The organism is Siphonobacter curvatus (assembly GCF_002943425.1).
Taxonomy (GTDB): domain Bacteria; phylum Bacteroidota; class Bacteroidia; order Cytophagales; family Spirosomataceae; genus Siphonobacter; species Siphonobacter curvatus.
Map to the genome: position 1 here is coordinate 692,057 of NZ_PTRA01000001.1, position 461,373 is coordinate 1,153,429.

Here is a 461,373-nt window from a genome sequence, read left to right on the forward strand (position 1 = left end):
CTTCGGATGATCAGAATGCTTCTCAGGACTTAAGAGATGGCTATGCTAATTCTTTAATCAGAAGTACGTATCGTAACGTAGTGAACCTGAAAGTTGGGGGTGAATATCGGATTGATAAAGTTAGTCTGCGGGCGGGGGTAAGTTATTACCAGGATCCTTACAAGCAGATTGCTCAGTTCAATTCCTTAGATCGTAGTCGCTATATTTTTTCCGCGGGCGTAGGGTACAAAACCGACCGTTTTTACATTGATGCGGCTGTTACCCACGGGCAGCAGACGACTGCTTATTCTCCTTACATTTTAGCGAATACAAACGATTACGCGTCGGCTAAAATTAAGAACCAGACGACCAATGCGATTTTAACGCTTGGCACCTACTTCTGAGTGGGGGGCTGAATCAAAAAAGGACGCTGTTTGAGACAGCGTCCTTTTTTATTGCATATCCTCAGAATTAAGAAATGACTCGCAGGTGACGAAGAATTTCAAGCAAGTTTTGTACATCCGTTTCGCCAGCAATGGTTACATCGGCCTGTTCATAATAGCTTCTTCGATTGGCAATTTTCTTTTCCAGCGTGTCCAGTAATTCATTCGGTTTTTCGGTGCTCAGTAGGGGTCGATCGTTCTTACGGGTATGTAAAATACGGTCAGCCAGAATTTTCGGAGGTACGTCCAGAAAGATACTAACGCCATGTTCTCTGATATAAGCCATATTATCGTGGAAACAAGGTACACCACCACCCGTCGAAACGACCAATCCGGTATCCTGGGGTAAGCTACGTAAGAGTTCACTTTCTACAGTACGGAAATAAGCTTCTCCCTTCAGATTAAAAATTTCGGCAATGGTGAGCAATTCGCGGATTTCAATTCGCTTGTCCATGTCCACAAATTCGTAACCAATTTCTCGAGCTAGCGTTCGCCCCAGTGTGCTTTTCCCGGACGAAGGCATGCCGAGTAGAAAAATGTTCTTCATATACGTTTTTTAGGGAGGGAGGAGGGTTTAAAAAATAATCGGATTTAGTAACGGGGGGGTCAGGAAAGCCCGATAGTTGAAAGGTCCTTTAGGCTCCTTATCCGTTTACTCACTAGCTCCTGGAGAGATGATTAATGAATAGTAACGATCCATTACCCGTAGCGAAAGCCGTGTGAATGTGGAACTCAGTAGCTACTGATAACCTGCCCGGGAGCAGCTGCCCGCCGCTTCGACATAAACAGCAACTTTAGGGAGTTACTTTTTCAAGAATGGCTTCTTTAGAAGGAACGCTCGCATAGCTCCACTTCCCCCGCACGGTACCCTTCGAGAGCAGCCACAAGCCGGGGTTGCTTCGAACAATGGTTTTAAGAACTTTAAAATCGGCGAAATAATAGGGAACGGCTAATTGATATTCGTGGCGGAATCGATTAAAGTCTTCCTCGGTCGAAGAAGTCAGAATGGCGGGCTGAATGCTCGTGCCTTCCAGACTTTTCAGTAACGTTTTAATTTCGTCCAATGTACTAAGATGAGCTTTATTGACATCCTGAATGATCAGAAACAAATGATTCCCCTGAAAAGAAGCCTGGGTGTAGTCCGTATCGCCATTCCATAAACGGTAATCAGTAATGCGGGGACCTGCATCCGGATTCAGTGGCCCAACCATTTCCTTAAACAGGTAGGTTGTATCACTGGGATACTCGTCAAACTCACTTTCCTTTCCTTCTTTTTCCATGCGGTACTTAAAACGGAAGGGTTCGCGATTCTTCATGTTATTGGGAATATTTTCACCTACGGCATACGCCAGTCCATCGTAGGGAGGCAGGTAGCGAACGGCATACCAACCCAGTCCGATGCAGAATACAACGGCAATCAGCATAATCCCCGTTGTATGGGTATCACGAAATACCGCACGTTGCCACAATACCACCAGGAGTAGGAGCAGCAGAACAATATCTTTCCAGAAGGAAGTCCAGGGTTGCAGTTTGATCATTTCCCCGAAACAGCCGCAGTCGGTTACTTTATTAAAGTAGGCGGAATAAAAGGTCAGGAAAGCGAAGAAGGTACACAGCAGTCCCAGAAACCAAGCCGTACGCCGAAGCTTCCACTGAACCAACAAGGCAACCCCCGCGAGAATTTCCAGTGAGCAAAGCACGATGGAGAAGAACAGAGCAAAGGGTACCAGAGCTTCCCAGAAACCCGCCATAAATGAAAAATCTTGAGCAAAGACTTCAAAGTATTCCTCTAGCTTGATCTGGGTACCAACGGGATCATTGAGCTTAATTAAACCTGAAAAGATGAAAATGATCCCAACCACAATTCGGCTCAGGTGAGCAAGTAATTTCATAGGCGAATACAGACAAAAGAGGGGGTAACTGGATAAAACGGCGGAACTTGTCCGTATAGACAAAGGTAAAAGGCTAATCGAAGAGTATAAAGGGTTTTTAAGGATGTTTCGGGAAATTAAGTAAGAATACTTAGCTGGTGAGCAATAGTAGAAAATAATCCCCACATTGAGGTTTTTTTGAAAAAACCTTTGACAGTATTCCCCAAATTGGTAAGCATTTCGGGAATGGAGTATCCCTTTAGAGTAATAGACAGCTACAAGCCGCGGTTGATGTAACAGGTATCTATGAAGATAAAGAAAGTACTAAAAATTACACTGCTATCCATTGGCGGGTTATTGATCACGATCATAGCCTTTTTATTGGTATTGGGCCTAACGGATTGGGGACAAACATTCGTAACGCGGCAAGTCAATCGATACTTGGCTACCAAACTGAAAACGCCTTTTGCTATTGGTCGAATCAGTTACCAGATTCCCGATTGGATCCAGCTTGAAGATGTATACTTCCAGACGCCCAAAGGCGATACCTTACTTAGCGGTAAACGGATGCGGGTGGACTTGGATATGCTGGGACTGATTCAGGGCCGTATCGCTTTGAATACGATTGAACTGGACAAGATCCGGTTAAATGTAACCCGTACCTTACCCGATACAGCTTTCAACTTTAATTTTCTAATTAACTCGTTTGCTTCGGGCAAACCCGCCGACCCAGCGGACACTACTTCAGCTCCACTTCAACTGAGCCTTTCGGAAGTAGGACTCAATGACGTACGCATTCATTACGTAGATGATATTGCCGGAGCCGATGTACGGCTGGTGGTGGATACCTTACGCGGAAAATTCGATGAAATAAATCCGGCTGAATCCCGGTATCACGTAGCGGAAATCAAATCCAGTGGCCTAACGGCGTACGCCCGCCTGTACCCAGGCATCGACATTCCCAATAAAGTAAACGACGCAGCTACGGTACCTGGCGATACGCTGGATTTACGCATGGGCGACTGGCAACTCAGTCGCACCAACTGGGACGTAAATGTCGAAACGGCTCAGTTCCGCACGAAAGGCAAAGTAGGCCAGTTGAATCTAGCGGGCGATCAACTGTATCTGGAAGGGCAGCAGGCTCTGATTCGTTCGCTGGAATTGATGAATTCTGAAATCACGGCCACCTTGGGAAAATCGGCACCCAAGCCGGAAGCTCCGCCCGCTCCCAACAATAAAGAAAAACCACAAGACCCCAACGCTGGCTGGAAAGCTTCGCTGGGGCGGGTTCGTTTTGCGAACAACCACATCAAATTTGATAACGAAAATGCTCCACGACAGGCCCGGGGACTGGATTATGGGCATATGGACATTCAGGGCTTTACGCTGGCCGGTGAAAATCTGGTATATCAGCCCAACCTGATCAAAGCTCAGTTGCGAGGGGGTAGTTTCAAAGAAAAGAGCGGATTGAATCTGCAACGCTTTGCGGCGGATGTATTTTACAGTCCGCAACAAATTGGACTAACCAACTTCATTCTACAAACACCGGGTACCTTACTCAAAGACCGACTCGTCATTAAGTTCGATTCCCTTGGACAACTGACGCGGGCGGCCGAAGCCAAACGGGTACTGGTGGATGTGAACATGGTGGAAAACAAAGTTTCGTTTGCCGATGTACTGACCATTATGCCTACGCTGGCGAACACGCCGCCCCTGAAAGGAAACGAGCGGGCAGTAGTCAATGCGACCATTCAGGCGAAGGGTACGCTGGCGAATCTGAACCTGCCGCGGGTAGAGTTTTCTGTACTCTCAGCTACCCGTATCAAAGCCCGCGGACGGGTTTCATACCCGACGGATCCCGCTAAAATGGGACTGGATATTGTGCTGGAAAACGCAACGACCAGTTCGGCGGACGTGAAAAAACTGGCTCCCAAAGGATCACTGCCCGATTCTATCAGTATTCCTTCTCAGCTGAAACTAACGGGTCAGGCGAAGGGCCGTCTAAACAATATTGACCTGGATATTGCCCTCAATACTTCCTACGGAAACGTAACCTTCGACGGAGCATTGAAAAATTTCGTAACGGGTAAAAATCAGGTATACGCCGGGAAAGCTACGCTGGATCGCCTCGATCTGGGCAAGTGGCTGGGGCAACCCAAACAGTACGGGGCGATAACGGCTACCGCTACAGTGAATGGACGTGGAATTGATCCTAAAACGATGGCCACTACGTTCGATCTGAACGTTCCAGAAGCTACGTATAATGGGTACACTTATCGACAATTCGCCGCGAAAGGTAGTCTGAATCAGGGTTTGCTGGATGTACAGGGTGGTATCAACGATCCCAATGCCCGGTTAAACCTAAACGTCAACGCCAATATGAAGGAAGAGTACCCGAGTGTGAAGGGTACCCTGGCGGTTCAGCAACTGGACTTATATGCTTTGAAACTCTACGCGGAGCCTTTCCAGGTACAGGGTAATGTGCAGATGGATTTTGCCTCGACAAATCCCGAAAAACTGATTGGTACACTTCGAACAGAAAACCTTAACCTGCAATTCAAAGGCCAGAATTATCCCGTTGATTCACTGTATCTAACGGCCAATGCCGAGGGTACCAGCAAAACCATCATGGCCCGTACGCCCTTTGTCGATCTGGACTTGGGCGGAAACTTCCAGTATGCCGACCTGGCTGCTGCTGCCATGACGGAAGTGAATAAATACGTAACTCTGCCTGATACGACCATTAAGGCTCCCAAATCAGCGACGGACTTTACGTTGCGAATGCGGGTACGCCAACATCCGCTATTACTGGCGTTTGTACCGGGACTGTCTCGGCTGGAGCCCGTGAAAATTGAGGCTACTCTCGATAGTAAGCGGACGGATTCAACGCTTAACGTTTCCGTAACCGCTGGTACCATTGAATACGATACCACGGTGGTCTCGGGAGCGAATTTAAAACTGAGTGGGAATGGGCGGCAACTGGTGCTGGATGGACAGGTCGGCGAAGTACGTACGCAGTCCATGCACTTGTATCCTACGAGTCTTTCCGCTTCGGCAGCCGATAATCAGGTACGCTTTAAAGTCATCAATAAGGATTCGGTGAATGCCGATCGTTTCGGAATTGCGGGCCGGGTAGCCATTCAGCAAAATGCGTATGAATTGCACCTGGATCGGCAGGCGTTATTGACCAACTACCGGTACTGGACCTCCGATACAACGGGCTATATCCGTTATAGTAAAGAAGGGGTATTGGCTGAGAACTTCGTGCTGGAAACCAATAACCAGTCGCTGGCGATCAACAGTACCGAACCGCGTCCGAATGCTCCTTTGCACGTACAGCTTAAAAACCTGATTCTGTCCGATCTGGCAACGCTGGCTAATCAGGATAGTACACTGGTAGGAGGTACCCTGAATGGCGATGTGGTAGTGAAAGACTACCTGGGTACGGACAAGAAACTCAGCTTTACTGGCGACTTAAAAATCGACAGTCTGGACGTGATGCAAAAGGCTTTGGGAACCTTAGAGGCCCGTTTTGCCAATCAGGATGACAATCGGATTGGGGTCGAGGCCAACCTGAAGGGAGCGACCAACGACTTGCACGTAGGCGGTTTTTACAATCCGTCCTCGACCGATAAAGCTCTCGATCTAAAAGTAGAGCTGCGGCGACTGGATACCCGAACGATTGAAGCCTTTAGTTTTGGACAACTACGGCAGGCCAAAGGACAATTACAGGGGGAAATGACCGTGAAAGGAGCCGTTGCTAAACCTCGCCTGAACGGACAGATTAGCTTCCAGGACGTTGGATTCAATTTGGCCTTCGTAAATGCTTCCTATCAGATTGACGATGAGACGATTGTGTTCGACGACGAAACTATTCGCCTCAACAAATTTGATTTAAAAGACAGTCTGGGTCGTATGCTGACTACGGATGGAACGGTAAACATTGCCAATCTGCCCGACGTGAAGTACAGTTTACAGGTAACGGCCAATCAGTTTAGTGTGCTAAATGCCTCCCGCCGCGATAACGATTTGGTGTATGGAAACGCCACGCTGACGGCTGACCTTCGCATTCGCGGTACGGGTAGCAAACCTTCCGTCGTAGGTAATTTGAAAATTGATGATGGCAGTGATGTAACGATGATCGTTCCGGATTCCGGCCCCTCGGCTGAAGACTCCGAAGGAATCATCACCTTCATCCAGCCCAATGATACGACGGCTTTAGCACGCTATCTAGTACGCCCCAAACGGGATACGTTAGATACGCGAGTTCGCTTCGATCAATTAGCTAATTCCAACATTTCGCTGAACCTGGAAGTAACCGAGGCTTCTGAATTTAGTGTAGTGGTAGACGAACAAAGCGGGGATAACCTACGCGTGAAAGGGAATGCTCGTTTGAACGTAACCATGGATGAATCGGGTACGCTGGGCATCTTTGGCCGCTATGACGTAACTGAAGGAGCGTATTCACTAACCTATCAAGTACTCAAAAGGAATTTCAACATTCAGAAAGGAAGTAGTATTGTTTTCGCAGGCGATCCTTTAAAAGCGGATCTCGACATTACGGCTTTGTACCGAGTAAACGCACGGGCATCCGAACTAATAGAAAATGAGACCAGTAGAGACAAAGAAGAAGGACAAGAATCCAGTACGTCATCTAAACTACAAAGTCGTAATGCCTACGCTAATAAATTGCCATTTGACGTTGCCCTGAAGATGCAAGGTAATTTGGCAGCCCCGGAATTAAGCTTCGATATTGATTTGGTCGAAAATGCATTGGGTATCGATGCTCAGATTCGGGAAGCAGTAGAAGGCAAACTAACCCAATTCCGTCAGGACGAATCGGAGATTAACAAGCAAGTTTTTGCTTTGCTGGTATTAGGTAACTTCTTACCACAGAACTCATTTGACTTTTTCTCGGGCAGCGGGGGAGGTTTCAATGCAGAAAGCTTGGCTCGTAGTAGCGTTAGTAAAATCCTATCGCAGCAGCTCGATCGACTAGCTTCTAATGTAATCAAAGGGGTCGACCTCAACATTGGACTCAACTCTTCTAGCGATTACGCTAATAATAATGAAAATGCTGGAGCTGGTTCAACGGCTACTAAAACCGATTTAAACGTAGGTTTATCGAAAAGTTTCTTTAATGGTCGTTTGTCGGTGAGTGTAGGTAAAAACTTTGTACTGGAAGACAATACGGGGATTCAGAGAAACAACGCTCAGGTCTTCGATAACCTGTCCATCAATTATAACATTACCCGTGATGGCCGGTACATGGTTCGAGCGTATCGGGTCAACGAATTGGAAAATGTCATTGAAGGCTACGTGATTGAAACTGGTATCGGTTTTGTCATCAACCTGGATTACAACACATTCCGGCAAATATTCGGCAAGAAAAAAATAGAATAACAGATTCGAACCACTTTAACCCTTTCATCCATTGAAGTATTCGGTTTATAAAGGTCTCCTTGCATTAGCCATTACCACTCTAATTGTGAGTTGTAATGTGAAAAAGTATATACCAGAAAAAGAACGATTATATAGCGGTACGGAGATCGAGATGTTACCTTTCGAAGGCGTTAGTAAAAGTGACCGCAAAGCCTTACAAGGAGAATTGTCTAGTCTAGCCCGGCCCAAACCCAATAGCCAGATTTTTGGATTTCCGTATCGCGTATGGTTATACTACGTCATTGGAGAGCCTAAAAAAGACTCTAGCTTTAGAGCAACCTTACGACGTAAATTGGGACAAGAGCCTGTATTTGCCAATTCTCGATCCGTCGTTACAAACGCCAATATTTGGAAAGCTTTTCTGCAAAATGAAGGATATTTTCACTCTGAAGTAGCAGGAAAGCTGGAAGAAAAGGGTTATAAAGCGAAAGGGATCTATCAGGTACGAGTTCATCGCCGCTATACGCTTGACTCGGTACGTTTCATTACGGATACTGCTTGGGTAGGCAAAGATTTTAAACTATCCCAAGAGAAAACTTTGTTAAAACCTCCGGTACCATATCGTCTGGATAATTTAAAGCTGGAACGTGAGCGAATTTCGCAAGAAATGAAGCGAAAAGGGTACTACTATTTCAGTCCTGAGTATGTAGCAATTTTAGGGGATACAAATACCAATAATTACAAAGCTAAACTTTATCTGGCCTTGAAGCCAGAAATGCCTGAGGCGGCGGCCCGACAATATTATATTCGAAATGTCTATATTTATCCTAATTATACACTTAATAATGCGGTACAGGATACCAATCGGCGAGAGGCTTTTCGTACCACTGCGGGCTTTCAGGTAGTAGATTCTTCTAGGACCTACGATGAACGGCTATTCCATAATGTTATTGGATTTAAGCCAGGACGACGGTATAATAGCCGTGTTCAGGACATCACATTATCGCGACTTATTAACTTAGGAACCTTTAAGTTTGTGCGTAACCGTTTTGCTCCTGATACCCAGGGGGATTCGACAGTACTGGATGTTCACTACTATCTGACGCCTTATCCTAAAAAATCGCTGCGAGCTGAAATCGCAGGTACTTCTAAGTCCAACAGTTTAGCTGGTTCCCAATTGACGCTGAGTTGGCGAAACCGCAACTTTTTCAAACGGGCTGAATTATTGACCATCAATGCTACGGGTGGGATAGAGGCTCAGCTGGGGGCTGGGGGCCAAGGGGTGTCTAACTTCAGTTACGGGCTGAATGCTACCCTTACGTTTCCTCGACTGGTTAGCCCTATTGCCATTGACTATGACCGCCGACAGGTGCTACCTAAAACCAACCTTACGTTAGGTTATCAGGCAATTGTGCGTCGACAGTTTTACCGTTTGAATTCATTCACTGGATCCTTTGGTTACGCCTTCCGGGGCAGTAGCAAAGTAGAACATACGCTTATTCCCTTAAGTCTGACTTACGTATACGTTCCTACGAATAGTCTGGGGGATTTATATTACGAAGCCATCACTGACCCTACGCTTGCAGCACAGTACATTGCCATTGTACAAAATCAGCAACTTATTCCTAGTAGCTTGTATACCTTGCACTTCAACTCTTCGCCCCAGAGTCAGGCCCGCTATTCACAGCAGTTAATTTTCAATTTTGAACCGGCGGGTAACTTAGCAGGATTGCTTTTTAAAGACGGTAATGGAGATGGTCAAAAGAAAGTATTTGATGTAGCTTTCTCTCAATACGTTCGGGCAGATATGGATACCCGTCACTACTTGCGGCTCACCTCTTCTACAACCTGGGCATCCCGCGTATTCGCTGGAGCGGGGATTCCCTATGGCAACTCCTCAAGCCTGCCTTTTGTGAAACAATATTTTGTGGGGGGGAGTACGAGTATTCGGGCTTTTCGTCCACGGGGTATTGGCCCGGGTCGGTATCTTCGACCTGCTGGCCGGACTATTCTGCTGCAAGATGGGGGGGGAGATATTAAACTAGAAGCCAATACTGAGTTACGGACCAAATTCAACAAGTTTTTGCAAGGAGCTTTATTTGTTGATGCCGGGAATGTCTGGACGTATAAAGATCCCACGTTGTACGGAGAAACGGCTGTTTTCTCTAAAGACTTCCTCAAAGAAGTGGCTATTGGGGCTGGAATCGGCTTACGCCTGGACGTAACCTATTTCGTACTGCGTTTTGATTTGGCTACGCCGCTGCGAAATCCTGCCTTGGCCGAAAATGAACGCTGGGTACTTGATAAAATCAATTTTCGGGATCGTGACTGGCGGAAAGACAACCTGATTTTAAATATTGCCGTCGGTTATCCCTTCTAAGTTTTTAAGACGTCCCGAAGCAATTCGGGACGTTTTTTTATAGAGGCATTACCATCGCTACGCCGTATGCTGATCCGGAATAGTAGGGCATCAGGGCCATGTTTTTCTGCCGAAATAGTTTTCGTAATATCTTCCGTTGAATCCAGGGATAAATGTGGTAGACGCCTTCCGTTGCTGCGATACTAAGTCCCGCACTGAAAAGGACATCCGCTAGCCAGTGTTCGTTATTGATCACGCGTAAAGAGGCTACGCCCGTAGCTACGCCGTAACCGCCGATACTGTACCAAATGCTTCGTTCGCCATACTCTTTCGCTAGAACGGCCGCCCCCGTAAAGGCAAACGTGGTATGACCGGAGGGAAAGGAAAGGTTATCTTCTCCATTCGGACGAGGATAACGTACCAGATGTTTCATGCCCTGCGTAACACTCTGAGCAACCCCCTGGGATAGTACCATCAGAATCAACTGATCCTTCAGAGCATGTTTCCCCTTTACACCTAAAGCCCCCAAACCCAAAGGAACCAACGTAGGAACGTATTGCAGGTAATCGTCAGCGGGCGTATGAAAGTTGGGGAATGCTGAGCGTACCTCTCGTCGCACCTCCCGACTGATCGCTCCCTGCGTTACCAGTCCGGCCGTCATCAGCGTCACCGGTGCTATAAACGATTTCCAGACGGGTTTTTTGCGAGCGGTAGAGTCAATTTGAGCATATACGCCCGTGTGTAAACCTAGGTACAGGCAAAGCAAAAGTAGCAAACGCAGCATACAGCGGGGGTTGGTTAAGGGAAATCCGTTTACTGCTCGGCTTGAGCCTGGGACATCAGAATGAGGCAGAAAACCGAATAATTAATCATATCCCGGTAGTTGGCATCCACGCCTTCAGAGACGAGTGTTTGTCCACCTAAGTCTTCAATTTGTTTGGTACGCAGCAATTTCATTAGAATAATGTCGGTCATGGAAGCGACCCGCATCATCCGCCAGGCTTCACCGTAATCGTGATTTTTATCGAGTAACAGATGAATGGTTTCGTTTACTTCCTGATCGTACAGGGCCGAGAGTTCGTCCGTTGGAATTTCCATGCGAGGGTCATCCGCCAGACGAAGCTGAATGAGAGCCATGAGGCAGTAGTTGATGATTCCGATAAACTCAGGCGTAATGCCTTCGCCTACCCGCGAAACGCCCGTTTCCTGCAATTGCCGGATTCGTTGAGCTTTGATGTAAATCTGATCCGTCAGACTCGGCAGCCGTAGAATACGCCAAGCCGTACCGTAATCGCGGTTTTTCTTCAAAAAAAGGTCTTTACACGTAGCGACAACGTGCCGATATTCTACTTCCGTCTGAGTCATGAGCATACACAAATAAAAGAATAAACAACAAAGGTGCGGGGCACTTAGCGTTTTCGCAACAAATGATACAGGTTGTTTCCGAAGATCAATGCCAATAAAGTAACCGCCAGCCAGTAAGCCCAGTCCCAATGGATGGCAAAAAGACGGATGAATTGCAAGTCTTCCTTATTGAGAGGATTCAGATCGGCTGAGGCGGTATCAAGAATGGTATCAAAATCGGAGAGGTGGTAGTGGAGAATTCCTAAAGCAACCAGACTAAGTCCTGACAAAAGCAGGCTACCCAGCGGAGCCATGCGTTTGGGAGCCCAGGAAACGCCTAATCCTAAAGCACAACAGAGGATGACCGCGGCCGCGGCGGGTTGCATCGGAACACGGCGGGACTGCGTCAGAGCAGCGTTTCCGTTCTGACCAAATTCTTCAATGTCGGCACTGCTCAGGCCTTCCGTCCACTTGGGAATAACGGGATCTGGCTTTCCTCCTTTCACCAGTGTCCAGCCCGAAATAATAGCCACGGGTTCATCGTTGCAACTGATGGTCATGAAATTGAAAAAGAAACAGAGCAGTACAAGAAGGAATCCACTGGAACTGAAAAGCTTTAGTACTGATTGGGATGAAAACATACAAATGGAGGAGGAAATTGAAAAACAAAGTTCGCGATCCGGAGGGCCTATAGTCAATAGAAACGTTCTTTGTATCGTTTTAATTTCATCTCATTTATTCATAATTACCCACCGGAAGTTCCGGAACTTTACCTTGCTATGCAAGCAACTACTTTTTGGCGTGCCTGGCCCCGGTCGTACCAGAGGCTATTTTATGTAAGTCTTTTTGTATTCATCGCCGGATTGCTCGGATGGACTTTCTTTGCCTTTCAGGGCGTTGATTCGGTTATTCACTGGGACGTATTGAGCGAACTCGGCGAGATGCCCTTTGTTCTCGATCAGTTTCAGGCCGGAGGCTCGTCCTTTCAAATTCCGGCAACGGCCTACGCCCTGACCGAACAGTTTGTGGCCTCGCCCATGTCGGTACTGCATCCCGTAAATGACTGGATTTGCCTAGCTTTAGCCCTGCTGGGCTGTGTACTGGCCTTGGCCGCCAGTACGGCTTTGCCACGTCTGTGGTATTTCGGAGCTACTACGGTTTTAATTATACTCCTCAGTACACTGCAACTGGATGCCGTTTGGGGCCGGACGGACCGTTTGGTTACCATTCTAGTCGTAGCACCTTTAATAGGACTAAGTTTCTATTTTCAGGCCTTTCGTACCTACGCCAGTCTAAGCGTACGCGTAGTAGCCTTTGCCGTGCTGGTTGCCCTTATACTGACTCTGTTCTGCACGGTAGGAAAAGCGATACCGGCTGATCTACTGGCCTTTAGCTATCCTGCCGGGATAGTACTGGTGGTGGCGTTTTCGTTCTGGGTGTCCTTCGAAATTATGATTGGGCTGGTCTGGTTAGCTACGAGTCAGTCGGGTCGCAATAGCCTGCCTAACTTTGCTTTTCTTACTCTTTTTTACCTGGGGAACCTGCTCCTGACCCAGCTGCACAACACAAAAATGATCGACTGGAATCTGTTGTACGTGAATCCATTCGTAGTCTTTGGGATTTCAGCGATTCTGGGGATCTGGGGACAAAAGAAACGCGATGATCAGGAGGCCGCTTCCTGGCCCTATGCTCCGCAGGGATCGCTGCTGTACCTGGGACTGGCCGCCGTCAGCTTCTCCGTACTCGCGTACGTAAACAGTACCGCCAATGATCCGGCCATTGAAGCCCTGGAGGACGCGATCAGCTATACGCACCTGACGGGCGGTGGTTTGTTCTTCTTTTACGTGTTTTTCAATTTTGGAACGCTCATGCGGGATGGTAAAGCGGTTTACCGGGTGTTGTTCAAACCGGCGTATTTCAACCGTTTTCACGTCCGTGGATTATCCGTTATTCTGACCATCCTTCTGTTATACAACAACAGTTTTTTCCCCATTCAGCAAGCCGTAGCGGGTTATTACAACACCCAGGGCGATTTGGCAACGGCCCGGCAGGATTATCGTCTGGCCGAAACTTTTTACCAGCAGGGGGTAACCTTCGAATTCCAGAATCATAAATCCAATTACGGGCTGGCTTCACTGGCTTGGATACAGGGTGATTTTGCGTCAGCGGCTCGGTTTTTCCGGCAGGCTTTGGCTAAGCAGCCCTCGCCCTACGCTTACGCTGGTCTGACGCGGAGTTTGATGAACGAAGAGCTGGCCTTTGACGCCTTTTTTACGGCTCGTGAAGCCCAGCAACGTTTCCCCAACAACGGCGAACTCTTGTCGAATCTCGCGTATCTGCACGCCAAGGCCAATGGCCTGGATTCGGCTCGTTACTACTACGAAAAAGCGATTGATTTAACCAATCAGTCCGGCGTACCCACCACGAACCTGATGGCTCTGTACTTGCGAAAAGGGGACTGGAAAGCCGCTGAAACGTTGGCGGAACAACGGGCTTCGGCGTATGTGCCGGTGCAGGTTAACCAGTCGGCTCTAGCCTTGATTACGGGAAAAACGACGGAGCCGTCACTTTCCATAAGCCGTGATTCGGTATTAACCCTGGCCGAATTCGCTCTACTTTCCAATGCGTCGCTGGCTCAGCTTAAAGCCGGGAAAACACCCTTCGTAACGGAAGCTGCTCTACAGACCTTCATTCAGAAAGAAAACAACGCCTCGTATGCGGACGATTTGCAGTATTTAAATGCCCTGCTTGCGTATTACCACGGCAATAAATTGCAGGGGCTTGACTTACTTTCCGCCCGGGCCATGGCCGATACGGCAGCCAGCGGCGATCGTTGGCGAAAACCACTGGCGGCGTTCTTGAACCGGGAAATTTCGCTAGAGCAGGAAGCCCCCAAAAGCTGGACGGGTGATGGTTCACAAGAACTAGTACGTAATCCGATCAATGTGAAAGTATTGCAGCGGTTTACGGCTGAAGCAAACCGACGAAATCAGCCCCAGCAGGCGTACAATGCATTGTTCAATGCTCTGCGTTACCGGGAGGATTCGCCCGAGATTTTAGAGCTTTACATCATCCAGTGCTTGGATATGGGACTGACCAACTATGCGGCCGATAAGCTACGTGTTCTTCAGGAAAACAATCCTGCGGCTTACGGACAGTTCTTACCTATGTATCAACAAAAGCTGGCTTTGATAGAGAAACGGCGAAATGACTTTCAGTAAGCAAGTGATGCGTTTCAGCGTACAGCTCCTTTATGCAGAAATAAAGTATAGGTTGCAGGTAGATAGCCCCGTATGATAAGCGGGGCTTATTTTTTAATTTCGGACCCCAATTCCGCCGAAGTATTCGTATCCAAAGAGTCAGTGTCGAACATTATTTTGCCCTTTCAGTACCGTTTGTTTTATAACTAAGCTTGGTACACGTATTTTACAGAAAATTAACCGTTGTTTATTCCCTTGACTAGGAAATCCGGTATTACTCCGCCACGTAAAAACCGATGTAAATGATCATAAGTAGGATTACCAGTGGATTAGGGAATCAGCTGTTTCAGTACGCTGTAGCCCGGCACCTGGCTTTAAAAAACCGAGCCCGCCTGTACCTGGATTTGAGCTATTTCATCCAGGAATACGCTACGGATACACCCCGTAAGTTTAAACTCAATCATTTTACGGTTCCGCTCCACTTACTGCAGGATTCTCCCTTGCTGTACGTCTCAAAAGCAACGAAGCTATTACCGAATCGGAGCTTGCCCCCGCTGTTTCGTTTTTTGAAAGAGCCTCATTTCCATTTTGATCCTACGATACTACAGACTCGGGCGGCTTGCATTACGCTCGATGGTTTCTGGCAATCCGAACGCTATTTTGCGGAAAGTGCAGCGATCATTCGTCAGGATTTAACGCTCAAGACGGTACCGAGTCCGGAATTTGAAGGATACGAAGAGCAGATCAAAGCCGCGGCGGTTCCGATTTCTGTGCACGTCCGCCGGGGTGATTACGTACACCACCCAGAGTTCAGCCAAACCTTTGGATTTCTAGGACTGGAGTATTACCAGCGGGCCTTGGCTCAATTGCATCAGCAAGTAGCCAATCCCCAATTTTACGTCTTCAGTGATGAACCTGATTGGGTACGCGAGAATCTTGATTTACCCGAAACGGCTGTTTTTGTACGAAATACTGGTCCGAATGCCGACGTGGCCGACCTGGTACTGATGAGTCGCTGCCAGCATCACATCATTGCCAATAGTTCGTTCAGTTGGTGGGGAGCCTGGTTGAATCCAAATCCGGCTAAACAGGTCATTGCTCCAGCCCGCTGGTATAAAAACCAACCCACCTGGGATACGAAAGACCTGGTACCATCCACTTGGATAAAAGTATAAATAGCTAATGCTCCACTCAACGAATGCATCGGCAACTGTTACTTATCCAAATTAATCGCTTCAGGAATTCGTATGTCTACCATATTTATTGATCATCAGAAATTTACTACGCAAAAATACGGAGGCATCAGTCGGTACTTTGCTACCATTCTGGAGGGTATCCGGCATACGGCTGATATGCAGTATCAACTCGGTGTTCTGCACACGAAGAATCATTACCTGCACGAGGAACCGTTACGGTTGAAAGGTCCGCTGTATGATCGCTTACTAAGTAAGAATCCCAATTACGATTATCAGCTAAACCAATACTACTGCAAGCAATTACTAAAGAAAAACGCGTTTGACGTTTTTCATCCTACCTACTATGATCCGTATTTTTTACCTTATTTGAAGAAGCCGTTGGTCGTTACCATTCACGACATGACCTACGAGCGGATGCCGGAATATTTCTGGGCACGGGATCCACTGACGCAACAGAAGCGATTGAATATCGAGCGGGCCGATGCCATTATTGCGATTTCTGAGACTACGAAAAAAGACTTACTGGACTTGTTTCCCGTTGATCCGGCTAAAGTACAGGTGATTTACCACGGCATGGAAGTGGAAAAACCACTCCAGGTACAAGCCCTGCCGAACCTGCCGGAATCGTACGTACTGTTTGTGGGAGATCGGAGTGGCTACAAAAATTTCTATCTGTTTTTCAATGCCTTCAAGGCGATAGCCTCGCGTATGCCGGATCTGCATTTGATTCTTACGGGTGGCGGCCCAATTCAAGTAGCCGAACGCGAGCTGATCCAACGATTAGGCTTAAGTAACCGCGTACGACACATAAATGCCACTGATCAAGAATTGAATTTTTTGTACCAGAATTCGCAGTTATTTGTGTATCCATCGCTTTACGAAGGCTTCGGATTACCGATTCTGGAAGCATTTAAAGCTGGTTGCCCCTTGTTACTTAGCGATACCGAATGTTTTCGTGAAGTAGCCGCTGACGCTGCCGTATACTTTAAAGCGACCGATCGTGATGATCTGATTCATGCCTTGGAAACGACACTGATGGATACCGAACTGAAAAAACAGCTTGTAGCCCGGGGAACGGAACGACTGAAACGTTTTCAACTGCGGGATTGCATTGATCAGACGCTGGCCGTGTACCGATCGCTGGCGTGAGCCCGAATATCTCCCATGAATATCATCGAAACCAAACAGATCCGCAAACGCTACGTAATGGGCACCGAAGTAGTAGAGGCCCTCAAAGAAATTACGATTGCCATTCAAAAAGGCGAATACGTGGCGTTTATGGGGCCGTCGGGTTCGGGCAAGAGTACGCTGATGAACATTGTGGGCTGTCTGGATACACCGACTTCGGGTTCGTATATTCTAAATGGTCACGACGTAAGTCGCATGGGTGAAAATGAATTGGCCGAAATCCGTAATAAAGAAATCGGCTTTGTCTTTCAGACGTTTAACCTATTACCTCGCCAAACGGCCCTTGAGAACGTGGCTTTGCCCTTGATTTATGCGGGATACTCCAAAGCGGATCGCATTGAAAAAGCTATGTTGACGCTGAAGGGCGTAGGGCTGGAAAACCGGGCTCATCACCGTCCCAACGAACTTTCGGGGGGCCAGCGACAACGCGTAGCGGTGGCTCGGGCACTGGTCAATGACCCTTCGATTCTACTCGCCGATGAGCCTACCGGAAACCTGGATACGAAGACCAGCTACGAAATCATGGATCTGTTTGATCAGTTGTATTCCAAAGGCAATACCATTGTTATGGTAACCCACGAAGAGGACATCGCTCAGTATTCGCACCGCATCATCCGGCTTCGCGATGGCGTTATTGAGAGCGACTTGATTAATCCAGAGGTACGTAAACCCACGTTGTCATAGATAGGGGATGTTTAATATGCACTTTTGAATCCCGTAAACGACTGAATGATGAAAAACTGGTTACGTTCCGAAGAAGTTATTCAATTTCTGATTTCCATTCTGGTCTTTAGCCAGATGGACTTTGCCTGGTGGGTGTTTCCGACGGTGCTGCTGATACCAGATCTTTCGATGCTGGGGTACGCGGTTTCGACCAAAATAGGAGCTTTCACATACAACTTAGGCCACCACAAAGGATTGGCTCTGGCGATACTGACGCTAGGCTGGTATGGCCAACAGCCGAATGTGGAGCTGGCGGGTTTAATACTCTTTGCTCACTCCTGTATGGATCGGATGTTGGGCTACGGACTAAAGTATACGGATGATTTCAAGCATACGCATCTGGGCTGGCTGCCCGGCGGGGCTAAGCCTCATCACGCCAACAGGGGCTCAACGAAGCAAGAATTTCGGTCAGACGAGTAAAATCACTGGGTTTAGTAAGAAAATCCATCGCTCCTAAAGCCAGTACTTTTTCTTTTTCATGAATACTATTAGAAGTCGTCAGGACAATGACGGGGATAGTGCCCCACTGCGGGTTCGTTTTGAGTACCTCAAGGGTTTCAAAACCATTCATTCGGGGCATGTTTAAATCCAGGAAGATAAGATTGGGAAACTGTGTTCCAGACAAGTGTTGTAAATGACGGATAAGCTCTTCGCCATTCGTAAAAAAGTTGATTTCACAATCGGCATTCTCACTCAGACCCTGTTCGGCAAAAAAACGGTCATCTTCGTCATCATCAACCAGGTATACACGCTGTCTCATCTAGCTTGGGGTATTGGATTTTATGCCCTAAACTATAATAAAAGAGAGAAAGTTCGAAGTAAAAATCCGCGAGTACGACCTAGCGAGACTCGCGGATTTTCTATATCATTAGTTAACGCTAACGAGTTCAATTTCAAACACCAGATCCTGACCAGCCAGGGGGTGGTTGGCGTCTACAGAAATTTTATCTTCTGATACACTCGTTACCGTTACGGGTACAACCTGACCTTCGCCATCGGCGTGCATGTTGAGTTGCATACCTACTTCAAAAGGAATATCCTTAGGCAGATCACTGCGATTAAATTCGAAAACCAGATTTTCATCAGAGGGACCGTAAGCTTCGGCTACTGGAATGTGGACGGTTTTCTTTTCGCCCACTTGCATACCTGTAATACCTGAATCAAAACCGGCGATAACCATTCCGCTACCCAGCGTGAATTCCAGTGGTTCCCGTCCAGCAGATGAATCAAAAACGACTCCACTGGTTAACTTTCCTGTGTAATGAACGCGAACATTGTCGCCCGATTTAGCTTGCATGATAGACAAGTTTTTTAACGATGAAAATAATAAAACCTGAAATGGACCCTGTAGTAGGCATTTCAGGCTACGTATAGGAGCTATAACAATCCTAAAAAAGATAGACCACTCCTAGTCGTGTGGAAAACCGGAGCAAAGGTAGCCTAAATTTTCATTCCGGCCTTTTCTGTGTACTTTTGAAGCCTGTAGGAGTGCTCTATACAACCCGTTATGAAAGGTATTTACTGCTGGTGTAGCTTGCTTGTGCTTTGGCTTGGATTGCTTTCCTGCCGCCTGGAATTGGATCCAGCTCTGGATGTAACCACCATACAAATCAAGATAGAGCTTGAACCGGCTCTCAAAAATGCGGGACTTTCACCCATCGGTACGGAAGTCGTACTGGAAGACCGTAGCGGTAATGGTCCGTGGCGGGCGATTGCCAATGCCGAAGGAATCGTACGTTTTGAGGAGATGGTAGGAGGCACCTACCAGGTAAAAGCCCGCCGTCTGATTCAGATGGATGAATACCGGGCTCATACGGGAATTTCCGTGGATGAAGATGTGATTCTGATGGATTCACTAGTTAATCAAAGCTTTAGTCTGGCGGGGCCTCAACAGGCTACCATAACGTTGCGAGTGAAGCCTCTGGGCGGCTGGCTGATTAAACAGGTGTATTACGCGGGTTCGGATACGCTTAACGGCGTCGGTATCCGTGATCAGTTTGTAGAAGTATACAATAATTCCAATGCCGACCTCTACGCTGACAGTCTGTACATTGGATTTCTAAGTGGAGTTGAGTCGAAAACTATACCTACCGAGTACCTCGTAGCAGCCACGGGCCAGTACGACTGGAGTAAATCCCTAAACATTCCTGATCCTTCGAAAGCCACAACGAATACTGAATACAGCTACGCTCATACCGTAGTGATGATTCCGGGTACGGGCAGTCAGTACCGCGTGCGACCAGGCGAAAGTATCGTTATCGCTCAAAATGCCCAGAATCATAAAGTGGGGTACACTACGACGGACGGCAAGAAACTGGTAACGAAAAAACCGGAATTGACGGTTGATTTAAGTACCGCTGACTTTGAAGTAGTACTAGGCCGGAAAACGACCGACATAGATAATGTAGCCGTACCGAACTTGCGAGTTGTCTATTGTGCCAATCTGGCCTGGGAAATGAATCCAGGTGGGACCGAGGCAATTGTACTGTTTCGAACCAAGGCGAACGTTATGCAATGGCCCAAAGTACCTACGCCGAATGTACGTATCGTAACTAGTAGTACGCCACTTCAGGTACAGATTCCGAATCAGTACATACTCGATGGGCTGGATTTGCAACCTAGTAGTACGCTCATTTATCCCAAAAAGTTACCGGCATCGATCGATGCTAGCAGTCAATACGTGCCGAAAGGAGCGTATTCTTCCCAATCACTCATTCGCCGAACCAACAAATCCATTGGCTTGCGTCGGGTGCTTATGAACTCGCAAAACTCTACGAGTGACTTTGGCTACTTTGAGCTGGCTCAGCCCCGGGGCTTTCAATAAAGTGATACCGCGAGCGAACCTTCCGGTGTACGCTCAAAGTCGGGTAGGGGCATGGCCGCCAATAACTCTTCTTCCAATACATTCGCCCAGGTTTGAAGATAGAGTATAACATCTTCCCGAACATTGTGCCGCATTTGATTCCGACGTTCCAGCGGAATTTGGTTCTTGACTTTCGGATCCGAAAGTCGTTCCAAATGTTGTAAATCGGTAGTTGTAAGCCCGTGTTGTAAGAGATCCGCAATGAGTAAATCCATGGGCAAACCGCTCGTCGGACAATATTCTTCTATTTGTTCACGCCAGTCACCACGGCCCTGCAATGCATACGCGTGAATATCGGCTTTCGTAAGTTGCGTTAGTTCCTGAGCCAGATTACCGCAGTTGCAGGCTCCCATGTGGCCCCACATGTAGGGTTTGCCGCTGTTTAGATTCCGTACCGTTCTTCGCAGAGCTTCAATCAAAGTGAGATTCGCCGTCGCCATACCTTTTTCGGGGTTGATTTCGTTTATATAAAATTAAGACCGTTTGGAATTAATCGGTTCCAAACGTGTTAAGAATTTGTATTTTTACTCCGCCTGAGTAGCTGACACTCAGGGTCGAGGAGCAAGAATTTTTCTGAAATGATATTAAGTTCCTCCGAAAAAAGTTACGCCATTACTTTGAATTCATTCGTGCGTAAAACCGTATTCCGGCTATCTATGAGAAGTCTGTTTAGTTGGTTGTTGATCGGGGTAGGTCTATCCGCCTGCTCTCCTCGAGCGTATTCGCCCGAACGCATGTATCAGCCGCAACAATTACAGAAAGATTTCCAGATCATGCGAGCCAGCCTGGAGGCCGGACATCCGGGCTTATACTGGTATACCTCGAAAGCGAAGCTCGATTCGGCATTTGACGCGACCGTACAGGCCTTGAATCGCCCCATGACGGAAATGGAATTTCGGCGTCAGCTTGATCCTCTGGTTGAGCTAATCCATTGTGGGCATACGAATGTGAGGGGTTCGAGAAGCTTTGAACGTTGGCGAAAACACCATACGCCCAAGGATTTTCCGTTGAGTGTGTTTGAAATGACCGACCGAATTTTTGTTTCCTCTAATTTTAGTAATCAGCCCGAGCTTTGGAAAGGGCAGGAAGTAGTGAAAATTGATGGCCGCCCCGCCCGTGAAGTGTACCATACCTTACGGAGCCTAGTGATTTCGGATGGCTATAATCAAACCTTTAAGAATACTACGATTCTAAATAATTTCCCGACGTATTACCGCTATTGGTACGGCGAAAAAGAGACGTATGATGTAACGGTACTGGATTCGTTGAAGCAGGAAAAAACGTACCAGATTCAGTGGAAAAAAGAAGAAAAGCCTAAAGGGGCTGTTGTAGCGTCCGTTCGGCCCGTAACGGGACAGGTTCGGCCCACTCGCGTGCCCGCACTAACACCGACAAAAACGTATGGTAACCGACATGCCCATTTATCGATTTCTTCACGGGATTCCAGTCTGGCTATTTTGGATTTAAATACCTTTAGTATCAATAATTACCGTCGGTTGTTTCGGCGATTGTTCCGGCAGATTGAACGCAACCATATCCAGCACCTAGTACTGGATTTGCGTAACAATGGGGGTGGTCGTGTGGCTGCCAGTAATTTGCTGATGCGGTACGTGATGGATCAGCCCTTTCAGGCGTATCAGTCCGTGGAAAGCCTGCCGCATTCGTCGACGTATAATCGTTATACGAACGAACGATTGGCCCGTACCTTCATGCTGAAAGTGGTGGCCAAAAGGTTGCCCGATGGTCGGCGGATCATTCGCCATGCTACGCGTACGCAAAAGCCCGTTCGCAAGTACGGCTACCACGGGGATATGTATATTCTAACCAACGGAGGCTCTTTTTCAGCTTCGTCTATTACCGCCGCTAATTTACAGTTCTGGAAACGGGCCGTCATCATTGGTCGCGAGACGGGTGGGGGTCGCAACGGCTGTACGGCCTGGACCATCCCCTATTTAACCTTACCGCAAAGCCATCTACGCATCCGGTTTCCGCTTTTCAAAGCCTTAACGGCTGTAACCGATCCAAACGAAGGGCACGGCGTTATTCCTGATCATCCGATCACTTTTACCGCGATTGATCTGCTGGCAAATCAGGACCCGGATATTGAGAAAGTGTATGAGCTACTGCGAGGGGGACGGCTGGTGAAGGAATAAGTTTGATTGGGGAGGTAGCTGAAAAATACTGATAAAAAAGAGGCGGACTGATACAATCAGTCCGCCTCTTTTTTATCAGTATGATAAGTACTATTCAATCACCCGAGTTGGTATTTTCTCGTTAAAAAGGAAATACTTTTTCTCGGAGCCAAAGGTCAGATTGACAATGTTTTGCTGATCATCAAAAATATCCGTTAGAGCTGATTGCTGGAGCTTACAGCCTTTAATGTTCTCCGTAAAGGGCATTTCCACAAAAATCCAGGTAGCATCGACTTCATTCTGTTTTCCGACGTACTGATAAGCTTTCGCCTGACCCGCTGCGTTTAAAAACTTGTAGTGCTTACGGATATACGCCTCAACTAATCGATCATTCTGATCTTTGTCTTGAATACGGATTTTAGCTCCCGACCGACCTTTATTCAAAGCTGTTTCCAGATCATCGGTAAACAGCTTGATTTCTACTTCAAACACCTTGTTCCGAGCATCATAACGCATTTCGGTCAGGCTGTTGTGGAAATCATGTTTGTTCCGGTGAAAGGCAGAAAACAACGGTACACAGGCCAAGATCAGTACTACACTCAGCCAGGGCCGCAGGTTTAGACACTTCATCATTTACTTAAACAAGTCATTACCAATCGCAAAGACCATCAAGCCTAGCAACAAAATGGTACCAATTTGCTGGGCCCGTTCGAGGAATTTTTCCGAAGGAGCCCGGCGGAAAATCATTTCATATAGCAGGAAAATAACGTGACCACCGTCGAGGGCCGGAATCGGCAGGGCATTCATAAAGGCCAAAGCCATCGAAAGCAGACCCGTTACCGTCCAGAAGTGATTCCAATCCCAGATTTCACCGTATAATTTACTGATTCCTACCGGGCCACTGATGGCATCGCTAGCGGCTACTTCACCTTTAAAAATCTTACCAAAACCTTTTACGTTTTTCGCTACTACGTCGAAGGCATCGTAGGTACCCGCTGACAGAGCCTGACCGAAATTGTAATCCACGTGAGCCGGCGTCTGTAAAGGCGTCCGATTCAGGAAAACCATCAGTTTACCTTCGGGAGTTACGCGGGGTTTAAGCGTCAGCATCTTACCTTTCCGATCAACCACCACATCGATAACTTTGCCTTTATTCGCCGCTACCGTTTGAGAAAATTCGTGGTAATATGTCAGGGGCTTACCATTAATACTAACCACTTTGTCGCCTTCCTTCATACCCGCTTCGTAGGCTGGTAGGTTCTGCTTTTTCTCACCTAGAATCTTGGCAAACAAACCCGGTTTTTCCGGTTCGGCTACTTTCACTACTTCGCCCAGGGTGGCGAAGGTGCTGATGAAACGCTCAGGATTGTTATCCCGAGCCAGTAAGCCCGCCAAATCGTTCCGGATGGGAATGACCAGCTCTTTGCCATCCCGTTCGACGGTGTAATTGCTGTTGGATTCAAGCAAAACCTGTCCTACTACATCCTGACGGAAGTCTTCAATGGGCTGACCGTTTACTTTCAGGATTTTATCACCCGTACGCAGCCCGATTTCCTGAGCCAGTTCGCCCGCAACAATCCCGTTCTTGTTTACTTCGGAGACGGGGATGTAATTGTAGCCGTTCTGGTACGAGAGGGATGAGAAAATGATAATTCCCGTGATGACGTTGACAATGATTCCTCCCAACATTACCAAGAGACGTTGCCAGGCGGGTTTGGAGCGGAATTCCCAGGGCTGGGGTTCAGAAGCCAACTGATTGGCTTCCTGCGTTTCATCCACCATTCCGTCAATCTGAACGTAACCTCCTAAGGGGAACCAGCCAATACCATATTCTGTATCCCCAATTTTCTTCTTCCAAAGGGCGAAGTTGGCAACGTTGGGTAGGGGGAAAAGGAAATCAAAAAAGATATAAAACTTGTTGACGCGGATTTTGAAAAGTTTGGCAAAGAAGAAGTGGCCAAACTCGTGTAAACCTACCAGTATCGAAAGGCCCAGCAATAACTGCCCGGCCATAATCCATCCACTCATTCGATTTAGTTTTCAGTTTTTAGTGTTCAGTTTGCGGTTCTCTCATGGAACGATTCACGGCCCCATAATCGTCTACGCTTTCGGTCAGGATAGGAAGGGTAGGTAGAAAAAGCTACTACTTTCTTAGACAAATTGAAAACAGACTATCGCAAACTATCTATATAAACACAAAGATAGGGGGAAAGGATCGGCTTTAAGAAAAATTTAGATAGAAGGAAAGCTCTAAATGGCCAGAAGCCGGTAAGGGTCCGGCTTCTGGCGATGCGTTGGGAAATGAATCAGGCCGGCTAATCGGCTTTGTATCCTTTAATGGCAAAAAACACGACATAAGCAAAGCAGACAAAGGGTACCAGCAAGGCCATAGCAGCTCCGGATGGGAAAAGCAGACCCGCTACTAGGGGTAGTACCGCTCCGCCAACGATACTCATGATAATTAAAGAGGACGCCATCTTTGCTTCAACGCCCAGATTTTTGGTCGCTAAGGCGAAAATGGTGGGGAACATGATGGACTGGCAGAAGTACGTCATGCTCAGGCAAATCACGGCGACCAGGCCACCCGCAAGGCCAGCGATGGCTACGAAAGCCACGGCGGCTACGGAGTAGATCGTAAGTACACGTTGGGCGGGCATCCGAGTCATGAGGGAAGTACCTACAAAGCGACCCAGCATAAACAGTACCAGTGCAAACGAAGCGTGGAACCCAGCGATTTGGGTATTGGAAAGCGAAGAGGCGTCAAGTCCACTGACACTGCTGATGATCTTCATCCAGCCTTCGGCCAGAACCCAGTGGGTTTCCCGAGAAAAATCCAGTTTGAAATCCACGAAATAACCCCAGAGTACGGACTGAGCACCCACGTTGGCAAATTGAGCAATAATTCCGTATACCAAGTGTTTGTGACGGAATAGGTGCGTAATAGAGATTTTTCCGGCTGATTTTTCTTCTTCCGCCCCCACTTCCGGCATTTTCACTACCGCAAAGATCAAGGCTACAAAAGCTACGATGGAACCAATAGCCAGATAAGGCCCCTGCACCGAGAGAGCTTCCTGTACCCGTATAGCCTCTACTTCGGCAGCGGGCATGGCTGCCAGCATTTCAGGCGTGTACTCAGTTTGGGAGAAAATGAACAACGCTCCGATAATGGGACCTAAGATCAGACTAATCCCGTTGAAAGACTGGGAAAAATTCAATCGCCATTCTGACGTTTCCGGATCGCCCAATACCGTTACGTACAGGTTCGCTGCCGTTTCCAGAAAGGCAATGCCACTGGCAATCATGAAGAGAGCAAAGAGGAAGAATCCGTACACGCGGGCACTGGCGGCGGGGTAAAACAGAAAAGCTCCAGCCGCGTACAGAATCAGGCCAAAGAGAATGCCTTTCTTGTAGCCAAACTTTCGCATGACGTATCCCGCCGGGAGAGCCATGAAGAAATAGCCCAGATAAAAAGCGAAATCAACAATACCAGCCTGAAAACGACTTAAGTCCAAGGCAATCTGAAATTGCTTGATCAGCGAGCCATTCAGCGAGTTGGCAAGGCCCCATAAAAAAAACAAGCTCGTAACCAGAGCAAAGGGAATCAGATAACTGCCAGAAGCCGAGCCATCTTTAATTTTTACTTTTTCAGACGATGGTCCAAGTGCCATGAAAGGAAGGATTAGAGGGAAAATTAAAAGCAGTGTGAGGAGGTAGTAACGTTTAGTATTAGAAGAGGTTTAAAAGGGTTTGAGGTTTGATAAGTGTAAGGTTTGCCTTAATCATTAAACTTCTCAAACCATTCTTAAACTTTAAACCTTTCAAACTCCCTGATTAAGCATTCGCCAAAGCCCGGTCCAAGTGTACGTATCCGCCGTCCACGTGGATGAGCTGACCAGTGGTATGACTGGATTTGTTGGATAACAAAAAGGCGACCGTAGTACCGAGTTCTTCGGTGGTGGTCATGCGTTGCTGTAAGGGAATGTTGCGGGTAATTTCCTTGAGTTTTTCTTCCGGGTTGGGTAAGCCATTGATCCAGCGTTCGTACAGGGGCGTCCAGCTTTCGGCTACAATCACTGCGTTGACCCGAACATTGTATTTAAGCAGTTCAACGGCCCATTCGCGGGTAAGAGCATTGCGGCCTCCGTTCGCGGCGGCATAAGCAGACGTACCTCCCTGACCCGTTTCAGCCGTTTTTGAGCCAATATTGACAATGGCTCCCTGTGATGCTTTCAGAGCAGGCAACGCATACTGAGCCATCAGGTAATAATGAATCAGGTTTTTGTGCAGTGAAGCTACAAAGTCTTCATAAGTGCCCGTTTCCAGACCTACTCCATCGTTTACCCCGGCGTTATTGACCAGTCCATCGATGACACCAAATTTCTCCAGCGTCAATCGAACGGCCTTTTCGCATTCGCTGGGCTGGGTCAATTCGGCAGGTACCTGAAAGGCCTGACCACCCGCCGCTTCAATCGCTGCTACTGTTTTCAAATTATCGGACTCACTACGACCAATAATAACCGGAATCGCTCCTTCGGTAGCCAGCACTTTACTAATTCCTTCGCCAATGCCTTTGGCACCGCCCGTAACAATGATGACTTTATTGGTTAGGTTTAGATTCATTACGAATGCGTTAAAAGTTTCTCAAGGGATCAGTTTCTTAGTAACGATACCAAGCCTGACTATACCAAAAGAGACTAATCGTAGTAAGATAACCTTATAAATTATAAAATTCAGTAGCCGTGACTCCCCAGAATTGAGCTTTTTCAGTTTCCGAAAACGGTTTCATGTATTCGTTTAGTATCTCTACCCAGCGTTCGTAAGCGGAAGCAACCAGACAAACGGGCCAATCGGAACCAAACATGGTACGGGAAGTACCGAAGGATTCGAAAATGACGTCCAGATAGGGGCGAAGCTGTTTAAGTGACCAGTTTTCCCAATCGGCTTCCGTCACTAGTCCGGATACCTTGCAGCAAACATTTTCGCGTTTACCCAACGATTGAATATCGGCCGTCCATTTTTCCAGTTCGCCCTGTTTAATCAGGGGTTTGGCTCCATGATCAACCACGAATCGGTTATAGGGCAAACGAGTAGCCAATTCGCGGGCGACGGGAAGGTGCTTTGGGTAAATCAATACATCATAAGTATAGCCATACTCACCAAGGGTACGCACGCCTTCCATAAACTCCGTCCGGAGCAGAAATAGATCATCCGGTTCCGCTTGTACGATATGACGAAAGCCTTTGAGTTTGGGAAATGCCTTGAAATGGTCCAGCCGTTCGCTTAGCGTTTCCGACCGTAAATCCACCCAGCCTACGACACCCTTGATAAAATTATGTTGCTCCGCCAGCGTAAGTAAAAATTCCGTTTCAGCTTCTGATTGATCAGCTTGTACAGCTACAGTGCCATCAATACCGGTGTTCTCAAGTAGCGGTTGGAGGTCTTCTGGGAAAAAATCCCGTCGGATGGGCTGCATGGCGGGGGTAATCCAGGCATCCCGAATGGGATCATACTGCCAGAAGTGCTGATGTGAGTCAATTTTCATGTGTCTAGAGAGGAATAGCTAAATTCAGTATAGGCAAGGATGGTAAAAATAAAGAAGGAAAGCGTAAAACTTCCGAATCGGGCACAAAAAAAGGTCGTTCTGTACAAGAACGACCTTTAAAAGGGAGTAGCTCAAAGCTATTTTTTCTTTTCCTTGATTTTGGCAGCCTTACCTTGTTTGCCACGCAGGTAGTACAGACGAGCACGACGTACCAGACCGCGACGTACCACTTCGATTTTGTCGATGTTGGGCGAAAGAAGGGGGAAAATACGCTCTACGCCAACGCCATTAGATACTTTACGTACCGTAAACGTTTCGCCATTCGTACCAGAATTTTTGCGTTGAATTACCGCACCAGTGAAAACCTGGATACGTTCTTTATTGCCTTCACGAATTTTTACGTGAACATTAAGCGTATCGCCAGATTTGAAATCGGGGATGTCGGTCCGGCGAGCTGAATTATCAGCTTCCACCAGTTTGATCAGATCACTCATGACCTCTGAAAGAGTTTTGTTAAAATGGTCTAACTCATTGATAGATCGGCAACATCGAATCCCACAGGTCGAGCGGTTGCCGAAATGAGCCGCAAAGATACGGATTCTTTCGGCAGCTACAAAAGTCCGGTATTTTTTAATTCGCTATGCAACAAATCTTTAAGCAAAAACATCTTTCCGCTATACACTCACCATGAAACCTGCAAAAGCCGTGATGCACACGAAATTCTTGACCTCCGTATTCTTTTTCCTGAGCCTGCTCGTGGCTACCACAGTAGGAGCACAGACCAGAAAAACATTCAATCTCAGCAATTTTGACCGTCTGGATTTAGGTTCTGCCTTTATCATTGACGTGAAGCCGGGCAATTTTAAAGTAGAAGTAGAAGGCGAACAGAAAGACCTCGACGAGTTGGAGGCCAATGTTAGCAGCGGTCAGCTTCGGATTCGGTACCGGGAAATGCACCGGCGTTCGAATAACCGTCAGCGGGTACACGTCCACATCACCATGCCCGCCCTGACGGGGGTACGATTCAGCGGAGCTTCCCAGGCCAAAGTATCAGGTTTCGGTAGCCAAAATCGAATGAATATTGATATTTCCGGAGCTTCGCAGGTCAGCATTGATACGCGGGCCAAACAGGTACAAATGGATTTGTCGGGTGCTTCGCAGGTTACTTTAAACGGAAATGCGGAAAGTCTTGACGGAAAAATTTCGGGTGCTACCATTTTTAAAGGCGAAGAATTTAAAGTAGGTCAGGCGAACGTAAATGTTTCCGGAGCCAGCTCGGCTCGCATCTACGTAACCGAAAAATTATTGGCCGATGCCAGCGGAGCCAGTCAGGTGCGGTATCGGGGTCATCCGTCCGTAACTGCCAATACCTCAGGAGCTAGCCAGGTTTCGAACGAATAGAAAATCCTTTTTGTACACGACTGAAAAGAGAAAAGTCAGACCGACTTTCTCTTTTTTTATGCATTAGAATTGCATTAGAAAAAGGCAGGGAAAAGCGAAGCAACGCTGATTTAATCGAATTTTAAAACCGAAAATTTTTTTTAATAAACGCTCGCTCCGAAAAATATGTTTGACAATCTGCATTCAAGTAATTTTCTTTGCGACGTTTTTTGAACCAAATCACTCAAACACAATGTCAGAAATCTCGGCTAAAGTCAAGCAGATTATCGTTGACAAATTGGGCGTGGAGGAGTCGGAAGTGACGCCGGAAGCTAGCTTTACGAATGACCTCGGGGCTGACTCGCTCGATACCGTGGAACTCATCATGGAATTTGAAAAAGAATTCAATGTGTCTATTCCCGACGATCAGGCTGAAACGATCACGACGGTCGGTCAGGCTGTTGCCTATCTGGAAGAACACGCCAAGTAAGTAACATCTATCAGCGGTGCTAATTTGAAAAAGGGCATTTCGGTGCCTCTTTTCGGATTAGCACATTTTTTTGATTCTATTGGTTAGGATTTTTCTTGCTAAACAATCTCTACGTAAGAGGGGCAAGTCAATCATCGGACCTGATTATAAAACTATTACGCTATGCAATTAAAGCGAGTTGTTGTCACTGGACTAGGAGCTCTTACCCCCATAGGAAATACGGTAGAGGAATACTGGGACGGACTGACCCGAGGCGTCAGCGGTGCCAATCTCATTACGCGGTTCGATGCCACCCGTTTCCGTACCAAATTTGCCTGTGAGGTAAAAAACTTTGACGTACAGGCGTACATTCCTCGCCAAGAGGCCCGCAAGATGGACTGGTTTACCCAGTACGCCGTCGTAACCGCCGATGAGGCGATTGCTGACGCGGGCATCGATAAAGAAAAAGTAGACCTGGATCGGATCGGTGTGATCTGGGGTGCGGGTATTGGTGGACTCAAAACGTTTGAGGATGAAGTATTGAATTTTGGCGGTGGCGATGGAAACCCCCGATTCAATCCCTTCTTTATTCCCAAAATGATTGCGGATAGTTCTGCCGGACTGATCTCTATTCGTCACGGATTCCGTGGACCTACTTACGTCACCGTATCGGCCTGTGCTTCTTCAGGAAACGCCCTGATCGACGCGTTTAATTACATCCGTTTGGGTAAAATGGATATCTGTGTATCCGGTGGATCGGAAGCAGCTGTTACGCAGGCGGGTGTAGGAGGATTTAACGCTCTGAAAGCCCTTTCAGAACGCAATGACGATTTTGCCACGGCTTCCCGTCCGTACGATAAAGACCGCGATGGTTTCGTACTGGGTGAAGGTGGAGCAGCTCTGATTCTGGAAGAGTACGAGCACGCCGTAGCTCGTGGAGCAAAAATCTACTGCGAAATCATGGGTGGCGGTATGTCATCGGATGCGTATCACATTACAGCTCCCCATCCCGACGGACGCGGTGCCTACATGTGTATGAAGCTGGCTCTGGAAGACGCCGAATTGCCGCTGGAATCAGTCGATTACATTAACACCCATGGTACATCCACGCCCATCGGCGATCCGCAGGAACTAAAAGCCATTGAGCGTTTGTTCGGCGAACATGCTACCAAGCTGAATATCAGTTCCACGAAATCTATGACCGGTCACCTCTTAGGGGGAGCGGCTGCGATTGAAGCGGTAGCTGCAATTCTAGCGATTAAAAATCAGTTGGTACCGCCTACGATCAACCATTTTACGGATGATCCTGATATTAATCCAAATTTAAACCTTACCTTCAATGAGCCCCAGGCCCGGAAGGTAGAAGTGGCCATTAGCAACACTTTTGGTTTTGGCGGACACAACACTTGCGTTGTTTTCAAGAAAGTATAGTCGGGTTGAGCCGTGGGTTGCTGACCTACGGCTCAGCCAATAAATTTTGTACACTGTGCTGCTACCGCTATTCGTTTCTACGGTCTTTGACCCTCTGACCCAGTTTTTCAGATCACCATCCGACAAGGATAAAAAGCTGAAGAAAGCGGTAGCTACGCTTATCGGTACCCGTCCGTCCAATGTGGAACTGTACCGACTGGCATTTATGCATACATCGGTAAGTAAGCCCTTGAATGGCAAAGATGTCCGACTTTCCAACGAACGGCTCGAATACCTGGGCGATGCGGTGCTGGGCATGGTGGTAGCCGAGTATCTCTTCAAAAAGTATCCTTACAAAGACGAAGGTTTTCTAACCGAAATCCGCTCCCGGATTGTGAATCGGGAATCACTTAACCTGGTGGCTCGTAAACTGGGGCTGGATACGCTGGTGGAATACGACCCGAATCGCCGGACGGTACTGGCCCGTACTTCCATGTACGGTGATGCTCTGGAAGCGTTTGTGGGAGCGATCTACCTGGATAAAGGATTTCAGTTCACCAGGAAATTCATTTTGAAACGACTGCTCTCCAGTTATTTCGATCTGGATAAAGTGGTGGAAACCAATATCAACTACAAGTCGCAGATCATTGAATGGGCTCAGCGGGAAGGTCGCGACCTTCGCTTTGAAGTGACCGAAAAAGGATCCGCCCGACACAAGGAATTCATTGCCGAACTCATGGTCGATAACGAAGTATTCGCCACGGGTACAGGGTTCAATAAAAAGAAAGCCGAGCAGTCGGCTTCCGAAAAAGCCATCGAAAAACTGAACCTGGTCAAGCCGGTTAGTTAAGCTTGGTACTTCTTTTTTTGTGAAAAAGCTATCCCGAACGGATGGCTTTTTTTATTTTCAAGCCAATAACCTCTAAAAACGTATGGAAATTTTATTAGTCATTCTGGGCGTACTGGCCCTACTCGTTGGTTTGGCCGGAGCCGTTCTGCCTTTACCCGGTCCACCGCTGAGTTTTTTAGGCTTGTTACTATTGCATTGGTCAGGACGAGCCACGTTTTCTTCCACCACCCTCATTGTTCTTGGGATCGTTACGTTCATCATTGCCGTACTGGATTATCTGGTACCCATTTGGGGCGTACGAAAATTTGGCGGTACCACCTACGGCACGTACGGCACTACAATTGGACTTATCCTGGGTTTAATCCTGCCCATCCCCGGCGGGATGTTTGTGGGAGCCTTTGTCGGAGCGATGGGTGGAGAAATGTACGGCGGTATGGCTTCGGGCAAAGCCATGCGGGCTGCGTTTGGCTCGTTTCTGGGCTTCATGGCGGGTATGTTTATGAAGGTCGTTTTATGTCTGGTTATGATTGGGTACGCCATCGCCGCTTTTATTAAGTAACCCGAACGATTTCAACTTTTCTCTCCTTCTCAAACCATAGGAGCCGTACCTTTGCGGCAGTTTTTCACGTATCCTGTATTAGCTATGCATATATTACGTCGTCCCCGTCGGTTGCGTACAAGTGCCGCGGTGCGAGCGTTGGTTGAAGAAACGAGCGTTTCGGTAAATGATCTCATTCTGCCGGTTTTTGTGGTAGAAGGACAAAATGTAAAACGAGAAGTAGCTTCCATGCCGGGTGTGTATCGGCATTCGCTGGATAATTTGCTGGATGAAATTGGCCAGTGCCAGGATTTAGGCATCAAAGCTTTTGATTTATTTCCCGGTTTGGATGAATCCAAAAAAGATAAGTACGCTAGTGAAAGCTGGCGGGAAGGCAGCATGTATCTGGAAGCAATTCATGCGGTGAAGAGTAAGTATCCGGACGTAGTGGTCATGACGGACGTAGCCATGGATCCCTACAGCTCGGATGGGCACGATGGGTACGTAGAGAATGGTGAGATTCTGAACGACGAAACGCTGGAATACCTGGGCAAAATGGGTGTTGCTCAGGCTCAGGCGGGTGCCGACATTCTCGGGCCTTCGGATATGATGGACGGTCGGGTAGGGTACCTGCGGGAGAAACTCGATGACGCCGGATTTTCGAAAGTAGCGATCATGTCGTACACAGCCAAGTACGCGTCGGCTCTGTACAGTCCTTTCCGGGATGCCTTGGAGTCGGCCCCCAAGTTCGGCGACAAGAAAACGTATCAGATGAATCCGGCCAATATCAAGGAGGCTTTGATTGAAGCCGAACTCGATTACGCCGAAGGAGCCGATTACCTGATGGTAAAGCCTGCCATGCTGTATCTGGACATTATCAAGATGCTGAACGATAACTTCGCCCTGCCCATTGCCGCGTACAATATTTCGGGTGAGTACTCCATGATCAAAGCTGCCGCCCAGAAAGGCTGGATTGACGGGGATCGGGTGATGCTCGAAACGCTGACGTCCATCAAACGGGCGGGAGCAAAGATTATTCTGACGTACTTCGCGAAGGAGTTTGCTCAAATCCAGCAACAACGATAAGTTCTTTTGAATACTTTCCGGATGCCCTGTCTGCTTGCATACAGGGCATCTTTTTAGCCAGACCTTCTTATGTCTTCACTTCTTATTCTTAATGCTCAGCTGGTCAACGAAGGACAGATTCGCCCGGCGGACGTATTCATCAAAGATGGGTTCATTGAAAAAATCGGTACGGGCCTTTCCGGACTGAACGCCGATCAGGTCATTGATGCCAAAGGCCAGTATCTGTTACCCGGTGTCATTGACGACCAGGTACATTTCCGGGAACCGGGCCTTACGCACAAGGCGACCATCCGATCGGAAGCCCGGGCGGCGGTTTCTGGTGGCGTGACGAGCTTTATGGAAATGCCCAATACCGTTCCGAATGCACTCACGCAGGAACTGCTGGCCGACAAGTACGCGATCGCCAGCCGTAGTTCACTGGCTAATTACTCGTTCTTCATGGGAGCTTCGAACGACAACTACGACGAGGTCATGCGGACGGATGCTACGCAAGTTTGCGGCGTAAAAATTTTCATGGGATCATCGACGGGGAACATGCTGGTGGACAATCCGGTGGTGCTAGGTAAGCTTTTCGCGAATGCTCCCTATTTGATTGCTACGCACTGTGAAGATGAAGCCACGATTCGGGCCAACGTAGCGGCTTACAAAGAACGGTACGGTGACGATGCTCCTGCCCGTGTGCACCCCGAAATCCGGAATGAAGAGGCATGTTACAAATCCAGCTCCATGGCGGTAGAATTAGCCAAACAGCACGGTACGCGACTGCACATTCTGCATATTACGACTGGCGAAGAAACGGCCTTGTTTGACAAAGGCTATTACGGATATTCCGATGCCGAAAGCGTAAAACTCAAACACCAGAAACACATCACGTCGGAAGTCTGCGTGCATCACCTCTGGTTTGATGCCCGCGATTACGAACGCCTGGGCAATCAGATCAAGTGTAATCCAGCCATTAAAGCCGATGGCCATAAGCAACAACTGTTACAGGCTCTGCTCGACGACCGGATTGATGTAATTGCCACCGACCACGCTCCGCACACCTGGGAAGAAAAGCAACAGTCGTACTGGCAGGCCCCCTCGGGTTTACCGCTGGTGCAGCATCCCCTGCTACTGATGCTGGAGTTTTATCAGGACGGTAAAATCTCCCTCGAAACCATCGTTCGAAAAATGTCACACGCCGTAGCCGATTGTTTCCGGATGGAAAAACGGGGCTATATCCGTGAAGGCTACTGGGCCGATCTGGTGCTGGTGGATCTAAATCGTCCGAATGTGGTCACGAAAGAAAGCCTGCATTTTCAGTGCGGCTGGTCGCCGCTGGAAGGATACAACTTTCGCTCCGCCGTTACGCATACCATCGTATCGGGTCACGTGGCGTACGCGAATGGAGCATTCAACGAAGAAAAAACGGGCGAACGCCTGACGTTCATCCCCGCGTAACGTATAGTGGGTAGGAGAACCTAGCGTATCATTGGTTAAGAATGCTTTCTTAACCAATAAGCATTCTTCAATATTCTGATTATAAATACGTTATCTAAGAAACAAAAATCCTCGTCGGAAACCCGACGAGGATTCTAATGTCCCTAAAATCATCACAAACTATTCTCTGGCAAATCGCAGGCGACGGAAACGTACCGTAGCAAAACAGCGACGCAAAATGCGGTAGTATATTTTACCAAACAGGGTATAGCACCATTGTTTGAGTTCTTTAACTTCAGCAGGAATCAATTGGCGTAAGGCTTTACGCAGTTCTTTTTCGAATAAATGAGCGTCAAAACTTACTTTCTGGAGAATGATCTTGACATATTCCAATACCGTGATGGACATGGCATAATTGGTTTAAGGTTTAACAAATGGCTGGGCCATTAGTTTCGGCCTATCTTTGTAACGATGAAGGCACGACAAATATATTTAATTATCCTACTTTTTTATTGTTCTTTTTCAAGAATTTTTGTTTTTGCCCAGCAAAACGCGATTCGCATTGAATTAGGGCCTTCTTCTATACCTGCCGGCAAGCCCTATACGATCACCGTAGTCATCACGGGGAGCGAACAACGCGAGTACGATCGCTTCCCGGATGTCATGGGAATGAGCCGCCGAGGCACCACCACTACTACTTCCAGTACCACCGTAGGCAATCGTACGGAAATAGTACAACGCATCACTCAAAATTATATTCCAAACCAACCGGGAAATTATGCTGTCACGCCATTTACCATGAATGTGAATGGACAGACCGTTCAGTCCATGGGCGGAATTGTCATTGTGACCGATGCCGTTGCCAAAGAGACAGTGGCAGAAGAAGAGGAGGAAGCCGTTGAACCCACTCCCGCGGACGCCAAAGCGTCTGCGTTTTTACTCCTCAGCTCCAACCGTAGTCAGGTTTACGCGGGCGAAGGATTTAACTTGAGTTTGGGCTTTTTTGTTGCGGACGACAATCCGCTGGAAATGAGTTTTTATGCCTTAAACCTGCAATTAGGGGCCATTCTCAAGCAGATACGACCGGCAAACTGCTGGGAAGAAAATTTTGGTATACGGGGTGAACCCCAGATTTTTGAAACCACGATTAATGGCCGAAGGTACACTGAGTACCGGCTCTTTCAGGCAGTATATTTTCCGTTAAATACGGAGCCGATCCAGTTTCCTGCCGTAAGTCTGAAAATGAGCGTGAATGATGAAAAGTCGAAAAAACAGTCTTTCCTGACGTTTCATAGTAAACCCCTCGTCATTCGTCCCGTCCCGCTGCCCCAGGATGCCCGCCGCAATCAGGCCGTTACTGGGGAATATTCGGTACGTGAACAACTTAGTACCCGGGTCGTACAAACGGGGAAAACGATTCAGTACAAAATCACGATAAACGGCATTGGTAACCTAACCCCGATTCTGATTCCAACGCCCGAAAATGATAACTTTTTTGATTTTTACCCACCAACCATTCAGCAATCCATTACGCGTCGGCGGAGCCGGGTGAGTGGTGAAAAAACTTTTACTTTTCAGATCATTCCCAAACAGGCCGGAAACTTCCCGTTAAGCATGTATTTTCGCTGGATATTTTTCAATCCACGAACCGGCCGCTACGTCAACTGGCAGTCGAATATGGTTCTGAAAAGTCAGGGTGAGAAAATTACCAATACCGATTCGGATGCACTGGCGGGTTCGCTCTTCAGTAATCTTGAAAACCTGGACAGTACGAAACCCTTCGTGAATGTTCAGCATACCATTCTGAGTCTGGCGAATGGACTACTGGCGATTATGGCTTTGGGAATGGTGTATATTTTCATACGAGGGAAACGCGGATAGCCGACCCTCGTTTACGGTTTTGTCTTCTATTTCGGATGGCTGACTACGGTCAGCTGATCCTCAAACAGTACGAATTTATGTCCAGTACATACGGTACGTTATTTAAAATCAGCACGTTTGGTGAATCCCACGGAAAAGCGATCGGTGTCGTAATCGACGGTTGTCCGGCCGGAATCACCTTCGATGAAGCCTTTATTCAGCAGGACCTGGATCGGCGTAAACCCGGCCAGTCCCGCATTACTACGCAACGCAAAGAATCCGATACGTTTCAGGTACTGTCGGGGGTATTCGAAGGCAAGACGACGGGTACACCCATCGGCCTGATGATTCCGAACGAAGATCAGCGGTCCAAAGATTACAGCCACATTTCCGAACAGTTCCGGCCTTCGCACGCGGACTACACCTACACGGCCAAGTACGGGGTTCGCGATTACCGGGGTGGGGGACGTTCGTCCGCCCGCGAAACGGCGGCTCGGGTGGCAGCAGGAGCCCTGGCGAAACTGGTACTTCAACAATTGGGTGTATCGATTCAGGCCTACGTATCGCAGGTGGGCAAGCTGAAAATGGAAACGCCCTATCAGCAATTGAATCTGGCTCTGGCGGAGGAAAACGCCGTACGTTGCCCCGATCCCGAAGTAGCCGAGCAGATGTTCGCGTACATTGACGAAACCCGTAAAAAGGGCGATAGCATCGGTGGCGTAGTATCCTGCGTGTGTACGGGTGTTCCGGCGGGCTGGGGCGAACCCGTATTTGACAAGTTGCACGCAGAACTAGGCAAGGCTATGCTTTCTATCAATGCCGTGAAAGGTTTTGAATACGGCTCTGGCTTTGCGGGCGTTGAACAATACGGCTCAGAACATAACGATGAGTACTATACCGATGAAACAGGCAAGGTACGCACGCGTACCAACCTTTCCGGCGGGATTCAGGGGGGGATTTCAAACGGGGAGGACATTTATTTCCGCGTAGCCTTCAAGCCCGTAGCTACGATTATGCAGGATCAGGAGTCGGTGGATGTCCACGGAAATCCGGCCGTCGTATCGGGCAAAGGACGGCACGATCCCTGCGTGGTGCCCCGGGCTGTACCCATCGTAGAGGCGATGGCGGCCTTAGTGTTAGTGGATTTTTATTTGTTGAATCAGGCGAGGAAGGCATGAATTATTTATCCGCCGAAGGGCTCTCAAAATCAACGGGAGAACGCTGGCTTTTCAGAAATATCACGTTTGGCTTAAGTAAGGGCGATAAAGTTGCTCTGGTTGGTCGAAACGGAACGGGCAAAACGTCTTTGATGGACGTACTGGCTGGTTTACAGGCTGCTGAAGAAGGAACCGTTAGTATTCGTAAGGAAGTACGGGTTGGGTATCTGAATCAGCAACCAAATCTGGATGAAAACCAGACGGTACTGGATACCCTGTTTCTGGGGGATACCCCCCTGTTGCGGGCCATTCGGGAATATGAACGGGCTCTGATCGACGGCACGGATCAGCAATTGGCCGACGCTGCTGAGCAGATGGAGGTACAGAAGGCCTGGGATTACGAGTCGAAAGTAAAGCAGGTACTGGGCCGACTCGGTGTGGCTGAATCCAATTTCAACAAAGAAGTTGGGCAGCTTTCGGGGGGCCAGCGGAAGCGGGTGGCTCTGGCTAAAGTACTGCTCGACGAACCGGATCTGCTCATTCTGGATGAGCCCACCAACCACTTAGATCTGGAAGCGATCGAGTGGCTGGAAAATTACTTGGGTACGGCAAATATGACGCTGTTGCTCGTGACGCACGACCGCTATTTTCTAGATCGGGTATGTACGGAAATCCTGGAACTGGACGAGGGAAATATTTACCGCTACAAAGGCAATTATTCCTATTTCCTGGAACGCCAGTCGGAACGCCATGCTTCGGAATCCGCGAGTGTGGATAAAGCTCAAAACCTGCTCCGCCGCGAACTGGAGTGGATGCGGCGACAACCCAAAGCCCGGGGTACGAAAGCCCAGTACCGCATTGATGCCTTTTACGATTTACAGGATAAGGCGAATCAGGGGCGGAAGGAATCAAACGTGGAGTTGAACATTGGCATGGCCCGGTTGGGTAGCAAGATTATCGAGCTGGAACATATCAAAAAGGCTTTTGGCGATCTGAAAATCGTCGAGGACTTTGAATACGTCTTTCGCCGTCGCGAGCGGGTAGGGATTGTGGGAAAGAATGGCGTGGGGAAATCTACCTTTCTGGATATTTTAACGGGAGAACAGCAAGCCGACTCGGGTGTGATCAGTGTCGGGGAAACGGTTCGGTTTGGCTATTATACACAGAGTGAACCGACGTTTAAGCCCGGACAACGGGTTATCGACGTGGTGAAAGACATTGCGGAGGTCGTTACGCTGGGTTCCGGTGAAACGATTACGGCTAGTCAGTTTCTGCAACATTTTCTGTTCGATCCGAAGAAACAATACACCAATGTAGAAAAGCTTTCGGGCGGTGAAAAACGTCGCTTGCAACTATTACAGGTCCTGATTCAAAATCCGAACTTTCTGATTCTGGATGAGCCCACGAACGATCTGGATATCCAGACGCTGAACGTACTGGAAGATTATCTGCTCCAGTTCGCGGGCTGCCTGGTATTGGTTTCTCACGACCGGTATTTCATGGATCGTCTGGTGGAGCACTTGTTTGTTTTTGAAGGTGAAGGCAAAATCAGGGACTTCCCCGGTAACTATACCGATTATCGCGAAAACCTGAGCAGTGCACCCGTCGTTGAACCGACGAAACCCAAAGTCGAAGCTCCTAAACCGGCTTCTACGCCAGCTCCGGTTTCCACGAAACGAAAACTGAGTTACAAGGAACAGCGGGAGTTGGAAACGCTTGAAAAGGAAATTACCGAACTGGAAGGACAACGGGCGGCTCTTACCGAACAAATGAACGCCGGCGAAGGCGACTATCAGCAGATTACGCTGTGGGCCAAAGAGATTGAGGAAATCAACATTCAGCTCGAAGAAAAGGAATTTCGCTGGATGGAATTATCGGAGTAAAGAAACGGACGGGTCGCCGTCCGTTTTTGTTTGTTTACCAGCGACGGGATCGGTACTTCAGCCGATACCGGGCGATTTCCGGAATGTCTTCATCCACGAATCCCCAACTTTTCCGAATGCCGATAGAGAATCCCCAGCTTTGCGGATAAACGTCACCGAAATCAGCGGCTCCGCTAGCCAGTAGTTCGGAGCCTTTCAGAAACCACGCCGGTTTTCGTAATTCCAGGAGTAGACTGACTTGTTGCTTTGCCCGTGCGTACAGGGACTCGGGCGTTCCGTTGGAGTGAAGGTAGGTAAATCGACCGTTGAAGGTATATCCTTGCCCGAGTGAACCATCAAGGCCCAGGTGTACCGCTGAGAGCAGATTGTCTTTAGTGAAAAATCCTTCATCCGTACGAGCCGGGGCCATGAGTGGCGTACCCAGGGTTCGTCCGCGATAGGACCAGCCCTGTTGGTACTGTCGATGGTTAAAGTAGTTCTCTTCCCAGATGGGACCTTTGCCAAAAGGCGAACCTTTCCGTCCCTGGTTTTGGGTTTACAGAACTTCTACCACGAGCTTACGGATGACGGGAGTGTCGGTACCATCGGTGGTGATACTGATTCCCGTAAGTCCATCCCGCCAGTTGGCTAAATGCAGCAGCGATGGCATTTCGTACGGCTGTTGGCGGTAAAAAAGGAAGCGATGCCCGTCCGTTTGAAGCTGAAGGGCAGCATCGACGGAGCCTACATGATTCCCTACCCGTTCACGAAAATCATACCGATTGTAGCCGGTCTTTTTCCCTCGCCCAGCCGTTACCACGTTCCAGAAAGCGGATGCGTCTTTGGGAAGGGAGCCGTCGGGTTGAAAATACTCCGTTTGCGTGGGTGAAGGGTCCGTACGCAGACTGGGAGCATAACCTCCCCACTGTACCTGATGATTGATGCCGAAGAAAGCTTGAAAAGAAGCGGTACCCTAATCGCGCATAGAACGTTTTCTGATGTAAGTACGTCCGGCGTACAAAAGCAGTTCGGTCGTCGAGCCAGCCGTGTGCCCAGATGGCCTGAAAAGCCAGTCGATCATTTAGTAGAGGCGTCCAGTTAGGAAAGCCAATCTGTACCTTAGGTACGGGCATCGCATTACCGGACCAACTGTACGGACCTACACCCAGGGTAGAATCAGCCAGTCCGAACGTTTCTTTCCGTTTTCCGGTGTACAATTCCAGAGCACTCCAGTGGGATTTGAGGTACAGTTAAGGCAGGAGAACCTGATTGGTGGCTCCGGCAATTGTGGTCAGGTTAGCACCGTATCCCCAGTCCCAAGGCTTTCGTTGCAGATAAGGCCGGGTTTTACTGGGTCGTTGGTAATCCGCTGCGATTGAAAAGCTGGCCTGTACCACCGGACCTTGTGTAGGAATGGTACCGTACTGACGAGCCTGCATCCAGAAAAGCAGGTTTCCACCCGCCAAGAGTTGAAGCCTTGTTTTGGATGTAGAAGAAGGCCATTGGTCCACCTAGTATACAGGACCAATGACCTTCTTCAATGCTTTTAAACCATCTAGTGTAGTTCGAGCGTAATGCGTTTTTCCTCGGGTTCCGTACCCGGTTCCAGCGATTGGGCAATTACGTGGCCGCGACCCGTGTACGTAACTTTATAGCCTCGGTTTTCGAGCACATACAACGCATCTCGCAGGCTCATCCCTTTCAGGTTAGGTACCCGTTGCGTACTACCCCGAGGTACTTCATCCCAGCCACTAGCCGAAGTTTTAACGTTGAAACTCTTGGCAATGGATTGCAAATCCTGGGGATGGGAACTGGCTAATTCATCCTGCCATTCGTTGCTATGCTGGGCTTTGCCGCGTAAGGTGCGGTGCATATTCAAATCCAGAGCGTGTACCTTATCCGCAATTTCCCGGAATACCGGAGCCGCTGCCGTGCCGCCGTACGCCGATTGTCCCGTCAGCGGATTATGCGGCTCATCCAGTGATACCAGAATGGTGTACTGCGGTTTTTCCACCGGGAAATAACCAATGAACGATGAGTAATAGTTGTTCGTTTTCAGTTTCCCGTTGAACTTCTTGGACGTACCCGTTTTTCCCGCAATTCGATAGTTGGGATTACGAATGCTACGAGCCGTTCCGTGAGCGTCTTCGAGTACATCCGTGAGCATTTTCTGCACAATCTTGAGGGTCTTCTCCGAACAAATCGGCTTCGAATCCCGACGCTGGGTCTGCGTGAAATCTTTCTCGACCAGATCGCCGCGTTTGGCCGTTTTTACAATGATGGGCTGAATCCAATATCCATTATTAGCCACAGCATTGTAGAACGACAGCATCTGCAAGGCCGACAACCGCATTTCCTCCCCAATAGACATGGTTGGTAGCGTTTTCTTGCTGTACAGACGGTGCGTAGTCCGGTGGAATTCGGGTAATTCATTACCACGGCTCACTTCTACCTGAAAGCCCAGTTTGTCGGCCAGGTGAAACTGTTCGAGGTAATCGATGAATTTATCCGGTTTGCTGGCGAAATGCTGAACGAGTACTTTCGCCATCCCCACGTTCGAGGAGCGAATAAACGCATCATGAATGGAAATGACGCCGTAACCTGAGTTGTTGGAATCGTGCAGGTGCAGATAGCGGCCGCCCGTTGTATTGACTAGATCGTTGGGCGAAATGTTGGTTTCTTCAAATACGGCCATCATCGTGGCCAGCTTGAAAGTCGAACCCGGAGCAATCCGGAAGTTCACCGCAAAGTTCTGATCATCCACGTACGTACTGTCTTTCACGTGGTGCAGGTTGGCAATGGCCTTGATTTCACCCGTTCGGGTTTCCATGACAATCGCTACGCCGTACTTGGCTTTGTACTGCTTCACGGCTTTCAGTAAAGCAGCTTCCGTAACATCCTGCATGTTGATGTTCAGGGTGGTATGCAAATCCAGGCCGGGTACGGGATGGTGCTCTTCGGATTCGTTGAGGGGTCGCCAGCTGCCGCGAAGGTTCTCGAACCAGCCGTGTCCTTCCTGACCCACCAGTAGTCGGTTAAAGCTCTTTTCGATGCCCGTTGATCCTCGCATGACGGCCACGGCCGAGCCGTTGGGGTCTTTTACCAGGGAGTCGTCGGTTTTTCCCAGAATACGCGAAGCCGTGTTTCGGAAGGGTTTTTCGCGATTGGGTACCAGCTCAAAGTTCAAGCCCGTAGCGAAAAGCTTAACGCGGTGCAGGGGCTGCCATTTAAACCGGAATTTTCGTCGGTTCAGGGCTTTATCTTCGGCCCGTTCTTCGGGCGTAGCTTTGCGAATACTCGCCCACTGGGTTTGTTCAAAAAACCATTTCTTCTTCTCGTACGCGATGGGCCGGGGACTAATCGAAAGGTATCGGGGTTCGATCTTCCACAGGGCCGTATCGGTCTGGGCCTGGTTATAGGCCATCACTTCCAGCAGTCGGCTACGAGCGGTGAGGATGCGTTTGCGAAGGGTGGAAGCCGGTTCACCGAGCATACTACTCAGGTGAATGGTAAGCGAATCCAGATTTTTATAGAAGTGAGCCGAATCGGCGGAATGTCGAACGGTTACGCTCAAATCAATGCCCACCCGGTACTCGGGTACGGAGGTGACGAGTAAACTTCCATCGTCCGAGAAAATGTTACCACGGGTGGCCGGAATGATGCGGTAACGCGTATTTTCTGCCCGACTTTTCCATTCGGGGCCTTCTACCTGCTGCACGTAAACGATACGGGCCGCAATGGCAATACTAAACACCAATAGCCCCGCCGAGACGATCACACTGCGGAAAAAAATCCGGCGTTTTAAATTCAATGCTTCAGCCATGGAATGAAGGATGCGTTAGATAGGTCCGATGATTGCGTACTGAAATCGAGAAAAATTATTCGGGTTGAACGGGCTTTTTCGTGGGTAAAACGACTTTGACGGGCGGTTGTTCATTGCGATAATCACGCAGGCCCATGGGCGTTACTTTCTGCACGATCCGCGACTGCCGCGATTCCTGCATGAGCTTGGATTTTTCAAACGCCAGTTCGGCGTTGAGTTCACTGATTTCCCGACGCGTACGGTCCGTATCCCGAATGAGCGATTCGCCGTGCAGTACCCAGGCTACGTAACTAATCATCAATACCACGACCAGACCTGCGTTGAGCAGCTTCTGATTGGCATTGGCCGGGCCCGCCCACTGACTCACCCGGAGCAGTTTAAAAATGGGCTCTAAGAAATGCGAGCGTTTACTTTTCTCCGAAGACATACCTCCAACAATCGGGGTTCAAAATCTGGTAAATAGCTTTTCTGACGGGATTTATTGCAGTTCATTCGGCTCGGCAATGCGTAATTTGGCACTGCGGGCCCGGGGGTTCAGAGCTAGTTCTTCCTCGCTGGCTTCAATGGGCTTGCGGGTAACGGAGCGGAGCGGCTTGAGTTCGTTACCGTAGAGGTCTTTCTCGGCTTCACCCTGAAATTTACCCGCCCGAATGAAGTTTTTCACCAGCCGGTCTTCAAGGGAATGATAGCTCATCACGACTAGCCGTCCACCAGGAGCGAGTACTTCGGGTACCTGTTCGAGGAATTCTTCGAGTACCTTCATTTCTTCGTTCACTTCAATTCGGATGGCCTGGAAAACCTGGGCGAAATACTTAAATTCTTTCCCGCGGGGGGCGTACTTCTGTAATACGGATTTTAAATCCTGTACAGTTTCGATGGTCTGATTCTGACGGGCCGCGAAAACCGCGTTGGCCAGCGTACGGGCATTTTTGATTTCCCCGTACAAGCCAAATATTTTATGAAGCTGAGCTTCGTCGTAGTCGTTGATGACCTCCTTGGCCGAAAACTCTGCCTGCGGATTCATTCGCATATCCAGCGGACCGTCGAAGCGGGTTGAGAAGCCCCGTTCGGGTACGTCGATTTGGTGGGAGGAAATCCCCAGATCGGCCAGAATGCCGTCCACCTGACGAACCCCGTGTACGCGGAGGAATTTTTTAAGATATCGGAAATTAGCGTCAATGAACGTGAACCGCTTATCGTTGATGTGACGGGCCTCGGCCTTGGCGTCGGGATCCTGATCGAAACTATAGAGCCGTCCCGTAGGCCCCAGCTGCTGTAAAATGGCTCGCGAATGGCCTCCACCCCCAAAGGTCACATCTACATACGTGCCTTCCGGCCGCAGGTGAAGCCCTTCAAGACACTGGCTGAGCATAACGGGCTGATGGTAGTCGGGCGTAGGTTGTGAAGGCATGTACTGACGAAATGCTGTAAACGAAATGAATGTAAAATACGTCTGATATAAACCCGGAGAAGAGCGAATCTTCCCTGAAAAAGTAAAAATTCTTTAAAAATAAGGCTTAGGTTCTTGTGATGGAACTTTCCTTTGTACTTTATGCCTTTTGCTAAAGATTTTACGGGCGGAGTATTGAGTTACAAGATTAACAAAATTTACAATTGTAAATCAAAGCCTTGTTAAATCAATTTTCCCGAAGACGTGTTAAAAGGATTTAAATCGCTGATAATCAATCTTCCCTCATGAAAAAAATCTTCTTACTGGGCTTAGGACTTTGGGGCACGCTAAATGGCTTTGCTCAGACGCCGGTAAAAAAAGGAATTTGGCGGGCTGAAATCTTTAATAAAGGTGGAGCCTTGCCGTTCGGTCTACAAATCGAGCCCGCTGGAAAAGCGAATACGTATTCCGTGTGGGCCATCAACGGCAAAGAGCGTCTGAAAATGGACGAGTCGACCTTGCAGGGCGATTCGCTGCATATTCCGATGGATTTGTTCGATGCCGAACTAGTTGGAAAAGTATCCGGAAATCAGTTGACGGGCGTTTACAAGAAAAAACGCGGTAAGCAAACCCTCACGATTCCGTTCCGGGCCGAGTACGGGAAAACCTACCGCTTTGCGACTCAGCCCCAATCGACGCAGTGGAAAATTGCTGGTAAATACGCCACCACTTTTGGCGAGAGTTCAAAAGCCGTCGGCATCTTCGAACAATCGGGTAGCCGGGTAGCCGCCACGTTTTTAACGCCTACCGGGGATTATCGGTATCTCGACGGCGATATTATCGGCGATAGTCTGTTTTTGTCGGCTTACGACGGTTCGCATCTGATGCTTTTCAAGGCCAAACTGGAAAAAGATAAAATTGCAGGTCAATTATTTAGCGGTCCGAGTGGACAAACGCCTTTCGTATCAGTGAAAGATGAAACGGCGTCCTTACCCGACGAAAAATCGCTGACCTTTCTGAAGCCGGGCTTCGACAAGGTATCTTTTAGCTTCCCCGAAGCAAAAACGGGTAAACCACTGACGCTCGACGATCCACGTTTCAAGGGCAAAGTGGTGATACTGCAGATCATGGGCTCGTGGTGCCCGAATTGCATGGATGAAACGAACTTCATTGTACCCTGGTACAACAAAAATAAAAAACGCGGGGTTGAGGTAATAGGCCTTTCCTACGAACGAAGCGGCGAGTTTCAGGTAGCTCAGCCTAAACTGATTCGTATGATTGACCGCTTTAAAATTCCCTATCCGGTGGTACTGGCCGGGGTAGCGGATCAGACGGCTTCCGCCAGCTTACCGATGCTCAACAAAATCATGGGTTACCCCACAACGATTTATATCGATAAAACGGGCAAAGTTCGGGAAATTCATACTGGCTTCTCGGGTCCGGGTACGGGTAAATATTACGATCAGTATGTCGAAGATTTTAACCGTTTGATGGATAAACTGTTGGCTGAATAGTCCGAACGATTCGGTCTGAAAAGCGTCGCTGAACTCAGATAGTTCAGCGACGCTTTTTTTATGATTTTAGACATTTATTCGTGCAAATAACCCCAGCGGATCAATTCATCGGGGTGTTGAATCAGGTAGGTTCGCTGGTTGGCAAGCAGGTATAGCGAATCGCTGATGGAGGTGATCGAGCGGTATCGATGATCCGTCAGAATAATGCCTTTTCGCGTTTTTTCCTGTTGAAGTAGTTCATGGAGCCGTTCAACCGCCACGGGTGAAAGAAAGGAAAAGGGCTCATCCAACAGGACAAAAGAGACGGGTCGGAAGAGCACTAAAAGGGTTTCGATTAACCTTCGTTCGCCACCCGAAACCTGATCCATGCGTTGGGAAGACAAAGGTTTTAATTCAGGCATGAGATTCTGTAATGCCTGAATATTAGTATCGTATAAATCAAATACGGTTTTTACCCGGAAGGCGTCCGGTACAAAGGCCTTTTGGGGTAAGTAGGCCGCCAGGCCTTTTACGGAAAGTAACTCAGGTACCCACTCGCCATTCACCCGAACCGACTTAAATTCAGCGGGAATAGCCCCAAAAATGGCTTGTAAAAAGCTACTCTTTCCGTTCCCGTTTCGGCCTAGTAAACCGGTAATCTTTCCGGTTTCTGCATGAATAAAACCTCCGCTGATCACTATTCGTTGCTGAAACTGAATTCGCACACTGTCGGCCGCTAAATGCTGAGTCATAACCAGAAAGAAGTGAATTGAAGGAGCAGGAGAAAACCCGTAAAGTCAATCAATAGTAAGGCGAGCAGAATCTCCCATTCGTGCAGATTCAGATTGTACAGAAAGAAGAAGTGGTGCCGATACGTGTGACGGTATAAGAGCAAACTCAAACTCCCCAAAAGTAATTTTAGGAAGCAAAGCACACCCCATTCATGCGTAGGGCTAAAAGCCATTAGCCCGCACAAGCCCAAGGAGATAGCGACGGGAAACCCCGCCAGTTGCGTGTAAAAAAGAAAAAGAGCCTGTAGTTTCTTTCGCATGCGGAAAACTACAGGCTCTTTCGAAAACTTGCGAATGTCTTAACAAACATTAGGAGTATTCATACACGTATGGCGTCGTCGGTAGTATGTATGAACGGACGTAAGCGGAATTACAACCTATAGTATGGACCGTTACTACAAATGTTTTACAGGGAGTATGTTTTATGGCTTTTTGAAGAAATTCCATCAAAAATTTACAACAGAGCAGCGGGAATGAAGGTTGTAAGTATAGATGGATTAATGATACACGTATCCGTTTTAGTTAACTATTGACTACTTCCATAAACCTTTTTATAAGATGCTATCAAATTTAAGACTTCCCGTATGGACAATGTTAAGCCCGGTTGTTGCCTGGGCTCTTTATTTTGGAGAAACGTTGGGATTTGGATTATGGTATGATTTGTTACTAGCTGTGGCTCTGATTAGTACGGTTTTAGCGGCTGTTCAACACGCCGAGGTCATTGCCCATCGCGTGGGCGAACCGGCGGGAACACTCGTGTTGGCTGTAGCGATCACCATTATTGAAGTGGGATTGATTGTGTCGCTTATGATTGCCGGCGGCTCGGACTCGGGGGCATTGGCGAGAGACACGGTTTTTGCCGCGATCATGATTATTCTAACCGGAATCGTTGGGTTATGTCTGTTGGTAGGCGGGGTTAAGTATCAGGAACAACAGTTTGGCCGCTATGGGGTTAGTACGGCACTTGTTACGTTATCGGCCATTTCGATCTTAACTCTGGTTTTACCCAATTTCACCATCAGTATTCCAGGCCCCTTTTATAATAATAGCCAGCTGATGTTCGTAGCGGTTATTTCGCTGGTGTTATACGGTACATTTGTGCTGGTACAAACGGTGCGACATCGGGGGTATTTTCTGCCGGAAGACGTAGAACATATGGTAGAAGAACCCGTGGAAGAACCTTCCGGAGCTACGGCTCTGGCTAGCGTTGTACTGCTATTGGCTTGTTTGGCTGCGGTTGTTTTCATTGCGAAATTACTAGCCCCTACCATTGAGCAAGGCGTGGTTCACCTGGGAGCCCCCGAATCCGTTGTTGGGGTGATCGTCGCTTCCATTATTCTGTTGCCGGAAGGGCTAGCTGCGTATCGGGCCGCCCGAAGAAATAAGTTACAAACGAGCCTGAACCTGGCCCTGGGGTCCGCATTAGCCAGTATCGGTCTGACGATTCCTGCCGTTGCCATCGTGGCCATGAGTACGGGTTTGACGATTACGCTGGGGATTGACATGAAATCAACCGTACTACTTATCCTGGCCCTTTTTACGGTCACCTTATCCTTCGGAACGGGGCGTACGACCATCATGCAGGGGGTGGTTTTACTGGTTCTTTTCGCTGTCTATCTGTTTACGACGATTGTGCCCTGAGAAAGATTAAAGCAGTACTCAGTTTAGTAATATGATTAAAAACAAATAGGCCCGCGACGAAATCGCGGGCCTATTTGCTTGTCAGACTTCAACCATTCATGAATGGTAGCACCATTCAATTAATGCGAATGCCCATGCTCACTGTTATTCATCACCGAGAGCAAATCATACGCCCCTTTCACTACAATGGTATTCGGTTTAACGGCCTCCGGTAGTTTTACTTCCACGAAGCCATTTTGTGTCAGTCCGGTTTGAATTTCCAGACGTTTAAAAGGATAATGCGTACCGCCTTCTTCTTTGTGGGTTCCCTCGGAAACGAAGATGTACTGCTTATCACCGGAACGAACGACTGCCGATTCGGGTAGGGTAGCCACCTCCGTACTGCCGCCCGAAATCTGAGCCGTCAGGTACGTGCCGGGTACCAGTTCGCGGCTGGTCTGATCCAGTTTGCAAAGGACTTTCACGGCTCGCTCCGGCGTAATTTCCCGACCAATCAGTAAGACCGTCGCCGTTCGCGGGCTGGTTTCGTGTCCGAGTTGTAGCTGCACTTTCTGTCCCGTACGAAGTTTGGAAAGATCCTTTTCGAAAACCGTCAGTTCGGCCTGCACGAAACGCGTATCCGCTAGTTCGGCCAGCATTTCGTTGGCTTGTACAGCCTTTCCCGTATTCACGTTCACGTGGGTCACGTAACCGCTGGAAGAAGCCCGTACCGCAATGCGATTCTGAATACCTTTGCTCACCGCTGCGGGCGTCAGTTGCAGCAAACTTAACTTCTGACGAAGTCCCTGCAAACGGGCTTGTAAACCCTGTAATTCAGCACTGCTTCGTTGAAATGTCTTTGCTGCCGAAACGTTTTCCCGGCTCAGTTCGGACTGCCGCTGGTTTTCTTTTTCAGTATAAGCCAGCTGACTTTGAGCTTCCAAGTACTCTTGTTGCAGGGTGATAAATTCCGGATTTTCCAGTGTTAGCAGCACTTCGCCTTTGTTGACCCATTTTCCGGGAAGCAGCGTCGTACTGCGAACAATGCCGCCGTAGGGAAACGAAATACTGATCTGCTGTTGCGGCGGCATGGACAGTACACCCGTTACCTGAATGGTACCGGCAATCGCTTTTTGTTGTACCGAACCCAGCGTAATCTGGGCGGCTTTGTACTGCGTTTCGGTCAGCTCGGCTTCTTCGGCCTCGTGACCTTCTTCTTCATCGTGGTGATGATCGTGGTCGCCGTGATCATGGCCCTCGTGATCGTCATGGCCGGCCTCGCCATGTTCGTGGGAATGACCCGCGTGTTCCGTTTCGGAAGTTTTTTTCTGACAGCTACCAAGGTATAATCCCAGGGTCAGCAACAGGAGAAAACGATAGGATTTCATAAGTGAATGCGTTTGAAAAGCGGGCTACCAGAGAGCCGCTGTATTATTTAATGCCCAGGACGAGTTCGAGCCGAAGGACGTTTTGATTGTACTCCTGAATGGTCTGGATGTAGCCGATTCGCAGATCGTTTGCGGTACTGATGCCCTGCAAATACTCGACGTAACCCATTTCACCCGCCTGAAAGCCCCGGTTTACCTGGCGAATGATTTCCTCGGCCTGGGGTAAGGCAGCTTCGGTATAGTAATCCAGCGTTTGCTGAAGTTTCTGAATTTCCTGCCCCAGGGACGCCAGTTCGCCCTGAATATTCTTCTGTTGCTGATCGAACTGCTGTTGCTGGGCCTGCGTACTGAGTTCAGCCGCGGCCACCCGCGAACGGTACGCCTTGCCAAACAGCGGGAAACTAATGCCCACCTGAGCGGCGTGAAACCGATTGGCACTCGATGCCGCATCCGTGGTGGGTGCTCCTAGCTTTACGGCTCCAATCAGGCTTTGATTGGTATAGGCCAGCGAAAAATCCGGCAAACGATTGGCCCGTTGCAGCTTGCGTTCGGCTTCGGCCAGCCTGATTTGTTGTGTATACCAGGCAAGTACGGGGTTATTTGTGATCTGAGTGGTATCGGGCAAGTTCTTGGGAGCAAACGTCGCTGCTTCAATCGTGACGGGCTGATCGGCAAAAAGCAGCGTCTGTAAGCGGCGACTGGCAATCCGGATGTCGGCTTCGTTCTGGGTTCGCTGGGTCTGTACCTGACGTAACCGCGTCTGGGCAATCGTCGATTCAAGCGAACCAGCTTCCCCCGTCCGTAAGCGAACCTGAGACGCACGCAGAAAATTGGCGTACAGCGAATCCTGCGTTTGCAAGTACTTCCGCAGTTCCAGCAGGTAGGACAATTCGTACCAGGAAGACTTGACTTGATATGCCAGTTCGTTTTCCGAAACCAGCGTCTGAGCTTCCGCCGTTCGGGTCTGATTTTCCAGCACCGAAGCACGAGCCCGGAATACCGCCGGGTTGGGTATGGTTTGACTGATGGAGACGTTCTGATCGAATTTGTAGCTGTTATACTGTCCGAGCAGAGCCGTAACCTCGGTTTTGGGCATTTCGCGGGCCGTTTGCTGGAGCGTTTGCCGGGCCTTTACTTCCAGTCGGGAGGCCGCCAGGGAGCGATTGTTTTGCAGGGCCGTTTGTACGGCCTGTTGTGGACTCAATGGGGTCTGGGCTTGACTCAGCAGCGGCGTAGCAAAAAGGAGCAGGAGTGCCGCTAGCCCCTTTGTTTTCGGTCGAAAACCTTTTTCCAGATACATATACAAAATGGGAATGACAAAAAGCGTAAGCAGCGTGGAAGTAATCAATCCACCGATGACGACCGTAGCCAGGGGTTTCTGTACTTCGCCCCCCGCACCCGTCGAAAGGGCCATGGGGAGGAAGCCGAGCGAGGCAACCGTAGCCGTCATCAGAATGGGGCGTAGCCGGGTATTCGTACCCTGAAGAATCACTTCAGTCAAGTCTTCAATACCGGATTTTCGCAGGTAGTTAAATTCCCCAATCAGTACGATGCCATTCAGTACCGCCACGCCAAACAGAGCAATGAAACCCACACCCGCCGAAATACTGAAGGGCATATCCCGCAGGACCAGAGCGAAAATGCCCCCAATGGCCGCCATCGGAATAGCCGTAAAAATCAGTAAAGACTGGCGGATGGACTGAAACGTAAAGTATAGCAACGTGAGAATGAGACCCAGGGCGACGGGTACGGCGATGGACAGACGACCCGTGGCTTTTTGCAGATTTTCGAACTGCCCGCCGTAAGTGACGTAATAGCCCGTTGGGAATTTGACCTGCTGTTCGATTTTCGCCTGCAACTCCTCCACGACGCTTCGAACGTCCCGACCTCGGACGTTAAAACCAATGGTAATCCGGCGTTTGGCGTCTTCCCGCTGAATCTGATTAGGTCCCAGTTGCAGGGAAACATCCGCGACCTGTTGTAGAGGAATGTGATTACCGCTGGCTGCCGTTACGAACAGATTCTGGACGTCTTCAATGCGTTGCCGGTTTTCGGGAGCGAAGCGTACGACCAGTTCAAAGCGTTTTTCGCCTTCGTACACCAGTCCGGCCGATTCGCCCGCGAAGGCCATACTCACCGCCTGATTGACGGTAGCAATGTCCAGGCCAAACTTGGCGAGTTTATCCCGGTCGATACGGACGATGATCTGCGGTAAGCCGGAAATTTTTTCCTGATACAAATCCTTCGCTCCATCGACGCTCCGGACCAGACCCACCACCTGTTGTTGCAGGCGGGCCAGTTCGTCCAGGTTTTCACCGAAGATTTTGACACCCACATCCTGCCGCACGCCGGAAATCAATTCGTTGGATCGGAACTGAATGGGTTGGGAGATACCGAAGTTCACACCGGGAATGTCTTCCAGAGCTTCCGTCATCTGGTTGGCAAGGTCTTCACGGGTGCGGGCGGAGGTCCATTCTTCCTTGGGTTTAAGCTTAATTGTTAAATCACAGGCTTCCATCGGCATGGGATCGGTAGGGATTTCGGCCGCTCCGATTTTTCCAATGACCTGCGTGACTTCCGGAAAACGTTTCATCAATAAATCCGAAGCCTGCGTAACCTTATCGACGGTTTGAGTGATTGAACTGCCCGTGAGTAACATGGTTTCAGCTACGAAATCGCCTTCTTCCAGGATGGGAATGAATTCGCCCCCCAGTCGCGTAAACGTCCAGATTGAGACGGCAAATACGCTTAGAGATACGAGTAATACGGCAATCCGATGACGTAACGCTCCGCGAATCAGCGGGGTATATTTTCGGTGGAAGAAGGCCATCAGTCGGTCGGAAAGCGAAGGCTTATGCGTAATGTTCTTACTGAGCAGCAAGGCCGTCATCATGGGTACGTAGGTCAGCGAAAGCAGAAAAGCACCCAGAATGGCAAAGCTTACGACCTGAGCCATGGGTTTGAACATCTTGCCTTCAATGCCCGAAAGCGTCCAGAGGGGCAGGTACACGATCAGGATGATGATTTCCCCAAAAGCCGCCGAACTCCGGATTTTACGAGCCGATTCGTACACTTCTTCATCCATTTCGGCCTGTGTCAGTCGGCCGGGCTTACGCAAGCCAAAATGGTGCAACGTGGCTTCCACGATGATGACCGAGCCATCGACAATCAGTCCGAAATCAATGGCTCCGAGGCTCATCAAATTGCCCGATACGCCGAGCCATTTCATCAGTGAAAAGGCAAAAAGCATGGACAGGGGAATCACCGAAGCTGTGATGAGGCCCGCCCGCCAGTTACCCAGAAACAGAACCAGTACGAAAATGACGATGAGGGCTCCCTCGACTAGGTTTTGGGTGACGGTACCAATGGCTCGTTCAACGAGTTCACTGCGTACCAGAAAAGGATCGATGACTACGCCTTCGGGTAAGGTTTTCTGAATCTGCTCGACCCGTTTTTCGACTCGCTTTACGACCTCGTTCGAGTTTTCGCCTTTTAACATCATCACCAAACCACCTACGGCTTCTCCTTCGCCATTTCGAGTCAGTGCCCCGTACCGATTGGCGTAACCGAAACGTACCTGAGCCACGTCACGAATGAGAATGGGTGTACCGGCAGTAGTATTCCTGACGACGATCTTTTCAATATCTTCCAGCGTACCTACCAAGCCTTCCGACCGGATGAAAAGAGCCGTAGGTTTTTTATCGATATACGCCCCACCGGAGTTCTGGTTATTCTTTTCCAGAGCCGTGAAAATGTCGCTGATACTGAGGTTGTAACTGCGAAGTTTTTCGGGCTGAACCGCCACTTCGTACTGCTTTAGAAATCCGCCCCAGCTGTTGACTTCCGCAACGCCGGGTGTACCCAGCAGTTGCCGCCGTACGTACCAGTCCTGAATACTCCGCAGACTCATGGCGTCGTACTGCTTTTCGTAACCTTTCTTGGCGTGAAGGGTATACTGGTAAATTTCGCCGAGTCCGGTTGAGATGGGCGAAAGTTCCGGGTTGCCTACGTTTTCCGGAATCAGAGTTTTGGCCTCGGTAAGACGTTCACTTACCTGCTGTCGGGCCCAGTACAGGTCCGTTTCTTCGTGAAAAACAACCGTAACTACGGACAAACCAAAGCGGGAAATGGAGCGTACTTCCTCAATTTCCGGAATACTGGCCATAGTTTGTTCAATGGGAAAGGTAATGAGCCGTTCGACTTCGGGAGCCGCCAGCGAAGGCGTCAGGGTAATGATCTGCACCTGATTATTGGTAATGTCGGGAACGGCATCGATGGGCAAGCGACTCAGGGAGTACGAACCCCAGCCAATCAGAGCCAGAATGACCACACCCACAATGAGTTTATGGTCAATCGAAAACCGAATGATTTTATCCAGCATGGAAAGAAAATACTAAAGATGAACGGTAGAATGGGAGAAAAGAGGGGAGCAAGTACCGTACGCCTACCGAAGCATTCTTGATACCAAGCGACGTATGCGTGCGGAAAAATCATCCATTTCCTAGAAAAAACGGATCGTATGGACACACTGCTCCCGGCTTAGGCCTGCAGGGGCGGTTGCCAGATCGAAAACGCGTAGCCTTGCGGCTGGGCGAGGATGTACCAGAACGAAGGTTTGTCTGGCGAAAGGGAAAGGGAGGTACGGGTAAACTCGGGTACGGTCAGGAGCGTAGCTACAAAGCCACCGGTACAATGGCAGACGCAAAAGGGCGAACACAGGGCGTGTTCGTGCGAATCTTCATCGTGATCCTGCGTCTGTATACTTACTTGCGTCGTTGTTGAGGCGGTACGTACATGGTGATGCTCGGTACAAGGAGATACCGAAAGAATCAACGTGTACAAAGCCAGAAACAACGCAAGGATTCGCATGCGGCAAAGATAAAGAATGGCTGAGGGAATATGTTCTTTGGGGGAGATGAATTTTGTGCCGGAGGGCGGGGAGTTGATAGATACTAGTGGTTGGTTGATAGTTAGTGGGATCTCGGTTTTAAAATACAAAGAGCTGGTAACGCAACCGTTGCCAGCTCTTGGGTTTGCTTACGAAGCTATCCTTATTCAATCACCACGCGTTTCACGGTGCCGTCTTCTCCTTGGGTAACCGTTACGAAGAAGGTGCCTTTTTCAGCTTTTTTCGTCAGCGTGATCTGACCTACAAAATCGCCCTCAAAATCTTTCACTACTTCTTTGGCTACTTCCCGGCCCTTTACGTCCGTGACCAGAATCGTTACGTCACCTTTAGCCGGAGACGTAAAACGTAAATTCAGGGTCTGATTGAAGGGCCGATTCGGGTATACGCTCAGGCTGCGTACGGTGCTGGACGAACTGCCCCCTTCCCAGGTCAGTACCTGCGGAGCCAGGTTCAGCTGTCGCTTCAATTGCGGAGCCCGGTACCGGAATTCGTTGCCGAACTTCTCCCCAAAATCTTTACCCCAGCGTTCCATATCGCGGCCAAAGCGTTCCATTTCCTGATCGAATTTCTGCCACTCACCCCGGGCGAGTGGCTCGTCGTCACGATACGTGCGGGGAGCTTTGGGAGCCTTGGGTGGTTTAGGGGTACGGAAAGTCTGGACTTGATAGTCGCCCTTCTCCAATCGATTCAATACGTCGGCTTCGTCACCAATGATGATTCGGGTACGGCCGCCCGGAGATTGAATACTATTGAGCGAATCAACGAATCGATCGAGTTGTTCTTGGGTGTCAAACGTGCGGTCAATCTGATGACCGTAATTCCCATTCGACCGTTCGTAATGAAGCCGAAGTTTTTCTTTTTCTTTCTTGGAAGTACTTTTTTCCTGAGCGAAAGTCGTGCCCGCGGATACAAGGATCACAGCAACAAGTAAGGATGGCAAACGCATAAACGAGTTGGTTTGGTTTCGTGAGCTAAGGACAGTTGAAGCGGAAGCAATGTTGCACGATCGGGCATGATTTGTTGGGACAAATGAGCCGGAGACTTGTTAAAAATGCTTAAACTGATAACTTTGGCATCTTCCGGGGAAGAATCTGGATCATACCTTCGTTAAACAGTCAGCATAAAACAGGTAGAGAGACCCGCGAAAAGTAAAAATGACGCAACAAAAAATCCGTTGGTTGGTGGCTTTAATGTCGCTGGCTCTTATTGGGCTGGTGGTATTTCAGGTATTTGGGATTCGGGAAACGCTGAATGCCAAGGCCGATCAGTTTGACGGGACCGTAACCGAGGCCATGGATGCCGTGGTTCATAAACTGGAAAAAGTGGAGGTAACCGTGTTGACCAATCGCCAGTTGGCCGCCGAACGCCGCAAGGAGCAGCTACAGCATCTGGCGATCCCGCAGAAAACCGTAAAAACGCCTCAAGTTGTAAAGAATAAAAAACAGCTCTCGCCGAGCAAGCCCGTCACTACTGCGGATCCGGCAACCATTACCCGCAAGTATGCTTCCCAAACGCCCCTTGTGCAGCAATGGGAATTTTACGGTCGGGTAACGGCTCCGTCCGATGTACTGGGTCGTCCGAGTGGTCAACTGACGGAAGCGGAAATGCATTATATCGGTGAGTATTACCGCAATGATGGTCCAAACAATACGGCCGACCGTTCACGGGAAGAATTAGAGAAACGGTACGATGAAACCATGTTTCGCAACCTCCGCCGGGATGTAGAAACGGCCAAGCTTCGGAAAGACTCGGTCAGTCGTTTTCTGTCGAGTCGCGTAACGGGTTCGAAAAACAAAAATACGGCGACGAAACCAGCGAAGACGAAACCTCGAACCGTGGTGGTCAAAGAACCCAAAGGGTCCCTGCGGCGGGTAGATAGTAGTAAATCGCGTCCGCTGACGGAGTACGAGAAAGCCGAACAGAAATCAAGAGTGATGCGGGAGGTATTCCTGGATTTGCTCACGAATGATCGTCCGCTGACGCAACGGGTGGATATGACTATACTGGACTCGTTGCTGAAGTATGAATTCCAGTTACGGGGCATCGATCTGCCATTTGAATATGGTTTGCGTTCGGATGACAATCCACACGATTTTGTCTTCACCTCTTCGCCGGGGTACCGCGAAGATCGTCTGCTGGCGGGGTACAGTATGCAGCTCTTCCCTTCGGATTTACTGGCGACGGACAATATGCTGTTTGTCTATTTCCCGGAACGCCAAAGTTATCTGGCCGAGCAGGTCTGGACGACGCTGATTAGTTCCGTAATTCTGATTTTGGTGATGGGTGTGTGTTTCTATGTGGCCATGAGTACGATTGTTCGACAGAAAAAGCTTTCGGACATGAAAAATGACTTCATCAACAACATGACCCACGAGTTTAAAACACCCGTATCCACCATTTCGCTAGCTACTCAAATGCTGGAAGATGATGCCGTAGCTGCTTCGCCGACCATGTTGAAACGGTACTTAGGCATTATTCGGGATGAAAACCAGCGGCTGGGCTCACAGGTAGAAAAAGTCTTGCAGGCCGCCCGTTTTGATCGGGGAGAGGTGAAGATGAACCGTGAACAAACGGATATGCACGAGCTGATCGAAACCGTTGTCCACAGCCTAAGTCCGCAGGTAGAAGCTCGTAACGGTATCCTAGAGACGCATTTACAGGCCAATCCTTCGATCATTACGGGGGATGAAGTACATTTAACCAACCTGATTTTTAACTTGCTGGATAATGCCATCAAGTACTCAGGCGAAACTACGGATGTCAGCATTCGTACCGAAAACGTCACCGGTGCCTTGAAGATCACGGTCAGTGACAAAGGCATTGGCATGAACAAAGAGGCTTTACGGCATATTTTCGAGCAATTTTACCGGGTTCCAACCGGAAACGTGCACGATGTGAAGGGCTTCGGATTGGGCCTGAGTTACGTAAAGAAAATTGTCGACGAACATAAAGGTAGCATCAAAGTAGACAGCACGCCGGGCAAGGGGAGTACCTTTGAAATAACCCTTCCGTATGTCTAACCGACGCTCCGATTTTTAGCATTGAACGTAAAGAGCAACAGAAATGAAAATCTTACTCGCCGAAGACGATCCGAATTTAGGAACGTTATTACAGGAATATTTAACCTTGAAAGGATACCCGGCCGACCTGGCCCGCGACGGCGATGAAGCCCTCAATCAGTTTGTGAAGCAGTCGTATGATCTGTGCATTTTCGATGTCATGATGCCCAAGAAAGACGGCTTTACGCTGGCCAAGGAAGTTCGTCAGGCCAATGCGGATATTCCCATTATTTTTCTGACGGCCAAAGCCATGAAGGAAGATACCCTGCAAGGTTTCCGACTCGGTGGGGATGATTATCTGACTAAGCCTTTCAATATGGAAGAACTGGTGGCCCGGATGGAGGCCATTCTGCGGCGGAGTCAGCGAAATGAACAAAAAGAACAGAAGTCAAACCGCCTTTTTCAAATCGGTACTCTAACGTTCGATGCTGAACGGCAAACGCTCACCCACGGCGACGATGTGCAGAAACTAACCAGCCGCGAAGCCGAGCTACTGAAAATTTTCTGTCAGCACCTGGGCCAGCCACTCAGCCGTAGTTACATTCTGAAAGCCATCTGGGGGGACGACAGCTACTTCAACGCCCGCAGCATGGACGTGTATCTGACTAAAATCCGGAAGTACTTGCGGTCCGACGAACGGATTCAACTCATCAATCTCCACGGAGAAGGATTTAAGATGATTGTGGATTAACCGATTAATTGTATCAATTATAGCCCGAAGGTTCTAACACTTTCGGGCCATTTTGTTTGAAGATGATTACGCTGGTCGAATTATGAATCCGGACTAGCGACGTACGAACCCCAACGGGGTTCAATTTCACTAGCCTGGGGTTTTACTCCAGGATTCTTTCGGATGTGTAAGCCGTAACCATGAAACAGTGTTCCCGTTTAACCCACGGAATCCGTTACTTTCCCCCGCTGCCGAAACACCAGCGATCCGCCCCACATCCCTACGCCACTGGCCAGTAATCCGTACACAATCGGGTTCGTAACTGTATTTAGGTACGCAGCCAGCATCCAGCTAAGCAGCCCCAGACTCATGGAGAGTAGACAACCTGCGAGTGAAGCCCGTTTCCAGTATAGTCCCGCCGTCATGGGAATAAACAGCGATACCAGACTAAAGGCCGAAGATTCGCTGACCAGCTCAAATACATCCTGTTGTTCCAGGGCCATCCAAACTGCCGCCGCGGTGACGCCCAGTACGGAAAGCCGAATGGATAGTAGAAGTTGCTGATCGGTTAGCTTTGGAAAAAAAGGACGAATCAGGTTTTCACCTACCACCGCCGCCGGGGCCAGAATTGCCCCCGACGTGGTACTAAGCAGGGCCGAAATCAAAGCTCCAAAAAACAGAATCTGAACGGCCAGCGGAGCGTGCTGGAGTACCATGTTGGGAAGAATCAACTGCGGATCACCCTGCAACAGTTCGGGATGGAGTCGTACAGCCATCAACGCAATGAGCAGTGGAAAAAACGCCACCGTCCAGTATAGAAACCCGGCTGTGACGGCGGATTTTACGGCCGTATTGGCATCTTTTGCTGCCATCACCCGCTGAAATACATCCTGCTGGGGAATTGACCCCAAACCAATTGTAATCCAGGCAATGACGTACTCGGTGGATTCGTGCCAGGAAAAGCGGTGCGGAATAACGCGAAAGAACCCATCGGGTTGCCGGGCGAATAGGGTACTCACGCTATCAGTTTCCATCCATAAAATGACCAGCAGAATGACCAGTCCGGCGATCAGGATGATATTATGCAGAAAATCAGTAATGGATACCGACCACATCCCACCTGTCAGCGTATATACCATGACAAGGCCCGCTCCGGCCCAGATACCCGTGGACATGGGTACGTCAAAAACGGTTTGTCCGATGATACTCATGGAAACCAGCTGGGCGGCAATCCAGCCGAAATAGGAGGGAACAATCAATAAAGCCGAGAGTAGTTCGGCGGACTTTCCGTACCGTAGCCCGAAAAAATCGCAGAAGGTAATGATGTTCCAGCGGTAAAAGATCCGGGCGTAAAATAGTCCGACTAACACCAGACACAAGCCCGCTCCAAACGGATCTTCGATCACGCCCAGAAAGCCTTCCCGTACAAAACGTCCCGGTGCTCCCATCATCGTTTCCGACCCGAACCAGGTGGCAAACGTCACCATCGAAGCCAGGGCAAAATTGAGTTTTCGTCCGGCCAACACAAAGTCTTCCGTATTCTTCACCCGTCGCGACGCCCAGAGGCCAACCCCCAGATTTAGGAGTAGATACACAACGATGGCAGCGATGAGCATACGAACTTGGTTAAGAATTGAAGGGATAAAAATACGCGGATACCCGGAAAATCACGCCGGAGAAGTAGAATTTATAGGATTATATGAAAATATGTTCATATATTTGATCGATCATTCAAGACTTCGTATGACGATCACTGAAAAAAATCAGAGTAAGGAGAAACTCGAAAAAGCGGCATTCATTCTAAAGACTGTCGCTCACCCGACCCGACTCGCCATTATCGATTTACTCGGCACCCAGGAACGGATGAGTGTAAACGAGCTGGCCCGTGTGCTGGAATGTGAGCAGTCGTTGCTTTCGCACCACTTAATCAATATGAAGTTGAAAGGCATTTTACGGGCCGAGCAGGAAGGACAGAATCGCTATTATTCGTTAAAAGAACGGGACGTACTCAAGCTGATTGCCTGCATTGAGAACTGCGAATGCCGCATGTAGTATGGAGATTATAGGTTTTGGTTTAGCTGTACTCATTGGCTTATTACTCAGTTTGTTAGGCGGTGGCGGTTCGATTCTGACGGTACCCGTGCTGGTCTACATTTTTAAGCTGCCTCCTTCGATTGCTACGGCCTATAGTTTGCTCATTGTCGGTTCAGCTTCGCTGCTGGGCTCGGTTGATTACCTGCGGCGAGGGCTCGCCAGCCCCAGAACGGCGGTGTTTTTCTCGTTTCCATCGTTTATGATGGTGTTTATTTCTCGGAAATACCTCGTTCCGGCCCTGCCCGAAGTCGTGATAGAAAGCAATGGCTGGGTGGTAACGAAAAGTACACTGATGATGCTGCTCTTTGCGGTACTGATGGTGTTATCGGCACAGTCGATGATTCGCGGACGGAGGGAGCGGGTCGATACGGGTGAAGAAATCCGAAAGCGGCTAAATTATCCACTCATCTTCGTCGAAGGACTGCTGGTGGGTACGCTTACGGGGTTCGTGGGCGTCGGGGGTGGTTTTCTGATCATTCCGGTACTGGCCAACTTCGTACGACTGCCGATGAAGCTTGCCGTAGGTACTTCCCTGATGATCATTGCCATTAATTCTTGTATTGGATTTCTGGGTGATCTGGGTCAACATACCATGGATTGGAAATTTCTTGGGGAATTTACCAGTCTGACTTTACTGGGTGTGGTGGTGGGTACGGGGCTTTCCCGACGCATTCCCGGCCAGGTACTCAAGCCGGCTTTTGGCTGGTTTACCTTACTGATGGGAACGGGTATTCTGTTAAAAGAGTTAGTGTTCTAAACCCGGACTTTCGAAACAATTTAGTATAGATAGAAGACTTTTATGAACGGAACATTTGAAGAAATCATCGCCTCGGACGAGCCTGTATTGCTCGAATTTTATACCGACTGGTGCAAGCCCTGTAAGAAGATGGCTCCCGAACTGAATGCTGTAAAAGACATTTTCGGCGACGATCTGACCATTATTAAAATTGACGCCGAGAAGAATATGGGCCTGAAGAAACACCTCAAGGTAGATTCCGTACCGACCTTGATTCTGTACCAGAAAGGCAAACAACTCTGGCGGCAGGCAGGTGGTATCTACGCCGACAAACTCGAACGAGTCATTCGGGAAAAGGTACGGTTTTAGTAAGAGCGTTTAGGGTTTTGAGTTGTATTCAAGAACGAAACTGCAAGAAGTCAGGGGTTTACTTCTTTGTGAAACCTGGTGCCTTTGTACCGTCGTGGCAAAACCTTAACGCACTTCCACGCAAAACTCTAAACCCTAAACTCCAAACACATCCATCCATGAACGGAAACTTTCAACAACTCATTGCATCGGATAAACCCGTACTGATCGACTTTTTTGCCGAATGGTGTGGACCCTGTAAAATGATGGCTCCGTACCTGAAAGCAGTCAAGGAGAAACTAGGTGATCAGTTAACGGTCGTCAAAATTGACATTGATAAAAATCCGGCCTTGGCTCAACAACTACAGATCCAGTCGGTACCAACGCTGGCCCTGTACCAGAATGGCCAGCAACTCTGGCGACAATCGGGCGTACTAACGGCTCAGCAAATGGAGCAGGTTATTCGTCAGAAAGCCAGTATGTAAAGGCATCGATTACGTAAAAGCTTTCCCCCATTTACTTCAACAACACGACGAATCGTTATGATCATTGAGCAAATTTATACGGGCTGTCTAGCTCAGGGAGCGTATTACCTCCAGTCGGGCACCGAGGCCGCTATTATTGATCCCCTGCGGGAAGTGCAGACGTATCTGAACAAAGCCGCTCGTAACGGAGCAACAATCAAGTACATCTTCGAAACCCACTTCCACGCGGATTTTGTATCGGGTCACGTGGATTTGTCAGCGAAAACGGGAGCCCCCATTGTCTACGGTCCGAATGCTGCTCCTGCCTTTGAAGCCCTGATTGCCGAAGATGGTCAGGAGTTCTCATTGGGTGACTGCCGCATTCGCGTGTTGCATACGCCGGGTCACACCCTCGAATCAACATGCTTTTTGTTACTGGACGAAAACGGGAAAGAAAACGCCATTTTCACGGGTGATACACTATTTATTGGCGATGTGGGTCGCCCGGACTTAGCCCAGAAAGCTGACCTCACGCAGGACGATCTGGCCGGTATGCTCTATGATTCCCTGCGTTCCAAGCTGCTGCCTCTGCCCAACGACGTCATCGTGTATCCGGCTCACGGAGCGGGTTCGGCTTGTGGCAAAAACATGAGTAAGGAAACCTTCGATACGCTGGGACATCAGAAAGAAGTGAACTATGCCTTGCAACCCCAAAGCAAGGAAGAATTCATTACGGCTGTGACGGACGGTCTAACGCCGCCGCCCGCGTACTTCCCCGAAAACGTTCGCCTGAATAAAGCGGGTACGGAGCCAGTCGAAAAGGTACTCAAACGCGGTAACCACCCGCTTTCACCGGAAGCGTTTGAAGTCGTCGCGAACGAAACGGGAGCCCTGGTACTCGATACCCGCAAAGCTCAGGAGTTTGCCCAGGCGTTCATTCCCCGGAGCATCAACATTGGGATCGATGGCGACTTTGCTCCCTGGGTGGGCACGCTCATCACCGACATCAATCAACCCCTGTTACTGGTCACAGCACCGGGTCGCGAAGAAGAAGTCATTACGCGGCTTTCGCGGGTGGGTTACGATCAGGTACTGGGCTTCCTGGAAGGGGGTATGGAAAGCTGGCGAACCGCAAACAAAGAAGTAGATCAGATTGAATCTGTAGCGGCGGAAACGTTTGCTACCAATTTTGATCCCGAAAAAACGATAGTCAAAGACGTTCGTAAAGCTACTGAATTCGAAGGGGGCCACATTGCGGGTGCCGATAACGTTCCCCTGGCTTCCCTGAGCGAACAGATGGCTGAATTTCCCAAAGACGAACCTTTTTACGTACACTGTGCGGGTGGGTATCGCTCCATGATTGCGGCTTCCATTCTCAAAGCTCGCGGCTATGATCAGGTACGGGAAGTAGCGGGTGGCTTTGGAGCAATCGCCAAAACCAATATACCGACGGCTAGCGGACAACTGGCTGAGTAAGATTTAGAAAAACTCGGTCACGCGTTCAGGAAAATCGTGGATGCGGACTGAGTTTCACCCGTTCAAAAGGATACCTTTCGAGCGGTTCCCATCCCTGCATACAGGGATGAAGCTTTCCTTTCAGATTAAAACCTCTGTATTTTTTCGTCTCCTCATGGAATGGCTTACGCAACCCTGGCCCTGGTACGTGGCGGGTCCGCTCATTGGACTGACCGTGCCGATTCTGCTCCTGTTAGGCAATAAAACCTTCGGTATTTCTTCGTCACTACGGCACATTTGTGCAGCCTGTCTGCCCGCTGGGATTCCCTTTTTTCAGTACGACTGGAAGAAGGAAAGCTGGAATCTCTTCTTTGTGGGCGGCGTATTCGTGGGTGGCCTGGTGGCGGGTACGTTCCTGTCCAATCCCGAGTTCATTCAGATTGCTCCGGCGACGAAACAAGCCCTGGCTGCTCAACACGTAACGGACTTTCGTGGACTCATTCCTGAAGATTTATTTTCCTGGTCATCCCTGACGACCCTTCGCGGCTTCATCCTGATGGTGGTAGGCGGTTTTCTGGTCGGTTTCGGTACCCGATGGGCGGGGGGCTGTACTTCCGGTCACGCTATCATGGGATTATCCAACCTGCAATGGCCCTCGCTGGTGGCAACGGTGTGTTTCATGATCGGCGGCTTCCTGATGACCTGGCTCGGCCTGCCCTGGATTTTGTCTTTGTAACTCCTACTACGTTTTGAACACGATGAAAACCGAATCGGAAGAATTTATCCCTGCCGTATCGAACGACCCCAAAGCCCGCCTTTCGCTGGGTTCGTTAGTACCGTATGCGATCGTTGGAATGTTTTTTGGCATTGTTTTTGTGAAAGCTGAGATCGTCTCCTGGTTTCGGATTCAGGAAATGTTCCGGCTGGAAAGCTTTCACATGTACGGCGTGATCGGCTCGGCCGTACTGACGGGCATGGGGTCCGTATTTCTGTTGAAACGATTGAAAGTCAAAGCCTTAACGGGCGAGCCGATTCGAATCTCGGATAAGGTGTTTCAACCGGGACAAATCTACGGTGGATTGCTATTCGGTTTTGGCTGGGCCTTGACCGGAGCCTGTCCCGGTCCGTTGTTCGCCCAGATTGGAGCCGGTTATTCCGTCGTACTAATTACTTTGGTAGCGGCTCTGGCCGGAACGTGGACGTACGGTGCCCTACGACGTTATTTACCCTAAACTGACCAAAGTCATTACACGCGGAAGCGATTTAGGGTAGACTTGTGAGGGAATCAGGAAGAATGGAAAGTTAGTAAGGTCAACAGAATTCGTTTACATGCACGCAATGGTTGGTGTGAGTAAGGTTTTCGACTCTCTCAGCCATCTAAATGGGACGAAAGAAGGACTTTTCTCACACAAAATAAATACATCATCACCTGACCCTATAATCACTTGTTACCTATGAAACGCAGCAAACTCGAAGCCGTAGCGGGCGGCTGTTGCCCCCGTTGCCGGGAAGGAAAAATGTTCAAGTACCCCTTGTGGAACGTGACCAAGTTTGACCAGATGCATAGGTACTGTCCCGAATGTGGCCTGCGGTTTGAACGCGAACCGGGCTTCTTCATCGGAGCCATGTACGTAAGCTATGGCTTGACTACGGGAATCATTCTGGCAACGGCAGTCGTACTGTTTTATTTGTTCAACGACCCTTCGCCTTTCGTGTACATTGGCGTTTCCATTGCCCTGATTGTCATATCCGTACCCTTTACTTTTCGGGTCTCGCGAGTGCTGTACATTCATTTGTTCTCGGGTGTAGATTACGAAGAAAATCCCGACAAAATTCTGCACGCTGATTCCTAGGCTACAGCCCCTGGCCGATGGATTGCCCGGCAATCCAGCCCGTAGTCCAGGCGGCCTGAAAATTATACCCACCCGTGATGCCGTCGATATCGAGTACCTCACCCGCGAAGTACAGACCGGGAATCACCTTGCTTTCCAGGGTTTGCGGATGAAGTTGATTCAGAGCGATACCGCCGCAGGTGACAAATTCTTCCTTAAAGGTCGTTTTACCCTGTACCTGAAACGTTCCGTTGGTCAGATTTTCCAGTAATCGGTTAAAAAGCTTACCGTTCAAATCAACCCAACGAACCTGGTCTTTGATCTCATTTTCAACGAGTAAGGCCCGCCAGAGGCGGTTGGGAATGCCGAACGGAGCAACCGTAGCGACGAACTTTCCAGCATTCAGCTTTTTGAACGCTTCCAGTGACGTACGAGCAGCTTCCGGTTTTTCATTCGTCCAGTTCACCAGACTCGTAAACTGGTAATTGGTTTCTGCCAATTCGCGGGCAGCCCAGGCCGAAAGTTTCAGTACGGCAGGACCGCTTAAGCCCCAGTGGGTAAGTAGCACGGGGCCTTCCTGTTGCAGTTTGGAACCCGCCAGTCGTACCAGAGTATCAGAAACGGAAAGACCGGGCAACTCGCGGGTAAAAGAATCGGGAATATTGAATGTAAACAACGAAGGCACGGGCGACAGAATGGAAAGCCCCAGTTCGCTTAACCACTGATAGCCCGTAAGTTGCGGATGTCCGCCCGTCGTAACTAGTACCCGATCTACAGTGAAAAGGGTTTCATCCATTCCAACCAGTTCAAAACCAGTAGCTACGGGACGAATCTGGCGGATCGGTGTACTCAACTGAAGTTCAACACCTGCCTGTTGAGCCTGCTGTTGCAGACAGCGAACGATGGTTTCGGAGGAATCCGTAGTTGGGAAAATTCGGCCATCGGCTTCCGTTTTTAATTTCACCCCCCGCTTTTCGAACCATTCGATGGTATGCTGATTGGAAAAACGCGGAAAGAGGGATTTGAGAAACTTTGCTCCCCGGGGATACCCCTTGAGCAAGTCGGCAACCGTAGCGGCGGCATTCGTCACATTACAGCGACCCCCGCCCGAAATACGAACTTTGGACAGCACATTCCGTCCTTTTTCAAACAAGACCACCCGGGCCTGCGGATACGTTTCCGCTGCGGCAATCGCTCCAAAAAAACCGGCGGCTCCTCCGCCAATCACTGCAATCGTTTTTTTCACGCTACAAAGGTACGGCTTAATTTTCTGAGCATTAGCTAATTTCTCCGGCAGAATCAGAAAGCGGCGAGTCTCCTTTCCGGCATTGAATCGGAAATCACTTCATCGTTTGTATTCACTTTTCAATTGAGCCCGTATTTTTGGCACCTAAACGGGCCTAATGCCTATTCCGTATGCTTCTAAAAGACATTCTCTATAAAGTTTCACTCGAGGCAGTGGCAGGGTCCACTGATCTGGAAATCAGTACCATCACCTTTGATTCCCGAAAAGTCGTTCCCGGTACGCTCTTTGTGGCCATTCCCGGTACCCAGGTCGATGGTCACGATTTTATACCGAAAGCCATTGAATTAGGAGCCACAGCTATTCTGTGCGAGCGTTTACCCGAAACGTTACAGGAAGGGGTTACTTATATCCAGTCGAAAGATGCATCTCGGGCCATGGGCTTTGCGGCATCGAATTTCTACGGACAACCTTCATCGAAACTCAAACTCGTAGGGGTGACGGGTACCAACGGAAAAACGACGACCGTAACGCTGTTATTTCGATTATTTCGGGCCCTGGGTCACCGCTGCGGACTAATTTCGACGGTGCAGAATCAGGTGGAAGACGAGATTATTCCATCTACGCATACCACGCCCGATTCACTGACGCTGAATGCCCTACTGGCTGACATGCTCAATAAAGGCTGTACGCATGTGTTTATGGAAGTTTCCTCGCACGCCGTAGTGCAGCAACGCATTGCGGGTGTTCAGTTTGCGGGAGGAATCTTCACGAATATTACCCACGATCACCTGGATTTTCACAAGACCTTCGACGCCTACATTAAAGCGAAAAAGGGCTTTTTTGATCAGCTACCGAAAACGGCCTTTGCTCTGGTAAACGCCGACGATCCCAGGGGCCGCATCATGGTGCAGAATACCGTAGCCCGTCGGGAAACGTACTCACTGGAAACGGGAGCGAGCTTTAAAGGCAAACTGCTGGCCGATTCAATTTACGGCCTGGAAATGGAAGTTGATAGCCGTCAGGTTCACTTTCAACTGATTGGAAATTTCAACGCCTACAATTTGCTGGGGGTATATGGAGCGGCAGTTCTCATGGACGAGGATCCGGCAGAAGTACTGACGGAACTTTCGGCACTGCAACCGCCTCCGGGACGCTTCGAACAGGTGATTTCGCCTGAACATATCGTCGGTATTGTGGATTACGCCCATACGCCCGACGCCCTAAAAAACGTACTCGAAACCATCGCCGAACTGCGGCAGGGTAATGAACAGATTATTACCGTGGTGGGTTGCGGCGGCAATCGGGATGCGACCAAACGACCCGAAATGGCCCGGATTGCTTGTCAGTTTTCGGATCACGTGATTCTGACTTCGGACAATCCTCGCAATGAAGAACCGGAGGCCATTCTGGAGGATATGAAGAAAGGCGTACCGAATGATACCCCAGCCGAAGTAACGGTACTGGTTGATCGCCGGGAAGCCATTGCCCGAGCCGTATCATTAGCTCAGTCCAAAGATGTCATTCTCGTAGCGGGGAAAGGGCACGAAACGTATCAGGACGTCAAAGGGGTAAAAAATCACTTTGACGATCGGGAAGAACTACGGGCCGCCTTTCAAAAAGGATAGAATTCGCTCAGCTTTGGCGAAAGTGAAGGACAGAAACGGTAGGAATTTCATCTAGCTTTGAGACGTGAAAAAATTACTCCTGTTCGTTGGACTTGTACTGGCGACATTCAGCACGCAGGCTCAGGCTCGCAAGCTCATTTTTCAACAACCCAAAATGGGTTCAATGTTTACGGTACAGGTCTGGACGGCTGATTCCGTAAATGCTGCTCAAGCCGCTACGCAGGCTTTTGCCGCCGTCGATTCGCTGAATCTGATTTTCAGTGATTATCTGCCTGATTCGGAATTGAGTCGCCTGAGTCAGACGGCCGGGTCGGGCAAAGCCGTTCGGGTATCGCCGGCATTGTGGGATATTCTCTGGACTTCCCGGATGGCCTGGGAGAAAAGCTCGAAAACCTTCGATGTAACCGTGGGCCAACTGACGCAACTCTGGCGACAATCACGTAAGAGCAAACAACTTCCTTCGCCGACCGTACGCCAGAAAGCCCTGGCGACTACGGGAACGCAGTACCTTCAGTTCGATGCGAAAAATCATACGATCCTGCTGAAACGTCCGGGTACTAAACTGGATCTAGGGGCAATCGGGAAGGGGTACGCCGCCCAGCGAATGCTGGAAATCATGCAGAAGGCGGGTTTTGCGGAAAGCTTATGTGACGCCGCGGGTAATATGGCCATCGGGAAAAATCCGGAAGCTGGCTGGACGATTGGCATCGAACTGCCGAACCAGCAGGGCGAATTACTAGCGAGTTGGTTAGTACTGCAACAAATGGCTATTTCCACGTCGGGCGACGCGTACCAGGCCGTTCGCATTGGCGGTAAAAATTACTCACACATTGTTTCACCCAAAACGGGCCTGGGTGTCACTTATCAGCGACAGGTGACGGTACTATCCAAAGACGCCGCTCAGGCCGACTGGCTATCGACGGCCTGTTATCTGTTACCCGTACCACAGGCTCTGAAACTAGCGGAATCGGAACAGTCTGAAATCTTAATTCTGGATAATCAGCCTTCGGGTTTGAAAACCTTTACTTCCCCGGGATTTAAAAAATTTTTCAAAGAAGAGTAAGTTTCCCCTGTATTTTTCTATTAGTACTAAAGACGTTTCTGTTGTTAACCTCTTAATCAACGCATTGTGACTTTCCGAAATACGCTTGGTACGCTTACCTTTTCTATACTTACATCGCTGGGGCTGGTTTCAGTAGCTCAGGCCCAGGCTCAGGAAGGCAAACCGTATGAACAGGATTTTGCCGGAATACCCGTTAAAATCAGTATGGTTCCCATTCCAGCGGGCGAGTTTCTAATGGGAAGTCCAGTAGCGGAGGCCGGACGCCAGGCCGATGAAGGGCCGCAGGTCAAAGTGAAAGTAGAACCCTTCTGGATGTCGGCCACGGAGATTACCCACGATCAGTTTTTCCCCTTCCGTTTCGATGAAAAAGATGTAAAGCCCAAGCCAGACGCCATCTCACGGCCCACGGCTCAGTATATTGACCTGACCTGGGGTATGGGCAAAGAAGGCGGTTTCCCGGCCAACTCCATGCAACCCTATACGGCCATCATGTACTGCAAATGGTTATGGAAAAAAACGGGCATCTTCTACCGTCTGCCTACCGAAGCCGAATGGGAATATGCCTGTCGGGCGGGTAGTAAAACGGCGTATCCCACGGGCGTGCAGGCCGCCACGTTGGCTCAGTTTGCCTGGTACGGAAGCAACAGTAAAGATGCTTATCATAAAGTAGGGCAGAAGAAACCCAACGCGTACGGTTTGTACGACATGCTGGGAAATGTGTCGGAATGGACGATGGACATGTACGATGCCAAGTATTTTGAGAAATTAGCGGCCCGTCCTGAAAGCGGTTTTATCATTGAACGTACGGCACCGCGGGCGTATCACACGGCCCGTGGTGGTAGTTTTAAAAGCAAAGCTGCCGAGCTACGTAGTGCGGATCGTCTGGCTCAGGTTGAAGACTGGAATCAGCGGGATCCGCAAGTGCCCCGCTCAAAATGGTGGCTTACCGACGGCGATTTTGTAGGTTTCCGAATCGTCCGACCCGTCAAACAACCCAGCCCCGAAGAAGCGGAAGCATTTTTCAAGAAAATGCTGGGACAGTAGCGTTTAGGGTTTTGAGGTTAGCGTTTGGAGTTAACGTTGTTTAGTTAAAGAATTATAACAGCAATTTCCAGAAACGCTCAACCTTAAACTCAAAACCCTAAACTTGCAACTCATTACTCTAAACTCAAACCCTTTTCTATGAACAAAGATTTTCAATCTCGCCGGGATTTTGTGAAAGCTGGCTCGTTGCTGGCTGGTGGATTATTAGCCGTACCGCTTACGTCGAAGGCCGACGGTTTTTTCAATTCAAGCGTAGCCGATGAAATTAAGATCGCTCTGGTTGGTTGCGGGGGTCGCGGTTCGGGAGCGGCGGTACAGGCTTTGTCGACCAAACAAAACGTCAAGCTGGTAGCCGTAGCCGATGCCTTCGCGGATCGCATGGAAGGTGGCCTGAAAAATATTACGGAAGCCCTGACGGCTTCAGGTTCCGCCGACAAAATCGCGGTAGGGGATAATAAATTCGTGGGTTTCGATGCCTATACGAAAGCTATTCCCCTGGCCGATGTCGTTATTCTGGCTACGCCTCCGGGATTCCGTCCCATTCATTTCGAAGAGGCCGTTCGGCAGGGTAAGCACATTTTCATGGAAAAACCCGTAGCAACGGATCCAGCGGGTGTGCAAAAAGTATTGGCTGCTGCTGTGGAAGCCAAAAAGAAAAAGCTAAACGTCGTGGTAGGGCTGCAACGTCACTATCAGAACTCGTACCGGGCTTTGCTGAAAAACAAGGCTATGATCGGTGATATTGTATCCGGAAACGTGTACTGGAACAACGACGGCGTGTGGGTGAATCCGCGTAAAGACGGACAAACCGAAATGGAATATCAGATGCGTAACTGGTACTACTTCAACTGGTTATGCGGCGATCATATCAACGAGCAGCACATTCACAACATCGACGTATTCAACTGGTTCAAGGGATCGTATCCGGTTCGGGCCAAGGGTACGGGTGGCCGTGAAGTACGGAAAGGCAAGGACTACGGCGAAATTTTCGATCACCACCACGTTGAATTTGAATACGCGGATGGTACGATCCTGAACTCCGAGTGCCGTCACATGAAAGGCACCTGGGCCAAGGTGGACGAAACCATTCTGGGTACGAAAGGAAAAATCCTGTGTGGCGACGCGAAGATTGTCGACTACAAAGGCAAGCCCCTGTTCCAATTCAACAAGAAAACGGAAAACAACCCCTATCAGGCCGAGCACGATGAGTTGTTCGCGGCGGTCGCCAAAGGGGAATACAAATTCGCCGATGCCGAAAATGGAGCTAAATCCACGATGACGGCCATTCTCGGACGTCTGGCCACGTATTCGGGTCAGGTGATGGAATGGGATACGGCTCTGATGTCAGGTCTGAGTCTGCAACCCGCTGAGTATAGCTGGGACGCGAAAATGCCACTCAATCCGGATTCCAATGGTTTGTATCCAGTGGCTGTACCGGGCGTGACGCGGTTTTTTGTATAGAAATTTTTCTCATTTTAGGGGTCTGGACTCGCAAGGGTCCAGACCTTTTTCTGTCTATACCCCTTTGCCGGTGAATTCTAAAGCGTTCTATTATCTCTTTCGTCATCCGTATGCTCAGTTAGGATGGTGGATTGGAGCAGGTGTTTCGGTAGTCCATGTCTTGTTCTATCAATTTGCTGAACTGATCTGGGACCAGTGGACGCCGCCGAAGCCCGAAACCTTAACGCCTACGATTGCGTATGGTCTGACCGGTTTATACACCAATCAGACCGAGCCGGATGGCATTGAAGCGTTTGTGTTACACGGCAGCATGTGGATATTAGTAGGATGGGGACTGGTAAAAACGGTATATCTGAAAAATTGGAGCGTGTGGCCTGCGGTGGGGCTGTGTGTACTATTTTTCTTTCGGGCGGGTTTTCATCCACCCGCCGATGGGTTTCTGTTTGGCACGGGTGTTCGGTATTACCCGGTGGTTTTGTTGGGACTCTCGGCTTTTGTAGCGGGAGTGGTTTGGCTTTCTAACCATTATAAACCCTGGCACGCCTGGTTGTGGTTGGCTGCTCTGGCAGTACCCTGTTTTATCGCAGGAGCAGGTCCTTCCGATTGGGATTATTCTTTTGTTTTCGCTCCGGCGTATGCCTTAGTCAGTGGTATTTCGATTAAGGCTATCTATTTTCAATACGACTTACTGCTTTCCGGCCTGGCGGCTTTATTTTTCAAATGGCATATTGACCTGAATTACTTTCAGGTACTGGGTCAGGCTTCGGTATGGATTTTCTGTGTATTGATTTTCTGGTGGGGGAAGGAAGTCTTTCAAGACCTACGACTGGCTCTTTACCTGTTGGTGGTCGTATTTATCATGCGGCTTTTTCCGTACTACACGGATACCTACGCTGAATTTCAGATGAGTCCGCTTCGGCTGGACTGGTGGATTGTCGTAGCTCTGCTGGCCTGGAAAAAAGGAACGGATCACTGGAGCGTGGGATTGTTACTAGCGTTTCTTCTCGTACTCCACCGCAGCTTCGGCATTTTCTATTCCATTGCCTACGTCGAGTACATAGTTCTTGCGATGGGTAGCGAACTACTGGCTCCGTCTGGTCAGAAAACGAAATTTCTCCCCCTGGTTCAAACCTATGTACGACGGTACGCCATCAATGTAATCCTGCTGGGAACAGGACTTATCGTGACGTACCTCATCTTTGGTAACGTACTCTCACCGGGCATGAAAATCTACCAGAGCTTAAAAATCGGCTTCATGCGAGTAGCTCCGACTTCCTTTTTCTGGTACATCATTGGCATTATTGCCCTTACGGGAGCTACGTTGTTTCGATTCAAAGAAGAAGTCTCGCTCCAGTACCGGGAAGCCGTCTTTCTGCTGATGGCACTGACGATCTGTAATCTCTTTTACTTTCTGGGTAGAAGTCACGAACATAACCTGCCGAATACTTCCGGTCCGGTATTCGTCTTACTATTCGTCTGGATTGATTTACTGTGGCGAAGAAAAATGCCGATACGATCCATCCGTAGGGTGCTCTACTGGTTACCCGTAGGCATACTCTGGTTTTCGGGACTGGCGTATATGGTGGGTATTAAAGATAAACTTTCGGGTATGGTTACTAATTTAAAACACCGACAAACGATGTATTCCTTTCAACATCCCAGTTCAGAAAAAAGAGCTATGGTTCGTCAACTCACGAACCATAGCTCTAAAGTATATTTCTATGACCAAAGTCTGGGTAGAAATTTCTGGTATACGTTGGATGGTCAGTACCCGCCAGTGGGTTATTATCAGCCTTATTCGGCCTGGCCTCTGCTGACCGAACTGATTCCCTTCTTTCAGAACTTACTAGACGAGGGTTATTATCTGGTTACGGAAACACCTTCGGAGGCGGCTGCCATCTTACCGCATCTTCGCTATACCAGTAAAGTAACGAAAGATGGTTTTATCGTTGTTCATGCTATTCCTCAACCGAATCGTTCTCTTTCCACCAGCGACTCCCCGAAAACGACCAGTCACTAATTTCGTACCCAAGAGCTGGGTACCGACGTGGATCGCACTCGTGTAACATTTCGTAGGCTACATCGAATACATCTTCCGTATTGGGTTTCGAGAAATAATCGCCGTCGGTGGTATAGGCCGGACGGTGCGGGTGAGCCGACATCGTACGTGGTTCCGAATCCAGGAAACGGAATACCTTCTGTTCATCCAGAATTTTGTGCAACATGAAGGCCGAGGCTCCACCGGGCATATCTTCGTCGGCAACCAGTAAGCGATTGGTTTTCTGCACCGATTCAGCGACCATATGTGGCAAATCGAAGGGGATGAGTGTTTGTACGTCAATCACCTCGGCTTCGATGCCCACCTGAGCCAGTTGCTCGGCGGCTTCCAGTACGATGCGGCACATCGAGCCATACGTTACAATCGTAAGGTCGCGGCCTTCGCGTAAAATTTCCGGATGACCCAGGGGCAGGCAGAAGTCACCCAGATTCGTGGGAAGCCGTTCCTTGCTACGGTACATATTCAGCGGTTCAACCACCAGAGCCGGATCGTCACCGCGTAGCAGGGTATTGTAAAAGCCAGCAGCCTGCGTGAGATTGCGGGGTACAATCATGTGCATCCCGCGTAAGGCGTGCAACAGAACGGCCATCGGCGAACCCGAGTGCCAAACGCCTTCGAGTCGGTGACCCCGCGTACGAACAATGACGGGAGCTTTTTGTCCGCCCGCCGTACGGTAGTGCAGACAGGCCAGATCGTCGGATAGTGTAGCCAGCGTATAGAGCATGTAATCCACGTACTGCACTTCTACGATGGGTCTTAGGCCCCGCAAAGCAGTTCCAATGCCTTGACCAATGATCGTGCTTTCCCGGATGCCCGTATCCGTTATGCGAAGCTCGCCGAACTTGGCCTGTAAACCCGCCATACCCTGGTTAACATCCCCAATCTTGCCCACGTCTTCACCAATGGCGAAAATGCGGGGGTCTTGAGCAAACAGGGCTTCAAAGTTTTTGTTGAGTATTTCTCGACCATCCAGAAAAGGGGCGTCTTCGGCGTACTGCGGAGCTACTGGCGTAACCCGCAGCGGTGATTCGTCGGACTGGCTGTATAAAAAAGTATTAAATCGTACCCAATTCTCGTGCTTGGTACGGTTAATCCAATCGATCAACAGTGGTTTCGTTGGCGTTTCTTCAAAGCGTAAGGCTCGAATGGCTTGTTTAACCGCTTCGATTACGTCTGAACGCAGCGGATTCTGCGTTTTTTGTAAGGCCGAACGCAAGGCCATCACTTCTTCACCGGAACGACTCTCGCGAGCGGCCTGAGCGAGCAACTCCATAGCCGCATCAAAATCAGGCTTTAGGGAAGCCAGATACGCCTGCCAAGCGGCATCCCGCCCTACTTTAGCCACTTTAGCGGCTTCGTTTTCAATCGCTGTAAGTTCTACTTCCGTAGCGTAGCCGTTTTCCAGAATCCATTGACGGAACTGGCGGTTACAATCCATTTCCACTTCCCACTCAAGGCGTTCTTTGGATTTGTAGCGTTCGTGCGAGCCGGACGTAGAGTGCCCCTGCGGCTGCGTAACCTCCTGTACATGAACCAGACAGGGGACGTGTTGGGTACGAGCTAGTTCAGATGCTTTCTGATACGCTTCTACCAAACCTGGATAATCCCAGCCTTTTACCGTGATAATTTCCAAACCGGGTTTCTCTGCCGTACGCTGAAAACCAGCCAGAGCTTCAGAAATACTTTCTTTGGTGGTCTGGTAACGGATGGGCACGGAAATGCCATAGCCATCATCCCAAACTGAAAACACGACCGGAATCTGTAATACTCCTGCCGCATTGATGGCTTCGAAAAACATCCCTTCGGACGTAGAAGCATCACCAATGGTAGCAAAACAGACTTCATTTCCCTGAATGGAAAAATCACTGAACTGCTGTAAGTCTGGATTCTGACGGTACAATTTGGAGGCATATCCCAGGCCAATCGAACGGGGAATTTGTCCGGCCGTGGGCGAAATATCGGAAGCGTTATTATACCGGGGCGTTTGCGGAAGCCAGTGGCCCTGTTCATCCAGGTGCCGCGTGGCGTAGTGGCCATTCATCATGCGACCACCCGTATTAGGTTCCGCTTCCAGATCGGTATGGGCGTAAATCTGAGCGAAATATTGTTGCCAGGTCAGTTCCCCCAAAGCTGCTACTACGGTTTGGTCCCGGTAATAGCCTGAACGCCAGTCGCCTTTGCGAAACGCCCGGGCCAGGGCAATCTGAGCCAATTCCTTACCATCACCGGTGATGCCAAATTTTGCTTTGCCCATAAAAACTTCTTTACGAGCGAGCAAGCTGGCATGGCGACTTTCCCAGGCAATCCGGTAGTCGATGAGAATTTGCTCTTTAGTAACTGCAACGCTGTCAAGGGTGGCTTGTTCCATCGAAAAAAGCGGTTAATCGAGTGATACAACGCAGGCAACTCATTCTCTTTAAAAATGAATGCTTGCCTTCTTTACATCATGAACTGAGAAAGAAATTCCTTCAAAGACGGAATTTTTATCCGTGTGTACGATGTTTGTCAGGGTAAAAATAAAGCAAAAGCCACGAGCAATCCAAACGTGGGCGGGGCCGCTCAAATTCCATTAACATATCGTTAACAAGGTACTGTTTTGCTTATAAAAAGGTTCCCACTACTTTTGCCCTCGTCAAATTTTCGAAACCAAACAAATCCTATACCAACCAATGAAAAAGCAACTTTTCTTTTTACTGGCCTTTTTCCTGATTTCTGCTGGAGCCTTCGCTCAGGGTAAAATTAAAGTAGATTCGGAAACGAAAGATTTTGGTAAAATTGCTCAGGGTACGCCCGTTACACACGAATTTACGGTAACCAACACGGGTAAAGCTCCGGTCGTTATCAGTAATGTAACGGCTTCTTGCGGTTGCACGACGCCGAAATGGTCACAGGCTCCCATTCTGCCTGGTAAAACCAGCAAAGTAAGTGCTACGTATAATGCAGCCTCTGTAGGTCCTTTCAACAAACAAATTACGGTATACAGCAATGCTGAAAATAGCACTGTGACGATGTTTTTGAAAGGCGAAGTGCAGCAAAAAGCCGCAGCTAAAGGGGTGAAGTAATCATTGCCCTACTTGATATTAGAAAAAGAGATTCCTGTTCGCAGGAATCTCTTTTTTTATAGCCTTACAGGAGCATAGAGCGGTTCGACAACTACTGGGGAGATAAGTTTTCAATAAATAGACTGAAAATTTATTATTTTTATTAATTATTAATATGTTGATAATGAATCGATTATAAATAATTTTAACTTTTTTTAAAAAAAATCGTCTAAGAATAAATCCAAGCGATAGCCAAATCCCGTAACTATCTCTGGACAACCGAAACTGCTCAGGCTATACCTTTTGTGTCGCTTGAGTAGTAAGTTAAAGGTGTGGGTTAATTCATTTCCGGTACAAAGGGCTTCTCCATAGAAGCCCTTTGTCTTTTCAGCCCACTTCATCCGATCACTCAAACCAACGATCATCAGCGACCCAAGGCACACGTTGAAAACTGCGGAGTTATTGAAAAATATCTATCATCCTGTTAGTTTTGTTCCGAAAAATTTAAGTTCTGTCTCCTTTGGGAAAAAAACGCATTGTCGTCGCTGAAAAAGATCTGGTTGGCTTGCTCCGTGAGCGAGATCAACGTGGATTTACTATCCTGTATGATAATTATTCCTCGGCTTTATACGGGGTTATTTTGAAAATCGTCAAATCGGAAGAAACGGCTTCGGATGTTATGCAGGAAGCCTTCGTAAAAATTTGGCGAAATATTGAATCTTATGAACGTTCGAAGGGCAGTTTATTCACCTGGATTTTGAACGTTGCCCGTAATACGGCTATTGATAAATTACGATCTCAGGACTATCAACAAAATACTCAAAACCAACCGCTTGAGTATTTCGTAAGTGTAGTTGAAGAAGAAAATCCAGTAGAGCATCAGGTAGATGCCATTGGAGTTCGTAAAGTGGTCGATCAACTTCGTCCTGAATATCGTTCTATCATCGATTTGGTTTACTTTCAAGGCTACACGCAGGCAGAAGTCGCCGACGAACTTGAAATACCCCTGGGTACGGTGAAAACGAGGGTAAAAGCGGCCCTAGCTCAACTCCGAACATTGATTAGTATTCTCATTTTGTTGTTTTTCACCACCTACATTAATTCGTAAAAAATTGAATGAGCATGAAATAGTTTCGTCTGGCTTGCTGGAAAGCTATGTGCTGGGAATTACTTCAAAAGAAGAATCCACGTTAGTGGAGAGTCTTTTAACGAATCAACCTGAATACCAGGCTCAAGTAGAGGCCATACGGGATACCCTGGAAGCCTACGCTTGGCAAAATGCTCAGGAACCTCCGGTATCGGTTCGAGAAAAAGTATTGGGAAGTATCCAGGAGTTGGCAGCAGGCCAGGGCGTTCCGGTGGCAGAGTCGCCTGCGAGCACCCTGAGAATCCAACGTCCCGGCATTTCGGTTACCAGATCTTTGGTAACGTCCCGTAACTGGGTGGCTGCAGCTGTAGTCATCGTAGTACTAAGTGTAGTAGGTAACGTATTTTTATTCAAGCGATTGAAGGCTTCCGAGGAACAGTTAGCCTCGCTGGAATCACAAAATACACAGTTAGCCAATAATCTGGAAGCTCGTAAAGCCAGCTTTGAGAATGCCCGTCAGGAAATTGCTGTATTGCAGAATCCGGGTACGAAGCTCATCAAGTTGAAGGGCGAGCCTATTGCTCCGACGGCTTTTGCGATGCTGTACTCGAACGATTCGAAGCGGGAGACGTACATGGCTAATGTACAGTTACCCGCTGCTCCGCACGGTAAACAGTATCAGCTGTGGGCGATTGTTGACGGCAAACCCGTAGACGCCGGGTTATTTGACAAAAATACCAGCTTACAGAAAGTGAAAAGTATTGACGGAGCTAACGCTTACGCCATTTCACTCGAACCCGAAGGCGGTAGCGGTATACCGACCGGACAGGTGTACGTGAAAGGGAACCTGTAAGAAAAGTTTAGTGAGTTAATCCAATAAAAAGGTGACCTGATTCGTCAGGTCACCTTTTTTATTGATTGATAGTTAGCGTGAGTTTGAAACGCTCAACTCATACGCTGTATTATTTGCGTTGAAAATCATCCTGCACGCGAACAATATCATCTTCGTCTGAAGGATTAGTAGCGTCCGTATGTTGCCAGATTTCGGCGACGATACCCCAGTTATCCAGACCAATCAGTCGGTGACGCTCACCCTGTTGCAGCGTAATGACTTCGCCGGGTTCGTAGGTACGGGTTTCACCTTCTTCGTCAGTAGGGCTGGTCATCACGGCCACAGTACCCGCAACGACCCGCCAGATTTCGGCCCGCCGGAAGTGGTACTGCCAAGAAAGACGTTTTTCGGGACCTACGACCAGGATTTTAGGACTCAATTTAGCGAATCCTTCCAGATCCGTCATTTGAATCGTGGGGAAATACGTGCTAACAAATTCAGCCGTTTGAGCTTCATCAATAACGAAGAAACCACCCCAAGGACGGGTTTGGTCCTGTGTAGCAATGTTCAGCCCGTGGCTGCCCAGCTCGGTGGCAATTTTTTCGAAAAGTTCGGCCTTAGAAGTTTCAGCAGAAAAAGACAGATTCATGGTTTATTATTCGTGATTTACGGTGATTTTATCGAAAGAAGAACACGACCTCGGCCGCAAAGTACTAAAACTTTTAGGGTCCCCGCCATCGCATCAGACCAGAAATTTCTCGAAAAAGATATACCACAGGGTTCTGGCATTCTGATCCCGGGCAATTGCTGTATCTTTGACTTATGCGAATACCACAGGAAACCGTCCAGCTCATTCAGGAAACGGCCGACATTGTCGACGTCATCAACGATTACGTGACGCTTAAGAAACGCGGAGCCAACCTGATTGCCTGTTGCCCGTTTCACAATGAAAAAACGCCCTCGTTCAACGTTAATCCGGTACGGGGTATTTTCAAATGCTTCGGTTGCGGCAAAGCGGGTGATTCCGTGAAGTTTATCATGGAAATTGAAGGTATCGGTTACCCCGAAGCCTTGCGGCATCTGGCCAAAAAATACGGCATTGAACTCAAGGAAACGGAGCAGACGCCCGAAGAAATTCAGTCGCAAAACGAACGGGAAAGTCTGTACATCGCCCTCGACTACGCCAAGAAATTCTACCAGGAGCAACTCCTGCAGTCCGACGAAGGCCAGTCTATTGGTCTAAGTTATTTTCAGGAACGGGGCTTCAATCGGCAGACCATCCAGCAATTCGAGCTGGGTTACGCTCTGGAAAGCTGGGATGCCTTTACGAAAAATGCCCTTCAGCAGAAATTCCGGATTGAAGTACTGGAAAAAGCCGGTTTGTCCATTCGGCGGGATTTGGATTCTCGGCCCGACGCTCGCGTTTTTGACCGCTTTCGGGCTCGGGTAATCTTTCCGATTCATAACGTTTCCGGCAAAGTGATTGCCTTTGGGGCCCGGATTCTGAAAGCCGATAAAAACCAGCCGAAGTACCTTAACTCGCCGGAAACGGAAGTCTATCACAAGTCGAACGTTCTATACGGAATCTATCAGGCGAAAAATGCGATTCGTAACGAAGACGTCGCTTATCTGGTGGAAGGCTATACGGACGTAATTTCTTTGCACCAGTCGGGAATTACGAACGTGGTGGCTTCGTCGGGTACAGCTTTGACGGTCGAACAGATTCGACTGATTGGTCGCTTTTCACAGAACATTACGGTGCTGTACGACGGCGACGCGGCGGGGATCAAGGCCTCTTTACGCGGGCTGGATCTGATTCTGGAAGAAGGACTGAACGTGAAGCTTTGTACCTTTCCCGAAGGCGAAGATCCCGATAGTTACGTCCGCAAAATCGGCGGCGAAGCCTTCCGGCAGTACATCAAAACGCAGGCGGTCGACTTCATCCGTTTTAAAGCCGAAGTACTGTTGCAGGACGCGGGGAATGATCCCTTCCGCAAGGCGGGTGTGATTAAGGAAATGGTCGAGAGCATTTCCAAAATTCCGGATGCCATTACGCGGCAGGTGTTCTTTCAGCAGACGGCCCGGCTAATGGATTTGCCCGAAGAAACGCTGGTGGCTGAAGCCAACAAACGCGTACGCGAGCGAATCAAGAACGATACCAAAGTCCGCGAAAAACAGGAACGAAAGTCCGAACCACCGCTGGACTTGCCACCAGGGGTAGGGGCTTTTTCGCCGGACGATGAGCCGGATTTTGCGGAGTTAATGGCGGCTGAACAAGGTCAGTCCGCCCCCGTTCCCGTATCCAAGCCGAAGCGTACGCCACTTTCGTACCAGGAAGAAGCCTTTTGCCGATTGCTGATTTTGTACGGAACGACGGTGATCGAAACGGAAACTCGGGAAGACGGACCGCACGACATTACGCTGATGGAGTACATGGTCAGTCAGACGTATGACCTGGATTTCCAGACGCCTCTGTACCAGCTATTCATGGATATTTTTCGGGCGGCAACCCAGCAGGAAGCTTATCCGGATACCAATTTCTTCCTGAGCCATTCCGATGCGATTATTCAGGAAGCCAGTATTGACTTTGTGTCGGAACGGCATCCGCTCAGCGAAAACTGGGAAAAAATGCACGAAATCTACATTCCGCACGAACGCGATCAACTGGATAAAGTCGCTCACCGGTGTGTCCTTCGATTAAAAAAATCATTCAATGACCAGCGGATGCACGACATTAAACAACGGTTGACGGAAGTGACGCAGGCCAACGAGCAGGAAGAATTACTGATGCAATTCATGAAAATGAAACGGATTGACCAGGCTCTGGCGAAAGAACTGGGAATTGTAGTAACAGGCTATTGATACCGTAGCCTAAGTACTGCGGAACGTTTTTCAGAAGCCAAAGGAATTCGGCGTAGCTTGGGGACTTTACGACCAGGCTATGAAAAATCAAGTACTGAATCAGCTTGCTCATCTGCAACGTAGGCAAACCATACTCTATGGATGCAGCCTAGGGGTTACGGCTCTGAATGGAACCGCAGTACTGTCGCAGGTAAAATTTCCCGCAATGCTGACTACTGATTTGATGCTAAATGCCAGTATGTTACTGTGGACGGGGTACGGAATCTATAGTTTGTATTATTCTCGAAAACTGGCTCTGGGAGTGACTATACTGGGACTGATTGCTCTCTGGATTAGCAATCATTGGGAAAAGCAGCTTATACCGATTAGTTGGGCAGTCGTGGGTGTATTTACTGGTAGCATTATCCAGCTAAGTATGGTTCGAAAGATAGGAGCCTTAATAAGCAGTCCACTTACATTAATACGACTGATTTTTAATCGAATAGGGGTAGAAGAATAAGTTATAGATTGGGTTTTATTAAGAGCTGTTCTAGAAAAGTCTGAGCAACGACTGTCCAAAAGGGCGGTCGTTTGCGTTTGAAGTGTACTTTTGTAGATAGAGTAGATCGACTGTTTACATATTCCGGAACTCGTCCCAGGGGGAAGGAGTTTACTTGGTAGTAGATAAAAAAATCAGTACATGCAGGATCAGAGCTACTGGGGAACCATTAAACGCGGCATACAATCCAGCCTGAAAGGACTTCAAATTTCCCTGCGACATTTGAAAGATTCCACGCGGCGGCGTAAGCCCATTTATGTGGACGACCCGAATTATTTTGAACAAGACACGGGAATGGTAACCCTGCGGTATCCGTACGAAGCCATTCCAGTTCCCGATAATGGACGATACCGGCTCCATAATGAAATGGACGACTGTATCGTCTGCGATAAGTGTGCGAAAGTTTGTCCGGTGGATTGCATCGAGATCGAACCCATTCGAGCCACGGGCGAGGTGGGGAAAGCCTCCGATGGATCAGCGATTCGCTTGTTTGCAGCCAAATTTGACATCGACATGGCCAAGTGCTGCTACTGCGGCCTGTGCACGACCGTCTGCCCGACGGAGTGCCTGACCATGACGAAAACGTACGATTATTCGGAGTTTGACATTCGGGACATGGTTTACCATTTCACGAATCTCACGCCCGAAAAAGCCGAAGAGAAGAAACAGCTTTACGAACAATTCGTGGCCGAAAAAGAAGCGGCCAAGACCAGTAAGCCCGTTGTAGCGAAAGAAAAAGAAACGCAGCCCGCAGCTCGTCCGACCTTTAAGCCTAGCTTGAAGAAAACGACCGAAGACGCAACTCCGGAAGTACAGGCGGAACGAAGTGAAGAGGCGAAACCCGCCCGTCCCGCGTTCAAACCTGGATTCAAGAAAACGGCTGAACCTACGGAACCGGAAACAACTGAACCGAACGAGGCGAAACCGGCTCGACCTGCATTTAAGCCTGGGTTTAAAAAAACTACGGAGGAACCAGCGGTACAGCCCGAAGCAACCGAAGAAGATCGACCCGCTCGTCCGGCATTCAAACCTGGATTCAAAAAGCCGACGACTGAACCTACGCAATCGGAATCCGAATCAACAGAAGAGGCAAAACCTGCCCGCCCAGCGTTCAAGCCCGGATTTAAGAAAACGACCGTAGAAGCCAAGGCTCCGGAGGAGATTCCGGAGAAAACGGAAACGCCGGCGGAACCCGAAGCGAAAACGCCGACGAGTTTTAAACCGAACTTTAAGCGAAAAGAAACCGAGCCGACGGTAGAAGAACCGATTCAGCTGGAACCTGCCGCATCGGTAGAAACCCCTGATGAACCGCCGATAGCCAAAAGCTTTAAGCCGGTATTCAAGAAAAAAACGGCGGAACCCGAAGAAACGAAGGTAGAAGAACCAATGCCTGAGGTACCCGCGGAACAGCCCGTAACGAAAAGTTTTAAACCCGTCTTCAAAAAGAAAACGGAAACCGAGCCGACGTCCGAAGCTCCCGCCGAAGAAGCTCCTGTACAAGAGAGCTTCAAGCCCGTGTTCAAAAAGACTGCTACGCCTGCAGCCGAGGTGCCAAAAGCCGTAGAAGAGCCCGCCGCACCGGAGCCTGAAGAACCCAAAGCGGAAGAGCCGGTACGGAAAAGCTTCAAGCCCGTCTTTAAAAAGAAGGCTGATGAACCCGCCGTTGCGGAACCCGTAAGTGAGGCTAGCCAGCCGGAACAAACGCCTGAAGTAAAGCCCGAAGAACCCGAAACGCCCAAACCCGGCGGCGGCAAATCATTCAAGCCCGTATTCAAACGACCCAATCAAGAATGACCGCTTTTGTGTTTCTATTTTTTGTTATGCTGACCATCGCGTCGGCGGCGGTGGTGCTGATCAGTCGAAACGTACTGTATTCGGCGTTTAGCCTGATGGTCACGTTTCTGGGTATTGCGGCACTGTACGTATTCGCTGGAGCTGATTTTCTGGCCGTTACGCAGATTATGGTGTACGTAGGAGGAATTCTGGTACTGCTGGTATTTGGCGTCATGTTAACCCGAAACAAAGCGGATCGGGGTACGGGTCAGGCCAACGTCATTCGAACCGAACATAGTCGTACCTTCTGGGGCATACTGACGGCTGGAGGTATCTTCGCCATTCTGTCGACGATTTTGGCCAAAGCTCGCTTCGATACAGTCGAACGTAATCACTTTGAATTGATCGAGCGTAAAACAACGATTCAGGAGCTGGGAATTGGCTTACTTACGGATTATGCGTTGCCCTTTGAAGTCGCTGGTATTTTACTGATGGTAGCCTTACTGGGAGCGGCGTACTTATCCGGCAAAGCAAAAAATTTCGGTACGAAAGAATAACACCCGTATGCAAATTCCACTTTCTTATTTCCTGCTAACGGCGGCCTTACTGTTCAGTATCGGCTTGGCCGTAGTCATTGTCAAGCGAAATGCCATTGTCGTACTGATGGGCATTGAACTGATGCTCAACGCGGCTAATCTTAATCTGGTGGCTTTCAGTCGCTTTGATACGGATTTGACCGGGCAGTTTTTCAGTCTCTTCGTAATCATTGTAGCAGCGGCCGAAATTGTGGTAGCTCTGGCAATCGTACTGAAAGTTTTTCAACACTTCCAAACGGTACAACTGGACGAAGTTTCCGAACTAAAAGATTAGACAAGCATGCAATAGCCCTTTCGAACGGATGCTATGCACCGAGGATTGAGGTAATAAAAAAAGGCTGGTACTCATGGACCAGCCTTTTTTTATTGGGTACGAATCGGAACCGCTACTTCCGTATGATCCCAGTGGAGTACCAGATCAGTACCGCCCGTTTGGGGCATAAAGCTTATTTCAAAAAGTTCTTGCACTTCTGGTACCTGATGGGAAGGCACAGCGGCACGAAAGAGGTCTTTGGATGCATCGTATTCCGTACCCCACTGACCCGTTTCCTGATTGATGACTACTTGCCAGTCCTGCGGTCCGGGGATGGTCCAGAGCGTATATTCGCCCGCTTTTAGAGGGTGCCCGGCCAGCGTTACATTGTGATTGACGGTCAGTTTCGTGGCTTCGTTAGCTCCCGTCCGCCAGACTTTTCCGTAGGGAACCAGGGCACGCGTGGAAGAATCACCAAAAATGGTTCGTCCTTTTTTGGCAGGCTGGCAGTAGGTAACTTCCAGGCGAAGTCCGTTTTGGTTGAAACGAGCATGAGCCTCCTGACTTAAAGGCTTGGCGTACTGCTTGTACAGAAACGCCGAAAGTGCCGCCAGTCCACCTACGACAACCAGAGCAATGATTACTTTTTTCATAAGTTGTATGCAAAACGTTCAGTGAACGCTAAATGCTCAAGACTATTTCAGTACGAAGAGCCTTATACTTGAATTAGAGTAGATGGGGTGAAAAACATACTCATGGAAAGCCTAAAAAATTTCACCGCATGTACAGCTAAACCATAAAATCTAAGCGTAACAAAGGCCTTTAAATCGTTCCCAGTACGCAACGTTCTCCAGCCAGCAAAGGTAAATCCTCTTCGACAGCCAGACTGGTTTTTGCGTTATTTAATTCATTCTGATAGGCTTTCCGGATTTCTTTTCGCTTTAAAGCTTCCAGAAAACGACGGGCATCTTCGCGGGTTTCCAGCAATAAAGGCGGCACTAGTGTAGGCTGATTAGTTTCTTCATCTTTGGCGACCATGGTAAAATAACTGGTATTCGTATGGACCTTTTCGCCCGTCTTGATGGATTCGGCAATGACCCGAATCCCTACGATCAAGGAGCTTTTTCCAACATAATTGACCGAAGCCAGCAACGATACCAGTTGCCCCACTTCCACGGGCTGTAAAAACTCCACGTGATCAACGGCTACTGTAACTACGTACGTACTGGCATGTTTGGATGCACAGGCGTAGGCCGCTTTATCCATTAATGACAAAAGAATACCGCCGTGGATCTTGCCGCCGAAATTGGCATAGCTCGGAATCATCAGTTCGGTAATGGTAGTCTGGGAATATGAAACAGATTTAGGCTCCACGTGCGAGTGCGTTAAGAAGTGAGTTGAAATTTATTTGGAAGAATTCTAAATAAATTTCAAAAACAAGTGCTTTTGTCTACTAATTCAATTGGTTTTCCCAAACGGAGAACGGATATTTGCCGACGAATTAACAAGATTTCTGCCATACTCTTTTCGTAGGTCTGATCGAAATCGCTTCCCAAGTATTGTTACATGAACCCCGAACTACTGCTCTGGATCACCTTGCTTTTGCCGTTCGCTGGGTTTTTACTGCTTATACTTTCGGGGAAAAAAGCCAATACACCAGCGGGCTGGTTGGGGCTGGGATTATCCGCTTCAGGATTGGCCCTTTCCTATCTATTAACTGATCAGGACGTTACGGCCGTTGCTTATCCCTGGCTTACGGCGAAACTCAGTTTCGGTTTTCGCGTCGATGAGCTGACGTTACGGATGCTGCGACTGGTGCTGTTTATCGCCTCGCTCGTGCAGCTTTTTTCCATTGAATACATGCGGGAAGACGCCGCCCGCTTTCGGTATTTTGGCTTTCTACAGTTGTTTGTCGGTTCGATGTTGGGCATTGTACTGGCCCATAATTTACTCGTCTTATACGTCTTCTGGGAATTGGTAGGGCTAAGCTCGTACCTGCTGATTGGCTTCTGGTTCACGAAAAAAGAGGCCATTGCCGCTTCCAAAAAAGCTTTTTTGGTTAACCGAGTCGGGGACGTCGGGCTGGCTCTGGGCGTATTTGGTGTCTATCATCGCTTCGGCACCCTCGACTTTTCGACGTTCGCGGGGATGGCCGAAGGGTCCGATCCGTACCTGACGGCGATCGGACTGTTACTATTCTGCGGTACCATTGCTAAATCGGCTCAGTTTCCCCTGCACATTTGGTTACCCGACGCCATGGAAGGGCCAACTCCCGTATCGGCCCTGATTCATGCGGCTACGATGGTTGCGGCTGGCGTATACCTGCTTGCTCGAATTTTCCCAATCCTGACGCCCGACGCCTTAGTCGTTATTGCCAGTATCGGAACCATTACGATGGTAATGGGAGCCGTGTACGCCCTCTCGCAAACCGATATTAAGAAAACGCTGGCCTATTCCACCATTTCCCAACTCGGTCTGATGGTACTGGCCTTGGGGGTAGGGGCTCCGCAGGCGGCTCTGTTTCATCTGTTTACGCACGCTTTCTTCAAAGCGGGTTTGTTTTTGTCTTCGGGTTCAGTCATTCACTCACTGCACCACGCGGGTCACGGATTCGACGCTCAGGACGTACGCCTGATGGGCGGCTTACGGAAACAGTTACCCGTAACCTTTCTGGCTTATACGGTTTGTGCGGCGGCTCTGGCGGGATTGCCCCTGACGGCGGGATTCCTTTCGAAGGATGAAATTCTGCACGAAGCCTTTACACATACGGCTCATTCCTGGCAACTGATTTTTCCCATTTTGGCTCTTATCTCAGCGGGTTTAACGGCCTTTTACATGGCGAAACAGTGGCGGATCGTCTTTTTCGGGAATTGGCGAAACCCAATCCTATCGCTGGATCAGGTCCATGAATCGTCTTGGCTGCAGAAAGGTCCGCTCGTAGGGCTGGCGTTATTATCGCTGCCTTTTGCGTTTTCAATTAATCCGCTGGGCGAGCACTTTGCTCCGCTGGTAGCCCTGGGTTCGACCGCCGTGGCAGTAGGAGGCATTGCCCTGGCCTGGATTCGTTACCGTTCGGTACCCGATGCGGAATCGTTACGGGATACGCCGCTCACCACTCTAGATGCTGTTTATCAACGCTTTTTCGTACAACCCGTACTCAAGTTTGCCCAATTCTGTACCTGGCTGGATCGGGTTGTGGTGGATGGCATCGTGGATGGAATTGCTAAACTACAGGTCATTCTGGCTCATCTGGTGGGCTGGTTTGATCGGAATGTCATTGATGGCCTGGTGGCAGCTCTGGCCTGGTTGAGCCGAACGATGGGGGATACGACCCGTCAGGTGCAGAGTGGAAAAATTCAGTCGTACATCGTAGCGATGGTCATGGGACTGGCGGCTTTGCTGATCTGGTGGACCTGGTAGTACGAATGAAATTTTAGCCGGAAAAGGAGGATTACTTTTCCATTGTATACTTAGAAAAATGCCGATACTGACTACCCTTATAGCTTTACCTTTTCTCGGAGCGGTGCTGTTGTTACTGCTACCCGAGACAGCCCGCACCGCCTGCCGCTGGCTTACGGTGCTGTTGTGTACCGTTCATCTTGCCTTGAGTAGCTGGCTGTGGTTTCAGTTCGATCCGCAACTGGTGGGGTATCAGTTCGCCGAAAATCACGACTGGATTACGATGGCTCTGGGGCAGTTCGGTATTATTTCCATTGATTATTCCGTAGGAACGGATGGGTTGAGCTTACCGATGGTCTGGCTGACGAGTCTGGTGATGTTGGTGGGAGCGGTATCTTCCTTCGAAATCAAGGAAAAAGAACGGGCGTATTATGCTTTGTACCTGTTACTGATGGGTAGTGTGGTAGGCTGTTTCGTTGCTCTCGACCTGTTCCTGTTCTTCCTGTTCTTCGAATTCATGCTGCTGCCGATGTACTTTCTTATCGGTATCTGGGGTGGCCCCCGGCGGGAATACGCCAGTTTGAAATTCTTCATTTATACGCTGGCCGGTTCTGTATTCATTCTACTGGTGATGATTGGTTTGTACCTCTCAGTGATTGATCCGGTGGAGACGGCTTTGAACATTGGACTGGTACAGGATCGGGCCCAGATTACGGGAGACGTACTGGCCGAGGTACAATCACTGGTGAGCCAGTTACAGATTGATCCGGCTCAGCTCGTTCATACTTTCGAGATCCCGTACCTTACGAATCCTCGCAATTTTGTGCCCGAGTCCCTGCTGAGTACCATGGCCGGTCACGAAATCTTCGGTTTATCGGCCCGGTTGCTGGCTTTTCTGATGCTCTTCATTGGTTTTGCCGTGAAGCTTCCGATGGTGCCCCTGCATACCTGGTTGCCCGATGCCCACGTGGAAGCTCCCACGCCGATTTCGGTCGTACTGGCAGGGATTTTGCTGAAAATTGGCGGATACGGATTCTTCCGGATTGCCTACGAAATCTTCCCCGACGGAGCCATTTACTTTGCCGACTGGATTGCCGGGCTGGGCGTCTTGAGTATCGTTTACGGAGCCTTCAATGCCCTAAGTCAGAAAGATCTCAAACGGCTCATTGCCTATTCTTCCGTTTCGCACATGGGCTTTGTGTTACTGGGCTTAGCGGCCCTCACGCCCGAGGGAGCCAATGCGGCCATCTATCAGCTGTTTTCGCACGGTATTCTTTCACCCATGCTGTTTCTGGTGGTGGGTGTGGTGTACGCCCGAACGCACGACCGGAACATTGACCATTATCAGGGACTCGCCAGTACCATGCCTGCCTATACGGGTTTGACAGCCATCGCTTTTTTTGCTTCCCTGGGTTTACCCGGTTTCTCGGGTTTTATCGGAGAATTTTTTAGTCTGATGGGAGCCTTTAACTCGCTGTACATTCCCGTGTGGATGGTGGTAGCGGGGGGCTTTGGTTTGATTCTGGGAGCGGGCTATTTCCTCTGGACCTTCCAGCGGGTCTTTCTGGGCAAACGCTGGTCCACGCACGACGCCCAGTTGTTGACGGATCTCAATGTTCGGGAAAAACTCATGCTGATACCTCTAGCACTGCTTTCTCTGTTTTTCGGAATACTCCCGGGCACCGTATTCGCCATTACCGAAGGTTACGTCCTGGAGTTCATGAAACACTTTTAACGCAATGAAAAGGACCTTGGTCCTTCGTCCATAACAGCCTGCCGCCTGGAGCGAACGGCCTATACGTACCATGCTTCAAAAACTCGACCACATTCTGGCCAGTCTTTCCGGCTTCACTCCCGAAGTTTGGCTGGTAGTGGCTTTTGTGGGAATTATTACCTGGGATTTAATTGCTCCCGAAGTACACGCCGAAAGTCGGGGGGGATTCTTTCACGGACTGACCTTTCTGGCCTTTGCTTTTCTGGGAGTATTGCTGGTGCAACAGTGGCAGATACAGCCGCGGGGCGTCCTGTTTGGATCCATGCTGCGGCTCGACGACCGGGCTATTTTCTTTAAGCTACTGGTGACGCTGACCGCTCTAATTACCATTTTACACAGTTGGGTGACGGGACGGCGGTGGTCGGGCGAATTTTTCTCCGTACTCGTCGGCACGGTATTCGGATTGCTGGTGCTGTCGATGGCTACGAATCTGCTGATGGTGTACCTTTCTCTGGAAGTCGTATCCATTTCTAGTTACATCCTCACCGCCCTTCGCGGCGACCGGAAAAGCTCCGAGGGGGGTATGAAATACGTGCTGTTCGGGTCCGTCGCATCGGCCCTGATGCTGTACGGAATGAGTCTGTTGTATGGCCTGACCAGTACGCTTGATTTCACCAATCCGAGCTTTAGTCGGGCGTTGCTCGAAACCGATCCGCTGGTATCGGCGTCGGCCATTTTACTGGCGATCAGTGGGTTACTTTTCAAGGTTTCGGCGGTACCCTTTCAGGTCTGGAATCCCGACGTCTATGAAGCAGCTGACACACCCGTCGTTTCCTTTTTTTCGGTAGCACCGAAGGCGGTGGCTTTTCTGGTTTTGATGCGTTTATTTAGCGTACTGCCATTGAATTTCCAGCCCGTACTAGCCGTGCTTTCGCTGGCCACCATTACCGTAGGCAATTTCTCGGCCCTGTGGCAAACCGAAGCCAAGCGACTCATGGCGTATTCTTCCATTGCTCAGTCGGGGTTTGTTCTGGTGGGTTTAGTGGCTTTTTCGGAATTGGGTCAGCAAACGGCTACGTTCTACCTGGGGAGTTATGTCTTCGCCAGTATGGCCTGCTTTCTGCTGATTGACATTTTATCGACGTCCCGTTCGAAAAATGAAGTACCCATTCAAAGTTTTAGTGGGGTAGGGCGGCAACAGCCGTTACCCGCTATTTTGCTCAGTATCGCTTTTATTTCGCTGGTAGGCTTGCCGTTGACGGTTGGATTTTCGGCCAAGCTACTCATCTTTAGTTCGCTCTGGGAGGCGTATCAGCATACGAACGCATCGCTCTTCCTGGTACTGTTCGTCTTTGGCTTGCTCAATACGGCGGTTTCCCTGGCTTTTTACGTGAAAATTCCTTACGCCCTATTCTTCAAAACAGCCGAACCGGGGCAACCCCTGGTATCGCTCCGCTGGCCGCAGGTGATCCTCGCTCTGGTGCTGGTAATTCCCATTATTGCCCTGTTCCTGCGTACGGATTGGCTGATGAACTGGATTGCGGGGTTTGTTAATTAGAAAGGTCCGAAAGGAATATCGTACTTACTAAATTGTACAAGACATTACTAGAAAATGAAACCGCAACCCTTAAAAGGCTGCGGTTTCATTTTTTTAGACGTGTGTATCTCCTAAAACAATACCAGACAAACTGCTGGCACCAGGACCAGCGAAGCGATGGAAGACAAGCCAACCAACAGAGCTGAATTTTCTTTTTCGGTATCCAGATTCGTGGCAAACACGACCAGATTGGCCGCAATGGGGAAACTGGCAAGCAGTAGCATTAGCTTACTCTGATCTTCGTCCAGTCGGCCAATTAAGCCCTTTTCCAGGAAAACTAAAGCTACCAGGATGATCGCTCCCGCGATGTAGCGTACGCTCAGGATCTTGGCAAAGGTAGCGTAAGGAATTTCTTTGAAATCAATCTTTTCCAGCGTAATGCCAATCAACAGCATCCCAGAGGCCGATACGACCCAGCTAACCACGTCGCCCACTACTTCCATACTTTCGGGTACTTCTACCTCAAGCACGTTCAGAATAATCGCCAGTACGCAGGCGTAAATGGCGGGAATTTTGAAAACATTCAGTACAGATTCCTTCACGGGAATATCCTTGGTTCGTGACATCAAATAGTAACAAACCGTGTCACCATACAAGGCATTTCCTACGTATGCACTGATGATCAGCGGCATTTGTTCGTCTCCGAATAGGGCCATCACCACGGGTATGCCAAACCAGCCAATGTTATAGTACGAAAAGCTGCTTTTCAGCATGTTCGGATTCAGATCCTTCGCCAGAAAGCGGGTTGTTAGCAGGGCAGGAAGGTTCATCAGGCAGGCCAGAATGAAAACGATGGCCCCAATGACTGCCGTTTCGGCCAAGTCTGCTTTCAGCAGATTCTCAATGATGATGAGGGGAATCAGAGCATAGAGCATCACTTTCGAAATCCACTTGCTTTGGAGACCCCATTTACGGGTAGCAAAAAAGCCCAGGATGATGAACCCGTACAGTGGCAGTACCTTACGTAATAATTCCTGTAGTATCTCCATCAGCTGATCTTTTCAAGCAGGTGATTGGTAAGCAAATCCGCCTGTTCCACATTAAACCAAAGGGAATTTACTTCGTGCTGGATGCCTGCTAAGGGTTGCCCGATGGCGTACAAATTTCCGGCAGTCTGATCGGCTACGACCTGCATGGTACGCAGATCAACCACGATACCACCTGCTTCATAACTACGGATCAGGTCTTTTCCCAGCAATTGCTTGAGCAGGGGTTGATCAACCATTTCATCAACTGTAACCGCCGGACCGGACGCATTGATGACAAAATCTGCGTACTCGGTCGATCCATCCTGCATTTGTAGCACAAATCGCTTGCCATCCCATTCCAGATCCTTACTGCTGCCCGTAATGCTTAGCTGACCTTGTTTGAGCAAAGCGGCGAGCTTCTCTCCGTTTTTAATGGGAATGGAGTGCCGGTTGATGTCGTAAAAGGGTTTTACCCACGATAAGAAAAGTAATTTCTGATCAGCGGAGAGTAATTGCCAGATGGGATAGATATCATCCCGCATGTCGTACAGAATATTCTGGTAGAGGTTACTGCCTTCATAGGCCTGCTGAAGATCTTCCTCCAGCAAGGGAAGCGTATCCTTTGCCGTACGTTTTTCAATCGACCATTCGGGTTTCAGGGGCTGATGCTCTTCCACCTCTTTCTTGAAAAGCCGGATCAGGTCCGTGACTCGCAAAGCCCTGCGTTTTTCACGAATACACTTCCGAATCGTGGGAAGCGTCAGGTATTTTCGGTCAAAAGGCACTTCCTGAGCGGCTTGTACACGGGGAAGTAACCCGGTTTTCGAAAAGAAACGAATCTTGCCCTTATGCTCATTGGACACCAGCGTAATGAGGGCATCAATGGCTGTCAGGCTACTCCCGATAATGGCTACGGAAGCCTCTTTGTCGCGTATGGTTTCCAAGACTTTTTTGGAGGGCCAGGGAGACATCAGAAACTGCGGTAAATCTTTAAATTCCTGAAAAGCAGAAGGAGCCGGATTACCCGTGGCCAGAATGGCGTAATCGCACAAAAAGATTTCTCCCTGCGTCGACTTCAATTCAAAACGATCATCGTCAAGCAATTGAGCATCAATGATTTCGTCCTGAACCTTTTCTATCTCAATATCATGCTCTGCTGCCAGATCGGTGTATTCCTGAAGCATGGCCTTCACATAACTACCAAAAAGCATGCGGGGCGGGTACGAGTCCGGACTAATTTCCAGATCGAGATACTCTTTTTCAATAGCGGCTTTGTTGGTATGCATCCAGTCAACAAAGTGCAGCCGTTCGCCGGGTACAATCCCCATGAGTCCCGCTTTGGTATTGAGTAAGTGCCCTTCCTGACCCGTACCATAGGCAAGGCCAGGACCAAATTCCGGTTTGCGTTCGAAAAGCAATAGGCGGAGGGGAGTAGTACAGCAGTTGACAACGTATTTAAGGACAAGCTGGATCAAGCAGGTGGTTCCGCTGGCTCCCGCTCCAATAATGGCAATGGTTTGCCGGTAGTTCTGATTCATTTGCGTGGGTTTTTCTCGACTCTTGATTTCCCGGGCTAAGGGTAGAATTCGAATGGGCTATCGGATCAAAAAGATGGTCAGTACTGCTTAGGTCGAAAAGCCCTTAAGCATACACGAGTATCGTGGTATTAAAAAAGCATTAAAAAAACATGCCCTGATTTTGAGGAGGTAGGGATACGTAGGCACTGAAGCGGATACGAAAGTCAACGTATAGAGATTCCGTGAATGCGTGACTTTTTGTTTATTAGGTGATTAATTGAACTCGCTATTCATTGATTTGTTACTAAGGCACAGTGGCTAGGGAAATATTTGGCAAATCGGCGGAATAAGTTCTATTTTTAGGAAGATGGCCCGATTATTTTGGATGAATTCACTGTTGATAAGTCTACGGCGGAAACCAAAAACGAGTACGTCAACGTAAGTACTAGAGAAATTGAACAATTCCAAGTCCGATTCGGACGTTGATGCGAGTGTGAATTTTTTGTGAACTTTTGTTGAACCATTCCCGGCTTAAAGTTGTAATTTCGGTTCAAGGAAATTTACTTCATTAAGCGAGCAGTCAAAACGACATCCTAAATGTCCGACGAAATCAAACACGAGTGCGGGATCGCTCTTCTCCGCCTCCGCAAACCGCTCCAGTATTACATCGACAAGTACGGCACGCCCTTATATGCCGTAAACAAGATGGCCCTGCTCATGAACAAGCAGGCAAACCGGGGACAGGATGGGGCAGGCATAGCGAATATCAAACTCAATGTAGCTCCCGGGTATCGCTTCATCAGTCGGTACCGCTCCGTGGAGGCCAAGCCCATCGAAGACATCTTCGAGAAAATCAATAAAAAGTATCGTAAGGCCGAGAAAGAAGATTCGAAGAAGTACCTGAACGCCGAATGGTTACAGGAAAATTACGGCTTTACGGGAGAAGTCTGGATGGGACACCTGCGGTACGGTACGCACGGTAAAAATGAAATCGAAAACTGCCACCCGTTTCTGCGTCAGAACAACTGGCGGAGTCGGAATCTGGTCGTAGCCGGTAACTTCAATATGACCAACGTCGATGAATTGTTCGATAAGTTGGTTTCCCTGGGGCAACACCCCAAAGACAAGGTAGATACAGTAACGGTGATGGAAAAAATTGGCCACTTCCTGGATGAGGAAGTACAGCGTCAATTCGACCGTTTCAAACCTCTGTTTCCCGAAGATAATCAGCAACTGACTTCCCTGATTGAAGAAAACATTGACGTAGCTCGTATGTTACAGCGGTCCTGCCGTGATTTTGACGGGGGCTATACGATGTGTGGCATGTTGGGTTCAGGAGCGGCATTCGTAGCTCGTGACCCGGCAGGGATTCGGCCGGCGTATTACTACGCTGATGATGAAGTCATTGTTGTGGCTTCTGAAAAGCCCGCGATTAAAATGTCGTTCAATTGTGATTACGACGAAATTGCGGAAATCGGACCGGGCAACGCTCTGATCATTGATACGAACGGCGAGTACCGCGAAGAACAATTCCGCGATCCGCTGGAGAAAAAATCCTGCTCGTTCGAGCGAATTTATTTCTCACGGGCTTCCGATCCGGACATTTATCGGGAACGTAAAAATCTGGGTAAGCTGGTGTTGCCCCAGATTCTAAAGGAAATTGATAACGATCTGGCCAATACGGTCTTTAGTTATATTCCCAATACAGCAGAAACGGCCTTTTTCGGTTTAGTTGAAGGGCTGGATGAACATCTGGTTAAAGAGCGTAAGAAACACATTCGCGAAGGGGTTCTTTTCGAGGAAGACCTGGATCGTCTGCTTTCCTTCCGTCCGCGTACAGAGAAGATTATTTCCAAAGATGTTAAACTGCGTACGTTCATTACCAACGATACCCACCGGGACGAGATGGTATCGAACGTGTATGAGACGACTTTCGAAGTAATCAAAAAGAAAGAAGACACGATTGTACTGATTGATGATTCCATCGTACGGGGTACGACGTTAGAACGTTCGATTTTGCGGATGCTCGACCGGCTGGAACCCAAGAAAATCGTGATTGTCAGCTCTGCTCCGCAAATTCGTTACCCCGACTGCTACGGCATTGACATGTCGAAAATGAAGGATTTCGTAGCGTTCCGGGCCGTATTGAAATTACTGGAAGAAGAAAACCGCGAAGAGCTGCTCGAAGAAACGCTGGCCCGTTGTAAAGACGCCTTGGAGAATGGTTACGCCACGCAGGAAAACTACGTGAAAGCCCTCTACGAACCCTTTACGGACGAACAGATTTCCAAGAAAATTGCTGAAATCGTAACGCCGAAAAACTGTCAGGCGGAAGTTTCCATCATTTACCAAACCGTGGACGACCTGCACAAAGCGTGTCCGAACCATACGGGTGACTGGTATTTCACCGGAAACTATCCAACACCGGGCGGAAATAAAGTGGTAAACCGGGCTTTTGTCAATTACATGATTGGTAAAGGCAACGAACGGGCTTACGGAGCTTTCTAATAGTTTTAACGTGTCAGAAAAAGACCAGCTTTCAACGAAGGCTGGTCTTTTTCTTGTGTTCCAAAAGTCTGAATTCGAGTACGCTGGTGTATAAAATAGACTAGCTCGTCTGGAATTTCGACGGGCCATAGTACTGCCATAAAGGGCTCGTTGTATCTTCGCAGCCTCAATGAGCAGATGAGGTATGATTTTTTATTAAACCATCTGACAACCTTTAGTCGCCGTGAAAATCCTCCAGAGTACGTTCTGAGTTTTCAGATCTGCTTTATAGACCATCCTATCGAATGAATAAAACTGATACCCAAGATGGCAGTAAACGCCTAAGCCGGATCAATCGCTTTTTCTTGGATTTGCATGACGTCTTTCTGTTTGTTATTCGAATTTTTAAGGAAGCGTTTTTGCCTCCATACGAATTCAAGGAAATCGTTAAGCAATGTTTTGAGGTAGGCGTGAAGTCACTTCCCCTCATTTCGCTGACTGGTTTTATTACGGGTATCGTTTTTGTGAACCAGTCGCGTCCGTCACTTTCTGAATTCGGGGCTGTCTCCTGGCTCCCTTCGCTGATTGCCATTGCCATTGTGCGGGCTTTGGCTCCGCTGGTTACGTCGCTGATTGCGGCTGGAAAAGTCGGGTCAAATATTGGTGCCGAGCTAGGTTCCATGAACGTAACCGAACAAATTGACGCGATGGAAGTTTCTGCTACGAATCCGTTCAAGTTTCTGGTCGTTAGCCGGGTTATTGCCACCACAACGATGATTCCGATTCTTACGGTCTATACAACGATTCTGGCCTTGCTCGGCGGTTTCATTAATATTCACCAGCACGAAGCCACCAGCTTTCAGACCTACTTTACGCAGGTTTTTAATACCATTACGTTTACGGATGTTTTTGCCTCGATTACCAAATCGTTCGTTTTTGGATTCACAATTGGAACGGTAGGCTGTTATAAAGGCTACCATTCTTCCAAAGGAACGGAAGGGGTTGGAAAGGCGGCCAATACGTCGGTAGTACTTTCCATGTTTCTGATTTTCATTGAAGAGCTGCTTTCGCTGCAAATTGTCATGGCACTACTCCCCGGATGATCTTATGAAGAAACAGGCAAAAATAGATACGAGCAATAAAGTCATTGACATTCGCGGACTGAAGAAGTCTTTCGGCAGCCTGACGGTACTGCGAGGGGTTGATCTTGACATATACAAGGGTGAGAACTTAGTAGTACTGGGTCGGTCCGGTACGGGTAAGTCCGTTTTAATTAAAATCATTTCCGGGTTACTGAAAGCCGACGAAGGGTCGGTAAAAGTACTGGGCGAAGAAGTAGGGACGCTCAATTCCAAGGAACTGGACGCTTTACGTCTGAAGATTGGTTTTTCGTTTCAGAACAGTGCTCTCTACGATAGTATGACCGTCTATGAGAATCTGGAATTCCCCCTGATTCGCAACGTACGTAACCTAAGTAGAAAGGAAATCAATGCGGCCATTGAAGAAGCTCTGGAAGACGTAGGCCTGTCGCAGACGATTCATCAAATGCCTTCCCAGCTTTCGGGTGGTCAGCGTAAACGGATCGGTATCGCCCGTACCCTGATTCTGAAACCCGAAATCATGCTATACGATGAGCCCACGGCGGGTCTGGATCCGATTACTTCCGCAGAGATTAACAATTTGATTAATCAGGTTCAGGCTCAGCACAATACGACTTCCATCATCATTACCCATGACCTGACCTGTGCGAAAACTACGGGTGACCGCATCGCTATGTTACTAGACGGTCAGTTTCAGCGTCAGGGTACATTTGAAGAAGTATTTGCCTCGGATGAAGAACGGGTGAAACAGTTTTATGAATATAATTTTATTGACTAATGAGCACAGGAGAAAACAAACGATCGGTTCAGGTAGGAATTTTTGTATTCCTGGGCATCGTCATATTTGTGGTAGGCGTACTGTTTTTGGGCGGACAGCAAAAACGCTTCATTAAAAGTATTGAAGTATCCGCCGTTTTTGACGATGTTGGAGGCTTGAAAACGGGTAACAACGTCTGGTTTTCGGGGGTGAAAGTCGGTACCGTAAAACAGGTACACTTCTACGGGAAATCGCAGGTAGAGGTGACCATGAATATAGAAAAAGAAGCCCAGCAGTACATCCACAAGGATGCCCGGGCGGCCATCAGCTCCGAGGGCTTCATTGGTAATAAAATTGTAGTGATTGAAGGCGGCTCTCCGCAGCTGGCCATGGTGGATGATGGCGACATTATTCAGGCGAAAACCGTACTGGGTACCGATCAGATCATGGAAACTTTGCAGGAAAACAACAAAAACCTGCTTAAGATCACGACTGACTTTAAAGGATTAGTATCAAAAATCGCTCGTGGAAAAGGTACCGTCGGAGCCGTACTGACCGATTCACTGCTGGCAGAACAGTTCCGTTCAACGATTAACAACCTGGAACGGGCTTCCGCCAATGCAAACCGCATGTCGGGCTCGCTTTCCAACTACGCTGCGAAACTCAATACCAAAGGAAGTCTGGCCCATGAGCTGGTAACGGATACGAGCGTGTACGCCAACATCAAAACGTCCGTACGTCAGTTACAGCAGGCAACTTCGTCCGCTAAAGAAATTGCCGATCGGGCATCGGTAGCGACGAATAATGTCGTATCTGCCAGTAACCAGTTGAAAAGCACGGATAACACACTAGGACTTTTGCTGAACGATAAGAATACTTCAAACGATGTAAAATCGCTTTTGAAAAATCTGGAAAGCAGCAGCCGAAAGCTCGACCAGAATATGGAGGCTCTCAAACACAACTTCCTGTTCCGGGGCTACTTCCGTCGGGAAGAGAAGAAAGCAGCCAAAGCCGCGAAGGATTCGCTGAAAAATGCACAACCTTAGTGCGTTTTGAGTTTTCAGTGGATGGTGGGTGAATGGTCTGAGGAGAATCAATAGAAAGTGAGTATAATACTTCTTTATAACAAGAGATCCCGGATGGAAACATCCGGGATCTCTTGTTGGGTAACAACAAGTAATTAATAACCAATACCTAAACGTATCAACTAGGCCTTTTTCTTCTTGCCAGAGACCTTCTTCTTCATCTCATCTACTGAGGGTAGTTTCGCCTGAATATCTTTCAAACCATTTTCGATCTGACCTTTGAAGAACACGTTGAAGGCATTGTCCGGGTTGGCGTTACCCAGAGCCAGAGCTTTCTGAGCTACGGGCAGGGCTTCTTTGAAGTTAGAAAGCTTCATCAGCAATTGAGCCTTCGTCCAGAGCTTCTGGTAGTTTTCACCCGCCGCCAAGGCTTTATCGATCAGCGTCAGGCCTTTCTGCAAATCTTTGCCCTGACTCAGGTAATAGTTTGCTGCCCGTTGGTTTACGGCTGGATCTTCGGGTTTTTCAGCCAGCGATTTAGCTACCCCTGCTTCTACCAGAGCCGAGGTTTTTACGGCTACTTTCGTAGCAACCATGGTTTGATCCCAGCCGAAGTTGAAATGGGCCGTACTGTCCGTCAAATCCGAAAACCAGATCGTGAACGATTCCAATTTTCCATGATTTTGCGGAGCTACATTCACGCGTAAAGCGTCATCTTCGGGTTTGTAGCTTTGTTCCGTAGCGTTCACGTCTTTGTTGAAAATAACCGTCCAGTTGCCCGAAGCCGCCGGAATGCTGAACAGCGAGTACGTACCCGCCGGTAAGTTCTGTCCTTCAAAACTAGCGTCTGTACTCAGTTTAACCGTGGTAGCGGCATTGGCTCCCGTCCGCCAGACTTGTCCATAGGGGCGAACCGTTTGGGCATCAGCGGTAGTACCAAAGGCAGCACGGCCTTTCAGACCTGGACGTGAATAGTTTACCTGGAAGTCTGTAATGCCAACCGTTTGGGTAAGGCTAGCGGCCGGGCTAGGTGAAGGCGTACGCTGAGCATGGCTCTGAAAGCCAATGAGTAAGCCCAGAGATAAGGCTGCAAAAAGAGATGATTTCATGTGTGCAATGCAAAAAAACAATGGATTATCGCTAACAAAGTAGGCATATTTGCCCGGGGTTTCCAAGATTCCCTCCAGCTTATGAATCGACAAAGATTACTACAGTTACTAAATGGTTACGAAGCCGACACGGCGGAAGAAGAACAGATGAAAACGGAATTGACCGCTTTTGTCCAGCAACACGGAGACTGTTTCGAGCGGACCTTACTCGTGGGTCACGTAACGGGATCGGCTTGGGTTTTAGATGAAACCCGCACCCAGGTTTTACTGATGCACCATCGAAAACTCGATCGCTGGTTTCAGCCTGGCGGGCACTGCGATGGGAATCCAGACGTACAGGAAGTAGCTCAGCGAGAAGCCTGGGAAGAAACGGGAGTTACGGTAAAGCCTGTAAGCGAGACCATCTTCGATGTAGACATTCACACCATCCCCGCCCGGGGTCAGGAACCGGAGCATTTGCATTATGATGTACGCTTTCTGTTTGAAGCCGATGCGACGCAGCCAATCGTCATCAATCAGGAGTCGAAAGACATTCGCTGGGTTCCGCTTGCAGACGTGACTACGCTTAATGAAGAAGAGTCTATTGCCCGGATGGTACGCAAAACCGGACGGTTCTAAGAGGATGTTCACTACAAGTCCAAGGGTTAGATGACTTGGACTTGTTAGTTAGAAATGGTTTTGGCAGGGGCTGGGGTGTAATTCCGATTAGGTACGATTAAGACATCGGAGTGGTCAGCGGCAGGCGACGGAAATCCAGCATTTCAATTCCAACTAGGTACGATTAAGACATAAGAAACTTAATAATTAATGCCCGGTTGCTCCTAATTTCAATTCCAACTAGGTACGATTAAGACGTAGACGGAGGCCTGCACCTGAGCGTAGGAAATAACATTTCAATTCCAACTAGGTACGATTAAGACTTTGATCTGAAGGAAATTCAGGCACGAGGTCACGCATTTCAATTCCAACTAGGTACGATTAAGACTCGAACGTGGTGAAGGAATACGAGATTAAAATCAGTATTTCAATTCCAACTAGGTACGATTAAGACGATGGCAGGCGTTCCCAGCAGGAACAGACCCAGCAATTTCAATTCCAACTAGGTACGATTAAGACCGCTGCGGGCCTAAGCCGTATGGCCTTTTTTGTCAGATTTCAATTCCAACTAGGTACGATTAAGACATTTAGAGAACGCACCTCAAAACGCTAAAAATCACTATTTCAATTCCAACTAGGTACGATTAAGACGTACCGATCAGAACGGCGGCCTGGGGGATTTCATAAATTTCAATTCCAACTAGGTACGATTAAGACACTTCAAGAACATGTTTAACGCAGCTGCCCTGTCTCATTTCAATTCCAACTAGGTACGATTAAGACACAACCAATGAGAGTATTAACGACCTCATTGAAGGAATTTCAATTCCAACTAGGTACGATTAAGACTGTGTCTTTCTACTTCGGGAACGGATGGAATGACCTAATTTCAATTCCAACTAGGTACGATTAAGACATTTTTCGCGTAAAGCCAGTGAGCTTGGTAAGCTTTATTTCAATTCCAACTAGGTACGATTAAGACAGTCTACAGCAATACAGCGAACCGGCACCGATTCTAATTTCAATTCCAACTAGGTACGATTAAGACATCAGTCGTAGGACCTCAGGTCAAAGCAGTGGTATTATTTCAATTCCAACTAGGTACGATTAAGACAATACAAGGCATATAGTGACTGGCCTAGTGCGTCCAATTTCAATTCCAACTAGGTACGATTAAGACAGCAATGACACGGATATACCTTCCAGTGTTTCGGGATTTCAATTCCAACTAGGTACGATTAAGACATTTACGACATGTTGGGCGACAATGCTCCAGACTTTATTTCAATTCCAACTAGGTACGATTAAGACCCGGACAAACATTGACCCTTAGCTCAGCGGTAGAGATTTCAATTCCAACTAGGTACGATTAAGACCGGAGTTAAAGACTGAATGGCCGACTGCCCTGTTTATTTCAATTCCAACTAGGTACGATTAAGACATCAGCGAAAGTGAAGTCGGCGTAATCGCTACACTATTTCAATTCCAACTAGGTACGATTAAGACAGGGTGCAAGGCTCATGCGTTTTGGTTGATTATCCGATTTCAATTCCAACTAGGTACGATTAAGACTATCGTCGCTATTGATTTCCAAATCCTCTATTTTTAATTTCAATTCCAACTAGGTACGATTAAGACGGATTACGCCAGTCTCACCCGTACGGTGTTCAAATTATTTCAATTCCAACTAGGTACGATTAAGACCCAGCTCCTGCACCGATTGCCTGGTATCGGTCAGGAATTTCAATTCCAACTAGGTACGATTAAGACTCCGAAGTAGGTTTCAAGTTCTGAGTCACTGGCTCATTTCAATTCCAACTAGGTACGATTAAGACCCCCTTAATTTACAGCCCAAAAAACCCTTTTCTAATCTCCTGTAATAGTTTTATTTCACTCTATATATGAAAATAGTCGTCGATCACCAATGATAGGAAAACCCTTGGTGATCGACGACTGTTAGTAATCAGTTACTTATGAAAATCTTAGTGCAGAACTAAGCCGTTTTTATCTGGTATGGAGAACTCACCAAAGTGATCGACGACGATACTGCTTTTCGAAAGCTTCCGTTAACGCGTATGCACGGATGAAAAGATTGCTTTTTTAATCCAGCACTTTCATGGAGAACTTCACAATTTCGGTTGGCCGTTCGAAACCGCCGAGGGGCATTTGAGCGATCTTGTCGACAATGTCCAGGCCCTTGGTTACTTCACCGAAAACGGTATACTCCTGGTCAAAAATGATTTCGCCCCCTTGCTTCAGGTAAATGGATTTCAGGGCCGGTGGGTACTTGGCTAGTTCTTCTTCGTTGTAAAAAATGCCCTTCGTAACGATAAAAAATTCCGTAGAAGAGGAGCGTTTCTCCGGATTATTGTCCGAGTACCGAGCCATCGAAAGCGTACCCTTTTTGTGAATAAGATTAGGCCGGAATTCCGATGGAACCGTATAGTTCAACTGATCCCGCTGCTCGCCACCCCCCTGAATACAGACGCCTTTAACCAATCGGTAAAACCCCCGGTCGTCGTAATAGCCGCTGTTGATCATGCGGATAAAATTGGCCCGGTGAAGCGGCGTTTCGTCGTACAGCTTGATCTCAATGTCCCCGAATCGGGTGTGTATACTAACACGGTTCTCCGGATGTTCCTTGCCATATTCGGTTAAGGTTTGTACAACTTCATCCTGAGGAATTTCGCGGTTTTTACAGGCTGAAAAGACTACTAAGCCGAGGCAAAACAGAAGCAGATTTCGCATGAAAACAATCAGTTGAATACATTGGTAAATTGAAAGGTATCGCCATTAAACAGTCCTTTGTCACTAAGCTTCAGGCTCGGAATGACCAACAAGGCCATAAAAGAAAGCGACATAAACGGCGACGCCAGCGTACAGCCCAGTTGTTGCTTGGCAAAAGCATCCAGCGTCGCGTATTGCTCGGCCACCCAGTACCCATCTTCACCACTCAGAATGCCCGCGACGGGCAAGGGCAGGACCAGAGCTTCCAGTTCGTCAACTGCGGCAATACCCCCTTTTCCCTGAATAATCAGATTAACGGCCTGGGCAATGGATTCGTCGTCAACGCCCACGGCCACAATGTTATGCGAGTCGTGAGCAACGCAGGACGCCAGGGCTCCTTTTTTCAGACCGAAGTTCCGAATGAAGGCTACCGCCGGGGGTACATCCGCGTAGCGATTAATCACGGCAATTTTCAGCACATCCCGTTCCGTATCTGTTCCAACTAAGTCATTCGTTACGGCTACCGTTTCGGTGAGGGCATTGGTAATCAACTGACCGTCCAGTACTTCAATGACGCGTACCTGAGCCTCATTACCCGAGAATGGTATCTGAAAATCAGTGGGTGATTTTTCCGTTGCCTGAAAGTGATTGATGGGCTCACTCAAATAACTGGGAATGCGGGACTGGCCCGCTTCGGCTACGCATTCGCCTTTGATGAACGTTTGTAGAATATTGAAATCCGTCAGGGAATCAACGACAATAAAATCGGCTGAATCACCTTCGCGTAACTGGCCGACGGGGAGTCGGTAGTGCTTGACGGGATTGAGGCAGGCCATTTGCAGGATTTCAAAGAGGCGATCCGGGTATAAAGCCAGGGCCCGTTTGACGAGTAAATTGATATGGCCCAGTACCAGTCCGTCGGGGTGTTTATCATCCGAGCAGAACATGAGGTTGGCGTAATGTTCCGGCAACAGCGGAATCAGAGCATCAAAATTCTTGGCCGCCGAACCTTCCCGAATCAGGATTTTCATGCCGTACTGCAATTTATCGCGTGCTTCTTCAGCCGTAAAACATTCGTGATCCGTCTGGCAACCCGCCGCAATGTACTGCCGGGCCGCTTCGCCCCGTAGGCCGGGAGCGTGCCCATCGACGGGATAACCCAGTTCCTGAGCAATACTGATCTTGGCCCGCATATCCGGATCGCCGTTGATGACACCGGGAAAATTCATCACTTCCGCCAGATAACCCACTTCCGGGTACTGACTCAGCAAGTACTCCACATCCCTGGGGGTTACAACGGCTCCGGCCGTTTCGAAGGGCGTGGCAGGTACGCAACTTGGTGCTCCAAAACAAAAGTGGAAAGGCACTTTTCGGGCACTGTCAATCATCCACTCCACGCCCGGTACACCCAGAACGTTGGCAATTTCGTGGGGATCTGAAACGGTGCCGACGGTACCGTGCGGTACAGCCAGCCGGGCAAACTGGGCGGGACTGAGCATTGAACTCTCGACGTGCACGTGAGCATCCACAAAGCCCGGCATCAGGTACTGAAGCGGAGCCTGGGGATTATCCTGTACTTGGCTAATCACGCCGTTTTCAATCAAAACCGTAACCGGCCGAATCACTCGACCCGGAATATCAACAAGCTGACCACTGATCTCTCTCATACATATATTTAATTTTCGGATGGAAGTTTATGGGGCGTGGGGGCAGAAGAAACCTAGTATTCTAATTCAAACTTGGCTCAAACCTGAAACCAAGAATCAAAGCCTCAAACATTAAACCTCCACCCGGGTTTACTCAAAAATAGCCCTCCAACGCTGGGTTAAACTTTCTACCTTTGCCAAAGTTCTATACAGAAAGAACTTCCCAGGTGCTTTTCGAAGCAATTTCTGATAAAAATGCCAAAAATAATCATTGCCATCGACGGGTACTCCAGCTGTGGAAAAAGCTCGACTGCCAAATCTCTGGCGGCTCAGCTCGGGTACGGCTACATTGATACCGGAGCTATGTACCGGGCCGTGAGCCTGTATTTTCACCAACACTACGTATCGCGAACGAACCCCCACGAAGTGGAAAAGGCGTTAGCGGATATTCACATTTCATTTCAGTTCAATCCGGAGAAACGATTGAATGAAACGTATCTGAATGGCCTGTGTGTAGAGGAGGAAATCCGTAAGATGTACATTTCCCAGATGGTGAGCGAGGTGAGTGCTGTAGTGGAAGTACGTCGGGCGATGGTGGCCCTCCAACAGCGGATGGGCAAACATAAAGGGATTGTCATGGACGGGCGTGATATTGGCACCGTCGTGTTTCCGCAGGCGGAACTGAAAGTGTTCATGACCGCCGATCCACTGATTCGAGCCCAGCGTCGGCAGGCGGAATTACTGGAAAAAGGCGATCTGGTGGACTTGAATGAAGTACTCGAAAACCTAACCAAACGCGACCATATCGACATGAACCGCTCGGAAGGGCCGCTCCGTCAGGCCGAAGATGCCCGGGTGCTGGATAATTCCTACCTGACGTTTGATGAACAGGTAGCCCTGATTAAAGGCTGGGCCGACGAGAAAATCGCTCAGGCTTCATAAGCGAAAGCAGTCCGCTCTTTTGGAGCGGACTGCTTTCGCTTTGAGGGGTTTCTGGGGTGATAATCCCGCTGATGCGAGAGAATCTTTTCAAACCTCATACTCCCTCAAACCTTTCAAACCACAATACCCCCTCTACCACGAGAAAGAGTCCCTATTTACCAATCGTGATTTCTTTCTCCTGATAGCCGCCCCGCGTAGAGAGAAGTTTAACTTTCGCTTTTACGCTTCCCTTCTGATTGAGTTTTACCTTGAAAGTCGCTTCCTTTTTCTCGCCCGGTCCGGTATAGCCCGCGTAGATGGTTTTGTCAAAGAGGGAAGGCTCCGTGATGATGACTTTAGCCTGAGCATCGCCTTTCAGAAGAGCCTTATCGAGGTCCAGCATGAGGCGGTCTTCCTGTACAATTTTGATGCGTTGAGCCTGTTCCAGTGCGACAGGTAATTTCCCGGAATTAGTCCAGTTTACTTTGACTTCGTATTCATCCGTACCCAGCGATTTAACCGTAACGTTGGTAAATTCAATTTGCGGCAGTTCGAAGGCCATACTCAGGTTGAATTTAGCCTGCTTGGAAATCCAGTTTTCAAGTACCGTCGGCGGACCATTCTGAGCAAAGAATTTTGGGTGAAAACCGCCAATTTCTACGTCGCCCAGTTGCGGATGCGTAAACTTGGTCCAGGGCTTAAATCCTTTTTTGCCGTTGGCTTCATCGTCCCAGCGAAGGCCGTCGTATTCATCGTACTGCCCGTCGCCATCGTAATCTTTCATGGCTCCGCCATTCCAAAGTTCATCTCCGTACCAGATCGAACCGTAGTAAAAATAGCCGAAATCCGGACCGTGCCCAAATAAGGGTTCGGGTTTGCTGGGGTCGCCCGTCATTCGGTTGGTTTTGCTCCGGGTGCTGTAGGTATGGTACACATCACCCGCCCAGGGATAGCCCGTATGAGCCAGGCCGAGACTATCCATGTGGCGATAGATGGCTAGGTCAGCGGGAAACATACTTTCGGTATCTTTTGACGTCGAAGGTGGTCGCAGGTGCATGGGGACACGCGTGTCCATAGAGTTGACGACCGAAATATGCGGATGCCCCAGCAGCCACAGTACCGTTGAGCGGGTTTCCACTTCGCTGAGCGGATAAGCTCCGGCACCACCCTGCGTGTAGCCGCGTCCGGTAAAGTCGCCACCCTGATCTGGACGCCAGTTTTCAGGGTAGTTCCGGTGATTGTCTAGGCCGCCCACGCCATCCTCGTTAAACTTGCCATCCCCGTCATTATCGATCCCTTCCGTATACACCAGCCAGTCACCCTTACCTTCCAGTACCCGTTTCATCAAGCGTGGATCCCGGGGGTCGATGACGTAATTGGCTTTCTCCCGTTCATTCGTACTGGCTTTCTTCCGAATCTGATAAATCACGCCGTCACCATCCAGATCTTCCTCCGGATCTTCGTCCAGCAGGCCATCCCTATCGTCATCTTTGGGGTGCACCGTGCTGCGGTTTCGTTGGGCCGTAAACAGGTACATGGTCGAACCGTCGGGGTTGTTTTCGGGTCGCAGGTAAATGGTTTTGGTATCCAGTAGCTTGGTAATGGCCGCGTCTTTACCGTAGTTTTCGATCAAATGCTTCGCCATCCACAGTACCGATTCGCTACTGGTGACTTCGCCGCTGTGCCGTCCGCCTTCGAAATACGCTGCTGGCTTGTCGGTATGCTTGCCGGTTTTCTTATTGGTCAGGGTCATCTGTAGAATAGGCCGACCTTCGTAGCTCTTGGCTACCTCGTAGAGATCCACGAGGTTGGGATACTGGGCCGCCCAGGTCCGGCACCAGTGATAAATGACGTCCGGCGAATGATACGTGTTGAAATTCAGGGTTTTGCCGGGTTTGTATTCGACTTCCTTAAACTGATGTTTCTTGAAAAAGCTAACCCCATGACGTTCGCCTTTTACGGTGTAAAACTTACTGGCGGTATCCTGTTCCGGCCATTTTTCCTCCGTTCCATAGTACGACCGCTGGGCATAGGCAGTCGCTAATTGGGTAAGACATAAAAAGAAAGTAAGACGTTTTTTCATGCGTGACGTGCGAATAGAAAGGATTAACGTTCAAAAGGAAGCGACCAAAAATTTTGCGGCTTGATTTTAGTGAAAGATTGCCGTTAGGCAAAATGGATGCGACGAATAAAATTGAAAGATTATATGGGTAAATGCAGTAATGTTGAATTTCTGTATGGTAATGAGTTTCATTCGCCATATAATGTTTCAATAGCATACAAACTGGCTTTGAAAGGATCGACGTGTTTTTTCCAGGACTTCGAAAAACGCTGCAAAAGGGCCGTTCTTTTTATCGTATTTTGAAACTGTATTTGAATAGTAAGTATGCAAACAGTTGATTACTTGATCGTGGGGCAGGGGATTGCCGGGTCGGTACTAGCCTGGACCCTCCGGCAGCGGGGCTACAGCGTACGCGTCATCGATGACCTGCGTCCGTCTTCTTCGCGGGTGGCCGCGGGGATCTGCAATCCCGTCACGGGCCGTAAGCTGTCCAAGACCTGGCTGGCGGATGATTTGTTTCCCTATCTGCATCAGTTTTACCCCGCATTGGAGCAGGAATTACAGGCATCTTTTTTTTATCCGATTCCGGTTTATCGCCCGTATCAATCCATTGAAGAACAGAACTTCTTCATTGCCCAAACGGCCAATCCGGTCCTGGAAGGGTACATTCGTTTGGCAGAAAATAACGAAGCCTACGCAGGTCTAATCCATAACGCGTTAGGCGGACTCGAAACCCTACAAGCGGCCTGGGTAGATTTGCCTACTTTATTATCGGCCATTCGTAAAATTTTAGTACAGGAAGATTCGTTGGTAGAGACCGAATTTCGGTGGGAGGAAGTCGTACCGGGTTTGGACTTCGTTACCTGGCGTACCTACGAAGCCCGTCAAATCATCAGTTGCGAGGGAGCATATGGTCGGTTCAATCCGTATTTCAGCTGGCTTCCCTGGGCCGTCGTGAAGGGAGAAATCCTGACGCTTCAGCTACCGGAAGAATCCGTACCGGGTATTGTCAACCAAAGCGTCTGGATTCAGCCGCAGGGAGCGGGCGTATACCGAGCTGGAGCCACCTACGAATGGAACGACCTGACATGGGAGCCTTCGGAGAAAGGACGTACGTACCTAACGGAGAAACTGAATAAGCTGCTTCAGGTATCCTACCAGATTCAGCAACAGGTAGCTGGCATTCGTCCGGCTACGCAAGGACGCAGGCCGTTTATTGGTCTTCATCCGGTGTATCGTAGTATTGGAATCTTTAATGGATTAGGCTCTAAAGGCACCTCAATGGCACCCTTTCTGGCTAAACAATTCGCTGATTTTCTGGTTCATACGAAAGAACTGGACCCCGAAGCGAATATCCAGCGATTCCATTCGTTATATTTCAGCAAAATCAACGAATAACTGTATGCTTCTGTGGGTGAGTATATAGAGTAGATCCAGCCCTACACCATGAATTGGACCAATACTATTAAAGTTTCTTTATTGAGTGGAATCCTGCTGGGAGCGGCTACTAGCCAGGCCCAGGTATTCATGCCTTCCATGGAGGAATTCGGGAAGAATCGAATCCAGCGGGAACGCTTTGAATGGCAGGTTTACACTACACCTAACTTTGAAGTATACTTTCACGGAAACAGCCGCTCGCTGGCGACGTATACGGCACAAATGGCCGAGTCGGAATTCGATCGAATCACCGATATTCTGAGTTATACGCCCTACAGCCGTACCAAGATATTTCTGTACGACTCGCCCAGCGATCTCAAGCAAAGTAACATCGGGGTCTCGCTAAATTCTGAAGCAGCCATTCGGGAGGAAAACCTTTCCAAGTCCCGCGTACAAATCGCCTTCACGGCCGATCATATTGCCTTTCGGCAGAAGTTAGCCAAAGAAGTATCTTCGGTGTTTGTGTACGATATGCTCTACGGCGGCAGTTTGAAAGACGCATTGCAAAGTCAGCTGCTGCTGTCATTGCCCGAATGGTTTATCTCGGGAATTACGGCTTACGTAGCCGAAGGCTGGAGCCGCGAGCTTGACGATTACATGCGGGATGTGGCTCTGAATAAGAAATTCAAGAAACCCGCTCACCTCAGCGGACCCGAAGCAACCCGCGTCGGACAGTCGATCTGGAACTTTATCGCGGAGCGTTACGGTCGGGACAATATCTCGAACATTCTCAACCTGACCCGGATCATCCGGACGGAGCAAACCAGTATCTCCAGCACCCTTGGCATTTCCTATAACCGTTTTCTGAGCGACTGGCGGGACTATTATACGCAGATGGCGACGTCTTCCGCTGCGGCTTTCAAGAGTCCTTCAGGTAGTACGCTGGCCAGTTATCCGCTCTTTACGGGTCACAAAATTGAACAGGTAAAACTAAGCCCCAATCGGCAGTGGATTGCCTATTCGGTCATGGATAACGGACAGTACCACGTGTATCTGACCGACACGCAGGGGCAGCAGAAAACGCAGCTATTGAAAGGTGGCGACCGTTTTCTAACGCGGGAACTTCCCGTATCGGCACCCTTGCTGGCCTGGCAGGATAACGGTACGCTGAACGTACTCGAACAAAAAGATGACCGTACCCTTTTACATCAGTTTGTGGAAAGCGAGAAGAAAGGCTTACGCCTGAAAGCTCGCCGGACGGTACGCGGATTTACTCAAATTGCCGGGTTCGATATTTCGCAGGACGGCTCGGTATTGGCCATCAGCGGCGACCGCAAAGGACAGAATGATCTGTTTTTGTATAATCTAAGTCGGAACTCCGTATTACAACTCACCAACGATTTATACGATGATCTAACGCCTGCCTTCGTAGGCCGTTCGACGACCCGCGTACTTTTTGCTTCCAACCGGACCAACGATACACTTTCAACGGCAGCTCCCAAAATGCTGCCCAATCGCTTTAATCTGTACCTGCACGACGGTAATCCACGGAGTCAGGTCTTGGAACGGCTGGCGGATCAGGCCCTGCAACCCATGGCCTCCAATGGCGAACGCATGTTTTACCTGAGTGATCAGCAGGGGATTCAGAATCTGTTCACGTATGATACAACCTCGCGGCAAGCTCGGCCCCTGAGTCAGTTTGTCGAAAGCATGACGGCCTACGATTATCACCCGAGTAGTGGAGCACTGGCGTACGTAAGCATAGAAAACGGTCGGCAGGCTGTGAAATTCTTGCCCAAACTTGCTCCCGTAGAAGCCAGTGAAACAGCCGCTACCGGACGGAGTATCCGCATGAATGGTGGCGTAGCTCGTACGAATCAGACCGCCAGTGGTGCCACCGATCCGACCAAAGCCCCCGTAGGGGTGGGGACGCCTTCGCGACTCAATTCCCTTCGTCCGGGTGAGATCGATACGGATAATTATCAATTTGATCTGGAAGGACTGAAAGTAACCGAACGCCGTACGGATAAGCCTTCGTCTTCACCCCGGGTCATTACAAACTCCCGTAGCCGAACCACTGTAGTACGCCGCGATGCTACGCGTTTGAAAGGCCCAACTTCGTATAAGGATGTGTTTGTGGTGAATAATACCGATAACCAGTTTTTGGTTTTGCCGTATCTGGTGAATCAAAGTGGCTTTGGTTGGCAGAACACGATTACAGTCAACGATTTACTCGAAAATAACATCATCAAAGGCGGCCTGTTTATTACGCCGACCTTCCGAACCAGCGAGATTTTTGCCGAATATCAGTACCTGGTTCATCGGATTGACTTTAGTGCCCGCTTTGACCGTCGAGCCTTTACTGATGGTTTCCCCGCTTCGGGACTCTTTACCAAGTACCGTTATAACCGACTCACGCTCACGGCTTCGTACCCCTTTACGGAGGCGTTGCGAGTATCGGCTTCTCCCATGTATACTCGCCTGAACCGCGTGGATGGTTCGCAGGGCGGCATTGGTTTACCCGACGCGGTGTCCAGCTTTGTCGGATTACAGGGTGAAGTGGTGTACGACAATACGCGGAGCAGCGGTATGAATCTGCTTGAGGGTACGCGGGTGAAACTGCGGGCTCAGCAACAGCAGGGGATGCGGTCAAACGCCGAAAGCTTCTTTAAGATTACGCTCGATGCTCGTAACTATACCAAAATCTACCGGGACCTTACCTTAGCCACTCGTATATCGTTTGGTCACTCGGGTGGACAGGCTCCGAAGCAAAGTATACTCGGTGGAATCGATAACTGGATTCCTTTCGGTACCGTACGGGAAGTGCGTAACGCCGAAAACCCCCTGAATCCGCTTAATATGGATTACCGTAATGTATTCTTTACGGATTTTGTTACGCCTTTGCGGGGTTTCCGGATGAATAAATTGTCGGGCGAAAGCTACGCATTGTTCAATGCTGAATTACGCTGGCCGGTATTTAAAGTACTAAGCCGTGGACCGCTTACCTCTACGTTCCTGCAAAACTTCCAATTGACTGCCTTCACGGATATTGGTACTGCCTGGACGGGAAGTGGACCATTTAGTCGGCAAAATAGTTTGAATACCGAGATTATTAATCCACAGGGAAGTCCCTGGTACGCTACCGTCAACAACTTCAAAAATCCGTATCTAATTGGATATGGGGTAGGCGTGCGGACGCTGTTCCTGGGATACTACGTAAAAGGCGACTTGGCCTGGGGAGTTGAAGATACGGCCGTGCAAACGCCTATTTTCCACGTTTCACTAGGCTACGACTTTTAATAACTTTTGACACTGACAAAAAAGCAGCTCTCTATCGGGGCTGCTTTTTTGTTAGGATCAGGTGGGTGATTGAAGCCCCGACTTATGAATGACTACCTACTGAAACAAGTCAGTTTAAGTACTGGCACAGCTTTTACGGCTTATGAATTAATCCCAACCCTGAATTTATGACGCTTACGTTTCCGCTGATCTGCTTGTTGCTCGGCTTTTTCCTGTTTTTTGGTATCATCCTAACCAAATCATCGCATCGTTTAGGGGTACCTAGCTTAGTGATATACTTAGCTTTGGGGATTTTTTTAGGAAACGGCGGCCCCTTCGATTTTATCTACGATTACCCTGAATTTACCCATTCCTTCAGCAATTTGGCCCTGGCCATTATCCTGTTCATTGGCGGCCTGGAAACTGACTTTCGGCATATTAAACCCGTTCTGGGTCGAGGACTGGTCTTGTCCACCGTGGGCGTTCTGCTGACGGCGGGTTCTGTGGCGTTGTTTCTCCACGTCGCTTTTGGCATTCGGTACCTGGAAGGATTTCTGATTGGTTCCGTCTTATCCTCCACGGATGCCGCCGCTGTATTCTCCATTCTGAATTCGAAAGGCCTGCGACTGAAAGAGAACATCTCAGAAACTCTGGAGCTGGAATCCGGTACGAATGATCCCATGGCCTTTTTCCTGACCACCATGTTTACCAGTATGCTTCACGAGCCGGAGATTCATATTGGACCCTGGCTCTGGTTATTCGTCAAGGAAATGTCCATTGGTTTCCTGGCGGGTGGTGCCTTGGGTTTAGCCACGAGTTTGATTTTACAGCGACTACAATTAGTGAATCGGGGTATGTATCCGGTACTGATTCTGGCGACGATTCTGATTGGGATTGGTGCCCTCATGATGTGGCACGGTAATGTACTGCTGGGTATGTACGTAACCGGTATGGTGATCAGTAGTCACCGCGAAAAATGGCTGGGCCGTAAGGAGACCTACCTTTTCTTTGAAAGCATTTCCTGGCTGATGGAGATCAGTCTCTTCGTCTTACTGGGCTTACAGGTATTTCCACGTAACATGGTGGCTTATCTGCCCCAGGCCCTCATCGTTTGTCTCTTCCTGATCCTGATTGCCCGACCGCTCAGCGTCTTCGTATCACTCGCCCCGTTCAAAGCCAGTTTGCAGAAAAAAGTATTTGTAAGCTGGGTAGGGTTACGGGGAGCGACGCCCATTGTGTTTAGTCTGATTCCGCTCATTGCCCGGGTACGGGTGGCCGACGTCATTTTCAATATCGTCTTCGCCGTAGTGTTAATCTCTGTACTGCTTCAGGGAACAACGCTGGGCTGGCTGGCGAATAAATTAGGGCTCAATGAAGACCAGCCCGCCTCCAGCCAGATGTAGTAAGGACCATCTTTAATCCATTGTATTAATTATTAGATTCGTAATAAGTGGCCAGTTACATCGTCATTTTTTAACAATTTGATGATTTGGGTTAACATTCTGGTAATATTCTTCTTGACGGGTAGAAATACTTTTGCACCACCTTTCGACGAGTAGTCAAGTGAAGAGTGCTTCTGCTGAATCCGTCCATCGTCGTTAAGGAATCTATTCCCAACCTTCCTGAGGTAACGTATGTAATCAGTCACGCCCCAAGTGTGACGGAAGAATCCTGTTGTTTTTACACTAACCATTACCGGAATGAAACACCCTGTACCACCGGGTTTTTTACCAGGCCTAAATCTCAAACAGTGCATTATTCTTGCCTGTTTGAGCGTAGGTGCTACGCCGTTGGCGAACGCAACGCCGATTCCTGCCCCTCTGCATACTACCACTCGGCAAGCAATCATCATTAGAGGTACCGTAAGCGACGGGAAAGACAATCTGCCCGGCGTAAACGTGGGCATCAAAGGGACCAGCAAGGGCGTCACGACCGATGTAAATGGAGCATTTACGATCTCGGTACCTGACACCGATGCTACACTCGTCTTCAGTTACATTGGCTATACAACGCAGGAGATCAACGTAGGAAATCTGACGACGCTGAACGTTACGCTGCAATCGGACTCGAAAGCACTCGACGAAGTAGTAGTCGTAGGGTATGGTACGCAGAAGAAAGTGAACTTGACGGGTGCCGTGGATCAGGTAACGAGCGAGGTACTCGACAACCGGGCCTTACCCAACCTGACGCAGGGCTTACAGGGGGTGATTCCCAACCTGAACCTGTTACCGGGTGATGGAAAACCCATTCAGTCGCCCGCGTATAACATCCGGGGAACAACGTCTATTGGTCAGGGAGGTAACGCACTGGTACTGATCGACGGCGTGGAAGGCGATCCCAGCCGGCTCAACCCGAATGACATTGCCAGCGTGTCGGTTTTGAAAGATGCGGCTTCGGCGGCGATTTACGGAGCTCGGGCGGCTTTCGGAGTAGTACTGATTACGACGAAGAATCCAACGAAGGATAAAACCAGTCTGACGTACACCTTCAACCAGTCGATCAAGTCCCCGACAACTCTGCCGGACTTTGTCACGGATGGCTACACCTTTGCCCGGATGTTTAACGAAAGCTGGTCGGCCTGGAACGATTACTCGCAGACGCCCCAGAACGTAAATAAAACGGTTCGTTTTTCGCCGGCGTATCTGGCGGAGTTCGAGCGTCGGGCGAATGATCCCAGCTTACCCAAAACCATCGTCAATTCCGCCGGTGAGTACGAATATTACGAGAATACTGACTGGAACAAGCTGCTCTATAAAGACCGCACGAGTGCTCAGGAACATAACCTTTCGTTTTCGGGAAGTAGCGGCAAGTCAGACTTTTACATCACGGGACGGTATTTCAATCAGCCCGGTTTGTTTCGGTATAATTCTGATGACTACCGCGTCTATAACCTCCGGGCCAAAGGTTCAGTACAGGTATTCCCCTGGTTGAAAGTGACAAATAACGCCGATTACTCGTCGTTGAAATACCACAACCCGCTGAACGTGGGCGAAGGCGGCGGAATCTGGCGGAACATTCAGGATGAAGGCCATACGATGGCTCCGATGTTCAATCCCGATGGTACGCTGACGTATTCGGCCGCGTACAGTGTCGGTGATTTCTGGTACGGCAAAAATGGAATCGACATGGATCGCCGGGTGTTCCGGAATACGGTCAGTTTGGCGACGCAGTTCTTCAACGATCAGTTGCGGGTGAATGGAAACTTTACCTTCCAGAATACGGATAACAACGAACAGCGGTTGCGGGTACCCGTACCTTATAGCCGCCGACCGGGCGTGATCGAGTACGTCGGTACGACTACGAATGACATTCAAAACCTGAACCGCGAAACGGTGTATACCGCTTCCAACCTATACGCCGAGTATGAACCGCACTTGCTCAACAAGAATCATTACCTAAAAGCCCTGGTGGGTCTGAACAGCGAACAGTCAACCTTCAAGCGACTCGAAGCCGTTCGGAACGGATTGATTTCTGAGAATGCAACGGATATTAACCTGGCTCTGGGACAATCAATTACGACGAGTGGCGGCTGGGAAAAATGGGCGATTCTGGGTGGTTTTTACCGAGTCAATTACTCCTTCAAGGAACGGTATCTGCTGGAATTGAATGGTCGGTACGATGGCTCTTCCAAGTTTCCGTCCAACCAGCGGTATGCCTTCTTCCCCTCCGTTTCGGCGGGCTGGCGGGTGGCCAACGAGTCCTTCTGGCACGTTTCACCCAAAGTTATTAGCGACCTGAAAATCCGGGCTTCGTATGGGTCACTTGGTAATGGGAACATCAGTTCCTACGCGTTTCAGGAGCAGTTTGCCATTTCCCAATCAAACCGCGTGCTGGGTGGCGTACGGCCCCAGCAAACCCTGCAACCGGGTGTAATTCCGAACGGACTTACCTGGGAAACGTCTACGACGACGAACGTGGGAATTGACCTGAGCGTATTGTCCAACCGACTGACGCTGGTAGCGGATGCCTATACCAGAAAAACGACGGATATGTTCACCGTGGGCATGAGCTTGCCCGCCGTGTTTGGCACCGACGTACCAAAAGGAAACTACGCGGATTTACGGACGAACGGTTGGGAAGCGATCGTTACCTGGCGGGACCAGTTTACGGTAGCCACCAAGCCGCTGAACTACGAAATTCGCTTCAACGTGAGCGATTACCAGTCGACAATTCTAAAATACAACAACGAGAAGAAGTTACTGACGGATTATTACGCCGGGCAAAAGGTCGGTGAAATCTGGGGCTTTGAAACCGCTGGTTATTTCACGTCCGCTGCCGACGTGGCCGAGTCGCCCAAACAAACGCTGTATAAGGCTTCCACGAGTGGACAGTACCTGCCCGGCGACATTAAATTCCGGGACCTGAATGGTGATGGCGTGATTAATAACGGGGACAATACCGTAGGAAACCCCGGTGATCGCCGCATCATCGGTAATTCCACGCCCCGGTATTCGTTTGGCGTGGCGGGTAATGCGAGTTGGAATAACTTCTTCGTTTCGCTGTTCTTCCAGGGCGTGGGCAAACGTGATTACTGGCCCGGAGCCGAAAACTCAAACTTCTGGGGACAGTACAATCGTCCGTACAACAAAATCCCGACCTGGCATCTGAATAACATCTGGTCCGAAGATAACCCGAACGCGTACCTGCCTCGCTACCGGGGATACACGGCCCAGAATGGTTCGGGCGTACTCAACCAGACGCAGACCAAGTACCTGCAAAATATGGCGTACATCCGTCTGAAAAACATTCAGTTGGGTTACAACCTGCCCGCCCGCTGGATTCAGCGATTGGGCATGGAGACGGCCCGCGTGTATACATCTGGCGAAAACCTCTGGAGCTGGTCGCCCTTCTACCGCATTACCCGGGATATGGACGTGGAGAATACGGGAGAATCGGACAGGGTATTAACCAACGGTGGAAATGGGAACGGTAACAACTACCCCATGCTGAAGAGCCTGACCTTCGGCCTTTCTGTAACTTTTTAAGCTTTCAAGAACAGGAATTCAGTACACGATTCAGTTAGTACTGAATTCCTGAAAACGATACTTTTCATGAGAAATCAAGTGTTGGGTATACTACTGGCGGGCGTGTTACTGGCCGGATGTAGTGATCTCGAACAAATGCCCCAGTCGACGGCTACGGGTTCCGTAGTTTTTGGCAGTGAAAACGGGCTGGCCCTGTACGCCAATTCCTTTTACACGACGGACGATAACCTGAAAATTCTGCCTACTTCGGGCGACATCATCCGGGGCGATGCGTTAGCTGATTATTCGGCCCGCTCGCAAGTGGACGATTTTCTGCGGGAAGGTGCCTACGGTCCCCGGCAAAGTACGGGCTGGAACTGGCGTCCGCTGCGAAACATCAATTACTTCCTGGAAAACAATACGAATCCCAACGTATCGGCGGAAACCCGGCGGCATTACAACGCCCTGGCTCGCTTTTTCCGAGCCTGGTTTTACTTCGATAAAGTAAAGCGTTTCGGGGATGTGCCCTGGTACGGAAAGACGCTGGCCATCGACAATCAGGAATTGTACAAAGCCCGCGATCCCCGGACGATGGTAATGGATTCCGTACTGGCCGATTTGAATTATGCTGCTGCGAATCTTCGGACGACTACGGATAATTCCCGCAGCCAGATTACTAAATCCATTGTGTACGGACTCAAATCCCGGATCTGTTTGTTCGAAGGAACTTTCCGCAAGTACCATACGAGCTACAACCTGCAAAATACCGCCAATAGCTGGCTGAGCGAAGCGGCTTCGGCGGCGGAAACGGTCATCAAAACGGGCGGCTTTACGCTTAACGAAGCGGGTGGTTCCGAAGCTTCGTATCGTCAGGTATTCATCAGTACAACGCCGGTCGCGAACGAAATCATGCTCTCCAGCGTGGCCGACGCAACGCTGAACGTGTTACACGATGCCAACTGGTGGTGGACAAGTGCCACCTACGGTTCCCGCGTGAGTTTCATCCGTACGTTTGTGAATACGTATCTCAACGCGGATGGTACGCCATTTACGTCGAAGGATGGATATCAGACCTTACCCTTTGCCGAGGAGGTAAAGAAGCGCGATAAACGCCTGCAGCAAACCATTCGCATGGGCAACTATAAACGAATCAACGGGAACGTGCAGGAGCCCGCTCCGCCCGTATTCTCGTACACGTATACGGGATACCAGCCTATCAAATGGACGCTCGACGATGTTTTCTACGACGGTGGCTCGCGTAATACCAATTCCATTTCGCTGATGCGTTATGCCGAAATTCTGCTGAACTATGCCGAAGCCAAAGCTGAGCTGGGCACGTTTACGGATGCCGACTGGACCCTGACCATAGGAGCCTTACGCAAAAGAGCGGGGATCACGGCGGGACTGACGGCCAAACCAACCGTAGCCGATCCGTACCTGCAAACCAATTATTTTCCGGGTATTTCGGATGCGGCCTTGCTGGAAATTCGACGGGAGCGAGGGATTGAACTAGCCCTGGAAGGGTTCCGGTTTTACGACATCGTACGTTGGAATCGGGGGGCGTTGATGGATCAGAAATGGAACGGTTTCTACGTACCGGCCCTGAATACACCGCTGGATCTGAACAGCGATGGCATCAACGATGTCGTATTCTATAAGGTAAGACCCGCAACCCAACTGTCCGGCGTGACGTATATCAATGTAGCCGAAACGGTAAACGGCGTGGTTAATCCCCAACGCTTGTCCAACGACACTTCGGGCGAACTGATCTGGCTGAACAACATTCCGCGTCGTTGGGAAGAGAAATATTACCTGTATCCCATTCCCGAAGCCGACCGTCAGATGAACCCGGCTCTGGGACAAAATCCGGGCTGGTAATCGGCGGTTTCCGGTTTTGCTCGTAAGTTTACTTTCATATTTGGCGGCCTCTGACTGAATCACGGCGGAGGCCGCTCCGTAATCTCTCTATGCAATGAAAAAAGTACTCTTTACCTTTCTGGCTGCGGTGTGTATGATCTCGGCCACGTTTGCTCAGAAAAACAACGCCATTACCGTTGCTTCCTACAACATTCGGTACAATAATCCCGGCGATGGCGAGAATGCCTGGCCCAATCGTAAAGACAATCTGAAAGCTCAGGTTCGCTACCATGATTTCGATGTCTTCGGGGTACAGGAAGCTCTGGTAGGTCAATTGAAAGACATTGCCGAAGGCAGCGAATATACCTACTTCGGAGCAGGCCGTGACGACGGAAAAGAAGGGGGTGAACACTCCGCGATTTTCTACAAAAAAGACCGCTTCAAAGTACTGGACTCGGGAAATTTCTGGCTGAGCGAAACGCCCGAGAAACCTGGCAAGGGCTGGGATGCAACCTGCTGTAACCGTATTTGTTCCTGGGTGAAATTACAGGATCAGCAGACCAAAAAGCAGTTTTACTTTTTTAATGTACACTTTGATCATGAGGGCGTGGTCGCTCGTCGGGAATCGGGGAAATTAATGGTGAAAAAAATCAAGGAAATCGCCAAAGGAGCACAGAGCATTTGTACGGGAGACTTCAACTCAACGCCCGAAACCGAGCAGATCAAGGAAATGCAAACCTTGCTGAATGATTCACGTCAGGTGACTAAAATGCCGCCGTACGGTCCGGTAGGAACGTTCAATGCCTTTAAATTCGACGCTCCGATGAAAGATCGGATTGATTACGTCTTTACAAGCAAGTCCATTCAGGTACTCAGCTACGCTACCTTTAACCAATCCCTGAATCAGCGTTATTTCTCTGATCACCAGCCGGTGGTCGTGAAACTGGTGATTCAGTAACGCAAGGCACTGATTGATCGAACTTCCCGGAGCGATTCGGGAAGTTCTTTTTTTGCCGGAATTTCTGGGAAGGCAGCTTTATTCCCTTTCTTTGCGACGAACCTTAGTAACGGACGAATGAGTCATTCTGCGTACACTCCCGAGCAACTGGAAGACATGTTGGGACGCCATCGAAAAAAATGGCACGAAAAGAAAATTCTGCGGATCATTTATTCCGAGTGGTATCAGATGATTCTTAAGGATTTGAGTCCCGTATCCGGTCCAACCGTAGAACTCGGGGGCGGGGGAGGCAATTTTAAAGAGTTCAAACCCGACGTCATCACTTCCGACATCGAGCCGCATCCCTGGATCGATCTGGTTTTCGATGCTCATCAGATGCCTTTTCAGGCGGGGGAAGTGAGTAATCTGGTGATGGTGGACGTCCTGCACCATTTGTCCAATCCGGTCCATTTTCTGGAAGAAGCCTATCGGGTGTTACAGCCAGGCGGGCGTCTAATTATGCTGGAACCGTATCCGTCGCCGTTTTCGCTGCCCGTATACCGGAAGTTCCACCCCGAGCCTTTCATCATGGACGTTGATTATTTCAACAAAACCGGTATCGATCAGAAAGATCCCTGGGATGCTAACCAAGCCATTCCGTATCTGCTTTTTTACCGGGATCGGAAGAAATTCCAGGAGCAATTCCAAGGTCGTTTTCAGATCAAACAGCAAAACCGCTTGAGCTGCATTCTGTACCCCGCCTCGGGTGGTTTCGAAAACAAATCCTTCATTCCCGACAGTCTGATTCCGCTATTTCAGTTTGCCGAAAAAATGCTCACGCCAGTACGATCGTTGCTGGCCTTCCGGTGTTACGTGGTGCTGGAAAAAATTTAATGAAGGGGTTGATAAATTTCATAGACCAACGTTCCCCGGTGGCTTAAGGCCGTGACTTTATGATAGTTGGGGTAGGAAGGAACCGCCTGATCGGGACTTAAAATCAGGTAGTCATAACGTACTGACAGGGGCTGGTTCATGTCAAGGACTAAGGAATCGGCCGCCTGTACATCTTTTTCGAGCAGAATCATGTGGAGCATGTGGTACTCGCTGACGAAGATCCGTTTCGGTGCGGTACGTACCAGTTGCCGGGCCAACTGCTGAGTGGTGCGGGACAAGTTTCCGGATCCTGGGAAATATAAATTGGAGATCGCATCCTGATACACGCGGAAGCTGTAGACGGAAAGCAGAAGGAGCCCGATCGCCATCCCGATCAAAAGGAGTTTGGGGGGTACATTCGCCCGTAAGAGTTGATACAGAAAATTACCCAAAGCCAAGCTCAGCCATACGCCCAAATACGTCCATACCCGACCTCCGGGAATAATGCCCTGCAACGCTACGACGATCATTCCCCCTAGAATTCCACACAGAAAAAGAATCGCCCAGGCGTTATCCGCAAAAGAACGAATGGATGCTTGGCTACGGTACCGATAACCCACGATCATAACCGCAAACAGAATAAGAACGAAGGCAGCTTGCTGCCATAAAAGCAGGGCATGCCACCGCCGTAAGAAGGTCTTCTGGTAGACATTAGTAATAATTTCGAAGACACTGAGCTTTTCAAAGAAACTATTAGCCTGAAAAAGTACGTCCCACCCATTGAATAAGAAGATGGGCAAGTACAAAAAGAAGATTCCTAAACCAATGGCTAATCCCGCCCAGCTGATTGCTGGCAAGTGCTGATACAGGCGATTTTTGAGGAGTGTATACGCAATAAACAGAAGCAAACCCAGGAAGGTATAAATGTACACGGGAATCGTATAGGCCCCTAAAACCGTACAAAGAATCAGCAGATGCAGGTAAAAAGGCTGGAACGATTTCAACCAGGCCCGTACGCTAAAGGCCGAGAGTAAAGCCAATAAACTAATCAGAGTATAACCACGTCCGTGGTGAGCAAATTGGCTGCTCAACGGTAGGATCAGGACCGTCAGTGTGGTGAAAAGGCTGCAAAGCAGTCCCCATTTTTTCAGACTGTAGATATACACCAGTGCTAACGTCAGGAGAAAATATACCAGCGAAACGCCACGAATCAAAACGAGAGGATTGATTAGGGACGTATCGAGTAGAGCATTGATCAGGTTATAAAAAACGTGATTATTGCCCTTCTGGTAGTACACCAACGTGAGTAGGAAGCCGGGTTTGCTACAGTTATAGTACGAGTAGAGTTCATCAATGTAAGGAGCATACTGAGTCAGGTAATAGATCCATCGGAAAACAGCCAGAGCGAGTATTCCCAGTAAAAAAAGAGTACTGAATCGATGCTGCAGAAAAACGGTACGCAGGGAAACAAAACGAGTCGTTGCCGTATGAATAAAGCTAGGAAAGGAAAACCCCAGCTTCTTTACGCAGAAAAGAAAAGCCACCAGAGTTACGAGTCCGTAGCCGAAGAAAAATAAAGAAAAATGATTATACCGATCTTCCGTTAAGTCCAGGGGTAGCAAATGAATAGCCGGAACAGCTGCGTACCGGGTACGTATCCAGCGGATGGCTTCCGGATACGTATAATCACTGGTAAGTTTAAAGAGTAGGGCAGAAAGGCTAACGAAAAGAAACAAAATTCCTAAATCCCAGCGGGTGATTTTTACTAGAGGGGGAGCTTGTCGCATTACTTTTAAATGTAATTACGTCATAAAGAAACGAGTCCCTAAATTAAGTAGTTACGCTTAACTTAGGAACTCGTTTGTATCGGAACAGGGTATTATTTCTTCTTCTGGTCTTTAGCCCAGGAATCTTTCAAACCTACGGTACGATTAAAAATCAGACGATCTTCTGTCGAATCGGTATCCAGATTGAAATAACCCTTCCGCAAAAACTGATACGCTTTACCGCTGGCATCCCGCAGACTAGGTTCGGCAAAAGCTTGTACCACTTGTAGCGAGTTGGGATTCAGGTGATCTTTGAAATCGCCTTCTGCTTCCGCTAAATCTTCCACCTGGAACAGACGGTCGTACAAGCGTACTTCTACAGGTACGGCATCCGCCGCGTTAACCCAGTGAATCGTGCCTTGTACTTTCAATCCAGACGTATCCGAACCAGATTTACTTTCCGGAACGTAAGTACAATGCAGTTCGGTTACTTTGCCTTCGGCGTCTTTCACTACCTCGTTGCATTCGATGATGTACGCACCTTTGAGCCGTACGCGATTGCCGGGAGCTAGCCGGAAGAATTTCTTCGGCGGGTTTTCCATGAAATCTTCGCGTTCAACCAGAATTTCGCGGGAGAACGTGACCGCCCGATTGCCTTCTTCGGGATTCTCAGGATTGTTTTCAATCGAAAGCTCCTCGGTTTGTCCCTCGGGATAATTCGTGATGACTACTTTGATCGGATCGGGATCAAGTACAACCATCACCCGCGTGGCTGTTTTGTTCAACTGTTCGCGTACGCAGAATTCCAGTAAGCCGACATCGATCAGGTTATCACGTTTGGCTACGCCGATGCGTTCGCAGAAATCGCGAATGGCTTCGGGCGTATATCCCCGACGACGAGCACCCGAAAGTGTGGGCATTCGCGGATCGTCCCAGCCTGCTACATGTCCTTCTTCCACTAATTGCTTGAGTTTCCGCTTGCTCATCACCGTATAGGTCAGGTTCAAACGCGCAAACTCGTACTGGTGAGAGGGGAAAATATCTAATTTCTCAATAAACCAGTCGTACAACGGACGGTGCGGAATGAATTCCAGCGTACAGATGGAATGAGTAATGTTCTCAATCGAATCCGATTGCCCGTGAGCAAAATCGTACATTGGATAGATGCACCATTCGTTGCCCGTCCGGTGGTGGTGGGCGTGTTTAATACGGTAAATCACCGGATCGCGGAAGTGCATGTTGGGCGAAGCCATGTCGATTTTGGCCCGCAGTACCCGACTGCCATCCGGAAATTCACCGGCTTTCATTCGCTCAAATAAATCCAGATTTTCCTCGATTGAACGATGCCGGAACGGACTTTCCTGACCGGGTTCGGTAGGGGTACCTTTCTGGCTGGCAATGGCCTCTGCTGTGGAATCATCCACATAAGCCAGGCCCAACTGGATCAATTTTTTTGCAAATTCGTACAGCTGAGCAAAGTAGTCGGAAGCGTATAGTTCTGCAGCCCAGTCGAAGCCAAGCCAGCGAACGTCCGCCTTGATCGAATCTACGTATTCAGTATCTTCCGTAATGGGATTGGTATCATCAAAGCGTAAATTGGTTTGTCCTCCGTATTTCTGGGCTAATCCAAAATTTAGACAAATGCTTTTGGCGTGACCCAGGTGTAGATACCCGTTTGGTTCGGGTGGAAAACGCGTCAGGACACGGCCTCCGTTTTTATTTTCACGGAGATCGTTTTCAACAATTTCTTCTAAGAAATTTAGGGACTTAACTTCTTTGGTCTCTTCCGTCATACTCGGTGCGGCTCGTTTGGAAAGGCGAAAATAAAAACCTTCCTGTAATTTAATATGAAAAGGGTCATCACTATCCCTGATTTTCGTGAAATGATGACAATTTTTTAAACTGTTACCTTTGTCTTGCTAACAAAAAAGTATTCATTTCGGCTCGTTAATCCTCAACTTCTATGAAAAATATTCTTGTCGCGGTTGATTTTACTGAAAATTCACGGCCTGCTCTTGAATCCGCAATTTTCCTGGCTTCTAAAAGCGGAGCAACGTTACACGTCCTGCATACGTATCTGCCAGTTTACCCCATGACCGAAACCGTAAGCGGCCCACCCGTGACGGTGGAATGGGAGGAAACCTATCGGCTCTCCGCTCAAACCCAATTGGATACACTAACCGAAGAAATGCGGGGGCGTGGCCTATCTCCGGAAATTTATCTCGAACTCGGCCCCGTGGGACCCGTCGTAAAGGATATGGTAGAATCCCACGCCATTGATCTGGTCATTCTGGGTCGGAGTGAATCCGATAGCTGGCTATCAGACTTATTTGGCAGTACCGCTACACAGTTGGTGAATGATCTGACGGTACCCCTGCTGATGGTTCCTGCGGAATTTTCGCAACGTGGGTTTACCAAGATTGCTTACGCTACGCAGCTTGAATTTACGGAAACGCACGTACTGAAGGATTTATACCGTTGGGCCGATTACATGGGAGCAACGGTACAGATCATTAATGTGCAGGCCGATCACGAGCCTAGTGTTAATTCCGATGAAGAACTGATGAACGAAATTCGAGCGGCGTTTCCCGACCGTCATACTACCGTATTGCAGCGAAAAGCGGACTCCGTAGAAGAGGGGATTCAGGAATTGTTGCACGATACGGAAGCCGATCTGCTGGTGATGAGTTCGCATCACCGAAATCTGTTTACGCAGATCGTGAATCCCAGTAAGTCTAAAAAGCTATTGCTCCACAGTCCAATTCCTACGCTGATTTTTCCGCTGGGCCGACTGAGTTAAGAGTGGTATGTATAAAAAGCAAGAAGTCCGAAGCAGTACTGCTTCGGACTTCTTGCTTTTTGTAATCTACTAGCGAACGATAACCACACGACCCGTCGCTTTAAAAGCCGGATCGATGATCGGATAGGATTGACCGTTCTGACTCAATTTCAGGCGATAGATATACGTACCGGGCGGAAGTCGATTCCCTTGATGGTCGGTTCCGTTCCAGAAATATTCGTTAGCTCCTACCCGCAGAGGCTGGGTTTCGTTACTGAGGATACGCAGCAATTGGCCCTGAAGCGTCATAATCTCAATGGTCATGGCATCGGGTAAACGGTCGCCCGTCAGTACCAGGTTAAATCGGGTATAGAGTTCCAGCGGGTTTGGACTAACCATAAACTGTTGCAGTCCCGTTTCCGCTTTGACCTGGAAATGGATGGCGTAAGGTAAAGCTCCGGCATTGTTACCGGCAACATCGCTACCCTGAGCCTGGAAAAAGTACGTACCTTCGGCCAGATTTTTAGGTTGGTAGGTTACCCGGAATTCATTCCCTGCCAGCGTATCCCATTTCATATTCGGGTTTTTGTAAGAAAGGCGTTGCAACGAACCTTCGGGTTGCTGCCAGTACAAGTTTACCCCTACCGTATCCTGTTTAATGGCGTATTTATTGGAATCTTTCACGCGAACGACGATCACCGGATTCGCCGAAACGTAATCCCCTTCGCGGATCGTCCGGCCATCAAACGTCACTTCCAGCGTCGGTGTCGTACGGTCGGCCTGCACGTTCAGAGCAAACGTAACGGTATTGTTGGTATAGCTTACTTCAGGTAACACCTGGGGATTGACACTAATCGAAAGACGATTTTCTCCAGCCTGCAAATTCCGGTACGTCAGCGACAGAGGAATCGACTTGGCCGCGGCTACCCGGTATTGTTTCGTAGTTGTAACACTGGCCGCGGCATTCGTAAGAGTTTCGGTGACCAGCAGCGAATCCGTAAAAGTGGCGGTGCTAAGTACATTGAAATTCAGGGCCTGCGTAAACGAAGCACCTTCTTCCAGCGTCAGCGGTAGCGTAGACAGGTACGAAGTACGTCCCTGTACGTATAAGGCTCCCTCCGGAACGCCTTGATACGAAACCAGCCAGCGTTTTAATTGTGGAGCCGTAGGACCACTGATTTTTTCCCGCAATCGCAAATACGGATACTGTTTGGCATCAATCTTACTGATGTCAATCAACGTTGAGGTGAGATTGGTGATCAATAGGGTTTCAGTACCCCGGGCGTCTACGCCGTATACGTCCAGGGAAGACTTTTGCTGCGTGTTTTTAGTAACCTGCTGGCGAATGGCACCCCAACGCGTGGTAGGACCAATCAGCGAAGAGGTCAGAACACCCGACGTGACCGATCCCGAAAAATCCCAGCGGCCGTTTCGCAACAACACCTGATCAGTCAGTACGTTTTCGAACTGCGTCGATTGACTTTGAGCCCAGCCGTCTTCCACGCCTTTGATATACGTGAATGAATACTTGGACCACTGGTTGGTACCGCTCACGGCCTGATCGGCATCGCGTACCCGCCAGTAATAGACGGTGCTGTCAGAAGCAAGCAGAGCTACTTTCCAGCCTTCGGCATTGCTGGAAGGCAACGTCGTTGTTTTTTTGAACGTACTGGTGAAGGCCGCCGACGTATCCAGTTCGAAGAGGATATTGCCCGCAGTTACGCTGGCATTCGTTGGCGTATATTCCGCCATCAGACGAGCCGTCGGTGCACCGTTTTCCTGGGTACCGACCATAGCAAAATCGTGTGGTAAGACAGGCCGGGCCAACGAACCGGGTAGAGCCAAACTGAGGAATGCTTTATTGTTTTGTTTGTTTAATTCATCAATTTGGTTGGTCGCATCGATCGTCACATCAAAGCGGTTAGTACCGCCGCTGTTGGCTGCGTTGGCTACGGTGAAGTACAACGTATCCTGATAGGCGACCGGGGCGTATTGACGCGAACCCAGGTCGATTTCACGACCGTTAGAAAGTGTCCGTTTCAGGCTGATGCTAAATGGCTTGACTAGGTTCCGACCAAGGTTACTCACCACCATGCCTACGCGGAAAGAATCGGCACTAGCTACGACTTCTTTGCCATCAAATCCTTTTAGAAATAAACCAGAATTAGTAACGGCGTAGTCGGGTTTCGTATAAGGAAAAGGAACGATGGCGGGATCGCCCTGCAGGACAAACTGTTGGGAGTGACCCAGAGCCATTTCGCCGGGATAGGCTTTTAAATACGTACGAATCGCCTTAAGTAAGGATACCCCAAACGATTGGCCCAGACCTAATTCGTTTTTGAACATCTGGTCGTAAAGTGCCGTGGAATAGCCGTTCAAATACGTAGGAAAACCGCTGAAACTGGTCGCAAGAGCCAGGATGGCTCCCCGATCGGCCGTATTCACCCAATCGGAGCTAAGGGGTACTGCAGCCAAGTTGTTATCGAAAATGTTACCGGCGTCACAACCATTGATGATCATGATCGGATACTTCCCTTTATTCCGGTATCCCAGCGACTCATTGGTCACGTATCCTACATCAATGTCGGAAATTTGAGCAGCAGCGTGACCAAAAAAAGTAACAATGCCTAAACCTTGATTGACCGGGCCTGAGATGTTAATAAACTCAACCGGATCATCCGTTTTTTTGGAAGTGATGGATACTTTGCCACCTAAATTATTCTTTTCGGCAATCGTCTTGTAGCTCTCAACGTAATTGCGGAATAAGTTGAGTTCGCCCGTAGTTTTACCCCCACTCAAGTGAAGGAAGGATTTTCGCCATAAAGCAGGCTCCTGACGTTCGTACTCTTTTACTTTATTTAAATAAGCTAATACTTCATTGGGCGTAGTCACGCTCAAACGACCTACAGGAATACCCGGAATGTCTTTTTCACCCGTTAAGCCTTCCACCGTAACCCAGTCAGAGCCGGGCCAGCCACCAGCGGGAACAAGGTTATTTTGGTAAAAGTCACCAATGAAGCGGTAAAACTGCGGAGCTATGGTTTTGCCTATCAAAAAGAGGTGCTCGGGTTTACCGTTTTGAATCATGTAATCCGTAAAGTGCCGAATGGCCACACCACTGCGTTCTCCGTAATTAAATTGATTGGCTAATAAATCAATATCTACTATCAGCGTATCGTGTTTACCACCGGCTGCCGAGGCCCGATAAGCAGCGTATTCTTTCACAATGTCTGCATAACCACCCGCCGGTTTCTGCAAGCGTTTATTGGTAACAATGAGGTAATTGCTTTTCGTAGGATCAATCTTACGGAAACCGATCCGTTGAATCGTAGCTACGGTTCTGGTTTCCCGATTCACCCAGAGATTTCGACCGGAAGTAGTCTGTGGAATGACCGCCGATAAAACGCCATTGTTCAATGTACCGCTAATGCGGCGGATCTGGTCGGGCTGGGTAATGTCATAAATTTGATCGCTTCCGGTAGCGGAGCCAAGCTGGATCAAGGAAGTGCCCGTCGTATTGGCTCGTAGCCGTAACGTTTTACCCATACTTACGCCCTGCATGGTGAGGGCTTGGGGGTAAGAAAGTTGCGTATAAACGACGTAGTTAGATTCATTTTCAAAGGTTCCTTTGGTAGAAAGAACATTTAAAACGTGTGACTGAGCCGATACATCCGTCCACTCGAGGGTAGTCTTGAATAACTTGAGATCGTAATTGGTGTAGGCAATTGTTCCCAAAAGCCGGTTCTGAGTCGCACTGATTCCGCCCCGAATTTCAAGGTTATGCGGATCAGCGGTGCCTCCATACACAGACAGTTCTAGTATAGGTTTATCGCCTGCCGTGTAAGGATTGGAAAGCGAAAAAGTATAATTCTTACTTTGTCCATTATTGATCCGAGCATCTGTATACCCTTTTCCGACTTCATAAGAGCTAATCGTCATTCCTGAAAGATAACGTACGCCAATTGGATACGTAGGACCAACGGGATAACCCGCTTTAAACAACAGAAGCTCATCCTGCCAATGAAAGGGTTCGGCCTGCAAAGCTCCCGGAGCCTGAGCCGCTACCGTTTCCATTCGTTTTCCAGGTTGATTGTCAAGTCGGTAGGTTAAGTAATAGTAAGTAGTATCGCTGAATAAACTTACTTTCGGGTTCGTCTGAAGCTTCGGATCCCGGTATAGCGAGGCATCCCGGCTGCCGTCATTGGGAACGCCGTAAAATTCAACGTAGTCGCTGGAGTCAAACGTTCCATCCGCTTGCCCATTTACCGTAATGGCCTGCTCCGTACCCTGTTTGAAGAGTTGGTAAGAAGCGGGATTCTTTTCAACCGGAAACCCAGCTTGTCGTAGCTGATCATAAGGAATCCGGTAAACGCCTTTCTCCCAGACCGGAATTTTGAAATACGTTTGTTCGTAGTTAATCCATTCATTACCAAATCGACCCTGCTGGGCGTAACTTCGGCTGAATAGCAGCAAACCAATGAAAAGAATATATAAAGTATAACGGTTGGCTAACATATAGGTGAATTATAGATTAGGGATAATAAGTTGGAATAAAGTACGCAATTTAAACAATTCTTTGGGTAGTAAATTCGTAAGCGGAATCATTATGAAAAATACGAGTACGGGTCTTTTTACTTTGGCCCATTGCTTCGCTCGTAGGGGTGAAGAAAGCCAGTCTAAGGCGGCTAGGCACCCCAGTAACGTAGCCGGGGCCAGTAGCCGATAGTTCAAGGAATCGAACGGGCTGATGAGTCGTAAAGTGGTAATGATCAAGCCATACAGACCCCCAGCGTAGAGGTACAGACTTGGTCTGGAAAGGCTAAGCGATACGTCTTTCCAGGAGTAAATTTTAAAAAGGTAAGTCAAGAGAACTACTTGTATACCTAGGGCTATCCAAAGTAGCGTATCCTCTACGGGAGCATCCCTCAGTAATACAAATTCGTTGAACCATCCTTGAGCAATTCCTCCTAAAAGAGCGGGTAAAGGTTCCGTTTCCACAAAGCGTGCACCACCCCATAGTGAACTGGCCTGCCAAAGGTTTATTCCAAAATACAAGCCGTAGCTTACAGCTAACGTACCAAACATACGTAAAGACCATTGAGCCCGGCGGTATGATTGGGTATACTGAAAATATACGGCTGCGATTGCCAAACTCACGCCCACAAAGCCACCGATGTAACGTACTAAAAAGGCAGCGTAGCTTAAGCCAAGAAAATAAAAGGAATGGGCCGATTCATACCTCCAATGGCGATAGAGTTGCAAACAAACCAACACCAGAATGACGATGAACAAGGTTTCTGACCAGGTATAAACGGCCATTTTCGTCAAATACCCCAGAGCAAAGCCTAGGATGTATGCCCGGTCACCGTAGGTTCGGTGTAGTACGTACAGGAGTACATAAAGAGCTAGGAGGTTGACTAGTTTAGATGCCCAGAGAAGCGAAACGGGCAGTAGTAAATGCACGCAGGCAATGCAGGCCGAATAGCCCAGGGGCCAAAGGGCATTCCAGCTACCGTGCCATTGATACCCTTCTCCGTTTGATAAAGCTAAGGCTGATTCCAGGTAAGCGTACGAATCCGGCGAGCACCCCTGGTTGGGGGCGAAGGGAATGATGCCACAAATCAGTAAGGTGTACAAAGCCCCCAAAACCAGTAGCTTATACCCTGGAGAAAAGACGAGCTTCATGCTAGATACAACGTTCTGAAAAGAACATGTTTAAACTTTCTTTGGAAAAACTTCTCCACCGTATAGTGAAAAAGGTAGGCAAAGGCGATACACAACAAAACCCCCAGCATTAAAATAAGCAAGCGAGATTCGATGCTTGTATAATAGCGGCTGGTTAAATGAGTGAAACGGGTACCGATGGGTAAATGAGTTAAAAACAAAGCATACGAAATCTGACCCAAAAACCGAGGGAAGCGAAACGGCAGCCGAAAAACAACAACGAAGAACGCGAACAATACGCCTAGTAAATGGACGAGATCGGATCGGTGCGTGTAGGCCGAAATGCAGACCAAGGCAAAAAATGTCCACCGAAAAGTCGAGGGTGTAATTGGCGTACGGTGCCATTGCCACGCTAAAATTCCTAACGCATATAAGGAACCGTCGTGGAATACGGAAAGGTGATTATCCGTAAAGATTCCTAAACTAGACAGGAGCACCAGACCGATGCTTTGCTGGGTAGGAGAAGCTCTGAGAAAAGAAGGGGCGGCTAGCCCTATCAACAGATAAAACTGCCATTCTACAAACAAGGTCCAGTACGAGGCATTCAGAAAAGGGTAATCAAACAAAGAGTTGATGTGTACCAAATTAGTGACTATGACGGGTAAATTGAGTTGAAAGGCAGAACCCGCATAATTGGAAGCAGTAGAAGAAAGATAGTTAAGAAAAACGACTAGAAATACGGAAAGGATAAAAGCAGGTTCTAGGCGTACGTAACGTCGTTTTAGAAATGAACCAAGGTTACGCCATTGGTACTGTTGATCAGCTAAAGATTGAATAATGACATAGCCGCTAATGATACGAAAGACCAGCACATTGAATGGATTGTGGTACAGGAGTCGTACCAGCACAAATTCCGGGGGAAATAACTGATCGGTACCCAGGTGCAATACGCAGATCGACAGCGAGGCTATCCCCCGAAGAGCATCAATATTCTGTAGTCGCTGGGTTGGTGTCATGACGGCAAAAGTAGAAGGTTTTCCTGAAAAGAACGCTTTTACTACTCACTTGCATTTCATCCCGTATTTGAGCCATTCTTCCTAATATATAAGCAGGAGAAAATTTATTTTGCCAACTACCTTGCATAACAAAGTACCTGCTATTACTTTTGTTTCAGAAACCGGATTAGGCTTCGGGACGAATAGCCTGCTCAGTCCACTTGATCAAGGAATGAAATGAGATCTTCCCGAACCTGTTTAAACATCACGCGAAATGAACCTGGAAAATGCTCAAGTGCAAATGCGGAAGGGAATCCTGGAATACTGCATTCTGCACATCATCTCGCGGGGAGAGGTTTATGCCTCTACTATGCTCGAGGAGCTGACTGCGGCCAAAATTATGGTCGTAGAAGGTACTCTCTACCCGCTTCTTACCCGCCTAAAAAACTCGGGTTTGCTGGATTATAAATGGGTAGAGTCTTCTTCCGGGCCCCCACGAAAATATTATATCCTGACTGAAAGCGGCCGCCAGTTCCTGTCTCAGCTACAGACTACCTGGGAAGAACTTCAGTTTTCAGTAAATGAAATTGTGGCGAAAGAATCGAAGGGCGAATAAGACCTACGGCGTACCCCGTTCCTGTCTGCTATCATGCTAACATTCAGTCATTGAACCAATGAAAAAGACCATATCCATCACCATTGCGGGAGTTGTTTTCTACATCGAAGAAGACGGCTACGACCGCCTGCAAGGCTATCTGGAGTCCATTAAACGCTATTTTTCTTCGTACGAAGGCAGTGCCGAAATCATCGAGGACATCGAAGCCCGTATCGCCGAAAAATTCTACGAAAAGGTCAAAAAAGATGAAAAACGGGCCATCACCTCCGAGGATGTCGAGGAGTTGATTCAGGCCATGGGTACGGTAGCCGATTTTGAAGCCTTGGAAGAGGATGAAGATTTCGGTACGCCCAAAGCCTCGTCGCAGTCCACGTACACGACGGCAGGACCGACTCAGACGACGGTTCCCCCCGTTCAGAAACGTCTGTACCGTGATACCAAACGTAAAGTCTTGGGCGGCGTCTGTGCCGGGATTGCACACTACCTCAACGTCGATCCACTTTGGGTGCGGCTGGCGGCTCTGGTGCTGTTCATTGGTACGCCCGTCTTTGGTGGCATGTCCGGCTTGGGCGATGTTTTTGGCCCCCTCAGTGGTATTGTCTTTATTATCTACATAGCCTGCTGGGTATCGTTCCCCGGTAATGCTAACCTGGAAGAAGATGAAAAATTACGGAAACTCTACCGTGATCCCGAAAAAAAGGCCTTAGGTGGGGTTGCTGCTGGGGTTGCTGCCTACACGGGTTGGGATCTGGGAATCATTCGCTTTGTCTGGGTACTGAGTATTCTGCTGTTTGGCTCAGGACTTATTCTCTACTTCGTTCTTTGGATCATTACGCCACAGGCCAAGACCCTCACAGATCGCATGAAAATGCAGGGGGAGCCCATTACGCTTACCAATATTGAAACCAATATCAAGAAGACACTGAACGTAGAAAATCAACCCGTAGAAAGTACGGCTACGAAGATTCTACTATTCCCTTTTCGGGCTATTGCGGCCATTTTCGAGGGCTTAGGACCGTTTTTTAACTTCCTGTTCGTACTCATTCGCATTGCTGCTGGTGCGATGTTGATTGTGATCAGTTTGGCCTTTATTCTGGGACTGGTGGTAACGTTAGGCGTTGCTCTAGGTCTTTCCGGCCTCGACCACTCCCGTATGGGTATGGATATTCCCGTGGGTTTGCTGAGTGATGCTTCACCGTGGATGTTTGTATTCAGCTTCTTGGGATTAATCGCTCCGGCTATTGCGTTGGGCATCGCGGGCTTGTCCTTACTCGGTCGTCAGAATTACTTCCGGCCCGTGGTTTGGCAAACGCTGCTGGGTGTCTTTTTAATCGGTACGATTGGGTCTTCAATAATGATTCCGCAGTATGTAGCTAATTTCGCCCGACGCGGTACGGTTGAAAAAACGACGTTTTTACCCACGGCTCAAACGCCCGTCTTCGACTTGAACGATGACGATTATGACGAGCACCGCAACGGTAGCCTAACCATGGAAGCCTACGAAGGCACGGAAATTAAATTGATCGAAGAGTTCTCCAGCCGTGGTCAGAGCCGGAAAGAGGCCGAACGTTTTGCGTCGCAAATCACGCACAAAGTCAGTCAGCGGGATTCGATCATTGCCTTTGACCAATATTTTGATCTACCCGAAGGCACGCCGTTCCGGGCTCAGGAACTCCGGATGAAGTTGTACATTCCGTACGAAAAAACCTTTAGTATGACGGAGAGTTTCGCCCGTTACGTAACCAATGTTTTCCCTCGGCAGCTTTTCGATAACAATCAGTTTGAAGGTTCTCTCTGGCAATACACGCGGGATGGTGAACTGATTTGCCTGAACCGTAATGTTCCGCAGGAAGAAGAAGATTCCTACAACCAGGATGAGAATGATCATTCGTACCAGAGTGAAATCGGACGGGGTACGCCTCAGGAATATAACCTAGATGGCTTCTCTAAACTGGATATTTCCGGTGGATACGCCGTCGAAGTGAAACGCGGAAGCAGCTACAAAGTGACGGTATACGCCGAAAACGAACGCCAGCTGGATGACATAAACGTACGGGTTTCGGGAAATACGCTAGTGATTGATCGTAAAAACCGCCTTGGATTCGGTTTCCGTAATCGACGTCAAAGCATTCGGATTGAAATGCCGGAACTGGAAAACGTAGAATTCACCGGAGCCGTGTCAGCCATCGTGAAGGGTTTTGATAACGTCGGTATTATTGAACTGACCGGAGCTTCTAAAGCTACGTTCTCAGGACTTAACGCCGAGAAAATGGAAGTAACGGTACACGGAGCAGCCGGACTTACCTTACTGGGTTCAGCTCAGATACTCAAGGCGGATGTTTCCGGAGCCTCACAACTGGAAGCTTTCTCACTCAAAGCCAATGAAGTGGAAGTAGATGCTTCCGGAGCTTCCAAAGCTCATGTGATGGCTAATACCATACTAAATGCCACGGCTTCCGGAGCCAGCCGAATTCAGTACAAAGGCAACGCGAAAGTGGAAGAAAATCACTCAGGAGGCAGTTCAATAGACCGCGAAGAGTAAGATTTCAAATAAGTATACTGCGTATTACCCTGCTTCGGTCCGCTGGCCGAGGCAGGGTTTTTTCGTTAATTGCTTCAATTATCAGCGATGCAGACCTAGAAGAGGAGTTTGAAATTCTGATCCGTAACGGCGGGCCGATTAACTCAACACGTAAGCATGAAACTTTTCACCGTAGAACAAATACGCCAATGGGACGCGTATACGATCACAAACGAACCCATCACTTCGGTAGATTTAATGGAACGGGCTGCGGGAGCATTTACCGAGTGGCTGCTGCGTACGGGACTGGCCGAGACGCACCGTGAAATTTTTATCCTCTGCGGTATGGGTAATAATGGCGGGGATGGACTGGCGATTGCCCGGCTCCTGTATCAGGCGGGGTATCGGCCTCACGTGTACGTGATTCGCCATTCCGAACGCAGTTCAGACGACTTCGTGATCAACCTGCAACGTTACGAAACCCTCGCTAAGGTACAGTGGTTAGAGGATCCGCAGACCCTGCCTTTGAATGAGACGGGTGTAATTATTGATGCTCTGTTAGGTTCCGGCCTTACCCGGTCCGCTTCGGGTTTGCTGGCTCAGACGATTAAGCAAATAAATGCAAGTAAGGCAGAGGTAATTTCCGTGGATGTTGCTTCGGGTCTCTTTGCCGATCAGGCGAATGACCCGGATGATGTCATTGTACAACCCACGCATACGGTAAGTTTCCAAATACCCAAATTAGCCTTTCTTCAACCTAAGAATGCTCCATACGTTGGGAAATGGCATCTAGTAGACATAGGGCTAAGTCAGGCCTACGTCGATCTAACGCCCAGTCCGTATTTTTATACCGATACTCGGGCCATTCCTGTACTACCGGATCGTGAGTCATTCTCCAATAAAGGAACGTTCGGACACGCTTTGTTGATGGCTGGTAGCTACGGCAAAATCGGTGCCGCCGTACTGGCTTCACGGTCCTGTTTGCGGGGTGGCGTGGGATTACTGACGGTGCAAGTACCCCGTTGTGGTTACACGATTATCCAGACTTCCGTGCCGGAAGCAATGTGTCTGACGGACGAGCACGAAACGGAATTAACGCAACCCAACGATTTAAGCAAGTATTCAGCCGTGGGCATTGGCCCCGGTATGGGTCAGGCGAAAGCAAGTCAGCAATTACTTCGCCAATTCATTGCCCAGGCTCAGGACATTCCCTGTGTAATCGACGCGGATGCTCTCAATATTTTATCGCAGGAGCGGGATTTGTTAGAACAGCTACCAGCGAAGACAATCCTGACGCCCCACCCAAAAGAATTTGAACGCCTATTAGGCAAACCCTGGAAAGATGATTACGAAAAATTGCGACTGCTCCAGGAATTCAGTACTCGCTACCGGATAGTGGTGGTACTGAAAGGAAAGCATACGGTCGTAGCCTCGCCCGATGGCGAATTTCATTTTAATTCCACGGGTAATGCCGGAATGGCAACGGGCGGTACGGGCGATGTCCTGACGGGAGTACTGACCGCCTTACTAGCTCAAAAACTAGAACCGAAAGAAGCGGCTATTCTGGGGGTCTATCGGCACGGGGAGGCGGGTGATCGAGCTGCTGCTCGTCGGGGAATGGTCGCTCTTACCGCCGGAGATGTAGTGGATGGCTTACGATGGTAAGTGTAAGGGTCTGATCATTAGCTGTTTGCTGCCATTTATAATTTCTTTGAAACACGGTTGCAGACTACTTAAATTTTAATGTTACCAAATTGTTAAATTTTAATGAATTAATGGTTAAGTTCGGGTCTACGTCATATTTAACGCTGACTCGCGATGAAAACATTTATCTATTTGGTTGCTTGCACGCTGCTGATCTCCGCCTGTACTACTAGTAAAGTACGAGTCGATACTACTTTGGACGAACAAGTTTCATTAGCCTATAATCGCACCTATTCTATCCTAAAAAGTTCTGATTTAAAGAATCTTGGGGAATATGAACAGAGAATTATTCTACAGGAAATTGAAAAGCAGATGAATGCCCGTGGTTATAAAGCCATGGAAGAAGGAGGGGATTTATCCGTACTGTTTTCCGTGTATACGGACCAGTTAAAACTGAAACAAAGCAATCCTGCTTACGCGAATCAAAAACTGAAGAAAGGTACGCTGCTGATTCATCTGGTGGATGAAACGCTCAACCGCTCCGTATGGATGGGATATGCTTCAGGCCTTTTTGAAAAAGAAAGCACGTTATCCGAACGCGAATTACGCACGGCTACCCGACGTATCATGGATCAGTATCCAGCTTTGGCCTACGGCTACGCTCCGGTGAAAATGATAGTGAAGCAGTAAGCAATCGTTAGCTATTTTAAGTGAAAGAGCCCCGATGGAGGATTAGTCCACGTCGGGGCTCTTTTTATGCGTATAAAAAACGAAATACAGTCCTAGCCTTAAAACAAAAATTCGCCGATCTCAGAGAGATCGGCGAATCCGTTATTGGTCTTTCTTCCCATTTGAAAACCATATCGTTTACGTCGCTGAATGTCATTCATTGACGATTGGTATCAATTTTGGTGAACCGCTGCGGCATTGTCCGTAACAATTCTTATGCAATGATACGAATAATATTGAAACATCTAAAGAAATAGTTGAATTTTTTTACGTAATTTTTTTTAAAAATAAAATCAGAAAATTTCTCAAGGTGCTCATGCTAGCTTTAATGGATACTTTTGAGGTATAGTCCAACCCCTATGCTGGCCACCTTATTTAGTACTTTGCTTCATTTTCAGGGACTTAGCCTCGTCTTGCCTGATTCCAATTACGTAGTCGTGCGGGAAATTCGGCTAGTGGGCAATCGGCGTACGAAAGACTTCATCATTCGTAGAGAGTTGGATTTCAGAGAGGGGGATACGCTCTCATTGGAAATGCTGCCGGAGCGATTGGAAAAAAACCGTCGGAAAGTCTTTAATACCAACTTGTTCGTAACGGCGGAAGCAAAAGTGAATCTGGAACCGCGGGTCGATTCAGTGCGGACGGCAACCATTGAGTTTGACTTGCGAGAGCAATGGTACATTCTGGGATTTCCCATTTTTCAGCTGGCCGACCGGAATTTTAATGAGTGGTGGACCGAGCGTAACCGTGATTTAAGCCGTACCATCTACGGAGTGAACCTGCGGCATTACAACTTTCGAGGCCGGGCTGAGCAGCTGAAAATTAATCTTGAGTTCGGATTTGCCCGCTATTTTGATTTCTCGTACCGTATTCCATACATTGACCGCAAGCAGAAGCTGGGCGTCACTTTTGGTATTTCCTACAACACCACCAAAAATCTGGCCTATCGCACTGATCGGGACAAACTGATTTATCTGCACAGCGAAGATTTACTGCGGGAGCGTTTCTATACCAATGTTATTTTTAGCCGTCGGAATCACTATTACGACTTTCAGAATCTAGAGATTCGCTACGCGACGCATACTGTTGCGGATACCGTAGTAGATCTAAATCCTAATTATTTTCTGCAGCAAAGAACCCGACAACGCTACTTCCTAGTCTCCTATGGCTATACGTACGATTTTCGGGATAAGGCTCAGTACCCTTTGCGGGGCTTCGTTTTTCGAGCAGTTGCCAATCGCTATGGGATACTGCCTAAGGATCAAATTAACCTGACCGACCTCACGCTTAGCTTTGCCCGGTATCGGCCTCTGGGTGGCAAATGGTACTTTGGGGCGGTTGCTGAAGGCAAGACTTCCTATCCGCAATTGCAGCCGTACTTACAAACGAGGGGATTGGGTTATTTAAACGATCTGGTTCGCGGTTACGAACTGTTTACGGTGGATGGACAGCATTATTTGTATTTAAAAAATACGCTGCGGTATCAGTTGCTGGAGCGAAAGATATTCCTGAAACCCCTGCGAAAAATTCGTCAGTTCAATATGCTGCCGATTGAAGTTTATCCCAATATCTTCCTCGATGGAGGACAGGCTTGGAATCAGTATCGCGGTTACTACAATAGCCGTTTCGCCAACCACTTTATGCTAGGCTACGGAGCGGGATTGGATATCGTAACGTGGTACAACGCCGTTTTTCGCTTCCATTATGCCTTTACCCGGGATGGGGTAGGGGGCTTTCGATTTAATGTGGCAAGAGAGTTTTAAACGAAAAAAGCCGGGTCTGAAGCCCGGCTTTTTGTTTGTACTGGAAGGTGCTTACTTATCCCACCAAACGGGAGTAGCATCCGTATCGGGACCCTGACGGGAAATGACCGCGTTGTAATTATCCGTGTTCAAATCACGCTCAGTTGTTGGATAACCCTGACGTAATGGAATTTGCTTGGTGTTATTAACGGCACCAGGAGCGGGTTTGAGGAAGTTGGGATAACCCGTTCTCCGCCATTCTGACCAAGCTTCGTAACCCTGCATATACAGAGCTACCCATTTTTGCGTACCAATCAGTTCAAGTGCTTTTGCATCCGAATACGCAACATTCGCGTTGGCGATGTAAGCGGTGTAGGCTGCTTCCGTATAAACACCCCATTGCTCCATCGAAGCTTTGATTGCAGCTTCATACAGGGCTTTGGCATCGCCCGTGATCCAGCCTAATTTCACGGCTTCAGCTTGACTAAATAGTACCTGTGAATACGTAAGAACGTTTGCCGGAGCCGTAATCACCGTACGTAACGAAGCATTCGGTAAGGATACGTCAGCTGGTTTTACGCCTGGGTTCGTCAGACCATAAGGCATGCCAACGTAATCTTGTTTGCTGACCGATTTATCCGCAAATGCAGGCAAACGGGGATCCGTAAGAGGCTTGAGGTAATTTACCAGCGGCTCACTTACCGCAAAATCCAGACGACCAGACGTTACAAAGCTAGCAAACCAGGGGTTCGGGTAGGTGTCCGTATAGTTGTACCGAACGTTGTCCGAATTAGACGCCAGGGGGCCATCCTGCATCGCGGCTACGAATTCGGTTTTACCTTTAGCTGCATCTACCTTTGACAAACGCAGAGCCAAGATCATACGCAGTGAAGCCGCAAACTTTTTCCAACGTGTGGCATTACCATTCAGGATGATATCTCCTTTTACTGCCGTTCCGCCGTCAAACTGAGCAGCGGCTTCTTTCAGTTCTTTGAACAAATCCGTGTAAATGTCCTTTTGGGCATCGAAAGTAGGCGTAAAATCCTGGTTACCTTTCAACGCTTCGGAGTAAGGAATGTCGCCGAAACGATCCGTTAACACCGAAAAGAAGTAGGCACGGATAATACGGGCAACGGCAATCTGGTTCGCGTTTGAGCCGTTTGGCGTTACTCCTGCTTTCGTCGCATCATCGGAATTTACCTTGATAATATAGTTTAGACTGACCAGCGGACCGGCGTAAAAACCATTATAACTGAAGGCAGTACCCTGATAACGTGAGTTTTGCGTATACGTAATTTCAGACCAGTGCTGAGCGTACAGAATGGGCTGAGCATCACTGGCAGTTACGGCAGCTCCAAAGTTAACTTCTGCTCCTGAAAGCAAAGCAGCGGTACTGGCAACCGAGGCCCGGTTCGGGTCTACGTTCATGTCGCCGAAATCACTACAGGAAGAAACAAGAGCCATTAAGCCTAACAGACCAATAATGGGTTTCTTGAATGCTATTTTTTTCATGCTTATGTTTTGGTCAAAAAGAGAAGGAGTAGCCCTGAACGGCACCTGCTTTTCAGGGCTCTCTTTACCTTTAAATGCTATGATTAAAGTCCAAATTTCACGTTGAAACCAACCGAACGAACGGGGATTTGCTGACCACCTTCGCCCCAGAACGTTTGCGTTTCAGAAGGATCGATACCGCCACCCACTTTGCTGTAAATCAGGAAAGGGTTACGAACCATGAATGCCACATAAGCCGTTTTGAAAGGCGTATTGCGAATCCAGGCTACGGGCAGGTTATAACCTAAGTTTACTTCCCGCAGTTTCACGTACGTTTTGTCGAAGATCCAGTTTTCGTTCAGATCGAACAGACGGCTTTCGTACAGAGTCTGAGCGTCGGCGTAAGTCGTGTTAGCTGAACCATCGGCGTATACGGAGTTCGGGAACAGTACACCACCACCATTCGCCGGATCATCCCGTTTCGGATTTCCTTTGTCGTTCAGACCAGCCGTTTCAGCACTTAAACCTGAACCTGCCGAGAACATACGGGTTGTGGAGTAAAACTTGCCACCCAGTAACCAGTCAATGTTGAAACGCAGCGTAACGCCTTTATAGTTGAACGTACTCAGGAAGCCCCCTTTCATTTTAGGTAATACGGTAGCTAAATCCTGACCCGCAGTTGAAAGCGGTAAGCCATTGGCGTCTACGATAATTTTTCCATTGTTAGGGTTATCAATTTTGTTACCATTACCATCAACTGCCTGATAACGTTGGAATTGACGACCTACGATGGTTCCCCAATCAGAGCCCGCACGAGCGATGAACCCTAAGCTAGTACCGCCGAAACGAGGTACACCGTTGAAAAGTGAGTTCTGAAGCAGGTCATACGTTTTCAAACCAGCGGCGAGTTCAACCACTTTTGATCGGCTACGATCTAAGTTAATGTCAAAATCCCAGGTAAAGTCTTTCGTTTTAACGGGTACGGCATTGATGTGCAATTCCATACCTTCGGAACGAATGTTACCGGCGTTAACCAGAGCCGTGTTGTATCCACTAGAACCCGGTACGGCCAGGGGCAGAATCTGGTTGGTATTATCCTGACGGTATACCGTGAATTCCAAACCAATCCGGTTGTTCAGGAATTTCAAGTCGATACCACCTTCGTAACCACTTGACAGACCTGGTTTCAGACTCTGGTTCGGTAATTGCGTAGGGATGGATTGCGTGGTGTTGCTACCATATTTTACGCCCGTGTTGAAAACGGTATAAATTTGATAGGGATCTAAGTCAGAACCCACCTGAGCAAATGAACCGCGGATTTTACCGTACGAGAGGATGCGTTTATTCTGCAGGAACTCCGAGAAAATCAAACCAGCCGTAACGGATGGGTAGAAGTACGAGTTGTTGTTTACGGGCAGCGTAGAAGACCAGTCGTTACGAGCCGTCGCTTCAATGAATAACAGATCGTTATAATCGAAACTTACAAAACCGTACACGCTTCGTACTTCTCTGCGGGCGTTGTAGTTCGTGAACGTTCCTGGTGTCGCCGAGTTAACAATGTTGTAGTAGTTCGGGATCGAAAGACCACCATTGGTGTTCATTGCTACGTAATCACGCGTATTCTTCCGAATGTTACCACCTGCATTGGCGTTCAGTGTAAACTTGCCAAACTTCTTGTTGTACGAAAGCAATGCTTCGTAGTTGTCTTCCCGACGGCTATCATTGGAGGTACCGTAGTAAGCCGTGTTTTTCGTATTAGAGGCTACCCGGCTATCGAAATAGCGATTGAGGAAGTCGCGACGAGCTACTACAGAAACACTCAAATCATCCGTAAACTTGTACGTCAGACCAAAATCACCAAAGAGACGTTCGTTTTTCTCATTGCTGATGTTTTGATAAACCTGCGTATACGGGTTATCCCAGTACAGTGGTGTCGTATTTTCTGGACCTGTAATGTTCCAGCTACGGTAGGTTCCATCGGGGTTTCTGTACGTACGCAGTTGCGTCATGTCCAGCTGACGCTGGAACCACTGGTTGAATGAACCAATAGTTTGGTTTTGTCCACCGTATCCATCCGAAGGACGGTTACGCGTTTTCTCCGTGGAGTAGTTAACGTTCAGGTTAGCCGTGAACTTAGGGGTAATGTTGACACCTAATTTACCAGAAAGGTAATCACGGTGCTGCTGGCTGTTCGGAATGGTACCTTTTACGTTGTAATTCGTGTAAGATACCCGAGCATTAAAGAGTTCACTCGACTTGCTGATGGCTACGTTGGTGTTGACCGTTGCACCCGTCTGGAAGAAACTGCGAACGTTATTAGGCTGTGGTGAGAAAGGAACTTCTTTACCAAAATCCGGATCAGAAGGAATCCAGGAATACCAGGGACGGTACAGCGAACCATCCATCCGGGGACCCCAGCTTTCATCAGCCGAGTAATCAATCGTTTTCTGTCCGTTAAAGGCAGCCCAGCTGGCGGGGTGAATCGCAGGATTGTATTCGAACGTACCGAATTCCTGAGAATAACCACCACCGTACTCGTTTTGATACTTAGGCAATAAAGAAACGTTATCGAAGGTCGTACTGTGGTTTACATCAATACCCAAACCTTGCTGATTCTTACCCTTTTTCGTCGTAATAACCACCACCCCGGCAGAAGCCCGGTTTCCGTACAGAGCGGAAGCTGCGGGGCCTTTCAGTACGTTCAGTGACTCTACGTCGTCCATGTTGACGAAGTTCACATCCGTAACCGTACCGTCCACTACGTATAAAGGATCGCCACCCGTTAGTGAGTTCACGCCACGAATCCGGATGCTAGGTGTACCGAATTTAGCACCTGATTGGCTAAATACTTGTACCCCAGCTACTTTACCCGCTAAGGCGTCCGCTACGTTGTTGTTCCGGGCAATGGCCAAGTTGGCTCCCTTTACTTCCTGTACGGCGGAGTTAATGGCCTTCTTTTCGCGACCAATGTTCAAAGCCGTAACGACTACTTCCTGAAGATCGTCATTGGTGACTTGCAGTACTACGTTTACTTCCGTACGATTATCAACGCCCACTTCTTGTCTAACAAAACCGATAGACGTGAAAACTAACGTAGCATTAGCTCCTACGTTCAGTTTGTACTCTCCATTAGCGTTCGTGGAAATACCCCGGTTAGTGCCTTTAAGCGTTACGTTGACTCCGGGAATGGGAGAACCGTCATCACTGGAGGTGACCTTACCAATCACCACACGATCCTGTCCGTACGCATGCATAACAAGCGTACTGAGCAACATAACTGTTGCCAGTAGAATTTTTCTCATTTGTTTTGGTTAAGGAGTTAGGGATTTATGTTAAATCCTGTCTACAAACATAATATAATATTTGCATTCTTTCAAAACGTAAAATTTATTGTAAGGTCAAGGTTTGAAGTATTTTTAAAATAATCCCCTGTTTTTTGTGAAGATTACAAAACAAAAGAGTCCTCTTTAGTAATATGTACAAAAAAAATAGAATAAACGGTTTTGAAATTTTCTGTGGTCTTCCAAAAGCTTAAATAGGATAATTTCAGTATTTGACTTTTATACAAGATAAAATGAAGGTATACGTCAGATAGTGAACACCTTAGACTGCAAGCCTGCATACATCTATTAACCCACAGTAACGAGAAAGAGCCAAGGCCGGATGAGGATTTCATCTGGCCTTGGCTCTTTCTGGAAATAAAAACCTTTAAGCGATAATAAACACCACCAAACTCCGGGCCCCGTGTGCCCCTACCACCAGCGACTGCTCAATGTCAGCGGTTTTGGACGGACCAGCGATAAAGGTGCCAAAACCCGTCTCATCGACCTGAATCCGTCGGTAGGCTTCGTGCATATTAGGAACAATCGTTTCAGCCCGAATGATCAGTACTAAATGCTGCGTAATAAAGGGCAAGGCCCGATGCCGCATTTCCTGTTCCGTTACCCAGATAGCTCCATTTTCGGCCACACCGTATCGCCCTGGGATCACGGCAAGTTCAATAGCTTCCAGTTCGTGGGGATCGCTTACCTCAAGATCTGCGTTGCCCAGGTCAGCTAACTCGGGTAACGTTATAGCTATACGAGTCAAATCTGGGTAAATCTCTTTTAAACGTTCAGCAACCCTGGCCAGATCCGGTACTACTTCCACGGTGCCGCCAATCATTTGCAGCGTTTGCTGATACTGAGCCAGCACATCCGGATAATTCGATTCGAAGGTATACACGGATGGTAGCGGCAATAAATCGGGTTTATTCGCCCGAATGGCCTGTAATATGGTTTCTCGACTCGAGGACATGGCTAACAATGTTTTATTTACGATTCTTCTCCCACCACTGCCGGAAACTGTCTTTAGGAGCATCGGGCAATTCGCGGTGAATACTCCAGGCATTCAGCGGATTGTTGGCCGCCCAGGGAGCAATCCGTAAGGCCGTACGAGCCGCGTTGAAACTCAGTTTAAATAAGGTAGGAGAGGCCAGTACCTTCGAAGCCAGTTGTAAGCTGGTTTTTTTGATGCCGCCCACGTAGCCTTCCTGAGCCAGTACCTGCCGCCATTTATAAAGCTGGTCATGAATATCGATTTTCACCGGACACACATTCGAACAACTGCCGCAGAGGGTACTGGCGAAAGGCAGATCCGCATTTTTCCGCATATCCAGATTCGGAGCCAGGATTGAGCCAATCGGTCCTGCCACGGCGTTGTGATAACTATGACCGCCACTTCGCCGGTATACGGGGCAGGTGTTCATGCACGCTCCACAGCGAATGCACTTGAGGGAATTCCGGAAATCGGGTCGGCCTAACTGCGTAGTACGGCCATTATCAACAATGACAATGTGCATCTCCTGACCGGGCCGGGGCCGGTGAAAGTGACTGGAATAGGCCGTTACGGGTTGTCCGGTTGCACTACGGGTCAGTAAGCGGAGAAACACGCCCAAATGATCAGCTCGCGGAATGATTTTCTCGAAGCCCATACTGGCAATGTGAATCTCGGCCAGGTGAGCCCCCATGTCTGCATTACCTTCATTGGTACAGACCACAAAACCACCCGTTTCGGCAATGGCGAAGTTGACGCCCGTCAGGGCTGCCCGTCGGGTCAAAAAGGTTTCGCGGAGGTGTTGCCGGGCTGCTTCCGTGAGGTACTGCGGATCGGTTGCTCCTTTTTCCGTACCCAGGTGCTCGTGGAAGGTATCTCCCACGTCCGATTTCTTCAGGTGGATGGCCGGGAGTACAATATGGCTAGGCGGTTCTTGCCGAAGCTGTACAATGCGTTCACCCAAATCCGTATCGATCACTTCAATACCCTTGCTCCGGAGAAAGTCGTTGAGGTGACATTCTTCGGTGAGCATGGACTTGGATTTAATCATCCGGTCAATGCCCTTTTTATGGAGTAGCGACCAAACAATCTCATTATGTTCCTGAGCATTCGCGGCCCAATGTACCGTGATACCGTTTTCCTGAGCCTTACGTTCAAAGTTTTCCAGCAGGGTATCCAGGTTCGATAAAACGTGGTGCTTGATTTGCGACGCTGCTTCCCGTAAAGCTTCCCATTCGGGTAATTGCATGGCCGCCCGGTCGCGTTTCTGGCGTACCCACCACAGGGTTTCGTCGTGCCAGTCTACCCGGGGCTCGTCTCTATTGAATACTTCCGAGGCGGCAGCGTGATCAAGTGTATGCGGACTCATGGCGTTGATGTTAGATTACTGGAAGAAGAAGATCTTCTTCGTTTCATACTATTATATACTTAAACTAAAAACAGTTTAAGCATTCCAATGAAGCTTTCTTTTTCAGTACATCCAGTTGTAGGAATTTAATTTTTCCCAGAATGTAAAGCAAGGGCTTGATTTCTTGTTCCTAAGAACAGATGGGGCTTAAACCATTAGAAAAATACGTATAAAGCGTATTTAGTAAAATTTATGAAGCTCAAAAATCCATTATACAAAGCTTTTTTAAAGTTTTCTTCTGATAATCATTAGAACTTTTCTAAGTCGAACCTTTTAGTGCGAAGCTTTTTTTACTCAACTACTCCAAAAAACGGTAAAAAAACCATTGGACTTTTTAAACAACTTTCGGCACTAAAAATAGAAATGTTGTATTATTCTAAGTTTATGGTGGCACCGTAAGAGGAACTTTTCGGATTTAACATTTAGGTAATTGACTCATAATCAAACTATGTGCACCTTTGTATCACCCAAACGGCAAAACACAATCAAAAAGCTGTTTGCACTTGTTTTGTATTTTTCCCATTTGAAAAACATATCATCCCATGAAAAAGTCCATCAACTTCATCCTTGCAGCCTTCGTGGCTTTTAGTAGTGTAGCTTTCAACGCCACTGCTACCGTAAATTCTGATCCTGCGAAAGAAACGGTAAAAGCAAATCCGTACAACGCACAACTGGCTCAGGATTCTCAACTGCGTTTCCAATTGACGTTCCAAAATCCTGATAAAAAGAAATTGACGATTGCTATCAAGGATAAGGAAAACACGACGCTGTTCACTGAAACGACTACTAACGAAAACTACCTGCGTCTGTTCGATCTTTCGACCTTAGGCGATGGTAAATACACGTTCGAAGTATTGGGTGGCAAAAATCGCTACACGCAATCATTCGAAATCGCTACGCAAACGAACCGTACGGTTTTAGCTCGTAACTAATTAGAATCCCCCATTTTTTGCAGCGTCCCGTAAGCCATGGCTTACGGGACGCCTTTTTTTATTCCTGGGCGTTCAGAATTTCGGCGATGTGTACAATCCGAACCGGACTTTTCTGGCGTTTCAGAATACCCTCCAGGTGCATCAGGCACGACATGTCGCCCGCCGTAATGTATTCAGCTCCGTGGCGTTGGTGATCGGCCACGCGATCTTTCCCCATTTTCGAGGAAATCGATTCTTCACTGACGGCGAACGTACCGCCAAAACCACAGCACTCGTCCTTACGGTCCAGCTCAACCAGTTGCAGGTCTTTTACCATGCCGAGCAGTTTGCCGGGTTTGGAAAAAGCCGGGCAGTTCAATTCGCTCATCTGCGAGGTTTTCAGTCCCCGCTGGCCGTGGCAGCTTTGGTGCACGCCCACCTTATGCGGAAAGCGGGCTTCCAGTTTTTCGACCTTCAGTATGTCCGTCAAAAATTCCGTGAGTTCGTACACCCGATGCCGGATTGTATCCGCCAGCGACTGATTTTCAGGATAGTGTAAATGCTCCTTCACGTGCAGTACGCAGGAACCGGAAGGAGCTACGATGTAATCGTACCCCGTAAAATTGCGTACGAAATTGGCGTCGCAACCGCCGTTGAGGTGGGCAAAGCCCGAGTTGGCCATGGGCTGCCCGCAACAGGTCTGATTACGGGGAAAATCTACTTCACAACCAAATTTCTCGAGTAATTCCAGGGTAGCAACGGCTACCTTCGGATAAAATTGATCGACGTAGCAGGGAACAAAAAGAGCAACTTTCATCAGCTTTGAGCTTGTCGCTATTGGCTGTGTACTCGGGTTTCTGCTTTCGGATCAGCGAAAAGCGGACGGCCAATAACGATTTATAATTCCGTACAAACTGTTTTCTTCAACGTAAATAAACTCCCATCAAAGGGCTTTTCCTTATTCCAGGCGTCCTCGATGACCAGAGCCGCTCCCAGAGCCGAAGCCTGGGCAATTTCCGAAGCCAGTACTTCACATTCCGGAAAAGCCTGAGCCAGCAGATTCAGGTAAATTTCATTCCGGCTGAAACCACCGTCCACAAAAATTCGCCGGATGGCCGTGTTACCTTTGGCTAACTTGACCGAAGCGATTTGCTGGGCCATCAAATCCATAATCAACTGATGGTATGCTTCTTCGTAACTACTGAATTCATTCAGGTTTCGTTCCGAAAAAGTGGAATCTTCCAGCGAACCCAGCCGTACCGAATCGGACGAAGCCTGGGTGAAGCGACTGCGTAAGGACAAAAGAATCGCTTCGTCGTATGATACTCGCTGATACTGCGAAAGATCCGTTTGAAAATAATCCGCGAGGTGTTTAACGGCCCGTTCGTGCTCATTTCCGGCAAACAGGCGGGAAGCTTTGACCGGATCGCCCCGGAAGGTCAGGTAACTGAGGCAGTCCTGACGTAACTCGCTGATCGTTAGGGGTTCATCGCTGAACGGATTCATGGTAATACACCAGGTGCCCGTTGAAATCAGCAGAAAAGGCTCTTGCCCAAAAGCCCGCAGGTACGGTACCAGAGCCGCCGAACTGTCGTGAATACCCACGCCCACCTGCATATCGTCTTTTTCTACGGCGGGGGAGGTCACAAAGGAAGGCAGTACCATCTGCCCCAGCGAATGAAATCCTTCTTCGAATACCCAGCGGTGGTACTTGCGTTGCGTAAAATCCCAAAGCCCCGTATGGCAACCGACGCTGGTAATTTCAGAAACCGGACGCTTGGTAAAAAGATAGCTGGCGTACTGAGGCAGGTGCAGCGAGTGCTCAATTTGCCAGTACAACTCGGATTTCTCGTACTTGAGCCAGTACAACTGCATCCCTGAATTCAGCATACCCAAAACGGGCGAAGCCGTACGGGCCGACCATTCCAGTCCCGGACCGTAATGATCGTTAAAGCGTTGCTGAAGTTCCAGTGGGAACGTTTTTAGGTAATTATAGAGGGGCGTGATAGGTTTTCCATCGGCGTTAATATGAACGAAACTCGCCCCGTACGCGGAAAAATTCAGAGCCCGTACGTCAAATCGGCCTTCGTTCAAGACTTCCGCTAGACTGTCGATCAGCCAATTGCTCAATAACTGTAAATCATCCCCGTGGAATCCGTCATCGTCCGGAATTTCTTCGAAAGGTGTCTGCTTCTGGTACACGATCTGGTAGTCCTGATCAAAGAGAAGCAGTTTCTTATTGGTTTTCCCAATATCAAAAATGGCGACGCAGGGGATAGACATGGGGCGTACAGAATGAATTAATGAATGGGTGGATTAAAAAAAACGTCAGGTACAGGGAAGGCCTGTACCTGACGTAGCTATTAGAGACCAGTAGCCACGGCTTTCAGACCACGGGCTTCGATCAGTTTGTTGCGAAGGGATAACTCACGATACAGGCCGACTGGATTCAGAGCGGCATCGGCCCGCAAACGGGCTTCGGCCAGCAAGGGCCGTAAATCCGTACGGAAGGCATTCTGTAACAACTCCTGAGCGGCGGCTACATCATTATTAGTACGGGCTTCTTCCAGAGCCAAGCGATCCACGAGCAGTGCCTGAGCGTAGGCGAGCTTGATAGCTTCTACCGATTGCAGCAAATCTTCCAGCGGGTCTTTGACGTTGTGTGACGCATCAATCATCCAGCCCAGGTCCGAGGCGTGATTCATACCCCGAGTATCCATGCCATCAACTAGTTCGTTGAAAATCAAGAATAACTGATACGGTTTGATGCTGCCGGCCGTCAGATCGTCGTCGCCGTATTTCGAATCGTTGAAGTGGAAACCACCCAGCTTTTCTTCCATCAGCAATAGCGATACAATTTGCTCGATGTTGGCATTGGGCAGGTGGTGACCCAGATCGACCAGCGTGTAGGCTTTGGGTCCTAACTTGCTGGCGTACAGGAACGACTGTCCCCAATCACCCACCGTAGTTGAGTAGAAGTTGGGTTCGAAGGCTTTGTATTCGACGAAAATCTTCCAGTCGGCGGGAAGAGCCGCGTAGATTTCCTGCAAACCTTCTAAGGTACGCTGGAAGGCCTTGCGGAAGTTCAGTTGTCCGGGGAAGCTCGAACCATCGGATAACCAGACCGTCAGGGATTTGGAACCCAGAGCTTCGCCGTAACGAATCACGTCGATGTTATGATTGATAGCTTGTGTGCGAACAGCAGCATCGGTATGTTGCAGCGAACCAAACTTGTAGCTCAGTTCCTGATTCGGCTGATCCTGAAACGTATTCGAGTTCATGGCATCGAATACGAGTCCGTAGCTGGCCGCCAGTTGTTTGATGGCCTCGCCGTCGGTCGGAATATCCCAGGGAATATGCAGGGAGATGGCTCCGCTCGAACGGTTCAGAGCGTGTAGCAGGCCTACATCAGCAATTTTTTCTTCGAGATTCCGGGGTTCTCCACCACCCGCAAAGCGACCAAAGCGGGTACCACCCGTACCCAAAGCCCAGCTGGGGATGGCAATCTGAAAATCAATGAGTTTACCAAGGATACGCTCGGTTGTTTCGGAGCCCAGTTCTTCGGCTAAAAACTCAAACTTCCGGCGATGAGCAACTTCATGCTGCTGGTTATATTGGGCTATTTGATAGGATTCGAGAGGCATATGTTGGTTAGTGTTAGCGTGTTGAGTTTTGGGTTTAGGGTTTTGAGTTTTATCACATCAGAAATAGGGATAGTTAGATTCACTCATTCATTCAAAATGGACGATAACCGCAGCGGCGGCCACTCAAAACCCTAAACTCAAAACACCAAACTCATTTCAGGTAAAAAACTTCCGGTAAAGCGACCTGTACGGGTGACTGATCAGGATTGGTTTCCATGAGATCAGCCATGTACGCCCACCACTTCTGCATGACGGGATTTTCGGGTAACTTCCCTGTAACGCTCAGATCATCGACTTCCTGTACCCCGAAAAGCGTATTCGTGCTTTCGTCCAGAAAAATTGAATAGTTATGAATGCCGCTGGACTGGAGTAATTCCACCAGTTCCGGCCAGATTTCGTCGTGTCTCCGGCGGTATTCGTCCACGTTTCCCGGAAACAGCTGCATTTTAAAAGCAACGCGAGGCATACAAAGGTTTTGAGTTATAAGTTTGAAGTTTAGAGTTTTGAGTTCGCGTACCCTCTTTCATGCGAGCATTTAACTCAAAACCCTAAACACCAAACGCTTAGCGGTAAAAGCCCATTGCAACCCCACCATCTACATTCAGAGCGTTTCCGGTGGACTTATTGAGAAGTCCGCCTACGAACGCGAAGCAGGCATTGGCGATGTCTTCCGGTAAAATGATTTCGTTCAACAAGGTCCGCTTGGCGTAGAAGGCGGGCAGCTCTTCCACCGTGATACCGTACGCTTTAGCCCGACCTTCGGCCCAGGCACCCGCCCAGATCTTCGAATCGGCAATGACAGCGTCAGGGTTAATGGTGTTGACCCGGATCCGTTCGGGACCCACTTCCGCCGCCAGCAAACGTGTACCGTGGGCCTGAGCCGCTTTCGCGGAGCCATACCCCAGGTTGTTGGGTCCACTCACGACAGCATTTTTCGAAGCAATATTGAGGATGTCACCCCCCAGAGCCTGCTTCCGCATGACAGCCACGGCGGCTTGCGATACCAGGAACTGACCTTTGACGAGAATATCGAAGAGTAAATCCCAGTCCTTCTCCGTATGATCTTCGATGGATTTGGAAATGGAAATACCGGCGTTGTTCACGACAATATCCACGCCACCGAAAGCCAGCGAGCAGGCATCGAAGGCCTTGGCAATGGATTCCACCGAGGTAACATCGAGCAACTCGGAAGCGGAAGAATCTTTCCCGTAGCTTTTCAGGAATTCTTCCTTGGCTCCGGCCAGGCGGTCGGCGTCGTTATCATTCAAGAAGACGACGGCACCTTCAGCCTGTAATTTCTTGGCGATGGCTTTACCAATACCTCCCGCGGAACCCGTAATCAGGGCAATCTTGCCCGAAAGCGGCTTGGGCTTAGGCATGCGTTGCAGCTTGGCTTCTTCCAGCAACCAGTATTCAATGTCAAAAGCTTCCTGACGGGGTAGGGACGTATATTCCGAAATAGCCTCGGCACCCCGCATCACGTTGATGGCGTTGACGTAAAATTCTGATGCTACGCGAGCGGTTTGTTTGTCTTTGGCAAATGTAAACTGACCCACGCCCGGCCACAGAATCACCACCGGATTGGGGTCACGCATGGCGGGACTGTTGCTGCGTTTGCAGCTTTCGTAGTACTCGGTGTACATGGCCCGGTACGCTTCGAAGGCCGGAGCCAGTTTTTCCTTCAGAGCTTTGGTATCCGAAAGATCCGCGTCGGCGGGCAGGTCAAGTACCAGCGGCTGGATTTTCGTACGCAGGAAGTGGTCGGGACAGGAGGTGCCCAGCGGAGCCAACTTGTCCAAATCATTAGAATTGATGAATTGGAGTACGCGTTCATCATCCGTAAAATGACCGATCATGCGTACATAGCTGGAGCAGAAACCCCGCAGTACGGGAGCCAGTTTAGCCGCCTGCTCTTTACGGTTTTCAACGGTTTGCACTTTCTGACCACCGAATACAGGGCCTTTTTTGCCGTAGTTTTCTTCCAGATATTCCGCACAACGTTCAATCACTTCGAGCGTGTTGATATAGCTTTCATAGGCTGTATCACCCCAGGTGAATAAGCCATGGCTACCCAGGAAAATGCCGCGAATGCCCGGATTTTCGGCCAGACAGCGTTCCAGTTGCAGGCCCAGATCGAAGCCGGGACGCTGCCAGGGGACCCAGCCGAGCGTACCGCCAAACAGGTCTTTCACGATTTGCTCGCCGTCTTTCGCCGCCGCAATGGCAATGGCCGCATCGGGGTGTAGGTGATCGACGTGATTGAAGGGCAAAAAGGCGTGTAAGGGAGTATCGATGGAAGGAGCTTTCGAGTCCAGATCGTAGATACAGTGGTTAAACAAATCCACCATCTCATCTTCAAATTCGAGGCCCCGGTACCGGTTTTTCAAGGCGTGCAGACGATCCAGATACAAAGCCGCCAGTCCCGATTTCTTCAGCGTACCTAAGTCACCACCGGAGCCTTTTACCCACATCACGCGGGTATCTTCGCCCGTCAGCGGATCGGGAGAAGTCACTTTGCAGGACGTGTTGCCACCTCCGTAATTGGTCAGGCGAAGGTCGGCACCTAACAGATTGGAACGGTAAATCAGGAGAGCGACTTCATCGCCAGCCAGTTCGGCGGCTTTCGCATCATCCCATAAATAACTTACGTGCTTGAAAGAGGTAGTCTCGGTCATAATTGTATACAAAAAATGATATAGGCCTTAGTTAGCGGTACAAATGAACCAAAGGAAAAAGAATGAGCTGTCATGGTCTGTTAGGGTGAACCATCCTGCTCTGTATGGCTATTCGGTCGAAGAAGTTCGTAGCCAGAAGGTTAAAAAGAGGCTGTTTGAGTGGGTATCAGGTTTGAGGAGTGGTTTAAGGTTTCAGTAGCATCAAGTCCGAATCCTTTGAAAACCCCAACGGGGTTGAATTGAATTAATTCGGGGTTACAACCCCGGGCTTCCCAGTAGCAGAGCCAAGCAAAACATCCCGGAAAGATTACGTACGTTAATCCAATGAATCATAAGCTTACCGATTAAGAATGAATAACGTATGGATTCGTTCCATGCATAAAAACCGATCCACGCGAATACGTAAAACTGCTTTTTATACGATCACTTCAACGAACACGACTCGAAATTTTCAAGGAGTGTCCGTTGAAGTAACGAATCTTACCCTCGTTCGGATTGGTAGTTTATGAACTAACCAGGATTTCTGACCTAACGCGATCCAACCTACTGAATCTCCACTCGGTACGACCCCGGAGCCAGCGTAGTTGTATTGGTTTTGAGTTTCTTCCCGGCCAGCGTAGCGGTCTGGCCCGCTGTCAGGGGCAGTACCAGTTCGGCCTGCGTATTGGGGGGCACGGTGACGTTCAGTTGCAGTTTTCCGTTTTGGCGTTCCCAGTTGGAGACAATCGGGCCGTACAGCGACTGATACGAAAACTTTACCCAGTTGAGGTCTTTCGGTGGCTTGGGAGCAATGCGGAAGGTTTTGAAGCCTGGATCGATCGGTTCCACACCGGCCAGATACCGGAAATACCACTCAATGACGGAACCGTACGCAAAGTGATTGCGGGAGTTCATGCCTTCGGGTTTTTCCTTGTCCGAATTCCAAAGTTCCCACATCGTCGTAGCTCCATTTTCGGCCATATAGCCCCAGCTCGGGTACGTTTTCTGCGTAGCTACCTGATAGGCCAGGTCATTGTACCCGTAATCCGACAGGCGGGGCAGAATCTGCTGAGAAGCGATGAACCCCGTCGTCAAGTGATTGTCGTGAGCCTTCACATCATCGGCTACGTTCTGAGCAATGCGGGCTCGCAGGTTTTCCGGTACAATGCCGAAGGTAAGCGGCATCAGGTTAGCCGCCTGGGTTTTGCCTTCGTAATTGTTGTCCTTGAAATAGAGATCGTTGTACTTCGAGGTGTACTGTTTGGCCAAGGCTGCGTACTTCGTAGCATCTTCCGTTTTGCCAAGGACCGTAGCCGCTTTTGCCAGGAGCGTATTGGAATAAACCTGATACGCCCCGCCAATGGGCTTACTGGGCGAGGCCACCACGGGAACCCAGTCGCCGTAGCCGAACCATTTTTCACTGGGATCAGCGAAATAGTACAGTCCCGTTTTTTTCGTAGAAGCGTGCTGGTTCATGTATTCTACCCAAGCTTTCATGCTGGCGTAATTGGTTTCCAGGATTCGTTTGTCGCCGAAAAATTCGTAGGAAGTCCAGGGAACAATCAGCGTCGCATCGCCCCAGGCGGGTTTCGACGGACCACCCACTACCATCTTCGGATTAACGTCGTACACGTACCCCGAAGGGTGCTGGGAATCCGCAATATCCCGCGAGTACTTGGCCCAGAAACTATTGATGTCCATCAGATAGCAGGAAGAAGCCACGAAAATCTGAGCATCACCCATCCAGCCCAGTCGTTCGTCGCGTTGCGGGCAATCGGTGGGAATGGACAGGGCATTACTTTTCAGCGTCCAGCGGGCATTTGAGTAGATTTTGTTGAGAATATCCTCGGAAGTTGAGAATTCGCCAATCGGCTCAAAATCCGTATGAATGACTTTCGCTACGACCTGGTCGGTAGTGGGTTTACCCGGAAAACCGATTACTTCGACGTAACGAAATCCGTGGTACAGAAACATCGGTTCCCATTCTTCTTTCCCGCCATTGCTTTTGCAGATGTACCGATCCGTAGACTTAGCCGAACGCAGGTTTTCCTGAGCTACCGTTCCATCGTCGTGGAGCAACTCCGCAAAATGCAGAGCTACTTCCTGCCCGTACACGCCTTTCGGAATACTCAGATGCACAATCCCCGCCATGTTCTGACCAAAGTCAAAAACGAAATGGCCGGGCTTGGGTTCAGTCATTTTTACGGCTTTGCGGGTTTCTGTGACGCGGATCGGTGGAGCTTCTTGAGCCACTACCTGTAAGGTATTCATGTCGAACGTGGCTGCTTGTTCGTTCGCGTTGGCGTCGGCACTGGGGCCGAACAGGGTCGTCTGGTTTTTGGCCGTGTTCAGTACGACGGGCGTTACCCAGCCGTCTGCTTCCGTACCTTTTGCTTCCTGACGGGCATCGTAATGCTCGCCGTGGTACATGGAGTCGTAAATGACGGGCGACAACCGAATTTTCCAGCTGGGATTCGAAGTAATCAGCTCCCGCGTACCATCGGCGTAGGTCAATTCCAGTTGGCATAGCAGTCGCAGCGGGCCTTGTGAATACCGATGAAAACCGCCGCCCCAGCCGAGGCCACCGCTCCACCAGCCGTTCCCCAGAAAAGCGTCGATCTGGTTGTTGCCTTCCTTAAGTAGCTCCGTGACGTCGTAGGTTTGGTAGTATACTTTCTTGAGATAGTCCGTCCAGCCAGGCGTCAATAGCATATCACCTACCCGTTGGCCGTTGATTTGCAGGGCGTAATCACCCAGGCCCGTAGCGTATACCCGGGCCTTCGCGAGTTTGCCACGTACCAAGAATTCCTTTCGGGCCTGCGTTGAGCGGGGCGGTTCGCCCACTACGCCCGCCATGCCGATCCAGTCTGCTTTCCAGTCGTCTTTGGCGAGCAGGCCCATTTCCCACCAGTCGGGTTTGGACCAGCCCGAGGCTTTTCCTTTTTCATCCCAGATTTTTACCTTCCAGAAATACCGTTGCCGGCTTTCCAGATTTTTTCCCTGATAATCGACGTAGACGGATTGCGAAGTATTGATCTTACCCGAATCCCAGACATCCCCCTGGTTTTTAGCCAGAGCTTCTGCGGAAGAGGCCACCAGGATTTGATAGGCCGTCTGGCGGGCTCCGGCCTGTGTAGACGCAAGCTGCCAGCTCAGGCGAGGCTTTCTAACGCCGGTTCCCAGACGAATATCGCCGTATTCGTAACGAAGTTTGTGAGGGGCCTGTTGGGCCTGAACCTGTGATAAGAGCCCAACTAAAACCAGGCACAGCCAGGTGTGAAGAAAACGTTTAAGCATAAGTTTAGAGTGATTAAATACTAACCATACAGGCTTGAGTTTAAATGTACGTAACCTGTCTATTCGGTAAGTGTAGCCAGTGGTTTTTTTCTACTCAAGCCGTACGGAAAATATTCTATGGGGTATTTAGGACGTAACTTACGATCTTTACGGTTCAGTTTGCCTCCTATTCGCATGAAACAAACGGTTCGTCAGGTCTTTGAAATCATTCAAATTGATGAGTATTCAACGACCCCTAAATACAAGCAGATTGTCAATTCAGTAATCGCGGCCATCGAGAAGGGGCTGATCAAGACCAAGCAGGGGTTGCCGTCGATTAATGAATTGTCGATGCTGTATGACATTTCCCGGGATACGGCTGAAAAGGCGTATAATGAACTCAAGAAGCTGGGTATTCTGGGCTCCGTACCCGGAAAAGGATTTTACATTGCTAGTGCTAGTTACCGGCAGAAGCGTCGGATTTTTCTGCTTTTCAATAAGTTAAGTCCCCACAAAAAAATCATCTACGACGCGATGGTGGAGATGCTGGGCGAAGAAACAGCGGTTGATTTTTACATCTACAACAACAACTTCCGGCTGTTTAAAGAGCTGATTCAGAATCGGGCCGGGCATTATACGCATTACGTCATCATTGCTCATTTTCTGGAAGGTGGCGAAACGGCGGCGGAACTGATTAATCAGTTTCCCAAGGATCAGCTACTGATTCTGGATAAACTGGTTCCCGGTGTGGAAGGTCCGTATGCGGCGGTGTATCAGGATTTTGAACGGGACATTTTTACAGCTCTGGCTGAAGGGGAGGAGCTGTTACGAAAGTATCAGGTACTCAAGCTGGTTTTTCCGCTGTATACGTATCACGCCCGCGAAATCCTGATTGGTTTTCAGAAATTTTGTACCGAATACGGCTTTCCGTACAAGATCATTTCGGATGTATCGAAAGAGGTGATGTCGCCAGGCGATGTGTACATTAACTTAATGGAAGACGATCTGGTGACGCTGGTGAAGCAGGCGAAAACCAACGGGTATCGGGTAGGCAAGGAAGTAGGGATTATCTCCTACAACGAAAATCCGCTCAAGGAAATCATTCTCGACGGAATCACGGTACTTTCCACGGATTTTGAAGCCATGGGGAAACAGGCCGCCGAACTGATTCTCAATAACTCGACCCAAAAGTTAGCGAATCCATTCCGGTTGATTGTCCGGCAGTCGGTGTAGTAAAATATGGGAAGTCCTAGTGCAAGTTTAGAAACCTGCACCAGTGTTCGTCCCTCTTTCAGCGAGTACTCTAACTCCGGAGGGGTTCAATCTGAATAGCCCAGTATACCATGCAGGGAACAAACAAACCGACTGCATCTAACGCAAAACATAGAAAAAAGGGTACGCCGTTCAGAAACAGCGTACCCTTTTGGTAATCAACTAAAAACGACCCATTACCGTCTTCGGCGACCGCCGAAATCTTCTTCGTCATCATCTTCCTCCTCGTCGTCATCGTCAAAGTTCATGCCGGCAATTAGGCTGTCGGTCAAATCCTTGAATTGTAAGCCTTTGTCGAGGGGTTTCTTACTGATAAGCGAAAACTCGGCCATCCCGTGCAGGGCAAATTCCATGAAGAAGAATTTTTCGTCGCCCGTGAGTTCCGGGTGAAATTCTTCCACCAGATCATCCAGGCCATCGATGGCCAGCAGTCGGTTCTGGTAATCTTTATCGGACAGATCGCTCAGTAAGTCCAGCGAGTGTTCGCCAAACCAGGTTTGCACTTTCTGGAAGGGATTCTTCTTATTTTTGATCTGTTTTTTCAGCTTTTCCGGATCAGGGAAGTACTGCAGAAACTGCGTTTTAATGGCTTTACTGACCAGATTCATCGCTACGATATAGGGCCCTTCCACTTCGCCTTCGTATACCAGCTCTACCTTGCCCGTAATCGCCGGAATAACTCCGTACAGATCCGCAAGACGCACGTACGTACGCTCTTCACTGTTGAGCAAAGCCCGACGTTCTGCCGCGGAAACCAGATTTTCGTACGCCGAAATCGTCATCCGGGCGGATACCCCCGACTTGGCATCGACGTATTCACTTTGACGGGCTTCAATGGCAATTTGCTCGATCAAGTCTTCCGTTACTTCATTGATCGAGACGATTTCCTGACCTTCTTTCACCTTCGCTTCCTGACGGGTGATGCGTTTACCGATCTCCAGCGTACGCGGGTAGTGCGTCAGAATCTGGCTGTCGATCCGGTCTTTCAGGGGCGTTACAATGCTACCCCGGTTGGTATAATCTTCGGGGTTCGCGGTGAAGACAAACTGAATATCCAGCGGTAAGCGGAGTTTGAAACCACGAATCTGAATATCTCCTTCCTGCAAAATATTGAAGAGTGAGACCTGAATCCGGGCCTGTAAATCGGGTAACTCATTGATTACAAAAATACCCCGGTGCGAACGTGGAATCAGACCAAAGTGAATCACCCGTTCATCCGAGTAGGGTAGTTTCAACGTGGCTGCTTTAATCGGGTCCGCATCGCCAATCAAATCGGCAACGGATACGTCGGGTGTGGCGAGTTTTTCCGTATACCGTTCATCCCGGTGCAGCCAGATCACGGGTGTCTCGTCGCCTTTTTCGGCAATCAAATCCACTGCATAACGAGATAAAGGCTGTAGGGGATCATCGTTGAGTTCAGAACCTTCGACGACGGGAATGTACTCGTCCAGCAAGTAGATCATCAGACGGGCAATCCGGGTTTTGGCCTGTCCGCGAAGACCCAGTAAGTTGATATGGTGCCGGGAAAGTAGGGCTCGTTCGACATCCGGGATTACGGTGTCTTCGTAGCCGTATACGCCGGGAAACACTTCTTCTCCCGAACGCATTTTAGTGATGAGGTTGCGACGAAGTTCGTCTTTAATGGATTCAGGCTGATAGCCAGCCGCCTTGAGCTGACCCAGCGTAGTAATATTGAGTTTATCGGAAACAGAAAGCGAGTGATACGACATCAAAAAAGGGTTTAGCTACGTAAGTGGGTAACGTTTTCAGAATCAAAAAGGTTTGGGCTGGCCGTACCGACGGTCAATTAACTCAAAGATATACGATGAAAGAGACGGGCAGAATACAAAAAAAGGTGAAATCATTTGGGGTATTAATTTTTTATTCTACGTTTGTAGAGTAAAATCTATGAATGTAGAATATGGCCCAGTTAACCAAAGCCGAAGAGCAACTGATGGAGCTGATCTGGCAACAGGAAAAAGTATTTATGAAGGACTTACTGGAACTGTATCCGGAGCCGAAACCCGCCGTTACTACTGTGGCTACCTTACTGAAACGGATGCAGGAAAAAGGCTTCGTGGATTACACGGTGTACGGTAATTCCCGGGAGTATTACGCCCTGGTTAAGAAGGATGATTACTTCGCCAAACACGTAAAAGGAATCATTAAAAGTTACTTTGAAAATTCGGCGTTAAAGTTTGCTTCCTTTTTTACGAAAGCCTCTGATTTATCGGTTGATGAACTGGAAGATTTAAAGCGAATCGTTGACGAAGAAATCACTAAAAAGAAAAAGTAATGGACTATCTCCTGAAGTCTATACTCTGCTCCATCCTGTTCGTATTGATCTACAAAATATTGCTGGAACGGGAGACCCTGTTTGTGTTCAATCGTTTCTATTTACTGATGAGTCTAGTAGCCTCCTTAGCGATTCCATTACTGACGATAGAATTGAACAACCCGGAGGTAATTCCCGCAACAGAAGTAGTATACCAATTGACTGGCAACGAAGTAAATAGGCCGTTGATAACGGTTGAAAAGCAAGCTATTACGTTCGAACAGTATGCATGGTTAGTATATGCCCTAGTTACGGGTATACTCGCCATTCGCTTTCTGAAAAATGTACTGGCCGTTGTATGGAAAATCAGGAAATCAACGGTAATCAAGGGTTCAGTAAAAGTTGTTTTACTGGATAATGATGAATTGCCTTACAGTTTCATGAATTACGTTTTCGTCAGTAAACGTAGCTATCAAAATCAGGAAATAGAATCACAGATCTGGCAACACGAATTAGCCCATATCCGGCAGCGGCACACCTGGGATATTTTGTTTATGGAGTTAGTACAGGTATGCTGGTGGTTTAATCCGGCGGTGTATGTCTATCAAAAAATGATCCGGATGAATCATGAATACTTAGCGGATCATGCGGTCTTATCCATCGATCCGGAAGTAAAAAAGTACCAGCATTTATTACTGAGTAAAGTGAGTCAAGGTTTATTTCTTACCAGCTCGTTTAATTATGTAACCACGAAAAAAAGACTACTCATGATGACAAAAATGACTTCCCGGTTTCAACGCTTAATCAGACAGGTTAGTCTGATTCCAATGCTCATACTTACAATTGCTTTGTTCAGTAAAGTGGAATACGCAGGGGCTCAGACCGAGCAACCAGCGGTTCAGGTACCCTCAACACCAAAAGGTGTTTCTAACGAATTGCTGAGAGAGTATGAAGCTATTACGAAACGAATGTATAAGCCTATGGATAATGGCTTCCGCCGTTACAATTTGTCAAAAGTCGAGGAAGAACGAGTCATCTCGATTTATCATCAGATGAGTAAAGAACAGCAGGACAAGCAAAAAATTGTTGTATACTATCTGCCTCCACTTAAAAAAGAAAGGCCAACCGCAAAAGAATTGGAAATTTGGAAAAATCCTAAAATGAGTGGCGTATGGATAGATGATAAACGCGTTGCTAATGAAGAATTGAATAAGTATAAACCAGAAGATTTTTCATATGCTTCTGTAAGTAAATTATATAAAAATGCAGCTAATTACGGGAAACATTATTATCAGGTCGATCTAATGACCAACCGTGCGTATGACGAGTATCTGAAAGAAGAGACAAAGAACCCGACTTATATGGTTCGCGAAAGAAGAACGTGGAGTAAACCAGCCAAATAAGAATGGAGTAGTCAAAGAAAAAGCGTGAAGTTTTCTTCACGCTTTTTCTTTGATCAAAACTATTTTAGTTACGCCACTGTATTCACCAGCGTACCAATGCCATCGATGGTAATTTGCACTTCATCGCCGCGTTGCAGGGTGAAATCATCCGGAGGAACAATGCCCGTTCCCGTCATCAGAAAACAGCCGTAGGCAAACGAGCATTCGCGGAACAGGAACGAAACCAGCTCCGTATGCTGCCGCTTCATTTGGCTGATGGAAATTTTATTATCGTATACACTTTCCCGGTTCCGGTGAATTTCCAGTCGAATGTGCGTATGTGGATCAATCGGCGTACCGGGCACGTACAGGCAGGGGCCTAAGGCTGCACTACCATCGTACGATTTGGCTTGGGGTAGATACAGGGGATTTTCTCCCTCAATATCCCGTGAACTCATATCGTTGCCGCAAGTGTACGCTACAATTTTTCCCGAAGAAGTCATGAACAAAGTCAGTTCCGGCTCCGGAACGTTCCAGTGTGAATCTTTCCGAATGCGTACCGTACCTAGTGGGTCTACGACTCGCTCGGGGGTAGCTTTGAAGAAAATTTCGGGCCGTTCAGCATCGTATACGCGGTCATAAAAACTACCGCCACCGGCATCCTGGGATTCTTCCATCCGGGCATCGCGACTCCGTAGGTATGTAACCCCGGCAGCCCAGACTTCCTGCCGACCGATGGGAGCCAGCAAGTCCGTATGCAGCCAGTGGTGCAACTCCGGAGAAGGACTTACCGACGTAGTAACGGCCTGTAGTACTTCGTGCAGATTATCCTGATTAATGAGTTGATCCCAGTCGGTTGCTTCGATAGGATAATACTGCTCGTCAGCTTCCAGAACGATGCCCAGGCGGGTTTTGTATAATCTCATGGGTTTAGAAGAGATAGAAGGAATGATGGATATGTTTCGAGAAAGAGGTTGGTTTGCGTACGCCACCCTGTACAAAGCTTGTATTTACTGAGGCGTCACAAGGACAAACGTACGTTTATATTTCTGATCAGAGACGGTTTTCAGATTTCCAAACGTAGAAAAAAGAAACCAGTAGGGATTTCGCTTGAAAACAAGAACGCCCCGCATAACTAGGTGCAGCGGGGCGTTGGTTACGTAACTTATCGGCGATTCAGCTTTGCCAGTAGTTTCAGAATTTCCAAATACAGCCAGACGATCGTTACCAGCAGACCAAAAGCGGAATACCATTCCATAAACTTGGGAGCCTGCTGAGCTACGCCTGCTTCGATGAGGTGAAAATCGATCAGTAAGTTCATCGCCGCAATTCCCACTACTACCAGCGAGAAAATGATGCCGATCCAGCCCGCTTCATGAATATAGGGTACCATGATACCGAAAAAACTCAGAGCGAATGTCAGCAAATAAAGCAGAGCCACGGCTCCGGTAGCGACCATCACGCCCCGCATGAACCCTTGCGTAACGCGAATCAAGCCCGTTTGGTAGACGACTAATAGCAAAGCCAGTACGCCAAAGGTGAGTACGGCCGCCATAAATGCTAATCCGGAGAATAAACTAGAAATACTACCCACAAAAGCTCCCTCCAGCACGGCGTAGAGCGGAGCCAGCGTTGGGGCTAGAGTAGGTTTAAAAGCTAGTACGAGAGCAATAATCAGGCCACCAATGGCTCCTACGGGTAATAGAAGCGAGGTCCATTGCTGACCCTGAAGGGCGGCGTAAAAGGTTACTGCCGCTACGCTGATGGTAAGCGTTAATAAAAGGGCAATCTTATTTAACGTGCCCTGCATCGTCATGACGTCATCTGACGCCACGGAAACTTTGTCAAAGGTTTTTTCTGAAAAAAGTGGATTTGCCATAAAACAAGGGAGGTTTACTAAACAGTCGCCAAGAAAAGGGGATTTTCCTGGAATTCAAACACCGTCATCCACAAAGGGAAGATTGGAAGTAGTAGTGGGAAATGGAGCGTTTGAGGTAAATCTAGCAGGGATAAGAGATACGATGCAATAGGGTCTAAATGAATGATTTAAGATCAGTTGCTTTATCTTCTAAATGTTAGTTCGAGGTGAGCAACTGCCAACCTGTCTCATCTACCACTAGATTGGCTAATTAATTTCTCATGAATGATGATTAGCTGCCTTAAGGATAGTAATTTAATCAGGCAAGTTGGCGATATAATGCTGTATTTTTCTTGAGTATGTAGTTGGTGGCCGCATCAACTTCTGCATCAGAAGCATGTTGCCTGAATTTTTCCGTTAATAACTACGAAGTACTGTATCTGGCATTTTATCAACCAATTCGATAATAGTTTTCTTTAATTCCTGAGTTTCCATACTTAATACAGAGTTAAATCTTGGTTGGGTTTTATAAAACCCAACCAAGATAAATCAATACTCTCTTACCGTACATTCTTCTTCCGATTCCGTTCGAAATCTTCGAAAATAAACTCACCCAATCCTTTCAGGCTCGAGTAATAGGCCCGGCCATTATTGGTTTCCGTAAACTTGCGAACGAAATCCTGTAGGTACGGATCGCGGGCGATCATGAACGTGGTAATTGGAATCTTAATCCGGCGACACTGGGCGGCCAGTGTCAGCGTTTTATTCAGGATTTTACGGTCCAGACCAAAGCTGTTTTTATAGTAGCGAATGCCTTCTTTCAAACAGGTCGGTTTACCATCCGTAATCATGAAAATCTGCTTGTTTTTATTCTTCCGACGGCGGAGTAAATCCATCGCCAGTTCCAGTCCGGCTACGGTATTGGTGTGGTACGGACCCACTTCCAGATAGGGCAGATCTTTCACCTGAATCTGCCAGGCGTCGTTACCGAAAACGATGATGTCGAGCGTATCCTTGGGGTACTTCGTCATAATCAGTTCCGACAGGGCCATGGCTACTTTTTTCGCGGGCGTAATCCGGTCTTCCCCGTACAGAATCATCGAGTGACTGATGTCGATCATCAATACCGTACTGGTTTGAGCCTTGTATTCGGTATCGACGATTTCCAGGTCATTCTCGGTCATCATAAAATCGCCAATGCCATTGTTGATCTGGGCATTCCGAATGGATTCGGTCATAGCGATTTGTTCGAGTGAATCCCCGAACTGGAAGGTCCGGCGATCCGACGTTGCTTCATCACCCGTACCCGCGTGCGAAGTCCGGTGATTGCCGCCCGAACGTGATTTTTTGAGTTTCCCGAAAATTTCATCGAGCGACTGTTTCCGGATGGATTGTTCACCCTTCGGCGTCAGTACCGTTTCGCCCTCGGCGTTTTCTTCGGTGATATACCCTTTCTTTTTCAGGTCTTCGAAGAAATCCCCGATGCCGTAATTTTCGTCGGTAAGCTTGTATTGTTTGTCGAGTTGCGTCAGCCAGGACATTGCCTGAGCCACGTCGCCACTGGTCATGGTGAGCAGTTGATTAAAAATATCCAGCAACTGGTCAAACTTGGCCTGCTGGGAATTCTGCTGAATGTCGGGTACAAATTCGGAAAAACGGTGACCGAGCATAAATGTCTTGGATAAAAGCGTCAGGCAGAACCTGTCGGCTTAGTTTAGCGAGTAATCAAGGCCTGTAAGCTGATTCATCAGAAACAGGCGGTTTAGAAAAGCGATCCACGTACCAACTTGGCCTTTCTACTAATTTAACCCTTTTTTCAGGGATTGAGTTTGTCCAGTGGCTAAAACTTGCTCCCGGCATCCCGCGTAAAAGGTTATCTTTGCGTGATCCGATTGAGAGATACACATTTATAACGAATAGAAAACGGCGATAGTACGCTCCAAACGATTCGCCGTATCCCCTAAACTAACGGGTTAACTGCTTTATTATGAGCGTTCCTAAAACACAGCAATCCGGTTTTGAAGCCCTGGCTCAGCAGACGCTTTTGTATCCCCAGGAGCAGCTGGCTCCTATCAAAACCACGCAGCATTCCTTGCTGATTGGATTGCCCAAAGAAATTTCATTTCTCGATCACCGCATTGCTCTGGTTCCCGAAGCGGTTTCGTTACTGGTTCGGAATGGTCATCAGGTGATTCTGGAGAGTGGAGCAGGCGAGGGGGCTCAGTTCAGTGACCACGATTACCGCGAAGCCGGTGCTCGCATCGTCTACTCGCCCGAAGAAGCCTACGCCGCCGATGTGATTTTGAAAGTAGAGCCCGCTACGGAAGATGAATACAAATACCTGAAACGCGGCAGTACGCTGATTTCAGCCCTGACGCTTCCCAATCGCACGCAGGAGTATTTCGCAGCTCTTAATGAAAAGCAGATCACCGGGATTGCCTTCGAATACATTGAAGACAAATCCGGAGCCATGCCCATCATTCGTACCATGAGCGAAATTGCGGGGAGTACCGTGATGATGATTGCCGCCGAATACCTCAGTGGCGTACACGCAGGAAAAGGCATCATCCTGGGTGGCATTACGGGCGTTCCCCCGACCAAAGTCGTGGTATTGGGAGCGGGTACGGTGGCGGAATACGCAACCCGAATGGCTCTGGGACTGGGGGCTCAGGTACAGGTTTTTGACAAAGATATGTACCGTCTACAGCGATTGCGGTACGCGGTGGGGCAGCCCATTTATACCAGTATCATTCACTCCGAGGTGCTGTCCGATGCCATTCAGCGGGCAGACGTGGTGATTGGAGCGATCCGCAGCGAAGAAGGTCGCAGTCCGATGGTCGTGACGGAAGATATGATTTCTCGGATGCGGCCGAACTCGGTGGTAATCGACGTATCCATTGATCAGGGAGGGAATTTTGAAACCTCGGAAATGACCAGTCATAAAAATCCGACTTTTAAGAAACACGGCGTCATTCACTACTGCGTACCTAATATTCCAAGTCGCGTGGCCCGCACGGCCAGTATCGCCCTGAGCAACGTATTTACGCCTTTTCTCTTGAAAACGGGCACTTTGGGCGGTATCGAGGAAATGATGTTCGCCAATAAATGGTTTATGAAAGGGGTGTATGTGCACAACGGTTCGGTAACCAACGCCCACATCGCCCGCCTGTTCAATTTACGCTATAAAGATTTAGGTCTATTACTAGCCGCGAGAAGATGAGTTTAGTGGACAGTTTACAGTTGTCTGTTTTCAGTTAAAAATATGTAAGTTACTGGAAGTGAAGGCAACAGCGAGAACAGTGAACAATTGTCTGTTTTAGTTAGTGATCTGGAATGCATTATTTGCTGAACAGGAAAACTGTAAACCGCAAACGGAAAACTAAAAGAAATGATCGACGAACCCGAAGCACTATCCAATGCCCCCAATTCGCCGGAATTGAGCGGGAAATACCTCGGCATGATTACGGCCGACTTTGTGAAAGTATCCGAATTTATTCAGGAAGCCGCCCACCAGATCCGGCAGCGGGGCTTTTCTAATTATCCTATTTTTGTGGCTTGTCAGCAGCCGCAACCGCTTGGTTCGGTGTTGATTGGTCGGGGAGAAATGAACGATAACCAGTGGTACTACTCGGCTACGTTTCTCGAAGAATTCCTCCAGCGGGAAATCATCGGGGAAGATGGCGAGGAGCTTTTCAAGGAAAGCTACAAAGACCCCGCCGAGTACGCCTGTTTGTTCATTATTGACTCCGATTTCACCAAGTTCATTTTCGTTCCGTATCCCGAAGATTAGGCAACAGAATACCAAAGCTAGCGGCCCGATGAATCATTCGTCGGGCCGTTTTTGTTGAGTCAAAGGCTGGCCGACAACGCTTCCGTCAGGGCTTCCAGATCCGCCGCTTCGTTGTAAACGTGCGTCGCAATACGAAGGGTAGTCCCCCGCGTGGAAATGTATACCTGATGGCGTTCCAGCTCCGTCCGCAAACGGTTCATATCCAGCCCTTCGTGACGTAGTCCGAACAGGTGGGAGCTTCGATACGCCTCTGCTTCAATCCAGAAACCCAGTTCCTGCCAGTGGGGCACGTGCGGACGAACCAACGCCTCACTGTACGCCTGCACGGCTTCGGGCGTCCAGGCCAGGATTTGCTCCAGAGCCGTCGCCAGCATCGGTATCTGGATGAAATTGCTTTGTTCCCCCATGGAATAACGACTAGCTCCGGGCCGGAATTCTGTCGTATAGGCCATCAGTAAGCGGAAATTATCACTGCCTTTGCGATTAATCCAGCTTTGTTCAATGGAGCGACCTTCGTCAAAGGCGGGACCGAAATACGCCAGTCCCATCCCGTATGTACCCAGCAGCCATTTGTAGCCGCCGACGATCAGAGCATCCACCGATACCTCAGTCAGATCAAGTGGCAGAGCTCCCACGGCCTGCGTACCATCGAGTACAAAACGGGTACCCGTTTCCCGACAGCGTTTGCTGAGAGCTTCGATGTCAAATCGCGTTCCGTCCGACCAGTGTATCGGAGCGATCATCAGTAAAGCGGTTTCTTCGCTGATGGCATTTAAAACGGCTTCGTTCCAGCTTTTACCGTCGCCCGTGCGGTTAATCGTTTTTAGAGAAATGGCCTGTGTTTGGCAAACTTCTTCCCAGGCGTATACATCCGAGGGGAACTCATCGGCTACCAATAAGATGTGCTGACCGGGCCGGGCGTTTAGGTTCTTTGCCACAATTGCCATTCCGTACGAAACCGAAGGGATAATGGCGACGCGTTCGTACGGAACGTGTACCAATTGTCCAAACAGTTGCCGGACGCGGTCCACATCCGTAAAGTAATCTTCCTGGTGAATCGTGTGGGGTTGCGATTTGCGTAACAATCCCTGGATACCCGCTTCTTCGACGCTTTTAAGCAGGGGAGACATGGATGCTCCGTTGAGGTAATGAATGGCTTCGGGGAGCGAAAAAAGAGGTTTCTGGCAGGTAAGCATGGAAGAAAGAAGTTGGTAGATGTTAACGGATGAGTGGACGTTTTGGCCTTCACTTTCCGGAAAAGTCCTGCTCAAACTTAGTAAACGGCCGAGGAATTCCGACTTTCTTTTTTCAGCTTCAAAAAATCGCAAAAAAGGGCTGAATTATTTGTGATTTTCTTTGGAAAAAGCACGGTTTTATGGTAAAAAAATTGTATTTTTACCAAGTTTATTTCGAAAGGTGAGGCGAGTTTTATTGTTTGCCCAGTAGTCTAAAAACCAAGTATTTATGACCAACGAAGTTTTGGAAGAAGATAAGGTCGTAACGGCCCGCAACGATTATGGTGCCGATAATATTCAGGTGTTGGAAGGGCTCGAAGCCGTACGGAAACGGCCTTCCATGTACATCGGAGACGTAGGAACGAAGGGACTTCACCACCTGATTTGGGAGGTAGTAGATAACTCGATTGACGAAGCTCTGGCGGGGTACTGTGATACGATCCGGGTAACCATCAACGAAGACAATTCAATTACGGTTGAAGATAATGGCCGGGGTATTCCTACGGGGATGCACTCGAAAGAGAAAAAGTCGGCTCTGGAGGTTGTAATGACCGTTCTGCACGCCGGTGGTAAATTCGACAAAGGCTCTTATAAAGTTTCAGGTGGTTTGCACGGCGTGGGGGTTTCCTGCGTGAACGCCCTGTCTACGGACTTGAAAGTTAACGTTTATCGGGAAGGAAAAATCTTCCAGCAGGAATATAAAATCGGTGTTCCCCAGTACGCGGTTAAAGTTGTGGGTGACGCCGGCGAGCGTACGGGGACGACGGTTCGTTTTCAACCCGATGCTACCATTTTCACCGTCACCGAATACAAGTTTGAAACCGTAGCTCAACGCTTGCGGGAGTTGGCTTTCTTGAACAAAGGCATCCGCATCTTCCTGACTGATTTACGGGATCTGAATGAAGCGGGTGAGCCTCTGACCGAAGAATTTTTCTCCGAAGGCGGTCTGATTGAGTTCGTGAAATACCTCGACGGTACGCGGGAAGCACTTTTGGCCGATCCCATTTACATGGAGTCGTCGGATAAAGCGTCGATTCCAGTACAGGTGGCGATGGTGTATAACAACTCGTATTCCGAGAATGTATTCAGCTACGTTAACAACATCAATACCATCGAAGGTGGTACGCACGTGGCAGGTTTCCGGGGAGCATTAACGCGGACCCTGAAAAACTACGCCGATAAAAACGGCATGCTGGCCAAGGAGAAAATTGAGATCTCGGGCGAAGATTTCCGCGAAGGTTTAACGGCGGTTATCTCTGTAAAAGTAGCCGAGCCTCAGTTTGAAGGGCAGACAAAAACGAAATTAGGTAACGGCGAGGTTTCCGGAGCGGTTTCGCAGGTAGTAACCGATATGTTACAAACCTGGCTGGAAGAACACCCCAAGGAAGCCAAAACGATTGTTGATAAGGTAGTCATTGCGGCCAAAGCCCGGATTGCGGCCCGCAAGGCTCGTGAAGCTGTACAGCGTAAAACGGTACTGGGGGGCGGTGGCTTGCCCGGTAAACTGGCTGACTGCTCGGAATCGGACGCGGAACAGTGCGAATTATTCCTCGTCGAGGGGGATTCCGCTGGTGGTACGGCCAAACAGGGTCGTAACCGGAACTTCCAGGCGATTCTGCCCTTACGCGGTAAAATCCTGAACGTAGAAAAAGCTCAGGAGTATAAGATTTACGAGAACGAGGAAATCAAAAACATGATTACCGCTCTCGGGGTACAGTTTGGCAAAGAAGGCGACGAAAGAGCCCTGAACCTGGACAAACTGCGGTATCACAAGATTGTGATCATGACCGATGCCGACGTGGATGGTAGTCACATTCGTACGCTGATTCTGACCTTCTTCTTCCGATACATGAAGGATCTGGTCGATCAGGGATACGTATACATTGCTCAGCCTCCTTTGTATCAGGTGAAGAAAGGTCAACAAAGTCGGTATTGCTGGACGGAGCAACAACGTGAGCGGGCAGTGCTGGAAATTGGCGGCGATCGTCCGGATTCAGTAGGGATTCAACGCTACAAAGGTCTGGGTGAAATGAACGCCGAGCAGCTTTGGGAAACCACGATGAACCCCGATACGCGTACGCTGAAGCGGGTGACTATCGAAAGTGCCGCTGAAGCCGATCACGTATTCTCGATGCTGATGGGAGATGAAGTAGCACCCCGTCGCGAGTTCATCGAACGCAACGCTAAATACGCCAAAATCGACATTTAACGATTTGATTTGGCAATAGTTACGGGTGGTGGGTGTAAACACCCGCCACTTTTTTTATGAAAATTTGGGTAGGCAACGCCTACTCGTTTTTAGATGCTCATTAGTCGGTAGGTACGACCTACGTAAAATGCGATCCCGTATGACATTCGATTTCAAATCATATCACATCCGTTCCATCAACGCCAGTGATGAAGAACGAGCCGTTATTAATCAGGAATTGAAAGATTTGTACGCTTCCCTTTCTGCGGAAGATAAGGCCATTTTTAACGAACAATTGCAGACTTTTCTGGTTAAGGAGATGGCTAACATTGGGTCGGAATACGCAGCAATAAAATCCCAGTTAAATAATAATAACTAGGGTTATGATCGTTTTTTGTAACGAAGGTCTGACCGGATGGTCTGGTTATTTAACAAAACCATAATCGAATATTCGTCCGGCTCAGCGATAAAATAGGTTTGTTTTGTGTCGAGAAGAAACTCAATATATCACCGTTTATCGAAAGGCTCGCGGACCTCGGGCCTTTTGTCGTTATTTCGACGGCTGATTCGTTTTCGTACCTTTATGGAAGATCAGAAGCGTCTGGCACGTAGCCAGGAAAAAGTTAGTTCAACCATTGAACAATCCCCGTACCTCAGCCGCGATTTGAGCTGGCTGGCCTTCAACGAACGGGTACTCGACCAGGCTCGCAATCCACAGCGAACCTTATTTGACCGACTTAAATTTCTAGCGATTACGGCTTCCAACCTGGATGAATTTTTTTCCATCCGTTTGGGAAGTTTATATAACTACCTGGATTACAAGAAAGAACGGATCGATTATTCCGGCTTACGGGAATGGCCCTTCCGGCAAACGCTGCTGACGATGAGTCAGCAGTTTTACGAAGAGCGTAATCGGATTTTCCGGGAAGAGCTGTTACCGCTATTCCCCGAAAATGAACTACGTCTGGCGAGTTGGAGCGACCTAACGGAAGGAGAAGCGGCGGCGGCCATTGGGCACTTTGACCGCACCATTTTTCCGATGCTGACGCCCATGGTGTACGATCAGACGCACACCTTCCCCAGCCTGATTCCGCGTACGCTGACGTTTGCTGTGGTAACGAAAAACCCGAATGTAACCAAGAAAGATCAGGCTGAGAAAAAGCTGTCATTCATTCAGATTCCACAAAACCTGCCGCGTTTCTTTGTTATCGATCGGGTGGAAGAAGTCGTATTTCTGCCGATGGAAGAAATCGTGCGGCATGAGATCCACAAGCTGTACCGCAACATCGAGATTCTGAACGTTAGTCTGTTACGGATTATCCGGAATGGAGACTTTTCGGTCGATGACATTGACGATGTCGAAGACGATATCGTGGACGAGATTCGGCAAAAAGTGAAAAACCGTCGTCTGGGCCGCGTAGTGAAAGTGGCCGTGGAACCCAATTGTTCGGAATGGGTGATTAACATCCTGAAGAAAAAATGGGAAATCGACGATCTGAATATTTTCTACGCGGATCAGCTCATCGACTTTACTTCCATGTGGCAGATTATTCGTCACCCGGAATTTCGCGATGAACTTCCCAAATCTCCATCGCCCGTACCGGCTTTGGGGCTGCCTCGTGGACCGATTGACGACATCTTTTCCGTCATACGGGAACGGGACATTTTTCTTCACCACCCCTATAATAACTTTGAAGCGGTATTACAACTGCTCGAACAGGCTGCTGAAGATCCGAACGTACTCAGTATCAAGCTGACCGTTTACCGCGTCGCGAAAAATTCCCGCGTGACGGCTGCTTTGCTCAAAGCCGCAGAAAACGGTAAAAACGTAGCCGTGCTCTTCGAAGTAAAGGCTCGTTTTGACGAAGAAAATAACATTCGCGAAGCCGAACGCCTGCAAAAGGCGGGTTGCTTCGTGATCTATGGTATTGGTCGGTTCAAGACGCATACTAAGCTGTTGTTGATTGTACGGGCCGAGGGGGATGGCGTGAAACGCTACGCCCACTTGTCGAGTGGAAACTATAATGAAGATACGGCTAAGCTGTACACGGACGTTGGGTTGCTGACGGCCAATGAAGTGTACACGAGTGATGTGGCGGAGTTTTTCAACGTAATTACGGGTCACTCCTTACCCAGCAGTTACCAGAACTTGATTACGGCTCCGGGCGACATGCGGAATAACCTCATCGAATTGATCCGAGCCGAAGCCGCGAATGCTAAGGAAGGGAAACCTTCGGGAATTTGTCTGAAGATTAACTCGCTGGAAGACCGCGAAACCATCGACGAGCTGTACCTGGCTTCTCAGGCGGGCGTCCCCATCAAATTGATCGTACGCGGCATTTGCTGTTTGCGTCCAGGTCGGGAAGGACTGTCTGAAAACATTACCGTACGCTCGATTGTTGGCGATTTCCTGGAGCACACGCGGTTATTCTACTTCCATAACGAAGGCGAACCCAAAATCTATGGCGGAAGTGCTGACCTGATGGTACGGAGCTTTGATAAACGGATCGAATCCCTGTTTTTACTGGTGAATCCGAAAGTACAACAACAGGCGGTACAGATTCTGGAGTACAATATGAAGGATAACGTCAATGCGTATACGCTCAAAGAAGACGGTACGTACGCGAAATGCCCACGGAAGGCCGACGAAGAGGTTTTCAATATTCATGAGAAGTTCTTCGAGGTGACCGAAGCCAGTCTGCCGGAAGCACAAGTGTTTTAAGCGAGTATCGTTCAAAAGCGGTGAAGAGGTTTTTGTATCCTGGGTACAAAACAATCTTCACCGCTTTTTAGTATCAAAAGAAATCCGTTTGTACTTCGGAAAACGACGACCAACTCTTATCAGACCGCTGATTAGCTATGCGTTATTTCATTGCCTTCTTTCTGGGATGTATTGCCATTACTACGCAGGCCCAAAATATTCGCTATTCGTATGTGGCCCGACCTGACTCGGTGCTGAACATTCTGGTATCCCAACGGCAGGGCCTGTACAAGCAATGGGCTCAGGATCAGCAGGAGCGAAACGCTTTTTTCGGTGGCCAATCCAAGAAAGACCTACGAAATATCATCACTACGCTGGAGCAAATTCTGAATAAAGACAATGAAATTCTTACCGAGCTGAATCGGATGAAACAGGCCGAAGTGACGGAACTTCGCCGTAAAAACTCCGACGTCTCCAAACGCGTCAATTCGTACCTCGACGAAAGCGGAGCGCTCATGGAAGAAAATAAGCAGTTGCGGTCGCAGGCCGAGCGTAATCGAAAACGGGTAGAAGCACTGGAGAACCAGTCCAACTACCCGTTTCAGATTGCGATTTGTCTGTTGATTGCCTCGTGGGTCTTGTTCTTTTTCCTCCGTCGAAAAAAGTCTACTGCGGAGCCGCAGCGGAACTCTGATTTACGATAGGCCAAACGCCCGGACGTGGTACGCTAACGCCCTTGGTAATCCCGCGTTGCATGTTATCCGGACCGAAGTAATACAGCGGCCAGCCTTTGTACACCAATTGCGTACGACCAAAGACCGTGATGGTTTTAAAGTCTGCGGCATCCAGCAATGAGGGAACGTTTTTAGCAGAAAACTCGGCTAAGGGCCAGGTCGCATTATTACTGAAATCGGATTTGGTATAGGTGTTGGTATCCCGTTTATCCGGAGCAAAGGCGTATAAGGTACGGCCCAGACTATCGACCAGGAAAAGCGTTTCACCCGTTCCTTCCGCGTACGTTCCGTTGTATTTCTTTCCATCATTGCCCACTAGCTGAGCCATGCCGAGCATGACGCTGAAATGCGGCTTGGCAACAAACCAGACGTTATTTACCTTATCGCCTTTGGTGTCGCCAGCGGCGGCATCATTCTGGTAATAGTACAGCGGCCAGCCTTTGTAGGTCGTTTGCTTACTACCGTCAGCTCGGGTAATCGTAGCGAAATCAGCGGTGGCCAGGCCCGAAGCCAGTTTAGGATTTTCTGCGTAGAACACGGGCCATACGCCCAAACAGTTGCCTTCGCATACCGATGCTCCGGCAACGTCGCGGGCGAAGAAGTACAGCGTTTTCCCTTTGGAGTCCGTCAGCACTTGTCCTAGAGACGTTGATTGAATGGAAACGTCCGCGGCGGGCGTAGTTTGATCATCCTTGGAATCAGAAGAGCAGGCGGTTAATAAAACAGCGGCTGCCAGGGTGTAAAGAAAGTTTTTCAGGTACATAGAGTTCATCGTTTACGATTCATCTAGGGTACTCGGAGAAAAGGTCGGAAAAGTTGTTTCAGCCGAAAAATTTATCCATCTGTCGAAAAGCCGGGCTCTTGTGGAACGTAAACCGCAGGATTGGTTTTGTCTTCGGGTCGAAATGGGTTAATTTCGCAGGGTTTCATCACACACTAGCAGTAGCTTCCACTTACCATATGGATCGATTTACCGGATTGATTGGCATTATTGTTATTCTGGGCATCGCTTTTGCCTTATCCAATAACCGAAAAGCCATCAATTATCGAACAGTAGGCATTGGCCTGGCCCTTCAGGTCGGTCTGGCTGTTTTCATCTTAAAAACTTCCGCCGGTCAACAACTTTTTGGAGCTATCGGCGAGCTCGTCAAAAAATTACTCGATAAAGCCAGCGAAGGAGCCACCTTCGTTTTTGGTCCTCTAGTTAATTCACCCCTGTTAACCAGCGTTTTCGGAGCTTCTAACAACTTCATTTTCTTTTTCCAGATTGTTCCTACGATCATTTTTGTGGCCGTACTGGTGAACATGATGTACCACTTAGGAATTATGCAACGCATCATTTCCGTATTGGCTCGGGGCATGTACTGGCTCATGGGCGTGAGTGGGGCGGAAGCTCTTTCTAACGTATCGAGTGCTTTCGTAGGGCAGGTGGAGGCTCAGATTATGATCAAGCCTTATCTGAAAGACATGACCAAATCCGAATTGATGTCTTCCATGACGGGTAGTTTTGCCTGTATTGCCGGAGGGGTCATGGCGACGTATATCAAATTGGGCGTGGATGCTTCGTATCTGTTGGCGGCTAGTCTGATGGCGGCTCCCGGAGCCCTGGTTATTTCGAAAATCGTCTATCCCGAAACGGAAGAATCAGCTACGAAGGGCGTCGTGAAGCTGGAAGTCAAGAAACATCATGCCAACCTGCTGGACGCCATTGCTGCCGGAGCGGGGGAGGGCTTGAAAGTGGCTTTCAACGTAGTAGCGATGCTCATCGGTTTCATTGCGTTGATTGCTCTGGTGGACGCCATTTTTTGGCGGATCGGTTACTACATTTTTGGAATGAGCGATTTAAGCCTGAACTGGTTTTTAGGAAAGATATTTTCCCTTTTTGCCTGGTGCATGGGCGTACCGAGCCAGCACATTGAAGAAGCCGGAGCCCTGATGGGTACAAAAATGGTGGTAAACGAATTCGTGGCGTACTTGGATCTGGTAAAAATCCGCGAAACGCTGGACCCGAAAACTATTGCCATTACCAGTTTTGCTCTCTGTGGATTTGCCAACTTTAGCTCCATTGCCATTCAGGTGGGGGGCATCGGTGAGCTGGCTCCGACGCGGCGTTCGGATCTGGCCAAGCTGGGTTTTAAAGCTCTGATCTGTGGAACCTTGGCCAGTTACATGAGTGCGACTATTGCGGGCTTGTTACTATAGAGCTGACGTAAAACTTAAGAAGAGATGGCGGGCACATGACCCGCCATCTGTGTTTTCGGCGTATGAATCAGTTGCTGGATTACTTTCATTTCAAACCCGGTGAAGTCATCGGCAGTCTCGGCTGTGGTGGTGGCTTGTGGGAAGTGGGCTGGGGCGTACAGGTGGATCAACTGACCTTTGTATTGATGGACCTGGTACCGGAAATTCTGAATGAGGAAGAAATTCAGGCGGCGGTGCAGTACTGGGAAAAAAAGTATAAGAAAACGTGTACCAGCCAGTTTATCCCCTGCATTGGTACAGAAACACAGATTCCCTTAGATGATCAGCAGTTAGATAAACTGCTGGTAATTAATGCCTTTCACGAATTTTCTGAGAAAGAAGCCCTATTAGTCGAAATGAAACGGGTACTCAAACCTGGCGGCTGGCTTTTCGTGGAAGAACCCCTGGCTCAATATCCCGGCGAAGTACACGAAGGTTGCGGAAAACCACTCTACGAACCCGCGACTCTGCGAGCAGTCTTTGAATTTCAGGGCTTTGTCTATCAACAGGCTGAGTTCACTTCACCTATTTCTCAAGTATTTACATTCCAAAAACGATGATTGACCTGCGTTCTCCCCAAACCGCTGAAGAATGGAAAGCGTATTACCAGTTACGCTATGACGTGTTACGCGAACCCTGGAATCAGCCCCCGGGCAGTGAAGTGTTACCCGACGATCAGACGGACATCATCCACGTGGCTGCCTATGACACCGACGGTATTACTTTAGGAGTAGCTCGCCTGCATACCAATGCCGATGGCAGGGGGCAGGTTCGCTGTGTGGCCGTCTCAAAAGCCGCTCAGGGCAAGGGCGTAGGTAAAAAACTGATGGCTCATCTCGAAACGCTGGCTCAGCAAATGGGCGTTACGGAAATCATTCTTGAGGCTCGGGAAAATGCTGTCCCCTTTTACCAGGCTTTGGGTTATGATGTTACGCAAACGAGTTATTTACTATTCAATGAAATACAGCATTATACCATGCTTAAACGATTAGCCTAGGGTAAGCTGGCATGTTTATTTTTCGGGGATGGGCAGACAATTGCTTATCTACCCATATGAATATGAATGCAAATCGTTTTCACTCCAGCTTTTCAGCCTTAAGTATATTAGGAGCCGGCATGATGGTCGTTATGTGCACGCAGTGTGTACAGAAATCCAAAGATGACGCGTCCCAAACCGATTCTACTGCTGTTACCACGCCGGTAGCTGAACCCACCGTACAGTTGCCCGAACCTTCGAAGCCTAAGAATAAATTCAGTAATATCATTGGCTGGTCGGATGGACAGATGCCTCAGGCACCCGCTGGATTTGTCGTTACCGAATATGCGGGGAACCTTAAAAGCCCCCGCTGGGCCTATCAGTTGCCGAATGGAGATGTGCTGATCGTGGAATCCAACACGGAAACGAAAGGAGCCAAACGCGTTCAGGAGCAGGTTTCCGGTAAAATCAAATCCCGTTCGGATGACGGACTGAGTGCCAACCGAATCACACTCCTGCGGGATAACAATAAGGATGGTAAGCCCGACATGCGGGAAACGTTCCTTTCGGGTCTTAACCAACCTTTTGGGATAGTATTGATCAAAAAGGATCTGTATGTAGCCAATACGGACGGTGTCTACAAGTTTCCGTATAACGAAGGCGATACGAAAATTACGGCCAAGGGACAGAAAATTCTGGAACTGCCCGCGGGTGGCTACAATAACCACTGGACTCGAAATCTGCTGACCAACGCCGACGGTTCGAAGATTTATATTTCCGTAGGATCGGGTAGTAACGTGGCCGAGCACGGCATGGAAAATGAAGTACGCCGAGCTAACATTCTGCAAATTAATCCCGATGGTACAGGGGAGAAAATTTTCGCCAGTGGCTTACGTAATCCCGTAGGAATGGACTGGGAGCCCCGTACCAAACAACTGTGGACGGCCGTCAACGAACGCGACGAACTGGGTGATGAATTAGTGCCCGATTACCTCGCTCACGTGAAAGAAGGAGCTTTTTATGGGTGGCCTTTCGCTTACTGGGGAGCCCACGAAGATCCGCGAATGGCTGGCAAAAATCCGGAACTGGTGAAGAAAACGGTGGTACCCGATGTTGATCTGGGTTCGCACACAGCTTCTTTAGGTCTGGCGTTTTATAAAGGTGATAAGTTTCCTGAAGCTTATCGGCAGGGAGCATTTATTGGTCAACATGGTTCCTGGAACCGCTCCGAGCTGGTCGGCTACAAAGTAGTATTTGTTCCCTTCAAAAATGGAAAACCAGCGGGTAAACCTCAGGATTTTCTAACGGGTTTCATCGCCAATCCTGAATCGGGTGAAGTATACGGACGACCCGTAGGAACGTTCGTACTCAAAGACGGCTCGATGTTAGTCACCGACGATGGGGGCGGAAAAGTATGGCGAGTCGCTGCTAAATAAACAGTTATTATTAATCACACCTATACGCCCCGCAAGGGCTGCGGAACTGATAATCCGGATGATTTGAGTCGTCGTGACTTAAATGATCCGGATTTCTTTTTACGTTTTCCCCACCAAATGAGAAAACCCGTAACGGGCAAGGACGCAGAAATCAGGCTGATAATCACAAACAGGATTTGCGTAGGCCAGCCGTAGATACGACCTGTATGCAAATCCAGATTTGAGTTTCGCCACTTCATCGCCAGGGGCTTTTTTTCGTGATCAATCCGATCAAAAAATTCTCCCGTAAGACTATCAAAGAAGAAGTAACTAAAGCCCCGCCAGCCGTCGGAATTATTCCTTAAAATACAGTAACAGTTCAGCGGTTTGTCAGCTTTGTCCGTATAATTGATACCAATGATTTTGTATTGATCCTGTACAAAATGGCGGATTTGTGTGAAGGCCAGATCTTCCGCCGGAGCCGTAGGGAGTTGGGTAGAGGGCGTCTTGAATTCCCGGCCAAAAGCTGGTTTTTCCTTGACTCCCATTAAACGATAAATACCGCCTTCCCACCATTTAAACGACCAGACCAGCCCCGTAATCGCAATGAATAAAACCACGGGCAGAATGTAAAAGCCCAGCGTATTGTGCAAATCATAGTTGAGACGTTTCCAATGGCCGCTCGTCTTCACGGTCAATCGATTCTTCAGGTTTTTCCACTGGCGGGGTATCCACAGGACAAAGCCCGTAAGAAGCATGACCATGAAAATCAGCGTCGAACCTCCAACGATGAAACTGCCCATGGGCTTAACCAGTAGTAAATGCTGATGCAATTGCCGATCCAGATTGAAAAACTCGTACTTCCGGTCAACGACACCCAATACGGTTCCCCGGTACGGATCGATGAATACGTCATCCCAGTACGTGAGTTGAGTGAAGTACGTCAATCCGGCTTTTTCGGGAGGAGCCACTTGCTGGGCCATGAACAGGTACGGGTCGGTAGGATCCCCGGAAATTTTGACCGAAGTGATCTTTTTTCCGGGGATCGCCTGCTGGGCAATCGTTCGAAGCTGAGATAGATTCAGAGGTGGTTGCGTAGGTTTGAGGTGGTACAATTCCGAGTGAAAAAGACGGAACAATTCCTCATCAAACACGTATAAAGTGCCGGTAATCGAAACGATGAAAACCACCAAGCCGGTTAGTAAACCAAGCCAGAGATGCACCAGCCTCGTAACGGTTCTGAATCTACCCTTTGCCATCAGAACGTGTAGTTAATGGTTACTAACGAATTGGAAGGAGCACCCGGGAAAAGGCGGATGTAATCATACCCACCTACCCAGTACGTTTTATTCGTCAGGTTGTTGAGGTTGTATTGCAACTGAACGCGACCTACGTTGTAATACAGAGCTGCATTGAAAATCTGAAACGAAGGAATGCTCTGGTCAAGACTGATGGACAGATTGCGTTTATCCACAAAGTTGGTGCCGAAGCCCACGCCAAGGCCCTTCAGGGCACCCTGCGGAATGGAATAGCGGGTCCAGAAGTTGAACATATTACGCGGAGCGTTGGGCTTTTGAATGTTACGCTCAGCTTCGGTTAGCGTTTCGGTGATCTGTGCTTTGTTGAACGAGTAAGAGGCAATGACGCTCCAGTTTGGGAGAATCCGGCCAATAATGTCGAACTCGAACCCACGCGATTCTTCAGCACCAATCTGACGCAGCAAATCCGGGTTCTGCGGATCGTTGGCGTTATAAAGCGTGTTTTTCTGCTTGATTTGATAAACCGCGAACGAAGCTGTCAGTCGGTCGTCGAACCAACTGGATTTACCACCCACCTCAACCATGTTGCTTTCTAGGGGTTTGAATGGACCACCTGCGTTGGGGTTAGCTATGTTAGAAGCCGTTTGTGGGTTGTAGCCTTGTACATACGTCGCATACAGATTGATGTTCGACGTAGCCGTAAATACTAAGCCAAAACGAGGCAGCCACGCCGACTGATTTGTCTTCTTCTCATCCTTGGTTTTGTACTTGTCAAAGTCGGTGTAGTTTTCGTACCGTACGCCCAGTAAGGCCTGAAAACGACCAATCTTGATCTGATCCTGAATATAACCGGCGTTCAGATAGTAGTAAGTAGGATCAAACGAACGCTGAGCGTAAAACAGCTTGCTATCGTCTTGAATGCGTTGCGAGTTCAGAATATTGCTTAAGTCAAAGTGAGGAACGTTCGGCACCGGATTCCCGCTGGCATCCAGTAAATAGCGGGATTTGTTCGCCGGATTGTAGGTAGCGATGAATCCGTTATTGGCCGCATTACGGTACCCACTGGCTTGCAGTTGCGATCCACCCACGGGCAGTTTTTCACTACCGTAATCATACCCCGCTACAATACGGTGTTCCAGAGGCCCCGTCGATCCTTCCAGGTTGAAGTATCCAGAAAAGTTATCGATGTACCGGTTTCGTTTCCGCATAAATACCTGCATGGCGATTTTGTCAGGTTGCGTAGCTCCGGTAGCATCCACACCATAGGCGTTGGCTGAACGGTGTTCATACAAATCTTCCGAATAACCGGTCTTCATGTAAGCCGCATTGAAACTCAGCCAGTTGGTTAGCTTCCGACTCAACGACAGGGAAACGTTGTACGTCTGCTCGTTGAGGTAGTCATTGCCGGTACTCAAAGCCAGGGAAGTGGGTGTGGAGTACAAATCATTGGTATTCATGATCGACTGGCCACGATCCAGACGGCTTTTGGAGTTGTTGTACACCAGATCAAAATTGATCCGGGTTTTGTCGTTAGGCAGGAAGGAGAACGAAGGAGCGATAATTAGGTTTTTGTCGAACTGCAAATCCCGGAATGACTGGGCATCTTCGTAACCCAAATTGATGCGATACAGCAGCGAACTGTCTTTATTGGCCGGACCCGTAAAGTCGAGTAAGGTTCGTAAGGTATTGAAACTACCCAGCGATATACTAACGGATTTCCGGTTTTCATCGAGTGGTTTCTTCGTAACCCGGTTCACCGTTCCGCCGGGGCTAGCGTTGCCGTATAATGCGGATGACGGGCCTTTCAGTACTTCTACCCGTTCCAGATAATTGGCTAGAGGTTGCTTCCAGAAACCCGTGCTCGTACGCAGTCCATTCAGCAATTGCGTATTGGACTGGCCGTTGATCCGGAATCCACGGATGGTCAAATCATCGTAAAAGGTAAACTGCGTCACGCCACTGAAGTTTTTTACTACTTCACCCACTCGCATCAGACCCTGATCAGCAATCAGTTCTTTACTGGCGTACGAAACCGACTGCGGTAAATCTTTGATCTGCGTAGCTGATTTACTACCGATAAAGGTCGAGCTGGTTTTGTAGGTGGTTTCTTTGCGACCCACAATTTCCACCTGTTGCAAAGCAGTACTCGTCGAGGCCAGTACAATCGTCAGGTCAATACCACCCGTAGCGGGCAGGCGTACGGTATGTTTCTGCGTTTCGTAGCCCACACTGCTAAAATGGAGGGTATAGGAGCGTCCAGATTCGAGCTGCAGTTGAAAAACACCCGTTTCACTGGAACTGGTGCCCGTATGATGCGAAGGAACCGTAATGTGAACAGCGGGCAGGAAGTGACCCGCAGCGTCTTGGACTAGCCCCTGAATGACACCGTTGGGCAAATCGGCATTTTTTTTCTGATCCTGAGCTTGGACCAGTTGAAAGGATACTAATAAGGCAAGGTAAACCAGGGAAAGAAAGATAGATTTCATCGATACATAGAGTTAGTTGTTATTTAGATTAAATAAAAACAACGCAAAAATAATCGCGTAACTGATATGTACCAGACGTATATAGTGAATTAATGTGTATACAGCGATCAAAACGAAGCGGAAGCTTGTAGTAGGGGGCTTCGTATTATTTTTTTAAGACCGTAGAAAACATTCAGCTGATGAAAATTTTGAACTATTGTATCACCCTGCTGACCGTTAGCATGTTGGCTCTGGGAACGAGTACGGCCCAGCAAAAAAAGTCTGATTCCATGAAACGCTATACCAAAGTGCCCGCCGGTTATTTGATGGTTTTACGTCAGGATGATGATGTACTAAAGCAGCTTGAAGCTTTTGCTGAACAGGAGAAGATTCCTTCGGCTACGTTTACGGGCATGGGCTTCGTGAACGTGACCTTTGGTTTTTTCAATTTTGAAACCAAGGAGTACGATCCCCGGGAATTTAAAGGAGTAGAGCTGGCGAGTATGACGGGAACGATTGCCTGGCAAAAAGGAAAAGTTTCACTCCACACGCATGGTGTGGTAACGGATAAGACCTTTGCGGCCTACGGGGGACATATCCTGGCGGCCAGTGTGGGGACGGGCTCCGTCGAGATTCTGATTACCGTTCACGATAAAAAACTGGACCGGGTGATGGAACAACCTCTAGGGGCCAATGTCCTGCATTTGGAACCCTGAGTGCTACCCACAAAAAAGCCACTTCCCTGATCAGGAAGTGGCTTTTTCTTTAAATGTATCGTATTATCGGATTCGTACCTCGTAAGGCAAACGAGCCTGAATACCATTGAGGGTTTGTAATTTCTTGAGCTTCTGCACGTAAGGTACCAGATCGCCAAATGTGGCCAGCATGACGCGTGCTTCCTGCTCGTCTTCAGCTGTATCGAAAAGAGTTTGGTAGAAGTCTTTCTTCGCCGGATACCGAACCCGGTATTCACCAGCTTTGAGTTTGGCTTCACTGGCGGCAATCTGAATAGCCTTTTCCAGTCCACCTAATTCATCGACCAGGCCGTTCTGTTTTCCTTCCAGTCCTGACCACACGCGACCTCCGGCAATGGCCCGGAGTTTTTCAACCGGCATTTTACGTCCCTGAGCCGCTTTTGCGGTAAAGACTTCGTAGAAACGATCGGTCGATTTCTGGAAGCGGTTCTTCTCAAATTCGTCCATTTCCCGGGTTAGGGTAGGGTAATCGGAGTGAGCGTTGGTGTTGACGCGGTCAAACGTAATGCCGAGCTTATTCTTGGTGAATTCATCGACGCGGAAGAACAAGGAGAATACCCCGATGGAACCCGTAATCGTCGTGGGTTGAGCCACGATCTTGTTACAACCCATGGCCATGTAATACCCACCCGAAGCCGCGTACGTAGACATGGACGCAATAATGGGTTTCTGCTCTTTCGCTTTCTGGATTTCCCGCCACATCACTTCTGAAGCTAAGCCAGAACCACCCGGCGAGTTAATCCGCAGGACGATAGCTTTTACATTCTTGTCTTTACGGGCCTTACGAATTTCGGCTGCCATCTTCTCCGAAGCAATCTGATTATCGCTGTCATTATCACCGTCCACGATGTCGCCCTGGGCAATGATCACGGCAATTTTGTTATCTGTATTCGGAGCTTTGGAGTCATCGGAGGTTTTCAGGTATTTACTCAGCCCAACGTACTTGAGTTTATCGTCTTCCTTAAGCTTCAGATTTTTCCGAATCGCTGATTCAAATTCGTCGTAATAGCCCACGTTCGTAACCAGTTTGTGCTTGAGAGCATCCTGTGGTTCGTAAGCCTGCAAAGAATCCGCTACCGTTTTCAGTTCGGGTACCGAAACGCCCCGGCTTTCCGAGATTTCGGCAAGCACCTGATTATAAATGGAATTCAGAAATGACCGAGTCTGCTCGCGGTTTTCATCACTCATATTCTCCCGTAAGAAAGGCTCCACGGCACTCTTATAATTTCCTACGCGGAATACAACGGGTTTAATGTCAAGCTTATCAAAGGTGCCTTTGTAGAATTCGTATTCAGCGTTCAGTCCATTGAAGTCAATACCACCGGCGGGATTCACGTATACTTTATCGGCCATCGACGACAGGTAATAGCCCTGCTCGCTATACGTTTCGCCGTAGGCGTACACAAATTTGCCCGATTTTTTAAAGTCGTTCAAAGCGGCCCGTACTTCTTCGAGTACCGCCCAGCCCGCACTTGGGCTATTCGCTTTCAGATAGATACCTTTGATTTTGGAGTCGGCTTTTGCTTTCGTCAGTGCTTCTTTCAACTGAACAACACCTACTACTTCTGTATTAACAAAGGGACCGCCCAGGTCGGAAAAGGGGTTGGTTTTATTATCGTGTTCGGTAAAGCTTTTATTCAGGTCCAGCTTCAGGATGGAGTTCTCTTCAATCACCACATCACTACTTCCCGATCCGGCTATGGAAGCAATGCCTAGCAGCACGAATACCGAAAGAATGGAGAAAAGCACCAGACCCACCAGGGTAGCTAGTACGTATTTCAAAAATTGCAACATATGGAATGCCTACTAATGTTTTGGTAAAAGGAATAGCCTTGGTTTTGTATCGTATAACTCCAAAAATAACAAGCCCGTTTTGCAACGGGCTTGAAAAAGTCTGAACGGGAATTCCCGCGGATGAAAGGCTGAAAACCAACGTGAACTCAGCGGTTAGATTACCGGAATTTTGGAAGTCAGGGTTTGGTAATCCTGACGGCTTTTCCGAATTACTTCGTGAGCAACGTCACGACCGTATACGCTGTCGATTTCGATAATGGCTTTGGCTTCGCCAGGAATGTTTTTGTACGTCAGGAAGTAGTGAACAAGACGGTTCAAAACGCTTTTAGGGCAGTCATTCAAATCCGTCCAGCCACCGTATACGGCGTCATTTTTCAGTACAGCGATGATTTTATCATCCGCTTCACCCTTATCAATCAGGCGAATACCGCCGATGGGGATGGCCTGAAGAATGATGTTACCGTGGGGAATCGTTTTTTCGGCCCATACACAAATGTCGAGTGGGTCACCGTCGCCTTCGGGAATATCGCGGCCGGACTGTTCCGTTGCGTATTGAGCAATGGCATCGCCGCAGTACGTCTGGGGCAGGAAGCCATACAAGCAAGGCATGTAATTGGAAAACAGCTGAGGACGATCGATTTTCAGAAAGCCCGTTTCTTTGTCAATTTCGTATTTGACCGTATCCGTAGGTACAATTTCAATAAAGGCGGTAACTACTTCAGGGGCATTTTCCCCGATGGGAACCCCGTGCCAGGGGTGTGCAATTTGCGTCGAAAAACTCATACAATAGAACCGATTTAATGCGGTTTGACAGACAATAGTGGCTAAAATTAGCTGATTATATAAATAGAAGTACTCGTTCTGAAAATCATCCCACTTTTTCTCCGATTCCTGCCTTTTCTCTGACTTTGTATTCCGTCGTTCGCTCGGAATTAGAAGCCATCAGTTCGCCCAGAAAGCCCGCGAGAAAGAGCTGAAAGCCAACGATAATAGCCGTTAAAGCTAAGAAAAATTTAGGATCGTCCGTCAAGTTTCGAAACTTATGACCTGCAGATACACTGTAAATTTTATCAAAAGCCAGCCAAAGCGTTGCTACAAAGCCCAGCAAAAAGGAAATAACCCCGAAACTGCCGAACAAGTGCATGGGTCGTTTGCCGAAGCGATTCACGAACACAATGGTCAGCATATCGAGTAGCCCGTATATAAAACGCTCTAAACCGAATTTGGTTTTACCATATTTTCGAGCCTGGTGCTGTACGGCTTTCTCTCCAATCTTGCCGAAGCCATTCCACTTAGCTAAAATGGGAATATTCCGGTGCATTTCGCCGTATAGACGTACCGATTTAGCAACGGGTGCGTCGTAGGCTTTTAAACCACAATTAAAATCGTGCAGGTTTACGCCCGAAACCCAGCGGGAGACGGCATTAAACAACTTGGTTGGCAGCGTCTTCGTGAGTGGATCGTAACGTTTCTGCTTCCAGCCCGAAATCAGGTCGTAGCCATCTTCCGTAATCAGGCGATAGAGTTCCGGAATCTCGTCCGGGCTATCCTGTAGATCCGCGTCCATGGTAATAATAACCTGACCCTGAGCGGCTTGAAATCCTGTATGTAAAGCGGCCGACTTTCCGTAGTTCCGGCTAAAACGTAGTCCTTTGATCTGCGGATTTTCAAAAGAAAGCTGGCGAATCACCCGCCAGGAATGATCGTTACTTCCATCATCTACCAGAATCACTTCATACGTAAACTGATGTTGATTCATTACCCGTTCAATCCAGGCACAAAGTTCGGGAAGCGACTCCTCTTCGTTGTACAGGGGGATGACTACGGATAGTTGCAAAGGATATGGTGGCATTTGCGTAAAGTCCGATAAACGGAAACGTTTGGCGTTTTAAGAATAACCCTCGAACGGCGAAATTCATTTCATTTCGGAAAATGGTACGGACCGCTCTCCCCTTAAAACGCTCACCTCTTAAAAAATCAGGTAGTAATCTTTCAGCAAAGCTACGAAATCCGGCGTGTACTCATTCGTTTCGTCGCGGATACAAAGTACTTCGGGCGTAATTTCTGCGATAGGGGCCTGTCGGGAGAAGAGTGTCAATAGCCTGAAGGCGGGTTTTCCGGGATCATTTTTTAACGCCAGTTGCTGCTGTATATGCAGTCCGTAGGGACGTATTCCCTTCGCTAGTAAATCGGTTTCGAATACGGGCAGTAAAACGGCAAACCGACCTTCAGGGGCCAGATGCCTGTCGACCGCCGCTGCCAATTCGGCCAGCGAAAGACGTTCATCGTGGGCCGCCCGGTTTCGGCCTTCGTTGGGCGAACGCAGGTAATTCTGAAAAAAAGGAGGATTGGAAATAATGAGATCGTACGGATGCTCAGACGTAAAGGCCTGAATGGACGTTTCGTAAATGTGTATGGTTTCAGCAAAGGGACTTTCCTGCACATTGGTGCGAGCTTGCGAAGCCGAATTAGGGTCAATTTCAACCGCGTGGATGTGGTACGGGGCCGTGAGTCGCTGAGCAAGCATGAGCGGCAGTAGTCCCGTTCCGGTACCAATGTCGAGAATGCGATGACTCTCTTTCAAGGGCGTCCAGGCACCCAGCACGCAGGCATCCGTACAGACTTTCATGGCCGTCTGGTCCTGCCAGATGGTGAATTGTTTGAAGCGGAAGTATGAATTACGAGCCAAGGTCTATACGCTACTGAAGAAAACGCATCTAAAGATTATTTCCGACCAAAATCAGCCGGATTTTCACCCCAGTATTCGGTTTCCCACTTTAAAATTTTCGTTGAAAAGGTATTGTTCTTGAGCCAGGTTTCGGCCCGGTCGATCAGCTCAAAAAGAATTTTATTCTGATCGGTCTCGGGAAGCTTAGTGTTGGCGTGTTTGTTGCGTACCCAGCTAATAGCCGTCCGCGAATCGGAGTAAAGCGGCAGCGGACTGTTGTGCTTTTTCAGGTGAGCCAGTCCGTGCACAATCGCCAGAAATTCCCCTACATTATTGGTACCATCCGCAAACGGACCCATGCGAAAAATGAGCGTACCCGAGGGATACTCGACTCCCTGGTATTCCATCACACCGGAAGCCGTATTCCAGGCCGCATCTACGGCCAGGGCAGGAGTGATCGGTTTACCCACCAGTGACGCATTTTTCGGGGCAGCGGGTTGTTTTTTGGCCGTTCCGATGTGTTTGTAGGGATTCTCTCGAAAAGCCATAACGGCCTGCTGTTTGTCCTCAAATGACTTATACTGTGCTCCATTAAAGCCTTCAATTTGGGCTTTGGCGTCCTCCCAGTTATCGAAAATACCGGGGTGCCGTCCCTGCCAGACTACATAATATTTGGTTTTCTTACTCACGAAGACAAAGGTAAGAGGGATTTTCCGTTTACAGTTTTGGGTTTACAGTTTTCAGTTTGAGCGGCCGCAGTTGCAATTTCGCTACGATAAACTCGGTAAAGGTAGCGGGACGGGTTGTCCGTAGCAGTTGATAGGTACGTAGGAGTTGACAAGTTGGGGGGCGTACCTGCTTGAAATAGTACAAACGATTCCAAATCGCAACGGAAGCAAAAAGCATTTGCGAAAATCAGGCTTTCCGCAAGTGTTTTAGTAATGCAAGGGGACTGAAACGATTCGGGTTGTAAAAGATCAAGGCTTCGCTTACTGATCTTTTACAACCCGAGTATAACATGGAATGAACTACTGCAAACTATACCAATTCCTTGTACTGCATTCGGTGAAGATTGGCGTAGGCTCCTCCACTTTCGAGGAGTTCTTCATGTCGTCCGGCTTCAACGATGTGACCTTTGTCGAGTACCAGAATCTGATCGGCATTCTGAATGGTACTGAGGCGGTGAGCAATTACGATCGCCGTACGACCTTTCATCAGTTTAGTAATAGCCGCCTGAATCAGCTCTTCGGTCTCCGTATCCACCGAGGCCGTGGCTTCATCAAGGATCAGAATACGCGGATTGCGTACCAGTGCCCGCACAAACGAAATCAACTGCCGTTGCCCTACGGAAAGCGTAGCCCCGCGTTCCATGACGTTGTAATCGTAAGAACCCGGGAGACGTTGGATGAATTCGTCAGCTCCCACGAGGCGAGCGGCTTCAATGACCTGCTCCCGCGTAATCGTTGGATCGCCCAACGTAATGTTACGTTCGATTGTATCCGAAAACAGGAATACATCCTGCAATACCACGCCGATCCGGCTTCGTAACCAGCCCAGCTCGTAGTTTTTCAGATCGACATCGTCAATGAGAATTTGACCTTTCTGAATTTCGTAAAAACGACTCAGCAGGTTAATAGTCGATGATTTACCCGCTCCCGTAGCTCCGACCAAAGCGATGGTTTTTCCGGCGTCAACCGTAAAGGCAATGTTTTTTAGAACGTATTCCGGGTCATTGTAGGCAAACCAGACATTTCGAAACTCTACTTTTCCCTGCAGTTCGGCGGGCGTATACGTTCCTTCATTCTGGGTGTATTCTTCAGAATCCAGCAATTTCAGAATACGGTCGGTACTGACCACACCCATTTGCAGAGTATTGAAACGATCCGCCAGCATTCGAATGGGTCGGAAAAACAGGTTAATAAACATGATGAAGGCAGTGATGGTACCGTAGCTGGTCTGCAGGCCAATAACCTCCTTCGCTCCGTACCAGACAATCATCCCCGTAGCCATGGCCGCAATCACCTCAGCTACCGGATAATAAATCGAATAGTACAGAATAGACTTGACGTTCGCGTTACGGTGCTCCTGATTGAGCGTCTCAAACTTCTTCTGTTCGATGGGTTCGGCACTGAAAATCTGAACGATATTCATGCCCGTAATGTGCTCCTGAACAAAGGAGTTCAGATTAGCGACCGCCGTCCGTACTTCAGTAAACGACTTCTTGACTTTCTCCTTGAAGATGTACGTGGAAATCAACATCAGCGGAACTGTACTCAGACTGATTAGTGAAAGCCGCCAATCCGCGTACATCATCACCGCAATGATCAATATGAGTTGCAGAATATCTCCGGCGATGCTGGCTAGACCTTCGGAAAAGACATCCGCGAGTGTTTCTACGTCAGAAATGGTACGGGTAACCAGTCGGCCAATGGGTGTATCGTCGAAGAATTTTAACCGCAAGTACAGAATTTTTTCGTAGAGTTGAACCCGGATATCCCGAATGATGGTTTGACCCAGCCAACCCGACAGGTAACTACTGGCAAACTGCGTCAGGCCCTGGACCACTAACAAAGCTACCATGGCAATAAGCATGGTAGTCAGGCCCTGATAGTCACTGACGGCAATGTGATGGTCAATGGTATAACGAATCAGCAGGGGTGTCAGGGGAGCTAATACGGCTCCCAGCAGAATCAGTACCACCAAACTGATAAACTGTAGGTTGTAAGGTTTGATAAACTGAAATAATCGCTGAATAATTTTCCAGTCTACGATCTTACCACTAACTTTTTCTTCGGCCACGTGAGGAAAAGATTATTATTTCTAAAATGGGTATGCAATCCCTGAGCGAAGGTAACGATTTCCCCGTGATAGATACGGGGTTTCACCGGAGCCTTTCTGTCGCCGTAGCGGGTAGATAGGCTGTCCACCGGGCAACATGCAGGGATACAATGCGATTATCCGTACAAAAGTTTCAACGAATGAACTCCAACTGGATTTTGATTATCAGCAGCAGTCTGATTCTGGTTTCTTACCTGTTTAACTTCATTACTAAAAAAACGAACATTCCCTCCGTTTTACTACTGATTAGTTTAGGCGTAGGGTTACGACTTTTCGCCGATAGCCGGGGTTTTTACGTGGGTCGGGTCAACGATACGCTGCCCGTGTTGGGTACGGTTGGACTCATTCTGATTGTACTGGAGGGAGCTATGGAACTGGAGTTGGACCGGAAAAAGAGCAAGCTGATCTGGCAATCCTTACTGGCGGCTTTAGGCATTTTGCTGGCTACGGCTTTCACGATGGCTACGCCACTAGCCATTGCGTACGGCGATTTTCACCGTGGACTGCTCAATGCGGTACCACTGGCGGTCATCAGTAGTGCGATTGCCATTCCCAGTGTAGCCAACCTGACGGACCCCCGCAAAAAAGAATTCATTACTTACGAAAGTTCGTTCTCCGACATTCTGGGCATCATGCTCTTCAATTTTGTATTGATGAATGACGAACTGACCATGGCATCGATGCTTCACTTTATCGTGGAAGTCGTCGGTATTCTGCTCATGTCGCTGCTGGGTTGTATCGTACTGGTGTATTTGATGAGCCGGATTACGCAGCACGTCAAGTTTTTCCTCATCATTGCTCTACTCATTCTGGTCTACTCGCTGGCCAAGCTCTTTCACTTGTCGCCGCTGCTACTGATTTTGGCGTTTGGGCTAATGATGAACAATATCAATCTGGTCATTCCTAACTTCCTGCGTAAATACCTGATTCACGATAAACTGGACGAAGAATTACCCGTATTCAAGTCCATTACAGCCGAAAGTGCCTTTCTAATTCGTACGTACTTCTTCGTACTGTTTGGTTTCTCGATTGATTTACAATCGCTTACTAATCCCAAAGTCTGGTTGATTGGTGGGATCATGGTAACGACGCTGTACGCCATGCGGGCCATGTATCTGAAGTGGATTTTAAATATTCCCTTATTGCCGGAATTGTTCATTGCTCCCCGGGGATTGATTACGATCCTGATCTTTTTTGGGATACCAGCTACCATGGTTCTACCGGATTTCAGCGGGGTACTGTTGTTCACGATCATCAGTACCAACGTTATCATGTCGGCAGGCCTGATTTACTACGGACGACAAACCGGAAAAGTGATTGCGGCTCCGGAGCTATCCGATACTTCGGATCTGCCAGCGGGGAGTTAACAACGAAAAGCCCCTTCCGAACACGTGCGGAAGGGGCTTTTCGTTGTTAGAAGATGCGTTTATTCACTCAAATAATTGCCGTAGCCAACGACCATAACCGACAGGATGATAGTCGCAATACCCGTCAGAATGGTACGATACGTAGCGGGTTGTACGCCTTTCCATTCCTTCAGGTACAAACCCCAAAGGTTGGAAATAATGATGATACTGGCCGTGTGCAAAATCCAGGAACTGGCTCCGTTGCCCAGCTTGCTTTCACCCATGCCATAGAAGAAGAACTGGAGGAACCAGGTCGTGCCCGCGATGGCCGAAAACACGTAGTTATTCAGCAGGGGCGTTTTGGAATCAGTATAGTTACCAAAGGTTTTATTGCGGAAATTCAGCAGTAAGGACCACAGGAGGTTAGTAGTCAGTCCTCCCCAGAGTACGACGACGAAAATGACATTATTCTGAAACAGCGGATTACAACCCGCGGTGATCGCTTTCAAAGCCATCGGCTTTCCGGCTTCGATACCGAAGTTGAAACAGGCACTCAGAATACCGGAGAATGTAGCTACAATCAGACCCGTCCAGAGGTTGAATTCCTGTACACTGGCTTTTTTCTCTTCTTCGGAAAGATCGACTTCTTTCATGACGCCCGCCCGTCCGCAAATTACAATGCCGATGATACAGATGAGTACGCCCAGGAGTACTACTTTGCCACCCGTAGAATTAATCATTTGCGTAATCGTTCCTTCGGTTTCCTGGGTAAAGAAATCGCGGTAAATCGGGGGAATCAAAGCACCGAAGGCTGAGCAAAAGCCCAGTACCACTGACTGGCCAAGGGAGAGGCCCAGGTAACGCACGGATAACCCAAACGTAAGGCCACCGATGCCCCACAACAGTCCCATCACGTAGGTCCAGAAAAGCGTATCGCTATCGGTTTGCCGAATGATGGCCATGAAATCAGGAATCGTAAGCCAGGCGGCCACGTAAGGAGCGATTAGCCAGGAGAATAGACCACCAATGATCCAGTAACTTTCCCAAGCCCACTCTTTTACGCGTTTGAAAGGAATATAGAAACTGCCGGAAGCGAACCCACCAATGAAGTGGAAAATGACACCAAAGAGAGCCTGCATAAAGAAAGAGTAGAGGTATTCGTAATTCCCAAAGCTAGGGAAGTTCGGGGATTTTAACCATCCCGTACTGTCGGGGAAATAGGCTTTTTCGGGTGTTTGCTTGAAATATTTGAATACTTTTTCTATCAAAAAACGAATAAGAGCATCGCATGAAAATGCCACGGATCAGTAATCCATGGCATTCCGACGAACCTTCAACCTTTTTCTATACTACACGCAAAACGTGTGTTCGTGTGTAGCACACAAACTGGGTATACAACGAAGGCCGTTCGTAAGCGGGTATGAATCAGGGAAAAAGATGCGATGGAATGCCGGACAAGTACGATCAAAAACCTTAAAAAATAGAAACCCCGTCCGAGTACCTGGGACGGGGTTTTAGGCTTGATAAAGAGAAGCCTTAATTTAAAAACTCGTAGATACCGGCTACGCCCTGACCGCCGCCGACGCAGGCCGTGACCATGCCGTATTTTTGCTGCCGCCGACGCATTTCGTGGAGCAATTGCACCGATAAACGGGCTCCGGTAGATCCCAAAGCGTGACCTAAGGCAATGGCTCCACCGTTTGGATTGACCAGCTCGGGATTGATACCCAGCTCCTGAATCACCGCCAGCGACTGGGCCGCGAAAGCTTCATTCAGTTCCACCTGCTCAATATCGTCCAGTTTCAGTCCCGCCTGTTTCAGAGCTTTGGGGATAGCCGCCACGGGGCCAATGCCCATGATCCGGGGTTCGACGCCCGCCGTAGCGTAGCTCATCATCCGGGCAATGGGTTGCAGGGCCAGTTCCTTCACCAGCCGCTCGGACATAACGACGACGAACGCCGCTCCATCGGAAGTTTGGGAGGAATTGCCCGCCGTAACGCTACCATTGGCCGCAAAGACGGGTTTCAGCTTTGCTAACGCTTCCAGACTCGTATCTGCCCGGGGGCCTTCGTCGAGAGCTACGGCGTATTCTTTCGTTTTTTTCTTACCGCTCAGGGGATCAAAAAAGGTTTCCTGAACTGGAATCGGAACAATTTCCTGATCGAAAATTCCTTCTGCCTGAGCTTTCAACGCTTTCTGATGGCTAGCCAGAGCAAAGGCATCCTGAGCTTCCCGGCTAATTTTGAACTGTTGTGCTACCTGTTCCGCCGTAAGACCCATGCTGAGGTAGTAATCCGCGTGATTTTTGGCAATGTCGTAGTTGAGAGCCGTTTTCCAGCCCATCACCGGCACCAGCGACATGGATTCCGTACCACCCGCAATAATGCAATCGGCCCAGCCCGCGTGGATTTTGCTGGCGGCCATGGCCACGGCTTCCAAACCGGAACCGCAGTAGCGGTTAATCGTCAGGCCCGAAACGGTTTCGGGAAGGGCCAGTAGCGAAATATACCGACCCATCTGCATGCCCTGTTCGGCTTCGGGTACGGCGTTGCCGACGATGAGATCGTCGACGCGGCTGGGGTCCAGTTGAGGAATCGTTGAAAGGGTATGTTTAATAACCGTAGCCGCCAGATCGTCGGGGCGAGTAAAGCGTAAACCTCCCTTGGGAGCTTTACCGACGGGGCTACGGAAACCGGCTACAATGTAAGCGTCCATGAAATTGTTGAATGATTTGAAGACAATTTATTTACTTTCTGGGAAAGAAGAACGTGTACGTGCGTTTTTCTGATTCAATCGCTCCAAGATTATTTTTAAAACGAATGAGACCTTCGTTGCGTTCGCCGTTCTCAGTGGAGATTCCCAGATCCAGTAGTTCGTACCCTTCGCGTTGACAAACCCGATACAAACCCGCATACGCCAGAATGAGCGGACTGGAGCTTAAAAAAGTCGGATCATCAGCAGGATACAGGGTATACAGAATCCGGTCATTGATGTGAACCGTTACGATTAAAGCCGCCAGCACGGTATCCTGCCGCACGGTGAACACCCGAAAAATGCCGGGCAACTGCTGGACAGACTGCCGTAATTGCTCCAGCGATAGGGTCATCGGACGGTTTTTCCGCCGCCGGGCTTCGGCTATGAAGGCGTGTACCTGCGGCCAGTCGGGTTCCACCCATTCAGAAAACTTAAAACCTTCCCGCTCGCTTTTCCTTAATCGACGTAAAGTGGAGGTGTGTAAGTGCTGTTCAATGGGTAGGGAAGAAACCGGAAGGTGCTGATTCAGTTCGCTGGTCGTGACCCGAAAACCAGCTTCTGTAAACAGCCGATGCAGGTGAGAAGCTAAATCGGGATTGAGTCCATCTGGAAAACTGCGGAGTTCAAGAAAAGGTACGGTTGAAACTTCGGAAAGAACAGCCTGTACGAATATCTGCAACGCTGTAAGCGGAACGTTGGTACTTGTTTCGATGCCGCCAAACGTCGCCCGGCGGGGACTGATGGCTTTTTCGGGCGTCATAAATACCGTAAGCCGGGCCTGTATCTGCTCCGCTTTCAGTAAAAAAAAGGTCAGTACCCGGTCGCCCGGCTGTACCTGGGTTTGAAGGTGAAGGGGTTCATTAAACAAATAACGTTCAAAGGGGAGGGTCGGAATAGCTTCTGAAAACTCAACGATCCGTACCGTATACGTAGCATCCATAAGAGGAGCAAAGTACAAAAATCCTGGTTTCTGGTTGCGAGTTGTTGGTTGATTGTAACGTTGATCAAGGGAAATTAGGTAACAGATTCTTTAAAGGTAGCCTAGTATAGCCCTCTATTTCTTACTAATAAACGCATTGCCCTTCACGTAGAAACGATAGGGGAGTTCTACGCCTACTTTAATGCCAATCCGTGTCGTCTGGACCACGTCGAAATCGTGTAAAACGGCCGGTTCGATAAACAACGGACTATCCTGAATCATCCAAAAATTCATCTCCTTGGTAATAGCCATGGCGTGTACCAGACTCGCCGGTCCCTTACACAACTGCGTCGGTTTCAGTACCCGATCGGCGTAAGTTTTCCCAAAAAACTGCTGAATTCGTTGCTGGGCGGCAATACGACGTTCGGCCATCAAATCCAGCCCTTCCGTCGGTTCCAAAGCCCGGATCAGAACGGCCTCGCCAATACCTTCGCCACCACTGGAAATATTGACGCAGTAATACTGACCATAAATCTGGTAAACGTAAATCATGCCTACTGGACCGAACATGGGGGCATTGCGAACCGTCTTTCGCGTGTAGGCGTGGCAGGCCGGATCGTCTTTTAGATACGCTTCTGTTTCGACGATAATCCCCGCCGTGCGGCCCTCGGGACCGTTATGAACCAATACACATCCCAGTAAATTACGGGCTAAATCGAGGGAAGGTTGCTGATAGAATTCGGTAGTGAGCGGCATAGATATACTAGAATAAAACGCAATACGGCGTACGGAATAAAACCATTCCATACGCCGTATCTATTTGGGTGGTTCACCGTGACTAGCCTAGTATGTAATCCGAAGAACATTCAAAGGCTCACTATTTACAACACGTTCGCCGTTTGTTCCTTAATTTTCTCCAGATCGTCTTTCATACCTACGACCAGTCGCTGCAGGCCCGCATCATTGGCTTTCGAGCCGATGGTATTGATTTCTCGGCCAATTTCCTGAGCCATGAAACCCAGCTTTTTGCCGTTACCTTCCTGGATGATTTCCCGGAAATAATCGAGGTGCGTTTGCAGGCGTACTTTTTCTTCGGAAATGTCGTATTTCTCGACGTAGTAGACCAACTCCTGCTCGAAGCGATTTTTATCGAAACCATCTTCCCCGAGTAAATCCGTAATGGTTTTCAGCAAGCGTTCGCGTACTGCCGGAATCCGCAGTCCATCCTGTTCGGAAACTTGCTGTAAGCCTTTTTCAATCCCGTTGATGCAATCGCTGAAGATCCCTTCGAGCACCTGTCCTTCGCGTTCGCGGAAGGCCTGGCATTCGGTCAGGGCCAGACGTACGGCTTCCAGAGCGGTTTTCCACTCGTCTTCCGAGCTTTCTGTAACTACTTCGGTATTTTGGGCATTCGGCCAGGTCAGAGCCAGCTTGAACATTTCCAGATCGTCGAAACTGTTGCTCAGGTGGTAGAAGCTTTCGCGTAAATCCTGAAAATACGCCTTCACGAGCGGACGGTTTACTGAAACGGAGGCTTCGGCCTGTGCCGTCTTAGTAATACTGATATTCAGCTCAATCTTTCCGCGTTCAAGTTCAGCCGAAAGGAGATTACGCAGTTCAATTTCCCGACTTGATAAACTTTTGGGTATGCGGCAAAAAATGTCTAACCCTTTGGAATTTAACGTCTTAATTTCAGCGGTTACCTGAAAGCCATCCGCTTCCAGTACGCCCCGACCAAAGCCGGTCATCGATTTCAACATAGCACAGAAAATATGAACAAGAACGACTAAGCTTCAGGGGTCTCGTCCGGTTTAGCGTTGGTTGGCGGCGTTTTGGCAATCAGTAAAGATTGAGAAATCGCTAATAATTTTACCTGGGCTTCCCGATTTTCCGAAGGGGTTCCTTCCTGATCCGGTTTAGGCCGCTGGTTCTGATTTTCCCGCCGATCCGGGCGTGGCTGACGCTCGTCTCGCTGGAAACGGGGGTTGTTATTCCGATTTTGCCGGTCTTCCCGCCGGGGGCGTTCATTGGGACGTTGTTCTTCGCTGCCGGAAGGGGTCGCGTCAGCACTGACTTCCTGCGGGGGCCGCTGGTTTTGATTTTCCCGCCGATCTGGGCGTTGCTGACGCTCTTCCCGTTGGGGACGGTTATTCCGATTTTGTCGGTCCTCCCGCCGGGGGCGTTCGTTCGTTCGTTGTTCTTCGGTTTTGGGCTGAAGCGGTTGTTCGGCTACCGGGTCCGATGCGGGCAAGTCCGTAGCTACGGGTGAGGCAGCTGGACGGCGGTCTTCCCGGGGTTGCCGATTTTCGCGGTTGGAGCGGTCTTCCCGATTGGGCCGATCCTCCCGGGTCGCTCGTTCTTCGCGGGGTTGCCGCTCGTCGCGATTCGGGCGATCTTCCCGGTTGGGACGCTCTTCCTTATTGGGACGTTCCTGTGAGCGGGTCGAAGTTTCCGTTCGAGGATCCCGTTCATCCGTGACGGGCAGTTCCGTCATGGCTGCACTATTCTGGTGCTCCAGTCCTTGGGCTTCTAGGCTTTCCCATTCGGTACGATGCCGTACAATGTCCAGAGCCGAGTACAACGCGTGTAACATGGAACTGGGGTCCGCTACATTTTTACCCGCAATATCGTAAGCCGTGCCGTGATCAGGACTCGTCCGGACAATGGGCAGACCTGCCGTAAAGTTCACGCCGTCTTCAAAAGCCAGCATCTTAAACGGCATCAGGCCCTGATCGTGGTACATCGCCAGAATGGCGTCGAATTTCTTCCAGCTATTGGCCCCAAAGAAGCCGTCAGCGGGAAAAGGTCCGTACACCAGATGATTTTTCTTCCGGAATTGATCGATTACGGGGGTAATTACCTCCTTTTCTTCGTTACCTAAAAGTCCGTCTTCACCCGCGTGTGGGTTCAAACTCAGGACAGCGACGCGGGGTTTCTGGATACCAAAATCTTCCTTTAAAGATTTAATAATCTGGGTTAATTTCCGGGAAACCGCATCCTGATTGATGTTCGAACGAACCCGGCCCAAGGGCACGTGACCCGTCACGACGCCGACTTTCAGGCGTTCAGAAACCATGAACATCAGGTATTCAGAACTGCTGAAGGCTTCGGCGAGGTATTCGGTATGCCCCGGAAACTTGAATTCTTCGGATTGAATATTGTACTTGTTGATGGGAGCCGTCACCAAAGCGGCCAGATGTCCCGCTTTTAGATCTTCAACGGCTTTGGCCAGACTCTGGTAAGCCGCCTGTCCGGCTTCGGGTACTACATTACCCGGTTCGACATTGGTTTGGCTATCATCAAAACAGGTGATAACGTTGACCATTTTAGTGTTCAACTGATCCGCCGCCGGGGCCGGATGCAGTTGCCAGTCTTTCATGTCGTACAGATGCTTGTAACGGTTCAGTACCCGCATCGATCCGTAGACCACCGGCGTAAAATGTTTATTGAGTTGATTTCCGTGTAAGGCTTTCAGGATTACTTCGGGTCCGATGCCGTTGTAATCGCCCAAAGTGATGCCAATAACCGGTTTCTGTGCTTGCTCGCTCATGATCGTTTCATCCAGTCAGATTTGGGGTTATACTGACCTTGAAAATCAGGATAACTGGGCGAAGTTACGGCATCCGTCAGGGAATTGGCCCTGCGGGAAGTCTTTTTTTGGCAAAGACCGTAGTAGGGAAAGTTTATTTCTGGCCTACGAGGAATATTCAAAATATCCTTTCCTATCGCTTAGGGAAACTCTGAGCCTTGAAAATGGGTTGAATTATACGGACTTTCATGGGCGATACGAAAGTTTTAACTTTGACTTTTTATTAGCAATACCAGCCCAGCTTTGGCTAACTCCTTCTGCAATGAAACGAATTTTTGTTTGTGATGAAATGCACCCCAGCCTGTTCGAAATGCTTGACAAAGCCGGGTTTGCCTATACCTATCAACCCAAAGCCAAGCGGGACGAAATTCTCGAACAGATTGCCGATTACGAAGGATTGATGATCCGTAATAAAACCCGCGTGGACGAGGCTTTTCTACAGGCCGCCACGCGTCTGGAATTCATCGGTCGGGCTGGGGCCGGACTGGATCTGATTGACCGGGAAGCCTGCGATCGCCATCACGTACGCCTGTTTGCTGCGAATGCCGGAAATATGGACGCCGTGGGCGAACACGCCCTGGGTATGCTACTGGCTCTGCTCAACCATATCCATACCGCCGACCGGGAAGTACGCCAGAAAATCTGGTTACGCGAAGCCAATCGCGGTACCGAACTGGGCGGCAAAACCGTTGGTCTGATCGGGTACGGGCATAACGGACAGGCCTTTGCCAAACGACTGAGCGGCTTCAACGTGAACGTACTGGCTTACGATAAATACCGGGATAATTATTCCGATGCCTATGCCAAGCAGGCCACGATGGAGCAGCTTTTTGAGCAGGCCGATGTGCTGAGTTTACACATTCCGCTGATGGATGAAACGAGTTACCTGGTACGCGAAGACTTCATTGGCCGTTTTCAGAAGCCTTTCTACCTGATCAACTGTTCGCGGGGAGAGATCGTGCAGCTGGCCGCCGTGTTGCAGGGATTACAATCCGGAAAAATACTGGGAGCTTGCCTGGACGTACTGGAAAACGAAAAACTCCACCAGTTACCCGCCGGTCCTGACGAAGTGTTTGATTCCTTGATTCAATTGCCGAATGTCATCTTTACACCCCACGTAGCGGGCTGGACGCACGAGAGCTACGTCCGGATTAATGAAGTGCTGGTGCAGCAGATTGCGGAGGCGTTTGGGCAACCGCACAACAACCAACTAATAACCAAAAACTAACTTGCTTTACCCAAAAAACATAGAAGAAAAACTCGGATTCGACCGGATTCGTCAGATGCTGAGCGAGGCTTGCCTGTCGTCGCTGGGCCGGTCGTTTGTGGAGAAAATACGCTTTTCCGATCGCTTTGACCAGATCCAGAAAATGGTAGGTCAGGTGGCCGAAATGAAGGAAATTGTGGCTCACGAGCCGGATTTTCCGCAGTCTAATTACATCGACGTTACCGAACAGATTGCCAAAGCCCGTATCGAAGGGGCTTTTTTGAACGAAGAGGAATTTTTCGATCTCAAGCTTTCACTGCGTACCATTCAGAGCATTCAGCGATTTTTCGAGAACAAAGAAGAACCTAGCTTTCCGTACCTGCGGGAACTGACCGTACAGGCGTTTCAGGAACGCAAAACCGACGACGAGGATAAACCCCGCCGGAGCAAAAGCGATGAGCTATCGCAGCTACTGAAGGAAATTGACCGGATCATCGATGATCGCGGTCGGTTGCGGGACAATGCCTCGGCGGAATTGCAGCACATCCGTCGCGAACTGATTGCTGAACAGGCCCGTCTGCGGCGGACGCTCGATTCGATGTTACGCACGGCTCAGCAAAACGGATGGGTACCCGAAGGAGCAACCATGACGGTACGGAATGGCCGGATGGTGATTCCGCTGGTAGCCGAGCACAAACGCAAAATTCGCGGCTTCGTACAGGATGAGTCGGATTCGGGGAAAACCGTTTTTCTGGAACCCGCCGACGCTCTGGAATCGAACAATGAAATTCGGGAACTGGAATCGCGGGAACGCCGGGAAATCATCCGTATCCTGACCGATCTGACCTCGAAAGTGCGTCCGCATACCGAAGAACTCAAGCGGGCGTATACCTTTCTGGGGATCGTGGATTTCATTCGGGCCAAGGCTAAACTGGCTTTGGAAATGAACGCCAACGCTCCGTTTTTTGTCCAGCAACCTCTTGTGGACTGGCACGGAGCCCGGCACCCGTTGCTATTGATGAGTTATCAGAAACAGGGTCGGTCGGTGGTACCGCTGCACGTGAAACTGGATGCCACGCAACGCATTTTGCTCGTGTCGGGTCCCAACGCCGGGGGTAAGTCGGTAATGCTGAAAACGCTGGGTCTGATCCAGTATATGTTCCAGTGCGGCCTGCTGGTACCGGTGGATGATTTCTCGACGATTGGGCTCTTCCGGAATCTGTTCATGGACATTGGCGATGAACAAAGTCTGGAAAATGACTTGTCTACGTACTCATCGCACCTGACTAACATGAAGCATTTTCTGTTGCATTCGGACAAAAAAACGCTGTTTTTGATCGACGAATTTGGTACGGGAACCGAGCCGAGTCTGGGTGGTGCCATTGCCGAGAGTATCCTCAACGACTTGAATCGCTCGGGAGCCTACGGCGTCATCAACACACACTATTCCAATCTGAAAACCTTCGCCGACCGTACGGAAGGGCTGGTGAATGGAGCCATGCGTTTCGATGCCGAACACCTGGAACCGCTTTACGAGCTGGAAATTGGTAAGCCCGGTAGTTCGTTTGCCTTTGAAATTGGCCGGAAAATCGGCTTGCCCAAGCCCGTACTCGACGCGGCCCGGCAGAAGCTGGATCGCCATCAGGTGAATTTTGAGAAGTTATCGAAGGAACTGGAAATCGAAAAAAAGGTCTTCCAGGATCGGAACGCTCAGAACTTACAGCGACAGCAGGAACTGGATAAACTCACCGAGCAGTACCAGACGCTGAAAAGTTACCTGGATACGGAGAAGAAACGGCTACTTAACGAGGCTAAGGTTCAGGCGAAAGAACTGCTGCGGGAGGCCAATGCCAAGATTGAGAATACCATTCGGGAAATCCGCGAACAAGGAGCTGAAAAGCTGGCCACCAAGGAAATTCGTCAGCAATTAACCGATTTCTCGGCTCAGAAACTCACGCAGGAAGTGATTGCCCCACCCAAAGCCGCCCCAGCTCCGACGAACGAAGTGGAAGTCGTAGGAGGGACCATTACGGTAGGATCACTGGTCCGCATCAAGGGACAGAGTACGGTGGGTGAAGTACTGGATCTGAAGGGAAAAGACGCCGTTATTGCCATTGGCGATCTGCGTACGACGGTGAAAGCGAACCGTCTCGAAAAGGTGTCCCGCAAAGAATTCAAAGCCGCTACGGGCGACGATAAACCCCGGGCCAAGCTCACGGGTGTAGATCTAAACGAAAAAGCTATCAACTTCTCGTTCAACCTGGATGTACGGGGTAAACGCGGCGAAGAGGCAATGGTGGCTGTCGATAATTTCATGGACGATGCCATTATGCTGGGGTACCCTGAACTGCGGATTGTACACGGGAAAGGTGACGGTATTCTGCGTCAACTCCTTCGCAATCACCTGCGTACCTACTCACAGGTAGCCGGTATGGCCGACGAACACCCTGATCGAGGTGGGGCAGGGGTTACGGTAGTTCAGATGAAATAACCTTACGGATTCCATAGCTTATCAAGGCTCATTCGTTCAAACTAGCGAACGAATGAGCCTTTTTGCTTTTCTGGTTCTTCGCTCTTTTTTCTCTAGTACATTCGTCGGAAAATGCTATTTTGCGGCAGTCCTTCACGACGCTATGGTTCGGAATTTTTATCGAAACCGGTACTAACCAAACGAACGCTTTTTAGTTAAGTATTCAGAACCCCAGTCCGACTTTCAGGAATTTCCAAACCCTTGCGGCAGGTCTGAAATAGGTTACTCATTTGCAGCCTTTTATCATTTGTTTTACACCACGTATGGCGAAGTCAAGCATTCAACTAGAACCTCAACCTCAGGAAAGTTTGTCCGGGCAATCGGCTGATCCGACTTCCTCTGTTTCTTTCAAAGCCGTCGAACCGCTCAGTCGCTTTTCTGAGTTCGATATTCATTTGTTTGCGTCGGGTAAACACTTTAAACTGTACGAAAAGCTCGGCTCGCACGTCATGGAGCACGAGGGCGTCACGGGTACGTATTTCGCCGTATGGGCTCCGAATGCCAAGTACGTATCCGTGATTGGTAACTTCAATTACTGGAATCGCGGAGCGAATGCTCTGTACGTACGCTATGACAGTTCAGGAATCTGGGAAGGTTGGATTCCAAACGTGGGCAATGGCGAGGTATACAAATATTTTATCGTAGCCAATTCGGGCGAAGAACTGGAGAAAGGCGATCCCTACGCCCTGCGTTGGGAAGAGCCACCCTCCACAGCCAGTATCGTTTGGGATACCTGGTACGAATGGAACGACGCCGACTGGATGCAGACGCGAGGGGAGAAGAATAAACTCAACGCTCCCGTTTCGGTGTATGAAGTCCACCTAGGCTCCTGGTTACGCGACCCACAGGACCCGGATCGTCGTTTACGGATTCCCGAATTTGCGGATCGTCTGGTCGAACACGTCAAAGAATGTGGCTTTACGCACGTCGAGTTCATGCCCGTCATGCAACACCCCTACGAACCTTCCTGGGGTTATCAGATTACGGGGTATTACGCCGCTAACAATAAATACGGTACGCCACAGGAGATGATGATGTTGTTCGAAAAACTGCATCAGAATGGCATTGGCGTGATTCTGGACTGGGTACCGAGCCACTTCCCGGGCGATACCACTGGCTTGTTTTACTTTGATGGTTCACACCTGTACGAACACGCCGATCCCCGTCAGGGCTATCACCCCGACTGGAAATCCTATATTTTCAACTACGGTCGGAACGAAGTACGGAGCTTCCTGTTGTCAAACGCCGTTTTCTGGCTGGATCGCTACCACGTCGATGGCTTGCGGGTGGATGCCGTGGCTTCCATGCTGTATCTGGACTACTCCCGGAATGCGGGTGAGTGGATACCCAACGTATTTGGGGGCCGCGAAAACCTGGAAGCGATTTCACTGTTCCGCGACCTCAATACGATCATTTATCAGGAATACCCCGACACGCAAACCATTGCCGAGGAGTCAACGGCGTTTCCGGGCGTATCGCGTCCGGTATATACGGGCGGGCTGGGATTTGGGATGAAGTGGATGATGGGCTGGATGAACGATACGCTGAAGTACTTCGAACGAGATCCAGCCTATCGTAAATACCACCAGGATCAGTTCACCTTCAGTACGGTTTACGGTTTTACCGAAAACTTCATGTTACCCCTCTCGCACGACGAAGTGGTCTACGGCAAGGAGGCTCTGGTTTCAAAAATGCCCGGGGATGAATGGCAGCGTTTTGCGAACCTTCGATTGTTATTCACGTACATGTTTACGCACCCCGGAACCAAATTACTGTTTATGGGGGGCGAATTCGGTCAGACGTCGGAGTGGAACTTTAAACAATCGCTGGACTGGCACCTCTTGCAGTACCCGCCGCATTTGGGTATGAAAGCCTGCGTGACGGAATTGAATGCTTTGTATAAGAAAGAACCAGCCCTCTTTGAGCATAGTTTCTCAGCCGAAGGCTTCGAATGGATTGATACGACGGATCGCGAAAATACGGTGCTGGTGTACAGCCGTAAAGGCCATTCACCCACCGAAAAACTGGTAATTGTACTGAACATGACTCCGGTACCCCGTCCCAACTACCGCATTGGCGTGCCAATGCAGGGGATGTATACCGAAATCTTCAACTCCGACGCCATTCGTTTCTGGGGTACGGGCAAGTACGAAAATGGTACCTACATGTCCGAAGCCATCGCCTGGCAGGGCAAAGAACAATCCATCAGCGTAAACATTCCTCCGCTGGCAGCGATTGTGTTGAAGGTTTGGTAGGAAGCGTTTTGAGTTTTGGGTATTGGTGGTGGGAAGAACAGGCGGGGGGAGCTGAAAGTTTGGTAGGAAGCGTTTTGAGTTTTGGGTTAAGTCGTTAACTACGACGGTACAAAGACACAAAAGTTCACAAAGAAAAACCCCAGCATTACTCCGAGTATAATATGACTCAGAGTAATGCTGGGGTTTATGCTTGCCTTTCATTCAGATCTATCTTAGGCCAGTATTCAGCTGAAAACCCAAAATGCTAAATCGGATTCTGCTTCAAATTCCCATTCAGCACAATCTCCGATTCGGGAATGAGGTGGACAACCTGTTTATCCGTGGCTGGAACCGTCTGCTGACCGGTCTGGATATTGTGGTAGCCGGGGTAATTTCGTACCAGGCTACGGTTGTTGCGGTACAGATCATAGGCCCGATGCCCTTCGAAGGCCAGCTCCAGCCGACGTTCCTGTAGGACCACGTCCAGCACTGACGCCAAGCCTTTCAAATCCGACGTACTGAACAAGGCCGTACCGCTCAGTCCTGCCCGCGTCCGGATGGTATTGACATCGGCGATGGCCTGATCCAGCTGGCCTTTCTTGGCGTAAGCTTCGGCCCGGTTCAAATACATTTCCGACAGGCGTAAAACGACGGGTGAACTGAGCGTAGGAATGCCACCCTGATTGGAGAACTTGGTAATGTATACCTTATCGATGCCATTCCGCTTTTCCTGTTGGCCTGTCGAGGTCAGTTTCCGTACCAGAAACGAACGCCGCTGATCATTCGGAAACTGATTGATCAAATCCTGGTACGCCTGTGAAGCGTAGACTTCACCCCAACCCACGCCGCCGGGCGAGGTGTAGTACATGGACCCAATGGCACTCCAGGTGCGGTCATCCCGGAGCGTATGCTTGATCGCAAAAATGATTTCGGGATTCTGCTCGTTTTCGAGGGTATAAAAAGTCGGCACTTGCGTGGGCGTCGACAGGGTATAACGCTTGCTATTGATAACCAGATTGGCTTCTTCAATCGCCAGATCATTCTGATTCTGGTAGAGATACACCCGGGACAGCAGGGCGTGGGCCGCTTCCGCCGTAGCGTAACTGCTGCTTTTGGCAATCGTCATCAGTGAGGCCGCCTTTTTCAGGTCCGCCACAATGAAATCGTAAACTGCTTTCACCGTAGCCCGGCTGGCGTTGTCGTCGGGCGTCAGGTCGGTTTTAATGACGATGCCCAGATTACTTTCGGGGCTTTGCGTATAGGGACGGCCAAACAGGCGTACCAGGTCGAAGTGGATCATGGCCCGCAGAAACAGGTTTTCACCCAGCAGCTGATCCAGTTCTTTCGACTGCCCCGCCGTAGTTGCCGTGATCACTTTATTACAGCCGATAATCGCGGCGTAACCTTTCCGGTAAATCTGTAGAGCATTGCCCTGATCGGCCGTATGGCGGTAGGTATAGGTCAGAAACAGCGGATCAGTGGTGGTACCGCTCAGCGTCACATTATCGCCCTGAAATTCATTCATGATGTAGAGATTTCGGGTATAATCCAGCGACTTAATGATGGTATAGTTGCCATCCGTAGCGGCCCGCAGGCCTTGTTCATTAGTCAATAATTCCGACTCGGAAAGGCCGTCGTAGGGCGTTTTATCGATACTGCACGAAGCCAGCAACCCCAGAAAAAGCGGCAGCGTACGGATAAGAGAGAAGGTCTTCATACGAAGAAAAGATTAGAAGCTCAGTTGAATACCAAAGACGAATTTTTTGCTGAACGGATACTTCGTACCCACTTCACCCGTGCCCGGAATGTCCGGATCAATGCCCGAAAACTTGGTAAGGGTGAACAGGTTATCCGCCGACGCTGTCAGCCGAAGGCCCCCCAGCTTAGCTTTCTGCAGGAGTTCTGAAGGGAAGTCATAGCTCAGACTGATGTTCCGTAGTCGCAGGTAATTGCCATTTTCCAGAAAGCGGGACGAAGGCCGCTGCGAGTTGTTATTGCCACCCAGTACGTAGCGGGGGTGCGTGGCCACGTCGCCGGGCTGTTGCCAGCGGGACCAGCCATTAGACAGAGCCATGAGGCTGTAACGATCGTAGGCTCCATCGCTGTCGAACAATTGACGATCCCCGTTGTAGATCATCGCTCCGGTTGAGTACGAGAAGAAAGCATTCAGTTCCAGGTTTTTCCAGGTCAGTACCTGCCGGATTCCACCGAAGAGTTTGGGGTTGGCGTTACTGCCGATGAATTGCAGGGTGGCTTCGTTATAATTCCCCGTTGAACTGGCCGTCCCGTCGGCATTGACTTTCTCCCACAACGGATTGCCCGTTTGTGTATCCACGCCCAGCCAACGCCGCATGTACCAGCTATTCAGGGGTTGGTTCAGGGCGTAAGGCCGTAAGCTGTTCGCGATAAAACTGGTGTTTCCGTAGAGTTCCGTCAGCTCATTGCGGTTCATACCCGCGTTGATTTCCATCAGCCATTTAAAGTTCTTTTGCTGAATGACATCTCCGGAGAACACCACCTCCAGCCCCCGGTTTCGAACGGATCCGATGTTTTCGGTGATGTACGCGTACCCGCTCGTGCCCTGCAACGGACGGTTGAACAACAGATTGTTCGTCAAACGATTATACACATCCACCGTCACTGACAATCGCTTCCAGAGCGTCACATCCACCCCCAAGTTGGCATTATTGGAAACTTCCCAGGAAAGGTTCGGATTCTCAATTCGTGTGGGATAGGCCGAAGGCACGCCCGCGTACTGATCGGTCAAGTTGTACAGGCCCTGAGCTGCATAATCGCTGATGCCGTCGGCGTTGCCCGTAGTACCGTAGCTCAGGCGAAGTTTAAGATTATTGATGTTGCGGTGATTGGCTAGAAAGCTTTCGTTGGAAACATTCCAGGTAAAACCGACGGCGTAGAAATTCCCGAACTTCTTATTGCGACCAAACTTGGACGAGCCATCCCGCCGAAACGAGGTCGTCACGATGTACTTGTCGTTGTAGCCGTAATTAGCCTGAAACAAGTACGACGAAAACGCATTGTCATTTTTGGTACCCTGAATGCTCTCGGGTTGGGAGGCCGCATCCAGAATATCCAGCCCGGAAAAAATCCCCTTTCCCGTAGCACCCAGCGACTGGTAGTAATAGGTCTGGTACTCATACCCCGCTAATCCATCGAGCGTATGGCCCCCGGCAAATTCGTGTTTGAAACGGAGGAGGTTGGAAGTCAGCAGGGTATAATCCCGACTGTTAAACTGCGACAAGCGACCCTGTACGTCAGCGGCACTGTTGCCCCGAGCGTCCTCAGTACTTTCGGTTTCGTAAAACGTAGTTTGAGCCCGATTGGTCATCGAAAGCGTCAGCCAGGGCAGAAGTTCATATTCCGCTTTGAATAACACGTCGCCAGCCAGTGTATTTTCTTTGAACTTCTCAAACTGCTGGTTGTAAATGAAGTTCGCGTTATCGCGACCGTACCAGGTTTTAGCTCCCGTAATAGGGTTGTAGGGTTTTCCCTCATAATACGGATCATCGTAGGGCAGATAGGTATACGCTCCGTACAGGGAACCGCCGCTGTTGTCGTAGCCCCGCGTATACGTACCCGCTGTGTTGAGCGTTAGGTGCAGTTTTTCGGTTACATCGTGGTTGAAATTGAGCCGCAGACCGAAGCGATCTAATCCGGTCTCCTTCAAAATCCCTTCTTCCTGATAATAGTTACCGCTGATGAAAAAACGGGTCTTGTCCGAGCCTCCCGAGGCGTTCAGCTCGGCCAGCGTGTTGGACGCCGTGCGGAAGGCCTGATCAAACCAGTTGGTATTGGCATTGGCTTCGGGTGTGGGCAGAAAGCTGTTAATGTTCTGACCGGGGCGATCCCGTTCGAAGGCCTGTTTCTGTACGGCATATAATTCCGGACCATTCAGCAGCCGAAAATTCCCCAGATTCAGGGTACCAATCCCTTTGTTAAGCCGGGCCGTGAGTTTCGTTTTGCCCGCTGCCCCCCGCCGGGTCGTCACGACAATCACGCCATTGGACGCCCGTGCCCCGTACAAAGCAGTGGCCGAAGCATCTTTCAACACCGTAAGCGACTCAATATCGCTGGGGTTGGGGATTCCGCCAATGACACCATCCACCACGTACAGGGGATCGGAACTGGCGGTAAGCGTACCTACGCCGCGAATGATGATTTTCGGAGCACTCCGCGGATCACCGGAATTGGAGCCCACCTGCACACCAGCGGCTTTGCCCTGTAACATCTGCGATATATTGTTCGCCGTAACGTCTTTCAGATTTTTGGGCGTAATGGCCTGAGCCGATCCGGTCAGGTTCTTCTGCGTGGTGGAGCTATAGCCCAGTACAACCACTTCGTCGAGCTGCGTATCTGATTTTTTAAGCGAAATGTCCAGCGTTGTTCGGTTTTCAACGGGTAAGGAGGCGTTTTCGTATCCGATGGAGCTGAACTCCAGTACCGCCGTCGGTCCGACCTGAATCGTAAATTGACCATTGGCGTTGGTCGTCGTGCCTTGCAGCGTACCCCGAACCACGACACTGACGCCGGGTAAGGGCTGGCCCGTATCGTCACGAACGGTTCCGGTGAGCGAGATCTGCTGGGCAAAACTGCACAGACAGAACATCAGCCCTAACAAACTCAGGGAGAATTGTTTCATCGTTTTTTCTAGCTAAGTGAATGTATGAATCGACTTAAAACTTCAGGAAAGGGCACAGCAATACTGCCCTTGAAACGCTTCAAAGTAGGGTTGGAGTGAATGCAGGACATTCACCAGCAAAAGGAGTCATGGAGCCAGATCTGCCCGAAAGTCAGGGCCGATTCCGGAGATGGCGTTCGAGAATTGGATTAGTGTTCAGACGAAAAAGGAATGTCCCCAAAGCAGTTCATAGGAGTATCGTTTGTGAAATAAGAAGAGGAAGTGCGGCGTGTTCCTGCTGGAATCTGGAATGAAAGTACAACGCAAAAGATGGAAAGTAAAGAGCCTCACAGGTACTGGGAGGGCGGAAATTGGGCCTGAAAACATGTGCAAACGTTTGCTACGGGATGAACAACCGTTTGTGCAAAAACTAATAAATTCTTCGGTAAAAAGTAATTTAGGCGTACCGATACATCGCCGTACTACTTTTCTGCCGTAGGATCGTTGGTGCAGGCTAGTAAAAGCTTTAAATTCATTGGAAAAAGCGGGCTCTGAATAATCGTTCAGAACGCCTTTTCTTAACCCGAATGGTCATTTCTGAAGAAACTTTCCCGAACTTTGCCCGCCCCTTACACGTTCGGGGATTTGGAAACAATACACACTGATGTTCCTGACTATTATGAAATCAAAGCTTCACCGCGTTCGGGTAACGCAGGCGGAGCTCAATTACGTAGGTAGTATTACCATCGATGAGGACTTGATGGAAGCAGCGAACCTGCTTGAAAATGAGAAGGTTCAGATTGTCAATAATAACAATGGTGAGCGTTTTGAAACGTACGTTATCAAGGGGGAACGGGGAAGCGGGACGATTTGTCTAAACGGAGCCGCGGCTCGCCGGGCTCAGGTTGGGGACATTATCATCATCATCGCTTACGCCATGATGACTCCCGAAGAGGCGAAAGATCACAAGCCCATGGTCGTTTTTCCGGATGCCAATAATCATCTGGTGAAATAAAAAGGACCACCGATTAGTAGTAGAAGATGATGGTTTTTGCCGGGAGGTGATTCGGAAACGGGTCACCTCCTTTATTTTTGCCGGAAACCGGTCTGCTTACAGCGAATCATCGCATGAAAAACGTATTACAATATCTTGTCTTTCTGGGTCTGGCGGCGGGCCTGACCTGGTACGCCATCCACTCGGGTACCATCAATCCAGAACAATTGTGGGCTGATGTCTCGCAGGCTGATTTTCGCTGGGTGGGGGTTATGATGCTGCTGACCTTCGTGGCTCACGGAAGCCGGGCCGCCCGCTGGCGAATTTTACTGGAACCGCTGGGCTATCATCCGTCGTTTCTGCGAACCAATACCGCCGTCTGGCTGGGCTACTTTGCGAACAACCTCGTACCCCGATTGGGCGAAGTAACCCGTTGCAGTGCTTTGTACAAAAGCGATGAAATTCCCATCGAAAAATCCCTGGGTACGGTCGTTACCGAGCGAATTTTCGACGTGCTTTCCTTATTTATCCTCTTGGGAATCAATTTATTGCTGGACTTTGATCGACTACTGGCCTTTATCCAGCGGTCTACTTCAGCTACACCCGACTCCGAAAGCGGGGTACCCGTACTAATCTGGATTGTACTGGGACTGCTGATCGTCGGTGGATTGACAGTCTTCTTTCTCTGGGAACGTTTGCTTGAGTTGGCTATCGTAAAAAAGCTAGCGAAAGCGGGGCAGGGGCTACTGGCGGGTTTACTGAGTATTCGGAAATTACGCCAACCCGGTCTGTTTCTGTTTTATACGGTGATGATCTGGGGCATGTACTACGTGATGGGCTACGTGCTTTTCTTTGCGATACCCAAGTTTGCGGACCTCTCGCCGCTGGTGGCTCTGACCATTATGACCACTGGGGCACTAGCCATGATTTTACCGACACCCGGTGGCGTAGGGTCGTATAATGCCTTTGTTGCCTTTGCCCTGCATTCCATTTATCAGTTACCCGAGGCCGATAGTGGCACACTGGCCACCTTCATTCAAAGCTCGCAAATGCTCAGCACGCTGGCCATTGGCCTGGTTTTCTTAGTAATTTCTGTGATCAGTCGGCCCAGTCGCAAGGCGGTCGTCAGTCAACCGTAGGTTTTACCGCCCGTGTGGTCCGCATCATTGATGCACGGATGCCCAAATTTGTAGGCTTCGCCTACGCAATTCATGACGAGAACCCATGCACACAGCTTCAAAAATTAAAACCCTCGCCGAAGCGATTCCTCAGTTGGTAGAATGGAAAACCAGCGGTCAGCGAATTGTCTTTACCAATGGCTGCTTTGATATTGTACACTTAGGTCATGTCGACTACCTCGAAAAAGCCCGTAATCTGGGCGATCGGCTAGTACTTGGCCTGAATACGGATGCTTCAGTATCCCGGATCAAAGGACCGCTTCGCCCCGTCGTCAATGAATACGCCCGGGCCCGTTTGATGGCTTCGCTGGCCTTTGTGGATACTGTCATTTTGTTCGATGAACCCACGCCAAAAGAGCTGATTGAGTCCATTAATCCTGACATTTTGGTCAAAGGGGATGACTACACCGTCGAAACCATTGTTGGTTCGGATTTTGTATTAGGTAATGGTGGCGAGGTGAAAACGGTACCCTTAGTACAAGGTTTTTCAACTTCAGCGTTAATTGAGAAAATAAAGACTAGTTTTTGAAAGTTTGAATAGAGTATGAGGTTTGAGTAAATAGGTTAAAGTTTGAACCAGTTGTATTTGAGGTTTAAATAGCTTTTGAAACCGATAGAACGCTGTACAGCATTAAACCCTCAAACCCTCAAACCTGAAACTTAAATACGTCCTAGTCTAATAAACCACTATAACTATGGCAGGAGCATATTTAATTGGTATAATCTTCATGGTGATCAGCATGCTGGTCAGCTGGCGATTACGTAGCAAATTTGCTGAATACTCACAGGTAGGCCTGGCGGTTGGCCTCTCCGGGAAAGAAATCGCTGAGAAAATGTTGCGGGATAACGGGATTTATGACGTACGGGTATTGTCCGTAGAAGGTCAGCTTACCGACCACTATAACCCGGCGGATAAAACCGTAAACCTCAGTAATGATGTGTACTACGGCCGCAGTGTGGCCGCCGCTGCCGTTGCTGCTCACGAATGCGGACACGCCGTACAGCACGCTACGGCCTATAGCTGGCTGCAATTCCGGAGTTCAATGGTACCTTTTCTGAGCATTGCGTCAAGCTGGATGCAGTGGATCATCCTGGGAGGTATTCTTTTATTGAATACTACACCCATTCCGCTGGCGATTGGGGTGGCCCTATTTGCGGCGACGACGCTTTTCAGCTTTATCACGCTGCCTGTGGAGTACGATGCATCCAATCGGGCTCTGGCCTGGATTGAAAGAACCGGCGTAGCAACGCCTCGGGAACACGAAATGGCATCCGATGCTTTGAAATGGGCTGCTCGTACGTACGTAGTTGCTGCCCTTGGTTCGTTGGCTACGTTGCTGTACTACGTAAGCTTATTGATGGGTGGCCGTAGAAGCGACTAGTTTTTTATAGCTAAACCAAATACTTAGCCTGACTTTTTCAAAAAGTCAGGCTTTTTTTATATGAATTTCAAAGATCAGGGCCTTTGGCACGGTATTTTTGAACGATTAAGGCACGATTTAAAAAGGGCCGACGTTCCTTGATAGATAGAGAACCATTTAATACCGTAAAAGCCATGAATTATTCCTTCGCTACCCGTCGCCTTTTAGTAAAGCTCGGTTTAATTTGGAAACCCAGCCGCTCAACCAACGCCGTTCGCAAAACGACGTTACCCCTGAGCGTGTCAGGAGACAAATTCTTTAACGATTGGAAACTTTTAAACGGATAAATGGCTCTAGTAAAGAGCTTATTGAAATGTATACGCAAAAAGGCCGGATCAATTCCGGCCTTTTTGCTTTCGTAAGGATGAGTTTATTGGCGGCGAGCGGCAATGACGGCAATCTCTACACTAGCTCCTCCGGGTAAATCTGCCACGCCCACAGTGGTACGGGCCGGAAAATCCTTCTCAAAATATTTGGCGTACAGCGTATTGATTTTCTGAAAGTTCGCTAGGTCTTTCACGTAGATAGTAGTGTTGACTACATCCGACCAACTCAGCCCAGCCGCTTTGAGGATTTGCTGAATATTTTGCATGATTTGGGGAACTTCCCCATCTACGCCTCCCGCAACCAGTTTTTTCGTATCCGGATTAATACCGACCTGCCCCGCAACGAAAACCAAACCGTTGGCTTCCACGGCCTGACTATACGGACCAATGGGAGCGGGGGCAGCATCCGTTTGATGGACTTTTTTCTGGGCAAACGCAACGGTAGAAGCTACCAGTATCAACGAGAGCGTAAGGAGACGTAGTACCATAACAATTGAATTTAGGCTTTAGCCAGTTTGGAGTGTTTACGTCCGTAGCTGAAGTATATGACGAGTCCAATCAGTAGCCAAGCCACAAAAGCTCCCCAGTTCCAGAAACCCAGTTCCGTCATCAGATAGAGATTCGTAAGGATTCCTAAAACCGGGAGCAAAGAAAATTTGAGGCGGTAACTTAGTACCGATAGAATGGCCCATACAATCCAGAACACAAACAATAGCGGCTTTTCTTCCATGGCCAGTACAAAGTGATTGGAATAAATGGCGAAAGCAATCGCGATAACAAAGCCGATGCCTACTACAAATTGGCCATTGATGTACGGAACCCGGAATTTAGAATATTTCGTCAGTCCCTGGTAATCGAGGTACAGCACCCCACAGCAGACCAGAATAAAGGCAAAGAAGGTGCCTACGCTGGTTAAGTCTACGAAAAAACCCATGTCAAAGAACATGGAAGGAATCGCGACCACTACGCCCGTAACGATCGTCGCAAACGAAGGCGTGTGATACTTCGGATGTACTTTCGAAAACTTGGGCCAGAGTAAACCGTCGCGGCTCATGGTCATCCAGATACGGGGCTGACCGAGCTGATACACCAGCAGGGCACTCGTAATGGCGATGACGGCCGAGACCGAAATCACCCCTGCCACAAAATCAAACCCTACTTTGTGAAAGACATACGCCAGCGGATCATCCACGTTCAATTCCTTGTAATGAACCATACCCGTCAGAATCAAGGTAATCAGCACGTAAAGCACGGTACAGATAATCAGGCAGTAAATCATGGCCTTGGGCATGTCCTGCTGGGGATTTTTACATTCTTCAGCAGTTGTAGAGATCGAGTCGAAACCGATGAACGCGAAGAATACCGCGGCTACGCCACTCAATACACCACTTACGCCGTTGGGGGCAAAGGGCGACCAGTTTTCGGGTTTTACGTAAAATACGCCGGCAACAATCACCAGCAGAATAACGGCCAGCTTTAAAGCCACCAGCATGTTACTGACGTTTTTGGACTCCTTGATTCCGATGTATACCAGAGCCGTTACCAGTACCGTGATAAGTCCTGCCGGTAAGTCACAGATGAGCTTGATTCCGCCAATGGAAGGAGCCGAGGCCCGAACCGCTTCGCTGGCGGAGGAGGGATCGACGGTGAGCCACCCGGGTAGATGAAGCCCAAAACCCGCCAGCATAGAAGAAAAATATTCCGACCAGGAAATAGCTACTACCATGTTGGAAACGGCGTATTCTAGGATCAGGGCCCAGCCGATAATCCAGGCAAATAATTCGCCGAAGGATACGTACGCGTACGTATACGCACTGCCCGAAACGGGTACGGTCGAAGCAAACTGAGCGTAACTCAACGCCGTAAATACGCAGGCAATGGCGGTGAAAACAAAAAGTAAGGATACGGCAGGACCGCCATCAAAACTGGCCCGACCAATGGTACTGAAAATACCGGCTCCAATGATGGCCGCAATCCCCAGAGAGGTTAAATCGCGAACACCCAACACTTTCGATAAGCCATGCGACTCACCGGTAGCGTCAGTGTTTAGTACTTGTTGAATGGATTTCTTACGAAAAAAGGAGTCGTTGGCCACGGATGCAATGGTGTTTCGTGAACGTAATTAGGGGCACTCTGCTGATCTCGGGAAAAAGAAGTCGCGAAATGAACGTATTCTTTCAAAGAAAAGTAAAAATATGCCCGGATGAAGTGAATAATCAGGTAAAAATAGGGAATCATCGGAAGTTGACAAGATTCAAGCGGCAGGAAATCAGTAGATATACCACCTGAGCCAAGCTATACGTTTAAAGGGAGCGGGCCAGCAGGCATGTACATTTGCCGGTGAAACTCTACCTTTGCCTAAAGTTTTCAATCACCTTTTTCGTACCGAAACGTGTCCATAGTTGTCAAGGAGCTTTCCAAAATATACGGGCCGCAGAAAGCGGTAGATCAGATTAGTTTTGAAGTAAAGCCGGGAGAAATTGTCGGTTTTCTCGGACCTAACGGGGCGGGGAAATCCACGACCATGAAAATTGCTACGGGGTACCTACGGCCTTCCAGCGGTACGGTCGAAGTCGCTGGCTACGACGTCACGCAGCATTCAATGGAAGTTCGGCAACATCTGGGCTACCTGCCGGAACACAATCCCCTGTATTTGGATCTGTACGTGAAAGAGTTTCTGCGTTCAATGGGAGCGTTGTACGGACTAAAAGGTGAAACGCTCAGCCGACGGGTGAACGAAGTCATTGAGCAGGTAGGGCTGGGGCTGGAACAACACAAACGCATCGGACAATTGTCGAAAGGGTACCGGCAACGCGTTGGACTGGCTCAGGCCCTGGTACACAATCCTCAGGTATTGATTCTCGACGAGCCCACCACGGGTCTGGACCCTAACCAGCTGGCTGAAATCCGGTCAGTTATCAAAAATATCGGTAGGGAGAAAACGGTACTGTTTTCTACCCACATCATGCAGGAAGTCGAAGCCATCTGCGACCGGGCCATCATCCTGAAGCGGGGTAAGCTGGTGGCGGATGAATCCATAGAATCCTTTCGGCAATCGGGCAAATCACTGGAAACCCTGTTCCGTGAACTGACGGCCTAGCGTAGGACTTAGACCTTCCGGTCTTCAATCGTATACCCTTACAAAGCAATCTCCTGAACCTGGTTCGTACTCTACGCACTCGGTTCAAGAGATTTTAGCAATAATGTGTATGTGATTGGTAGTCAGTGGATTGGGTTCGAGCTATCGAGCTTAATTGGTCTTAAAAACGAATTAAAATCCTTCCTTCGGTAAGCCAAGATCCTGAGAAGATAGTTTGTACTACAAACTCAAAACTTGAACCATGAAAGGATTAGCTTGTGTTGCTTTACTCGTAGTTTCAAACGCTTTTATGACATTGGCCTGGTACGGACACTTGCAGGTCAAACAATGGCCCCAACTGGCCAAACTTTCGCTATTCGGCGTCATTGCCCTGAGTTGGGGACTCGCCTTTTTCGAATACGTCTTCCAGGTGCCCGCCAATCGGATCGGCTCCGAGGAAACGGGAGGGCCGTTTACGCTCTTTCAGCTCAAGATTATCCAGGAAGTAGTATCGCTGACGGTCTTTACGCTCATGACCGTTTACCTGTTTAAAACCGATCACCTGGCCTGGAACCACGCCGTCGGATTTGTCTTCCTGATCATTGCGGTGTTTTTCATTTTCAAGAAATGGTAAGCACTTCTTCTGTGGTACCGCAGCCTTCCCGACAAAGTCTATCCGCACTGGACAAAGCGAATTTTCTGCTGGCCGACGTTCGCGATGGGATGGGGCCTTATTTAGCCATTTATTTGATGGTGACGCTACGGTGGCAACCCCAGGACATTGGTATTGCTATGTCCGTCATGGGAATCACAACCGTTGTTATGCAGACGCCCGCCGGAATACTGGTGGATCGTACCACGCGTAAAAAGTTATTTACGGTGCTGGCTTCCCTGTTAATGGCAGTAGCCGCCTTACTCACCATTACGGTTCCAACGTATCCGGTGATTATGGCAGGTCAGGCACTAATGGGTATTTCGGCAGCCTGGTTCGGCCCTGCGGTGGCAGCCATTACGCTGGGCTTAGTCGGACATCAGGCACTCGATGCCCGCATTGGTCGTAATGAAACCTTTAATCACGCCGGGAATGTAATCGCTGCCTTACTGGCGGGACTCATTGGCCATTTTCTCAGTAGTAAAGGCATTTTCGTCCTGCTTGCCGTCATGTCTCTGCTCAGTAGCATCAGCATCTGGCAAATCAAAGACGGGGAAATCAACCACGAACTGGCTCGTGGCAGTGGGGAGAGTGATCACAAAACGGATGAAAGTCCCTGGCGGTCGCTGCTACGTAGGCCTTCTCTATTACTCTTTGCTTTAGCTTGTGTCCTGTTTCATTTTGCGAATGCGGCCATGCTACCCCTGTTAGGGCAACGGCTCTCGCTAAAAGCCCAGGCGGGCGAAGCCTCCGTCTATATGTCGGCCTGTATCGTTGTCGCTCAGATTGTCATGATACCTGTCAGTGCCTGGGTTGGAAAACATGCTTCCAAGGGTCGTAAACGTATTTTGTTGGTCGCCTTCCTGGTTTTGCCCATTCGTGGGGTACTATATACGCTAACCAACGACGAGATTTTATTGGTATGCATTCAGGTACTAGACGGAATAGGAGCTGGTATTTTCGGGGTTTTATCGATCCTGATTGTATCGGATTTAACGAAGGGTACCGGATTGTTCAATACCACGCAGGGAGCTATTGCCACGGCCGTTGGATTAGGGGCTTCGCTGAGTAATGCGTTTGCGGGCTTTCTGCTCCAGCGTAGTAATTTCCAAACGGTATTTCTGGTTTTGGCCAGTATTGCGTTAGTCGCTTTGCTGCTGGTGTGGTGGGGCGTCCCCGAAACAAAAGCGGCGGAAGCGTCAGCACAATAATTTTGAACAACTGCTCGGGGACTCATCAGGCCTGGGCAGTTGTTTTTTCTTCCCAACACTCTTGATTGGTAGGGCTCTTCTCTCTTTGTCAGACTTCATTTCTTTTGATACGGCTCTGCTGAGGCAGGCGACTTTCTACGCTTAACTTCTTCACCCAGTTGACAAGAGTCTGTTCTCAACTTTCCTCGGCAGGCCATCCCTTTTTAAGTTCCCACACTCAGAAGAATGGACTACGCCAGTCTGTGTGAATCCTTCCTATTAAACTGAATTTAGAGAAATGATTTTATTGTCTATCAAGTTGATATATTGAATTATTGACGATATTAAGTGTTTATAATTTCATTTATTGTTTTATTTTATCTTGAATTATGATTTTTGTAGTTATAAATGTTAATTATTAATTTTAAAACTATGTATTGGTATAGTTGGATTACATAGAATATAGTATTGGTTAATGCTTGTATTTCGTAATGAAAAATAGGTAATTGATAGAAAATCGAAATAATATTTGAATATTGTATAGGTTTTTGTAATATTGATCCCAGATTCTACAAAAATTGGCTTCTTCCCATTAATCTTAACCAAACATGAATGCTCTTTCTTCACGCTCTAACACTCCCCTGAGCTAAGCTCTGCTCGAATCCGTAGCTGCTTTTCCGGCCTGGCTGTCAGGTGGGATGGGACTGTATTTCATTCACAAAACGCGTACACATCTCATGAACAAACGTTTATCTATTTTGCTATTGCTGTTGAGTAGTCTCTGGGCAACCGCTCAGGATCGGCAGCTGACGGGCGTGATTACTTCTTCGGAAGATGGGCAGCCGTTGCCAGGGGTATCGATTTCGATCAAGGGCACCGCCAAGGGTGCTACCACCAATGCCGACGGAGCGTACCAGCTGGCTGTATCTTCGGGCAATACGCTGGTATTCAGTTATGTGGGTTTTACGAGTAAGGAAGTAGTGCTGGGGGATGAAAGTACGCTGAACATCCAGCTACAAATGAACGCCAGTAGCCTGAGCGAAGTCGTGGTAACGGCCTTGGGCATTACGCGAGAAAAGAAAGCCCTGGGATATTCGGTACAGGAAATCGGGGGTAAACAACTAACACAGGCTCGGGAGACCAACCTGGTGAATGCCCTGTCGGGTAAAATTGCCGGCGTACAGGTAACCAACTCCAACGGAGCACCGGGAGCTTCCTCACGGATGCTGATTCGCGGAGCTAACTCCATTGGTAGTAACAACCAGCCTCTGTTTGTAGTGGATGGAGTACCTATCGACAATAGCAACTATGGTTCGGGAACGGGCGTGGATTACGGGAACGGTGCCGGTTCGCTCAACCCCGACGATATTGAAAGCATGAGTGTACTGAAAGGCCCCTCCGCAGCGGCTTTGTATGGTTCGCGTGGAGCGAACGGCGTGGTACTGATCACGTTAAAGAGTGGTCGGGGATCCAAAGGAATTGGCGTTTCGGTGAATTCCAATACGACGTTCGATACGCCCTTCCGTCAGCCTGAATGGCAAAACGAATACGGTCAGGGGGCTAAAGGCTTATTCAAATTTGTGGATGGTCGCGGAGCGGGCGTGAACGATGGCGTGGATGAAAGCTGGGGCCCCAGACTAGACGGTCGCCTGATCGAGCAGTTTGATTCGCCCGTAGTGAATGGCGTGCGTACAGCAACACCCTGGGTAGCTCATCCAGATAACGTCAACCAATTCTTCCGAACCGGTAAAACGTATACGAATAACGTTTCCGTAACCGGTGGCAGCGACAAAGGCGATTTTCGTCTGTCGCTTACCGATCTGAATCAGTCAGGTATTCTGCCTTTCACGAACTATAAACGTCAGACGGTTTCGTTAAATGCCGGTTGGAACTTAACGCCGAAACTGAACATCCGGGCCACGGGTAATTACGTGAAAGACGGTAGCGATAACCGTACGAACTGGGGGCTGTACTTTATCTGGTTTGGTCGTCAGGTGGATATGGAAAACCTGAAGAATTACACGGCTCCGGGTAGTATTTACCAGAATAACTGGAATTACAATTACTGGACGAACCCCTATTACCAGTTAGCCAATAGCAAGCGGGAAAACGAAAAAGATCGTCTGTACGGAAACATTTCGGCTACGTACAAACTTACCGACTGGCTGTCTTTGATGGCTCGTACGGGAACGGATTACTACGCCGACCGTCGCAAAACGAAAAATGCGGCCCGTACCTCAAACCTGTTTGATGGCTACAATGAAGAGCAAATCTTCGTGCGGGAATCCAACTCGGATTTCCTGTTAAACGCTACGCATAAATTCGGTGAGTTTGACCTGACGGCTAATATCGGGGGCAACCACCGGAAGAATTTCTATCAGCGGGATTACATGTCAGCGGCGGAATTGGCCATTCCCCGGGTGTGGAACATGGGTAACTCCCGACTGCGTCCGGTAACGGAAAACTCATACAGTCAGAAGGTGGTGAATAGCCTGTACGCTTCGGCGAACATTGGCTTCCGGAATTATCTCTTCATTGACCTGACGGCTCGTAACGACTGGTCGAGTGCGTTGCCTAGCAGCAACCGTTCGTACTTCTATCCTTCGGCGGCCGTAAGTGCCGTACTGACGGATATGTTCAATGTACAGTCTTCCTTCCTGTCGTTTGCTAAAATTCGGGGCGGTATTGCCCGGGTAGGTAACGATACGGACCCTTATAACCTGATGCAAACCTACGAGTACGCGAATGCCTGGGGTAGTCTGGCTTCTCTGAAAGAAAGCAACGGCCTGCTGAATCCGGAATTAAAGCCGGAGTTGACCAGCTCGTACGAAATCGGTACGGAACTTAAATTCTTCCAAAACCGGATTGGACTGGACCTGACGTACTACGATAAGCAGTCGTTCAACCAAATTCTGAAAGTGGATGTATCCAATGCGACGGGTTTCTCTTCTAAACTGCTGAACGCAGGTCGTTTGCAAAACCGGGGTATCGAAATTCAACTGACAGGTACAGCGGTGAAAACCAACAGCTTCAAGTGGGACATTGCCCTGAACTGGGCCCGCAACCAGAACAAAGTCGTTGAGTTGGCTCAGGGACTGACGACCTACACGCTCGGAACGGTTCGCGGCATGGGCATCGAAGCTCGGGTCGGACAACCCTACGGAACCTTCTTTGGACAAGGTTTTCAACGGGCCCCGGACGGACAAATCGTATACGACCAGAGTGGGTATCCCGTGATTAATCCGGTACGTCGTGTGTTGGGTAACTTCACACCCAAGTGGATCGGCGGTCTGCAAAATACCTTCACCTACAAAAACCTGTCGCTGACGACGCTCATCGATATGAAGCAGGGCGGAGACATTTTCTCGCAAACCATCAATATTGGTCGCTACACGGGCGTGTTGAAGGAAACCACGGTAGGTCGGGAAACGGGTATTGTGGGACAAGGGGTAGTCAACGTTGGTACAGCGGCTAATCCGGAATACGTACCGAATACGAAAAACATTTCGTCGGAAGAATGGCACCACAAGTACTACCTGCTGACCAACAACGAAGAAACCATTTTTGATGGTAGTTACGTGAAGCTTCGCGAGGTACGCCTGACCTACGTCTTCCCCGGAAAAGTATTCAAGCGTCTGCCCTTCCGTGACATCACGATTTCAGCAGTAGGCCGGAACCTGGCTCTGCTGCATAGCAACATCCCGCACATCGATCCCGAAACGAGCTATTACAACGACGGTAACCTGCAGGGGATTGAAAACGGACAGATTCCGACCACCCGTTCCGTTGGTTTCAACATCAGCTTAAATCTGTAACAGTTTCTGACATGATACGCATTTTTCATTCATTCCGATATAAGGCCGCATTGGCGTTTGTACTGGTTGGCTTATCCGCCTGTACGGGTGAGTTCGACCAAATGAATACCAACCCGAACAACCCGACCACGGCTTCGGCAGAACTTTTCATGCCGCATGGTATCCAGACGGCCGTCGATGCTTACTGGGGTGGTTCGCTAGGCATGGACGTAGGAAACCTGGTCCCGCAGCATTGGGCTCGGATTCAGTATACCGATGTCGATCAGTATACCACTTCCAATGACGTTGCGAACGCGGGCTGGAGTAATTTCTATATTGAAGCTCTGGCCGATTACCAGCGTATTTACAAGATTAGCCAGGAGACGGGAAATACGAATTATCAGGCCGTCGCCACCATTCTGCGGAGCTGGGTATTTACCCTGCTTACGGATGTGTACGGAGATATTCCGTATTCAGACGCCATCAAAGGCATGGAAGGGACATTACAACCTAAGTATGATGCTCAGAAAGACGTCTACGCTGGTCTGATAGCGGAACTGAAAACGGCTGCGGAACTTATCAATACCACGGATAAAAGCAAAGCGATTGCGGGGGATATCCTGTTCAATGGCGATCTGACCAAATGGAAGAAATTCGCCAACTCGCAAAGCCTGCGTATATTAAACCGAATGCTGGCAAAAGCGGATGCTCCGATTGATGTGAAAGCCGAAATCGAACGTATTCTGAAAGATCCGACGAAATATCCGGTACTGACTTCCAATGCCGATAACGTGCAATTGGTGTACCTGAATGCGGCTCCGAGTAATAATCCCGTGAACGAAAACCGCAAAACGCGGGATGACCACCGGGTGAGTGCGACGTTGGTGAATAAACTGAAAGGGATGGAAGATGCCCGACTGAAAGTATACGCTAATCTGCCCGCCGATGGGGGTGATTACAAGGGCGTACCCAACGGGCTTTCGGCATCGGATGCCAACGCTCTGGGTTTGTCAAAAACGTCGAAAGTGGGGGATTACTTCGTATCGGCTACGGCTCCAGGCGTAATCATGACCTATGCTGAATTGCTGTTTATTAAAGCCGAATTTGCGTATAAGGGCATTACCTGGGCTGGCGAAGCGGCTACCCTCTATACGGATGCCATTAAAGCTTCGCACGCTCAGTATGGCCTCACGGCATCGGATGCGTATCTGACGGCGAATGCCTTCAAAAGTGGTACGGCGGGTTATACCCAACTGATTGAGCAGAAATGGATTGCTCTGTACGGGCAGGGCGTGGAAGCCTGGACGGAATATCGCCGGACGGGTATTCCCGTGCTGACGCCTCCGACGCTGAATACGAATGGTGGTGTCATACCCACGCGGTTGCCTTACCCGGGTTCGGAAGAATCGCTCAACTATACCAATTTCAGCGAAGCTCTGAAACGTCAGGGCGGCCAGAACGACAAAAAACTGAAGTTATGGTTTGCTAAATAGTATAGGAATCATTCAGGTGAGTACTGGGAGAGAAAACCTGAATAGAGGATGGTAACAAAAAGCCCGACCAGCTGGTCGGGCTTTTTGTTTAGGTATTTAATAAAAGATTATCGATGAGTCGAACCTTACCCAAATGCACCGCAATACACAGAGCTGCGGGTTGTTCCGGCTGATGATCTTCCAGAGGAAGGAGGGTTTCAATATCCGCAATTTCAAAGTATTCCAGTTGGAAAGCGGGCTGGGCCGCGAAGGCTTCGCGTACCTGAGCTTTCACTTCGGCAGGTGGTGTACCTTGCTCCAGGGCCGTTTTCGCCCGTTGAAGCTCCGCCTGGATAAAAGGAGCCAGGGTCCGTTCGTCAGAAGTCAGGTTACGGTTCCGCGATGACATGGCCAGTCCATCCGTTTCGCGTACAGTAGGGGCGATCACCAGCTCAATCGGAAAACTCAGATCCTGAATCAATCGCCGGACAATCAGACACTGTTGCAAATCTTTCTGTCCGAAATACGCCCGCGTGGGTTGTACTAGGTGAAAAAGTTTGGAAACCACGATACCCACGCCATTGAAATGACCTGGTCGGAAGGCTCCTTCCAGCACGCGTTCGAGGGTACCGAAATCAAAGGTCAGCACGGGTTGACTGGGGTACATTTCTACCGCGGAGGGAGCAAATACCACATCACAACCAGCGGCTTCCAGCAGGGCACAGTCCTGTTCGAGCGTACGCGGGTAACGGGCTAGGTCGTCGGCGTTATTAAATTGAATCGGATTGACGAAAATACTGCAAACCACTACCGCATTCTCCTGCCGGGCCCGGCGGATCAACTGCAGGTGTCCTTCGTGTAAAGCCCCCATCGTCGGAACAAAGCCAATGGATTCCGTGGAGCGGGTCAGGTAGGTTCGTAATTCAGCCTGGGTAAAAATCAGCTGCATGGGATAGTTCAGAAAGAAAAGCGTGTATGAAGTACTGGTAATCAGCGTTAGTAAAGCGGTAAACTAAGTCGAAAGGGTAAAAAGTTCAGGAAGCTAAAAACTTGCAAGTATAGTTTTTCTGAAATTAATTCATGGATTTTAGCCATTTTTTTTATATTTTTGCAAGCGAATTTGGAATATCCTTACCCATTTCGTAAACTCTTGAAGCCCCATGAGTAAACTCCGGATTTTGTACGTTGCCAGTGAGATCAATCCCTTTCTTCAAATCACAGACGTTGCCGAATACGTGCGAAAACTTCCCCAGGCGATGCAAGAGCGGGGCATGGAAATCCGGATACTGGTTCCCCGGTTTGGACTGATTAACGAACGCAAAAATCGCCTTCATGAAGTCGTCCGCCTTTCCGGAATCAATATTTCAGTCGGGGACGACGAAAAGCCGCTGGTTATTAAAGTGGCTTCCGTTCCAAGTGCCAAACTGCAGGTCTACTTTATTGACAACGAAGACTATTTCCACCGGAAATCAGTATTCTTCGATAAAGACGAGAAATTCTACGATGATAACGACGAACGGGCCATTTTCTTTTGCAAAGGCGTGATTGAAACCGTTCGAAAATTAGGCTGGTCTCCCGATATCGTTCACTGTAACGACTGGATGACGGCTTTGATTCCGCTGTATCTGAAAACGACCTACCGCAATGATCCCATGTTTAAGGACACGAAGTCGGTATTTTCAGTCTACAACAACCCCTTTAGTTACAAATTTACTGAAGAGCTGCTCGACAAGGTGAAAGCCATGGACATCGAAGATGACATGTTATCCAGCCTGAGCTCGCTCGATTACGATGGCTTTATTAAAATTGGTGCTCAGTACGCCGATGTCGTCGTAAAAGCGGAGGAAGATTACAGCGAAAGCGTTAATCAAATTCTGAATGACATTCCTGATAAGAAGGTAGAATTACCCGAAGAACAGGAAGAAATGTCCGATAAATTTTACTCCCTTTACACGGAGTTAATGAGTTAGGAAGAAGGGATGATCTCCTAAAACAGGCTAGCCGCCCGTCGTAAGACAGGCGGCTTTTTTTGTGTCTTCTTCGCAGGAAATGATAACTTTTTATGAAGTAAAGTGATACGTAAAGACAGGCATTTTTCTGTGCAATGAATTAGCAATTAGAAGGATGTGTTTACGGTCCTTTTGGGCAGTTGAAAGTATTGATAAAAGGTAGTGTTAAGCAACAAAATGGAAGTGTATCTTTGCCCCCCCCCCCCTTTAAAATTGTCCATTTTACCTCCATTGAAATGATTTTACCTTTACCTACCCGTATCCCTTTAGATAACTTTATACGTCTACATTTTTTCACTATTAAAAGACGTACTCAGGGATTTACTTTAGTCTGGTTTTTCCTCTTCATCAGTCTTTTCTCGCAGGCACAAACCGTACCGTTGAGCTGCGGAACACCTGCTCCTAAAAACAATACTGAATTTAGAGAGTGGATCAAACGTTCCAAAATGGCTGGTGGAAGAGTAGCTACTACGCCCGTTACGATACCCCTTGCCTTTACCATTCTCCGACCATCGGCTGAAGCTGGCCGGGCGGTGAATGCCGATGAAAAGCACTACATCGCTCAAAACATGTACTGGCTGGAAAAATTTTACCGGGGCAGTAATATCAGCTTTTACATTACTTCTGTAAAAATACTTGCAAACACGGCCTATCATGAAGGAGAGGTTGATCCACTCACGTACGTGAATCAACTGGAAAAAAATGCGGCTAACGTCATCATATCTTCTATGAGAAATGGTATTTATGTCGGTTACGCAGGATACGCTTATTATCCATCTTCCATCGGTCAAGGCTCAAACCTGATTGTTTTAAATGAAAATAGTTATAAATATCAGGATAACTTATTGCCCCACGAAATAGGCCATTACCTGAATCTTTATCACACTTTTGACGCCGTAGGTGGGAACGAATTAGTGGATGGTTCCAACTGTGCAACGGCCGGAGATATGGTTTGTGATACGCCCGCCGATATAACAGGTGTAGCCGGCATATCAATCAGTAATTGCGTGTATACGGGTACTCCTGTGGATGCGAAAGGTATGTTATATAAGCCCGATACGAAAAACCTGATGAGTTACTGGCATTCGTATGGCTGTCAGACCGATCATTTTTCAGCGGGGCAGTTTGATCGGGCGTATAATGGCTATTGGTTTCGAATGAACAACCCGGGGTACGGTGATGATCAATACAATCTTTCAGCCAGTCCCAAAGGCTCTGCTTATAATCTAAAACTTCAACGGGCTGATGCAACCAATTTGGCCCTCGTTTTCGAGACGCAGCAAACGGAAGATAACCTAGGTTTTCTGGTTGAGTATGCCGATAGTGAAAAGGGTCCTTGGCAAATTAGCCCCACTATTTTAAACTCTTCAGAGGCACAATACCCTATAGATCTTGGGAAAGAGAACTTCTTTCGAATAAGACCTTTATCCTCACCCTATTATTCAAACGTCGCCAAATACACGCCCGGAAAACCACAAGAGTTGTACGTTGACTATCTTCCTGGTGATCAGGTTTATCGGGAAAACCTTTCGTTTCAGTTGAAAGTACGGGCCAGTTCGGGTTTACCCGTCACGTATCGCTTGCTTGCGGGGAATGCAGAACTCAGTGAACAGGGACTATTGAAGATAAAAGGACCCAGTTGGATTAATATTGAAATTGCTCAAAAAGGCAATGAGGAATGGGAACCCTATTGGACCACTTATTCCATGCAGGTATCGAAAGCAGTGCAACAAGTCGACCTGAGTACGATTACCCCTAAAACCTTTGGTGATCCACCTTTTGAAATTACAGCTACGGCGAGTTCCGGTCTGCCTATAGTGTATGCAGTGGCAGGTCCTGCCACCCTATCGGGCAACCGCGTGACGATCACTGGAGCCGGCCAAATTCTGATCAGTGCGTATCAGCAGGGAAATGCAAACTATATGTCTGCCGAAGCCCGGCAATACATTACGGTAGCCAAAGCTAATCAGAGTATACAGTTTGACGCAATTAGTTCGAAAACCTACGGGGATGCTCCTTTTACGCTGTCGGCTCGTGCTTCCACGGGTTTACCCGTAACGTTTGAAAAAAGCGGACCGGTACAGATTTCGGGTAATCAGGTCACCCTGACCGGAGCGGGGGAAGCGACGATCCTGGCCAAACAGCCGGGCAACGAGAACTACAACGCCGCCCCAGAGGTCCTGCAAAAACTCAGCATTGCCAAAGCCGAACAAACCCTTTCGCTGGCGGCCATTCCGGATAAAACCATTGGCGATCCTGATTTTCAGCTGGAGGTACGAACGTCTTCGGGATTACCGGCGGTACTGACCGTTAGCGGCCCCGCCGAAGTAGTGGGTACGACGGTAAAACTGAAAGGAGCGGGTCAGGTGACGATCACTGCCAGTCAGCCCGGTAACGAAAATTACCTACCCACGGCCGCTTCCGTAAGCCAGCGATTTACCGTAGCCAAAGGCAATCAGACGGTTCGTATGCAACCCATAGCCGATCGTACCTACGGGGATGGCGATATTATGGTCGGGGCCTCAGCCAGCTCGGGCTTGCCCGTAGCCATTACGGTGACGGGGCCCGCCTCGGTAGCCGATGGTTCGCTTAAGATTACCGGAGCGGGTACGGTAACGGTTACCATTGCTCAGAGTGGTAATGATAGCTATTATCCAGCTCCATCGGTTACCCAAACGTTTACCGTGCATAAACTCAAACAGCAGATTTCGCTTGACGAACTAGCCAATCGTACGTACGGGGATGTGGATTTCGATCTTTCCGCTCGAATTAACTCCGGCTTAGGGTTGCAAATCAGTAGTACGGGACCCGTAGTTCTTACCGGGACGAAAGTCCGAATTACCGGTGCGGGCGTGGCTCGGATTACGCTCAACCAACCCGGTGACGCCAATCACGAAGCAGCCCCGGAGGTGAGTCGCGAGTTTACTATTGTGAAACGACAGCTGGTCTTGACGTTCCCGGAGCTGGGAACGCGAGACTATTCCAGTACCCCCTTTGCGTTACAGGCCCAAAGTAACGCCACCTTACCGGTTCAGTACCAGGTGAAAGGCCCCGCCCAGCTGCTGGAAGGTAATCGTTTACAACTAACGGGGATTGGTGAAGTGAAAATAACGGCTCTACAGGCGGGGGATGCCAACCATGAAACGGCCCAGCCCATCACACGGACGTTTACCGTACAGAAAGCCCGGCAGCTTATTGCGTGGGAAACGGTCGCTTCGCTTGCGTTCGGCAAGGGAACCTACAGCCTGCCGACGCTCAGTAACACGCAGTTGCCCATCCAGTATCGGGTTGTTAGTGGTCCGGCTACGGTTGCTGGGGCAACGCTGAGTTTTACGGATTACGGAAAAGTAACTGTAGTAGCCAGCCAGCCGGGCGATGATAAACACCTCGCCGCTCCGGAGCTGAGCCAGACCTTCTGCGTTAATCCTGAAAAGCCCACCATTACGGCGGAAAACAGTCTTACATTGGTATCCTCCAGCCCGTATCGGAATGTATGGCTACTGGGTAACGATACGCTGAGTAATGAAACGCAGCAGAAAATCCGGGTTACCCGTCCGGGTGAGTACCGGGTGCTGGCGTACAATCCGGATGCCAGTTGCCAGTCGGTACAGACGTCTAATGCCTTCCAACTGATCATTACTTCGGTAGAACCCCGTGCGACTACATCCGTAACCCTGGCACCCAACCCGGCTCGGGATGAAGTGTTGTTGCAGGTACAACTAAAACCTGCTCTGCGTACACCCACCTACGTGCTGTACAATTCGCTGGGGAAAGCCGTGACCGCCGAACAGCCTTTAACGTATCTGAATGAGGCTTACCAGGGCCGCCTGACCGTTCGATCCCTACCGGCGGGCCTGTACCTGGTTCGTATTACAACAGCGGACGAGCATTTAATGTATAAACTCATCGTTAATCCCTAATCCACACGATCCAACTTCAGCCCTGTTCGTTAGTATGACGGGCAGGGCTGAAGTTGGATCGTATTGGTCTTGAGCAGACTGAATCAAGGTCCTTATGTAAAGTGGCTACTTGTTTCTGAATAGTTCACGGCTGACCTTACTACGTCAATTGATTCCATGAAGTGCATAGAGACTGGAAGACCAGCTGTTTTAGCAGGACAAAATATTTCCTACTAAACTATTACCTGAAACAAGCCAGAAAACGACAGTAAGATGATTAAATTACTCTTCATCCAAACCGATGTTTTCATACATCCATGAATTTCGTAGTTTCGTTCAACCTCTTATCAATCAACCTATTGTCATGTTCAAACATCCGTTTTCTTTCGAAGGGCGTATTCGCCGCCTGGAGTATGGCCTAACCGTACTGTTCCACTGGCTCGTAACGATGGGACTGAATGCCCTATTTGGAAAAATGTCTCTGTATGATTTAATGACCCTGAAGGGTGTAATGTGGCTGATAATCGTCCTGCCCATTGCCTGGTTCTGGTTTGCTCAGGGGGCGAAGCGATGCCACGACCGGGGAAACAGTGGCTGGTTTCAGCTCATTCCGTTCTATGGCCTGTGGATGCTCTTTGCCGAAGGCGATCCCGGGCCCAACGCCTACGGTGAGGACCCGAAGCATGAACAGATTTTATCTTAATACCCCCGAATGAGGAGCCATTGCTGAAGCTAATGTTTGTATCTTGCCTATTCGCTTCATCGCACGATTTCCACTTGAGCACTTTAGCAGGCATGATTAAAAAATTCCTTGGGCTGTTTCTCGTTTCCCTAACCGCCTCGGCTCAGATTCCACAATCGATTCTGACCGAAATTAATACCATTGATTCCAATCGCATCAAAGCCCACGTGGCCTACCTGGCCGATGACAAGTTGCTGGGCCGGAAGGCGGGTGCACCGGGGTACAAAATGGCCGCCGATTATATCGTAGAACAGTATAAGAAAATGGGCTTACAGCCCGCTGGCGAAAAAGGTGGTTACCTGCAGGAAGTATACCTGCGAAATTCCAAAATCAAACCCGAGACGGCCTCCCTGAAGCTGATTTTGCCTTCGGGCGAGCAAAAGTCTCTGACTTGGGGAGTAGACTTCGTCTTCACGCCTCATCCCGAAAAAACTACCGTTGATTTCAATGCTCCACTGGTATTCGTTGGAGCCGGTTTTGATACACCACAGATCAATTTTGACGATTACCGGAATGTGAATGTGAAGGGTAAAATCGTGGTGGTACTACGGAAAATTCCCGAAAATGTACCCGCTAACGTGAAACTTCACCTGGGGTATCCGGCTACGGCTCAGACCTTCGCGGCCAAGCACGGAGCGATCGGCGTACTGGTTTGTAATTACACGACCAGTCCCATTCTGTTCCGATCTTCCGCTACCAATTATAGCCTGAACGGGATCAATGCTTCCGTATCCAAATCGGGCGAACGCGTGAGTTCAGCGGCGGCTCTGGGTGGAAAAATTCAGGTCGCTGGGGGCCTGTCGGTACAAGCCCTGCAACAACTGATGCAGGCCGAAGGTATTGCCCTGGATGCCCTCTGGTTGAAACTCGAGCGGGGTGAGTACGTAAGTCAGCCCCTGAAAAGCAAAATCAGTGGTCACTACGAAAGCACGTTTACCAACATGCTGAGTTACAATGTGATTGGGAAAATTGAAGGCTCCGATTCAAAACTGAAGAAAGAATACGTCATTCATTCCGCTCACCTGGATCACCTGGGTACGGGTAAGCCCGTCAACGGTGATTCCATTTACAACGGAGCCCACGATAATGCTTCCGGCGTGGCCTGTGCTCTGGAAATGGCCCGTACGTACGCCAATCTCAAAGAAAAACCCAAACGTTCCCTGCTGTTTCTGATGGTGACGGCCGAAGAAATGGGCTTACTGGGCTCTGGCTATTTCACCGCTTTTCCGACCGTTCCCAAACGACAGATCGTAGCGGATATCAATACAGACATGCCCACGCTGCTGGCTCCGCTGGAATCTATAGCCTCGCTGGGAGCCGAACACAGTAGTTTGCTGAAGGTAGTCGAAGAAGCCGCTAAAGCTGTGAACCTGCAGGTTGAACCCGATCCTGATCCGAGCGAAGGCCGCTTTGTTCGAAGTGACCAGTACAATTTCGTGAAAGTGGGGATCCCGGCTCTGCACATCAAGTACGGGTACGCGAAAGCAAATCCGGCCCTGAATCTGGCTGAAAAAGTGAAAAGCTGGCGGGATGCGAATTACCACAAGGTTTCCGACAACCTGAACGATTCCTTCGTATGGTCGGCGGGACGGAAATACGTGCAGGTGAATTTCCTCATCAGCTACCTAATTGCCCAGAATCCGGTACGACCCAGCTGGAACAAAGGTGATTTCTTCGAAGTAACCCAGTAGTTAGTTTTGCTCTTGATACAGAAGCGGATGGTAGGAAAAGAAGCCCTGCCATCCGCTTCTGTTGTATACGAAGTACGTAGCTTTGAGCGTTCGGACTTATGAATAACCTTCCCTGTATGAAAATTTCCTTCCCCTTATTACTATCGCTGGCTCTGGTTTTGCAGGCTTGCTCGAACGCTGCAGAACGTACATCCGTGCCATTCCAGGCGGTTGATCCGCTAAAAATTACGCGACTGGACCTTTCCGAAATACCAAATTTCCGGATGCCCAAAGGATCTTTCTGGATGGCGATGTTACTTCCCGAACTGGAAAAAGAGCGAGACTTTGTTCGCAAAGGCAATACCTATTTCCCGATCCGGTCTGTCGTAGGTCAGGTAGATACCCAGCAAATTACTGTAGAACAGGCCAAAACATTTCTGCAAACCCTGCCGCCCGGGACGGGCTTGTACGAAATGCTGGGCGACGATGATATGTGTAAGCAGTCGGGCCCTTTGCAGGGTTTGTGGACCAATCCGGTGACCGTAAGTCCCGAGCAAGTACGCGACTTCCTGACGGGCTGGTGGTGGTCAAGAGCTTATCGCTTTGGCTGGGGTAACGCCCGGGTGTTTTTCGATCTGGATCTGGAAGGTTTTCCGGCCGCCTGGAAAAATAATCAGGTGCTGTCGGAGGGAGTTCGGCTGGTTCGACAACAGCATCCGAATGTGGAGTTTGCCATGTATGCGTCGGGGAAAGCCAATTTGTACCCCGAAGGAAAGGGCGGTCCCGACCAACCGTATGAAGTGGTAGGGGGAGAAGCCCGGCATCAGCTCTACAAAAAGGCTGGTTTTACCTTTTTTGAAATGATGCCTTACGCTCACTACGAAGAGGCTCTGATTGGCCCCGGTAAAGCTTACGCCAGCTTTGACGATTACGCCGCCCGGAGTAGTTTACATATGCGGCAATGCCTGAAATGGCTCGACGAGCGAGCCGCCTTTACCGGAAAAAATTACAAGGGTTTTAGCTGGGTAATGACCCGTTACGAAGGCGGCAATCTGGAGATGATCGCTCCGCACGTCTGCGAGTCGCTGCCCCTGTGGTTTCTGGTGAGCGGAGCCGGTAAATCCGGTGGGGGCATTTGCAGCTGGAATCCCGGCGAACCACTCAATGCCGCTGATTTCGCCTTTGAGGCGGGCAAGTGGCGGGCTTCACAGTTTAACGAATTCTGGGAAAGCCCGAAGACACTGTATAACGTCAAAATCGAGTTTTCGCTCGATAACGGCCAAAACTGGACGGACGATTCCCGCACCTGGAAAGAGAAAGCCTACGACCTAGGCCTTCGTCAATTTCAGTGGATGTATACCAATTCCAATCCCATAGGGGTTCGAGGAGCTTTGCTGGGTAATAAACTAGTGGTAGTCGCCGCCGCCCGTCCGAGCCTGGAAGCTGGAAAAATACAAAGCATCCTATGTCGACATGGGTCGAAGGTCTGGAAAATGGACCTCCCTTATCACCAGGTAGTAGCGGGTACGGTAGCATTATGATGTTTTTAGGGAAAAGCCCTATTAATCTGTTGGCGTATATCGTATATAGTTCGGTTTTCTATGTATAATTAGCCCACCCGTCGGAACTTTTTCAGGGGTGGGCTTTCTTGTATTAATAGATTACTTCGTATTACTACCCTTCAAATCCCCATGGAAATACTCGAACCTATACTCATTTTAATGGCCATACTGGCGGGGCTGGCGGCTTTAGCTCCCAAAATGAAGCTGCCCTATCCGGTGCTACTGGTGTTGGGCGGCCTGTTTGTTGGAATTACGCCCAGTTTGCCGAACGTCCGGCTGGACCCTGAAGTGGTATTCCTGATTTTTCTTCCCCCCTTGCTATACGAAGCCAGCTGGAAAATCTCCTGGCACGATTTGAAAACCTACCGTAAACCCATTAGTCGTCTGGCGATTGGTTTGGTTTTTCTGACGACCACGGTAGTAGCCGTCGTCGCTCATTACTGCATTCCAGGCTTCGATTGGCCCCTGGCCTTTGTACTCGGAGCTATTGTATCACCGCCCGACGCCGTTGCTGCTACCAGTGCGACCAAGGGATTGGGCATGCCCCGCCGTACGACCGTCATCCTCGAAGGCGAAAGCCTCGTGAATGATGCCTCGGCCCTAATTGCGTATCGGTACGCCGTAGCCGCCGTAGCCAGTGGAAGTTTCATTTTATGGCAGGCCAGTATTCAGTTTGTGATCTTGGCTATCGGGGGCGTACTGGCTGGATTGGCCATTGGGTACGCCTTTGTGTGGGCCTTGCGAAAAGTACAGGGCAACGCAACTGTAGAGGCGAGTTTGAACCTAATGATCCCTTTCGTTTCCTATCTATTTGCGGAACACATTAAGGTATCAGGTGTATTGTCGGTCGTGGCTACGGGCTTATACGTTTCCTGGCGTTCGTCGGAAGTGTTTTCGTACCAGGGTCGCATGTTGAGTAACAATTTCTGGGAACTGCTGGGCTTTCTGCTCAACGGTTTTGTCTTCATTCTCATTGGCTTACAGCTACCCTGGTTGCTGGAAGGCATTACCGAGTATTCGATGACGCACCTCATTCTCTACGGACTACTCGTGAGTGCGGCGGCTATATTCATTCGGATGGCCTGGCTGTTTGTTATTTCCAAATCTTCCATGCGATTCGGCTTTGCCAATGAAGCTACCATCAAGAGCAAGGGCGAACTCTTTATCATCGGCTGGGCGGGCATGCGGGGCGTGGTATCGCTGGCCACGGCCTTAGCCCTGCCGCTGACCCTGCAAAACGGTAATGCTTTTCCTAATCGAGACGTGGTTCTCTTTCTGGCCTTTATTGTGATTCTGGTTACGCTGGTGTTACAGGGCTTAACGTTGCCGTTTTTCGTTCGTCATTTTAATGTAAAAGAAGATACCGAAAAAGAAGCGGCTCTTGAACGGAAACTGCGTCTGCATATGGCTCGTCAGGCCATGACCTTTATTGACAAGGAACTGCCGATCCTAGGAGGAAACGAATACATTCATAACGGCCTGAGAAACCGTTTTGAACAGCAAATCCGCTACCTGAACGGCTCTCTCCCTACGGATGGGATACAGCCATCCCTAAAGACCCGTAATGAGCAATTCAAACAGTATATTTTTAGTGAACTGGAGGTGATTAATTTCCAGCGACAGGAGATTATCAAACTACTTAAGAATGATAAGTACCCGGAAGAAATGATTCGGAAAGTAGAGGGTGAACTGGACGTCTGGAATGTGGCGGTGCAGAGCCGGTTGAAGATTATTAAATAGGAAAGTTTTCCCATTCGTTGCGAGTAGTCAGGACCCTGTGCATAAGGTCCGGCTACTCGCAATGTTTTTATAGTTGGACTTCAATGCTGGGATTACGTTTTAATAGCTCCGCCACAAAGCCCGCCTTATCCCTGGGCGAAAGAAGAATATGGTCAAAGCGATTATAAATCAGCTCAATCCGGTCCAGCGATAGGGCAGGAGACTGAAGGATATTTCTGGACTTGGATACTTTTCGAATGGACTTTATTTCAATGCGTTCCTGAAACAAAAAGCCAGAGCTAATTCTGAGTGTATCAGTATCCATCTGGTAGACAGTCGTAGAAAAGACATGAATGATGAATAGCGAGCAAAGCAAGATGATTCCCAGTCCAAGCCAAATCCCCTGGTAAGCCATAAAACTAGCGATTCCAAGACAGAGAATCGAAATCGGAAGGACGAGTTCAAGGCCTACTTTAGAGGGATACGTGATCATAGGTTTAGAGAAGAGGAGTAGGAAAGATTCGCATAATGACTGGACTTCAGCCAAGATACGTACTTCAAGTAAAATTTGCCGAAAACAGATAATAAACAGTAAAAGCCCCCAGTACGACCGGGGGCTTTTGACGATGAACTCTATGTATTAAAAAATGAATCTTATTTTTTAGGACTGGTCGTTGGTTTGCCACCGCCAGCGGGTGCTCCGCCGGAAGGCGTACCGCCCGAAGGCTGGCCGCCACTACCGTTCTGCATACCTGCTCCAGTATCAGTTCCGCCTCCGTCTTTCACGTCGTCGTTTTGAATGGATTTCGTCCGACGGCGGGGAGCCTGCATACTCATTTTTCCAATCTTGTAACTAAAGGTCAGCCGTACGCCCCGGTTATACATGTACATGTTGTTCACCTGCGTAAACTGTGGTGACGTCAACTCCGTTTTCATCCGAATGTTGGAAGCCAGAAAGTTTTCGGCCGCAATACCGATGCTGCCTTTCTTGTTGGCAAAGTCTTTCCGAATACCTAAGTTATAAAACCCAAAACCGGCCATCCGACCCTGTAATTGTACCTGCGGCCCCCGCATCATACCGAAGCCCTGAATACCCCAGCCTTTACCCAGCGTTGCCTGTAAACGGCTACCAAAATCGACGTTGAAGCCCGAATTTTCAATGTTAATCGACAAACCGTCCAGTCCCGTAGTCGTACCCTGCAGTTTAGTATAGTAACTGTTGGTGAAGAAATCGAGGCTGAACTTAGACGAGAGGTCGTACTTGAAAAACAGGTTGACCCCTAAAGCATGTTCTGAACCAATGTTTTCGAACGTCGTCAAGATGGCTCCGGCCAGTGTATCGAGGGGCGTCCGAACCTGCGTAATCGAGTTGTTGGTGAAGCGACCAAACACCGCCGCATTAAAGAACGCCTTGTTAAAGGTATTGCTGTAGCCAAGCTCCACGTTGTCCGTCAACTCGGGACGTAACAGCGGGTTTCCCATGGTTACGTTTTGCGGGTTAGCGGCATTGAAGTTAGGGTTCAGTTGCTGAATACCCGGCCGTTGAATCCGGCGGTTGTAGGCCAGTTTCACCATTCCTGTTTTCAAAGCCTTGGAGATGTTGACGCTCGGTACGAAATTACTATAGTTCGGAATGGCGATGGACGCATCGGTATTGGAGCGGGCGTCGATAGCCGTGTACTCGTACCGCGTACCAACTTTGAAGGTGTACTTATTTTTCGTCGTATACGTGTAGGAAGCGTAACCCGCGGCAATGTTCTGGTTGTAATCCAGGAAACCTTCGGGGTTATTTTCCTGCGGGAAATAGTTACCCGTGGGTCCGGCCAGCAGATACTCGTAATTACTATTCACTTTCCGCATGATGCCTTTTAATCCAAATTCCAGCATCTGGTTTTTCTGAATGGGCGTCTGGTAATCCGTTTGCAGGGTAAACTCCTGATTGACGTTATCATTCAGGTTTCGCTGACGACCCGTCAGGGATTCTCCCGAGAGCAGATCGGCGTCGAAGTTGTTCACCATGTCGTTACGACTGTACAACGCCGATACGCTCCATTCCTGCTGGGGCTTGAAAATGTGCAGGTAGTCAATGTTGGCATCAATGGTACCCGAATTGTTTTTCGTCGTGACGTTCCGGTTTTGCGTACCCGTCATGGCTCCGTTGGTAAACAGTTCCGTCAGGTAATCCTGATCGACATTCCGGTTCCGCAATCCATAGCGAATACCCGCCGTGATGCTCTGGTTTTTCGAAATATCGTAATCCCAGCCCAGGTTGTAGCGGCCCATCAAACCACGGGACATACCTTCGCCCCTCTGACGCGATAGAAGGGTATTGCCACCTACTTGACTGGTTTGATCGAGCGTAGAAAGCGTTTTGACGTTGTACTCCGCCCGGCCAAAGCCGCCCAGCGTGAAGCCCATTTTTCCTTGTCGATAATTACCGTTCAGTCCCAGGTTCGCTCCCCGGTTACCCACGCCCGTATCCAGGTTCAGGTTGAAACCCTGCAGGTTATTTTTCTTCGTGATGATGTTGATGATCCCGCCGGAACCTTCCGCGTCGTATTTAGCCGAAGGCGAAGTAATGACTTCCACCGTAGCAATCTGGTCGGCGGGAATTTGCTTGAGGGCATCCGCTACGCTACTGGCGACAATCGTGGAAGGTTTGTTATTAATCAGTACGCGAATGTTACTGCTTCCCCGCATCGAAACGTTTCCGTCCAGATCGACCGAAAGCATGGGTACTTTACGTAAAATATCGGAAGCGTCACCCCCTTTGGAGGAGATGTCTTTTTCAGCGTTATACACCAGGCGGTCTACCTTTTCTTCAATCAAGGCTTTCTGCCCCGTTACGGTAACCTCCTGAAGCGTTTTGGAATCGCCTGACAGTTTGATAACGCCCAGCGTCACATCCTGAATAACGTTCAGCGGCTCAATTGATTTGGTTTCGTACCCCACAAATGAAATTTGCAGGCGGTAATTACCGGGGCTTACGTTACTGATCGTAAACTGGCCCTTGCCATCGGCTACCGTACCCGTTACCAGTTGATTGGTCGATCGGTTGAATAAGGCAACGCTGGCAAATTCTACGGGTTTGCCGCCGGTAGAATCAACCAGGAATCCCGTCACTACGGGATTTTTAGGAGCAGCGGGCTGCGTGGAGTCGGCAGCGACGGGCTGTACAGAAAGGGAGTCGGTGGGTACTTGTGCGTAACCGTGACTCAAACCGAATAGGGCTCCAAAGGATAGGGTAAATACGTATCGTTTCATTGCTTTTGGTCCAGGAAAGGAACAATACAAAAGTGATACCAATCCCAGGGGCCGCGAAATGAATCTTACCGAGTGCCGACTTCGAACGGACGAATGCCCATTTCCGCCGGAAGAAAGCGGGGACGGGAGGATGCACAGATTTTAGACAGAATTGATGCGTTATTTAGGGATCAGAACTTTGGAAATGACCTATGAAGATTCTACTGGTAGAAGACGAAACGTTGTTATCCGACAGTATTCGTTCGGCGTTGGTGCAGGAAGGTTTTTCCTGCGAAACGGCATTGTCGTTTCAGGAAGCCCGCGAAAAACTGGCGGATAAAATCTATGATATTGTCGTACTAGACATCAATTTGCCCGGTGGACTGGGTTTTGATCTTTTTGGCGACATTCAGAGTATGGACTCGCATCCGGGCGTACTGATCATCTCGGTACGGAATAGCCTGGACGACAAACTACGCGGCCTCAACCTCGGGGCCGATGATTATCTGGTCAAGCCCTTTCACCTTGATGAACTGCTGGCCCGTATCCGCAGTATTATTCGCCGCCGCTACCCCCAGGACTCCGAGGAACTGGTGTATCATAACCTTTCCTATGATCTGGCTGCGAATCAGGTACGCGTAAATGGGCAGGAACTAAAGCTGACGCACAGTCAGTTACGGATTCTGTACTACTTGCTGGTGAATAAAAACCGGACGGTTTCCAAAGAGTCGCTGTCCGACTACGTACTGAAAGACGACATTGATATGGTTGATTCTTTCGATTACATCTACACCCATATCAAAAACCTCCGGCAGAAACTCAAGAAAGAAGGTTGTGAAGTCAGCATCGTGACGATGTACGGGATGGGCTATACCTTAAAGAAATCCGATGGCAATTAATCAGTACAGTAAACGCTTCATTACGAAGATTAAGAAGGTTTACGTTGTAGCCTTGCCCATTCTGCTCGTCCTGACGATTTTATTCAACAACCTGGTCATTGATTTTTACTATAAAGTCATTTATCGAAACCGGTTCAAGGCTCAGGCCGAGGAGGTGGTTTCGTACGTGGAGCTGACGGGTTCGTTTCCTAAAATAGAAGGTATTACCTACCGCCCGTTACCAGCGGATACCAAACCTTATTCTTACTTCGAATACCATTTCTTCGACGTCGTGACCGTGGACAGCGATTTCTGGTCGATCCTTTTTTTTAATCAGCACCTGAACAACAAGCGGATCAAGGAATTCACGACGACGGCCAAAATCAAAAATCGCTGGTACGAACTGAAGATTACCAAAATCGAGCTAAATGAACCGGGTGGTCCTGAAAATGAGGCGGTTTTGTTTGCTGTGGCCTTCTCACTGATCTTATTCTTCCTGCTGAACTGGGGCTTTTTCCAGTTTAATCTCAACCGGGTTTCGTACAATCTCTGGCGGCCTTTTTATCAGAATCTCCGACGGATCAACTCGTATCACATTCGCAACAAAGAGCCGCTACAACTGAAAGATACGCACATCCGGGAGTTTGAATTGTTCAATCAGGCCATTCTGGATTTCACGACCAAAACCCAGAGTGCTTACAACCAACTGCGGGAGTTTACCGAAAATACGGCTCACGAGCTGCAAACACCCCTAAGTATTCTGCTGGCTAAAGTCGAACTGATTCTCAAGCGAACCAGTCTGGAGTCAGAAAACCGGAAGGAACTGCTGGATATTAAGAAGACGATTGTCCGGCTGTCGGGTATCCATAAAGGACTCAATCTATTATCCCGGATTCGCAGCATTCAGTACGCTGGCAACATTGAAAAAAAGGAAATCAACTTCAATGAACTAGTGCGGGAAAGCCTGGAAACCTACGAAGAACTCATCGAGTACCGCAACCTCACCGTGACCTTGCAGGCGGACACGCCCGTACTGCTCAGCACCAACGAAGAACTGGTACGGATTTTAGTGGATAATCTGCTGCGAAATGCCGTGCAACACAATGTAAATCAGGGAGAAATTACCATCCGTCTGACGAGCCGTGGCTTTGAGATGAGTAATACCGGATCAGTCGTGGAGGGGAGGACCGAGGATTTATTTGCCCGGTATCATACCAAGTCTACGGATAATGGGCGACTGGGGTTAGGACTCGCCATTGTAGAAGCGATTTGTGAGACGCTCGACTTTCATTGTGCGTACGCCTACCAGCACTCGCAACACGTGATTCGGATTCACTGGCAAAAATAAAAATTACAATTTTTTAATAATCGACAAATTGGTCAATAAGGTTGACAAATCGGGCAATCCGTCAGATTTTCGACAGATTTTGGGGCTTCTTTTGGGTATCGGAATCGGACAATCGATGGTTGTGAGAAAGGAGAGGAAACAAATTTTTCAAATGGTTGGTTGTCATTCCTGGTATAATACAAGTTTTAATAGCTGAGTAATGCATTTCATCCCATCTCAATCGTCGTCTTTCCGAACCAGGCTTGCTGGAAAAATGGGTCTCTGCCTATTGGTACTGGCCGTGGCCTGCGGAAAAAAAGATGAACAGAAGCAGGGGGCACAACAAGCCCCGGCAGCTCCTAAAGAATATCCCGTTATTACGGTAGCCGCTCAACCCACGGATGTGTATACCGACTATCCGGCAACCATGCAGGGTCAGCAGAACGTAGAAATCCGACCGAAAATTGACGGCTATATTGATCACATTTACGTAGACGAAGGAGCCCTGGTTCGTAAAGGACAGGTACTCTTCCGCATCAGTGCTCCCCAATATGAGCAAGAAGTACGTACGGCTCAGGCCAGCATCAAAATTGCTCAGGCTGACGTAAACGCGGCTCAGATGCAGGTGAATAAAGTAAAACCACTCGTGGAGAAAGACATCATTAGTCACTACGAGCTGGAGTCAGCGGAATACACTCTGCAATCCCGGCAGGCGGCTCTGGCTCAGGCCAAGGCTACGCTGGCGAATGCCAATACGAACCTGAGTTACACGAAAGTGGTAAGTCCGGTGGATGGCGTCATTGGTCTGCTGCCCCTCAAGTTGGGTAGCTTAGTGAGTCCTACGACCACAACACCCCTGACAACCGTAGCCAATACGGGAAACGTGTACGCCTACTTTTCCCTCAACGAGAAACAACTGCTGGATTTCTTCCGCGATGTAAAAGGAAACACGCTCCAGCAACGGCTTGCCACATTACCAGGGGTATCGCTGGTACTGGCCGATGGAACAGTATACTCGCACAAAGGTCGCGTAGAAACCGCTAGTGGACTGATCAGTACCGAAACGGGTTCGGCCAACTTCCGGGCGACGTTCCCCAACCCCGAAGGCTTCCTTCGCAGCGGTAGTACGGGTCAGGTGCGGGTTTCTTCCCACATTGATAACGCTCTGCTAATTCCCCAGAAAGCTACGTACGAATTGCAAGGCAAACGTCTGGTATACCAAGTAGTGGAGGGTAATAAAGTCAAGAGTGTGGAAATCCAGGTACGACCCACGACGGACGGCAAATCGTTCATTGTGCAGCAGGGGCTAAAAGCGGGTGATCGGGTCGTTACGGATGGTATTACCGCCTTACGGGACGATGTGGAAATCAAGCCAGCGGCTCCGCAGGCGGATTCTACGGCTACTGCTGCCGATACGACGCGAAAGTAAGAGCGGTTTAGAGCAGACGGCTGGGTGTCCTACGCCAAAGCCTTCCACGCACAACCTCATTTGATATGTTAAGAAAATTCATTGAACGGCCGGTATTATCCACCGTTATCTCCATCATTATTGTCATGCTGGGCGTGCTGGGGCTAATCACCCTGCCCGTTTCCCAGTACCCCGAAATTGCTCCGCCGACCGTACAGGTGCAGGCGACGTATACGGGGGCCAACGCCAGCGTGGTACTGTCCAGTGTGATTGTACCGTTGGAAGAACAGATTAACGGGGTAGAAGACATGATGTACATGACTTCTACGGCGGCCAACGACGGTACTGCCACCATCACCATTTTCTTCAAACTCGGTACCAACCCTGACTTAGCGGCGGTAAACGTGCAGAACCGCGTATCCCGAGCGACGAGTTTGCTACCGCAGGAAGTAACGCGGTCGGGGGTAATTACCAGCAAGCGGCAAAGTAGTAACGTACTGATCTTTACCTTGTATAGTAAAAACAAGGCCTACGATGCTACGTTTTTACAAAACTACGCCAACATCAACATCGTACCCCAACTCAAACGGGTAACCGGGGTAGGGGATGCGAGTGCGTTCGGTTTGCGGGATTACGCCATGCGGATTTGGCTGAAACCGGACGTGATGGCTACCTATGGACTGATTCCCGATGACGTATCAGCGGCTTTGGCGGAACAAAACGTGGAAGCGGCTCCGGGTCAGTTCGGGGAAAGCAGCGACCAGTCGTTCCAGTACGTCATCAAATACCCGGGTCGTCTGAAAGACCCCGGTCAGTTTGAAAACATGATTATTCGTTCGACGCCGGGTGGACAGGTACTGCGGTTACGGGATATTGCCCGGGTAGAATTGGGAGCCCAAAGCTACGCCAGTATTTCGACGTCGCAGGGCTATCCTTCGGTGGCACTGGCGGTCAACCAGACGGCGGGTTCGAATGCTCAGGAAGTCATCGAAAACTCCCTGAAAGTAATCAAGGAAGCGGAAAAATCATTTCCTTCCGGGGTTCATTACGCGGAGCTGCTCAACGCCAACAACTTCCTGGATGCTTCCATTGAAAAGGTAATTCATACGCTGATCGAGGCCTTCATCCTCGTATTTATCGTAGTGTTTATCTTCTTGCAGGATTTCCGTTCGACGCTCATTCCAGCCATTGCTGTACCCGTCGCGATTGTTGGTACGTTCTTCTTCCTGAACCTGTTTGGATTCACGATTAACTTGTTGACACTCTTTGCTTTGGTACTGGCCATTGGTATCGTAGTGGATGATGCCATTGTCGTAGTGGAGGCCGTGCACGCCAAGCTCGACGAAGGGTATCAGTCAGCCCGCAAGGCTTCCATCGACGCCATGAGCGAAATCAGCGGAGCTATCATCTCCATTACGCTGGTGATGGCGGCGGTATTCGTACCAGTAAGTTTTATCGGTGGCTCGACGGGGGTATTCTACAAACAGTTCGGGCTAACGCTAGCAATTTCGATTATTCTTTCGGCCATCAACGCCCTGACGCTGAGTCCAGCCCTGTGTGCCCTGCTGCTGAAACCGCACGACAAGGAGCACCATAAGAAAGGATTCATGCAACGTTTTTATACGGCGTTCAATACGGGTTTTGATGCCGTTACAGAAAAGTACAAACGTTCGGTAACCTTCCTTTCGGCGAAAAAATGGATTGCTCTGGGTAGTATTGCCGTGTTTGCGGGAATCTTCGTCTGGTTGCTTCGATCAACGCCCTCGGGTTTCGTTCCTAATGAAGATCAGGGAACCATCTTTGCTAACATTACGCTACCTCCGGCTTCGTCCGTAGAGCGTACCACGGCCATCGGGGATGAAGTAGACCGCATTGCTCGCGAAATGCCCGCCGTACGGTTCACGACGCGTCTGGCCGGACGCAGTATCATTAGTGGGAATGGTAGTTCATACGGGATGGTCATTATTGGCTTGAAAGACTGGAAAGAACGCCCGGATAAGGATAACAATGCCGTAATCCGGGATCTGTTTGCTAAAACCGCTCACATTCGCGGGGCTGAAATCGTGTTCTTCTCGCCACCGACCATTCAGGGTTTTGGTACCAGCAACGGTTTTGAGTTACAGTTGCAGGACCGGGCGGGCGGAACCATCGAAAAGCTGTTCCAGGTCGAAAAAGATTTCATGGCCGCTTTGTTGAAACGTCCGGAAATTCAATTTGCCACAACCACCTTTAACCCGACATTCCCGCAGTATCAGGTCAACGTAAATGTGGCCCGTACCAAAGAAGCCGGATTAACGGTCAACGCCGTATTGAGTGCCTTACAAGGGTATTTTGGTGGCGTGTATGCTTCCAACTTTAACCAGTTTGGTAAGCAATATCGGGTAATGATTCAGGCTGATCCGGCGTACCGGGCCAGTCCCCAGAACCTGAACTCCGTATACATCCGTAACACGAGTGGTACGATGGCTCCGATTTCCGAATTCGTGACGATGGAGCGGGTGTACGGACCGGAAACGATCACCCGGTTTAACCTCTTTACATCGGTATCCATCACGGGTACGCCGAAGCCGGGTTACAGTTCCGGGGATGCCATCAAAGCCATTCAGGAAGTGGCTGCAACTACGCTGCCCCAAGGATATGGTTACGAATTTTCGGGGATGACCCGGGAAGAGTTAACCAGCGGGGGACAGACCATTTACATCTTTATTCTGTGTCTGGTCTTCGTATACTTCCTGCTGAGTGCTCAGTACGAAAGTTACATTCTGCCCCTGGCAGTACTGCTTTCGCTGCCGGTTGGTCTGGCCGGAACCTTTATTTTCGCCAACCTCTTCGACATCAATAATAACATCTACCTCCAGATCACGCTCATTATGTTGATTGGTCTGTTGGCGAAGAATGCGATTTTGATTGTGGAGTACGCCGTCGAACGACGACGACACGGCATGAGTATCGTGCAGGCCGCCGTAGATGGTGCCCAGGCCCGTTTACGCCCGATTTTGATGACGTCCTTTGCCTTTATTCTGGGTCTGGTACCCCTAGCGGTTTCTACCGGGGCCGGAGCTTTAGGAAACCGTTCCATTGGTACGGGAGCCGTCGGCGGGATGTTGATTGGTACCCTGTTTGGGGTCTTCGTGATTCCGGTTCTGTTCATCATCTTCCAGTCTTTGCAGGAACGCATCAGTGGAACGCCGGATCAGCTGAAAACGGAGGAAAAATCACACGCCGACCTGATGGCCGGAAACTAATACAAATGGTACGGAAGGAGGAGTGTTGGATGAACCCTTCCGTGCCCTTACCATTGACCAGTAAATTTATGAATCGAAAACTTTTGTGGCAGGCGTTCGCAGTGCTGATACTGCTGCAAGTGCTTGCCGCCTGTCGAATAACAAAACCCTACGAAGGTCCGAAGGGAAAGACGGAGGGCTTGTACCGGGATCAGGCCGAGACGGATACCGCAACGCTGGCGGATATGCCCTGGCGGAACATGTTTTCCGATACGACTCTGCAGGCATTGATTCAGGAAGGGCTGAACAATAACCTGGATTTGAAGGCCGCCCTGACGCGAATCGAAGTGGCTGAGGCCAACCTGTACCAGAGCCGGATGGCCTTTTTCCCAAACGTAACGGGTAATGGAACAGGAGTAACGGCTAAAGTGCCTCAGGTACCGAGTGCCGCAACGGGTTTTGCCAGACAACAATTCCAGTTGTACGTGAATGCCAGTTGGGAAGCTGACATCTGGGGTCGTCTGCGGAGTACCCGAAAGGCCAATCTGGCTCAGGTACTGCGGAGCGAAGCTACGCGTCGGGCTATTCAAACCCAGCTCATTTCTGATATTGCCAACAGTTACTACTCCCTGCTGGCTCTGGATGCTCAGTTAGCCATTACGCAGAAAAACGTGGAGATCTGGCAGCAGAACGTAGAGACTATGCAGGCCTTGAAGGAAGCCGCCGTAGTAACCGGAGCCGCCGTCGTACAAAGCGAAGCGAGTCAGTACGCGGCCGAAGTAACGATCCCCTCGCTGAAACAAACGGTTCGGGAAACGGAAAACGCTTTGAGCGTATTGCTGGGTCGTGCACCTGGTGCAATCAAGCGTACCACGTTGCAGGAGCAACAGACCATGGAGAGCTTACAGGTGGGCGTACCGGCTCAGTTACTCAGCAATCGTCCGGATGTGCAGGAAGCCGAGCTATCCTACCGAAGCACCTTTGAACTGACTAACGCAGCCCGAACGTATTTTTACCCCTCACTTACGCTAACGGGTAATGGCGGTCTTTCTGCTCTTTCGTTAGGAAATCTGTTTTCGACGGCTTCCATGTTTGGCAACCTGGCGGCGGGTATTGCTCAGCCGATCTTCGCCAGGGGTGCTAACGTGGCTCGCTTACGAATCGCCAAAGCCGATCAGGAGCAGGCTTTACTAAGCTTTCAGCAGACGCTGTTGACGGCAGGACAGGAAGTTTCAAATGCTTTGTTTGCGTACCAGACCGCTACGGAACGAGCCATGATTCGCGGACGTCAGCTTAATGCTCTGAACCGTTCCGTTGATTACACGAAAGAATTATTGAAATACAGTTCAGCGAACTATACCGAAGTACTCGTAGCTCAGCAAAGCTTACTTTCTGCCGAGCTAAACAGCGTTTCTGACCGATTGCAGCAGTTGCAGTCAGTCGTAAACTTGTACCGGGCTTTAGGCGGGGGCTGGCAGTAAAGGATATACAGATTAAAAACGAACAAGGTCCAGCAAAACTACCGGACCTTGTTCGTTTTTGGACGAAAAGTACTTTGATTCGTTCAGGAGCTGAAATATGCTTAAGGTAGCAATGTTGTATTTGGATGACGATGATTTGAGGTATATCTGCTTGTTTATTTACAGGGAATTAGGAAGAGTTGGAATGAGCGAAAGGTTTTGCAAGCCTTCAGGGGCACTTGGCCCACCCGGTAGGCATAGCCTACCAACTTTTACGTCCGTAGCGGATGCTACAAACAACGCGTCCTGCCTACTTTACTGGATTGCTGTAAATAAACTCGAAATGGAAGGTGGCCGTTTCTAACTGCCAAATGGCGGGTACAAGTTTGGAAACTTACACCAGTAGCCCCTCTTCAACCGAACACTCCAACCCCGAAAGGGTTCAACGTGCATAACCTCGTATGGAATACGGGGCAAACTGAAAACTAGACTTACCTTCCCAGCCACACCTTAAAGTCTGTAATCCGATCACCGCTGACGAACACTTCGGCTCTTGGTTCCGGATCCAGGTCTACTTTCAGTTTTCCAGCGGAGTACGTATGAATCGTTTCGATAGCCGGGAAGGCCACCAGAAACTGCCGGTTCACCCGGAAAAAGCGTTTCGGATCCGTTACTTGATTCAGCTTATCCAGACTGTATTCCACGGGTAATTTCTGACCATCCTGCGTAACCAGAAAAGTACTTTTATCCTCCGAAAAAAAGTACGCAATATCGGCCGTTTCAACACTCCGGATTTTAGTACCGATGGAAATCATGAAGCGACTTTTGTACTCCGTTTCCTGCGGTTTTTGAATCAGCTGAAGAATATTTTTCAGATCCGGCAGGGGCTGACGCAAGGACTTGAATTTATCCAGAGCTGCCGTTAATTCTTCGTAATCAATCGGTTTTAGTAAATAATCGACGCTATTTACCTTAAACGCCCGAATCGTATATTCGTCGTAAGCGGTGGTGAAAATTACCGGAACTGTCAGCGAAATCTGATCGAAAATGGCAAAGGCCAGTCCGTCTTCCAGGTGGATATCCATGAAAGCTAGGTCGGGAACGGGATGTTCCTGAAACCATTCGACGGCCTCGGATACGGAAGGCAGTTTCGTTAGCACCTGAATCGAAGCGTCGTATTTACGCAGTAGATTTTCCAGCCGTTCGGCGGTCAGGTATTCGTCTTCAATGATGACTACGTTCATACCAGCAAAGGAATTTTAACAACAAAGGCGTCCTGTTCCGGACCGTACCACACCGGACGTTCGGTGAGCAGGCTGTACCGGGCCGTAATATTTTTCAAACCTACCCCCGTAGATACTTCGGGTTGCAGGCGGGGCTTAAGGCCATTTTCGACGATTAAAGTTTCGTCTTGCGTATAGATGTGTACACTTAGCGGTTCCTTACTCGACATACGGGTATGCTTTACGGCGTTTTCGACCAGCAATTGTAACGTCAGCGGAGCAATTTTATACCTCTGTTGCGTGGCTTCCGGTACGTCAATCTGTACCTCGAATTTTTCCCGAAACCGAATCCCCAGCAAGAACGCGTACGACTGGATAAACTCAATTTCCGTTTTCAGCGATACCAGATCATTGTCTTTCTGTTCGAGAATATAGCGATACGATTTGGAAAGCTGAGCAATGAATTTTTCGGAGAGATTCGCATCCACGTGCACTACCGAAGAAAGAATACTCAGACTATTGAACAGAAAATGCGGATTGACCTGATTCTTCAAGGCCGCAAACTGAGCCTGTACATTCTCTTTTTCAAGTCGTTCGGAGCGAATCTGAATTTCCTGCACGCGTTGCGTTGCCCGTATGGCCGCCATCAGGTAGAAAGCCGCGAGCATAATCATGATGGAAAAGCCATTATTGGCCCGGCTGACGTAGCCCCATACTTCCTGCGACCGTTTAGGGGGCTGCATATGCTGCGGAGGAAATAGCCAGAACCGAAAATCCATATAAAGACCAATGCATTTGTGCAGGGTCCAGTTGAAGACGACGGCCAGTACGAGTGAAGCCAGTAGGGCAACTAACTGAGCAGGGAATCTAAATTCGAGCAGGTAATTTTCACCGAAATACTGAAAAATTTTCTGCTGAATCCCGTCCGCCACCCGTAGCCAGATCACAAAAAGCCCGAAGGAGATCAGGCACAGCGGGATGGCAAAATTTGACAATCGCAGCAGTCCTTCCCAGCTACGGATTGGATCAGGAACGATGGCATACAGCACGGTCATCGAGTAGATGAACGCGAGCGTCAGGGATAACTGCCACCGTTGCCGGGAAGTCAAACTATTGGCCATACAGGTTAGGGTAGAAAAGGGGCTTGGTTTGTACCAAGTCTGACACAAAAGTCAGTTTCCAAACTGGGATTTGAAAATCAATGCGGACGAATGCCGAATCGGGGCCGACGAATCGGGGAAAAGCCCGACGAAAGCCAAGGATGGACAGAAAAAAATCCCTGACGGATGAGGTCAGGGATGGAGAAGTGCAAAGCGGCTTGCTGTAACAAAATTCTCGTCGAAACTGAAAATTCCGTTAGCTATTAACTTAAATCTTTTTATTCAGCACCTTATCCAGGCTATAGTCGCCAGGGCCCAGAATCAGAATGGTTACATAAGCAACCAGATAATGCGTAGCCAGTTCGGCTTCCCCGAAAATCTCCCCGCCGTGGGCTAAAAATGCCGCTACGAGCATCGTAATGATCAGCGGAATAGTAGCTACCCGGGTAAATAAGCCCAAAACTAATAGGATAGAGCAGAAAAATTCGGCAAAAATGGCCAGTGCCATCGAGGTAGGGCTACCGAGGCCGAACAGACTCATGAATTCGTTCTTCTTTTCAGCGTAGTTGCTCAGCTTCTGATACCCGTGCGGCAGCATCAGTAAACCAGTGCCTACCCGTAAAACGAGCGTGGCCCAGTTAATGGAAGAAAGCGTGTACGAGATAGAAAATAATTTTCGCATGTCAGATCAGTTTGGTTGAATGAAAGAGGGGTTCGGCTAGTTAACCAATCGATTAGGTATTTGTTCAGGTCATCCAGACAAGTCCTAGTCCTAAAATCATAAAGCTAATATACAGCCTGATCTTCTAAATGAGTTAAAAAATAGTACTCAACTCCAGGAGATAAATAATCAGTTGCTGATTATCAGTATAGTAGTGGATTGAATGTTGATTCGTACCATAATTGATTTGTAATTTTTTAAGAAAGGCTTGTTTTCTTAGTTTTAGTATTTTTACTTTGTCTATAGAAATGGTAGTTTATTGTAAATGGTCATGAAAAAAGATTTATTCTCTCTCTTCTCTTGTTGTCTTTTTCACGGTTCCTAGTGGCTTGGTGTATGGCCATCTCAGGCGTTCTGCGGGTTTCTGAAGGCTCGGCAGGAATAGCATTTCCCTAACTCCTTTATTTTAATTACATCTACTTTATGCAACTACTTTTAAAAGTTCTGTTGCCGGTACTTCTATGGGTACAGGTGCAGGCCGCTCTGGCTCAGCAGGTGACGGGTGTGGTTCGTTCCACGGCCGATCAGCAACCGCTGGCGGGCGTTACGGTGCAGATCAAAGGCACCACCCGAGGAACCGTAACGAATGCGGAAGGTACCTATACTGTCACGGCTCAGCCCGGTGAAACGCTTCGTTTTTCATTCATTGGTTATAAAGCCGAAGAACTGGCGGTGCCCGAAACTGGCGTATTGAATGTTAATCTGAATAATGAAGAATCTGCATTACAGGAAGTCGTAGTAACGGCTTTGGGTATTGCCAAAGAGAAAAAGTCGCTGGGCTATTCGGTGCAGGAATTGAAAAGTACGGAAATCTCACAGGCTCGCGAAACGAACCTGGTCAATGCCTTATCGGGTAAAATTGCCGGGGTAAACATCACGAATAGCCAGGGGAATATGGGTTCTTCCCGGATCGTCATTCGCGGGGAGACCTCTATTGCGGGAAATAACCAGCCGCTGTTTGTCGTCGATGGAATTCCCGTTGATAACTCGCAGTTTGGAAGTACGGGTACCAACCGGGATTATCCCAACGCCATTGCCGACATCAACCCCGATAACATCGAAACCATTAGCGTACTGAAAGGCCCCAATGCGGCGGCTCTGTACGGATCGCGGGCAGCGAATGGAGTAATCCTGATCAAAACAAAAGGGGGCAAAGGGAACAAGGGTTTAGGGGTAACGCTCAATGCGGCTCATACCTTTGAAAACCTGCTGGTACTGCCTGATTACCAAAACGTATATGGACAAGGGACAGGGGGACTGTTCTCGTATAAAGACGGAAAAGGCGGTGGGCTGAACGACGGTACCGACGAAAGCTGGGGCCCGAAAATGGATGGTCGGCTGTTACCGCAATTCTTTTCTAAAGGTGAAGCCGTGCCTTTTGTACCGCACCCCGACAACGTGAAGAACTTCTTCAAAACGGGTCATACCAACAACATTGGTGTGTCGATTGCGGGTTCGGATGCAAAATTCGATTACCGTTTCTCGTTCAACAATACGCGTCAGACGGGCGTAGTGCCCAATACGGATATTACGAAAAACAACTTTTCGGTAAACGGTACGTACCACCTCAACGACCGACTGACGATTAATACGAGTGCCAACTTCATTCGTTCGGAGTCGGATAACCTCTCGGCTCTGGGTGGCCGGGGGTCGAGTGTGATGCTGCAATTCCTGTGGTTTGGCCGTCAGGTCGATACGGGTTTACTGCGGGATTACCGGGCCAATGGTGAGAATGATTTCAACTGGAACCACAGTTACTACAGCAACCCCTATTTATTGCTGTACGAAAATACGAACGCCCAGCGGCGGGATCGTTTCATTGGTAACGTGAATCTTAATTATAAAATCAACGACTGGCTGTCGGCGATGGTCCGGACCGGTAACGACTTTTATACCGACCGACGCAAGTCGAAAATTTCCTACGGAACGAATGGTACGCCTTTCGGTTCGTACGCGGAAGATGCCTACGTAGTCAACGAAAACAACACGGATTTTGCTCTGAATTTCAACCGCAAGCTCAGCGATGATTTTGATCTGGAAGGACTCGTCGGAGGAAACATTCGCAGTAACTTCTTCGAGCAAAACTACCAGCAGGCTCCGCGTCTGGCCGTAGCCGGATTGTACACGCTCAACAACTCCCGCGATCCGCTGGTATCGAACAACGTATTCAAACGTCGGCGGGTGTACAGTGCCTACGCATCGGCTCAGCTGGGTTTCCGGAATTATGCATTCCTGAACCTGACGGCTCGTAACGACTGGTCATCGACCCTGCCTCCCGGTAGTAATTCGTACTTCTATCCTTCGGTGAATGCCAGTGTGGTCCTGACGGATGCTTTCAACATTCGTACCAACTGGCTCTCGTTTGCCAAGATTCGGGGGGGCTGGGCTGAAGTAGGAAACGATACGGACCCGTACCAGTTGACGAACACGTATCCGTTCAACCAGCCCTTTGGTAGTAATCCTTTGCTGACGGTTTCGGACGTATTATTGAATCGAAACCTGAAGCCGGAAATTACGCAGTCGAGTGAAATTGGTTTAGAACTGGCTTTGTTCAAGAGTCGCGTTCGGGCGGATTTCAGCTATTACAACTCCGACAGTTATAACCAGATTCTGCGGGCCGACGTGAGTCCGACGACGGGCTACAAGCAAAAGCTCCTCAACGCCGGGCACATCAATAACCACGGTTTTGAGGCTCAGTTGAGTGGTACGCCCGTACAGACCTCGGGTGGTTTCAAATGGAACGTCATCGTGAACTTCTCGCGGAACATCAGCAAAGTCGTTTCACTGGACGATCAGGGTTTACTGAATCAGTATATTCTCGGCAGCAATGGTACCACGCAGGTACTGGCGGGGGTAGGTCAACGGTACGGAGCCTTGTACGGATCGGCTTTTCAACGCGATGCCAGTGGTAATGTAGTGGTAGGAGCGAACGGCTTCCCGCTGAAAAATGCCAACCTGCAAACGCTGGGCTATTATACGCCGAAATGGATTGGTGGGATTACCAACGCCTTCAGCTATAAGGGCTGGAACCTGAGCGTTCTGATCGATACCAAGCAGGGTGGACAGATCTATTCGGCGACCAACGCTACTGGACGCTACACGGGTGTACTGGAATCGACGCTACCGGGCCGCGATGCAGAACACGGCGGACTGTCGTACTACTACGCCGGAAATAACACGTCATCCACGCCCGTACAGGTTGCTGGACCTGACGCGAAAGCTCCCAATGGCGAGCGGATTTATTCCGACGGAATCATTTTCAACGGCGTAACGGCGGATGGTCAGGCAAATAAGACCATCGTCCCCGCCGAACGGTACTACAAAAACATTTACAGTAACAGTGCCGGGGTGAACGAGGCCAGCGTATTCGATGCTTCTTTCATCAAACTGCGGGAAGTTCGTCTGAGCTATGCACTGCCCCAAAATCTGGTGAAGCGGTTGTCGTTACAGGGGGTAAACATTTCGCTCATTGGCCGGAACCTGGCATTCCTCCAGAAAAAGGCTCCGAACATCGATCCCGAAACGGCCTTCAATACGGGTAACGGGCAGGGTCTTGAATCCCTGCAACTACCCACCACCCGGAGTTACGGCGTGAATTTAAACATCAGCTTCTAATCAGTTTAGCGTTTGGAGTTTAGGGTTTTGAGTGGACAGATCTTATGCATTATAGCAACAGAATTAACGCAAAACCCTAGACCCAAAACGCTGATCTCAACTCATACTCCCATGAAACGTATTTCCCAATTATTGCTTCCGCTGACGCTGGCTTTGGGGCTTTCGGCTTGCCAGAGTGAGCTGGAAGACATTAACAAGAACCCCAACGAGGCTACGCAGGGTCAACCCGATTATGTATTGACGAATGCTCTGAAATCCAGTGCCGATCTGGTGATGGGTTCGGATGCGTCGATGGAAACGACCGTACTATTTGTGCAGTACTGGGCGAAAATTCAGTATACCGACGTCGATAAATACACGACGAGTCCGACCAACGTACAGAATGTCTGGACGAACACCTATACGCAGGGGCTGAACGATTACGCAGAAGTAATTCGGCTCGGCGAACAGGCTAAAAATCCGAATTATCAGGCTGTAGGACTGATCATGCGTTCCTGGTCTTTTCAGGTACTGACGGATTTGTACGGAGACATTCCTTACTCGCAGGCTTTGAATATCGACCAGTACTTAACGCCGAAGTACGACGCTCAAAAAGACGTATATACGGGTTTGCTGAATGATTTACAGAAAGCAGTCACGCTGATTGATGATACGGGAGTCAGCCCGATTTCGGGTGATGTAGTCTACAAAGGCAACATGAAACTCTGGCGGAAATTCGCTCAGTCGCTTCGGTTGCGGATTGCCCTGCGGATTGCGGATCGCGATGCAGCTACGGCGAAAACAGTTATTTCCAGCTTAAGCAAAACGGATCTGATCGCCAGCAATGATGAAACGGCTCAGTTTACCTACCTCACGTCACCCAACCAGAACCCCGTCAACCGGGATCGCGAAACTCGTGATGATTACCGCGTGAGCAAAACCATCGTAGATAAGCTCGTCCAATTGAATGATCCCCGACTGAGCGTTTACGTCAACAAAACGGCGGATTATACCCCGCAGGGATACATTGGGGTTACCAACGGCTTACCGGCGGATTCAGCGGCTCGTCTGGGCTTTACGAAAACATCGAAACTGGGCGATTACTTCACGGCGGCTTCGGCTCCGGCGGTATTCGTGAACTACGCCGAAGTACTGTTCAACCTGGCCGAAGCGGCTCAGCGGGGCTTGACGTCGGATGACGCCGCTACGCTCTACAAACAGGCCGTCACCGCTTCCCTGCAACAGTATCGGGTAACTGCCGACGAGATTAGCAACTACCTGGCTCAGCCTTCGGTAGCCTATGACGCAGCCAACTACAAAAAATCGATTGGGGAACAGAAATGGCTGGCCTTATTCGGCGAAAGTCAGGAATCCTTTGCCGAATGGCGGCGACTGGATTATCCGCAGTTGAAGCCCGCATATGCCGGAGTACTGAACGGCCGGATGCCCGTACGTCTGACGTATCCCACGGGTGAACAGGCTCTCAACAACGCCAACTACAAAGCAGCCGTCGCCAATCAGGGAGCTGATTTACTGACGACGAAGTTGTGGTTTGATGTAAATTAAAAGGAAGAGATTTTTAATAAATCGGTTCGTGTTCATTTACCGTGTGAACTGACCCAAATAATCTATTTTTAAGCCCCGTTCTTACACTATCCGTAGGAACGGGGTTTTTCGTAATTAGTGCATATGTTCAATCAACCGTAGTTAAAGTCATGGAATCGTTGGCTGATCATCCCATTATTCAGATGATTCTTTCACTCGTGATCGGCGTGATTATTGGGCTGGAACGAGAGTATCAGGGCAAGCCCGCCGGAGTACGTACGTTTACGCTCATTTGCCTGGGATCAACGATTTTTACCATTTTATCGCATCGTTTGGGTCATCCTAATTCCATGGATCGCGTGGCGTCCAACATCGTAACCGGGATTGGCTTTTTGGGAGCGGGGGTCATCTTTAAAGAACAGGATCGCGTAGCGGGCTTAACTACGGCAGCCGCCATCTGGGCCACGTCTTCACTGGGTATGGCAATCGGGCAGGGCGATGCAGTACTCGCCTTCGTGGGAGCTTTTCTGCTACTGGCCGTACTCTTTATGTTTCAGTACGTAGAACGCTGGATCTCCGTCCATTTTCATACGCGGCATTACCGACTCGTGTACGAAGATTCTTCCCGGGCTTACGCGAAATTGCCGGTGCTGTTCAGTCAATTTAATCTCAGGGCCAGCCGAAAGAAGCAGACCATCCATCAAAACAGCTTGCTTAGTCACTGGACCGTACACGGATCGCTCAAAAACCACGAACAACTAGTCCAGGAACTGATGAAAAATCCGGAACTGAAAGAACTTGATTTTTAGGCTATTTTAACGTCTGGGATTTGGGCAAATACGCAAGTTTTCGTTCGTTTGAATGCTTGAAAACGTTACAGCCATGAAACCTCTTGTACTCCTTCTTACACTACTTTTAAGTCCATCGCTCAAAGCCCTGGCTGACGTAGAATTTTTCCTTGAAACAGCCGTAGGAACCTCCCTGACGGTGGTTGTTAACGACCAGTCCATGACGAATGCCACGGGGCGTTTCCGATTTTTTGATTTGAATCCGGGACGGGCTCAGGTGCTGGTCTACCGGGGCCGGATGCTGTTGACTCGGCAATGGGTGATCCTGTCACCCGAAACGCGTACGATGGCGATGTTACACCCCCAGTATGGCTTCCGCATTCGCGGTACGCAACCGGTAAGGGGTAATCTGTTCGACGAATTACCGGGAAGAGATCAAGCGATTCCTTCGTGGGACGATCAACGGGATGATGCACAGCCTTTCCCAGGGGAAGAGTCAAATATCCCGCCCCGTGATTCGTACGGTTCGAACCATGACGTCATGAGTGCGGGAGAGATGGATGAATACCTCAAGGCTCTGGAGCGTACGTCATTGCTCAAAAGAATGGATTTCATTCGGCAGACCTTGCCCAGACAACGCTTCAAAACGACTCAGTTGGTGGAGATCATGCAGAAATTTGCGTTTACCAAAGAGAAAATGGAGATTGCCAAGCTGGGCTGGGAGTCTGTAGCCGACCGATACAATTTTGACCTCATTTACGAGCAGTTTTCCTTTCTCTCCGAAAAGAATGAATTGCGGGCGTACTGCGACAGTCACCGCTAACAGTGATTCCCCGCAACTAAGCCGCCGCTAACTTGGAAGGCCCGCCTAGAATGACGTTTTTTGTAAAACGTTATTCACCCCCTAACAATTACTGTCCTTGTATATTCTTCGTATTGATTGTCCTGACGAGAAAGGACTCGTTCATAAAGTTTCCGGTGTACTGTATCACCACGAGCTGAATTTGATTCGTAATGATGAATTTGTGGACCGTACTCATGGGCATTTTTACATGCGTACGGAATTCTCGGGAGAGTGTCAGGAGGAAAAAATACTAAATGCCTTACACGGAATTTTGCCCGATGCCGTCACGATTTCGCTGACGACCCAGCGGCCAAAAAACGTCGTTGTACTGGCCACTAAAGAACATCACTGTCTGAGCGATCTGCTGATCCGAAATGCGTACCGCGATCTGAATCTTAACATTCTGGCCGTCGTCGCCAATCACGACGTACTGCGACCGCTGGTAGAGAAATTCAATCTGCCCTTCCATCTGGTTTCGCATGAGGGGATGGAGCGGGAAGCCCACGAAGCGGCGATATTGGCGGCAGTCGAATCATACGACGCCGATTATCTGGTACTGGCTAAGTACATGCGGATTCTTTCGGCGGAGTTTCAGCAACGGTATTCAAACCGGATCATCAATATTCATCACTCCTTTTTACCCGCTTTCGTGGGAGCTAATCCGTACCGGCAGGCCTTCGAACGCGGGGTGAAAATCATTGGTGCAACGGCCCACTTTGTGAACGAACACCTTGACGAAGGTCCCATCATTACGCAGGAAGTTATTCCGGTAAACCACACCAAAACCTGGCAGGAGCTGGCGGCGGCGGGTCGCGATGTCGAAAAGATTGCCCTGGCCAAAGCCCTGAAGCTGGTGCTGGAAGACCGGGTATTTGTGAAAAATAATAAGACCGTTGTATTTGAGTAATTCCCTTGAAAACCATGATCATTGACTTACGTTCTGATACGGTAACCCGCCCGACGAAAGCCATGCTGGAGGCTATGTTTGCGGCCGAAGTAGGCGACGATGTCTTTCAGGACGACCCGACCGTCAACGCTCTCGAAGCCAAATCGGCGGCATTGTTTGGCTATGAATCGGCCCTGTACTGTCCCTCGGGTACGATGACCAACCAGATTGCCATTAAAGTACACACCACGCCGGGCGACGAAGTGATCTGCGATGCGTTATCGCACATCTACCTCTACGAGGGCGGCGGTATGATGAGCAATTCGCTGGTATCGGCCACTTTACTGACGGGCGATTACGGTCGCATCAACGCGGAACAAGTACGCGACAGCATCAAAGCCGATGACATCCACGCCCCGATTTCGCGGCTGGTATCGCTGGAAAATACGGTGAACAAAGGGGGAGGATGCTACTATGATTTAGCCGAAATTCAGCAGATTAAAGGCGTTTGCGAAGCCCACGGATTAAGTTTGCACCTGGATGGAGCCCGCTTGTTCAATGCCCTCGTAGAAACCGGCGAACGTCCGGATCAGTACGGTCAAGTATTTGATTCGATTTCGATTTGCCTGTCGAAAGGGCTGGGAGCACCCGTAGGTTCGTTACTGTTGGGTACGAAAGATTTCATCAAAAAAGCCCGCCGCGTACGCAAACGCTTCGGCGGGGGCTGGCGGCAGGCGGGGTATTTGGCCGCCGCCGGGATTTATGCCCTGGATCACCACGTGGATCGCTTGAAAGAAGATCATCAGCGGGCCAAGACCATCGAAGGCATCGTACGCCGAGTTCCGGAAGTGATTGACGTCTTACCAGTGTATACCAACATCGTGATTTTCCAATTGGCGGAAGGCTTACTGGCCACCGACTACGTTCAGAAACTGAATGAAAAAGGAATCCGTTGTGCTCCATTTGGCAAAGACAAAGTACGGATGGTGACGCACCTGGATTTCAACGACGATCATCTGACGGAGCTGGAGAAACGGCTGGTCTAAGTTAGTGGTTTGTTTCTGGCTTTTAGTTACTAGATAGTGCATCCCGGGGGTTTTCACCTTCGGGATGTTTTAGTTTTGGTGAGCTGAAGGTTTCTAGTCCTATACTAAAACCGTTTGCACGAATGAGGCTATTCGATAAATGACACTGATTGATCGGTGTGGATTGACAGAATTTTCGACGCCGACGGGGCGGGAACGGCCCTGAAAGCATTCTTCCAGAGGGATTGAATCCGTACGTCAGGCATAGCCACCCAAGCCCGTCAGCGATTATCCCGTAAAGTGCTGGAAAACCTGCATTCATTTTTGGAGGAATAGAAGCTTTTTAAACGACACGCCCCCGGTTTACACAAAACGGGGGCGTATACGGATACAAGGCTCTACTCGGCAGTACTTGTTTCAGCTAATTCCCCCGATGGTTTCACTTCCTGAAGCTGCGTTACGAAAGCTCCGACTACCGTCAAAGCCAGCGTTCCCGCACACAGGGCTACGTCGTCGCGTTCGCCGTACTGCTTGCTGGCGATGCCTACGAAAGCAGCAATGAAGGGAAGCAGATAGTAGGGATCATTCAGCTTCTTCGCCATACCGATACCCAGCGTGGCGGTCGCAGACAACGCTCCGCAGGTCACTTTACCTTTCAACGATTCCGGAATTTTGATGCCCGACTGCAAGAGCAGATTTCCGGCACTAATCACTGAAGCCGCCGTCAGCCAGCCTGCGTACAGACTGATTGATTTCTGAAAGGTGCGTTCCGGTTGCGGTACTTCCGTTTGACCAATTTTCAGAGCTTTATGCAGCATCAGAGCATTGGGTAGTAAAGCAATGGTCGTTAGAGCTGAGGCTCGCCGACTGGCTTTATCATCCCGGGAAAAGAAATAAGTAAATACGTTGTTCAAGGCATAACTACTCAGCAACCAGGGGACGGCTTTCTGATAGCGGGGATTGTCGAGCTGGTCGGGTAGAGCCTGGTGAATGGCCAGAGCGGTGGTGCCGGTATAAATGGTCGGCCACATAATGCCAAACGTTTCGTTGGAAGGCGTTAACAGGTTTTCGTCAATTTCCTTTCGCTGTTTGCTGAAGGTGCTGCGGCGTTGCGTACGGGAGCGGGTGTAGAAATACGTACCGACGATGCTGCCGACGACGGCAATGGCAGTGCCAATCCGTTGCAATGAACTAGTTTTCATACGCTGGTGATAAGGGGTTACACACAGCAGAAGGTCGCAAAAACTCAGTGCCAGATTGGTGAAGCGAGGCACCTGTATGTCGGGGTTCAGTAGATTTCCACTTTAAGTTTTAAACGCCGTCCATAGCGAGCATTGGAATCAACCGGAACGCAGATGACAGTCAATTCCCGACCGTAATAATCTATTCTGCCGGAGGTATAATTAACAGTTCCCTGGGGTAATAGTACGCCATTAATTAAACCACCGATCGAAGTAGAATCGTCCCTTCCATAATTAACATTACAGTACAATTTCACCGGTTGCTTTAGCTCCCCGGTAAGACTAACGATGGTTACATTCGGATTAAAGCCATTTTGAATCGTAATTGCGTCCGGAAAATGATCGCCTCCAAAGGTATACTCCCAGGTATGCTTATTGAACAGATCGGCCAGCCATCCCATTACTAAAAACAGAAACAGAAAAGCACTGCCTAAAACGATCGTCAGTACTTTGATTACTCGTATTCGGTGCTGTCTACGAGCGTTTTCCATGGGTTGATAAGGGTGAATGCTACGTGGATAGCTAATGGGATAAATGGATAGGAATACATTTCCAGTAGGAACAAAATTAAGAACGCCTCTTCTATTTGATAGAAGAGGCGTTCCTGCTAATTCTTGATTATCCGGAACGTTTGCGTATTCCCCTTTTCCAGAAAACGAAGCAGGTACGTTCCTACGGGTAAATCGCTTACATCCAGATCAACATACGTGTCACTGAAAATCGATTCCGAAAGAAGCGTTCCGGTAAGGGAATAAAGCCGTACCTGATGGGTACCAGGCCGCCCTACATTGATTCGTATTTTTTCAGTAGCCGGATTCGGGAAGACTTCAATAGCCGATACAATTGGCAACTCAACAGACGTAACCAGTTCGACGCGTAGCTGCGAAGGTTCAATGACCCGCCCTACACCACAGGCATTGACTACGCTGGCGAGTTTATAGACCGAGATGTTCTCCTGACGATCGAACGTCAGCGTATCAATGGGGAGCGTCAGCGAAAAATACAACGATGAAAATTCATTTTTCAACTCCACTTGCCAGTTAGGATCGCCCGTTAATTCAATGGGAACGGAAAGCTTCTGTCCGGGTAACGCATACGCCGTTTGCGTGAGTAGCCGGGCCGTAGGTTTGATCGAAACGGTCATCGGAACGCCCGAAGCCGCACTGGACGTATTCGGATCGGTGGCTACGACCATTACCCGGTAGCCGGAAGCTCTGGGCAAGGTTTCGGGAACGAGTGCTTTGAGTCGTTGTTGACCCCAGGGAAGGGTATTGATTGTTTTGAAATTCGTACCCGTTGAATCGGAGATTTGGATGGAAAATCGATTGTTAGCCGAAAAAGTACCCGTAGTCGCGTAGGAAACGTAAAGCGTATCTCCTGCACAAATCCGGGAGTAGTAGTTAGCATTGACTGCATCAATTACTGAAACGGTCCGTTCGCTGGGTGGATTAACCGTAACGGTTGCAGAACCGGTTCCTGCGGTTTTGCCACACGTGTTGACTAGCTCCCGAACAGTATACGTGGTCGTTTGGGTAGGCTTTACGTTGATAAACGCATACCCGTCGGCGTAGAAAGTACCAGTAGAATTATCGGATAAGGTATACGAAACAAATTCGCCGGTTTGATGCGGGGTGACAAATTGTAGGGTAGTCGATTGGCCCGGATTGATGATGGTGCTGCCCAGAAGCCGGTACTCCGGGAGCGAGAGAATTCTTAACGATTGCGAAGTACGAATGACCGGACTAGTAGAAGCTAGCTCCAGCGTATACAGCCCCGGGGTAAAATTGGCGGGAATCTTCAGTGAAAAAGGTCCGGTACCCGTCCGGGTGGAATCCATGCGAATGGCTTTCCGGGTTTTGGTATTGATCAGCGAAAGGACGAAATAATTAGAATCATCGTAATCGCCCGAGAATGAATAACCCGCCGTTAGGGTAGCTCCCCGGCATAGTTCGTTATGGCTAACAGTGGTTAGATTCAAGACGGGCTTCACCCGAACGGTAACTTCACCCGTAGCCGTTCCGTAACCACACTGGTTCGACACGGACACAATGGTATAGGTTGCTTTTTTCTGAACCGTTACCGAACGGGAATCCGAGCTGGCGATCCCGTCTGACCAGTAGATGGTACCATAAGATCCGTTTTTGAATTCTGTATATAAATAGACACTTTGCCCTCCTTCAACCATCTGATTAGACGAGGTGAGTACTACTTGCGGGGGAATGTTAGAACCGACCCAAAGGGTATCTGAATAGGTCGCCGGATTGGAAGTCATAATCCGGAACGCGAAGGATTTGACAGGATTACTGGCTGGCCATTCAAATTCAAAAAAATCGGTTTGTTTCGTTTGAACCAGATCAACAAACGTTAGAGGGGCACTATAATCATTTCGGGCACTTACCTGAAGTGTATAGGTCGTATTTGAATTCGGTTTTCCTTTAACGACAAAGGGAAGTTTAATTTTTCCCTGCAAGCAGGGATTCTGCAAACGGGCACTTGCGGGCCAGCTTACTCGCAGGGAGTCATTCGTAATAACCGTAAGCTTGAAGGAAGTATTAGGAAGGTTAACCGTACCACAGACATTACTGATGGAGCGAATTTTATAGTAAGTAGTCTGGGTGGGACTAAAATTTGCCTGAATGCTACGTTCACTTGGGGTACTTAGGGTCCACTCCCTGGTGCCGTCCGAAATTACCATGGCCAGAGGCGGATAATTATTTTCTAAGTCAGCAGTGTAGGAAACCGTCGATCCAGCTTTAATTTCCCGGGGATAACTTTGGTAGGTTAGTCGGGCCTCTCCTGCTAAGTAGATATAAAAGATATCACTAACTTTTTCCGGAGCCGTAGAAATAATACGAACAGAGATACTTCCCTGTTGCCGGGTTTCTTCCGGAAGCGTAAGCGAGTAGGAGCCCTTTTGATTGACTACGCCTAATTCGAAATCTTTGTAATTCCAGTTCGAGTCAGAATACTGGATTTTAAACGTATTCCCCGGCTGAAACTCCCCATATGTATCGAAATTAATTGCTAATTTCTGATCACGGCAGGCCACAGAAGCGGGTTTTTTAAGAAGAATTCCCTGGTTATTGGGATTTCTTACCGTTACGACACAATCGTCTTTTAAATCCGTACTGTAGCAAAGATTGGAAACCTTTACGATCGAATACGTTTCTGATCGTTGTATATAAAATGATTTATACCAGGGATTGTCATACGTAGATTGAGAACCATCTGAAAAGGTTACGATATTTCTATGACTGCCCGTTGTTGTAAAGCTAAGGCTATACGATTGAGGGATGTCCAAGGTGATACTATTATAATTTTCCCGAAAGTGGGCGGTCGGTTTGCCGTGTAGATCAATGTAGAAGAGATTTTTCGTCTGATAATCTCCAAAATCCAGGGATACGGTTACGGTTCTTACTTCTTCATTGGAGGAGTTTACATACGGACTTGCCACAAAGCTGACCCAGTTTTGAGCAATCGTTCCCTGAATCTCATGGGGGGCAGTACCCGTTGAAAGGTCTGCATTGAAACGTACTTTAACCGGGCCGTTCAGGTTTTGATTTGACTTGATACGGAAACGAAATACCTGTCCATCACACGCATCTTTCGTAGGAAGTGAATCCACCAGCAGGCCTTTAGTAAGGGTGATATTGATGGGATTTCCTGTAATTTTTGCCGGTCCGCAACCCGTTTGTACGGACGATAGCGTATAGGTCTGGTTCTGCAGAAGCGGGTCCGTATACTTTACAGAAAATGAGCCTTCGGTTGGGTCGTTGTATCCTCCTTCCCCGCTGGTCTGCGTACCGTCGGAAAGGATGGCGTGATAGGGTGAAATGCCTTTTACCTTGACATTGATAGAAACAGGAGAACCATAAGGTAGACGGGTTGGATCATTGGTAAAAAGTTCGGCCGTTGGAGGAGAAGCAATGACCATCCATAGATTGTTATACGGGCTAACGGCCTTTGGGTTGCTACTCACAATTCGTACCGAAAAGCGGTTGGTATTGTATCGACTTAGTACTGACGGAACCGTAAATTTCAAAGAACCATTTTCGAGTTTAGCATCCGTGTCCACGTACTGGTTAGGCGTTTCCTGACCCTGATTTAATTGAGGAATGAGCCGGATTTTAAATGTGTTGTCCTTGCTCCAGTTGCCTCCTTCCGTACTGAAATTTACGTAAGCCGTACTTCCTTCACAGGTGGCATAGGGCGTAACTAAAGTAGCCTGAATGCTAATGGGATTCGTTTTGACGCGAATGAACCCAGCGGCGGTATTCGTACCACATTTATTCTGAATGCTCTTTACGTAATAACTAACCGGCTTGTCGAATGTAAACGTTTGCTCCCCTGTCCCTTCAAACAAGTTACCGTAGGTGTAAAACTTAAATTGTAAGGTATCACGACTACTACTATCCTGTAGGGTTACCGTCATATCACTACTAGCCGTAAACGGGACTTTGACTTGGGAGTACTTGTTTAACTGAAATGAATGTTCGCCTAAATTTAGACTTGGGTAGGCCCCTACGTCGTTGTAATCCGACCAATTACTAGTAAACGCTGGAGACGTAGCAACGACCTTCATCCGATAGCGGCCATAAGGCCTCAGGTAGTTAAACGCATGTTGGCCCAGGCGAATGCGTAGTTTATTCCCTGCAACCAATTGGGCCGGAAATTCTGAATACTGATAACCATCGTATTCAATTCCGATGGCGAACTGATTGGTAGGAGCGAACGTCCCCGTGATCTTGATGGAAATATCAGCATCCGTTTCAAAACAAAGCGTGGTCGGAGCTTTTTCAATCACAACGGATTGAGCTTGGGATTGAAAAGAGATCAAGCCCATACAAAAGAGTAGCAATAAACGATACATCATAATTTCTGGATACGGAACGTTAGGACAACGGTGGCGTTTTGAATGTGTAAGAGGTAAATGCCTGGGGGTACCGCACGCAGACTAAGGTCTTCCTGGGTAGCCTTAGCCTCGGTTTGCTGAATGACCTGACCGGTGAGAGTCATTAACTGCATGGTACTTCCAGGCTGAAGGCCTTCCACGCGAATCTGATCGGTCGTTGGATTGGGAAAGGCTTTAATCGTGTGCGAAGCCGTTGGTTCAGTAGCCGTAATGAGCTCCACTTTCAGCGTATTGGGCTCTAGGACCGTACCAATGCCGCAAACATTGGTAACCTGCCGGATTTTGTAAGTCAAACTCGGCGAGAGGGCTTCGATGCGAAGACTATCCCGCAGGTTGTTTGTAAAAAACGAAGCGTAATACGGCTCCACGCCCCAGCTTACGCTAAAGGGAGCATCACCGGTAAACTCCAGCGGTAGTTTATAGACGCTGCCATTCACCTGCATAGGTAGTTGGGCAACGCCGAATTTCACGCTTGCTTTTTCCGCCGTGGTATAAAAGGTGGCACTGGCACTACTCATGCTGGACGGATCGGAGGCCACCACCCGAATCCGGTAGCCGGAGCCTTTCTTCAGGGTCGTGGGTAGGATGCCCGCCAGCTCGTGGTCGCGATTGCTCGGTAGGGTGGGTAGCGAAGTAAACTGCTGACCTAGCGAGTCTGACAGTTGAATGCTCATCAGATTCGTAGCACTAAAGGAGCCTTTGGTTTCGTAACTGACGAAAATTGTATCCCCTTTACACAGGTAGCCATAGCCTGACTTCGTACTCACAAACTGCGTATTGATCATGCGTTCGGCCGGTGGATTAACCGTGACCGTAGCCGAACCCGTAGCCGAACCTTTCCCGCAACCGTTGGAAATACTGGTAATGGTGTACGTGGTGGTTTGCGTAGGAGCAACGGATAGGGTTTGCTCTTTGGAATCGTTGTAAAAAACGCCTTTCTGACCCGTGGATAGTTCGTAATTGATCGTGGTTTGAATGTTCGAGGCTGCGTTTTGATTGATCAATCGCAACGTTGAATACTGGCCGGGATTAATGGTATTAGAACCAATCAATCGGTACGAAGGTGGGAAAGAAAGGTATAGCGGACGGCTTTCACTGAGTTGAGGTGAGGTGGTGATGACCCGCAGTTCATAGAAGTCTGAACCCTCTAATTGGGCCGGGATTTTCACGGTAATCGTTCCCGAAACCGTAGTCGTCACTGAATCCAGCGGGATGAATCCTTTTCGGGCCGTGTACAGACCCACCCGTATTTTATTGGAAGTATTGAATTCTCCATCGAGATAGTACCGAACCAGGAGTGAACTGCCGCTACAAATGGTATTTGTCGAACTACTAACGGTTAGTCTGGCCTTCACGGTACCCGTCACTTTCCCCGAAACACTGCCGTAGCCGCAGCCATTGGTCACCCCTTTCAGTTCAAAAGTGCTGGTTTTGCTGATGTGTTCGCTAATCGTACTGGGGTTAAGCTGAAATTCCCGAATGGTGCCATCGTTCCACGTTACATTCCAAGGGCCCTGACCCGTAAAGGTAATTTTCATGGGTAAACTGTAGTCAACCTGCGTAGGTCCGTCAGCCGACAGCGTTGCCGTAGGTAGCGTTCCCAACTCAAAAGGCAGGGCCGTACTAGGGATGTCGCCCGCCCTCAATCGAATCAGGTACGAACCTGACGTATAGGTGTCAGGTATCTGGAACGCCGCCAGATTAGTACCTATGGAACTGGTAATTTCCCGGAACACGCTGTCTTTTGCGGCGGCGACTTCCAGCATTAGTTTAACGTTCCCAGGCATGGAACCGGCTATGCCATAGGGAAGTTGGTAAGAGCCTTTGGTGCAAAATACGAGTTTCTGACTGGCATAAGCCGTGGGAAAGAAAATGCGGTACGGTTTCAGATCGACGTTCAGTACGCCTGAGCCGGACGTTGTACCACAAACGTTCGTTGCGGATTTGATACGATAGGAACCAGACTCCGGCGGATAAAAATTTGTATAAAAACCCCCGGATCGATTATCGGCGGCTGCCGGGTAATACGTCCAATCCTGCTTACCATTGGTCAGCACCAGCTTGGTTAGGCTGGTAACGTAGGTGACCGACTCTGATATGTTCATGGGAATCGAATCTCCTGGCAATAATTCAGTTAATGCTCGTTCATAGGTACTTAAGGATAATGTTGGCTTTTTTTGAATAGGTAAGAATACGGCTTCGCTTTGCGTTACGGGGTTCGTGGAAAGGATGCGAATCGAAAAATTTTTTAATTCAGTAATCGGAATGTTTAGGGAGCGGCCACTCGTACCCTTGAGCGTACGGAGGTCCGTAACCTGATTATCATTCAGAATCCGTTGAATTCTGAACTCATTATCGGAGCCAAACGTACCCGTAGTCTGGAAAGAAATCAGTACGGAATCGCCTACGCAGTAAGCCTGATAAGGGACCGTTAAGGCAATGCCATGGGAAGCAGGTTTGGTCAGTGTAATGATGGAAGTATTTCCCGAAGTATTCGTTAAATCCGTCGTCTGACACGTATTACTAACCTTTGTTAGCCGATACGTAGATTGGGCTTGGGTGGGGCGTATTCTTAAATTCGGATACGAATAATAACTGTCTAAACTGGACAATTCAGTAATTCGTAATGTCCTGCCGTCGCTTAGTTGTAATTCGTAAGGGCCGCCGCCCATCAGCTTAATGGGTAAGTCAAGATCCTGTATTTCATTAATGTTATATTGACGATACCCTTCACTAAAAAAGGCAGAAGGCTTCGTCGAAATTTTCATTTTAGAAGTTTCAAAAACGTAGGCTCCGGCCGTGATGGAAAGAATAAAATCCTGAGCTTGTACCGTTCCACTGTTTCCTAAAGTAGGAATAGTAAAGCGAAGCTGATTGGAACGAATAGTGGCCTCAATAGGCGTACCTCGATACCCATAGGAATAGTCCCGAATCTGAACAGTCGCTTTTTCGGTTAAGGGTACATTAGACGTTAAAGACAGGGTTACATTTTGCCCTTCGCAAAAAATTTGATTGGGTATAGAATCTACTTTGAATCCCGCCTGAACCGTTACCGTAACGGGAGTTTTGTCTACCTGTCCAGCTCCACACCCCGTACTATAGCTTTGAATAGTGTAACGGGTGGTCTGCGTAGGAAACGAAAGGTTATGTTTTGGGCTATAACCATTATTACGATACGTGGACTGATCGCTTAAATGGACGACCTGAGGATACGTACCCTTCAAATCAAAAGAAAGGTTAGGTCTTTGGCCCAGGTTAATGGTGTGATTTACAGACGAAAAACGGGCGGTGGCCGGGTTGAATATTTTTAAACGTACCTGATCGCTTGAACTCATTAGGTAAGGACTTTCCTGAATAATTCGGACGGAATAAGTCCGTTCCCACTCCCCGATATTTTCAGGAACGATGAAGCTCAGTGCATTACCGGAATAAGTAGCCGAAACCTCTTTGTACGTATCAAGTTCTTCCTGACCGTTGTCATTCAGTCGCGTTAGCCGAATTTTAAAAGTACCACTGGCGGACAAGTTTCCTCCAGCCGTCGAAAAGTTCACAACCGCCTGATTACCCGTGCAGGATTCAGCTGGACTGACGGACGTGGTACGGATGGAAAAAGGATTGACCTTGATGGAAACGTTGCCCGTTCCCGAGCCCGTTCCGCACCGGTTAGAAACGGATTGCAGCACGTACGATCGGTTTTTATCAACGGGAATGGGTTCACTTCGTTTATCACTCAGGGCGGAGGTGGTCGTTACCGTCACCCGCAAGCTGTCTGCCGTTAATACATCCCTCAAAAGAGCGGTAATCGTGCTGCTTCCGAATGAAGAAAATTCGAGCGGGACAGTACTATTAGGGTTCGCCTGATACGACCGGGAAGTTAGGGTAACGACGGGTAAAAAAGAGGCGTAAAAGTAATCATTGCTCCAGTCGCTTACGACCGAAGGGTTCGTGCTCTTTACCCGTAGAATCGTAGCTGAAGAAAGCTGGTTTTCATGAAGTCCTGCCGGAAAGCTTACCTGAAAACGGATTTTACCATTGGCGTACGTCGCTGGAATCTGATGATAGGGGGTTCGATAGTAGGAGTCACCGAACTCAATGCTAAAAGAAGCCGAAGCTGGAAAGTTACCTTCTAGAGAGACCGGATACTCAACGAAGGATCCTACGCAAAAGTAAGAATTAGGTTTATCACCAATGATGATACGTTCATTCTGAGCTACAGTCTGATAACCAAGCAGACATAGCCATACTACCCACAAAAATTTCATAAATCAAATAAAGGACAACGGATAGGCGATGGGGATAACTAAAGCACAAATCTAATCTTTAAACAGGGGAATAAATGAATTTTTTAGAAAGATATAAAAGGTGTGTAGCTTACACGCGTCGATAGCCTGAAACTGTAGCAATAATAAACTAAGCTTTGGTTTTAAATACTCTAATTGAATCAGAATTGTTAGTAAAGTAAGTATATGCAATTAATGAAAGCAGTATAAAAACTCTTTATTTAAAAGGAAGACTACACTACATTAGTTCATACAGAACATAGCTCCTGTAAACGATTTAGGGTAGAAGAGGTGCTTTGCAATAAATCCCTTAAAAGGCGTATTTGATTTTAATCAAATACGCCTTTTAAGGGATTATAAAAAATTCGAGAAAGTAAAAACTGACAGGAGATTTCTGTCTACTGAAAGAAGTTAAAAAATTTTTTAGGCCACCAGACTAACCTCCTCCGTTTGGTACAATTCCGTAAGAATGGTCAACGCAGCATCAATTTCCTGCCGGGTATTATCCGGTCCGAAGGAAAACCGTACGTTTTCTTTCCCAAAGCTGGAGGGGATTTCCTGAAGTACGTGCGAGCCGCCCGCCAAGTTGGAGCAGGCACTGCCGCCAGAAACGGCAATTCCGCGAGCATCCAAAGCTTCGACCAGCGAGCAGGGGGCATCCAGAATAGGAAACGCGACATTAATCAGGCCGGGTAAGGTCTCGTCGATGCTTTGACATCGGCCATTAAACGCAATACCAGGAATCTGTTTCCGTAAACCACCAATAAAATGCCGTTTCAGCGAATCCAGGTGAGCGATGTTCTGCTGCTGATGCGTGATGGCCAGCTCCAATGCTTTGGTCAGACCCACAATGCCCGGTACGTTTTCGGTGCCCCCGCGTTGACCTGCTTCCTGTCCACCGCCGCTGAGCAAGGCCGGTAAGCGATGACCCCGACGGGCGACCAAAAATCCAACGCCTTTCGGACCGCGAAATTTATGGGCCGAAGCAGTAGCGAAATCAATGGCGTCCAGGGCTACGTGGACTTTACCCAGGCTCTGAACGGTGTCGGTATGAAAGTAGGCTCCGTAGTGCTGGGTTAAGGCACCCACTTCTTCTAGATTTAGCAAGTTACCGAGCTCATTATTAGCGTGCATGAGGCTGACGAGCCCTTTAGGATGCTTTTCCAGCCAGCGGGTCAGGTCGGGAATAGAAACCCGTCCCTGCTCGTCGAGTGCGACGTAATCAAGCTGAATTTGACCCGCCTGCTCTAACTGACGTAGCGGTAACAAGACGGCTTTATGTTCAATTTTTGAGGTCAGGACGTGACGAATACCATACTGCTGAATGCTGCTCTTGAGGGCAAAATTATCGGCTTCGGTACCCCCGGAAGTGAAGATGATTTCTTCGGGAGAAAGGGCTAGTAAATCAGCAATTTGACGACGACTGGACTGAATCACGCGTTTCGCCTCTCGACCCGCTCGGTGATTGGAGGACGGATTCCCGAAATGTTGCGTAAAATAGGGTAAAATCGTTTCCAGAACGGCTGGAGATAAAGACGTAGTAGCGGAGTTATCGAAATAAATAGACATGCGATGAAAAAGCTGATGAAGGTGAATGATCGGATGAGAAGGTCAGACCCGTGTTGAATCCAAGGGGTGACCAGACGTGACGGAAAATCACGTTCGTGACAAACGAGAAAACAGTGCTTAGCTTCGGAGAATGAAGCAGGCCGGGCGATTTCGAGTCGGGGAGAGTGCCATGCGGTATTGGGTTTATAGTTCCTAATGTGTTAGGCAGGTTAGCACTGATTCCGTGTCGGAAAGTTGCTAAGGATTCGCAGAGCCTGTCTCTCCTCCTTTCTGTATAAGCCCCAACTACCCGTAGTAATTGAAGACGTTGCAAAGATACGTGTGAGAAAAAGTATAAAACAAATAAAATCTATAGAAATTATAGATTAATAAATAAGTTTGAGAGTGTGTGCAATTTAATGTGTTGATTATTAGGATTATATCGTTGTTGTTAATGCTAGCATAGCATCAACAACGGTGGAAGTATATAGCGAAGCGTTACTAGCAGGGCAGAAATGAGTAGGACGCAATTTGTTATTTTTAGACTATGGATTGTCCCTAATCGATCAGCCCGATCGTCATAGCGTAGAACAATAACTTTTCTCACCATGAAAGAATTTGCTTTAATCTTCAGACTCAAAGACATCGCTGACTTCAAACCGTCGCCTGAACAAATGCAGGAGAGACTGAATTGGCTTGACAACATTGCGTCACAAAACAGGCTTGTTGATAAAGGGAATACGTTATTGCCCCTACCAGGAAGTGCTAAAACGGTGCAACCAGACAATCTGGTAACGGATGGACCTTATACAGAAATTAAGGAATTTATTAGCGGTTATGTAGTCATTCGGGCCGAAGACATAAATGAAGCAGTAGAAATAGCAAAAAGAAATCCTATCTTTAGTATGGGAGGCAGTGTTGAAATAAGAGAAGTTCTAAAACGTGACTAGTATTGAACGACTTAACCTTACAATCGGATCTTTTAACGCTTTTATTCCATCAGGAATATACTAAAATGACGGCAACCATATGCCGTCATTTTAGTATTCGGTCTATTGAGATAGCGGAAGATATTGTTAGTGATACTTTTCTGAAAGCTTCTGAATACTGGGCCATTAGTGGAGTGCCGGATAATCCTACCGCCTGGCTTTATACTGTAGCAATCAATAAATCAAAAGATTATATAAAACGACTTTTGATTTTTGAAAAATTAATTGTTGATAAAAATCAGCAAGAAGATCAGGTAATAGATTCAATTCTTGAATTGGATGGTCAACTGTTGGAAAACAGCGAATTACAAATGATTTTTGCCATTTGTGATTCCGTAAACTCTCAAGAGAATCAAATAACCTTAGCCCTTCAAGTCATATGTGGCTTTAGCGTAGAAGAAATTGCGAATGCTTTTTTTAGTAAAACGGAAACAATAAAGAAGCGTTTATTTAGAGCGAAGAATACGTTAAGGAATAGTCATTTTAAAATCAAACCGTTAACTGAAGGAGAAATCACTTCTCGAATAGATTGCGTACTTAAAACACTGTATATATTATTTAATGAGGGTTACTATTCTAAAACTAGTGATCAGCTTATACGTAAAAAACTGTGTTCTGAAGCCATCAGGCTGGTATTGGCATTAGTTGATAATATATCTACCAGTACGAAAAATGCTAGGGCATTGCTTGCATTGATGTGCTTTCAAAGCTCACGGCTCGATGCAAGGACCGATAACTACGGGGAAATTATTTTATTCGAAGATCAAGATAGAAATCTGTGGGATTTATCATTAATTGAAAGAGGTCAATACTATTTAGCAAGTGCTTGTACCGGGAATGAAGTCTCAACATACCATATAGAAGCAGCTATTTCTTATTGGCACAGTACCTCAACAGGAACCCTTAAATGGGAACCGATTCTGCGGTTATATGATCAACTTGTATTGTTAAAATACTCGTCTGTTATAGCTTTGAATAGAATATTTGCTTTGTCTAAAGTCTATGGAAATGATAAAGCTATTCGTGAAGTTGAAAAATTAAGTTTTTTAGAAAATAGTTATTATCATCTATTACTGGGATACTTGTATACGGAAAGCCACGTTTCTCTAGCTGTCAAACATTACAGGAAGGCTATTGCCTTAACTAAATCAAAAAGGGAGAGAAGTACATTAAATAAACTAATCAATCATATCGCGTTAGATAGTTAGGCTTTTATTGGTGTTAGCTTACGTCGAAGTGGTTTACTTATTCCTTACAAGGTCAAAAAAAAACGGGCCCTAAGACCCGTTTTTTAAATTATATGATTACACCAATTCCAGCGGATACTTCCGTTGCCGTTTCCCCGTCAGATTAAACAGGGCGTTGGCCAAGGCTGGAGCGACGGGCGGTAAACCCGGTTCGCCCACGCCACCGGGAGCTTCCTGATTGTCGATGATGTGGACTTCCATGACCGGCGTTTCGTTGATGCGTAGCACCGGATAATTATGGAAGTTCGTTTGTTCCACAGCTCCGTTGGCGAAGGTAATCGGACTTTTGATCGCCGCCGTCAGACCGTAAATGATGTTACTTTCGGTCTGGGCTTTGATGTTATCGGGGTTTACGGTCATGCCGCAGTCAATCACCGACACTACTTTTTCGATCTTCACGCCATCCGCCGTTTTCGCTACTGTAAACACGTGAGCACAGATCGTACTAAACGAACGGGCAATGGCTAGTCCGCGAGCTTTTCCGGCGGGCAGCTTTTCCCGGTAACCAGATTTTTCCGCCGCCGTTTCCAGTACTTTCACAAAACGGGGGGAATCTTTCAGTAACTCCAGTCGCAGATCCAGCGGATCTTTGCCCGCCGCGTGAGCCAGCTCGTCCACGAAGGATTCGTGCCCAAATACGTTCGTCGAGGCATACACCGAACGCCACCAGAGAATGGGCAGGTCGGTACTCGCATTGTGGTAGCTACGCCGAATATTCGGAATTTGAAGCGGACTGTCCTTTGAGCCAATGCCTTCTTCAGCCCAGCCGTCGGCCTTGCCCTTCAAGTCGGCTTTGAATACCTGTTTCTGGATTGATTCCGCAATGATTTTATGGTGAAAAGCCGTCACGTTGCCTTTCTCGTCGATACCACCTTCCAGTACACTCAACATGGCGGGTCGGTACGGGCCCTGACTCATATCATCTTCCCGCGTCCAGATGAGCTTCACAGGAGCGTTGACCTGTTTGGATAAAAACACGGCTTCTTTCACGAAGTCCAGATACGCTTTCCGGCCAAAAGCTCCGCCCAGAAACGTCACGTTGACTTTCACCTGTTCGGGTTTGAGGCCCAGGTACTGAGCTACCTCGCCAATGGTACCGTCGGGGCCTTGTACGGGAGCCCAGATTTCCACTGAATCACCCTTAAACCAGGCCGTTGCGTTGACGGGTTCCATCGCAGCGTGTGCAGCAAAGGGTGTTTCATAAGTGGCCTGAACCTTCTTGGCTGCTTCGCTGTAGGCTTTGGCAAAGTTGCCCGTATTTCCTTCGAAATCGCTGCCGTCTTTTTGGGCCAGCTCGTGCATCTGAGCCGAGAACTTTTCCGTCGATAAAGTCGCTTCGTTTACTGGTGCCCACTTTACCTTCAGTTTTTTCCGTCCCTGTACCGCTGCCCAGTAGTTCGTGGCCAGTACCGCTACGGTTTCGACGGTGGTATGGGGCATCGCCCGTTCGGCTTTCAGTACCTTTTTCACGCCCGGTACTTTCATCGTCGCCGTGGTATCAAATGAAGCCACATTGCCATGAATGGCCGGGCAGCGTTCGATGCTGGCGTACAACATGCCGGGTACGTCTACGTCGATACCAAACTGGGCCTGACCCGTTACTTTCAGTGGTACGTCGGGCTTGGGAATGTTCTTGCCAAGTAACTTGAAATCCTTGGGGTCTTTCAGTTTGGGGTCTTTTGGTACGGGCAGTTGGGAAGCATCACCCACGAGTTCAGCGTAGGTAAAGGATTTTCCCGAAGGCTTGTGATAAACCTTCGCTTCCTGGGCATAACACTCGCTAACGGGTACCTGCCACTTGTTAGCTGCGGCCTGTACGAGCATTTCCTTTACGGCCGCACCGGCTTTCCGCAGGGGCATCCAGCGGGTACGAACTGAAGAACTACCCCCCGAAAGTTGGGAGCCGTATTTTCCCTGACCGTTGGTCTGGCTAATGTGAATCTGATCAAGAGATACTTCCAGTTCTTCCGCAATCAAAGCGGGCAACGACTGGTACGTACCCTGTCCCATGTCGGGACGGGGGTTGAGTAAGGTAATTTTCCCCGTATCGTCAATGAGGATATAAGGGCTGAATTCCAGACCGAGCGTAGTCTGGGGAATTTTATGAAGAACGACGTCTTCCGACTGAGCCGGAATCGAAAAACCTAGGGCGAGCAAAGCTCCGGCGGAGCCACTCGTTTTGAGGAAATTCCGGCGATTGATGTTGGATGTTTTCATTGCCTGAGGCGTAAAGAGTAAAACCGAACCGGGGAAAAAGGAACATTAACGATCCAGACTTGCCGTCTTTTTCGCAGCGGCGGGCTTGGCTTCCTGGATGGAATCCGCCGCCCGGTGAATCGCTTTCCGAACCCGCTGGTAGGTTCCGCAGCGGCAAATGTTTCCCTGCATGTACAGGTCAATGTCTTCGTCAGTCGGCTTGGGTTTTTCTTTCAGCAGGGCTACCGCACTCATGATTTGCCCCGACTGGCAGTAACCGCACTGCGTCACCTGTTCGTCGATCCAGGCTTGTTGTACGGCGTGCAGATGGTCGGGTGTACCGATGCCTTCGATGGTCGTAATTTTCTGTCCTTTTACGACCGATACGGGGGTGGAGCAGGAGCGAATGGGTGAACCATTAAGGTGAACCGTACAGGCTCCGCACTGAGCCATACCGCAACCAAATTTGGTACCTTTCAGACCCACTACATCCCGGATGGCCCAGAGCAGGGGCATTTCAGGATCTACGTCAATCGTATAGGCTTTGCCGTTGACGGTCAGTTTCGTTTGTGCCATGATGAAATGGTAAATAGGGGTTTGCTCGCAGAAGTGTTTCAAAGATACGGATTAATTGCTCGCTACATCCATTGAAAATAAACCCGGACTGATGGAATTTTCACTGGTTCGTTACTAAAAAGAGCAGAACGCATAATCCCTATGAAGCAGGAAACCGAAAGGAAAGTTCAAGTAGATAAAATTCTCCGAATAGTCGCAAAAGCCCTATGAATCCCTGAAAATGTGCGAAATTTGAAAATTTGATTACCACATTTTATCAACACATATGAAAAAATACAATGCTTTGCTCCTAGGGCTGGTGGCTTTGAGTACAGCCGCTTTCGTAGGCAAACCCAGTGACGATCCCAAACGAAAAGGCCTGGACTTGTCAGGCATGGACTTGTCGGTGAGTCCCCGCGAAGATTTCTTCCTGTACGCAAACGGAGCCTGGCTGAAGAATACGGAAATTCCAGCTTCGGAGACGGGTTGGGGTTCATTTAATATTCTACGGGATGAAAACAACCGTCACATTCACGAAATTCTCGAAGTGGCGGCGAAAAGCAAGGCCAAGAAAGGCAGTATCGAGCAACGCGTCGGCGATTTTTACGCGTCTGGCATGGATACGGTAGCCATCGAAAAACGCGGTTACGAACCCATCAAGCCCATTCTGGCCGAGATTGACCGGATCAAGGATTACAAATCACTGCTGGCGTACTCGGCGGCTCACCCGCTGGAAGGGGGCGGAACATTCCTGGGGATTGGCGTAGGAGCGGATGCGAAAAACCCCGATGCGTACATTGTCAGTATGCGGCAAACGGGTACCGGACTTCCCGAAAAAGATTACTATACGAAGGACGATGCTGCGACTCAGAAAGTCCGAGAGGCTTACAAAAAGTACATCAGCACGCTCTTCACGCTGACGGGTACGGAAGCTGCTAAGGCTCAGAAGCTGGCCGAAGATATACTGGCTCTGGAAACGAAAATCGCCGCTTCGCACCTGGGCCGGATCGAAATGCGGAATCCCATCGCTCAGTACAACAAATTTGCTACGAAGGATTTTGCCGCGAAAGTTCCGAACTTGGATCTGAACGCATTACTGACGACCCTGCGGATGAAAACCGACACGGTTATTGTCGGTCAACCCAAATACTACGAATACCTGAACACCATGCTTCCCAACGAAAACATCGAAACGCTGAAGGCGAAGATGAAGTTTTCGGTCATTAGTGGAGCATCGGCGAACCTGAGCAGTCCTTTCGTAAACGCCAATTTTGAATACGTAGGTAAAACGCTGAATGGTCAAAAAGTACAACAGGATCGCTGGAAACGTCTGTCGAGCCAGACCGACGGGATGCTGGGCGACTTACTGGGACAACTATACGTCGCCAAATACTTCAAGCCCGAATCCAAGAGACGCATGGACGAGCTGGTCGCGAACCTGCAGAAAGTATTCGAAACCCGCATCAAAGGCCTAGAGTGGATGACGGAAGAAACCAAACAGGAAGCCCTGAAGAAGTTACATTCCTTCACGCCGAAAATCGGGTACCCGACGAAGTGGAAAAACTACGATGGAGTAGTGGTGAAACGCGATGATTACTTCGGAAACCTGAAAGCTTTGAGCAAGTGGCGATACGACGAAATGATCAATCGGCTGGGTAAACCCGTTGATAAAACAGAATGGGGTATGACGCCTCCGACGGTAAACGCCTACTACAGCCCCGTACGCAACGAAATCGCCTTCCCGGCGGGTATTTTGCAATGGCCGTTCTTTGATCCCAATGCGGATGATGCCTTCAACTATGGAGCCATTGGAGCCGTTATTGGTCACGAAATGACGCACGGTTTCGACGATCAGGGTCGTCAATACAACTACATGGGAATGCTGAAAAACTGGTGGAAGAAAGAAGATGCCGACCAGTTCAAGCAGCGGGCTCAGTTGGTAATCGACCAGTTTGATGGCTACACTGTACTCGACAACCTGCACGTAAAAGGTCAGTTGACGCTGGGTGAAAACCTGGCTGATTTGGGTGGTCTGTCGGTATCGTACGCGGCTTTCAAAACGTATACGAAACAAGGCAAGTCCAACGAGAAAATTGACGGTTTCACGCCCGATCAGCGTTTCTTCCTGGCCTTTGCCCAAATCTGGCGTACAAAAACCCGCGATGAAGCCCTGCGTCTTCGCGTAAACACGGACCCGCACTCACCCGGTGAATTCCGTACGAATGGTCCGCTGTCGAACTTCGAACCTTTTTACGAAGCCTTCGGTGTGAAACCCGGCGATAAAATGTACCGTCCGGATGACATTCGGGCAAAAATCTGGTAAAATTTATACAATTTACCTGAGTGAAACGGGGCTGACGTATGGTTAGCTCCGTTTTTGTTTGTGTGCGTATGGGATGCGAATGTTGGTGATGACGATGAACCAATGGGACAGATACCAGCAAATGGATGATTGGTGACGCTATGCTCAACACCAACAACGCAGGAGTACTCTGAAGTAATTTACGACTTCGTACTATCCGGCGTGATGGGCAGGACGCGGTCGATTCCTTTCTTACGATTCCAGGGAGCGGTGGTCCGGCGGGCCATGTCGATGGTAAGGAGAATGACAATCAGTGTGAAAACCAGAAAGCCAAGGAAGAATATTTTTTTCTGACGACTCATAGCCCAGCAAAGGTACGACAAATGCCAGAACGCAGTTTGTGGAATTAAAAAATGTGCTTTTCCGGTAAGAAAAGTTCACAAATATTTTAAAAGCCTTGACGCTTTTTCGCAAAGAAACGTATAGATTTAGGCCAGACAAGAAACTACTATTCCCTTAACCGAAACAACCGGGTCTGACCAATCAGGTCAGACCCGGTGCTTTTTTACCGTTACGAAATATCAAATCCCGCCAATTTCTCCGGCGAATCGTAAAAGATCAGCCGACCCGTACGACTGGAAACCTCCGCCCAACTGAGCTGTTCGAAAGCAATGGCAATAATGCCACAGGGGGGAACCGTACCCAGAATTTCATGACAGAGGTATTCCGACAAATACGTCACGCTGGGGTTATGTCCGACAATCATCGCCGAGGTAACCGTTTCCGGAATGGCATTGATGGCCGCTAAATAATAGCGTGGAGCTCCTTCGTATAAATCTTCGATGTACTGCGTTTTTTCAAAATCAAATCCCAACTGTTCGGCCAGTACCTGAGCGGTCATTCGCGTACGCTCCGATGGACTACTCATGAGAACGTCGAGTTGAATAGGTTTTTCGTTCAGTAGGCGGCCCATACGAGCGGCATCAATCAGACCCTGGGGCGTCAACGAACGCTGAAAATCGTAAGATGTACCTGCGGGCTGTTCGGCTTCGGCGTGGCGAACCAGATAAAGTAGTTTAGTCATTGAGGAAGTAGATAGCAATGTATTCAAACCTACGATATTTATAGAAAAAAGAGGGTAGCCGTTGGATAAAATCACGGGGAAAGCGGCAGAACCGCGAATAAACGCGGGAAAATGGCTAATTTTGTAGAACGGCTCAGTAAGAGCCGTTTTCCGTTTCCAAAACCAGGGAAGCGTATCCCGCAGGAAAGAAAAGTCGTTCTGATTTTTCCCGTAGCGGAGTCGATATTTTGATTATGAGCACCATCGAACAAGAAATTGCCAAACGCCGTACGTTTGGTATCATCTCTCACCCCGATGCCGGGAAAACGACCCTGACCGAGAAGCTGCTGCTGTTCGGAGGGGCTATCCAGACGGCAGGGGCGGTGAAGTCCAATAAAATTAAGAAAACAGCCACCTCCGATTTCATGGAAATTGAAAAGCAACGGGGAATTTCGGTGGCTACGTCGGTAATGACGTTTGAATATGATGATTTGAAAATTAACATTCTTGATACGCCGGGACACAAAGATTTTGCCGAAGATACCTACCGTACCTTAACGGCGGTGGATTCGGTAATTCTGGTAATTGACTGCGTAAAGGGCGTTGAGGAGCAAACGGAACGGTTAATGGAAGTATGCCGCATGCGGAATACACCCGTGATCATTTTCGTCAATAAAATGGATCGTGAAGGACAGAATCCTTTCGACTTGCTCGACGAACTGGAACAGAAACTGTTGATTAAAGTACGCCCGCTGACCTGGCCGATTAACATTGGTCAGAATTTCAAAGGGGTGTATAATCTGTACGATAAATCGCTGAACCTGTTTAGCGTAAACAAAACCCGGATCGAACGGGATATTGTAGCAATTGATGATCTGAGTTCACCCCAGCTTGACGAGCAGGTAGGCGAGCGGGATGCCAATCAACTGCGGGAGGATGTGGAACTCATTGAAGGCGTATACGATACCTTCGACCGCGATGCGTACCTGCGGGCTGAAGTGGCTCCCGTATTCTTCGGATCGGCGGTCAATAACTTCGGGGTACAGGAATTGCTGGATACGTTCTGCGAAATTGCTCCGGCTACCCAGGAACGCCAGACCGACGTACGGATCATCGAACCAACTGAGAAAAAATTCAGCGGTTTCGTCTTTAAAATTCACGCCAACCTCGACCCCAAACACCGCGACCGGATTGCGTTTCTTCGCGTATGTTCGGGTATTTTCGAGCGGAATAAGTTTTACCACCACGTACGGCTGGATAAAGGCGTACGGTTTTCGAACCCCTACAACTTCATGGCTCAGTCAAAAGACGTCATTGATGAGGCCTTTCCAGGGGATGTGGTAGGTTTGTACGATACCGGGAACTTCAAGATTGGGGATACCCTCACCGAAGGCGAAGATTTCTTCTTCCAGGGTATTCCGAGCTTTTCACCGGAAATTTTCAAGGAACTTATCAACCTGGATCCGCTGAAATCCAAGCAACTCGAAAAAGGGATTCAGCAGCTGACCGACGAAGGGGTAGCTCAGTTATTCCTGATTCAACCCGGTAACCGGAAGGTCGTAGGAACCGTAGGAGAACTACAATTTGAGGTAATCCAGTATCGTCTGGAGCACGAATACGGAGCCAAGTGTCGCTTTGATAACATGCCCATTTCGAAAGCCTGCTGGATCACGAGCGAGGACCCAGCTAAGTTGCAGGAGTATATTCGACTGAAGGGCCCACAGATTGGCTACGACAAAGACGAACACCCGGTGTTCCTGGCGGAATCGGAGTGGATGCTACGCATGAACATTCAAAATAACCCGGATATTAAATTCCACCTGACGTCAGAATTTAAGTTAGCCATGGAAGTTTGATGGGGTTAGTACTGAATTTTAGTGATACTATATAAGTGCGAAAAGCGGCTTTCTGATCCAGAAAGCCGCTTTTCGTATAATTTCAGGGCTTGAACGGGCGTAAAGCGTGTTGGGCGGGGTTGACAGAAATAGATTTAATTAATAATTTTGCGGTTACCATAGGAAAAACAGGGAGAAATCTCTAATTATGCCATGGTGTTCAACCTAAAAATTTATCTCAGATGAAAAAGTTTCATTTACTTGCGTCTGCCGTCGGTCTGATGGCAATTTCTCTTACTTCTTGCCAGCGTACCCAGTACACGACGTTTCAAAAGTCTACTGCACCTGCCGTTGAGCACGTAGCTCAAGCTCCTCAAACTGCCCAGTTACCCGCTCCTGTTGCTCAGGCACCGGTCGTAGCTCAGCCTTCACTGATGGATGCCGTAGCTGAAGAAAAAGCTCCTGTAGCGGAAGCACCCGCAGCCGTGGCTTCTACGAAAAAGGCAGTTGTTGTAAACAAGAGAGCAGCGAAATTGATGAGCAAGGTTACGTTCGCGAAAAACGAGCAAGGCCATGTAAACGTAGTAGCTCAACAAGGTAAAAAACTGACTGCGACCGAAAAACTCGTCGTTAAGAAAGTAAACAAACAAATCGCTAAAGCTGAAAAAGCTCAGGCGAAAGGTAAGAAGCCTTTTTCTGAGTGGAACAAATACCTGCGTATCGGGGTAATCTTGCTGGCTGGAGCTTTGATCCTTTCCATCCTCTTCCCCGTAGTGGGCGTGGCTTATGGTATCTGGGTGATTGCATACCTGGCATGGTTAGCCGGTGTGATTCTGACCGTATATGGTCTGGGTCTGGAATTAGCTTGGTGGTAATCGAATCTTTCGGACCATTGATCTCAAACCACAGTCTTCGGGCTGTGGTTTTTGCTTTTTAAGGCTTTCAACGGCTAATTATTCGGTATCTTTCGCCCTAAGCCTTATTTATTGAGCATGAAACGCCTATTTACTAACTTAACCTTCTGGGTCCTAACCGCCATTACTTTAGGTATTTTACTCGGCCACTTTGCCCCCGAGATTGCCCTTTACCCCATTTTGGATGAACCACTGAAAGGCCATTTTATGGGCCAGGAACTCAGCATCGGCAGTACCGTGAGTGAATTCCTAAGCGGCATTTTTATCAGTACCGTCAAGCTCTTCATCAATCCTATTATTTTCATCACTATTACGCTGGGAATTATCAGCATGGGCGACTTGAAAAAAGTCGGTAAAGTAGGAGCCAAAGCCCTGATTTACTTCGAAGTAGTTACCACTTTCGCCCTGATTATCGGCGTAGCTCTGGCTCAACTCTTACGGCCCGGCGACGGGGTCGTAACCAATCAGGTGAAGGGCGGCGATATCTCCAAATACACCAATACCGCTACCGATTTTAGCTGGTGGAAGTTTTTCGGCGACAATGTAACCTTGCAGGTATTACTCGTGGCGTTGATACTGGGATCTCTGCTCAGTAATTATTCGGGACGTGAACGGGTGGTTAAAGTCCTGGCGTTTGTTTCCAAATACGTGTTCTGGGGTTTGCACAAAGTCATGCTACTGGCTCCGGTAGGAGCTTTTGGTGGGATGGCATATACCATTAGCAAATACGGAATTCACACCCTGTTACCTCTGGGCAAGCTTATGTTGACGGTGTACCTCACGATGGCCTGTTTCGTTTTTGGCGTACTCGGCCTCATTCTGCGTACCTACAAGCTCAGCATCTGGCAGTTTCTCAAGTACATTAAAGAAGAACTACTCATCGTACTCGGTACGTCCTCTTCCGAAGCAGCCCTGCCTTCCATTATGGAAAAACTCGAACGGATGGGTTGTTCCAAACCCGTAGTCGGACTGGTAGTACCGGCGGGTTACTCATTCAACCTGGACGGTACAACGATTTATTTATCAATGGCGACCATTTTTCTGGCTCAGGTCTTTCATGTACACCTGAGCTGGGAACAGATTCTGACCATCATTGGGATTCTGATGGTAACTTCTAAAGGGGCCGCTGGCGTTACGGGGAGTGGCTTTGTGGTACTGGCCTCTACGCTGACGGCGGTGAAGGTAATTCCGGTGGAAGGACTGGCCCTGTTGCTGGGCGTTGATCGTTTCATGTCGGAAGCCCGGGCCATTACAAACATCATTGGGAATGGCGTTGCCACTGTATGGATTGCCAACAATGAGAAAGAATTCGACCGGCTGAAAATGGAAGCCGCGATGAAAACGGAATCCTAAGGGCTACTTATCTAACCTACAAATACTCAAAAAGGAAATTTCGTATGCTTGCATAATAAATGCTTTTTTTTCAACTTTGAAGAAAACCGGAGCACGTTATGAAAGCTGAAAAAACCGTAGACTTCCACATCAAGACTGCCTGGTACGCAATCAGCCGGATGTACAATTCCAGTGCTGCCAAAGTGGATATGAGTATGGCGGTGGGGTATGTGCTATTGAACGTAGATAAAAATGGTACACCCGCAACCAAAATTGCTCCACTCTTGGGCCTTGAACCGCGTTCGTTGACGCGTATGCTGAAGACGCTCGAGGAGAAGGGCTGGATTTACCGCCAGACCGATGCTGAAGATAAACGCGTCGTAAATGTATTTCTAACCGAAGAAGGCAAGAAAAAGCGGGACTTTGCCCGCGAAGGGGTTCTGGAGTTCAACGAAGCCATTTATCAGCGGGTGGGCGAAGAGAAGTTACAGGTTTTCTTTGAAGTGATGCGGGAGATTCAGCGGGTCGTCGACGCTGAAAATATCAGCATGCGGGCTGAAGCTCTCAAAAACAAGGTATTTGGCGATACTACACTCTAACTCATTCTGATCGTTCAGCCGTTTTATGGAATTAACCTTATCCACACCAGCACTTTTGTTTTCAACGGCATCGCTGCTGCTGCTCGGATTTACGAATCGTTTTACCGCTACGGCTAAAGTCATTCGGGATTTGCACGCCGAGTACCGCGTGGATCCCAAATCCATGAATAACATTATTCTCATCGAACAGATTCGCTCGCTGCAATTTCGGGTTCTACTGATTCGGAATATGCAGTTTTTGGGCGTTAGTAGCCTGTTCCTGAGTATTTTATGTATGATTTTTATTTATCTCGAATACCAAGTAGCGGCGGGCTGGATTTTTGGTATTGCCTTGTTTTTACAGGCGGGAGCCCTGGCGATTTCTGTTTTCGAGATTACCATTTCCATCGAAGCCCTCAAGATTGAACTTTCGGATATGGAACACGTCCTCGGTCAGCAGTCAACCGTACGACGATTACGCGACGTACTCCGCTGGATCAATCGGAAGAAACGCTGATTCATCCGCTAAAAACCTAATCACTTACCTCAGACCATGAATCGTTCGATAAAAAAAGTTGCCGTATTGGGTTCGGGTATTATGGGTTCCCGTATTGCCTGCCACTTTGCTAATGTGGGTTGTCAGGTGCTTCTGCTCGACATCGTACCTAAAGAAATTACTGCGGCTGAAGCAGCCAAAGGCCTTACCCTCGATTCCAAAGTTGTTCGAAACCGGCTGGTTAGCGAAGCGTTCCAAAACACACTCAAAGCCAATCCGGCCCCACTCTATAGTAAGACCTTTGCCAGCCGGATTACGCTGGGAAACTTCGAGGATGATTTTGTTAAAATCAAAGATTACGACTGGGTGATTGAAGTGGTAGTCGAACGCCTGGATGTCAAAAAAAGCATTTTCGAGAAAGTAGATACCTTGCGTAAGCCCGGTACCCTGGTTACTTCAAACACCTCGGGTATTCCCATTCACCTTATGGCCGAAGAGCGGAGTGAAGACTTCCGGAAGAATTTCTGCGGGACTCACTTTTTTAATCCGCCCCGCTATCTCAAGCTGCTGGAAATTATTCCTACGCCCGAAACGGACCCGGAAGTAATTGATTTCCTAATGCACTACGGCGATTTGTATTTGGGAAAAACGACCGTTCTCGCCAAGGATACACCCGCCTTTATTGCCAACCGCGTCGGAATTTATGCCCTCATCCAGAGTATTCGGGCTACGGAAAAACTGGGATTGAGTATCGAAGAAGTAGACAAGCTGACGGCAGATATCATCGGTCGTCCGAAGTCCGGGACCTTCCGTTTGTCCGATGTCGTGGGATTGGATACGACCGTGCACGTCGCTAACAATTTGTATCAGACGCTTACGGAAGACGAATCGAGAGAAGCCTTTCTGCTGCCCGATTCGATTCAGAAGCTGATGGAAAATAAGTGGCTGGGAGATAAGACGGGTCAGGGTTTCTATAAAAAAATCAAAGACGAGCAGGGAAAATCGGTTATTCTGGCTCTGGATTTGAAAACGTTCGCGTATCAGCCTTCGCAGAAAATCAAGTTGGGCATCATTGATACGCTCAAGAAGCTTCCTACGCTGGCCGAACGCTTTCCCGCCGCTCTGGCCGATACCAGTAAAGCCGGTGATTTCTACCGGACGACCTTCGCCGATACGTTTCGTTACGTCACGTATCGGATTCCCGAAATTGCTGACGAACTCTATAAAATTGACGAGGCAATAAAAGCCGGTTTTGGCTGGCAACTGGGCCTGTTTGAGACCTGGGACGCGATTGGACTAGCGAAAGGCATTGAGCTGATCGAAAGTCAGGGCCAAAAACCGGCCGACTGGGTGTATGCCATGCGGGATGCTGGGCATACGCAGTTTTACAAAATCGAAAAGGGTCGTCGTTTTTATTACGACTGGTCCAGTCAAAATTATCAGGTTATTCCGGGACAAGAAGGTTTTATTATCCTTCAAAACTTACGGGGTAGCCAGGAAGTATGGAGTAATCCGGAAGCGACGATTTTCGATCTGGGCGATGGCATTCTGGGCCTGGAAGCCCGTTCGAAGATGAATACGTTCGGTCCTCACGTAATCGAAGCCTTGTCGAAGGCGATTTCACTGGCTGAACAGAGTTATCAGGGCCTGGTGATTGGGAACGACTCGCACGAGGCTTTTTCAGCGGGGGCGAACCTAGCCATGCTTTTCATGTATAGTATTCAGCAGGAATGGGACGAAGTAAACCTGATGATTGCCCAGTTCCAAAAAGCCATGATGCGGGTACGGTACTCCTCCGTGCCGGTCGTAGTGGCTCCGCATACGCTGGCCCTGGGCGGAGGCTGCGAAATTAACCTGCATGCCGATCGCGTAGTAGCCGCGGCTGAAACGTACATGGGACTAGTAGAAGTAGGCGTTGGCGTGATTCCAGCGGGTGGCGGTACCAAGGAAATGGCCCTCCGCTGTTCGGATTTATACCAGTCGGGCGATCCTGAACTCAATATTCTTCAGAACGCGTTCATGAACATCGCTACGGCCAAAGTGTCTACTTCCGCTCAGGAAGCATTGGAAATGAATTACCTGCGGCCGGGTGATCAGATTGTACTCAACCGTTCGCGACTGATTGCCGAAGCCAAAGAAGCCGCCTTAGAATTAGCGAATGCTGGCTATACGCAGGCTCCGCAACGCAGTGACATCAAAGTACAGGGCCGGGCGGGAATCGCCCTTTTTGAAGCAGGTATCGCTCAAATGCGATTGGCTAATTTCATTTCCGACCACGACAAAAAAATTGCTCAAAAGTTGGCGTACGTTATTTGTGGAGGCGACCTGAGTTACCCCCAACTGGTGACGGAACAGTATCTGCTGGATTTGGAACGGGAAGCGTTCCTGAGTCTTTGTGGCGAACGTAAAACGTTAGAGCGGATGCAAGGCTTACTGACCGGAGGCAAACCACCCCGCAACTAGCTAATTGCTCTATTCATGCAGCCTTTCCCCAAAAATATTTTGGGGAAAGGCTGCATTATTTTTTATATACTGAAAAGAGGTTGTTAAAAAAGTGCGGAAAAAATTCCTCTTGATTCTGGTTTATTTAGTAACTAAGGGGCTTTTGTTTGTATTATCCCAAGTCGGGTACAAGATTTTTAGAAGTTTTTAAGCATTCAAACAATCAACCAGAGGAAGCTTCCTCAAAAATTGCTACACGACTATGAAGAAGGTAACTATGTTATGTATGCTGGCGGCTAGTGCACTGGCATTCCAAGCTTGTAATGAATCGAAATCAGATAAGGCTTCAGAAGAGCACGCAGAAGCGGCGACTGATCAAGCAAAAGAAATGAACGACAGCCTGCAAACGGTTGACGAAAAAGACGCTGAGTTTGCCATGAAAGCTGCCGGTGGTGGTATGTATGAAGTAGAAGTGGCTAAACTAGCTGAACAAAAAGCAAGTAATGCTAAAGTAAAAGAATTTGCCGCCATGATGATCAAAGATCACGGCAAAGCAAATGAAGAACTGATGTCACTGGCTTCAGCCAAAGGCATTACTTTACCCGCGACGATGGATGAAGACCATCAGAAGCATTATAATGATCTGAAAAAACTTTCGGGTAAAGATTTCGATAAGAAATACGTAGAACTGATGAAAGACGATCACGATAAAGATCAATCGTTATTTAATACGCAGGCTACCGAAGGAAAAGATGCCGAGCTGAAAGAATTTGCCACGAAAACTTCGGGCGTCATTCAGCAACACCTGAACCATATCAAACAGATTAGTGAAAGCATGAAATAATTCAGCTTGACTAAGATAAAAAGATAAAAGCGGGTACGAAACACGTTCGTACCCGCTTTTATCTTTTCATAAAGCACTGATCTTTATCGTATAAAATCAGTGCTTTTCAAGGAGTCATTGCCACTGGCATCTATTTGCGAATGGTATACGTCTTCGGATGTTGTTTATCCAGTACTAGCAGTAACCCTTCGCGAGTAAGTTGTTGTAATAGTTTATCGGCCCGGTATTCCGAGATATTTACGAGTTGGGCAAATTGCTTGGCGGCAATCTGCTCGTTCTTTTTCAGGTGGGCCAGCAGTCGTTTCACATTGTGTTGTTGCAGTAACTCCGGCGAAATGTCGTGCGTTTCCTGTAACCATTTCTCCATCTGTTTGCTGGCCGGTACGGATTTATCGCGGGCCCGTACATACACCTGCCACTGTCCCTGCGGATCTTTGGCCTGATGAGGCTTGTCTTCGCTTTCATCCACGCGGGCAATCAGCACCAGGCGTTCGTCGTGCTGTACCATTTGGTAACGTACCAGTACGCCCGGCTGGACAAACAAATCAGAGGCGGCTTCCAATTTTTGTACGACGTCTTTCTCCGAATCAACGCCTTTGACCGTGCGATCATCATCGATTCCGATTACTAGCCAGCCACCTGCTGTATTGGCAAAAGCGGCCAGGGTTTTAGCGATACGGCCGGGAGCCTCAATCGTGCGTTTGAATTCAAGCGTAGAGCTTTCAGTTTGACTAAGTAAATCGTTTAGGGTCGGAAATGCCATTCAGAAATTGATAGAGTGGATAAGTGTCGGGGAAAAAGTACGCCCGTTTGCTCTCGTTTATTTAACAGTTAAGATACGACTTCCGTTCTACATTTTTATACGGGAAAGCCTAAAAAATCGCAACCTCAACGGCCCCGAGGGTGATATTCCGTGATAACCGTTTTGAGATAATCGCGATCCAGGTGCGTATAGATTTCGGTCGTCGTGATGGATTCATGCCCGAGCATTTCCTGTACCGCCCGCAAGTCGGCCCCGCCTTCAATCAAATGCGTGGCAAAACTATGGCGGAAGGTGTGCGGCGAAATATTCTTTTGCAGACCAATTTTAGCCGCCAGGTCTTTGATAATAATAAAAACCATGATTCGGGTTAAATACTTACCCCGGCGATTCAGGAATACAATATCCTCTGAACCCTTCTGAATATTCTGGTGACGGCGTATTTCGTCCAGATAAATCTGCGTGTACTTGATGGCATCACGACCCACGGGAATCAGACGGGTTTTGCCACCCTTACCAAAAACGCGAATAAAGCCGATATCGAAGTACAACTCACTAACTTTCAAAGCGATCAATTCCGAAACGCGTAGGCCACACCCGTACAGAATCTCCAGAATGGCCCGGTTTCGGGTACCTTCAGGTGTCGACAGGTCGATGGCCGCCAGCAGGGCTTCCACTTCGGGGAAACTCAGGGTATCGGGCAGTTTACGACCTAACTTCGGCGACTCAATGAGCGAAGCCGGATCCGTAGGAATGACCTGCTCCAGCAACAGAAAGCGGAAAAAAGCCTTGAGACCCGATAACATCCGGGCCTGTGAGGTAGAGGCAATGCCTAATTCACCCAGGTAATACAGAAAATCGAGCAGATGAGCATCCGTAATGGAACCCGGCGGCAGTTTGTCCTGTCCGGAAAGCGACAGGTACTGCACCAGTTTTTCGGCGTCGTGTAAATAGGCTTCCACCGAGTTTTCGGAGAGCGAACGTTCGAGCGTCAGGTAAGATTTAAAGTTTTTAAGATAGCTTTGCCACTGCATTGCGTACTGATAAATCGGCGGATGATCCGAATCAGATCTCCGCGTATGGATAGTATTTTTCTGAAAGATACACCACCGAAGGGCGGTTTCCGTCGTCGTGGGTAAAGAACTTGCGATTCAGGCGATGACCACCTGTAGACCTAAACGATTCCCGTTACATCTTTAAACTTCATTCTTCCTTGAAACGCATCCTGATTCTTAACGGACCTAATCTGAATTTACTCGGACGTCGCGAACCCGAAGTATACGGCTCCCAGACCTTCGAAACGTACTTTGAAACGCTCCCCGCTCTTTTCCCGGAACTGGATCTGGCGTATTTTCAGTCCAATCACGAAGGAGCCATTCTGGATAAACTACACGAAGTCGGTTTTTCGTACGACGGCATCGTGCTCAACGCTGGAGCCTACACGCATACCAGTGTAGCCATTGCTGACGCCATTTCGGGCATTACGACCCCCGTCATTGAAGTGCATATTTCCAACGTCCATGCCCGCGAAGCTTTCCGGCATCACAGTTTTATCAGTCCGAAAGCGGCTGGTATCATCGTTGGTTTCGGACTAAAAGGCTACGAGCTGGCGTTGCGGTCGTTTCTGTAATTGATTCTATTCACTTCAATTGTCGGTTGCCATGATTTCCTTTTATCCGGGTCCTTCCCAAGTCTATCCACAAGTGGCTCAGTATCTACAGGATGCCTTTGATTCCGGCATTCTGAGCGTGAATCACCGCAGTGGAGCAGCCATGGAACTGGTCAGAGAAACCTATCAACTTTTGCACGAAAAGCTGGATATTCCTGCGGACTACGCTATTGCGTTCGTATCCTCCGCCACGGAATGCTGGGAAATCATTGCTCAATCCCTCACGACTCGTCAATCGCTGCACGCGTATAATGGAGCCTTTGGGCAGAAGTGGGCCGAGTACACGCAGAAGTTAGGTCTGAACGTAGTCCATCAGCCTTTTGGTTTGAATGAAGTACTTTCACTGACGACTGAGGCAGAGACGATTTGTCTGACGCAGAATGAAACGTCCAACGGTACGCAGGTGAAGAACAGCACCCTGCGGAAAATCCGGGAAGCGGTACCGAATGCCCTGCTGGTCGTTGATGCGACGTCATCCATGGCGGGTGTAGCGTTCGACTGGACCGCGGCCGACGTGTGGTTTGCTTCCGTACAAAAATGCTTCGGGTTGCCAGCGGGCATGGGTCTGCTCGTCTATGGACCCGGGGCTGTGGAGCGGGCACGGACAATCAACGAGCGAAATCATTACAACAGCCTCTTGTTTATCGACGAAAATGTGCGGAAATTTCAAACGCATTATACGCCAAATGTACTGAATATCTACCTGCTCAAACGGGTACTTGAACAGGTGCCTCCCATTCAGACAGTAGCGGCTGCCTTGCAGCAACGAGCTCAGAGTCTGGCCACCTTTTTCGAGAAAGAAACTTCTTGGCAACTGCTCGTCGCCAACGCTGCAGTACGTTCGGACACCGTCCTGGCGATTACGGGAACGATTCCGCAGATTGAACAGATCAAGCAGACCGCCAAAGCCCGACAGATTACGCTGGGAAACGGATACGGCGACTGGAAAGAAACGACCTTCCGTATTGCTAATTTTCCGGCTATCAACGATACTGATTTTACGACCCTACGGGCCTTTCTAACCGAAGCGTAGTACCGATTCTAACACCGAAACCATCTGATGTATGCATTTCAACTTTAAGGAAGTTTTATCAGTAACCTTAGTCTTATTTTCGGTCATCGACATTCTGGGAGCCATCCCTATTATTCTGGATATACGGAAGAAAATTGGCGACATTCACGCGGCTACCACGACCCTGGTTTCGGGCGGAATCATGATTGCCTTTCTATACATCGGAAAATCCATTCTGAATCTTTTTGGCGTGGATGTGCAGTCCTTTGCCGTCGCGGGTGCCCTGATCATTTTTCTGATCGGTCTGGAAATGACCCTGGGACGAAGCATTTTTAAAAGTACGGATGTTCAGCCCCGAGCGGCATCCATTGTGCCATTGGCCTTTCCCATCATTGCCGGAGCAGGTACCATGACCACCATTCTTTCGCTCAAAGCCCAGTACGCCGAGATCAATATTCTGGTGGGGATTTTTGTCAACCTTGGGCTGATTTTCCTGGTACTGAAATCTTCTACCTGGATTGAAAAGAAGATTGGGGCTACGGGTACCGGCATCCTGGAGAAGATATTCGGGGTTATTCTGCTAGCGATCGCCATTAAACTATTCCGGACGAATTTGGGCGTTTAAGCAAATCCTAAAACAGCAAAAGGCGGTGGAATTTTATTCCACCGCCTTTTTTATATCCTTCCCCGACAACCTTATCGTCCGGGGAAATACCGTAAGGAAAGGGACGAGTTACTGATCTGGTACGAAGGATCAATCGTAAAGACATAAATCGTGCTCTTTGAAACCGTATTCCCCGTAGTTACTTCCTGCTGCGTAGCCGTGAAGCCGGTCAGATCCAGAACGCCAACCAAAGCGGCCAAGGCCCAGCGTTGCGTAAGCTGATACTGAATGCCGGGGCGGAAGGTGGGTTTGGCATAATAAGTTGTCTGGGTGTTGGACTGTACGGAGTTGAGTTCGGTCTTCACCTGAGCGTATCCCAGGGCTACACCGCCATCCAGCAATACCGTCCACTTGCCTGCTACGGGCCAGTACTGTTCCGCGTAGGGACGTACACTGGCTCCCCAATTGGTATAGTCCGCGTTTCCCTGATCGACACCTGTACCGTAGGAGCCGCTTACGCTAATCCCCAGTAATCGGCGGGGTGTTACAAATTTTCCGGCCGCAAATCCGATTCCAAGGTTGGTGGTATTTGAACGAGCCGATACTTGCTGAACTGAAAGATCACCCGCCAGATACGTTTGCCCTACTTCGTAGAGCGACTGTTGCGGAGCGGACTCAAAGGGCGAGGAGCTCTCCCCGAAATAGTGAGCCAGCCCAATCCGGAAAGTACTGAATCCGAGCGATCCATTGACATTTACATCGGTATACACTTTTTCACCCCGGGCCGATGCGTGCGATACGCCCACATTGGCCAGACTGGCAGTTGCTTCCCAGGCCCAGTTTTTCCGGTAGAAATAAGTTAGACCCAGATCCAGCGAAGCCCCGATTGAAAAGGTATTCTGCGTCGTTTCACCATCGTTGAACGTAGGTGAATATAAACCTCCGGCTTTTCCCTGAGCGAAGAGCCGGACGCGTTCGGAAGGAACAATGTAACGACGGTATACGTAGTGAGCAGATAGGGAAGGCGTCGTTTCGGCGTAATCAATCTGATTGATGCGTTCGTGCGTGGCCCCTAAACCAATGCTCCAGCCCTGAGCGATGTTGTCACGGGTGAATTTGCCACGAGTCATTTGCAGGTTAAGGCCGTACGTCTGGCGTTTGGTTTCGGGCGTTAAGCTGGAGGATGTATTATCGAATCGCAGATTCAAATCGCCCGTAAAACTCATAAAGCGGTTGCCCTGCGTGGTTTGTGCGACTAGCGAAGCGGAGCATAAACAGAAGAAGGTTGCCGTAAGAAGTTGTTTCATAGATAGTTATCGAGTGATAAGCTCGGAAGACAGCGAAAATCGTGAGCCGGCTCTTGTCAAAAGTAGAGGTTTATCGCTAGAAAAGACTTGGAAAGACAAAAGACCCGCTCTAGGCTAGAACGGGTCTGGTAGGGAGAAAGTTATAATTTTCTTACGTTATCGCCGACCTGGAAAATAACGGAATGAAATACCTGAATTGCCGATGGTATAGGCAGGAGAAAAACTAAGACCCGTTTGAAAACGATTGATGGGTTCATTCCTGTAATCTCTCTCTTTGTCCAAAGTCAAGTTGGCAGAAGCTATACTCAATGTGCCAATATGAGCTGTAACGGCCCATTGATCCGTAAGTTGATATTGAATAGCCGGTTTGATCGATGGAGCAATAGATAAGGATTGTTGTGCGGTATTCTGGTCCAGATATTTAGTGCGATTTATGGTATAAGAACCCATTAAGTATACACCGCCAATTAAAGATAATTTTTTGCCTAGCGGAAGGTAATGTTCCCGGAAAATAAACGCATTTGCACCGCCAAATTTTATGGAAGATTGAGGATGTAACTCTGATTCAGCATTACTAGTAGAAAAAAGAGCAGTCAACCCAAATCCTCTCGCCTGCTTGTCTGAAATGAACCTGGCTGTTGACAAACCAACGTTAAAGTATTGAGTATTAGTAGAATTGATTTTAGAGGGTTTAATGAAATTTAAGGTGGAAGTTACGCGACCTTCCCAATAGCGTTGACCGGCCGTGTAGGGCGTATTCCGGTCTGTTTCAAAGATGGTAGATTTGAAATTGCCACTGCCGATATAGCGGGTAATCCCCAGGGTAAAAAGCTGAGCAGACAAAGAAGATTCGAGCGAAACGGCGGTAGACTGAGATTCAGGTTTACTGCGTAGGTGACTCACCGAAAGCGTTCCCAAGTTCGCTTTGGCTTCCAGAGCCCAGTCATTTTTGTAGAAATAGGTAAGTCCGGCGTTCAACGCTGCAAAAGCTGAGTAGGATTGCAGAAACGGGTTTTTGTAGTAATTGCCCGAAGATAATCCCAACTGAGTCTGCACACCAACCGTACCTTCCGCAAACGCATAAATTCCAGAAGTAATAGGAACGTAACGTCGATTAAAGTAATTAATTTTTAATTGTGGTATCCAGCCCGTTATTTTTGAATTGATTCCAAATCCTGGCGTAATACTCCAGCCATGAGCTACATTTTCCCGAATAAATTTACCATAGGTTAATTCCAGCGAAATGTCGGAGGTATGATGGGTAGCAGAAGGGTCGTTTAAAAATACATTTTGAGTATTAAGCGTTGGTCGTATTCCCCGGAGTTTAGTTTCGGCAGGGAACTGAGCAAAAGCCGGTGTTAAATGAATACAGAATAAGGATAGCAGTAAAAGATAAAACTTCATAAGCATAGATTGATATGATTTTTGTGAAGGTATAAACAGTTCTTAATTTAGGAATGTAATTAACACTATTTAACAAGTATTACTCTTCATAGATAAAGCTAAAGTAGATGCTTAGTTGTCTTCATGAAAACGCATTAATTGATTCTTGATCAGGTGTTGATTTTCGAGGAAATGATGAAATAAGAGGTTTGAAAAGCTGCAAAATTTTAGCTAATAAAAACCAGAACGTCAGCGGGTAAGGGGGGATTTATGGTTAATGGAGCGGGATGGAAAGGAATGAATCCTGTACTTTGTCAACCTTGGTATTAGCTCGGTGCCGCAATTCGTATAATTTTGCAGGGTTTTTGACTGACTATGAATCTCACCGAACAAATACAGGCCAGTCTGGCCGCGGCTCTCCGACAGGAGTTTGACCTGGAGGTGGCTCCTGCGGAATTACAGCTGCAACCGACCAAAAAAGAATTTGAAGGCTTCTATACCTTCGTTTGCTTTCCTTATGCGAAGCAGCTGAAAAAAAGTCCCGTTGAAATCGGTACCAAACTGGGCGAGTATGTGCTGGCTCAGGGCGGAGTGGTTTCTGCCTTCAACGTTGTACAGGGGTTTCTGAACCTGAGTATTGCCGATCAGGTATGGCTAAAACTCTTTGCCACCATCCACGCCAATGACCAGTATGGTCAGTTACCCGCGAAGGGCGAAAAGGTGATGGTAGAATACTCGTCACCCAATACGAATAAACCCCTGCACCTGGGGCACTTGCGGAATAACTTTCTGGGCTACTCTATCGCTGAGATTTTGAGAATGAGCGGCTATGAGGTGATGAAAACCAACGTGGTAAACAATCGGGGTATTCACATCTGTAAGTCCATGCTGGCGTACCAGTTGTTTGGTCACGGCGAGACACCCGCTACCAGCGACATCAAAGGCGATCATTTGGTCGGCAAATATTACGTGGCTTTCGATAAGGCTTACAAAGCTCAGATCGAAGAACTCGTAGCCGGTGGCATGGAAAAGGAAAAGGCCGAGAAGGAAGCTCCTTTGCTGAAACAGGCCGAAGCCATGTTGCTGAAGTGGGAAGAGGGCGATCCGGCTACGATCGGCTTGTGGGAAATGATGAACAGCTGGGTGTACGCCGGTTTTGACGAAACGTACCAGAAAATGGGCGTGAATTTCGACAAGATTTACTACGAATCGGATACGTACCTGCTAGGGAAAGACATCATCGAGGAAGGGCTGGAAAAAGGAGTATTCTACCGCCGTCCGGATAACTCGGTATGGATTGACCTAACGGCCGATGGATTGGATGAAAAGCTGGTGTTGCGTTCGAACGGTACTTCGGTATACATCACCCAGGACTTGGGACTGGCCGATTTGAAGGCCAAGGATTTCCCCATGCAGAAATCCGTATACGTAGTTGGTAACGAGCAGGATTACCACTTCAAAGTACTATTCCTGATCATGCAGAAACTGGGACGGCCCTACGCGGCCGGACTCTACCACCTGAGCTACGGCATGGTGGATCTGCCGAGTGGAAAAATGAAATCCCGCGAGGGTACGGTAGTGGATGCCGACGATTTGATGCAGGAAATGAAGGAAACCGCCGAAGCCATGACGAAAGAATTGGGCAAAATCGACGGTTTTTCGGAAGAAGAAGCCCAGTCGCTGTACCATACACTGGCGATGGGAGCTTTGAAGTACTTCCTGTTGAAGGTTGATCCGAAAAAACGAATGCTGTTTAATCCGCAGGAAAGCGTGGATTTTCAGGGAAATACGGGTCCGTACATTCAGTACAACCACGCCCGGATCTGCTCGATCTTACGCAAGGCCGATCAATTGCAACTGACGCCTACCGCACCACAGAGCATTGACCTGCAGGCCAGTGAACGTGATCTGATTTTTACGCTGAGTCAGTTCCCGCAACGGGTGGAAGATGCGGCCAGTCTGTACAGTCCGGCTCTGATTGCCCAGTATGTCTACGATCTGGCCAAAACGTACAGCCAGTTCTTTAGTGAAGTACCCATTTTTGCGGAAGAAAATCTGGAGAAGAAACAATTCCGGGTGGCTTTATCGAAGTCCGTCGCAGAAGTGATTCGGAAGTCTATGAATCTGCTGGGCGTCACGGTACCAGAGCGGATGTAACGAGGATTGTCACAACAACCGTTGTAACAACGGCTGTTTTCGTGAACCGGCCGAAAGTCTCAAGCTTCCGGCCGGTTTTTTATTTGTACTAATTTAGAAAAAAGCTTTCAAAGCGACCTCTCCGGGAGACAAGTTGTCCGTAGCATCCGCTACGGACTTTTTAATTAGTAGCCTGAGCCTACCGGGCTGTACCGAGTTCCCCGCATTACGGGGCTATGCACCTTAAGCCCCTTCGGGGTTAGGCTTGACCGAACAGAGAGGCCACTGGTGATACAGTTCCGACGATTGTCAAAATTCCTATTTCACCACCTCCAGAAACTTCCGCGGAATGGCCGTTTCAAAACGAAGCTGTTCGCCTGTAACCGGATGCTGAAAGGCCAGTACCCAGGCGTGTAGGCCCAGTCGATTGATCGGATCGTGTCTTGACTCGTACTTTTTGTCGCCAACGATTGGGTGACCGATGCTCTGGAGGTGTACACGAATCTGGTTCTTGCGACCCGTTTCCAGTTGTACTTTCAACAGAGAGAAACGAGCGTTTTTCTGCAGGGTCTCGTAGTGGGTTACGGCAGTTTGGCCGCGTTCCGGATTTTGGGTCACGTACACCATCATGGACTTTTCACTTTCCACCAGATTGGTATTAATGACACCCGCTGGCTGACGCAGTACTCCCGCCACCAGAGCCAGATAAATTCGTTCTTTCGTGGTAGACTGCCAGGATTCCTGTACTTTTTTCTGAACGGCTTCGCTCTTGGCAAACATCATCAGGCCCGAGGTTTCACGGTCCAGGCGGTGAATGATGAAAATCTTATTGCCGGGCTTCTGGGCTTTTACGTGCTCGCTCAGCAAGTGGTAGGCCGTGCGGCGTTTTTCCTTCTCCGTCGCCATGGAAAGTAAACCGGCTTCTTTCTCGATGACAATCAGGTGTTCGTCTTCGAAAACGATCTTCAGACCGTCGTACTTTCGTTCTTCGGGAGCTTTTGCCCAGCGGATTTTTACTTCCTGACCCTTCTGTAAAACGTAGTTGTACTGAAACGTAACTTTCCCATCTACCAGTACCTGCTTGTCCCGCAAGAGGGACTTGATGTTATTGCGATTCTTGGAAGGAAACTGTTTCAGTAGAAACGTCATCAGTTCTGCCGGCTCAGCAACAGCAAAGCGGGTATCTTCTTTCTTTTCGTATGGATTTTTCTTCTGCATGAATTCGTATTCTCAAAAAAACGAGCAACAAAGGTAAGAAGAAAGAACCGCCTGCCTTTCAGCAGGGAAGCACTGAACTTCTTGTATATTGCACAGAATTGACTGACTCGCCGATTTGGGCAGTGAGGCAACCTTATGGATAAACTTTTCGTTTACTAGTCGAACTAATCAAACTCCTTATCGCAGTTGATCATGGTAAAGCTCATGCTTATGTTAGGAACCTTACTAACGGGCTTATTTGCCGACAAAAACGAGGCAGTAACCCGTCCGGAAAACACGGTGCCGGCTAAACAAACCCTGTATGATTTCAAGGTGAAGTCACTGGATGGCAAAGAAGTAGACTTGTCTAAATACAAAGGCAAGAAAGTGATCATTCTCAATACAGCTTCCAAATGTGGTTTCACGCCGCAGTACGCCGATTGGGAAAAATTCTACGAAGCCAACAAAGGCAAAGTAGAAGTACTCGGTTTCCCTTCCAATGATTTCGGTGGACAGGAACCCGGTTCTGAAGAGGAAATTGGAGCTTTCTGCCAGAAAAATTATGGCGTAACGTTCCCCATGTTCTCCAAAGTAGCCACGAAAGGGGCAGAACAGGCTCCGCTGTACAAATGGTTGTCCACGAAAGATCTGAACGGCTGGAACGATAAAGTGCCGACCTGGAATTTCTGCAAATACGTTATCAACGAAAAAGGCGAACTGACGCACTTTTTTGCTTCTAAAGTGAAACCCGATAGTCCGGAGTTTCTTGAAGCGATCAAGTAATCCTTGCTTCAAACGAACTTTCTGCCGCTGCCAGCTCTTTTGCTGGCAGCACGCATTTTGGGCAAGTCCAGTGAACGCTTACTTTTGTATCCCCTTTGTTTCCTGAACACCAACAGAGCGTCCATACCGAGACACTTTTATTAAACTCCGCAAGCATATGCGTTCCTGGATTTCGGCAGCCCGCCCCCGTACCCTGCCTCTGTCCCTTTCCTGTATCCTGATGGGCAGTTTTCTGGCCGCCGCTCAGGGTGGTTTTCGCTGGTCCGTTTTTGGTCTGGCCATCCTGACGACCGTTCTGTTGCAGGTACTTTCCAATTTTGCTAACGACTACGGAGACAGCGTCTCAGGTCTCGATAATGATGAGCGAAAAGTGGCTACGCGGGCCGTACAAACCGGTGCCATCACCAGAGAACAGATGCGTACGGCCATTCTTTCTTTTTCGGTATTGACGCTGGCGTCGGGTCTGTGGCTGCTGTACGTAGCCCTCGAAGGCGGCACGGGCCAGGAGTTCTGGTACTTTCTGGGCCTTGGCATTCTCTGCATCATTGCGGCCATTACGTACACGGTTGGAAAACGACCGTACGGGTATGCCGGTCTGGGTGATTTGTCGGTACTGATGTTTTTTGGTTGGGTAGGTGTGCTGGGTACGTATTACCTGCATACCCGTTCGCTCGACTGGAGCATTCTGCTACCTGCTACCAGTTGCGGCGTATTTGCCGTAGGGGTACTGAATATTAATAATATCCGGGACCTGGATAACGATCGTCGGAACGGGAAAAATTCGGTTCCTGTACGACTGGGAGCCGCTCGAGCGAAAATCTATCACTGGCTGTTGCTGAGTACAGGGTTGGTGTGTGCGGCGGCATACGTCATTCTGGAGCATCCCAACTGGAGCAGTTATTTGTTTTTGCTCACACTTCCGCTATTCTGGAAAATAGCCAGTGGCGTACAGAAAGGACAACGACCCGAAGAAATTGATCCGTATCTGAAACGAATGTCGCTTTCTACGCTTTTGTTTGTCATTCTCTTCGGAATCGGGCAGTTGCTTTAATGCCTGAAGATTGCTGAAAGGAAGCTGACCAGGGGTTGGGTAAAAGGCGTTGGAAAATGGTTTGCTTCCTTTTTTTCATCCGAAGAATATACCTTTGTATACCCATACCAAAACAGTCAGCACTACCTAACTAATGAAGATACCTATAGCGTACACATTTAAATCTGCTTGATGAAAAGACATTTCCTTGCTATTCTTCTTACGCTTTTTTGGGCGTCAGAGCTGCAAGCCCAAACCCCGAACGAGTTTTTCAGTCGCGGGTTACAAAAAAGTAAAACGAATGATTACAAAGGTGCCCTGGCGGATTTTAGTCAGGTCATCAGTATGACGCCCGAAAACCCGCAGGCATACTACAATCGAGGCTTGTGCAAAGCCCTGCTGGACGATCATCCGGGAGCTATTCAGGATTATGATCGGGCCATTTCCCTGAAAGCTAATTATTACGACGCTTTGCTGGCTCGTGGTGATAGTCGTTACAAGCAAAATGATTATCAGGCGGCTCTCACTGACCTGAACAAAGCCGTAGAAATGGACGCGACGGATAGCCGGGCGTACCTCAACCGGGGGATGATTCGGAGTAAGCTGGAGTACTATCAAGCAGCGATTCAGGACTTTACGAACGTAATTGAACTGCAACCGGAAAACATTCAGGCTTATTATGCCCGCGGCTTGTGCAAAAACAGGCTGGGCGAATATCAGGCAGCCTTAAAAGATTTAACCCACGTAAGTCAGCTCAACTCGCGACTACCGCAGGTATACCTGGCCCGGGCCTTTACCTATACCAAACTTTCGAACCCTAAAGCTGCCGTGGCCGACTATAATACGGCCATTACCCTGGATCCCGAAAACGTGGATTCGTATTGTCAGCGGGGTTTCGGAAAGTATCAGGTATATGATTATAAAGGAGCTCTGGCTGATTTTGAAAAAGCCTTATCGATGGATCCGGAAAATGCCATGGCGTTTTACGGCCGGGGTTTGGCCAAAACCCGGACCGGAGCTTCGAAAGAGGCCATCGAGGATTTGACCCGGGCCATTGAAGTAGATAATGTGCTGGAAGCTAAACCCGTATACGGAGGAGCGATTTCCAAGAACGTGCTGGATAACCTGCGGAATGCTATCGTGGACAACAGTCGGATGCAGGAGTTCTCGAACGAACGGGCTGAAGCGTACGAAGTGCGGGGAATGAGCAAGTACAAAATGGGCGACGCCCGAGCCGCTATTCTGGACTTATCAAAAGCGATTGAATTGAATCCGACTTATCCGGAAGCGTACTTTCACCGGGCCTTGGCTCGCTCAGCTTTGAACGAACAGGCGGGGGCCATCCAGGATTGTTCCAATGCCATCCGTTTCAATGCTGCTTACGCCGAGGCGTATTACCTGCGGGGACTGATTCGGCACAGCCAGGGCGATGAAAGCAAGGGATGTATGGATTTAAGCCGAGCCAGTGAACTAGGCTACAAAGCCGCCGCTCCCGCTCGCAAGCAATACTGCAAATAGCAAACCGGTTAAAACAGAAAGTCGCAGGTAGATCCCGTACGCGATTCGGGACTTACCTGCGACTTTTTACTTTTTAATGAGCGACTACTCAAACCGTAAGTGTTTCACGGAAGCCCCCGACTGAGCCAGTTCTTCCAGCGAATCAATGCCAATTTGCAGGTGCTTTTCGACGAACTGAGACGTTACCTTTTTATCGCTTTCTTCCGTCTTAACGCCCTCGGGAATCATGGGATTATCGGATACGAGTAACAAAGCTCCGTGGGGAATCTGATTAACGAAACCTACTGCGAAAATAGTAGCCGTCTCCATGTCTACAGCCATCGCACGGGTTTGTCGGAGATATTCTTTGAATTTTTCGTCGTGTTCCCAGACCCGGCGGTTCGTCGTATACACGGTGCCAGTCCAGTAATCCATACCATTTTTCACGATCATGGACGATACGGCCCGTTGCAGACGGAAGGAGGGGAGAGCCGGAATTTCGGGGGGCATGTAATCATTACTCGTACCTTCGCCGCGAATGGCGGCAATGGGCAATACCAAGTCACCTAATTGCGTATGTTTCTTAAGGCCGCCACATTTTCCCAGGAAAAGTACGGCTTTGGGATGAATCGCCGAAAGTAAATCCATGATGGTCGCCGCTACCGGGCTACCCATACCGAAGTTGATGATAGTAATTTGGCCCGCCGAAGCCGTTTGCATGGCTTTGCCGACCCCACGAATTTCTACGCCGTAGCGTTCCGCGAACATTTCAACGTAATTGTGGAAGTTGGTTAGTAGAATATACGGACGAAATTCTTCTAAGGGAGTTCCTGTATAACGGGGCAGCCAGTTGCCGACAATTTCTTCTTTCGTTTTCATAAGCTACAATGAGTCAATCGGACAAGTATAAGTCATACGATTGATTGGGGTATTAAGAAATAGTAAAATTTGGCAAAAGTACTAAAAAAATCTGAATGTGTTAAATTATTCAAGTCGATTATGGTTAACTTGAACTTGCCCGCCTACGAATATCAGCTTCGGGAGTGGGAAGGGGTGACGCAGATTTTCTGTGGATTGCGGAAAAAATGGCTGGTACTGACGCCCGAAGAATGGGTACGTCAGCATTTTGTGGCCTTGCTCGTCGGTACGTACGCGTACCCGAAAAGTTTATTGAAAATTGAAGGTGGACTGAGTGTATACAAGACTGTCAAGCGTTCCGATCTGGTGATGTATGACCGGGATGGTCTGCCTTTTTTACTCGTAGAATGCAAAGCTCCGGAAGTGAAAATCACCACTCCCGTGCTGGAACAGGCCCTGCGGTACAATCACGTCATCAAGGCTCCGTATGTAGCCCTGAGTAATGGCATGGAACACTTCGTATTTCAACTGGATCCGGCAGGGAAGTTGAGTCGCCTGACGGATTTACCCGCGTTCGGTAAAAAGGATACGGACTGAATCTTAGCGGGAAAGTATGGTACTTTAAGCATACCCATGCAAAGGACCGGCAACGTATCTATACTGTTTAGCAAGAATACGTTTTTATTATTGACAGGTTAAAGCCTCAGGGCCTAACTTAGTTGCTGAAACAAACGACAACGAGTTTTGCGAGTACCCCATACCCGCAGGAATCTATCGGTTTTGATTATGCCATCATCAACGTACGAATATTTAGGTACCAAGCAAAAAGCTCTTAAAATCAACCTCGACAAACGAATCTATGGTTCGTACGCCGAAATTGGAGCTGGACAGGAAGTCGCCGCGAATTTCTTTAAGGCCGGTGGTGCTTCAGGTACGATTGCCAAAACGATGTCGGCCTACGATATGACCTTTTCCAACGCCATTTATGGCCTTGAAGAAAGTGGCCGGTATGTCGTAGAAAGCCGACTCATGAAAATGCTTCGGCATGAATACGATCTGCTGATCGAACGATTGGATCAAAAGCGGGGAGCAGACACCTGCTTTTTTTCGTTTGCTGATACGGTAGTCGCGTTGAATTATCACAAGACCAACGAGTCGCACGGCTGGGTTGGCTTACGGTTTCAGCTCTCGCCGCAGTCGGAGCCTAATGATGTGATTATTCACGTTCGGATGCTCGATAACGACGCGATCTTACAGCAACAGGCACTGGGTATCATCGGGGTAAACCTGATTTATGGGTGTTATTACTACCACCAGATGCCCGAAATTCTACTCCGTTCGCTCATGGATGATCTGACGACCGAACGGATTGAGATTGATATGATCCGCTTTAATGGACCGGATTTCAAGAAAGTCGATAACCGGTTGATGAGTTTGTATCTGGTAAAAAATGGTTTTACCAACGCGGCTTTATTTGGACCGAACGGACAAAACCTGCAACCGGCCGATACGCTGTACAAAAAGCATATTGCGGTGATTCGGGGACGGTTTCGGCCCTTTGCATTGGTGCATCAGGATATGTTACAGAACGGCGTAGCTCAGTTTCTGGAAGACCCCGAAGTAGATCCTAACCGGGTGGTCGTACTAACGGAGCTAACCCTGCAAAACCTGCGGGACGGTGACGATATCAACGAAAAAGACTTCCTGGACCGGGTTGACATTCTGGGGAAACTGGGCCTGACGGTCATGGTTTCCAACTATACCGAATACTACAAGCTGATTTCCTACCTGGCGAAGCTTACCAAGCTGAAAATCGGTCTGATTATGGGTATTCCCAACCTGGAATTCATCTTCGACGAACAGCACTACGCCAACCTGCCGGGGGGAATTCTGGAAGCCTTTGCGACGCTCTTTAGCCGGAAAGTTAAGCTGTACGTATACCCGGCCTTACGGCCCGACGGCACGCTGGCTAACTGCTTCAAATTCCAGTTACCTTTCCAACTCCGGGATTTATTCAGTTATCTGATTTCTAATAATAAAATTGAAGACATCCGAAGCTTCAACAAACTCAACCTACACATTCAGTCCGATCGCGTATTGTCGATGATCAAGGCTGCCGAAGAGGGTTGGGAACAATACGTACCCGCCGAAGTCGCGGCGATGATCAAGGATAAATGCCTGTTTGGTTTCCCATGCGTCGTGTACCCGAAAGAGGAAGAACCCGTGGAGAGTGCCAACACCTTTTTCACTTCGGAAAAAGAAGACACGCAATAAGGTAGTTTTACTACAAAGAGAGAAGGCCCGGAAGTTTGACTTCCGGGCCTTCTCTCTTTATAATCATTTAATTATGTCGCTTTAAACAGACCAAGTTTTGTTCTTTGGAGTAGCCTTGAGCCTTCCAGACTGTATCTCTCCACGCCTAACGATAGCTTGCTATGGGCCATCGTGTTGCGGCTATCGTAGGTGGTTCCGTTGCTCACGGGCGGGAGAGGTTTTCGCGATATGGACTAAAAGATCAGCCGTCTCAACAGGACGAACAACCCATCTCTTAAAGCTAAACCACTTAATATAAATTACACTAACGTCATTTCCGGTTCCGTTACCTTGCCATTTTGCTTGGTAGGGGTTACGTCTTTCCGGCGGGACATCATCGCGTATACGGCAGGAATGACGTACAGCGTCAGCATCAAAGAGAACATGATACCGCCAACAATCACAATCCCGAGTGGGATACGGCTCGTGGCCGCGGCTCCCAGCGACAAGGCAATCGGCAAGGCTCCCAGAGCCATGGCTAAGCTGGTCATCAAAATCGGACGTAAACGCATCGTCGCGGCGGTGATGGCGGCTTCTACTTTACTCAGGCCCTCTTTCCGCTGCTCGTTGGCAAATTCCACAATCAAAATACCGTTTTTCGTAACCAGACCCACCAGCATGATCATACCGATCTGCGAGAAAATATTCAGCGTCTGATCAAACAGCCAGAGCGAAAGCAAAGCTCCGGCCAGGGCCAGCGGTACGGTAATCATGATGATAATCGGATCGAGGAAGCTTTCGAACTGAGCCGCCAGAATCAGGTAAATCAAGACCAGGGCCAGTAAGAAAGCGAAAGATGTATTCGACGAACTTTCAGCAAAATCCCGCGAAGCACCCGTCAAAGCCGTAGCAAACCCCTGCTCACTCAGCTTCAGTTGCTGGGCTACTGCCTGCATGGCTTTGATCCCGTCGGCAATCGTCATACCCGGAGCCAGACCGGCCGAGATGGTCGCGGACTTGTACCGATTGTAGTGGTACAATTGCGGAGGCGTCGTGGATTCGGTGATGTGTACGAGGTTATCCAACTGAATGGCCTCACCGCGACTGTTTTTAACGTACAAGGTCTGTAAGTCAACGGGTTGTGAACGATCCTTGCGGTATACTTCACCCATGACCTGATACTGCTTGCCATTTCGCGTGAAATAGCCGTAGCGACGGTTACTATAGGCGAGTTGCATGGTTTCGGAAATATCGGCTACCGATACCCCCAGCTCACTGGCTTTGGCCCGGTCGATTTCCACGCGTAACTCGGGCTTATTGAATTTCAGGTCAATATCTACCCCTTGTAAGGAAGGATGCTGGTTGGCCGCCTCCATAAATTTCGGTAGCATGGCTTTCAGCTTTTCAAAATCGTTGTGCTGAATAACGAAGGAGACGGGTAGACCACCGCGACGGTTTACTGCAATAGTCTGTTCCTGAACGGCGAAAGCTTTTCCTTCGGGGAAATTCTTCGTGTTCCGGTTGATCATCTCCACAATCTGCTGCTGACTTCGCTCGCGTTCATTAATTTCCTTCAAACCAATCCGAATGGTACCCGAGTTGACCGAGCCCGCTCCGGAGAAGCCGGGAGCCGTAATGCTCATGACAATTCGTTTTTCGGGTACTGAATCGATTACAAACTGGGTCAGGCGACTCATGTAATCATCCATATAATCGTAAGCTGTACCTTCGGGAGCCGTAACGGACAGACGGAACTGACTACGGTCTTCCAGCGGAGCCAACTCCGACTGAATGGTATTAAAAAGCACGTACGTCAGACCAAAACAAGCCGCGATGATTCCCCAGGCGAGCCATTTCACTTTCATGAAACTGGCTAGTGTGTCGTGATAACCTTTATCCATCCACTGGAAAAAAGGCTCCGTTTTATCGTAAAACCAGGAATTTTTGTGCTGCTTCCGCGACATAATCACGTTCAGTACTGGCGTGAGCGTTAGGGATACGAAGGCCGAAATCAATACAGCTCCGGCTACCACAATCCCGAATTCCCGGAACAAACGACCGACGAACCCTTCCAGGAAGATAATCGGCAGGAATACGAATGCCAGCGTAACCGAAGTCGAAATAACGGCGAAAAAGATTTCTTCCGAACCTTCCTTGGCTGCCTGCATCCGGGGCATACCCGCTTCGAGTTTCTTGAAGATGTTTTCCGTCACTACAATCCCATCATCGACGACCAGACCCGTGGCCAGTACAATCGCCAGCATCGTCAGAATGTTGATCGTAAAGCCGAAAATGTACATGATGAAAAAGGCTCCCACCAGCGATACGGGAATATCAATCAGGGGGCGGAAGGCAATGGCCCAGTCTCGGAAAAACAGGTAGATGATAATGACGACCAGTACCAGCGAGATTAAGAGCGTCTCTTCCACTTCTTCAATGGATCGTTTGATGAAACGCGTATTGTCCAGAGCAATATCCAGGTGAATATCTTTGGGCAAATCCCTTTTGATTTCCTCCAGACGCTTGTAGAAATCATCGGCAATGGCTACGTAGTTCGAACCCGGCTGTGGTACAATCGCCATACCGATCATGGCAACGCCATTACCCCGCATGGCCGTTTCTTCGTTCTCCGGACCGAGTACGGCTTCGCCAATGTCTGAGAAGCGGACCACCTGGCTATTCTGGTTGCGAAGAATAATGTTGTTGAACTCTTCTTCCGTAGTCAATCGGCCAAACGTGCGGATACTTAATTCCGTTGCGTTTCCGGCAATTTTACCGGAGGGAAGTTCGACGTTTTCCCGGCTTAACGCATTCAGTACATCAACGCCGGTAATGTTGTAAGCGGCCATTTTAGCCGGGTCGAGCCACAACCGCATAGCGTAGCGTTTTTCGCCCCAAAGCTGAATGCTACTCACGCCGGGAATGGTTTGTAGACGTTCCTGTAAAACGTTGGTAGCGTAGTCGTTGATTTCCAGAATATTCCGCGTTGTACTCTGAACAGTCATTGTAATGATGGGATCCGAGTTGGCGTCCGCCTTATTTACAACGGGTGGGGCATCGAGGTCATTCGGTAATTGCCGCTGGGCCTGGGCTACTTTATCACGCACGTCGTTAGCGGCCGCTTCCAGGTTGGCTTCCAGGTTAAATTCAACGGTAATATTACTTGTTCCCTGGCTACTGGACGAAGAAATCGAGCGTACCCCGGCAATCCCGTTGATGGCTTTTTCCAGCGGTTCAGTAATCTGTGATTCAATAATGTCGGCGTTAGCCCCGGCGTAACTGGTACGCACGTTGATAATGGGCGGATCAATCGCCGGGAAATCCCGAACGCCCAGAAACGTAAAGCCGACGTATCCGAACAACACAATGATGATGTTCATCACGATGGCCAGTACGGGGCGACTTAGGGACAAAGAGGGTAAGCTCATACGTGGATCTTTTACACTATAACCAGTTCAATAGATCAGTAGTACGGGAAGAAGTTTAGGCTGCTGAAACACAGAGATCTATGAAATACGTGTGCCACTCTTCCGTGCGTTTAGATAGGAATGCGTACTGCTACTTTTTTACATTTCTGATCTTCAGCGGAGCATCCGGTTTAATCTGAAGAATACCGCTGATCACCACCGTGTCTCCGGCCTGAATCCCGTTGACAACCTGTACTTTGGTATCGGTTCGGGTACCGGTTTCTACGGTTACAAACGAAGCTCTGCCCCCGCGGGAAACCACCACCTGTTTATCTTTGGTACCCGGTATAATTGCCTGTGAGGGTACCAGTAAGGCTTCGGGCGTTTCGCCGAGCTGGAGGTTCACTTTGGCAAACTGACCGGGACGGAGCTGATTGTTGGCATTAGGTACCAGTGCCCGCAGTTTGATAGTACGGGTGGTCAGGTCGATTTTAGGTTCGATGGCGTAAACCTTTCCCTGAAATTCCGTACGCTCGCTCGCTACATTAAATCGAACGCCGTCGCCAATGTGGACGACATCCGAATATTTTTCGGGAATCGAGAAATCAACTTTCAACGGGTTGGTTTGCTGAAAACTGGCGATGACCGTGGTGGGCGAAACGATGGCTCCTTCACTCACGTACCGCAGACCAATCTTGCCCGCAAAGGGAGCCCGGATTTCCGTACGTTGTAATTGAGCATTAGCTACGGCCAGATCCGCGTCGTAGGCTTCAACCTGGGATTGAGCCACGTCCACTTCCTGCTTACTGACGCCTTCGCGTTCGAGCAGGTACTGCAGACGTTCAAGCGATTTCTGAGCCAGTTTTCGCTGGGTTTTTACTTTCAGTACCTGAGCAGAAAGATCGGCATCGAAGAGTTTAATCAATAGAGCTCCTTTGGGTACGGGCTGGCCTTCTTTGAAGTAGATTTTCACGACCCGGGCGTTGATTTCCGATTGTAGCGAAAGCTCTTCATTGCTCTGTAGCGTACCCGTCGTTTCAATACTGTTACTTAATTTTTCAGTACTAACTACGTATCCATCCACCGAAAGTGGCCGGGCTGGACCACCGCCTCCTCCTCCTGCACGCTCATTTCCGGCTTTTTTCTTTTCAGTACGATTCAATTTGCCATAAACCAGATACCCAATGCCGCCTACAATGACAACCACGAGTAACCAGCGAACAAGGCTTGATGATTTCATAAGGTTTGTAAACAAATACATCCAGCTTCGGAAAGAAGTCGGAAGAAGAATGGGAGGTTAACTATTAAATATTGTACGAAAATAACAGATTTTTAGGCGTATTGATGGGGGAAGTCGGAGAGGGAGTTCCGGTTTTCCAAAATCCAAAGACCAAGCAGGGGAGGAGTATGAAAAACTCCCGTAGTTTTGCGACGTAATTTTTTACTCATTTATCCAGAAAGAGAGAGGGACTTCCTTTACCTGAATCCTCTCTTAAAGAAATGAGTACCTAGGATCAATGTAGTAAACGGACCTCTTTTTAAACTGTATAACCAAGAGTAGCGTATGAAATTTTTCATTGATACGGCCAATCTCGATGAAATTCGGGAAGCCCACGAGTTAGGCGTACTGGATGGCGTAACGACCAATCCTTCGCTAATGGCCAAGGTGGGAATCAAGGGTAAAAACAACATTTTTAAGCACTACAAGAGCATTTGTGATATTGTAGACGGGGACGTAAGTGCTGAGGTAATCAGTACGGATTTCAAGGGAATTATTCGGGAAGGAGAGGAGCTGGCTGAAATCGACGAGAAAATCGTGGTTAAAGTACCCATGATTCGGGATGGCGTAAAAGCAATCAAATATTTTGCTGATAAAGAAATCAAAACGAACTGTACACTGGTGTTTTCGGCGGGGCAGGCTCTACTAGCGGCCAAAGCAGGAGCGACCTACGTTTCTCCCTTCGTGGGTCGGTTGGATGACATTTCGATGGACGGAATCGAGCTGATTGAATCCATCGTATCCATCTACGAAAACTACGGTTTTCTGACGCAGGTATTGGCGGCCTCGATTCGTCATCCGGTACATATTTTGAAGTGTGCTGAGATTGGAGCTGACGTAGCTACCTGCCCGCTATCCGTCATCACCTCTTTACTCAATCACCCTTTAACGGATAGTGGATTGAAGAAGTTTTTAGCTGATGCCGCTACCTTCACCGAATAAAAGATTATTTGTTTTTACAAAAAAAGCCTGTTTAGAACAGGCTTTTTTTGTAAAATATTAAAATAAAAGTTGCTAAAAGTGATGAATGGTGACGTATTTGTAGGAACTGAATTTTAAGTTTGTATTTTCGAAAGTACCCGCTCATGTTGAAACGCATACTTCTTATTCTTTTTGTGTTTGGTTTTGGATTGACCTCGTATGGTCAAAACAAGGCGCCTGAGCGTAAAAAATCTTCCGAATCAATTCTACAGGAAGAGCCCGAAGGAGGGCTTTCCAAGGTAGTAACGTTTATCAAAAACGCGGGTAAGGTCATTGACAATCCCACTAAGCTGCGAATTGAAGTAGAAGAAGAAGTGCCACCCCGGGAGAAACCCAGAAGTGGATTTGGTAAAGTGATTCGCTTCATTCGGGATGTGGGTAAGGTGATGGATGACCCCACGCAGTTGAATATCTCCGTAGAAAAAGAAAAAGCCCCCCGTAAAGAAGAATAATCATTCCGATACGATCCGAGTCCGGTAGTCGCTAGAACGACTACCGGACTTTTCTTTTTTCGAAATATTTGATAAGGCATGCAACGTCACCCGGGGCTCCTGCATCCATTAGTTATCCCCTCGCTTTCTCCAGTTGATCCCCTCTTTTTTACCGTTCATCCGATTATTGTGCAATTCATAGTAGCTTGTATTGCATAGTACTTCATTCGACTTGCATCTTTGGGTCATCAACGAGATTAAAACATCTAATTCTATCTGTCTCCTTACCATCAAAGCCATGAAAACTATTCTATGTATCCTAACCTTTCTACTGGCCGGTATAGGCTTGGGCTTCGCCCAAAAGCCCTTCCAGGGAAGCGTATCGGGCAAGATTACTGATGTGTCGGGAAAGGCCGTTGAATTCGCTACCATCATGGTACTTAAGGCCAAAGATTCGACTTTAGCTAAGGGGGGCGTAGCTGATGCCAATGGTACTTTTGAAATCGAAGGGCTGGCGGAGGGCCGTTACCTGGTGACGCTTACGCAGGTAGGGTTTGCTAAGAAATCAACCCCTCCGTTCGTATTGAATGCAGAATCGCCGAGTGTGAAACTGGCTGCTTTAGTAATGGAGCCTGCTTCGCAGGATTTGAAAGAAGTACGAGTAGCTGCGGCCAAACCTTTCATTGAACAGCAAATCGATAAGACGGTCGTTAACGTTGAAAACAGCATTGTGGCGGCAGGAAATACCGCTCTGGAAGTACTCGAACGTGCTCCGGGCGTAACCGTAGACCGCGACGGTAACATTTCGCTGAAAGGCAAAGCTCAGGTACGGGTAATGATTGATGGGAAGCCTACGTACCTGTCCAACGAGGATCTGGCGAATTTGCTCCGCAACACGCAGGCGAATCAACTGGAGAAAATTGAGATTATGACCAATCCATCGTCTAAATACGATGCGGCTGGTAATGCAGGAATCATCAATATTCGGACCAAGAAGAACCAGAACGCGGGGTTGAATGGCTCGGCTAGTTTAGGGTTTGGATACGGATTGAATCCTAAAGCGAATGGTAGTTTGAACCTGAATTATCGTCAAAATAAATGGAATGTTTTTGGTAATTACTCGGGCGGGGCTCGTAAAAACTGGCGGGATCAGTCAATTGTTCGCAAGTTCCGTTCGGGCGATGAAGTAACGGCTTTGTACGATCAGTTTGCCGATAATACGACCCGAAATCACAACAACAACGTAAAACTAGGAGCCGATTATTTTGCTTCAAAAAAGACGACGATTGGAGTTTTGATGAATGTAAATGCCGGAGGCTGGGGTAGTATAGGCGATAACGTCACCAAAATTTACAAAGGCACCAGCGTACTGGAAAAAACGACGACGACAGGTCAGAACTTTGATAATACCTGGAAAAGCCTGACTACTAACCTGAATTTGAAACATACCATTGATTCAACGGGTAAGGAATTTACGGCCGATATTGATTACGCCCGGTACGACAATCGCTCGGATCAGCGGTACAAAATTACGACGGTGAATCCGTCGGGAGTAGATCTGGAAATCCCCCGCTTTGACGTGGGTAATACCAAGGGCATCGTGGATATTTATTCAGCAAAGGTGGACTATACGCATCCATTGAGTAAAAATTCAAAAATTGAAGCAGGCCTGAAAACAGCTTTCGTCACGACGGATAACAACATGAAGTTTACCATTCAACAGGGAGAAGCTCCTCGTCTGGATTCAGGTCGTACGAATCAGTTTATTTACAAAGAAACGATCAATGCCGCTTATCTGAATTATAGCACCCAAATCAAGAAAACCTCGATTCAACTCGGTCTGCGTGGCGAGCAAACAGTGATGAAGGGGAATCAGGTGACCTCAGACACGAGCTTTCGCCGGAACTATCTGAACCTATTTCCGAGTGTATTCGTCCGGCAGGAATTAAATAAGAAGAATACCGTAGGCTTTTCGTACAGCTATCGCATCGACCGCCCTGATTACGAGGATTTGAATCCCTTTCTGTACTTCCTTGATTTGTACACCTATCAGCAGGGAAATCCGTACCTGAGACCCCAATTCTCACACGTAGCTGAAGTGACGCACACGTTTATGGGAGCTGTAACGACCACCTTGAATTACGGACGCTCGAATGGAATCATTACTGAAGTGTTACGCCAAGATGATGCCGCTCGCACGACCTATATCAATAAAGAAAACTTTGGTTTCCGCGAAAACTACGGCGTAGCGATCTCGGCTAACATTCCAATTACGAAAAAATGGATGAGCATCAACTACGTCAATGTGAACCGGAATCGCTTCGTTGGCTTGCTTAATGGAGGCGAATTTGACGGACGCATCGTAACGACCACCTTCAATACACAAAACCAATTTACGCTTCCTAAAAACTGGTCAGCAGAAATCAGCGGTTTCTACATGAGCGGGTTCCTGGAAGGTACGATCAAGGGAGAGCCGATGTGGCAGGTTTCCGTGGGGGTACAGAAACAATTCTGGGATAAGAAAGCTAGCTTAAAGCTGAATGTACGCGATATTTTCTGGTCGCAACAATTCCGGGGAAGCTTCGTGTTTGGCAACGTAGACATGCAAATTCGGAATAAGTGGGAAAACCGGGTAGCAAACTTAACCTTCTCGTATCGCTTCGGAAACTCTAAAATTCAGGCTTCCCGTCGCCGCAGTACCGGTCTGGAAAGTGAAGCTGGCCGGGTGAATCAGGGCAGTAATTAGTAACTTGTGTTAGAAAACAGTAGGAAAACCAGCGAAACTTCGCTGGTTTTTTCGTTAAGTCAAAGTGTATGTAATGCACCGTATACATTGGTATTCCGCATTCCCTTGCATTACATACGGGGCTAATGGTACACCACCCTAGAAAGCAAACATCCCGAAAGTTTCTAACCTCCGGGATGCTATTATGAAATCGATAATCGACTGAAAAAGAAGAAGTTGATTTGTTGAAAAGAAATATAATTTGTAAAACTATCAACCGCAGCGGCTATCAACTATTTCTTATTCGCCGGGACTAATAAAGCCGGGTCATTCTCGAATATTTCCATGGTAAACTGTTCTCCATCGTAATAACCATACGACTGCGTGTAAATCCATTCGCCAATGTTGAGATATCGGCTGGTAGCAGAAACCTCCATATCCAAAATCAAATGTCGATGACCGAAGATGTAGTAATCGTGATGAGATTGAGCTTCGACTTCACGGCAATACTGAAAAATCAACTCCGCTTCGTCACTTCGAAAAAACTCCTCGGGTCTACCAGCTTTAGAGGCTCGCGAATGCCGGGCCCAGCGGTAAGCCAACGTAATCCCTACGTCAGGATGCAGCCAGCGAAACAAAAACTGAAGAAACGAATTGGTAAAGACTGGCTTTAGGATTCGTTTGTAAGCCCAGTCGCCGGGACCTAAGCCATCCCCATGACCGACTAAAAAACGCTTAGTACTTTGATTACTAGTTACACGAAAAGCAATCGGGTTTCGATGAACGGGAATATCAAATTCCTTCGGAAAATAATCCCGCATCCATAAATCGTGATTGCCTGTAAATAGATGAATTTCAACGCCTTCATCCCGTAATTGAGCTAATTTTCCTAAAAAACGAACGTATCCTTTCGGTACGGCTTCGCGGTATTCGTGCCAGAAGTCAAAAATATCGCCTACTAAAAACAGTACCTGAGCTTCCGGGCGGATTTGCTCAAGCCAGCGTACTACGGTACGTTCACGTTCGGCACTTTTAGAAAGGGGGGCACTGCCCAAATGAAAGTCGGAAGCAAAGAAAATTTTCTTTCCGGGAAGGAGTTGAATATCGTTCATTAGAACAGGAACCAGCAGCAACGGGCTGCCGCGAAATGAAGCTACAAAGATAGAAGGCCGTTAGTGAATTCGTACAACGAACCCAGAAAGCATAAAAAAACGTCTCTCTGAGTGATCAGAGAGACGTTTTCTACTGAGAAACTTAGGCTTGTTCCGTTGGAACTACTTCTGAGTTGTCAGGAGCAGCATCCTGAGGAATTTCGGTAGGAGCTGATTCTTTATCAGCTGGCGTACCATTTTTGCCCTTCATATACGCTTGGTAAGAAGTCTCTTGCTCAAACGGACGTTTGCCAATCAGTTCTTCTAAGTCAGACTGGAAGAGTACTTCCTTCGTCAACAGTTGCTGAGAGATTACCTCTAAAGCTTGAATGTTATCGCGTAACAGTCCTTTCGTACGTTCGTAAGCTGCGTCTACAATCATCCGTACTTCTTCGTCAATGATGCGAGACGTTTCTTCCGAGTAAGGCTTGTTAAACGAGTATTCGTTATTGCCTTTTGAATCGTAAAACGAAATGTTACCTAGTTTCTCGTTCATACCGTACACGGTAACAATCGAGTAGGCCATTTTCGTTACGCGTTCCAGGTCACTTAAAGCACCCGTCGAGATTTTGCCAAAAACTACTTCCTCAGCCGCCCGTCCACCTAACGTCATACACATTTCGTCGAGGAGCTGTTCGGTACGGTACAGGAATTGTTCCTTTGGTAGATACTGAGCGTAACCTAAAGCGGCCACACCACGGGGTACAATCGTTACTTTTACCAGCGGATCGGCGTGTTCGAGGAACCAGCCTGCAACGGCGTGACCCGCTTCGTGATAGGCAACAATTTTCTTTTCGTGCGGAGAAATAATCTTGTTTTTCTTCTCCATACCACCAATCACCCGGTCCATTGCATCCTGGAAATCCTGCATATCAATGGCCTGTTTGTTTTTCCGAGCAGCGATCAAAGCAGCTTCGTTACAAACGTTCATGATTTCAGCACCAGCAAAACCAGGGGTCTGAGCGGCGAGCTTGTTGGCAACTACATCCGGAGCCAATTTCAGGCTCGACATGTGTACTTTAAAGATGGCCTCCCGACCGATAATATCAGGTTTGTCAATCGAAATCTGACGGTCAAAACGACCCGGACGCATCAAGGCAGAATCCAAGACATCCGGACGGTTGGTAGCAGCCAGAATAATAATACCAGAATCCGTAGCAAAACCGTCCATCTCTACTAACAACGAGTTCAGGGTATTTTCCCGTTCGTCATTAGCTCCGGGCATGGCACCACGGCCCCGTGACCGACCTACCGCATCAATCTCATCGATAAAGATGATACAGGGAGCTTTTTCTTTCGCTTGTTTGAAGAGGTCACGTACCCGAGCGGCACCTACCCCTACGAACATTTCCACAAAGTCAGAACCTGACAGGGAGAAGAAAGGTACACCCGCTTCACCCGCAACAGCTTTTGCCAACAAGGTTTTACCCGTACCTGGAGGGCCAATCAGCAAGGCTCCTTTAGGAATCTTACCCCCGAGATCCGTAAACTTCTTCGGATTTTTAAGGAATTCAACAATTTCCTTAATCTCTTCTTTCGCTTCGTCAAGACCTGCTACATCATCAAACGTAATTTTGACTTTGTTTTCCGCATCGAAAAGTGTAGCCCGCGAACGACCGATATTGAAGATTTGTCCACCCGGACCAGCACCGCCAGCCATGCGACTCATCATAAAATACATCGTAACGACGATCAGAATCAGGAAGCCCCAGCTGGAGAAAAATTCTACAAGTCCTGCTCGCTCATCCACCGTATAGTCAATTGGAGCAGTCGGGTGGGCCTTATTAAATTCCTTTACATCGTCATTAAAAATCTCGGTCGACGGAATGGGAAAAGCAAAATGGGGTCCCGGCGTAGAAGGAAAATACGATTTTTGACTGGTCAAGCCCCGGTATTCAGGTTTCTGTAAGGCTTCCCGCGTCAGGGTAACTTCTACCAGTTTGTCATTCACAACAACGGTTTGTTCTACTTCACCTTTCGCAGCCATTTCAAAGAATTGTTTCATTTTAATTCTTTGAACAGCACTGCTCTTACTTACGAACATAATCGCAATGATCGCAACCACCAATCCCGCTACGAGCCAGCCCTGAAAACCTGGTCGGCGGGGAGGTTTAGGTAATTTAGGTCTATTTGGGGTTTCTTCAGCCATATTCTGTCTTTCTTGCTTGGATGCCGAATCGGAATCCGGCGATGGTCACTCTGGCGATAAGGCCAGTTAAATAGTAAAAGTGTAATCCACAAGATGAATGAATGGTTTCGTCAGACGATTCAGCTTGGGTCGAATGGCAGAAAAATCAGGGTGAACGGCTAAAATCAGGCTTCGTCTTCGATAACCGTAAATTCAGCATCGCCCCAAAGCTCTTCCAGACGATAAAAATCTCGTCTCTCTTGTTTAAAGACGTGTGCCACTACATCGACATAATCGATCAGGATCCATTCTTTCTGACTTTTTCCTTCGCGATGCCAGGGATTCACACCCGTAGCCTTATGTACTTCTTCGTCGACCGAATCAGCAATAGCATCAATTTGCGTGTCTGATTTACCAGAGCAGATCACAAAGTAATCCGCAATGGCATTTTTCACGCCTTTCAAATTTAAAACCACAATATTCTGGGCTTTTTTCTCCTGCATGCCTTTCACCACAAGTTGGCAGATTTCATCCGCCGAGATGTCATTTTCTTTGACGCGTTGAGCCGTTTCAATCATTCGTTAAAAGATTACCGTTAGCGGCTGACAGAATCGATCTGTGTTCAGCATAACGAATCGAAGAGTTTAAATATTAAGATTACGAAGTACGCTTAAAATTAGGACTTGTACTTCATCTGACACGTATATAACGCTAGATTCGTAAATTTCCTCCCTTAAAACTAAAAATAATTGTACAAATCTTATCCGAAGACCGATTTTTTAGGTCAAAAAATTATATATCTGCCAAGTTGTCATTCAACCAATGACCTAGCCGCCGATTATTTACGCGAAGAAGCTCCCGAGGGTCTTCTCATTATTACGGATGAACAAACGGCAGGACGCGGACAACGCGGAAGTAGTTGGATTGCCAACGTAGGCGAAAACTTGACCTTTTCTTTTATTCTCAAGCCGACGTTCCTGCAGGCCCCGCAGCAGTTTCGGTTGAGTATTGCCGTCGCTCTGGGGGTACACGACTTTTTGGCGCAATTGCTGGGGGAAGGCGTACGCATAAAATGGCCCAACGATTTGTATTACAGGGATCAAAAACTGACGGGCATTCTGATCGAAAATTCCCTGATGGGAAGTACGTTGACCGGAGCTGTCGTAGGAATTGGTGTAAACATCAATCAACTGCAGTTCAGTGTGCCTACGGCCACGTCAGTCCGACAGATCACAGGTCGGGAATTTCACTTGGAAAATCTCCTGAGCCAGCTCTGTATGACTTTGGAAACCCGCTATCTACAATTAAAAAACGGGGACTACCTACATCAACGCCAGGAATACCTGGATCGTTTGTATCGGTATCAAACCTGGCACACCTATCAGGATACAACGGGTAATGTATTTGCGGGTAAAATCAGCGGCATCGCCGACAACGGGCAGCTCGAAGTCGAAACGGAAAGCGGTATTCGGTATTTTGGTCTTAAGGAAATCATTTTTCTGCAGGAATAATTCCTAGAGTTCCTGATTGGCGGCTTTCTGGGCGGGCATCCAGGAGGCCGCCAGAGTAATAATGATAATGGCGACGGTGACGCCAACCAGATCGAACAGCTGCATTCGGACGGGATACGCATCGACCAGCGAGCCGACCAGCTCCATTTTTATCAGACCATATTCCTGCTGTAACCAGCAAATGCCAATACCAGTCAGTAGCCCTACCAAAGCCCCACTAAAGCCCACCAAAGCTCCTTCGGTGAGGAAAATTCGACGAATCAATCCGGGCCAGGCTCCTAAAGCCAGTAAGGTTGCCACGTCGGATTTTTTCTCGATGGCCAGCATGGACAGGGAGAAATAGATATTGAAGGAAGCAATAGCAACAATCAGTGTCAGGGTAATAAATACAAAGAGCTTTTCAATCTGAATGGCTCGGAACAAACTGGCGTGTTGTTCATCAGGATTTTGAACGTTGAACGTCGATCCTAAGGCCATTTTCACTTGCTTCTGTACCGATTCGACGGCTACACCCGGTTGTAATTGTAATTCCAGAGCCGTACGTTTTCCCTCCGTTTCGAATAAATCTTCCGCAAATCGCAGGGGAACAAAAACGTACTGATCGTCAAAGGTTTGTTCGATACTGAAAATTCCTCCGGGCTGAATGTTTGCCTGATTGAAGGCATCCAGACCGGGAGCAGCCAGATTCGCATTTTTTCGGGGGTACCAGATTTCCAGCGGGGTTAGCGGATCTTCCGGTCTTAAACCCAGCATACGGGCTACGCCAATGCCGAGTACGGCAAAATTTTGCTGTTGTTGTTGGAGGATCAGACTTCCGGCGATACGGGCGGTATCCATTTCTGGATGCGACTGTAAATTATCGTCCATCGCCTTGATGGTTACTACTGTTCGCTGATCTCCATACTGAACCAGAGCATTTTCTTCGTATACCTGCGTGATGTGCTTGATACCCTGAATTTTCTTAAGTTCCGTCCGGAGCGAATCCGTTACCCGAAAATTCTTGCCACTAGCGGGTACAATCCGTAAATCAGCATCAAAGGTTTTAAAAAGCTGCCGGTTAAAATCTTCCAATCCATTGAATACGGATAAAACCACCACCAACGCCATTGTACCAATGCATACGCCCAGCATGGAAATGATGGCAATAAGATTGATAAACGAGGTTTTCTTCTTGGTAAGAAAATAGCGGCGGGCAACGAGAAAGGCCAGATTCATGCCTAAACTTCAAAAGGGTAGGGAAGGAAATACAAAAAGATCCGGTTTCATCCACGGATAAAACCGGATCGGCCCGTACTTATTTTTCTTCGGGCTCGTCAGTAGCGGGCGGAATGGTGATTCCCGCAAACAGGGCATCCATTTTAGCCGCGTACTCGGAGGTGTCATCCAGAAAGAACTGTAATTCAGGAATGATCCGTACCTGATTCCGGATTTTATTCGCCAGAATCTGCCGGATCTGCTTCGTTTTTTCCTGGATATTTTTCAGCAATTGGTCTTTATCTTCCGTCAGCAGAAAACTCAGATACGCCCGGGCAATGCCTAAGTCGGGGCTTACTTTCACGTCCGTAACCGTAATGAACGCATTCCCAAACTGATTCCGCATTTCCCGTTGAAAAATATCTCCCAGGTCTTTCTGTATTTGCCGGGCAAATTTTTGTTGTCGTTTCGATTCCATACCATTCGTCTAGGGAGAGGAAGGCCTCTCCGGGGTTAAACTCATCCCGAACCCCGCAAATATCCGAATTTTCCCCGTGAGTTTAAGAAGGATCGCAGAGGTTTCGGAATAGAGTGGTTATTTTTACCATAGAATTACTGAAAAAGGAAAGGGTTGCAGGAGCGAATCAAATAGGAATCTACTCTATTTCCCCGGGCGAACTTTCTACGCTTAACCCTTTCTTCTAGGGTAAAATGAATTAAAGAATCAAGCCAAGGGTCTGATTCATTTCGATATAAAAACGCTTTACAATCTTGCTTAGTTTTTTTCGGGTCAATGCGGCCTACCAGCTTTTCGTACTATTAGTGATCCTATTTCTGGTCCGACTTCCGGTACTGATGGGAACGACCCCGTTGCTGATTCCTGAAATGCAGTGGACGTTGCTGGGCGAACAACTCAGTAAAGGGCATGGCCTGTATGATGGGATTTGGGATAGCACGGCTCCCATGGCGGCGGCGGTATACGCGGGTCTGCACTGGATTTTCGGTCGTTCTGAAGTGATGTATCACTTTGTAGCCTACGCAATAGCCGCTTTTCAGATGATTTATTTCAATCTGATTATGAGTCGGCAAAGCGTTTTTTCGGACCGTAACTACGTACCCGGCTTTATCTATCTGGTGCTGATGAATCTGTCGTTTGATTATACGACGCTTTCTCCGGCTCTATTGGCAACGACCTTTTTGTTGCTAGCTCTGGGTACGCTGCTCAAACAACTCGACCGGGAAGGGATTCGGGATGAACTGCTCGAAGTAGGCTTTTACATTGGTATCGCTACGTTGTTTTACCCACCTTGTATGGTCTTTATTATCTGGGTGGTACTGGCCTTGCTGCTGTATAGTGGTGCGAGCTTTCGGCAGCACATCATGAATATCCTTGGATTTCTTTTCCCGCTGGTCATCGTGAACCTCTATTTTTATCTGGATGGTCGGTACGATGCCTTTACCCGGAATTTTCTCAGTATCATTTTCCAAATCCGCCAATACGATTTGAATGACTTTCAAACCCTGATTACAGTACTGATTTTTCCCGTATTATTGGCTGGATTAGGCTTTCTACAAATTCTCAAACACGGACGATATACAAATTTTCAGTCACGAGTACAGCAGGTGATGGCCTTGTATTTAGGAGCCTGCCTGCTTTCGGTGGGCTTAATGGCTTATCTGGCTCCCATGCAGTTTGTCATTTTTACGCCCGGTCTGGCCTTTTTCAGTGTGTACTTCTTTGAAACCTACACCCGCCGCAGATGGATTCCTGAAATGATGTTTGTCATATTTGTGGGAGGAGTCGGAATTCTGTTTTATTTGACCTTGCTGCCCGCCTTTTCCAATACGATTCTCAAACTGGAAAACCTGACTGTACAACCCGTACGTTTACCTAGTGAGATTAAAAACAAACGAATTCTGGTATTGGGCGATGGCATGGGCGAGTACCTCGAAAATTATCCGGCAACGGCTTATCTGAACTGGAACTTGGCCCGTTTTGATCTGGAGAATCTGAACAATTACAATAACGTCATTAATATCCTGCGAAACTTTGAGAAGGATCCACCAGAGTACCTGATTGACCGCCGTAACCTGGCTCCGACCCTTTTCAAACGCATTCCCGCTTTGGCCCGGCAGTACGAGCAAATCGACAAAGGCATTTACCGGAAGATACACGCTTAAAACGAAACGAGGCCCGACTCAGAAGTCGGGCCTCGTTTCGTTATGGAACATCTTTAGCAACTGATCTTTCCGACGCGAGTGGCATGTCTTCCTGCTTCGAAAGAAGTATCCAGGAACGTTTGTACGCAGGTTTCCGCAATTTCATAGGCAATGAAACGAGCGGGAATGCAAATGACATTTGCGTTGTTATGCTGACGGGAAAGTTCGGCTAATTCCCGGCCCCAAACCAGAGCTGCCCGAACATCCTGATGTTTATTCGCCGTAATGCAAACGCCCTGACCACTGCCGCAACACAAGACGCCAAAGTCCGCTTCCTGCGTCTCGACCGCTGAAGCCACGGGATGAGCAAAGTCTGGATAGTCAACGGAATCAAGGGAGTAGGTACCAAAGTCCGTGACGTGATGACCTTGCAGGGTAAGGTAATCGGCCAGGCGTTTTTTGTAATCAAATCCGGCGTGATCGGAGCCGATAGCAATTTTCATGCGTGTATTCGGAAGTTTAAGTAAAAACTGCAACATTACGGAGCGGAAAACAGTTATATCCTTCCCGTTTTACAAAAGTAGGGGCCTTCTATCAAAAGCCCTGCTCCAGCGGGAAAATGTTCAAGTAAACCACTTTTACGATGTCAGAAAATAACCAAGAAATAAAGCCTACGGGATTACCACCGGTACCTGGAAGCGATGAAAATATCCGCCCTTTAACCGATGTTTCCTTAATGAATCCGGCGGTCATTGAAGACGAAGCCCGTATTCGGGAAGCCTTCGAAAACCGAGACTGGGCCGAGATCAAGAGTGCCGATTCATGGGTTGTGTTTAAAGTAATGGCCGAGTTTGTGGAAGGGTTTGACCGAATGGCCAAAATCGGTCCCTGTGTCTCCATCTTCGGCTCGGCCCGTACCTTACCCGATCACCCGCACTACAAACTGGCGGAAGAAATTGCGGGAAAACTCGTGAAACTCGGCTATGGCGTGATTACGGGGGGTGGTCCCGGTATTATGGAAGCCGGTAATAAGGGTGCGAAGGAAAATGGCGGTAAATCCGTTGGATTAAACATCAAACTACCTTTTGAACAGCAGCCGAACATTTACATTGACCACGATAAAAGCATCAATTTTGACTTTTTCTTCGTACGGAAAGTAATGTTTGTCAAATACGCCCAGGGCTTCATTGCCCTGCCCGGCGGCTTTGGTACGATGGATGAATTGTTTGAATCACTCACGCTTATTCAGACCCAGAAAATTGGCCGTTTCCCGATTGTACTGGTGGGTCGCGAATACTGGAGTGGGCTGATTGACTGGCTCAGAAATGTAATGGGAGAAGAAAACGGCTACATCAAGTTAAACGACCTGAATTTGTTTAGCGTAGTCGATACGGCGGATGAAGCCGTGGGAGTTATCGAGAAATTCTATTCCCGCTATATGTTGAAGCCTAACTTCTAAAATAAATCGGTCTGGTACTAGATCCTGTTACTGGATCTAGTACCAGACCGTAAAAATTAAAAGGCGAGGTACGGTTCTAGTTTTTTCAGCGTAGCTTCGTCCAATAGCTTTACAGCTTTTAAATCAGCGGCCGACTGAAAAGCACCGTGTTGTTGTCGATAGGCTAGAATGGCTTTGGCTACGTAAGGCTTCAGGTAGGGGTGGCGAAACTGTTCCAGACTTACGTCATTGATTTTAATTTTCCGTACCGAACCCGGTCCCGTTAGTTGGCCGTGTTTTAGTAGCTCCTGTACTACGCTTGAATCGAGTCCCCAGACTTCCCGTAGTTGATTCTCGTTTACAAAACCACCCAGATTCTCCCGGAATTTAATGATACGAAGGGCAAGCTTTGAGCCAATGCCGTAGACCTTCTTAAAATCAGTCGTATCTGCTTCATTTAGTTGAAAGGTAAACGTGGTACGCTCCGTTTTGACGAGTGTAGAACGGGTTTCGAAAACGGGCTTGGCATTTGAAGTGGAATAAAGAGGTGTTGTTGCGGGCAGACGAATGTACGCTTCCAGTTGCCGATACTGCTCTTCCAGGAAATCATAGATGCGTAGTAAATCTTCTTTTTTACGGAATATGCCCCCTTTGGATCGGTACTTGACGATTCGCTCGGCCATCCAGCGGGCCACGCCTAATTCTTGTCATTGCTCGGAGGTGATGGTATTCGGGTTAAAGGCGAACAAACGCGTAGGTTTACCGAAACGCTTGTTGGGGGAATGGTTGTAATCGCGGGAATCGTGTTCGGTGTATGCTTTTTGCGTTTCAGACTGCACCTCCAACTGGGCCATCAGCGTGTCAAGCTTTTGGACATCCGGCGAATCCTGCACAGAATCAGGAAACAAATCCAGTACAAAAGGAGAGATAAGCAGTACAATTAGCAAACTTAGCAGAACCAGAAAGCCCCGTGATTCGGTGCGACTGAAGCCAAAATAATTCCGTACTCATTGGGTTAGTTTGGAAGGCATACTAGGAAGGATTAACAATCCAAAATTACAAATAGCTCTTTCCTAAAGTCCGACCGTATGCTAAGTAGAGGCACTTAAAAATAAAATCCGTACAGGTAAGCCCGTACGGATTCCGATAACCTAATACAATACTATTTTCGTTGAAGAGCCTGTAACGAACTGTCGTTAATTTCAAAAGGCTGTTTTTTCAATAACTGAATGACTTCCGAAGCCGCCAGAATAACCGGACCGTACCCATGAGCCGCGTAGGGGCTGATGGGACGGTGGTAGTAAAAAGCCGGGTCGAAGCCCATACCCGTTCCTACGCAGGTACCTTCCACCTGTCCTTTGGCGTTCACTTTCGTAGAAACGGCATTCCAGGCCAGCAAACAGGCGGGGGCATAGGCTACCTTATCAATCCAGCCTTTATTGATCGCTCGGGCTAGGCAGTAAGCGTAAATAGCCGTAGCAGAAGTTTCCAAATATGAATCATTGCGGTCTAGAAGCTGGTGCCAGAAGCCCGAACCCGACTGGCAGGCGGTCAAACCTTTCACGTGAGCTTGTAGCAATTCCAGAATTTTAGCCCGTTGCGGGTGATTATCCGGTAGTACGTCAAGTAGCTCCACTTTGGTCAGAATAGCCCATCCATTGGCCCGAGCCCAGTGAAACTCAGGATGGACATTCATTGCTTCGACCCAGCCGTGCATGTACAGACCTTTCTGGGGATTGAACATCCGCTTCGAAAACTGCATAACCTGTCGAGTCGCTTCTGTGTAATACTTCGCCTCGCCCGTAAGCTTACCCATCTGAGCGAGGGCTGGTACGCCCATGAATAAATCATCCAGCCAAAGCGTATTAGGTTGCGGACGATTACGGGCCAGCGTCCCATCCGATAAACGGTATTCTTTGGTAAGAATATACGTAATGAAATGATCGACGAGTGGACGTAGTGTCGCCTTATTCCCACCTCGTACAGATTTAATCATAGCTGCCGTAAGGGCTCCACCATCATCCAACGCGTGCGGATTGAGAAACGCACGCATGGCGAGCCGATTCTGGGGATCTTCATTCAGGAGTTTCTGAAAATGAGGAGCGATTTCAGCCAGAAATTTTAGTCGTTCATTGGTATAGGCTTTGTACTTGGGATCACCCGTTGCTTCGCTAGCCTGTAACAGAGCCGCATACGTAACGCCCCATTCGTAACTGGTAAGGCGGAAGTCAGCTTTTGCAAAGGTGGTATTCGCATCAATGGAAGAAAAATCTGTCAGAGTTTTATTGCTTTGTTTATCCGCAAGTTGAGCAGGCGTTACAGCGTTCAAGTACGTATAAACCCGGTCCAATACTTGGGTCACCGCTTCTGCTGAAACTTTACCATAAGGGACCGGATAGTCGGGTTGTAACAAGTGCAAAGGCGTATCAGCGTCGGTAGCCCGAGTCTCATTGCGTTGAGCAAAAGTTATCTGACACAGCACCACTAAAGTAAGACTGGTGAAGATACATTTTTTCATGGAAGCGATTGTATAGAATAGGATAGAGTAACATACGCAGATCAAAGACGGATAAATAAAAAAAAAGCCCTTAGACAGGGCTTTATGATGGGTTGGATGAAACTAGTATTAAAGTCAAGATTGAAGGTTGGATATACTCAATGAATAGGCTATGGTTGAACGATTATACCGATTGTTTTTTAGAAAACCCCTCAAATCTAAAAGATGAGAGGGGTTTTACTCCTCAGAACTAGCTACACCGTCATGAAGCTGTTCTGTTTCTCAAGTTCAATCCTTCAAGCCGCCACTTGATTAGATTGATGAAACAAAACTAGTATCTCAAAAACGGGTTAGAATGAGTTTTCGGCGAAAGGGAAGAATGGATCGAAAAATAGTAGTATTTGGCACTTTTTTGGTAAAAAATTAGTAAGTATATAGTTTAATTTACTTGTAAGTATATATATGACAATTATAAGTATAGAAAATCGATTTGTGGAAGGGCATAAAACTTTTAATGCTCAGGAGGTAATCGAACAATATGACCCCAGAATTCATATAAACTCTTGAAGGTGTTAACTAAATCGTTATAGCTGGATGGTTTTATAATGTAAGAATTAGCCCCAAATCGATAGGCATTTTTGATGTCTTCGGGTACTGAAGAGGTACTCATAACAATAACGGGTAGAAAACAAACATGAGCATGTTTTCGAATAAATTGTAAAAGCTCTGGTCCACCACCAGGCCGGAGATTCCAGTCAAGAAGAAGCAAATCTGGCAGTTTTTGCTTTGCGTCAAGCCGATGAAGCAATTCAGGTTCTGTACTTACACTTTCCCATTGTACCTTAGCTCCTGCTTCATCAAAGGCTTCTTGTACTAGAAAGCGATCATCTGCATCATCATCTGCCAATAGGATATGTAAGATAGAATTCGCTGTCATGACACCAACACCCTTAGTAGTATTCAGGCATAAGAATACCTTTTCTAAAGGTATAGAGTCAAAAAAAACATTCCCTCATAAAAACTGAGTAAAGCTGGGAACGATGTAAGATTTTTTTCACTATTTCGAGTCGAAGCTTTCATCGAGTATACTGAATTAGTGGAAGGGATTACCCAACCATTTCTGCCAGCTATCTACAATCACTAGTTTAATCCGTATGAACCGGCCTTTATCTACTGAATATCCCGCCTCAAGTCAGATGGCTCATTATATAGCCTTAGTACCAGACTCTAATGTACTCGAGGTACTACACCATCAATACGAAGAAGTTCTGCATCGTTACGAATCTTTATTATTGCCCGAGCAAGCGGACTTCCGATACGCTGAGGGGAAGTGGAGTATCAAAGAAATGTTAGGGCATATGATTGATACCGAGCGTATTTTCTCTTACCGGGCTTTAGCAATTGCTCGGGGCGAAACTCAGAAACTACCGGGTTTTGAACAGGATGAGTACATGGCCGTAGCTCAGTTTAGCAGACAGCCCCTGGAAGACTTACTGCAACAGTATCAATTTTTACGTAAAGGCAATCTGCTGCTATTTCGTAGTTTCAGTGAGGAGGATCTATCCCGAATGGGTACCAGCAGTGGTTCCCCTTTGTCGAGCCGAGCTCTGATTTTCATGATTGCCGGACATGAGCAGCACCATTTGAACATTTTAACCGAACGTTATCAATTAGGATAGTTTTCCACTTGAGGAAACCTATTAAAAATTGATCTATACCCTGGCCATGAGTACAATTCAACACGTTACTTCTTTTCTCGAAAAATGGGCTCCCTTGGCCTATCAGGAAAGCTACGACAATGCGGGCCTGATCGTCGGTGATTCACAACAGGAAGTAAAAAATGTTCTCGTTACCCTGGATTGCACGGAAGCCATCGTAGAAGAAGCAGTTCAGCGAAACTGTAACCTGATCATTGCCCATCATCCCATCGTTTTTAAGGGATTGAAACAGTTGAACGGGAAAAATTACGTCGAACGGACCGTAATCAAGGCTCTGAAAAACGACATTGCTCTCTACGCCATTCATACCAATCTGGATAGCGTAAAAGGAGGCGTAAACGATCGGATCGCTCAACAACTCGGGTTGTCGTCAGTGCGTATACTGGCTCCCAAACGGCAGACGCTCGAAAAGCTTACCACCTTCGTTCCCGTAGAACAAACGTCGCAGGTTCTGGAGGCTCTCTATGCCGCCGGAGCGGGTCAGATCGGGGAGTATAAAAACTGCTCGTTCCGAACGCTGGGTACGGGCACCTTCACCCCAACGGGATCAGCGGACCCTTTTCTGGGCGAACTAAATCAGCCCGAAGAAGTGGAGGAGTACCGGATTGAAGTGATTTTCCCGGCTCCTCTGGAAGGGCGGGTGTTACAGGCTCTGCGGCAAGCTCACCCCTACGAAGAAGTGGCCTACTATCTGCATCAGCTCGAAAACAGTAATCAGGAAGTAGGTTCTGGAGCGATCGGTACACTGCCTGAACCACTCTCTGAAAACGATTGGCTAGCGTACCTGAAAAGCCGAATGAACTTGAAAGTGATTCGTCATACGGAACCGCGGAACAAAACCGTACAAAAAATTGCTATCTGTGGTGGATCGGGCAGTTTTCTGCTGAAAGATGCATTACGGCAACAGGCGGACGTTTTCGTAACTGCTGATTTTAAATACCACGAGTTCTTCGATGCCGAAAAGCAGCTAATGATTTGTGATATTGGGCATTACGAAAGCGAAGTTTTCACGAAAGAGCTATTAAGTGAGCGTCTAACGGAAAATTTTCCTAATTTTGCGACACTTTTATCTAAAACTGACACCAATCCGGTTCACTATTTCGTGTAAGTTCTACAGTTTTTTCTTAAATGGGCTGAATGTCAGCCCGGTTGTTAAGTAAAAGCTGGAAACGATAGATTCGAAACTCTCATTCATGGAAGCAACGGTAGCTCAAAAACTCGATTTTCTCCTCCAATTACAGGCCATAGATTCTCAGTTAGACGAAATCAAAAAAATTCGCGGGGATTTGCCTGAAGAAGTTCGGGATCTTGAGGATGATATCGCCGGGTTTGAAACCCGTATCAAACGTCATAAAGATACCATCGACACGCTTGATTCCGAAATCCACGGCTATCGTCAGGCCAAGCGTGACGCTGAAAAACTGATTGTTAAGTATAAAGATCAGCAAAATAACGTCCGCAATAACCGGGAATTCGATGCCATCAACAAAGAGATCGAATTTCAGGAACTGGAAATGAAACTGGCGGATAAGCGTACGGCTGAAGCCAGCGAAAAAGTGCGTCTGAAAGAAGAAGAAATTCGTCATACGCAACAATTATTGGAAGAACGTCGCAAAGATCTTGACGCGAAACGCAAAGAACTGGACATCATTCTGGGAGAAAGCCAGGAAGATGAAAAGAAACTGAACGAACAACGTGACAAACAGGCACTGAAAGTAGAAGACCGTTTACGTCTGGCTTATCAGCGTATTCGTGACAATTCTTCGAACGGACTAGCCGTTGTAACGGTTCGCCGGGCAGCGTGTAGCGGTTGTTTTAACGTAGTACCTCCCCAACGTCAGGCTGACATTCGGGAGCAGAAGAAAATCATCATCTGTGAACATTGCGGTCGGATTCTGGCGGACGTCGAAGACGCTCCTGTCACGGTTGCTACAACTTCACGGCGGTAATTTTATTTTTACAGCAACACCAATCTGAACGAACCCGTCGAATTTTCGACGGGTTTTTTTGTACCAGCTTCAGCCCATTCTTCCATGAAACGAATCTTATTTCTTCTACTTTTCCTTCCAAGCTTTAGTCAGGCAGCCGATTTTGAATGGACCCCCCGTGTACAGCAGGCTTACCTGGACATTTTCAAACTCAAGCTCAACAAAGGTCGGCAGGAACTAGCTCCCGAACTGAAAACGAACGGAGTAGCTCTGTATTTGGATGATTACGCCGATATGTTATCGCTGCTGCTCACGGAAGATCGGAAGGCATACGAAAGCATGGAGAAAAACGGTGAGAAACGCCTGCAGCAATTGGAGGATATGGACGAAGATTCGCCCTGGAATCGCTGCCTGCGGGCCGAAATCCGATTACACTGGGCCTTTGTAAAAATCAAATTTGGCAAGGAAGTACCGGGAGCCTGGGATATTATTAAAGCGTACAAATTGCTGGATGAAAACGCCCGAAGATTCCCGCAGTTTACGTACAACAAAAAAGCCTTGGGGATGCTGCACGTGCTGATCGGATCGACGCCCGAGAGCTATCGTTGGGTAACCAAACTACTGGGATTGCGGGGAAATATTCAGCAGGGGTTGCAGGAAATCCACGCCGTGACGCAGAAAGAACCCTTGTTTCGGACAGAAGCTCAACTAATTGAATACCTTATGCAGGGGTATGTCTTGAGACTGAGTGGTCGGGAAGTGACGGATTTCCAGAAATACCTGGCTCAGAACAGTGATAACTTACTGATTCAGTTTTTTGGTAATTCCATTCTGATGAAAGAAGGACACGGGGAAGCCGCGTTGGCCCTGGCTCAAAATCATCCCAACTCACCGGAATACCTGGATATACCTTTTTTCGACTACCATATCGGTGAGATCCTCTTACAAAAAGGCCAGTACGCTCACGCAATTACCGCCTTTCAGCAATTTCTAAAACAGCATCCTACTGGAAATTTTGTTAAAGACGCGACGTACAAGGAGTACCTCTGCTACGCTCTGGCGGGTGATGAGGCCAAAGCCCGAACCCAGTATGAGCGGGTAAAAACGATAGGACAGGCCCATAATGAAGCCGACAAATCGGCCCAGAAAGCTTGTAATGCCGCGTACCAGCCTTTAACCGATCCTCAGAAACTGGTACTCAAAGCTCGTTTTGCCGGTGACGGTGGCTATTATGAAACGGCTTTACAAAACCTCAAGAACACCTCAGAAGCTCAGTTTTCGCAGCCCTACGACCGAACCGAGTACAATTATCGCAAAGCCCGTATTTACCATCGGATGAACGACTTTGTAACGGCTATCCCCTTGTACGAACGGGCTATTGCCCTGGGCGAAGGACAAAACTGGCATTTTGCTCCGTCCTCCTGCCTGCAATTGGGGTACATTTTTCAGTTACGCAACGACAAGGCCAAAGCCAAAAGTTATTTCGAGAAAGCTATTAGCTTCAAAAAACACGAATACAAAAATTCCGTGGATGGCAAAGCCAAGGCAGCTCTCACTGAAATGGGCTATTAACGGATTCACGAAAGCTGTTGTGCTGCATCTTTGACTAGAAAGTGATTTACATTTCCCCTTCTACACCCAGACCAAACAGAGCAAAATCATACTTAACCGGATCGCTCGGATCGAAGCGACGCAGGTGATCCGTTAATTCCAGAGCGGCCTGCCAGTCGGTATTGGGTCGCTGCAATAAGCCTAGCTTTCGAGCTACCCGTTCTACGTGTACATCGCAGGGGCAAACGAGTGCTGCTGGTGACAAACGATTCCAGATTCCGAAGTCTACACCATTCGCGTCTTTGCGGACCATCCAGCGGAGAAACATATTGAGGCGTTTGCACGAGGACTTTCGGGCGGGTGTGGCCACGTGTTTACGCGTACGGGCCGGGGCATCTTCCAAACCAAAAAATACTTCATGAAAACGGACCAAAGCCTGTTCAGCCGGAAAAGCCGGGTGCCGCTCGGGCTGGGGTAAGGCAACGGATGCGGGTACGAAAGCCTCTTCCAGAGACGCGTGCTCTGCGTAAAACTGCTGAAAAAAGTGCAGGAAGTAGAGCGTATCCGTAGCGTTAAACGTACGGTGTTTGAAGTGAAGAAAAGGCTTCAGATCAAGGGGTTGATGATTCCGAACGAAATCGTACGGAGCCCCGTCCATGAGCCGAATCAGCTCGTTACACTTATTGATAATCGTCTTCCGCTGACCCCAGGCCAGTACCGCCGCCCAGAATCCCATAATCTCAATATCCTGTTGCTGCGAAAACTGATGTGGAATACTGATGGGATCGTTTGGTATAAAAGTCGGTTGGTTGTATTGCTGTACTTTGCTTTCGAGTAAGTCGTATAACCAGTCTGCGGAATGAGTTTTTTCAAAAAGTGCCATACTGCAAAGGTCAGCAAACAATTGCTGATTCCATACCGTTTGCTAGGAAGAGTAAGGAGAAGCTTTGGAACTTGATCAGTTGAGGAGGAGTGACAACATGATCCCAATCATCCGTCGGTCCCTAGCGGAGAGTCCCTATCGAAAATATTCCCTTACACAACCGTCATCCAAAACTAGACAACCCACATTCATTACGCCACTATGCCTGAATTACCCGAAGTCGAAACCTACCGACGTTATTTCGAAGCGACCTGCCTCTTTCAACCCCTGGCTGATATTCAAGTAGAAGATACCAAGCTCCTGACCACTGATTACGACGTATTGGTAGCAGCCTTACGCGGCAGGCAATTCGTCGCGACGCAACGCGTCGGTAAAAACCTGTTCGTCGAAACGGACGGTGGTTTCTTTGTACACTTCCATTTCGGGATGACGGGTGATCTGGCCTATTATCAGTACGATCAGGAGCAGCCTCGCTTTGCCCGAATTATTTTTTACTTTCAGAATGGCTATCGGCTTGCGTTCATTTGTCCCCGGAAATTTGAACGAATTGGGCTAGTAGACGATGTGAAAGCATACCTGCTGAAAAAGCGAATTGCGGCGGATGCACTAGCTATTACGCCAGAAGAGCTGGGTCAGACGCTGGCCCGTAAAAAAGCCCTGATTAAACCCGTACTGCTGGATCAGTCGGTAGTGGCGGGCATTGGCAACTGGATTGTGGACGAAGTATTGTTCCAGGCTCGGATTCATCCCGAACGGCTGGCTTCTTCGCTGACGAGCTTGGAAGTACAGGCCTTACACGAAGCTATTCAGAAAGTATTACTAACGGCTATTCAATACGAAGCGAACTACGCTTTGTTCCCGCAGGATTTCATCATTCATGCCCGGGAATGGGCTTTGTCGCCGTACCCGGATCAAGGGCAGCATCTGCTTTGTCCACGTTGTCAGCAAAAGCTCCAGATCAAACAGGTAGGAGGGCGTACTACCTACTTCTGTCCCGTCGATCAGCCCTATGTTCTGTCGTTTTAGGTTAAACGTTCGCTTAGGTAATGTCTGATTTCCAGCAGTTAGGGCCACTGTCTGGTTAATTTATTAAATTTTTTTAAAAAATACGGGTTTTGTCAGGCTGGTAGTACAAGCTTGTCAGGGAAAAGCTATATTTTTGTTGCGTTAACTAAGCCTCCTTCTATAACATGCTGCCCGAGACAGACACGTTGTTAGCTACGCCGACGCTGAACCAGCCCATCGCCTTCGAACGGATTCCTACGCAGATTTATGCCGATTCCAATGACGCATCAGCGGCGGTTGCCCGTGAAATTGCCGAAATCATTCGTTCCAAACAATTACAGGGAAAACCTGCTGTATTAGGTTTGGCTACGGGATCATCGCCTAAAAAAGTGTATGCGGAGCTCATCCGCATTCACCGGGAAGAGCGGCTCAGCTTTTACAACGTCATTACATTCAACCTGGATGAATACTATCCCATGCAGCCCGACGGCTTACAAAGCTACGTTCGGTTCATGCAGGAGCAGCTGTTTAACCACATTGACATCCCTAAAGACAATTATTTTATTCCCGATGGCACTCTGTCACCGGCTCAGATTCCGGCTTTCTGCCAGGAATACGAACGCCGGATTGATGAACTAGGCGGTCTGGATTTTCAATTATTAGGAATTGGCCGGAATGGTCACGTCGGTTTCAACGAGCCGGGTTCACACGTGAATTCCCGCACTCGCCTGATGACGCTCGATTTAACGACCCGTATTGATGCGGCTCTGGATTTCGGCGGACTGGCTAACGTTCCTAAAAAAGCTATTACGCTGGGTATTAACCAGATCATGAAAGCCAAGCGGGTAATTCTGCTGGCCTGGGGTGAGCACAAAGCTCCCATGATTCATCAGGCGATCGAAGGTCCCGTGACGGATCAGGTCCCGGCGAGTTATTTACAGGGACATCCCAACGTACAATTCGTACTCGACGAATCGGCTGCTGCTGAACTGACCCGCCGCAAAACGCCCTGGTTGGTAGAAGAGGTGATCTGGGATAAAACCATGATCAAAAAAGCCGTTACGCACCTGGCTCTTTCACTGAATAAACCCATTCTGAAACTGACCAACCGTGATTACAACGACAATGGTCTTTCGGATTTGCTGGCTCAGGTAGGACAGGCGTATGACCTGAATATCGACGTATTCAATCAGTTACAACATACCATTACGGGCTGGCCGGGTGGAAAACCCAACGCCGACGATGCCAAGCGTCCCGAACGGGCCGAACCTGCTCACAAGCGTTGTTTGATCTTCAGTCCGCACCCCGACGACGATATTATTTCGATGGGAGGTACGTTCCAACGCCTTGTAGATCAGGGACATGACGTACACGTGGGTTATCAGACTTCGGGTAACATTGCCGTAGCCGATGATGAAGCCCTACGTTTTATCGACTTCGTAGTTGATTACAACCGGCACTTTGGTATTGACAGTCCGGAAGCCGAGCGTATTTTTAAAGATGCTGCCGAATACCTGCGTACCAAGAAGGATTCGGATATCGATACTGCCGAAGTGCGTCACGTCAAAGGATTAATTCGGGAAGGTGAAGCGAAAGCAACGTGCCGCTTCGTTGGAAATGGCGTGAAGAATGCTCACTTCATGAAAATGCCTTTTTACGAAACGGGTAAAGTACAGAAAAAACCACTCAGCGAAGAAGACATCCAAATCGTAGTGGATTTGATTCGGGAAATTAAACCACATCAAATCTACGCTGCGGGTGATCTGGCCGATCCGCACGGTACGCACAAAGTGTGTCTGGATGCCGTCATGGAAGCCGTTCGTCGTTTGAAAGACGAAGCATTCATGAAAGATTGCTGGGTTTGGTTGTACAAAGGTGCCTGGGATGAGTGGGCGATCGATTTAATTGAAATGGCCGTACCTATGTCGCCGGATCAGGTAATGAAAAAGCGTCAGGGAATCTTTAAACACCAGTCCCAAAAAGACGGTGTGGTGTACCAAGGTACCGACTCTCGGGAATTCTGGCAACGGGCCGAAGAGCGGAACCAGGCAACGGCGAATTTATACAACAAATTAGGGCTTGCCGAGTACGAAGCTGTGGAAGCGTTTGTGCGTTGGAAGTTCTAAAATAGATTCTTATCAAAAGTCAACGCGACGACGCCCTTGCGGGTTTCGTCGCGTTTTTTCTTGGTTTGGTCCAAGGTTATGAAACCTATCGGGCGTTTCTAGTGTAAGGGACATACAGTAGTTTAATTTTTGTACCGCCATACATAGCAATCCACTGTAAATTTATGACTGGAATTTTTATTATTGCCGCCGTTTCTTTGATCGTTAGTTACCTGATTTTTCTGACCTGGCTACTAACTAAAACAAAGCGTAAATGCGAATGCCGCGAGTGTAAAACGTCTATCCACGTTGAACGAAATGGGCGTCCGGAACTAGTGAAGAAGTTAGCGGGTTTCTTGCCCTTAAAGTATTACCGGTGTCGGCATTGTTCGAATACGTTCTTTCTTTTTGAGAATGTTCCGGATAATGAACCCGTACGAATGAAAGCACGTCGGTCGAGATCGGCCTCTGTCACCAGTATCTAAAATACTTCTTGAGTACACCAAAAGCGGCAAGCCTTTCCACCAAAAAGGTTTGCCGCTTTTTCGTAAATACTGTATAGCTTCCTAATTTACGGGCTAGTAGTCAATCGAAGCGGACTCTTCGACTGTTCTGCCCACTTGTAACTTCCCTGATGGACCTATTGACGGATAATCTAACCGGATGAATGTATGGAGAATATAGAAATCATTGTTTTACTACTCTTTGGGGTTTCGTTTCTGACGGTAGTGAGTGCTCGTAGGAATTTTCCGCTTCCTATTGCTCTGATCATTGTGGGTTTACTGATTAGCTTTATTCCCGGACTACCCGTCATTATTCTGGATCCTGAACTGGTCTTCTTTGTCTTTTTGCCGCCACTGCTTTATGAAGCCGCCTGGAAAGCCAGTTGGCACGAATTCAAAGCCAATATTCGACCGATCACCATGGCTGCCGTTGGGCTGGTTGTCTTTACAACCTTGTGTGTTGGCTGGGCCGTACATAGCCTTATTGATGGCATTAGCTGGGCGGAGGCTTTTTTGCTGGGTGCTATCGTTTCACCGCCCGATGCCGTAGCGGCTACTTCGGTTACGAAAGGATTGGGACTGAGCCCGAGGATTATCAGTATTCTCGAAGGAGAAAGTTTGCTCAATGATGCCAGCGGATTGATTGTGTATCGCTACGCGTTGGCGGCCATTCTTACCGGGGCGTTCAATATTTGGGAAGCTGGCTACCAATTTCTGCTGGTAGTCGGTATCGGCGTAGGGATTGGATTAGGCATTGGCTATACGTTGTACCTGATCCACAAAAATTTCGTTACTGAAGCCCTAGCCGATGTCTCTCTTACCTTTTTAACGCCCTTTGCTTCGTATTTGTTAGCTGAGCACTTTCACGGTTCAGGCGTACTGGCTGTAGTAACTACGGGTCTGTATTTGTCTTATCGTTCGGCGGATATGTTCACGACCGATTCGCGGGTACAGACTTATGCCGTGTGGGAATTTGTGGGTTTTATTCTGAATGGATTAATTTTCATTCTATTGGGCTTACAAATGAAAATGGTACTGGCAGACCTGGATTCGCTGACCACGCACGGAATCTGGGTACTGATTGGTTATGGTCTGGTGGTAAGTGTAGTGGTGATTCTAGTGCGATTTATCTGGCTCACGCCCGCCGCCATTTTGCCCCGCCAGCTTTTTAACCGACATAACGAACGCGAACTCTTTGATCGGCGTAATCTGGTGGTCATTGGCTGGTCGGGCATGCGGGGGGTGGTGTCAATGGCTATTGCTTTATCAATTCCGTTAACCTTACCCAACGGTGACCTGTTTCCTAACCGAAATCTGGTAATTTTTCTGACGTTCTGCGTGATTATCGTGACGCTGGTGGCTCAGGGACTAACCTTGCCCTGGGTGATTCGTAAACTGAAAATGCCCCGATATTCCATATTGGCCGAAGAATACGAGGTACGCAGTCGGGTACTGAGTGCGGTCATGACGCATATTGAGGAAAACATGAGCGATGTGGATGACGTGGTACTCAAACGCATCAAAAGCAGCTACCAAAACCGGTTTGAACGCTTGCAACATACGGAGCTTCCCCTACCTGAGAAGGAACAGAAATTTTCGGAAACACCGGCTTTGCGGATTTTTAACCTATTTTCCCGGGTACAATTAGAAGTGATCGACGTGGAGCGTAGTATTCTTCAACAACTACACCGCGAGGGTAAAAGCAACGAAGAGGTACTCCGGAAAATTGAATCGGAATTGGATATTGAGGAAACTCGTCTTCAGATTGAATTAGTGAAATAACGTAAAGATTCCACTCAATCGCAAACGTAAGAAGCCAGGGAGAAAACCCTGGCTTCTTACGTTTAATCCCTCGAAAGCTCACCGATATCATTGTTTCTAAAAATACCGCATCTGCCCGACTTTTCCCGTTCCATGATCAAGCTCGTACCGTAGGAAAAACTGCCAGATCGTACTTTCCTGCGTACTGAAACTAAAATCGCCGCTGTGAGGAGCGTTAAAATCGTAACTGGCTCCGACCCGAAAACGATCGCCAAGTTGTACTTCCGCCGTTCCTAAAATGCCATCTCTACCGCCGAGGGTCTGGAGCGTACTCTGGTACCAAACGCCAACGCCTACGTTTTTGTACCAAAACGTCGCATTGACATCCGCTTTCGTTTGAAACCCAAGGCCGGGATTCTGGCCCCGCACCAGCGTGGCGGCCTTTAGTTTCCATTCTTCCGTCAGCGAGAATACGTAGCCAGCCGTTAGGAAAATTGGTTTAGCTGTAGAGTAATAGTGCGTTTGATTTACTAAGTTTTGAGCCGACAGACCCACGTAGTACACGGGCGTTTTGTACTGAACACCTAAGCCCAAAGTGAAGGGATACGCATTATTGCCCACAAAATTGTTAGGGAGTACGACTTGCGTAATGCCCATTTGCACGCCCGCCGAAAGAATTTCGTTTTCGGAGATCCGGTGCCGATACGCGGCCGTTCCGTAGAAACCTACGGAAGCAATGGAATACGGGTCGCGAAAAGCTTGGAAACCGAGAGCCCAGTTTTCACCCACCGGGCTATCCACCGTGAAATACTGCGAACTATACGTGTTTTGGAACTGTACCGAACGGCGTCGGTTGAGAAAGGTCATGCTGGTCAAGTCACGCGTACCCGCGTAGGCTGGATTAATGGCCAGTTGACTAAATGGATAGCTACTGTAGGTGCCTTCCATCTGAGCCGAAGCCATCTGGCAGACTAGCAGGAAGACCAAAAATAGAAGTGATCGCATAGTTAGTTAGGTGAGTATGGGAAAGCGAAAGTAAGGAAGGCGGGCGAGAAATACAGAATCGTCTTTCGAAGAAGTACACAATGCAGGCGTGCTTTATTCCCGTTGGTGCACCGAATGTGCGGATTCATCCGAACAAGATGGCAGAAGCAAAGCAAGAAGAGAAATTTTGTCGCTTCAACGCTCAATTAATTCATGCCATGAAATTGTATGCATTTGTACTGCTTTTGTTCGTAACTACTCTGTTTTCCTGTAATCGCTGGGAGGACGTTTGCCCGTATGACGAAACCACTGCAGAATACGGTCTAACGAATTTCGATCGCCTTCGAATGGGTAATGCATTTAAGGTACGGGTCGTACCAGGAAACACGTACCGAATTGTAGCCCGAGGTCATCGCAGCGACGTTCAGGATCTGAGCGTGAAGAAGGTGAATGACAATCTAGAAATTAGTTACAACCATTGGACTCGCAATCGGAAACACCCGATGGAAATCGAAATTACAATGCCAGCTTTGGAGAAGGTCGAGTTTTCGGGAGCTGTCAATGCCCGCGTTTGGGGCTTTGAGGACGCAGAAGATTTGGAAGTGGAGCTTTCGGGGGCGTCAGAACTAGCGTTTACGGGTCATACCGAACGCCTGCAGGCAGATCTTTCGGGAGCGAGTCGTCTCGATCTGGAAGGTACTACCGAACAACTCGACGTTGAATGCTCCGGAGCCTCTAAACTTCGAGCCTATCAGTATCCCAGCAAACAGGCTAAACTAGATTTATCGGGAGCGAGTGATGCCCAAATTTCCGTAGCGGAACAGCTCATTTGTAAAGCAAGCGGAGCCAGTTCGTTACGTTACCGGGGGAATCCCCGTACTAATCTGGATCTGTCCGGAGGTAGTACGGTTTCGCAGGATAACTAGTCCTTCAAAATAAAAAATTAAAATTTATACGAAGCCTTTGCAACGCCGTACCGACTTCTGCGGTATTGGGTTGCAAAGGCTTCGGCTTTTAAACCGTCGAGAAAACCAGTGTACTCATCGCTGGATTTGGGTTTTCGGCCTCCGAAAACAGGATTATGACAAAATCATTGTTGGTATTGAGGACATGAACGCACCGTTTGCGATACGAATTTCAGAAGCCCGCCGAATGCTATTACAACTAGTATTCTGGTGCCTGTTTATATTCTGGCCGCTGATCTTCCGGTCGTCGACCGTTCGCGTACGACGGTTTCATCAACCGCCCGACCCGGTGTATATGGTCGCTTTAAATGCACTGGCCGTACTTTTCTTTTACCTCAATACTCGAATTCTGATTCCTCGATTTCTGGAGAAAAAAGGACTGAGCTTCTATCTACTGACAGTGGCGGGGTGTGGCCTGGTGATGGTACTGCTTTCCATGCAACTACGCTCGCTGGCATTCAAGGCTGATTTGACGGACGTACGCTTCATCACCGGAACTATCTTTCCGGTACTCTTCATCTTTTCGATTAGCACTACGTATAAAGTGCTGAATGATTTTCATCGACGGCAGCAGTTGGAAAAGGAACGGGAAAACGAGAGATTGAAGTCCGAGCTGAGTTTCCTGCGGTCGCAGATCAGTCCGCACTTCCTGTTTAATATTCTCAACAGCATCGTCTCGCTGGCCCGATTCAAGCCCGAATCGGTAGAACCCGCTACAATTCAACTGGCGGAGCTAATGCGATACATGCTGTACGAATCGGACGAAGCCAAAGTGCCGATGGATCAGGAAATTCGGTACCTCCGCAGTTACATCGATCTGCAAACCTTACGGCTGGGAAAGAAGGTACAGATTGAACTGGATCTGGGGCCCGTTGCCGGTAATCATTGCATCGAACCGATGTTACTGATTCCCTTCGTGGAAAATGCTTTTAAGCACGGAATCGGCATGATTACCCGCCCAGCTATTCAGTTGCATCTACATATTAACGAGCGTACCCTCTATTTTCTGGTAAAAAACAAAGTCAGTATGCAACCCGACGACCCCAAAGATCATCATTCGGGTATAGGGTTGAAAAACGTTGAACGTCGGCTTAATCTGCTGTACCCCAATCATGATCTTCAGATTCGGGAACGCGAGGGTTGGTACGAGGTTCAGTTAACTCTTGAATTGTCATGAACAAAATTCGCTGCGTAGCCGTGGACGACGAGCCACTAGCTCTGGAGTTACTGGCCGATAACATTCGGAAAGTGCCCTACCTGGAACTGGTTGCCACCTGTGAAGATGCCCTGGAAACGCTGGAAGTACTCCAGAAAGAAGCCATCGATCTGGTGTTTATGGACATTCAGATGCCCGGATTGACGGGAACCCAATTTTTGAAATCCTTGCAACAGCGACCGCAGGTCATTTTTGTAACGGCCTATGAGCAATACGCCCTGGAAGGTTTCAACCTCAACGTACTGGATTATTTACTCAAACCCGTACCACTGACGCGATTTTTGCAGGCGGCCGAAAAAGCAAAGGAGTATTTCGCCCGCACCCCCAGTATGGGGCCGTCGCAGGAGGAACATTTTTTCGTGCATGCGGATTATTCACTGGTAAAAATTCAGATTCCTACCATTCTATACATTGAAGGACTGAAAGATTACGTGAAGATTCATACGACTGTACACGCCCGTCCGGTCATTACACGGATGACGCTTAAAAACCTGGAAGAGCTTTTGCCCGCTCCGGCTTTTATGCGGGTACATCGCTCGTATATCGTGGCTACCGAACGGGTGGATGCCATACGTAAACTGAAACTCACCGTTGCCGGAAACAGTATTCCCATGAGTGAACAGTACGTGCCGCAGATCTACGAGACCTTGCAGGTGAACAAACACGAGTAGAAAGAAATATTGGTAAGATTCGTTTCAGACGTACACGATAGGCGGGTAGGAAGCCGTTAGTAATGAAGTTAATTTCGGCGACTCGCGGCTTTTTAGGAAATTCCTTGAAAAATAAAGTGAAAAATCGGAATGAATTCAGGAATTAAATAATTAGGAAATAAGCGGAGGAATACGGCCTTGGATCATAAAGACCGCGGTTTTTACCCTTGAAATCCGGGTTTTTCGGCAAAAGTGCTTGAACAAGCGTGCTGAAAAAGCTTCGCGTTTGGTTCAGCTTTTCGACTAGCCATTTTATTTCCTAGAAATAGACCTCTATTTTTGCGTTTTTATTGGGCGGAAAAGCTGGTACGCCAACAGAAACGACCCGAACAAGAATCAGACGTAAGCAGTCATTTTAAATAATCCCGGATCAGAACATGGAAGGTCATTTTGAATACGGACGACAAACAGACCTCCACGGATTCATTAATCAAACTTTATTCTCATACCGCTAATCATTCATGAAACGGTTTGAATTTTCTATGATGTCTCTTTTTTCAAATCCCACCTCTGTGCGTAGTACTTCTCGCGGATTCCGGTCAATGAACCGTTCCTTAATTGCCATTGCCGGTCTGGCGGTCCTGGGTTTTTCCTGCAAGGATAGTAATAACGATGAAAACGTGATGGGCAACTGGCGGGCTGAATCTCCTTTTGAAGGGGTAGCTCGGAGTGGTGCCGCTAGCTTTGTCATCGATACCGCCGCCTACATATCAACAGGTTCGGATAATAATAACAACCGCTTGGCGGATTTATGGCAATATAACGGACGTACGTGGACCCAGAAAGCCAACTTCCCCGGTGCTGGCCGAACGGGTGCTACTGGTTTTGCCGTTGCCGGCAAAGGTTACGTAGGCTTAGGCCAGCCTCAGGGTGGTGTGTACGTGAAGGATTTTTACTCGTACGATCCAACGTCCAATAAATGGACTAAGATTGCGGATTATATGGGAACGGGCCGTGTAGGAACGGTTTCGTTTAGCGTTAACAACAAAGGTTACGTAGGTACGGGTTTCGACGGTAACAACCTGAATGACTTATATTCCTACAACCCTACAGCAGCAACTTGGACGAAGGAAAACAGTTTTCCGGGTGCCAAACGTGAAGGTGCGGTAGCCATGGTAATTAATAATATGGTTTACGTGGGTACGGGTACGGGTAACGCTCAGACGTTACGTGATTGGTGGGAATTCAACCCCACGAGTGGAATCTGGACCCAGAAGAAGGATTTTACGACGGATCAATCGGCTATCATGCGTAGTTATGCCAGCTCGTTTGTTATCAATAATAAAGGCTATTTATTGATGGGTGTCACTACTACTACTGATACAAAAATATGGAGTTATGATGCAGCTACAGATACCTGGGCTTCTGATTACGAGTATGGTAACTCTAACAATAAATTTAGAGCTGCTCCTAGTGGTCGCTCACGAGCAGTAAGCTTCAGCATGAAAAACTTAGGATACATTGCGACGGGTGCTTCCGGGTCAACCCGATTAGACGATATTTATTCCTTTGATCCTTCTGTTGCTCGTGAGGTAGTTGAGTAAGCCTAAAGCTATGCGTAACAAACGTATCTGGTGGCTGTTAGGAATACTCATTCTGTTGGCAGGCGTATACTATTGGCGAATGACCTATGCCTTTGAAGTACGCGTGTTTGAAACCACAAAAGGATGGGGTTATCAGATCGAACAGGGAGGAAAGCCCTTTATTCACCAGCCAATCATTCCGGGTATCGTAGGAGAGCAGGGCTTTGCTACAGCCGAACAAGCTCAAAAGGCGGGAGATCTGGTGGTGGAAAAAATCAAGAACGGCCAATTTCCTCCTTCGCTTACTACCGAAGATTTAAAGGGCATTGGTGTAGAAATACCTTAAGGAATTAGAACGGGAGCGGGATCAAATGCCCGCTCCCTGTTTATTCGATAAACTATTCAATGAAGAATTGGAAAACCTGGCTTTCGTTAGGCTTTATAGCAAGCGGGCTTTATTCGTTAGGCGGATGCCAGAAGGGAGATCTGACGCTGGGCTCCGAGATCATTCCGAATGAAAACCTGTCCGTAGTCATGATCGACACGTTTACCGTAAAATTGTCTACGGTAGCAGTGAGCGATTCAGCGATTACCTCTGCTGATTCCAGCATGTATGTGGGTCGCTGGAAGGATGAGAATACAGGTATGCAGGAGTTTACGGCGTTTATGAGTCCAAGCTATCCCAGTAATACGCTAAATACGCGGCTAGGAGCCCGGTATGATTCACTAGTACTGGTGTTGCCTCTGTCATTGTCCTACGGAGATAGTGTACAAACCTTCAAGATCAGTACGCATCAAACGACTACGCCCTTAGTGCAGAGCATTACCTACTACAATACCAATACTTCGGTTCAGTACCAGGTCAAGCCGTTGGCTCAGGCAAGTTTTGCTCCCGGACGTGGTACAACGCCTAGTGTCCGTCAGCGTTTTTCGGATACGTTAGGGGTTCAACTATTTAATGCTTTACAAAACAATACGATTAATAATAACGAGACGTTGCATAACCTGTTACCGGGGTTTGCAGTGAAAGGTTCTTCAAAAGGAAACGTGATCGTAGGACTTAGCGTACCCCGGAGCTTTTTGCGGGTTTACTTTCACGATGATAACCTATTGACACCCACGGCTGAGTCGGTTGATATTCCCTTTACGTTTATGCACTACAGTCGCTATGCGAGTGATTTCACCGGAACGCCACTAGCTAATTTAAAACAACAACCGGATGTTGTAAATAGCACCTTGACGGATAATAAGGCTTATATTACACAGAGTGGACCACTGCGTACCCGCGTTGAATTTCCGTATTTAACCGAAACTCTAGAACCTTACTTAACACTTCTAGGTGTAAATCGGGCGGAATTAGTATTTGACCCCGTTCGTACGGACGTTCGAGATAATACGAACCCTCCTTCTACGCTGGTCTTATATAAAACCAATGCCGTCAATGACATTTTAACCAATCAGCCCGTAGAGAATGTACAGGGTACTGGAGCAGTTGTGTCGGCTACGTACGTGGTTGATAACAGCGGCTGGCAATTGAAGGATCATTACACCTTCAATGTGACTAATTATTTCAATCTGATTTTGAAAAGAAAAGTCCAAAATGCTCCCCTGATTCTGACGCCGCCCGTAGGAGCTCAGCAGTATCTGAACTTTTCACGAACGGCTTTAGGGAATCGAGATTATCCTTCGGATCGGGTAAGGCTTCGTCTATATTTTACGCAATCCAATTAAAAAATCCCCGGCCTCGGCTGGGGATTTTTGTTTTCCAACGGTGGGAGTTATGCTCCGGTTATCACAAAAAGGGCAAATTCAGCCATTTCCCGAGCATCTTTGCAGCATAAAACAAGCCTTGAATGCAGTTTGTCGTTTTTAAGCCATAAACGACAGGTCTTCAATTCTATCCTATGAAACATTTTCTTCTTATCTGGCTGCTGGGCGTCCTGCTGCTACCGAACGCCCGGGGGCAATCCAATGAAAAAGCTACTATCTCTGGTTACATTAAAGATGCCGCTAATGGCGAAGGACTCATTGGCGTCTCCGTATTTGTGAAAGAACGGAGTACCGGTACCACTACTAACACCTACGGTTTTTACTCGATTACGCTGCCCAAAGGCAAGTACACGCTGGTTTACACCTACGTAGGGTATCAGCGTCAGGAGAAGCAGGTGGACTTGACCACGCAGGACGTGAAACTGGACCTTGAACTCAAAGATGAGGGCGTGCAGTTGCAGGATGTCGTCATCCGAAGTCAGGGCGAAGACGAGAACGTAAAATCAGTTGAAATGTCCGTCAATAAGGTGGACATCAAAACGATTCGTCAAATGCCCGCCTTACTCGGTGAAGTCGATCTGGTTCGTAGTATTCAGTTGTTACCCGGCGTATCGACCGTGGGCGAGGGAGCTTCCGGGTTCAATGTACGGGGGGGCGACGTGGGCCAAAACCTGATCCTGCTGGATGAGGCACCCGTTTACAATGCTTCGCATTTATTCGGCTTCTTCTCCGTTTTTAATCCCGATGCAGTCAAAGACGTCAAGCTCGTGAAGGGAGGAATCCCGGCTAATTACGGCGGACGTATTTCTTCCATTCTCGACGTTCGAATGAAGGAAGGAAACGCCAAGAAAGAGGAGATTAATGCCGGTATTGGTTTGATCTTTAGTCGGCTGTCTTACGAGCGACCCGTATTTAAGGGCAAAGGTTCATTTATCGTCGCCGGCCGTCGTTCCTACGCCGACGTACTCGCCAAACCATTCCTGACGGGCGATTTGAAAGGAACCATCTTCAACTTTTACGATCTCACGGCGAAGGCCAATTACCAGATCAATGCCAACAATACGGTGTATCTGTCGGGCTATTTCGGACGGGATAATTTTGGTAGTAAACAGTTTGGATTCAATTGGGGGAACGGAACGGTTTCGGGGCGGTGGAATCACATCTTCAGTAACCGTCTCTTCCTGAATCTAACGGGCTATTATTCCAATTACAAGTATTCCCTCGGCACTGGCGACGATCCTAAAGACGCTTTCCAATGGGATTCTCAAATTAAAAACCTGAGTGGGAAAGCAGATTTTACGTACTTCCTCACGCCCGACAATCAGATTACGTTCGGTGGGCAGTATATCCACTATAACTCGGCTCCTGGCAAAGCCTTTGGTATTTCAGCGGGCCAGCGGACGGACATTAGTCTGGAAGGAAGGTACGGGGATGAATCGGCTCTGTACGTTGCCAATGAGCAGCGGCTCGGCAGTCGGGTTACCCTACAGTATGGCCTGCGGTATTCCTTATTCCGGAGTCTGGCTCCCGGTGACCTGATTACCTACGAAACTATAGTACCCGGGGAGCGGCTGGAGCCGCAATTGCCCGGGCGTCGCGTCGAAAGTGGCGTGCTGGAAACCTACGGAAACTGGGAACCGCGTTTTTCGGCTAAAATTGAAGTTTCGCCCCGATCTTCGATTAAGGTAAGTTACAACCGGATGGCTCAGTACCTGCACCTGCTGTCGAATACGGCTGCGTCTTCGCCGCTCGACGTATGGACCTTATCGTCGAGCAACATCAAGCCCGAATTAGCCGATCAGGTTGCGTTAGGCTGGTTCCAGAACTTCAAAAACAACGCGTACGAATTTAGTATCGAAGGCTATTACAAAAACCTTGAAAATCAGATCGACTATGTGCGTCGTTCCGATTTGTTACTTAATCGCTTTCTGGAAGGAGATTTGCTCTACGGAAAAGGCCGAGCGTACGGAGCGGAGTTTTACCTGAAGAAAAATCAGGGTAAACTCACCGGCTGGATCAGCTATACGCTGGCTCGTACGGAGCGGCAGGTGGAAGGGATCAACAATAATAACTGGTTTCCGGCCCGCTTTGATAAAACGCATAACCTGACGGCCGTTGGTCTTTATCAGCTTAACCAGCGATGGTCCTTCTCGGCCAACTTCGCGGCTTCTTCGGGAACGCCCGCCACGTATCCAACGGACCGTTTTGAGATTGATGGTATTGCCGTGGGTGATAACTATTTCGATACCCGGAACGCCAACCGGATTCCCTGGTACCATCGCCTCGATTTAGCAGTAACGCAGAAAATTCGTAAAAAGCTGTTTGGCAAAGGAGAAGCCGAGTGGGTGTACTCGATTTATAACGTTTACGGACGGCGAAATCCATTCTCTGTGTATGCCCGGCAAAATGGGGACAACAGCTTGCAAACCGAAGCCATTCGATTTGCCGTGCTAGGTTCGCTGGTGCCATCGATCACGTACAACGTAAAGTTTTAAACCCATTCAAATTATTTGCTATAAACGTATGAAATCCTTTCCCTTATACCTTTTACTCGCCCTGAGCAGTTTGCTCATGTCCTGCGAGGATGTGATTGACCTGCGTACGCAAACGGGCCCCACCCGTCTGGTAGTTGAAGGCTGGATTAACGATGACGCCACGCCACAAACCATTCGGCTGACGCTTTCCCAAAATTATTTTAACAACAACCGGGCTTTGCCCGCGACGGGAGCGACGGTAACCGTTTCCGATGATCTGGGAAAAACCTACCGTTTTGTGGATGAAAAACAGGACGGGAACTACGTCTGGAAACCAGCGGCTTCCGAGAAGATGGGTCGATTGGGCGGAAAATATACGTTGAACGTTGCTTATGCCAGCGAAACCTATCAGGCTGAGACGGAAATCAAACGGGTACCGACCATCGATTCGCTAACCTATTACTACGATAATCCGACGTTTGTGGCGGATGACAGTCCGAAAGAAGGATATGTAGCGGAATTTTACGCCCGCGACTTTACCGGAGCTGGTGATTGTTACTGGATCAAAACCTATAAAAATGGCCAGAGGTACGATCGATCGGCCCGCGACTTGTCGATTGCCTACGACGCCGGATTTAGTCCCGGAGCGGCTACCGATGGACTTATTTTTCTGTTACCCGTACGGCGTTCGATTAACTCGGACCGGCTCTTCCAGGAAAATGATTCCATTCGGGTAGAGCTGCTCAGTATCACCCAGCCTACGTACAATTTCATCCGGGCAGTACGGGAAGAGTCCAGTAACCAGGGCCTGTTTGCTACGGCCCCGTCAAACGTACCGACTAATATTCTTAATGCACGTACGGATGGTCCCAGGGCACTGGGTTGGTTCGGCGGTTCGTCGATTAGCCGATTTAGTACGGTATTCCGCAAGGGAAATGCCCGTCCGAAACCTTAAGTCGGTACAGTTACCCGTTGATACTAAAAGAAAAAGCTTTCCAGTTTCGCTGGAAAGCTTTTTCTTTTGGGTTGGATAGGCGTTTGATGCAAAGACTATTCGGAAAGCGAATTGCAGTACCGGAACAGCTCAACAATGGGTTTTTCTTCGTCGTAACGGTACCATTTAACCCGATTCACAAAAAAGTTGACTTCGTCCTGCTGGTTAGGCAGCGTTTTATAAATCTGCCGGAGCCGGCCTTTGTATTTCACAATCTGTCCGTTGGGATGCTGGAAGTAATATACATTCTTCTTTTGTTTTTCGTCGTGAAACGGCACCTTCAACACTTGCTCTCGACCTAGTAACCGAATCCGGCCATCGACCAGTACTTCGAAAAAGGTTGGTACCATGCGGTCCCGGTGAGCGAATGATTCTACGATAAATGTCCGCATCCGGTTGGCTTCTTCGTCGTAATAATAAAACGAGGCTACTTTCTGAGCGGAAAGAACGTTGGTTACGCCATCCATGCTAAATTCCAGCAAACCCAGGTCAGTATTGAAGTGTAGCTCGCCCGTTAGCCATTCGCCCGATTGTAATTCAACTTTACCAGAATACCAGTGGGGCTGTTGCTTGGCAAAAACAGAATGAACAAAAAGGCTACAAAAAAAAACCAAAGTAAATTTTAACGAGGTAAAGGTTTTCATGGCAATCATTTTTAAAGATTCGGATTGAAGAAAATTTTAACGCGTACTTCAGTGGTTTTACCCAATAATCTTTGTTTTAATTTTGTACTGTTTGAAGTTTTTTTTGAATTAATCCAACAAATGTGTTGAAATATTCTGGATTCATCTAAATAAATGCTCCGTTTTTTCGCTAAAAATCAGCGATTTAAGTATGAGTCGAAATAAAGGGTAGGTAAGGGTCGGAAAGCCATAAAAAAAAGCCTTTCTGGTTAGAGAAAGGCTTTCGTAAGCAAGTAATGGATTGAGCTTAAATCAGCGGTTTGAGCCCATTCAGCAAGTGACCCATTTTATCGCGTTTCGTCGTCAGGTAGCGTTCGTTGTAGGGATTGGAAGGAATCTCAATCGGGATGGTTTCTACAATTTCAACGCCGTAACCCGACAGAGCCGTCCGTTTTTTCGGATTGTTGGACATCAGTCGCAATTTGGTAATACCTAAATCCCGAAGAATCTGAGCCCCGATGCCGTAGTCGCGTTGGTCCATTTGAAAGCCCAACTCCAGATTGGCTTCCACCGTATCCCGACCCATTTCCTGCAATTTATACGCCCGGAGTTTGTTCAATAGTCCGATGCCACGTCCTTCCTGGAACATGTAAAGCACCACGCCTTTCCCTTCTTTCTCGACCATTTGCATGGCTTGGTGCAACTGCTCCCCGCAATCACAGCGGCAGGAACCAAAAATATCGCCCGTTACACAGGAGCTATGCACCCGCGTTAGTACGGCTTCGCCTTCTTCCCATTCGCCTTTTACCAGAGCCAAGTGCGTATCACCCGTAGCGACCTGTGTATAGGCAATCAGGCTAAAATGGCCCCATTCGGTGGGCATATCGACGCCAATTTCGCGTTTGATCAGCGTTTCGGTTCGCAGACGGTAGGCGATCAGGTCTTTAATACTAACCAGCTTCATTCCAAAACGATCGGCAATTTTCCGTAGCTCGGGGAGGCGGGCCATGGTACCGTCTTCGTTCAGAATTTCAATTAGGGTGCCCGAAGGTTTTAAGCCCGCCAGTACGGCAAAATCGACGGCTGCTTCGGTATGGCCGGGGCGGCGGAGCACGCCTTCGGCTTTAGCTTTCAGGGGAAAAATATGGCCCGGACGACCCAAATCTTCGGGTTTCGTGTCCGGATCTACCAGGGCCCGAATCGTTTTGGCCCGGTCAGAAGCTGAAATACCCGTGGTACAGCCGTTGCCTAGCAAGTCTACGGAGACGGTAAAGGCCGTTTCATGGTTGGACGTATTCTGGCCAACCATCATATCCAGTTGTAATTCCTGACAGCGGGCTTCCGTGAGGGGTACACAAATCAGTCCGCGGGCCTCCTTGGTCATGAAGTTGATGATTTCGGGCGTGATCAGCTCCGAGGCACAAATCATATCCCCTTCATTTTCACGGTCTTCGTCATCGACGACGACGATAATTTTACCGGCCCGAATGTCTTCAATGGCCTCTTCGATGCTGTCTAATACGATGGGACTTTCTTCCATGGCTGCTTGGCAATGTATAGGGGGTCTGTGAAGTCAGAAGTCTAGCAAATTCTATTTGAAATATACGCCTGAGAATCTTTCTTGCGTTCTGACCACAGTGAACACCCTTTTTGGGCGTTAGGTTTCTTCGAGAAATGTTAATGAAGTCTCAAAACTACGGTCCTATTTTGGAATGATGGTAGGATTCGTTGAAATTTGACCAATAGCTCACAGGAAAGACCACAATCTTCAATGCGGATACGTATACTTTTACTGCTTTTAGGAATCGTAGGGGAGGGCTGGGCTCAGTGTCCGACCAAACTGGTAAATGGCACGCAAGATTACAAAGGCAGATTACAGGTATCTAGCAGCCAAGGAATTTCTATGATTGCGGAAGGAACTTCGGATCGGATACTGAAAATCTGTAAAGGCACTACGATTCAAGTGGAAGATGTTACCGCCAACAACAACCCGAGTCTTACCGCTTATAATTTCAATTACCAATCAGCAGAAGTAGACTTAAGTGCTCCAATCTTCGACAAGGTGAATAAATCGTATACGTATGAAAAGGCGGGTACGTACGGATTGATTATGGTCGGAAGTGCGTCGGGTACGGGATCGTATGCCTGTCAGACTGTTCAAGTACTGGATAATCCAGAACTTAACTTCGAAGTCGATGCCTGTGAACCCGAACAGGTTACCCTGGTGATTCCTAAAGACAGTTCTAGAAATCCTTACGATGAATTTACGATAGAGTGGGGGGATGGCAATACAGAAAAATTATTAAAGAAAGATTTACCACTGACGAAAGTTCATATCTACAAGAATGCAGGTACAGGTGTTACGATTTCCGTTCAGGGCACGTATGAGGGAAATGTGTGCGGCATTTCCAAAATTAGTAAGTTCATTGACCCTGGAAAGCTAAACCAGTCACCGAAACCCATCGTAACCTTACTGGAATTGTCAGCAACCAAAACCGTAGCGACCATTCAGTTTGCCGGCCCTGTTTCCACAACACAGGAAATTTTTCAGAAGGAAGTTGGTGGTACTTACGTTAGTACGGGCATCCAGATTCAAAGTAATCTAACGTCAGAACGGATTATCAATCTTAACCCCGCAAAACAGTATTGCTTTCAGGTACGCTCGGTAGGGGGCTGTGCCAGTACAAGTGGTTCGGACGAAATCTGTACGTTACCGATTACGGTACAGGCGAAAGGAAAGCAGATCGAGGTAAACTGGTCGGCCTATCCGCAAGCCACTGCTACTTTCGAATCGTATACGGTAAGTAATGGTACGACGACCTTTCCGGTAATAAAAGATCGTAACCAAACCCAGTTAATTGACAAATCCGAACTGGAATGCGGCACCTCGTATTGCTACCGCGTAACGGCCCGGGTCAATAACATCAATTCCATTTCCAATGAAGTTTGCGAGGAAATCGAGTCTACCGTAAAGCCAGATCCCATTACGCAGGCTTATGCCACACTGGCCGGAAAGGCCGCTGTATTAAGTTGGGAGTCTCCGGGGGGAAAGATTCTGGATTATGAAATTTTACGAGCCGAAGCTGGGGGTAAATTCGAGAAGATCGAAACGGATACAACGATTGTTAGTCCGTATAAAGACGGGCAGATCAATCCTTTGCAGCGTTCGTACTGTTATCAAATTTCGTACGAAAGTGCTTGTAAAACCTGGTCAAATCCGTCGGCTCCCATCTGTACCATTCATCTGAATCAAAAAAGCGGAGAACTTTCCTGGACCAGTAATAATCCATTTACTGAAAATATCAGCGAGTATACCGTACAGGCTTTGGATGCTCAGGGAAATGTAGTAGCTTCTCATAGTGTTGCCAAGGCGACGAAAGTTAGCGTAAGTGGTCTGGACTTTCCCATTTCACCAGAGTATCAGTACCGCATTGAAAGTACCTCCGAAAGCGGCAATACCAGCTGGTCCAATCCAATCCCCATTCGGGAGCTTTTTCAGGTCTACGTACCCGATGCCTTTACACCTAATGGCGACTCCCAAAATGATGTTTTCCTGCCTAAAGTAGTACACGTCAACGCTCTGAAATTTACCGTATTCGACCGTTGGGGCAATTCTATCTTTTCCACGGAAGACGAAAGCGAAGGCTGGGATGGGTACATCAACGGCAAACCCGCTCCGCAGGGAAGTTATTCGTACCGCCTCGACGTTCGGAATGAAGTAGGTGATTCGTTCACCAAACGGGGCGTTTTCCGCCTCATTCGTTGACACTAAAGGGTGCGTCGACAGCCTTGGGCACGATTTTGTACCCGTTTTCTCTACCTTTGTAATCAATTTATTCAAACCGAACGACTACACATGTTTGATATGCTAGGCATGATGGGCAAGATGAAAGAAATGCAGGCCCGCATGAAAGACGCTCAGGAATCCCTTCCTTCCATTACCGAAACGGCGGAAGCCGGAGCGGGACTGGTAAAAGCAACCGTAAACGGACGCAAACAGCTCATTCATTTAGAGATTGATCCTGATCTGGTGAAACCCGAAGAAACAGAAATGCTTCGCGACCTGATCGTAGCCGCTACCAATAAAGCCCTCGAAGCCGTAGAAACCCGAGTAGCCGATCACCTCAAACAAGCTACGGATGGTCTGTTGCCCAATATTCCGGGTATGGAAGGTTTATTCGGTAAATAAGTCTACTGTATACAAGCCAACGAAGAGAAAAGACTTTCGCTAGTCTTTTCTCTTTTTATTCTTTCCCCATTCTGTATCCCCTGCCTGGCTGGGCAAACCTTTATGGACCTTCTGGCCATTGTTATCCTGAATTACAACGGGAAATCTTACCTGGAAAAATTTCTTCCTACGGTGCTCGCCTACGCGGATGGTCATGCCGTGTACGTTGCTGATAACGCCTCGACGGACGATTCCGTAGTTTGGTTACAAACGCATTTTCCTGAAGTACGGCTCATTCGTAATACCAAGAATTACGGCTTTGCGGGTGGGTACAACGAAGCCCTCCGGCAAATTTCGGCTCAGTACTATTGCCTGCTTAATTCTGACGTGGAAGTTACATCGGGCTGGCTGGTAGCACCCTTGCGTCTCTTGCAGCAACACCCGCAAATCGCAGCCGTGCAGCCCAAGATTCGCGATTATAACTACCGGGAACATTTTGAGCACGGAGGAGGCGTTGGCGGACACCTAGATTTTCTGGGCTATCCTTTTACCCGGGGCCGTTTATTCGAGACGCGTGAACGCGATCAAGGCCAGTACGACACCGATGAACCCTGTTTCTGGGCTTGTGGAGCCTGTATGTTCGTACGAGCAGCGGTGTATCAGGAATTAGGAGGATTCGATGCCGATTTCTTCGCCCACATGGAAGAAATCGACCTGTGTTGGCGTATGCAATTGGCCGGGCATCAGGTTTGGGCTACGGCTGGTTCGACCGTGTACCACGTCGGTGGGGGGACGCTGGATTACCTGAATCCCCGAAAAACCTTTCTTAATTTCCGGAACAGTCTGGCGATGTTGTATAAAAACCGGCCCGCCCGAAATCTGTACGGGATCATCTTCCTGCGATTGGTACTCGATGGCTTGGCGGGTGTTCGCTACCTGTTGAGCGGGCATTTTGCCCTATGTTGGGCGATTGTACGAGCCCATTTTGCTTTTTACGGACAGGGGCGAAGCTGGTACCGCAAACGCCGGGCTCTCGATGCACTACGGAAACAGAATAAGCCCATACGACTGTATGAGAAGAGTATTATAAAGGCATACTTTTTTCAACGGATAAGGAAATATTCAGAACTTTCGTAAAAAGTAGCCACTTACGGCCGCTGAAAGTCTCTGGTTTCTTCTCTACAGTCCATGGATAGCAAATCGGCTCTATATCAGTATCCCGCCGAGTTTCCCGAGCAAATTCAAATGCTGGAGAAACTGGATCTGCTGTTTCCCGATATCGTTCACGTACAGGACCTTACAACGCAAAAGATCATTTATATCAATGATCGCTTTACGGAATTGCTTGGCTACAGTAAGCAAGACTTAGCCGACCGGGGAGGAAATTTGCACGCCATCCTTCTATCGGAAAGTCTCTTTAATCAACGAGCCGCCCGGATCGAAGAACTGATCACGCGGCAAAAGCAATTTGTGGAGTACGAAACGCTGTTGCTGCACAAAAATCAGACGGAACGGCTGTTCCGAACCCGCGTGGCCGTTTTTCGGAGTGATGCGGAGGGAAATCCCCTGGAGACGATTAGTGTTTCGCAGGATATTACGGAATCACACCTGAACTACACCAAGTTACTCCAGCAACAGGAAATGCATCGCATTACCGAGCAGGCTTTTCACTTCGGCAGTTGGGAAAAAAACTTGACGACGGGGGAGTTGATCTGTTCCGATGGCCTGTATGAAGTAATGGGTCATACCCGCGAGACCTTTCGGAAAGATTGTGCCGATTACACCTCATTTTTTACGTTTCTGGATCATCGCGACGATGAGTTAGTCGTACGTACGGTGCAGGAAGCCATTGATACGCGGCAAGCATTCCGTCTCGAACATCGGGTCATGACGCAGGAAGGCCAGGAAAAGGTACTGATGGTGGTAGGCCGCCCCGTGGTCAATGAAAAAGGGAAAGTAACGCATCTGGTTGGGAGTATTGCCGATATTACGTTACTGCGGCAGTACGAATCAGCCTTACGACAGAAAATTGAGGAATTACAGCGATCGAATGGTGAGCTGGAACAATTCGCTTACGCGGCCTCCCATGACCTTCAGGAACCGCTACGGAAGATTTCGGCGTTCATCTCCCGCCTGAAACAGCGACTGGGCACCCAAGAGGACGAAGAAGTAGAAAATTACATGCGGCGTACGCTTCAGGCCATTGATCGCATGCGGAGTCTGATTGATGCCCTGCTGATTCTGTCCCGGGTAACACGACAGGGGAAAAGTCGCGAAATTGTACCACTCAATCCCATCGTGGAGGAAATTCTGGAGGACTTCGATGCTCAGATTGCTGAAAAAGGAGCGATCATCGAATGGGATGAACTCCCTGAAATTTACGGTGTGCCCGTACAAATGCGGCAGTTGTTTTCCAATCTGATTGGCAATTCGCTCAAGTTTACCGATACGATGCGGCCACCGATCATTCGGATTGCTGCTCAGTCGTTATCGCTTACGCAGGTCCGGCAAAAGGGATTGTCTACGGCCCGTAAATGGGTTGAGATTACTTTACAGGATAACGGAATTGGTTTTGATCCCGAATACAAAGAACGAATTTTCCAGGTTTTTCAGCGGCTCAACGGTCGCTCCGAATTCGAAGGGACCGGTATCGGCCTCGCTTTGTGCAAGAAAATTGTGGAGCATGAGGGAGGCATAATCCTGGCGGACAGTAAACCCGGAGAGGGTGCCCGATTTACATTTTGTCTTCCCAGTGCCTCTTAAGCTATCAAGGTACCGGATCATGTCCATGCCCACCCCAGGGATGACAACGGGAGATTCGCCGCAGGGCCAGCCAACTGCCCTTCCAAGGTCCGTGTTTCTCAATAGCCTGAATGGCGTACTGTGAGCAGGTCGGCGTATACCGACACGAGTTGCCTAGGTACGGCGAAAATGCTCCTTGGTAAATCCGGATCAAAACGATAAAAAAACTTCGCATCAATTTTATTTACTAAAATAATCCCGGATTTATGATTTAATCCGCCGGATGAAGAATAGTTTTACAGACGCCACGAAGTAATTTAGGTCGTAGAAATTCGTCCACTTACGTAATACGAAAAGCCACAAATCCGTTCGATTTATAATTGGATTCTATCGTAAAAAATGGCTAGCAGAAGGAATTAATTTGTTACTTTTGCTTTATATCCCCAACAGTTCTTCCTCAAAATTGAGAGCATCGTGACGTTGATTAAATCTATCTCCGGAATCCGGGGAACCATTGGTGGAAACGTGGGTGAATCCCTTACTCCCGTTGACATTGTTAAGTTTTCCGCCGCTTTCGGAACTTGGCTTAAACGTAAATTTCCTGAAAATCACAAGATTGTCATTGGTCGGGACGCTCGTCTTTCCGGAGAAATGGCAGTTCGTTTAGTATCAGCTACTTTACAGGGACTTGGTTTACACGTAGTCGACTTAGGTTTATCCACCACACCCACCGTTGAAATAGCGGTTCCTATGGAATCTGCTGCCGGTGGCATTATTCTTACTGCCAGTCATAACCCCATTCAGTGGAATGCGTTAAAATTACTCAATGCAAAGGGTGAATTTATTTCTGCCGAAGAAGGTGCTGAAGTATTAGCGTTGGCCGAAGCAGAAACGTTTTCTTTTGTAGAAGTAAAAAAACTAGGTAGCTATCGCGTTGATGATTCCTACCTGAAAAAACACATCGACGCCATTCTGGCTCTGCCGCTGGTAGACAAGGCGGCGATCGAAGCTGCTGATTTCAGCATTGCCGTTGATGCAGTAAACTCCTCGGGAGGAATTGCTGTACCTCTACTGCTGGAAGCCTTGGGTGTTAAGGATATTCTTAAACTTCACTGCGAACCTACGGGTTACTTTGCTCACAACCCTGAGCCCCTGCCTGAACACCTGACGGATATCCGGAAGGAAATGCGGACGGGCAAATACGATTTGGGTGTTGTCGTTGATCCAGACGTAGATCGGTTAGCGTTCGTAGCAGAAGATGGCGAGCCTTTCGGTGAAGAATACACGCTGGTAGCCGTCGCTGATTATATCCTGAAAAACCAAGTCGGTAATACCGTTTCCAATCTTTCTTCCACCATTGCTCTTCGGGACGTAACCCAAAAAGCTGGTGGTACCCACTATTCGGCGGCGGTTGGCGAAGTGAACGTGGTAACGAAAATGAAGGAAGTCGGAGCAGTAATTGGGGGCGAAGGCAATGGTGGTATTATCTATCCCGAGTTGCATTACGGTCGTGATGCCCTGGTGGGTATCGCTCTATTCCTGACCCACCTGGCCAAATTCGGTAAGTCTGTATCCATTCTGCGTCGGGCTTATCCGAACTATTACATCTCGAAAAATAAGATTGAATTAACGCCCGAGCTGAACGTAGACGTTGTACTGGAGCGAATTCAGCAGAAGTACACCCGTCAGCCCATCAATACGGAAGACGGTGTAAAAATTGAATTCGGTAACGAATGGGTGCACCTTCGCAAGTCGAACACCGAGCCCATTATCCGCATTTATTCAGAATCTGACTTTATGACCAAGGCCGAAAACCTAGCCAAGAAGATCATTCAGGATATTAAAGAAGTGGTAGCTACGCTATAAATCGCGGACGTTAATTACTTGCTAGTAGAAAGGGACGATGCTTACTAAGCATCGTCCCTTGTATTTACAGACCAATTTCGTCGGACAGACCAAACTCCCGGGCACTGGTCTGAAGCGTTTGTAAAAACTCAGTATAACTGAAAATCCGGCCTTCGATGTAATCCCGCTCGGCCGGATCGCAGAAGGCTAGCCGACCCTGTAGTTCGTGAATGCCGCTGTGCACGGTAATGAGTACATCATGAATGAATTCCAGATACGTCTCAGAAGGCTTCATAGGGATTAATGAGCGAGTACAAATTCAAACTGTTCCCAGTTGATTTCCCGGAAGTCGGCAATAACTGCACTGGTGAGTGGGGCCAGTTCATCCTTGCTGTGGCTGGTCGAAACGCCCACTACTTTCATTCCCGCTGCTTTTCCAGCCTGAATACCCAGTAAAGCATCTTCAAATACAACACAATTGCTTGGATGCACCTCCACTAATTCGGCGGCTTTCAGATAAATATCCGGAGCGGGTTTGCCATTCTGTACCATTGAAGCATCCACGACCACATCGAAAAGCGGACGAAGGCCCGTACCATCCAGCGTAAACTGGACATTTTCGATAGGAGCTGACGTAGCTACGGCACATTTCACGCCGTATTCATGAAGAATATTCAGAAAGCTAATGAGTCCTTCGGCTGGTTCAAGTACTGGCCCGTAGCTAGTCCGGTACATTTCTTCCTTCTCGTCGGACATCTGCCGTACTTCTTCCGGCGAGGGGTCGCGGCCGAGCAAATACGCAAACGAATCAAAGGAATTTTTGCCGTTCAGATTGGTATAATACATTTCCCGACTGAAGGGAAATCCGTGGTTTTCGCAGAACAAACGCCAGGCTGTTTCATGGTAGGCCATATTATCCACGATGACGCCATCCATATCAAATAAAGCAGCCCGTAAGGTTGGATCAGGTTGTTGAATACTCATACAAACAGAATTTTTTGACAAAAACGGCAAAAAAGTAGTACCAACCAAGCAGTCAAACCGCTGGAGAAAGCCTTTTCCAGATCCGAAAAAAGTTCTTAAAGGGTAATTTTCAGTCCATCATAGGCCAGATGCACGTGCGGAGGTAATTCGGCCTCGACCTGAGCATGAAGTCCCATTGAATGGCTGATGTGCGTGAGATAGGCGACTTTCGGCTGTAGCTTTTCGATGATCTCCAAGGCTTCCGGCAGAATAAAGTGGGAGAGGTGTCGGGGACCTTTATGGAGGGCATTAATCACCAGAACCTTGCTGTTGCGAAGCTTTTCCAGCTCCGGTTCGGCAATGAAATTTGCATCCGTAATGTACGAGAAATCCCCGATTCGGTAGCCAAACACGGGTAATTTGTGATGCATCACCTCAATCGGGATCAGTTGCAAACCCAGGATCTCAAAGGGTTTGTTTTCAATCGGATGCAATTGTAAGCGGGGCGTACCGGGGTATTTATGCTCGGCAAAAGCGTAGGCGAACTCTACTTTGATTTGCTCCAGTACAGCTGCCTGTCCGTACAGCGGGATGTCGGAATTTTGCCGAAAATTAAAGGGTCGTACATCGTCCAGACCCGCCGTATGGTCTTTATGAGCATGCGTAAAGACAACGGCATCCAAATGCATGATACGTTCACGGAGGGCCTGCGTACGGAAATCCGGGCCGGTATCAATAACCAGACTACGACCATCAGCTTCCACGTGCATGGATACCCGAAGGCGTTTATCCCGAAAATCAAGCGAACGGCAAACCGGACAGTCACAGCCAATGACCGGAACGCCCTGCGAAGTACCCGTACCGAGAAAAGTTACCTGCATACCCAATACTATCGAACAGAAGGGAATAACGGATTCCCTTCTGTTCAAGAACGATGTTAGCCAATCACGCTAAAAAAATTATACTTCGCCGCCCGTAAACTCGCGAACTTTGGCAACGAGGGCATCAAAGTTGAGGGGCTTAATCAGAATGTCGTTGAAGCCAGCAGACTTAAACTCTTCCGGAGAGTAGTTACGGGCATTACCGGTGATGGCCACCAGCGGAGTTTGTGCCTTTTGGGCATCGGGTAGTTGGCGAATCTGACGGGCACACTCCATGCCGTCCATTACGGGCATATTGATGTCCAGCAGAACAATGTCAAAAGATTCTTTATCAAGCAATTGCAATACCTGCTCCCCATTTTTAACGGAAGTGATTTCAAAGTTCTGGAATTCCAGAATTTTCTTAGCGAGGTTTTGAATGACGGAGCTATCTTCAGCAATCAGGACGCGTTTGAAGGCCATTGTCGGAAAAATTGGGTTTCTATACGAATTGATAAAGCGAAATAACGGTTAATTCCGGTACAAGCTTAAGAAATCCTTAAGGAATTATCCTGTACTGTATGTCGCTCTCCAAATCGATCTGGGATAAAGAGGTGACAGACAATGGCTTGTCCGCTACAGGGAACGCTGAAACGTACGAAAAAAATCATTCACTGGTAACAGCGTTCTTTCTCATAGGACTTCTTCGTGGGAATGATACCCTAGAAAAGCGAAAATCTATTCCTGTAACTTTGGATTATCGAGGTGACGAGTCGCGTCACGGATGTTCTTCTTATCGAGGTTTTTTTCAAAAGCCTCCGTTAAGTTCACTCCCGTCTGATTCGCCAAGCAAATCACCAGCCAGAGTACATCCGCCAGTTCGTCGCCCAAGTCTTTGTTTTTGTCAGACTCCTTCTCCGACTGTTCTCCGTACCGACGGGCCATGATTCGGGCGACTTCACCTACTTCTTCCATCAGTAGGGCCGTGTTGGTCAGTTCGTTAAAGTAGCGTACTCCCACGGTGGTGATCCACTGATCTACTGTTTTTTGGGCTTCTTCCAGCGTCATGGACTTAGATGCGGTTTTTAGAATCAATAATGATGGTGACGGGACCGTCGTTGAGCAGGGAGACTTTCATGTCGGCCCCAAATTCGCCCGTCGCAATGGGCCGACCCAGTTCCTTTTCCAGCTGAACGATCATCTTTTCGTACAAAGGAATGGCGACTTCCGGACGGGCGGCGTCGATATAACTCGGACGATTACCTTTTTTCGTACTGGCCAATAACGTAAACTGACTGATGAGCAGAATATTTCCCTGGACTGCTTTCAGGTCGAGGTTCATTTTACCCTCTTCATCACCGAAAATTCGCATGCCCACAATCTTGCGGGCCAGCCATTCAAGGTCTTCTTCCGTATCGGTATGGGTGATGCCCAGTAAAATCAGTAAGCCCTGAGCAATTTCTCCGTTGATGCGGGAATCAATTGTAACGGAAGCCTGGGAGACGCGTTGAAGAACGGCAATCATGAAAAATAGTAGGTTTTTAATGGAAGCAGTGGACGATCCTTACCAGTAATGATACAGTAGGTAGGCAATACCGAAATACACACTGTACCCCAGAAAATCATTCGCTGTGGTGATAAAGGGCCCTGAAGCTACGGAAGGATTAATTCCGTACCGATTGAGAATAATCGGTGTAACCGTTCCCGTAAACGAAGACAGCAATACTACCGCCATCAGCGAAATGGATACGACCATCGAAAGTTTAAGGGGGTGCGATAGGATCAGATAGGTAATGAGAAAGACAAAGGCCGCAATCAATACGCCCTTCAAAACGGCAACCGTCAGAATTTTGAGCATACGCGGCCAGAATTCACCGCTTAGGGCCGATTTATCACTCAGAATCTGAACCATGAACGAGGAGGACTGAATACCTACGTTTCCACCCGTTGAACCGATAATGGGAATGAACAACGCCAGAGCCGGTACCATCATCAGCAGGTCGTGCTCGAATATGCCCAGAAACTTGGCCGCCAGCAAACTACCGATCATGCCGATACCCAGCCAGGGTAAACGCGAACGCGTAATCTTCCAGACGGAATCGTCTTCTTCGACTTCTTCAGAGACCCCCGTAATGGCGGCGATGTCTTCCTGAGCCTGTTCCGTAATCACGTCCACAACGTCATCAATTGTGATTTGCCCCAGCAGCCGTTTTTGTACGTTTACGACAGGCAGAGCATCCAAATCGTACCGGGACATTAGTTCGGCGACGTCTTCGGCGGAGTCATACGTAGAAGCGTAAATGACATCGTCGTCGTAAATTTGCTCAATTTTACTGCCTCGTTTAGCCAGGATGATGTCTTTCAGGGAAACAATGCCCAATAAAATCTGATCGTCATCCACTACATAGACGGTGTATACCTTTTCCACGTCTTCCGCCTGCCGACGAATTTCCTCTACGCATTCGGTTACCGTTTGTCGTACGTTGATTTTCACCAGCTCCTTCTGCATCAGACCGCCCGCCGTATCGGGTTCGTAGGGCAGCAGATCGAGGATAAAACGGGCCTGTTCGCGGTCTTCAATCAGAGCAATAACTTCCTCCCGAATCCGTACGGGCTGTTCTTTAAGCAAGTCCACCGCATCGTCCGAATCCAGAATATTCACGTAACGGGCAATCTCGGCCGAGTCAAAGTACGTCAAAAGCTCCCGACGGGAATCAGAATCGTATTCAGCCAGAATTTCGGCTCCGGTTTCGGTGTCCAGTAAGGTAAGGATATAATGAGCTTCCGGGCCTTCCAGCTCGTCGAGTAAAACGGAAATATCAGCGGCAAAGAGGTCACGCAGTTCCAGCCGGATGGTCGATTCATCGCGAAGCTCCACGGCCTGGCTTAGGCGTTCTACGTACTCTTTGGTAAGCTCAAAAGCCATACAATCAGATCCAAAAGACGAATAAAAGCGGAAAGCTAGGCCTTTTTAGCCCGTTCGATGGTTTGCGTAATGTCGACAAACTCAGCCACGCCTAACTGCTCAGCCCGTTTCTCCAAAAGTGGGTGATCAAAGATCACGCCAATGGGTTTAAGAGCGTTTCGCAGGGTTTTACGACGCTGGTTAAAGGCCGTTTTGACTACGTTGAAAAACAGCTTCTCATCGCAGTCGAGCTGGGTTACGGCATTACGTTGCAGACGAATAACGCCTGATTGTACTTTTGGTGGCGGATCGAAGGCTCCCGGCGGTACCGTGAAGTGGTACTTGATGTCGTAGAAAGCCTGAAGTAATACGCTCAGGATGCCGTAATCACGGCTACCCGGCGGCGAAGCAATGCGTTGAGCCACTTCCTTTTGCAGCATACAAACTACCTCCGGAATCTGATTACGGTATTCGAGTACGCGGAAAAAAATCTGGCTGGAGATGTTGTACGGAAAATTTCCAATCAGTCCAAAAGACTCAGTAGAGAACGTCTGCAGATCCCAACGCAGAAAATCGTAATTGTGGACGCGGGGGGAAAGGTCCGGAAAATGTTCGTGCAAATAATCCACCGATTCCCGGTCAATTTCCACCACGTGTACTTCAAATTGGGGTTTACGCAACAGAAACTGCGTAAGTACGCCCATCCCGGGACCAATTTCGAGTACGGTCCGGTAATCCTGGTATCCCGACAGCAAATCAGCAATCCGCTCGCAAGCGTGTAAATCGCGGAGAAAATGTTGTCCTAAGTGCTTTTTTGCTTTTACTTTCATTCAAAAGGCAGTTAACCGCCCGTAGGGCTCAGGGCTCGCTCGGGCGTCTTTGTATTCAGGCAGTGACCATTCCGAAATCGCTTTCCATTTTTCGAAAGGTCGGGCAAATCAGCTGAATCAATGGCTCAAAATTACCCTGATTTTTTGTAGTTTTATCGAAAAAAGCACGTTATAATCCGTAAACGCGATGGCATCCTCGGCGTATGTGGCTTATTACGAATCACCGCTGGGCTGGATGGAACTAGGTTCCTCAGCAGAAGCTCTGCAAGTGGTTCGCTTCGTTCCGGAAAAGGGACGTCAGGTTTTTACGAACCTACTGGGTGAAACGCAGCAGCAATTGACCGAATATTTTTCGGGTAAACGCCGGGATTTTGACCTGCCCTTACAATGGACGGGTACGGCATTTCAGCAAAATGTGTGGCAACGCCTGCGGGAATTACCTTACGCCGAGACGGTTTCTTACATCAACCTGGCCCGTGAAATCGGGGATGAAAAAGCAACGCGGGCCGTTGCGGCGGCAAACGCCAAAAATCAGATTGCTCTCATTGTACCCTGCCACCGTGTGATCGGTACGGACGGAAAGCCCGTAGGGTACGCTTGGGAAATCTGGCGGAAACGTTGGCTGTTGCAGCATGAGCAACAGCATTCGGGCACGGGACAGCTTTGGCTATTTTAATAGGAAAAGAATTGATTTTCTGACTGCTACGTCGGTATGAAAGTCTAAGGCATCGATACAGAATGAGTAAAACCTTGAGTACGGAAGCGGGACCCTCGCTTCGCCAAACCTCGCCGGGTTTGCCGTTGAGTTCGGCTTCGGCGGAATTACAGGATTTGATCCGAAATACAACGGATTTGATCCAGATGATTGATTTACAGGGCCGTTTTTTATACGTCAACAAAGCCTGGAAAGATACGATCGGGTATCGCTCCGCCGAGTTGAATCAGATGAATTTACGGGATGTCATTCACCCGGAGTTCATGGAAGAGACGCTCAGTAAGTTTGAACGCGTCAAAAACGGCGAACAGATTCCGGATTTTGAGGCCGTGTACCGCCGGAAAGATGGGCGGCGGGTGTATCTGTCCGGATCGGTCAACTGCCGCTACGACGAACAGGGAAATCCCAGCGTATTCCGGTGCATTTTCCACGACGCAACGGCCAAAAACCGAGCGGAGAATGCTCAGAATCTGTACTACCAGATTGCTAACTCCACGCTGAGTACGCGAAGTTTGGATGATTTGTATCATTTCATCCACGAAGAACTAGGAAAAGTTATTGATACCAAGAACTTCTTCATTTCACTATACGATCCGACCAAAAGCTACCTGTACTTTCCGTATTACGTCGATGAATATTTCAACAAAAATATTCGGTTTACGAAGCGGAAACTGGGTAATGGACTTACGGAGTACGCCATTGTGGCCAATCGGCCCCTGATGCTTACGGAAAATGAAATTCTCGATCTGGCCCGGCAACGGGTGTTGTACATCTACGGCGAAATTCCGAAGGTCATGTTATGCGTACCGCTTCGGATTGGTGACCGGATTACGGGAATTATTGGGGTGAAATCCTACGAGCGGACCAACAAGTACGATATCCGGGATTTAGAGCTGCTCGAATTTATTTCAGGCCAGGTAGCCGTCGCTATCGAACGTAAACAGGCGGAGGCTGAACTGGGTAAACAGACGGCCCGGTTACACGCCATTTTTGAGTCCTCGAGTCACCTGATGTGGACGGTCAATCGCCGCTTGCAACTGACTTCGTTCAATGACAATTACATGAAGCTGATTCAAAGTCAGCTCAATATGCCCCCGCAGGTCAACGTGACGACCGACCAGTTTGCCTGGCGACTGATGGATTCTTCCAACCGAAAGATCATGGAAGAGAAGTATAAAATCGCCTTTCGGGGTAAAGCCGAGTCCTATGAAGTGCACATGGAGCATATCCGGCACGGCGACGACATCTGGCTGGAAGTATACCTGAATCCGATCCTGCTGGCCGATGGGACGATTGAGGAAGTAGCGGGCATTGCCCGGGATATCACGCCCCTGAAACGTTCCGCCCGCGAATTGCTCAAGGCGAAGGAAGAAGCCGAACGTTCACTCAAAGTAAAAGAGCGTTTTCTGGCGAATATGTCGCACGAAATCCGTACACCCATGAATGGGGTGATCGGAATGATTGACCTGCTGAGTACGACCAAACTGGAAGAGGAGCAGCGGGAATACGTGCATACGATTAAGAAGTCCTCGGAAACACTGCTGAATATTCTGAACGACATTCTGGATTTGTCCAAAATCGAAGCCGGAAAAATGGTCCTGCACGAAGCACCGTTTGAGTTCCGTAGCGTCTTTGACAAATTAATCAGTCTGTTCGGACAAACGGCCAAAAACCGGAATAATACGCTTACGTACGAGCTGGGATCGGATTTGCCACAGTACATCATCGCTGATGAAACCCGGTTGTTACAGATTCTTTCCAACCTGACTTCCAACGCCCTCAAGTTTACGGAACAGGGCTCCGTGAAGGTTCGGGTCATGAATCTGGCTACGCACGGTAAATGGCACAAAATACGCGTGGAGGTTGAGGATAGTGGGATTGGTATTTCAGTGGACGGTCTGAAACAGCTTTTCGGAGCCTTCCAGCAATTGGACAATACAACCCGAAAATCCTTTGGTGGTACGGGTCTTGGATTAGCGATTTCCCGGGAATTATCCCGCCTGATGAAGGGAGAGATGGGAGTCGAATCGGAAGTAGGGCAGGGAAGCACCTTCTGGTTCACGGTGGAACTCAAGGAAACGATGATTGCTCCCTTGCAGGAGAAAAAATACGCCGACGAGTTCCAGATTGTAGGGTATTTGGCCAAAGAACAGCCGCATATTCTACTGGTGGATGACAACGCCGTGAACCGTAAAGTGGCGAGCGAAATCCTAATGAAAGCGGGTTGTCGGGTAGAAACGGCCGATTCCGGCCGGAAAGCCATTCAACTGGTGGAACGGACGATTGGAACGGATCCGTACAGTCTGATTTTGATGGACATTCAGATGCCGGATATGGATGGTCTAGAAACGACGCAGGCCTTACGCAAACAATTTGCCGAAGCATTGCCGCCCATTCTGGCGATGACGGCTTATTCGATGAAAGAAGACCGGGAACGTTTCCTGAGTCAGGGCATGAACGATTACGTATCTAAACCCATTCGGGCTGAAATCCTGGTGCTCAAGGTCAAGGAATGGGTAGATCGGGTTGGAATCGAAAAATCGAAAACAAATGTTACGAATACCGGGTCCGAACCCGTAGTACGTGAACTGCCCGTTACGAATGAACTCAGTGACTTGTACGATTTTGGCGTAGTGAATCAACTGGCTGAGCTGGCGGGTAAGGAAATGGTAGAACAGGTGTTCGCGGAATTCGAACAGGAAGCCACTGAACAGATTGCTGCTGCTAAAGAAGGATTCGTAAATGAAGATTTTCAAATGGTCGAATCCAATCTTCATACGCTAAAGGGTAACGCAGGTACGTTGGGAATTACACGCTTGCATGAAGTCGTAAAAACGCTGGAGTTAAAAACCAAGGTTGGCAATTTCAGTACGTTTACGACAGAGTTTCCGCCCATTGAAACCGAGTTTACGCATTTTAAAGAAACATACGCCCAGGTGCTACAAGGTCTAAAGTGATGGGTTATTCAGAAATGAACCCGCATGCTGTAGTACATAATCTGCAGGGCGATTCAATAAAAAAGGCGTTAGCTAATCAGCTAACGCCTTTTTTATTGAATGCTTTATTCCGAACTAACTACGAATTCGCTTGGCTACGTAGGCCCACATCCGCGAAGGAATGGAAAGAACCCACACAAGTATATTGAATACAAGATAGAAAGCCGCAATAATCGGATACGCCAGAATGAAAATGATATTGAACACAATGGCACCGGGAGTTACGTATTTCGAACGTTCGGGTCTTTTGATCATACACGTGAGTTTAGAATATGTGTAGTAACGACAAAATTTTGAAAAGGTTCCAAGAATGGTCTAGTTTTCAATGGCTTCGAAGAACGAATAACCTATAAAGGAATAGCTTATTTCAACGAAACTAACGCTTGAAAACTACTGCACGGCCAGGTAACTAACTTCAGCCCGAATTCGTCGATCCGTAGGCATGAGTTTCTCGAAGGCCCGGGCCGAAAGCCGAACGACCACGCGATCCGCCAGACCCGTATCGGGCAGTTTACCAATCACTTTTACAATCACACTTTGGTTATTGGCTTCGTTCCGTACGGTCAGCATGGTTCCTACGGGAGCGGACCGGTGGAGAGCCAGGTATTTTCCCGTTTTATCCTGGGCGTCAATCAATTCGCACAAACCCATCTCTACTACTTTTTTCGCTCCGGTACCGGCATTCGGCACGGGTTCGTTTTCCGTGCGAACGGGCGTCAGTACTTCGGCTTCGGGCTTGGGTACCGTTACGGGTTTCGTAGGGGTAGCTTCGGGTTTTGCCTTGGTTGAATCCGGCTTTTTCGGTTCTTCTTTTTTCGGCTCTTCGGGCTTGCGGGGTTCTTCGCGTACTTCCGGTTTCGTAACTACTACGGGAGCTTTGGCTACCTCGGGCTTGTCCTTGGTAGGCTCGGGTTTGCGAGGCTCTTCTGGCTTACGAACCTCGGGTTTAGTAGCTGGTGCCACTTCCGTTTTTGTAGGTTCGCTAACGTACAGCACCTGATCGAGTTTGACCGTACCGTCTGACGGTAGATTATTCCAGCGTTTGAGGTCTGCCGTACCTACGTCGTACTTGCGAGCAATACTGAATAGCGTCTGACCCGGCTCTACCTTATGCGTTTTACCGGAAGTAGAGGTGACGGCAGTCGGTTCTTCGCGACGCTTCCAGTTGCGGGGAATGTATACCGTTTCCTGCGAACGCAGATTACCGGAAAAATCCGGATTGACGGCCTTAAACTCGTCGAGCGTAACGTTGTATTTTTTTAATAAACTATACAGCGTTTGTCCCGATGTCACTTTGTAAACAATCAGGGTTTTACCGTTTTTCCATTCGGTACCAATGGAGTCGACAGGGGTAGTAAGGGCTGAGCTGTCTAGCGAAATCAGACCAAAAAATCCAAGGAAGAAACAATTAAGATACCGCATGCCAGCAGAGATAAACTTGATCTTTAATGAATACGAGTTGGTTACGCCAAACGATAAAGGTGGTATGACCCAAGCCTTCACCGGTCTGAAGCGACTCGTGAAAGAGTACGTTTCCAGCTTTACTAACGACCAAAAGATCATTTTTTAGCTTTTCGGATTCGTAAAAATAGTAAGAAAAAATGATCGAATCCTGAAATTCGAGGTAATCGCACGCACCGATGGGTTGTTGACCGGTCAGATGCCGAATAAGTTTTTGTAACGGAAACAGGTGTGAACTGCCCTCGGCGTAGTGAACCGGAAAGCGAGCCGTTTCTTCCCTGATCTCATTCGGAATGATAGGTACGGGCTGGCCCGTTCGCAAGTCCAGAAACCGTTCTTCTTCGGCCGAAATTTTTACTCGAAGCGTTGATCCTAAGGTTTCCAGCCAAACGGTTTCAGGACTGGACCAGAGTTTTTGCCCCGTAAGAGCGTTGAAAGCTTCGAGGTGAGTAGGTTTCGGTACGCTGGGTTCTCCGAAGGTATGAAGGATAAAAATTCCCTGAAAGCATCCCAGTACGTTCGTCCACCAGGGAATTTCAATGCGTATTAAAGCTACTAAATTGGAAAAATCTTCATTTTGCACCTGCAAGGCCTGTACAAAAGCGGTTTTACGATCCGCATCCCGCAGTTCAATACCAAGCATGGGCTGCGAAGAGTCCGGCAAAATTTTATAAATAGAATGCTCAACGTTCAGAGAAGTCATACGACTTGGAATAAAAATTTTGATTTTACAATCTTATGGTTTTGCCATCCGTTACAGAAGTAGGGTAAAAAATGAGTCACCTTACCTATCTTGCTGGTAAATCACCAACTGTCTTTTATTTTTTGTTTTTCTTTCAACTGATTATAAATCTTCGATTATACGTATGCAAAAGTATTCCATCCTGTGGGCCGACGACGAAATTGATCTCCTTAAACCATATATTCTTTTCCTTACCCAGAAAGGCTACGATGTAACCCCCGTCAATTCTGGAGCAGATGCGTTGGAACAATTGGAAAACAATACCTTCGATGTTGTCTTTCTAGATGAAATGATGCCGGGTCTGACGGGTCTCGAAACCCTTGCTCAGTTAAAGCAGCAGTGGCCGAACCTGCCCGTGGTGATGATTACAAAATCCGAGGAAGAGCACATCATGGAAGGGGCCATCGGATCTAAAATTGCCGATTACCTGATTAAACCGCTGAATCCCAATCAGATTTTGCTTTCCGTTCGTAAAATTCTGGAATCGAGAAGATTGGTGGAAGAAAAAACTAATCTGAGCTATCAGCAGGAGTTTCGTCAGCTTTCCATGCAGTATCAGGACCGGATCGGTCACGAAGAATGGGCTGATATCTACAAGAAGCTCGTGTACTGGGAACTAGAAATAGACGCAACGCCGAATAAGAGCATGGAAGAGGTAATGAACATGCAAAAATCAGAGGCTAATGCGAATTTCTGCCGGTTCATCGAAGACAATTACGAAGAGTGGATTAACGAGCCCAAGGCCGATAAGCCTATTTTGTCGAATATGCTACTGCGGAAGAAGGTATTTCCGCATTTGCAACCCGGCAATCCCCTCTACTTCATCCTGATTGACAATTTCCGATACGATCAATGGAAATTGATTGAACGTGCGTTGACGGATTACTTTACGGTGGAAGAGGAAAGTCATTACTATTCCATTTTACCAACGACGACTTCCTTCGCCCGCAACTCGATTTTTTCGGGCTTGCTGCCCAGTGAGATTGAGAAACAGTATCCGCGTTTATGGGTGCACGACATTGAAGGCGATCAGAAAAACGATGAAGAAGGACTCAACGTGCATGAGGAAGAATTTCTACAAATGCAGTTGCAGAAAAGTCGCCTGAGCAATATCAAAATGTCGTATCACAAAATTCTGAACGTCAATCAGGGAAAGGCACTCGTTGAAAACTTTAATAATATCGCCACGAATGATTTAGTTGCTGTCGTATACAACTTCGTAGACATGCTTTCGCACGCTCGTACAGACTCAGCTATGATTAAAGAGCTGGCGGCGGACGAATCTGCCTATCGCAGTCTGACTAACTCCTGGTTTCAGCATTCGCCTTTGCTAGAATTTCTCAAGAAAATTGCCGAGAAAGGCGGCCGGGTGGTACTAACCACCGATCACGGTATGATTCGCGTACAAAAGCCCGTACGGATCATTGGTGACCGTTCTGTTAATACGAATTTGCGGTATAAGCAGGGGAAAAACCTGAATTTTGACGAAGATCACGTGCTCGTATGCCGTCGCCCTGAAGCCTTTGGCTTACCGAAATACAACGTTTCGTCGGCGTATGTTTTCACGCTAGAGGATTACTTCTTTGCGTACCCCAATAACTATAATTATTACGTCAATTATTACAAGGATACATTCCAGCACGGAGGCGTTTCCTTGGAAGAAGTGATTGTACCCGTCGTACAATTGAAAGCGAAATAAGTTACCTTTCTACTGAAAACAAAAGCCACCTGTCAATCGGGTGGCTTTTGTTTTCCTTTAAATAATTTAATGAAAATTTATTTGCAGAGAGTAAGCATATATGTTTAAATCCACTGATAAATTTATCTTACTTTGCGTAGATTGATAAGAAATTACAAGCCCCCAGCTTACCAAGAATATATACCACCCTACCTAAATTTATGCGTTATTTTACCTTCCTAAGTATCCTATGTCTTAGTATTGGATGGAATTCAGTCATTGCTCAAGATAGTACGCGTAGCTTCGGTACTTACTTCGTGCAAGCAGCAACTACGGCCTTATCAAGTTCAGACCGAACGGCTTTCTGGCTCCAGACCAACCAGTACGGAACGATACCAAGAACGCCCCAGGGCGGTTTATTATCTGCCGGAGTGTATTACCGCGTTCCGCTCTCCCGACGGTCTAACCGCTGGTCTATTGACGCAGGGCTTGAAGGCATCGCTCAAACCCAAAATCCTAAACTAAACGGTGTTCTTACCGAAGGCTACTTACGGTTGAATTTCAAAAACTGGGAACTCTACGGCGGACGTAAACGAGAATTTATAGGCTTGGCAGATACGCTGACGGGTATGGGATCTCTGAACTGGTCGGGGAATGCCCTGCCGATTCCCCAGATTCACTTTGGAACCCGAACCTTCATTCCCGTTCCCGTAGTAGGAAAATGGCTCAAGTTCAAAGCCTATTACACACACGGCTGGTTTGAAAACTATAACTCTTTTACGAAGGATGCTTTTCTACACCAGAAAGGACTGTATCTGAAATTTGGGAAGGAAGATTGGGCCATCAATCTCTATGGCGGCTTGAGTCACTTTGTACAATGGGGGGGATACGCCCCTAGTTTAGCCGACGACCCAGGATTCTTATCTAAGCACGGGAAGTTTAATCAATCGGCTTTCGCCTACTGGAATGGCGTCGTATTGGCAAAAAGTATGCAGGTAAAATACGGTTATAGTGGTTATCCGATCGACGATTTTATCTCCATCGATGTAAATCGGATTGGGAATCACCTAGGAACCGTTGATGCAGGCGTGGAGGTTAAAAACTGTAACTACAACCTCTTTTTTTATCGGCAAAGTATGTTTGATGATGGGTCTCTTTTCTACCTCATTAATATTGATGATGGCCTGAATGGGGTACGTTATTTGAATAAAGTGCAGCAGGCATCCGATTTCTATCTTAAACGCGTAACCCTCGAATGGTTAAGTACAGTGAGTCAGGGTGGCGATGAATTTATTATCGACGAGTCACAGAAACGGGGAATTGATAATTATTTTAACCACAGCCAGTACCAAGATGGTTGGACGTATTTTGACCGCTCTATCGGTGTTCCTTTTGTTCAACCCGATAGCGATTTAAAGAAAGAAGTACGAACAAACGTACGCGGGATGCCCAACAATCGTGTACAGGTAATCAATATGACGTTGACTGGTCAGTACAAGCGACGCACCACCTGGGAAATACGAGCGTCGTACAGCAAAAACTTTGGTACGTATAGTAACATTACTTACGACACAAGTCCTTATTATAAGGGCCCTTTAAAGCAATTTTCTGGTTTAATTCGAGTAGGTGTAAAAATGCCCTGGCTGAAAGGAAGCGAAATCTCCGGGGCCATTGCGTATGATCGGGGTGAAATGTATGACAACACGGTAGGAGGGTATTTGAGCATTCGAAAATCAGGAATTTTTACGCGGTAAACGCTTATTAAAAAAATAACAAAACCGGCTAAAGTGATTGTTTAGGCCGGTTTTTTTTGTGTCTAAGCAAATTTCAATAGTATAAAAAAGGAATACTTCAATAAATAGATAGAAAAATCTAGTATTTAAAAGAATAGCTCAAGCTTACAAAGTCTTCTAAATTTTGATTTATATAATTATTAATAGATATTTGACGGTAAATCCGTACTATTCTTGGATATTTTTAGTAGTACTTTGTAGAAGAAGTAGGATAATTGTATTTGACCTTATATTGAATTAACCAACCTTGATGTATAAGTTTTTAGGACTAAGTCCTTTTCTAATCGCCTTTGCCTGCAACATACTTTACGCTCAGGACAGTACCCAACGGAATGGGGGAACTTATTTTGTACAATTAGCTACAACGGCTTTATCTACGTCGGATCGAACTGCTTTTTGGTTGCAGACGAACCAATACGGGGTTATTCCTAGCAAACCACAAGGCATGTTAGCTTCGGCTGGCGTATACTATCAAGTACCCTTATCCCGCCGCTCGAATCGCTGGAGGGTTGACGGGGCCATTGAAGTAATGGGCCAGACCAATAATCCAGAATTTAAGGGCATCATTACGGAGGGGTACTTACGGCTGAAGTACAAAAAGTGGGAATTGTACGGGGGACGGAAACGCGAATACGTGGGTTTGTCCGATACACTACTCGGCATGGGCTCCATGGTTTCTTCTACCAACGCCTTGCCCATCCCACAAATTCGCCTGGGTACGTATGATTTTATTCCCGTACTCGGTCGATGGTTGCACATGAAAGCCTATTTGTCCCACGGCTGGTTCGAAAACAGTCGTCCGTTTGTACAACATGCCTACCTTCATCAGAAAGGCCTTTATGTGCGTTTGGGTACTAAAAACTGGCCTGTAGTCTTGCACGCCGGGGTGAACCATTCCGTACAGTGGGCTGGTTACGCCCCTGCCTTTAAGAACGATCCTGGAGATATGGCCCGCTATGGATATTTTGAAAAGTCATGGTTAGGTTACTGGGGCGTGTTTACTGGACAAAGTATGGCCAATTATGCAGTGGCTAATCCGGGAAAAGTTATTGTGTTTGATCAGAACCGGATCGGCAACCACTTAGGAACCATTGACATGGCTCTACAATGGCGACCCGCTGCTTTCGACGTCTTCCTGTACCGACAAATTATGTTTGAAGATGGATCGCTATTTTATCGCCTAACCACAGCCGATAGTTTCAATGGTATTCGATGGAAGAGTAAAATGCCCAGTCATGCCGCTTTTTCGCTTAAACAAGTTACGGTGGAATGGCTCAGTACCATTGATCAGGGCGGTGAAGAGTTTATGGATACTGATCCTAAAAAGCGAGGAAGAGACAATTATTTCAATAACAGCCAGTATCAGGATGGTTGGACGTACTTTGGTCGTGGCATTGGCACACCTTTTGTTACACCTGACGCGGATTTGAAAACTGGCGTTCGCCGCTATTCGTTGGGCTTTTCGAACAATCGGGTAGAAGTTTTGCACACGGGCTTCGCGGGAACATTTAAGCAGAATACGTCCTGGGAAATGAAGCTTTCCTTTAGTCGAAATCGCGGTACGTACGTACAGCCTTATGCGAAACCGCTGGAACAGTTTTCGGGTATCCTGCGAGTAGGTACGCGGTTACCCTGGCTGAAGGGTGGCGAACTGAGTGGAGCCGTGGCTTACGACAGTGGTGAACTGTACGAAAATACGCTGGGAGCGTACATAAGTCTACGTAAATCAGGATTTTTTTAGCTCCTATCACCTCATAAAAAAGAGAGCGAATTCTTCGGAATTCGCTCTCTTTTTTTTAATACTATTTATAAATAGTCACGCTCGACGACTTTACCATTTTCACAACGTAGCATCCGCTGCGGAAACTTACGAATCAGATCAAAATCGTGGGTAGCCATCAGCACGGACATCCCCGATTTATTAATACTCAGAAAGAGACGCATAATATCTTCTGACACTTCAGGATCAAGGTTCCCCGTCGGCTCGTCGGCCAGTAAAATTTCCGGATCATTCAACAAGGCCCGAGCAATGACGACGCGTTGTTGCTCGCCACCCGAAAGCTGATGGGGCATTTTATTCATCTCGCCACTTAGCCCAACGCGAATCAAAACTTCAGCAATCCGCGTTTTCATCTTCATGGAATCCGTCCAGCCCGTTGCTTTAAGTACAAACTCCAGGTTTTGGGCAATGTTACGATCCATGAACAGCTGGAAATCCTGAAAAACGATTCCCAGCTTTCGACGAAGAAAAGGAATGTCTTTCCGGCGAATGGAATTGAGTTCATAGCCCGCTATTTGTACCGAACCTTTCACCAGGGAAAGATCGGCGTAGAGGGTCTTGAGCAATGAACTTTTCCCACTACCGGTCCGGCCAATGAGGTATACAAACTCACCCTTCTGAATGGCAAAATTGATATTTTCCAGCACTTGTTTTTCACCGAGCTGGTAAACATCTGTATTTAAAACCTGTACCACAGGCTGGTTGGCAAACGGAATCATTATAAATCTGAACTTTTGTCTTTTAAAACGACCGACTGGGGTCGATAGTTTAAATTACCTCGAAAATCAGGTGCACCTTGAATGAAAGTCAATATTAGGAAACTACTTTGGAAAGCCGATCAATAGGGACTAATTTTGTACGAAATTGAGTTCTTACTCAGATAATGACCGTAATGTAAGCAGCCCACTGCGAAGAGAACGGAAAACTGAAGCTGATCGTCAGAAAGTTAAAGAATGATTGATGCTTCGTTCATACGAATTTTCGCGGTTTTAATCCAACTTTACATTACCTATCCCAGATCGTTGATCTAACATATGGAAGCTACGCAAACGTACATCCCTTACAAAGTAAAAGACATTTCCCTGGCCGAATGGGGTCGCAAAGAAATTCGCCTCGCTGAGGCCGAAATGCCCGGTCTGATGGCCATCCGGAAAGAATACGGACCGCAGAAACCCCTGGCAGGTGCTCGCATCGCGGGTTGTCTGCACATGACCATCCAAACGGCCGTTTTGATTGAAACGCTGGTTGAACTGGGTGCTGAAGTAACCTGGTCTTCCTGCAACATCTTCTCTACGCAAGATCACGCCGCTGCTGCCATTGCCGCCGCTGGTATATCGGTATACGCCTGGAAAGGCCTGAACGAAGAAGAGTTCAACTGGTGCATCGAGCAAACTTTGTTCTTCGGAGCGGAACGTACGCCCCTGAACATGATTCTCGACGATGGTGGCGATTTGACCAACATGGTTTTCGACGACTATCCCGAGCTGATTGACGGTATCAAAGGTCTGTCGGAAGAAACGACGACGGGTGTGCATCGTCTGTATGAGCGTTACCGCAAAGGAACGTTGTACCTCCCCGCAATCAACGTAAACGACTCGGTTACCAAATCGAAATTCGATAATAAATACGGCTGTAAAGAATCACTCGTAGACGCGATTCGTCGCGGTACGGACCTGATGCTGGCCGGTAAAGTGGCTGTAGTAGCTGGATATGGTGATGTAGGAAAAGGTTCTGCTGAGTCCCTGCGGGGAGCGGGTTGCCGCGTGCTGGTGACGGAAATCGATCCGATTTGTGCCCTTCAGGCTGCCATGGATGGTTATGAAGTAGTAACGATGGATAACGCCGCCCCACGGGCCAATATCTTCGTAACGGCTACGGGTAACATCAACATCATCAAAGATCGTCACTTCAAGGCGATGAAAGATAAGGCGGTTGTTTGTAACATCGGTCACTTCGACAACGAAATCGATATGGCTTGGTTGAACGCAAACTACGGCTCAACGAAATCACAAATCAAGCCTCAAGTTGATCTGTATACGATCGATGGCAAAGAAGTGATCGTACTTGCCGAAGGACGTCTGGTAAACTTGGGCGTAGCGATGGGTCACCCTTCCTTCGTAATGTCGAACTCGTTCTCGAACCAAACGCTGGCTCAGCTTGAACTCTGGACCAACACGGACAAATACGAGAAAAAAGTATACGTATTGCCGAAGCACCTCGATGAGAAAGTGGCGGCTCTGCACCTGGATCACATCGGTGCTCAACTCGAAAAACTCGACGTAGAGCAAGCCGATTACATTGGTGTAACGGTAGAAGGTCCGTTCAAATCGGAACTGTATCGTTACTAATTAGCCGTTCAATACACGGAAAAGCCGGGCGTTTGTACAAACGCCCGGCTTTTGTTTTTTATTTGCAGTCAGTGAAACCCTTCTTCCAGCCTCATGAAAAAGATCTTCTTCGGATTCTTGCTTTTCGGATACGGTCTGGCGTTTAGTCAAACAACGCCCGAAAGCAGCAACGGGCTGAATCGATTTCGTGCGAATTACGACGTTGGCTTTTATGACTTGAATGTAAAGGTTAATCCAACGACCGAATCCATTCAGGGAACCGTAACCATCCGGTTCAAAGCTCTGGAAAATCTGTTTCGGATTCAGCTGGACCTGGTACCGAATCTGGAAATAGTAGAGGTAACGCAGGACGCTCAAACGCTGAAATTCCTGCGGAAAGAATCGATTGTATGGGTGGATTTTCCCGAGCCACTGCGAAAGGGAAAAATAACTACCATTCAGGTAACGTATCGAGGTAAACCCCAAGGTATAGCAGATGCTAGTCAGGTAGGTGGAGTTGACTGGCGGGAAAATTTGTCCGGTAAAAGCTGGATCACCGTTTCGACCCAGCACGCAGGCGGTCGGCTATGGTGGCCCTGCAAGGATGATTTTTCGGATAAAGCCGACTCCATGCGGATTCACGTGGTAGTACCAAAAGAGCTGACCGGCGTAGCGAACGGACATCTGGAAAGCGTGTACAAAAATCGACCGGATGGCTATTGGTCGTACAACTGGCGAGTAAGCTATCCCATTCAGCCGGCGAGTGTCACGCTGCACGTCAGCAATTTTCAACGGATTCAGGATACGTACGAAGCGTTGGATGGGGCTCAACTTTCACTGGAGTATTACGTCATGCCGGACCGCGTAGCAAAGGCCCAGACGCATTTTCAGCAGGTAAAAACGATGCTGAATACGTACGAAAAGATTTTCGGCAAGTACCCGTTCTGGCGGGATGGATACCGGCTCGTGGAAACGCCTTTTCAGGGAATGGCTCCGCAGGGCGTAATTCCGTACGCGAACTTTTACCGGAATTTGCCAACGTATGATTTCGATTATACGATTGTCCACGAAAGTGCCCATCATTATTTCGGAAACAGCGTTTCGTATCGGGATCAGGCCGACGCCTGGATCTCAGAAGCTTTTGCTACCTACGCGGAAATTCTGTACCTGGAACGAACGAAAGATTACCTGACGGCTCTCGAACGACTTAAGGAATATCGAAAACTGATCAAGAATACCGAGCCGCTAGTCGAACCTTCGGGCGTGGAAGAACTGCCCAAAACCCAGGATCAAGCCTACAAGGGAGCCTGGATCTTGCACACTTTACGAAAGGTGGTGAACAACGATTCGCTGTGGTACCGTACCTTGCGTGCAATTCCCAAACGCTTTGCCTATCAGGTTATTACGACGGAGGAATTAGTGCGTTTTTTCAATCAGGAGCTGGCAATTGACTGTACCCCTTTTTTCAATCAGTACCTGTTTCATGCCGACCCACCCGTTTTTGAATTTACGTCGGTTGATAATCCTAAACGCTTTAAATTAACCTACCGCTGGCGTACGAAAGTGCCCGGTTTTGTCATGCCCGTTCGGGTAACTTTTGGGGACCGCTATGAAACCTTGTATCCCACGAATGAGTGGCAAACGGTGTATTTGAAAAAGGAAGATGGGCAGCAATTCCGGCTGGATACGGATCGTTTTTACATCTTTGGCAGCCATCTGCCCTTGGAATAAGGCAACGTCTTGGTACGGAATTTTCTGCTTAACCGCTATGTACTAATAGCGATTTTAGCCATGTCTGACGTAAAAGAACTCACGCAAGAAGAGCAACTCAAGCTGCTCAAAGATAAAATCAAAGATATACGGGTAGCCATGTTAACTACCTATACCGAAAATGACGGTTTACGAAGCCGCCCCATGGCTACGTCCGAACTGGAGGACGATGGTACGCTGTGGTTTTTCACTCGGGAACATTCCCGTAAAACCGATGAAGTAGAACAGGAACATCGCGTCTGCGTTGCCTATGCCAATCCGGAAGAAAACACGTACGTAAGCGTACAGGGACGGGCTAAAGTGGTGACCGATAAAGCCAAGATGGAAGAGCTTTACACGCCCGTTTTGAAAGCCTGGTTCCCGAATGGCATCGACGATCCGGAATTGTCTTTATTGAAAATCAGTATTGACGAAGCCGAATTCTGGGATAGTTCTTCAAGTAAACTGGTCAATGGTTTCAAAATGCTGAAAGCCGCCATTACCGGTACCCCATACGACGACGGATCACACGGTAAAGTGACTTTGTAGACACAAATCATTTTACTGCTATATACGCATAGCCATACGCTACGAGAAAATCAGCGAATGAGTACCGTGTAGAAACGCAACAAACCGTATTTCTGCACGGTACTGATTTTTATAATTTGTACCAGTCAAAAAAGAAAGTACTGCCTTCACCTACCGTAGAATCGATCCGGAACTTGCCACCCTGTTCCTCTACCAGTACTTTCAGAATATTCAACCCAACGCCCGTCTTGTCATCGCGGGTTTGTGAAGGAGCCTGACTTACGCCAAAAAGGGTAAATAAGTTCGACTGTTCTTGCAAACTAATGCCTGGACCATTGTCACGGACGTAGAACTCATAAAATTCATTTTTTTCCGTACAACCCACTTCTACTAAACCATTCGCTTTGTCGTTATACTTGATAGCGTTACTGATCAGATTCTGAAATACCTGCTGGAGTTTCAATTTCCGGGTCTGAAAACGCGGCATGGTACCGTTAATGGCTGTACGAATATTTTTGGGAGGAAATAGTAATTGGAAAATCTGCGTTACCATTTCCTGGACATCTACTTCTTCGATAGTTTGTTCCGACAAACTCTTCCGGGAATAATCCAAAATCTCCGAAATCATTCCTGACAAATGATACGAAGCTCTCTGCGATAGGCCGAGATACTCGCGAAGCTCTTCCTTATTCAAACCTTCCTCTTCATTTTGCATTTGCATCAGCGAAAGCATACCGATAACGCCATTCAGGGGCGACTTCAGGTCGTGAGCAACGATGTATACGAAGTTTTCGAGCTGCTTATTGGTTTTTCGGAGAGCGTCGGCGGTTTGTTTGAGCTGTGTCTGGTACCGATAAAGCTTTTCAAAAACGCTGACTTTTGCCTGCGTTACCCGAATGTCGAGCGGTTTCTGCAAGTAATCTACTGCTCCTTCGTCATATCCTTTCAATACGTACTGTTGCTCCTTATTGAGAGCCGTTACGAAAATGATGGATATATCGCGGGTTTTGGGATTCGATTTCAAGATACGGGCTACTTCGAAGCCATCCATTTCTGGCATTTGTACGTCCAATAAAATCAGTCCGATCTGCGGATTGCGTAACACTAATTTCAGAGCATCATTACCCGAAAGTGCTCGTAAGAATACTCGATTTTCCTGGGCCAGCATTTCTTCCAACGAAATCAGGTTTTCTTCCCGATCATCGACTAGAAGGATGACAAAGTCAGTTTGAACGTCGGTCATAGAATACGTTTATAGAGAAAAAAGACGGTTAATTAGTTCAGCAGGCTTCGCTACTTCAGCCTGAGGGACAACTTGCAGACCGGCCAGGGGCATGGCAGGAAATTCGCAGCTTTGCGGCTCCTGAACAATAGCCCGGCCACCCTGTTGAACGAGGTATGCAAGTCCTTGGGAACCATCCTGATTGGCCCCACTCAGTAAAATACCCATAGCCCTTGATCCGTATACGTCGGCGGCACTTTCAAAGGCTGGGTCAATAGCCGGACGGCTGTAATAAATGGCTTCCGAATAATCGAGACTGAAGGTACGATCCTGTTCGATCAGCAAGTGATAATTTTGCGGAGCCAGGTAGATTCGATTGGCTCGTACAAAATCTTTATCATTAGGTTCGATAACCTCGATGTTGCTGGAAAACCCCAGTACTTTATCCATTTCGCTGGGTACGGATTTCTGCCGGTGAATAACCAGTACCAACGCAAACGGAAAGTCTTGAGGCAACTGTTCAAGCAGTTGAATAATGACCGATACGCTACCCGCTGAGCCACCAACGACAACGATTTCGGGAGGAAGGGAATTCATGTTTAGTGCTGAACAGATCGGTTAATGTTTACGACGAAAAATTTTACTGGATTCGTTAATAGACTCAAATTCAGCCTGTATATCCATGAATAGGAGTGACTCTTTCATGCCCAGGGCCAGATACCCCAGCGGAACCAGACTGTCGTATAAGAGCCTCAAGACGCGATTCTGTAAGTTCTTATTGAAGTAAATCAGCACATTTCGGCAGCAAATGAGCTGAAATTCATTAAACATCTGATCCGTAACCAAATTATGCTGGGAAAAGACTACTTTCTGCAGTAACTCAGGCCGTATAACCACATGATCGGGATGGGCTTCGTAGTACGACGAAAAATCTTCTGTTCCGCCCGAACGTGTGTAATTGGCCGTATATTCTTTCATCGCGTTGAGTGGAATGATGCCTTTACGAGCTTTCTCCAGATTTGCCGGATTAATGTCCGTCGCGTAAATACGCGTTCGGTCGAGTAATCCCGCTTCTTTTAGCAAGATAGCCATCGAGTACACTTCTTCGCCCGTCGCACAGCCCGCATGCCAGATTTTAATGATGGGGTAGGAGGCCAGCCGGGGAATGACCGTTTCGCGAAGTTGCCGGTAGAAAACCGGGTCACGAAACATTTCTGTAACGTTGACCGTCAACGTTTGCAGGAACCAGGCAAAAAACGAAGCCTCATTAATCAGGTGATAACGTAATTCATACATGGTTTTCAGACCCGCTCGCTGCATGCAGTGCTTGACTCGACGGGTAAAGGACGCCCGTGAGTAATCGATGAAGTCGTAGCCATACTGTTCCCGAATCACTTGAATGATTTCGTCAATTTCGTGGGGTAAAATGTCGATCCCGTCATTCATACCTAATCATCGGTTGCTAACATAAAACGATCGCCGAGCTTAGCCCCGCGACAGCCAGACCCGTAGCAGCGATAACAATTGTTTGCTGTCTACCGGCTTACTGATGTAATCCGAGGCTCCAGCTTGTATACTTTTCTCACGGTCTCCCTGCATGGCTTTTGCCGTCAGGGCAATGATGGGCAACTCCTGAAACTGAGAGTCGGCCCGAATGTGCCGTATGGCCTCATACCCATCCATTTCAGGCATCATCACATCCATAAGAATCAGGTCAGTATCCGGGTTGTTGCGGAGTACTTCCAAGGATTCGCGGCCGTCTCCGGCTGTGATAGTATTCATCTCGTATTCTTCCAAAAGCGTACTTAGGGAAAAGACATTTCGCATATCATCGTCTACCACAAGTATCTTCTTGCCTTGCAAAGCCTTTTCCGCCATAACTACGGTTGCCTTTGGTACTACGGGCTGGCTTTCTACTTTAAACAAAAACAGTTCCAGCTCATCGAGCAGCCGATCTTTGGCCAGGGGCGAATTTCGGATAATGACATCCGATACTTTTTTGAACCGTGATTCTTCCGAGGGGGACAAGTCCTGATCCAGGAAGAGAATGAAGGGAATCTGGTGCGTACCCAGGGCCGTATGCAGTTGTTCAAGGGTATGGAGTACGGCCTCGGAAGCCTCACCCGCGTCCATAAGCAGGCAATGAAACTCCTGATGCTGGAAGCGTAAGAGAGCCTCCGGAAGACTCGTCACGAACTGCGCATTAATCTGGAAATCTCGTTCGGCCAACCAGCCCGTCAGTGACTGGCTACGAAGTTGGGTACCCGTCAGTACCAGGATTTTTTTCTCACTGCTGGGTAGATGTTCGGCAATCCGAGCGAATACGGCTTCAAAAGCATCTTTGGAAGCCGTTTTACTCAGAAACGAGACGGCCCCCTGGAGCGTATGGCGGGGTTCGTCACCGGCTGAAATGATATGCACCGGAATCGGCTGAAGGGCTGGGTCATTTTTCAGGGTTTTCAACATGCTCCATCCATCGGTATCAGGCAGGAAAATGTCGAGTAGGATGGCCGCAGGACGGTACGTACGGGCGTAGTGGAGACCTTCCGCCCCTGTTAAGGCAATCACGGTTTTGTAGCCGCGGGCCTGAGCTAAGTCGCGTAATCGTTCGGCGTACACCGCATCATCTTCAATGATCAGTAAGGTATGATCACCCCGAACCAAATCCTGCCGATCATCGGGAACCTGCGTTTGTTCACGCGGTTTGTCAAGACTCAGTAAAGGGGGCTCGGTTTCTAATACGATGGGGCTGACGGATTCTTTAGGCATCACCGTTCCCTGAGCGGGTAGATACAGCGTGAACGTACTGCCCCGACCCGTTTCACTGTTTACGCGGATTTCGCCGCCCAGCAATCGCGAGAGCTCCCGACAGATGGACAGTCCCAGACCCGTACCGCCAAATTTCCGGTTTGTCGAGCCGTCGGCCTGTTGGAAAGCCTCGAAAATGAGTTTTTGTTTTTCGAGAGGAATCCCAATACCCGAATCTTCAACGCTAAAGGCCAGTACTTCCGGAGCTTCGCTCAAATTTTGCTCAAAAAAGCCGGGTTGCGGCTGAATCCGTTGAACGCTGAGTTGAATGGTACCACTCCGGGGGGTAAACTTAAACGCATTGGACAGTAAGTTTTTGAGAATCTGTTCAATACGTTGGTAATCACTATAAAACGATTCGGGCGTGGTGTCGTCCGTTGTAATGCGGAAGCGAATGCCTTTGTCGTCGGCCAGTACGGAAAACAAATCCTGCATATTCCGCAGAATACTGGCGGTTTTCACTTCTTCGATCAGAATATCAATTTTCCCGGCTTCAATTTTCGACAGATCCAGAATATCATTGATGAGATTAAGTAAATCGGTTCCGGACCGGAAAATAACCTGAGCATGTTCGATCTGTTTTTCGCTAAGATTCCCGGCTTTATTATCAGCCAGCAGGCGGGCCAGAATCAATACGCTATTGAGGGGCGTACGCAGTTCGTGCGACATATTCGCCAGAAACTCGGACTTATACTGGCTGGACTGCTCCAGTTCGCGGGCCTTTATAGTCAGGGATCGTCGGGCCGATTCGATGGCTTCATTCCGTTCTTCCAGTTCAACATTGACCTGCCGGAGTTCTTCTTCCTGTACTTTCAGTTCTTCCTCCGAAGCCTGTAGTACTTCTGCCTGTCGCGTAAGCTCCTCGTTGGCCTGCTTTAAAGTCTCCTGTTGTTCCAGTAAGGTGTCGGTCTGTTGCTGTACTTGACTCAGCAACTGGCTGTTTGATTCCTGACTTATACTGGCGTCCAGAGCAACGGCAATGTTATTACCCGCCGTTTCTAGTAGTAACAGAGAAGATTCACTGAACGTACCGAAGGCAGCTAGTTCAAGCACCCCTTTCAGGTTCGATCCATTCCAGAGAGGCATAAAAAGCACTTCACCGGGTTGTAAAGCCCCCGTACTGGATTGGAATTGCCAGAACTCTGGTGGAACATTTTGAATACGCTGGATATGTTTCGAGGCAGCGGCTTTACCCAATAAGCCCGAACCTAGGGGCCATACCGTAGCCGTATGCGAAGGCAAACCTACGGAGGCTCTTCGAATTAGACTTTTTTGGTCAAGCACATAGAGGGCTCCGGCGGGGACTTCTAGGTACGCCGTTACTTCCTGAATAATGCATTGAGCCAGAGAGTCTAGGTCGTGGGTCACCTGTAAGCTGTCATTAATTTTAGAAACGCCCGTTAGTAGCCAATTTTTCTGAGCCGTTTCTTCATGAAGCTGCGAAAGATCATTCAGTCGCGACTTCAGTTCGTGCTGAGCTTCCTGGCGTTGTTTTAATTCCCGGTATACCACCAGAATTAGTAAGGTGGCAATGAGAATAGCCAACGTCATGGCTACCAGAATGGTGATACCAGCCGTACGGAACGCGGATTCCCGCTGACTTTCTCGACTCGTCAGCAAATTCTGCTCTACCGTAACTAGGTGATCCAGGTTGGTACGGACGGCATTGATGCGATTACTTTCGCGATTAACGGTTTGAATACTATGTACGGCGTTTTCCGGCAAGGTCCAGAACGTATACAACTGGCTAAGCTGATCCTCTACCGTCGCTAACCTCATCACCTGGGCCGGGTTATCGGCCATGAGCTGATTGAGCGTCTTCAGGTTCGACTCGATCTCGGTTCGGGCCGCACTGAAATCCGAAAGGGCGTGGGTATTTTCTTTATTAAGCCGATGGTCCCGCTGGGCTACCTGCATTTTTTGAATCAGGTCGCGGCTTTTTTCTAGCTGATTCAGGTTTCGGTAGGTATGACTTACCCAATCTGAATCTTCGGCCTGCTTGAGGAAGGTACTGTACGTGACAAAACCGGCAGTAATTAAAAGGGCGAGGCCCACGACAAACATAAGGTTGACGCGACTTCGAGCGGTTAGTTTAAGCATACTGGGAGCCAAGCCTGAAGGTGACGGTATGCTTAGCAACAGCAAAGTACGCCCTTAACGGTCTTATCTCATATAGGCAGAATCAGGTATTTTTTGACAAAAGATTAGCATGGATTAAGCAGATGGGCACTTTTAAGAAAAAATTGAACCTAGTAAAGATTTAATTGACTTTTAATTGAAAAATTTCCTTTGCTTTTAAAAGTTTATTTCAGGAATAGGCGAGCGATTCATAAAAATAAAGCTTAAAACATTTAATTCAGGGCATTTATCTATAACACCTTATCCGTCAGAAAAGGTTAATTACCAATGATTTCTATTGGTTCTTTAATGAAAATAAACAGACTCACTCGTTCTATAGGGGTGATGAATCGATCAAAGAATGAGGCGTAAATTCATACAAAAAAGCATCGGCTTACCGTAGGGTGAGCCGATGCTTTTTTGTATGAATTAGGTATTAATCGCGTAAATCAATCACTTCTACGCCTGGGTACTTACTCTTGTTGAAGCTAAACGTCTGATCGTTCACGGCGACATTGGGCGTGAACTTTGTAATCTTAAAGGTTTGGACCTTACCAGATTTATCAGTCAGCTGCCAGCCTTTAATGGACGAGTCGTTCTTATTAACGGTCATCCGTACTTTCGACACGTGAGCTGATTTGTTGGTAGGTGTCAGGTCAATCACAGCATTTCCGTCTTTCCGTTCTTCGACCAGTTTATACTGATAACCCTTCTTATAGATATTGTAAATAGTAGCCGGACTAAATTCATTGTTAGCCGGATCATTCGTAGATAAATTGACTTCGTTGGCTTCTTTTACGTAAGTCGCCACGGTTTTCCCATCGTTGTACACTTCCTGCCCGGCCAGTTTGAGATAGTATTTACCGCTCTTCGTCGTCAGATCGCCTTTCTGGGATTCACCCGCCGCTCCGTACGTAAAACCTACGTTAAACGAATTCAAAGCTTTGTATTTTTTGCTTACGCCATCAAGAATGGTGGCCGCTTTCGGGTCTTGAGCTTGGCTGAAAAAGGTACTGAAAAGGAATGCGTTTATAAGGGCAATTTTAAGAATTTTCATGGTCTAATGCGTTCATGGACTTCTTCAAAGATAAAAGAACCCTACCGGAGAAGGGTAGTAAGTCTTGTTAAAAATTGTGAACCAAGAATAAAGGAATGCATACGGTTCGATAAAAAAAGCGTGGCCGATATTGCTACCAGCCACGCTTTCAAAACGATTCAATGTATCTCACAACCGCAGTTCCTTGAAGAGTTCGTCCAGGCGTTCTTCACTTTGAATAAGTACCTCACGGGCTTTTGAACCTTCAAACGGACCCACCACACCGGTGGCTTCGAGCTGGTCCATGATACGACCGGCTCGGTTATAGCCCAGTTTCATTTTTCGTTGAATCAGCGAAGTAGAGCCCTGTTGATGAATGACGATCAGGCGAGCGGCGTCTTTAAACATCGGATCAAGCTGGGCCAGATCCACGTCTTTCTCGTCGTTACCAGCTTCATCACCTTCGAATTCGGGCAACAGATAAGCATCGGAATAACCCTGTTGCTCGCCAATGAAATCGCAGACGGCATCCACTTCCGGCGTATCAACGAAAGCACATTGCAAACGCGTCATGTCTGAACCCTGCAGGAAAAGCATGTCTCCCTGACCCACCAGCTGATCGGCTCCGTTCGTATCGAGAATAGTACGAGAATCCACTTTCTGGGTTACTTTGAACGAGAGACGAGCTGGGAAGTTGGCTTTGATTTTACCCGTGATAATATCCACCGAAGGCCGTTGCGTCGCCACAATCAGGTGAATGCCAATGGCCCGGGCCAACTGAGCCAGACGGGCAATGGGTGTTTCTACTTCCTTGCCAGCTGTCATCATCAAATCGGCCAACTCATCAATAACCAGCACGATGTACGGCAGGAAGCGGTGACCCTTCTCCGGATTCAGGCGACGTTCGATGAACTTCTGGTTGTATTCCTTCAGGTTACGGCAACCGGCGTTTTTCAGCAATTCATACCGCGAATCCATCTCCACGCACAACGAATTGAGTGTATAAATGACCTTCTTGGTATCGGTAATAATGGCGTCTTCAGTACCGGGAAGTTTCGCCAGGAAGTGCCGCTCAATCTTGCTGAACAGACTCAACTCCACTTTCTTGGGATCGACCAGTACGAACTTGAGCTGAGCCGGGTGTTTTTTGTACAGCAGCGAAGCCAGAATCACGTTCATCCCAACGGATTTACCCTGACCGGTGGCCCCAGCAATGAGCAAGTGGGGCATTTTAGCCAGATCCGTAACGAAGATTTCGTTGGAGATGGTCTTGCCCAGTACAACCGGAAGTTCAGCCGTGGATTTTTGGAATTTTTCGCTGGCTACCACCGCCCGAATACTCACCATTTCGCGGTTCTTATTCGGTACTTCAATACCGATGGTTCCTTTCCCCGGCATGGGGGCAATGATCCGAATACCCAGAGCCGCCAATGAAAGGGCAATGTCATCTTCCAGCGATTTAATCCGGGAAATCTTGACACCCGCCGAAGGTACAATTTCGTACAGCGTTACGGTTGGACCTGGCGTAGCCTTGATGCTGGCAATGCTGATGCCGTAATCGCTGAGGGTACGTAAAATGGTATCCTTCTTCGTTTTTAATTCTTCTTCCGAGACCTGAGCTTTATCGGCCGTGTACTCCCGCAACAACTCAACACTTGGGTACTGATACCGGGCCAGATCGAGCGTAGGATCGTACAGGCCCAGTTCTTTGATCAGGCTTTCGTTGGGTTGCGTATCTAATTTTTCTATTTTTTTTGGGGGCAGAACCTCTTCAGCCGGAGCCTTCTCAATGATAAAGTCGGGTTCCGGGGATTTCTCTTTCGGTACTTCCCGGCTTACTTTGGGAGCGGGAGGTGTATACGCTACGACTTCCTCCAGTACTGGTTCTTCCACGGGAACGGCCTCTACGGGCAGCGGAATCGGCGTTTCGAGTACGCGGCGAGCGTCTTCGGCGAGCCGGTTTACTTTTTGTAATTGCAGGTATTCCTGTTCTTCTTCGTCCGCTTCTTCCTCCGGCTCGTCGGGTTCGGTAATCACCGGAATGGGTTTCCGAAGTACCGGTTTGGGTTCTTCTTTCACCGGAGCCGGTTTCTCAATGGGTTTTTCCTCTTCTTCGTCCTCATCCAGCTCTTCTATTTCCTTAAATAAGTTCTTGAACGGATTGCTCACCGTCGGGCGGGGTACTTTCATGCCTTCTACTTTTTCGGCGACGTGCTCCAAGGAGTCAACCCGGTAAAAGTAAATGACGAACACAAACAACGCCGCCGCAATTACTGCGATGGAACCCCAACCGATCAGGTTATACAGTAACTGATTGATTAAGAGACCAACCCCACCCGAAAGTGTACTGAGATTGCTCTGCGAATCGGACCATAATACCACAAAACCTAATACCGCACTAACCCAGAGCATGTAAAAAATCGCCTGATAGGTAAGCCGTTTGAGCGGAAAAATTTCCCGGGAAAACGTAAGCTTAATTCCCGCTACCAATAGCACAGGAATGATGAGAAAGGAAGCAATGCCAAACCACTGGAATACAAAAAAGTGACCAACGATGGCTCCCGTCAGTCCCAGCCAGTTTTGTACTTTCTGACCTGAATCTTTCAAGGGTGTTTTGAACGCCGCTCCCACCACACTTTGATCGGCCTCACCCGAAATCAGATAAGAAAAGAAAGCCAGAAAGAGCAGCACCGCCAGTAACACCGTGAGTCCTCCGATGACCAGCCGCGTACTCGGGCCGGCAATCGTTGCCCGAAGGCTTTTCGAAGGCTTACTGGCGGGTTTGCGGAGAGGTTGTTTAGAAGAATCTACCTTTTTTGCCATGTATCACGAAACTATAAATCAGAATGCAAGCCCAGAGCCAGATTGGCGTATACCCAGAAAAGGTACGTCCGTTTAGGTTCCAAAATTTACAAAAGTAAACTGTTGAAATCCACTTCTGTTCTATAATATTTTATTTACTACTGATTGTCAAGCAAATAATTGCAAATACGCTTGGCCTGAGCAGGACCTTCGTAAATGAATCCTGTATACACTTGTATCAGGCTGGCCCCGGCCTGTAGCTTCTCCAAAGCATCTTCGGGGGAATGGATTCCACCCACGCCGATGATCGGGAAACTGCCTTTCGACTGCTGATGCAGGTAGCGAATGACTTCTGTCGAACGCTCTCGTACCGGCTTACCGGAAAGTCCACCTGCTCCAATGGCTTCGATCGTTTGCCGGGGCGTTTGCAGGTTTTCGCGGGAAATCGTCGTATTCGTCGCAATGACCCCCGCAATCCGGCTGGTTTGTACAATGTCAATGATGTCGTCGAGCTGACTATTCGTCAAATCCGGAGCGATCTTGAGCAAAATGGGCTTGGGCCGACTCTGTTTCAGGTTCTCGGCTTGCAGCGTCAGTAACAGCTCGGTCAGCGGTTCCTTCTCCTGCAAAGCCCGAAGGTTCGGCGTATTGGGCGAACTCACGTTCACGACAAAGTAATCAACCGTATCTTTCAGTTCATGGAAGCAGGCCAGATAATCGTCTACGGCTTTTTCGTTGGGCGTCACCTTATTCTTACCAATGTTTCCCCCAATAAGTACGCGACTTCTGCGTCGGCGGAGTTTTTCGGCGGCAGTCCGGGCTCCTTTATTATTGAAACCCATGCGATTAATCAGGCCCTGATCGGCCTTCAGGCGAAACAGCCGCGGACGGTCGTTGCCAGGTTGGGGGCGGGGCGTTACCGTACCGATCTCCACAAAACCGAAGCCGAGGCAGGAAAGCTCGTCTACTAATTCGGCATTTTTGTCGAAACCAGCCGCCAGACCTACCGGATTTGGAAATCGAATGCCAAAGACTTCCCGCTCCAGTCGCGGGTCCGTTACCGTAAAGATTTTCCGGCTTAACGCAGGAACGAACGGTATTTTAAAGCTAAACTTCAGGAAGTTGAACGAAAAGTGATGAATCTGTTCAGGATCGAAACAGAAGAGCAGCGGGCGAATCAGAGCTTGGTACATGGGACAAAAATACGCACTTTGCAGCTATGAAACCGCTGCTTGGGTTGATCCTTTTCTTGACTTTTTCCTTTACGGTCGGGGCTCAGCAAACCCTGAGAGGTCGCGTACTGAACGCCGACGACCGTAAACCCTTACCTTTTGCGAACGTTTTTCTGGCCAATACCACCCGCGGTACTACCACAAATGAGGCGGGTGAATTTACTTTAAACCAACTTCCAGCGGGTACGCTTGAACTGGTCGTCTCGTACGTGGGCTACCAAACCCAGACACAAACGATCCAAACCGATAATCGGTCAGCTTCGCTGGAGATTCTACTTAAAGCCAATCCCGAATTATTGGCTGAGGTGAAAGTAAAAACGAAACGCGACAAGCACTGGAAACAACGATACGAACGCTTTGTGAGTATGTTTCTGGGGGCAACCGAAAACGCCCGGCAGTGTACCATTCTGAATTCCGACGTACTCTGGATTACGGAAGATTCCACCAAACAATGGCTAACGGCCGGAGCCCGCGAGCCTTTGATTATTGAAAATCAGGCACTGGGTTACCGCATCAAATACCAGCTTGAAGGATTTTCCTATCACCGGACCCAGGGCTACGTTTCGTACCTAGGCTATCCAGTGTACGAAGAATTGCCCACGACGAGCTCCGAAACGATGAGTCGCTGGAAACGCAACCGCAATCGGGCCTACTACGGATCACTCACGCATTTTTTGCGAAGTCTGCATAACGGTACACTGGCCTCTGAAGGATTCATTGTACAACGAATGGCAAATCCTGCCCATTCTCCCATGAACGCTCTGGCTTTGGCGGGTAAAAAGCTGAGTCGATCCGAAGTGGATCGGTACCGTAGCTATCAAGTACTGGAAGAACCCTTACGAAGCGACGACCTGCTGGTAAAGCGATTACACACTGCCGAACAGAGTATCATGACTTTTCCGGGAGCCATCCAGGTGACATACACGAAAGAAATGGACTTTCCCAGCCGACCCGGAATGAGTCAGCGTCCGCAGACGAGTGTCATTGAATTACTGAGTCAGATGGTCCGCATTCAGGCAAATGGGCAATATTTTCCGTCGCTAGATCTGCTCGTATCCGGTTATTTTGTTTACGAAAAAACGGGCGATTCGTTGCCCTTTGATTTTCAGCCATATCCGTAGACGTAAGGTGGGAATCGCTACAGACATGAATGTTTTTAAGAACGGAAATGTTTAATAGTTGAAGCCTTCACCGATTCCTTGGTCAAGCTTTTTACGCCGTAGAAAGAAGAGCCTTTCGCTCAGACTTCATTGAAAACCAATTGTCTTATGCAAACGTATCAAACCTTAGCACCAGCCTACGTAGAATTGTTAACCAAAGCCGTAGGTCATAAAAACAAGCTCGAGTATTTCAACGAATACCGAGAATACAAGGCCACCGGAGCCCCCTTTAAAAACGTTGTGAAAAATGAAACCGGAGAATTTCTGGAACTGGCCACGGGTGTAGAGATTCCTTTGAGCCAAATCATTAGCTTAAACAACGTATTTTTCCCCGGTTACGAGGACTACGAAGAAGTGCTCGGTATGCGTTGTAGTCGATAAATAGGTGCTTTTTAAAAAAAGCACTTTAATTTAGACGCTCCTATTAGAACGCATCGAAGGGGTACGGGCTGCCAAGGTTCCGTACCCTGCTTAGCATTTATTCTCGACCTATGAAGTATTTTCTGGGGATTGAAATTGGCTCGGGCAAGATTCATTTAGCCGTAGCCGATGAAACATACACCATCACTGAACACATACGCCGGGATGTAGTGCCGGGGAATACTGCGGAAGATCTGAGAGCCCAGATCGAGGAAGTCATCGATGATTTGCAGACCCGCTATCGGTTTTCTTCAATGTGCGTAGGTTTTGGGGGGCCGGTAGATTGGCGGCAGGGGAAAACCATTCAATCGTACCGCATTGAAGGTTGGAAAAATTTTGATTTATCCGATTGGCTGGAAGATCACTTGCATTGTCCGTCTTGGGTAGAGAACGACGCCAACCTGGCTGCCTTAGCCGAGGCCATTCAGGGAGCGGGTAAAAACTACGCTACCGTATTTTATCTGAAACTCGGGCACGGTATTGGGGGCGGCCTGATTCAGAAAGGGCAAATTTATCACGGAGCCCGACCCGGTGAATCAGAAATTGGAAAGATACGGCTCGATCGCTCTGGTACTACGCTGGAATCCGTTGCTTCCGTACGAGCCATTATCCAACGCATTGAAGAAGAAGTTGCTAAACAACCCGATGGCCCACTGGCTCAGGCGGTGGCTGCTGGGCAAGGCGTTTCCTACCTAATTCAGGCCCTGGCAAATGGTGATTCACTGGCCGAACAATTGCTCAATGAAACGGCCGATCAATTAGCCTTTGCTCTGTCCCACGTTGTTCATCTGTTTCACCCTGACCTCATTGTACTCAGTGGAGGCGTTCCTGAACTCACGGAAAAGCTGAGTCAGGTGATCGACCAAAAGCTTTCTGCGTACGTCATGGAAGCCTTTCTTCCCTTACCCAAAATAGCCCTGGCTCAGTTACAGGACGAAGCCGTGGTAAGAGGAGCATTGCTCGTCGCCCGGCAAAATAGTTATTTATAAAAAAAGGCCATAACGCGAGTTCTGGCCTTTTTTATGACTTTACTCTGTGGCCTGTTCGATACGTTCGGATGCCCTTAATAATGAATCTTCGCTTCGTTCCTTTTCCACTCGTCAAAGGCTGCCTGAGCACCTTCCGTCGGGAGGTGAATCATGGGTAGACCACGTTCGGATGGCGGCAGGGCTACCTGCTCATAAATAAAGGAGTCATCAAAACCAGCGTCGCTGGCTTGTTCATGCGTGCAGGCGTAATACACGCGATCGGGGCGAGCCCAGAAAATGGCTCCCAGACACATGGGGCACGGTTCGCAGGAAGTGTACAGTTCACAACCCGACAACTGGTGCGTGCCTAAATACGTACAGGCTTCCCGAATGGCAACAATCTCGGCGTGGGCCGTGGGGTCATGGCTGGAGGTAACGCGGTTATGTCCGCGTCCAATGATTACCCCGTCTTTCACAATAACGGCACCAAAGGGACCGCCTAGTCCGGCCCGTTGGCCCTGAAAGGAAAGCTCAATAGCTTCTTGGATATACTGATTCATGGCTAAAATTCATAAACAGTTCATATAACTAAAATAAATACAGACGGTTTTCAGACCATTGATGAAAGTTAAAATCCATTCATCCGTTCTTCCGCACGTAAGCATGGCACAGGATTTGGGCCTTCTCCGGAAAATCCCTAGAATTGCCTGTGATTCAACTTTTATCCTATCTATTCATAGACTACAATGGACTATCAACCACTGCCTCCTTCGCAACCGCCCATGAGTGAATCCGATGCCCGTACCTGGGCCATGCTGGCTCACCTGAGTAGCATCGTGGCTAGTTTCCTGGGGGGACTTTCGTTTCTTGGCCCCCTCATCGTTTGGCTGATTTACCGCGAGCGTTCTACGTACGTGGACTACCACGGCAAAGAGGCCCTGAATTTTCAGATTCTCATGTCGATCGCCTTTGTGGGTTGTATCATTCTGGGAATACTGACCTGCGGCGTAGGGCTAATTATCTTACCCGTCGTTGCCGTGCTTGATATTGTCTTTGTAGTCATTGCGGCAATCAAAGCAAACAACGGTGAGTATTATCAATATCCTTTCAACTGGCGGATCGTAAAGTAGTAGCCAGCGGTTCAAACAAGAAGAGCCATCAACCGTCGGTTGATGGCTCTTCTTGTTAAGAAAACCCTCTTACTTGGGTTTAGAAAACTCCTGACGAGCCTGGGCTGCGGAGGCTTCATTGGTGAAAATTCGGGTTTCGCGACGGCGAATGGCCCACCAGATGCCAAGCAAACCAAACAAAACGGCCGGAATACTGAGTAGCTGACCGAGGTTGTACGTCATCTGGTCTTCAAACGTTACCTGGTTCTCTTTGTAAAATTCATACACGAAACGCAGTACGAATACGACGACCATGAAAAGTCCCGTAAGTATACCTTGAGGCAGACTGGTTTTGTATCGATTCCAGATGGAATACAACACAACACAAAGAATCAGGCAGGAAATGGCTTCGTACAACTGAGCCGGGTGTCGGGGATCGGGTGAAAATTCGGTGTTGTTTAGGAAGACAAAGGCCCAGGGTACATCCGTAACCTTTCCTACAATTTCCGAATTCATCAGGTTGCCCAGACGAATAAAACAACCCGCGAGGGCTACAGTAATCACGATTCGATCGGAAATCCAGAAGAAATTGATTTTTTTGGAACGGGCGAATAGGTAGAGTCCCGTGATAATACCCACCATGGCTCCGTGACTGGCCAGACCCGCGTACGGCGGCAACAGCATTTCCTTGAACCATTTCCAGGGATTGGCAAAAAACATGGGATACTCGTAGAAAACGTAATGTCCAACCCGGGCTCCAACCACCGTAGCCAGTACCATGTATAAGGTTAGGGTATCAACCCATTCGTCGGGTAAACCTTCTTTCCGAAAAATGTGCAGAATAATTCGCTGACCGACCAGGAAACCCAGAGCAAACAGTAATCCATACCACCGAACCGAAAATGAACCGATGTGGAAAATCTCTGGGTTTACGTTCCAAACAATATAGTTGAACATGTAAAAGTTAGTTTCAGGCGGTAAAAATAGAGCCTATTTCTGAGGATGAGTTGGCTTTGGTGAATTATTCACTAGCGAAGGATGATCTTTCGGGTAATTTTTCCGGAACTCGCCGTTTGAATCTGAACCAGATACACGCCAGTAGGCAATCCTCTAAAATCGAGTTCATACCGATTGGTGCCATTGGAACGGGCTTTACCCAGCCATTGACCGAGCAGACTATACAGATGCACCTCCGCCTCGGCCGTCGTCTGGATCGTTACGTAACGATCCGTGGGATTGGGTCCGACCCGTACAGTCTCCGTGCCCGTATCGGGCGAAGGCGGCAACTTCTCCGAACGATTCAGTAGCAACCGCAGGCCACCGGTATTCGTGCCTGCTACAATATCGGGCAATCCATCCTGATTGAGGTCCGCTACGGCTAGCGAAGGAACACCGCCAATTTTTAAGCTCGTAACCGCATTAACGGGCGATTGTACCGAATTAGAATCCGCTGAAAGGGTTGTTTGATTAAGAAAATCGTGGAAAACTTTCAGGGAACCATTATCGTAGGCCGTCAGCAGGTCCAGTCGTTCGTCGCCGTTGACATCCGCTGCAATTAGTGAGAACCCCCGGTTGGTAAAATCATCCGTCTGGCCACCGTACGACTTGGTTTCCAACTGATACGTGGGCTGGGTAGACGTGCCCGTGTTGCGGTAATATTGAATGCCACCGTAGTAGGTGCCGATCAGCAGGTCAATGCGTCCGTCCCGGTTCACATCAAGGTACAGAGGAACCGAACCCGCGTAGAGGTCATTCGGGAGGGGCAACGCCGTAAGCTCGTCCGGATTGAGCTGAAAAGCTCCGGTCTTACCACCTCGGTTAGGAATGTACCGAACGATGGAGCCGGCTGGCGTCTGAGCCATGAAACCTAAATCGGGAATACCGTCACCGGTTACGTCACTAACAAAGATGTTGACATTGGTAACCAACTGGTTCTGTCGGTTCTGTAGCTGCGTGGCCAGCCCCAGATAATCATCCGTTTCAAGCTGGAATTTAGCCTGTTGAGGGGTACCGACATTGCGGAATAGAGCGATGCCACCCCGGTACGTTTGCCCGGAGCGAAAACCGGCATATCCCACCAGTAAATCGGCGTCGCCGTCGCCATCCAGGTCGGCCAGAGCAGTAGTCGTATTTTCGCCCAGGTCCACCATATCTTCCTGTAAAAAATTCTCTTTCCGAAAGATCAGACCTGAGCCCGTACTCTCATAAAGCCAGGCGGTCCGGCGAAAGTCATTGGCCTTGAGCTGATCATTGGAGTAGACATTCGGAGCAGCCAGCAGATCGGGTTTCCCATCAAACGTGACGTCTTCCAGGAACGTGGCCGGAAATACGCCCATATCAATCGGTTTTACCGAAGGAAACAAATAGTCAGCCTGCGTGAATCGAGCCTTTTCCCGCGTGCCCGCATTGGGCATGTACGCTACGTGGGAATCTTCGATGTAACTGTAAAAGAAGTCTTTCACGCCATCTCCGTTATAATCCCAGAGCAAAATACTATTGCCTGCATGCAGGGGGCGACCCCCCGGATTGTTCTGGACGGCTGGACAATCGCCTTCGCCAGTTTCGCAGTTCATATTGAAGCAGGCATCTCCGTACTGTCGCTTGATGAAGTTTCCCCAGCAAAAACCAACTTTCTTGAAGGTCAAACCGGCCTTGCCCGTTCGTTCGATGCTCATGTTCTGGTGGTATTCCGCAAAGTCGCCCGCAATGTCAAAGATGACCAAATCCAGATCGCCGTCCCCGTCCACGTCATCAATCCCGGGTACGTCCGTGGAAGGCACCTGCATATTTACCTGACCCGAAAATCCTTCGGTATACAGTGGATCGAACAGCAACTGCCAGCGGAAACCAGAAGGAGCTGATACATTTTGATACACTTTAATTCCCGACGGCGTATGGGCGAACAAATCCTTGCGGCCATCACCATCGAAATCACGAAGAAGCATCCAGCTTTCTAGTTCGGGGAAGTACGCCTCGTAGAGGGGAGCGTGTCGCCAGGTGTAGGAGCCATTACCCGTGGGCTGGGCCAGAAAGGTGGAAATTTTTCGACTGGTTCGATCAAAAATTACTAAATCCTCGACCTGATCCTGATTTAAATGCATTTTGGAAAACTGCGGAGCATTCAGTCCTCCGGCCCAGGCATTGGGCAGGATTCGACCCTGTACGGTAACCTGAACCGCAGTATCCAGTTCAAAGGAAAACTTCTGAGCATGGGCCTCAAAAGAAAGAAATGAAACGAGCAGCCCCAGGCCCGTCAGCAGGTAACGGTTTTTCATTGCATCTTTGTCACATCAGTTCAACAACGAATGGAAAATACATTTAGCGTTTCGGGTGGAGAGTTTTAGCCGGGAGAGCTACGAATTCCAAACCCAAAACTTCAAACGATCTATACATGATTGCAGACCTTTATCAAAAGTACCTGACTTGCAGCAGTGTTTCGATTGATACCCGCAAAATTGAGCCCGGAGCGATGTTTTTCGCGTTAAAAGGGGAAAAATTTGACGCGAATACCTTTGCCGCCCAGGCCCTGACCAACGGAGCTGCCTATGTGGTGATGGATAATGCCGAGTACGCGACCGACGAACGTTGTCTGGTTGTGCCCAATACGCTTCAGGCCTTGCAACAACTGGCTTTGTATCATCGGCGTACGCTGACCATTCCCGTCATCGGCATTGGCGGATCTAATGGCAAAACGACGACTAAAGAGCTGACCCACCGCGTACTAGCGAAACGATTCCGGACGTTTGCTACACCCGGTAATTATAACAACTACATCGGCGTACCGCTTACCCTGCTTTCCATGCCGATAGGTACAGAAGTCCTTATCGTAGAATTGGGAGCCAACCAGAAAGGCGATATTGAAGAATTGGTGAACATCTGCGAACCCGGTCTCGGCTTGATTACCAATATTGGAAAGTCACACTTGGAAGGTTTTGGTGGCTTGCAGGGGGTACGCGAAGGGGAGGGGGAACTCTACGATTTTCTGGTACAGACCAACGGCCTGATCTTCTTTCATGCTCAGGATGAAACGCTGGTGAGTATGCTGGAAGAACGGGGAGCAAAGAAATTCAACCTGATTCCTTACCGCGACGACGTTCAGTTGCTGGAAACCAACCCGAACGTGGTGTATGAAATAGGCGAACAACGCGTGGAAACGCACCTGATGGGAGATTACAACTTCATTAACATGCGGGCTGCCCTAACGCTGGGCCATTATTTTGGCGTGGCTGAAGCAGATATGCACGCCGCCATTGCGGGCTACGTGGCCGAAAATAACCGCTCCCAGATTCTACAGAAAGGTTCGAATACCATCTGGCTGGATGCGTATAATGCTAACCCAAGTTCAATGGCCGCTGCATTAAAGAATTTCGAAGCTCTGGACGCGAAGAAAAAATTGGTCATTCTGGGCGACATGTTTGAACTGGGCGAAGAAGGGCCCTCCGAGCACGAGCTGATGGGAAAACTGATTGCCGAATGCCACTTTGATTACGTACTTCTGGCGGGACCGCTCATGCAGAACGCCCTGAAATACCTGCCCCGGGCGTATTACTTCCCCGATAAATTCGGCCTACACGTCTGGTTGGAGGAACATCCCATGACGGATACGCATTTCCTCATTAAAGGTTCTCGCGGTATGGGACTGGAGAGTACGCTGGGGATGATTGGGGGAGGGGAGAGTTCATAGTTTTGAGCCGCAGCAGTTTTCAGTTTTTAAGGTAAAACCCGGTAAAGGTAGCGGGATGGGTTGTCCGTAGCATTGGCTACGGACGCAAAAGTTGGTAGGCTGTGCCTACCGGCCAGGACGCACCCCGCATTGCAACGGGGCTAATCAAATTGAACCCCTGCGGGGTTAGGTGGCGGTTTATAAAGTAGTATTTGCCCTGCTCATCCCGATTTTAAACCGTCATGGAATGATCGGGGTGGAATGGTTTCGCGTCTGTGACGCGAAGTACGGTTCACTTTCGGCTCTCAAATTTGGAACAGCGAACGACAGCCGGGTAGGTTGTTGATCCTATGAAACAAAGGGTCGGTTCTGCCGGACTCACCTTCGTTAAAGACGCTTTGCCTAACATGCCTTGCTCTTTCGGAAAGGCTGCCTGTGCGGGAAAGCAGGGTTGAAAACATGGAAAGAAAACCTGCGACGAAACTTTGTAACGACTCTGAGCATTCTAAATCAATTCGCTACCGGTAGCTGCTACCCAAAACTCAAAACTCAAAACGCACAACGGTAAACTCTACCTATCTTTGCACGTTTATCTTTTTATACTTTCTGGACACAACGCCGACTCCGATCCGGCATCGTTTCGTAACCGATGACAACGATTCAAAAACCCGACATTCGCAGCCTTCTTAAAAACCGTATTCTGGTACTCGATGGAGCCATGGGTACGATGATTCAGCGGTATAAGCTGGAAGAAGAAGATTATCGGGGCTCTCGCTTTGCCGACTGGCCCCATCCCCTGAAGGGAAATAACGACTTGCTCGTACTGACCCGACCCGACATTATCAAAACGATTCACGCCGAGTATTACGAAGCCGGAGCGGATATCGTGGAAACCAACTCCTTTTCCGGTACCTGGATTGCCATGGCCGATTATGGCATGGAAGAGCTGGTCTACGAACTCAACTACGAGTCGGCCCGTATTGCTCGTGAAGTCGCCGATGAATTTACGGCTCGCAACCCGGACAAGCCCCGGTACGTGGCGGGATCCATGGGGCCTACAAACCGTACCGCCAGCCTCTCGCCCGATGTGAACAACCCTGGTTACCGGGCCATCACTTTCGATCAGCTGGTGGGTGCGTATTACGAACAGACCAAAGCACTAATCGAAGGTGGCAGTGATATTTTGCTGGTCGAAACCATTTTCGATACGCTCAATGCTAAGGCGGCTCTGTTTGCCATTGATACCTACTATCAGGACGTGACGAATGGAAAGTCGCCCTGGCCCGAACATATCCCGCAAGGACCCAAATTTGAAGTGCCGATCATGGTATCCGGTACCATTACCGATGCCTCGGGTCGTACGCTTTCCGGACAAACGACGGAAGCTTTTCTTACCTCTGTATCGCATTTGCCCCTGCTTTCCGTAGGGCTAAACTGTGCCTTGGGAGCCGATCTGATGCGGCCGTATGTACAGACCCTGGCCGATAAATCACCCTTCTTTACCTCGGCCCACCCCAACGCGGGTTTGCCGAATGAAATGGGTGAATACGACGAGACGCCCGAGCAAATGGGTGAAACGATCAATGGCTTCCTGAACGACGGACTACTGAATATTATCGGTGGATGCTGCGGTACGACGCCCGGCCACATTCGCCGTATTGCGGAAATTGCTGCTACCCACCAGCCCCGACCTATTCCCGTCGAGGAACCCGTACTGAAATTATCGGGTTTGGAGCCGATTGAGGTAACGAAGGAAAAGGTACTGTTTCTGAACATCGGGGAGCGTTGTAACGTAACCGGTTCGAAGAAATTTGCCCGGCTGATTCGGGAAAACAAGTACGACGAAGCCCTGAGTATTGCCCGGGAACAGGTAGAAACTGGAGCTCAGGTCATCGACGTAAACATGGATGAAGGGATGATTGACGGAGCTGCCGCCATGACTACCTTTCTAAATTTACTCGCTGCCGAACCCGACATTGCCCGGGTACCCGTCATGGTCGATTCTTCCAAGTGGGAAGTGATCGAGGCGGGTTTGAAATGCGTACAGGGAAAAGCAATTGTGAACTCCATTTCCCTGAAAGAAGGCGAAGAGAAGTTCAAGGAATACGCCCGCACGGTGCAACGGTACGGAGCCGCCGCCGTAGTGATGGCTTTTGATGAAAATGGTCAGGCCGATAGCTACGAACGCCGGATTGAAATTTGCGAACGGGCGTACCGGATTTTGGTGGACGAAGTCGGCTTCCCCGCCGAAGACATCATCTTCGACCCTAACATTTTAACCGTTGCTACAGGAATCGACGAGCACAATAACTACGCCGTCGATTTCATTAATGCAACCCGCTGGATTAAAGAAAACCTGCCGCACGCGAAAGTTTCGGGTGGGGTATCCAACGTATCGTTTAGCTTCCGGGGGAACGAACCCGTTCGGGAAGCCATTCACTCGGCCTTCCTGTACCATGCCATTAAAGCTGGTATGGATATGGGCATTGTGAACGCCGGTCAGTTGACGATCTACGACGAAATTCCAAAGGACTTTCTGGAACTGGTGGAAGACGTTTTGCTCAACCGCCGTCCCGACTCCACCGAACGCCTCGTAACATTTGCCGAAACGGTGAAAGCCAAAGGAAAAACGGAAACGGGACCGGATAACTCCTGGCGGCAACTGCCCGTGAAAGAGCGGCTCTCGCACGCTCTGGTCAAAGGCATCGCCGATTTCATTGATGAAGATACAGAAGAATGTCGTCAGGCATACGCTCGCCCGATTGAGGTGATTGAAGGTCCGCTGATGGACGGGATGAATGTGGTAGGGGATCTGTTTGGGGCTGGGAAAATGTTTCTGCCGCAGGTCGTTAAATCGGCCCGGGTCATGAAAAAAGCCGTAGCTTACCTCCAACCCTTCATTGAAGCCAGTAAAGAAGCCGGATCTACGGCTGGACGTATTTTGCTGGCAACGGTTAAGGGCGACGTACACGATATTGGCAAGAACATCGTGGGCGTAGTACTGGGCTGTAACAATTACGAGATCATTGATTTGGGCGTAATGGTGCCAACGGATAAAATACTGGAAGCGGCCAAGACGCACAACGTAGATATTATTGGATTGTCGGGACTGATTACGCCGAGTCTGGATGAAATGGTGGGCGTGGCCAAAGAAATGGAACGGCAGGGTTTCAACGTACCCCTGCTCATTGGTGGAGCAACGACGTCCCGAATTCATACGGCCGTAAAAATTGATCCGCAGTACTCCGGACCCGTCATTCACGTACTCGACGCTTCCCGTTCAGTACCCGTAGCCGGACGTCTGACGCAAAGCGACGAATCAAGAGCGGCGGTACTTTCGAGCATCAAGGCCGAATACGCTAAGCTTCGCGAAGATCACGCCAAACGCAAATCGGATAAGAATTTCGTCAACATTGAAGCGGCTCGTCAGAATAAGGTAAACATCGACTGGGAGAACTTCCAGGCTACCAAACCCCGATTCCTGGGTACGCGGGTATTTGAAGACTATTCCCTGTCGGAAATTGCCCCGTACATTGACTGGACGCCCTTCTTCCAGACCTGGCAATTGCACGGCAAGTACCCCGCGATTCTGGAAGATCAGGTCGTAGGAGCGGAGGCGAAGAAATTGTTCGAAGATGCCAATAACCTGTTGTTGGAAATCATTCACGATCAATCGTTGAAAGCAAGAGCCGTTGTGGGTTTCTGGCCCGCGAATAGTCACGAGGATGATATTATTCTGCATCCCTACGAGACGGTAAGCCGGGAAGTATCCTGCGAACGCCACGGCTCGCATACGCATCTGGAGTATCAGATCAGCCGGGCCAACCGATCGGGCGAAGAAGTCATTACTACGCCTGCTTTAGCTACGTTACATCATCTGCGTCAGCAAAGTCAGAAAGCAGCCAATCTGCCCAACTACTCACTAGCCGATTTCATTGCTCCACTGGAAAGCGTGCATACAGATTATATTGGCGGTTTTGCCGTAACAACCGGAATCGGTATCGAAGCCCTGCTGGAGAAATACGAAAAAGACCACGACGATTACGGCAGTATCATGGTAAAAGCCATTGCCGACCGGCTTGCCGAGGCTTTTGCCGAATTGATGCACCAACGCGTTCGGAAGGAATTCTGGGGTTACGCGGCAAACGAAACCCTGGAAAATCAGGATTTGATTGAAGAGAAGTACCAGGGCATTCGTCCGGCTCCCGGTTATCCGGCCTGTCCCGAACATACCGAGAAGCGGACGCTATTTGATTTACTGGGTGCCGAACAGCTGGGTATTACGCTTACGGAAAGTTATGCCATGTATCCGGCTAGCTCCGTCAGTGGCTGGTATTTCAGTCATCCCGACAGCCGTTATTTCACCGTGGGTAAAATTCAGAAAGATCAGGTAGAAGATTACGCTAAACGCAAAGGAATGACGCTGGAAGAGGCCGAAAAATGGTTGGCTCCAGCTTTGGCGTACTAACATTAGGTTTTAAAACCAGTACTCCCTCGTTTGCGGTTGCAGGCGAGGGAGTTTTTATAAGCACTAAATGAAGGAAGATCGTATGAAAAACAGATTTAATGCTCTAATCATCGTCTTAGGTATACTGGTCAACACGGGCTGGGCCCAGCAAAAAATCGTCGTTTTTCAGTCAGATTTTGGCTTGAAGGATGGAGCCGTTTCGGCCATGAAAGGAGTGGCGATGGGTGTTTCAACTGAGTTGAAGTTATTTGATCTAACCCACGAAATACCCGCTTACAACATCTGGGAAGCTGCGTACCGCCTCGAACAAACCGTAGCGTATTGGCCCGCCGGTACCGTGTTTGTATCCGTCGTAGACCCCGGCGTAGGAACGGAGCGAAAATCCGTTGTACTGAAAACGAAGTCGGGCCATTTCATTGTCACGCCCGATAACGGAACACTGACCCTCCTGGCCGAATCGGCGGGTATTGCGGAAGTACGGGAAATCAACGAGGCCGTTAACCGCCGGAAAAATTCGGGCAAATCCTATACTTTTCACGGTCGTGATGTATACGCCTACACCGCCGCCCGGCTGGCTGCTGGCGTGATTTCCTTCCCGCAGGTAGGACCTTTGTTACCGAAACAGGTGGTATCGCTACCGTATCAGAAAGCGAGTCGGGAGGGGCAATCGCTGAAAGGGACCATTCCCATTCTGGACGTACAATACGGCAATGTCTGGACCAATATTCCGGTTGACTTGTTTCAACAACTGGGCGTTACGGCTGGGCAGTCCGTACGCGTCCGGATCTTCCATCGAAATCAGAAAGTGTACGAAGACACGCTGCCTTACGTGGAAACGTTTGGGAGTGTGGCCGAAGACAAACCGCTCGTGTACCTGAACAGTCTCTTGCAGGTTGCCTTCGCCCTGAATCAGGGAAACTTCGCCGAGACGCATCACATCGGGAGTGGCGGCGAGTGGAGCGTGGAGCTTTCCCGATAACTATTCGCTGTAAATGGGAAGGCTCCGTCGCCGCAATAAGCCTCCTTCCCGATTTGAAAATACGGTCCGGATTTCGGCGAGAATGGAAAGGTCGATTTCTTCGGGAGTCGCTGCTCCAGTATCCAGTCCGGCGGGGCTGTAGGTTCGCTGAAGTTGAGAATCCGATAGGGGCTGATTGGCTTCTTCCATCCGCTGGATCATCTTTTCAAATCGCTTGCGGGGACCCAACAGGCCGATGTACGGAACCGTCGTGGTCGTTACGTAGCGATGGTAATTCCGGTAATCCGTCTCCAGATCGTGAGCCATGAGGATCACGGCGGTATAGTCGTCGGGCTGTACTTCGGTATCTTTGGCTACTACGGCATCCGCCCACTGAAAAAGTACTTTGTTGATTTTCTGCGGATTACAGAAAACTGTCGTTAGCCAGCCCAGTTCACGGGCCTGTCGTACCAGCGGGTAAATGTCATAATTGCCGCCGTGAATGAACAGGTGAATGGGAGGCAAAATCACTTCCAGCAATACGCAGACCGAGCCAAAAGAACCCGAAAATTCCTGCGTATGCGACTTCTGACTGTGCAGGGTCGTATGAATCGATTCGCTCAACGCAGGCAACAGTTCCTGAACCGGGAAAAGGGCAGCGAACGAATCGGCGTCCTCAAACCGGTAAACCGAACCCAGCGGTAAGGTGTCCGACTGACTTTCCGTAACGGTTACGACTACGGAAGGACTGCGTCGATGAATCAACGGTTCCAGCTGTAACACCGCATTCGACAGATCATCCGCATTCAATGGACTCAGCAGTACGTCAATAACGCCATTACAACCTAGCCCCACGCCGATCTGATAAGGATCGTCATCGGTAGTATCGTAGGTGACCATGGCGGCTTTTCCGGTAGACATGGCCAAACGGGCCCGTTTCAGAGCATCACCTTCCAGACAACCGCCCGAAATGCCACCCACCCACTGACCGTCTTCGGTAACTAGCATGCGGGCTCCCACCCGTCGGTAGGAGGAACCCTCCACCCGAACTACCGTCGCCAGAGCGGCCTTTGTGGTCGTAAAATCAATCTTTTTATAGTGGTCGAGAATGGCACTTATTTCTTTCATAGCAATAGGGGCCCGCTTGCTTAGGGACTAGGCGGGCATCCGGCTTATTTCCCCAGGCGTATTTTCACGCCTCCAAAGAAAGTACGATCCGTCGCCGGTTCAAAATAACGGCCTCCGGCGGCATTGATCTGTACATTGGCAAAATAGCGTTGATTCAGGAGATTGTTGATGCCCACGAACGGTTCCAGCGACCAGTTGGTTCGCTTGATCTGCCAGCCCAGTCGCAGGTTGAGTAAGGAGTACGCATCCGTCCGAACGGCATTGGCATCGTCGGCGTAAAAAGTACCGTTCCGGCGAAACTGCACAATGCCGTAGAAACCAGCGGGCCGGAAATACCGTACCTCGGCGTACCCAAAATGCGGCGGAATCCCCGGCAACTGATTGTTGTCGAACGTACCCGAAGTGGTACTGTAATGCAAGTATTTAAAGTTTGAGTAGGTGTAATTGACGAAAGCCGTAAGCCCTTCGGTAAGCTCTGCGGTGAGCCCCAGTTCTACGCCCCGGCGACGGGAGTTGCCGGCGTTTCGGTAGAAGGTACGACCTGGAAACTCAGTCAGCTGATACGGTACGATTTCACCGCGAACATTGACCTGAAAAACGGCGGCGTCTACTTTCAGCCAGCCAAACGTAGCTTTCGTACCCAATTCGTAATTGTAAGCCCGCATGGGGCCTAACTCCGGATTGAAACCGCCCAGGTTACTCGGATTATTGCCGAGTTCAGTCAGGGCGGGCGTTTCAAAGCTGGTTGAAAAATTGGCGTATACGCTGCGTTGCGGCTGATATTCCCAGTTCAGGCCCGCTGTGGGGCTAAAACGCTGGTAGGTGCGACGACCCGACTGATCCGCATCACTCAGGAAACGGTCTTTTACTTTTAATTGAATATCATCGTAACGGGTGCCTACCGTCAGGGCTACGTTTTTACCGAAGCCAAATTCCTGCAACAGATACGCTCCAATGTTACGAAAAGTCTCCACCTGGTTGAGTGTCTCGGCACCGCTGTTACCCTCCTGATTATCGTTTCGTTTGCGGTTATCCTGTTGGTTTTCAAGGTCAATACCCGCTTTTAAGCGGTACGAAACTGAGCCAAACTGATCGGTATACTGATAGCTGGCTCCACCGCCCGTAAAGTTTCGGATGAACTGCACATTGCCACCCGCCTGAAAAGCTAGCCGGTTTTCGAAATCGCGGTTGGTCCAGAAGGCCCGGGCCTGTACCTGATGTTTCGTACCCAGCGACTGATCATACACCACGGCGGTGCGGTGTTGCGTGGCTCCCGAGAACGCCTGGAACTGTACATTTTGCGGACGAGCCATCCGACGGTTCTGTTCCACCTGCTGCATCGTCAGACCACCGGGGTCCTGAGCGGTGTTTTTCGCAAAGTTGTACAGAAAGGTTAGTTTGGCCGTAGCACTGAGTTCGTGCTGGAATTTTACGTTGAAAAGCCAGTTATTCATGGCGGCGTACTCGCGATAGCCGTCCTGTTGATTGCGACTGGCGTTGATGAGCAGGGACGAACGCTGCCATTTCTGACCGACCTTGATCTGGTACCGCTGAAATCCGTAACTGCCCGCGATGGCCTGAGCTTCGGCGAAGTTGCTGGTCGGCGTTTCCGTGGTATAGGAGAGGATACCGCCCGAAGCATTACCGTACAAAGCCGAGGACGCTCCCCGAATGACTTCCAGTTGCCCCAGACTGCCCACGTCGAAATTATTAACTTTTGCCTGTCCATCGGGTGTTGATTCGGGAATGCCGTCGAGTAGAACTTTCAGGCCCCGAATGCCGAAAGAAGAGCGGGCTCCGAAACCCCGGATGGAAATGCGTAAATCCTGAGCGAAGTTGTCTGGATTCTGGGCAAATACGCCGGGGATAGCACCCATGGCATCGAATAACGAAAGCTGCGGTTGACCTACCTGCAGGCGATACTGGCTCAGCACCGATACGGCAAAAGGGCTACGATTTTCGGCCACATTTAGTCGCGTGGACTGAATCTCAACGGGGTTCAGATTTCGCGTACGAAGGCTGTCCGATTGAGCCCAGGTAAAGAAGGGTATTCCAACAAAAAGTAGAGCAAGACGCATAAGAAGCCGGAGGGCAATCCGTGTAAATAGATTTTGATACAGGAATAACTTTCAATCAACGCAAATCGTTTTATCTTATAAATAGAATAAATTGGATATTGTCGTTATCTTTCGGCAACAGAGATAAAGCTCTCACCCTTAAGATTTTAATGCTATGAAATCGGATTCACTGTTTGATCTCAGAAGTCATTTAAAAAATCGCCGGCTCGATCAGGTGGTTGAAAACCGAACGGCCTATACGCTAAATACGGCGGAACTTACGATCTACGAAACCCATGCTCAGGCCGAGGCCGTTGAGCTGACCTTCCATAACCCGGTACTGACCAGCATGATTCGTGGTAAAAAAGTCATGCATCTGGATGATACACCGGACTTTGATTATCACCCCGGTGAGTCGGTACTGGTACCGAGTGAAAAAACCATGCGAATCGATTTTCCGGAAGCTACGTTTCAGAGTCCGACGCAGTGTCTGGCTCTGGCCATTGCTCAGGATGAGATTACAAAATTTACGAACCAGCTCAACGAAACGGTTCCGTTGATTGATTCGACTTCGGGTTGGCGGTGGTCGGAAAGCAGTTTTTATTTTTCCAATACCTCAACGATCAACGCACTGATTGCCCGGCTCATCGACATTTTTACCGAAAACAATCCGGCCAAGGAATTCTTCGCCGATCTGGTACTCAAGGAGCTAACCATTCGACTCATCCAGACGCAGGCCCGTCGTCTACTCCTGGATCAGGGGCAGAAACAGACTACTACTAATCGCTGGATGTACATCACGCAGTACATTCAGGAAAACCTGCACACGGCCTTCAACATACGTCAGCTAGCGGATAAGGCCTGCATGAGCGAACCTAATTTTTATCGGCAGTTTAAGGCCCAGTTTGGTCTCTCGCCACTGGAATTTATTAATCAACAACGTATCCGACTGGCTCAGCAATTACTGAAAACCACCAGTCGCAGCGTCAGTGACATCAGCGTAACCTGCGGATTCAATAACCTCAATCACTTCCTGAAACTCTTTAAACGGTACAATCAGCTGACGCCGTTGCAGTATCGAGCTTCGGGGTTGTTTTAATGAGGTTTGAGTAGTTTGATCAGGTTTGAATAAGTTTAAAGTTTGAAAAGGTTGGAGTCGCTTGAGTGCTATAAGCAGGCTCAGTGGGTTTCGTGAGGTTTAAATTTTGATCAGCTATAGTTCTGAGTTGGTACTTAAACCATTTGATCAGGTTTGAAGCAGTTTACAATTGCTTCAAACCTGATCAAACTTTTTTCAAACTACTGCAACTTTTTTCAAACCCCCTGAACCTATCTCACACCCCAAACTTGTTCAACCCTTAAACCTTATCAAACTACTCAAACCTACTCAGACTTGAAACCTGCTCAAACCCTCTTCCCACTCAATTTGATAGAATCGTTCTCTTGCTTTGATAGGATCATTCCAACAAAAAATGGTGTATTATCCGAACTTTGTGGTAGTAAACCTCTTAAACACGATTAATATGGAAGCGACACTCGAGGCTCCGGTTCGGACGGATCATCCGACTTTTAAAGAACGATACGAAAATTTCATTGGTGGCAAATGGGTAGCTCCGGCTCGTGGTCAGTACTTCGATAATATTTCTCCCGTTGATGGTAAGGTGTTTTGTCAGGTAGCCCGTTCGACTGCCGAAGATATAGAAAAGGCTCTGGACGCGGCTCATGCGGCTTTTCCGGTCTGGTCCAAAACGTCGGTAGCCGCCCGTAGTAATGTGCTACTGAAAATTGCCGACCGCATTGAACAGAACCTGGAGTATCTGGCGAAAATAGAAACCATTGATAACGGCAAACCCCTACGGGAAACGCTGGCGGCTGATTTACCGCTGGTCGTTGATCATTTCCGGTACTATGCGGGGGTCATTCGGGCGGAAGAAAGCTCGGTGGCCGAACTCGATTCCACAACCGTTTCATTGAATATCCACGAACCCATCGGGGTAGTAGGTCAGATCATTCCCTGGAATTTTCCGCTTCTGATGGCTACCTGGAAAGTAGCTCCGGCTCTGGCAGCGGGCTGTACCATCGTACTGAAACCCGCCGAACAAACGCCGACCAGTATTCTGATTTTGATGGAACTGGTGGGTGATTTATTACCCGAAGGCGTACTAAACGTAGTAAACGGATTTGGACTGGAAGCGGGCAAACCGCTGGCTTCGTCGAATCGGGTGGCAAAGGTTGCCTTTACGGGTGAAACGACCACGGGCCGCCTCATCCTGCAATACGCCGCTGAAAACCTGATTCCGGCTACGATGGAACTGGGAGGGAAATCGCCCAACATCATTTTCCCGAGTGTGATGGACAAGGACGATGAGTTTCTGGACAAAGCCGTGGAAGGAGCCGTACTGTTTGCTCTTAATCAGGGTGAAATCTGTACCTGTCCTTCGCGTTTGCTGGTACACGAATCGATTTACGAGAAGTTTATTGAGAAAGTCATTGCCCGTACCAAAGCGATTAAAATGGGCAGTCCGCTTGCCCCGGATACCATGCTGGGAGCCCAGGCTTCGAAAGATCAGTACGAAAAGATTCTCTCGTACATCGAAATTGGGAAGCAGGAAGGAGCTGAAGTATTGACGGGTGGAGCGGCATTCCATCAGAATAGCGGACTGGAAAACGGCTACTACATTCAACCGACCATTCTGAAAGGACATAACAAAATGCGGATTTTCCAGGAGGAAATCTTCGGCCCGGTCTTGTCCGTAACCACCTTTAAGGATACGGAAGAAGCTATCGCCATTGCCAACGACACGTTATACGGTCTCGGTGCTGGCGTCTGGACCCGCGATGCTCACGAACTCTATACGGTACCACGGGCCATTCAGGCGGGCCGAGTATGGGTCAACTGCTACCACGCGTATCCGGCTCACGCTCCGTTTGGTGGATACAAGAAATCAGGTTTCGGTCGAGAAACGCACAAAATGATGCTGAGCCACTACCGCCAAACCAAAAACATGCTGATTTCTTACGATAAGAATAAGTTGGGATTCTTTTAATGCGTTTTGAGTTTAGGGTTGGGGGTTTTGAGTTAGGGCTCTCATGTGGTTGGTTATTGATACAATAGAAGTTGACAGTGGTTTTTAAAGTCACGAATTGAGCTGTATCAGCTAGCCTCTGATTTGGGAAAATCCAACTCTAAACTTAAAACCCTAAACTCATCAACTCCTATGGTTGCTCGCGTTTTAATTACCGATGCGGCGAAAGCCATTATTGATCAACTGCGGGAAGAGCATGGTGAGCTACTATTTCACCAAAGCGGCGGCTGTTGTGATGGATCTTCGCCGATGTGTTTTCCCATACATGATTTCAAGATTGGTAGTCACGATGTATTACTGGGACGCGTACACGGCTGTGATTTTTACATGAGTGATTTTCAGTTTGAATACTGGCAACACACGCAATTAACGCTGGACGTAGTACCGGGACGCGGGGCTAGTTTTTCGGCGGAAATTCCGTTAGGCGTAAGGTTTCTGATTCGTTCGCGACTTTTTACGGAAGAGGAGTTGCAAAATCTGGAACCTGTTTCCGTTGGTGGAGCGGTATAAATGCTTCATCAACGTCCGCTAGAGCTTCGGGTGAAAACCCGGAGCTCTTTTTTTGTTGGCGTTGGTTGATTGAAAAGGATGAGGTTAGTTACAGGCGGGGCTTACAGCGATAGTAATAGTGGTTTGAAGGGTAGCGGTTTCTTCAGGGTCGGCATGAAGATCGAACCTCTTACGTATGCATTCCATGCGAGGTGTTTGAACAGAAAGAAAGGCTCAGGATTACCTATCCTGAGCCTTTCTTTCTGTTTGATTAATCAATTGAACCCTAGACCGACGCAGGTTCAAGAGCCAGAATGTGTCCGATGATCCGGGCCGAAGCTTCCTGGGCGAAATCAAGTCCGGAATAATCGGGATTGTATCCACCCATGTATGGAACAGCCATATTGAAGATACGATCGCTAGCTACGCCTTGGGGATCGACAATCTGGAAATCGTCGGTGATGGTAATGCCGGGCACTTGCATATAGTAGGTGCCCTGGCTATCCTGACTGACGGTTTTCGGATTTTCATCCATCGCTTCTTTCCCCGCCTGAGCCGATTGAAAGGCCAGCCGGGCCTGACTGACACACTTCGCCTGCTTCAAACTTTCAAAAGGAAACGAATCCACATTCAAGTGCGGTTGTCCTACGCAGTCAACGTACGTTGTGTAGGTCTGCGACTGGGGCTTTCCGGCTTCATCCGTGTACTGATAACGAATGCCTCCCTCGGGCTGCGGTTCTACCTCACTGTCCGATCCTACGGCAATCAGGCTAAGCCGACCTGCGGTGTGCAACGCCAGTAATTCTTCAGCCGAGCTTTGGGGCACGAAGGCAATAACCAGCGAAATCAACGGCATCAGTACTTTCGTTAAACGATGCATATCTTCCGCCGAGAAATACTTGGCGGGATAGTTTAGCGAGAAACTCAGAGCCGCCAGCATTTCCTTCCAGTAAATCGACTCGCGATGCCGAATGGATTGAGCCGCTTCCTGATACTCCGCCCGAAATAAATCGAAAGGATCGGTTTGTTCGCGTTGGGCCATCATGGTTTCCACGAACTCCTCCAGCTTCATATCCTTGATTTGATCGTAAAAGTCGGGATCTTTGGTTTTAAAGGATTGCTTGAAGTTTTCATCAAAGACAAAATCCAGCGACAAGAAGCCCTCGTTACTGGCCCGATTGGCGGCAATCGATGCTTCATCCATCAATGCATCGCGGGTTACCAGCGGCTCTTCCAGGTGGAAGCGGATGGCTGGTAAGAAACCATCCCGGGAATGAAGCACCATCCGGAAATTAGGGGCATCACTTTCAAAAACAACTTTACCTGCTTCGTTACGACGGAAGGTGCCATTGGCACGGGCCAGGGTACGGAGGGCATCAATAGCCGTGAGCGAAGCCCCGCGTAAGGCAATTGTCTGGTTGTAAACGCCCCGAAGTTTGGCGGGCGGATAGGGTGAATCGAAGTACCCCGGAATTTTCCCTTCGTGCGATTTAGGCCAGTCGTGACCCGTACAAATAATTACCGCATCGAACGAAAAACGGTCCTTTTTATTGACTTCCACCGAAACACGTTGCTGATCGGGCTCATCGATAATATCCGTTACCGAACTTCCCAAATGAACGTTGGTAACCAGTCCCAGTTGCTGGGCCTTTTCCTGTAATAGGAAAAACTGGTCGGAAAGGTACTGTCCAAACAGTAATCGTGGCAACACGCGATAGGAGTGAAAGCTTTGGCGATCAATCCCAAACCTTTGTAGGGTTTCTTCGGGTAAGGTTTGAATCCACTCTCGCACGGAAGTCACTAATGGTGGAATTTCGTTACCGGAAACATTGGTAATATGTTCAACATTCGCCCCCTCTGAACTATAAGGCATACCGGCCCCCAACTGCTGTTTGCTTTCAAAGATGTCAATCGTTACATCCGAGGGGTGTCTTTCGACCAATTGTTTGTAAACGTATAGTCCACTGGGTCCAGCCCCCAGAATGGCGATGTGTTTTTTCACAGCTTCAACAAATGAGTTAGATCTATTCTATACGTTATTAACAAATTTCAACTCATAGTGTTCTGAATAATAACATTTAGCTGATAATCAGAAGTGTAAGCAGTGGTTGAGTAGGTCTAACAGGATAATTACGGATGCTTCTTGGCTAAGATACTAAAGGAATTTTTGCCGGTTAAATGGAACGGTGTAGTATAAACGTTTAAAATTGATATGTGTTAAAACGTTACGAGGGAAGGATCGGAAGAGCAACTATGATTTTAATAAAGTCTACCGAATGGGGCACCAGCAGGGGTGCGGGCTGAAACGAGGCTTCTTTGCTGTCTGGACGATACTTACAAGGCCCGTTGCAGACCCCAGTCGAGATAGCATTGATTGATTTCCCGCCGGGATGTGAGCCGAATTTTAGGAAGTTCCGCCTGATTGAATAGTTGCGTGTATCGCTTCCGATTTTTAGGCGTAATGACCAGAATGCGATGAAGCATCGCCCATTTGAGGCTATCCCGTCCGCCTTCCAGGCTACCCGCTCGATGGGATTGAAAAAGCGTTCGGTACACGTAGCGGACCAGGCTGGTTAAGGTAGAAACGTCCAGTACGATCAGGCCGGTTGCCCGTTGAAATCGCTGTAGCATACAAACGGTATAGTTCCCATCCATCACCCAGCGATCACCCGAGATAGCTGCATCGTGTAAGGCAACAAATTCGTCGCGTGGGCGTACGTCCCAGTTGGTATGGGGCCAATGATAAAACTGATCGAGATGGATGACTTCCAGGTTACACTTCTGACCAATGGCCTGAGCAAGCGTAGACTTACCACTGTTGGAAGGCCCCAAAATGCAGATACGATCTCCGAGTTCTGAAAGATCCATAGCAAAAAACGAATGAAGTGAGCGTTTGTAGCGATTCGATGGACTTTTGCTGGAAACGTTACAACGCAGTGGATTCAATCCGGCTTAAAATCTCTAGGAAAATGGTTTCCAGCGGAATGAAATTCAGGCCCGTACCTGGGTTTTCCAAGGCCTGTCGAACCTGATGGATGGGTACGAAACGCAGCTCGCTGATTTCTTCCGGCTGGGGTATGAAGGCGGTAATGGGAAGTTGCGTTTTCCAGACAAAGACACCCGCGAACTCCCGATCGTACAATTGGGTATGGGCATCGAAGCCGTCTATCTTCCAGACGTCAATGAAGTGTAATTCCGAAGAAGGAACGGGATACGAAAGCTCCTCGCGTACTTCCCGGAGGGCAGCCGTTCGGTAGTTTTCGCCCGGTTGCAGATGACCAGCAATGGATACGTCCCAAAGGTTTGCGAAAAGGTCTTTATCGGGATGGCGAAGATTGAGTAAGAGTTCCCGCTGATTATTAATCACCCATACTTCGGTGCTACGGTGCCAGTCTCCTTCGAGGTGTACGTCGGACCGGGCTTTGGTTTGCCAGCGGGGCAAATTCTGCTCCGTATAGAGTTCAAAATATTCCATGGTTTGGGGATAGAAGATTCCCCCAATATTCGGAAAAATCTGGCTTACATCACCAGAAAATCCGTTCGAGTTTTAGCGACCATCGCTACCACGTGCGAAATGGCTTCGGCAATGTTTTCTTCAGTAGTATAGCGTCCTAGACTAAACCGAACGGAGGCGTGAGCCAGGTCATCACTCAAATCCATGGCTTTCAGTACGTGGGAGGGAAGCACCGAAGCCGAGGTACAGGCCGAACCATTCGATACGGCGATGCGGGTCAGATTAATCAACAACGCTTCGCCATCGACTGCTTCAAAAGCCAGATTGCTTACCTGAGGCAGACGGGAAATGCGGGAACCGTTCACCCGTGTACCCGGAATTTGTTGGAGCAGTTGCGTTTCGAGCTGATCCCGTAAGGCGGCCAGTCGTTCCGCTTCCTGGGTTAGCGTCTGCTGAGCCAGTTCAGCGGCTTTACCCAGGCCGACAATGCCCGGTACGTTTAGTGTACCGGAGCGGCGGCCCCGTTCGTGTCCACCACCGTGCATCTGAATATTCAGGGGTGTACCTTTCCGAACGTATAAGGCCCCGATACCTTTGGGACCGTACAATTTATGAGCCGACAGACTGAGTAAATCAATGCCTTCAACCGATACGGGTAGTTTACCCACGGCCTGCGTCGCATCGCTATGAAAGAGTACGCCACGTTCGTTACAGATACGGGCCAGCTCGCGGATGGGCTGAATAACCCCCGTTTCATTGTTGGCCCACATAACCGATACCAGAGCGGTGTCGGGGCGTAGGGCATCGGAGACTTGCTGTGGCGTAATGAGTCCGTCAGTATCCGGAGCGAGGTACGTTACTTCGCCACCTAATTTTTCCAGATACGCACAGACATCCAGTATTGCCTTGTGTTCGGTTTGTACCGTAATGAAATGTTTCTTTGAAGAGGCCTCGAATACGCCCGTCAGGGCCAGATTGTTGGATTCGGTAGCTCCGCTCGTGAAGACGATTTCCTTTTCCGTAGCACCCAGAATGCGGGCTACCTGCCGCCGGGCAATTTCGACGGCTTCGGCGGCTTCCCAACCGTAGAGGTGCGTACGGCTAGCAGCGTTACCAAACTGCTCGGTGAACCAGGGAAGCATCGTTTCCAGCACCCGGGAATCAACGGGCGTAGTCGCATTGTAGTCGAGGTAAATCGGACGGTTCATAGCGATCGTTACCAAAAAAATCGCCCCAGCAGTACCGGGGCGATGCGTTGGTTAAGGGGTGTTTTAAACTTGTTTTTCGACTAAATCGGCGAGCAAATCAATGTACTGGGGGCTGTTATTAAGACTTTCCACCAGTTGCCAGTGCTGACCGCCGTTTTTCTCGAAAACTTCTTTGTATTCTTCACCGACTTCAATCGTCGTTTCCAGACAGTCGGCTACGAATGCGGGGCTAAAAGCCAATACATTTTTCTTCCCTTCTTTCGCCAGTTTCACGACCATATCTTCCGTATACGGCTGAATCCAGGGCGTTTTGCCCAGGCGGCTCTGGAAGCTGGTCGCGTAGGTGCCTTCTTTCAGTCCCAGTTCCTGCACCAGCAATCGCGTTGTAGCAAAGCACTGAGCCCGGTAACAGTATTGATTACCGGAATGAAGACGGTCGCAGCAGTTATTCAACTGGCAGGTCGTACCCGTCGCATCTCCTTTCAGGATCTGCCGCTCCGGTACGCCGTGGTAGCTGAACAGGAAGAAATCATATTCCCGTTCCTGCATGTACTTTCGAGCGGCTCCGGCAAAAAACTCGACGAATTTCGGGTGATCGAAGAACGTATTGGTAAATGAAATTTCCGGAATCACCTGCCATTTACCCACAATGTCCATCACTTTTTCGTACACCGAACCCGTGGTGGCGGAGGCGTACTGTGGGAAAAAGGGAATGACGATAATTTTGCGTAAACCCGCTTTCTGAAAAGAATCCAGTCCGGCCTGAATGCTGGGGTTTTGGTACCGCATGGCCAGTTCGACCACGTAATCAGAGCCAAGTCGTTGCTGCAAGAGGGCTTTCACATCTTCGCCGTAGAACTTCAGCGGTGAACCCCGTTCTTCCCATAATTCCTGGTACACTTTAGCCGACTTCGGTGCCCGAAAGGGGGCAATGATCAAATTGACTAAAGCCCAGCGATTGGGAGTAGGAATATCAATAACCCGGCCATCCATCAAAAACTCACGCAGGTATTTCCTCACGTCGGGTACGCTGGGACTATCGGGCGTGCCCAAGTTGACCAGCAGGATACCGGTTTTAAGTTTCTGAGTAGTGGGGACGGACGTTACTTCTAACACTTGCATGGCTGGGGATCGACTATTAAGGTCAATCTGTAAAATAAAACGAATGACGTTTGCTCGTAAGCTTTCAACCCAACAAAGGTCGGAAATGTTTCCCAAAGCGTGGGAATGCATTGGGATGGTTTGTTTGGGTTTGACGTTTGATTGTTTGAGATTTTAAGTTTGATTGTTTAAAGTTGAGCATCGGAGAGACTACGGGTTGTCAAAGATGTACCTGCATCGAATCTGAAACCATTCAAACATTCTCAAATCTTAAATTTGAACCTTTAAACACTTAAACTTGAAACCATCAAACCTCAAACCTTTTTAAACCTCAAACGATCAAACCCAACTCAAACCAACTACGCCGTCTCGTGCTTACGGGGCATGGCAGCTTCTACGTTTACGCCCAGACCCTGAGCAATCCGCATACCCAGCCCAATGTCGGCCCGGAAGAAATGGCACAACTGGCGGTTGATGATTTCGTCCCGACGAGGACCATCTACACCACCGAGGGCACCGATAATCGTTTCTACCAAATGAGCTTTCTGCTCCTCGTTCAGTACGTTGCGGTACAGGTTGCCCGGCTGTGTATAATGATCGTTTTCACCTTCGGCGTTGCGGTCGTACCAGTCAGCTACGTTGGAATCCAGTTCCCAGGCGGGTTCGCGGTAGGATTGATCAGCAACAGTATTATCAAACGAATTAGGGAAGTAGTTGGGGTTACGTCCACCATTACCATCCACCCGCATCTGACCATCGCGTTGGTAATTGTTGGTGGCGTAGGGACAACGGTTGACCGGAATTTGCTCGTAGTTACCACCTAAACGGTACCGCTGAGCGTCCGGGTACGAAAGCAAACGACCCTGTAACATTTTGTCGGGCGAATAACCGATACCGTCAATCACGTGAGCAGGAGCAAAAGCGGCCTGTTCTACGTCCTGGAAGTAATTATTAGGGTTTTGGTTCAGTTCAATTTCACCGACTTCAATGAGTGGGTAATCGGCGTGAGGCCATACTTTCGTTAGATCAAAGGGATTCCAGTGGTACGTTTTCGATTCCGCTTCGGGCATGATTTGTACCATCATTTTCCACTTCGGGAAATCACCTTTGTCGATGTGTTCGAGCAAATCACGCTGGGCAAAATCCATATCCTTTGACTTCATGGCATCCGCTTCGGCCGCCGTGAAGTTTTTGATGCCCTGCTGCGTGATGAAGTGGAATTTGACGTAGAAACGCTCATTCTCCTGGTTGATGAACGAAAACGTATGGCTACCAAAGCCGTGCATGTGGCGGTATCCGTAAGGCGTTCCGCGATCGGACATCAGGATCATCACCTGATGCAACGACTCCGGATTAAGCGACCAGAAATCCCACATCATCGTGGCCGATTTCATGTTGGTGTACGGATCGCGTTTCTGCGTATGAATGAAATCGCTGAATTTCTTGGGATCCTTGATGAAGAATACGGGCGTATTATTACCGACTAAATCCCAGTTGCCATCTTCGGTATAGAATTTCAGGGCAAAGCCACGCGGATCGCGTTCGGTATCGGCCGAGCCTTTTTCGCCGCCTACGGTCGAGAAACGCAAAAACAAATGCGTTTGCTTGCCGATTTCACTGAACAGCTTGGCCCGGGTATATTTTGTAATGTCGTTTGTAACGGTGAAGGTACCAAATGCTCCGGAGCCTTTGGCGTGTACCACGCGTTCGGGAATACGCTCCCGATTGAAGTGGGCCATTTTCTCATGCAGAATGTAATCCTGCAACAATAGCGGGCCACGAGGGCCTACACTTTGGCTATTTTCGTGTTCGGCGTAAGGACGGCCGGATGCGGTAGTCAGCTTGTTTTGTTCCATGGGGATAAAGGTTGCTTAGTAGGAAAGAGTTGCTCTTTCGTAGAACCGGAACAAAAGTAGAAGTCTGATTTATATAAGTAAAATCAATGTTTTTGATAAGTTATAGTTAAAATTTATAATGTGGTTGATGGGTATTCATTATCAATGTATTGCTTATTTAAGAAGTGATCGTCTCGTTAGATGCTTCTCTTATCGTTATTCACCTAGACTGAATTTGGTACCTTGTACATGGCTGTTCCGTTGCTTACAAGCGAGAGAAGTTTTCATTTTCTAACAGGAATTGGTTACTGGTTTTAGCGAGTTGGTATAGTAGACTGCATAAAAACCGGGCCCCGTCCTATCACATTCCATGTCAGACTTAAGCCGCCTACCATTCCATAGTGGATCCCTCGGCAATGCGGTGGCTTAGAGCAAGAGGAGGTCAGCAGCGGGCGTGCCGGCATGGAATGCATACGGACTATAAAGACCAGCCGTGCTTGCGGGACGAAATAGTAACTGATTGTTAGTAAACTTCAGTATGGAATGCATACGACCTAAAAGACTAGCCGTGTGATAGGAAATGGAGCATCAAATAATCACAATATAAAGAAGAATCAATACGCTTAGCTAACCATCCACAGCCGCCAGATACCCGATAAAACGACCAAAATCAAAGCTGCAGGCGTCAGTACTTTCCAGCCCAGGTACATGAGTTGATCGACTCGGAGGCGAGGATAGGTCCAGCGTACCCAGATCTGAACTAGAATCAGTACGGCTGCTTTGGCCAGAATCCAGAACATCCCCGTACAATTTCCCCAGAAGGTGCCGGGTTGACCGGAGGTCCAGTCGGCCAGTCGTACTGGGCCGATGTTGGGTAGGGGCGTATTCCAGCTGCCCAGAAACAGCACGGCTCCCAGCATACTCACCAGCATCATCATGGCGTACTCACTCAGGAAAACCAGTGCCCAGCGAAAACCGGAATATTCCGTGTGGAAACCGCCCACAAGTTCCGATTCCGCTTCGGGTAAATCGAAGGGAGCCCGGTTACATTCGGCCAGTGAAGCAATGAAATAAATGATGAAAACAACGAAGAATAAAGGCATCCGGAATATGTTCCAGCTCAGGAAGCCACCGTTGGTGGTTACGTCCATTCCCCAGCTTTTAATCCCCAGAAAATATACGGGTTCGGGGGAATAAATGCCTTGTTGAAAACTCATTTCCTGTAAGTCCAGACTCTGATTAATCATGACCACGCAGAGGATGGATAAACCCAGCGGAATTTCGTAGCTGACAATCTGAGCAACCGAACGAATGGCTCCGAATAAAGAATACTTATTGTTAGAAGCCCAGCCCGCCATCAGAATACCCAATACATCCAGGGAAACGATGGCCAGTAACCAGAAAACACCCACCGATGTAGCTGAGCCAATCCAATCGGGACTGAGCGGCAATACCGCGTAGCCCAAATACGCAGCCAGGTAAATCAGGCAGGGAGCTACCAGATACAGCCAGCGATCGGCCAGTTTCGGAACAATATCTTCTTTCTGTAAAAGCTTCAGCAAATCAGCGAATAATTGCAGCAATCCGTAGGGACCTACTTCGGTGGGGCCAAGCCGGTCCTGAATGAAGCCGGAAATTTTACGCTCGGCGTATACGCCCACGACTACCGTAGCCAGAGTAAGGGCAAGACAGATCAGTAATGCAGGAAGCAAAACGGTACAAATTTTGGGTGTAAGGCGACCGGATGGGCCGCTTTCGTCCGCAAATCTACTTCCTCTCGTTCATTTAATATTTAGAATGAAACTAAAAAAGGCCACTTTCTTGTGAGAAGTGGCCTGCCAATGGAATCGGTAAAGCGAGGCTTACTGTACTTTTTTGAATACAATTTCTTTGACGCCTCTGTTCAGGCCTTTCCAAACCATCAAGGGAGCCTTGGGTTGTACCTGAAAAGAAAAGTTGTCTCCGACAACGCCCAGGTCTTTCAGCAGTCGTTCTTCTTCCTCGGGGATGTGCATACCGTCTGGAAAACTGTAGTCAAAAAAGAAGAAGGCCTGAGGACCTTGCGAGCGGAATAAATAGTCAGGGTTTACCAGTAAGCTAAAGTAAACCGGATAGGTTTTATTCTTCAGAGTAATGGTTCCTTCAAATTCGGGGTGCTTTGCTTGGACGGGCTTGTACCGGGCCCTGGTAGCCGGGTAGAGCTTGAGCGTAGCAAAATCTTTAAAAACGGTGTCTTTCCGGATGCCTAAGGGCTGGGCTCCGTAAATTTTCGTTGCATTGATGTGAAGCTCCTGAAGTACCCACGTGCCAACCGCTTGGGCGGCGGTTTCTTTTATAATCTCCACCGTTCGTTTTTCAATATCAATTTTGGCCGGGACCTCTTCTCCAGGACGAGTTCCGTCTTCACCCTTTTTACACTGCGTCAATAGCAGGCAGGACAGGGCAAGCAGATATAGTTTTTTCATGTACGTAGTGTTAGAAGGTTTACGCCAGTCCAGAGAGCAGGCGGCTCAAAAATAGCCCAAAGCCACGTAGTGAAAGCAGGTCAAAACTTAAGAAGTGTCAAATTTATAATTTGATAATGAAGGTACTGCGGGTATTACTCCGCTCGAAAAGAGGTCAGAAAACAAAAAAGGCCGTCTCTGTGAAGAAACGGCCTTTTTTAAGGATTGGCTCAGACTAAAACTCAGCTGATTTCGGATACCGGGGGAAGGGAATCACATCCCGAATGTTACCCATACCCGTTACGAACTGAATCAGCCGCTCGAAGCCCAGACCAAAGCCCGAGTGCGGAGCCGAGCCGAAACGACGCGTATCCAGGAACCAGTCCATGCTTTCGGGTTCAATACCGACTTCTTTCATCCGGGCTACGAGTTTTTCCAGGTTGTCTTCCCGCTGGCTACCGCCGATCATCTCGCCGATACCGGGGAACAATACGTCCATGGCCCGTACCGTAGGTCCTTTGTCTTCCGGACGATCCACTTCCTGCTTCATGTAGAAGGCCTTGATTGCCCGGGGGTAGTGCGTCAGGATTACCGGTTTTTTGAAGTGTTTTTCGACGAGATAACGCTCGTGCTCGCTTTGCAGGTCGATGCCCCATTCCACCGGATATTGGAATTTCTTCTCCTTGTGCGGTTTTGACTGAAGCAGGATCTCGATGGCCTGCGTATACGTCAGACGCTCGAAATCGTTATCGATGACAAACTGGAGTTTTTCCAGCAAGGGCATGGGGCTACGCTCGTTCTGGGGTTTGTTTTTCTCTTCTTCGAGTAAACGTTTTTCCAGAAAAGCCAGATCTTCGACACAGTTATCGAGGGCGTACTTGATCACGTACTGAACGAAATCTTCCGCCAGATCCATGTTATCGTACAGATCGAAGAAGGCCATTTCGGGCTCAATCATCCAGAACTCCGCCAGGTGACGTGTCGTGTTGGAGTTTTCGGCCCGGAAGGTTGGTCCAAACGTATAAATTTTACCCAGAGCCAGAGCGGCCAGCTCGCCTTCCAATTGACCGGATACCGTCAGATTAGTCTCTTTGCCGAAGAAATCTTCTTTATAGTTGATCGAACCGTCCTCGTTCAGGGGTGGATTCTTGGGGTCAAGCGTTGATACGCGGAACATTTCACCGGCACCTTCGGCGTCAGAACCCGTAATGATGGGGGAGTTCCAGTAGAAAAATCCGTTATCGCTAAAAAACTTATGTACCGCAAAAGCCAGGGCATGACGCACACGGAATACCGCCGAAAACGTATTGGTACGGGGCCGTAAATGAGCAATTTCCCGCAAAAATTCCAGCGAGTGGCGTTTAGGTTGCAGCGGGTACGCGTCCGGATCAGCGGTACCGTATACCTCGATGGACGTAACTTTCAATTCTACCGTCTGGCCCGCTCCCTGCGAATCGACGAGAATACCCGTAGCAGCAATGGCGGCACCCGTGGTTACGAGTTTAAGAATATCTTCCGGAATCACGCCCGCCTCCGCTACGACCTGCAGGTTATTAATGGTCGAGCCGTCGTTCAGAGCAATAAAATTGACATTCTTGCTTTCCCGTTTGGTGCGAACCCATCCCTGAACCGTAAGCGTCTGATCCACAAAACCGTGGTGACGGAGGTAATCTTTAATTTGATATTTCATGATAAACTGCGATGAGTGACGGCAGATCCGTCGATAGAATAGATTCGCGAAATTAGCTACTTCCGCGTACTCGCCGAAAAAAAATCCGGTACACAACCAACCTTTCTGTAAAACCGGACCTCTTTTGTGCAGAAAATGCCCGTATGGACCACCTTCCTGACCTGATTCAAGCCTGTCTCCAGCACGATCGCATCGCTCAGCGGAAGTTGTACGATCGGTATAAGAAACCTATGTACTCGCTGGCGTACCGCATGACGGGCGACTTTGATACGGCTCAGGATGTGTTACAGGAAGCATTCATCGACATGTTTCGACATTTGTCGGATTTTCGGGGCGAGGCAACGTTTGGTCGCTGGTTCAAGACAATCGTGATTCGAAAAGCCTACCGACACATCGAAAACCGCAAGCTCTGGAGTACGGAAATTCCGGAAGAACTGGTATCCGATACAGGGTACGCAGGCGTTGAGGCCGCTCACCTCGAAAAGGCTCTGCTGAGTTTACCGGAAGGTTGCCGAACCGTGTTTCTGATGATTGAAGTGGAGGGCTACTCGCACCGTGAAGTGGCGGAGGTGCTGGGCGTGACGGAAGGTACTTCCAAATCACAACTACACGCGGCCAAGCAGAAATTACGGAAACTATTACAATCACCCGCCTTACTCAGTTAAACGTATGGAATGGCCGGTATTACCCGAATACGAACCCGATGAACGGGTATGGAATACTATTGAAAGTCGGCTCGACTACCAGCGGGAGTTACCCGAGTACGAGCCTGCCGAATTCTTATGGGGACGTATAGAGCCTGCGTTACCAGGAAAAACGCGTCGCATGGGCTGGCAAATCGCCTCATTGGCCGCCGGGATACTACTGATTTTTGGCGTAAGCCTCTGGTACCAGCCTCAGGAAACCCCCATTGCTGTACAAAGTGAAACGGCTCAGTGGATCGACTCGAAAAATACCAGTCTGGATCAACAACAGAACCGACTGGAAACGTTGTGCGAAGTACAGCGGCTAACCTGTCAGCAACCTGAAATTCAGATGATTCGTACGGAACTAACGGAATTAAAACAAGCCAGCGAGCGATTGCACGAGCAGACGGGTCTCTATCACAATGATCCGCAGGTGGTGGCTTGGGAAACCCAACTGGACGAAAAGCGGGCCGAATTACTCAAACGCCTGGCCGAACTGATTTAACGCTATGAAATTAAGGCGATTACTAGGATTGATCGGACTCCTGGCCTGGCATGCTCAGGGGCAGACCACGCTTCAGGTAGCGACCCGAACGATTGAACAGCATTACGAATCCATTCGCAATCTGACGATTACGGGCGAACGGGCCGATATTGACATTCGGGTTTGGGACAAGGAAACGATTCAAATCAACGTGAATCTTTCGGCTCGGCATCCCGACCGGGCGGTAGCTCGTAAGGAACTCGAATCGCTTCAGTTTACGGGTGAAAAATCCGGGAAGCGACTGTTTTTGAGAAACTTCTTGATTGCACCAGCTTCCGGTAAACTGACCTCTTCGTTCAAAACTAGTATGGTCATTTGGTTGCCCGCCAAGTGTCCGCTAGTGGTGAAACAAAACTTTGGTTCATTGAAAGTTACTGGGTTACAGGCTGATTTTCAGGCTAGTACAGAATTCTCTAAAATAAGTCTGAAAGCCATACAGGGAGAGGTACAACTGGAAAGCCACTACGGTGATCTGGAAGCCAGTAATCTGTCGGGGAAAGTCAGACTGAATACGGAGTATACCAATCTGAAACTAAGCGATGTCCAGGGAAGCTGTACCGTTCGTTCGCAGGGTGGGGAAGCCGAAATACGGGCCGATCGACAACTGGTAAAGCTCGAAGTGAAAGCTCAGAAAACGAACATCCGCTTACTGAATCTCGAACAAACGCCTTTTACTTATCAATTGCAGGCCGAATACGGTCAGATTGAATTACCCCGTAACGCCAACTTTACCTGGCAAACCAATACACCTACGTTACGCAAAGTGGTTTTACACGCCCGCAAAGGAGGACTTATTGATGTTCAAACCACTTTCGCCACGATCAGCCTCCATTAATTACGATGAAGAAACGTTTACTAACCCTTCTATGGCTTGCCGTTACCCACGTTTTGTTTGCTCAGGATAGTACACAGGTCATTCAGTTTTCGATGGAAACGGATACGATTACGCCAGTTCGAAATCGGCTATTGGATACGTACGGCGATGTGTTTCAAACGCAGGTTCCCGCCCGTGGGATATTCAAAATCATTGCACCCCTGGGTACGGGGAAAACGGCCTTCGCTTCTCAAGTGGTTGTTCCGAAAGGACTGAACGATCAATTTCAGGAACGGATAGGATCTTTTAGATTGGGTTATGAGCGAAAGATAGCTCCGGACTGGTCAATCAATGCTGAATTGGCCCTGCCAGCAGGGGTGGGCAGTTATAGGGTAAGTTCGGTTCGATTGATGCTTGAAACTCGCTGGTATTACCGCATGAAAGAGCGGATTCGTACCGGAAGAAGCGTAAATAATGTATCCGAGAATTACCTGGGACTTTCTTTGGAATCTACCTTCCGTTTCATGTTTGAACGGTATCCCGGACAACCGCAAACCGGGTATAGCAATCAGGATATTGCTCTGGTATATGGAATTCAACGACGCTTCAAAAAGCGAGGTCTTATTGATTTTTCTTTACGGGGCGGAATAAGTACCAATCGGATACGGGACGTTTTTAATATCAATTCCGTGAATCCCGAACCGATTACCTGGTTTGTGGAAACCAGAACACTGATTGGTTTGGGATTTACCCGATTTTCGCAACCCTCATCCTCACAGTGCGAAATTCTGAGCTGTTTCGAACCCGTTCGGTCGCTCTGGAAACTGGATTTAAACAATCCTATTCGTATTTCCAATGGAACTAGTTTACTGCGAACGTCCGTGGCTTACGAACGGAAGTTGGGTTCCAGTCCCTTTTCCGTACAGGCGGAAGGGGGCGTTTACGGACGAAGTTCTCGGTATCACGGGGACTCTCGTCAGGCGTTGGTATCGCAGGGAAGTGGCTTTGATGAAAAACAGGTCCAGGGAAATATCGCGTTGGAAAGTCGGTATTACTACAACCTGAATAAACGAATCCGGCGGGGAAAACAGTCCGATAATTTATCGGGTAACTTTCTGACACTGGGGATGCAGCGGGAGCACTGGCTGGGACGCGTCCGCAACTACGGAGGGGGAATAGAGGATGGCGTAGCAGTGGAATGGAAGAAACGCTCCACGTACCATCAATACTTCACCGATGCTTATCTGGCCTGGGGTCTGCAACGACGCCTATTTACGAATGGTTTTCTGGAACTGAAAACCGGGTTGAAAGTACCGCTGACCACTTACGCGTCTAATCAGGAAAGGTACGTATCTACGACGTCAGGGGGTGCACTAGAGCGAGTGGAAACGAACCAGCGACTATACGCTCAACGTCAGAAGATGACTCCCTGGAGTGTTCACTTCTTCTTCGATCTGAAAATCGGTCTGGCCTGGGCCAAACGCAAGTAAATCATTCCGCTTCTATCCAACCCTTTCGCCGCTGTTATGAAAAAGCTTCTACTCCTCTTACTACTGGGAACGTGTATAAACCCGCTTTTTGCTCAGGATTCTACGCAAACCGTTCAGTTTACCACGGAGATGGATACGGTAGCAAGCACGAAGAAGCGACTGCTGGATACCTACGGAGACGTTTTCCAGACGCAGGTACCCGTCCGGAGCGTGTTCAAAATCATGGTGCCGGTTGATTTGCTGCGTACGTTGAACGGAGCCCAGGTGAGTATTCCCCGGCAAAACGGACAAAGCGTGGTTCAACAGTTATCCGATGTGGTGCGGGTAGGTTATGAACAAAAACTCAGTACGGCCTGGTCGATCAATGCCGAAGCAGCCTTGACCTGGAATAGTACCGGAGGCGTTTCGTACGTTCGGGGTGAACGTGGTGGCTTGTACTCAACCCTCTATCCACTCAATTTGCGGGTACTGCTACAACCTCGCTGGTATTATCGCATGAATCGACGCATCCGGGAAGGAAAAAGCGTAAATAACGTTTCAGATAACTACCTGGGACTGTCCCTGGAACGCCGGATACCGATTCGAACCGAGTCTCCGATTAGTCCCTATGCCTCCCGGCCTTCGCATACGCAGGAAGTGGCTCTGGTGTACGGTTTGCAGCGACGGTTTGGTAAACGTGGATTCGCTGATTTTACCATTCGGGCTGGAGTGGCGTCCAGTCAACTGTACAGTCGCTATTTACGGGCCAGTAGCTGGGAACCCTTCATTGAAACCCGTTCGCTAGTAGGTTTTGCCTTTGCGGGCCAGTCGCAGGCGATTTCCTCCCGTTGTGAACTGTTTCACTGCTTTGAACCCGTTCGTTCCATCTGGAAAGTAGATTTAAATAACCCCATTCGCTGGTCGCCTCATGCTGGTCACCTGCGTACGACGGTTGCGTATGAGCATAAACTCGGAACGTCTCCTTTTTCCCTACAAGGGGAGTTGAGCGTTTACGGCAAATACCAGCAAAGCGAACGTACCTACGCTACGGATTACCCGTATGCCTTTCGTGATCATCTGTTACAGGGCGGCATGGCTTTGGAGGCCCGATACTATTATAATTTGAAATCCCGTATCAACCGGGGCAAGCAATCTGATAATCTATCCGGAAATTTTGTGACGCTGGGCATTTCAAGTGAACGCTTAGGCAATCGAATCGAACAACGGGAGGGCAGTTTACGGGAAGGTGAAAAAAGAGTCTGGAGTACTCACCAGATCCGCCAGACTTTGAGTGATGGGTATCTGGCCTGGGGTACGCAGCGTCGTTTGTTTTCCAATGGTTTTTTCGAATTGAAAGCTGGTGTTCGACTGCCCCTTTCTACTTACGCCCACAATACTTACCAGGAAAAACGCTGGTATCAATCCGGGGAACCGGAAGAAGTAAGTCGTCATTCGAACGAGGTGTACCACGGGCGGGCTTACTCAATTCGTTCGACCGCTTACGGCTTCGTGGATCTGAAAGTTGGTCTGGCCTGGGCTAAACGCAAGTAAAATTGTAAGAATAGGATTAAATTCTCAGGAACGGGCGGGCTTGCGGGGGCTTGTCTTTTGGTGAAGGCTTGTTCGGTACTTACTTTTGTTGGTATTGATCATCACTAGCTCTTAACCAATTTTGAAGACAGGTCTGGCCCGCTTTCTATCGTTTGTACTGCATCCGCTACTCATTCCGACCGTATTGTGTGGAATCCTCTTTTATACGGCACCCTTCACGGTCGCCAATCTGGAAAGTTTTAATGGGCAGGAAACCATCGACTTTTTTGGCGTAAAGCTCAGTTTCAGGTTTGGGCTGTTGCTACTGGTGTTTTTCTTTACGTTCCTGATTCCCGGGTATTTGCTGTACGTCTTATATCGGTTACGAGTGATTCGTAGCCTAACGATGGAGCGGCTCGAAGATCGCCGAGGCCCGTACCTGATTATTGTTCTGCTGTATACGCTCTTTTCCTTTGCTTCCTTGCGGTACCTGGTTTTGCTGCCTCAACTGACGGTGGTGATGGCCAGTATCACCTTTTCCGTTTCCTGCGTATCATTCATCAGTCTATACTGGCAGATTTCCGCTCATGCTACCGGAATGGGTGGAGTCATTGGAGGACTGATTGCCCTGACGGCTCGTTTCGGTACGACCTCTTTATTGGCCCCGCTAGTCGTATTTATTTTATTGACGGGCTTGGTAATGAGTGCTCGCCTGCAGCTCAATGCTCATACCCCCCGGCAAATTCTGGCGGGCTTATTGCTGGGCGCGTTCATCTGTGGCACTACCTTCTACACCTTCTGGCAGCTCGATCTGGTCTAAAAGCAAAAAGCCATCCCCGATCAAAAGGATGGCTACAATGCCGGTCATAAAGCATAGGCGTGCTTTAACGTGCAAACTATTGTTGCTCGCTTTCCTGCATCTTCTGGCGGTAAGCTGCCTTGATGACTTGGTGACGGCGAGTGATTGACGGCTTCGTAAACGCCATACGTGAACGGAGCTCACGCATTACGCCCGTTTTCTCGAATTTCTTCTTGAAACGTTTGAGGGCCTTGTCAATGCTTTCGTTTTCTTTAACTTGAACGATAATCATGTGTGTTATTCGGCAATTTGAAAGGTTCAACTCCAAAACAGGATTGCAAATATACGGTTCTATTTTATATTTTCAAGAGTTTATTGGCAACTTTGGCGAACAATTGCGATTCGGAAAAGTATATCTTTCGAATTGTTGTATGATCTGTCTCGTCCAACAGGCTCCTTTTCTAGAGCTTACCGCTTTTTATCATGACTCGTCTTGCCATTATTGATCTGGGTACCAATACCTTTCAACTGCTGATTGCCGAAACGCAGGCGGCCGGTTTTACTATTTTGCATGACTCCAGCATGCCCGCCAAAATTGGCGAAGGTGGTATTTCTGATGGAAAAATTACCGAAGCCGCGATGGATCGGGCCGTCGGTGTACTGCGGGAGTTTTGTCAAATTACCAACCAGTACGACATCGCTCCCGAAAAGATCGTAGCCCTGGGTACGAGTGCTGTTCGCAATGCCACCAATCAGGAAGAATTTTGCGAACGTGTTCTGAATACTACGGGTATTACCGTAACCATTGTACCGGGCGAAGAGGAAGCCAGTCTGATTTACGAAGGGGTGAAGGCCGGTACCGTACTGAGCGAGCAAACTTCCCTGATAGTGGATATTGGCGGAGGCAGCGTCGAATTCATTCTTTGTAACGCCAAAAAAGTTTTCTGGAAACAGAGCTTCGAAATTGGTGGACAGCGACTGATGGACCGTTTTCAGCAAGCCGACCCCATTCTGCCCGATTCAATCAGTAAACTTTACGAATACCTGGAGCAACAGCTAGTACCCCTTACCAACGCGGTGCACCAGTACGAACCGAAAGAAATCATTGGTTCAGCGGGGACGTTTGAAACGTTGATTGATATAGAATCCATGCGGAGTACGGGTCATTGGCCGGATCCAGAACAGGTAAGTTTTGAGTTGCCCATGGCTTCATTCATCGACTCGTACGAAAAATTTCTGACGCTTGATCGGGACGCTCGTTTGCAGATTCCTGGGATGAAAGAATACCGCGTAGACATGATTGTAGTGGCGTCCTGTTTGATTGCTTTTCTTTTACGCAAGTACCAACTCAAACAAATTCGGGTTTCGCTGTACGCTATGAAAGAGGGCATGTTGTCACGAATGAGCCAGGGGCAGTAAGCATTCGTTAAAAAAACTGAATGCGGTACGAATCGCCTGCGTTTTGCGTATCTTTCTTACACAAGGGGGGCTTCCAAAGCAAATACAAACCGGGTTTGCCAGGAAATACCCCTTGAATCTCCCAAACCTTGAACGGATTGAAGGATTATTTTCAGGATGAAAAGACGACGTGTGATTAAGGGTTTAGCAGCCATGCCGCTGTGGTTCATTACGGATAGACAGGATCCCGTCAAACGGTATCCGGTGGAGAAAACGGAAGCGGAGTGGAAACGTTTACTAACCCCAGAGCAATATTTTGTAACCCGCCAGAAAGGTACAGAACGAGCCTTTTCGGGGAAGTACTGGAACAACCGGGAGAAAGGTACCTACCTCTGCGTATGCTGTGGGGCCGAGCTCTTCAAGACCGACGCTCAGTTTGATACCGGAAGCGGTTGGCCCACGTTCTCCCGGGGCATAAATCCGCGTAATCTGGAAGAGAGCACCGATACGAGTTACGGACTAGTACGTAAAGGCATAGCCTGTAGTCGCTGCGGAGCTCACCTGGGCCATTTGACGAACGACGGTCCAGCTCCGGGAAAGTCTAAGTACACCATTAATTCAGCAGCATTAACCTTCGAAAAGGGTAGATAATTGATGGAAACCGGCTCCGTTAGGGGCCGGTCTTTTTGTATTAATTCTAGATCAAGCGTTAGGACTTAATTCTAGACTTTATTGATAAAGTCAAAATATAATTTGGTGTACGTTTTGAATTATTACAGGATATTTGTTATGTTTCCCATTCTGTAGATGAATACTACTAAAGCCAGTCTTTTTTCCTGCGTTTAAAAATATTGATTAACACTTATGCAGTTTTCTTACGATGACTACCAGACCGAAGGTTTCTACGATGAAATGTTCGACGCCCAAGGGAATGTGCGGCTAGGGTACGACGCCTTCAAACAACGCAGTGAACAGCTCAGTATGGAAGAAATGACGCGTCGTCATCAGGCCGCTGAGCGGGCTCTGATGGCGATGGGCATTACATTCAACGTATACTCCGAAAATGAAGGAACCGAGCGGATTATGCCGGTGGACATCATTCCCCGGATCATTCCGAGTAAGGATTGGAATAAGCTCGAAAAAGGCCTTATTCAGCGGATCAAGGCGATCAATCTGTTTATCGACGACGTCTATAATGAGCAACGAATCCTGAATGATGGCGTAGTACCCCGGGATTTGATTGAATCCTCCAAGAGCTTTCTTAAAGCCTGTATTGGACTAAAACCACCCAAAGGGATTTGGTGCCACATCACGGGTACCGATCTTATTAAAGGGGACGATGGCGAGTACATGGTGCTGGAAGACAATCTTCGCTGCCCCTCGGGGGTATCGTACATGCTCGAAAACCGGGAATTACTTAAGCAGACCTTCCCGGAAGTATTTGCCCGTACCGATGTGCGGCCTGTATCCGATTACCCCAGCCGTTTGTTGCAGATGCTGCAGCATATTTCCGGTCGTCCCGATCCGACCGTATGCGTTCTGACGCCCGGTATTTACAATTCGGCGTACTTCGAACATTCGTACTTGGCCCAGCAAATGGGGGTAGAGCTGGTGGATGCCCGCGATCTGGTCGTACACGATGGGTACGTGAAAATGCGGACGACCAAGGGCTTTCAGGTGGTCGATGTCATTTATCGCCGCATCGATGATACCTTCCTGGACCCTCACGCGTTCAATCCGGATTCGCTGATTGGCATTCCAGGTATTTTCGATGTGTACAAGAAAGGTCGCGTAGCCCTGGCCAATGCCCCGGGTACGGGCGTGGCCGACGATAAAGTGATTTACGCCTACGTACCCCGGATCATCAAGTATTATCTCGATGAAGAGCCCATTATTCCGAACGTGCGTACCTACATCTGCCGGGAGGAAGAAGACCGCAAGTATGTGCTGGAAAACATTGAGCAACTCGTGGTGAAAGAAGCCAACGAAGCGGGTGGATATGGAATGCTGATCGGGCCCAAGGCGACGAAGGAGGAACACGAACTGTTCCGGCAGAAAATTCTGGCCAATCCGCGTAATTACATTGCCCAGCCCACCATTTCGCTTTCGCGGGTACCTTGTTTGATCGAGGGAGCCATTGAGGGTCGCCACGTCGATTTACGCCCGTACATTCTTTATGGCGACGAAATCAATGTCATTCCCGGTGGACTGACGCGAGTCGCTCTTAATAAAGGGTCGCTGGTGGTAAATTCCTCGCAGGGAGGCGGCAGTAAGGATACGTGGGTGATGTGGTAACACAATTATAAGTACGATTCAATAGTTCTAACAAAAAGATTCACGGGTCATAGAATTTGGATGAATCCATCACTTGCTTCCCGTAAAAAGGTATAATTTTTGTTTCGAATGTTACTGCCACCGTAGTTTTCCATTTAAAACTGCGGTGGCAGTGACGTTTAATAACCCTAGTGTAAAACCTTCACAGACCTGAGCCAACCGTTCGGCAAAAGCTTTGTATTAGTCCGGGAACTGCTTCCCGTTTACTTTAGTTGAGTAGGCAAACAAGGAAAGATGATTCAGTCGATATACAGGGGGCATCCGCAAAAACTCAATGTATGTTAGGCTGGCAGGCTCTTTTTACACTTTTGTGGAGTCAGCTTTTATGAGTTAATTTACTGGTAGATACAAAAGCGTTTGTGCCGCCCACATAAACATGTCTATAATTACTTCTATACTTCATCGGATTACATGGCCTGTTTTACGGGTGAATGTTTCTTCTCTGCCAATTCCCGTTTTTGAACAAGTACTCGAAGAAATGTTCTTGCTAGCAATGGGTTCGTTTCGTAGTTTTTGGATGGTTCTGATTCGTGTGTATTCGGGCAAAAGCCTAAATGAATCTACGTCTAACGTATCGTTCTGTTTGTTGCCTATCCGGTAGCGTATCATTTACCACACCATTGATTAGACTCAGATGCGGTTGAAATTCTGGATATTGTTGATGTTGGGCGGAGGAATTCTGATTGAAATATTGATTGGTATTAACGGGCATCGTACCATCCGGCGGCTCGTCATTACCAACAATTGGATTACGCATACCCACGTCATTCTGGAAAAAGCCGAGCAAATTGATACGCGTTTAACGCACATTGATAATGACTTACGAGGACATATCCTAAGTGGAAATCCATATTTTTTGGCCGATTTTAACCGGAATGCCCGGGAGCTAATTGATCAGTCCAAAGACCTCAATGACTTCGCCAAAACCGCCGATCAGCAACGAAGAATCCGGGAATTAAATCGAAAATTAGAGCATAAACTGATGCTGGGCCGGAAACTCTTTATTCAGGCCCAGATCGAAAACGGAACGACCCGACTGGATTCCGGTCGTATTTACCTCGATCAGACCTACGAGATCCGGAGCCTGCTGGTTCAGATTCAGGAGGATGAACAGACTTCACTGGCCCACCGGGTAGGGGAAAGTGAACGTTCGGCCAATGAAGCCCTGCTTAGTATCATCATCGGTACGCTGGTGGCCGTAGTAATTATTCTCGGAGCGGTTTATCTGCTCATTCGACTGCTGCAAAGCCGTACAAGTCTGAATCTGGAATTACAAGCTAATGAAAAACGGCTACGCGAAATTCTGGATGCCGTTCCGGCAGCGGTAGCCGTATATGATGAACAGGGAAAGGTCTATTACACCAATCGGGTAACGCGTACGTTACTGAAACAATACGCATCATTCCAATCGTATGACGACCTGTTTAAGAGTTTACCCGTTTACCAGTTCCCAACTGGAATACCCTATCCCTTCGAAAAAAGGCCTTATTTGAAAGCCCGTAGAGGACAAGCCGCTCAGATTGATGATTTGGAGCTTCGGATTGGTGATGAGCGTACGTTGTTACTAAGTTCGGCGGTGCCCATTTTTGATCTCGAACAGAATCTGCAATACGTAGTTTCCAGTTACGTCGATATTACCGATCGCTTGTTGTCGCACTCTCGTTTGAACGAAGCGAAAGAGATGGCTGAAAAAGCGGCCCTAATGAAGGAGAACTTCCTGGCTAACATGAGCCACGAAATCCGTACGCCGCTCAACTCCATCATCGGCTTTACGAACCTGCTGGAAACCACGCCGCTGACGGCTGAGCAAAACGAGTATTTGAAAGCGGTCAATACAGCCAGCCGTAATCTGCTTACTATCGTTAATGATATTCTGGACATTTCGAAAATTGAAGCAGGCATGCTGCAATTCGAAAAAATTCCGTTTAGTATCATTTCGCTGGTACAATCAATCAAGATCATGTTGCAACCGGCTGCTTATGACAAGCAGCTCGAACTCGACGTACAGCTTGATCAGAAGCTCCCACCGGTTGTACTGGGTGATCCGACGCGGTTAACCCAAATTCTGCTGAACTTAGCTTCCAATGCTATCAAATTCACGGAAAAAGGTCGCATTGAAATCACGATTCGCTGTAAACAAATCGAGGACCAGCAAGTGTGGGTAGCCTTATCGGTGAAAGACTCGGGCATTGGCATCGCCGCAGACGTATTGCCGCATATTTTCGAACGGTTCCGTCAGGAAAGCTCGTTTACCACGCGGCAATACGGCGGTTCCGGGCTGGGACTTAATATTGTTAACTCGTTGGTAGATATGCAGGGCGGTCGTATTGAAGTGGAGAGTACACCGGGCCTGGGCTCACTCTTTACGGTTGAAATTCCCTACGAAATTGCCGAACCTACCTCGCTGGAAGATTTTGGTTCCTACCACTCCACGCCGTACGAAGGACTGAGAAAAATCTCCGTGTTGGTAGTCGAGGATAACCCCATGAATCAGAAACTGGCAACGGCCGTACTCGGACGCATGGGCTATTCAGCCGAAATCGCTGAGAACGGTGTAAAAGCGTTGAAAAAGCTTCGGGAAAAAAGCTACGATTTGATTCTGATGGATATTCAAATGCCCGAAATGGACGGGTACGAAACGACGCGGCAGATTCGCAACGTGTTGCATATAGAAGTACCGATTGTAGCCATGACGGCTCACGCCCTGGTAGGTGAACGCGAACACTGTCTAAAGGTGGGTATGAATGATTTTATCTCCAAACCCTTTCAAATGAGTGACTTGTATAAAGTGGTTCGCAAGCAATTACAGGTACAAACGCCCGCCTTTGTCCCCGCCACTACTGAAATGAACAGCCCAATGAATACGATGAAAATAAATCTGGATTACCTGCACGAAGTAACGGGTGGCGATCATGAATCGATGGCCGATTTATTGGCAGTTTTCCTCGAAGAAACGCCCGTACAACTAAAACGAATGAGTGAAGCTCTACAACAGCAGGATATTGTTGAGGTAGGAAAAATTGCCCACGCTCTTAAGTCGCCCGTACAAATGATTGGAGCGGTGGAAGTAGTACCCGCCTTCATTAAATTACAGGAACTGGCTGCAAAAAACGGTGATTTATTTACCGTACAAAGCATCGTTAAAGACGTCATTCAACGAATGGAAACGCTGCTGCCCATGGTTGAAGAAGCTCGAAAAGAGTTTTTGCCAACGGTGTAATCAGTATAAAGAATAAAATTTTCGTAGGAAGGAAAATGAGCTAGACGTGGGCTATTGATCTACGTATTTCTCCAAGAACACCAGTACCACTTCGGGTTTCTATGCCACCGAATGTGGTACTGGTACCTCGTACGAAGTCTTCAAAAGCTGGCCTATGAGCATGCTCACCGAAGTGGGTTGGGGCAAGCTTGCTATGTTTAAGCAAAAAGCGGACTGGCGTATTCGTAGCGGCTTTGTGCTTATAGGAATGGGTTTGCCGGCTGGCTACAAAATGCCACCTTGGTTTGGATTTTGGTCTTTTTGCTGATGAGAGCTCAATGGCCTGACTCGTTAGGGTAAGACATACGGCAGCGGCCTGTGCTAGAGCGTCGATACGACCCTTTGATGAATCACTTCTTTGATGAGCATCAACACGGGTGGCGGAAAAGTGCAAAAAGTGTACGTTCCTGAATCGGTACAATCCCACAATTAATCCCTAGGTTCGCAGGTATGTTACAAGCGTACATCGTGGATGGATTACGGCTTCCCACGGGGAAAGCCCAGGGCTACTACAAAAATGTACTCCCTGAGCAACTCATGGCTGAGGTATTGCGGGACTTTCGACGCAGGTATTCCGACTTGGTTTTTGATGAACTGATCGTTGGAAATGCCCTTGGTACGGGAGGCAACATGGCCCGCTATGCCTTACTGGAAGCCGGTTTTTCACCCGCTATTCCAGCTACGACCCTTGATCTGCAATGTGGAGCAGGCTTACGGGCTCTGGTAGCAGCCGAAGCTCAATTGAAAAGTGGGATGGCTCAGAGTATACTGGCGGGCGGAATGGAAAGCAATAGCCTGGCTCCCCGGCGACAGTATCAGCCCCGCGACCCCCGGTACATCGACGCTGAGACCTTCTATACGCAGGCCACGTTTGCTCCGGCCTCGTATGGGGAAGCCAGCCTAAGGCAGGCGGCCCAAACGGTGGCAGAAACCTACGAACTTTCCAAAGAAGAACTGATGCGTTGGACCGTGCGAAGCCATCAGAAAGCGGAGCAGGCCATCGAAATTTTAAGAGAAATTCGAGTCCCTTACGGGGCTATTATGGAAGATCAGCCGCTACGAAAATCCTTTTCGTACGACAGTCTGGTCCGTACCCAATCCTCGCAATTAATCGACCATACCAATACCGCTCACCTGCACGACGGAGCCGCGGGTATTTTACTGGTAAATGATACCTTACGGGCTGAGTATGAGCCCCGATTCAGACTGGTTGCCTCGGCTATGGCCGGGGGCTTACCTACGCTGGCTCCGGCGGGTGTCATCTGGGCAACGGAAAAGTTACTGCGACAAACGAGCCTATCCATTCAGGATATTGACCTGTTTGAAATCAACGAATCCTTTGCGGTCAAACCACTGGCCTTCCTCAAGCACTGGAGGATTTCTGAAGAAAAAGTAAATATATTTGGCGGAAATTTGGCGTACGGACATCCCTTTGGGGCTTCCGGAGTGATTAATACCATTCACCTAATGCGAGCCCTGGCCCACACCGGGCAAAGGCTCGGCCTGGTAACGGTCGGCGTCGCGGGTGGTTTGGGTATCGCCCTTTTGATTGAACATCTGAATTCGTGATTCTCCAGAAAATTCTTCATACGGCCGGAAAATTTCCGGATAAAACGGCACTACAATACGGTCGCCGGAGCTACACGTATGCCGAACTAATCACGGAGATTCAGACGCGGGCGGGAGCGTACCAAGCCGGCATTTCGCAAGCAACGGTTATCCTGGCTCAGACCGAGGCTCTGGAAAACCTGCTTGATCTGCTGGCCTGCATGGCCTTGAAAAAGGCCGTATTGTTTGCCTCTTCGCAACTCACGAGTGATCAGATTGAAGGCTTACGGCAACGCGAAAAGGCCTATTTGTTGGAGCAGACCTGGCCGAAATCTGAGGAAAGCATACGAGCGGAAATTCAGCCGACTACGCTTACTGATCGATTTCTGGGTGTACTCACGTCCGGGACCGAATCCGTACCCAAAGTAATCTGGAAAGATTATCAGAGCTGGGTAACGGCCTTTCCGCACCAAAGTGATGTATTCGGTATTACAGCGGATGATCGACTACTGGTACTGGATGCTCTGAGTTATTCGGCGAATCTCAACAGCGTATTGCACCTGCTCTGGCAGGGCGGAACCATCGTACTGACTTCGCTGAAATCAGCGGGGAGCTGGGTGCAGCAAATGCAGGACGAGCGAATCACGTCGGTATTCATGGTGCCTTCGCACTACCGTTTGTGGGCACGCTCGGGCGTATCGCTGCCGCTGCTTCGCTCGCTGGTGAGTGCGGGGGAAAAACTGGAAAAGTCGCTGGCAGAAACGCTGCTTCAGGTCAGTCCGCAGGCCCTGCTGACTGAATATTACGGAGCGGCGGAGCTAGGGCACATTAGTTATCAGCAAAACGAAGAAATACTTCAACACCAGTTTTCCGTAGGGAAGGCTTTTCCGGGGGTACGTATCCACATTGTTGACCAACGCATCCGGGTTGAAAGTCCGTACGTGTCACCCGATTACCGGGGAATCAATACGGTGTTTGACCTGGGGCTGATGGACGATGACCGGCTGGTACTGATGGGCCGGGCTGGACGGATGTTTAACCGTCGGGGACTAAACATCTTTGCCGAAGAAATTGAAAACCGGGCCAAGGAACTCCGCTTTGTTCAGGAAGTAGCCGTAGTAGGGCTGCTTCGTGAGGATCTTTCGCACGAAATTTATCTGGTTTTTTCGGCGACGTACCCGGGGCAGAACTCCGTTCCGTATACTCGTCAGCTCAAGGATCACCTCTTGCAGTCCCTGCCCCCGGCTAAACAACCCCGTCGTATCTTCGAATGGCGTAATCTTCCCCGAAAGGATCACGGGAAGATTGATTACCAAGCCATCGTACGCACCCTTGCCGACGAAGATTCTCCCGAAATTCTTGCCTTACCGGCTTAAGGCCGGCTATCGCTCCGTTGTCTGGTTCAAGCCGACTATGGACTCTCTTTCTTCTTTTTTTATTCAACCTTCGTCCGTGAGGTAGGGTTCGCCATGGCTGGTTGAAATTCATCCCATACCACTACACGTGCGGAGAAGCTAATGTATTGCATGAAACGTATATTTATAGGCGTTACTTTTTTGATTCCTTTTCTTTCCCAGGCTCAGGATAGTACGAAAACTGTTGGTTTATCCGAAGTAACGGTCACAGCCAATTTACAGTCAACCGAAATTCGCAAAACTGCCCGTAACGTCACCGTCATTACGGCTCAGGATATTGAAAAAGCTCCGGTGAAGACACTCGATGGTATTTTGCAGTACGCTCTTAATGTGGACGTACGTTCCCGGGCTCCGCTGGGCGTACAGGCCGATGTCAGTATTCGCGGGGGAAATTTTGATCAGACGCTGATTCTGGTCGACGGCATCAAGATGAACGACCCGCAAACGGGCCACCATTCGCTGAATTTGCCTTTTCCCTTATCTACGATTGAGAAAATTGAGATTTTGCAGGGCGGAGCTTCGCGGGTATTCGGGCCCAGTGCGTTCTCGGGCGTAATCAATATTATCACGAAGAAAAACCAGCCAAGCCAGGTCAATGTGGGACTGGCCGGGGGAGAATATGGATTATATCAGCTGAATACGTCGGTGGGATTAACTACCGAAAAGCAATCCACGCTGGTGGCCGCTGAGAAAATCCACAGTGACGGATATGCTCACAATACCGCTTTCGATCGCCACAACCTGTACGGACGGACCGCCTTGTCGCTGAACAAAACAACGCTGGCCCTGCAGGGGGGCTTTATGGATAATCAGTTTGGAGCCTCCAACTTTTATCATCCCAAGTTTTACAACCAGTATGAACAGGTTAAGCAGTATTTCGTAGTCGCCCAGGCTGACCGGCAGCTCACTCGCCAGTGGTACTCGAATCTGACTGGTTCGTGGCGGCGGCATTTTGATTTGTATGACTTCGATAACTATCGCGAAACCAAGCCCGCTTCGGTAAACTTCCACCAAACCAATGTATACAATATCGAATGGCGGAACCGATGGACCCACGCCTGGGGCACTACGTCCTTCGGAGCCGAATGGCGGCGGGAGAGTATCATCAGTAATCGCTTGGGGGATGCTCTGGCTAAGCCCAAAGCCGTACCTGCTTTCTTTGGTCAGAAGTACACCTTCGGTAAAGATCGCGATAACGTGAATGTGTATCTGGAGCACCTTAAACGCTGGGAACGTCTGACCTTAGTAGCAGGTACGCTGTTTAACATCAACTCTCAGTTTGGTAACGAATGGTATCCGGGCGTCGATCTTTCTTATACCCTAACGGACCGCGTGAATGTATACGCCAGTGCCAACCGGGCGGTGCGTTACCCGACGTTTACGGAAATGTACCTGAATTCTTCCACGGTGATCGCCGACCCGAACGTACAACCTGAAAAAGCCTGGAGTTACGAAGTGGGTACCAAGCGTTTTACGGCTGTGGACCAGCTGACCCTTTCGGCGTTTTACCGGCAGAGCAGTACGGCCATCGATAAAATCAAACGCCCTGATCAGGCCGTGCCGCGGATTGAGAATATTCGTAATCTGAATACTTTCGGCGTGGAAGTGGCGTATACATTGCAGATTAGCCAGGTAGTGAACAAGCCTAATTATTGGCTGCAGCGACTGACCTTTAACTACGCGTACATCTCGGCAGATCAGAAGCAGCTCAACTTCCAGTCTTTTTACACACTTAACTATTTGCGGCACAAGCTGAGCTTGGGTGCGAATGTTCGACTGGCTAAAAACCTTACGCTGGATGCCTGGTACACGCTCAAAAAACGCGAAGGCGACTATCAGTGGGATGCCAGTACGCCGCCGCAGCCCTACGCAACGATTCATCTGGTCGATACGCGATTGTCGTGGACGCAACCCAAGTTCCGGCTTTTTGCCGACGTAAATAACCTGATTAATCAGACGTATTACGAACATGGCTTTGTCCAGCAACCCGGTCGCTGGCTTACTGGCGGAATATCCTTGACCTTATAAAAAGGACCTTGAAGTAAAAGGCTGGTAGAGATACCAGCCTTTTTTTGGCGTTACGGCGACCGATGGTGAACATATAAAAACCGTTTGCTAAAAAAGAGAGACGATATAAAGTAAAAATTGTATACGTTTCTTGCTCGTTACGAGATAATTCCGCTATCTTTGTTCAAAAGGTGTACGAATTGACTAAAAAAAATGGATAATACTTCTGCTCAAGAGCTGACGCAAAATGATTTTTTTGCCCGGAATCTGGTTCAGCTACGTAGCCGATTGGAAGGACGCGTATCCCAACAACGGCTGGCGGATGAATTAGGACTGAAGAAATCGACCTGGGCGGCATACGAGTCCGGTCGGGCAGAACCCCGCTATGGTGATCTGATTAAAGTTGCTGACTTTTTTCAGGTAAGCGTAGATGACATCCTCCGAAAGGATTTAAGTAAAGAGCCCCTGAACATGCCTAAAATTCCTGAGCTGCGGGTACTGGCCACGACCGTGGATACCCAGGATCAGGAAAACGTAGAGTTTGTACACGTGAAGGCTCTGGGTGGTTACGCCGAGGGATATGGCGACATTGACTTCATTGGTAAACTCCCCACGTTTCACTTGCCCTTTTTGGCTCGTGATCGTAAATACCGGGCTTTCCCTTACGAAGGTGAATCGATGCCTCCCTTACGGGATGGTGCGGTGGTATTCGGTGAATACATTGAAAGTTGGGAAAGTGTGAAGAACGGTAGTATTTGCCTAGTAGTAACGAAGAATGAAGGGGTAGTTTTGAAAATGGTTTATAATTACCTGGCCGAAACGGGCGTACTGGTGCTGAAGTCACTCAACGAACGTTTTGCTCCGTATCCGGTCCGTCGGGAAGACATTAAAGAATTGTGGCGATTTGCCGGATTTTTCGAGAATAAATTCCCGGCGTGAGACTCGTAGGAACAGTGAATAATTTTTTTAACTAAATGTCTTTATTTTTTGTATAAAAATAAATTTATGTTTTATATTTGTACAAAAGATATAGACTTAAGGAAGTCTCAAATTAATCACTGTTCCTATGAATTCATCCCTTTCAACTGATACGGTGCAGTTGGGTCAGCCCGCTCAGAAACTCAAGTCTTATGAAATTGAACGCGTAGACGAAGAAACGGGTGCTCTGGTTACGGAAAGTAAATTTCTGTATCTGGAAGGTCACCCTCGGGAATACCGTTTCAATGGTCAGAATGGACAATTCAATTTATACGGCGAACGCATCCTGACCGATTCCATTGGCAAGCCGATTACGGAATTTTCGTTTCAGCCGATTGCTTACCGGATTTTTGAGGATACGTTATTTACGCGAAGCGAACGAGAAGTGTGGGCGGAGTTTTTCTTTATCGATGCCGATAATTGCGTGGCGTCTCTGATGTTCAACAATACGTCGGTATCGGAGCTGTATCGGATGATGCAACCCGTTTTCTACGAAAGAAAAACACTTTGTGATCTGATTATCACCATCAAACCCGAAAAGGTGACCAGTAAAATGGACTCAGGAAAATCCTGGTACATTGCTCGGTTTTCGTATCGGTCCGGTGAAGTCGAGAACGTACGTCAATATCGTGACTTTGCCCGTGACCATCATTTATACCGGGCAGAAACGCTGACGGATTCAGCGATGCACCGGATTGTTTCCAAATACTATAACCGCTTACCCGAGCCCGAAATGGTATCATTACCCGAACCAGTGAAGGAATTGGGCTCAAGTGCTGCTTAAACGTGAACTAGAAAGTCCGCCTGTGAGAAAGAATAGATGCAGGAGAGAGGAGGCGGACTTTCTAGGAAAGCGTAACGTTTTCGTTAACGGGCTTAAGTCTATTAATCACGTCACGTAAAACGATGATTTGCTCTTTCAGTAAAGCAATCACTTCATCACGGTCACTGACCTGTTTTTCAAGGAATTGAATTTGTTTTTGTAGTAATTCCACGCCGAGTAGGGGGCCTTCCGTTTCCGCATTGATGCTTTCAGACGGTACCACAGGCATAAGCGTGATGTACGTCTGACCCGTGCCACGAAGTAGCCAGTTACAGTCCAGATCATGGTAAACCGTGGCAATGGAAGTAAGGGTATCATAGCTGGGCTGAGTTTTCCCCTTAAGAATCGAATACAATTTAGCGGGTTTCGAAAACCCTAGTTCCTGACTGAAACGGTAAGGCGTCAGCTTTTTGAGCTGGATGAGGTGAGAAAGTCTTTCGTAGATAGTCGTCATTGAAGATGATTCCATAGTGATGCAAGAGTTGTTGTGGCGTGCAGCAAAAGTAGTCAATCGTTTTTTAAATTCTTGCGTCAACTGCTCAACAAATTTTTGATGTTTCTAAAATAACGGGAATAGTTCCTGATACTGAAATGATCAAACTTCATTCTGAACCTATACTGGGCCGCTTGTCCTCGCAACCTTCGGTGGAGCATCAATTGTTGCAGGGCCTGACATCCCTGAGCATACGTCAGGCAGCTATGCCTTCGGCAAGTATGCTGGAATTATATGAACACTTACGGGAAAATTCCACCTTCGGCACAGCCTGGCGGTTTCCTAAGTGTAGTGAAATTGGGCGAAGGCTGGGAAAAGATACGGTAGTAAAGCTTTTGTGCGTAACCCTAGCTGATTTATCGATGGCGGCTCAGGCAGACTGTCGGTTGTTGCCCGCTCAGATTAGCTCGCTGGCCGAAGAATTGGCTCAGCAATTTCCCTACGAAAGCTACCGTGAATTTGTGGTGGCGTTTAAGGAAGTACGTTCACGCGTGAGTCGTTGGCGTAGACCGTTAAGCCGTCGCCGCATTGTGCAGCTGCTGCATAGTCACTTCGAGCGGCGGGCTGAATACCTGGAACGTTTTCATGGCAGTTTTTCCGAGAAAAATACGGCCTACCCCCAACGGGCCTAGTCTATAGATTGTTTTAACTAACTGAGTACCAAAAAGAAGTAAGCCATGCCTTCAAAAATAACCCCATCGCCGGTTCTTCCCGTTGAAGCAATGGCTTCAGTCGCTAGTCGTTCGCGGAAAGTAACGAAGGTGCCTAAAGATCTTATTGAAAAAGTTTCGCCGCAGGTCTGGCAGGAAGTTCAGGCTCTCAAGCAGGAATACAAAGAGCCTAAACGCTGGCCAACGCGATTGCTACTCGATACACCGACGCTGGATTATCTGATCCGTGACGCATACCGCCTCTCTCAAACGGCCGTAGTGGCCATTAATGAGCCGGGTACTGTGTGTTTCGTTAGTGAATGTTCCTGGCTGGAGCTGGCTGAAAAAATGAAACAGGGCTTGTACGGAATCCGGGTCAACTTTGGTGAGTTCATGCAACAGGTCATGAATCATTATAAGTTACAGTTACTACCCATGGATGCCCAGGCCCTTGAAAAATACCGTAATCTGACGGCTCTGACCGCCCCAGCTAAACGCATTACCTGCGGCTGGCTGGCTGCTCAGGCCTTGGCAACCGGAGCAACGCTGATTTCCCCCGACGGTCATTATGAGTTATACCGTTCGCAGGGATTGAAACAGCTTTGGTAAGTTCGAATTGTCTATTCTACCCACCTATACCTACATAGGCCCAGTCTGTTTCAGGCTGGGCCGCTTTTTTTGCTAGCCAGGGTATCAGCTTTTAGGGAAAATGGAAAAGAAATCGTCGAAAAAGGCCTTCCAGTATGATCTGGACTTTCGGAAAACCAACTTTCGGGAGCATCCGGAATTGTATCGCGTAGGCGTAGGAGAGCAGGGGGTATTGTTAGTCGAACCGTATAAATCAGAAATCTTGCCCCTGTGGCGATTTCGGACCGAAGCCATTGCTCAGGAATCGGCGGAAGCGATTTATAAAAAATTTGAAACGTATCTGGCCGAGCAGGATTTTGTGGGAGCAGATATGGCCCGGAAGTATTTGCAAATGGGCTTTACGCGAGCCCGACGGTATGCCAACCACGCCAGCGGAAAAAAGTATACGGAAAAGGAAAGCGATTATGAACCCGAAACTCGGGCGTATCCGTATTCTTCTGGAAGTATTCACAAGAAAAATCCGCTCCGTCCGCAGGAAGAAGATGCATTGACCAGCGAAAAAGCAAAGGCGGCCACGGTCTTTAAAGCGTACTGGGATCAGGCCCGGCAGCACCCGGAATACTTGAAGCAAAAAGAAGCATTTAACGAAAAGTACGTAAGAGGAAAGTAGCTGAAGTTGAAAATCTTCCCGAAAGCCCTAAGCCTTCGGGAAGAACGATCGAGCGATCGTTGATAATCAGGCAACCAGACGCCAGGGCTCACCCTGATTAAAATCAAAGTTTACGTCTTTCCAGGTTTCCAGCAGAAACTGATACTTTTTGCGACCTTCGGCCAGAAACTCCAGCGTCGTTTCGAACCAGAAAATATCGTACGGTTCTTTCTTCTGAACGCCTACGAAAATAAACTGCTTTCCCGTACCTCCCAGGCTATCCAGGTAAAAGGCCGCCTGTCGGTCATACTCCAGATTATGACACTGATTGATAAAATCCTGGTAGGAATGGGCCGAAGTCGTTTTTAAATCCAGCACCACCCGGTTCTGATATACCATATCCAGACGAGCCTTACAGAGTAAATCCGTGGCCGGATCCGTAAACAGTTGGGCGTGCTCCTTTTTGGAATACTGACGGTACCAGTTAAACGCTTTATGGGAACGCAGGTTTTTCTCTAGCAAAGCCAGTCGTTCCTGGTCTGCGGTATGTACCTCAATTTGCGGAACGTTCGGCTCGAGTAGCGTTGCGTGCAAAGCCCGGCCAAAGGTGGCAGTCCGGGGAGGGATATACGATTTCTTACCAAATAAATAATCCCGGAAGCGGCTTAGGTCGCTATTTGAGATCCGGCGAAGCTGCCGGTAGCTTTCTTCATTCATTTTCGTCTCCATTGCTGATATAATTCCAGTCCCTGTGAAGTAGCCTGCGATAATTCGCGGGCCGTAAGTTTACAATCCCGATAGATCTTCATTCCCTCGGGCGTCAGGTGCCCGTGCCGAGCTACATCCTGACGAATACAGAGCAATGCGAATGATTTATTAGACATACGGGTGACTGAAATTAAGAGGCAATTTTACCCGGTGTGAATGGAATTTCGTCGGCCACTTTCGGAGCCATATTGCGTAACAACGCCTCGGTCTGATTGAACGCGTGGGCGTACGCAGCGGCTGAAGTAGGTACGCAGCCATAGGCATACAACATACCGGGCCAGTACCGAAGCCGCTGAATGGCTGGGCACTCTTCCCGATACGCCACGATCGTTACAAAACCGTCTTCCTGACGGAAAAAATGTTCGCCATCGGGCGTCTGATAGAACAAATCTCGTTGAATAATCATCGCGTGGAATGGTCAATAGTTGATATACAAATATACATAAATTGTTGAATATTTGACTCAAAAAAATAGATTTTATTTCATTTTTTTACTTTTAATGCTGGCAACTATGCAAATGTTTAGGTATATTTGAATAAAAAAGACAATCACTGATGGAAGAAAATATTGTTCGTCAGAAGACGGTGAAGGACGCCGATCGGGAATTTGAACGGGCGTTGCGTCCCCTCTCGTTCGACGACTTTACGGGTCAGGAAAAAGTGCTGGAGAACCTGAAGATTTTCGTTCAGGCGGCAAAGCAACGCGGCGAAACGCTCGACCATGTATTGTTACACGGACCTCCGGGTCTGGGCAAAACGACGCTCTCTCACATTCTGGCTAACGAGATGGGAGCCGGGCTGAAAGCGACGACCGGACCCGTACTGGAAAAGCCCAGTGATCTGACGGGCGTGCTGACTACCTTACAAACGGGCGACGTACTGTTCATTGATGAGATTCACCGGCTCAATCCTGTGGTGGAAGAGTATCTGTATTCGGCCATGGAAGATTACCGAATTGATATTTTGCTCGATTCCGGGCCTAATTCCCGAACTGTACAGATTGGCCTGAATCCCTTCACCCTGATTGGAGCGACGACACGGGCGGGATTGCTTACTTCACCGTTACGGGCCCGGTTTGGTATCAACTGCCGCCTGGAATACTACGACGCGGATTTGTTGTCAAGTATTATTACCCGCTCTTCAACAATGTTAGGTACGCCCATTGAGCCGGAAGGAGCCATGGAGCTGGCCCGCCGCAGTCGCGGTACGCCACGGATTGCCAATAATCTGCTGCGTCGTACACGTGACTTTGCTCAGGTCTTGGGAAATGGAACCATTACGCGGGATATTGCCTCGCTGTCGTTACGAGCCTTGGAAGTAGATGAAGGAGGGCTGGACGAAATGGACAACCGAATTCTGCTGGCGATTATTGAGAAATTCAAGGGAGGTCCGGTAGGTCTGTCCACCATTGCCACGGCTATTGGGGATGAAGCGGAAACCATTGAAGAAGTGTACGAACCTTTCCTCATTCAGGAAGGATACCTAATGCGGACACCCCGGGGCCGGGAAGCTACCGAAAAAGCCTATCGCCATTTAGGGTTTGATTTTCCTACAAAGACAAACTCCTTTCAAATCGCTGCTTAATTCTTTAATAGGCGAGTCTGAATTCTATACATTTAATGCAAAAAGAGTCGATCCTATCGACTCTTTTTGCATTAAAATTAACTTGTAATTAGAAATAATTTTAATGATTATTGGGTCTAAAATACACCAAGAGGTTAAGTCTTGTGTTAAGCATTGAACTAGTAGTAAATGATTTGTGATAACTGCTAATATTGCGATATTTAGCCTATGGATTTAGCCGTATTCCCTATAAACACACAATTAAGATAAGAAATTAGGCTTTAGTAAAAGTTATACTGATTAGCGAAAAATATTGACCTAAATAACTATGCTACTGAGATCATTTAAGATTCAAAAAATAATTTGTAGTATGAGTATGCTGTAAATTTTATAATTTCGTATTCCCAACTGAATGGGAATACGAAATTGAAGTAAGTTTGGCGGCTTGACTTCAATGTATATAATGTAAAAGCGTTGATGTTTCTGACATCAACGCTTTTTTTATACTAAACAAACGTCTATTTAATAAAGTTACACGACGTAAAGTATTGTAAGATTAATAATCTGTAAAGACAGATAAATAGGGTTAATAAGGGATAGACAGATTTAGCCATCACCTCGATAGCTAGGATGGTTAAGTTTCCGTTTTACGCACGATTTGTAGCTTCGCTGAGTGTTACAGGTAAATCTAGTAAACGGGCCACTCGCATTTCAGCTTCTCTAAACTCACTTTCCGTACAAGGATCGCAGGCTAGTTTTCCTAGCGTATCCGGACGCATCCGAGTTCGTTCAACCAATGGGTTAAACTCATATAAACAAATAATTTTCACTTCGTCACCCTGGCATTTGAAGTACTGGCCACCGCCTTTCGACTTCATAAAAATGGTTTCTTGACTCATAGCTATTATTGGGTTGAATACTGTTTAAATATCTTTTAAGTAAGTACGTATCATTAGGCAGCAATCTGGCCTGTTAAAGGGAATAAACGGGTATCGATTTCTGGTCGAATTCGTTCGGTAAAACGTCGCTGAACGAAACTATTTTGCAGATACTCAGGCAAGCTTGCCAAAAACTCCCGATACGCTGCTACACCCATCGCTTTTACTACGTAAGCTTCATGTACGGCGTTGATATGATCAACAATGTCAAGCAAACAAACGTTAAAAAGCTTAAAATCCAGGTCTATGTTTACAAAGCGTTCAATTTCCCGATTCGTAGAGGAAATACGTAACCTAGAAAACAAATCCAGAAACGTCGTTAAACCAATACGATCGGAAAGTTCTTGCCAGTTTTGTTGACTAAATTTTTCCAGAATCTTACCCGTACGTTCACTCCGTAACGCAATAGCAGGGTTGGTTTGTAATTTCTGACGTAGTGAACGCAGTTGTAAGGTCCGCGTCGTACGCAAAAACTGTCCCACCTGAGCCTGGGCTTCAAAGGGAGTATCGGCTAATAACAAACCCGGTTTACGATGCCCACGCGGCAGTCGGTGCACATGGTAATGATCCAGCGGGCCATCGGCGTAAAAACTCAGGTAACGGGGATAATACGAATTAGCAACCAATCGGCTGGTCCGTCGGCGGATATTCATCTCATCATTGGTCATGACGCCTTGAGTAGCCAGAAAGGCCCGTAGGCTGTACCACACACAGTAATAGGCCTGCGGGAAGGTCCAGTGTAAGGCATTCGACAGAAAGGAATCATCACCCATGGAAGCGGTATTCCGCAGGGCATATTCGGTATTCCAGGCATTCAGTAACATCCGCTTGGTCATATCCAGACTCGCCTCGTTCATACGAGGAGCGTAGTTACGAAATCGGTCCAAATCAGCTAATTTGCTGTTCTCTTCGGTATGCCGGATATGGTAATGAATGCCAAAAAAGTGGTTCAGAAAAACGCGGGCGGCAATGGACTGTTTCCACTGCTCATCCTCTTCCTGATGTATCGCTAAGGATTGATTATTTTCTTGCATTTTTTCAAGGAGGCTTATGGATTAATAGAACATCCTTTACCAAACTTATGTTCCTTAAAGATAATTATTTTATAGGATATAGTGTACTGATAATCAATATATTGATCCCGAATTTGTTGTGGTTTTGAAATATTTTTTTGGCTTCAAAAAAACAGGATTCTGGCAGGATGGGTTTGGCTCTTTCTCGAGCAGAAATTAGAGCGTTTTTACGTCAGAAATCGTCGGAATCCAGCCCCGTCGCCCATCCGATAAACGAATGAATTCGTGGGCGGCAGCAGTCCCCAGTACATCAATAGTTGTTCCCTTGGGAAGCGTATCCACTACGGCTTCCGTCAGGCTTTTCCGGAAGATTTCTATCGTCGTAAGTTTCCGTCGACTGAGCCGTTTATCCGTAGGCTGGATACTGCTGGCGAGTACATATCCTCGCTGGCCTTCGGGCATTTGTACGCGGAAGTATCCCTTGGTGGCCGCTTCCACCCATACGATCGCGTGTCGGGGCAGCCGCTGACGGGTGGTACGCGATGGGGGTAAACTACTGAAAAGGGCGGTCGCTTCCCGAGTTCGTAAGGTATCGGCGGATCGTTTGGAAACCGTAGCGGCGGGAAATTCCGGAGCCTGTACGTACGGGAGTGGATCAATCGCCCCGCCCGAGCGATAAATTCCAAAATGCAGGTGCGGAGCCGTCGTGATGGCGTTGCCCGTATTGCCAACCGTTCCCAGCGTATCACCCGCTTGTACACGTTGCCCGGACTGGACCAACTGCTGATCGAGGTGAGCGTAGTAGAGCGAGAGATTCAAGCCATCGGCGGAAAGATGTACGACGTTACCTCCCAGCGGATTCGTACCCGTGCGAGTGATGTAACCCGGTACCGAAGCCAGCAGGGGCGTGCCGCGTGGAGCAATGACATCAATTCCCTCATGTGAACGGGCTCCGCCATCGCGAGCGGCTCCCCAAAAGCTGATGATGTGCTGGGCGGATCGTCCCGCCACGGGGAAAGCCAGCAGGGGTTCTGTTCGTAAGCGAAGCGAAAACTCACCTTCGGGTTGTGAGAGCTGCGGTTGCAGGCGGAGCAAAAGCGGCGTATCGTCCGTCGCCTCCCAGCGGAGGATTCGGTTTTTTTCCGATACATACGCCAGACGTTGAGGCGAGGCATTTTCCCGGAGCTGAAACAAGTCGAGAAAGTACAGACTATCCGTACTGTTCAACTGAACTTCCAGCCGCCGACCCGCAGGTAGGATAAACTGGTACGTAAACACCCGCTGACCACCCGCCGGGAATACGCCGTCTTCCCGAAACGGCAGTGAAACAATCAACGAATCGTGGAGGGCCGTTTCGCCCGCATGAAGCCACTGCTGTACGGCTTCCGTTTCAAGCATGCCCTGTTTGCGTAAAGTCCGGACGTAGGTGTCACGGGGAGATTGTTCACCCAGGAGTCCCTGAATGACCGTACTTGGTTTATTACAGGCACTCAGCAAACCAAGCAGCAGCAGCGTGACCAGTGTAGATGATTTCATGGCTAGACTAAGGATAATCAGACGGGTATCCCAGAAAAGAGAATGCCAGAGGGAAAAGCCAAAATCAGGGTGGTTTTTTGGGCCAGACTAGGGATGCGTTCACCAGATCGCGTCTTTACAGCGAATGATGCTGTATCGATGCTATGAAGAAAATCCTTGTTTTGGCCAGTTTGCTGGTTAGTCTTTCGTTTCAAACCCTCGATTCCCGGAAGCAGGTCTTCCTGATTGGCGATTCGACCCTGGCTACTAAACCGAATCCACAAGACCCCGAACGGGGCTGGGGACAAATGCTGCCCGAATTTCTGGATGAGACCGTAGTGGTTCGTAATCACGCCGTTAACGGTCGCAGTACGAAAAGTTTTATCAACGAAGGTCGTTGGAAGAAGGTACTGGATGAGCTACACGCGGGGGACTGGGTGCTGATTCAGTTTGGGCACAACGATGAGAAAAAGGAGGATTCTACCCGATATGCCGATCCGCAAACGACGTACCGCGAAAACCTGACCCGTTTTATTCGGGAAACGAAAGCGAAGGGAGCCCATCCTATACTGATTACGCCCGTGATGCGTCGCCGGTTTGACGAAAAAGGAACGGTTCAGGATACGCACGGCGACTATCCGGCGGCAGTAAAAGCCGTGGCTCAGCAGCAGAAAGTACCTCTGGTGGATTTGCATCAAAAAAGCCGTCAATTGCTGCAAACCATGGGCGTAGAACCCTCCAAACGCCTGTTTTTGTGGTACATGCCCGGCTACTTTGCCAGTCGGCCCAAAGAAGTGAAAGACGATACGCACTTTTCAGCGTACGGGGCTGCTCATATGGCTGCTCTCGTGGCCGATGGCCTGCGGGAAGAAAAAACGGAACTGGCAAAAGCTTTGAAAAAGAGTCCATTCCAGGAAAAACTGGCCTACGAACTTCCCCAGATTTATCAGCCCGTTTTCCGGAAAGATACCTTTCGGATTGAAACCTACGGAGCCAAAGCCGACGGACAGACTCTGAATTCTACCGCCATCAATAAAGCCATTACAACCTGTAGTGAAGCCGGTGGGGGTACGGTGTTGGTCCCCTCGGGCTTGTGGTTAACGGGACCGATTGTCCTGAAAAACAACGTCAATCTGCACCTGCAACGCGGAGCTTTGCTGCAATTCAGTGATCGTAAAAGTGATTATCCGCTGGTGAAAACAACCTGGGAAGGACTGGACGCCATTCGTTGTCAGGCTCCCATTAGTGCTACCGACGTACATGACATTGCCATCACGGGCGAAGGTTTTATCGACGGAGCGGGAGATGGCTGGCGAGCCGTGAAAAAAAGCAAGTTGAACCCACCCGCCTGGGAGAAACTCGTGGCCTCGGGCGGTGTCGTAGATGGCGAAATCTGGTACCCGTCCGAGCAGTCACTCAAAGGGGCTAAAGTGAAAGGAGCGGTAAGTCTGGCGAATGGCTTTGATTTCAAGAAGTCCGAAGAAATCCGGGATTTTCTGCGGCCTAACATGCTGAGTCTGACGCGTTGCCAGAACATTCTGCTGGAAGGCGTTACCATTCAAAACTCACCCGCCTGGTGTGTTCACCCGCTGTTATGTCAGGACATTACGCTGAAAAACGTGACGGTACGGAATCCCTGGTACGCCCAGAATGGCGACGGACTGGATCTGGAATCCTGCAAAAACGCTCTGATCGACGGCTGCACCTTCGACGTAGGGGACGACGGCATCTGTATCAAATCAGGCCGCGATGAAGAGGGTCGCAAGCGGGGAGTACCGACCGAAAATGTCATTGCCCGCAACAGTACGGTCTTTCACGCCCACGGCGGTTTTGTAGTAGGAAGCGAAATGTCGGGCGGTGCCCGGAATCTATTCGTATCGAATTGCTCGTTTCTGGGAACGGATGTCGGACTGCGGTTCAAAACTACGCGTGGTCGGGGTGGTATTGTGGAGGATGTGTTCATCTCCGATATTCAAATGACCCGCATTCCCGGCGAAGCCATCTTGTTTGATATGTACTACATGGCAAAAGATCCCGTTCCGCAGACGGGTGATAAATCCGAACCGCTGCCCATTGAAGCCAAGCCCATCAATGAAGGTACGCCGCAATTCCGTCGGTTTTTCGTTCGGAACGTGGTTTGTAAAGGGGCCGAAACGGGAATCCTCGTACGGGGTTTGCCAGAAATGAATATTCAGGATATTCTGATTGAAAATTCGGTAATCGAATCCAATAAAGGGTTGGTTTGTATTGAAGGACAGCGTATTACGCTAAAGAATGTACAGCTGCTGAGCAAACAGATGCCGGTCATGCAGGTACAGAATAGTCAGGCTATTACGCTGGATCGGATTGGGTATTCGCCTGCTTCTTCGCTCTTACTGAAAGTTTCGGGAGACCGTTCGAAACAGGTCGAATTGTTACATACGGATACTTCCAAGGCTAAAAAAGTACGGGAAGACGCTCGCTAAGGCGGACCTTCTGGATAGGAATGCCTTTCTTTGAGGCCGATTAACTCCGAGAATTATGGATCCGAAAGAATTACGTTTTGTGAAAGCTGATGACCTCTCCTGGGAAACCGTAGGTGAAGGCTTACGTCGGAAAGTACTCAGCTACGATTCCAATTTAATGATGGTTAGGGTGGATTTCGAGCGGGGAGCAGTAGGGACGATTCATCAGCATCCACATACGCAGATGAGCTACGTGGAAAGCGGTGTATTTGAAATCATCATCGGCGAAGAACGTCAGATGCTACAGAAAGGCGATGCCTACTACATTCCGCCCCACATGCCCCACGGAGCCGTGTGCCGAGAGGCGGGCGTACTGGTGGATGTATTCACGCCGATGCGGGAGGATTTTGTATAAAGTTGGTGCCACGGGTACCCATGCGGGGAACCCCATAGAAAAAGGGTTACGGAACACCTTCCGTAACCCTTTTTCTATGAGTTAAATAACCCTTACTTTGGTAATAAAGAAGTTAGGTGAGCTACAAACTCATCACTGTTATAATTAGCCATTCCTTCGTTCCGGTCTACAATCTTGCCGTTGGCATCGATCACAAACGTTACGGGAATCGCCTGCGTTTCAAATGCTTTCGGTAGCGGTCCGGTAGGAGCGTACACGGGAAATGAATACCCTTCTTTCTTGATAAAATCACGGGCGGCCTGAAGCTCCTCGTCTACGGTCAGCATCACAAATTCTACCGGTTTACCCTGCATTTTTTTGTACAGCTTTTCAATGTCTGGTAACTCCGCCCGGCAGGGAGGACACCAGGTCGCCCAAACGTTCATGAATACGACTTTCCCTTTCAGTTCCGAAAGATTGACTGTTTTGCCGTCAAGCGTTTGTAGCGGAAAATCACCCGCCTCAGTTGTGGCCGTTTGAGCTGGTTCCGCAGTCTTGTTTTCGGTGTTTTCAGCCTTGGGTGAACTCTGACAACCCGTCAGCAATAACCCGGTAATACAGAATAGCATCGCTAGTACCGACACCGTATTTTTTCTAAAGTTCATGAAACCATTAGTTATGTGCCCAGCTCATCGTCCGGGAGCAATTTCCTACCTACCTGTTACTTGCGTAAAGATAAGCAAACCCTACGGCTTCCGGGCTATTCTAGGTCATTACATCGCATCGACGGGCTGAGGATGGGTAGGCTTGGTTAGCTTGCCAATGGTAAGGCCCTGGGCGATGAGTGAGAATACTACCACGAAATAGGTGATGGATAGAAATAGTTCATTGTTTAGGTGACTGTCAATGGAAAGGGCCAGAGCTACGGAAACACCACCGCGAAGTCCACCCCAAACCAGAATTACCATCGATTGACGGTCGAGTTTTTCCCGAAAAGGAATAATGCGGGAAGGAACGGCGATGGAAATCCAGCGAGCCAGCAGCACAATCACGATGGCAATCGTACCCACCAGCCAGTATTTACCCAAATCAGGGATCAGAATCAGTTCGAAGCCAATGAGTAAGAACAGACAGGCATTCATGATTTCATCAATCAGTTCCCAGAATTTCTCCAGGTAATCCTGCGTAATTTCCGACATCGCCTGCGTCTTTCCGTAGTTACCAACCACTAAACCAGCCGCTACCATCGTCAACGGACCAGAAATGTGCATAGCCTGAGCCAGCAAATAACCACCCATTACCACTGCCAGCGTAATCATGACGGATACTTTATAGTCATCGATACGTTTCATGGATTTGGAAGCAATGAAACCCAGAATGAGACCGACCAGCAGACCACCGACTGCTTCCTTCACGAGTAATAACGAAATAGAGGCTAGTGAAAATTCCGTACTGCTTTCGCGGGCCATTTCCAGCAACGTCAGGAAAACAACGACGGCTACGCCATCATTAAAGAGCGATTCACCTGCAATTTTGGTTTCCAGAGATTTAGGGACACCCGCCGCTTTTAGAATACTCAGTACCGCAATGGGATCGGTAGGGGAGATCAAAGCTCCAAAGACCAGACACTGAATGAGCGGAATATCCATATGTAAAAATCCCAGCGTAAGGTAGAGCAATCCGCCCACGAGTAAGGTCGACAGAATAACGCTGATGGTGGAGAAAACAATAACGTAGCGTTTTTCTTCCCGCAAATCGCCAATGTGAATGTGAATCGCCCCGGCAAAAAGCAGGAAGTTCAGCATGGCTCCCATGAGAATTTCCTCCAGGTTGGCTCCTTTGATAAAGCGGGCGGCATCATCGAAAAAATGCGGCCAGAAGCGTCCAAAGCCTACCAGGAGAACGGAAGAAACCAGAGCCATGACCATGATACCAATGGTAGCGGGCAACCGTAAAAACCTAAGATTCAGATAGGAAAAAATAGCGGAAACAACGATAAGAACGGAGAAGGTGTAATACAATTCCATAGATACAAGGACGTTGGTATGTCTTAAAAAGTAACGTAGACGCTAGAAAGATGTTTTTTCGGGCGTACAGAATCGAGCCCTTTTGGGATTAGAAAATTTTAATGTTCGTTGGCGTAACCAATTCTTGAAATCCGTGCCAGATACCGTATTACTACGACTAAACGCTGGTTTTTCAAAGAAAGCCTATGAAAGAAAAACGGAGAAGTGGCAAGCCTTCGGTTACTAAAACTAAGACCGTATAAGAGATCCATAGGCTATGAATTAAGGAACGATCCTACAGAGAATGCCCGGAATTGCCGCAGGTTTTTGGGCTGATTCCTCTATCTTTGCCCCCCGAATTCCGTTTTCTCAAACTTCGATTTTTCGAAAAACCTTTTATGGCCGAACAACAGGAACCCGCTGGCTCGCTCAAGGACATCATCGCCCATGCCAAGGAGTACGGCTTTGTTTTCCCCTCCTCTGAAATTTACGATGGCTTACAGGCCGTATACGATTATGGTCAGTATGGCGTCGAACTGAAAAATAACCTCAAATCGGTCTGGTGGAAAGCCATGACGATGCTGCATGATAACGTCGTAGGAATTGATGCATCGATTTTCATGCATCCGCTTACCTGGAAAGCTTCCGGTCACGTGGATTCGTTCAACGATCCCATGATCGACAACAAAGACTCCAAAAAACGGTACCGGGCCGATCAATTGCTCGAAGCAAAAGCCGAAGAATACGCCAACAACGGTCATCCTGAACGCGGTGAAACCTTGCTGAACCGCATGGGTCGTCTGCTGGACGCCAACGATCTGGAAGGCGTACGCGAACTGATCATCTCCGAAGGTATTGTTTGCCCGGTTTCTGGTACCGATAATTGGACGGAAGTACGCCAGTTCAACCTGATGTTCTCGACCCAGGTTGGAGCCGTATCTGACGATGCCAGTTTGATTTACCTGCGTCCGGAAACGGCTCAGGGTATTTTTGTGAACTTCCTGAACGTACAGAAAACGGGTCGGATGAAAGTTCCCTTCGGTATTGCCCAAATTGGGAAAGCCTTCCGGAACGAGATCGTAGCTCGTCAGTTTACCTTCCGGATGCGGGAGTTTGAGCAGATGGAAATGCAATTCTTCTGCCGCCCCGGTACCGAAATGGAATGGTACGACAAGTGGAAAGAGACTCGGATGAAATTCCACCAGGCCCTGGGAATTCCAGCCAGTAAGCTTCGTTTCAAACCCCACGACAAGCTGGCTCACTACGCCAATGCCGCCGTGGATATTGAGTTTAAGTTTCCTTTCGGCTTCCGGGAAATGGAAGGTATTCACTCCCGTACGGATTTCGATTTGAAGAGCCATCAGGAGCTTTCAAAGAAAAAACAGCAGTACTTCGACAACGACCTCAACGAAGACGGCAAGCCGTACGGAAATTACATTCCATACGTAGTTGAAACGTCGGTTGGAGCCGATCGTCTGTTCCTGGCCGTACTGTGCAATGCGTATACGGAAGAAACCAGCGAAGACGGTAAAACCCGTACCTACCTGAAACTGCACCCGGCTGTGGCTCCCATCAAAGCTGCGGTATTACCCCTGGTGAAAAAAGACGGCCTACCCGAGAAAGCCCGCGAAATTCAGAATCAGTTGAAGTACGATTTCAACGTATTCTACGAAGAACGCGACAGTATCGGAAAACGCTATACCCGTCAGGATCTGATTGGTACGCCGTTCTGTATTGCCGTGGATTACCAAACGCTGGAAGACAATACGGTCACCATTCGTCACCGCGACTCAACCGAGCAGGAGCGTATTGCAATCGCCGATCTGAAAGCAAAAATCGGTCACGCCGTATCGCTGGAGCGGGTTTTAGAAAATTTATAATCGAGTTTAGTGAGACAGAGCCCGTATTCTTCAACGCAGGAATACGGGCTCTGTCGTAAATCAGAAAAAATGATTGTTGTACACGTTGAATCCGTACAGTCGGCCGATGCTCAGTTTTTACTAGCGGAAGCAGTACAAGAACTACAACGTCGCTACCCCGATTTTCCGGCGAATGAATATCATTCCGCCGAAGCTCCGGGTTCAGCCTTTGTCATTGCCCGCATCGAAGGAAAAGCGGTAGGGTGTGGAGCCCTACGACCTTATGTTCCGGAGGTAGTTGAAATCAAACGAATGTTTGTATTGGATAATTACCGTCGGCAGGGAGTATCCCGGCGACTGTTGGAAACGTTGGAGGAAGAAGCTCGTCGCCTGGGTTACCGTCGCGTTATACTGGAAACGGGCGTTCGGCAACCCGAAGCGATTGAACTGTATCGACGTACGGGTTACGAGCAAATTCCTAACTACGGCTATGATGGTGAGGATAGCTTGAGCGTGTGCTTTGGTAAAGACTTATAATGTTCTGGCACAGGTTTTTATAGTAAGCCATTTTTAGCTAGTATTCTTAGATTTTGAGGAATTTTGAGAAAAAAATGAGAAAAAAATAAAAAAAATAGTGAAAAATTTACTCTCAATATTCGCTTGAGGCAGTTTTTGGTAAGCCTCTGAACGTCAGCGATACTAATGTTAAATAAAAAAAGGAATACCTTAGAATAACCCGTAGTCAGGCCTTTCGGACATCCGAAAGGCCTTTTTCGTACCAGCCATTCTGCCTATCTTTAAGAACCTCATTGTGACAACAAACCGAATTTTATGCTAAGAAAAGTTCTTCTAGCAGGTTTTTTTACCTGCTTCCTGAATGTATCTTTTGCCCAACGAGCGGCGGTTGAACAGGAACCCAAAAGCACCCGACTGGAGCGTTATACCAACGACGTTCTGGACTTTGCCGAACAGCATTTGCACATTCGGTATCGGTCGGGTGGTACTACGAAAGGGGGTTTTGATTGCAGCGGATTCGTCCGGTTTTGCTTCAAAAACTTTGGAATGTTACTCCCTCATTCCAGTGCTTCCATGAAATCATTAGGGCACGAAGTCGCCAAGAAAGATTGCCAGCCCGGTGATCTGATTTTCTTCAAAGGTGGAAACTCGCACAGTAACCGAATTGGACACGTAGGTATTGTATCGGAGGTAAAAGACGGAAAGATTCGTTTCATCCACTCGGCTTACAATGGCGGCGTTCGTTTTGACTGGCTTGATCAGGAAAAGTACTACCAAACTCGTTTTTCGGGACTTCGCCGGGTTATTGGCGTACTGGATTTTCTTCCTTCTGAATCGTAACTAGTGTATACAGCCATAAAAAAGGCGATCGTTTCGAAAACGATCGCCTTTTTGCTTAGGTACGTATTGGTTAGGCCTGTTCGAACTGACGCAGGAAACGAACGTCATTTTCGGAATACAGTCGCAAATCCCGAACGCGGTATTTCAAGTTCGCGATCCGCTCGATACCCATGCCGAAGGCAAATCCTGTGTATTTCTTGGAATCGATACCGCAATTTTCCAGTACGTTCGGATCAACCATACCCGAACCAAGAATTTCTACCCAACCCGTTCCTTTACACTGATTCTGCGTTCCGCCGCAAATCCGGCAACCACCGGGGCGGTGCATTTCGCAGGAAATATCCATTTCTGCACTGGGCTCGGTGAAAGGAAAGTACGAGGGACGGAAACGAACCTGTACCTCCGAACCAAACAGCTCCTGGGCAAACTGATATAAGGTATCCTTCAAATCCTTGAAGCTCACATTCTCATCAATGTACAAGCCTTCGATTTGATGGAAAAAGCAGTGAGCACGGGCCGAAATGGCTTCATTGCGATACACGCGACCGGGCATAATGCTGCGTAAGGGTGGCTGCTGCGTTTCCATCAGCCGAACCTGGATATTGGAGGTGTGCGTGTGCAGCAGAATATCCTTACCGGGACCGTTTTTCTCGATGAAAAACGTATCCTGCATTTCACGAGCCGGGTGGTTCTCGGGAAAGTTCAGAGCCGTAAAGTTATACCAGTCTTCTTCGATCTCTGGTCCATCGGCTACGTTGAAACCCAAACGTTCAAAAATTTCGACAATACGTTGACGAATCAACGTAAGGGGGTGCAGACTACCCGTCTCGTTTGGAATCGTGGGTAGGGTTAAATCTACATCAGGTGTAACCTGTTGACTTTGAGAATTTTCCAGACGTTCCTGGGCAGCTTGGAAGGTCTCCTGAGCTAAATCTTTCAGGGAATTGAGTTCCTGCCCCATGGCCCGACGCTCTTCCGCAGGAACCGTTTTCAGTAATTCAAACAAACCTGCTACGGCTCCTTTACGGCCAACGTAGGCTATCCGGAAATTTTCTAGTTGTTCCTTAGTATCAATAGTATACGCCGTGATTTGCTGGCGAATTTCGTTGACTTGCTCTATCATGTCACAAAAATAACTTTTTGCTGGTTTGAATAGCCAGAGAATTTTTGTTTTTCGGGTAATACGTACAAATACCTAATTTTAAAAATAGAGTATATTTTACTGGTGTTTTATACTTAATTTTTTACACCTTTGTTTTGTACTTGAGTTACGTTTTATTCCTAATGCTAATACCATGTATCCAACCCCTTCTCTAGAATTTACTTCGAAAAACTGGACTGTACCCGAGGGTACGCTACCCGTCTTTGATCGCCGCGTTCAACACCTTCCTATGCAGGATATTATTCTGATCCAGGGAGATGGAAACTATACGCTGTTTTATTGCAGTAACGGCAAACGTATCATGGTTTCGAAAACCTTACGGGACTATGAAAAACTCATGACCGAAAGCAGTTCATTCTTCCGGATTCATAAATCGTACCTTATCAACCTAGCCTACGTACAGCGATATGACGTGAAAGGCGAAGACTGTGTATGGATGAAAGACGGTCAAATTATTTCCATTGCCCGACGTCGCAAACATCAGTTCGCGGCCTATATGAGGCAGTACTTGAGTCATTAAGTATATTTTACTGATTGACACTCAAATAGTACAGTAACGCAAAGAGCCGCTAACTAGTTAGCGGCTCTTTGCGTTACTGTAGAATAGTACTACATTCTAAACTAAAATACTTTCATGCCCAAAGTCACTTGCCAGTTTTTCGATTTCTGTTTGAAAGGATCGCTACCGTTGGGCGTACTGATATTTACAAACCGAACATTAGAAAGACTGTCTTCGTAACGAACGTCTAGCGAGAAGTTACCAATATCCAGGCCACCACCGAGCTGGTAACCCCAGGCAGCCTGATTAAACGTATCGCTCACACTACCTTGGGTATACTTGGTAATGGCTTCTTTGATACTCTCATTCGAGCCGATCAGAAAAGAAGCTACTGGACCCGCATTTACCCGAAGCGGACCAAATTTCAATCCCAGCAATACGGGCACATCAATGTTCTCGGTTTTTACCTTTACCTGCGTAGGACTGCCTACCGCTTGTCCATTGGCATCGATGGGTTGTACCAAATACGAACCTCCTTTACCTGTATACA

General features: G+C 48.5%; 362 protein-coding genes, 1 CRISPR repeat array and 1 riboswitch (2 of these 364 only partly in view). Of the genes, 201 read left to right on the plus strand and 161 right to left on the minus strand.

All coding sequences use genetic code 11. The features are described 5' to 3' along the window. A protein-coding gene (locus tag C5O19_RS02800) for an OmpP1/FadL family transporter (protein WP_133163290.1) crosses the window boundary here: on the plus strand, window positions 1–383 show its 3' portion. Its footprint begins 1,270 nt before the window's first position; the window shows 383 of its 1,653 coding nt (coding positions 1,271–1,653); the start codon falls outside the window, past its left edge; its stop codon occupies window positions 381–383. Between the two features lie 67 nt (window positions 384–450). Here C5O19_RS02800 and C5O19_RS02805 read toward each other — a convergent pair whose 3' ends face one another. Then, window positions 451–969, minus strand: a complete 519-nt coding sequence (locus C5O19_RS02805; RefSeq protein ID WP_104709815.1) for a shikimate kinase — start codon at window positions 967–969, stop codon at window positions 451–453. A gap of 247 nt (window positions 970–1,216) precedes the next feature. After that, window positions 1,217–2,314, minus strand: a complete 1,098-nt coding sequence (locus C5O19_RS02810) for a BT_3928 family protein (protein ID WP_104709816.1) — start codon at window positions 2,312–2,314, stop codon at window positions 1,217–1,219. 285 nt (window positions 2,315–2,599) lie between these two features. Here C5O19_RS02810 and C5O19_RS02815 point away from each other — a divergent pair, with 285 nt between their 5' ends. Together C5O19_RS02815 and tamL are read left to right on the plus strand one after the other, a co-directional pair. After that, window positions 2,600–7,696 carry a translocation/assembly module TamB domain-containing protein gene (locus C5O19_RS02815; protein WP_243406311.1) on the plus strand — a complete coding sequence of 1,699 codons (5,097 nt, stop codon included), beginning with the start codon at window positions 2,600–2,602 and terminating at the stop codon, window positions 7,694–7,696. A 31-nt stretch (window positions 7,697–7,727) separates the two neighbouring features. Then, on the plus strand, window positions 7,728–10,055 hold the full coding sequence (gene tamL, locus C5O19_RS02820) for a translocation and assembly module lipoprotein TamL (RefSeq protein WP_449441377.1): 2,328 nt from the start codon (window positions 7,728–7,730) through the stop codon (window positions 10,053–10,055). 37 nt (window positions 10,056–10,092) lie between these two features. On the opposite strand, the gene C5O19_RS02825 is transcribed toward tamL, so the two are convergent. From C5O19_RS02825 to C5O19_RS02835, 3 genes are read right to left on the minus strand one after another with little or no spacing between them, the layout of a single operon-like run. Beyond that, window positions 10,093–10,818, minus strand: coding sequence for a phosphatase PAP2 family protein (locus C5O19_RS02825; protein ID WP_104709818.1), 726 nt, complete (start codon window positions 10,816–10,818; stop codon window positions 10,093–10,095). A gap of 29 nt (window positions 10,819–10,847) precedes the next feature. Continuing rightward, window positions 10,848–11,399 (minus strand): DUF1599 domain-containing protein, encoded by a 552-nt coding sequence (locus C5O19_RS02830; protein ID WP_102201194.1) that lies wholly within the window; start codon window positions 11,397–11,399, stop codon window positions 10,848–10,850. Between the two features lie 44 nt (window positions 11,400–11,443). Then, window positions 11,444–11,938: a hypothetical protein gene (locus C5O19_RS02835; RefSeq protein WP_133163291.1), complete on the minus strand. Its 495-nt coding sequence runs from the start codon at window positions 11,936–11,938 to the stop codon at window positions 11,444–11,446. A gap of 219 nt (window positions 11,939–12,157) precedes the next feature. Between C5O19_RS02835 and C5O19_RS02840 the strand changes: the two genes are divergently transcribed. The 5 genes from C5O19_RS02840 to C5O19_RS02860 all read left to right on the plus strand — a co-directional run bounded on the left by C5O19_RS02840 (window position 12,158) and on the right by C5O19_RS02860 (window position 18,105). Then, window positions 12,158–14,599 (plus strand): tetratricopeptide repeat protein, encoded by a 2,442-nt coding sequence (locus C5O19_RS02840; RefSeq protein ID WP_133163292.1) that lies wholly within the window; start codon window positions 12,158–12,160, stop codon window positions 14,597–14,599. 281 nt (window positions 14,600–14,880) lie between these two features. Continuing rightward, window positions 14,881–15,753, plus strand: a complete 873-nt coding sequence (locus C5O19_RS02845; RefSeq protein WP_104709821.1) for an alpha-1,2-fucosyltransferase — start codon at window positions 14,881–14,883, stop codon at window positions 15,751–15,753. Between the two features lie 72 nt (window positions 15,754–15,825). Continuing rightward, window positions 15,826–16,923 carry a glycosyltransferase family 4 protein gene (locus C5O19_RS02850; protein WP_104709822.1) on the plus strand — a complete coding sequence of 366 codons (1,098 nt, stop codon included), beginning with the start codon at window positions 15,826–15,828 and terminating at the stop codon, window positions 16,921–16,923. A 15-nt stretch (window positions 16,924–16,938) separates the two neighbouring features. Then, on the plus strand, window positions 16,939–17,646 hold the full coding sequence (locus tag C5O19_RS02855; protein ID WP_104709823.1) for an ABC transporter ATP-binding protein: 708 nt from the start codon (window positions 16,939–16,941) through the stop codon (window positions 17,644–17,646). 48 nt (window positions 17,647–17,694) lie between these two features. Beyond that, complete coding sequence (locus C5O19_RS02860; protein WP_104709824.1) at window positions 17,695–18,105, plus strand: DUF4260 domain-containing protein; 411 nt, start codon at window positions 17,695–17,697, stop codon at window positions 18,103–18,105. On the opposite strand, the gene C5O19_RS02865 is transcribed toward C5O19_RS02860, so the two are convergent. Then, entirely contained in the window at window positions 18,047–18,445 is a 399-nt protein-coding gene (locus tag C5O19_RS02865; protein WP_104709825.1) for a response regulator, read from the minus strand. The genes C5O19_RS02860 and C5O19_RS02865 overlap by 59 nt on opposite strands. Before the next feature lie 108 nt (window positions 18,446–18,553). Then, window positions 18,554–18,985, minus strand: a complete 432-nt coding sequence (locus C5O19_RS02870) for an FKBP-type peptidyl-prolyl cis-trans isomerase (RefSeq protein WP_104713834.1) — start codon at window positions 18,983–18,985, stop codon at window positions 18,554–18,556. A 207-nt stretch (window positions 18,986–19,192) separates the two neighbouring features. On the opposite strand from C5O19_RS02870, the gene C5O19_RS02875 reads away from it, so the two are divergent. Beyond that, window positions 19,193–20,509, plus strand: a complete 1,317-nt coding sequence (locus C5O19_RS02875; RefSeq protein WP_104709826.1) for a DUF4876 domain-containing protein — start codon at window positions 19,193–19,195, stop codon at window positions 20,507–20,509. Here the strand turns inward: C5O19_RS02875 and C5O19_RS02880 are convergent. Then, entirely contained in the window at window positions 20,503–20,988 is a 486-nt protein-coding gene (locus tag C5O19_RS02880) for a hypothetical protein (RefSeq protein WP_104709827.1), read from the minus strand. The genes C5O19_RS02875 and C5O19_RS02880 overlap by 7 nt on opposite strands. Before the next feature lie 216 nt (window positions 20,989–21,204). On the opposite strand from C5O19_RS02880, the gene C5O19_RS02885 reads away from it, so the two are divergent. Continuing rightward, a complete protein-coding gene (locus C5O19_RS02885; protein ID WP_165795924.1) occupies window positions 21,205–22,701 on the plus strand; it encodes a S41 family peptidase in 1,497 nt (498 codons plus the stop codon). Between the two features lie 90 nt (window positions 22,702–22,791). On the opposite strand, the gene C5O19_RS02890 is transcribed toward C5O19_RS02885, so the two are convergent. The 6 genes from C5O19_RS02890 to rplS all read right to left on the minus strand — a co-directional run bounded on the left by C5O19_RS02890 (window position 22,792) and on the right by rplS (window position 28,716). Further along, window positions 22,792–23,313 carry a DUF6702 family protein gene (locus tag C5O19_RS02890; protein WP_104709829.1) on the minus strand — a complete coding sequence of 174 codons (522 nt, stop codon included), beginning with the start codon at window positions 23,311–23,313 and terminating at the stop codon, window positions 22,792–22,794. Next, complete coding sequence (rseP, locus tag C5O19_RS02895) at window positions 23,314–24,708, minus strand: RIP metalloprotease RseP (protein ID WP_104709830.1); 1,395 nt, start codon at window positions 24,706–24,708, stop codon at window positions 23,314–23,316. Window positions 24,709–24,995: 287 nt separating this feature from the next. Beyond that, entirely contained in the window at window positions 24,996–26,348 is a 1,353-nt protein-coding gene (gene fucP / locus C5O19_RS02900) for an L-fucose:H+ symporter permease (RefSeq protein WP_104709831.1), read from the minus strand. 163 nt (window positions 26,349–26,511) lie between these two features. Further along, entirely contained in the window at window positions 26,512–27,300 is a 789-nt protein-coding gene (locus tag C5O19_RS02905; protein ID WP_104709832.1) for an SDR family oxidoreductase, read from the minus strand. 94 nt (window positions 27,301–27,394) lie between these two features. Beyond that, window positions 27,395–28,222, minus strand: coding sequence for an amidohydrolase family protein (locus C5O19_RS02910; protein ID WP_104709833.1), 828 nt, complete (start codon window positions 28,220–28,222; stop codon window positions 27,395–27,397). 137 nt (window positions 28,223–28,359) lie between these two features. Further along, window positions 28,360–28,716 (minus strand): 50S ribosomal protein L19, encoded by a 357-nt coding sequence (gene rplS, locus C5O19_RS02915; protein WP_094814135.1) that lies wholly within the window; start codon window positions 28,714–28,716, stop codon window positions 28,360–28,362. Between the two features lie 193 nt (window positions 28,717–28,909). Between rplS and C5O19_RS02920 the strand changes: the two genes are divergently transcribed. The 7 genes from C5O19_RS02920 to C5O19_RS02950 all read left to right on the plus strand — a co-directional run bounded on the left by C5O19_RS02920 (window position 28,910) and on the right by C5O19_RS02950 (window position 35,395). Beyond that, on the plus strand, window positions 28,910–29,623 hold the full coding sequence (locus C5O19_RS02920) for a head GIN domain-containing protein (RefSeq protein WP_104709834.1): 714 nt from the start codon (window positions 28,910–28,912) through the stop codon (window positions 29,621–29,623). 232 nt (window positions 29,624–29,855) lie between these two features. After that, window positions 29,856–30,092: an acyl carrier protein gene (locus C5O19_RS02925; RefSeq protein ID WP_094814133.1), complete on the plus strand. Its 237-nt coding sequence runs from the start codon at window positions 29,856–29,858 to the stop codon at window positions 30,090–30,092. A 162-nt stretch (window positions 30,093–30,254) separates the two neighbouring features. Then, window positions 30,255–31,502 carry a beta-ketoacyl-ACP synthase II gene (gene fabF / locus C5O19_RS02930; protein ID WP_104709835.1) on the plus strand — a complete coding sequence of 416 codons (1,248 nt, stop codon included), beginning with the start codon at window positions 30,255–30,257 and terminating at the stop codon, window positions 31,500–31,502. Between the two features lie 55 nt (window positions 31,503–31,557). Further along, window positions 31,558–32,331: a ribonuclease III gene (gene rnc, locus C5O19_RS02935; protein WP_243406312.1), complete on the plus strand. Its 774-nt coding sequence runs from the start codon at window positions 31,558–31,560 to the stop codon at window positions 32,329–32,331. 82 nt (window positions 32,332–32,413) lie between these two features. Continuing rightward, window positions 32,414–32,890: a DUF456 domain-containing protein gene (locus C5O19_RS02940; RefSeq protein ID WP_102201158.1), complete on the plus strand. Its 477-nt coding sequence runs from the start codon at window positions 32,414–32,416 to the stop codon at window positions 32,888–32,890. Window positions 32,891–32,974: 84 nt separating this feature from the next. Further along, window positions 32,975–33,955 (plus strand): porphobilinogen synthase, encoded by a 981-nt coding sequence (hemB, locus tag C5O19_RS02945; protein WP_102201193.1) that lies wholly within the window; start codon window positions 32,975–32,977, stop codon window positions 33,953–33,955. A gap of 69 nt (window positions 33,956–34,024) precedes the next feature. After that, the gene (locus C5O19_RS02950; protein ID WP_104709836.1) at window positions 34,025–35,395 is read left to right on the plus strand and encodes a dihydroorotase; all 1,371 of its coding nucleotides are present in this window, start codon (window positions 34,025–34,027) and stop codon (window positions 35,393–35,395) included. 159 nt (window positions 35,396–35,554) lie between these two features. Here C5O19_RS02950 and C5O19_RS02955 read toward each other — a convergent pair whose 3' ends face one another. Then, a complete protein-coding gene (locus C5O19_RS02955) occupies window positions 35,555–35,782 on the minus strand; it encodes a hypothetical protein (RefSeq protein WP_094814123.1) in 228 nt (75 codons plus the stop codon). 63 nt (window positions 35,783–35,845) lie between these two features. On the opposite strand from C5O19_RS02955, the gene C5O19_RS02960 reads away from it, so the two are divergent. From C5O19_RS02960 to C5O19_RS02970, 3 genes are all read left to right on the plus strand, one after another. Further along, the gene (locus C5O19_RS02960; protein ID WP_104709837.1) at window positions 35,846–37,255 is read left to right on the plus strand and encodes a BatD family protein; all 1,410 of its coding nucleotides are present in this window, start codon (window positions 35,846–35,848) and stop codon (window positions 37,253–37,255) included. Between the two features lie 77 nt (window positions 37,256–37,332). Beyond that, window positions 37,333–38,412: a chorismate synthase gene (aroC, locus tag C5O19_RS02965; protein ID WP_104713838.1), complete on the plus strand. Its 1,080-nt coding sequence runs from the start codon at window positions 37,333–37,335 to the stop codon at window positions 38,410–38,412. Continuing rightward, on the plus strand, window positions 38,409–40,274 hold the full coding sequence (locus C5O19_RS02970; RefSeq protein ID WP_104709838.1) for an ABC-F family ATP-binding cassette domain-containing protein: 1,866 nt from the start codon (window positions 38,409–38,411) through the stop codon (window positions 40,272–40,274). Before aroC ends, C5O19_RS02970 begins: the two co-directional genes overlap by 4 nt. 34 nt (window positions 40,275–40,308) lie before the next feature. Here C5O19_RS02970 and C5O19_RS02975 read toward each other — a convergent pair whose 3' ends face one another. From C5O19_RS02975 to rsmH, 6 genes are all read right to left on the minus strand, one after another. Then, window positions 40,309–40,683, minus strand: a complete 375-nt coding sequence (locus tag C5O19_RS02975; protein ID WP_104709839.1) for a hypothetical protein — start codon at window positions 40,681–40,683, stop codon at window positions 40,309–40,311. Window positions 40,684–41,026: 343 nt separating this feature from the next. Further along, entirely contained in the window at window positions 41,027–41,470 is a 444-nt protein-coding gene (locus C5O19_RS02980; RefSeq protein ID WP_108724056.1) for a hypothetical protein, read from the minus strand. Between the two features lie 33 nt (window positions 41,471–41,503). Further along, window positions 41,504–41,719: a hypothetical protein gene (locus C5O19_RS02985; protein ID WP_104709841.1), complete on the minus strand. Its 216-nt coding sequence runs from the start codon at window positions 41,717–41,719 to the stop codon at window positions 41,504–41,506. Between the two features lie 89 nt (window positions 41,720–41,808). Then, window positions 41,809–44,076 (minus strand): penicillin-binding protein, encoded by a 2,268-nt coding sequence (locus C5O19_RS02990; protein ID WP_104709842.1) that lies wholly within the window; start codon window positions 44,074–44,076, stop codon window positions 41,809–41,811. A 55-nt stretch (window positions 44,077–44,131) separates the two neighbouring features. Next, window positions 44,132–44,503, minus strand: a complete 372-nt coding sequence (locus C5O19_RS02995) for an FtsL-like putative cell division protein (protein ID WP_102201153.1) — start codon at window positions 44,501–44,503, stop codon at window positions 44,132–44,134. 51 nt (window positions 44,504–44,554) lie between these two features. Then, the gene (gene rsmH / locus C5O19_RS03000; RefSeq protein WP_243406313.1) at window positions 44,555–45,487 is read right to left on the minus strand and encodes a 16S rRNA (cytosine(1402)-N(4))-methyltransferase RsmH; all 933 of its coding nucleotides are present in this window, start codon (window positions 45,485–45,487) and stop codon (window positions 44,555–44,557) included. Between the two features lie 284 nt (window positions 45,488–45,771). Between rsmH and C5O19_RS03005 the strand changes: the two genes are divergently transcribed. Beyond that, complete coding sequence (locus C5O19_RS03005) at window positions 45,772–46,980, plus strand: peroxiredoxin family protein (protein WP_104709844.1); 1,209 nt, start codon at window positions 45,772–45,774, stop codon at window positions 46,978–46,980. Window positions 46,981–47,054: 74 nt separating this feature from the next. Here C5O19_RS03005 and C5O19_RS03010 read toward each other — a convergent pair whose 3' ends face one another. Together C5O19_RS03010 and C5O19_RS03015 are read right to left on the minus strand one after the other, a co-directional pair. Next, window positions 47,055–47,711 (minus strand): ATP-binding cassette domain-containing protein, encoded by a 657-nt coding sequence (locus tag C5O19_RS03010; RefSeq protein WP_104709845.1) that lies wholly within the window; start codon window positions 47,709–47,711, stop codon window positions 47,055–47,057. Further along, window positions 47,708–48,010, minus strand: coding sequence for a hypothetical protein (locus C5O19_RS03015; RefSeq protein WP_104709846.1), 303 nt, complete (start codon window positions 48,008–48,010; stop codon window positions 47,708–47,710). The genes C5O19_RS03010 and C5O19_RS03015 overlap by 4 nt, the downstream gene beginning before the upstream one ends. A gap of 298 nt (window positions 48,011–48,308) precedes the next feature. On the opposite strand from C5O19_RS03015, the gene C5O19_RS03020 reads away from it, so the two are divergent. After that, on the plus strand, window positions 48,309–49,391 hold the full coding sequence (locus C5O19_RS03020; RefSeq protein WP_104709847.1) for a calcium:proton antiporter: 1,083 nt from the start codon (window positions 48,309–48,311) through the stop codon (window positions 49,389–49,391). 119 nt (window positions 49,392–49,510) lie between these two features. Here the strand turns inward: C5O19_RS03020 and C5O19_RS03025 are convergent, their stop codons facing one another. From C5O19_RS03025 to C5O19_RS03040, 4 genes are all read right to left on the minus strand, one after another. Beyond that, complete coding sequence (locus tag C5O19_RS03025; RefSeq protein WP_104709848.1) at window positions 49,511–50,758, minus strand: efflux RND transporter periplasmic adaptor subunit; 1,248 nt, start codon at window positions 50,756–50,758, stop codon at window positions 49,511–49,513. Between the two features lie 43 nt (window positions 50,759–50,801). Beyond that, entirely contained in the window at window positions 50,802–55,139 is a 4,338-nt protein-coding gene (locus C5O19_RS03030; RefSeq protein WP_104709849.1) for a CusA/CzcA family heavy metal efflux RND transporter, read from the minus strand. A gap of 158 nt (window positions 55,140–55,297) precedes the next feature. Next, window positions 55,298–55,627: a DUF6660 family protein gene (locus C5O19_RS03035; protein ID WP_104709850.1), complete on the minus strand. Its 330-nt coding sequence runs from the start codon at window positions 55,625–55,627 to the stop codon at window positions 55,298–55,300. 182 nt (window positions 55,628–55,809) lie between these two features. Continuing rightward, entirely contained in the window at window positions 55,810–56,613 is an 804-nt protein-coding gene (locus C5O19_RS03040) for a T9SS type A sorting domain-containing protein (protein ID WP_104709851.1), read from the minus strand. A gap of 208 nt (window positions 56,614–56,821) precedes the next feature. Between C5O19_RS03040 and C5O19_RS03045 the strand changes: the two genes are divergently transcribed. Then, window positions 56,822–58,687 carry a sensor histidine kinase gene (locus C5O19_RS03045; protein ID WP_104709852.1) on the plus strand — a complete coding sequence of 622 codons (1,866 nt, stop codon included), beginning with the start codon at window positions 56,822–56,824 and terminating at the stop codon, window positions 58,685–58,687. A 43-nt stretch (window positions 58,688–58,730) separates the two neighbouring features. Next, window positions 58,731–59,417, plus strand: a complete 687-nt coding sequence (locus tag C5O19_RS03050; protein WP_094814091.1) for a response regulator transcription factor — start codon at window positions 58,731–58,733, stop codon at window positions 59,415–59,417. A gap of 197 nt (window positions 59,418–59,614) precedes the next feature. Here C5O19_RS03050 and C5O19_RS03055 read toward each other — a convergent pair whose 3' ends face one another. Continuing rightward, window positions 59,615–61,012, minus strand: coding sequence for a sodium:solute symporter family protein (locus C5O19_RS03055; RefSeq protein WP_104709853.1), 1,398 nt, complete (start codon window positions 61,010–61,012; stop codon window positions 59,615–59,617). A gap of 127 nt (window positions 61,013–61,139) precedes the next feature. Between C5O19_RS03055 and C5O19_RS03060 the strand changes: the two genes are divergently transcribed. From C5O19_RS03060 to C5O19_RS03095, 8 genes are all read left to right on the plus strand, one after another. Beyond that, complete coding sequence (locus tag C5O19_RS03060; RefSeq protein WP_102201142.1) at window positions 61,140–61,448, plus strand: ArsR/SmtB family transcription factor; 309 nt, start codon at window positions 61,140–61,142, stop codon at window positions 61,446–61,448. A 1-nt stretch (window position 61,449) separates the two neighbouring features. Beyond that, window positions 61,450–62,247 carry a sulfite exporter TauE/SafE family protein gene (locus tag C5O19_RS03065; protein WP_104709854.1) on the plus strand — a complete coding sequence of 266 codons (798 nt, stop codon included), beginning with the start codon at window positions 61,450–61,452 and terminating at the stop codon, window positions 62,245–62,247. A 42-nt stretch (window positions 62,248–62,289) separates the two neighbouring features. Beyond that, on the plus strand, window positions 62,290–62,595 hold the full coding sequence (locus tag C5O19_RS03070; protein ID WP_104709855.1) for a thioredoxin family protein: 306 nt from the start codon (window positions 62,290–62,292) through the stop codon (window positions 62,593–62,595). A gap of 158 nt (window positions 62,596–62,753) precedes the next feature. Then, window positions 62,754–63,059 carry a thioredoxin gene (gene trxA / locus C5O19_RS03075; RefSeq protein ID WP_094814081.1) on the plus strand — a complete coding sequence of 102 codons (306 nt, stop codon included), beginning with the start codon at window positions 62,754–62,756 and terminating at the stop codon, window positions 63,057–63,059. A 57-nt stretch (window positions 63,060–63,116) separates the two neighbouring features. Beyond that, window positions 63,117–64,514: an MBL fold metallo-hydrolase gene (locus tag C5O19_RS03080; protein WP_104709856.1), complete on the plus strand. Its 1,398-nt coding sequence runs from the start codon at window positions 63,117–63,119 to the stop codon at window positions 64,512–64,514. A gap of 106 nt (window positions 64,515–64,620) precedes the next feature. Beyond that, window positions 64,621–65,229 (plus strand): YeeE/YedE family protein, encoded by a 609-nt coding sequence (locus tag C5O19_RS03085; RefSeq protein ID WP_243406314.1) that lies wholly within the window; start codon window positions 64,621–64,623, stop codon window positions 65,227–65,229. 22 nt (window positions 65,230–65,251) lie between these two features. Next, window positions 65,252–65,725: a DUF6691 family protein gene (locus tag C5O19_RS03090; protein WP_104709857.1), complete on the plus strand. Its 474-nt coding sequence runs from the start codon at window positions 65,252–65,254 to the stop codon at window positions 65,723–65,725. Window positions 65,726–65,947: 222 nt separating this feature from the next. Further along, window positions 65,948–66,346, plus strand: a complete 399-nt coding sequence (locus C5O19_RS03095; protein ID WP_104709858.1) for a DUF983 domain-containing protein — start codon at window positions 65,948–65,950, stop codon at window positions 66,344–66,346. A 1-nt stretch (window position 66,347) separates the two neighbouring features. Here C5O19_RS03095 and C5O19_RS03100 read toward each other — a convergent pair whose 3' ends face one another. Next, on the minus strand, window positions 66,348–67,571 hold the full coding sequence (locus C5O19_RS03100; protein ID WP_104709859.1) for a BaiN/RdsA family NAD(P)/FAD-dependent oxidoreductase: 1,224 nt from the start codon (window positions 67,569–67,571) through the stop codon (window positions 66,348–66,350). 170 nt (window positions 67,572–67,741) lie between these two features. Between C5O19_RS03100 and C5O19_RS03105 the strand changes: the two genes are divergently transcribed. The 5 genes from C5O19_RS03105 (at window position 67,742) to C5O19_RS03125 (ending at window position 74,784) form a co-directional block, all read left to right on the plus strand. Continuing rightward, a complete protein-coding gene (locus tag C5O19_RS03105; RefSeq protein WP_104709860.1) occupies window positions 67,742–69,196 on the plus strand; it encodes a UDP-N-acetylmuramoyl-L-alanyl-D-glutamate--2,6-diaminopimelate ligase in 1,455 nt (484 codons plus the stop codon). A 64-nt stretch (window positions 69,197–69,260) separates the two neighbouring features. Next, window positions 69,261–70,259, plus strand: coding sequence for an FAD:protein FMN transferase (locus C5O19_RS03110; protein WP_104709861.1), 999 nt, complete (start codon window positions 69,261–69,263; stop codon window positions 70,257–70,259). A 66-nt stretch (window positions 70,260–70,325) separates the two neighbouring features. Continuing rightward, window positions 70,326–71,303 (plus strand): formylglycine-generating enzyme family protein, encoded by a 978-nt coding sequence (locus C5O19_RS03115; protein WP_104709862.1) that lies wholly within the window; start codon window positions 70,326–70,328, stop codon window positions 71,301–71,303. 138 nt (window positions 71,304–71,441) lie between these two features. Beyond that, window positions 71,442–72,764 (plus strand): Gfo/Idh/MocA family protein, encoded by a 1,323-nt coding sequence (locus C5O19_RS03120; RefSeq protein WP_104709863.1) that lies wholly within the window; start codon window positions 71,442–71,444, stop codon window positions 72,762–72,764. A 70-nt stretch (window positions 72,765–72,834) separates the two neighbouring features. Beyond that, entirely contained in the window at window positions 72,835–74,784 is a 1,950-nt protein-coding gene (locus C5O19_RS03125) for a hypothetical protein (protein ID WP_133163294.1), read from the plus strand. Here C5O19_RS03125 and C5O19_RS03130 read toward each other — a convergent pair. Continuing rightward, window positions 74,723–77,191 (minus strand): alpha-ketoacid dehydrogenase subunit alpha/beta, encoded by a 2,469-nt coding sequence (locus C5O19_RS03130; RefSeq protein WP_104709865.1) that lies wholly within the window; start codon window positions 77,189–77,191, stop codon window positions 74,723–74,725. The two genes, C5O19_RS03125 and C5O19_RS03130, sit on opposite strands and share 62 nt — an antisense overlap. Window positions 77,192–77,492: 301 nt before the next feature. On the opposite strand from C5O19_RS03130, the gene C5O19_RS03135 reads away from it, so the two are divergent. From C5O19_RS03135 to C5O19_RS03150, 3 genes are all read left to right on the plus strand, one after another. Next, window positions 77,493–77,885: a DUF1573 domain-containing protein gene (locus tag C5O19_RS03135; RefSeq protein WP_104709866.1), complete on the plus strand. Its 393-nt coding sequence runs from the start codon at window positions 77,493–77,495 to the stop codon at window positions 77,883–77,885. 499 nt (window positions 77,886–78,384) lie between these two features. Next, on the plus strand, window positions 78,385–78,972 hold the full coding sequence (locus tag C5O19_RS03145; protein WP_104709868.1) for an RNA polymerase sigma factor: 588 nt from the start codon (window positions 78,385–78,387) through the stop codon (window positions 78,970–78,972). Window positions 78,973–79,006: 34 nt separating this feature from the next. Beyond that, window positions 79,007–79,804 carry an anti-sigma factor gene (locus C5O19_RS03150; RefSeq protein ID WP_449441378.1) on the plus strand — a complete coding sequence of 266 codons (798 nt, stop codon included), beginning with the start codon at window positions 79,007–79,009 and terminating at the stop codon, window positions 79,802–79,804. A 109-nt stretch (window positions 79,805–79,913) separates the two neighbouring features. On the opposite strand, the gene C5O19_RS03155 is transcribed toward C5O19_RS03150, so the two are convergent. Next, the gene (locus C5O19_RS03155; protein ID WP_104709870.1) at window positions 79,914–80,432 is read right to left on the minus strand and encodes a cupin domain-containing protein; all 519 of its coding nucleotides are present in this window, start codon (window positions 80,430–80,432) and stop codon (window positions 79,914–79,916) included. 173 nt (window positions 80,433–80,605) lie between these two features. Between C5O19_RS03155 and dnaG the strand changes: the two genes are divergently transcribed. The 5 genes from dnaG to nuoK all read left to right on the plus strand — a co-directional run bounded on the left by dnaG (window position 80,606) and on the right by nuoK (window position 85,826). After that, a complete protein-coding gene (dnaG, locus tag C5O19_RS03160; protein ID WP_104709871.1) occupies window positions 80,606–82,645 on the plus strand; it encodes a DNA primase in 2,040 nt (679 codons plus the stop codon). A gap of 79 nt (window positions 82,646–82,724) precedes the next feature. Next, window positions 82,725–83,144 (plus strand): hypothetical protein, encoded by a 420-nt coding sequence (locus tag C5O19_RS03165; protein ID WP_104709872.1) that lies wholly within the window; start codon window positions 82,725–82,727, stop codon window positions 83,142–83,144. Between the two features lie 180 nt (window positions 83,145–83,324). Then, complete coding sequence (locus C5O19_RS03170; protein WP_104709873.1) at window positions 83,325–84,977, plus strand: 4Fe-4S dicluster domain-containing protein; 1,653 nt, start codon at window positions 83,325–83,327, stop codon at window positions 84,975–84,977. Continuing rightward, on the plus strand, window positions 84,974–85,513 hold the full coding sequence (locus tag C5O19_RS03175) for an NADH-quinone oxidoreductase subunit J family protein (RefSeq protein WP_104709874.1): 540 nt from the start codon (window positions 84,974–84,976) through the stop codon (window positions 85,511–85,513). Before C5O19_RS03170 ends, C5O19_RS03175 begins: the two co-directional genes overlap by 4 nt. 7 nt (window positions 85,514–85,520) lie before the next feature. Then, complete coding sequence (gene nuoK / locus C5O19_RS03180; RefSeq protein ID WP_094814041.1) at window positions 85,521–85,826, plus strand: NADH-quinone oxidoreductase subunit NuoK; 306 nt, start codon at window positions 85,521–85,523, stop codon at window positions 85,824–85,826. A gap of 89 nt (window positions 85,827–85,915) precedes the next feature. Here the strand turns inward: nuoK and C5O19_RS03185 are convergent, their stop codons facing one another. Together C5O19_RS03185 and C5O19_RS03190 are read right to left on the minus strand one after the other, a co-directional pair. After that, window positions 85,916–86,458, minus strand: coding sequence for a DUF2911 domain-containing protein (locus tag C5O19_RS03185; RefSeq protein ID WP_104709875.1), 543 nt, complete (start codon window positions 86,456–86,458; stop codon window positions 85,916–85,918). Between the two features lie 169 nt (window positions 86,459–86,627). After that, window positions 86,628–87,179 (minus strand): acyl-CoA thioesterase, encoded by a 552-nt coding sequence (locus C5O19_RS03190; protein WP_243406315.1) that lies wholly within the window; start codon window positions 87,177–87,179, stop codon window positions 86,628–86,630. 192 nt (window positions 87,180–87,371) lie between these two features. Here C5O19_RS03190 and nuoL point away from each other — a divergent pair, with 192 nt between their 5' ends. The 3 genes from nuoL (at window position 87,372) to C5O19_RS03205 (ending at window position 92,476) form a co-directional block, all read left to right on the plus strand. Beyond that, complete coding sequence (nuoL, locus tag C5O19_RS03195) at window positions 87,372–89,225, plus strand: NADH-quinone oxidoreductase subunit L (RefSeq protein WP_104709877.1); 1,854 nt, start codon at window positions 87,372–87,374, stop codon at window positions 89,223–89,225. Window positions 89,226–89,283: 58 nt separating this feature from the next. Next, entirely contained in the window at window positions 89,284–90,939 is a 1,656-nt protein-coding gene (locus C5O19_RS03200) for a complex I subunit 4 family protein (protein WP_104709878.1), read from the plus strand. A 70-nt stretch (window positions 90,940–91,009) separates the two neighbouring features. Continuing rightward, window positions 91,010–92,476: an NADH-quinone oxidoreductase subunit N gene (locus C5O19_RS03205; RefSeq protein ID WP_104709879.1), complete on the plus strand. Its 1,467-nt coding sequence runs from the start codon at window positions 91,010–91,012 to the stop codon at window positions 92,474–92,476. A gap of 110 nt (window positions 92,477–92,586) precedes the next feature. On the opposite strand, the gene C5O19_RS03210 is transcribed toward C5O19_RS03205, so the two are convergent. Continuing rightward, window positions 92,587–93,504, minus strand: a complete 918-nt coding sequence (locus C5O19_RS03210; RefSeq protein WP_104709880.1) for an AEC family transporter — start codon at window positions 93,502–93,504, stop codon at window positions 92,587–92,589. Then, entirely contained in the window at window positions 93,504–95,021 is a 1,518-nt protein-coding gene (locus tag C5O19_RS03215) for an FAD/NAD(P)-binding protein (protein WP_104709881.1), read from the minus strand. Before C5O19_RS03215 ends, C5O19_RS03210 begins: the two co-directional genes overlap by 1 nt. A gap of 576 nt (window positions 95,022–95,597) precedes the next feature. Between C5O19_RS03215 and C5O19_RS03220 the strand changes: the two genes are divergently transcribed. The 4 genes from C5O19_RS03220 (at window position 95,598) to C5O19_RS03235 (ending at window position 100,390) form a co-directional block, all read left to right on the plus strand. Then, on the plus strand, window positions 95,598–97,508 hold the full coding sequence (locus tag C5O19_RS03220) for an amidophosphoribosyltransferase (protein ID WP_094814010.1): 1,911 nt from the start codon (window positions 95,598–95,600) through the stop codon (window positions 97,506–97,508). A 284-nt stretch (window positions 97,509–97,792) separates the two neighbouring features. Continuing rightward, window positions 97,793–98,590, plus strand: coding sequence for an MlaE family ABC transporter permease (locus C5O19_RS03225; protein ID WP_094814008.1), 798 nt, complete (start codon window positions 97,793–97,795; stop codon window positions 98,588–98,590). 4 nt (window positions 98,591–98,594) lie between these two features. After that, window positions 98,595–99,365, plus strand: coding sequence for an ABC transporter ATP-binding protein (locus C5O19_RS03230; protein ID WP_102201117.1), 771 nt, complete (start codon window positions 98,595–98,597; stop codon window positions 99,363–99,365). Further along, window positions 99,365–100,390: an MlaD family protein gene (locus C5O19_RS03235; RefSeq protein ID WP_104709882.1), complete on the plus strand. Its 1,026-nt coding sequence runs from the start codon at window positions 99,365–99,367 to the stop codon at window positions 100,388–100,390. The genes C5O19_RS03230 and C5O19_RS03235 overlap by 1 nt, the downstream gene beginning before the upstream one ends. Before the next feature lie 161 nt (window positions 100,391–100,551). Here the strand turns inward: C5O19_RS03235 and C5O19_RS03240 are convergent, their stop codons facing one another. Continuing rightward, the gene (locus C5O19_RS03240; RefSeq protein WP_104709883.1) at window positions 100,552–101,478 is read right to left on the minus strand and encodes a DUF2911 domain-containing protein; all 927 of its coding nucleotides are present in this window, start codon (window positions 101,476–101,478) and stop codon (window positions 100,552–100,554) included. Between the two features lie 81 nt (window positions 101,479–101,559). Here C5O19_RS03240 and C5O19_RS03245 point away from each other — a divergent pair, with 81 nt between their 5' ends. Then, window positions 101,560–102,096: an NUDIX hydrolase gene (locus tag C5O19_RS03245; protein ID WP_104713843.1), complete on the plus strand. Its 537-nt coding sequence runs from the start codon at window positions 101,560–101,562 to the stop codon at window positions 102,094–102,096. Between the two features lie 74 nt (window positions 102,097–102,170). Continuing rightward, window positions 102,171–103,910: a CRISPR direct-repeat array (repeat unit 30 nt; unit sequence ATTTCAATTCCAACTAGGTACGATTAAGAC). 265 nt (window positions 103,911–104,175) lie between these two features. Here the strand turns inward: C5O19_RS03245 and C5O19_RS03250 are convergent. Together C5O19_RS03250 and ade are read right to left on the minus strand one after the other, a co-directional pair. Beyond that, entirely contained in the window at window positions 104,176–104,823 is a 648-nt protein-coding gene (locus C5O19_RS03250) for a peptidylprolyl isomerase (RefSeq protein ID WP_104709884.1), read from the minus strand. Between the two features lie 8 nt (window positions 104,824–104,831). After that, window positions 104,832–106,469, minus strand: coding sequence for an adenine deaminase (gene ade / locus C5O19_RS03255; RefSeq protein WP_104709885.1), 1,638 nt, complete (start codon window positions 106,467–106,469; stop codon window positions 104,832–104,834). Between the two features lie 234 nt (window positions 106,470–106,703). On the opposite strand from ade, the gene cmk reads away from it, so the two are divergent. Next, complete coding sequence (gene cmk, locus C5O19_RS03260) at window positions 106,704–107,390, plus strand: (d)CMP kinase (RefSeq protein ID WP_104709886.1); 687 nt, start codon at window positions 106,704–106,706, stop codon at window positions 107,388–107,390. Window positions 107,391–107,541: 151 nt separating this feature from the next. Here cmk and C5O19_RS03265 read toward each other — a convergent pair whose 3' ends face one another. Continuing rightward, on the minus strand, window positions 107,542–109,452 hold the full coding sequence (locus tag C5O19_RS03265) for a M14 family metallopeptidase (protein WP_104709887.1): 1,911 nt from the start codon (window positions 109,450–109,452) through the stop codon (window positions 107,542–107,544). Window positions 109,453–109,755: 303 nt separating this feature from the next. On the opposite strand from C5O19_RS03265, the gene C5O19_RS03270 reads away from it, so the two are divergent. From C5O19_RS03270 to C5O19_RS03305, 7 genes are all read left to right on the plus strand, one after another. After that, window positions 109,756–110,829 (plus strand): NAD(P)/FAD-dependent oxidoreductase, encoded by a 1,074-nt coding sequence (locus C5O19_RS03270; protein WP_104709888.1) that lies wholly within the window; start codon window positions 109,756–109,758, stop codon window positions 110,827–110,829. A 48-nt stretch (window positions 110,830–110,877) separates the two neighbouring features. Continuing rightward, window positions 110,878–114,108 (plus strand): hypothetical protein, encoded by a 3,231-nt coding sequence (locus C5O19_RS03275; protein ID WP_104709889.1) that lies wholly within the window; start codon window positions 110,878–110,880, stop codon window positions 114,106–114,108. 167 nt (window positions 114,109–114,275) lie between these two features. After that, entirely contained in the window at window positions 114,276–115,490 is a 1,215-nt protein-coding gene (locus C5O19_RS03280; protein ID WP_104709890.1) for a potassium/proton antiporter, read from the plus strand. 297 nt (window positions 115,491–115,787) lie between these two features. After that, a complete protein-coding gene (locus C5O19_RS03290; protein WP_104709892.1) occupies window positions 115,788–119,072 on the plus strand; it encodes a SusC/RagA family TonB-linked outer membrane protein in 3,285 nt (1,094 codons plus the stop codon). Window positions 119,073–119,138: 66 nt separating this feature from the next. Further along, entirely contained in the window at window positions 119,139–120,929 is a 1,791-nt protein-coding gene (locus tag C5O19_RS03295; RefSeq protein WP_104709893.1) for a RagB/SusD family nutrient uptake outer membrane protein, read from the plus strand. A gap of 94 nt (window positions 120,930–121,023) precedes the next feature. Continuing rightward, window positions 121,024–121,866: an endonuclease/exonuclease/phosphatase family protein gene (locus tag C5O19_RS03300; RefSeq protein ID WP_104709894.1), complete on the plus strand. Its 843-nt coding sequence runs from the start codon at window positions 121,024–121,026 to the stop codon at window positions 121,864–121,866. Window positions 121,867–121,983: 117 nt separating this feature from the next. Then, a complete protein-coding gene (locus C5O19_RS03305; protein ID WP_104709895.1) occupies window positions 121,984–122,739 on the plus strand; it encodes a class I SAM-dependent methyltransferase in 756 nt (251 codons plus the stop codon). On the opposite strand, the gene C5O19_RS03310 is transcribed toward C5O19_RS03305, so the two are convergent. Then, window positions 122,736–124,505 (minus strand): hypothetical protein, encoded by a 1,770-nt coding sequence (locus C5O19_RS03310; RefSeq protein ID WP_104709896.1) that lies wholly within the window; start codon window positions 124,503–124,505, stop codon window positions 122,736–122,738. The genes C5O19_RS03305 and C5O19_RS03310 overlap by 4 nt on opposite strands. Before the next feature lie 92 nt (window positions 124,506–124,597). Further along, complete coding sequence (locus tag C5O19_RS03315) at window positions 124,598–126,277, minus strand: glutamine--tRNA ligase/YqeY domain fusion protein (protein ID WP_104709897.1); 1,680 nt, start codon at window positions 126,275–126,277, stop codon at window positions 124,598–124,600. A gap of 170 nt (window positions 126,278–126,447) precedes the next feature. Between C5O19_RS03315 and C5O19_RS03320 the strand changes: the two genes are divergently transcribed. Continuing rightward, on the plus strand, window positions 126,448–127,284 hold the full coding sequence (locus tag C5O19_RS03320; protein ID WP_104709898.1) for a universal stress protein: 837 nt from the start codon (window positions 126,448–126,450) through the stop codon (window positions 127,282–127,284). 69 nt (window positions 127,285–127,353) lie between these two features. On the opposite strand, the gene porU2 is transcribed toward C5O19_RS03320, so the two are convergent. The 3 genes from porU2 to C5O19_RS03335 are packed head-to-tail and all read right to left on the minus strand — an operon-like array spanning window position 127,354 to window position 133,943. Continuing rightward, window positions 127,354–131,778, minus strand: a complete 4,425-nt coding sequence (gene porU2 / locus C5O19_RS03325) for a putative type IX secretion system sortase PorU2 (RefSeq protein WP_104709899.1) — start codon at window positions 131,776–131,778, stop codon at window positions 127,354–127,356. A 9-nt stretch (window positions 131,779–131,787) separates the two neighbouring features. Next, window positions 131,788–132,948, minus strand: coding sequence for a hypothetical protein (locus C5O19_RS03330; RefSeq protein ID WP_104709900.1), 1,161 nt, complete (start codon window positions 132,946–132,948; stop codon window positions 131,788–131,790). After that, a complete protein-coding gene (locus C5O19_RS03335; RefSeq protein WP_104709901.1) occupies window positions 132,945–133,943 on the minus strand; it encodes an acyltransferase family protein in 999 nt (332 codons plus the stop codon). Before C5O19_RS03335 ends, C5O19_RS03330 begins: the two co-directional genes overlap by 4 nt. Window positions 133,944–134,196: 253 nt before the next feature. Between C5O19_RS03335 and C5O19_RS03340 the strand changes: the two genes are divergently transcribed. The 5 genes from C5O19_RS03340 to C5O19_RS03360 all read left to right on the plus strand — a co-directional run bounded on the left by C5O19_RS03340 (window position 134,197) and on the right by C5O19_RS03360 (window position 141,195). After that, window positions 134,197–134,538, plus strand: coding sequence for a PadR family transcriptional regulator (locus C5O19_RS03340; RefSeq protein WP_094811767.1), 342 nt, complete (start codon window positions 134,197–134,199; stop codon window positions 134,536–134,538). 58 nt (window positions 134,539–134,596) lie between these two features. Next, entirely contained in the window at window positions 134,597–137,080 is a 2,484-nt protein-coding gene (locus C5O19_RS03345) for a PspC domain-containing protein (protein WP_104709902.1), read from the plus strand. A 156-nt stretch (window positions 137,081–137,236) separates the two neighbouring features. Further along, complete coding sequence (locus C5O19_RS03350) at window positions 137,237–138,724, plus strand: NAD(P)H-hydrate dehydratase (protein ID WP_104709903.1); 1,488 nt, start codon at window positions 137,237–137,239, stop codon at window positions 138,722–138,724. Window positions 138,725–138,877: 153 nt separating this feature from the next. Next, on the plus strand, window positions 138,878–139,393 hold the full coding sequence (locus C5O19_RS03355; RefSeq protein ID WP_104709904.1) for a DUF4136 domain-containing protein: 516 nt from the start codon (window positions 138,878–138,880) through the stop codon (window positions 139,391–139,393). A gap of 398 nt (window positions 139,394–139,791) precedes the next feature. Next, complete coding sequence (locus C5O19_RS03360; RefSeq protein WP_104709905.1) at window positions 139,792–141,195, plus strand: BamA/TamA family outer membrane protein; 1,404 nt, start codon at window positions 139,792–139,794, stop codon at window positions 141,193–141,195. 51 nt (window positions 141,196–141,246) lie between these two features. On the opposite strand, the gene C5O19_RS03365 is transcribed toward C5O19_RS03360, so the two are convergent. From C5O19_RS03365 to C5O19_RS03380, 4 genes are all read right to left on the minus strand, one after another. After that, a complete protein-coding gene (locus C5O19_RS03365; RefSeq protein ID WP_104709906.1) occupies window positions 141,247–142,686 on the minus strand; it encodes a SusD/RagB family nutrient-binding outer membrane lipoprotein in 1,440 nt (479 codons plus the stop codon). An 83-nt stretch (window positions 142,687–142,769) separates the two neighbouring features. Further along, window positions 142,770–145,967 carry a SusC/RagA family TonB-linked outer membrane protein gene (locus C5O19_RS03370; RefSeq protein ID WP_104709907.1) on the minus strand — a complete coding sequence of 1,066 codons (3,198 nt, stop codon included), beginning with the start codon at window positions 145,965–145,967 and terminating at the stop codon, window positions 142,770–142,772. Between the two features lie 406 nt (window positions 145,968–146,373). After that, window positions 146,374–146,961, minus strand: coding sequence for a LutC/YkgG family protein (locus C5O19_RS03375; RefSeq protein WP_104709908.1), 588 nt, complete (start codon window positions 146,959–146,961; stop codon window positions 146,374–146,376). Between the two features lie 13 nt (window positions 146,962–146,974). Beyond that, window positions 146,975–148,348, minus strand: coding sequence for a lactate utilization protein B (locus C5O19_RS03380; RefSeq protein ID WP_094811786.1), 1,374 nt, complete (start codon window positions 148,346–148,348; stop codon window positions 146,975–146,977). 581 nt (window positions 148,349–148,929) lie between these two features. Here C5O19_RS03380 and C5O19_RS03385 point away from each other — a divergent pair. Beyond that, entirely contained in the window at window positions 148,930–149,319 is a 390-nt protein-coding gene (locus C5O19_RS03385) for a hypothetical protein (protein WP_094811788.1), read from the plus strand. Between the two features lie 58 nt (window positions 149,320–149,377). Here C5O19_RS03385 and C5O19_RS03390 read toward each other — a convergent pair whose 3' ends face one another. The 6 genes from C5O19_RS03390 to C5O19_RS03415 all read right to left on the minus strand — a co-directional run bounded on the left by C5O19_RS03390 (window position 149,378) and on the right by C5O19_RS03415 (window position 158,893). Further along, window positions 149,378–150,115, minus strand: coding sequence for a (Fe-S)-binding protein (locus C5O19_RS03390; RefSeq protein WP_104709909.1), 738 nt, complete (start codon window positions 150,113–150,115; stop codon window positions 149,378–149,380). An 80-nt stretch (window positions 150,116–150,195) separates the two neighbouring features. After that, window positions 150,196–151,581, minus strand: coding sequence for an FGGY-family carbohydrate kinase (locus C5O19_RS03395; RefSeq protein ID WP_104709910.1), 1,386 nt, complete (start codon window positions 151,579–151,581; stop codon window positions 150,196–150,198). Window positions 151,582–151,661: 80 nt separating this feature from the next. Then, the gene (locus C5O19_RS03400; protein ID WP_104709911.1) at window positions 151,662–152,942 is read right to left on the minus strand and encodes a TIM barrel protein; all 1,281 of its coding nucleotides are present in this window, start codon (window positions 152,940–152,942) and stop codon (window positions 151,662–151,664) included. A gap of 151 nt (window positions 152,943–153,093) precedes the next feature. Continuing rightward, window positions 153,094–153,408 (minus strand): L-rhamnose mutarotase, encoded by a 315-nt coding sequence (rhaM, locus tag C5O19_RS03405; RefSeq protein WP_094811795.1) that lies wholly within the window; start codon window positions 153,406–153,408, stop codon window positions 153,094–153,096. 97 nt (window positions 153,409–153,505) lie between these two features. Continuing rightward, the gene (locus C5O19_RS03410) at window positions 153,506–155,617 is read right to left on the minus strand and encodes a bifunctional aldolase/short-chain dehydrogenase (protein ID WP_104709912.1); all 2,112 of its coding nucleotides are present in this window, start codon (window positions 155,615–155,617) and stop codon (window positions 153,506–153,508) included. Window positions 155,618–156,160: 543 nt separating this feature from the next. Further along, window positions 156,161–158,893: a family 78 glycoside hydrolase catalytic domain gene (locus tag C5O19_RS03415; protein WP_104709913.1), complete on the minus strand. Its 2,733-nt coding sequence runs from the start codon at window positions 158,891–158,893 to the stop codon at window positions 156,161–156,163. Window positions 158,894–159,067: 174 nt separating this feature from the next. Between C5O19_RS03415 and C5O19_RS03420 the strand changes: the two genes are divergently transcribed. Next, window positions 159,068–160,105, plus strand: a complete 1,038-nt coding sequence (locus C5O19_RS03420) for a GntR family transcriptional regulator (RefSeq protein ID WP_104713845.1) — start codon at window positions 159,068–159,070, stop codon at window positions 160,103–160,105. A 215-nt stretch (window positions 160,106–160,320) separates the two neighbouring features. On the opposite strand, the gene C5O19_RS03430 is transcribed toward C5O19_RS03420, so the two are convergent. Further along, window positions 160,321–161,874, minus strand: a complete 1,554-nt coding sequence (locus C5O19_RS03430) for a P-loop NTPase family protein (protein ID WP_104709915.1) — start codon at window positions 161,872–161,874, stop codon at window positions 160,321–160,323. 191 nt (window positions 161,875–162,065) lie between these two features. Here C5O19_RS03430 and C5O19_RS03435 point away from each other — a divergent pair, with 191 nt between their 5' ends. Continuing rightward, window positions 162,066–162,440 (plus strand): BlaI/MecI/CopY family transcriptional regulator, encoded by a 375-nt coding sequence (locus C5O19_RS03435; protein ID WP_102201884.1) that lies wholly within the window; start codon window positions 162,066–162,068, stop codon window positions 162,438–162,440. Beyond that, window positions 162,440–163,822 (plus strand): M56 family metallopeptidase, encoded by a 1,383-nt coding sequence (locus tag C5O19_RS03440; RefSeq protein WP_104709916.1) that lies wholly within the window; start codon window positions 162,440–162,442, stop codon window positions 163,820–163,822. Before C5O19_RS03435 ends, C5O19_RS03440 begins: the two co-directional genes overlap by 1 nt. Before the next feature lie 68 nt (window positions 163,823–163,890). Here the strand turns inward: C5O19_RS03440 and C5O19_RS03445 are convergent, their stop codons facing one another. The 3 genes from C5O19_RS03445 to C5O19_RS03455 all read right to left on the minus strand — a co-directional run bounded on the left by C5O19_RS03445 (window position 163,891) and on the right by C5O19_RS03455 (window position 167,329). Continuing rightward, window positions 163,891–164,727, minus strand: coding sequence for a fumarylacetoacetate hydrolase family protein (locus tag C5O19_RS03445; RefSeq protein ID WP_104709917.1), 837 nt, complete (start codon window positions 164,725–164,727; stop codon window positions 163,891–163,893). Between the two features lie 239 nt (window positions 164,728–164,966). After that, entirely contained in the window at window positions 164,967–165,680 is a 714-nt protein-coding gene (locus C5O19_RS03450; protein WP_104709918.1) for a Bax inhibitor-1/YccA family protein, read from the minus strand. Window positions 165,681–166,219: 539 nt separating this feature from the next. After that, window positions 166,220–167,329: a vWA domain-containing protein gene (locus C5O19_RS03455; RefSeq protein WP_104709919.1), complete on the minus strand. Its 1,110-nt coding sequence runs from the start codon at window positions 167,327–167,329 to the stop codon at window positions 166,220–166,222. A gap of 317 nt (window positions 167,330–167,646) precedes the next feature. Here C5O19_RS03455 and C5O19_RS03460 point away from each other — a divergent pair, with 317 nt between their 5' ends. Both C5O19_RS03460 and C5O19_RS03465 read left to right on the plus strand, forming a co-directional pair. After that, window positions 167,647–168,879, plus strand: a complete 1,233-nt coding sequence (locus tag C5O19_RS03460) for an alanine dehydrogenase (RefSeq protein WP_104709920.1) — start codon at window positions 167,647–167,649, stop codon at window positions 168,877–168,879. Window positions 168,880–169,047: 168 nt separating this feature from the next. Next, window positions 169,048–169,449, plus strand: a complete 402-nt coding sequence (locus C5O19_RS03465; protein ID WP_102201896.1) for a hypothetical protein — start codon at window positions 169,048–169,050, stop codon at window positions 169,447–169,449. A gap of 59 nt (window positions 169,450–169,508) precedes the next feature. Here the strand turns inward: C5O19_RS03465 and C5O19_RS03470 are convergent, their stop codons facing one another. Then, complete coding sequence (locus C5O19_RS03470; RefSeq protein ID WP_104709921.1) at window positions 169,509–170,645, minus strand: aminotransferase class V-fold PLP-dependent enzyme; 1,137 nt, start codon at window positions 170,643–170,645, stop codon at window positions 169,509–169,511. Between the two features lie 268 nt (window positions 170,646–170,913). Between C5O19_RS03470 and gyrB the strand changes: the two genes are divergently transcribed. From gyrB to C5O19_RS03490, 4 genes are all read left to right on the plus strand, one after another. Continuing rightward, window positions 170,914–172,893, plus strand: a complete 1,980-nt coding sequence (gyrB, locus tag C5O19_RS03475; RefSeq protein WP_104709922.1) for a DNA topoisomerase (ATP-hydrolyzing) subunit B — start codon at window positions 170,914–170,916, stop codon at window positions 172,891–172,893. A gap of 139 nt (window positions 172,894–173,032) precedes the next feature. Beyond that, entirely contained in the window at window positions 173,033–173,251 is a 219-nt protein-coding gene (locus tag C5O19_RS03480) for a hypothetical protein (protein ID WP_104709923.1), read from the plus strand. A gap of 204 nt (window positions 173,252–173,455) precedes the next feature. Further along, entirely contained in the window at window positions 173,456–175,594 is a 2,139-nt protein-coding gene (ppk1, locus tag C5O19_RS03485; RefSeq protein ID WP_104713847.1) for a polyphosphate kinase 1, read from the plus strand. Window positions 175,595–175,731: 137 nt separating this feature from the next. Beyond that, window positions 175,732–176,277: a hypothetical protein gene (locus C5O19_RS03490; RefSeq protein ID WP_104709924.1), complete on the plus strand. Its 546-nt coding sequence runs from the start codon at window positions 175,732–175,734 to the stop codon at window positions 176,275–176,277. Here the strand turns inward: C5O19_RS03490 and C5O19_RS03495 are convergent. Further along, window positions 176,240–177,079, minus strand: a complete 840-nt coding sequence (locus C5O19_RS03495; protein ID WP_243406316.1) for a hypothetical protein — start codon at window positions 177,077–177,079, stop codon at window positions 176,240–176,242. The two genes, C5O19_RS03490 and C5O19_RS03495, sit on opposite strands and share 38 nt — an antisense overlap. Before the next feature lie 188 nt (window positions 177,080–177,267). Here C5O19_RS03495 and C5O19_RS03500 point away from each other — a divergent pair, with 188 nt between their 5' ends. The 4 genes from C5O19_RS03500 to C5O19_RS03515 all read left to right on the plus strand — a co-directional run bounded on the left by C5O19_RS03500 (window position 177,268) and on the right by C5O19_RS03515 (window position 180,960). Next, window positions 177,268–178,509, plus strand: coding sequence for a NupC/NupG family nucleoside CNT transporter (locus tag C5O19_RS03500; protein ID WP_104709926.1), 1,242 nt, complete (start codon window positions 177,268–177,270; stop codon window positions 178,507–178,509). Between the two features lie 35 nt (window positions 178,510–178,544). Next, entirely contained in the window at window positions 178,545–179,108 is a 564-nt protein-coding gene (locus C5O19_RS03505; RefSeq protein WP_104709927.1) for a class I SAM-dependent methyltransferase, read from the plus strand. Next, window positions 179,105–179,545, plus strand: a complete 441-nt coding sequence (locus tag C5O19_RS03510; protein ID WP_104709928.1) for a GNAT family N-acetyltransferase — start codon at window positions 179,105–179,107, stop codon at window positions 179,543–179,545. Before C5O19_RS03505 ends, C5O19_RS03510 begins: the two co-directional genes overlap by 4 nt. A 62-nt stretch (window positions 179,546–179,607) precedes the next feature. Then, window positions 179,608–180,960, plus strand: a complete 1,353-nt coding sequence (locus tag C5O19_RS03515) for a PQQ-dependent sugar dehydrogenase (RefSeq protein ID WP_243406317.1) — start codon at window positions 179,608–179,610, stop codon at window positions 180,958–180,960. A 20-nt stretch (window positions 180,961–180,980) separates the two neighbouring features. On the opposite strand, the gene C5O19_RS03520 is transcribed toward C5O19_RS03515, so the two are convergent. After that, window positions 180,981–182,162 carry a PepSY-associated TM helix domain-containing protein gene (locus tag C5O19_RS03520; protein ID WP_165795926.1) on the minus strand — a complete coding sequence of 394 codons (1,182 nt, stop codon included), beginning with the start codon at window positions 182,160–182,162 and terminating at the stop codon, window positions 180,981–180,983. A 35-nt stretch (window positions 182,163–182,197) separates the two neighbouring features. Then, complete coding sequence (locus tag C5O19_RS03525; protein ID WP_104709931.1) at window positions 182,198–184,684, minus strand: TonB-dependent siderophore receptor; 2,487 nt, start codon at window positions 184,682–184,684, stop codon at window positions 182,198–182,200. A gap of 179 nt (window positions 184,685–184,863) precedes the next feature. On the opposite strand from C5O19_RS03525, the gene C5O19_RS03530 reads away from it, so the two are divergent. Further along, window positions 184,864–185,379 (plus strand): PPC domain-containing DNA-binding protein, encoded by a 516-nt coding sequence (locus C5O19_RS03530; protein WP_104709932.1) that lies wholly within the window; start codon window positions 184,864–184,866, stop codon window positions 185,377–185,379. Between the two features lie 63 nt (window positions 185,380–185,442). On the opposite strand, the gene sppA is transcribed toward C5O19_RS03530, so the two are convergent. From sppA to C5O19_RS03565, 6 genes are all read right to left on the minus strand, one after another. Then, window positions 185,443–187,200, minus strand: a complete 1,758-nt coding sequence (gene sppA / locus C5O19_RS03535; RefSeq protein ID WP_317046466.1) for a signal peptide peptidase SppA — start codon at window positions 187,198–187,200, stop codon at window positions 185,443–185,445. A gap of 165 nt (window positions 187,201–187,365) precedes the next feature. Next, the gene (locus C5O19_RS03540) at window positions 187,366–187,995 is read right to left on the minus strand and encodes an inorganic pyrophosphatase (protein WP_104709934.1); all 630 of its coding nucleotides are present in this window, start codon (window positions 187,993–187,995) and stop codon (window positions 187,366–187,368) included. An 85-nt stretch (window positions 187,996–188,080) separates the two neighbouring features. After that, window positions 188,081–189,064: a glycosyltransferase family 2 protein gene (locus C5O19_RS03545; protein WP_094811850.1), complete on the minus strand. Its 984-nt coding sequence runs from the start codon at window positions 189,062–189,064 to the stop codon at window positions 188,081–188,083. 117 nt (window positions 189,065–189,181) lie between these two features. Continuing rightward, window positions 189,182–189,901: a tRNA1(Val) (adenine(37)-N6)-methyltransferase gene (locus C5O19_RS03550; protein ID WP_243406318.1), complete on the minus strand. Its 720-nt coding sequence runs from the start codon at window positions 189,899–189,901 to the stop codon at window positions 189,182–189,184. A gap of 35 nt (window positions 189,902–189,936) precedes the next feature. Then, window positions 189,937–190,569: a ribonuclease H1 domain-containing protein gene (locus tag C5O19_RS03555; protein WP_094811858.1), complete on the minus strand. Its 633-nt coding sequence runs from the start codon at window positions 190,567–190,569 to the stop codon at window positions 189,937–189,939. 349 nt (window positions 190,570–190,918) lie between these two features. Beyond that, the gene (locus C5O19_RS03565; protein ID WP_104709936.1) at window positions 190,919–192,679 is read right to left on the minus strand and encodes an ABC transporter ATP-binding protein; all 1,761 of its coding nucleotides are present in this window, start codon (window positions 192,677–192,679) and stop codon (window positions 190,919–190,921) included. Window positions 192,680–192,828: 149 nt separating this feature from the next. Between C5O19_RS03565 and C5O19_RS03570 the strand changes: the two genes are divergently transcribed. Beyond that, entirely contained in the window at window positions 192,829–194,085 is a 1,257-nt protein-coding gene (locus tag C5O19_RS03570; RefSeq protein WP_094809198.1) for a cation:proton antiporter domain-containing protein, read from the plus strand. 59 nt (window positions 194,086–194,144) lie between these two features. Here the strand turns inward: C5O19_RS03570 and rhaT are convergent, their stop codons facing one another. The 6 genes from rhaT to pdxA form a co-directional block, all read right to left on the minus strand. Continuing rightward, window positions 194,145–195,203: an L-rhamnose/proton symporter RhaT gene (gene rhaT, locus C5O19_RS03575; protein WP_104713852.1), complete on the minus strand. Its 1,059-nt coding sequence runs from the start codon at window positions 195,201–195,203 to the stop codon at window positions 194,145–194,147. 397 nt (window positions 195,204–195,600) lie between these two features. After that, a complete protein-coding gene (locus tag C5O19_RS03580; RefSeq protein WP_104709937.1) occupies window positions 195,601–196,779 on the minus strand; it encodes an acetyl-CoA C-acyltransferase in 1,179 nt (392 codons plus the stop codon). Between the two features lie 31 nt (window positions 196,780–196,810). Continuing rightward, on the minus strand, window positions 196,811–197,758 hold the full coding sequence (locus tag C5O19_RS03585; protein ID WP_104709938.1) for a GNAT family N-acetyltransferase: 948 nt from the start codon (window positions 197,756–197,758) through the stop codon (window positions 196,811–196,813). A gap of 114 nt (window positions 197,759–197,872) precedes the next feature. Next, window positions 197,873–198,493 carry a DNA-3-methyladenine glycosylase gene (locus C5O19_RS03590; RefSeq protein ID WP_104713855.1) on the minus strand — a complete coding sequence of 207 codons (621 nt, stop codon included), beginning with the start codon at window positions 198,491–198,493 and terminating at the stop codon, window positions 197,873–197,875. Between the two features lie 125 nt (window positions 198,494–198,618). Further along, window positions 198,619–199,497: a YicC/YloC family endoribonuclease gene (locus C5O19_RS03595; protein WP_104709939.1), complete on the minus strand. Its 879-nt coding sequence runs from the start codon at window positions 199,495–199,497 to the stop codon at window positions 198,619–198,621. A gap of 26 nt (window positions 199,498–199,523) precedes the next feature. Continuing rightward, entirely contained in the window at window positions 199,524–201,287 is a 1,764-nt protein-coding gene (gene pdxA / locus C5O19_RS03600; RefSeq protein WP_104709940.1) for a 4-hydroxythreonine-4-phosphate dehydrogenase PdxA, read from the minus strand. A 301-nt stretch (window positions 201,288–201,588) separates the two neighbouring features. On the opposite strand from pdxA, the gene C5O19_RS03605 reads away from it, so the two are divergent. From C5O19_RS03605 to glgB, 3 genes are all read left to right on the plus strand, one after another. Further along, window positions 201,589–202,554: an NAD(P)-dependent oxidoreductase gene (locus tag C5O19_RS03605; RefSeq protein WP_104713857.1), complete on the plus strand. Its 966-nt coding sequence runs from the start codon at window positions 201,589–201,591 to the stop codon at window positions 202,552–202,554. A gap of 1 nt (window position 202,555) precedes the next feature. Further along, window positions 202,556–205,024: an endonuclease MutS2 gene (locus tag C5O19_RS03610; RefSeq protein ID WP_104709941.1), complete on the plus strand. Its 2,469-nt coding sequence runs from the start codon at window positions 202,556–202,558 to the stop codon at window positions 205,022–205,024. Between the two features lie 302 nt (window positions 205,025–205,326). Beyond that, entirely contained in the window at window positions 205,327–207,318 is a 1,992-nt protein-coding gene (gene glgB, locus C5O19_RS03615) for a 1,4-alpha-glucan branching protein GlgB (protein ID WP_104709942.1), read from the plus strand. A gap of 244 nt (window positions 207,319–207,562) precedes the next feature. On the opposite strand, the gene C5O19_RS03620 is transcribed toward glgB, so the two are convergent. Both C5O19_RS03620 and C5O19_RS03625 read right to left on the minus strand, forming a co-directional pair. Continuing rightward, window positions 207,563–209,014, minus strand: coding sequence for a RagB/SusD family nutrient uptake outer membrane protein (locus tag C5O19_RS03620; RefSeq protein WP_104709943.1), 1,452 nt, complete (start codon window positions 209,012–209,014; stop codon window positions 207,563–207,565). A 12-nt stretch (window positions 209,015–209,026) separates the two neighbouring features. Beyond that, entirely contained in the window at window positions 209,027–211,954 is a 2,928-nt protein-coding gene (locus C5O19_RS03625) for a SusC/RagA family TonB-linked outer membrane protein (RefSeq protein ID WP_104709944.1), read from the minus strand. Between the two features lie 643 nt (window positions 211,955–212,597). On the opposite strand from C5O19_RS03625, the gene panD reads away from it, so the two are divergent. From panD to C5O19_RS25925, 5 genes are all read left to right on the plus strand, one after another. Then, a complete protein-coding gene (gene panD, locus C5O19_RS03630) occupies window positions 212,598–212,948 on the plus strand; it encodes an aspartate 1-decarboxylase (protein ID WP_104709945.1) in 351 nt (116 codons plus the stop codon). 113 nt (window positions 212,949–213,061) lie between these two features. Beyond that, window positions 213,062–214,066 (plus strand): lysylphosphatidylglycerol synthase transmembrane domain-containing protein, encoded by a 1,005-nt coding sequence (locus tag C5O19_RS03635; protein ID WP_104709946.1) that lies wholly within the window; start codon window positions 213,062–213,064, stop codon window positions 214,064–214,066. An 85-nt stretch (window positions 214,067–214,151) separates the two neighbouring features. After that, a complete protein-coding gene (gene rfaE2, locus C5O19_RS03640) occupies window positions 214,152–214,634 on the plus strand; it encodes a D-glycero-beta-D-manno-heptose 1-phosphate adenylyltransferase (protein WP_094809140.1) in 483 nt (160 codons plus the stop codon). A gap of 166 nt (window positions 214,635–214,800) precedes the next feature. Continuing rightward, window positions 214,801–215,487: a zinc metallopeptidase gene (locus C5O19_RS03645; RefSeq protein WP_104709947.1), complete on the plus strand. Its 687-nt coding sequence runs from the start codon at window positions 214,801–214,803 to the stop codon at window positions 215,485–215,487. A gap of 173 nt (window positions 215,488–215,660) precedes the next feature. Next, the gene (locus tag C5O19_RS25925) at window positions 215,661–215,813 is read left to right on the plus strand and encodes a hypothetical protein (RefSeq protein ID WP_165795927.1); all 153 of its coding nucleotides are present in this window, start codon (window positions 215,661–215,663) and stop codon (window positions 215,811–215,813) included. A gap of 83 nt (window positions 215,814–215,896) precedes the next feature. On the opposite strand, the gene C5O19_RS03650 is transcribed toward C5O19_RS25925, so the two are convergent. Continuing rightward, the gene (locus tag C5O19_RS03650; protein WP_104709948.1) at window positions 215,897–216,340 is read right to left on the minus strand and encodes a Rid family detoxifying hydrolase; all 444 of its coding nucleotides are present in this window, start codon (window positions 216,338–216,340) and stop codon (window positions 215,897–215,899) included. Window positions 216,341–216,351: 11 nt separating this feature from the next. Next, window positions 216,352–217,947: an amino acid permease gene (locus tag C5O19_RS03655; RefSeq protein WP_104709949.1), complete on the minus strand. Its 1,596-nt coding sequence runs from the start codon at window positions 217,945–217,947 to the stop codon at window positions 216,352–216,354. 297 nt (window positions 217,948–218,244) lie between these two features. Here C5O19_RS03655 and C5O19_RS03665 point away from each other — a divergent pair, with 297 nt between their 5' ends. The 5 genes from C5O19_RS03665 (at window position 218,245) to C5O19_RS03685 (ending at window position 226,060) form a co-directional block, all read left to right on the plus strand. Further along, a complete protein-coding gene (locus C5O19_RS03665) occupies window positions 218,245–218,952 on the plus strand; it encodes an ATP-binding cassette domain-containing protein (RefSeq protein ID WP_104709950.1) in 708 nt (235 codons plus the stop codon). 241 nt (window positions 218,953–219,193) lie between these two features. Beyond that, window positions 219,194–219,565 carry a DMT family protein gene (locus tag C5O19_RS03670; RefSeq protein ID WP_094809134.1) on the plus strand — a complete coding sequence of 124 codons (372 nt, stop codon included), beginning with the start codon at window positions 219,194–219,196 and terminating at the stop codon, window positions 219,563–219,565. After that, on the plus strand, window positions 219,559–220,794 hold the full coding sequence (locus C5O19_RS03675; protein ID WP_104709951.1) for an MFS transporter: 1,236 nt from the start codon (window positions 219,559–219,561) through the stop codon (window positions 220,792–220,794). Before C5O19_RS03670 ends, C5O19_RS03675 begins: the two co-directional genes overlap by 7 nt. A 716-nt stretch (window positions 220,795–221,510) precedes the next feature. After that, complete coding sequence (locus tag C5O19_RS03680; RefSeq protein WP_104713859.1) at window positions 221,511–224,588, plus strand: SusC/RagA family TonB-linked outer membrane protein; 3,078 nt, start codon at window positions 221,511–221,513, stop codon at window positions 224,586–224,588. A gap of 11 nt (window positions 224,589–224,599) precedes the next feature. Continuing rightward, window positions 224,600–226,060, plus strand: a complete 1,461-nt coding sequence (locus tag C5O19_RS03685) for a SusD/RagB family nutrient-binding outer membrane lipoprotein (RefSeq protein WP_104709952.1) — start codon at window positions 224,600–224,602, stop codon at window positions 226,058–226,060. A gap of 88 nt (window positions 226,061–226,148) precedes the next feature. Here C5O19_RS03685 and panC read toward each other — a convergent pair whose 3' ends face one another. Next, on the minus strand, window positions 226,149–226,988 hold the full coding sequence (gene panC, locus C5O19_RS03690) for a pantoate--beta-alanine ligase (protein WP_104709953.1): 840 nt from the start codon (window positions 226,986–226,988) through the stop codon (window positions 226,149–226,151). A gap of 211 nt (window positions 226,989–227,199) precedes the next feature. Between panC and C5O19_RS03695 the strand changes: the two genes are divergently transcribed. The 6 genes from C5O19_RS03695 to C5O19_RS03720 all read left to right on the plus strand — a co-directional run bounded on the left by C5O19_RS03695 (window position 227,200) and on the right by C5O19_RS03720 (window position 237,661). After that, window positions 227,200–228,009 (plus strand): glycogen/starch synthase, encoded by an 810-nt coding sequence (locus C5O19_RS03695; protein WP_094809146.1) that lies wholly within the window; start codon window positions 227,200–227,202, stop codon window positions 228,007–228,009. A 485-nt stretch (window positions 228,010–228,494) separates the two neighbouring features. Beyond that, complete coding sequence (locus tag C5O19_RS03700; protein ID WP_165795928.1) at window positions 228,495–231,968, plus strand: zinc-dependent metalloprotease; 3,474 nt, start codon at window positions 228,495–228,497, stop codon at window positions 231,966–231,968. A gap of 343 nt (window positions 231,969–232,311) precedes the next feature. Next, window positions 232,312–232,650 carry a DUF805 domain-containing protein gene (locus C5O19_RS03705; protein ID WP_104713861.1) on the plus strand — a complete coding sequence of 113 codons (339 nt, stop codon included), beginning with the start codon at window positions 232,312–232,314 and terminating at the stop codon, window positions 232,648–232,650. Window positions 232,651–232,742: 92 nt separating this feature from the next. After that, window positions 232,743–234,380 carry a M20/M25/M40 family metallo-hydrolase gene (locus tag C5O19_RS03710; protein ID WP_104709955.1) on the plus strand — a complete coding sequence of 546 codons (1,638 nt, stop codon included), beginning with the start codon at window positions 232,743–232,745 and terminating at the stop codon, window positions 234,378–234,380. A gap of 116 nt (window positions 234,381–234,496) precedes the next feature. Continuing rightward, the gene (locus C5O19_RS03715; protein WP_104709956.1) at window positions 234,497–235,900 is read left to right on the plus strand and encodes a hypothetical protein; all 1,404 of its coding nucleotides are present in this window, start codon (window positions 234,497–234,499) and stop codon (window positions 235,898–235,900) included. Between the two features lie 150 nt (window positions 235,901–236,050). Beyond that, entirely contained in the window at window positions 236,051–237,661 is a 1,611-nt protein-coding gene (locus tag C5O19_RS03720) for a Na+/H+ antiporter (protein WP_104709957.1), read from the plus strand. A 67-nt stretch (window positions 237,662–237,728) separates the two neighbouring features. Here C5O19_RS03720 and C5O19_RS03725 read toward each other — a convergent pair whose 3' ends face one another. Together C5O19_RS03725 and C5O19_RS03730 are read right to left on the minus strand one after the other, a co-directional pair. After that, a complete protein-coding gene (locus tag C5O19_RS03725) occupies window positions 237,729–238,133 on the minus strand; it encodes a PH domain-containing protein (protein ID WP_104709958.1) in 405 nt (134 codons plus the stop codon). A 161-nt stretch (window positions 238,134–238,294) separates the two neighbouring features. Further along, window positions 238,295–240,904, minus strand: coding sequence for a TonB-dependent receptor domain-containing protein (locus C5O19_RS03730; RefSeq protein WP_104709959.1), 2,610 nt, complete (start codon window positions 240,902–240,904; stop codon window positions 238,295–238,297). Between the two features lie 191 nt (window positions 240,905–241,095). Here C5O19_RS03730 and C5O19_RS03735 point away from each other — a divergent pair, with 191 nt between their 5' ends. The 5 genes from C5O19_RS03735 (at window position 241,096) to C5O19_RS03755 (ending at window position 249,201) form a co-directional block, all read left to right on the plus strand. Then, the gene (locus tag C5O19_RS03735) at window positions 241,096–241,782 is read left to right on the plus strand and encodes a response regulator transcription factor (RefSeq protein ID WP_104709960.1); all 687 of its coding nucleotides are present in this window, start codon (window positions 241,096–241,098) and stop codon (window positions 241,780–241,782) included. Further along, the gene (locus C5O19_RS03740) at window positions 241,772–243,109 is read left to right on the plus strand and encodes a sensor histidine kinase (RefSeq protein ID WP_104709961.1); all 1,338 of its coding nucleotides are present in this window, start codon (window positions 241,772–241,774) and stop codon (window positions 243,107–243,109) included. The genes C5O19_RS03735 and C5O19_RS03740 overlap by 11 nt, the downstream gene beginning before the upstream one ends. A 253-nt stretch (window positions 243,110–243,362) precedes the next feature. After that, entirely contained in the window at window positions 243,363–244,517 is a 1,155-nt protein-coding gene (locus tag C5O19_RS03745; protein ID WP_104709962.1) for an efflux RND transporter periplasmic adaptor subunit, read from the plus strand. Window positions 244,518–244,582: 65 nt separating this feature from the next. Next, complete coding sequence (locus tag C5O19_RS03750; RefSeq protein WP_104709963.1) at window positions 244,583–247,741, plus strand: efflux RND transporter permease subunit; 3,159 nt, start codon at window positions 244,583–244,585, stop codon at window positions 247,739–247,741. A 68-nt stretch (window positions 247,742–247,809) separates the two neighbouring features. Next, window positions 247,810–249,201, plus strand: a complete 1,392-nt coding sequence (locus tag C5O19_RS03755; RefSeq protein WP_104713863.1) for an efflux transporter outer membrane subunit — start codon at window positions 247,810–247,812, stop codon at window positions 249,199–249,201. Window positions 249,202–249,671: 470 nt separating this feature from the next. Here C5O19_RS03755 and C5O19_RS03765 read toward each other — a convergent pair whose 3' ends face one another. From C5O19_RS03765 to C5O19_RS03775, 3 genes are all read right to left on the minus strand, one after another. Next, the gene (locus C5O19_RS03765; RefSeq protein WP_104709965.1) at window positions 249,672–250,424 is read right to left on the minus strand and encodes a LytR/AlgR family response regulator transcription factor; all 753 of its coding nucleotides are present in this window, start codon (window positions 250,422–250,424) and stop codon (window positions 249,672–249,674) included. Continuing rightward, complete coding sequence (locus tag C5O19_RS03770) at window positions 250,421–251,524, minus strand: sensor histidine kinase (protein WP_104709966.1); 1,104 nt, start codon at window positions 251,522–251,524, stop codon at window positions 250,421–250,423. The genes C5O19_RS03765 and C5O19_RS03770 overlap by 4 nt, the downstream gene beginning before the upstream one ends. Before the next feature lie 247 nt (window positions 251,525–251,771). After that, window positions 251,772–252,185 (minus strand): DoxX family protein, encoded by a 414-nt coding sequence (locus C5O19_RS03775; RefSeq protein ID WP_104709967.1) that lies wholly within the window; start codon window positions 252,183–252,185, stop codon window positions 251,772–251,774. A gap of 462 nt (window positions 252,186–252,647) precedes the next feature. On the opposite strand from C5O19_RS03775, the gene C5O19_RS03780 reads away from it, so the two are divergent. The 6 genes from C5O19_RS03780 to C5O19_RS03805 all read left to right on the plus strand — a co-directional run bounded on the left by C5O19_RS03780 (window position 252,648) and on the right by C5O19_RS03805 (window position 260,927). Next, window positions 252,648–255,839: a SusC/RagA family TonB-linked outer membrane protein gene (locus tag C5O19_RS03780; RefSeq protein WP_104709968.1), complete on the plus strand. Its 3,192-nt coding sequence runs from the start codon at window positions 252,648–252,650 to the stop codon at window positions 255,837–255,839. Window positions 255,840–255,950: 111 nt separating this feature from the next. After that, complete coding sequence (locus C5O19_RS03785) at window positions 255,951–257,384, plus strand: SusD/RagB family nutrient-binding outer membrane lipoprotein (RefSeq protein WP_104709969.1); 1,434 nt, start codon at window positions 255,951–255,953, stop codon at window positions 257,382–257,384. 149 nt (window positions 257,385–257,533) lie between these two features. Then, a complete protein-coding gene (locus tag C5O19_RS03790) occupies window positions 257,534–258,172 on the plus strand; it encodes an MgtC/SapB family protein (RefSeq protein WP_104709970.1) in 639 nt (212 codons plus the stop codon). A 73-nt stretch (window positions 258,173–258,245) separates the two neighbouring features. Next, a complete protein-coding gene (locus C5O19_RS03795; protein WP_165795929.1) occupies window positions 258,246–258,974 on the plus strand; it encodes a DUF4476 domain-containing protein in 729 nt (242 codons plus the stop codon). Between the two features lie 97 nt (window positions 258,975–259,071). Further along, on the plus strand, window positions 259,072–259,902 hold the full coding sequence (gene purU / locus C5O19_RS03800; RefSeq protein WP_317046469.1) for a formyltetrahydrofolate deformylase: 831 nt from the start codon (window positions 259,072–259,074) through the stop codon (window positions 259,900–259,902). Window positions 259,903–259,916: 14 nt separating this feature from the next. After that, window positions 259,917–260,927 (plus strand): threonine aldolase family protein, encoded by a 1,011-nt coding sequence (locus tag C5O19_RS03805; RefSeq protein WP_104709972.1) that lies wholly within the window; start codon window positions 259,917–259,919, stop codon window positions 260,925–260,927. A 377-nt stretch (window positions 260,928–261,304) separates the two neighbouring features. Here C5O19_RS03805 and C5O19_RS03810 read toward each other — a convergent pair whose 3' ends face one another. The 5 genes from C5O19_RS03810 to C5O19_RS03830 form a co-directional block, all read right to left on the minus strand. Further along, window positions 261,305–262,108, minus strand: coding sequence for a tryptophan-rich sensory protein (locus C5O19_RS03810; RefSeq protein ID WP_104709973.1), 804 nt, complete (start codon window positions 262,106–262,108; stop codon window positions 261,305–261,307). A gap of 86 nt (window positions 262,109–262,194) precedes the next feature. After that, window positions 262,195–262,638, minus strand: coding sequence for a hypothetical protein (locus tag C5O19_RS03815; protein ID WP_104709974.1), 444 nt, complete (start codon window positions 262,636–262,638; stop codon window positions 262,195–262,197). Between the two features lie 116 nt (window positions 262,639–262,754). Continuing rightward, window positions 262,755–267,020, minus strand: a complete 4,266-nt coding sequence (locus tag C5O19_RS03820) for a T9SS type A sorting domain-containing protein (RefSeq protein WP_104709975.1) — start codon at window positions 267,018–267,020, stop codon at window positions 262,755–262,757. After that, a complete protein-coding gene (locus C5O19_RS03825; RefSeq protein ID WP_104709976.1) occupies window positions 267,017–271,321 on the minus strand; it encodes a T9SS type A sorting domain-containing protein in 4,305 nt (1,434 codons plus the stop codon). Before C5O19_RS03825 ends, C5O19_RS03820 begins: the two co-directional genes overlap by 4 nt. Before the next feature lie 441 nt (window positions 271,322–271,762). Then, window positions 271,763–272,908: a cysteine desulfurase family protein gene (locus C5O19_RS03830; RefSeq protein ID WP_104709977.1), complete on the minus strand. Its 1,146-nt coding sequence runs from the start codon at window positions 272,906–272,908 to the stop codon at window positions 271,763–271,765. 180 nt (window positions 272,909–273,088) lie between these two features. Beyond that, window positions 273,089–273,189, minus strand: a riboswitch (SAM riboswitch). A gap of 306 nt (window positions 273,190–273,495) precedes the next feature. Between C5O19_RS03830 and C5O19_RS03835 the strand changes: the two genes are divergently transcribed. Both C5O19_RS03835 and C5O19_RS03840 read left to right on the plus strand, forming a co-directional pair. Next, entirely contained in the window at window positions 273,496–273,837 is a 342-nt protein-coding gene (locus C5O19_RS03835; protein WP_104709978.1) for a YciI family protein, read from the plus strand. A 2-nt stretch (window positions 273,838–273,839) separates the two neighbouring features. Next, entirely contained in the window at window positions 273,840–275,084 is a 1,245-nt protein-coding gene (locus C5O19_RS03840) for an RNA polymerase sigma factor (protein WP_243406319.1), read from the plus strand. Window positions 275,085–275,180: 96 nt separating this feature from the next. Here C5O19_RS03840 and C5O19_RS03845 read toward each other — a convergent pair whose 3' ends face one another. Both C5O19_RS03845 and C5O19_RS03850 read right to left on the minus strand, forming a co-directional pair. Further along, window positions 275,181–277,340, minus strand: a complete 2,160-nt coding sequence (locus C5O19_RS03845) for a molybdopterin cofactor-binding domain-containing protein (RefSeq protein WP_104709979.1) — start codon at window positions 277,338–277,340, stop codon at window positions 275,181–275,183. A 45-nt stretch (window positions 277,341–277,385) separates the two neighbouring features. Then, window positions 277,386–277,895 carry a (2Fe-2S)-binding protein gene (locus C5O19_RS03850; protein ID WP_104709980.1) on the minus strand — a complete coding sequence of 170 codons (510 nt, stop codon included), beginning with the start codon at window positions 277,893–277,895 and terminating at the stop codon, window positions 277,386–277,388. A 265-nt stretch (window positions 277,896–278,160) separates the two neighbouring features. On the opposite strand from C5O19_RS03850, the gene C5O19_RS03855 reads away from it, so the two are divergent. Next, complete coding sequence (locus tag C5O19_RS03855; RefSeq protein WP_104709981.1) at window positions 278,161–280,197, plus strand: M13 family metallopeptidase; 2,037 nt, start codon at window positions 278,161–278,163, stop codon at window positions 280,195–280,197. Between the two features lie 179 nt (window positions 280,198–280,376). Here C5O19_RS03855 and C5O19_RS25930 read toward each other — a convergent pair whose 3' ends face one another. Together C5O19_RS25930 and C5O19_RS03860 are read right to left on the minus strand one after the other, a co-directional pair. Beyond that, on the minus strand, window positions 280,377–280,538 hold the full coding sequence (locus C5O19_RS25930; RefSeq protein ID WP_165795930.1) for a hypothetical protein: 162 nt from the start codon (window positions 280,536–280,538) through the stop codon (window positions 280,377–280,379). A gap of 209 nt (window positions 280,539–280,747) precedes the next feature. After that, window positions 280,748–281,260 (minus strand): SixA phosphatase family protein, encoded by a 513-nt coding sequence (locus C5O19_RS03860; protein ID WP_104709982.1) that lies wholly within the window; start codon window positions 281,258–281,260, stop codon window positions 280,748–280,750. Between the two features lie 233 nt (window positions 281,261–281,493). On the opposite strand from C5O19_RS03860, the gene C5O19_RS03865 reads away from it, so the two are divergent. From C5O19_RS03865 to C5O19_RS03895, 7 genes are all read left to right on the plus strand, one after another. Further along, a complete protein-coding gene (locus C5O19_RS03865) occupies window positions 281,494–283,095 on the plus strand; it encodes a peptide chain release factor 3 (RefSeq protein ID WP_207766381.1) in 1,602 nt (533 codons plus the stop codon). A gap of 221 nt (window positions 283,096–283,316) precedes the next feature. Continuing rightward, complete coding sequence (locus C5O19_RS03870) at window positions 283,317–283,949, plus strand: hypothetical protein (protein ID WP_104709983.1); 633 nt, start codon at window positions 283,317–283,319, stop codon at window positions 283,947–283,949. A gap of 117 nt (window positions 283,950–284,066) precedes the next feature. Then, window positions 284,067–285,341, plus strand: coding sequence for a cation:dicarboxylate symporter family transporter (locus C5O19_RS03875; RefSeq protein ID WP_104709984.1), 1,275 nt, complete (start codon window positions 284,067–284,069; stop codon window positions 285,339–285,341). Window positions 285,342–285,439: 98 nt separating this feature from the next. After that, window positions 285,440–285,919 carry a MarR family winged helix-turn-helix transcriptional regulator gene (locus tag C5O19_RS03880; RefSeq protein WP_104709985.1) on the plus strand — a complete coding sequence of 160 codons (480 nt, stop codon included), beginning with the start codon at window positions 285,440–285,442 and terminating at the stop codon, window positions 285,917–285,919. Window positions 285,920–285,944: 25 nt separating this feature from the next. Beyond that, complete coding sequence (locus C5O19_RS03885) at window positions 285,945–286,415, plus strand: DUF2721 domain-containing protein (protein ID WP_094809181.1); 471 nt, start codon at window positions 285,945–285,947, stop codon at window positions 286,413–286,415. Between the two features lie 36 nt (window positions 286,416–286,451). Continuing rightward, a complete protein-coding gene (locus C5O19_RS03890; RefSeq protein ID WP_104709986.1) occupies window positions 286,452–288,857 on the plus strand; it encodes a 3-hydroxyacyl-CoA dehydrogenase/enoyl-CoA hydratase family protein in 2,406 nt (801 codons plus the stop codon). Window positions 288,858–289,098: 241 nt separating this feature from the next. Next, window positions 289,099–289,680, plus strand: a complete 582-nt coding sequence (locus C5O19_RS03895) for a DUF4142 domain-containing protein (RefSeq protein WP_104709987.1) — start codon at window positions 289,099–289,101, stop codon at window positions 289,678–289,680. Window positions 289,681–289,810: 130 nt separating this feature from the next. Here C5O19_RS03895 and C5O19_RS03900 read toward each other — a convergent pair whose 3' ends face one another. Both C5O19_RS03900 and xerD read right to left on the minus strand, forming a co-directional pair. Beyond that, window positions 289,811–290,443, minus strand: a complete 633-nt coding sequence (locus tag C5O19_RS03900; protein WP_094809184.1) for an RNA-binding domain-containing protein — start codon at window positions 290,441–290,443, stop codon at window positions 289,811–289,813. A gap of 125 nt (window positions 290,444–290,568) precedes the next feature. Next, window positions 290,569–291,474, minus strand: coding sequence for a site-specific tyrosine recombinase XerD (gene xerD / locus C5O19_RS03905; protein WP_094809185.1), 906 nt, complete (start codon window positions 291,472–291,474; stop codon window positions 290,569–290,571). A 179-nt stretch (window positions 291,475–291,653) separates the two neighbouring features. On the opposite strand from xerD, the gene aroQ reads away from it, so the two are divergent. The 3 genes from aroQ to C5O19_RS03920 are packed head-to-tail and all read left to right on the plus strand — an operon-like array spanning window position 291,654 to window position 293,746. Beyond that, complete coding sequence (gene aroQ / locus C5O19_RS03910; protein ID WP_094809186.1) at window positions 291,654–292,070, plus strand: type II 3-dehydroquinate dehydratase; 417 nt, start codon at window positions 291,654–291,656, stop codon at window positions 292,068–292,070. Window positions 292,071–292,101: 31 nt separating this feature from the next. Continuing rightward, window positions 292,102–293,142 carry an aminotransferase class V-fold PLP-dependent enzyme gene (locus C5O19_RS03915; protein WP_104709988.1) on the plus strand — a complete coding sequence of 347 codons (1,041 nt, stop codon included), beginning with the start codon at window positions 292,102–292,104 and terminating at the stop codon, window positions 293,140–293,142. Window positions 293,143–293,173: 31 nt separating this feature from the next. After that, the gene (locus C5O19_RS03920) at window positions 293,174–293,746 is read left to right on the plus strand and encodes a MarC family protein (RefSeq protein ID WP_102200306.1); all 573 of its coding nucleotides are present in this window, start codon (window positions 293,174–293,176) and stop codon (window positions 293,744–293,746) included. A 71-nt stretch (window positions 293,747–293,817) separates the two neighbouring features. Here the strand turns inward: C5O19_RS03920 and C5O19_RS03925 are convergent, their stop codons facing one another. Both C5O19_RS03925 and C5O19_RS03930 read right to left on the minus strand, forming a co-directional pair. Beyond that, window positions 293,818–295,032, minus strand: a complete 1,215-nt coding sequence (locus C5O19_RS03925) for a hypothetical protein (RefSeq protein WP_133163296.1) — start codon at window positions 295,030–295,032, stop codon at window positions 293,818–293,820. A gap of 156 nt (window positions 295,033–295,188) precedes the next feature. Further along, window positions 295,189–296,436, minus strand: a complete 1,248-nt coding sequence (locus C5O19_RS03930; RefSeq protein ID WP_104709990.1) for a hypothetical protein — start codon at window positions 296,434–296,436, stop codon at window positions 295,189–295,191. 354 nt (window positions 296,437–296,790) lie between these two features. Here C5O19_RS03930 and argS point away from each other — a divergent pair, with 354 nt between their 5' ends. Continuing rightward, window positions 296,791–298,572: an arginine--tRNA ligase gene (gene argS, locus C5O19_RS03935; RefSeq protein ID WP_104709991.1), complete on the plus strand. Its 1,782-nt coding sequence runs from the start codon at window positions 296,791–296,793 to the stop codon at window positions 298,570–298,572. A gap of 297 nt (window positions 298,573–298,869) precedes the next feature. On the opposite strand, the gene C5O19_RS03940 is transcribed toward argS, so the two are convergent. Beyond that, on the minus strand, window positions 298,870–299,769 hold the full coding sequence (locus tag C5O19_RS03940) for an RluA family pseudouridine synthase (RefSeq protein ID WP_104709992.1): 900 nt from the start codon (window positions 299,767–299,769) through the stop codon (window positions 298,870–298,872). Between the two features lie 210 nt (window positions 299,770–299,979). Here C5O19_RS03940 and C5O19_RS03945 point away from each other — a divergent pair, with 210 nt between their 5' ends. From C5O19_RS03945 to C5O19_RS03955, 3 genes are all read left to right on the plus strand, one after another. Then, entirely contained in the window at window positions 299,980–300,531 is a 552-nt protein-coding gene (locus C5O19_RS03945; RefSeq protein ID WP_104713869.1) for a glutathione peroxidase, read from the plus strand. A 157-nt stretch (window positions 300,532–300,688) separates the two neighbouring features. After that, a complete protein-coding gene (locus C5O19_RS03950; protein ID WP_104709993.1) occupies window positions 300,689–301,582 on the plus strand; it encodes a 1,4-dihydroxy-2-naphthoate polyprenyltransferase in 894 nt (297 codons plus the stop codon). A gap of 171 nt (window positions 301,583–301,753) precedes the next feature. Further along, complete coding sequence (locus tag C5O19_RS03955; RefSeq protein ID WP_104709994.1) at window positions 301,754–303,079, plus strand: tetratricopeptide repeat protein; 1,326 nt, start codon at window positions 301,754–301,756, stop codon at window positions 303,077–303,079. Window positions 303,080–303,163: 84 nt separating this feature from the next. On the opposite strand, the gene C5O19_RS03960 is transcribed toward C5O19_RS03955, so the two are convergent. Further along, window positions 303,164–303,937: an AMP nucleosidase gene (locus C5O19_RS03960; RefSeq protein WP_104709995.1), complete on the minus strand. Its 774-nt coding sequence runs from the start codon at window positions 303,935–303,937 to the stop codon at window positions 303,164–303,166. A gap of 120 nt (window positions 303,938–304,057) precedes the next feature. Between C5O19_RS03960 and C5O19_RS03965 the strand changes: the two genes are divergently transcribed. Continuing rightward, the gene (locus C5O19_RS03965) at window positions 304,058–304,513 is read left to right on the plus strand and encodes a type I restriction enzyme HsdR N-terminal domain-containing protein (RefSeq protein ID WP_104709996.1); all 456 of its coding nucleotides are present in this window, start codon (window positions 304,058–304,060) and stop codon (window positions 304,511–304,513) included. Window positions 304,514–304,702: 189 nt separating this feature from the next. Next, window positions 304,703–306,190 (plus strand): nicotinate-nucleotide adenylyltransferase, encoded by a 1,488-nt coding sequence (locus tag C5O19_RS03970; RefSeq protein ID WP_104709997.1) that lies wholly within the window; start codon window positions 304,703–304,705, stop codon window positions 306,188–306,190. A 299-nt stretch (window positions 306,191–306,489) separates the two neighbouring features. Here the strand turns inward: C5O19_RS03970 and C5O19_RS03975 are convergent, their stop codons facing one another. Beyond that, window positions 306,490–309,597: an efflux RND transporter permease subunit gene (locus C5O19_RS03975; protein ID WP_104709998.1), complete on the minus strand. Its 3,108-nt coding sequence runs from the start codon at window positions 309,595–309,597 to the stop codon at window positions 306,490–306,492. Window positions 309,598–309,727: 130 nt separating this feature from the next. After that, window positions 309,728–310,816 carry an efflux RND transporter periplasmic adaptor subunit gene (locus tag C5O19_RS03980; RefSeq protein WP_165795931.1) on the minus strand — a complete coding sequence of 363 codons (1,089 nt, stop codon included), beginning with the start codon at window positions 310,814–310,816 and terminating at the stop codon, window positions 309,728–309,730. A 324-nt stretch (window positions 310,817–311,140) separates the two neighbouring features. Here C5O19_RS03980 and fsa point away from each other — a divergent pair, with 324 nt between their 5' ends. From fsa to C5O19_RS03995, 3 genes are all read left to right on the plus strand, one after another. Next, the gene (fsa, locus tag C5O19_RS03985; RefSeq protein WP_104710000.1) at window positions 311,141–311,797 is read left to right on the plus strand and encodes a fructose-6-phosphate aldolase; all 657 of its coding nucleotides are present in this window, start codon (window positions 311,141–311,143) and stop codon (window positions 311,795–311,797) included. A 143-nt stretch (window positions 311,798–311,940) separates the two neighbouring features. Beyond that, window positions 311,941–312,288, plus strand: a complete 348-nt coding sequence (locus C5O19_RS03990; protein WP_104710001.1) for a hypothetical protein — start codon at window positions 311,941–311,943, stop codon at window positions 312,286–312,288. Window positions 312,289–312,565: 277 nt separating this feature from the next. Beyond that, window positions 312,566–315,013 carry an outer membrane beta-barrel family protein gene (locus tag C5O19_RS03995; protein WP_104710002.1) on the plus strand — a complete coding sequence of 816 codons (2,448 nt, stop codon included), beginning with the start codon at window positions 312,566–312,568 and terminating at the stop codon, window positions 315,011–315,013. A 272-nt stretch (window positions 315,014–315,285) separates the two neighbouring features. Here the strand turns inward: C5O19_RS03995 and C5O19_RS04000 are convergent, their stop codons facing one another. From C5O19_RS04000 to rsfS, 3 genes are all read right to left on the minus strand, one after another. Further along, on the minus strand, window positions 315,286–316,104 hold the full coding sequence (locus C5O19_RS04000) for a UDP-2,3-diacylglucosamine diphosphatase (RefSeq protein ID WP_104710003.1): 819 nt from the start codon (window positions 316,102–316,104) through the stop codon (window positions 315,286–315,288). Between the two features lie 142 nt (window positions 316,105–316,246). Then, on the minus strand, window positions 316,247–318,292 hold the full coding sequence (gene ftsH / locus C5O19_RS04005; protein ID WP_104710004.1) for an ATP-dependent zinc metalloprotease FtsH: 2,046 nt from the start codon (window positions 318,290–318,292) through the stop codon (window positions 316,247–316,249). 164 nt (window positions 318,293–318,456) lie between these two features. Continuing rightward, window positions 318,457–318,849 (minus strand): ribosome silencing factor, encoded by a 393-nt coding sequence (gene rsfS / locus C5O19_RS04010; RefSeq protein WP_104710005.1) that lies wholly within the window; start codon window positions 318,847–318,849, stop codon window positions 318,457–318,459. A gap of 171 nt (window positions 318,850–319,020) precedes the next feature. Between rsfS and C5O19_RS04015 the strand changes: the two genes are divergently transcribed. Next, window positions 319,021–319,782 (plus strand): biotin--[acetyl-CoA-carboxylase] ligase, encoded by a 762-nt coding sequence (locus C5O19_RS04015; protein ID WP_104710006.1) that lies wholly within the window; start codon window positions 319,021–319,023, stop codon window positions 319,780–319,782. A 3-nt stretch (window positions 319,783–319,785) separates the two neighbouring features. Here the strand turns inward: C5O19_RS04015 and C5O19_RS04020 are convergent, their stop codons facing one another. Both C5O19_RS04020 and rbfA read right to left on the minus strand, forming a co-directional pair. Continuing rightward, window positions 319,786–320,997, minus strand: a complete 1,212-nt coding sequence (locus tag C5O19_RS04020) for an FtsX-like permease family protein (RefSeq protein ID WP_104710007.1) — start codon at window positions 320,995–320,997, stop codon at window positions 319,786–319,788. A 79-nt stretch (window positions 320,998–321,076) separates the two neighbouring features. Beyond that, window positions 321,077–321,454 (minus strand): 30S ribosome-binding factor RbfA, encoded by a 378-nt coding sequence (gene rbfA / locus C5O19_RS04025; protein ID WP_104710008.1) that lies wholly within the window; start codon window positions 321,452–321,454, stop codon window positions 321,077–321,079. Between the two features lie 293 nt (window positions 321,455–321,747). Here rbfA and C5O19_RS04030 point away from each other — a divergent pair, with 293 nt between their 5' ends. Beyond that, window positions 321,748–323,157, plus strand: coding sequence for a DUF6427 family protein (locus C5O19_RS04030; protein ID WP_104710009.1), 1,410 nt, complete (start codon window positions 321,748–321,750; stop codon window positions 323,155–323,157). Between the two features lie 53 nt (window positions 323,158–323,210). On the opposite strand, the gene rpiB is transcribed toward C5O19_RS04030, so the two are convergent. Beyond that, on the minus strand, window positions 323,211–323,639 hold the full coding sequence (gene rpiB, locus C5O19_RS04035; protein WP_104713871.1) for a ribose 5-phosphate isomerase B: 429 nt from the start codon (window positions 323,637–323,639) through the stop codon (window positions 323,211–323,213). A 233-nt stretch (window positions 323,640–323,872) separates the two neighbouring features. Between rpiB and C5O19_RS04040 the strand changes: the two genes are divergently transcribed. Then, window positions 323,873–324,595: an LOG family protein gene (locus tag C5O19_RS04040; protein ID WP_104713873.1), complete on the plus strand. Its 723-nt coding sequence runs from the start codon at window positions 323,873–323,875 to the stop codon at window positions 324,593–324,595. Between the two features lie 56 nt (window positions 324,596–324,651). Here C5O19_RS04040 and C5O19_RS04045 read toward each other — a convergent pair whose 3' ends face one another. The 4 genes from C5O19_RS04045 to C5O19_RS04060 all read right to left on the minus strand — a co-directional run bounded on the left by C5O19_RS04045 (window position 324,652) and on the right by C5O19_RS04060 (window position 328,008). Next, window positions 324,652–325,269 (minus strand): ComEA family DNA-binding protein, encoded by a 618-nt coding sequence (locus C5O19_RS04045; RefSeq protein ID WP_104710010.1) that lies wholly within the window; start codon window positions 325,267–325,269, stop codon window positions 324,652–324,654. 12 nt (window positions 325,270–325,281) lie between these two features. Further along, window positions 325,282–325,521: a hypothetical protein gene (locus C5O19_RS04050; protein ID WP_104710011.1), complete on the minus strand. Its 240-nt coding sequence runs from the start codon at window positions 325,519–325,521 to the stop codon at window positions 325,282–325,284. Between the two features lie 215 nt (window positions 325,522–325,736). Then, window positions 325,737–327,092: a glycoside hydrolase family 88/105 protein gene (locus C5O19_RS04055; RefSeq protein ID WP_104710012.1), complete on the minus strand. Its 1,356-nt coding sequence runs from the start codon at window positions 327,090–327,092 to the stop codon at window positions 325,737–325,739. 490 nt (window positions 327,093–327,582) lie between these two features. Next, window positions 327,583–328,008 (minus strand): response regulator, encoded by a 426-nt coding sequence (locus C5O19_RS04060; RefSeq protein ID WP_104710013.1) that lies wholly within the window; start codon window positions 328,006–328,008, stop codon window positions 327,583–327,585. Between the two features lie 259 nt (window positions 328,009–328,267). Here C5O19_RS04060 and C5O19_RS04065 point away from each other — a divergent pair, with 259 nt between their 5' ends. The 4 genes from C5O19_RS04065 to C5O19_RS04080 all read left to right on the plus strand — a co-directional run bounded on the left by C5O19_RS04065 (window position 328,268) and on the right by C5O19_RS04080 (window position 332,289). Continuing rightward, entirely contained in the window at window positions 328,268–328,750 is a 483-nt protein-coding gene (locus tag C5O19_RS04065) for a DinB family protein (RefSeq protein ID WP_243406321.1), read from the plus strand. 46 nt (window positions 328,751–328,796) lie between these two features. Further along, on the plus strand, window positions 328,797–329,897 hold the full coding sequence (locus tag C5O19_RS04070; RefSeq protein WP_104713876.1) for a Nif3-like dinuclear metal center hexameric protein: 1,101 nt from the start codon (window positions 328,797–328,799) through the stop codon (window positions 329,895–329,897). A gap of 85 nt (window positions 329,898–329,982) precedes the next feature. After that, a complete protein-coding gene (locus C5O19_RS04075; RefSeq protein ID WP_104710015.1) occupies window positions 329,983–330,738 on the plus strand; it encodes a zinc ribbon domain-containing protein in 756 nt (251 codons plus the stop codon). An 84-nt stretch (window positions 330,739–330,822) separates the two neighbouring features. After that, complete coding sequence (locus C5O19_RS04080; RefSeq protein WP_104710016.1) at window positions 330,823–332,289, plus strand: tetratricopeptide repeat protein; 1,467 nt, start codon at window positions 330,823–330,825, stop codon at window positions 332,287–332,289. 46 nt (window positions 332,290–332,335) lie between these two features. Here C5O19_RS04080 and C5O19_RS04085 read toward each other — a convergent pair whose 3' ends face one another. Beyond that, entirely contained in the window at window positions 332,336–333,151 is an 816-nt protein-coding gene (locus C5O19_RS04085) for a TIGR02757 family protein (RefSeq protein WP_104710017.1), read from the minus strand. A gap of 201 nt (window positions 333,152–333,352) precedes the next feature. On the opposite strand from C5O19_RS04085, the gene C5O19_RS04090 reads away from it, so the two are divergent. The 3 genes from C5O19_RS04090 to C5O19_RS04100 all read left to right on the plus strand — a co-directional run bounded on the left by C5O19_RS04090 (window position 333,353) and on the right by C5O19_RS04100 (window position 338,546). Continuing rightward, window positions 333,353–334,177, plus strand: a complete 825-nt coding sequence (locus C5O19_RS04090; RefSeq protein ID WP_104710018.1) for an Fpg/Nei family DNA glycosylase — start codon at window positions 333,353–333,355, stop codon at window positions 334,175–334,177. Between the two features lie 164 nt (window positions 334,178–334,341). After that, window positions 334,342–336,282, plus strand: a complete 1,941-nt coding sequence (gene nagB / locus C5O19_RS04095; RefSeq protein WP_104710019.1) for a glucosamine-6-phosphate deaminase — start codon at window positions 334,342–334,344, stop codon at window positions 336,280–336,282. Window positions 336,283–336,932: 650 nt separating this feature from the next. Continuing rightward, window positions 336,933–338,546 (plus strand): Na+/H+ antiporter, encoded by a 1,614-nt coding sequence (locus tag C5O19_RS04100; RefSeq protein ID WP_104710020.1) that lies wholly within the window; start codon window positions 336,933–336,935, stop codon window positions 338,544–338,546. Between the two features lie 96 nt (window positions 338,547–338,642). On the opposite strand, the gene C5O19_RS04105 is transcribed toward C5O19_RS04100, so the two are convergent. Beyond that, complete coding sequence (locus tag C5O19_RS04105) at window positions 338,643–339,530, minus strand: PorP/SprF family type IX secretion system membrane protein (RefSeq protein WP_104710021.1); 888 nt, start codon at window positions 339,528–339,530, stop codon at window positions 338,643–338,645. A 197-nt stretch (window positions 339,531–339,727) separates the two neighbouring features. On the opposite strand from C5O19_RS04105, the gene C5O19_RS04110 reads away from it, so the two are divergent. The 8 genes from C5O19_RS04110 to C5O19_RS04145 all read left to right on the plus strand — a co-directional run bounded on the left by C5O19_RS04110 (window position 339,728) and on the right by C5O19_RS04145 (window position 349,122). Then, a complete protein-coding gene (locus C5O19_RS04110) occupies window positions 339,728–340,435 on the plus strand; it encodes a head GIN domain-containing protein (protein WP_165795932.1) in 708 nt (235 codons plus the stop codon). Window positions 340,436–340,661: 226 nt separating this feature from the next. Then, window positions 340,662–341,651: a sensor histidine kinase gene (locus C5O19_RS04115; protein WP_165795933.1), complete on the plus strand. Its 990-nt coding sequence runs from the start codon at window positions 340,662–340,664 to the stop codon at window positions 341,649–341,651. Then, a complete protein-coding gene (locus C5O19_RS04120) occupies window positions 341,648–342,361 on the plus strand; it encodes a LytR/AlgR family response regulator transcription factor (protein ID WP_104710024.1) in 714 nt (237 codons plus the stop codon). The genes C5O19_RS04115 and C5O19_RS04120 overlap by 4 nt, the downstream gene beginning before the upstream one ends. Window positions 342,362–342,942: 581 nt before the next feature. Further along, complete coding sequence (locus C5O19_RS04125; RefSeq protein ID WP_243406322.1) at window positions 342,943–343,944, plus strand: Kelch repeat-containing protein; 1,002 nt, start codon at window positions 342,943–342,945, stop codon at window positions 343,942–343,944. Window positions 343,945–343,954: 10 nt separating this feature from the next. After that, the gene (locus C5O19_RS04130; protein WP_104710025.1) at window positions 343,955–344,269 is read left to right on the plus strand and encodes a DUF4907 domain-containing protein; all 315 of its coding nucleotides are present in this window, start codon (window positions 343,955–343,957) and stop codon (window positions 344,267–344,269) included. A 59-nt stretch (window positions 344,270–344,328) separates the two neighbouring features. Next, window positions 344,329–345,654 carry a DUF4270 family protein gene (locus C5O19_RS04135; protein ID WP_104710026.1) on the plus strand — a complete coding sequence of 442 codons (1,326 nt, stop codon included), beginning with the start codon at window positions 344,329–344,331 and terminating at the stop codon, window positions 345,652–345,654. 173 nt (window positions 345,655–345,827) lie between these two features. Continuing rightward, entirely contained in the window at window positions 345,828–348,188 is a 2,361-nt protein-coding gene (locus tag C5O19_RS04140) for a TonB-dependent receptor (RefSeq protein ID WP_104710027.1), read from the plus strand. A gap of 28 nt (window positions 348,189–348,216) precedes the next feature. Next, on the plus strand, window positions 348,217–349,122 hold the full coding sequence (locus C5O19_RS04145; protein WP_104710028.1) for a DUF4249 domain-containing protein: 906 nt from the start codon (window positions 348,217–348,219) through the stop codon (window positions 349,120–349,122). 95 nt (window positions 349,123–349,217) lie between these two features. Here the strand turns inward: C5O19_RS04145 and C5O19_RS04150 are convergent, their stop codons facing one another. Next, window positions 349,218–349,805: a hypothetical protein gene (locus C5O19_RS04150; RefSeq protein WP_133163298.1), complete on the minus strand. Its 588-nt coding sequence runs from the start codon at window positions 349,803–349,805 to the stop codon at window positions 349,218–349,220. 286 nt (window positions 349,806–350,091) lie between these two features. Next, on the minus strand, window positions 350,092–351,324 hold the full coding sequence (locus C5O19_RS04155; RefSeq protein WP_094814531.1) for a bifunctional 3,4-dihydroxy-2-butanone-4-phosphate synthase/GTP cyclohydrolase II: 1,233 nt from the start codon (window positions 351,322–351,324) through the stop codon (window positions 350,092–350,094). Between the two features lie 231 nt (window positions 351,325–351,555). Between C5O19_RS04155 and C5O19_RS04160 the strand changes: the two genes are divergently transcribed. The 4 genes from C5O19_RS04160 (at window position 351,556) to C5O19_RS04175 (ending at window position 356,715) form a co-directional block, all read left to right on the plus strand. After that, on the plus strand, window positions 351,556–353,550 hold the full coding sequence (locus tag C5O19_RS04160; RefSeq protein WP_104710030.1) for a T9SS type B sorting domain-containing protein: 1,995 nt from the start codon (window positions 351,556–351,558) through the stop codon (window positions 353,548–353,550). A gap of 90 nt (window positions 353,551–353,640) precedes the next feature. Continuing rightward, entirely contained in the window at window positions 353,641–353,973 is a 333-nt protein-coding gene (locus C5O19_RS04165; protein ID WP_104710031.1) for a YbaB/EbfC family nucleoid-associated protein, read from the plus strand. Between the two features lie 102 nt (window positions 353,974–354,075). Beyond that, window positions 354,076–355,089 carry a glycosyltransferase family 2 protein gene (locus tag C5O19_RS04170; RefSeq protein ID WP_104710032.1) on the plus strand — a complete coding sequence of 338 codons (1,014 nt, stop codon included), beginning with the start codon at window positions 354,076–354,078 and terminating at the stop codon, window positions 355,087–355,089. A 51-nt stretch (window positions 355,090–355,140) separates the two neighbouring features. Next, on the plus strand, window positions 355,141–356,715 hold the full coding sequence (locus C5O19_RS04175; RefSeq protein WP_104710033.1) for a sensor histidine kinase: 1,575 nt from the start codon (window positions 355,141–355,143) through the stop codon (window positions 356,713–356,715). A 4-nt stretch (window positions 356,716–356,719) separates the two neighbouring features. Here C5O19_RS04175 and yidD read toward each other — a convergent pair whose 3' ends face one another. Continuing rightward, window positions 356,720–356,929 (minus strand): membrane protein insertion efficiency factor YidD, encoded by a 210-nt coding sequence (yidD, locus tag C5O19_RS04180; protein WP_104710034.1) that lies wholly within the window; start codon window positions 356,927–356,929, stop codon window positions 356,720–356,722. 239 nt (window positions 356,930–357,168) lie between these two features. Between yidD and glmM the strand changes: the two genes are divergently transcribed. After that, the gene (gene glmM, locus C5O19_RS04185; RefSeq protein WP_104710035.1) at window positions 357,169–358,560 is read left to right on the plus strand and encodes a phosphoglucosamine mutase; all 1,392 of its coding nucleotides are present in this window, start codon (window positions 357,169–357,171) and stop codon (window positions 358,558–358,560) included. 64 nt (window positions 358,561–358,624) lie between these two features. On the opposite strand, the gene C5O19_RS04190 is transcribed toward glmM, so the two are convergent. The 8 genes from C5O19_RS04190 to rsmA form a co-directional block, all read right to left on the minus strand. Continuing rightward, window positions 358,625–358,834, minus strand: coding sequence for a hypothetical protein (locus C5O19_RS04190; protein ID WP_104710036.1), 210 nt, complete (start codon window positions 358,832–358,834; stop codon window positions 358,625–358,627). Between the two features lie 5 nt (window positions 358,835–358,839). Next, window positions 358,840–359,523 (minus strand): HAD family hydrolase, encoded by a 684-nt coding sequence (locus C5O19_RS04195; protein ID WP_104710037.1) that lies wholly within the window; start codon window positions 359,521–359,523, stop codon window positions 358,840–358,842. 95 nt (window positions 359,524–359,618) lie between these two features. Then, on the minus strand, window positions 359,619–360,383 hold the full coding sequence (locus tag C5O19_RS04200) for an MBL fold metallo-hydrolase (protein ID WP_104710038.1): 765 nt from the start codon (window positions 360,381–360,383) through the stop codon (window positions 359,619–359,621). 78 nt (window positions 360,384–360,461) lie between these two features. Next, window positions 360,462–360,845: a response regulator gene (locus tag C5O19_RS04205; protein ID WP_094814511.1), complete on the minus strand. Its 384-nt coding sequence runs from the start codon at window positions 360,843–360,845 to the stop codon at window positions 360,462–360,464. A 255-nt stretch (window positions 360,846–361,100) separates the two neighbouring features. Next, entirely contained in the window at window positions 361,101–361,430 is a 330-nt protein-coding gene (locus tag C5O19_RS04210; protein WP_104710039.1) for a nucleotide pyrophosphohydrolase, read from the minus strand. Window positions 361,431–361,434: 4 nt separating this feature from the next. Continuing rightward, window positions 361,435–361,887, minus strand: a complete 453-nt coding sequence (gene dtd, locus C5O19_RS04215; RefSeq protein ID WP_104710040.1) for a D-aminoacyl-tRNA deacylase — start codon at window positions 361,885–361,887, stop codon at window positions 361,435–361,437. 39 nt (window positions 361,888–361,926) lie between these two features. Continuing rightward, window positions 361,927–363,288 (minus strand): magnesium transporter, encoded by a 1,362-nt coding sequence (gene mgtE / locus C5O19_RS04220; protein ID WP_104710041.1) that lies wholly within the window; start codon window positions 363,286–363,288, stop codon window positions 361,927–361,929. A gap of 35 nt (window positions 363,289–363,323) precedes the next feature. Further along, window positions 363,324–364,097 (minus strand): 16S rRNA (adenine(1518)-N(6)/adenine(1519)-N(6))-dimethyltransferase RsmA, encoded by a 774-nt coding sequence (gene rsmA / locus C5O19_RS04225; protein WP_104710042.1) that lies wholly within the window; start codon window positions 364,095–364,097, stop codon window positions 363,324–363,326. A gap of 187 nt (window positions 364,098–364,284) precedes the next feature. Here rsmA and C5O19_RS04230 point away from each other — a divergent pair, with 187 nt between their 5' ends. Then, window positions 364,285–364,773: a methylated-DNA--[protein]-cysteine S-methyltransferase gene (locus tag C5O19_RS04230; RefSeq protein ID WP_104710043.1), complete on the plus strand. Its 489-nt coding sequence runs from the start codon at window positions 364,285–364,287 to the stop codon at window positions 364,771–364,773. A 62-nt stretch (window positions 364,774–364,835) separates the two neighbouring features. Next, window positions 364,836–367,769 (plus strand): PAS domain S-box protein, encoded by a 2,934-nt coding sequence (locus C5O19_RS04235; RefSeq protein WP_104710044.1) that lies wholly within the window; start codon window positions 364,836–364,838, stop codon window positions 367,767–367,769. 114 nt (window positions 367,770–367,883) lie between these two features. Here C5O19_RS04235 and C5O19_RS04240 read toward each other — a convergent pair whose 3' ends face one another. The 3 genes from C5O19_RS04240 to C5O19_RS04250 form a co-directional block, all read right to left on the minus strand. Next, a complete protein-coding gene (locus tag C5O19_RS04240; RefSeq protein WP_094814610.1) occupies window positions 367,884–368,063 on the minus strand; it encodes a hypothetical protein in 180 nt (59 codons plus the stop codon). Between the two features lie 135 nt (window positions 368,064–368,198). Continuing rightward, window positions 368,199–369,230, minus strand: a complete 1,032-nt coding sequence (locus tag C5O19_RS04245; RefSeq protein WP_165795934.1) for a LysM peptidoglycan-binding domain-containing protein — start codon at window positions 369,228–369,230, stop codon at window positions 368,199–368,201. Further along, entirely contained in the window at window positions 369,217–369,972 is a 756-nt protein-coding gene (locus tag C5O19_RS04250; protein WP_104710046.1) for a DUF4905 domain-containing protein, read from the minus strand. Before C5O19_RS04250 ends, C5O19_RS04245 begins: the two co-directional genes overlap by 14 nt. 163 nt (window positions 369,973–370,135) lie before the next feature. Between C5O19_RS04250 and porX the strand changes: the two genes are divergently transcribed. The 3 genes from porX (at window position 370,136) to C5O19_RS04265 (ending at window position 375,223) form a co-directional block, all read left to right on the plus strand. After that, a complete protein-coding gene (gene porX, locus C5O19_RS04255; RefSeq protein ID WP_104710047.1) occupies window positions 370,136–371,710 on the plus strand; it encodes a T9SS response regulator signal transducer PorX in 1,575 nt (524 codons plus the stop codon). A 200-nt stretch (window positions 371,711–371,910) separates the two neighbouring features. After that, on the plus strand, window positions 371,911–373,443 hold the full coding sequence (locus tag C5O19_RS04260; protein ID WP_104710048.1) for a capsule assembly Wzi family protein: 1,533 nt from the start codon (window positions 371,911–371,913) through the stop codon (window positions 373,441–373,443). A gap of 289 nt (window positions 373,444–373,732) precedes the next feature. Beyond that, window positions 373,733–375,223: a capsule assembly Wzi family protein gene (locus C5O19_RS04265; protein WP_104710049.1), complete on the plus strand. Its 1,491-nt coding sequence runs from the start codon at window positions 373,733–373,735 to the stop codon at window positions 375,221–375,223. 65 nt (window positions 375,224–375,288) lie between these two features. On the opposite strand, the gene C5O19_RS04270 is transcribed toward C5O19_RS04265, so the two are convergent. Further along, the gene (locus C5O19_RS04270; RefSeq protein WP_104710050.1) at window positions 375,289–375,981 is read right to left on the minus strand and encodes a cell division ATP-binding protein FtsE; all 693 of its coding nucleotides are present in this window, start codon (window positions 375,979–375,981) and stop codon (window positions 375,289–375,291) included. A 315-nt stretch (window positions 375,982–376,296) separates the two neighbouring features. Here C5O19_RS04270 and ahcY point away from each other — a divergent pair, with 315 nt between their 5' ends. The 3 genes from ahcY (at window position 376,297) to C5O19_RS04285 (ending at window position 379,887) form a co-directional block, all read left to right on the plus strand. Further along, window positions 376,297–377,610 (plus strand): adenosylhomocysteinase, encoded by a 1,314-nt coding sequence (gene ahcY / locus C5O19_RS04275; RefSeq protein WP_104710051.1) that lies wholly within the window; start codon window positions 376,297–376,299, stop codon window positions 377,608–377,610. A gap of 93 nt (window positions 377,611–377,703) precedes the next feature. After that, on the plus strand, window positions 377,704–379,320 hold the full coding sequence (locus C5O19_RS04280) for a M1 family metallopeptidase (protein WP_104710052.1): 1,617 nt from the start codon (window positions 377,704–377,706) through the stop codon (window positions 379,318–379,320). A 60-nt stretch (window positions 379,321–379,380) separates the two neighbouring features. Beyond that, window positions 379,381–379,887 (plus strand): pyridoxamine 5'-phosphate oxidase family protein, encoded by a 507-nt coding sequence (locus tag C5O19_RS04285; RefSeq protein WP_104710053.1) that lies wholly within the window; start codon window positions 379,381–379,383, stop codon window positions 379,885–379,887. Between the two features lie 109 nt (window positions 379,888–379,996). Here the strand turns inward: C5O19_RS04285 and C5O19_RS04290 are convergent, their stop codons facing one another. The 7 genes from C5O19_RS04290 to C5O19_RS04320 form a co-directional block, all read right to left on the minus strand. Continuing rightward, the gene (locus C5O19_RS04290) at window positions 379,997–381,109 is read right to left on the minus strand and encodes a sensor histidine kinase (RefSeq protein ID WP_104710054.1); all 1,113 of its coding nucleotides are present in this window, start codon (window positions 381,107–381,109) and stop codon (window positions 379,997–379,999) included. Between the two features lie 9 nt (window positions 381,110–381,118). Continuing rightward, a complete protein-coding gene (locus tag C5O19_RS04295; RefSeq protein ID WP_104710055.1) occupies window positions 381,119–381,685 on the minus strand; it encodes a chemotaxis protein CheB in 567 nt (188 codons plus the stop codon). A gap of 21 nt (window positions 381,686–381,706) precedes the next feature. After that, a complete protein-coding gene (locus C5O19_RS04300) occupies window positions 381,707–382,534 on the minus strand; it encodes a CheR family methyltransferase (RefSeq protein ID WP_104710056.1) in 828 nt (275 codons plus the stop codon). A 39-nt stretch (window positions 382,535–382,573) separates the two neighbouring features. Continuing rightward, complete coding sequence (locus C5O19_RS04305) at window positions 382,574–385,996, minus strand: response regulator (protein WP_104710057.1); 3,423 nt, start codon at window positions 385,994–385,996, stop codon at window positions 382,574–382,576. 454 nt (window positions 385,997–386,450) lie between these two features. Beyond that, on the minus strand, window positions 386,451–387,071 hold the full coding sequence (locus C5O19_RS04310) for a LolA family protein (RefSeq protein ID WP_243406323.1): 621 nt from the start codon (window positions 387,069–387,071) through the stop codon (window positions 386,451–386,453). Between the two features lie 168 nt (window positions 387,072–387,239). Further along, a complete protein-coding gene (locus C5O19_RS04315; protein WP_104710058.1) occupies window positions 387,240–389,873 on the minus strand; it encodes an FtsK/SpoIIIE family DNA translocase in 2,634 nt (877 codons plus the stop codon). A 137-nt stretch (window positions 389,874–390,010) separates the two neighbouring features. Then, on the minus strand, window positions 390,011–391,045 hold the full coding sequence (locus C5O19_RS04320) for a quinone-dependent dihydroorotate dehydrogenase (RefSeq protein WP_104710059.1): 1,035 nt from the start codon (window positions 391,043–391,045) through the stop codon (window positions 390,011–390,013). 26 nt (window positions 391,046–391,071) lie between these two features. Here C5O19_RS04320 and C5O19_RS04325 point away from each other — a divergent pair, with 26 nt between their 5' ends. From C5O19_RS04325 to C5O19_RS04335, 3 genes are all read left to right on the plus strand, one after another. Beyond that, window positions 391,072–392,205: a carboxypeptidase-like regulatory domain-containing protein gene (locus C5O19_RS04325; protein WP_104710060.1), complete on the plus strand. Its 1,134-nt coding sequence runs from the start codon at window positions 391,072–391,074 to the stop codon at window positions 392,203–392,205. A 147-nt stretch (window positions 392,206–392,352) separates the two neighbouring features. Further along, window positions 392,353–392,625, plus strand: a complete 273-nt coding sequence (locus tag C5O19_RS04330; protein ID WP_104710061.1) for a hypothetical protein — start codon at window positions 392,353–392,355, stop codon at window positions 392,623–392,625. Between the two features lie 110 nt (window positions 392,626–392,735). Further along, the gene (locus tag C5O19_RS04335) at window positions 392,736–393,653 is read left to right on the plus strand and encodes an ROK family protein (protein WP_104710062.1); all 918 of its coding nucleotides are present in this window, start codon (window positions 392,736–392,738) and stop codon (window positions 393,651–393,653) included. 74 nt (window positions 393,654–393,727) lie between these two features. On the opposite strand, the gene C5O19_RS04340 is transcribed toward C5O19_RS04335, so the two are convergent. Continuing rightward, window positions 393,728–394,192, minus strand: coding sequence for a nucleoside deaminase (locus C5O19_RS04340; protein ID WP_104710063.1), 465 nt, complete (start codon window positions 394,190–394,192; stop codon window positions 393,728–393,730). A 186-nt stretch (window positions 394,193–394,378) separates the two neighbouring features. Here C5O19_RS04340 and C5O19_RS04345 point away from each other — a divergent pair, with 186 nt between their 5' ends. After that, window positions 394,379–394,762 (plus strand): DUF4870 domain-containing protein, encoded by a 384-nt coding sequence (locus tag C5O19_RS04345; RefSeq protein WP_104710064.1) that lies wholly within the window; start codon window positions 394,379–394,381, stop codon window positions 394,760–394,762. 69 nt (window positions 394,763–394,831) lie between these two features. Here the strand turns inward: C5O19_RS04345 and lgt are convergent, their stop codons facing one another. Both lgt and C5O19_RS04355 read right to left on the minus strand, forming a co-directional pair. Next, window positions 394,832–395,698, minus strand: a complete 867-nt coding sequence (gene lgt / locus C5O19_RS04350; protein ID WP_104710065.1) for a prolipoprotein diacylglyceryl transferase — start codon at window positions 395,696–395,698, stop codon at window positions 394,832–394,834. A 71-nt stretch (window positions 395,699–395,769) separates the two neighbouring features. Next, on the minus strand, window positions 395,770–398,016 hold the full coding sequence (locus C5O19_RS04355; protein WP_104710066.1) for a T9SS type A sorting domain-containing protein: 2,247 nt from the start codon (window positions 398,014–398,016) through the stop codon (window positions 395,770–395,772). Between the two features lie 116 nt (window positions 398,017–398,132). On the opposite strand from C5O19_RS04355, the gene C5O19_RS04360 reads away from it, so the two are divergent. From C5O19_RS04360 to C5O19_RS04370, 3 genes are all read left to right on the plus strand, one after another. After that, window positions 398,133–399,425, plus strand: a complete 1,293-nt coding sequence (locus C5O19_RS04360) for a UDP-N-acetylmuramoyl-tripeptide--D-alanyl-D-alanine ligase (RefSeq protein WP_104710067.1) — start codon at window positions 398,133–398,135, stop codon at window positions 399,423–399,425. A gap of 628 nt (window positions 399,426–400,053) precedes the next feature. Beyond that, entirely contained in the window at window positions 400,054–403,872 is a 3,819-nt protein-coding gene (gene metH, locus C5O19_RS04365; RefSeq protein ID WP_104710068.1) for a methionine synthase, read from the plus strand. An 82-nt stretch (window positions 403,873–403,954) separates the two neighbouring features. Then, window positions 403,955–404,851 carry an SAM hydrolase/SAM-dependent halogenase family protein gene (locus C5O19_RS04370; protein WP_104713883.1) on the plus strand — a complete coding sequence of 299 codons (897 nt, stop codon included), beginning with the start codon at window positions 403,955–403,957 and terminating at the stop codon, window positions 404,849–404,851. Here the strand turns inward: C5O19_RS04370 and C5O19_RS04375 are convergent, their stop codons facing one another. Both C5O19_RS04375 and C5O19_RS04380 read right to left on the minus strand, forming a co-directional pair. Next, complete coding sequence (locus C5O19_RS04375; protein ID WP_104710069.1) at window positions 404,852–405,958, minus strand: XdhC family protein; 1,107 nt, start codon at window positions 405,956–405,958, stop codon at window positions 404,852–404,854. Window positions 405,959–406,002: 44 nt separating this feature from the next. Next, window positions 406,003–408,036, minus strand: a complete 2,034-nt coding sequence (locus tag C5O19_RS04380) for a TonB-dependent receptor family protein (RefSeq protein WP_104710070.1) — start codon at window positions 408,034–408,036, stop codon at window positions 406,003–406,005. 154 nt (window positions 408,037–408,190) lie between these two features. Between C5O19_RS04380 and C5O19_RS04385 the strand changes: the two genes are divergently transcribed. The 3 genes from C5O19_RS04385 to C5O19_RS04395 all read left to right on the plus strand — a co-directional run bounded on the left by C5O19_RS04385 (window position 408,191) and on the right by C5O19_RS04395 (window position 411,611). Beyond that, window positions 408,191–409,114 (plus strand): AraC family transcriptional regulator, encoded by a 924-nt coding sequence (locus C5O19_RS04385; RefSeq protein ID WP_104710071.1) that lies wholly within the window; start codon window positions 408,191–408,193, stop codon window positions 409,112–409,114. A gap of 424 nt (window positions 409,115–409,538) precedes the next feature. After that, complete coding sequence (locus C5O19_RS04390) at window positions 409,539–411,062, plus strand: aldehyde dehydrogenase family protein (protein WP_104710072.1); 1,524 nt, start codon at window positions 409,539–409,541, stop codon at window positions 411,060–411,062. 171 nt (window positions 411,063–411,233) lie between these two features. After that, window positions 411,234–411,611: a DUF779 domain-containing protein gene (locus tag C5O19_RS04395; protein WP_104710073.1), complete on the plus strand. Its 378-nt coding sequence runs from the start codon at window positions 411,234–411,236 to the stop codon at window positions 411,609–411,611. Between the two features lie 265 nt (window positions 411,612–411,876). On the opposite strand, the gene C5O19_RS04400 is transcribed toward C5O19_RS04395, so the two are convergent. From C5O19_RS04400 to asnS, 9 genes are all read right to left on the minus strand, one after another. Next, window positions 411,877–413,592 (minus strand): FAD/NAD(P)-binding protein, encoded by a 1,716-nt coding sequence (locus tag C5O19_RS04400; protein ID WP_104710074.1) that lies wholly within the window; start codon window positions 413,590–413,592, stop codon window positions 411,877–411,879. 332 nt (window positions 413,593–413,924) lie between these two features. After that, window positions 413,925–414,458: a P-loop NTPase family protein gene (locus tag C5O19_RS04405; RefSeq protein ID WP_104710075.1), complete on the minus strand. Its 534-nt coding sequence runs from the start codon at window positions 414,456–414,458 to the stop codon at window positions 413,925–413,927. A gap of 58 nt (window positions 414,459–414,516) precedes the next feature. Continuing rightward, entirely contained in the window at window positions 414,517–415,065 is a 549-nt protein-coding gene (locus C5O19_RS04410) for an NUDIX hydrolase (RefSeq protein ID WP_104710076.1), read from the minus strand. 44 nt (window positions 415,066–415,109) lie between these two features. Next, entirely contained in the window at window positions 415,110–416,252 is a 1,143-nt protein-coding gene (locus C5O19_RS04415; protein ID WP_104710077.1) for a cysteine desulfurase family protein, read from the minus strand. A gap of 63 nt (window positions 416,253–416,315) precedes the next feature. Then, a complete protein-coding gene (gene hemH, locus C5O19_RS04420; protein ID WP_104713886.1) occupies window positions 416,316–417,374 on the minus strand; it encodes a ferrochelatase in 1,059 nt (352 codons plus the stop codon). Between the two features lie 338 nt (window positions 417,375–417,712). Next, a complete protein-coding gene (locus C5O19_RS04425; RefSeq protein ID WP_104710078.1) occupies window positions 417,713–419,209 on the minus strand; it encodes a catalase in 1,497 nt (498 codons plus the stop codon). A 602-nt stretch (window positions 419,210–419,811) separates the two neighbouring features. Then, window positions 419,812–420,900: a complex I subunit 1/NuoH family protein gene (locus tag C5O19_RS04430; RefSeq protein WP_104710079.1), complete on the minus strand. Its 1,089-nt coding sequence runs from the start codon at window positions 420,898–420,900 to the stop codon at window positions 419,812–419,814. 150 nt (window positions 420,901–421,050) lie between these two features. Beyond that, entirely contained in the window at window positions 421,051–421,653 is a 603-nt protein-coding gene (locus C5O19_RS04435) for a hypothetical protein (RefSeq protein WP_104710080.1), read from the minus strand. Window positions 421,654–421,867: 214 nt separating this feature from the next. Then, window positions 421,868–423,322, minus strand: a complete 1,455-nt coding sequence (gene asnS / locus C5O19_RS04440; RefSeq protein WP_104713888.1) for an asparagine--tRNA ligase — start codon at window positions 423,320–423,322, stop codon at window positions 421,868–421,870. A gap of 143 nt (window positions 423,323–423,465) precedes the next feature. Here asnS and C5O19_RS04445 point away from each other — a divergent pair, with 143 nt between their 5' ends. From C5O19_RS04445 to C5O19_RS04470, 6 genes are all read left to right on the plus strand, one after another. Continuing rightward, window positions 423,466–423,987: an RNA polymerase sigma factor gene (locus C5O19_RS04445; protein WP_104710081.1), complete on the plus strand. Its 522-nt coding sequence runs from the start codon at window positions 423,466–423,468 to the stop codon at window positions 423,985–423,987. 4 nt (window positions 423,988–423,991) lie between these two features. Beyond that, window positions 423,992–424,513 (plus strand): hypothetical protein, encoded by a 522-nt coding sequence (locus tag C5O19_RS04450; protein WP_104710082.1) that lies wholly within the window; start codon window positions 423,992–423,994, stop codon window positions 424,511–424,513. A 4-nt stretch (window positions 424,514–424,517) separates the two neighbouring features. After that, window positions 424,518–425,387, plus strand: coding sequence for a DUF4097 family beta strand repeat-containing protein (locus C5O19_RS04455; protein WP_104710083.1), 870 nt, complete (start codon window positions 424,518–424,520; stop codon window positions 425,385–425,387). Window positions 425,388–425,392: 5 nt separating this feature from the next. Further along, on the plus strand, window positions 425,393–426,856 hold the full coding sequence (locus C5O19_RS04460; RefSeq protein ID WP_104710084.1) for a hypothetical protein: 1,464 nt from the start codon (window positions 425,393–425,395) through the stop codon (window positions 426,854–426,856). 36 nt (window positions 426,857–426,892) lie between these two features. Continuing rightward, window positions 426,893–428,386, plus strand: a complete 1,494-nt coding sequence (locus C5O19_RS04465; protein ID WP_104710085.1) for a hypothetical protein — start codon at window positions 426,893–426,895, stop codon at window positions 428,384–428,386. Window positions 428,387–428,507: 121 nt separating this feature from the next. Further along, complete coding sequence (locus tag C5O19_RS04470; protein WP_104710086.1) at window positions 428,508–429,185, plus strand: phosphatase PAP2 family protein; 678 nt, start codon at window positions 428,508–428,510, stop codon at window positions 429,183–429,185. A 76-nt stretch (window positions 429,186–429,261) separates the two neighbouring features. Here C5O19_RS04470 and rpsU read toward each other — a convergent pair whose 3' ends face one another. Further along, window positions 429,262–429,456 (minus strand): 30S ribosomal protein S21, encoded by a 195-nt coding sequence (gene rpsU, locus C5O19_RS04475; protein ID WP_094811467.1) that lies wholly within the window; start codon window positions 429,454–429,456, stop codon window positions 429,262–429,264. A 191-nt stretch (window positions 429,457–429,647) separates the two neighbouring features. On the opposite strand from rpsU, the gene C5O19_RS04480 reads away from it, so the two are divergent. The 9 genes from C5O19_RS04480 to C5O19_RS04520 all read left to right on the plus strand — a co-directional run bounded on the left by C5O19_RS04480 (window position 429,648) and on the right by C5O19_RS04520 (window position 442,887). Then, complete coding sequence (locus C5O19_RS04480) at window positions 429,648–430,583, plus strand: Ppx/GppA phosphatase family protein (RefSeq protein ID WP_104710087.1); 936 nt, start codon at window positions 429,648–429,650, stop codon at window positions 430,581–430,583. A gap of 156 nt (window positions 430,584–430,739) precedes the next feature. After that, on the plus strand, window positions 430,740–431,213 hold the full coding sequence (msrB, locus tag C5O19_RS04485; RefSeq protein ID WP_104710088.1) for a peptide-methionine (R)-S-oxide reductase MsrB: 474 nt from the start codon (window positions 430,740–430,742) through the stop codon (window positions 431,211–431,213). Window positions 431,214–431,426: 213 nt separating this feature from the next. After that, window positions 431,427–432,857, plus strand: a complete 1,431-nt coding sequence (locus C5O19_RS04490; RefSeq protein WP_104710089.1) for a circularly permuted type 2 ATP-grasp protein — start codon at window positions 431,427–431,429, stop codon at window positions 432,855–432,857. Window positions 432,858–433,530: 673 nt separating this feature from the next. Next, a complete protein-coding gene (locus tag C5O19_RS04495) occupies window positions 433,531–436,116 on the plus strand; it encodes a response regulator (RefSeq protein ID WP_104710090.1) in 2,586 nt (861 codons plus the stop codon). 489 nt (window positions 436,117–436,605) lie between these two features. Further along, window positions 436,606–437,724, plus strand: a complete 1,119-nt coding sequence (locus C5O19_RS04500; RefSeq protein ID WP_104710091.1) for a thiolase family protein — start codon at window positions 436,606–436,608, stop codon at window positions 437,722–437,724. After that, complete coding sequence (locus C5O19_RS04505; RefSeq protein WP_104710092.1) at window positions 437,721–439,079, plus strand: AMP-binding protein; 1,359 nt, start codon at window positions 437,721–437,723, stop codon at window positions 439,077–439,079. The genes C5O19_RS04500 and C5O19_RS04505 overlap by 4 nt, the downstream gene beginning before the upstream one ends. Before the next feature lie 150 nt (window positions 439,080–439,229). Continuing rightward, a complete protein-coding gene (locus C5O19_RS04510) occupies window positions 439,230–441,146 on the plus strand; it encodes a TonB-dependent receptor plug domain-containing protein (RefSeq protein WP_165795935.1) in 1,917 nt (638 codons plus the stop codon). Between the two features lie 192 nt (window positions 441,147–441,338). Then, on the plus strand, window positions 441,339–442,064 hold the full coding sequence (locus C5O19_RS04515) for an XRE family transcriptional regulator (RefSeq protein ID WP_104710094.1): 726 nt from the start codon (window positions 441,339–441,341) through the stop codon (window positions 442,062–442,064). A 127-nt stretch (window positions 442,065–442,191) separates the two neighbouring features. Continuing rightward, window positions 442,192–442,887, plus strand: a complete 696-nt coding sequence (locus C5O19_RS04520) for a hypothetical protein (protein WP_104710095.1) — start codon at window positions 442,192–442,194, stop codon at window positions 442,885–442,887. Window positions 442,888–442,948: 61 nt separating this feature from the next. On the opposite strand, the gene C5O19_RS04525 is transcribed toward C5O19_RS04520, so the two are convergent. After that, window positions 442,949–443,395: a helix-turn-helix domain-containing protein gene (locus tag C5O19_RS04525; protein WP_133163299.1), complete on the minus strand. Its 447-nt coding sequence runs from the start codon at window positions 443,393–443,395 to the stop codon at window positions 442,949–442,951. Window positions 443,396–443,517: 122 nt separating this feature from the next. Here C5O19_RS04525 and C5O19_RS04530 point away from each other — a divergent pair, with 122 nt between their 5' ends. From C5O19_RS04530 to C5O19_RS04540, 3 genes are all read left to right on the plus strand, one after another. Then, on the plus strand, window positions 443,518–444,051 hold the full coding sequence (locus C5O19_RS04530) for a hypothetical protein (protein ID WP_104710097.1): 534 nt from the start codon (window positions 443,518–443,520) through the stop codon (window positions 444,049–444,051). A 45-nt stretch (window positions 444,052–444,096) separates the two neighbouring features. Beyond that, window positions 444,097–444,678, plus strand: a complete 582-nt coding sequence (locus C5O19_RS04535) for a type II toxin-antitoxin system VapC family toxin (protein ID WP_133163300.1) — start codon at window positions 444,097–444,099, stop codon at window positions 444,676–444,678. Between the two features lie 100 nt (window positions 444,679–444,778). Next, window positions 444,779–445,327, plus strand: a complete 549-nt coding sequence (locus C5O19_RS04540; protein WP_104710099.1) for a DUF4385 domain-containing protein — start codon at window positions 444,779–444,781, stop codon at window positions 445,325–445,327. Between the two features lie 66 nt (window positions 445,328–445,393). Here C5O19_RS04540 and C5O19_RS04545 read toward each other — a convergent pair whose 3' ends face one another. From C5O19_RS04545 to C5O19_RS04550, 3 genes are read right to left on the minus strand one after another with little or no spacing between them, the layout of a single operon-like run. Next, window positions 445,394–446,023 carry a PD-(D/E)XK nuclease-like domain-containing protein gene (locus tag C5O19_RS04545; protein ID WP_165795936.1) on the minus strand — a complete coding sequence of 210 codons (630 nt, stop codon included), beginning with the start codon at window positions 446,021–446,023 and terminating at the stop codon, window positions 445,394–445,396. Continuing rightward, the gene (locus C5O19_RS25935) at window positions 446,020–446,190 is read right to left on the minus strand and encodes a hypothetical protein (RefSeq protein WP_165795937.1); all 171 of its coding nucleotides are present in this window, start codon (window positions 446,188–446,190) and stop codon (window positions 446,020–446,022) included. Before C5O19_RS25935 ends, C5O19_RS04545 begins: the two co-directional genes overlap by 4 nt. A gap of 14 nt (window positions 446,191–446,204) precedes the next feature. Next, window positions 446,205–446,480, minus strand: a complete 276-nt coding sequence (locus C5O19_RS04550) for a hypothetical protein (RefSeq protein ID WP_094808647.1) — start codon at window positions 446,478–446,480, stop codon at window positions 446,205–446,207. Between the two features lie 149 nt (window positions 446,481–446,629). Here C5O19_RS04550 and ruvB point away from each other — a divergent pair, with 149 nt between their 5' ends. Then, window positions 446,630–447,658: a Holliday junction branch migration DNA helicase RuvB gene (gene ruvB / locus C5O19_RS04555; protein ID WP_104710101.1), complete on the plus strand. Its 1,029-nt coding sequence runs from the start codon at window positions 446,630–446,632 to the stop codon at window positions 447,656–447,658. Window positions 447,659–448,284: 626 nt separating this feature from the next. On the opposite strand, the gene C5O19_RS04560 is transcribed toward ruvB, so the two are convergent. The 3 genes from C5O19_RS04560 to C5O19_RS04570 form a co-directional block, all read right to left on the minus strand. Further along, window positions 448,285–448,536: a hypothetical protein gene (locus tag C5O19_RS04560; protein ID WP_104710102.1), complete on the minus strand. Its 252-nt coding sequence runs from the start codon at window positions 448,534–448,536 to the stop codon at window positions 448,285–448,287. Between the two features lie 53 nt (window positions 448,537–448,589). Continuing rightward, window positions 448,590–449,609 carry a hypothetical protein gene (locus C5O19_RS04565; protein ID WP_104710103.1) on the minus strand — a complete coding sequence of 340 codons (1,020 nt, stop codon included), beginning with the start codon at window positions 449,607–449,609 and terminating at the stop codon, window positions 448,590–448,592. Window positions 449,610–449,804: 195 nt separating this feature from the next. Continuing rightward, a complete protein-coding gene (locus C5O19_RS04570; RefSeq protein ID WP_104710104.1) occupies window positions 449,805–451,124 on the minus strand; it encodes a M23 family metallopeptidase in 1,320 nt (439 codons plus the stop codon). A 143-nt stretch (window positions 451,125–451,267) separates the two neighbouring features. Here C5O19_RS04570 and C5O19_RS04575 point away from each other — a divergent pair, with 143 nt between their 5' ends. Together C5O19_RS04575 and C5O19_RS04580 are read left to right on the plus strand one after the other, a co-directional pair. Next, on the plus strand, window positions 451,268–453,568 hold the full coding sequence (locus tag C5O19_RS04575; RefSeq protein WP_104710105.1) for a glycosyl hydrolase family 28 protein: 2,301 nt from the start codon (window positions 451,268–451,270) through the stop codon (window positions 453,566–453,568). 55 nt (window positions 453,569–453,623) lie between these two features. Beyond that, entirely contained in the window at window positions 453,624–453,962 is a 339-nt protein-coding gene (locus C5O19_RS04580; protein WP_104710106.1) for a cupin domain-containing protein, read from the plus strand. A gap of 92 nt (window positions 453,963–454,054) precedes the next feature. On the opposite strand, the gene C5O19_RS04585 is transcribed toward C5O19_RS04580, so the two are convergent. Beyond that, window positions 454,055–454,606, minus strand: coding sequence for a TlpA family protein disulfide reductase (locus C5O19_RS04585; RefSeq protein ID WP_104710107.1), 552 nt, complete (start codon window positions 454,604–454,606; stop codon window positions 454,055–454,057). A 108-nt stretch (window positions 454,607–454,714) separates the two neighbouring features. Further along, on the minus strand, window positions 454,715–455,968 hold the full coding sequence (locus C5O19_RS04590) for a cation:proton antiporter (RefSeq protein WP_104710108.1): 1,254 nt from the start codon (window positions 455,966–455,968) through the stop codon (window positions 454,715–454,717). 377 nt (window positions 455,969–456,345) lie between these two features. Here C5O19_RS04590 and C5O19_RS04595 point away from each other — a divergent pair, with 377 nt between their 5' ends. The 3 genes from C5O19_RS04595 (at window position 456,346) to C5O19_RS04605 (ending at window position 459,162) form a co-directional block, all read left to right on the plus strand. Then, window positions 456,346–457,827 (plus strand): glycine--tRNA ligase, encoded by a 1,482-nt coding sequence (locus tag C5O19_RS04595; RefSeq protein WP_104713890.1) that lies wholly within the window; start codon window positions 456,346–456,348, stop codon window positions 457,825–457,827. Between the two features lie 69 nt (window positions 457,828–457,896). Next, the gene (locus C5O19_RS04600; RefSeq protein WP_104710109.1) at window positions 457,897–458,343 is read left to right on the plus strand and encodes a GNAT family N-acetyltransferase; all 447 of its coding nucleotides are present in this window, start codon (window positions 457,897–457,899) and stop codon (window positions 458,341–458,343) included. Between the two features lie 294 nt (window positions 458,344–458,637). Continuing rightward, window positions 458,638–459,162 (plus strand): C40 family peptidase, encoded by a 525-nt coding sequence (locus tag C5O19_RS04605; protein ID WP_104710110.1) that lies wholly within the window; start codon window positions 458,638–458,640, stop codon window positions 459,160–459,162. Between the two features lie 70 nt (window positions 459,163–459,232). On the opposite strand, the gene pheS is transcribed toward C5O19_RS04605, so the two are convergent. After that, the gene (gene pheS / locus C5O19_RS04610) at window positions 459,233–460,285 is read right to left on the minus strand and encodes a phenylalanine--tRNA ligase subunit alpha (protein WP_104710111.1); all 1,053 of its coding nucleotides are present in this window, start codon (window positions 460,283–460,285) and stop codon (window positions 459,233–459,235) included. Window positions 460,286–460,457: 172 nt separating this feature from the next. On the opposite strand from pheS, the gene C5O19_RS04615 reads away from it, so the two are divergent. Then, window positions 460,458–460,844, plus strand: coding sequence for a LytR/AlgR family response regulator transcription factor (locus C5O19_RS04615; RefSeq protein ID WP_104710112.1), 387 nt, complete (start codon window positions 460,458–460,460; stop codon window positions 460,842–460,844). A gap of 101 nt (window positions 460,845–460,945) precedes the next feature. Here C5O19_RS04615 and C5O19_RS04620 read toward each other — a convergent pair whose 3' ends face one another. Then, on the minus strand, window positions 460,946–461,373 hold the 3' portion of the coding sequence (locus C5O19_RS04620; protein WP_104710113.1) for a porin family protein. It continues 265 nt past the right edge of the window; the window shows 428 of its 693 coding nt (coding positions 266–693); its start codon lies off the right edge, out of view; its stop codon occupies window positions 460,946–460,948.

Bases quoted from the DNA above. Each gene is read 5' to 3' on its own strand.
- C5O19_RS02805 (WP_104709815.1), bottom strand. From the start codon at position 969: ATGAAGAACATTTTTCTACTCGGCATGCCTTCGTCCGGGAAAAGCACA.
- C5O19_RS02810 (WP_104709816.1), bottom strand. From the start codon at position 2,314: ATGAAATTACTTGCTCACCTGAGCCGAATTGTGGTTGGGATCATTTTC.
- C5O19_RS02815 (WP_243406311.1), top strand. From the start codon at position 2,600: ATGAAGATAAAGAAAGTACTAAAAATTACACTGCTATCCATTGGCGGG.
- C5O19_RS02825 (WP_104709818.1), bottom strand. From the start codon at position 10,818: ATGCTGCGTTTGCTACTTTTGCTTTGCCTGTACCTAGGTTTACACACG.
- C5O19_RS02830 (WP_102201194.1), bottom strand. From the start codon at position 11,399: ATGACTCAGACGGAAGTAGAATATCGGCACGTTGTCGCTACGTGTAAA.
- C5O19_RS02835 (WP_133163291.1), bottom strand. From the start codon at position 11,938: ATGACCATCAGTTGCAACGATGAACCCGTGGCTATTATTTCGGGCTGG.
- C5O19_RS02840 (WP_133163292.1), top strand. From the start codon at position 12,158: ATGCAAGCAACTACTTTTTGGCGTGCCTGGCCCCGGTCGTACCAGAGG.
- C5O19_RS02845 (WP_104709821.1), top strand. From the start codon at position 14,881: ATGATCATAAGTAGGATTACCAGTGGATTAGGGAATCAGCTGTTTCAG.
- C5O19_RS02850 (WP_104709822.1), top strand. From the start codon at position 15,826: ATGTCTACCATATTTATTGATCATCAGAAATTTACTACGCAAAAATAC.
- C5O19_RS02855 (WP_104709823.1), top strand. From the start codon at position 16,939: ATGAATATCATCGAAACCAAACAGATCCGCAAACGCTACGTAATGGGC.
- C5O19_RS02860 (WP_104709824.1), top strand. From the start codon at position 17,695: ATGAAAAACTGGTTACGTTCCGAAGAAGTTATTCAATTTCTGATTTCC.
- C5O19_RS02865 (WP_104709825.1), bottom strand. From the start codon at position 18,445: ATGAGACAGCGTGTATACCTGGTTGATGATGACGAAGATGACCGTTTT.
- C5O19_RS02875 (WP_104709826.1), top strand. From the start codon at position 19,193: ATGAAAGGTATTTACTGCTGGTGTAGCTTGCTTGTGCTTTGGCTTGGA.
- C5O19_RS02880 (WP_104709827.1), bottom strand. From the start codon at position 20,988: ATGGCGACGGCGAATCTCACTTTGATTGAAGCTCTGCGAAGAACGGTA.
- C5O19_RS02885 (WP_165795924.1), top strand. From the start codon at position 21,205: ATGAGAAGTCTGTTTAGTTGGTTGTTGATCGGGGTAGGTCTATCCGCC.
- C5O19_RS02890 (WP_104709829.1), bottom strand. From the start codon at position 23,313: ATGATGAAGTGTCTAAACCTGCGGCCCTGGCTGAGTGTAGTACTGATC.
- rseP (WP_104709830.1), bottom strand. From the start codon at position 24,708: ATGAGTGGATGGATTATGGCCGGGCAGTTATTGCTGGGCCTTTCGATA.
- fucP (WP_104709831.1), bottom strand. From the start codon at position 26,348: ATGGCACTTGGACCATCGTCTGAAAAAGTAAAAATTAAAGATGGCTCG.
- C5O19_RS02905 (WP_104709832.1), bottom strand. From the start codon at position 27,300: ATGAATCTAAACCTAACCAATAAAGTCATCATTGTTACGGGCGGTGCC.
- C5O19_RS02910 (WP_104709833.1), bottom strand. From the start codon at position 28,222: ATGAAAATTGACTCACATCAGCACTTCTGGCAGTATGATCCCATTCGG.
- rplS (WP_094814135.1), bottom strand. From the start codon at position 28,716: ATGAGTGATCTGATCAAACTGGTGGAAGCTGATAATTCAGCTCGCCGG.
- C5O19_RS02920 (WP_104709834.1), top strand. From the start codon at position 28,910: ATGAAACCTGCAAAAGCCGTGATGCACACGAAATTCTTGACCTCCGTA.
- C5O19_RS02925 (WP_094814133.1), top strand. From the start codon at position 29,856: ATGTCAGAAATCTCGGCTAAAGTCAAGCAGATTATCGTTGACAAATTG.
- fabF (WP_104709835.1), top strand. From the start codon at position 30,255: ATGCAATTAAAGCGAGTTGTTGTCACTGGACTAGGAGCTCTTACCCCC.
- C5O19_RS02940 (WP_102201158.1), top strand. From the start codon at position 32,414: ATGGAAATTTTATTAGTCATTCTGGGCGTACTGGCCCTACTCGTTGGT.
- hemB (WP_102201193.1), top strand. From the start codon at position 32,975: ATGCATATATTACGTCGTCCCCGTCGGTTGCGTACAAGTGCCGCGGTG.
- C5O19_RS02950 (WP_104709836.1), top strand. From the start codon at position 34,025: ATGTCTTCACTTCTTATTCTTAATGCTCAGCTGGTCAACGAAGGACAG.
- C5O19_RS02955 (WP_094814123.1), bottom strand. From the start codon at position 35,782: ATGTCCATCACGGTATTGGAATATGTCAAGATCATTCTCCAGAAAGTA.
- C5O19_RS02960 (WP_104709837.1), top strand. From the start codon at position 35,846: ATGAAGGCACGACAAATATATTTAATTATCCTACTTTTTTATTGTTCT.
- aroC (WP_104713838.1), top strand. From the start codon at position 37,333: ATGTCCAGTACATACGGTACGTTATTTAAAATCAGCACGTTTGGTGAA.
- C5O19_RS02970 (WP_104709838.1), top strand. From the start codon at position 38,409: ATGAATTATTTATCCGCCGAAGGGCTCTCAAAATCAACGGGAGAACGC.
- C5O19_RS02975 (WP_104709839.1), bottom strand. From the start codon at position 40,683: ATGGCCCCGGCTCGTACGGATGAAGGATTTTTCACTAAAGACAATCTG.
- C5O19_RS02990 (WP_104709842.1), bottom strand. From the start codon at position 44,076: ATGGCTGAAGCATTGAATTTAAAACGCCGGATTTTTTTCCGCAGTGTG.
- C5O19_RS02995 (WP_102201153.1), bottom strand. From the start codon at position 44,503: ATGTCTTCGGAGAAAAGTAAACGCTCGCATTTCTTAGAGCCCATTTTT.
- rsmH (WP_243406313.1), bottom strand. From the start codon at position 45,487: ATGCCTTCACAACCTACGCCCGACTACCATCAGCCCGTTATGCTCAGC.
- C5O19_RS03005 (WP_104709844.1), top strand. From the start codon at position 45,772: ATGAAAAAAATCTTCTTACTGGGCTTAGGACTTTGGGGCACGCTAAAT.
- C5O19_RS03010 (WP_104709845.1), bottom strand. From the start codon at position 47,711: ATGACTCAGCATTTAGCGGCCGACAGTGTGCGAATTCAGTTTCAGCAA.
- C5O19_RS03015 (WP_104709846.1), bottom strand. From the start codon at position 48,010: ATGCGAAAGAAACTACAGGCTCTTTTTCTTTTTTACACGCAACTGGCG.
- C5O19_RS03020 (WP_104709847.1), top strand. From the start codon at position 48,309: ATGCTATCAAATTTAAGACTTCCCGTATGGACAATGTTAAGCCCGGTT.
- C5O19_RS03025 (WP_104709848.1), bottom strand. From the start codon at position 50,758: ATGAAATCCTATCGTTTTCTCCTGTTGCTGACCCTGGGATTATACCTT.
- C5O19_RS03030 (WP_104709849.1), bottom strand. From the start codon at position 55,139: ATGCTGGATAAAATCATTCGGTTTTCGATTGACCATAAACTCATTGTG.
- C5O19_RS03035 (WP_104709850.1), bottom strand. From the start codon at position 55,627: ATGCGAATCCTTGCGTTGTTTCTGGCTTTGTACACGTTGATTCTTTCG.
- C5O19_RS03040 (WP_104709851.1), bottom strand. From the start codon at position 56,613: ATGCGTTTGCCATCCTTACTTGTTGCTGTGATCCTTGTATCCGCGGGC.
- C5O19_RS03045 (WP_104709852.1), top strand. From the start codon at position 56,822: ATGACGCAACAAAAAATCCGTTGGTTGGTGGCTTTAATGTCGCTGGCT.
- C5O19_RS03050 (WP_094814091.1), top strand. From the start codon at position 58,731: ATGAAAATCTTACTCGCCGAAGACGATCCGAATTTAGGAACGTTATTA.
- C5O19_RS03055 (WP_104709853.1), bottom strand. From the start codon at position 61,012: ATGCTCATCGCTGCCATCGTTGTGTATCTACTCCTAAATCTGGGGGTT.
- C5O19_RS03060 (WP_102201142.1), top strand. From the start codon at position 61,140: ATGACGATCACTGAAAAAAATCAGAGTAAGGAGAAACTCGAAAAAGCG.
- C5O19_RS03065 (WP_104709854.1), top strand. From the start codon at position 61,450: ATGGAGATTATAGGTTTTGGTTTAGCTGTACTCATTGGCTTATTACTC.
- C5O19_RS03070 (WP_104709855.1), top strand. From the start codon at position 62,290: ATGAACGGAACATTTGAAGAAATCATCGCCTCGGACGAGCCTGTATTG.
- trxA (WP_094814081.1), top strand. From the start codon at position 62,754: ATGAACGGAAACTTTCAACAACTCATTGCATCGGATAAACCCGTACTG.
- C5O19_RS03080 (WP_104709856.1), top strand. From the start codon at position 63,117: ATGATCATTGAGCAAATTTATACGGGCTGTCTAGCTCAGGGAGCGTAT.
- C5O19_RS03085 (WP_243406314.1), top strand. From the start codon at position 64,621: ATGAAGCTTTCCTTTCAGATTAAAACCTCTGTATTTTTTCGTCTCCTC.
- C5O19_RS03090 (WP_104709857.1), top strand. From the start codon at position 65,252: ATGAAAACCGAATCGGAAGAATTTATCCCTGCCGTATCGAACGACCCC.
- C5O19_RS03095 (WP_104709858.1), top strand. From the start codon at position 65,948: ATGAAACGCAGCAAACTCGAAGCCGTAGCGGGCGGCTGTTGCCCCCGT.
- C5O19_RS03105 (WP_104709860.1), top strand. From the start codon at position 67,742: ATGCTTCTAAAAGACATTCTCTATAAAGTTTCACTCGAGGCAGTGGCA.
- C5O19_RS03120 (WP_104709863.1), top strand. From the start codon at position 71,442: ATGAACAAAGATTTTCAATCTCGCCGGGATTTTGTGAAAGCTGGCTCG.
- C5O19_RS03130 (WP_104709865.1), bottom strand. From the start codon at position 77,191: ATGGAACAAGCCACCCTTGACAGCGTTGCAGTTACTAAAGAGCAAATT.
- C5O19_RS03135 (WP_104709866.1), top strand. From the start codon at position 77,493: ATGAAAAAGCAACTTTTCTTTTTACTGGCCTTTTTCCTGATTTCTGCT.
- C5O19_RS03155 (WP_104709870.1), bottom strand. From the start codon at position 80,432: ATGAATCTGTCTTTTTCTGCTGAAACTTCTAAGGCCGAACTTTTCGAA.
- dnaG (WP_104709871.1), top strand. From the start codon at position 80,606: ATGCGAATACCACAGGAAACCGTCCAGCTCATTCAGGAAACGGCCGAC.
- C5O19_RS03165 (WP_104709872.1), top strand. From the start codon at position 82,725: ATGAAAAATCAAGTACTGAATCAGCTTGCTCATCTGCAACGTAGGCAA.
- C5O19_RS03170 (WP_104709873.1), top strand. From the start codon at position 83,325: ATGCAGGATCAGAGCTACTGGGGAACCATTAAACGCGGCATACAATCC.
- C5O19_RS03175 (WP_104709874.1), top strand. From the start codon at position 84,974: ATGACCGCTTTTGTGTTTCTATTTTTTGTTATGCTGACCATCGCGTCG.
- nuoK (WP_094814041.1), top strand. From the start codon at position 85,521: ATGCAAATTCCACTTTCTTATTTCCTGCTAACGGCGGCCTTACTGTTC.
- C5O19_RS03185 (WP_104709875.1), bottom strand. From the start codon at position 86,458: ATGAAAAAAGTAATCATTGCTCTGGTTGTCGTAGGTGGACTGGCGGCA.
- nuoL (WP_104709877.1), top strand. From the start codon at position 87,372: ATGAACCCCGAACTACTGCTCTGGATCACCTTGCTTTTGCCGTTCGCT.
- C5O19_RS03200 (WP_104709878.1), top strand. From the start codon at position 89,284: ATGCCGATACTGACTACCCTTATAGCTTTACCTTTTCTCGGAGCGGTG.
- C5O19_RS03205 (WP_104709879.1), top strand. From the start codon at position 91,010: ATGCTTCAAAAACTCGACCACATTCTGGCCAGTCTTTCCGGCTTCACT.
- C5O19_RS03210 (WP_104709880.1), bottom strand. From the start codon at position 93,504: ATGGAGATACTACAGGAATTATTACGTAAGGTACTGCCACTGTACGGG.
- C5O19_RS03215 (WP_104709881.1), bottom strand. From the start codon at position 95,021: ATGAATCAGAACTACCGGCAAACCATTGCCATTATTGGAGCGGGAGCC.
- C5O19_RS03220 (WP_094814010.1), top strand. From the start codon at position 95,598: ATGTCCGACGAAATCAAACACGAGTGCGGGATCGCTCTTCTCCGCCTC.
- C5O19_RS03225 (WP_094814008.1), top strand. From the start codon at position 97,793: ATGAATAAAACTGATACCCAAGATGGCAGTAAACGCCTAAGCCGGATC.
- C5O19_RS03230 (WP_102201117.1), top strand. From the start codon at position 98,595: ATGAAGAAACAGGCAAAAATAGATACGAGCAATAAAGTCATTGACATT.
- C5O19_RS03235 (WP_104709882.1), top strand. From the start codon at position 99,365: ATGAGCACAGGAGAAAACAAACGATCGGTTCAGGTAGGAATTTTTGTA.
- C5O19_RS03240 (WP_104709883.1), bottom strand. From the start codon at position 101,478: ATGAAATCATCTCTTTTTGCAGCCTTATCTCTGGGCTTACTCATTGGC.
- C5O19_RS03245 (WP_104713843.1), top strand. From the start codon at position 101,560: ATGAATCGACAAAGATTACTACAGTTACTAAATGGTTACGAAGCCGAC.
- C5O19_RS03250 (WP_104709884.1), bottom strand. From the start codon at position 104,823: ATGCGAAATCTGCTTCTGTTTTGCCTCGGCTTAGTAGTCTTTTCAGCC.
- ade (WP_104709885.1), bottom strand. From the start codon at position 106,469: ATGAGAGAGATCAGTGGTCAGCTTGTTGATATTCCGGGTCGAGTGATT.
- cmk (WP_104709886.1), top strand. From the start codon at position 106,704: ATGCCAAAAATAATCATTGCCATCGACGGGTACTCCAGCTGTGGAAAA.
- C5O19_RS03265 (WP_104709887.1), bottom strand. From the start codon at position 109,452: ATGAAAAAACGTCTTACTTTCTTTTTATGTCTTACCCAATTAGCGACT.
- C5O19_RS03270 (WP_104709888.1), top strand. From the start codon at position 109,756: ATGCAAACAGTTGATTACTTGATCGTGGGGCAGGGGATTGCCGGGTCG.
- C5O19_RS03275 (WP_104709889.1), top strand. From the start codon at position 110,878: ATGAATTGGACCAATACTATTAAAGTTTCTTTATTGAGTGGAATCCTG.
- C5O19_RS03280 (WP_104709890.1), top strand. From the start codon at position 114,276: ATGACGCTTACGTTTCCGCTGATCTGCTTGTTGCTCGGCTTTTTCCTG.
- C5O19_RS03290 (WP_104709892.1), top strand. From the start codon at position 115,788: ATGAAACACCCTGTACCACCGGGTTTTTTACCAGGCCTAAATCTCAAA.
- C5O19_RS03295 (WP_104709893.1), top strand. From the start codon at position 119,139: ATGAGAAATCAAGTGTTGGGTATACTACTGGCGGGCGTGTTACTGGCC.
- C5O19_RS03300 (WP_104709894.1), top strand. From the start codon at position 121,024: ATGAAAAAAGTACTCTTTACCTTTCTGGCTGCGGTGTGTATGATCTCG.
- C5O19_RS03305 (WP_104709895.1), top strand. From the start codon at position 121,984: ATGAGTCATTCTGCGTACACTCCCGAGCAACTGGAAGACATGTTGGGA.
- C5O19_RS03310 (WP_104709896.1), bottom strand. From the start codon at position 124,505: ATGCGACAAGCTCCCCCTCTAGTAAAAATCACCCGCTGGGATTTAGGA.
- C5O19_RS03315 (WP_104709897.1), bottom strand. From the start codon at position 126,277: ATGACGGAAGAGACCAAAGAAGTTAAGTCCCTAAATTTCTTAGAAGAA.
- C5O19_RS03320 (WP_104709898.1), top strand. From the start codon at position 126,448: ATGAAAAATATTCTTGTCGCGGTTGATTTTACTGAAAATTCACGGCCT.
- porU2 (WP_104709899.1), bottom strand. From the start codon at position 131,778: ATGTTAGCCAACCGTTATACTTTATATATTCTTTTCATTGGTTTGCTG.
- C5O19_RS03330 (WP_104709900.1), bottom strand. From the start codon at position 132,948: ATGAAGCTCGTCTTTTCTCCAGGGTATAAGCTACTGGTTTTGGGGGCT.
- C5O19_RS03335 (WP_104709901.1), bottom strand. From the start codon at position 133,943: ATGACACCAACCCAGCGACTACAGAATATTGATGCTCTTCGGGGGATA.
- C5O19_RS03340 (WP_094811767.1), top strand. From the start codon at position 134,197: ATGAACCTGGAAAATGCTCAAGTGCAAATGCGGAAGGGAATCCTGGAA.
- C5O19_RS03345 (WP_104709902.1), top strand. From the start codon at position 134,597: ATGAAAAAGACCATATCCATCACCATTGCGGGAGTTGTTTTCTACATC.
- C5O19_RS03350 (WP_104709903.1), top strand. From the start codon at position 137,237: ATGAAACTTTTCACCGTAGAACAAATACGCCAATGGGACGCGTATACG.
- C5O19_RS03355 (WP_104709904.1), top strand. From the start codon at position 138,878: ATGAAAACATTTATCTATTTGGTTGCTTGCACGCTGCTGATCTCCGCC.
- C5O19_RS03360 (WP_104709905.1), top strand. From the start codon at position 139,792: ATGCTGGCCACCTTATTTAGTACTTTGCTTCATTTTCAGGGACTTAGC.
- C5O19_RS03365 (WP_104709906.1), bottom strand. From the start codon at position 142,686: ATGAAAAAAATAGCATTCAAGAAACCCATTATTGGTCTGTTAGGCTTA.
- C5O19_RS03370 (WP_104709907.1), bottom strand. From the start codon at position 145,967: ATGAGAAAAATTCTACTGGCAACAGTTATGTTGCTCAGTACGCTTGTT.
- C5O19_RS03375 (WP_104709908.1), bottom strand. From the start codon at position 146,961: ATGTCCTCGAGTCGAGAAACCATATTACAGGCCATTCGGGCGAATAAA.
- C5O19_RS03380 (WP_094811786.1), bottom strand. From the start codon at position 148,348: ATGAGTCCGCATACACTTGATCACGCTGCCGCCTCGGAAGTATTCAAT.
- C5O19_RS03385 (WP_094811788.1), top strand. From the start codon at position 148,930: ATGAAAAAGTCCATCAACTTCATCCTTGCAGCCTTCGTGGCTTTTAGT.
- C5O19_RS03390 (WP_104709909.1), bottom strand. From the start codon at position 150,115: ATGAAAGTTGCTCTTTTTGTTCCCTGCTACGTCGATCAATTTTATCCG.
- C5O19_RS03395 (WP_104709910.1), bottom strand. From the start codon at position 151,581: ATGTCTATCCCCTGCGTCGCCATTTTTGATATTGGGAAAACCAATAAG.
- C5O19_RS03400 (WP_104709911.1), bottom strand. From the start codon at position 152,942: ATGCCTCTCGAATCCTATCAAATAGCCCAATATAACCAGCAGCATGAA.
- rhaM (WP_094811795.1), bottom strand. From the start codon at position 153,408: ATGCCTCGCGTTGCTTTTAAAATGCAGCTGTTTCCGGGAAACGTGGAC.
- C5O19_RS03410 (WP_104709912.1), bottom strand. From the start codon at position 155,617: ATGACCGAGACTACCTCTTTCAAGCACGTAAGTTATTTATGGGATGAT.
- C5O19_RS03415 (WP_104709913.1), bottom strand. From the start codon at position 158,893: ATGCTTAAACGTTTTCTTCACACCTGGCTGTGCCTGGTTTTAGTTGGG.
- C5O19_RS03420 (WP_104713845.1), top strand. From the start codon at position 159,068: ATGAAACAAACGGTTCGTCAGGTCTTTGAAATCATTCAAATTGATGAG.
- C5O19_RS03430 (WP_104709915.1), bottom strand. From the start codon at position 161,874: ATGTCGTATCACTCGCTTTCTGTTTCCGATAAACTCAATATTACTACG.
- C5O19_RS03435 (WP_102201884.1), top strand. From the start codon at position 162,066: ATGGCCCAGTTAACCAAAGCCGAAGAGCAACTGATGGAGCTGATCTGG.
- C5O19_RS03440 (WP_104709916.1), top strand. From the start codon at position 162,440: ATGGACTATCTCCTGAAGTCTATACTCTGCTCCATCCTGTTCGTATTG.
- C5O19_RS03445 (WP_104709917.1), bottom strand. From the start codon at position 164,727: ATGAGATTATACAAAACCCGCCTGGGCATCGTTCTGGAAGCTGACGAG.
- C5O19_RS03450 (WP_104709918.1), bottom strand. From the start codon at position 165,680: ATGGCAAATCCACTTTTTTCAGAAAAAACCTTTGACAAAGTTTCCGTG.
- C5O19_RS03455 (WP_104709919.1), bottom strand. From the start codon at position 167,329: ATGCTCGGTCACCGTTTTTCCGAATTTGTACCCGACATTCAGCAGAAT.
- C5O19_RS03460 (WP_104709920.1), top strand. From the start codon at position 167,647: ATGAGCGTTCCTAAAACACAGCAATCCGGTTTTGAAGCCCTGGCTCAG.
- C5O19_RS03465 (WP_102201896.1), top strand. From the start codon at position 169,048: ATGATCGACGAACCCGAAGCACTATCCAATGCCCCCAATTCGCCGGAA.
- C5O19_RS03470 (WP_104709921.1), bottom strand. From the start codon at position 170,645: ATGCTTACCTGCCAGAAACCTCTTTTTTCGCTCCCCGAAGCCATTCAT.
- gyrB (WP_104709922.1), top strand. From the start codon at position 170,914: ATGACCAACGAAGTTTTGGAAGAAGATAAGGTCGTAACGGCCCGCAAC.
- C5O19_RS03480 (WP_104709923.1), top strand. From the start codon at position 173,033: ATGACATTCGATTTCAAATCATATCACATCCGTTCCATCAACGCCAGT.
- ppk1 (WP_104713847.1), top strand. From the start codon at position 173,456: ATGGAAGATCAGAAGCGTCTGGCACGTAGCCAGGAAAAAGTTAGTTCA.
- C5O19_RS03490 (WP_104709924.1), top strand. From the start codon at position 175,732: ATGCGTTATTTCATTGCCTTCTTTCTGGGATGTATTGCCATTACTACG.
- C5O19_RS03495 (WP_243406316.1), bottom strand. From the start codon at position 177,079: ATGAACTCTATGTACCTGAAAAACTTTCTTTACACCCTGGCAGCCGCT.
- C5O19_RS03500 (WP_104709926.1), top strand. From the start codon at position 177,268: ATGGATCGATTTACCGGATTGATTGGCATTATTGTTATTCTGGGCATC.
- C5O19_RS03505 (WP_104709927.1), top strand. From the start codon at position 178,545: ATGACCCGCCATCTGTGTTTTCGGCGTATGAATCAGTTGCTGGATTAC.
- C5O19_RS03510 (WP_104709928.1), top strand. From the start codon at position 179,105: ATGATTGACCTGCGTTCTCCCCAAACCGCTGAAGAATGGAAAGCGTAT.
- C5O19_RS03515 (WP_243406317.1), top strand. From the start codon at position 179,608: ATGAATGCAAATCGTTTTCACTCCAGCTTTTCAGCCTTAAGTATATTA.
- C5O19_RS03525 (WP_104709931.1), bottom strand. From the start codon at position 184,684: ATGAAATCTATCTTTCTTTCCCTGGTTTACCTTGCCTTATTAGTATCC.
- C5O19_RS03530 (WP_104709932.1), top strand. From the start codon at position 184,864: ATGAAAATTTTGAACTATTGTATCACCCTGCTGACCGTTAGCATGTTG.
- C5O19_RS03540 (WP_104709934.1), bottom strand. From the start codon at position 187,995: ATGAGTTTTTCGACGCAAATTGCACACCCCTGGCACGGGGTTCCCATC.
- C5O19_RS03545 (WP_094811850.1), bottom strand. From the start codon at position 189,064: ATGCCACCATATCCTTTGCAACTATCCGTAGTCATCCCCCTGTACAAC.
- C5O19_RS03570 (WP_094809198.1), top strand. From the start codon at position 192,829: ATGCGATTATCCGTACAAAAGTTTCAACGAATGAACTCCAACTGGATT.
- rhaT (WP_104713852.1), bottom strand. From the start codon at position 195,203: ATGCAGGCTCTCTTTGGTGTCATTTTCCACTTCATTGGTGGGTTCGCT.
- C5O19_RS03580 (WP_104709937.1), bottom strand. From the start codon at position 196,779: ATGGACGCTTACATTGTAGCCGGTTTCCGTAGCCCCGTCGGTAAAGCT.
- C5O19_RS03585 (WP_104709938.1), bottom strand. From the start codon at position 197,758: ATGGATGCTACGTATACGGTACGGATCGTTGAGTTTTCAGAAGCTATT.
- C5O19_RS03590 (WP_104713855.1), bottom strand. From the start codon at position 198,493: ATGCCGCTCACTACCGAATTCTATCAGCAACCTTCCCTCGATTTAGCC.
- C5O19_RS03595 (WP_104709939.1), bottom strand. From the start codon at position 199,497: ATGTTGAAATCGATGACCGGCTTTGGTCGGGGCGTACTGGAAGCGGAT.
- pdxA (WP_104709940.1), bottom strand. From the start codon at position 201,287: ATGAGCGAGCAAGCACAGAAACCGGTTATTGGCATCACTTTGGGCGAT.
- C5O19_RS03605 (WP_104713857.1), top strand. From the start codon at position 201,589: ATGAAACGAATTTTTGTTTGTGATGAAATGCACCCCAGCCTGTTCGAA.
- glgB (WP_104709942.1), top strand. From the start codon at position 205,327: ATGGCGAAGTCAAGCATTCAACTAGAACCTCAACCTCAGGAAAGTTTG.
- C5O19_RS03620 (WP_104709943.1), bottom strand. From the start codon at position 209,014: ATGAAGACCTTCTCTCTTATCCGTACGCTGCCGCTTTTTCTGGGGTTG.
- C5O19_RS03625 (WP_104709944.1), bottom strand. From the start codon at position 211,954: ATGAAACAATTCTCCCTGAGTTTGTTAGGGCTGATGTTCTGTCTGTGC.
- panD (WP_104709945.1), top strand. From the start codon at position 212,598: ATGTTCCTGACTATTATGAAATCAAAGCTTCACCGCGTTCGGGTAACG.
- C5O19_RS03635 (WP_104709946.1), top strand. From the start codon at position 213,062: ATGAAAAACGTATTACAATATCTTGTCTTTCTGGGTCTGGCGGCGGGC.
- rfaE2 (WP_094809140.1), top strand. From the start codon at position 214,152: ATGCACACAGCTTCAAAAATTAAAACCCTCGCCGAAGCGATTCCTCAG.
- C5O19_RS03645 (WP_104709947.1), top strand. From the start codon at position 214,801: ATGGCAGGAGCATATTTAATTGGTATAATCTTCATGGTGATCAGCATG.
- C5O19_RS25925 (WP_165795927.1), top strand. From the start codon at position 215,661: ATGAATTATTCCTTCGCTACCCGTCGCCTTTTAGTAAAGCTCGGTTTA.
- C5O19_RS03650 (WP_104709948.1), bottom strand. From the start codon at position 216,340: ATGGTACTACGTCTCCTTACGCTCTCGTTGATACTGGTAGCTTCTACC.
- C5O19_RS03670 (WP_094809134.1), top strand. From the start codon at position 219,194: ATGAAAGGATTAGCTTGTGTTGCTTTACTCGTAGTTTCAAACGCTTTT.
- C5O19_RS03675 (WP_104709951.1), top strand. From the start codon at position 219,559: ATGGTAAGCACTTCTTCTGTGGTACCGCAGCCTTCCCGACAAAGTCTA.
- C5O19_RS03680 (WP_104713859.1), top strand. From the start codon at position 221,511: ATGAACAAACGTTTATCTATTTTGCTATTGCTGTTGAGTAGTCTCTGG.
- C5O19_RS03685 (WP_104709952.1), top strand. From the start codon at position 224,600: ATGATACGCATTTTTCATTCATTCCGATATAAGGCCGCATTGGCGTTT.
- panC (WP_104709953.1), bottom strand. From the start codon at position 226,988: ATGCAGCTGATTTTTACCCAGGCTGAATTACGAACCTACCTGACCCGC.
- C5O19_RS03695 (WP_094809146.1), top strand. From the start codon at position 227,200: ATGAGTAAACTCCGGATTTTGTACGTTGCCAGTGAGATCAATCCCTTT.
- C5O19_RS03700 (WP_165795928.1), top strand. From the start codon at position 228,495: ATGGCTGGTGGAAGAGTAGCTACTACGCCCGTTACGATACCCCTTGCC.
- C5O19_RS03705 (WP_104713861.1), top strand. From the start codon at position 232,312: ATGTTCAAACATCCGTTTTCTTTCGAAGGGCGTATTCGCCGCCTGGAG.
- C5O19_RS03710 (WP_104709955.1), top strand. From the start codon at position 232,743: ATGATTAAAAAATTCCTTGGGCTGTTTCTCGTTTCCCTAACCGCCTCG.
- C5O19_RS03715 (WP_104709956.1), top strand. From the start codon at position 234,497: ATGAAAATTTCCTTCCCCTTATTACTATCGCTGGCTCTGGTTTTGCAG.
- C5O19_RS03720 (WP_104709957.1), top strand. From the start codon at position 236,051: ATGGAAATACTCGAACCTATACTCATTTTAATGGCCATACTGGCGGGG.
- C5O19_RS03725 (WP_104709958.1), bottom strand. From the start codon at position 238,133: ATGATCACGTATCCCTCTAAAGTAGGCCTTGAACTCGTCCTTCCGATT.
- C5O19_RS03730 (WP_104709959.1), bottom strand. From the start codon at position 240,904: ATGAAACGATACGTATTTACCCTATCCTTTGGAGCCCTATTCGGTTTG.
- C5O19_RS03735 (WP_104709960.1), top strand. From the start codon at position 241,096: ATGAAGATTCTACTGGTAGAAGACGAAACGTTGTTATCCGACAGTATT.
- C5O19_RS03740 (WP_104709961.1), top strand. From the start codon at position 241,772: ATGGCAATTAATCAGTACAGTAAACGCTTCATTACGAAGATTAAGAAG.
- C5O19_RS03745 (WP_104709962.1), top strand. From the start codon at position 243,363: ATGGGTCTCTGCCTATTGGTACTGGCCGTGGCCTGCGGAAAAAAAGAT.
- C5O19_RS03750 (WP_104709963.1), top strand. From the start codon at position 244,583: ATGTTAAGAAAATTCATTGAACGGCCGGTATTATCCACCGTTATCTCC.
- C5O19_RS03755 (WP_104713863.1), top strand. From the start codon at position 247,810: ATGAATCGAAAACTTTTGTGGCAGGCGTTCGCAGTGCTGATACTGCTG.
- C5O19_RS03765 (WP_104709965.1), bottom strand. From the start codon at position 250,424: ATGAACGTAGTCATCATTGAAGACGAATACCTGACCGCCGAACGGCTG.
- C5O19_RS03770 (WP_104709966.1), bottom strand. From the start codon at position 251,524: ATGGCCAATAGTTTGACTTCCCGGCAACGGTGGCAGTTATCCCTGACG.
- C5O19_RS03775 (WP_104709967.1), bottom strand. From the start codon at position 252,185: ATGCGAAAATTATTTTCTATCTCGTACACGCTTTCTTCCATTAACTGG.
- C5O19_RS03780 (WP_104709968.1), top strand. From the start codon at position 252,648: ATGCAACTACTTTTAAAAGTTCTGTTGCCGGTACTTCTATGGGTACAG.
- C5O19_RS03785 (WP_104709969.1), top strand. From the start codon at position 255,951: ATGAAACGTATTTCCCAATTATTGCTTCCGCTGACGCTGGCTTTGGGG.
- C5O19_RS03790 (WP_104709970.1), top strand. From the start codon at position 257,534: ATGGAATCGTTGGCTGATCATCCCATTATTCAGATGATTCTTTCACTC.
- C5O19_RS03795 (WP_165795929.1), top strand. From the start codon at position 258,246: ATGAAACCTCTTGTACTCCTTCTTACACTACTTTTAAGTCCATCGCTC.
- C5O19_RS03805 (WP_104709972.1), top strand. From the start codon at position 259,917: ATGATCATTGACTTACGTTCTGATACGGTAACCCGCCCGACGAAAGCC.
- C5O19_RS03810 (WP_104709973.1), bottom strand. From the start codon at position 262,108: ATGAAAACTAGTTCATTGCAACGGATTGGCACTGCCATTGCCGTCGTC.
- C5O19_RS03815 (WP_104709974.1), bottom strand. From the start codon at position 262,638: ATGGAAAACGCTCGTAGACAGCACCGAATACGAGTAATCAAAGTACTG.
- C5O19_RS03820 (WP_104709975.1), bottom strand. From the start codon at position 267,020: ATGATGTATCGTTTATTGCTACTCTTTTGTATGGGCTTGATCTCTTTT.
- C5O19_RS03825 (WP_104709976.1), bottom strand. From the start codon at position 271,321: ATGAAATTTTTGTGGGTAGTATGGCTATGTCTGCTTGGTTATCAGACT.
- C5O19_RS03830 (WP_104709977.1), bottom strand. From the start codon at position 272,908: ATGTCTATTTATTTCGATAACTCCGCTACTACGTCTTTATCTCCAGCC.
- C5O19_RS03835 (WP_104709978.1), top strand. From the start codon at position 273,496: ATGAAAGAATTTGCTTTAATCTTCAGACTCAAAGACATCGCTGACTTC.
- C5O19_RS03845 (WP_104709979.1), bottom strand. From the start codon at position 277,340: ATGAAAACATCCAACATCAATCGCCGGAATTTCCTCAAAACGAGTGGC.
- C5O19_RS03850 (WP_104709980.1), bottom strand. From the start codon at position 277,895: ATGGCACAAACGAAACTGACCGTCAACGGCAAAGCCTATACGATTGAC.
- C5O19_RS03855 (WP_104709981.1), top strand. From the start codon at position 278,161: ATGAAAAAATACAATGCTTTGCTCCTAGGGCTGGTGGCTTTGAGTACA.
- C5O19_RS25930 (WP_165795930.1), bottom strand. From the start codon at position 280,538: ATGAGTCGTCAGAAAAAAATATTCTTCCTTGGCTTTCTGGTTTTCACA.
- C5O19_RS03860 (WP_104709982.1), bottom strand. From the start codon at position 281,260: ATGACTAAACTACTTTATCTGGTTCGCCACGCCGAAGCCGAACAGCCC.
- C5O19_RS03865 (WP_207766381.1), top strand. From the start codon at position 281,494: ATGAGCACCATCGAACAAGAAATTGCCAAACGCCGTACGTTTGGTATC.
- C5O19_RS03870 (WP_104709983.1), top strand. From the start codon at position 283,317: ATGAAAAAGTTTCATTTACTTGCGTCTGCCGTCGGTCTGATGGCAATT.
- C5O19_RS03875 (WP_104709984.1), top strand. From the start codon at position 284,067: ATGAAACGCCTATTTACTAACTTAACCTTCTGGGTCCTAACCGCCATT.
- C5O19_RS03880 (WP_104709985.1), top strand. From the start codon at position 285,440: ATGAAAGCTGAAAAAACCGTAGACTTCCACATCAAGACTGCCTGGTAC.
- C5O19_RS03885 (WP_094809181.1), top strand. From the start codon at position 285,945: ATGGAATTAACCTTATCCACACCAGCACTTTTGTTTTCAACGGCATCG.
- C5O19_RS03890 (WP_104709986.1), top strand. From the start codon at position 286,452: ATGAATCGTTCGATAAAAAAAGTTGCCGTATTGGGTTCGGGTATTATG.
- C5O19_RS03895 (WP_104709987.1), top strand. From the start codon at position 289,099: ATGAAGAAGGTAACTATGTTATGTATGCTGGCGGCTAGTGCACTGGCA.
- C5O19_RS03900 (WP_094809184.1), bottom strand. From the start codon at position 290,443: ATGGCATTTCCGACCCTAAACGATTTACTTAGTCAAACTGAAAGCTCT.
- xerD (WP_094809185.1), bottom strand. From the start codon at position 291,474: ATGCAGTGGCAAAGCTATCTTAAAAACTTTAAATCTTACCTGACGCTC.
- C5O19_RS03915 (WP_104709988.1), top strand. From the start codon at position 292,102: ATGATTTCCTTTTATCCGGGTCCTTCCCAAGTCTATCCACAAGTGGCT.
- C5O19_RS03920 (WP_102200306.1), top strand. From the start codon at position 293,174: ATGCATTTCAACTTTAAGGAAGTTTTATCAGTAACCTTAGTCTTATTT.
- C5O19_RS03925 (WP_133163296.1), bottom strand. From the start codon at position 295,032: ATGAAACAACTTCTTACGGCAACCTTCTTCTGTTTATGCTCCGCTTCG.
- C5O19_RS03930 (WP_104709990.1), bottom strand. From the start codon at position 296,436: ATGAAGTTTTATCTTTTACTGCTATCCTTATTCTGTATTCATTTAACA.
- argS (WP_104709991.1), top strand. From the start codon at position 296,791: ATGAATCTCACCGAACAAATACAGGCCAGTCTGGCCGCGGCTCTCCGA.
- C5O19_RS03940 (WP_104709992.1), bottom strand. From the start codon at position 299,769: ATGCAGAAGAAAAATCCATACGAAAAGAAAGAAGATACCCGCTTTGCT.
- C5O19_RS03945 (WP_104713869.1), top strand. From the start codon at position 299,980: ATGTTAGGAACCTTACTAACGGGCTTATTTGCCGACAAAAACGAGGCA.
- C5O19_RS03950 (WP_104709993.1), top strand. From the start codon at position 300,689: ATGCGTTCCTGGATTTCGGCAGCCCGCCCCCGTACCCTGCCTCTGTCC.
- C5O19_RS03955 (WP_104709994.1), top strand. From the start codon at position 301,754: ATGAAAAGACATTTCCTTGCTATTCTTCTTACGCTTTTTTGGGCGTCA.
- C5O19_RS03960 (WP_104709995.1), bottom strand. From the start codon at position 303,937: ATGAAAACGAAAGAAGAAATTGTCGGCAACTGGCTGCCCCGTTATACA.
- C5O19_RS03965 (WP_104709996.1), top strand. From the start codon at position 304,058: ATGGTTAACTTGAACTTGCCCGCCTACGAATATCAGCTTCGGGAGTGG.
- C5O19_RS03970 (WP_104709997.1), top strand. From the start codon at position 304,703: ATGCCATCATCAACGTACGAATATTTAGGTACCAAGCAAAAAGCTCTT.
- C5O19_RS03975 (WP_104709998.1), bottom strand. From the start codon at position 309,597: ATGAGCTTACCCTCTTTGTCCCTAAGTCGCCCCGTACTGGCCATCGTG.
- C5O19_RS03980 (WP_165795931.1), bottom strand. From the start codon at position 310,816: ATGAAATCATCAAGCCTTGTTCGCTGGTTACTCGTGGTTGTCATTGTA.
- fsa (WP_104710000.1), top strand. From the start codon at position 311,141: ATGAAATTTTTCATTGATACGGCCAATCTCGATGAAATTCGGGAAGCC.
- C5O19_RS03990 (WP_104710001.1), top strand. From the start codon at position 311,941: ATGTTGAAACGCATACTTCTTATTCTTTTTGTGTTTGGTTTTGGATTG.
- C5O19_RS03995 (WP_104710002.1), top strand. From the start codon at position 312,566: ATGAAAACTATTCTATGTATCCTAACCTTTCTACTGGCCGGTATAGGC.
- C5O19_RS04000 (WP_104710003.1), bottom strand. From the start codon at position 316,104: ATGAACGATATTCAACTCCTTCCCGGAAAGAAAATTTTCTTTGCTTCC.
- ftsH (WP_104710004.1), bottom strand. From the start codon at position 318,292: ATGGCTGAAGAAACCCCAAATAGACCTAAATTACCTAAACCTCCCCGC.
- rsfS (WP_104710005.1), bottom strand. From the start codon at position 318,849: ATGATTGAAACGGCTCAACGCGTCAAAGAAAATGACATCTCGGCGGAT.
- C5O19_RS04020 (WP_104710007.1), bottom strand. From the start codon at position 320,997: ATGAATCTGGCCTTTCTCGTTGCCCGCCGCTATTTTCTTACCAAGAAG.
- rbfA (WP_104710008.1), bottom strand. From the start codon at position 321,454: ATGGAATCGAAACGACAACAAAAATTTGCCCGGCAAATACAGAAAGAC.
- rpiB (WP_104713871.1), bottom strand. From the start codon at position 323,639: ATGAAAATTGCTATCGGCTCCGATCACGCCGGATTTGATTACAAAAAA.
- C5O19_RS04040 (WP_104713873.1), top strand. From the start codon at position 323,873: ATGAATCCGGCGGTCATTGAAGACGAAGCCCGTATTCGGGAAGCCTTC.
- C5O19_RS04055 (WP_104710012.1), bottom strand. From the start codon at position 327,092: ATGAAAAAATGTATCTTCACCAGTCTTACTTTAGTGGTGCTGTGTCAG.
- C5O19_RS04060 (WP_104710013.1), bottom strand. From the start codon at position 328,008: ATGACAGCGAATTCTATCTTACATATCCTATTGGCAGATGATGATGCA.
- C5O19_RS04065 (WP_243406321.1), top strand. From the start codon at position 328,268: ATGGCTCATTATATAGCCTTAGTACCAGACTCTAATGTACTCGAGGTA.
- C5O19_RS04070 (WP_104713876.1), top strand. From the start codon at position 328,797: ATGAGTACAATTCAACACGTTACTTCTTTTCTCGAAAAATGGGCTCCC.
- C5O19_RS04075 (WP_104710015.1), top strand. From the start codon at position 329,983: ATGGAAGCAACGGTAGCTCAAAAACTCGATTTTCTCCTCCAATTACAG.
- C5O19_RS04080 (WP_104710016.1), top strand. From the start codon at position 330,823: ATGAAACGAATCTTATTTCTTCTACTTTTCCTTCCAAGCTTTAGTCAG.
- C5O19_RS04085 (WP_104710017.1), bottom strand. From the start codon at position 333,151: ATGGCACTTTTTGAAAAAACTCATTCCGCAGACTGGTTATACGACTTA.
- C5O19_RS04090 (WP_104710018.1), top strand. From the start codon at position 333,353: ATGCCTGAATTACCCGAAGTCGAAACCTACCGACGTTATTTCGAAGCG.
- nagB (WP_104710019.1), top strand. From the start codon at position 334,342: ATGCTGCCCGAGACAGACACGTTGTTAGCTACGCCGACGCTGAACCAG.
- C5O19_RS04100 (WP_104710020.1), top strand. From the start codon at position 336,933: ATGGAGAATATAGAAATCATTGTTTTACTACTCTTTGGGGTTTCGTTT.
- C5O19_RS04105 (WP_104710021.1), bottom strand. From the start codon at position 339,530: ATGCGATCACTTCTATTTTTGGTCTTCCTGCTAGTCTGCCAGATGGCT.
- C5O19_RS04110 (WP_165795932.1), top strand. From the start codon at position 339,728: ATGAAATTGTATGCATTTGTACTGCTTTTGTTCGTAACTACTCTGTTT.
- C5O19_RS04115 (WP_165795933.1), top strand. From the start codon at position 340,662: ATGCTATTACAACTAGTATTCTGGTGCCTGTTTATATTCTGGCCGCTG.
- C5O19_RS04120 (WP_104710024.1), top strand. From the start codon at position 341,648: ATGAACAAAATTCGCTGCGTAGCCGTGGACGACGAGCCACTAGCTCTG.
- C5O19_RS04125 (WP_243406322.1), top strand. From the start codon at position 342,943: ATGAACCGTTCCTTAATTGCCATTGCCGGTCTGGCGGTCCTGGGTTTT.
- C5O19_RS04130 (WP_104710025.1), top strand. From the start codon at position 343,955: ATGCGTAACAAACGTATCTGGTGGCTGTTAGGAATACTCATTCTGTTG.
- C5O19_RS04135 (WP_104710026.1), top strand. From the start codon at position 344,329: ATGAAGAATTGGAAAACCTGGCTTTCGTTAGGCTTTATAGCAAGCGGG.
- C5O19_RS04140 (WP_104710027.1), top strand. From the start codon at position 345,828: ATGAAACATTTTCTTCTTATCTGGCTGCTGGGCGTCCTGCTGCTACCG.
- C5O19_RS04145 (WP_104710028.1), top strand. From the start codon at position 348,217: ATGAAATCCTTTCCCTTATACCTTTTACTCGCCCTGAGCAGTTTGCTC.
- C5O19_RS04150 (WP_133163298.1), bottom strand. From the start codon at position 349,805: ATGAAAACCTTTACCTCGTTAAAATTTACTTTGGTTTTTTTTTGTAGC.
- C5O19_RS04155 (WP_094814531.1), bottom strand. From the start codon at position 351,324: ATGGAAGAAAGTCCCATCGTATTAGACAGCATCGAAGAGGCCATTGAA.
- C5O19_RS04160 (WP_104710030.1), top strand. From the start codon at position 351,556: ATGCGGATACGTATACTTTTACTGCTTTTAGGAATCGTAGGGGAGGGC.
- C5O19_RS04165 (WP_104710031.1), top strand. From the start codon at position 353,641: ATGTTTGATATGCTAGGCATGATGGGCAAGATGAAAGAAATGCAGGCC.
- C5O19_RS04170 (WP_104710032.1), top strand. From the start codon at position 354,076: ATGGACCTTCTGGCCATTGTTATCCTGAATTACAACGGGAAATCTTAC.
- C5O19_RS04175 (WP_104710033.1), top strand. From the start codon at position 355,141: ATGGATAGCAAATCGGCTCTATATCAGTATCCCGCCGAGTTTCCCGAG.
- yidD (WP_104710034.1), bottom strand. From the start codon at position 356,929: ATGCGAAGTTTTTTTATCGTTTTGATCCGGATTTACCAAGGAGCATTT.
- C5O19_RS04190 (WP_104710036.1), bottom strand. From the start codon at position 358,834: ATGAAGCCTTCTGAGACGTATCTGGAATTCATTCATGATGTACTCATT.
- C5O19_RS04195 (WP_104710037.1), bottom strand. From the start codon at position 359,523: ATGAGTATTCAACAACCTGATCCAACCTTACGGGCTGCTTTATTTGAT.
- C5O19_RS04200 (WP_104710038.1), bottom strand. From the start codon at position 360,383: ATGCAGGTAACTTTTCTCGGTACGGGTACTTCGCAGGGCGTTCCGGTC.
- C5O19_RS04205 (WP_094814511.1), bottom strand. From the start codon at position 360,845: ATGGCCTTCAAACGCGTCCTGATTGCTGAAGATAGCTCCGTCATTCAA.
- C5O19_RS04210 (WP_104710039.1), bottom strand. From the start codon at position 361,430: ATGACGCTGGAAGAAGCCCAAAAAACAGTAGATCAGTGGATCACCACC.
- dtd (WP_104710040.1), bottom strand. From the start codon at position 361,887: ATGATTGCCGTTCTTCAACGCGTCTCCCAGGCTTCCGTTACAATTGAT.
- mgtE (WP_104710041.1), bottom strand. From the start codon at position 363,288: ATGGCTTTTGAGCTTACCAAAGAGTACGTAGAACGCCTAAGCCAGGCC.
- rsmA (WP_104710042.1), bottom strand. From the start codon at position 364,097: ATGAAAGTAAAAGCAAAAAAGCACTTAGGACAACATTTTCTCCGCGAT.
- C5O19_RS04230 (WP_104710043.1), top strand. From the start codon at position 364,285: ATGGCATCCTCGGCGTATGTGGCTTATTACGAATCACCGCTGGGCTGG.
- C5O19_RS04235 (WP_104710044.1), top strand. From the start codon at position 364,836: ATGAGTAAAACCTTGAGTACGGAAGCGGGACCCTCGCTTCGCCAAACC.
- C5O19_RS04240 (WP_094814610.1), bottom strand. From the start codon at position 368,063: ATGATCAAAAGACCCGAACGTTCGAAATACGTAACTCCCGGTGCCATT.
- C5O19_RS04245 (WP_165795934.1), bottom strand. From the start codon at position 369,230: ATGCGGTATCTTAATTGTTTCTTCCTTGGATTTTTTGGTCTGATTTCG.
- C5O19_RS04250 (WP_104710046.1), bottom strand. From the start codon at position 369,972: ATGACTTCTCTGAACGTTGAGCATTCTATTTATAAAATTTTGCCGGAC.
- porX (WP_104710047.1), top strand. From the start codon at position 370,136: ATGCAAAAGTATTCCATCCTGTGGGCCGACGACGAAATTGATCTCCTT.
- C5O19_RS04260 (WP_104710048.1), top strand. From the start codon at position 371,911: ATGCGTTATTTTACCTTCCTAAGTATCCTATGTCTTAGTATTGGATGG.
- C5O19_RS04265 (WP_104710049.1), top strand. From the start codon at position 373,733: ATGTATAAGTTTTTAGGACTAAGTCCTTTTCTAATCGCCTTTGCCTGC.
- C5O19_RS04270 (WP_104710050.1), bottom strand. From the start codon at position 375,981: ATGATTCCGTTTGCCAACCAGCCTGTGGTACAGGTTTTAAATACAGAT.
- ahcY (WP_104710051.1), top strand. From the start codon at position 376,297: ATGGAAGCTACGCAAACGTACATCCCTTACAAAGTAAAAGACATTTCC.
- C5O19_RS04280 (WP_104710052.1), top strand. From the start codon at position 377,704: ATGAAAAAGATCTTCTTCGGATTCTTGCTTTTCGGATACGGTCTGGCG.
- C5O19_RS04285 (WP_104710053.1), top strand. From the start codon at position 379,381: ATGTCTGACGTAAAAGAACTCACGCAAGAAGAGCAACTCAAGCTGCTC.
- C5O19_RS04290 (WP_104710054.1), bottom strand. From the start codon at position 381,109: ATGACCGACGTTCAAACTGACTTTGTCATCCTTCTAGTCGATGATCGG.
- C5O19_RS04295 (WP_104710055.1), bottom strand. From the start codon at position 381,685: ATGAATTCCCTTCCTCCCGAAATCGTTGTCGTTGGTGGCTCAGCGGGT.
- C5O19_RS04300 (WP_104710056.1), bottom strand. From the start codon at position 382,534: ATGAATGACGGGATCGACATTTTACCCCACGAAATTGACGAAATCATT.
- C5O19_RS04305 (WP_104710057.1), bottom strand. From the start codon at position 385,996: ATGCTTAAACTAACCGCTCGAAGTCGCGTCAACCTTATGTTTGTCGTG.
- C5O19_RS04310 (WP_243406323.1), bottom strand. From the start codon at position 387,071: ATGAAAATTCTTAAAATTGCCCTTATAAACGCATTCCTTTTCAGTACC.
- C5O19_RS04315 (WP_104710058.1), bottom strand. From the start codon at position 389,873: ATGGCAAAAAAGGTAGATTCTTCTAAACAACCTCTCCGCAAACCCGCC.
- C5O19_RS04320 (WP_104710059.1), bottom strand. From the start codon at position 391,045: ATGTACCAAGCTCTGATTCGCCCGCTGCTCTTCTGTTTCGATCCTGAA.
- C5O19_RS04325 (WP_104710060.1), top strand. From the start codon at position 391,072: ATGAAACCGCTGCTTGGGTTGATCCTTTTCTTGACTTTTTCCTTTACG.
- C5O19_RS04330 (WP_104710061.1), top strand. From the start codon at position 392,353: ATGCAAACGTATCAAACCTTAGCACCAGCCTACGTAGAATTGTTAACC.
- C5O19_RS04335 (WP_104710062.1), top strand. From the start codon at position 392,736: ATGAAGTATTTTCTGGGGATTGAAATTGGCTCGGGCAAGATTCATTTA.
- C5O19_RS04340 (WP_104710063.1), bottom strand. From the start codon at position 394,192: ATGAATCAGTATATCCAAGAAGCTATTGAGCTTTCCTTTCAGGGCCAA.
- C5O19_RS04345 (WP_104710064.1), top strand. From the start codon at position 394,379: ATGGACTATCAACCACTGCCTCCTTCGCAACCGCCCATGAGTGAATCC.
- lgt (WP_104710065.1), bottom strand. From the start codon at position 395,698: ATGTTCAACTATATTGTTTGGAACGTAAACCCAGAGATTTTCCACATC.
- C5O19_RS04355 (WP_104710066.1), bottom strand. From the start codon at position 398,016: ATGAAAAACCGTTACCTGCTGACGGGCCTGGGGCTGCTCGTTTCATTT.
- C5O19_RS04360 (WP_104710067.1), top strand. From the start codon at position 398,133: ATGATTGCAGACCTTTATCAAAAGTACCTGACTTGCAGCAGTGTTTCG.
- metH (WP_104710068.1), top strand. From the start codon at position 400,054: ATGACAACGATTCAAAAACCCGACATTCGCAGCCTTCTTAAAAACCGT.
- C5O19_RS04370 (WP_104713883.1), top strand. From the start codon at position 403,955: ATGAAAAACAGATTTAATGCTCTAATCATCGTCTTAGGTATACTGGTC.
- C5O19_RS04375 (WP_104710069.1), bottom strand. From the start codon at position 405,958: ATGAAAGAAATAAGTGCCATTCTCGACCACTATAAAAAGATTGATTTT.
- C5O19_RS04380 (WP_104710070.1), bottom strand. From the start codon at position 408,036: ATGCGTCTTGCTCTACTTTTTGTTGGAATACCCTTCTTTACCTGGGCT.
- C5O19_RS04385 (WP_104710071.1), top strand. From the start codon at position 408,191: ATGAAATCGGATTCACTGTTTGATCTCAGAAGTCATTTAAAAAATCGC.
- C5O19_RS04390 (WP_104710072.1), top strand. From the start codon at position 409,539: ATGGAAGCGACACTCGAGGCTCCGGTTCGGACGGATCATCCGACTTTT.
- C5O19_RS04395 (WP_104710073.1), top strand. From the start codon at position 411,234: ATGGTTGCTCGCGTTTTAATTACCGATGCGGCGAAAGCCATTATTGAT.
- C5O19_RS04405 (WP_104710075.1), bottom strand. From the start codon at position 414,458: ATGGATCTTTCAGAACTCGGAGATCGTATCTGCATTTTGGGGCCTTCC.
- C5O19_RS04410 (WP_104710076.1), bottom strand. From the start codon at position 415,065: ATGGAATATTTTGAACTCTATACGGAGCAGAATTTGCCCCGCTGGCAA.
- C5O19_RS04415 (WP_104710077.1), bottom strand. From the start codon at position 416,252: ATGAACCGTCCGATTTACCTCGACTACAATGCGACTACGCCCGTTGAT.
- hemH (WP_104713886.1), bottom strand. From the start codon at position 417,374: ATGCAAGTGTTAGAAGTAACGTCCGTCCCCACTACTCAGAAACTTAAA.
- C5O19_RS04425 (WP_104710078.1), bottom strand. From the start codon at position 419,209: ATGGAACAAAACAAGCTGACTACCGCATCCGGCCGTCCTTACGCCGAA.
- C5O19_RS04435 (WP_104710080.1), bottom strand. From the start codon at position 421,653: ATGAAAAAACTATATCTGCTTGCCCTGTCCTGCCTGCTATTGACGCAG.
- asnS (WP_104713888.1), bottom strand. From the start codon at position 423,322: ATGAAATATCAAATTAAAGATTACCTCCGTCACCACGGTTTTGTGGAT.
- C5O19_RS04445 (WP_104710081.1), top strand. From the start codon at position 423,466: ATGGACCACCTTCCTGACCTGATTCAAGCCTGTCTCCAGCACGATCGC.
- C5O19_RS04450 (WP_104710082.1), top strand. From the start codon at position 423,992: ATGGAATGGCCGGTATTACCCGAATACGAACCCGATGAACGGGTATGG.
- C5O19_RS04455 (WP_104710083.1), top strand. From the start codon at position 424,518: ATGAAATTAAGGCGATTACTAGGATTGATCGGACTCCTGGCCTGGCAT.
- C5O19_RS04460 (WP_104710084.1), top strand. From the start codon at position 425,393: ATGAAGAAACGTTTACTAACCCTTCTATGGCTTGCCGTTACCCACGTT.
- C5O19_RS04465 (WP_104710085.1), top strand. From the start codon at position 426,893: ATGAAAAAGCTTCTACTCCTCTTACTACTGGGAACGTGTATAAACCCG.
- rpsU (WP_094811467.1), bottom strand. From the start codon at position 429,456: ATGATTATCGTTCAAGTTAAAGAAAACGAAAGCATTGACAAGGCCCTC.
- C5O19_RS04480 (WP_104710087.1), top strand. From the start codon at position 429,648: ATGACTCGTCTTGCCATTATTGATCTGGGTACCAATACCTTTCAACTG.
- msrB (WP_104710088.1), top strand. From the start codon at position 430,740: ATGAAAAGACGACGTGTGATTAAGGGTTTAGCAGCCATGCCGCTGTGG.
- C5O19_RS04490 (WP_104710089.1), top strand. From the start codon at position 431,427: ATGCAGTTTTCTTACGATGACTACCAGACCGAAGGTTTCTACGATGAA.
- C5O19_RS04495 (WP_104710090.1), top strand. From the start codon at position 433,531: ATGCGGTTGAAATTCTGGATATTGTTGATGTTGGGCGGAGGAATTCTG.
- C5O19_RS04500 (WP_104710091.1), top strand. From the start codon at position 436,606: ATGTTACAAGCGTACATCGTGGATGGATTACGGCTTCCCACGGGGAAA.
- C5O19_RS04510 (WP_165795935.1), top strand. From the start codon at position 439,230: ATGAAACGTATATTTATAGGCGTTACTTTTTTGATTCCTTTTCTTTCC.
- C5O19_RS04515 (WP_104710094.1), top strand. From the start codon at position 441,339: ATGGATAATACTTCTGCTCAAGAGCTGACGCAAAATGATTTTTTTGCC.
- C5O19_RS04520 (WP_104710095.1), top strand. From the start codon at position 442,192: ATGAATTCATCCCTTTCAACTGATACGGTGCAGTTGGGTCAGCCCGCT.
- C5O19_RS04525 (WP_133163299.1), bottom strand. From the start codon at position 443,395: ATGGAATCATCTTCAATGACGACTATCTACGAAAGACTTTCTCACCTC.
- C5O19_RS04530 (WP_104710097.1), top strand. From the start codon at position 443,518: ATGATCAAACTTCATTCTGAACCTATACTGGGCCGCTTGTCCTCGCAA.
- C5O19_RS04535 (WP_133163300.1), top strand. From the start codon at position 444,097: ATGCCTTCAAAAATAACCCCATCGCCGGTTCTTCCCGTTGAAGCAATG.
- C5O19_RS04540 (WP_104710099.1), top strand. From the start codon at position 444,779: ATGGAAAAGAAATCGTCGAAAAAGGCCTTCCAGTATGATCTGGACTTT.
- C5O19_RS04545 (WP_165795936.1), bottom strand. From the start codon at position 446,023: ATGAATGAAGAAAGCTACCGGCAGCTTCGCCGGATCTCAAATAGCGAC.
- C5O19_RS25935 (WP_165795937.1), bottom strand. From the start codon at position 446,190: ATGTCTAATAAATCATTCGCATTGCTCTGTATTCGTCAGGATGTAGCT.
- C5O19_RS04550 (WP_094808647.1), bottom strand. From the start codon at position 446,480: ATGATTATTCAACGAGATTTGTTCTATCAGACGCCCGATGGCGAACAT.
- ruvB (WP_104710101.1), top strand. From the start codon at position 446,630: ATGGAAGAAAATATTGTTCGTCAGAAGACGGTGAAGGACGCCGATCGG.
- C5O19_RS04560 (WP_104710102.1), bottom strand. From the start codon at position 448,536: ATGAGTCAAGAAACCATTTTTATGAAGTCGAAAGGCGGTGGCCAGTAC.
- C5O19_RS04565 (WP_104710103.1), bottom strand. From the start codon at position 449,609: ATGCAAGAAAATAATCAATCCTTAGCGATACATCAGGAAGAGGATGAG.
- C5O19_RS04570 (WP_104710104.1), bottom strand. From the start codon at position 451,124: ATGAAATCATCTACACTGGTCACGCTGCTGCTGCTTGGTTTGCTGAGT.
- C5O19_RS04575 (WP_104710105.1), top strand. From the start codon at position 451,268: ATGAAGAAAATCCTTGTTTTGGCCAGTTTGCTGGTTAGTCTTTCGTTT.
- C5O19_RS04580 (WP_104710106.1), top strand. From the start codon at position 453,624: ATGGATCCGAAAGAATTACGTTTTGTGAAAGCTGATGACCTCTCCTGG.
- C5O19_RS04585 (WP_104710107.1), bottom strand. From the start codon at position 454,606: ATGAACTTTAGAAAAAATACGGTGTCGGTACTAGCGATGCTATTCTGT.
- C5O19_RS04590 (WP_104710108.1), bottom strand. From the start codon at position 455,968: ATGGAATTGTATTACACCTTCTCCGTTCTTATCGTTGTTTCCGCTATT.
- C5O19_RS04595 (WP_104713890.1), top strand. From the start codon at position 456,346: ATGGCCGAACAACAGGAACCCGCTGGCTCGCTCAAGGACATCATCGCC.
- C5O19_RS04600 (WP_104710109.1), top strand. From the start codon at position 457,897: ATGATTGTTGTACACGTTGAATCCGTACAGTCGGCCGATGCTCAGTTT.
- C5O19_RS04605 (WP_104710110.1), top strand. From the start codon at position 458,638: ATGCTAAGAAAAGTTCTTCTAGCAGGTTTTTTTACCTGCTTCCTGAAT.
- pheS (WP_104710111.1), bottom strand. From the start codon at position 460,285: ATGATAGAGCAAGTCAACGAAATTCGCCAGCAAATCACGGCGTATACT.
- C5O19_RS04615 (WP_104710112.1), top strand. From the start codon at position 460,458: ATGTATCCAACCCCTTCTCTAGAATTTACTTCGAAAAACTGGACTGTA.